At 69.4% G+C, this 457872-nt stretch carries 398 protein-coding genes, 2 tRNA genes, 1 other RNA gene, 4 pseudogenes and 1 riboswitch (2 of these 406 only partly in view); of the genes and pseudogenes, 214 read left to right on the forward strand and 191 right to left on the reverse strand.

Annotated elements, in window-relative coordinates; genetic code table 11:
• From pyrH to ACQQ2N_RS00795, 23 genes are all read left to right on the forward strand, one after another.
• Positions 1 to 249, forward strand: the 3' end of a protein-coding gene (pyrH, locus tag ACQQ2N_RS00685) for a UMP kinase (protein WP_440223741.1). The gene continues 474 nt to the left of window position 1, outside the view; 249 of the gene's 723 nt are visible here — the last part of the coding sequence; its start codon lies beyond the left edge, outside the window; the stop codon is at positions 247 to 249.
• A 79-nt stretch (positions 250 to 328) separates the two neighbouring features.
• Positions 329 to 886, forward strand: coding sequence for a ribosome recycling factor (gene frr, locus ACQQ2N_RS00690; RefSeq protein WP_440223743.1), 558 nt, complete (start codon positions 329 to 331; stop codon positions 884 to 886).
• Between the two features lie 23 nt (positions 887 to 909).
• On the forward strand, positions 910 to 1662 hold the full coding sequence (gene uppS, locus ACQQ2N_RS00695; protein ID WP_440223744.1) for a polyprenyl diphosphate synthase: 753 nt from the start codon (positions 910 to 912) through the stop codon (positions 1660 to 1662).
• A 12-nt stretch (positions 1663 to 1674) separates the two neighbouring features.
• Positions 1675 to 2502, forward strand: a complete 828-nt coding sequence (locus ACQQ2N_RS00700) for a phosphatidate cytidylyltransferase (protein WP_440223745.1) — start codon at positions 1675 to 1677, stop codon at positions 2500 to 2502.
• Positions 2499 to 3677, forward strand: coding sequence for a 1-deoxy-D-xylulose-5-phosphate reductoisomerase (locus ACQQ2N_RS00705; protein WP_440223746.1), 1179 nt, complete (start codon positions 2499 to 2501; stop codon positions 3675 to 3677). The genes ACQQ2N_RS00700 and ACQQ2N_RS00705 overlap by 4 nt, the downstream gene beginning before the upstream one ends.
• A gap of 31 nt (positions 3678 to 3708) precedes the next feature.
• Positions 3709 to 5055 carry an RIP metalloprotease RseP gene (gene rseP, locus ACQQ2N_RS00710; RefSeq protein ID WP_440223747.1) on the forward strand — a complete coding sequence of 449 codons (1347 nt, stop codon included), beginning with the start codon at positions 3709 to 3711 and terminating at the stop codon, positions 5053 to 5055.
• Positions 5056 to 5131: 76 nt separating this feature from the next.
• Entirely contained in the window at positions 5132 to 7486 is a 2355-nt protein-coding gene (bamA, locus tag ACQQ2N_RS00715) for an outer membrane protein assembly factor BamA (RefSeq protein WP_440223748.1), read from the forward strand.
• A gap of 104 nt (positions 7487 to 7590) precedes the next feature.
• Positions 7591 to 8097, forward strand: a complete 507-nt coding sequence (locus ACQQ2N_RS00720) for an OmpH family outer membrane protein (protein ID WP_440223749.1) — start codon at positions 7591 to 7593, stop codon at positions 8095 to 8097.
• Positions 8094 to 9122 (forward strand): UDP-3-O-(3-hydroxymyristoyl)glucosamine N-acyltransferase, encoded by a 1029-nt coding sequence (gene lpxD, locus ACQQ2N_RS00725; protein WP_440223750.1) that lies wholly within the window; start codon positions 8094 to 8096, stop codon positions 9120 to 9122. Before ACQQ2N_RS00720 ends, lpxD begins: the two co-directional genes overlap by 4 nt.
• A complete protein-coding gene (fabZ, locus tag ACQQ2N_RS00730; protein ID WP_440223751.1) occupies positions 9119 to 9595 on the forward strand; it encodes a 3-hydroxyacyl-ACP dehydratase FabZ in 477 nt (158 codons plus the stop codon). The genes lpxD and fabZ overlap by 4 nt, the downstream gene beginning before the upstream one ends.
• Positions 9592 to 10362 (forward strand): acyl-ACP--UDP-N-acetylglucosamine O-acyltransferase, encoded by a 771-nt coding sequence (gene lpxA, locus ACQQ2N_RS00735; protein WP_440223752.1) that lies wholly within the window; start codon positions 9592 to 9594, stop codon positions 10360 to 10362. The genes fabZ and lpxA overlap by 4 nt, the downstream gene beginning before the upstream one ends.
• Before the next feature lie 64 nt (positions 10363 to 10426).
• Positions 10427 to 11578, forward strand: coding sequence for a lipid-A-disaccharide synthase (gene lpxB / locus ACQQ2N_RS00740; RefSeq protein ID WP_440223753.1), 1152 nt, complete (start codon positions 10427 to 10429; stop codon positions 11576 to 11578).
• 85 nt (positions 11579 to 11663) lie between these two features.
• Positions 11664 to 13454, forward strand: coding sequence for a sulfatase-like hydrolase/transferase (locus ACQQ2N_RS00745; protein WP_440223754.1), 1791 nt, complete (start codon positions 11664 to 11666; stop codon positions 13452 to 13454).
• On the forward strand, positions 13451 to 14071 hold the full coding sequence (rnhB, locus tag ACQQ2N_RS00750; RefSeq protein ID WP_440223755.1) for a ribonuclease HII: 621 nt from the start codon (positions 13451 to 13453) through the stop codon (positions 14069 to 14071). Before ACQQ2N_RS00745 ends, rnhB begins: the two co-directional genes overlap by 4 nt.
• A 108-nt stretch (positions 14072 to 14179) precedes the next feature.
• Entirely contained in the window at positions 14180 to 15193 is a 1014-nt protein-coding gene (locus ACQQ2N_RS00755; protein ID WP_440223756.1) for a response regulator, read from the forward strand.
• Between the two features lie 96 nt (positions 15194 to 15289).
• Positions 15290 to 16627 (forward strand): sensor histidine kinase, encoded by a 1338-nt coding sequence (locus ACQQ2N_RS00760; RefSeq protein WP_440223757.1) that lies wholly within the window; start codon positions 15290 to 15292, stop codon positions 16625 to 16627.
• Positions 16617 to 17633: a hypothetical protein gene (locus ACQQ2N_RS00765; RefSeq protein ID WP_440223758.1), complete on the forward strand. Its 1017-nt coding sequence runs from the start codon at positions 16617 to 16619 to the stop codon at positions 17631 to 17633. Before ACQQ2N_RS00760 ends, ACQQ2N_RS00765 begins: the two co-directional genes overlap by 11 nt.
• A 122-nt stretch (positions 17634 to 17755) precedes the next feature.
• A complete protein-coding gene (gene cqsA / locus ACQQ2N_RS00770) occupies positions 17756 to 19051 on the forward strand; it encodes an alpha-hydroxyketone-type quorum-sensing autoinducer synthase (RefSeq protein WP_440223759.1) in 1296 nt (431 codons plus the stop codon).
• A gap of 156 nt (positions 19052 to 19207) precedes the next feature.
• Positions 19208 to 22747: a DNA polymerase III subunit alpha gene (gene dnaE, locus ACQQ2N_RS00775; protein WP_440223760.1), complete on the forward strand. Its 3540-nt coding sequence runs from the start codon at positions 19208 to 19210 to the stop codon at positions 22745 to 22747.
• A gap of 257 nt (positions 22748 to 23004) precedes the next feature.
• A complete protein-coding gene (locus ACQQ2N_RS00780; protein ID WP_440223761.1) occupies positions 23005 to 23460 on the forward strand; it encodes a hypothetical protein in 456 nt (151 codons plus the stop codon).
• 207 nt (positions 23461 to 23667) lie between these two features.
• Positions 23668 to 26103 carry a TonB-dependent receptor domain-containing protein gene (locus ACQQ2N_RS00785; protein ID WP_440223762.1) on the forward strand — a complete coding sequence of 812 codons (2436 nt, stop codon included), beginning with the start codon at positions 23668 to 23670 and terminating at the stop codon, positions 26101 to 26103.
• A 377-nt stretch (positions 26104 to 26480) separates the two neighbouring features.
• Complete coding sequence (locus ACQQ2N_RS00790) at positions 26481 to 28193, forward strand: hypothetical protein (RefSeq protein ID WP_440223763.1); 1713 nt, start codon at positions 26481 to 26483, stop codon at positions 28191 to 28193.
• Positions 28194 to 28331: 138 nt separating this feature from the next.
• Positions 28332 to 29291: an acetyl-CoA carboxylase carboxyltransferase subunit alpha gene (locus tag ACQQ2N_RS00795; protein ID WP_440223764.1), complete on the forward strand. Its 960-nt coding sequence runs from the start codon at positions 28332 to 28334 to the stop codon at positions 29289 to 29291.
• Between the two features lie 93 nt (positions 29292 to 29384).
• On the opposite strand, the gene ACQQ2N_RS00800 is transcribed toward ACQQ2N_RS00795, so the two are convergent.
• The 9 genes from ACQQ2N_RS00800 to rnpB all read right to left on the reverse strand — a co-directional run bounded on the left by ACQQ2N_RS00800 (position 29385) and on the right by rnpB (position 36322).
• Complete coding sequence (locus tag ACQQ2N_RS00800; protein ID WP_440223765.1) at positions 29385 to 30209, reverse strand: DUF4097 family beta strand repeat-containing protein; 825 nt, start codon at positions 30207 to 30209, stop codon at positions 29385 to 29387.
• 51 nt (positions 30210 to 30260) lie between these two features.
• Entirely contained in the window at positions 30261 to 31067 is an 807-nt protein-coding gene (gene mazG / locus ACQQ2N_RS00805) for a nucleoside triphosphate pyrophosphohydrolase (protein ID WP_440223766.1), read from the reverse strand.
• Positions 31068 to 31128: 61 nt separating this feature from the next.
• Positions 31129 to 31926, reverse strand: a complete 798-nt coding sequence (gene cysQ, locus ACQQ2N_RS00810; protein ID WP_440223768.1) for a 3'(2'),5'-bisphosphate nucleotidase CysQ — start codon at positions 31924 to 31926, stop codon at positions 31129 to 31131.
• Positions 31923 to 32483, reverse strand: coding sequence for an ADP compounds hydrolase NudE (gene nudE, locus ACQQ2N_RS00815; protein ID WP_440223769.1), 561 nt, complete (start codon positions 32481 to 32483; stop codon positions 31923 to 31925). The genes cysQ and nudE overlap by 4 nt, the downstream gene beginning before the upstream one ends.
• A gap of 40 nt (positions 32484 to 32523) precedes the next feature.
• Positions 32524 to 33330, reverse strand: coding sequence for an inositol monophosphatase family protein (locus tag ACQQ2N_RS00820; RefSeq protein WP_440223770.1), 807 nt, complete (start codon positions 33328 to 33330; stop codon positions 32524 to 32526).
• Positions 33331 to 33332: 2 nt separating this feature from the next.
• Positions 33333 to 34100, reverse strand: coding sequence for a type II secretion system protein N (locus ACQQ2N_RS00825; protein ID WP_440223771.1), 768 nt, complete (start codon positions 34098 to 34100; stop codon positions 33333 to 33335).
• A 42-nt stretch (positions 34101 to 34142) separates the two neighbouring features.
• Positions 34143 to 34637, reverse strand: a complete 495-nt coding sequence (gspM, locus tag ACQQ2N_RS00830) for a type II secretion system protein GspM (RefSeq protein WP_440223772.1) — start codon at positions 34635 to 34637, stop codon at positions 34143 to 34145.
• Positions 34634 to 35839 carry a type II secretion system protein GspL gene (gene gspL / locus ACQQ2N_RS00835; protein WP_440223773.1) on the reverse strand — a complete coding sequence of 402 codons (1206 nt, stop codon included), beginning with the start codon at positions 35837 to 35839 and terminating at the stop codon, positions 34634 to 34636. The genes gspM and gspL overlap by 4 nt, the downstream gene beginning before the upstream one ends.
• A gap of 128 nt (positions 35840 to 35967) precedes the next feature.
• Positions 35968 to 36322: RNase P RNA component class A (gene rnpB, locus ACQQ2N_RS00840), an RNA gene on the reverse strand.
• Between the two features lie 135 nt (positions 36323 to 36457).
• Between rnpB and ACQQ2N_RS00845 the strand changes: the two genes are divergently transcribed.
• From ACQQ2N_RS00845 to ACQQ2N_RS00860, 4 genes are all read left to right on the forward strand, one after another.
• Complete coding sequence (locus ACQQ2N_RS00845) at positions 36458 to 39049, forward strand: glycosyltransferase (RefSeq protein ID WP_440223774.1); 2592 nt, start codon at positions 36458 to 36460, stop codon at positions 39047 to 39049.
• Between the two features lie 121 nt (positions 39050 to 39170).
• Positions 39171 to 40934, forward strand: a complete 1764-nt coding sequence (locus tag ACQQ2N_RS00850; RefSeq protein ID WP_440223775.1) for an autotransporter assembly complex protein TamA — start codon at positions 39171 to 39173, stop codon at positions 40932 to 40934.
• Positions 40931 to 44788, forward strand: coding sequence for a translocation/assembly module TamB domain-containing protein (locus ACQQ2N_RS00855; protein ID WP_440223776.1), 3858 nt, complete (start codon positions 40931 to 40933; stop codon positions 44786 to 44788). The genes ACQQ2N_RS00850 and ACQQ2N_RS00855 overlap by 4 nt, the downstream gene beginning before the upstream one ends.
• A 492-nt stretch (positions 44789 to 45280) precedes the next feature.
• The gene (locus ACQQ2N_RS00860; RefSeq protein WP_440223777.1) at positions 45281 to 45754 is read left to right on the forward strand and encodes a cupin domain-containing protein; all 474 of its coding nucleotides are present in this window, start codon (positions 45281 to 45283) and stop codon (positions 45752 to 45754) included.
• 310 nt (positions 45755 to 46064) lie between these two features.
• On the opposite strand, the gene ACQQ2N_RS00865 is transcribed toward ACQQ2N_RS00860, so the two are convergent.
• The 3 genes from ACQQ2N_RS00865 to ACQQ2N_RS00875 form a co-directional block, all read right to left on the reverse strand.
• Positions 46065 to 47261: a UbiH/UbiF/VisC/COQ6 family ubiquinone biosynthesis hydroxylase gene (locus tag ACQQ2N_RS00865; RefSeq protein WP_440223778.1), complete on the reverse strand. Its 1197-nt coding sequence runs from the start codon at positions 47259 to 47261 to the stop codon at positions 46065 to 46067.
• A complete protein-coding gene (ubiH, locus tag ACQQ2N_RS00870) occupies positions 47258 to 48472 on the reverse strand; it encodes a 2-octaprenyl-6-methoxyphenyl hydroxylase (protein WP_440223779.1) in 1215 nt (404 codons plus the stop codon). The genes ACQQ2N_RS00865 and ubiH overlap by 4 nt, the downstream gene beginning before the upstream one ends.
• A 72-nt stretch (positions 48473 to 48544) precedes the next feature.
• The gene (locus tag ACQQ2N_RS00875) at positions 48545 to 48994 is read right to left on the reverse strand and encodes a hypothetical protein (protein WP_440223780.1); all 450 of its coding nucleotides are present in this window, start codon (positions 48992 to 48994) and stop codon (positions 48545 to 48547) included.
• 161 nt (positions 48995 to 49155) lie between these two features.
• Between ACQQ2N_RS00875 and ACQQ2N_RS00880 the strand changes: the two genes are divergently transcribed.
• Positions 49156 to 52113 carry a M14 family zinc carboxypeptidase gene (locus tag ACQQ2N_RS00880; RefSeq protein ID WP_440223782.1) on the forward strand — a complete coding sequence of 986 codons (2958 nt, stop codon included), beginning with the start codon at positions 49156 to 49158 and terminating at the stop codon, positions 52111 to 52113.
• Between the two features lie 78 nt (positions 52114 to 52191).
• Here ACQQ2N_RS00880 and ACQQ2N_RS00885 read toward each other — a convergent pair whose 3' ends face one another.
• A complete protein-coding gene (locus tag ACQQ2N_RS00885) occupies positions 52192 to 52884 on the reverse strand; it encodes an ion channel (protein ID WP_440223783.1) in 693 nt (230 codons plus the stop codon).
• Between the two features lie 105 nt (positions 52885 to 52989).
• Between ACQQ2N_RS00885 and ACQQ2N_RS00890 the strand changes: the two genes are divergently transcribed.
• Complete coding sequence (locus ACQQ2N_RS00890) at positions 52990 to 53595, forward strand: histidine phosphatase family protein (protein WP_440223784.1); 606 nt, start codon at positions 52990 to 52992, stop codon at positions 53593 to 53595.
• 8 nt (positions 53596 to 53603) lie between these two features.
• Here the strand turns inward: ACQQ2N_RS00890 and ACQQ2N_RS00895 are convergent, their stop codons facing one another.
• The 3 genes from ACQQ2N_RS00895 to ACQQ2N_RS00905 are packed head-to-tail and all read right to left on the reverse strand — an operon-like array spanning position 53604 to position 56258.
• Positions 53604 to 54737 carry an NAD(P)/FAD-dependent oxidoreductase gene (locus ACQQ2N_RS00895; protein ID WP_440225691.1) on the reverse strand — a complete coding sequence of 378 codons (1134 nt, stop codon included), beginning with the start codon at positions 54735 to 54737 and terminating at the stop codon, positions 53604 to 53606.
• A 60-nt stretch (positions 54738 to 54797) separates the two neighbouring features.
• Entirely contained in the window at positions 54798 to 55358 is a 561-nt protein-coding gene (locus ACQQ2N_RS00900) for a YaeQ family protein (protein WP_440223785.1), read from the reverse strand.
• Between the two features lie 60 nt (positions 55359 to 55418).
• Positions 55419 to 56258: a YihY/virulence factor BrkB family protein gene (locus ACQQ2N_RS00905; protein ID WP_440223786.1), complete on the reverse strand. Its 840-nt coding sequence runs from the start codon at positions 56256 to 56258 to the stop codon at positions 55419 to 55421.
• A gap of 270 nt (positions 56259 to 56528) precedes the next feature.
• Here ACQQ2N_RS00905 and ACQQ2N_RS00910 point away from each other — a divergent pair, with 270 nt between their 5' ends.
• Positions 56529 to 57533, forward strand: a complete 1005-nt coding sequence (locus tag ACQQ2N_RS00910) for a TraB/GumN family protein (protein ID WP_440223787.1) — start codon at positions 56529 to 56531, stop codon at positions 57531 to 57533.
• A 58-nt stretch (positions 57534 to 57591) separates the two neighbouring features.
• Entirely contained in the window at positions 57592 to 58449 is an 858-nt protein-coding gene (locus tag ACQQ2N_RS00915; protein ID WP_440223788.1) for an MBL fold metallo-hydrolase, read from the forward strand.
• Positions 58450 to 58452: 3 nt separating this feature from the next.
• Here ACQQ2N_RS00915 and ACQQ2N_RS00920 read toward each other — a convergent pair whose 3' ends face one another.
• The 4 genes from ACQQ2N_RS00920 to ACQQ2N_RS00935 form a co-directional block, all read right to left on the reverse strand.
• Positions 58453 to 59499: a serine hydrolase gene (locus ACQQ2N_RS00920; protein WP_440223789.1), complete on the reverse strand. Its 1047-nt coding sequence runs from the start codon at positions 59497 to 59499 to the stop codon at positions 58453 to 58455.
• Positions 59496 to 60581, reverse strand: a complete 1086-nt coding sequence (locus tag ACQQ2N_RS00925) for a serine hydrolase (protein WP_440223790.1) — start codon at positions 60579 to 60581, stop codon at positions 59496 to 59498. Before ACQQ2N_RS00925 ends, ACQQ2N_RS00920 begins: the two co-directional genes overlap by 4 nt.
• On the reverse strand, positions 60578 to 61666 hold the full coding sequence (locus ACQQ2N_RS00930; protein WP_440223791.1) for an acyltransferase family protein: 1089 nt from the start codon (positions 61664 to 61666) through the stop codon (positions 60578 to 60580). The genes ACQQ2N_RS00925 and ACQQ2N_RS00930 overlap by 4 nt, the downstream gene beginning before the upstream one ends.
• 190 nt (positions 61667 to 61856) lie before the next feature.
• Complete coding sequence (locus ACQQ2N_RS00935) at positions 61857 to 62267, reverse strand: hypothetical protein (RefSeq protein WP_440223792.1); 411 nt, start codon at positions 62265 to 62267, stop codon at positions 61857 to 61859.
• Between the two features lie 174 nt (positions 62268 to 62441).
• On the opposite strand from ACQQ2N_RS00935, the gene ACQQ2N_RS00940 reads away from it, so the two are divergent.
• Complete coding sequence (locus ACQQ2N_RS00940) at positions 62442 to 62786, forward strand: hypothetical protein (protein ID WP_440223793.1); 345 nt, start codon at positions 62442 to 62444, stop codon at positions 62784 to 62786.
• A 3-nt stretch (positions 62787 to 62789) separates the two neighbouring features.
• On the opposite strand, the gene ACQQ2N_RS00945 is transcribed toward ACQQ2N_RS00940, so the two are convergent.
• Both ACQQ2N_RS00945 and ACQQ2N_RS00950 read right to left on the reverse strand, forming a co-directional pair.
• Positions 62790 to 64217 (reverse strand): serine hydrolase, encoded by a 1428-nt coding sequence (locus ACQQ2N_RS00945; RefSeq protein ID WP_440223794.1) that lies wholly within the window; start codon positions 64215 to 64217, stop codon positions 62790 to 62792.
• Positions 64218 to 64315: 98 nt separating this feature from the next.
• Positions 64316 to 65479 carry a hypothetical protein gene (locus tag ACQQ2N_RS00950; protein ID WP_440223795.1) on the reverse strand — a complete coding sequence of 388 codons (1164 nt, stop codon included), beginning with the start codon at positions 65477 to 65479 and terminating at the stop codon, positions 64316 to 64318.
• Between the two features lie 241 nt (positions 65480 to 65720).
• Here ACQQ2N_RS00950 and ACQQ2N_RS00955 point away from each other — a divergent pair, with 241 nt between their 5' ends.
• The 4 genes from ACQQ2N_RS00955 (at position 65721) to ACQQ2N_RS00970 (ending at position 69430) form a co-directional block, all read left to right on the forward strand.
• The gene (locus tag ACQQ2N_RS00955) at positions 65721 to 65981 is read left to right on the forward strand and encodes a hypothetical protein (RefSeq protein WP_440223796.1); all 261 of its coding nucleotides are present in this window, start codon (positions 65721 to 65723) and stop codon (positions 65979 to 65981) included.
• A gap of 2 nt (positions 65982 to 65983) precedes the next feature.
• The gene (locus ACQQ2N_RS00960) at positions 65984 to 66682 is read left to right on the forward strand and encodes a hypothetical protein (RefSeq protein ID WP_440223797.1); all 699 of its coding nucleotides are present in this window, start codon (positions 65984 to 65986) and stop codon (positions 66680 to 66682) included.
• An 87-nt stretch (positions 66683 to 66769) separates the two neighbouring features.
• On the forward strand, positions 66770 to 68944 hold the full coding sequence (locus ACQQ2N_RS00965) for a glycoside hydrolase family 3 N-terminal domain-containing protein (protein ID WP_440223798.1): 2175 nt from the start codon (positions 66770 to 66772) through the stop codon (positions 68942 to 68944).
• A gap of 87 nt (positions 68945 to 69031) precedes the next feature.
• Positions 69032 to 69430, forward strand: coding sequence for a hypothetical protein (locus ACQQ2N_RS00970; RefSeq protein WP_440223799.1), 399 nt, complete (start codon positions 69032 to 69034; stop codon positions 69428 to 69430).
• Between the two features lie 70 nt (positions 69431 to 69500).
• Here ACQQ2N_RS00970 and ACQQ2N_RS00975 read toward each other — a convergent pair whose 3' ends face one another.
• Positions 69501 to 72935 (reverse strand): PKD domain-containing protein, encoded by a 3435-nt coding sequence (locus ACQQ2N_RS00975; protein ID WP_440223800.1) that lies wholly within the window; start codon positions 72933 to 72935, stop codon positions 69501 to 69503.
• On the opposite strand from ACQQ2N_RS00975, the gene ACQQ2N_RS00980 reads away from it, so the two are divergent.
• Complete coding sequence (locus tag ACQQ2N_RS00980; protein WP_440223801.1) at positions 72886 to 73704, forward strand: ECF-type sigma factor; 819 nt, start codon at positions 72886 to 72888, stop codon at positions 73702 to 73704. The genes ACQQ2N_RS00975 and ACQQ2N_RS00980 overlap by 50 nt on opposite strands.
• Here the strand turns inward: ACQQ2N_RS00980 and ACQQ2N_RS00985 are convergent.
• Together ACQQ2N_RS00985 and ACQQ2N_RS00990 are read right to left on the reverse strand one after the other, a co-directional pair.
• A complete protein-coding gene (locus tag ACQQ2N_RS00985; protein ID WP_440223802.1) occupies positions 73682 to 76516 on the reverse strand; it encodes a serine/threonine-protein kinase in 2835 nt (944 codons plus the stop codon). The two genes, ACQQ2N_RS00980 and ACQQ2N_RS00985, sit on opposite strands and share 23 nt — an antisense overlap.
• Positions 76517 to 76616: 100 nt before the next feature.
• Positions 76617 to 76850 carry a hypothetical protein gene (locus ACQQ2N_RS00990; RefSeq protein WP_440223803.1) on the reverse strand — a complete coding sequence of 78 codons (234 nt, stop codon included), beginning with the start codon at positions 76848 to 76850 and terminating at the stop codon, positions 76617 to 76619.
• Between ACQQ2N_RS00990 and ACQQ2N_RS00995 the strand changes: the two genes are divergently transcribed.
• The 3 genes from ACQQ2N_RS00995 (at position 76828) to ACQQ2N_RS01005 (ending at position 79648) form a co-directional block, all read left to right on the forward strand.
• Entirely contained in the window at positions 76828 to 77889 is a 1062-nt protein-coding gene (locus tag ACQQ2N_RS00995) for a hypothetical protein (protein WP_440223804.1), read from the forward strand. The two genes, ACQQ2N_RS00990 and ACQQ2N_RS00995, sit on opposite strands and share 23 nt — an antisense overlap.
• 18 nt (positions 77890 to 77907) lie before the next feature.
• On the forward strand, positions 77908 to 78642 hold the full coding sequence (locus tag ACQQ2N_RS01000; protein WP_440223805.1) for a rhodanese-like domain-containing protein: 735 nt from the start codon (positions 77908 to 77910) through the stop codon (positions 78640 to 78642).
• Positions 78643 to 78814: 172 nt separating this feature from the next.
• A complete protein-coding gene (locus ACQQ2N_RS01005; RefSeq protein ID WP_440223806.1) occupies positions 78815 to 79648 on the forward strand; it encodes a GAF domain-containing protein in 834 nt (277 codons plus the stop codon).
• A gap of 67 nt (positions 79649 to 79715) precedes the next feature.
• On the opposite strand, the gene ACQQ2N_RS01010 is transcribed toward ACQQ2N_RS01005, so the two are convergent.
• A complete protein-coding gene (locus ACQQ2N_RS01010) occupies positions 79716 to 80807 on the reverse strand; it encodes a serine hydrolase domain-containing protein (RefSeq protein WP_440223807.1) in 1092 nt (363 codons plus the stop codon).
• A gap of 794 nt (positions 80808 to 81601) precedes the next feature.
• On the opposite strand from ACQQ2N_RS01010, the gene ACQQ2N_RS01015 reads away from it, so the two are divergent.
• Together ACQQ2N_RS01015 and ACQQ2N_RS01020 are read left to right on the forward strand one after the other, a co-directional pair.
• Positions 81602 to 82126 carry an RNA polymerase sigma factor gene (locus tag ACQQ2N_RS01015; protein ID WP_440223808.1) on the forward strand — a complete coding sequence of 175 codons (525 nt, stop codon included), beginning with the start codon at positions 81602 to 81604 and terminating at the stop codon, positions 82124 to 82126.
• Positions 82123 to 82890, forward strand: a complete 768-nt coding sequence (locus ACQQ2N_RS01020; protein ID WP_440223809.1) for a hypothetical protein — start codon at positions 82123 to 82125, stop codon at positions 82888 to 82890. Before ACQQ2N_RS01015 ends, ACQQ2N_RS01020 begins: the two co-directional genes overlap by 4 nt.
• A 9-nt stretch (positions 82891 to 82899) precedes the next feature.
• On the opposite strand, the gene ACQQ2N_RS01025 is transcribed toward ACQQ2N_RS01020, so the two are convergent.
• Both ACQQ2N_RS01025 and ACQQ2N_RS01030 read right to left on the reverse strand, forming a co-directional pair.
• Complete coding sequence (locus tag ACQQ2N_RS01025; RefSeq protein ID WP_440223811.1) at positions 82900 to 84513, reverse strand: ATP-binding cassette domain-containing protein; 1614 nt, start codon at positions 84511 to 84513, stop codon at positions 82900 to 82902.
• A 194-nt stretch (positions 84514 to 84707) separates the two neighbouring features.
• Positions 84708 to 85760, reverse strand: coding sequence for an NAD(P)-dependent alcohol dehydrogenase (locus tag ACQQ2N_RS01030; RefSeq protein ID WP_440223812.1), 1053 nt, complete (start codon positions 85758 to 85760; stop codon positions 84708 to 84710).
• Positions 85761 to 86396: 636 nt separating this feature from the next.
• Between ACQQ2N_RS01030 and ACQQ2N_RS01035 the strand changes: the two genes are divergently transcribed.
• Both ACQQ2N_RS01035 and ACQQ2N_RS01040 read left to right on the forward strand, forming a co-directional pair.
• Entirely contained in the window at positions 86397 to 87551 is a 1155-nt protein-coding gene (locus tag ACQQ2N_RS01035) for an ankyrin repeat domain-containing protein (RefSeq protein WP_440223813.1), read from the forward strand.
• 70 nt (positions 87552 to 87621) lie between these two features.
• Positions 87622 to 88227: a DUF6624 domain-containing protein gene (locus ACQQ2N_RS01040; protein ID WP_440223814.1), complete on the forward strand. Its 606-nt coding sequence runs from the start codon at positions 87622 to 87624 to the stop codon at positions 88225 to 88227.
• 77 nt (positions 88228 to 88304) lie between these two features.
• Here the strand turns inward: ACQQ2N_RS01040 and ACQQ2N_RS01045 are convergent, their stop codons facing one another.
• The 6 genes from ACQQ2N_RS01045 to ACQQ2N_RS01070 form a co-directional block, all read right to left on the reverse strand.
• Positions 88305 to 88691, reverse strand: a complete 387-nt coding sequence (locus ACQQ2N_RS01045; protein ID WP_440223815.1) for a hypothetical protein — start codon at positions 88689 to 88691, stop codon at positions 88305 to 88307.
• Positions 88692 to 88756: 65 nt separating this feature from the next.
• On the reverse strand, positions 88757 to 89152 hold the full coding sequence (locus tag ACQQ2N_RS01050) for an Imm10 family immunity protein (RefSeq protein WP_440223817.1): 396 nt from the start codon (positions 89150 to 89152) through the stop codon (positions 88757 to 88759).
• 262 nt (positions 89153 to 89414) lie between these two features.
• Entirely contained in the window at positions 89415 to 89855 is a 441-nt protein-coding gene (locus tag ACQQ2N_RS01055) for a nuclear transport factor 2 family protein (protein WP_440223818.1), read from the reverse strand.
• 2 nt (positions 89856 to 89857) lie between these two features.
• Complete coding sequence (locus tag ACQQ2N_RS01060; protein WP_440223819.1) at positions 89858 to 90313, reverse strand: nuclear transport factor 2 family protein; 456 nt, start codon at positions 90311 to 90313, stop codon at positions 89858 to 89860.
• Positions 90314 to 90378: 65 nt separating this feature from the next.
• Positions 90379 to 91281, reverse strand: a complete 903-nt coding sequence (locus tag ACQQ2N_RS01065) for a type 1 glutamine amidotransferase domain-containing protein (protein ID WP_440223820.1) — start codon at positions 91279 to 91281, stop codon at positions 90379 to 90381.
• 91 nt (positions 91282 to 91372) lie between these two features.
• Entirely contained in the window at positions 91373 to 92356 is a 984-nt protein-coding gene (locus ACQQ2N_RS01070) for a helix-turn-helix domain-containing protein (protein ID WP_440223821.1), read from the reverse strand.
• Positions 92357 to 92676: 320 nt separating this feature from the next.
• On the opposite strand from ACQQ2N_RS01070, the gene ACQQ2N_RS01075 reads away from it, so the two are divergent.
• The gene (locus tag ACQQ2N_RS01075; protein WP_440223822.1) at positions 92677 to 92871 is read left to right on the forward strand and encodes a hypothetical protein; all 195 of its coding nucleotides are present in this window, start codon (positions 92677 to 92679) and stop codon (positions 92869 to 92871) included.
• A gap of 53 nt (positions 92872 to 92924) precedes the next feature.
• Here the strand turns inward: ACQQ2N_RS01075 and ACQQ2N_RS01080 are convergent, their stop codons facing one another.
• The 9 genes and pseudogenes from ACQQ2N_RS01080 to ACQQ2N_RS01120 all read right to left on the reverse strand — a co-directional run bounded on the left by ACQQ2N_RS01080 (position 92925) and on the right by ACQQ2N_RS01120 (position 98836).
• Positions 92925 to 93734: a trypsin-like serine protease gene (locus ACQQ2N_RS01080; protein WP_440223823.1), complete on the reverse strand. Its 810-nt coding sequence runs from the start codon at positions 93732 to 93734 to the stop codon at positions 92925 to 92927.
• Between the two features lie 148 nt (positions 93735 to 93882).
• Complete coding sequence (locus tag ACQQ2N_RS01085) at positions 93883 to 94293, reverse strand: hypothetical protein (RefSeq protein WP_440223824.1); 411 nt, start codon at positions 94291 to 94293, stop codon at positions 93883 to 93885.
• Between the two features lie 138 nt (positions 94294 to 94431).
• Complete coding sequence (locus ACQQ2N_RS01090) at positions 94432 to 94872, reverse strand: YybH family protein (protein WP_440225692.1); 441 nt, start codon at positions 94870 to 94872, stop codon at positions 94432 to 94434.
• A gap of 105 nt (positions 94873 to 94977) precedes the next feature.
• Positions 94978 to 95670 (reverse strand): annotated as a pseudogene (locus ACQQ2N_RS01095) (trypsin-like serine protease); the annotation flags it as partial.
• 165 nt (positions 95671 to 95835) lie between these two features.
• Entirely contained in the window at positions 95836 to 96345 is a 510-nt protein-coding gene (locus ACQQ2N_RS01100; RefSeq protein WP_440223825.1) for an HIT family protein, read from the reverse strand.
• Positions 96346 to 96463: 118 nt separating this feature from the next.
• Entirely contained in the window at positions 96464 to 97183 is a 720-nt protein-coding gene (locus tag ACQQ2N_RS01105) for a hypothetical protein (RefSeq protein WP_440223826.1), read from the reverse strand.
• A 56-nt stretch (positions 97184 to 97239) separates the two neighbouring features.
• Positions 97240 to 97662: a nuclear transport factor 2 family protein gene (locus tag ACQQ2N_RS01110; protein ID WP_440223827.1), complete on the reverse strand. Its 423-nt coding sequence runs from the start codon at positions 97660 to 97662 to the stop codon at positions 97240 to 97242.
• A 110-nt stretch (positions 97663 to 97772) separates the two neighbouring features.
• A complete protein-coding gene (locus tag ACQQ2N_RS01115; protein WP_440223828.1) occupies positions 97773 to 98444 on the reverse strand; it encodes a hypothetical protein in 672 nt (223 codons plus the stop codon).
• Positions 98445 to 98551: 107 nt separating this feature from the next.
• Entirely contained in the window at positions 98552 to 98836 is a 285-nt protein-coding gene (locus ACQQ2N_RS01120; RefSeq protein WP_440223829.1) for a hypothetical protein, read from the reverse strand.
• 502 nt (positions 98837 to 99338) lie between these two features.
• Here ACQQ2N_RS01120 and ACQQ2N_RS01125 point away from each other — a divergent pair.
• Genes ACQQ2N_RS01125 through ACQQ2N_RS01135 form a run of 3 tightly spaced genes read left to right on the forward strand, consistent with a single transcriptional unit; the run spans position 99339 to position 102114 of the window.
• Positions 99339 to 100091, forward strand: a complete 753-nt coding sequence (locus tag ACQQ2N_RS01125; protein ID WP_440223830.1) for a hypothetical protein — start codon at positions 99339 to 99341, stop codon at positions 100089 to 100091.
• A gap of 56 nt (positions 100092 to 100147) precedes the next feature.
• Positions 100148 to 101107 carry a hypothetical protein gene (locus ACQQ2N_RS01130; protein ID WP_440223831.1) on the forward strand — a complete coding sequence of 320 codons (960 nt, stop codon included), beginning with the start codon at positions 100148 to 100150 and terminating at the stop codon, positions 101105 to 101107.
• A 35-nt stretch (positions 101108 to 101142) separates the two neighbouring features.
• Entirely contained in the window at positions 101143 to 102114 is a 972-nt protein-coding gene (locus tag ACQQ2N_RS01135; RefSeq protein ID WP_440223832.1) for a hypothetical protein, read from the forward strand.
• A gap of 10 nt (positions 102115 to 102124) precedes the next feature.
• Here the strand turns inward: ACQQ2N_RS01135 and ACQQ2N_RS01140 are convergent, their stop codons facing one another.
• Positions 102125 to 103015 (reverse strand): AraC family transcriptional regulator N-terminal domain-containing protein, encoded by an 891-nt coding sequence (locus tag ACQQ2N_RS01140; protein WP_440223833.1) that lies wholly within the window; start codon positions 103013 to 103015, stop codon positions 102125 to 102127.
• 291 nt (positions 103016 to 103306) lie between these two features.
• Between ACQQ2N_RS01140 and ACQQ2N_RS01145 the strand changes: the two genes are divergently transcribed.
• The gene (locus tag ACQQ2N_RS01145) at positions 103307 to 104050 is read left to right on the forward strand and encodes an SDR family oxidoreductase (RefSeq protein WP_440225693.1); all 744 of its coding nucleotides are present in this window, start codon (positions 103307 to 103309) and stop codon (positions 104048 to 104050) included.
• Positions 104051 to 104158: 108 nt separating this feature from the next.
• Here ACQQ2N_RS01145 and ACQQ2N_RS01150 read toward each other — a convergent pair whose 3' ends face one another.
• Complete coding sequence (locus ACQQ2N_RS01150) at positions 104159 to 104410, reverse strand: hypothetical protein (RefSeq protein ID WP_440223834.1); 252 nt, start codon at positions 104408 to 104410, stop codon at positions 104159 to 104161.
• Between the two features lie 153 nt (positions 104411 to 104563).
• Between ACQQ2N_RS01150 and ACQQ2N_RS01155 the strand changes: the two genes are divergently transcribed.
• The 13 genes from ACQQ2N_RS01155 (at position 104564) to ACQQ2N_RS01215 (ending at position 120260) form a co-directional block, all read left to right on the forward strand.
• Positions 104564 to 104941 carry a hypothetical protein gene (locus ACQQ2N_RS01155; protein WP_440223835.1) on the forward strand — a complete coding sequence of 126 codons (378 nt, stop codon included), beginning with the start codon at positions 104564 to 104566 and terminating at the stop codon, positions 104939 to 104941.
• A gap of 219 nt (positions 104942 to 105160) precedes the next feature.
• Positions 105161 to 105700, forward strand: coding sequence for a hypothetical protein (locus tag ACQQ2N_RS01160; protein ID WP_440223836.1), 540 nt, complete (start codon positions 105161 to 105163; stop codon positions 105698 to 105700).
• A 766-nt stretch (positions 105701 to 106466) separates the two neighbouring features.
• Entirely contained in the window at positions 106467 to 107672 is a 1206-nt protein-coding gene (locus ACQQ2N_RS01165; protein WP_440223837.1) for an MFS transporter, read from the forward strand.
• A gap of 109 nt (positions 107673 to 107781) precedes the next feature.
• The gene (locus tag ACQQ2N_RS01170) at positions 107782 to 108447 is read left to right on the forward strand and encodes a response regulator transcription factor (protein ID WP_440223838.1); all 666 of its coding nucleotides are present in this window, start codon (positions 107782 to 107784) and stop codon (positions 108445 to 108447) included.
• On the forward strand, positions 108434 to 109828 hold the full coding sequence (locus tag ACQQ2N_RS01175) for a histidine kinase dimerization/phospho-acceptor domain-containing protein (RefSeq protein ID WP_440223839.1): 1395 nt from the start codon (positions 108434 to 108436) through the stop codon (positions 109826 to 109828). Before ACQQ2N_RS01170 ends, ACQQ2N_RS01175 begins: the two co-directional genes overlap by 14 nt.
• A 93-nt stretch (positions 109829 to 109921) precedes the next feature.
• Complete coding sequence (locus ACQQ2N_RS01180; protein WP_440223840.1) at positions 109922 to 111076, forward strand: efflux RND transporter periplasmic adaptor subunit; 1155 nt, start codon at positions 109922 to 109924, stop codon at positions 111074 to 111076.
• A gap of 3 nt (positions 111077 to 111079) precedes the next feature.
• Positions 111080 to 114169 (forward strand): efflux RND transporter permease subunit, encoded by a 3090-nt coding sequence (locus tag ACQQ2N_RS01185; protein WP_440223841.1) that lies wholly within the window; start codon positions 111080 to 111082, stop codon positions 114167 to 114169.
• A complete protein-coding gene (locus ACQQ2N_RS01190) occupies positions 114166 to 114474 on the forward strand; it encodes a DUF3240 family protein (protein WP_440223842.1) in 309 nt (102 codons plus the stop codon). The genes ACQQ2N_RS01185 and ACQQ2N_RS01190 overlap by 4 nt, the downstream gene beginning before the upstream one ends.
• Positions 114471 to 115709, forward strand: a complete 1239-nt coding sequence (locus ACQQ2N_RS01195; RefSeq protein WP_440223843.1) for a TolC family protein — start codon at positions 114471 to 114473, stop codon at positions 115707 to 115709. The genes ACQQ2N_RS01190 and ACQQ2N_RS01195 overlap by 4 nt, the downstream gene beginning before the upstream one ends.
• 188 nt (positions 115710 to 115897) lie before the next feature.
• Positions 115898 to 116680: a hypothetical protein gene (locus ACQQ2N_RS01200; protein WP_440223844.1), complete on the forward strand. Its 783-nt coding sequence runs from the start codon at positions 115898 to 115900 to the stop codon at positions 116678 to 116680.
• 577 nt (positions 116681 to 117257) lie between these two features.
• Positions 117258 to 117947, forward strand: coding sequence for a transposase (locus ACQQ2N_RS01205; RefSeq protein WP_440223845.1), 690 nt, complete (start codon positions 117258 to 117260; stop codon positions 117945 to 117947).
• Between the two features lie 186 nt (positions 117948 to 118133).
• The gene (locus tag ACQQ2N_RS01210) at positions 118134 to 119204 is read left to right on the forward strand and encodes an NAD(P)H-dependent flavin oxidoreductase (RefSeq protein ID WP_440223846.1); all 1071 of its coding nucleotides are present in this window, start codon (positions 118134 to 118136) and stop codon (positions 119202 to 119204) included.
• A 282-nt stretch (positions 119205 to 119486) separates the two neighbouring features.
• Entirely contained in the window at positions 119487 to 120260 is a 774-nt protein-coding gene (locus ACQQ2N_RS01215; protein ID WP_440223847.1) for an alpha/beta fold hydrolase, read from the forward strand.
• Positions 120261 to 120365: 105 nt separating this feature from the next.
• On the opposite strand, the gene ACQQ2N_RS01220 is transcribed toward ACQQ2N_RS01215, so the two are convergent.
• The 3 genes from ACQQ2N_RS01220 to ACQQ2N_RS01230 all read right to left on the reverse strand — a co-directional run bounded on the left by ACQQ2N_RS01220 (position 120366) and on the right by ACQQ2N_RS01230 (position 122879).
• Positions 120366 to 121379: a hypothetical protein gene (locus ACQQ2N_RS01220; protein WP_440223848.1), complete on the reverse strand. Its 1014-nt coding sequence runs from the start codon at positions 121377 to 121379 to the stop codon at positions 120366 to 120368.
• Between the two features lie 66 nt (positions 121380 to 121445).
• On the reverse strand, positions 121446 to 121937 hold the full coding sequence (locus ACQQ2N_RS01225; protein WP_440223849.1) for a hypothetical protein: 492 nt from the start codon (positions 121935 to 121937) through the stop codon (positions 121446 to 121448).
• 279 nt (positions 121938 to 122216) lie between these two features.
• Positions 122217 to 122879 (reverse strand): hypothetical protein, encoded by a 663-nt coding sequence (locus ACQQ2N_RS01230; protein ID WP_440223850.1) that lies wholly within the window; start codon positions 122877 to 122879, stop codon positions 122217 to 122219.
• Between the two features lie 267 nt (positions 122880 to 123146).
• Here ACQQ2N_RS01230 and ACQQ2N_RS01235 point away from each other — a divergent pair, with 267 nt between their 5' ends.
• Positions 123147 to 123860 carry a hypothetical protein gene (locus tag ACQQ2N_RS01235; protein WP_440223851.1) on the forward strand — a complete coding sequence of 238 codons (714 nt, stop codon included), beginning with the start codon at positions 123147 to 123149 and terminating at the stop codon, positions 123858 to 123860.
• A 105-nt stretch (positions 123861 to 123965) separates the two neighbouring features.
• Here ACQQ2N_RS01235 and ACQQ2N_RS01240 read toward each other — a convergent pair whose 3' ends face one another.
• Both ACQQ2N_RS01240 and ACQQ2N_RS01245 read right to left on the reverse strand, forming a co-directional pair.
• The gene (locus tag ACQQ2N_RS01240) at positions 123966 to 124565 is read right to left on the reverse strand and encodes a hypothetical protein (protein ID WP_440223852.1); all 600 of its coding nucleotides are present in this window, start codon (positions 124563 to 124565) and stop codon (positions 123966 to 123968) included.
• A 372-nt stretch (positions 124566 to 124937) separates the two neighbouring features.
• Complete coding sequence (locus ACQQ2N_RS01245) at positions 124938 to 127670, reverse strand: protein kinase domain-containing protein (protein WP_440223853.1); 2733 nt, start codon at positions 127668 to 127670, stop codon at positions 124938 to 124940.
• A 467-nt stretch (positions 127671 to 128137) separates the two neighbouring features.
• Between ACQQ2N_RS01245 and ACQQ2N_RS01250 the strand changes: the two genes are divergently transcribed.
• From ACQQ2N_RS01250 to ACQQ2N_RS01270, 5 genes are all read left to right on the forward strand, one after another.
• Entirely contained in the window at positions 128138 to 128419 is a 282-nt protein-coding gene (locus ACQQ2N_RS01250; protein ID WP_440223854.1) for a hypothetical protein, read from the forward strand.
• Positions 128419 to 129330 carry a hypothetical protein gene (locus ACQQ2N_RS01255; protein ID WP_440223855.1) on the forward strand — a complete coding sequence of 304 codons (912 nt, stop codon included), beginning with the start codon at positions 128419 to 128421 and terminating at the stop codon, positions 129328 to 129330. The genes ACQQ2N_RS01250 and ACQQ2N_RS01255 overlap by 1 nt, the downstream gene beginning before the upstream one ends.
• 310 nt (positions 129331 to 129640) lie before the next feature.
• Positions 129641 to 130123, forward strand: coding sequence for a VOC family protein (locus ACQQ2N_RS01260; protein WP_440225694.1), 483 nt, complete (start codon positions 129641 to 129643; stop codon positions 130121 to 130123).
• Complete coding sequence (locus tag ACQQ2N_RS01265; RefSeq protein WP_440223856.1) at positions 130120 to 130251, forward strand: hypothetical protein; 132 nt, start codon at positions 130120 to 130122, stop codon at positions 130249 to 130251. Before ACQQ2N_RS01260 ends, ACQQ2N_RS01265 begins: the two co-directional genes overlap by 4 nt.
• A gap of 101 nt (positions 130252 to 130352) precedes the next feature.
• Positions 130353 to 130769: a hypothetical protein gene (locus ACQQ2N_RS01270; protein WP_440223857.1), complete on the forward strand. Its 417-nt coding sequence runs from the start codon at positions 130353 to 130355 to the stop codon at positions 130767 to 130769.
• Positions 130770 to 131247: 478 nt separating this feature from the next.
• Here the strand turns inward: ACQQ2N_RS01270 and ACQQ2N_RS01275 are convergent, their stop codons facing one another.
• From ACQQ2N_RS01275 to ACQQ2N_RS01285, 3 genes are all read right to left on the reverse strand, one after another.
• Entirely contained in the window at positions 131248 to 131685 is a 438-nt protein-coding gene (locus ACQQ2N_RS01275; protein WP_440223858.1) for a hypothetical protein, read from the reverse strand.
• 195 nt (positions 131686 to 131880) lie between these two features.
• On the reverse strand, positions 131881 to 134004 hold the full coding sequence (locus tag ACQQ2N_RS01280) for an FG-GAP repeat domain-containing protein (RefSeq protein WP_440223859.1): 2124 nt from the start codon (positions 134002 to 134004) through the stop codon (positions 131881 to 131883).
• Positions 134005 to 134219: 215 nt separating this feature from the next.
• On the reverse strand, positions 134220 to 135740 hold the full coding sequence (locus ACQQ2N_RS01285; protein ID WP_440223860.1) for a hypothetical protein: 1521 nt from the start codon (positions 135738 to 135740) through the stop codon (positions 134220 to 134222).
• A 233-nt stretch (positions 135741 to 135973) separates the two neighbouring features.
• Between ACQQ2N_RS01285 and ACQQ2N_RS01290 the strand changes: the two genes are divergently transcribed.
• Together ACQQ2N_RS01290 and ACQQ2N_RS01295 are read left to right on the forward strand one after the other, a co-directional pair.
• Positions 135974 to 137479: a choice-of-anchor Q domain-containing protein gene (locus ACQQ2N_RS01290; RefSeq protein WP_440223861.1), complete on the forward strand. Its 1506-nt coding sequence runs from the start codon at positions 135974 to 135976 to the stop codon at positions 137477 to 137479.
• A 199-nt stretch (positions 137480 to 137678) separates the two neighbouring features.
• Complete coding sequence (locus tag ACQQ2N_RS01295) at positions 137679 to 138182, forward strand: hypothetical protein (RefSeq protein ID WP_440223863.1); 504 nt, start codon at positions 137679 to 137681, stop codon at positions 138180 to 138182.
• A gap of 613 nt (positions 138183 to 138795) precedes the next feature.
• On the opposite strand, the gene ACQQ2N_RS01300 is transcribed toward ACQQ2N_RS01295, so the two are convergent.
• The 5 genes from ACQQ2N_RS01300 to ACQQ2N_RS01320 form a co-directional block, all read right to left on the reverse strand.
• Positions 138796 to 139194 (reverse strand): hypothetical protein, encoded by a 399-nt coding sequence (locus ACQQ2N_RS01300; RefSeq protein ID WP_440223864.1) that lies wholly within the window; start codon positions 139192 to 139194, stop codon positions 138796 to 138798.
• Positions 139195 to 139234: 40 nt separating this feature from the next.
• Positions 139235 to 140458, reverse strand: coding sequence for a hypothetical protein (locus tag ACQQ2N_RS01305; protein ID WP_440223865.1), 1224 nt, complete (start codon positions 140456 to 140458; stop codon positions 139235 to 139237).
• 33 nt (positions 140459 to 140491) lie between these two features.
• Positions 140492 to 141319 (reverse strand): TSCPD domain-containing protein, encoded by an 828-nt coding sequence (locus ACQQ2N_RS01310; protein WP_440223866.1) that lies wholly within the window; start codon positions 141317 to 141319, stop codon positions 140492 to 140494.
• Positions 141320 to 141533: 214 nt separating this feature from the next.
• Positions 141534 to 142223 (reverse strand): hypothetical protein, encoded by a 690-nt coding sequence (locus ACQQ2N_RS01315; RefSeq protein WP_440223867.1) that lies wholly within the window; start codon positions 142221 to 142223, stop codon positions 141534 to 141536.
• 81 nt (positions 142224 to 142304) lie between these two features.
• Positions 142305 to 144452, reverse strand: coding sequence for an adenosylcobalamin-dependent ribonucleoside-diphosphate reductase (locus ACQQ2N_RS01320; RefSeq protein ID WP_440223868.1), 2148 nt, complete (start codon positions 144450 to 144452; stop codon positions 142305 to 142307).
• 1060 nt (positions 144453 to 145512) lie between these two features.
• Here ACQQ2N_RS01320 and ACQQ2N_RS01325 point away from each other — a divergent pair.
• The 4 genes from ACQQ2N_RS01325 to ACQQ2N_RS01340 all read left to right on the forward strand — a co-directional run bounded on the left by ACQQ2N_RS01325 (position 145513) and on the right by ACQQ2N_RS01340 (position 151279).
• Positions 145513 to 146925 (forward strand): Do family serine endopeptidase, encoded by a 1413-nt coding sequence (locus ACQQ2N_RS01325; RefSeq protein ID WP_440223869.1) that lies wholly within the window; start codon positions 145513 to 145515, stop codon positions 146923 to 146925.
• 1030 nt (positions 146926 to 147955) lie between these two features.
• Positions 147956 to 149158: a substrate-binding domain-containing protein gene (locus ACQQ2N_RS01330; RefSeq protein WP_440223870.1), complete on the forward strand. Its 1203-nt coding sequence runs from the start codon at positions 147956 to 147958 to the stop codon at positions 149156 to 149158.
• A 14-nt stretch (positions 149159 to 149172) separates the two neighbouring features.
• Entirely contained in the window at positions 149173 to 149868 is a 696-nt protein-coding gene (locus ACQQ2N_RS01335) for an HAD family hydrolase (protein WP_440223871.1), read from the forward strand.
• 28 nt (positions 149869 to 149896) lie between these two features.
• Positions 149897 to 151279, forward strand: a complete 1383-nt coding sequence (locus ACQQ2N_RS01340) for a leucyl aminopeptidase family protein (RefSeq protein WP_440223872.1) — start codon at positions 149897 to 149899, stop codon at positions 151277 to 151279.
• A 724-nt stretch (positions 151280 to 152003) separates the two neighbouring features.
• On the opposite strand, the gene ACQQ2N_RS01345 is transcribed toward ACQQ2N_RS01340, so the two are convergent.
• From ACQQ2N_RS01345 to lipB, 3 genes are all read right to left on the reverse strand, one after another.
• Positions 152004 to 154271, reverse strand: a complete 2268-nt coding sequence (locus tag ACQQ2N_RS01345) for a carboxy terminal-processing peptidase (protein WP_440223873.1) — start codon at positions 154269 to 154271, stop codon at positions 152004 to 152006.
• 286 nt (positions 154272 to 154557) lie between these two features.
• On the reverse strand, positions 154558 to 155538 hold the full coding sequence (lipA, locus tag ACQQ2N_RS01350; protein WP_440223874.1) for a lipoyl synthase: 981 nt from the start codon (positions 155536 to 155538) through the stop codon (positions 154558 to 154560).
• Positions 155535 to 156215 (reverse strand): lipoyl(octanoyl) transferase LipB, encoded by a 681-nt coding sequence (lipB, locus tag ACQQ2N_RS01355; RefSeq protein ID WP_440223875.1) that lies wholly within the window; start codon positions 156213 to 156215, stop codon positions 155535 to 155537. The genes lipA and lipB overlap by 4 nt, the downstream gene beginning before the upstream one ends.
• A 131-nt stretch (positions 156216 to 156346) precedes the next feature.
• Here lipB and ACQQ2N_RS01360 point away from each other — a divergent pair, with 131 nt between their 5' ends.
• Entirely contained in the window at positions 156347 to 158245 is a 1899-nt protein-coding gene (locus ACQQ2N_RS01360; RefSeq protein ID WP_440223876.1) for a hypothetical protein, read from the forward strand.
• A 90-nt stretch (positions 158246 to 158335) separates the two neighbouring features.
• On the opposite strand, the gene ACQQ2N_RS01365 is transcribed toward ACQQ2N_RS01360, so the two are convergent.
• The 9 genes from ACQQ2N_RS01365 to ACQQ2N_RS01405 form a co-directional block, all read right to left on the reverse strand.
• A complete protein-coding gene (locus tag ACQQ2N_RS01365) occupies positions 158336 to 158626 on the reverse strand; it encodes a YbeD family protein (protein ID WP_440225695.1) in 291 nt (96 codons plus the stop codon).
• The gene (locus ACQQ2N_RS01370) at positions 158626 to 159873 is read right to left on the reverse strand and encodes a D-alanyl-D-alanine carboxypeptidase family protein (RefSeq protein WP_440223877.1); all 1248 of its coding nucleotides are present in this window, start codon (positions 159871 to 159873) and stop codon (positions 158626 to 158628) included. The genes ACQQ2N_RS01365 and ACQQ2N_RS01370 overlap by 1 nt, the downstream gene beginning before the upstream one ends.
• 65 nt (positions 159874 to 159938) lie before the next feature.
• On the reverse strand, positions 159939 to 160838 hold the full coding sequence (locus ACQQ2N_RS01375; protein WP_440223878.1) for a septal ring lytic transglycosylase RlpA family protein: 900 nt from the start codon (positions 160836 to 160838) through the stop codon (positions 159939 to 159941).
• Positions 160835 to 161974: a lytic murein transglycosylase B gene (mltB, locus tag ACQQ2N_RS01380; protein WP_440223879.1), complete on the reverse strand. Its 1140-nt coding sequence runs from the start codon at positions 161972 to 161974 to the stop codon at positions 160835 to 160837. Before mltB ends, ACQQ2N_RS01375 begins: the two co-directional genes overlap by 4 nt.
• Positions 161975 to 162023: 49 nt before the next feature.
• Positions 162024 to 163103: a rod shape-determining protein RodA gene (gene rodA / locus ACQQ2N_RS01385; protein WP_440225696.1), complete on the reverse strand. Its 1080-nt coding sequence runs from the start codon at positions 163101 to 163103 to the stop codon at positions 162024 to 162026.
• Between the two features lie 35 nt (positions 163104 to 163138).
• Positions 163139 to 165028 carry a penicillin-binding protein 2 gene (mrdA, locus tag ACQQ2N_RS01390; protein ID WP_440223880.1) on the reverse strand — a complete coding sequence of 630 codons (1890 nt, stop codon included), beginning with the start codon at positions 165026 to 165028 and terminating at the stop codon, positions 163139 to 163141.
• Complete coding sequence (mreD, locus tag ACQQ2N_RS01395) at positions 165025 to 165516, reverse strand: rod shape-determining protein MreD (protein WP_440223881.1); 492 nt, start codon at positions 165514 to 165516, stop codon at positions 165025 to 165027. The genes mrdA and mreD overlap by 4 nt, the downstream gene beginning before the upstream one ends.
• A complete protein-coding gene (mreC, locus tag ACQQ2N_RS01400) occupies positions 165513 to 166487 on the reverse strand; it encodes a rod shape-determining protein MreC (protein ID WP_440223882.1) in 975 nt (324 codons plus the stop codon). Before mreC ends, mreD begins: the two co-directional genes overlap by 4 nt.
• Positions 166488 to 166584: 97 nt before the next feature.
• On the reverse strand, positions 166585 to 167631 hold the full coding sequence (locus tag ACQQ2N_RS01405) for a rod shape-determining protein (protein WP_440223883.1): 1047 nt from the start codon (positions 167629 to 167631) through the stop codon (positions 166585 to 166587).
• A 455-nt stretch (positions 167632 to 168086) separates the two neighbouring features.
• Here ACQQ2N_RS01405 and ACQQ2N_RS01410 point away from each other — a divergent pair, with 455 nt between their 5' ends.
• Positions 168087 to 169022 (forward strand): carbohydrate kinase family protein, encoded by a 936-nt coding sequence (locus ACQQ2N_RS01410; RefSeq protein ID WP_440223884.1) that lies wholly within the window; start codon positions 168087 to 168089, stop codon positions 169020 to 169022.
• Positions 169023 to 169053: 31 nt separating this feature from the next.
• Here ACQQ2N_RS01410 and ACQQ2N_RS01415 read toward each other — a convergent pair whose 3' ends face one another.
• Positions 169054 to 170292: a threonine/serine ThrE exporter family protein gene (locus ACQQ2N_RS01415; protein WP_440223885.1), complete on the reverse strand. Its 1239-nt coding sequence runs from the start codon at positions 170290 to 170292 to the stop codon at positions 169054 to 169056.
• Between the two features lie 225 nt (positions 170293 to 170517).
• Between ACQQ2N_RS01415 and ACQQ2N_RS01420 the strand changes: the two genes are divergently transcribed.
• From ACQQ2N_RS01420 to ACQQ2N_RS01435, 4 genes are read left to right on the forward strand one after another with little or no spacing between them, the layout of a single operon-like run.
• Positions 170518 to 171630, forward strand: a complete 1113-nt coding sequence (locus ACQQ2N_RS01420; RefSeq protein ID WP_440223886.1) for an MlaE family lipid ABC transporter permease subunit — start codon at positions 170518 to 170520, stop codon at positions 171628 to 171630.
• Positions 171627 to 172451 (forward strand): ABC transporter ATP-binding protein, encoded by an 825-nt coding sequence (locus ACQQ2N_RS01425; protein WP_440223887.1) that lies wholly within the window; start codon positions 171627 to 171629, stop codon positions 172449 to 172451. Before ACQQ2N_RS01420 ends, ACQQ2N_RS01425 begins: the two co-directional genes overlap by 4 nt.
• 2 nt (positions 172452 to 172453) lie before the next feature.
• On the forward strand, positions 172454 to 173398 hold the full coding sequence (locus ACQQ2N_RS01430; protein ID WP_440223888.1) for an MlaD family protein: 945 nt from the start codon (positions 172454 to 172456) through the stop codon (positions 173396 to 173398).
• Positions 173395 to 174027 carry an ABC-type transport auxiliary lipoprotein family protein gene (locus ACQQ2N_RS01435; RefSeq protein WP_440223889.1) on the forward strand — a complete coding sequence of 211 codons (633 nt, stop codon included), beginning with the start codon at positions 173395 to 173397 and terminating at the stop codon, positions 174025 to 174027. Before ACQQ2N_RS01430 ends, ACQQ2N_RS01435 begins: the two co-directional genes overlap by 4 nt.
• A 762-nt stretch (positions 174028 to 174789) precedes the next feature.
• Here the strand turns inward: ACQQ2N_RS01435 and ACQQ2N_RS01440 are convergent.
• The gene (locus ACQQ2N_RS01440; protein ID WP_440223890.1) at positions 174790 to 176196 is read right to left on the reverse strand and encodes an amidase; all 1407 of its coding nucleotides are present in this window, start codon (positions 176194 to 176196) and stop codon (positions 174790 to 174792) included.
• A gap of 97 nt (positions 176197 to 176293) precedes the next feature.
• On the opposite strand from ACQQ2N_RS01440, the gene ACQQ2N_RS01445 reads away from it, so the two are divergent.
• From ACQQ2N_RS01445 to ACQQ2N_RS01455, 3 genes are all read left to right on the forward strand, one after another.
• Complete coding sequence (locus tag ACQQ2N_RS01445; protein WP_440223891.1) at positions 176294 to 177898, forward strand: 4Fe-4S dicluster domain-containing protein; 1605 nt, start codon at positions 176294 to 176296, stop codon at positions 177896 to 177898.
• 40 nt (positions 177899 to 177938) lie between these two features.
• On the forward strand, positions 177939 to 179492 hold the full coding sequence (locus ACQQ2N_RS01450) for a hypothetical protein (RefSeq protein WP_440223892.1): 1554 nt from the start codon (positions 177939 to 177941) through the stop codon (positions 179490 to 179492).
• 216 nt (positions 179493 to 179708) lie between these two features.
• Positions 179709 to 180617, forward strand: coding sequence for an ATP-grasp domain-containing protein (locus tag ACQQ2N_RS01455; protein WP_440223893.1), 909 nt, complete (start codon positions 179709 to 179711; stop codon positions 180615 to 180617).
• A 76-nt stretch (positions 180618 to 180693) separates the two neighbouring features.
• Here ACQQ2N_RS01455 and ACQQ2N_RS01460 read toward each other — a convergent pair whose 3' ends face one another.
• A complete protein-coding gene (locus ACQQ2N_RS01460) occupies positions 180694 to 181929 on the reverse strand; it encodes a 2OG-Fe(II) oxygenase (RefSeq protein WP_440223894.1) in 1236 nt (411 codons plus the stop codon).
• 283 nt (positions 181930 to 182212) lie between these two features.
• Here ACQQ2N_RS01460 and ACQQ2N_RS01465 point away from each other — a divergent pair, with 283 nt between their 5' ends.
• From ACQQ2N_RS01465 to ACQQ2N_RS01475, 3 genes are all read left to right on the forward strand, one after another.
• Positions 182213 to 182959 carry an electron transfer flavoprotein subunit beta/FixA family protein gene (locus tag ACQQ2N_RS01465; RefSeq protein ID WP_440223895.1) on the forward strand — a complete coding sequence of 249 codons (747 nt, stop codon included), beginning with the start codon at positions 182213 to 182215 and terminating at the stop codon, positions 182957 to 182959.
• A gap of 87 nt (positions 182960 to 183046) precedes the next feature.
• The gene (locus tag ACQQ2N_RS01470; RefSeq protein ID WP_440223896.1) at positions 183047 to 183988 is read left to right on the forward strand and encodes an electron transfer flavoprotein subunit alpha/FixB family protein; all 942 of its coding nucleotides are present in this window, start codon (positions 183047 to 183049) and stop codon (positions 183986 to 183988) included.
• 125 nt (positions 183989 to 184113) lie between these two features.
• Complete coding sequence (locus tag ACQQ2N_RS01475) at positions 184114 to 185478, forward strand: hypothetical protein (protein WP_440223897.1); 1365 nt, start codon at positions 184114 to 184116, stop codon at positions 185476 to 185478.
• Between the two features lie 31 nt (positions 185479 to 185509).
• On the opposite strand, the gene ACQQ2N_RS01480 is transcribed toward ACQQ2N_RS01475, so the two are convergent.
• From ACQQ2N_RS01480 to ACQQ2N_RS01520, 9 genes are all read right to left on the reverse strand, one after another.
• Positions 185510 to 187693, reverse strand: a complete 2184-nt coding sequence (locus ACQQ2N_RS01480) for a protein kinase domain-containing protein (RefSeq protein ID WP_440223898.1) — start codon at positions 187691 to 187693, stop codon at positions 185510 to 185512.
• On the reverse strand, positions 187690 to 188409 hold the full coding sequence (locus tag ACQQ2N_RS01485) for an ECF-type sigma factor (protein ID WP_440223899.1): 720 nt from the start codon (positions 188407 to 188409) through the stop codon (positions 187690 to 187692). The genes ACQQ2N_RS01480 and ACQQ2N_RS01485 overlap by 4 nt, the downstream gene beginning before the upstream one ends.
• A 2-nt stretch (positions 188410 to 188411) precedes the next feature.
• Positions 188412 to 191894: a S8 family serine peptidase gene (locus ACQQ2N_RS01490; protein WP_440223900.1), complete on the reverse strand. Its 3483-nt coding sequence runs from the start codon at positions 191892 to 191894 to the stop codon at positions 188412 to 188414.
• Between the two features lie 76 nt (positions 191895 to 191970).
• Positions 191971 to 193419 (reverse strand): choice-of-anchor J domain-containing protein, encoded by a 1449-nt coding sequence (locus ACQQ2N_RS01495; RefSeq protein ID WP_440223901.1) that lies wholly within the window; start codon positions 193417 to 193419, stop codon positions 191971 to 191973.
• Between the two features lie 257 nt (positions 193420 to 193676).
• Positions 193677 to 194885, reverse strand: coding sequence for a M48 family metallopeptidase (locus tag ACQQ2N_RS01500; protein ID WP_440223902.1), 1209 nt, complete (start codon positions 194883 to 194885; stop codon positions 193677 to 193679).
• Positions 194882 to 196018 (reverse strand): YjgN family protein, encoded by a 1137-nt coding sequence (locus ACQQ2N_RS01505; protein WP_440223903.1) that lies wholly within the window; start codon positions 196016 to 196018, stop codon positions 194882 to 194884. The genes ACQQ2N_RS01500 and ACQQ2N_RS01505 overlap by 4 nt, the downstream gene beginning before the upstream one ends.
• Positions 196019 to 196056: 38 nt before the next feature.
• Entirely contained in the window at positions 196057 to 197703 is a 1647-nt protein-coding gene (locus tag ACQQ2N_RS01510; RefSeq protein ID WP_440223904.1) for a GMC family oxidoreductase, read from the reverse strand.
• A 62-nt stretch (positions 197704 to 197765) separates the two neighbouring features.
• On the reverse strand, positions 197766 to 198575 hold the full coding sequence (locus ACQQ2N_RS01515; RefSeq protein ID WP_440223905.1) for an MOSC domain-containing protein: 810 nt from the start codon (positions 198573 to 198575) through the stop codon (positions 197766 to 197768).
• A 40-nt stretch (positions 198576 to 198615) separates the two neighbouring features.
• Entirely contained in the window at positions 198616 to 199968 is a 1353-nt protein-coding gene (locus ACQQ2N_RS01520; protein ID WP_440223906.1) for an NTP/NDP exchange transporter, read from the reverse strand.
• 312 nt (positions 199969 to 200280) lie between these two features.
• On the opposite strand from ACQQ2N_RS01520, the gene ACQQ2N_RS01525 reads away from it, so the two are divergent.
• Positions 200281 to 200610 (forward strand): YnfA family protein, encoded by a 330-nt coding sequence (locus ACQQ2N_RS01525; protein WP_440223907.1) that lies wholly within the window; start codon positions 200281 to 200283, stop codon positions 200608 to 200610.
• Between the two features lie 14 nt (positions 200611 to 200624).
• Positions 200625 to 201473, forward strand: coding sequence for an S-formylglutathione hydrolase (gene fghA / locus ACQQ2N_RS01530; RefSeq protein ID WP_440223908.1), 849 nt, complete (start codon positions 200625 to 200627; stop codon positions 201471 to 201473).
• Between the two features lie 129 nt (positions 201474 to 201602).
• Here fghA and ACQQ2N_RS01535 read toward each other — a convergent pair whose 3' ends face one another.
• The 3 genes from ACQQ2N_RS01535 to ACQQ2N_RS01545 are packed head-to-tail and all read right to left on the reverse strand — an operon-like array spanning position 201603 to position 205457.
• A complete protein-coding gene (locus ACQQ2N_RS01535; RefSeq protein ID WP_440223909.1) occupies positions 201603 to 202064 on the reverse strand; it encodes a hotdog fold domain-containing protein in 462 nt (153 codons plus the stop codon).
• A gap of 2 nt (positions 202065 to 202066) precedes the next feature.
• Positions 202067 to 204550: an acyl-CoA dehydrogenase gene (locus tag ACQQ2N_RS01540; protein ID WP_440223910.1), complete on the reverse strand. Its 2484-nt coding sequence runs from the start codon at positions 204548 to 204550 to the stop codon at positions 202067 to 202069.
• Positions 204551 to 204587: 37 nt separating this feature from the next.
• Positions 204588 to 205457: an alpha/beta fold hydrolase gene (locus ACQQ2N_RS01545; RefSeq protein ID WP_440223911.1), complete on the reverse strand. Its 870-nt coding sequence runs from the start codon at positions 205455 to 205457 to the stop codon at positions 204588 to 204590.
• A gap of 107 nt (positions 205458 to 205564) precedes the next feature.
• Here ACQQ2N_RS01545 and ACQQ2N_RS01550 point away from each other — a divergent pair, with 107 nt between their 5' ends.
• Positions 205565 to 206152 (forward strand): TetR/AcrR family transcriptional regulator, encoded by a 588-nt coding sequence (locus ACQQ2N_RS01550; protein WP_440223912.1) that lies wholly within the window; start codon positions 205565 to 205567, stop codon positions 206150 to 206152.
• Positions 206153 to 206296: 144 nt separating this feature from the next.
• Here ACQQ2N_RS01550 and ACQQ2N_RS01555 read toward each other — a convergent pair whose 3' ends face one another.
• From ACQQ2N_RS01555 to ACQQ2N_RS01565, 3 genes are read right to left on the reverse strand one after another with little or no spacing between them, the layout of a single operon-like run.
• Entirely contained in the window at positions 206297 to 206800 is a 504-nt protein-coding gene (locus ACQQ2N_RS01555) for a hypothetical protein (protein ID WP_440223913.1), read from the reverse strand.
• Between the two features lie 32 nt (positions 206801 to 206832).
• Positions 206833 to 207741 carry a hypothetical protein gene (locus tag ACQQ2N_RS01560; RefSeq protein WP_440223914.1) on the reverse strand — a complete coding sequence of 303 codons (909 nt, stop codon included), beginning with the start codon at positions 207739 to 207741 and terminating at the stop codon, positions 206833 to 206835.
• A 1-nt stretch (position 207742) separates the two neighbouring features.
• On the reverse strand, positions 207743 to 208678 hold the full coding sequence (locus tag ACQQ2N_RS01565; protein ID WP_440223915.1) for a hypothetical protein: 936 nt from the start codon (positions 208676 to 208678) through the stop codon (positions 207743 to 207745).
• Between the two features lie 67 nt (positions 208679 to 208745).
• Here ACQQ2N_RS01565 and ACQQ2N_RS01570 point away from each other — a divergent pair, with 67 nt between their 5' ends.
• From ACQQ2N_RS01570 to ACQQ2N_RS01600, 7 genes are all read left to right on the forward strand, one after another.
• Positions 208746 to 209111, forward strand: a complete 366-nt coding sequence (locus ACQQ2N_RS01570; protein WP_440223916.1) for a helix-turn-helix transcriptional regulator — start codon at positions 208746 to 208748, stop codon at positions 209109 to 209111.
• A gap of 248 nt (positions 209112 to 209359) precedes the next feature.
• On the forward strand, positions 209360 to 211144 hold the full coding sequence (locus ACQQ2N_RS01575) for a phosphoenolpyruvate carboxykinase (GTP) (RefSeq protein ID WP_440223917.1): 1785 nt from the start codon (positions 209360 to 209362) through the stop codon (positions 211142 to 211144).
• Positions 211145 to 211204: 60 nt separating this feature from the next.
• Positions 211205 to 211792: an RNA polymerase sigma factor gene (locus ACQQ2N_RS01580; protein ID WP_440223918.1), complete on the forward strand. Its 588-nt coding sequence runs from the start codon at positions 211205 to 211207 to the stop codon at positions 211790 to 211792.
• The gene (locus ACQQ2N_RS01585; RefSeq protein ID WP_440223919.1) at positions 211785 to 212261 is read left to right on the forward strand and encodes a hypothetical protein; all 477 of its coding nucleotides are present in this window, start codon (positions 211785 to 211787) and stop codon (positions 212259 to 212261) included. Before ACQQ2N_RS01580 ends, ACQQ2N_RS01585 begins: the two co-directional genes overlap by 8 nt.
• 10 nt (positions 212262 to 212271) lie before the next feature.
• Entirely contained in the window at positions 212272 to 213171 is a 900-nt protein-coding gene (locus ACQQ2N_RS01590; protein WP_440223920.1) for a DUF4097 family beta strand repeat-containing protein, read from the forward strand.
• Positions 213172 to 213245: 74 nt separating this feature from the next.
• Entirely contained in the window at positions 213246 to 213752 is a 507-nt protein-coding gene (locus ACQQ2N_RS01595; protein ID WP_440223921.1) for a hypothetical protein, read from the forward strand.
• 75 nt (positions 213753 to 213827) lie between these two features.
• Positions 213828 to 215429 (forward strand): peptide chain release factor 3, encoded by a 1602-nt coding sequence (locus tag ACQQ2N_RS01600; protein WP_440223922.1) that lies wholly within the window; start codon positions 213828 to 213830, stop codon positions 215427 to 215429.
• A 72-nt stretch (positions 215430 to 215501) separates the two neighbouring features.
• On the opposite strand, the gene ACQQ2N_RS01605 is transcribed toward ACQQ2N_RS01600, so the two are convergent.
• From ACQQ2N_RS01605 to ACQQ2N_RS01620, 4 genes are all read right to left on the reverse strand, one after another.
• On the reverse strand, positions 215502 to 216032 hold the full coding sequence (locus tag ACQQ2N_RS01605; protein WP_440223924.1) for a hypothetical protein: 531 nt from the start codon (positions 216030 to 216032) through the stop codon (positions 215502 to 215504).
• A complete protein-coding gene (locus tag ACQQ2N_RS01610; protein WP_440223925.1) occupies positions 216025 to 216576 on the reverse strand; it encodes an RNA polymerase sigma factor in 552 nt (183 codons plus the stop codon). Before ACQQ2N_RS01610 ends, ACQQ2N_RS01605 begins: the two co-directional genes overlap by 8 nt.
• Before the next feature lie 86 nt (positions 216577 to 216662).
• Complete coding sequence (locus ACQQ2N_RS01615; protein ID WP_440223926.1) at positions 216663 to 218615, reverse strand: M48 family metallopeptidase; 1953 nt, start codon at positions 218613 to 218615, stop codon at positions 216663 to 216665.
• 52 nt (positions 218616 to 218667) lie between these two features.
• Complete coding sequence (locus ACQQ2N_RS01620; RefSeq protein ID WP_440223927.1) at positions 218668 to 219258, reverse strand: LemA family protein; 591 nt, start codon at positions 219256 to 219258, stop codon at positions 218668 to 218670.
• A gap of 99 nt (positions 219259 to 219357) precedes the next feature.
• On the opposite strand from ACQQ2N_RS01620, the gene ACQQ2N_RS01625 reads away from it, so the two are divergent.
• Together ACQQ2N_RS01625 and ACQQ2N_RS01630 are read left to right on the forward strand one after the other, a co-directional pair.
• Complete coding sequence (locus ACQQ2N_RS01625; protein WP_440225697.1) at positions 219358 to 220617, forward strand: serine hydrolase domain-containing protein; 1260 nt, start codon at positions 219358 to 219360, stop codon at positions 220615 to 220617.
• 100 nt (positions 220618 to 220717) lie between these two features.
• Positions 220718 to 221347: a GPP34 family phosphoprotein gene (locus ACQQ2N_RS01630; RefSeq protein WP_440223928.1), complete on the forward strand. Its 630-nt coding sequence runs from the start codon at positions 220718 to 220720 to the stop codon at positions 221345 to 221347.
• A gap of 47 nt (positions 221348 to 221394) precedes the next feature.
• On the opposite strand, the gene ACQQ2N_RS01635 is transcribed toward ACQQ2N_RS01630, so the two are convergent.
• On the reverse strand, positions 221395 to 222411 hold the full coding sequence (locus ACQQ2N_RS01635) for a TonB family protein (protein WP_440223929.1): 1017 nt from the start codon (positions 222409 to 222411) through the stop codon (positions 221395 to 221397).
• Between the two features lie 379 nt (positions 222412 to 222790).
• Between ACQQ2N_RS01635 and ACQQ2N_RS01640 the strand changes: the two genes are divergently transcribed.
• The 3 genes from ACQQ2N_RS01640 to ACQQ2N_RS01650 are packed head-to-tail and all read left to right on the forward strand — an operon-like array spanning position 222791 to position 223807.
• Positions 222791 to 223048, forward strand: a complete 258-nt coding sequence (locus tag ACQQ2N_RS01640; protein ID WP_440223930.1) for a hypothetical protein — start codon at positions 222791 to 222793, stop codon at positions 223046 to 223048.
• A 4-nt stretch (positions 223049 to 223052) separates the two neighbouring features.
• A complete protein-coding gene (locus ACQQ2N_RS01645) occupies positions 223053 to 223499 on the forward strand; it encodes a hypothetical protein (protein ID WP_440223931.1) in 447 nt (148 codons plus the stop codon).
• A complete protein-coding gene (locus ACQQ2N_RS01650) occupies positions 223496 to 223807 on the forward strand; it encodes a hypothetical protein (protein WP_440223932.1) in 312 nt (103 codons plus the stop codon). The genes ACQQ2N_RS01645 and ACQQ2N_RS01650 overlap by 4 nt, the downstream gene beginning before the upstream one ends.
• Before the next feature lie 12 nt (positions 223808 to 223819).
• On the opposite strand, the gene ACQQ2N_RS01655 is transcribed toward ACQQ2N_RS01650, so the two are convergent.
• The 13 genes from ACQQ2N_RS01655 to ACQQ2N_RS01715 form a co-directional block, all read right to left on the reverse strand.
• Positions 223820 to 225451: a glycoside hydrolase family 44 protein gene (locus ACQQ2N_RS01655; protein ID WP_440223933.1), complete on the reverse strand. Its 1632-nt coding sequence runs from the start codon at positions 225449 to 225451 to the stop codon at positions 223820 to 223822.
• Between the two features lie 335 nt (positions 225452 to 225786).
• A complete protein-coding gene (gene metJ, locus ACQQ2N_RS01660) occupies positions 225787 to 226239 on the reverse strand; it encodes a met regulon transcriptional regulator MetJ (protein WP_440223934.1) in 453 nt (150 codons plus the stop codon).
• A gap of 892 nt (positions 226240 to 227131) precedes the next feature.
• On the reverse strand, positions 227132 to 227527 hold the full coding sequence (gene gcvH / locus ACQQ2N_RS01665) for a glycine cleavage system protein GcvH (protein WP_440223936.1): 396 nt from the start codon (positions 227525 to 227527) through the stop codon (positions 227132 to 227134).
• Positions 227528 to 227621: 94 nt separating this feature from the next.
• Positions 227622 to 228707 (reverse strand): glycine cleavage system aminomethyltransferase GcvT, encoded by a 1086-nt coding sequence (gene gcvT / locus ACQQ2N_RS01670; protein WP_440223937.1) that lies wholly within the window; start codon positions 228705 to 228707, stop codon positions 227622 to 227624.
• Between the two features lie 66 nt (positions 228708 to 228773).
• On the reverse strand, positions 228774 to 229223 hold the full coding sequence (locus ACQQ2N_RS01675; protein ID WP_440223938.1) for an NfeD family protein: 450 nt from the start codon (positions 229221 to 229223) through the stop codon (positions 228774 to 228776).
• Between the two features lie 12 nt (positions 229224 to 229235).
• On the reverse strand, positions 229236 to 230213 hold the full coding sequence (locus ACQQ2N_RS01680) for an SPFH domain-containing protein (protein ID WP_440223939.1): 978 nt from the start codon (positions 230211 to 230213) through the stop codon (positions 229236 to 229238).
• 118 nt (positions 230214 to 230331) lie between these two features.
• On the reverse strand, positions 230332 to 231648 hold the full coding sequence (locus ACQQ2N_RS01685; RefSeq protein WP_440225698.1) for a sensor histidine kinase: 1317 nt from the start codon (positions 231646 to 231648) through the stop codon (positions 230332 to 230334).
• Positions 231649 to 231729: 81 nt separating this feature from the next.
• On the reverse strand, positions 231730 to 233076 hold the full coding sequence (locus ACQQ2N_RS01690) for a sigma-54-dependent transcriptional regulator (protein ID WP_440223940.1): 1347 nt from the start codon (positions 233074 to 233076) through the stop codon (positions 231730 to 231732).
• A 159-nt stretch (positions 233077 to 233235) separates the two neighbouring features.
• Entirely contained in the window at positions 233236 to 234447 is a 1212-nt protein-coding gene (locus ACQQ2N_RS01695; protein WP_440223941.1) for an ABC transporter permease, read from the reverse strand.
• Positions 234448 to 234457: 10 nt separating this feature from the next.
• Positions 234458 to 235762 (reverse strand): ABC transporter permease, encoded by a 1305-nt coding sequence (locus tag ACQQ2N_RS01700; RefSeq protein WP_440223942.1) that lies wholly within the window; start codon positions 235760 to 235762, stop codon positions 234458 to 234460.
• 11 nt (positions 235763 to 235773) lie between these two features.
• Positions 235774 to 236508 (reverse strand): ABC transporter ATP-binding protein, encoded by a 735-nt coding sequence (locus tag ACQQ2N_RS01705; protein WP_440223943.1) that lies wholly within the window; start codon positions 236506 to 236508, stop codon positions 235774 to 235776.
• A gap of 59 nt (positions 236509 to 236567) precedes the next feature.
• Positions 236568 to 237842 carry an efflux RND transporter periplasmic adaptor subunit gene (locus ACQQ2N_RS01710; protein ID WP_440223944.1) on the reverse strand — a complete coding sequence of 425 codons (1275 nt, stop codon included), beginning with the start codon at positions 237840 to 237842 and terminating at the stop codon, positions 236568 to 236570.
• Between the two features lie 227 nt (positions 237843 to 238069).
• The gene (locus tag ACQQ2N_RS01715) at positions 238070 to 240412 is read right to left on the reverse strand and encodes a hypothetical protein (protein ID WP_440223945.1); all 2343 of its coding nucleotides are present in this window, start codon (positions 240410 to 240412) and stop codon (positions 238070 to 238072) included.
• 492 nt (positions 240413 to 240904) lie between these two features.
• On the opposite strand from ACQQ2N_RS01715, the gene ACQQ2N_RS01720 reads away from it, so the two are divergent.
• The 5 genes from ACQQ2N_RS01720 to ACQQ2N_RS01740 all read left to right on the forward strand — a co-directional run bounded on the left by ACQQ2N_RS01720 (position 240905) and on the right by ACQQ2N_RS01740 (position 247798).
• A complete protein-coding gene (locus ACQQ2N_RS01720; RefSeq protein ID WP_440223946.1) occupies positions 240905 to 241486 on the forward strand; it encodes an RNA polymerase sigma factor in 582 nt (193 codons plus the stop codon).
• Positions 241456 to 242019 (forward strand): hypothetical protein, encoded by a 564-nt coding sequence (locus tag ACQQ2N_RS01725; protein ID WP_440223947.1) that lies wholly within the window; start codon positions 241456 to 241458, stop codon positions 242017 to 242019. Before ACQQ2N_RS01720 ends, ACQQ2N_RS01725 begins: the two co-directional genes overlap by 31 nt.
• Before the next feature lie 14 nt (positions 242020 to 242033).
• Positions 242034 to 243659, forward strand: coding sequence for a PDZ domain-containing protein (locus ACQQ2N_RS01730; RefSeq protein ID WP_440223948.1), 1626 nt, complete (start codon positions 242034 to 242036; stop codon positions 243657 to 243659).
• A gap of 233 nt (positions 243660 to 243892) precedes the next feature.
• Positions 243893 to 246853 carry a protein kinase domain-containing protein gene (locus ACQQ2N_RS01735; RefSeq protein ID WP_440223949.1) on the forward strand — a complete coding sequence of 987 codons (2961 nt, stop codon included), beginning with the start codon at positions 243893 to 243895 and terminating at the stop codon, positions 246851 to 246853.
• Between the two features lie 27 nt (positions 246854 to 246880).
• Positions 246881 to 247798, forward strand: coding sequence for a hypothetical protein (locus tag ACQQ2N_RS01740; protein WP_440223950.1), 918 nt, complete (start codon positions 246881 to 246883; stop codon positions 247796 to 247798).
• A gap of 15 nt (positions 247799 to 247813) precedes the next feature.
• Here the strand turns inward: ACQQ2N_RS01740 and ACQQ2N_RS01745 are convergent, their stop codons facing one another.
• Positions 247814 to 248371, reverse strand: a complete 558-nt coding sequence (locus ACQQ2N_RS01745) for a hypothetical protein (RefSeq protein ID WP_440223951.1) — start codon at positions 248369 to 248371, stop codon at positions 247814 to 247816.
• Between the two features lie 265 nt (positions 248372 to 248636).
• Here ACQQ2N_RS01745 and ACQQ2N_RS01750 point away from each other — a divergent pair, with 265 nt between their 5' ends.
• Positions 248637 to 250019, forward strand: a complete 1383-nt coding sequence (locus tag ACQQ2N_RS01750; protein ID WP_440223952.1) for an OmpP1/FadL family transporter — start codon at positions 248637 to 248639, stop codon at positions 250017 to 250019.
• Between the two features lie 397 nt (positions 250020 to 250416).
• On the opposite strand, the gene dusA is transcribed toward ACQQ2N_RS01750, so the two are convergent.
• From dusA to ACQQ2N_RS01775, 5 genes are all read right to left on the reverse strand, one after another.
• On the reverse strand, positions 250417 to 251382 hold the full coding sequence (gene dusA / locus ACQQ2N_RS01755; protein ID WP_440223953.1) for a tRNA dihydrouridine(20/20a) synthase DusA: 966 nt from the start codon (positions 251380 to 251382) through the stop codon (positions 250417 to 250419).
• A gap of 240 nt (positions 251383 to 251622) precedes the next feature.
• A complete protein-coding gene (locus tag ACQQ2N_RS01760) occupies positions 251623 to 252471 on the reverse strand; it encodes a lysophospholipase (protein ID WP_440223954.1) in 849 nt (282 codons plus the stop codon).
• Between the two features lie 64 nt (positions 252472 to 252535).
• Positions 252536 to 253546, reverse strand: a complete 1011-nt coding sequence (locus tag ACQQ2N_RS01765) for an alpha/beta fold hydrolase (protein ID WP_440223955.1) — start codon at positions 253544 to 253546, stop codon at positions 252536 to 252538.
• The gene (locus ACQQ2N_RS01770) at positions 253546 to 254460 is read right to left on the reverse strand and encodes an alpha/beta fold hydrolase (RefSeq protein WP_440223956.1); all 915 of its coding nucleotides are present in this window, start codon (positions 254458 to 254460) and stop codon (positions 253546 to 253548) included. Before ACQQ2N_RS01770 ends, ACQQ2N_RS01765 begins: the two co-directional genes overlap by 1 nt.
• A complete protein-coding gene (locus ACQQ2N_RS01775; protein ID WP_440223957.1) occupies positions 254457 to 255581 on the reverse strand; it encodes a hypothetical protein in 1125 nt (374 codons plus the stop codon). The genes ACQQ2N_RS01770 and ACQQ2N_RS01775 overlap by 4 nt, the downstream gene beginning before the upstream one ends.
• A 274-nt stretch (positions 255582 to 255855) precedes the next feature.
• Here ACQQ2N_RS01775 and ACQQ2N_RS01780 point away from each other — a divergent pair, with 274 nt between their 5' ends.
• Both ACQQ2N_RS01780 and ACQQ2N_RS01785 read left to right on the forward strand, forming a co-directional pair.
• Complete coding sequence (locus tag ACQQ2N_RS01780) at positions 255856 to 256479, forward strand: response regulator (RefSeq protein WP_440223958.1); 624 nt, start codon at positions 255856 to 255858, stop codon at positions 256477 to 256479.
• A 92-nt stretch (positions 256480 to 256571) separates the two neighbouring features.
• On the forward strand, positions 256572 to 259619 hold the full coding sequence (locus tag ACQQ2N_RS01785) for a histidine kinase (RefSeq protein ID WP_440223959.1): 3048 nt from the start codon (positions 256572 to 256574) through the stop codon (positions 259617 to 259619).
• Positions 259620 to 259661: 42 nt separating this feature from the next.
• On the opposite strand, the gene ACQQ2N_RS01790 is transcribed toward ACQQ2N_RS01785, so the two are convergent.
• The 8 genes from ACQQ2N_RS01790 to ACQQ2N_RS01825 form a co-directional block, all read right to left on the reverse strand.
• Complete coding sequence (locus ACQQ2N_RS01790; protein ID WP_440223960.1) at positions 259662 to 260453, reverse strand: hypothetical protein; 792 nt, start codon at positions 260451 to 260453, stop codon at positions 259662 to 259664.
• A 59-nt stretch (positions 260454 to 260512) separates the two neighbouring features.
• Positions 260513 to 262012, reverse strand: a complete 1500-nt coding sequence (locus tag ACQQ2N_RS01795) for a catalase (RefSeq protein WP_440223961.1) — start codon at positions 262010 to 262012, stop codon at positions 260513 to 260515.
• A gap of 136 nt (positions 262013 to 262148) precedes the next feature.
• Complete coding sequence (locus ACQQ2N_RS01800; protein ID WP_440223962.1) at positions 262149 to 263765, reverse strand: PQQ-dependent sugar dehydrogenase; 1617 nt, start codon at positions 263763 to 263765, stop codon at positions 262149 to 262151.
• A 326-nt stretch (positions 263766 to 264091) separates the two neighbouring features.
• Entirely contained in the window at positions 264092 to 264889 is a 798-nt protein-coding gene (locus tag ACQQ2N_RS01805) for a MipA/OmpV family protein (protein WP_440223963.1), read from the reverse strand.
• Positions 264890 to 265100: 211 nt separating this feature from the next.
• Complete coding sequence (locus ACQQ2N_RS01810) at positions 265101 to 266429, reverse strand: sensor histidine kinase (protein WP_440223964.1); 1329 nt, start codon at positions 266427 to 266429, stop codon at positions 265101 to 265103.
• A gap of 3 nt (positions 266430 to 266432) precedes the next feature.
• On the reverse strand, positions 266433 to 267113 hold the full coding sequence (locus ACQQ2N_RS01815; RefSeq protein ID WP_440225699.1) for a response regulator transcription factor: 681 nt from the start codon (positions 267111 to 267113) through the stop codon (positions 266433 to 266435).
• A 162-nt stretch (positions 267114 to 267275) separates the two neighbouring features.
• Entirely contained in the window at positions 267276 to 270365 is a 3090-nt protein-coding gene (locus tag ACQQ2N_RS01820; RefSeq protein WP_440223965.1) for an efflux RND transporter permease subunit, read from the reverse strand.
• Positions 270362 to 271513 (reverse strand): efflux RND transporter periplasmic adaptor subunit, encoded by a 1152-nt coding sequence (locus ACQQ2N_RS01825; protein WP_440223966.1) that lies wholly within the window; start codon positions 271511 to 271513, stop codon positions 270362 to 270364. Before ACQQ2N_RS01825 ends, ACQQ2N_RS01820 begins: the two co-directional genes overlap by 4 nt.
• Positions 271514 to 271967: 454 nt before the next feature.
• Between ACQQ2N_RS01825 and ACQQ2N_RS01830 the strand changes: the two genes are divergently transcribed.
• Positions 271968 to 272894: a hypothetical protein gene (locus ACQQ2N_RS01830; protein ID WP_440223967.1), complete on the forward strand. Its 927-nt coding sequence runs from the start codon at positions 271968 to 271970 to the stop codon at positions 272892 to 272894.
• Positions 272895 to 272943: 49 nt separating this feature from the next.
• Here the strand turns inward: ACQQ2N_RS01830 and ACQQ2N_RS01835 are convergent, their stop codons facing one another.
• Positions 272944 to 274266, reverse strand: coding sequence for an MFS transporter (locus tag ACQQ2N_RS01835; protein WP_440223968.1), 1323 nt, complete (start codon positions 274264 to 274266; stop codon positions 272944 to 272946).
• A 145-nt stretch (positions 274267 to 274411) separates the two neighbouring features.
• On the opposite strand from ACQQ2N_RS01835, the gene cyoA reads away from it, so the two are divergent.
• The 7 genes from cyoA to ACQQ2N_RS01870 are packed head-to-tail and all read left to right on the forward strand — an operon-like array spanning position 274412 to position 281198.
• Positions 274412 to 275497: a ubiquinol oxidase subunit II gene (gene cyoA / locus ACQQ2N_RS01840; protein WP_440223969.1), complete on the forward strand. Its 1086-nt coding sequence runs from the start codon at positions 274412 to 274414 to the stop codon at positions 275495 to 275497.
• A gap of 30 nt (positions 275498 to 275527) precedes the next feature.
• Positions 275528 to 277534 (forward strand): cytochrome o ubiquinol oxidase subunit I, encoded by a 2007-nt coding sequence (cyoB, locus tag ACQQ2N_RS01845; protein WP_440223970.1) that lies wholly within the window; start codon positions 275528 to 275530, stop codon positions 277532 to 277534.
• Positions 277527 to 278171: a cytochrome o ubiquinol oxidase subunit III gene (gene cyoC, locus ACQQ2N_RS01850; RefSeq protein WP_440223971.1), complete on the forward strand. Its 645-nt coding sequence runs from the start codon at positions 277527 to 277529 to the stop codon at positions 278169 to 278171. The genes cyoB and cyoC overlap by 8 nt, the downstream gene beginning before the upstream one ends.
• Complete coding sequence (gene cyoD / locus ACQQ2N_RS01855) at positions 278168 to 278554, forward strand: cytochrome o ubiquinol oxidase subunit IV (protein WP_440223972.1); 387 nt, start codon at positions 278168 to 278170, stop codon at positions 278552 to 278554. Before cyoC ends, cyoD begins: the two co-directional genes overlap by 4 nt.
• Positions 278551 to 279354, forward strand: a complete 804-nt coding sequence (locus ACQQ2N_RS01860; protein WP_440223973.1) for an SURF1 family protein — start codon at positions 278551 to 278553, stop codon at positions 279352 to 279354. Before cyoD ends, ACQQ2N_RS01860 begins: the two co-directional genes overlap by 4 nt.
• Positions 279326 to 280669 carry an ATP-binding protein gene (locus ACQQ2N_RS01865; protein WP_440223974.1) on the forward strand — a complete coding sequence of 448 codons (1344 nt, stop codon included), beginning with the start codon at positions 279326 to 279328 and terminating at the stop codon, positions 280667 to 280669. Before ACQQ2N_RS01860 ends, ACQQ2N_RS01865 begins: the two co-directional genes overlap by 29 nt.
• Entirely contained in the window at positions 280659 to 281198 is a 540-nt protein-coding gene (locus ACQQ2N_RS01870) for a response regulator transcription factor (protein WP_440223975.1), read from the forward strand. Before ACQQ2N_RS01865 ends, ACQQ2N_RS01870 begins: the two co-directional genes overlap by 11 nt.
• Positions 281199 to 281231: 33 nt before the next feature.
• Here the strand turns inward: ACQQ2N_RS01870 and ACQQ2N_RS01875 are convergent, their stop codons facing one another.
• The gene (locus ACQQ2N_RS01875) at positions 281232 to 282470 is read right to left on the reverse strand and encodes a DUF6607 family protein (RefSeq protein WP_440223976.1); all 1239 of its coding nucleotides are present in this window, start codon (positions 282468 to 282470) and stop codon (positions 281232 to 281234) included.
• A gap of 249 nt (positions 282471 to 282719) precedes the next feature.
• On the reverse strand, positions 282720 to 285005 hold the full coding sequence (gene metE, locus ACQQ2N_RS01880) for a 5-methyltetrahydropteroyltriglutamate--homocysteine S-methyltransferase (protein WP_440223977.1): 2286 nt from the start codon (positions 285003 to 285005) through the stop codon (positions 282720 to 282722).
• Positions 285006 to 285196: 191 nt separating this feature from the next.
• Positions 285197 to 285427, reverse strand: a riboswitch (cobalamin riboswitch).
• A gap of 111 nt (positions 285428 to 285538) precedes the next feature.
• Between metE and ACQQ2N_RS01885 the strand changes: the two are divergent.
• From ACQQ2N_RS01885 to ligD, 3 genes and pseudogenes are all read left to right on the forward strand, one after another.
• Positions 285539 to 287594: pseudogene (locus ACQQ2N_RS01885) on the forward strand (TonB-dependent copper receptor).
• Between the two features lie 136 nt (positions 287595 to 287730).
• Positions 287731 to 288354, forward strand: a complete 624-nt coding sequence (locus ACQQ2N_RS01890; protein ID WP_440223978.1) for a DUF4142 domain-containing protein — start codon at positions 287731 to 287733, stop codon at positions 288352 to 288354.
• 22 nt (positions 288355 to 288376) lie between these two features.
• On the forward strand, positions 288377 to 290878 hold the full coding sequence (ligD, locus tag ACQQ2N_RS01895; RefSeq protein ID WP_440223979.1) for a DNA ligase D: 2502 nt from the start codon (positions 288377 to 288379) through the stop codon (positions 290876 to 290878).
• 88 nt (positions 290879 to 290966) lie between these two features.
• Here the strand turns inward: ligD and ACQQ2N_RS01900 are convergent, their stop codons facing one another.
• Positions 290967 to 291251 (reverse strand): hypothetical protein, encoded by a 285-nt coding sequence (locus ACQQ2N_RS01900; RefSeq protein ID WP_440223980.1) that lies wholly within the window; start codon positions 291249 to 291251, stop codon positions 290967 to 290969.
• Between the two features lie 141 nt (positions 291252 to 291392).
• Here ACQQ2N_RS01900 and soxR point away from each other — a divergent pair, with 141 nt between their 5' ends.
• Positions 291393 to 291866: a redox-sensitive transcriptional activator SoxR gene (soxR, locus tag ACQQ2N_RS01905; protein ID WP_440223981.1), complete on the forward strand. Its 474-nt coding sequence runs from the start codon at positions 291393 to 291395 to the stop codon at positions 291864 to 291866.
• A gap of 5 nt (positions 291867 to 291871) precedes the next feature.
• On the opposite strand, the gene nhaA is transcribed toward soxR, so the two are convergent.
• Positions 291872 to 293203, reverse strand: a complete 1332-nt coding sequence (gene nhaA / locus ACQQ2N_RS01910) for a Na+/H+ antiporter NhaA (RefSeq protein ID WP_440223982.1) — start codon at positions 293201 to 293203, stop codon at positions 291872 to 291874.
• A 148-nt stretch (positions 293204 to 293351) separates the two neighbouring features.
• A complete protein-coding gene (locus ACQQ2N_RS01915) occupies positions 293352 to 293684 on the reverse strand; it encodes a hypothetical protein (RefSeq protein ID WP_440223983.1) in 333 nt (110 codons plus the stop codon).
• A 227-nt stretch (positions 293685 to 293911) separates the two neighbouring features.
• Between ACQQ2N_RS01915 and ACQQ2N_RS01920 the strand changes: the two genes are divergently transcribed.
• Together ACQQ2N_RS01920 and ACQQ2N_RS01925 are read left to right on the forward strand one after the other, a co-directional pair.
• Entirely contained in the window at positions 293912 to 294334 is a 423-nt protein-coding gene (locus ACQQ2N_RS01920; protein ID WP_440223984.1) for a YqaA family protein, read from the forward strand.
• A gap of 192 nt (positions 294335 to 294526) precedes the next feature.
• Complete coding sequence (locus tag ACQQ2N_RS01925; protein WP_440223985.1) at positions 294527 to 294805, forward strand: hypothetical protein; 279 nt, start codon at positions 294527 to 294529, stop codon at positions 294803 to 294805.
• 117 nt (positions 294806 to 294922) lie between these two features.
• Here ACQQ2N_RS01925 and ACQQ2N_RS01930 read toward each other — a convergent pair whose 3' ends face one another.
• The 9 genes from ACQQ2N_RS01930 to ACQQ2N_RS01970 form a co-directional block, all read right to left on the reverse strand.
• The gene (locus tag ACQQ2N_RS01930; RefSeq protein WP_440223986.1) at positions 294923 to 295219 is read right to left on the reverse strand and encodes a hypothetical protein; all 297 of its coding nucleotides are present in this window, start codon (positions 295217 to 295219) and stop codon (positions 294923 to 294925) included.
• A 242-nt stretch (positions 295220 to 295461) separates the two neighbouring features.
• Positions 295462 to 295689 (reverse strand): formate dehydrogenase subunit delta, encoded by a 228-nt coding sequence (locus ACQQ2N_RS01935; RefSeq protein ID WP_440223987.1) that lies wholly within the window; start codon positions 295687 to 295689, stop codon positions 295462 to 295464.
• 3 nt (positions 295690 to 295692) lie between these two features.
• Positions 295693 to 296547 (reverse strand): formate dehydrogenase accessory sulfurtransferase FdhD, encoded by an 855-nt coding sequence (fdhD, locus tag ACQQ2N_RS01940; RefSeq protein ID WP_440225700.1) that lies wholly within the window; start codon positions 296545 to 296547, stop codon positions 295693 to 295695.
• Positions 296548 to 296720: 173 nt separating this feature from the next.
• Positions 296721 to 299630, reverse strand: a complete 2910-nt coding sequence (gene fdhF, locus ACQQ2N_RS01945) for a formate dehydrogenase subunit alpha (protein ID WP_440223988.1) — start codon at positions 299628 to 299630, stop codon at positions 296721 to 296723.
• A 30-nt stretch (positions 299631 to 299660) separates the two neighbouring features.
• On the reverse strand, positions 299661 to 301232 hold the full coding sequence (locus tag ACQQ2N_RS01950) for a formate dehydrogenase beta subunit (RefSeq protein WP_440223989.1): 1572 nt from the start codon (positions 301230 to 301232) through the stop codon (positions 299661 to 299663).
• A complete protein-coding gene (locus tag ACQQ2N_RS01955) occupies positions 301229 to 301741 on the reverse strand; it encodes a formate dehydrogenase subunit gamma (RefSeq protein ID WP_440223990.1) in 513 nt (170 codons plus the stop codon). The genes ACQQ2N_RS01950 and ACQQ2N_RS01955 overlap by 4 nt, the downstream gene beginning before the upstream one ends.
• Positions 301742 to 302034: 293 nt before the next feature.
• Positions 302035 to 302952, reverse strand: coding sequence for a LysR family transcriptional regulator (locus tag ACQQ2N_RS01960; protein WP_440223991.1), 918 nt, complete (start codon positions 302950 to 302952; stop codon positions 302035 to 302037).
• A 4-nt stretch (positions 302953 to 302956) separates the two neighbouring features.
• Positions 302957 to 303919, reverse strand: a complete 963-nt coding sequence (locus ACQQ2N_RS01965; RefSeq protein WP_440223992.1) for a patatin-like phospholipase family protein — start codon at positions 303917 to 303919, stop codon at positions 302957 to 302959.
• A 22-nt stretch (positions 303920 to 303941) separates the two neighbouring features.
• A complete protein-coding gene (locus tag ACQQ2N_RS01970; protein WP_440223993.1) occupies positions 303942 to 304919 on the reverse strand; it encodes a helix-turn-helix transcriptional regulator in 978 nt (325 codons plus the stop codon).
• A gap of 239 nt (positions 304920 to 305158) precedes the next feature.
• Between ACQQ2N_RS01970 and ACQQ2N_RS01975 the strand changes: the two genes are divergently transcribed.
• The 3 genes from ACQQ2N_RS01975 (at position 305159) to ACQQ2N_RS01985 (ending at position 307375) form a co-directional block, all read left to right on the forward strand.
• Entirely contained in the window at positions 305159 to 305551 is a 393-nt protein-coding gene (locus ACQQ2N_RS01975) for an MbcA/ParS/Xre antitoxin family protein (RefSeq protein WP_440223994.1), read from the forward strand.
• The gene (locus ACQQ2N_RS01980) at positions 305511 to 306242 is read left to right on the forward strand and encodes an RES family NAD+ phosphorylase (protein WP_440223995.1); all 732 of its coding nucleotides are present in this window, start codon (positions 305511 to 305513) and stop codon (positions 306240 to 306242) included. Before ACQQ2N_RS01975 ends, ACQQ2N_RS01980 begins: the two co-directional genes overlap by 41 nt.
• Positions 306243 to 306598: 356 nt before the next feature.
• On the forward strand, positions 306599 to 307375 hold the full coding sequence (locus ACQQ2N_RS01985) for a DUF481 domain-containing protein (protein ID WP_440223996.1): 777 nt from the start codon (positions 306599 to 306601) through the stop codon (positions 307373 to 307375).
• 75 nt (positions 307376 to 307450) lie between these two features.
• Here the strand turns inward: ACQQ2N_RS01985 and hemC are convergent, their stop codons facing one another.
• Genes hemC through ACQQ2N_RS02005 form a run of 4 tightly spaced genes read right to left on the reverse strand, consistent with a single transcriptional unit; the run spans position 307451 to position 310854 of the window.
• Entirely contained in the window at positions 307451 to 308368 is a 918-nt protein-coding gene (hemC, locus tag ACQQ2N_RS01990; RefSeq protein WP_440223997.1) for a hydroxymethylbilane synthase, read from the reverse strand.
• Positions 308365 to 309105, reverse strand: a complete 741-nt coding sequence (locus ACQQ2N_RS01995; RefSeq protein WP_440223998.1) for a LytR/AlgR family response regulator transcription factor — start codon at positions 309103 to 309105, stop codon at positions 308365 to 308367. The genes hemC and ACQQ2N_RS01995 overlap by 4 nt, the downstream gene beginning before the upstream one ends.
• A complete protein-coding gene (locus tag ACQQ2N_RS02000) occupies positions 309102 to 310139 on the reverse strand; it encodes a sensor histidine kinase (RefSeq protein WP_440223999.1) in 1038 nt (345 codons plus the stop codon). Before ACQQ2N_RS02000 ends, ACQQ2N_RS01995 begins: the two co-directional genes overlap by 4 nt.
• Positions 310140 to 310188: 49 nt before the next feature.
• Positions 310189 to 310854 (reverse strand): alpha/beta hydrolase, encoded by a 666-nt coding sequence (locus ACQQ2N_RS02005; RefSeq protein ID WP_440224000.1) that lies wholly within the window; start codon positions 310852 to 310854, stop codon positions 310189 to 310191.
• Positions 310855 to 310991: 137 nt separating this feature from the next.
• On the opposite strand from ACQQ2N_RS02005, the gene ACQQ2N_RS02010 reads away from it, so the two are divergent.
• Positions 310992 to 313418, forward strand: a complete 2427-nt coding sequence (locus tag ACQQ2N_RS02010; RefSeq protein WP_440224001.1) for a S9 family peptidase — start codon at positions 310992 to 310994, stop codon at positions 313416 to 313418.
• A gap of 49 nt (positions 313419 to 313467) precedes the next feature.
• Here ACQQ2N_RS02010 and ACQQ2N_RS02015 read toward each other — a convergent pair whose 3' ends face one another.
• Complete coding sequence (locus tag ACQQ2N_RS02015) at positions 313468 to 314517, reverse strand: ADP-ribosylglycohydrolase family protein (RefSeq protein ID WP_440224002.1); 1050 nt, start codon at positions 314515 to 314517, stop codon at positions 313468 to 313470.
• Positions 314518 to 314589: 72 nt separating this feature from the next.
• Complete coding sequence (locus ACQQ2N_RS02020) at positions 314590 to 316242, reverse strand: M28 family metallopeptidase (protein ID WP_440224003.1); 1653 nt, start codon at positions 316240 to 316242, stop codon at positions 314590 to 314592.
• 249 nt (positions 316243 to 316491) lie between these two features.
• Between ACQQ2N_RS02020 and ACQQ2N_RS02025 the strand changes: the two genes are divergently transcribed.
• The 7 genes from ACQQ2N_RS02025 (at position 316492) to rpmG (ending at position 320702) form a co-directional block, all read left to right on the forward strand.
• A complete protein-coding gene (locus ACQQ2N_RS02025) occupies positions 316492 to 316938 on the forward strand; it encodes an SPFH domain-containing protein (RefSeq protein ID WP_440224004.1) in 447 nt (148 codons plus the stop codon).
• Positions 316939 to 317008: 70 nt separating this feature from the next.
• The gene (rsmG, locus tag ACQQ2N_RS02030) at positions 317009 to 317671 is read left to right on the forward strand and encodes a 16S rRNA (guanine(527)-N(7))-methyltransferase RsmG (protein WP_440224005.1); all 663 of its coding nucleotides are present in this window, start codon (positions 317009 to 317011) and stop codon (positions 317669 to 317671) included.
• Positions 317668 to 318465 carry a ParA family protein gene (locus ACQQ2N_RS02035; RefSeq protein WP_440224006.1) on the forward strand — a complete coding sequence of 266 codons (798 nt, stop codon included), beginning with the start codon at positions 317668 to 317670 and terminating at the stop codon, positions 318463 to 318465. The genes rsmG and ACQQ2N_RS02035 overlap by 4 nt, the downstream gene beginning before the upstream one ends.
• The gene (locus ACQQ2N_RS02040) at positions 318465 to 319340 is read left to right on the forward strand and encodes a ParB/RepB/Spo0J family partition protein (RefSeq protein WP_440224007.1); all 876 of its coding nucleotides are present in this window, start codon (positions 318465 to 318467) and stop codon (positions 319338 to 319340) included. The genes ACQQ2N_RS02035 and ACQQ2N_RS02040 overlap by 1 nt, the downstream gene beginning before the upstream one ends.
• A 21-nt stretch (positions 319341 to 319361) precedes the next feature.
• Positions 319362 to 320078, forward strand: coding sequence for a glycosyltransferase family 2 protein (locus ACQQ2N_RS02045; RefSeq protein ID WP_440224008.1), 717 nt, complete (start codon positions 319362 to 319364; stop codon positions 320076 to 320078).
• 209 nt (positions 320079 to 320287) lie between these two features.
• Positions 320288 to 320524, forward strand: a complete 237-nt coding sequence (rpmB, locus tag ACQQ2N_RS02050; protein ID WP_440224009.1) for a 50S ribosomal protein L28 — start codon at positions 320288 to 320290, stop codon at positions 320522 to 320524.
• Positions 320525 to 320537: 13 nt separating this feature from the next.
• The gene (gene rpmG / locus ACQQ2N_RS02055; RefSeq protein WP_440224010.1) at positions 320538 to 320702 is read left to right on the forward strand and encodes a 50S ribosomal protein L33; all 165 of its coding nucleotides are present in this window, start codon (positions 320538 to 320540) and stop codon (positions 320700 to 320702) included.
• A 269-nt stretch (positions 320703 to 320971) separates the two neighbouring features.
• On the opposite strand, the gene ACQQ2N_RS02060 is transcribed toward rpmG, so the two are convergent.
• A complete protein-coding gene (locus ACQQ2N_RS02060) occupies positions 320972 to 321466 on the reverse strand; it encodes a hypothetical protein (protein WP_440224011.1) in 495 nt (164 codons plus the stop codon).
• 274 nt (positions 321467 to 321740) lie between these two features.
• Complete coding sequence (locus ACQQ2N_RS02065; protein ID WP_440224012.1) at positions 321741 to 322949, reverse strand: DesA family fatty acid desaturase; 1209 nt, start codon at positions 322947 to 322949, stop codon at positions 321741 to 321743.
• Between the two features lie 202 nt (positions 322950 to 323151).
• On the opposite strand from ACQQ2N_RS02065, the gene ACQQ2N_RS02070 reads away from it, so the two are divergent.
• Genes ACQQ2N_RS02070 through mutM form a run of 5 tightly spaced genes read left to right on the forward strand, consistent with a single transcriptional unit; the run spans position 323152 to position 327790 of the window.
• Entirely contained in the window at positions 323152 to 324081 is a 930-nt protein-coding gene (locus ACQQ2N_RS02070; RefSeq protein WP_440224013.1) for an ABC transporter ATP-binding protein, read from the forward strand.
• On the forward strand, positions 324078 to 324836 hold the full coding sequence (locus ACQQ2N_RS02075) for an ABC transporter permease (protein WP_440224014.1): 759 nt from the start codon (positions 324078 to 324080) through the stop codon (positions 324834 to 324836). The genes ACQQ2N_RS02070 and ACQQ2N_RS02075 overlap by 4 nt, the downstream gene beginning before the upstream one ends.
• Entirely contained in the window at positions 324833 to 326182 is a 1350-nt protein-coding gene (locus tag ACQQ2N_RS02080; RefSeq protein ID WP_440224015.1) for a GldG family protein, read from the forward strand. The genes ACQQ2N_RS02075 and ACQQ2N_RS02080 overlap by 4 nt, the downstream gene beginning before the upstream one ends.
• A complete protein-coding gene (locus tag ACQQ2N_RS02085) occupies positions 326158 to 326970 on the forward strand; it encodes a DUF4340 domain-containing protein (protein WP_440224016.1) in 813 nt (270 codons plus the stop codon). Before ACQQ2N_RS02080 ends, ACQQ2N_RS02085 begins: the two co-directional genes overlap by 25 nt.
• Positions 326971 to 326977: 7 nt before the next feature.
• Positions 326978 to 327790: a bifunctional DNA-formamidopyrimidine glycosylase/DNA-(apurinic or apyrimidinic site) lyase gene (mutM, locus tag ACQQ2N_RS02090; RefSeq protein ID WP_440224017.1), complete on the forward strand. Its 813-nt coding sequence runs from the start codon at positions 326978 to 326980 to the stop codon at positions 327788 to 327790.
• A 7-nt stretch (positions 327791 to 327797) separates the two neighbouring features.
• Here the strand turns inward: mutM and ACQQ2N_RS02095 are convergent, their stop codons facing one another.
• Positions 327798 to 328418, reverse strand: a complete 621-nt coding sequence (locus ACQQ2N_RS02095) for a thymidine kinase (protein WP_440224018.1) — start codon at positions 328416 to 328418, stop codon at positions 327798 to 327800.
• Positions 328419 to 328629: 211 nt separating this feature from the next.
• Here ACQQ2N_RS02095 and ACQQ2N_RS02100 point away from each other — a divergent pair, with 211 nt between their 5' ends.
• Positions 328630 to 329157, forward strand: coding sequence for an IPTL-CTERM sorting domain-containing protein (locus tag ACQQ2N_RS02100; RefSeq protein WP_440224019.1), 528 nt, complete (start codon positions 328630 to 328632; stop codon positions 329155 to 329157).
• 87 nt (positions 329158 to 329244) lie between these two features.
• Entirely contained in the window at positions 329245 to 331224 is a 1980-nt protein-coding gene (locus ACQQ2N_RS02105) for a UvrD-helicase domain-containing protein (protein WP_440224020.1), read from the forward strand.
• 105 nt (positions 331225 to 331329) lie between these two features.
• Here ACQQ2N_RS02105 and ACQQ2N_RS02110 read toward each other — a convergent pair whose 3' ends face one another.
• Together ACQQ2N_RS02110 and ACQQ2N_RS02115 are read right to left on the reverse strand one after the other, a co-directional pair.
• Positions 331330 to 334428 (reverse strand): TonB-dependent receptor, encoded by a 3099-nt coding sequence (locus ACQQ2N_RS02110; RefSeq protein WP_440224021.1) that lies wholly within the window; start codon positions 334426 to 334428, stop codon positions 331330 to 331332.
• 564 nt (positions 334429 to 334992) lie between these two features.
• Entirely contained in the window at positions 334993 to 336012 is a 1020-nt protein-coding gene (locus ACQQ2N_RS02115) for an AI-2E family transporter (RefSeq protein ID WP_440224022.1), read from the reverse strand.
• 143 nt (positions 336013 to 336155) lie between these two features.
• On the opposite strand from ACQQ2N_RS02115, the gene ACQQ2N_RS02120 reads away from it, so the two are divergent.
• From ACQQ2N_RS02120 to plsB, 3 genes are all read left to right on the forward strand, one after another.
• Positions 336156 to 337058, forward strand: coding sequence for a 5'-nucleotidase, lipoprotein e(P4) family (locus tag ACQQ2N_RS02120; protein WP_440224023.1), 903 nt, complete (start codon positions 336156 to 336158; stop codon positions 337056 to 337058).
• Positions 337059 to 337343: 285 nt separating this feature from the next.
• A complete protein-coding gene (locus ACQQ2N_RS02125; RefSeq protein ID WP_440224024.1) occupies positions 337344 to 338234 on the forward strand; it encodes a hypothetical protein in 891 nt (296 codons plus the stop codon).
• 49 nt (positions 338235 to 338283) lie between these two features.
• Positions 338284 to 340824, forward strand: coding sequence for a glycerol-3-phosphate 1-O-acyltransferase PlsB (plsB, locus tag ACQQ2N_RS02130; protein ID WP_440224025.1), 2541 nt, complete (start codon positions 338284 to 338286; stop codon positions 340822 to 340824).
• Between the two features lie 6 nt (positions 340825 to 340830).
• Here plsB and ACQQ2N_RS02135 read toward each other — a convergent pair whose 3' ends face one another.
• The gene (locus ACQQ2N_RS02135) at positions 340831 to 341037 is read right to left on the reverse strand and encodes a YdcH family protein (RefSeq protein ID WP_440224026.1); all 207 of its coding nucleotides are present in this window, start codon (positions 341035 to 341037) and stop codon (positions 340831 to 340833) included.
• Positions 341038 to 341134: 97 nt separating this feature from the next.
• On the opposite strand from ACQQ2N_RS02135, the gene ttcA reads away from it, so the two are divergent.
• The 3 genes from ttcA (at position 341135) to ACQQ2N_RS02150 (ending at position 343763) form a co-directional block, all read left to right on the forward strand.
• A complete protein-coding gene (gene ttcA, locus ACQQ2N_RS02140; RefSeq protein ID WP_440224027.1) occupies positions 341135 to 341986 on the forward strand; it encodes a tRNA 2-thiocytidine(32) synthetase TtcA in 852 nt (283 codons plus the stop codon).
• Between the two features lie 71 nt (positions 341987 to 342057).
• Positions 342058 to 342975 carry a recombination-associated protein RdgC gene (locus ACQQ2N_RS02145; RefSeq protein WP_440224028.1) on the forward strand — a complete coding sequence of 306 codons (918 nt, stop codon included), beginning with the start codon at positions 342058 to 342060 and terminating at the stop codon, positions 342973 to 342975.
• Positions 342976 to 343004: 29 nt separating this feature from the next.
• Positions 343005 to 343763 carry a M48 family metallopeptidase gene (locus ACQQ2N_RS02150; protein WP_440224029.1) on the forward strand — a complete coding sequence of 253 codons (759 nt, stop codon included), beginning with the start codon at positions 343005 to 343007 and terminating at the stop codon, positions 343761 to 343763.
• Here the strand turns inward: ACQQ2N_RS02150 and ACQQ2N_RS02155 are convergent.
• Both ACQQ2N_RS02155 and hemH read right to left on the reverse strand, forming a co-directional pair.
• The gene (locus ACQQ2N_RS02155) at positions 343753 to 344640 is read right to left on the reverse strand and encodes an alpha/beta fold hydrolase (RefSeq protein ID WP_440224030.1); all 888 of its coding nucleotides are present in this window, start codon (positions 344638 to 344640) and stop codon (positions 343753 to 343755) included. The two genes, ACQQ2N_RS02150 and ACQQ2N_RS02155, sit on opposite strands and share 11 nt — an antisense overlap.
• Positions 344637 to 345641 carry a ferrochelatase gene (gene hemH, locus ACQQ2N_RS02160; RefSeq protein WP_440224031.1) on the reverse strand — a complete coding sequence of 335 codons (1005 nt, stop codon included), beginning with the start codon at positions 345639 to 345641 and terminating at the stop codon, positions 344637 to 344639. Before hemH ends, ACQQ2N_RS02155 begins: the two co-directional genes overlap by 4 nt.
• Positions 345642 to 345822: 181 nt before the next feature.
• On the opposite strand from hemH, the gene ACQQ2N_RS02165 reads away from it, so the two are divergent.
• From ACQQ2N_RS02165 to ACQQ2N_RS02190, 6 genes and pseudogenes are all read left to right on the forward strand, one after another.
• The gene (locus ACQQ2N_RS02165) at positions 345823 to 346743 is read left to right on the forward strand and encodes a DUF6923 family protein (RefSeq protein WP_440224032.1); all 921 of its coding nucleotides are present in this window, start codon (positions 345823 to 345825) and stop codon (positions 346741 to 346743) included.
• Positions 346744 to 346816: 73 nt separating this feature from the next.
• Positions 346817 to 347491 (forward strand): annotated as a pseudogene (locus tag ACQQ2N_RS02170) (lipid-binding SYLF domain-containing protein); the annotation flags it as partial.
• A 51-nt stretch (positions 347492 to 347542) separates the two neighbouring features.
• The gene (tatA, locus tag ACQQ2N_RS02175; protein WP_440224033.1) at positions 347543 to 347770 is read left to right on the forward strand and encodes a Sec-independent protein translocase subunit TatA; all 228 of its coding nucleotides are present in this window, start codon (positions 347543 to 347545) and stop codon (positions 347768 to 347770) included.
• Positions 347771 to 347779: 9 nt separating this feature from the next.
• Complete coding sequence (gene tatB, locus ACQQ2N_RS02180; RefSeq protein WP_440224034.1) at positions 347780 to 348082, forward strand: Sec-independent protein translocase protein TatB; 303 nt, start codon at positions 347780 to 347782, stop codon at positions 348080 to 348082.
• Positions 348069 to 348851 (forward strand): twin-arginine translocase subunit TatC, encoded by a 783-nt coding sequence (gene tatC / locus ACQQ2N_RS02185; protein WP_440224035.1) that lies wholly within the window; start codon positions 348069 to 348071, stop codon positions 348849 to 348851. The genes tatB and tatC overlap by 14 nt, the downstream gene beginning before the upstream one ends.
• A gap of 323 nt (positions 348852 to 349174) precedes the next feature.
• Positions 349175 to 349402 (forward strand): hypothetical protein, encoded by a 228-nt coding sequence (locus tag ACQQ2N_RS02190; protein WP_440224036.1) that lies wholly within the window; start codon positions 349175 to 349177, stop codon positions 349400 to 349402.
• A 42-nt stretch (positions 349403 to 349444) separates the two neighbouring features.
• On the opposite strand, the gene ACQQ2N_RS02195 is transcribed toward ACQQ2N_RS02190, so the two are convergent.
• Entirely contained in the window at positions 349445 to 351274 is a 1830-nt protein-coding gene (locus ACQQ2N_RS02195) for a GspE/PulE family protein (protein WP_440224037.1), read from the reverse strand.
• Between the two features lie 75 nt (positions 351275 to 351349).
• Between ACQQ2N_RS02195 and glyQ the strand changes: the two genes are divergently transcribed.
• The 3 genes from glyQ to ACQQ2N_RS02210 all read left to right on the forward strand — a co-directional run bounded on the left by glyQ (position 351350) and on the right by ACQQ2N_RS02210 (position 355386).
• Entirely contained in the window at positions 351350 to 352255 is a 906-nt protein-coding gene (gene glyQ / locus ACQQ2N_RS02200) for a glycine--tRNA ligase subunit alpha (RefSeq protein ID WP_440224038.1), read from the forward strand.
• Entirely contained in the window at positions 352255 to 354408 is a 2154-nt protein-coding gene (gene glyS, locus ACQQ2N_RS02205; protein ID WP_440224039.1) for a glycine--tRNA ligase subunit beta, read from the forward strand. Before glyQ ends, glyS begins: the two co-directional genes overlap by 1 nt.
• 75 nt (positions 354409 to 354483) lie before the next feature.
• Positions 354484 to 355386, forward strand: coding sequence for a GGDEF domain-containing protein (locus tag ACQQ2N_RS02210; RefSeq protein ID WP_440224040.1), 903 nt, complete (start codon positions 354484 to 354486; stop codon positions 355384 to 355386).
• A 10-nt stretch (positions 355387 to 355396) separates the two neighbouring features.
• Here the strand turns inward: ACQQ2N_RS02210 and ACQQ2N_RS02215 are convergent, their stop codons facing one another.
• Positions 355397 to 356983, reverse strand: a complete 1587-nt coding sequence (locus tag ACQQ2N_RS02215) for a SpoIIE family protein phosphatase (RefSeq protein WP_440224041.1) — start codon at positions 356981 to 356983, stop codon at positions 355397 to 355399.
• A gap of 271 nt (positions 356984 to 357254) precedes the next feature.
• Here ACQQ2N_RS02215 and ACQQ2N_RS02220 point away from each other — a divergent pair, with 271 nt between their 5' ends.
• Entirely contained in the window at positions 357255 to 358100 is an 846-nt protein-coding gene (locus tag ACQQ2N_RS02220) for a YbaY family lipoprotein (protein ID WP_440224042.1), read from the forward strand.
• Between the two features lie 69 nt (positions 358101 to 358169).
• On the opposite strand, the gene ACQQ2N_RS02225 is transcribed toward ACQQ2N_RS02220, so the two are convergent.
• Both ACQQ2N_RS02225 and mnmG read right to left on the reverse strand, forming a co-directional pair.
• Positions 358170 to 360527, reverse strand: a complete 2358-nt coding sequence (locus tag ACQQ2N_RS02225; RefSeq protein ID WP_440224043.1) for a Tex family protein — start codon at positions 360525 to 360527, stop codon at positions 358170 to 358172.
• A 76-nt stretch (positions 360528 to 360603) separates the two neighbouring features.
• Entirely contained in the window at positions 360604 to 362490 is a 1887-nt protein-coding gene (gene mnmG / locus ACQQ2N_RS02230) for a tRNA uridine-5-carboxymethylaminomethyl(34) synthesis enzyme MnmG (protein WP_440224044.1), read from the reverse strand.
• Positions 362491 to 363024: 534 nt separating this feature from the next.
• Between mnmG and ACQQ2N_RS02235 the strand changes: the two genes are divergently transcribed.
• Entirely contained in the window at positions 363025 to 363216 is a 192-nt protein-coding gene (locus ACQQ2N_RS02235) for a hypothetical protein (RefSeq protein ID WP_440224045.1), read from the forward strand.
• 220 nt (positions 363217 to 363436) lie between these two features.
• On the opposite strand, the gene ACQQ2N_RS02240 is transcribed toward ACQQ2N_RS02235, so the two are convergent.
• The 3 genes from ACQQ2N_RS02240 to pepN form a co-directional block, all read right to left on the reverse strand.
• Positions 363437 to 364312: an AraC family transcriptional regulator gene (locus tag ACQQ2N_RS02240; RefSeq protein ID WP_440224046.1), complete on the reverse strand. Its 876-nt coding sequence runs from the start codon at positions 364310 to 364312 to the stop codon at positions 363437 to 363439.
• A gap of 182 nt (positions 364313 to 364494) precedes the next feature.
• The gene (locus ACQQ2N_RS02245; RefSeq protein ID WP_440224047.1) at positions 364495 to 365211 is read right to left on the reverse strand and encodes a hypothetical protein; all 717 of its coding nucleotides are present in this window, start codon (positions 365209 to 365211) and stop codon (positions 364495 to 364497) included.
• Between the two features lie 72 nt (positions 365212 to 365283).
• Positions 365284 to 367920: an aminopeptidase N gene (pepN, locus tag ACQQ2N_RS02250; RefSeq protein WP_440224048.1), complete on the reverse strand. Its 2637-nt coding sequence runs from the start codon at positions 367918 to 367920 to the stop codon at positions 365284 to 365286.
• Positions 367921 to 368017: 97 nt separating this feature from the next.
• Here pepN and ACQQ2N_RS02255 point away from each other — a divergent pair, with 97 nt between their 5' ends.
• A complete protein-coding gene (locus ACQQ2N_RS02255) occupies positions 368018 to 368977 on the forward strand; it encodes a pyridoxal-phosphate dependent enzyme (protein ID WP_440224049.1) in 960 nt (319 codons plus the stop codon).
• Here ACQQ2N_RS02255 and ACQQ2N_RS02260 read toward each other — a convergent pair whose 3' ends face one another.
• Positions 368978 to 369853, reverse strand: a complete 876-nt coding sequence (locus ACQQ2N_RS02260; protein ID WP_440224050.1) for a DMT family transporter — start codon at positions 369851 to 369853, stop codon at positions 368978 to 368980.
• Positions 369854 to 369967: 114 nt separating this feature from the next.
• Between ACQQ2N_RS02260 and ACQQ2N_RS02265 the strand changes: the two genes are divergently transcribed.
• The 6 genes from ACQQ2N_RS02265 (at position 369968) to ACQQ2N_RS02290 (ending at position 374522) form a co-directional block, all read left to right on the forward strand.
• Positions 369968 to 370396, forward strand: coding sequence for a ketosteroid isomerase-related protein (locus ACQQ2N_RS02265; protein ID WP_440224051.1), 429 nt, complete (start codon positions 369968 to 369970; stop codon positions 370394 to 370396).
• Entirely contained in the window at positions 370389 to 370979 is a 591-nt protein-coding gene (locus tag ACQQ2N_RS02270) for a DNA-3-methyladenine glycosylase I (RefSeq protein ID WP_440224052.1), read from the forward strand. Before ACQQ2N_RS02265 ends, ACQQ2N_RS02270 begins: the two co-directional genes overlap by 8 nt.
• On the forward strand, positions 370976 to 371893 hold the full coding sequence (locus ACQQ2N_RS02275) for an arginine deiminase-related protein (protein WP_440224053.1): 918 nt from the start codon (positions 370976 to 370978) through the stop codon (positions 371891 to 371893). The genes ACQQ2N_RS02270 and ACQQ2N_RS02275 overlap by 4 nt, the downstream gene beginning before the upstream one ends.
• A 109-nt stretch (positions 371894 to 372002) precedes the next feature.
• Positions 372003 to 372248, forward strand: coding sequence for a PepSY domain-containing protein (locus tag ACQQ2N_RS02280; protein ID WP_440224054.1), 246 nt, complete (start codon positions 372003 to 372005; stop codon positions 372246 to 372248).
• Between the two features lie 11 nt (positions 372249 to 372259).
• The gene (locus ACQQ2N_RS02285) at positions 372260 to 372988 is read left to right on the forward strand and encodes a response regulator transcription factor (protein WP_440224055.1); all 729 of its coding nucleotides are present in this window, start codon (positions 372260 to 372262) and stop codon (positions 372986 to 372988) included.
• A gap of 145 nt (positions 372989 to 373133) precedes the next feature.
• The gene (locus ACQQ2N_RS02290) at positions 373134 to 374522 is read left to right on the forward strand and encodes an ATP-binding protein (RefSeq protein WP_440224056.1); all 1389 of its coding nucleotides are present in this window, start codon (positions 373134 to 373136) and stop codon (positions 374520 to 374522) included.
• Between the two features lie 3 nt (positions 374523 to 374525).
• Here ACQQ2N_RS02290 and ACQQ2N_RS02295 read toward each other — a convergent pair whose 3' ends face one another.
• The 5 genes from ACQQ2N_RS02295 to ACQQ2N_RS02315 are packed head-to-tail and all read right to left on the reverse strand — an operon-like array spanning position 374526 to position 380510.
• A complete protein-coding gene (locus tag ACQQ2N_RS02295; RefSeq protein WP_440224057.1) occupies positions 374526 to 375722 on the reverse strand; it encodes a glycosyltransferase family 4 protein in 1197 nt (398 codons plus the stop codon).
• Entirely contained in the window at positions 375719 to 376807 is a 1089-nt protein-coding gene (locus ACQQ2N_RS02300; RefSeq protein ID WP_440224058.1) for a glycosyltransferase, read from the reverse strand. Before ACQQ2N_RS02300 ends, ACQQ2N_RS02295 begins: the two co-directional genes overlap by 4 nt.
• A gap of 46 nt (positions 376808 to 376853) precedes the next feature.
• A complete protein-coding gene (locus tag ACQQ2N_RS02305) occupies positions 376854 to 377936 on the reverse strand; it encodes a glycosyltransferase family 4 protein (RefSeq protein WP_440224059.1) in 1083 nt (360 codons plus the stop codon).
• Between the two features lie 16 nt (positions 377937 to 377952).
• Entirely contained in the window at positions 377953 to 379326 is a 1374-nt protein-coding gene (locus ACQQ2N_RS02310) for a hypothetical protein (RefSeq protein ID WP_440224060.1), read from the reverse strand.
• Entirely contained in the window at positions 379323 to 380510 is a 1188-nt protein-coding gene (locus ACQQ2N_RS02315) for a hypothetical protein (protein WP_440224061.1), read from the reverse strand. The genes ACQQ2N_RS02310 and ACQQ2N_RS02315 overlap by 4 nt, the downstream gene beginning before the upstream one ends.
• A gap of 84 nt (positions 380511 to 380594) precedes the next feature.
• On the opposite strand from ACQQ2N_RS02315, the gene ACQQ2N_RS02320 reads away from it, so the two are divergent.
• The 10 genes and pseudogenes from ACQQ2N_RS02320 to ACQQ2N_RS02365 all read left to right on the forward strand — a co-directional run bounded on the left by ACQQ2N_RS02320 (position 380595) and on the right by ACQQ2N_RS02365 (position 391302).
• Positions 380595 to 381104, forward strand: coding sequence for a hypothetical protein (locus tag ACQQ2N_RS02320; protein WP_440224062.1), 510 nt, complete (start codon positions 380595 to 380597; stop codon positions 381102 to 381104).
• Positions 381101 to 381811 (forward strand): class I SAM-dependent methyltransferase, encoded by a 711-nt coding sequence (locus ACQQ2N_RS02325; protein WP_440224063.1) that lies wholly within the window; start codon positions 381101 to 381103, stop codon positions 381809 to 381811. Before ACQQ2N_RS02320 ends, ACQQ2N_RS02325 begins: the two co-directional genes overlap by 4 nt.
• Positions 381812 to 381813: 2 nt before the next feature.
• Positions 381814 to 383199 carry an ArnT family glycosyltransferase gene (locus ACQQ2N_RS02330; RefSeq protein WP_440224064.1) on the forward strand — a complete coding sequence of 462 codons (1386 nt, stop codon included), beginning with the start codon at positions 381814 to 381816 and terminating at the stop codon, positions 383197 to 383199.
• 70 nt (positions 383200 to 383269) lie between these two features.
• Positions 383270 to 384031, forward strand: a complete 762-nt coding sequence (locus ACQQ2N_RS02335; protein ID WP_440224065.1) for an ABC transporter permease — start codon at positions 383270 to 383272, stop codon at positions 384029 to 384031.
• Positions 384032 to 384129: 98 nt separating this feature from the next.
• Positions 384130 to 384741 (forward strand): annotated as a pseudogene (locus tag ACQQ2N_RS02340) (ABC transporter ATP-binding protein); the annotation flags it as partial.
• Positions 384738 to 385010 carry a hypothetical protein gene (locus tag ACQQ2N_RS02345; protein ID WP_440224066.1) on the forward strand — a complete coding sequence of 91 codons (273 nt, stop codon included), beginning with the start codon at positions 384738 to 384740 and terminating at the stop codon, positions 385008 to 385010. The pseudogene ACQQ2N_RS02340 and the gene ACQQ2N_RS02345, both read left to right, overlap by 4 nt.
• A 1-nt stretch (position 385011) precedes the next feature.
• A complete protein-coding gene (locus ACQQ2N_RS02350) occupies positions 385012 to 387624 on the forward strand; it encodes a glycosyltransferase (protein ID WP_440224067.1) in 2613 nt (870 codons plus the stop codon).
• A complete protein-coding gene (locus ACQQ2N_RS02355; RefSeq protein WP_440224068.1) occupies positions 387621 to 389120 on the forward strand; it encodes a glycosyltransferase family 2 protein in 1500 nt (499 codons plus the stop codon). The genes ACQQ2N_RS02350 and ACQQ2N_RS02355 overlap by 4 nt, the downstream gene beginning before the upstream one ends.
• Positions 389117 to 390157 (forward strand): GDP-mannose 4,6-dehydratase, encoded by a 1041-nt coding sequence (locus ACQQ2N_RS02360; protein WP_440224069.1) that lies wholly within the window; start codon positions 389117 to 389119, stop codon positions 390155 to 390157. Before ACQQ2N_RS02355 ends, ACQQ2N_RS02360 begins: the two co-directional genes overlap by 4 nt.
• Positions 390157 to 391302: a glycosyltransferase family 4 protein gene (locus tag ACQQ2N_RS02365; RefSeq protein ID WP_440224070.1), complete on the forward strand. Its 1146-nt coding sequence runs from the start codon at positions 390157 to 390159 to the stop codon at positions 391300 to 391302. The genes ACQQ2N_RS02360 and ACQQ2N_RS02365 overlap by 1 nt, the downstream gene beginning before the upstream one ends.
• Before the next feature lie 24 nt (positions 391303 to 391326).
• On the opposite strand, the gene ACQQ2N_RS02370 is transcribed toward ACQQ2N_RS02365, so the two are convergent.
• From ACQQ2N_RS02370 to ACQQ2N_RS02400, 7 genes are all read right to left on the reverse strand, one after another.
• Positions 391327 to 391800 (reverse strand): hypothetical protein, encoded by a 474-nt coding sequence (locus tag ACQQ2N_RS02370; RefSeq protein ID WP_440224071.1) that lies wholly within the window; start codon positions 391798 to 391800, stop codon positions 391327 to 391329.
• A 256-nt stretch (positions 391801 to 392056) separates the two neighbouring features.
• Positions 392057 to 392132 (reverse strand) — tRNA-Thr (locus tag ACQQ2N_RS02375).
• Positions 392133 to 392184: 52 nt separating this feature from the next.
• Complete coding sequence (locus ACQQ2N_RS02380) at positions 392185 to 392832, reverse strand: SPOR domain-containing protein (protein ID WP_440224072.1); 648 nt, start codon at positions 392830 to 392832, stop codon at positions 392185 to 392187.
• 93 nt (positions 392833 to 392925) lie between these two features.
• Positions 392926 to 393657 (reverse strand): type III pantothenate kinase, encoded by a 732-nt coding sequence (locus ACQQ2N_RS02385; RefSeq protein WP_440224073.1) that lies wholly within the window; start codon positions 393655 to 393657, stop codon positions 392926 to 392928.
• Positions 393654 to 394646 carry a biotin--[acetyl-CoA-carboxylase] ligase gene (locus ACQQ2N_RS02390; RefSeq protein WP_440224074.1) on the reverse strand — a complete coding sequence of 331 codons (993 nt, stop codon included), beginning with the start codon at positions 394644 to 394646 and terminating at the stop codon, positions 393654 to 393656. The genes ACQQ2N_RS02385 and ACQQ2N_RS02390 overlap by 4 nt, the downstream gene beginning before the upstream one ends.
• Positions 394643 to 395287: a glycerol-3-phosphate 1-O-acyltransferase PlsY gene (gene plsY / locus ACQQ2N_RS02395; RefSeq protein WP_440224075.1), complete on the reverse strand. Its 645-nt coding sequence runs from the start codon at positions 395285 to 395287 to the stop codon at positions 394643 to 394645. Before plsY ends, ACQQ2N_RS02390 begins: the two co-directional genes overlap by 4 nt.
• Positions 395288 to 395311: 24 nt before the next feature.
• A complete protein-coding gene (locus ACQQ2N_RS02400) occupies positions 395312 to 397147 on the reverse strand; it encodes a DegV family protein (protein WP_440224076.1) in 1836 nt (611 codons plus the stop codon).
• Between the two features lie 288 nt (positions 397148 to 397435).
• Here ACQQ2N_RS02400 and ACQQ2N_RS02405 point away from each other — a divergent pair, with 288 nt between their 5' ends.
• Positions 397436 to 397840 carry a hypothetical protein gene (locus ACQQ2N_RS02405; protein WP_440224077.1) on the forward strand — a complete coding sequence of 135 codons (405 nt, stop codon included), beginning with the start codon at positions 397436 to 397438 and terminating at the stop codon, positions 397838 to 397840.
• Positions 397841 to 397874: 34 nt separating this feature from the next.
• Positions 397875 to 398651 (forward strand): zinc-dependent peptidase, encoded by a 777-nt coding sequence (locus tag ACQQ2N_RS02410; protein ID WP_440224078.1) that lies wholly within the window; start codon positions 397875 to 397877, stop codon positions 398649 to 398651.
• Between the two features lie 102 nt (positions 398652 to 398753).
• Here ACQQ2N_RS02410 and ACQQ2N_RS02415 read toward each other — a convergent pair whose 3' ends face one another.
• Positions 398754 to 399377: a hypothetical protein gene (locus ACQQ2N_RS02415; protein ID WP_440224079.1), complete on the reverse strand. Its 624-nt coding sequence runs from the start codon at positions 399375 to 399377 to the stop codon at positions 398754 to 398756.
• 188 nt (positions 399378 to 399565) lie between these two features.
• On the reverse strand, positions 399566 to 401155 hold the full coding sequence (locus ACQQ2N_RS02420) for a tetratricopeptide repeat-containing sulfotransferase family protein (protein ID WP_440224080.1): 1590 nt from the start codon (positions 401153 to 401155) through the stop codon (positions 399566 to 399568).
• A 183-nt stretch (positions 401156 to 401338) separates the two neighbouring features.
• On the opposite strand from ACQQ2N_RS02420, the gene ACQQ2N_RS02425 reads away from it, so the two are divergent.
• The 12 genes from ACQQ2N_RS02425 (at position 401339) to ACQQ2N_RS02480 (ending at position 416237) form a co-directional block, all read left to right on the forward strand.
• A complete protein-coding gene (locus ACQQ2N_RS02425; protein ID WP_440224081.1) occupies positions 401339 to 404092 on the forward strand; it encodes a C25 family cysteine peptidase in 2754 nt (917 codons plus the stop codon).
• Between the two features lie 3 nt (positions 404093 to 404095).
• Entirely contained in the window at positions 404096 to 404962 is an 867-nt protein-coding gene (locus ACQQ2N_RS02430; RefSeq protein WP_440224082.1) for a UbiA prenyltransferase family protein, read from the forward strand.
• A 61-nt stretch (positions 404963 to 405023) separates the two neighbouring features.
• Positions 405024 to 406232: a type II secretion system inner membrane protein GspF gene (gene gspF, locus ACQQ2N_RS02435; RefSeq protein ID WP_440224083.1), complete on the forward strand. Its 1209-nt coding sequence runs from the start codon at positions 405024 to 405026 to the stop codon at positions 406230 to 406232.
• 26 nt (positions 406233 to 406258) lie between these two features.
• Positions 406259 to 406936, forward strand: a complete 678-nt coding sequence (ftsE, locus tag ACQQ2N_RS02440) for a cell division ATP-binding protein FtsE (RefSeq protein ID WP_440225701.1) — start codon at positions 406259 to 406261, stop codon at positions 406934 to 406936.
• Positions 406933 to 407940 carry a permease-like cell division protein FtsX gene (gene ftsX, locus ACQQ2N_RS02445; protein ID WP_440224084.1) on the forward strand — a complete coding sequence of 336 codons (1008 nt, stop codon included), beginning with the start codon at positions 406933 to 406935 and terminating at the stop codon, positions 407938 to 407940. The genes ftsE and ftsX overlap by 4 nt, the downstream gene beginning before the upstream one ends.
• A 2-nt stretch (positions 407941 to 407942) precedes the next feature.
• Entirely contained in the window at positions 407943 to 408794 is an 852-nt protein-coding gene (locus tag ACQQ2N_RS02450; protein ID WP_440224085.1) for a response regulator, read from the forward strand.
• Entirely contained in the window at positions 408791 to 409498 is a 708-nt protein-coding gene (ung, locus tag ACQQ2N_RS02455) for a uracil-DNA glycosylase (protein WP_440224086.1), read from the forward strand. Before ACQQ2N_RS02450 ends, ung begins: the two co-directional genes overlap by 4 nt.
• Before the next feature lie 178 nt (positions 409499 to 409676).
• The gene (gene rpoH, locus ACQQ2N_RS02460; protein WP_440224087.1) at positions 409677 to 410540 is read left to right on the forward strand and encodes an RNA polymerase sigma factor RpoH; all 864 of its coding nucleotides are present in this window, start codon (positions 409677 to 409679) and stop codon (positions 410538 to 410540) included.
• Positions 410541 to 410706: 166 nt separating this feature from the next.
• Positions 410707 to 412950 carry an endonuclease gene (locus ACQQ2N_RS02465; protein ID WP_440224088.1) on the forward strand — a complete coding sequence of 748 codons (2244 nt, stop codon included), beginning with the start codon at positions 410707 to 410709 and terminating at the stop codon, positions 412948 to 412950.
• An 80-nt stretch (positions 412951 to 413030) separates the two neighbouring features.
• Positions 413031 to 413351: a divalent-cation tolerance protein CutA gene (gene cutA, locus ACQQ2N_RS02470; protein WP_440224089.1), complete on the forward strand. Its 321-nt coding sequence runs from the start codon at positions 413031 to 413033 to the stop codon at positions 413349 to 413351.
• 83 nt (positions 413352 to 413434) lie between these two features.
• Positions 413435 to 415669, forward strand: a complete 2235-nt coding sequence (locus ACQQ2N_RS02475; RefSeq protein WP_440225702.1) for a protein-disulfide reductase DsbD family protein — start codon at positions 413435 to 413437, stop codon at positions 415667 to 415669.
• 1 nt (position 415670) lies between these two features.
• Positions 415671 to 416237, forward strand: a complete 567-nt coding sequence (locus tag ACQQ2N_RS02480; RefSeq protein WP_440224090.1) for a redoxin family protein — start codon at positions 415671 to 415673, stop codon at positions 416235 to 416237.
• Between the two features lie 36 nt (positions 416238 to 416273).
• Here ACQQ2N_RS02480 and ACQQ2N_RS02485 read toward each other — a convergent pair whose 3' ends face one another.
• The 4 genes from ACQQ2N_RS02485 to ACQQ2N_RS02500 form a co-directional block, all read right to left on the reverse strand.
• Positions 416274 to 416633, reverse strand: a complete 360-nt coding sequence (locus tag ACQQ2N_RS02485) for a hypothetical protein (protein WP_440224091.1) — start codon at positions 416631 to 416633, stop codon at positions 416274 to 416276.
• Positions 416634 to 416722: 89 nt separating this feature from the next.
• Positions 416723 to 417178 carry a roadblock/LC7 domain-containing protein gene (locus ACQQ2N_RS02490; protein ID WP_440224092.1) on the reverse strand — a complete coding sequence of 152 codons (456 nt, stop codon included), beginning with the start codon at positions 417176 to 417178 and terminating at the stop codon, positions 416723 to 416725.
• Positions 417175 to 417699, reverse strand: a complete 525-nt coding sequence (locus tag ACQQ2N_RS02495; RefSeq protein ID WP_440224093.1) for a GTP-binding protein — start codon at positions 417697 to 417699, stop codon at positions 417175 to 417177. The genes ACQQ2N_RS02490 and ACQQ2N_RS02495 overlap by 4 nt, the downstream gene beginning before the upstream one ends.
• A gap of 45 nt (positions 417700 to 417744) precedes the next feature.
• The gene (locus ACQQ2N_RS02500; RefSeq protein ID WP_440224094.1) at positions 417745 to 418719 is read right to left on the reverse strand and encodes a hypothetical protein; all 975 of its coding nucleotides are present in this window, start codon (positions 418717 to 418719) and stop codon (positions 417745 to 417747) included.
• Between the two features lie 559 nt (positions 418720 to 419278).
• Between ACQQ2N_RS02500 and aroQ the strand changes: the two genes are divergently transcribed.
• Genes aroQ through ACQQ2N_RS02520 form a run of 4 tightly spaced genes read left to right on the forward strand, consistent with a single transcriptional unit; the run spans position 419279 to position 423195 of the window.
• Complete coding sequence (gene aroQ / locus ACQQ2N_RS02505) at positions 419279 to 419722, forward strand: type II 3-dehydroquinate dehydratase (RefSeq protein WP_440224095.1); 444 nt, start codon at positions 419279 to 419281, stop codon at positions 419720 to 419722.
• A 42-nt stretch (positions 419723 to 419764) separates the two neighbouring features.
• Positions 419765 to 420238 (forward strand): acetyl-CoA carboxylase biotin carboxyl carrier protein, encoded by a 474-nt coding sequence (accB, locus tag ACQQ2N_RS02510; RefSeq protein ID WP_440224096.1) that lies wholly within the window; start codon positions 419765 to 419767, stop codon positions 420236 to 420238.
• A 14-nt stretch (positions 420239 to 420252) separates the two neighbouring features.
• A complete protein-coding gene (accC, locus tag ACQQ2N_RS02515) occupies positions 420253 to 421620 on the forward strand; it encodes an acetyl-CoA carboxylase biotin carboxylase subunit (RefSeq protein ID WP_440224097.1) in 1368 nt (455 codons plus the stop codon).
• A gap of 27 nt (positions 421621 to 421647) precedes the next feature.
• A complete protein-coding gene (locus ACQQ2N_RS02520; RefSeq protein WP_440224098.1) occupies positions 421648 to 423195 on the forward strand; it encodes a glucosyltransferase domain-containing protein in 1548 nt (515 codons plus the stop codon).
• Between the two features lie 6 nt (positions 423196 to 423201).
• Here the strand turns inward: ACQQ2N_RS02520 and ACQQ2N_RS02525 are convergent, their stop codons facing one another.
• Positions 423202 to 424128 carry a 2OG-Fe(II) oxygenase gene (locus tag ACQQ2N_RS02525; protein ID WP_440224099.1) on the reverse strand — a complete coding sequence of 309 codons (927 nt, stop codon included), beginning with the start codon at positions 424126 to 424128 and terminating at the stop codon, positions 423202 to 423204.
• 143 nt (positions 424129 to 424271) lie between these two features.
• Here ACQQ2N_RS02525 and prmA point away from each other — a divergent pair, with 143 nt between their 5' ends.
• From prmA to purD, 5 genes are all read left to right on the forward strand, one after another.
• Positions 424272 to 425171, forward strand: a complete 900-nt coding sequence (gene prmA / locus ACQQ2N_RS02530) for a 50S ribosomal protein L11 methyltransferase (RefSeq protein WP_440224100.1) — start codon at positions 424272 to 424274, stop codon at positions 425169 to 425171.
• 34 nt (positions 425172 to 425205) lie between these two features.
• Positions 425206 to 426003: a zinc-ribbon and DUF3426 domain-containing protein gene (locus ACQQ2N_RS02535; RefSeq protein ID WP_440224101.1), complete on the forward strand. Its 798-nt coding sequence runs from the start codon at positions 425206 to 425208 to the stop codon at positions 426001 to 426003.
• Positions 426004 to 426149: 146 nt separating this feature from the next.
• Positions 426150 to 426428, forward strand: a complete 279-nt coding sequence (locus ACQQ2N_RS02540; RefSeq protein WP_440224102.1) for a helix-turn-helix domain-containing protein — start codon at positions 426150 to 426152, stop codon at positions 426426 to 426428.
• A 79-nt stretch (positions 426429 to 426507) separates the two neighbouring features.
• Complete coding sequence (purH, locus tag ACQQ2N_RS02545; protein ID WP_440224103.1) at positions 426508 to 428085, forward strand: bifunctional phosphoribosylaminoimidazolecarboxamide formyltransferase/IMP cyclohydrolase; 1578 nt, start codon at positions 426508 to 426510, stop codon at positions 428083 to 428085.
• A gap of 52 nt (positions 428086 to 428137) precedes the next feature.
• Positions 428138 to 429424, forward strand: a complete 1287-nt coding sequence (purD, locus tag ACQQ2N_RS02550) for a phosphoribosylamine--glycine ligase (RefSeq protein ID WP_440224104.1) — start codon at positions 428138 to 428140, stop codon at positions 429422 to 429424.
• 10 nt (positions 429425 to 429434) lie between these two features.
• Here purD and ACQQ2N_RS02555 read toward each other — a convergent pair whose 3' ends face one another.
• On the reverse strand, positions 429435 to 429884 hold the full coding sequence (locus ACQQ2N_RS02555; protein WP_440224105.1) for an ATP-binding protein: 450 nt from the start codon (positions 429882 to 429884) through the stop codon (positions 429435 to 429437).
• Positions 429885 to 429969: 85 nt separating this feature from the next.
• Positions 429970 to 431631 (reverse strand): tetratricopeptide repeat protein, encoded by a 1662-nt coding sequence (locus ACQQ2N_RS02560; RefSeq protein WP_440224106.1) that lies wholly within the window; start codon positions 431629 to 431631, stop codon positions 429970 to 429972.
• 161 nt (positions 431632 to 431792) lie between these two features.
• Between ACQQ2N_RS02560 and ACQQ2N_RS02565 the strand changes: the two genes are divergently transcribed.
• A complete protein-coding gene (locus ACQQ2N_RS02565; protein ID WP_440224107.1) occupies positions 431793 to 433679 on the forward strand; it encodes an MFS transporter in 1887 nt (628 codons plus the stop codon).
• Between the two features lie 9 nt (positions 433680 to 433688).
• Here ACQQ2N_RS02565 and ampE read toward each other — a convergent pair whose 3' ends face one another.
• From ampE to ACQQ2N_RS02590, 5 genes are all read right to left on the reverse strand, one after another.
• Positions 433689 to 434552 (reverse strand): regulatory signaling modulator protein AmpE, encoded by an 864-nt coding sequence (gene ampE / locus ACQQ2N_RS02570; RefSeq protein WP_440224108.1) that lies wholly within the window; start codon positions 434550 to 434552, stop codon positions 433689 to 433691.
• Between the two features lie 58 nt (positions 434553 to 434610).
• Positions 434611 to 435579, reverse strand: coding sequence for an NAD(+) diphosphatase (nudC, locus tag ACQQ2N_RS02575; RefSeq protein ID WP_440224109.1), 969 nt, complete (start codon positions 435577 to 435579; stop codon positions 434611 to 434613).
• 16 nt (positions 435580 to 435595) lie between these two features.
• The gene (erpA, locus tag ACQQ2N_RS02580; RefSeq protein WP_440224110.1) at positions 435596 to 435964 is read right to left on the reverse strand and encodes an iron-sulfur cluster insertion protein ErpA; all 369 of its coding nucleotides are present in this window, start codon (positions 435962 to 435964) and stop codon (positions 435596 to 435598) included.
• 68 nt (positions 435965 to 436032) lie between these two features.
• A complete protein-coding gene (locus ACQQ2N_RS02585; RefSeq protein ID WP_440224111.1) occupies positions 436033 to 436434 on the reverse strand; it encodes a bactofilin family protein in 402 nt (133 codons plus the stop codon).
• A complete protein-coding gene (locus tag ACQQ2N_RS02590; protein ID WP_440224112.1) occupies positions 436421 to 437137 on the reverse strand; it encodes a DUF6776 family protein in 717 nt (238 codons plus the stop codon). The genes ACQQ2N_RS02585 and ACQQ2N_RS02590 overlap by 14 nt, the downstream gene beginning before the upstream one ends.
• A gap of 109 nt (positions 437138 to 437246) precedes the next feature.
• On the opposite strand from ACQQ2N_RS02590, the gene ACQQ2N_RS02595 reads away from it, so the two are divergent.
• Genes ACQQ2N_RS02595 through ACQQ2N_RS02605 form a run of 3 tightly spaced genes read left to right on the forward strand, consistent with a single transcriptional unit; the run spans position 437247 to position 442748 of the window.
• A complete protein-coding gene (locus tag ACQQ2N_RS02595) occupies positions 437247 to 437672 on the forward strand; it encodes a CopD family protein (RefSeq protein ID WP_440224113.1) in 426 nt (141 codons plus the stop codon).
• Between the two features lie 53 nt (positions 437673 to 437725).
• Positions 437726 to 440440 (forward strand): EAL domain-containing protein, encoded by a 2715-nt coding sequence (locus ACQQ2N_RS02600; RefSeq protein WP_440224114.1) that lies wholly within the window; start codon positions 437726 to 437728, stop codon positions 440438 to 440440.
• Entirely contained in the window at positions 440424 to 442748 is a 2325-nt protein-coding gene (locus ACQQ2N_RS02605; protein WP_440224115.1) for an ATP-binding protein, read from the forward strand. The genes ACQQ2N_RS02600 and ACQQ2N_RS02605 overlap by 17 nt, the downstream gene beginning before the upstream one ends.
• Positions 442749 to 442754: 6 nt before the next feature.
• Here ACQQ2N_RS02605 and ACQQ2N_RS02610 read toward each other — a convergent pair whose 3' ends face one another.
• The 5 genes from ACQQ2N_RS02610 to ACQQ2N_RS02630 all read right to left on the reverse strand — a co-directional run bounded on the left by ACQQ2N_RS02610 (position 442755) and on the right by ACQQ2N_RS02630 (position 446569).
• Positions 442755 to 443279, reverse strand: coding sequence for a hypothetical protein (locus ACQQ2N_RS02610; protein WP_440224116.1), 525 nt, complete (start codon positions 443277 to 443279; stop codon positions 442755 to 442757).
• A 159-nt stretch (positions 443280 to 443438) separates the two neighbouring features.
• Positions 443439 to 444974 carry a M91 family zinc metallopeptidase gene (locus ACQQ2N_RS02615; RefSeq protein ID WP_440224117.1) on the reverse strand — a complete coding sequence of 512 codons (1536 nt, stop codon included), beginning with the start codon at positions 444972 to 444974 and terminating at the stop codon, positions 443439 to 443441.
• A gap of 110 nt (positions 444975 to 445084) precedes the next feature.
• Positions 445085 to 445555: a bacterioferritin gene (gene bfr / locus ACQQ2N_RS02620; protein ID WP_440224118.1), complete on the reverse strand. Its 471-nt coding sequence runs from the start codon at positions 445553 to 445555 to the stop codon at positions 445085 to 445087.
• Between the two features lie 197 nt (positions 445556 to 445752).
• Positions 445753 to 445965, reverse strand: a complete 213-nt coding sequence (locus ACQQ2N_RS02625) for a (2Fe-2S)-binding protein (RefSeq protein WP_440224119.1) — start codon at positions 445963 to 445965, stop codon at positions 445753 to 445755.
• A gap of 64 nt (positions 445966 to 446029) precedes the next feature.
• A complete protein-coding gene (locus tag ACQQ2N_RS02630; RefSeq protein ID WP_440224120.1) occupies positions 446030 to 446569 on the reverse strand; it encodes an RNA pyrophosphohydrolase in 540 nt (179 codons plus the stop codon).
• Positions 446570 to 446810: 241 nt separating this feature from the next.
• On the opposite strand from ACQQ2N_RS02630, the gene ACQQ2N_RS02635 reads away from it, so the two are divergent.
• The 4 genes from ACQQ2N_RS02635 (at position 446811) to ACQQ2N_RS02650 (ending at position 449528) form a co-directional block, all read left to right on the forward strand.
• Positions 446811 to 446887 (forward strand) — tRNA-Met (locus tag ACQQ2N_RS02635).
• A 30-nt stretch (positions 446888 to 446917) separates the two neighbouring features.
• On the forward strand, positions 446918 to 447283 hold the full coding sequence (gene queD / locus ACQQ2N_RS02640) for a 6-carboxytetrahydropterin synthase QueD (protein ID WP_440224121.1): 366 nt from the start codon (positions 446918 to 446920) through the stop codon (positions 447281 to 447283).
• 168 nt (positions 447284 to 447451) lie between these two features.
• Positions 447452 to 447844 carry a phasin family protein gene (locus ACQQ2N_RS02645; protein WP_440224122.1) on the forward strand — a complete coding sequence of 131 codons (393 nt, stop codon included), beginning with the start codon at positions 447452 to 447454 and terminating at the stop codon, positions 447842 to 447844.
• 178 nt (positions 447845 to 448022) lie between these two features.
• The gene (locus tag ACQQ2N_RS02650) at positions 448023 to 449528 is read left to right on the forward strand and encodes a SpoIIE family protein phosphatase (RefSeq protein WP_440224123.1); all 1506 of its coding nucleotides are present in this window, start codon (positions 448023 to 448025) and stop codon (positions 449526 to 449528) included.
• Between the two features lie 80 nt (positions 449529 to 449608).
• Here ACQQ2N_RS02650 and ACQQ2N_RS02655 read toward each other — a convergent pair whose 3' ends face one another.
• From ACQQ2N_RS02655 to ACQQ2N_RS02665, 3 genes are read right to left on the reverse strand one after another with little or no spacing between them, the layout of a single operon-like run.
• Positions 449609 to 450178 carry an STAS domain-containing protein gene (locus ACQQ2N_RS02655; RefSeq protein WP_440224124.1) on the reverse strand — a complete coding sequence of 190 codons (570 nt, stop codon included), beginning with the start codon at positions 450176 to 450178 and terminating at the stop codon, positions 449609 to 449611.
• A 1-nt stretch (position 450179) separates the two neighbouring features.
• Positions 450180 to 451274: an FHA domain-containing protein gene (locus ACQQ2N_RS02660; protein WP_440224125.1), complete on the reverse strand. Its 1095-nt coding sequence runs from the start codon at positions 451272 to 451274 to the stop codon at positions 450180 to 450182.
• Positions 451275 to 451291: 17 nt separating this feature from the next.
• The gene (locus ACQQ2N_RS02665; RefSeq protein WP_440224126.1) at positions 451292 to 452203 is read right to left on the reverse strand and encodes a cyclic nucleotide-binding domain-containing protein; all 912 of its coding nucleotides are present in this window, start codon (positions 452201 to 452203) and stop codon (positions 451292 to 451294) included.
• 224 nt (positions 452204 to 452427) lie between these two features.
• Between ACQQ2N_RS02665 and ACQQ2N_RS02670 the strand changes: the two genes are divergently transcribed.
• The 8 genes from ACQQ2N_RS02670 to ACQQ2N_RS02705 all read left to right on the forward strand — a co-directional run.
• The gene (locus tag ACQQ2N_RS02670) at positions 452428 to 452808 is read left to right on the forward strand and encodes a hypothetical protein (protein ID WP_440224127.1); all 381 of its coding nucleotides are present in this window, start codon (positions 452428 to 452430) and stop codon (positions 452806 to 452808) included.
• A 20-nt stretch (positions 452809 to 452828) separates the two neighbouring features.
• Positions 452829 to 453626 carry a F0F1 ATP synthase subunit A gene (gene atpB, locus ACQQ2N_RS02675; protein WP_440224128.1) on the forward strand — a complete coding sequence of 266 codons (798 nt, stop codon included), beginning with the start codon at positions 452829 to 452831 and terminating at the stop codon, positions 453624 to 453626.
• Between the two features lie 70 nt (positions 453627 to 453696).
• Positions 453697 to 453984 (forward strand): F0F1 ATP synthase subunit C, encoded by a 288-nt coding sequence (gene atpE, locus ACQQ2N_RS02680; RefSeq protein WP_440224129.1) that lies wholly within the window; start codon positions 453697 to 453699, stop codon positions 453982 to 453984.
• A 120-nt stretch (positions 453985 to 454104) separates the two neighbouring features.
• A complete protein-coding gene (locus tag ACQQ2N_RS02685; RefSeq protein ID WP_440224130.1) occupies positions 454105 to 454575 on the forward strand; it encodes a F0F1 ATP synthase subunit B in 471 nt (156 codons plus the stop codon).
• Positions 454576 to 454577: 2 nt separating this feature from the next.
• Positions 454578 to 455111, forward strand: a complete 534-nt coding sequence (locus tag ACQQ2N_RS02690) for a F0F1 ATP synthase subunit delta (protein ID WP_440224131.1) — start codon at positions 454578 to 454580, stop codon at positions 455109 to 455111.
• 49 nt (positions 455112 to 455160) lie between these two features.
• On the forward strand, positions 455161 to 456708 hold the full coding sequence (atpA, locus tag ACQQ2N_RS02695) for a F0F1 ATP synthase subunit alpha (RefSeq protein WP_440224132.1): 1548 nt from the start codon (positions 455161 to 455163) through the stop codon (positions 456706 to 456708).
• Between the two features lie 101 nt (positions 456709 to 456809).
• Entirely contained in the window at positions 456810 to 457673 is an 864-nt protein-coding gene (gene atpG, locus ACQQ2N_RS02700; RefSeq protein WP_440224133.1) for a F0F1 ATP synthase subunit gamma, read from the forward strand.
• Between the two features lie 36 nt (positions 457674 to 457709).
• A protein-coding gene (locus ACQQ2N_RS02705; RefSeq protein WP_440224134.1) for a DUF5339 family protein crosses the window boundary here: on the forward strand, positions 457710 to 457872 show its start. 239 nt of this gene lie beyond the right edge of the window; 163 of the gene's 402 nt are visible here — the first part of the coding sequence; the start codon lies at positions 457710 to 457712; its stop codon lies off the right edge, out of view.

Below are 457872 nucleotides of genomic sequence, written 5' to 3' on the forward strand. Positions count from 1 at the left end.
CTCAAGGCCACCAAGGTCGACGGCGTCTACACGGCCGATCCGGCCAAGGATCCCACCGCGACGCGCTACGACCACCTCACCTACGACGAGGTGATCCAGCGCAACCTGCAGGTCATGGACACCAGCGCGATCGCGCTGTGCCGCGATCACCGCATCCCGCTGCGCATCTACGACATGTCGCGCGCGGGCGACCTCATGCGCCTCATGCGCGGCGAGCCCGTCGGCACGCTGGTCAGCAACACGCGCTGAGCGCACCCCGCCCCCCGCGGCGGCCGTCCGCGGACGCGCTGCTATACTCCGCCGGCTAAGCCCTACGCAGGACACGACCATGCTCGAAGACATCAAGAAGGACACCCAGACGCGCATGACCAAGAGCGTCGAGTCGCTGCGCCACGACCTCGCGCACCTGCGCACGGGACGTGCCAGCGTGGCGATCGTCGAACCGCTGCAGGTGTCCTACTACGGCTCCGACGTGCCGCTCAACCAGGTCGCCAACGTCGCCGTGGTCGATGCGCGGTCGCTGACGATCACGCCCTACGAGAAGAACATGGTCGGCGCGGTCGAGAAGGCGATCCTCGCCTCCAACCTCGGCCTCACCCCGAACACGATGGGCCAGGTCATCCGCATCAACCTTCCCGCGCTCACCGAACAGCGCCGCAAGGAGCTCTCCAAGCACGTCGCCGGCGAGGGCGAGAACGCCAAGGTCGCGATCCGCAACATCCGCCGCGACGCGATCCACACGCTCAAGGAACTCCTCAAGGACAAGAAGATCAGCGAGGACGAGGAGCACCGCGCCGAGGAGGAGGTCCAGAAGCTGACCGACCGCTTCGTCAAGGATGTCGACGGCGTGGTCAAGGCCAAGGAAGACGAGCTCATGGCGATCTGAGGATCGCCCGCCGAGCCGAACGCATGGCCTCCGCCAGCGAAGCCCCCGCCACGACACGCGTCCCGCGCCACCTCGCCATCGTCATGGATGGCAACGGCCGCTGGGCGCAGCGTCGCCTGCTGCCGCGTACCGTCGGTCACCGCGAAGGCCAGAAGTCGCTGCGCGCGACGGTCGAGTTCTGCCTGCGCCGCGGCATCGGTTCGCTGACCCTGTTCGCGTTCTCAAGCGAGAACTGGAAGCGCCCCGAGGGCGAGGTCGGCGCGCTCATGCAGCTGTTCCTCAAGGCGCTGGACCGCGAAGTCGACGAACTGCACGCCAACGGCGTGCGCATCAGCTTCATCGGCGACCTCTCCGCGTTCTCGACCGAGCTGCGCGAACGCATGCAGCAGGCGATGGCGCGCACGGCCGGCAACCGCGCGCTGCACGCCAACGTCGCGGTCAACTACGGGGGCCGCTGGGACATCGCGCAGGCTGCGCGCCGCGCTGCCGAAGCCGCCGTCGCGGGCACGCTCGATCCCGCCACGATCGACGAGGCTTCGCTCTCGCCGTTCTTCAGCCTGCACGACCAGCCGCCCGTCGACCTGTTCCTGCGCACGGGCGGCGAGCTGCGCATCAGCAATTTCCTGCTCTGGCAGGTCGCCTATGCCGAGCTCGTGTTCATCGATACGCTGTGGCCCGACGTCGACGCCGAGGTGCTCGATGCGGCACTGCGCGAGTTCGCACGGCGCGAGCGCCGTTACGGCATGACGTCCGAACAGGTCGCGGCCGCAGGCTGAGGGGGGAACCGCATGAAGCAACGCATCCTGACCGGACTCGTCCTCGCCGCGCTCGCGGTGTCGATCATCCTGTTCTCGCCGACGCCGCTGTTCGCGGCGATCGTCGGCATCACCTGGCTCATCGCGTGGTGGGAGTGGACGGCGCTCGCCGGCGTCACCTCGCAGGCCATGCGCATCGCCACGACCGTGCTCGTCGCCACCGCGCTGGCGGGCCTGTGGTTCGCGCGCGAGACGCCGCTGTGGTGGATCGTGATCGGCCTCGGCGTGGCCTGGTGGCTGGTCGCGGCGGTCTGGCTGCGCCACTTCTCGTTCGGCGCGTCGCCCGTGCGCACGAACCGTTCGCTCAAGCTCATCGCGGGCCTGTTCGCGCTCGTGCCGGCCTGGGCCGGCCTCATGCAGATCCACGGCCACCCGTCGCTGGGCCCGGTGTGGACGCTGTTCGCGCTGTCGCTGGTCTGGGCCGCCGATTCGTTCGCCTACTTCGCGGGTCGCCGCTTCGGCCGTACCAAGCTCGCGCCACGCGTCAGCCCCGGCAAGACGCGTGAAGGCGCCTGGGGCGCGATGGCCGGCACGGCGCTGTTCGCGCTCGCCTGCGCGACGCTGCTCGGCGAGCGCGGCGCCGACCTCGTCGCGCTGCTCGTGCTGACCGTGCTCGTGGTGGTCGTCTCGATCGTCGGCGACCTGTTCGAGAGCCTGCTCAAGCGCCAGGCCGGCGTGAAGGATTCGGGCGCGATCTTCCCGGGCCACGGCGGCATGCTCGACCGCCTCGACGGCGTGTTCGCGGCCATCCCGGTGTTCGCGATCGGCAAGGCCCTCATCGACCTGACGCTGCCGGCATGAAGCGCGTCGCGGTCCTCGGCGCGACCGGCTCGATCGGCGCGAGCACGCTCGACGTGATCGCGCGGCACCCGGATCGTTTCCGTGCCAGCGTGCTGGCCGCGCACCGCAACGTCGAGGCGCTGGCGACGCTGTGCGAACGTTTCCGCCCCGACCTCGCCGTCATCGCCGATCCCGCCTGCGAGCCCGAACTGCGTGCGCGCCTCGTCGCTGCCGGCGTCGCCACGCGCGTGCTGGCCGGACCCGATGCGCTGGTCGAGGCCGCCGCGGGCGGTGATGCCGACATCGTCGTCGCCGCGATCGTCGGCGCGGCCGGCCTCGCCTCGACGCTCGCCGCGGCGCGCGCGGGCAAGCGCCTGCTGCTGGCCAACAAGGAGGCCATCGTCATGGCCGGGCCGCTGCTGGCCGCGGCGCTGGCCGAAGGCGGTGGCGACCTGCTGCCGATCGATTCCGAGCACAACGCGGTGTTCCAGTGCCTGCCGGGCGGACGTCCGGACCTCGGCCGCGCGGGCGTGCGCCGCATCGTGCTGACGGCCTCGGGCGGGCCGTTCCGCGGCCGCACGCGCGACGAGCTCGCGCGCGTCACGCCGGCGATGGCCTGCGCGCATCCGAACTGGAGCATGGGCCGCAAGATCTCGGTCGACTCGGCCACGCTCATGAACAAGGGCCTCGAGGTCATCGAGGCGCACTTCCTGTTCGACGCGCCGGCCGATGCGATCGACGTGGTCGTGCATCCGCAGAGCATCATCCACTCGCTGGTCGAGTACGTGGACGGCTCGCTGCTCGCCCAGCTCGGCAACCCGGACATGCGCACGGCGATCGCCTACGGGCTGGCCTGGCCCGAGCGCCTCGACGCGGGCGTGGCGGCGCTCGACCTCGTGCGCACGGCCCAGCTCGGTTTCGAGGCCCCCGACCGGGCGACGTTCCGCTGCCTCGACCTCGCCTACGACGCCCTTCGCGCCGGCGGCACCGCGCCGACCACGCTCAACGCCGCCAACGAGGAGGCGGTCGCCGCATTCCTCGAGGGGCGCCTCGCCTTCACGGCGATTGCGGAGGTCATCGAATCCTGCCTCGCCGACCTGCCCGCCGGGCCGGTCGCCGGGCTCGAAGCCTTGCTTGACAGTGATTTAACCGCGCGCCGCCACGCCCACCGTATCATGGCGCGCCGGGCCGCCTGACACCCCCCGGTTTCCCTTTCGAGATGCGTCGATGAGCGAGCTGTTCGGTTCCGTGTGGTGGCTGGTGGTCACGATGGGCCTCCTGGTCACGTTCCACGAGTACGGGCACTACGTCATTGCACGCCGGTTCGGCGTCAAGGTGCTGCGCTTCTCGGTCGGCTTCGGCCGGCCGCTGTGGATGTGCCGCGGCCGCGACGGCACCGAGTACGCGATCGCCGCGATCCCGCTCGGCGGCTACGTGCGCATGCTCGATGAACGCGAGGGCGACGTGCCGGCCGCCGACGTGGACGCCGCGTTCAACCGCAAGCCGCCGCTGCAGCGCATGGCGATCGCCGCTGCCGGCCCGGCCTTCAACCTCGTGTTCGCGCTGGCCGCGTTCTGGCTCATGTTCGTGGTCGGCCGGCCCGACTACCTGCCGGTCGTCGCCGCGCCGACCGGCGTCGCCGCCGAGGCCGGCATGCTCGCGGGCGACCGCATCGTCACCGTCAACGGCGACCCGATCGACTCGTGGAGCAAGGCGCTGCAGAAGCTCGGCGAGTCGGCCGTCGGGCGCCGCGACACCGTCGTCGAGGTCGTGACCGCCACCGGCGCCGAGACCCGCCGCACGCTCGCCTTCAGTTCGCTCGGCCCCGACGTCGGCGAGCGCCAGCTGTTCGACCGCATCGGCCTGAGCCTGGCCCCGCGCGAACTCGCGCCGGTGGTCGGCAAGGCCGAACGCGGCAAGCCGGCGGCCGCCGCCGGGCTCGCCGCAGGAGACCGCATCCTCGACATCAACGGTCGCGCCGTCGCGGGTTTCGGCGACATCGGCACGCTCATCGCCGAGGAATCCTCGAAGACTCCACAACTGGCGATCCGCGCGCAGCGCGGCGCCGAGACGCTGTCGTTCGAGGTCGCTCCGACCCGCGTCACCGAGGCCGACGGCAGGTCGCGCCTGATCATCGGCATCGCCCCGCCGGACGCCCACGATGCGACGCTGCGCTACGGGCCGCTCGCGGCCGTTCCTCGCGCGTTCGCGGAAACCTGGGACGTCACGGCCAGCTCGCTCAACATGCTCAAGATGATCGTGTTTGGCCAGGCCAGCCTCGAGAACCTGTCCGGCCCGATCACGATCGCGCGCTTCGCCAACGGGTCCGCCCAGCTCGGCCTTGCATGGTTCCTGCAATTTCTCGCGATCATCTCGCTCGCGCTCGCGATCATGAACCTGCTGCCGATCCCCGTCTTGGACGGCGGACACCTGCTGTATTACCTTATCGAGCTGATCAAAGGCAGTCCGGTAAGCGAGCGCGTCCAGATCGCGGGCCAGTACGTCGGCCTCATGATGCTGGCGGCCCTGATGGGGCTCGCGTTCTACAACGACATCCTGCGGCTCTCATTCTGAGCCCGGCCCTGCCCCTGATCGATCGCGGACGCTGCGAAGCCCGCCGCGTTCCCGGCCTGTCCCTACGGAAGTGACGATGAAGCGTATCGCCGCCCTGCTCATGCTCGCCTGGCTCAGCTCCCAGAACGCGTTCGCGTTCGACACGTTCCGGGTGGCGGACATCCGCATCGACGGCCTGTCGCGCATCGCGCCGGGCACGGTGTTCACCTACCTGCCGGTCGAGCGCGGCGACATGCTGACCGCGGACGGCGCCGAGCAGGCGATCCGCGCGCTGTACCGGACCGGCTTCTTCAACGACGTGACGCTGTCGCGCCAGGGCGACATCCTCGTGGTGACCCTGCAGGAGCGCCCGTCGATCTCCAAGGTCGCGATCCGCGGCAACAAGGACCTCAAGGAAGACGACCTGCGCAAGGGCCTCAAGGGCATCGGCCTGGCCGAGGGCGAGACCTTCGACCGCCTCAAGCTCGACTCGGTGCAGCAGGAGCTGACGCGCCAGTACTACAACCGCGGCAAGTACAACGTCTCGGTCAAGACGGCCGTCGTCAACCTCGACCGCAACCGCGTCGAGGTCGCGATCAACATCGTCGAAGGCAAGCCGGCCAAGATCAAGCACATCAACATCGTCGGCAACGAGTCGTTCAAGGCCAAGGCGATCCGCGAGGACTTCCAGTCCGACGAGACCAACTGGACGTCGTGGTACTCCAAGGACGACCAGTACTCGCGCGAGAAGATGTCGGGCGACCTCGAGCGCCTGTCGTCGTTCTACCTCGACCGCGGCTACGTCGACTTCGCGGTGGACTCGACCCAGGTCGCGATGAGTCCCGACAAGCGCAAGATGTACGTCGTCGCCAACATCACCGAGGGCGAGGTCTACACGGTCACCGACATCAAGCTGACCGGCGACCTCATCCTCAAGGACGAGGACCTGCGCAAGCAGCTGTCGATCGGGTCCGGCGAGATCTTCTCGCGCCGCAAGGTCGAGCAGTCCGCCGACGCGATCACCGCCGTGCTCGCCAACATCGGCTACGCATTCGCGCAGGTCAACCCGCTGCCCGAGGTCAACCGCGAGAAGCGCGAGGTCGGCCTGAACTTCCAGATCGTGCCCGGCCAGCGCGTCTACGTGCGCCGCATCGCCTTCAAGGGCAACCTGCACACCGAGGACGAGGTGCTGCGCCGCGAGATGCGCCAGCTCGAGGGCGCCTGGTACTCCCAGGCTGCGATCGACCGCTCCAAGATCCGCCTGCAGCGCCTTGGCTTCTTCAAGAACGTCGTCGTCGAGACGCCGGCCGTGCCGGGCACCGAGGACCAGGTCGACATCAACGTGACGGTCGAGGAGCAGCAGTCCGGCCAGTTCACGTTCGGCCTCGGCTACTCGCAGGTGCAGGGCCTGATCACGAGCATCGCGGTGCAGATGAACAACTTCTTCGGCACCGGCGACCGCGTCGGCGTCACGCTGCAGCGCAGTTCGTACCTCAAGCGCTACGCGATCTCGTACTACGAACCCTACCTGACCGACGACGGCATCGGCCTCGGCTACGACATCAGCCACCGCGAGCTCGACTCGGGCGAGGCGAACATCGCGAGCTACTTCACCAACAGCGACGCGTTCAGCACCTACATCGGCCTGCCGCTGACCGAGAACGGCACGCTCAACACGCGCCTGGGCATCAGCCAGACCGAGATCACGGCCTACCCGGGCTACACGCCGCAGCGCTTCGTCGACTACCTCGCCGCCCTCGGCAACCGCACGTTCCACGCCTGGAACCTCGAGCTCTCGTACGCACGCGACACGCGCAACAAGTACTGGAACCCGACGCGCGGCTCGCTGCAGACGGTCTCGTTCGAGACGACGCTGCCGGGCTCGACGGTCGAGTACTTCAAGGCCAACTACCGCTACTCGCAGTACTTCCCGCTGACCGAGAAGCTGACCTTCCTCGGCACTGTCTCGCTCGGCTACGGCGGCAGCTACAGCGGCAAGTACCGCACGGTCACCGACGAGGGCCAGGATCCGCCGGTCAGCTACGAGGTCGGTGCACGCGGCCTGCCGTTCTTCGAGAACTTCTTCGCGGGCGGCAGCTCCGACGTGCGCGGCTTCCGCGACAACACGCTCGGACCGTACGACCTCATCGACGGTTACCGCCAGCCGCTCGGCGGCGCGTTCAAGACCGTCGCCACCGCCGAGATCATCTTCCCGACGCCGTTCGTCAAGGAAAATGACAACACGACGCGCCTGTCGTGGTTCGTCGACGTCGGCAACGTGTTCAAGGACTACAACGCGTTCTCGGCGAGCGACCTGCGCGCCTCGACCGGCCTGTCGTTCTCGTGGCGCGCGCCGATCGGACCGATCGTCATCAACATCTCGCGCCCGCTGCGCAAGCAGGACGGCGACGATACCGAGACGATCCAGTTCTCGTTCGGCCCTCAGTTCTGATGCGGCTGGTGTAGGATCGGTCGGAGCGGCTTGACGAGGCATCTTCTCGGACGGAGGGCGGCGTGGTTCGAAGCGCACCATGGACAGCGATGCCCCGTGCGCTCATGGTCCTCCTCGCCCTGGGTGTCGCGCTGCCTGCCGTCGCCCAGAATGCCGCGCCGCGCATCGGCTACGTCGACATGAAGCGCCTGCTCGACAATGCCCCGCAGGTGCTCGCGGGCCGCCAGAAGCTCGAGCGCGAGTTCGCGCCGCGCGATGCCGCGCTGACCGCCGACGAGATGCGACTGGCTGCGCTGCGGTCGCGCCACGAGCGTGACGCGGCCTCGATGGGCCGCGACGAAGCCGAGGCGCTCAAGCGCGAGATCGATGCGCTCGACCGCTCGATACGCCGCAATCGCGACAGCCTGCGCGGCGAGCTCAAGACGCGCAGCGACCAGGAGCTCGACCGCAGCTGGCGCGAGATCAACAATGCCGTCGTCGCGTTCGCGCGCGAGCAGGGCATCGACCTCATCGTGCCGAGCCCGGTCGTCTACGCGAGTGCACGCATCGACGTGACCGACCAGGTGCTCGAACAGCTCAAGCGCCAGCACGCGGCCAAGGCCACTCCGTGAACGACATCGTTTCCCACACGCTCGGCGACCTCGCCGGGCGCTTCGACCTCGACCTGCGCGGCGCCGCCGACCTGCGCGTCGACGGCGTCGGCACGCTGGCCGCGGCCGGCCCGACCCAGGTGGCGTTCCTCGCCAACCCGCGCTACCGCGCCCAGCTCGCGGCGAGCGGGGCCGCGGCCGTGCTCGTGCGCGCGGCCGATGCCGAAGGCGACGGCCCTGCCCGCCTCGTGGCGCGCGATCCCTACGTCGCCTTCGCGAAGCTCGCCGCGCTGTTCGAGCACGTGCCGGCCGCGCATGCAGGCATCCATCCGAGCGCCGTCGTGAGCCCGCTCGCGACGGTGTCGCCCACCGCATCGGTCGGCCCGCTGTGCGTCGTCGAGGACGGCGCGCGCATCGGCGACGGTGCCGTGATCGGACCGCACTGCGTGATCGGCCACGACTGCGTGGTCGGCGCGCAGTCGCGCCTCGTCGCGCGCGTCACGCTGGTCACGCGCGTGCAGCTCGGCCGCCGCGTGCTCGTGCACCCGGGCGCGGTGATCGGCGCCGACGGCTTCGGCCTCGCGTTCGACCGCGACCACTGGATCAAGGTCCCGCAGCTCGGCGGCGTGCGCATCGGCGACGACTGCGAGATCGGCGCCAACACGACGATCGACCGCGGCGCGCTCGAGGACACCGTGCTGGCCGAGGACGTGCGCCTCGACAACCAGATCCAGATCGCCCACAACGTGGTCATCGGCGCCCACACGGCGATCGCCGGCTGCGCCGCGATCGCCGGCAGCACCCGCATCGGCAGCCACTGCCTGATCGGCGGGGCGGCTGGCATAATCGGCCACCTGACCATCGCCGACCGCGTCACGATCACGGCCATGAGTCTGGTCAACCACTCCATCCGCGAAGCCGGGGAATATTCGTCGGGCATGCCGATCCAGGAAGGACGCCTGTGGCGCCGCAATGCGGCACGCTTCCGCCATCTCGACGAATGGGCCCGCCGCCTCGCCGACATCGACAAGGGACACCCGCAATGACCACCACCACGTCGCCGGGCGCGGGCGACATGCCGCTCGACGTCCGCCGCATCAGCCAGTTGCTCCCGCACCGCTTCCCGTTCCTGCTCATCGATCGCGTCATCTCGTGCGAGCCCGGCAAGCGCCTGACCGCGATCAAGAACGTCACGATCAACGAGCCGTTCTTCCAGGGCCATTTCCCGGGCCATCCGGTGATGCCGGGCGTGCTCGTGATCGAGGCGCTCGCGCAGGCCTCGGGCGCGCTCGTGCAGCTGTCGGTCTCGGCCGACCCGAACCAGCCCGCGCTGTTCTACCTGGTCAAGATCGACAAGGCGCGCTTCAGCCGCATCGTCGTGCCGGGCGACCAGCTCGTGCTCGAGGTCGAGCAGAAGCGCACGCTCAAGCGCATGGGCCTGTTCTGGGGCCAGGCGAAGGTCGACGGGGAGGTCGTCGCCGAAGCCGAGCTGCTGTGCGCGGAGCGGAGGGACGGATGATCCACGCGACCGCCATCATCGACCCGTCGGCGCGGATCGGCCAGAACGTCAGCATCGGCGCGTACAGCGTCATCGGCGCCGACGTCGAGATCGGCGACGGCACGACGATCGGCCCGCACGTCGTCATCGAGGGTCCGACGAAGATCGGCCGCGACAACCGCATCTGGCAGTTCGCCTCGATCGGCGCCGCGCCGCAGGACAAGAAGTTCCACGGCGAGAAGTCACGCCTGGAGATCGGCGACCGCAACGTCATCCGCGAGTTCGTCACCTTCAACCGCGGCACCGACGACGACGCCAGCCTCACGAAGATCGGCGACGACAACTGGCTCATGGCCTACGTGCACATCGCGCACGACTGCATCGTCGGCAACCACGTGATCTTCTCGAACGCGGCCTCGCTGGCCGGCCACGTCGTCGTCGACGACTGGGTGATCCTCGGCGGCTTCTCGCTGGTGCACCAGTTCTGCCAGGTCGGTGCGCATGCGTTCACCGCGATGGGCGCGATCATCAATCGCGACGTGCCGCCGTACGTGACCGTCGCCGGCAGCTTCGCCGAGCCCAAGGGCATCAATTCCGAAGGCCTTCGCCGTCGCGGCTACTCGTCCGACCGCATCATGGCGATCAAGCGCGCCTACCGCACCCTCTACATGTCGGGCCTGCCGCTCGCCGAAGCGCGTGGCGAGCTTGCGCGCGCCGCGGAGGGCGCCCCGGACGTGCGCCTCATGCTCGACTTCATCGAGCGCAGCCAGCGCTCGCTCGTGCGCTGATCCCGGTGCGCACCGGCTGTCGCCGCCGGACCATGGCTCCGCGCGGCGGCGCCGGAGCGACGCGATGAGCGCGTCGCCTTCGTTCGTGCTCGTCGCCGGCGAGGCCTCGGGCGACCTGCTCGGCGCGGGGCTCGTCGACGCCCTGCGCGAACGCTTCCCCGACGCGCGCTTCGCCGGCATCGGCGGCCCGCGCATGGTCGCGGCGGGTCTCGAGGCGTGGTATCCGGCCGAGAAGCTCGCCGTGATGGGCCTCGCCGAAGTCGTCCGCCACCTCCCCGAACTGCTCGCGATCCGCCGCGACGTGCGTCGTCGCACGCTCGCGCTGCGCCCGGACGTGTTCGTCGGCATCGATGCGCCGGACTTCAACCTCGGCCTCGAGCGCGACCTCAAGCACGCGGGCATCCGCACCGTCCATTACGTGAGTCCGTCGGTGTGGGCCTGGCGCGAGGGCCGCGCGGCGAAGCTCGGCCGCAGCGCCGACCGAGTGCTGTGCCTGTTCCCGATGGAGCCGCCGGTCTACGCGCGCCACGGCGTCGACGCGCGCTTCGTCGGCCATCCGCTCGCCGACGCCTTCGCGGACGAACCGGATCGCACGACCGCACGCGCTGCACTCGGACTCGCCGCAGACGCGCCCGTGCTCGCGCTGTTGCCGGGCAGCCGTCTCGGCGAGATCCGCCGCCTCGGCCGCGACTTCCTCGGCGCCGCACGCCTGCTGCGCCGCGATCTGCCCGGACTCGTGATCGTCGCGCCGATGGCCAATCCGGCCTGCCGCGAGGCGTTCACCACGCTGCTCGCCTATCCCGCGTTCCACGATCTCGGCGTGCACGTCGTCGACGGCCAGGCGCACGCGGCGATGATCGCTGCCGATGCCGTGCTGCTCGCCTCGGGCACCGCCGCGCTCGAAGCCGCGCTGGCCAAGCGGCCGATGGTCGTGGCCTACCGCGTCTCGGCGCTCACCCACCTGATCGTCAAGGGCCTCGGCCTGCTCAAGGTCGAGCGCTACTCGCTGCCGAACCATCTCGCCGGTCGCGACCTCGTGCCCGAGCGCATGCAGGCGGACTGCACGCCCGAGGCACTCGCCGAAGCCTTGCTGCCGATGCTGCGCGACCCGCCGCCACCCGAGCTCGTGGCCGAGTACCGGCGCATCCACGAAGCACTGCGCGGAGGCGGCGACCGCGCCGCGGCGGCCGCCGTGGCGGAGCTGGTCGCCCCCTGACGCCGTCGATGCGCCTCGACGGCCATGCGCCGTGCTGCAGCGTGCATTGACGCCCGCGCTTCGAGTGCCCAGCATCACGAGTCGAATGGAACCTCCTGCCGCGTCCGACCCGACGCCCTCCCCGATCGATGCGGAGGCACGCGCCGAGCGTGCGCGCGCACGCGCTTCCCGGCGCCTCCGGCGCCTGCGCGCGTTCGCCGTGCTCGCGTTCCTGGCCGTGTTCGCGATCGGTCCGCTCGACGAGAAGGCCGTTGCCGAGAAACTCTTCGCCGGTGTGCTGATGGCCGCCGTGACGGCGAGCCTGCTGTTCGCGTCGGCGCGCGTCGCGTTCGCGCTCGTCGTCGCCGTGGTCGGTTTCGGCGCGCTGCTGCTCGCGAGCTCGCTCAAGTTCGCCTACCTGCTCACGCCGGTACTCGCGCCGGACCTCGAGTACTACCTCACGTTCGACACGCTCAAGCTGATCGGGCGCTATCCGCTGCTGCTCGGCGCGACGGTCGTCGTCTGCACGGTCGTGCCGTTGCTGATCCTGCCCGCGTGGCGCTGGGAACAACCGCTGCGCTGGCGGCTCGTCCGGCGCGGTCCGCGCGCGATCGTGCGCGTGGCCGGCGCTGCGGCGACGGCGGCGATCGTGTTCGCCTGCGTGCAACCGGACGGTCCGTTCGCGCGCGTTTTCAACAAGCCGATGTGGGCGACGGTCGTCGACCGCAGCTACATCACGGCGTTCTTCACCTCGTTCAGCGACACCGACGTGCGCAAGCCCGCGATCACCGGCGAGGTCGACCGCAGCATCGCATGGACGATGGACACGCCGTTGCGCGGCGCGCAGACGCGTCCCGACGTCGTCGCGGTGCTCGAGGAAAGCACGTTCGACCCGCGCATCCTCGCCGTGTGCACGCTGCCCGTGTGCGAGGTCGACATGTTCCGCAAGGACAGGCGCACGCGCGCAGGCGGCCCGCTCACCGTGCACACCTTCGGAGGTGGCACCTGGACCAGCGAATTCGCGCTGCTGACCGGCCTCGCCGACGTGCTGTTCGGCAACGCCGGCCTCTACGCGCCGTACAACCTCGCGCCGCGCGTCGCCCACACCCTGCCCGATGCGTTCAAGGCTGCGGGTTACCGCGCGATCGCGATCTACCCGGTCAGCGGCGACTACCTCAACGCGCGCAACGCCTATGCCGACTACGGCTTCGATGCGTTCTACGACGGCAACGACTACGGCCTGGACTGGCACAGCACCGATGCCGACCTGCTGCGCGTGTTCAGGCAGGTCCACGCCGAGGAACGCGCCGCGCACCCGAACCGGCCGCTGTTCATCGTCACCCTGACGCTGCACCAGCACGGCCCGCACATGACGCCGCTCGCCGAACTGCCGCCGCCGTTCGACCAGCCGCTGTTCCGCGGGAAGTTCACGCCGTCGCGCCTGGACGACTGGCTCAACCTCAATCTCGGCAACTACCTCGCGCGGCTGCATGCCTCGGCGGCGATGCTGCGCGAACTCGAGGCGTTCCTGTGGGGCAGCGGCCGACCGGTCGTGCTCATGCACTTCGGCGACCATCAGCCCTCGTTCGACGGGGCGATGCACTCGATCCCGAAGAAGGTGCCGAAGACGGCCGGCCCGAACACGAGCCGCATCACCTACTACATGCTCAAGACCAGCTTCACGACGCGCCGCCTGCCCGACTACGACACGCTCGACATCGTCTACCTCGGATCGATGCTGCTCGATGCGGCCGGCGTGCCGAAGGACGCGTTCTACCAGGCCAACGCGCTGCTGCGCGAACGCTGCAAGGGGCGCTACCTCGACTGCGCGGACAAGACGCTGCTTACCTCGTACCATGACCACGTCTTCAACACGCTGCAGGACCTGCGCGAATGAACCTCGACCTGTTCGCCGCGCGCGCCGTGCCACGCGAGCGCACGGCCGGCGTCGACGAAGCCGGCCGCGGCCCGCTCGTCGGTGCGGTCGTCGTCGCCGCGGTCGTGCTGCACCCGACGCGTCGCCCGAAGGGCCTCGCCGATTCGAAGACGCTCACCGAGGCGCGTCGCGAGACGCTCGCGCTGCGCATCCGCGAACGTGCACTCGCCTACGCGGTCTGCGTCGTCGAGGCCGACGAGATCGACCGCCTGAACATCCTGCAGGCGACCCTCGCCGGCATGTCGCGCGCCGTCACGGCGCTGCAGCCGCGCCCCGAACTCGCCCTCGTCGACGGCAACCGCCTGCCGCGCGACCTGCCCTGCGAGGGCCGCGCGATCATCGGCGGCGACGCCAGCGACCCGGCGATAAGCGCGGCCTCGATCCTCGCCAAGACCACGCGCGACCGCCTCATGCGCGAGCTCGATGAGGTCCACCCCGAGTACGGCTTCGCACGCCACAAGGGTTACCCGACCGCCGAACACCTGCTCGCGCTCGAGCGCCACGGTCCGCTGCCGATGCATCGGCGCAGCTTCGCACCGGTGCGCGCGTGGTACGCGCGCAACGCTGCCGGCGTGTGATTCGGCGCGGCGTCCGTACCGGGCGAATGCTGCTAGGATCGGGACTTCCGCGCCGATGGCCGGCTTCTTGCACAAGGATCGTCATGTCGACACCGAAGGGAATCCTCCATGCTGCCTGAGGCCGCCACGCCGCTGCTGCCGTTCTTCCACCCGACCACGGTGGTGCACGTCGAGGACAGCACGAGCTATTCGACCCTGCTGCAGTCCGTGCTCGAGCCCGAGATCCTCGTGGCGCGACATCGCTGGGCACGCAAGGCGCTGACCGCGATCGAGGCGGCCCATGCGCGTCCGAGTGCGTCGCGTCGTCTCGTCGAGCGCTTCCGCAAGGACCACGCGCTGTCGGCCGGAGACCTCGGCGCGATCCGCGGCATCGTCGACGATCCCCAGCGTTTCAACGACGTCGCGGTCGCGATCGTCGACTACGCGATGCCCGACCTCGACGGCCTCGGCTTCTGCCGCCAGCTCGCCGGCACGCCGGTGGGCCGCGTCATGCTGACCGCTCGCGCCGATCGGCGCATCGCGACGCAGGCGCTCGACGAGGGCCTCATCGACTACTTCATCGACAAGACCAGCCCGGATTTCCTCGAGCGCATCCGCGACGCCGTGTCGGCGCTGCAGGCGCGCTACTTCGGCGCGGACCGGCACTTCAGCTTCGCCGACGACGCCGACGCGCGCTTCGGCTTCGCGCGCGATCCCGGCGTGGCTGCCGCGCTGCGTCGCTACCTGACCATCGCACCGGTCGAAATGTACCTTTGTGACGATCCGGCCGGCGTGCTGTTCATCGACGACGAGGGGCTCTCCGAGTTCATCCTCGTGTTCTCCGAGGCGGTCTACGAGCGGCGGCGCCAGGCCGCGCTCGCCGCGGGCGCGCCACCGTGGTACGCCGACCATCTCGCCGACCGCCAGTGGATCGACTGGCGCGGCGATGCCGACGGCTTCTTCCGCAGCGGCCATGCCGTGACACCGCACGACCTCCTGCGCGCCACGGTCCTCGAGGGCCGCGACGGCGACTACGTGGTCGCGACGCTCGACCAGGCCCCCTCATGGAAGCAGGCCGAGTGCTCGACGTACCGTGGCTGGCTCGACCAGCGCGAGCTCGCGGGTGGCGCACCGGGCGCCTGATGCCGATGCGATGACGCGCCCCGGCGCGCGCGCCGGCACGCCGGTCCCGGCGTCCGCGCGCCCGTCCCGCATGACCTGTCCACGGAACCCGCCCGCATGAATGCGCCCTCGATCGGCGCGAAGCTCGCACTCGCCTGGGAACGCCTGCTCGAGTCGGTGCGCACGCGCGCCTACTTCGCCGAACCCAAGATGGTCATCATGGGCGCGATGGGCGTGTTCGGCACGCCGCTGTACTACTTCGTGTGGACGTGGTGGTACCCACAGCCGTTCGAGTCGCTGGCGCTGCGCCTCGTGTTCAGCGCGATCGCGCTGCCGCTGCTGTTCGTGCGGCGCTGGCCGGAACCCCTGCGCAAGTGGCTGCCGCTGTACTGGTACCTCGCCGTCATCGTCGACCTGCCGTTCTTCTTCGCCTACATGATGCTCATGAACGGGCTCAACACGGTCTGGCTGATGTCGCACCTGACCGCCGTGTTCATCGTGCTGCTCATGTTCGACCTCAAGGCCGCGATCATCTCGATAGCGAGCGGCACGGCGCTCGCGATCCTCGCGTTCATGCTCACCCCGCATATCGCGTTCCACGCCGAGCAGGCGCAGCTCATGCTGCCGGTATGGGCGTTCGTGCTGGCCTCGGGCGCCATCTTCAACGTCACGCGCAGCATCGAGTACCAATCGAGGATCGACGGCCTCACCGCGACCGCGGCGACCATCGCACACGAGCTGCGCACGCCGCTGGCGTCGATCCGCCTCGCCGCGATGGGCTCGCTCAAGCACGTCGACGCGATGGTCGACGGCTACCAGAAGGCACGCGCCGCGGGTCTCGACGTGCAGCCCGTGCACAGGAGCGCGATCGGCGCGATCGGCAGCGGCAGCCGCATCATCCAGACCGAGGTCAACCACGCCTTCGTCACGATCGAGATGCTGCTCGCCGCGGCACGCCCGGCCGAGTCGCATGCCTCCGATATCCTCGCGGCGTCGGTGATCGTCGCCGAGGCCGTCGATCGCTATCCTTATGCATCGCCGGCCGAACGGGAGAAGGTCGGCGTCGCGATCCAGGGCGATTTCCGCTTCCGCGGCTCGTCCCCGCTGCTGCTCAACGTGCTGTTCAACCTGCTCAAGAATGCCATCCACCACACCACGCGCTTCGGGCGCGGCGACATCGTGATCACCGTGAGGACGCTCGCCGGCCACGGCCTCGTCGTCGTGCGCGACACCGGCCCGGGCATCCCGCCCGCGCTGCTGCCGAGCATCTTCGACCGTTTCGTCACCGGGGCCGAGCGCCCCGAAACCGGGCTCGGGATCGGCCTGGCGTTCTGCAGGGATGCGATCAAGCGCATGGGTGGCTCGATCGACTGCCGTTCCGAACTCGGCAAGTACACCGAGTTCACGATCGCGCTTCCCCTGCTCGACGCCGAGGCTGCCCCGCGTGAGCCTTGAGGACCTCCCGTTCCCGCTGCCGCCGTTCTACTTCCCGACGCGCGTGCTGCACGTCGACGACCACGCGCGCTACCTCGAACTGCTGCCGCCTCTGCTCGGCCCGCGCGTGCACCTGGACAGCTACACCTCGGCACGCGAGGCCCTGCGCGCCGCGCGGCTTTCCACCGAGCGCGAGAGTCCGGTCGCCGACCTTATCTTCCGCCAGCGCGGCGATGCGTCACGGGTCATCCTCGACGTCGCCGGCATCCACCGCATCGCCTACGACGCGGACCGCTTCTCGGAGATCTCGGTCGCCGTGGTCGACTGGCACATGCCCGAGATGAACGGCATGGAGTTCCTGCAGCAGCTGCCGCTCCAGAACGTCGGGCGCATCCTGCTGACCGGGCGCGCGGCACTGCCGACCGCGGTCGACGCGTTCAACCGCGGCCTGATCGACCGCTTCATCGAGAAGGGCAGCCCGACCGTCGTCGAGGAACTGCGCGAGGCGATCCTCCAGCTGCAGTGGAGTTACTTCCGCCGCAGCTTCGGCACGCTCGCCGAGACGCTCGCGATCGGCGACTACCCGATGCTGCGCGATCCCGACGTGGTCGGCGTGCTCGAGGACGGCTTCATCTCGATCTGCCCGGTCGAGATGTACGTCCACGACGTGCCGCGCGGGCTGCTGTTCCTGGACGATCTCGGCCGCGCCGAGTTCGTCGTGGTCATGACGCCGGCCGAGCTGTACGAGCACGCCGAGCGTGCCGCGGACATCGGTGCACCTGAAACCATGCAGCGCGCGTTGCGGGATGGCACGTCGATTCCCGTATTTGCGAGAGGCAATCCCGGTTTCGACGCACGCCAGCCGCTAGACTCGAGCCGACTGGTGCCTGCGACCTTCGTGCGCGGCACCACCGGTGATTACTTCCTGGGCAAGCTGCGCGACCTGCAACAGTTCCGCATCAAGATCCCGGCGATCACCCCGTACGACACCTGGCTGCAGCGGAACGAGCTTCCGCCGGCGGAATGATTCCAGGGGCGATCCCTTAGGTCGCCCCGACACCTTCCCCATGTCGATCGCGCATCGACATCAGGGCCGATCCAGAATCGGCCCGGAAGACTCTTCCGCACCACCCAACCAGGAGTTCCACCATGCTCGACTCGTTCGCCCCCCACGACACCGCCCACGCCGACACGCGCGATGCCGCCGGCATCCCCGCACGGCCGCTGCCCGAGTTCGTCCAGCGTCGACTGGACGCCTACCAGGAACGCAAGCGTACGAACTGGGGCGGCCGCCACATCATGCACGGGCGTGCCACGCTCGCCGACGACCTCGTCCTGACCAGCAACGACTACCTGTCGCTGCAGCGCCACCGCACCATCCTCGACGCCGAGATCGACGCTCTCAACACGCACGGCAAGGGCGCCATGATGTCGGCGATCTTCCTGCAGGACGGCACCGGCACGCAGCGCTCGCTCGAGCAGCGCATGGCCGACGACCTCGGCGCGGCCAGCGGCGTGCTCGCGCAGTCGGGCTGGTGCGGCAACGTCGGCCTGATCCAGTCGATCGCCGACGAGCGCACGCCGGTCTACGTCGACCACCTCGGCCACGCTTCGCTGTGGGAAGGCGTCAAGAGTGCCGGCGCCAAGGGCGTGCCCGTGCACCACAACGACGTCGAGCACCTCGAGCGCCAGGTGCTGCGGTACGGCCCCGGCGTGATCGCGGTCGACGCGGTCTACAGCACCACCGGCGCGCTGTGCCCGATCGCCGACTATCTCGCGATCGCCGAAGCGCACGACTGCGTGCTGCTCGTCGACGAGTCGCATTCGCTCGGCACGCACGGCCCGAACGGCGAAGGTCTGGTCGCCTCGCTCGGCCTCGCCCACCGCGTCGACTTCGTCACCGCGAGCCTCGCCAAGGCCTATGTCGGCCGCGCCGGCCTGATCACGGGCCGCGAGCGCTTCACGGAGTTCTTTGCGTCCGAGTCGATGCCGGCGATCTTCAGCTCGACGCTGCTGCCGCACGACCTCGCCGGCATCGCCGCCGCGCACCAGGTCGTGCGCGACGAGCCGTGGCGTCGCGAGCGTCTGCACGCGATCTCGAAGCACGTGCGCGCGGCGCTGCTCGAGGGCGGCTACCCGCTGCTCAACGGCACCGAGCAGATCCTCGGCCTCGAGGTCGGCATCGAGGCGGACACGATGCACGTGCGCGACGTGCTCGAAGCCCACGGCATCGTCGGCTCGATCTTCTGCGCCCCGGCCACGCCGGCCAAGCGCTCGCTGATCCGCCTCACCCTGCACGCCGGCATGACCGCGACGCAGGTCGAGCGGCTCGTCGCGACGCTGCTCAAGGTGCGCACGGAAGTGCGTCTGTCGGAATGGTCGTCGGTGCGCCGCCAGAGCCGCTCGACCCGCGCCGTGGAGACCGATCGCACGCTCGCCGCCTGATCCTGCGACGCCGGCGCGCTCGCACGCCGGCGGCCGACACACGACGCGTCCGCGCCCCCTGCGCGGACGGCACATCGCGGCGGGACGCGCAAGCTTGTCCGTCCGGAACGCGGGGCTTACCCTTCCCGGTCTTCCCCTGCGCCGCCCCCTGCCGCCATGTCCGCGGGCTTCGTCCACCTGCACCTGCACAGCGAGTATTCGCTGGTCGACTCGACGATCCGCATCGACGAGCTCGTGGCCGCGTGCGCGGCCGCCGACATGCCGGCGGTGGCGCTGACCGACCAGGTCAACCTGTTCGCGCTGGTCAAGTTCTACCGCGCTGCCGAGAAGGCCGGCGTCAAGCCGATCGCCGGCAGCGACCTGTGGATCGCCGATCCGGCCGATCGCGCGCGGCCGTTCCGCGTCACCGTGCTGTGCCTGGATCGCATCGGCTACCGCAATCTCGCGCGGCTGGTCTCGCGTGCCTGGGCGGAGGGACGCCACGGCGACGTCGCGCTCGTCGAGGCCGACTGGCTGTTCGAGCTCGGCGAGGGCCTCGTCGTGCTCGCCGGACGCGAGAGCGAAGCAGGCCGCCTCGTCCTGTCGGGGCGCGACGATGCCGCACGCGAGGCGCTGCGCGCGTGGGGCGAACGCTTCCCGGACCGCCTCTATCTCGAACTCGTGCGCACGAACCGCGCCGACGACGACGCCTGGGTCGACGCCGCGGTCGCGCTCGCCGCGGAACTGGGCCTGCCCGTCGTCGCGAGCAACGACGTGCGCTTCCTCGAGCGCGACGACTTCGAGGCCCACGAGGCGCGCGTGTGCATCCACGACGGCCGCGTGCTCGCGGATCCGAAGCGCCCGCGCCTGTACTCGAACGAGCAGTACCTGAAATCGCCGGCCGAGATGGCCGAGCTGTTCGCCGATCTCCCCGAAGCGCTCGAGAACACCGTCGAGCTCGCCCGCCGCTGCAACCTCGAACTCTCGTTCGGCACCTACTACCTGCCCGACTTCCCGGTGCCGGAAGGCCACACGCTCGATTCGTGGATCCGCACGCAGTCGCGCGAAGGCCTCGCCACGCGCCTCGAGCGCCAGCCGCTCGCGCCGGGCTTCTCGCGCGAGGACTACGACCGCCGCCTCGAGGTCGAGGTCGACGTCATCGTCAAGATGGGGTTCCCGGGCTACTTCCTGATCGTCGCGGACTTCATCAACTGGGCCAAGGACCACGACATCCCGGTCGGCCCGGGACGCGGCTCGGGCGCGGGCTCGGTGGTCGCGTGGGCGCTCGGCATCACCGATCTCGACCCGCTGCGCTACGGCCTGCTGTTCGAGCGCTTCCTCAATCCCGAACGCGTGTCCATGCCCGACTTCGACGTCGACTTTTGCATGGACAAGCGCGACCGCGTGATCGAGTACGTCGCCGACGCCTACGGCCGCGACCACGTCAGCCAGATCATCACCTACGGCACGATGGCCGCGAAGGCCGTGCTGCGCGACAGCGGCCGCGTGCTCGGCATGAGCTACGGCCACGTCGACAAGATCGCCAAGCTGCTGCCGAAGATGCCGCTCGACCTCACCCTCGAGGACGCGCTCGGCCGCAGCGAGAAGTCGCGCAAGGAACCCGACCGCATCGTCGGCGAGTTCAAGGGACTCTACGAGGAGGACGACCAGGTCCGCGAGCTCGTCGACCTCGCGCTCAAGCTCGAGGACCTCACGCGCAACGCGGGCAAGCACGCCGGCGGCGTCGTCATCGCACCGGGCCCGCTGACCGATTTCGCGCCGCTGTATTCAGAAGCGAACGGCGAAGGCGTCGTCACCCAGTTCGACAAGGACGACGTCGAGGCCGTCGGCCTGGTCAAGTTCGACTTCCTCGGCCTGCGCACGCTCACGATCATCGACTGGGCGGTAAAGGCGATCAACGCGCGCCGCGCGCGCCACGGCGAGGCCGCGCTCGACATCGCGCAGCTGCCGCTCGACGATGCCAAGGTGTTCGACCTGCTCAAGCGCGCGCAGACGGTCGCGGTGTTCCAGCTCGAAAGCCGCGGCATGCAGGGCATGCTCAAGGATGCCAAGCCCGACTGCTTCGAGGACATCATCGCGCTGGTGTCGCTGTACCGCCCGGGCCCGATGGAACTGATCCCGAGCTTCTGCGCACGCAAGCACGGCCGCGAGGCGATCGAGTACCCCGATCCGCGCACCGAGGCGATCCTGAAAGAGACCTACGGCATCATGGTCTATCAGGAGCAGGTCATGCAGATGGCGCAGATCGTCGGCGGCTACTCGCTCGGCGGCGCCGACCTGCTGCGTCGCGCGATGGGCAAGAAGAAGCTCGACGAGATGGCCAAGGAACGCGCCAAGTTCCGCGCCGGCGCCGCGAAGGACGGCCTCACCGAAGTGAAGGCCGACGCGATCTTCGACCTCATGGAGAAGTTCGCGGGCTACGGCTTCAACAAGTCGCATGCGGCGGCCTACGCGCTCGTGTCGTACCAGACCGCATGGCTCAAGGCGCACTACCCGGCGGAGTTCATGGCCGCGGTGCTGTCCTCGGACATGGACAACACCGACAAGGTCGTGACCTTCCTCGCCGAAGCGCGCGCGCTCGGCCTGACCGTGCTGCCGCCCGTGATCAATGCCTCGGCCTACATGTTCGAGGCGCTCGACGGCGACACGCCCGGTGCGCCGTCGCGCACGATCCGCTACGGCCTCGGCGCCGTGAAGGGCGTCGGCCAGGGCGCGATCGAGAACGTCGTCGACGCGCGCAGGCGCTCGGGCGACTACCGCGACCTCGCCGATTTCTGCCTGCGCGTGGACACGCAGAAGATCAACAAGCGCACACTCGAGGCGCTGATCCTGTCGGGCTCGATGGACGCCCTCGCGCCGAACCGCGCAAGCCTCATGGCGCAGCTGCCCGAGGCCACGCGCAACGCCGAGCAGACCGCGCGCAATGCACTGGCGGGACAGAACGACATGTTCGGCGCGAGCAGTCCGGCCGCCGCGCCGGTCGAACTGCCGGTCGTCGACGAGTGGCCGGCCGAACGCCGCCTCGCCGGCGAGCGCGACACGCTCGGCCATTACCTTTCCGGCCATCCGACCGACAGCTGGAAGGAGCTGCTCGCCAACGTCACGAGCTGCGCGATCGGCGAGGTCGACAAGCACTACCGCGTGCCGGCCAAGCGCGCCGACGGCGAGCGCAACCGCTTCGCCGACCGCCAGGCGTTCACGCTGGCCGGTTCGGTCACGGGCCTGCGCAAGCAGGGCGACTCGCGCGCGTTCGTCAGCGTCGAGGATTTCTCGGGTCGCTTCGAGGCCGTGCTCTACCGCGAGACCTGGACCGAGTTCGCGCCGCTGGTCACGCGCGACGCGATCCTCGTGTTCGAAGGCAACCTGTCGATCGACGACTTCTCGGGTGGCTACCAGCTGCGCACGCAGCGCGTGACGACGATCGAGGCCGCCTGCGAGCAACGCACGCGTGCGCTGCGCCTGCGCGTCAACGGCGTCGGCGGCGATTTCGCGAACCGCCTGCACGCGACGCTGGAGCCGTGGCGCGGCGGCCACACGCCGGTGCGCGTCGCGTTCACCAACGCGAGCGGTCGCGGCGAGCTCGAACTCGGCCCCGACTGGCGCGTGCGCGCGCATCCCGAACTGCTGCGTGCGCTCGACGCGCTCGACGGCGTGCTCGGCATCGATCGCGTCTACGGCGCGGCGATGCCGGGCTGAGTATCACGCCGCGCGCGACGATCGTCCGCGCCGGCTTCGCTTCATCGCCCCCGACTCCCCCACAAGTCCTCGCTGCGCACGCGACGATCCCCTTGGCCGCGCAAGGCACTCGGGTCCGATCCTTCGCGCGCGTGTCGTGTGAACACCTGCGCGACGCGTTGCCGCAGCGCGGAATGAATTGCGAATAGGAATGATTGTCATTAAAATTACGTGATTCCTGCCTCATTGCCGTGCACGCCCGTGCGTGCCGGATCGTCATGACCCCGAGCGTTTCCCGCCACCGCCCGCACCGTCGCGTCACCGCACGCGTCGTCGCGCTGTGCATGCTGCTCGTGGTGATGTCGTGGCAGGCGATCGCCGCGCCGACCCCGCACGACGTGACGCGCTCGCGCGTCGCGACGGAGCTCGCGTTCGAGGTGGGCGACCAGGATCTGCCGCCGCAACGCCTCGCCGACGAGTGCACGGAATCGTGCAAGCGTCGCCGTGTCGGCGAAGGTCTCGGCATCGCGACCGACGTGGTCGACTCGCCCGCCGCCCCGGCATACGCGATCTGGGTGTCGTTCGATGCGCCACGCGTCGTCGACGACACCGCACTGCCGCTCGCGTTCCGGTCGCCGACCCATGGCGGTCCGTCACGTCCCGCGAGCCTGCTCTCGAGTTGCCGCCGCGCCTGTCCCGGGCGCGCGCCCCCGTCCGCGCCCACGACGCGCTGACCGATCTGCGCGACGCCTGAAGCGTCGCACCTGATCCCCGCATCGCCCCGACGACGCACCTGCAGGTGCACGGGCGACGCACGCCGCGCGTCCTCCGACGCTTGCCGATATCCCGAATCCCGCGCGTGCGCCGAGCCGCCGCCACCCCACGCGCGCGCCTGCTTCCTTCACCCTCCCACCGGAACCACCATGAATCCGACCCGCGCCATGTCCCTTCCCCGCCGTCACGCGCTCGCCGCGCTGATCGCCGCGACGTTCGCCCCGGCGGCCGCGTTCGCCGATGCGCCCGCCGACGCCGGCACCACCGAGATGCACCAGGTCGTCGTCACCGCGGCCGGCTTCGAGCAGAAGATCACCGACGCGCCCGCGAGCATCAGCGTCGTCACGCGCGAGGAACTCGCCAAGCGTCCGTACACGAGCCTCATCGACGCGCTGCGCGACGTCGAGGGCATCGACGTCGGCATGGAGAGCACCGACAAGAACGGCATGGCGACGATCAGCATGCGCGGCATGCCGTCGGACTACACGCTCGTGCTCATCGACGGCCGCCGCCAGAGCAACGTCGGCGACCTCTACCCGAACAACTTCGGCGGCGGACAGTTCAGCTTCCTGCCGCCGCTCGCCTCGGTCGAGCGCATCGAGGTCGTGCGCGGCCCGATGTCGACGCTGTACGGCTCCGACGCGATGGGCGGCGTCATCAACATCATCACGCGCAAGGTCGCCGCGAACTGGCACGGCTCGTTCTCGCAGGGCTACACCTACCAGGAAGACGACCAGTTCGGCGACAGCCGCCAGACCGACTTCTACGTCGCCGGCCCGCTGATCCCCGGCACGCTCGGCCTCGCCGTGCGTGGCAGCCTCTACGACACCAAGGCGTCGAATCCCGAGTGGGATGCCCTGCCGCTGCCGGACGGCACGCTGTGGGATCGCTCGCTCGGCTTCGGTGCGGGCGGCAAGCAGGTCGCGAGCACCAACTGGAACACCGGCGTGCGCCTCTCGCTGACACCGAGCGAGAACCACGACTTCATGCTCGACTACGACATCTCGCGCCAGAAGCACGACAACTCGACCGGCCAGACCGGCACGCTCGACAGCCTCGACAGCCTGTGGCGCAGCGGCAACGCGACGTTCCCGAACCCGGACTTCGATCCGTCGCAGCCGGCCGGCCCGAACAACCCGGCCACGATCACGCGCCGCGTCGTGCAGCCGCGCGTCGGCTACACCGCCTACCAGCGCTACGAGCGTGATCAGCTCGCGCTGACCCACGTCGGCCGCTGGGACATCGGCACGAGCGAGACCAGCATCATGCGCTCGACCACCAACAACCTCGGCCGCTCGCTGCCGCTGACCGTCGCCGAGCGCGCCGAGGTGCAGCAGCTGTGGAACGAGGTCTGCATCCGCCGCGGCATGGCGCCGTACTGCAACAACGGCAGCGGAGCCGCCGGCAACCTCGGCCTGCTCACGCCGGACGAGCTCGCCGAGCTCGGCTCGTTCCTGCCGCGCCAGCGCCGCGTGCTCGAACTCGAAGGCCTCGTCCTCGACAGCAAGCTCGAGATGCCGCTGGGCCGCCACATCCTCACCGTCGGCGGCCAGTACAACGACACCGACATGGAAGACGGCGTGTTCGGCATGGACGGCGCGGGCTTCCGCGACGGCACCACGCAGAAGCACAAGCAGTGGGCGCTGTTCGCCGAGGACAACTGGAACTTCGTCGATCCGCTCACCGCCACCTTCGGCGTGCGCTACGACGACCACAACATCTTCGGCGACCACGTCAGCCCGCGCGGCTACCTCGTCTGGACGGCCACCGACGCGTGGACGTTCAAGGGCGGCGTGAGCACCGGCTACAAGACGCCCAAGCCGAATCAGCTGTTCCCGGGCATCACCGGCTTCGGCGGCCAGGGCGTCAGCCCGTTCGTCGGCACGCCGGGCCTGCAGCCCGAGACGAGCACGAACACCGAGCTCGCCGCGTACTTCGACAACGGGAACTTCAGCTTCAACGTCACCGCGTTCCTCAACAAGTTCAAGGACAAGATCGCCACCACCGACGCGGCGCCGAACTGCGAGGTCGCGCCGGCCGGCGTGTACTGCGTCGACGTCGGCCCGGGCTGGGCCGAGCTCGGCTACACGACCTTCAGCCAGGCGATGAACATCGAGCGTGCCGAGACGCGCGGCGTCGAGATCGCGGGTCGCGTCGTGCTGCCGGCCAACTTCACGCTGCGCGGCAACTACACGTTCACCGAGTCGGAGCAGAAGAGCGGCACGAGTTCGGGCCTGCCGATCGCCGGCGAGCCGGCGCGCCACATGCTCAATGCCACGCTCGACTGGCAGGCCACCGAGACCCTCAACCTCGCGCTCAGCGCGGAAGCGCGCTCCAAGCGCTATCGCACGCCGTCGACGACGACGCCGCAGCAGGGCGCGTACTACGAGGACTACGAGATCCTGCACTTCGGCGCGTCGTGGAAGCCCGCGCAGTGGAGCTGGCTGACCGTGACCGGCCGTGTCAACAACCTGCTCGACAAGAACTTCATCGCGCAGACCTGCGAACTGGCCGCGTCGCAGCAGGAATACCTCTGCTACGACGACTTCCAGGTCAAGGACAAGCGCCGCAGCGTGTGGCTGTCGGCGTCGGTCGAGTTCTGATGCACGCTCCTGCGCGCCGGTTCATCCCGGCGCGCAGGGAAGCCGGGTCGGAACCGGGGTCAGGTTCATTTTCCCCGCAGCGGCTCAAGACCCGGGGTCAGGTTCATTTTTCCACGCGGCGCGTCGACGATCGCGACGGGCTGCGCTGGAAAAATGAACCTGACCCCATGCTTTTACCTCATGCTTTTGTACGACGCGTGGCTTGGGAAAATGAACCTGACCCCATGGTTCTTCGTGTCGGGCCGCGCCCCGTAACACAGCCTTAACCGCGCCGTCATCCCACCCTAGGGAAGTCCCCACGTCCTTCAGCCGACCCTGCTCCGGATACTCGCCGCGTGGCGCCAGCGCCCCCTGACTCACGCACCGAGGATCCGTACATGGTCGACTCCGTCAACACCACCAACGTCTCGACGACCGCGCTCGACTACGCGCAACAACGCAGCCAGGTCCCCACCCAGACCACACCGGACGTCTCGCAGACCGCCAGCGACGTCCTCGACGTCGGCAAGAATTTCTGGAGTCGCGACGATTACGATGCGCGCGCCGAAGCCTTCGCCCAGGAGATGCAGAAGGGCGACGCCGAGTACCAGAAGCAGCTCGTCGCCGAAGTGCTTCGCCAGGATCCGGGCGCCTTCAGCTCGTGGCTCAATCCGGGCCGCATCAACGACCTCGTCGACAGCGGCAAGATCTCGCAGACGCAGCGCAACGACATGGCGGCCGGCATCGCGGGCGCCTACAACGACGGCACGCTGCCGAGCAACCCGATCCATGACGCGAACGGCAACGTCGTCGGCACCGAGAGCGCGCTCGACGCGTTCCTCTACAACCGCAACTCGACCAGCACCGACGGCGTCGACAACCAGATCGAGAACGCGCGCAACCTGCGCGAGTTCGCCGAATTCTTCAGCGGCCCGCACTACAACGCCGAGATCTCCGAGTTCCGCGAGAACTACAGCGAGCACCTGATCAAGGACTACGCGCTCAACGACAAGGTGTCCGACGGCGACCTGCGCAACCGCGCCGCGGTCGGCGCGGCGTCGGTGCTCAACGGTGACCCTACGCGTGGCGACATCGCCGCGAACGTGCTCAACGGCCTCGAGGAAGGCCAGCTCGCCTCATTCATGGAGCGCGTCGCCAACGGCAGCGAGCTCGTCTCGCCGGCGCACATCGACGGCATCATCGGCAACAGCACGGTCGCCTACCGCGACGGCCTGCAGACCTCCGACGTCGCGCTGCCGGATCAGTTCTCCTCGCTCGTCGCGCAGGTCTCGCGCACCGACACGGCGGCCTCGCGCGAGGTCGCGGCCGATATCGCCCGCCTGCCGGCACAGAAGCCGGAGATCTTCGCCGAGAACCGCACCGGCAACTACCAGGAGCGTGTCGACGCGATGGGGCAGCTGTTCACCAGCCACTCCGAGCCGATCCTCAACGAACTGACCAAGTACGACCTCGACAAGGCCGGCAGCGTCGAGAATTCGACGACCAAGCAGTACATGCAGAACGCATCCGACCTCGGCAGCCTGCTGAACGTCGTGGTCTTCAACAAGGACTCGACGTACGCGGGCACGGCGCGCGCGGAGATCATGGACTACGCGGCGGACCTCAAGCAGCAGATCAACACGACGGAAGGCAGCGCCGACGCCATGGAGCGATTGGCGATGCTGTCGGGCGCGGCCGATGACGCGATCACGCAGGGCTTCAACGACCTCAAGTCGCAGCAGGAGGCCCAGAAGGAGCTCGTCTCGTTCATCGTCGACGTCGCCCTCGCCGGCGTGCCGCTCGACAAGCTCAAGGGCGGCGTGTCCGACTATGTCGGCGAGATCTTCAGCAACCCGCGTGTCTCCGAGGCCTTGAAGGGCGTGACCGGCGAACTCGTCGACAGCGGCACCGGCAAGCTGACCGACGCGGCCAAGGAAGCGCTGGCCTCCGCACTCGGACCCGATGCCGCCGAACTGCTCGACCAGCAGCAGGCTTCGAACGCGCTGCGCAACGCCATCCAGGGCGGCATCACCGATCAGCGCGACATCGCCAATGTGAGGAACTACGCCGAGGACGTCACGCAGGGCATCAACATCTGGCGCAGCCAGTAAGATCGGGCGGGAGGACTCCGGGTACCGCCAGCGGCCACGCGACGTGACCGCTGGTGGTGCACCGACCCCACCGATGGCCCCCGCGACGGCCCGCCGGAACGGGCTATACTCGGCGACCGAACTTTCAAACGTCGCGGAATGAATCCCAACTTCCTCGAATTCGAAGCGCCGATCGCCGAACTCGAAGCCAAGATCCAGGAGCTGCGCCATGCCAGCCACGATCAGGCCTTCAACATCGAGGACGAGATCACCAAGCTTCAGGACAAGCTCAAGATCCGCACCGCGGAGATCTTCCGCAACCTGAGCCCGTGGCAGACCGCGCAGGTCGCCCGCCATCCCGCACGCCCGTACACGCTCGACTACCTTGCGGTCATGTGCGACGAGTTCCACGAACTCGCCGGCGACCGAGCCTACGCCGACGACGCCGCGATCGTCGGTGGCCTCGCGCGCATCGACGGCCGCAGCGTGGTCGTGATCGGTCACCAGAAGGGGCGCGACACCAAGACCAAGATCCGCCGCAACTTCGGCATGCCGCGTCCCGAGGGCTACCGCAAGGCGCTGCGCCTCATGAAGCTCGCCGAGCGCTTCAAGCTGCCCGTGCTCACCTTCATCGACACGGCCGGCGCGTATCCGGGCGTCGGCGCCGAAGAGCGCGGCCAGAGCGAGGCGATCGCGCGCAACCTGCTCGAGATGTCGGAGCTCAAGGTGCCGATCCTGTGCACCGTGATCGGCGAAGGCGGCTCGGGCGGCGCGCTCGCGATCGGCGTCGGCGACCGCACGATCATGCTGCAGTACTCGACCTACTCGGTGATCTCGCCCGAAGGTTGCGCGTCGATCCTGTGGAAGAGCGCCGACAAGGCCCGCGACGCGGCCGAGGCACTCGGCCTGACCGCACCGCGCCTGTTCGAACTCGGCCTCGTCGACAAGATCGTGCGCGAACCGCTCGGCGGCGCGCACCGCAACCCGCGATCGATGGCGATCCGCCTCAAGGCCGTGCTGCTCGGCCAGCTCGAGGCGCTCGACCGCCTCGACACGCCGACGCTGCTCGAACAGCGCTACCAGCGCCTGCGCCGCTACGGCGCGTACAAGGCGGCCTGACGGACCGCGGCGCTCCGCGCGCCGCACCTCCGCCCCAGACGACGAAGGGCCGCTTGCGCGGCCCTTCGTCTTCACGGCATGTCCGTTGCGCGATCAGTCGCGACGCGGGATGTCGACCTTGCCGCCGACGTTGCGATGCGTCGTGTCGCCGCTGCCCTGCGAGCGCACGACGAGGTCGCCGCGCACGTCGCTGGCCGAGATGTCGCCCGAGCCGATCGACTCGACCGTGACATTGCGCCCGATGTCGCGCAGGGTCACGTCGCCCGAGCCGATGTCGCCGATGCGCACGTCGCCGTCGACGCGCTCGAAATCGAGATCGCCCGATCCGCCGCGGCGTGCCTCGACGTCGCCGCGCACACCGCGCACCTTGGCATCGCCCGAGCCCGTCGAGACGAGCGTGAAACGGCCGACGCCGTCGGCCTCGATGTCCCCCGAGCCGACCTTCGCGACGAGCTCGCCGGCGATGTCGCTGGCTTCGAGGTCGCCCGAGCCGGCACGGTAGTCGAGCGAGGCGAGGTCGCGCGCGACCACGTCGCCCGAACCGGTCTCGACCGTCGCCGCGAGCGCGGCCGGCACGCGGATCTCGAGGTCGATGTAGGCCTTCTGCGAACCGAACAGCGACCACGAGGATTTGGTATCGCGCTCGGCCTCGATGACGAGGCGGTCACCGTCACGGCGCTGCGTCACCTGCAGGCGCTCGAGCAATGAGGCGTCCGAGGCGCAGGCCTTGCCGCGCACTTCGACGCGGGCGAGCCCGGCCACGCCGCGCAGCTGCAGGTCGGTCGAACCGAGCGCGACGGTCAGCGCGCGCAGGCCGGCCGCGTCGACATCGAAATCGCGGCGCGCGCTGTGCGGGCAGTCGTCCGCGGCCGCGAGCGTGGCGCAGAACAGGAGCGGAACGAGGACGAGGCGACGCATGGCGATTCTCCCTGGAAGGTAGGCATGGGATACGGCCAGCACGGAAAAGGTTTAAGCCGGCGGCACAGCCGCGCGTTCCTCGGCCTTGGCGCGATCCCACAGCGCATCCTGCGCGGACAGGGGCTGGCCGGCCAGCGTCGTGCCCTGCTCGGCCGCGAGCGTCTCCATGCGGCGGAAACGCCGCTCGAACTTCGCGTTGGCGCCGCGCAACGCCGCCGAGACATCGACCTTCGCATGGCGCGCGACGTTGACGCCCACGAACAGGAGGTCGCCGATCTCGTCGGTCAGGCGCGCGTGGTCACCGCCCGCGGCGAACTCGGCACGCACCTCGTCGATCTCCTCGTGCAGCTTGTCGAACACGGGGCCGACATCGGGCCAATCGAAACCGACCGTCGCCGCACGCTTCTGGAGCTTCAGCGCACGCTGCCATTCGGGCAGGCCTCGCGTGATGCCGGCCAGCGCGCTCGTGTCGGTGTCGCCGCCGGCCTCGCGCTCGCGCTGCTTGATCGCCTCCCACGCGACCAGCACCTCGCCGGCGCCGTCGGCCTTCGCGTCGCCGAACACGTGCGGATGGCGCGTGACGAGCTTGTCGCAGATCGACGCGACGACGTCCTCGAAACGGAAATGCCCGGCCTCCTCGGCCATGCGCGCATGGAACACGACCTGCAGCAGAAGGTCGCCGAGCTCGCCGCACAGATCGGCGTAGTCGCGGCGATCGACCGCATCGGCGACCTCGTAGGCCTCCTCGATCGTGTACGGCACGATCGTCTCGAAGCTCTGTTCGAGGTCCCAGGGGCAGCCGCCGTCGCGATCGCGCAGGCGCGCCATGATCGCCAGCAGGTCGTCGATCGTTCGCATGCGCGTTCCCGTGGTCAAGAAAGGAACGCATTGTCCGCGCCGCACGCGGATCGCGGAAGCCTCAGCCCGCGCCGAGCAGTTCCGGCCATGCGATCGAGCGGTCGCCGAACGCGATGAACTCGGGGTTGAGCAGCGAATCCTTGGTGTTGTACGCGAGCGTGCGGCCATGCAGGTCGACCACGTCGCCGCCGGCCTCGGCGAGCACGCAGTGCGCGGCAGCCGTGTCCCACTCCGAGGTCGGGCCGAGGCGCACGTAGAGGTCGGCCTCGCCCGCAGCGATGCGCAGGAACTTGAGCGACGAGCCGAGCGGCAGAAGCGTATGCGAGTCGAGCCGGTCGAGCATGCCGCCGAGGCGCGCGTCGCCGTGCGAGCGGCTGCCCGCGACGACGAGTGCGGCCTGCCGCGGACGCGTAGTCCAGCGCACGGCGTCGCCTTCACCGACACGTCGCCATGCGCCGCCGCCGTGCCAGGCCCAGGCCAGTTCGCCCGTCACCGGCGCCTGCACGACGCCGATCACGGGGCGGTGCGCGTCGATCAGCGCGATGTTGACCGTGAACTCGCCGTTGCGCTTGACGAACTCGCGCGTGCCGTCGAGCGGATCGACGAGCCAGTAGCGTGTCCACTGCGAGCGCTCGGACCACGCCACGCTCGCCGATTCCTCGGTGAGCACGGGAATGTCGGGCGTGAGCGCGCGCAGGCCGGCGACGATGATCGCGTTCGCGGCGAGGTCGGCCGCGGTCAGCGGTGAACGGTCGTCCTTGTGCTCGACCGCGAACTCGCCGTCGTATACGGCGAGGATCGCTGCAGCGGCGTCCTGCGCGATGCGGCAGGCGCCGACGGCGAGGGCTTCGAGGTTCACGGGCGCGGCCGGTAGCGGCCGGCGAGGTATTCGCGCGCGATGAACAGCGCGGCGATCGAACGGCCTTCGGTGACGTCGGGCTCGGCGAGCAGCGTGTGCAGCTCGGCAAGCTTCCACGGCACGACCTCGAGCTCCTCGGGCTCGTCGCCCTGCAGGCGCTCGGGGTAGAGGTCGCGCGCGATGACGACATGCGTCATCGAGCTCATGTAGGTCGGCGACAGCGACAGCGAGCCGAGGATGTGCAGCTCGCGCGCACCGTAGCCGACCTCCTCCTTGAGCTCGCGGTTGGCACCCTGCTCGGCGGTCTCGTCCTGGTCGAGGCGGCCTTTCGGCAGGCCGAGCTCGTAGCGGTCCAGGCCGGTCGCGTACTCGCGCACGAGCAGCACGGTGTCGTCGTCGAGCATCGGCACGATGATGACCGCGCCTAGCCCGGCACCGCGCAGGCGCTCGTGGGTGCGGCGCTCGCCGTTGGAGAACTCGAGGTCGATCTGCTCGGCGCGCAGGAAGCGGCTCTGCTCGACGGGACGCGTGGCGAGGACGATGGGCGGTTTGCGCATCCGCCGATTGTAGCCGGATGCGCTGCCCGAACGCAGGCAGTCAGCGTGCCGCGAGGCGTGCCAGCGCGTGTGCGTGAAGCGCCGGCGGACCGGCCAGCGCGCTGCGCACGTCGAGGTCGATCGCACCGCCGTCGAGCGTCGTGAACACCCCACCGGCCTCGCGCACGATCACGACGAGCGCGGCGATGTCGAGGATGTTGAGATCCGATTCGACGACGAGGTCGATCGCGCCGCGCGCGAGCAGGTGGTAGTGCAGGAAATCGCCGTAGCCGCGGATGCGACCGGTCTCGGCGACGATCGCGCCCCACGTGGCCCAACGCGCGGCATCGCCTGCGAGGGTCTTCAGGTTGCCGCCCGACACCGCCGTCGCGGGCCCGAAGGCCTGCGCGTCGGACACGTGCACGCGACGTCCGTCGTGCGCAGCGTGGCCGAGGAATGCTCCGCCGCCGCGCACGGCCCAGGCGCGCTCGCCGTATTCGCAGGCGTCCGACACGCCGAGCACAAGCTCGCCCGCATGCATGAGCGCGATCTGCGTCGAGAAGAACGGATAACCGCGAACGAACGCCTTGGTGCCGTCGATCGGATCGATGAGCCACAGGAACTCGCCGTCGCCTTCGCGGCCCTCCTCCTCGCCGAGGAAGGCATGATCGGGAAAGGCTTCGCGCAGCACGCGCTTGATCGCGCCTTCGGCCTCGCGGTCGGCTTCGGTCACCGGTGTCGCGTCGGCCTTGGTCTCGATCGAGAAATCGCGCTCGCGATAGCGCGCGCGGATGCCGGGTGCTGCCGCATCGGCGGCGGCGTGCGCGGCGGCGAGCGCGCGCGCCAAGAAGGCCCTGTCGAGCGCCACGCTCAGAACAACCGGAACAGCTGGCCGCGCAGCACGAGGTGCGACGAGCCGTCGGCCTGCGGCTGGCCGATGTAGCGCAGCGCTTCCTGCACGCGCGGATCACCGTTGCGCGCCGACAGGAACGCCTCGGCATCGTAGGCCGTCGCCGAGACCGTGAAACGCCCGGCGACCTCGAGCCCGCCGCGGCCGTCGTCGGCGATCGTGCCGGCGATGCTGCCGTCACCCTGCGAGGCGAAGTCGGCAAGGATGTCGGAGAAGCGCGCCTCGGCCTGGCCCGTCACGCCGGCGTCGGTCCAGCGCGCGTTGCCGCTGCTCTCGGTGACGCGGCCGTCGACGAGCACGACGCGCGAGAGCGTGCCGGTGACGGCACCGCGGAACTTCAGCGACGGGACGTCGAGCACCGGATCGAACAGCGACGCCGGCACGCGGAAGCGCACGTCGGTGGCGACGAGGCGGCCATCCCACTCGCGCTCGACGAGGCCGGAGCTCTCGATGTCGGCGCCCTTGATGCGCAGGTCGGCCTTGATGCGCCGCGCGAACAGCGGCGTCTTGTCGACGCGCCAGTCGAGTTCGCCGAGGTCACGCCCGAACACCGTGACGCTGTCGGCATGGCCTTCCCAGATCGTGCCACGCACGCCGACCAGCGAGACCGGCCCGAGGCGCGAGGCGACCTGGCGATAGGCGACGTCGGCCGGCAGCGTCCAGGCGATGACGCCGGCGACGACGGCCGCGACCGCGACGAGGATGAACAGCCACTTGATGATCTTCATCGGCACATCATGCAGAAAAGAGCGGAAAAATGCCCGCGTGCGCTACGGCACGTCCTCGAGCGTGACACGCGCGTTGACGAGCCCGGTCGCGTCGACGCGATCGGCGGAGAAGTCAGTCACGCGCACGCCGTGGTCGCGCACGATCGCCTCGAGCCAGTCGGCGAGCACGTCGAACGGCGCGAACTCGAAGTTCGCGCGCACACTGCGCGGCCCGACCGGTTCGATGCGCTTGAGCGCCCCGTCGAGTCCGCCGCCGCGCGCACTCGCGTCGGCGAGTGCGAGCAGCGACTTGCCCTGGCGATCGGCCAGCGTGCGCACACCGGCGCTGCGCAGGCGCTGCACCTCGGCCTCGGCGACACGCACGTAGGCATGGTCGCGGCGCGCGGCCTCGAGGCGCTCGGCGAGGCGGTCGCGTTCGCGCGACAGCGGGTACCAGCCCAAGCCCCACACGAGCAGCAAGGCGACCACGATCGCACCGACCGCGAGCACGCGGCGGTCGCGCTCGGCGAGGCCGTTCCACGAGGCGGCGAGGCTCATCGGCCCTCCCCGCGCACACGCACGCGTCCGTCGACGCCGTTGTCGAGCGGATTGAGGCCGGTCACCTCGGCATCGAGGCCCGGGATCGCCGCGAACTGTTCACGCAGGCTGTCGAGCGTGGCCACGTCGGGCGCGCGCAGGCCAAGCTCGAGCACGTCGTTGCGGTACTCGAGGCCGCGCAACTCGGTGCGCGTGGTCGCGCCGAGCACGGGCGCGACCTGTCCGAGCACGCGCAGCAGGCCGGTGCTTTCCCCGGCGCCACGCAGGCGGTCGACACGCGAACGCATGACCTGCTGCGGATCGAGCGAACGCTCGCCGGCGCCGAGATCGGGGAAGGTGCGCTGCACGCTGTCGGCCATCGACGCCTCGAGGCGCGCGACCGAACGCTGCAACTGGATCACCTCGAGACCGCGCGCGGCGAACGCGAGCACGCCGACGGCCGCCGCGATCGCCGCCACACGACGCCACCAGCGCGTGCCACGGGCGACGCGATGCGCGACCGCGAAACGTCCGCCGAGCAGGTTGAGCGGCGCCGCCTCGAGGTGCGCGGCGAGGAAGACGAACGCGTCCACCACCGGCTCGACGGCCGCACGGCCGCGCGGCCCCACCGTCGCGGCGACACCGCGCACGTCACGCGCGGCATGGATATCGAGTGCGGGATCGACACCGGCAGCGCGCAGCCGCTCGAGCCAGGCCGGCAGGTCCTCGAGCGGACACGCGACGGCCGACCATGGCGCAAGGCGCGCGATCACGCGGCCGCCGTCGACGAGCACGCTGCCGGCATCGGGCGCGAGCGGCAACGCGAGCGACTCCGGCACGATGCGGTCGGGACGGATGCCCGCCGCGGCCAGCGTATCGAGCCAGCCCTGCAGGCGCGTGCGCGCGACCACACCGACACCGACCTGGTCGCCGTGGCCGGGTACGAAGGCGACGTGCTGGTCCTCGAGCGGCGCGAGGATCTGGTCCTCGACCGCGAACGGCACGGCCTGCGAACGCTGTGCGGCGCTGCGCGCGGTGACGCGCACCTCGAGCAGCAGCACATCCTCGGCAGGCACGAGCACGACGACATCCTCGGCCGCGGCGAGCACGGAAGACGGTGGCGCGCCCACGCCGCGCGCGGCGGCGACACGCGAACCCGCGGACTGGCGAAGCCATTGCAGGGCACCGTCCGGGGCGAGGCGAATCAGCAGACGATCGGGCATGCGGCGCCATCCGGGACAAGCGCTCGATTGTACGGCACCGCCCGCACGTGCGGCATCGGGGTCGCCCCGCGACGGCACGCAGCGCAAGAACCCCGGGCCGTCAGGCGACGACCCGGGGTTCCCTGCATCGAGGGAGTCGGCCGGTAAGCCGGGTTCTGTCGTGGACAGTCATTCCTCTAGGTCCTGCGTCACCGCAGGACTCGAGCAACCAACCCGGGGACGATACGGGCAGCATCATGGTCCCCCTATTCGGTCTTGCTCCAGGTGGGGTTTGCCGTGCCATGCGGCGTTGTCCCCGCACGCGGTGCGCTCTTACCGCACCGTTTCACCATCACCACGCGCATCTCGCGATGCCGTTCGGCTGTCTGTTCTCTGTTGCACTTTCCGTCGGCTCGCGCCGCCCAGGCGTTACCTGGCACCTTGCCCTGTGGAGCCCGGACTTTCCTCGGCACGCAAGCGTGACGCGACTGTCTGGCCGACTCCACCGCGAAGTGTAGCGTGGCGTCCGCCGCGCCGATACCGCGGCGCCCCCGCGCCGGCCCGTTCATTGGCCGGCACCGGCGCATCCGCTATGCTGCCGCGCCGCATCACGCGGTGTTTCCGGGCCGGCGCAATCCCTTGAGCAGCAAGCATCCCGTCACCGTCCGCAAGTCGTTCTGGCGCGCCGTCGTGCTCGCCCTCACGGTGGCCGCGCTCAACTTCGGCCTGTGGGCGTTCCTCAACCGCCCGGTGCAGATCGCCGACTGGAACGGCCGCGTCGAAGGCATGGCGTTCAGCGCGTTCCAGCGCTACCAGGATCCGACCCGCGGCCTGTTCCCGAGCGAGGCCGAACTCGCCTCCGACGTTCGCATGCTGTCGCGCTATACCAAGCGCCTGCGTACCTACTCGTCTGTCGAAAGCCCGCAGATCCCTCGCCTGGCGGATTTCTACGGCATGGAGGTCATGTCGGGCGCCTGGCTCGACCGTCGACTCAAGAAGAACGACGAGGAGATCGAGGGCCTCATCGCGCTGTCGCGCAAGTACCCCAACATCACGCGGGCGATGGTCGGCAACGAGGTGATGCTGCGCGCCGACATGACGCTGGACCAGCTCATCGCCTACATCGACCGTGCGCGCGCGCAGCTCAAGATCCCGGTCTCCACCGCCGAACCGTTCTTCGTCTGGGAACGCAACCCGCGGCTCGCGCGGCACGTCGACTTCATCACCGTGCACCTGCTGCCGTACTGGGAACACATCCCGCGCAAGGACGCGATCAACTTCACGCTGGGCCAGTACTACCGGCTCAAGGAGCTGTTCCCCGACAAGCCCGTGATCATCGGCGAGATCGGCTGGCCTTCGAACGGCGACCGCAAGACCTACGCGCAGCCCTCGATCGAGAACGAGGCGCAGTTCATCCGCGAATGGATCAACGTGGCCGAGCGCGAGCGCATCGACTACTACATCATGGAAGCGATCGACCAGCCATGGAAGGAGATCCTCGGCGGCCGCGCGGAAGCGTACTGGGGCATCTTCAACGCCGCGCGCGAACCGAAGTTCTCGATGACCGGCACGGTCGTCTCCGACCCGACCTGGTGGATCAAGGGCCTCGCCGCGTCGCTGCTCGCGCTGATCCCGATGTTCTGGTTCGCGCGGCATTTCATACGCTTCTATGCGACCGGCCTGTTCTTCTTCCTCGGGCTGATCCAGCTGTCGTCGTCGGTGATCGTCTGGTCGATCAGCGTGCCGCTCGCGTTCTACCTCAGCCCGCTGGACTGGAGCATGCTGCTGCTGCTGTTCCCGGCGCAGATCGCGATCATCCTCGTGCTGCTCATCAACGGCTTCGAGTTCACCGAGGTGATCTGGCGGCCGACCTGGCTGCGCCATTTCCACCTGCTCGAGCCGAAGACCGACGCCTCGCAGCCGTTCGTGTCGATCCACCTGGCCTGCTACAACGAGCCGCCCGAGATGGTCATCCTCACGCTCGATTCGCTGGCCGCGCTCGAGTACGAGAACTTCGAAGTCCTCGTCATCGACAACAACACCAAGAACGAGGAGGTCTGGAAGCCGGTCGAGGCCTACTGCGCCAAGCTCGGGCCGCGCTTCCGCTTCTTCCACCTCGCGCCGTGGCCGGGCTTCAAGGCCGGCGCGCTCAACTACGGCATCGAGCAGACCGATCCGCGTGCCGAGGTCATCGCCGTGGTCGACGCCGACTACGTCGTGCGCAAGGACTGGCTCAGCGCGCTCACGGGCTACTTCGCCGATCCGAACGTCGCCGTCGTGCAGTGCCCGCAGGCGCACCGCGACTTCGAGCACAACCGCTTCCGCCGCATGACCGCGTGGGAGTACGACGGCTTCTTCCGCATCGGCATGCACCACCGCAACGAGCGCAACGCGATCATCCAGCACGGCACGATGACGATGGTGCGCAAGCACATGCTCGTCGACACGGGCTCGTGGTCGGAATGGACGATCTGCGAGGACGCCGAGCTCGGCCTGCGCCTCATGCACAAGGGCTACGACCTCGTCTACGTCGACGAGCTCATGGGCAAGGGCCTCACGCCGGCCGACTTCACCGCGTACAAGTCGCAGCGCTACCGCTGGGCCTTCGGCGCGATGCAGATCATGAAGGCGCGCTTCGACTGGATGGTCAGCCGCGACAGCCCGCTGAGCCGCGGCCAGAAGTTCCACTTCCTGACCGGCTGGTTCTCGTGGTTCGCGGACGCGCTGCATCTCGTGTTCACGATGATGGCGATCGTCTGGACCATCGGCATGGTCGGCTGGCCGCAGTACTTCACGCTGCCGATGGAACTGTTCCTCGTGCCGATCATCGGCTTCTTCATCAGCAAGGCGTTCTTCGGCATCGTGCTGTACCGCAAGCGCGTGCCCTGCGGCTGGTACGACACGCTCATGGCGTCGATCGCGAGCATGGGCCTGTCGCACGCGATCGCGCGCGGCATCTTCCTGGGCCTGTGGCGCAAGAAGGGCGAGTTCATCCGCACCGCCAAGAGCCGTCGCCTCAACGACAAGCCGAGCGCATTCTCGTCGGTGCGCGAGGAGCTGCTCATGTTCATCGCGCTGTGCGGCTGCGTGATCGGCATGCTGCTGTCGAGCGCGATGCAGTACACCGAGGGCAAGCTGTGGATCACGATCCTCGCCGCGCAGGCGATCCCGTACGCGTCGGCGCTGATCGGCGCGTGGGTCGCGCACCGCTCGGGCGACACCGTGGGCTGAGGTTCCGCGCGGCGCCGCGCAAACGAATGTGAACGCGCGCCGCGTACGGCCGGATGGCTAACACCGTTCGAACTTTTCTCCTGCTATAACGAAAACCGGCCCGAATCTTCACATCCCCGCCATGATCCAACGCAGCTCCCCCGGACGCTGGCGCGCGCTGATCGTGCTGATCGCGACCTTCGCCGCCGCGCCTTCGTGGGCCGCACGCGTCAGCGTGCAGATGAGCGGACTCGACGGCGAACTGCGCGATGCCGCGCTCGTCGCACTCGAGCTCCAGCAGTACGTGAACCGCGACGTGAGTCCCGCGCAGGCGCGCCGCCTCTACCGCCGCGCCGAGGACCAGATCGCCGGCGCGCTCGAGCCGTACGGCTACTACAACGTCAAGGTCGAGGGCGAGCTGAAGGCCGAGGGCGGCAACTTCGTCGCCGAACTCCGAGTACAGCGCGGCGAACCGGTGCGCGTGACCGATATCGAGATCGACATCGACGGCGAGACCCAGGGCATCCGCGCGATCGATCAGGCACGCGGTGCCTTCGCGCCACGCCGCAACCAGCCGCTCGACCACGCCCAGTACGAACGCAGCAAGGCCGCGATACACGCCGCGCTGTTCGGTGCGGGCTTCCTCGACGCGAAGCTCGCCGAGCACCGCGTCGCGGTCACGCGTGCGGCCAACACCGCGACGATCCACCTGCGCTGGGAGGTCGGCGAGCGCTATCGTTTCGGCGACGTGCACTTCGAGGGTGGCCAGTTCCCCGACGCGTTCATGGAGCGCTACATCCCCTGGGATGCATCCGACTACTACGCCCAGGACGAACTGCTGCGCTTCCAGCAGCAGCTCATCGACGCGAACTACTTCTCGGTCGCGCAGGTGCAACCCGATACCGAGAAGGCCGCCGACGGCGTCGTGCCGATCGCGGTGATGCTCGCGCCGGCCAAGCGCACCGTCTACACGGGTGGCGTGTTCGTCGGCACCGACACGGGTCCGGGCATACGCGGCGGCATCGAGCGGCGCTGGGTCAACGATCGCGGCCACAAGCTCAAGTTCGAGACCATGCTCGCGCAACGCCTCAAGACGCTGAGCTCGCTGTACCAGATCCCGCTGCCGGGGCGTGACAACCACTCCTACAACTTCGGCGCGACCTACCGCGACGAGAACACCGACACCAGCGAGTCCAAGACCCTGCGCCTGACCGCGAACGACTCGCGCATGTGGCACGGCTGGCTACGCACGATCGGCATCAACTTCCTGACCGGCGACTTCAAGGTCGCCGAGGAGAAGGGCACCACCACGCTGCTCTACCCCGAAATCTCGTACGCGAAGAAGCGCGCCGACGACCTGCAGTTCCCGCGTCGCGGCTGGTCGCTGACGCTGGCTGCGCGCGCAGGCTCGAGCGCCTTGCTCTCGGACACGAACTTCGCCCAGGTCACTGCCGACGCGAAGTGGATCCGCGGCCTCGGCGACAACAGCCGCTTCATCGCGCGCGGCTCGCTCGGCTACACGCAGGTCGACAACTTCGATCGCCTGCCACCCGAACTGCGCTTCTTCGCCGGCGGCGACCGCTCGATCCGGGGCTACGCGTTCCAGACCGTCGGCCCGCGCCGCGAGGTCGCGCCCGACGAGACGCCCAAGGTCATCGGCGGCGAGCAGCTCATGGTCGCGAGCGCCGAGTACGAGTACTACTTCACGCCGACCTGGGGCGCCGCCGCGTTCATCGACGCGGGCGATGCGTTCAGCGGCAGCAACTTCGACCTCAAGATCGGCGCGGGCGTCGGCGCACGCTGGCGCTCGCCGGTCGGCCTCGTGCGTGTCGACGTCGGCACGCCGGTCGGCGACAAGTACGCCAGCGGGGTCGAACTCCACGTCATCATCGGACCCGACCTGTGACGCGCGCCCTCAAATGGATCGGCCTCGTGCTCGTGGCGCTGCTCGCGATCGTCGCGATCGTGCTCGTGTGGGTGCTGCGCTCCGAATCGGGCGCGCGCTTCGTGCTCGATCAGGTCAAGGACGCGCTCGAAGGCAAGCTCGCGATCGAGCGCAGCAGCGGCAGCCTCGCCGGACCGCTCGTGCTCGAAGGCGTGCGCTACACCGACGCCGCGGCCGGCGTCGACGCGCGCATCGCGCGCGTGTCGGCCGATGTCGGCATCCTCGCGCTGCTGTCGCGCCGCGTGCAGGTCGACGATGTCGCCATCGACGGCGTCGACGTCGCGCTGACGACCGTTCCGCCCACGCCCGAGGATCCCGAGTCCGCGCCGTTCTCGCTCGAGGCGCCGATCGACATCGCGCTCGAGCGCCTCGCGGTGCGCGGCGTCACGATCACCCAGGACGGCGCGCCGCTGTTCGCGGCCGACAGCCTCGACGTCGCCGGCGGCTGGACCGGCAGCGGCCTCGTCGTGCGCGAACTCGCGTTGCGCGCGCCCGAAGGCAGCGTCGATCTCGACGGCACGCTCGCCACCGCGGGCGGTTACTCCGGACGCGGCCAGACGCGCTTCACGTGGCGCGTCGGCGAGGTCACGTACGCCGGCACGCTCGCGAGCGCGAGCGACGGCAGCACCGCGACGCTCGACGCGACGCTCGCCGAGCCGGTCGCGGCGACCGTCAAGGCCACCCTCGGCCAGAACGATGCGCTGCCGTGGACCGTGTCGGTCGATGCGCCGACCTTCGATCCGAACCGCATCGTGCACGACAGCGGCGTGCAGACGCTCGCGCTCGCGCTGCAGGGCTCCGGCGACAAGGCCGGCGGCACGCTGACCGGCGAGGTCGCCGTCGACGGGCATCGCGTGCGGCTCGATCCGCTCACGTTCACGCATGCCGACGAGGTGCTCGGCATCACGACGCTCGTGCTGCGTTCGCCCGAGGCCGCCGGTTCGATGACCGCGAGCGGCGAAGTGCGCTACGCGCAGACGCCGCCGTCGGCGACACTCGCGGTTGCGTGGGAGGGCGTCGAGCTGCCCGCCGATCTCGTCGGCCAGGCGCTCGCGACGCAGGGCCGCGTCGACGTCGCCGGCAGCGCCGAGCAGTTCACGGCCGAAGGCGCACTCGACGTCGGCCCGCCGGGCCAGCCTTCGCACCTGACCCTCAAGCTCGCCGGCACGCCGCAGGCGATCGCGCTCGAGACGCTCGCGCTCGTGCAGCCCAAGGGCGGCCTCGATGCCAAGGGCACGGTGACGCTACAGCCCGCGATCGGCTGGCAGCTCGAGGCGACCGCAAAGGCCTTCGATCCCGGCGCATTCGCGGCCGACTGGAAGGGCGCACTCGATTTCGCGCTCGCCACCGACGGCCGCATGACCGACGCCGGCCCCGAGACGACGATCCGCCTCGATCGCCTCGCCGGCACGCTGCGCGACCGCCCGGTCTCGGGCAAGGCGGATCTCTCGATCAAGCCGGAGTTCGTCGTCGACGGCACGCTGTCGCTGGCCTCGGGCCGCAGCACGGTCGAGGTGCGCGGACGCGGGGGCCAGCAGACCGACGCGACCGCGCGCATCGACGTCGCGTCGCTCGCCGACTGGCTGCCCGATGCGGGCGGCACGCTCGGTGCCGACGTGCGCGTGCACGGCAAGTGGCCGAACCTCGACATCGATGCGAATGCCAAAGGCCAGGGCATCGCCTACGCGGGCGTGCGCACCGAGGCGCTCGAGCTCGTCGCCGACGTCAGGAACCTCGAGAAACCCGCCGGTGCACTGACGCTCGATGCGAAGGGCGTGATCCAGGGCGAGACGCGCTTCGACACGTTGCGCGTGCAGGCCGACGGCAACGAGGCTTCGCACCAGCTGCGCGTCGACGCCGACGGTGCGCCCGCGAGCCTCGCCTTCGACCTCGCCGGCAACGCGAAGGACGGCCGCTGGAACGGCACGCTCAGAACCTTGCAGCTCGAACCCGTGCAGCCGACGCTGCCGCGCTTCGACCTCACCGACGCGATGGCGCTGTCGTGGGACGGCAAGCGCTTCACGGCCGCCGACAGCTGCCTCGTCGGCACCGAGCGTCGCCGCACACCGCCGCCCTCGCCCGCCGCGGCGAATGCCGAAGCCGCGATCGGCGACGATGCCGAGCAGGCCGCGACGGCGGCTGCCGAGGAACCGGTCTCGCGTTCGCCGGCACGCCTGTGCGTCGGCGGCAGCGGCGGTGCCGACGGCAGCGTGTCGGCGCGCTATCGCCTCGAACACCTGCCACTGCGCCTCATCACGCGCCTCGCCGCACCCGATTCACCGGTGCGCCTGCGCGGCGAGCTGGCCGGCGAAGGCGCGATCGAACGCACCGCCGCAGGCGCGCTCAGCGGCAGCGCGACGATCACCTCGGCCGAAGGTTCGGCGTTCTACACGGGCAGCGGCAACCAGCCGCTGCTGAGCTACACGGGCTTCGCGGTCGACGCCACGTTCGCGCCGCAGTCGATCCAGGCGAGCGTGCGTGCCGGCCTCGACCACGACGGCCGCCTCGACGGCCGCGTCACGATCGCCAGCGCCGCGGGCGGGCCGCAGACGCTCGACGGCCAGGTCGACCTCGCGATCAACAGCCTCGCCTTCCTCGAACTGCTCACCGCCGAAGTCGCCAACACCAAGGGCCGCGTCAGCGCGAACTACGCGATCGGCGGCACGCTCGAGGCCCCGCAGCTCACCGGCGCGATCACGCTCAAGGAGTTCGCGACCGAAGTACCCGTCGCCGGGCTCAAGCTGCGCGACGGCGACATCAGCCTGCGCGCGATCGACGCACAGCGCTTCGCGCTCGAGGGCAGCATCACCTCGGGCGAGGGCAAGCTCACGATCTCGGGTCAGGGCGGCCTCGCCGAGGCCGACGCGATGACGGTCGCGATCAAGGGCGAGAACGTGCTCGCCGCCGACATCCCGGCCGCACGCGTCGTCGTCACGCCGGACCTCACGGTCGAGCGCGGTGCGACCGGCCTGCTCGTGCGCGGCAAGGTCACGGTGCCGAAGGCCAACGTCGATTTCTCGAAGCTCCCGGGCGGCGGCGTCAGCGCAACCTCGCCCGACATCGTGATCACCGATGCCGAACGCGAAGTCGCCGGCGCGCCGTCGCCGGTCACCGCGAACGTCACGGTGGTGTTCGGCGACGACGTCAAGCTCGCCGGCTTCGGCTTCGACGGCACCGTCGGCGGCCAGATCGTCGTCAACGAGCGTCCGGGTCGCGCGACCACGGGCACCGGCACGCTCAACGTCGGCGGCACCTACAAGGCCTACGGCCAGGACCTCAAGATCGAGACCGGCCGCGTGCTGTTCGCGGGCACCGCGATCGACAACCCGGGCATCGACCTGCGCGCGTCGCGCCGCATCGAGGCCGACGAAGTCACGGCCGGCCTGCTCGTGCGCGGCACCGCGCAGATCCCCGTGCTGACCGTGTTCTCGGATCCGACCATGGAGCAGTCCGAGGCGCTGTCCTACCTCATCACCGGCAAGCCGCTGTCGGCGCTCAAGAGCGGCGAAGGCGACATGCTCGGCACCGCCGCGCGCGCGCTAGGCACCGCCGGTGGCGACCTGCTCGCCAAGAGCATCGGTGGCCGCCTCGGCGTCGACGACATCGGCGTCGCCGACAACGCCGTGCTCGGCGGTGCGGCGTTCACGGTCGGCAAGTACCTCTCGCCGAAGCTCTACCTGAGCTACGGCGTCGGCATCTTCGAACCCGGCGAAGTCGTCACGCTGCGCTACCTGTTCCACAAGCGCTGGAACTTCGAGGCACAGAACGCGACCACGGGCAGCCGCGCGGGCATCAACTACCGTTACGAGCGCTGAGGCGCGGGATTTCGCTACCAGGCTTATTGCTGCCCAGGAAAAGTTCGAATCGACTTCCGGAACGCATCGCAGTCCGAGGCTTCTGCGGATGAAGAGCGGGGACGTCGACGCTTTTCGCGGCCATACGGCACTGCGCGCTTGTTTCCTTCTCCCTCCGGGAGAAGGTGGCCCGAAGGGCCGGATGAGGGTCCGGGATCGCGACGATGATCGTACGTGGCACGATCCCGCACCCTCTCCCCAACCGCTCTCCCGGAGGGCAAGGGGCTCAAACGCAGTACCGCTCCACGCAGGCAGTTCGGAGTTGTGCCGCGCAACGGTGGCGCCGTAGATCACCACGCGACAGCTTCGATGACGGCGCGACGCATGCAAGGATTCTCGCCCGACAGCAGCAGTCGCCGACCGCAATGCTAGTCAGGCCATGCGCTCCCCATGGTCGCAGCGTTCATCATGCCCCTCATCGTCCCCGCGCCCGCCAACGCTTATCATGGGCGGATGAATGAACGTGCCGAAACCCTCGTGCGCCAGCTCGCGCTCGAACCCCATGTCGAAGGCGGCCACTACCGCCGCATCTACGAATCCTCGCTGACGACCACGCACGAGGATCCCGTGCGCGAGCGTCCCGTCGCGACCTCGATCTACTACCTGCTCGCGGCCGGCGAGCGCAGCCGCTGGCACCGTGTCGACGCCGACGAGCTCTGGCACTGGTACGAGGGCGAGGCGCTCGAGATGCTGCGCTTCGATCCCGTGTCGGGCGAGCTCGTGCGCCACGTGCTCGCGCCGGTCGGCCACGGCTCCGCCCCCGTGTTCGTTGTGCCGGCCGGCTGGTGGCAGGCGGCGCGCCCACTCGGCGCCTACGCGCTGGTCGGCTGCACGGTCGCGCCAGGTTACGAATGGCGCGGCTTCCGCACGCTCGACGACGCGCCCGAAGTGGCCGAGGCGCTGCGTGCGCGGGGACTCGAGGCCTGAGATGTCCTCGCGTGAGCCAAGGCGATCCGACGTGAGCCTCGGCGCACGCACGCCCCCTCTCCCCCGGCCCCTCTCCCGCGAGGGGAGAGGGGAGACACCCGACGCGTCGCAAGCGTCGGCATGATGAGCGTGACGCGTCGCGTCGCTTCGATCACGTCACGTCGAGCCACGTCGCGTCGACTACGCCACATCGCGTCTCGCAGGATCGTGTGACCGCACGTGCGAGGCGCTCGTCCGATGTCGGGACCGCTCCTTTCGTGGCAACTCGACGTGGACGGCCGGACGCGTGCGGGACGACCCGCCGCGTGCGCTAGAGCCGACCGGCTGCGCCGTCGAGCAGCAGGTTCCGCAGCGGCGCGACACGCCCCGCGACCCCCAGCGCGGCACCACGCACGAGCGCAAGTGCGCCCGACGGTGACGCGAACGTGCGCTCGATGAGGTCGAACGCGTGCGCGGCGAGCGTGTTCTCGCTGCGGCGCTCGCGCGCGTAGCGACGCAGCACGTGCGCCGCACCGGGATCGCCGCCGCGGCGACGTGCCGTGGCGAGCACGCCGCGCAGACAGCCCACGTCGCGCAGGCCAAGGTTGAGGCCTTGCCCGGCCAGCGGATGCACCGCGTGCGCGGCATCGCCGACGAGCACGCAACGCCCTTCGACGTAGCGTTCGGCGAGGCGCAGGCGCAGCGGGAACGCAAGGCGCGTCGTCGTCGAGGTAATCGGACCGAGGCGGAAGTCGCTCGCGCAGCCGAGCTCGGCCATGAACGCGTCGTCGTCGAGCGCGAGCACGCGCGCGGCCTCGGCCTCGGGCAGCGACCACACGATCGAGCTGCGCCCGTCGGCGAGCGGCAGCAACGCGAGCGGACCGCCCGGCTGGAAGCGCTGCCACGCGGTCGCCTCGTGCGCGCGCTCGGTGCCGACGTGCGCGACGACCGCGCGCTGGCCGTAGTCGCGGTCACGCGTGGCGATGCCGAGCTGCGTGCGCAGCGGCGAACCGGCACCGTCGGCGACGACGACGACGCGCGCGCGCAGGCGCGTGCCGTCGGCGAGCGTCGCGACGGCCGCGTCGTCGGCGTTCTCGACCGACTCCACCGATGCCGGACACAGCAGGCGTGGCGCAGCACCCGCATCGGGGGCGAGCAGGGCCTGCCACAGCACATGCTGCAGCAGGCGGTTCTCGACGATCCAGCCGAGCGCGGACTCGCCACGTTCGGCCGCGTCGAAGCGCAGCTCGCCCGGGGCGAGTGCATCCCACACGTCCATGCGCGCATACGCACTCGCGCGCGCGGCGCGCACGGCCGGCCATACGCCGAGATCGTCGAGCAGCGCGACCGCGTCGGGCGCGAGCGCGACGACGCGCAGGTCGACCTCGTCCTCCGCGCGCCACGGCGCCGGTTCACGAGGTTCGACCACGGCCACCGACAGGCCGTCGCGTGCGCAGGCGAGCGCGGTCGCTGCACCGACGATGCCGCCACCGACCACGAGCACGTCGAGTTCGTCGCGGCGGCTCATCGCGGCAGCGCCCGGCGCGCGACGTCGCCACGGAAACCCATGCCGCGCAGCGCGACGCGGCGCCGCAACGCGCTGCTGTGCGCGAGCACGCCGAACCCGAGCGTGCGCAGCGCCGACAGCGGCAGCGTGTCGTTGCCCATGAGGCGCACGAGGTCGTCGCTGAAGGCCGTGGTCGCGTCGCGGTCGGGAGTGCGTCGCTGCACGTAGGCCTCGAGGCGTGCGGCATCACCGGCATCGCCATCGCGGCCGGTGACATCCTCGAGCAGCTCGGCCAGCGTGAGTGCGTCGCGCAGGCCCAGGTTGAAACCTTGCGCACCGAGCGGATGCACGGTCTGCGCGGCATTGCCGACGAGCACGGCGCGCGGCGCGACGAGCGCATCGGCCATCACGCGTGCGAGCGGGTAAGGACGCCGCGCACCGGGTCGCGAAAAGCGCCCCGCGCGCCAGCCGAAACGCTCGTGCACGAACGCGAGGAAGGCCGTGTCGTCGAGCGCCGCGATCGCCTCGGCCTCGTCACCCGGCACGCCGAGCACGAGGCCGGCACGCGCACCGCCGAGCGGCAGCAGCGCGACCGGACCGCTGTCCGTGAAGCGTTCGTAGGCGAGGCCGTCGAGCGGGCGTTCGACCGTCAGCGTCGTCACGATCACGCTCTGCGCGTAGTCGACGCGCTGCGTGCCGATGCCGAGGCGATCGCGCACGAACGAGGCGGTGCCGTCGGCGCCGACGAGCAGGCGCGTCGTGAGCGTGCGTGCGCCGTCGGGCGTGTCGAGGCGCAGCGTGACGGCCTCGTCGCCAAGCTCGACCGCGACGAGCGTCGCCGGTGCGTGCCGGTCAAGTGAGCGGCACGCATCGAGCCGCGTGAGCAGAGCGTTGCCGAGTTCGCGCGCGGGCAACACCGCGCCGAAGTCGGCCAGGCCGAGCTGCGCGGCGTCGAAGCGCACGCTGCCGAAATCGCCGCGCCGGCTCACGTGGATGCGCCGGATCGGCGCCGCGCGCGCCGCCACGTGGTCCCACACGCCGAGCGAGGCGAGCCCGTTGAGCGTCGCGTGCGCGAGCGCGAGGTTGCGCTCGTCGTAGCTCGGCTGCGCGTCGACGCGCGGCAGCGCGGCCTCGACGAGCGCGACGCGCAGGCCGCTGCCCTCGAGGGCGATGGCGAGGCTGGCGCCGACGAGGCCGCCTCCGACGATCACGACATCGTGGTGTGCAGTCATGCGCGCATGATAATCCCTGGCCCACCACGGCGGCTTCCGGCCCCGACGCGGCAAACGAGCGCGCGACGACGCTCAGCGCCTGCCGACGTCGTCGCCTTGGGCTGCATCGACGCAGGCATCCGGGCGAAGGGCAGGCATCCACCCCTCCGCTTTCGACCGACTGGCGCGCAGGTACCTGCGGTAATCCGATCGCGCGTCGCAATCCCCGAGCTCGGCGGCGAGCCGCAGCCAGAACTCACCCTCCGGCACATTGCTGACGCTGTCGATGTAGTGGTAGCTGAGCCATAGCGCCGCATCGGCCTTGCCGTTCAGCGCGTCACGCTTGATGCCGGCGATCACGGCTTGGGGAATCGGATCATCCGGATTCGGATAACGGGAGAGCGGATGGTCCGCGGGGACGTCCGCTCGTCGCGGAAGGAACGGCTCGGCTGCAGGACCCGACGAGCGCTCGCCTTCTGCCGCCCGAACCGGGAACGTCGAACCCACGGCAACGACGATCACCAGCATCCACCGCTTGTCCATCGCTCCGCCTCCGTCCCACGCAGCGCGTCTCGCCATGCATCGCGCGGGCGGCATCATGGCACGCCCGACCCGGCCAGCCCCACCAACGGCATACGGAACCCGGACGTCGCACTGGCAGAATGCCGTTTCATGCCCGTGACCGGGCCTGCACCGGGGATCCCATGCGCCGCCTCCTTTCCGCCGCCGCGATGCTCGCGGCGACCTGTGCCGCCGCGGCACCGCTCGAGCACCGTTTCGCGCGCGACCCCGCGCAGCCCGTCGACGCCTGGTACGGCGCGCGCATCGCCGAGTACACGACCGACCCGGCGTTCAACACGATCCTGACCGAGTACCTGCCGGCCTCGCCGACCGTGCCGACACCGGCCAAGGCGCTCGGCGACGTCTCGGGCGCGCCGAACAGGCTGCCCCGGCTCGACACCGTGCACGGCTACTTCCGCACGCTCGCGGCGAGCAGCCCGCGCGTGAAGGTGTTCAGCATCGGGCGCTCCGAGGAAGGCCGCGAGATGATCGTCGCGGCGATCGCCGACGAGGCCGTGCTCGCCGACATGGACGCCAACCGCGAGCGCCTCGCCCAGCTCGCCGATCCGCGCAGGATCGGCCTCGACGACGCGCGCGCGGCACCACTGATCGAGGCCTCGGTGCCGGTCTACTACCTGACCGGCGCGATCCATTCGACCGAGACCGGCACGCCGACCTCGCTCATGGAGCTCGCCTACCGACTGACCGTCGACGAGGCGCCGTACATCCAGGCCATCCGCAAGAACATGATCGTGCTGATCACGCCGGTCGTCGAACCCGACGGCTGGGAGCGCATGGTCGACCTCTACGCCTGGCACCGCGCGCATCCCGACGTGACGATGCCGCGCCTGCTGTACTGGGGCCACTACGTCGCGCACGACAACAACCGCGACGCGATGGTCGCCTCGCTCGCGCTGACGCGCAACATCATCGACAGCTACACGCAGCAGCATGCGCAGGTGCTGCACGACCTGCACGAGTCGGTGCCGTTCCTCTACGACAACACGGTCGGCGCGGGCCCGTACAACGCCTGGGTCGATCCGCTGCTCGTCAACGAGTGGAACCAGCTCGGCTGGAACAACGTCGAGACGCTGACGCGCCTCGGCCTGCCCGGCGTGTTCACGCACGGCAACTTCGATACCTGGAGCCCCGGTTACCTCATGTTCGTGGCGGCGATGCACAACGGCATCAGCCGGCTCTACGAGACCTTCGGCAACGGCGGCGCCGACACGGTCGAGCGCATCCTCGATCCGGAAGACTACGAGCGCACCTGGTACCGACCGAACCCGCCGCGCGCGACCGTGCTGTGGTCGCAGCGCAACAACAACAATTACTCGCAGAGCGGCGTACTGACCGCGCTCGACTACTTCTCGCGCAACGGCAAGCAGTTCCTGCACACGTTCTGGCTCAAGTCCAAGCGCGCCGTGACCAAGCCGCAGGATGCGGGCCCGGCCGGCTACGTGTTCAGCGCCGATGATCCGCGCCGCAACGCGCAGGCCAAGCTGCTCGAGGTCATGCGCCGCCAAAAGGCCGAGATCCACCGCCTCGACGCGCCGCTCACCGTGAGCTGGCCGGTCGCGTCGACGCCGCTGTCGAAGGGCGCGGCCGACGCCGAAGGCGATGCGAAGAAGGCCCCGCGCACGCGCACGTTCCCGGCCGGCAGCTACGTCGTGCGCATGGACCAGCCGTACTCGCGCATCGCCGACACGCTGCTCGACCGCCAGTTCTGGGCACCGGACGATCCGCAGAAGAACCCCTACGACGACACCGGCTGGTCGATGGGCGACCAGTTCGGCGTCGACGTCGAGCGCGTCACCGACCTCGCCCTGCTGCAGGCGCCGATGCGCCGCGTCGACGGCGCGGTCGATGCGTCGCGCACGCAAGGCGACGGCCGCGTGCGCCTCGTCGCCAACGCCGCGACGGCCGAACTCGCGAGCCTGCGTTTCGCCGCCAAGGGCGTCGCGATCGACGTCGCCACGGCCGCGTTCGAGGTCGACGGCCGCCGCTTCGCGCCGGGCACGCTCGTCGTCCCCAAGTCCGATGCCGCGTTCGACGCGACCCTCGCCAGGCTCGGCCTCGACGTGCAGCGTGCCGCGGCCGTGCCCGAGGTCGCGACGCGCCGCCTGCGCCTGCCGCGCGTCGCGGTCATGCACACCTGGATCGACACGCAGACCGAAGGCTGGTGGCGCCTCGCGCTCGACGAGCTCGGCGTGCCGTTCACCTACATCAGCACGCAGGACGCCGCGCGCGACGCCAACCTGCGCAAGCGCTTCGACGTGATCCTTTTCGGACCCGTACGTGCACCGAGTTCGCTCATCGTCGACGGCCTGCCGATGTGGGGCGAGCCGACGCCGTGGAAGACCACCGCGCTGACGCCGAACCTAGGCCGCATCGACAGCACCGACGACACGCGCCCGGGCCTCGGCGCGAGCGGCGTCGAGAACCTCAAGCGCTTCGTGCGCGAAGGCGGTGTGCTCGTCACCTCGCAGGGCACCGCGCAGTTCGCGATCGAAGTCGGCCTCGCGCCGGGCGTGAGGGTCGCGCCCAAGCGCGACCTGCGTATCAACGGCACGATCGTGCGCGCACAGCCGACCGAATCGGCGAGCCCGGTGACCTGGGGCTACGACGGCCTGTTCCCGGTCTACAGCGCCGACGGCATGGCCTTCACGCTGAGCTGGATGGTCGGCGGCGATCGCCGCGACCTCGTCACCGCAAAGACCCACGAACGCCCGACCGGTCGCGGCGGCCCCGACGACATCGACATGCCGCAGGGTGCCGGCTATCCGGCGCCGCACGCGCTCGCCGATGCCGAGCCGTGGCAGGCGATACCGCTCAACGCCGAGCAGCAGCGCAACAACCTGCTGCTGATCCCCGAGGCCCTGCGTCCGCGCGCCCTGCTGCGCTTCGCCGACGACAAGGACCTGTTCGTCTCGGGCCTGCTCGACAATGGCGGTGCGATGGCCCGCCGCGCCGCGGTGGTCGATGCGCGCTACGGCGAAGGCCACGTGCTGTTGTTCGGCATCAATCCGCTGTGGCGCGGCGCGACGCTCGGCAGCTACCCGCTCGTGACCAACGCGATCCTGCACTTCGACGCGTTGTGATCGGAGCCGATGGCGAGGCGGCGATTGCCGCCTCGCCATCGATGCGGCTCGCAGCGGTCGGATCGCGGAATGCGCGGATCAGGGATCGTCGCGCCGCGCGATCGCGCGCGTGGTGGTCAGGCCGATCAGGCGCGACACGACCAGCGCGATGTACATGACACCGGCGAATTGCTCGAGCATGACCAGCGCACGCGCCTGCGGGCGCAACGGCATGATGTCGCTCAAGCCCACGCCCGACAGCGTGCTGAAACTCAGGAACAGCAACTCCATCCATGTACGCGGCGACTCGGGATCGAGCGCGGCCGTGAAGCTGCCCGGGTACCACTGCTGGCACACCGAGAACGAGAATGCGAACGCCCATGCGAGCAGCGTGAAGGTCGCGCCCGCCGCGAACAGCTCATCGCCGCTGACCGTGTGGTCGCGCAGCATGTAGGCGGTCAGGCCCGCGGCCGTGTAGAAGTACAGCGCGCCTTCGAGCAGATGCGCGAACGCGTTGAGGCGCGTGTAGTCGCCGATCGCGGCGACGATCGACAGCGCGACCGACGGCAGCGCGATGGCCCACGCGACCCAGTTCAGCGCCGGGCTGCGGTTGACCACCCACAGCGCGAGCGCCAGCACGCAGATGCCGAACGCGCCGAAGAACGCGCGTCCCTCCGGTGTGTTCTCCATCGCCGGGTACAGCAGCACGCCGAGCAGCTGCACGGCGAGCAGCCACGCCGACGGGTGCCTGCGCGTGATCGCGAGCCATTTCAGGAACGGTCGTGCCGCCATCGCCAACGCCTCATGCGGAGATCGTGCAAAACGGTGTCATGGCGCTCGCCCGTCGGCGCGCGGTGCTAGGCTGCTCGCCCCGACCTGACGACGAGCCGAACGCCCTTGGACCTCATCCTCGTCCGCCACGGCGGGATCGACGCGGGCGCCGGGCGCTGCATCGGCCGGACCGATCTGCCGCTGTCGACGCAGGGCTTCACGCGCGTGCAAAGGCTCGCCGCGAGCTGGACCGGCACACCGCCACGCTTCCTGTTCTGCAGCGACCGCCGCCGCGCGCAGCAGTCCGCGCAGGTGTTCGCCGCACGCTTCGCGACCGAGCCGCTCGCCGATGCGCGTCTGCGCGAGCTCGACTTCGGTGCCTGGGACGGGCGCGAGTGGAGCGACATCCACAAGACCGACGGCGAGCGCCACCGGCGCTGGCTCGAGAACTGGGTGATCCAAGACGCACCCGACGGCGAGAGCTTCGCCGACGTCCTGCAACGCACCGGCAGCTGGCTTGCCGCGCTGATCGGCTCGACCGGCGAAGACGACTGCGTGCTCGCGATCGCGCATGCGGGATCGATCCGCGCACTGCTGTGCCATGCGCTCGGCCTGCCGCCCGCGCGTGCGACCGCGCTCGGCGTCGACGAGGCGCGCGTGACGCGGCTGCGCCACCGTCACGGCCAGTTCGCGCTGCGCTGCCTCAGCACGGTGCAGTTCCAGGACGACTGAGGCCGCGCTCACGCGACCTCGCCCGCGGCGTGCCCGGACGCCCACGCCCACTGGAAGTTGTAGCCGCCCAGATGCCCGGTCACGTCGACGACTTCGCCGATGAAGAACAGGCCCGGCGCGAGCTTCGACTGCATCGTGCTCGACGACAGCTGGTCGGTGTCGACACCACCGAGCGTGACCTCGGCCGTCCGATAACCTTCGGTGCCGCTCGCGACGACACGGAACGCGGCGAGCTGTGCGGCGATCGCGCGCAACTCGGACTCGCGGTACTGGCGCATCGGTTTGCTCTCGAACCACACCTCGCACAGGCGCTGCGCGAAGCGGCGCGGTAGCGCGTCGGCGAGCACCGTGCGCAGCTCGGCGGCAGGACGCGCCGCGCGCGCCTCGGCCAGCAGCGCTTCGGCGTCGATGCCCGGCAGCAGGTCGAGCACGAGCTCGTCGCCAGGCTGCCAGTACGAGGAGATCTGCAGGATTGCCGGCCCGCTGAGGCCACGGTGGGTGACCAGCAGGTCGGAGCGGAAGCTCATGCCATTGCAGGACACCTCGACCGGGAACGCGATGCCGCTGAGGTCGGCGAAGCGCTCCTGGTGCTTGCCGCTCAACGTCAGCGGCACGAGTCCGGCACGCGTCGGAAGCAGCCGATGCCCGAACTGCGCCGCGATCGTGTAGCCGAAGCCGGTCGCGCCCATGCTCGGGATCGACAAGCCGCCCGTGGCGACGACGAGCGAGGTCGCGCGCACGCGGCCGTTGGCGGTCTCGACCGCATAGGCGCCGTCGTCGAGGCGCGTGATCGCGCCGACTGCGCAACCCGTGTCGACGCGCACGCCGGCGGCCTCGCACTCGTCGAGCAGCATGCGCACGACGAGCTTGGACGACTCGTCGCAGAACAGCTGGCCGACATCCTTCTCGTGCCAGGCGATGCGATGGCGATCGACCATCGCGAGGAAGTCGTACGGCGTGTAGCGCGCGAGCGCGGACTTGCAGTAATGCGGGTTCGCCGACAGGAAATTCGCCGGCGTCGTGCCGAGGTTGGTGAAGTTGCAGCGCCCACCACCCGACATGAGGATCTTCTTGCCGACACGGTTGGCGTGCTCGACCACGCGCACGCGGCGGCCACGACGCCCGGCCGTCGCGGCGCACATGAGGCCCGCGGCACCGCCGCCGACCACGAGCACGTCGACCGTGTCGAACTCCGCCACGCCTCAGGCCTCCTGCAGCAATCGTCCCAGGCGCAGGTCGGGCGTGATCTCGATCGTGCTGCCACGCTCGTCCATCCACTGCACGAGGCCGTCCTGGATCAGGCATTGCACGCGCATGCCGCGCTCGCTGAGTGCCGCGAGTGCATCGACCGAAGCCTCGTCGAGGTCGATCACGGTGAGGTTGCGCAGCTTCGACAGCGCGGCACCGTGCTTGTCCCACCACGGACCGGCCTGGCGCGGCGCATAGGTGATCACGACGAGCTCGCGCGCACGGCCGCAGGCGCGGCGGATGCGCGACTCGTCCGGCTGGCCGAGGTCGATCCACAATGCGATCTCGCCATCGAGCTCGTGGCGCCAGAGGTCGGGCTCGTCCTCGCTGCTCAGGCCCTTGCCGAACACGAGGCGCTCGTGCGCGAACAAAGCGAACGCGAGCAGGCGCACCATCATGCGCGCGTCGGTTTCGGACGGGTGCCGGGCCAGCGTCAACGCGTGCGTCGCGTAGTAGTGCCGGTCCATGTCGCTGACCTGCAACTCGGCCTTGTGGATCGTGGACTTGAGCGCCATGCGCGTCCCGGGGGCGGAAAGAGGCGCGGATTGTAGGCGCTGGCGCGGCGCCGCGCCCGTTCAGGCGACCGGAGCCGGACCTTCGACGCTCGAATGCTCGAGATGCACGAGCCCGTCGCCGAAGTATTCGGCGATCGCGCGCGTCACCGACGCGCCGATCAGCACGATGACCGAGCTGTAGTACACCCATACCAGCATGAGGATCAGCGAGCTGGCCGCGCCGTAGGCATCGGCCGTCGTGGTGCTGCCGAGGTAGACCGCGAGACCCCACTTGCCGAACACGAACAGCAGTGCCGTCACCGCACCGCCCGCGACCGCGTAGCGCAGTGGCACGCGCGCATCGGGCACGAAGCGGAACAGGCCCGCGAACGCCGCCGTGAACACGCCGAGCGTCACGAGCTCGTTGGCGACCGCCCAGCCGGCGCCTTCGCGGCTCAGCACGACACTCATGACCGAGCTCGCGACGAGTGCCGTGATGAGCAGGAAGCCGATCACTGCGATCATGCCGAACGACAGCAGGCGTCGGCGGATCCACGACCATACGGCGTTATTGGGCTTCACGGTCACGCCCCAGATCGCGTTGATCGCGGCCTGCAGCTGCGCGAATGCGGTCGAGGCCGACACCGCGAGCGTGATCACGCTCACGACACCGGCGGCGCTGCGCTGGAACAGCTTGCGGTCGGCGTTCTGGGTGACCACCTGCGCGATGTCGCCGACCTGAGACCCGAGCAGGCCGCCGAGCTGCTCGATGAAGCGCTGTTCGGTGCCGGGCGACACGAACGACGCTAACCAAAGCGCGAGCACGATGATCGGCGCGAACGAAAGCGCGCTGTAGAACGCGATCGAGGCGGCCAGCGTCATCGGATCGTGCGAGAAGAAGCGCGTGACCGGATCGATCACGCGATCGGCGACGGCACGTACGCGCCCTGGCCGGGCGACGCGTGGTGCAGGCGAAGTGACCTCGTGCGACCCGGCGACCATCGTGGGAGCTCTCCTCTCGTGCGTGTCCGCAGTGTCGCGTCGCGTCGCTGAACCGGGTTTCAAATGGCGTCGCTGCGGGAGACCACGGCCACAACGGATCCTTCACACGGATCGCGCCGCCGACACCCTATGCTCCGCGCGCCACGCGCACGGCAGCGCGTGGCCAACCTCCAGGGAAACCGTCTCCGCATGCTCGTCGCGCGCCTCGTGCTCTCGTTCGCCGCCTTCGCCGGCGCCTTGCCCGCCGCGTCACCCGCGTTCGCCCAGGACGACACCGCGGTCCTCGAATCGATCGTGGTCAGCGGCGAACAACCCGGCCCGGGACTCTGGAAAGCCGTACGCGGCGACCATGTCGTCTGGATCCTCGGAACCCACGGGCCGCTGCCCGAGAAGATGAGCTGGCGCTCCAAGGAGGTCGAGGACACGATCGCCCAGGCGCAGGAGGTCGTGCTCACGCCGAATGCGCGCCTCGACGTCAAGGGTGGCATGGTCGGTGGCCTGTTCCTGTTGCCGACCGCGATGGCGGCGCGCAACAACCCCGACGACGCGAAGCTCGAGGACGTCGTCCCTACCGATCTCTACGCGCGCTGGCTGGCCCTCAAGGCCACCTACATCGGACGCGACAACGGTGTCGAGAAGCGACGGCCGATCTTCGCGGCGTTCGAGCTGTACGAGAAGGCGACCGAGAAGTCGGGCCTGACCGGCAAGGACCTCGTCGAACCGGTGGTCAAGCGCATCGCGAAGAAGCACAAGGTCGACGTCACCGAGCCACGCCTCGAGCTGCGCCTCGAGAAGGCGCGTGCGACGCTCAAGTCGTTCGCGCGCAGCGAGCTCGACGACCTCGACTGTTTCCGCAAGACCCTCGAACGGCTCGAGACCGACCTGCCCGTCATGCAGGCACGCGCGAACGCGTGGGCGACGGGCGATCTCGAGACGTTCACGGGCCTCACGTTCGTCGACCACAACCGCGCCTGCCGCGACACGATGCTCGCCTCGAGCGTCGTGCAGGAGCGCGGCATGGACAACCTGCCCGAGCGCATCATGCAGACGTGGTTCGATGCCGTGGAAACAGCCGCTTCCAAGCATGCGACCACACTCGCGCTGTTCCCGGTCTCGCGCCTCGTCGACGACGCGCCCGGCGGTGTGCTCGAGCGGCTGCGCGCGAAAGGCTTCACGATAGAACCGCCCGAATGATCCATGCCGGCGCGCGGCGTGCGAGCATCGTGCCCCTGCCTTTCAGGATGCCGGATCGATGCACGCTCCCGAAGTGACCTCGTTCTTCGACGAGGCCACGAACAGCTGGACCCATGTCGCGGTCGATCCCGCCACGCGCCACGCTGCCGTGTTCGATCCCGTGCTCGGTTTCGACGCGGCGTCGGGCCGCATCGACCATGCGGCCGCCGACATCGTGCTCGCATTCGTCGAACGCGAGAGATTGACGGTCGACTGGATCGTCGAGACCCACGTGCACGCCGACCATCTCACCGCCGCGCCATACCTGCGCGCGCGCTGCGGCGGACGCATCGGCATCGGCGAACACGTCGAAGCGGTGCGCAGCGCGTTCGCCCACGTATTCCCGCCTGCGGCGGGTGACGGCGACGGCTTCGATCATCGCTTCACCGACGGCGAGATCTGGCAGATCGGCTCGCTCGAAGCCCGCGTGATGCACACCCCAGGGCACACACCCGCGTGCACGACGCACGTGGTCGGCGACGCGGCCTTCGTCGGCGACACCTTGTTCATGCCCGACTACGGCACCGCGCGCTGCGATTTCCCGGGCGGCGACGCGCGCACGCTGTACCGCTCGATCCGCCGCGTGCTCGACCTTCCCGCGGAGACTCGCCTGTTCCTGTGCCACGACTACAAGGCGCCGGGACGTGACCGCTTCGTCGGCGAGACCACCGTCGCGGCCGAACGCGCCGGCAACGTGCACGTCCGCGACGGCGTCGACGAGGACGCGTTCGTCGCGATGCGCACGGCGCGTGACGCAACCCTCGCCGTACCGAAACTCATGCTGCCGTCCGTGCAGGTCAACCTGCGCGCGGGACGCCTGCCCGAACCGGCCGCCAATGGTGTGCGTTACCTGCAGCTGCCGCTCGACGCGGGTTGATCCTCAGCGCAGCACGCCGCTGTCGCCGATCGCGCGGCCGAGCGACTGCAGTGCAGCCTCCGCCTCGGGCAGCGCATCGAACTTCTCGAGGCAGGCTGCCACGATCACGGCCTCGCGCAGGTGTGCATCGTCGCCGATGATGCCGACGTTGCAGGCACGTGCGAGCTGGGTACCGGTCTTCTGCGCGAACACGGTGCCCGGCGGCAGGCCAGCCGCCATGCGCTTCGAACCCGTGGTGATGCGCCGCATGTGGCCGAGCAGGACCGCCGCATGCCGACGATCGAGCAGTTCGCCCTTCGCGAGCTTTCCGAGCAGGACAGCGAAACCGTCGAGCGTCGCGGTGTTGCGGTCGCCCGCGTAGTAGCGCTCGAACGCGACCTCGATGTCCGGCGCACGCAGCTCGCTCTTATCCACTCCCAGCGCCGCCATGAACGCACGGAGCCTGGGCTCGCCGGCCTCGGCGTTGCGCAGCTTGACGATGTCGAGGTTGGAGAGCTCCTTCGCACGCGGGTGCAGTTCGGCGTAGGCGTCGTAGCGCACCTGCAGGATCGTTGTGATCGGGCCGAATCCGCCCGGTACCCAGCGAGCGAGCCTCGCATTGAGCGCATCGACGCCGACTCGCCTGATCAGCATGTCGGTGGCGACGCTGTCGCTGTTCTCGATCGACTTCGCGAGCAGTTCGCGGACCGTGTAGTGCGCGCCCGGCTTCTGCCAGACCAGGTCACCCGAACCGTCGACGAAATCCGCTTCGCGCAGTTCGATCGATTCATCGAGATCGAGCGCGCCGTCCTGCGCGGCGCGCAGCACCGCGAGCGCGACCGGGATCTTGACCGTCGAGGCGAGATACCAGCGCCGCGAGCCGTCGTGGTCGAGCGTCGTACCGTCGCCGAGCCGCTTCACGACGACACCGAGTGCACCCGGCGTCGAGGCGTCGATCGCCTCGACGCGCGCATCGAGCCTGGCGACCCATGCGTCATCCGCGTGGACGGCCGTCGCGATGCAGGCCGATGCGAGAATCCATGCCGCGACAAGCGGCCTTGCGTGGATCATCGTGGATCTCCCTGTGTCCCTGTCACGTGGGCGAGCGCACCCGAGCCGGCGAGTGCTCCACCGACATCGCGCAGCACGCGCTCGCTGCGCACGAGCGACGGATCGCCGCGCGTGCAGGCGACGACGACGAGCCGCTTCGAGCGCGGCATCCCGGCCACGGTCACGAGACCCGAGTCACAGGTGCGCGCGAGCTGCGTACCGGTCTTGTGCGCGAACGCGACGCCGCGCGGCAGGCCGGCGCGGATGCGCTTCGCACCGGTCTCGACACGGCCGAGGATGTCGAGCAGCGTCGTCGTCGACGCCGGCGGCAGCGCGCGCCCCTCGGCAAGACGGCGCCAGAGGTTCGCGTAGTCGGCCAGCGGGGCCGAGTTGTAGCCGGTCGCGTAGTACGCCTCGAACGCGTCGTCGATATCGTGCAACGCGAACTCGCTGGCGGGAACGCCGAGCAGTCTGGACAACAGCGCGATGCGTGCCTGTTCGTCGCTGGCCTTGCGCAGCGCGAGCAGATCCCTGCCCGTCAACGCCGCCGCCCCGGGATGGAAACCTCCGTAGGCGAGGCGTCGCACGTCGGCGAGCCGCGTCACGCGGCCCTGCGGCATGAACGCGAGCTCGTGCGCGACCGCGTCCACGCGATCGAGTCCGACCACGCGGATCAGGACATCGGACGCCGTATTGTCGCTGAGCACGAGCATGCGCTCGAGCAGCGTCCGGACCGTGATGCGCGTGCCCGGCGCGGCGAGCGCCGTGGGACCGGCGCCGTCGACATAGTCGCCGTCCTCGAGCGCGATGCGGGTATCGAGGCGCAGATGGCCCTCGTCGACGCGGCGCATCACCGCGACCGCGATGAACACCTTGATGCCCGACGCGAGATACCAGGTTTCGGCGCCGCGATACGACAGTGTCGCGCCGCTGTCGAGGTCCTGCACGTAGACGCCGAGGTCACCCGGATAGGCGGCGTCGATGCGCTCGAGCTGCTCGCGCAGTGCCTCGGGCCATTGCACGGCCTCCACCGCTGCGGGCATGCGCGCAGCGTACGAAGGCAGGGCGAGCCCGGCGCCGAGCAGTGCCGCCAGCCATCTCATGCGCGCACCCGCGCTCGCCAGCGTCGCCGTATCGCGCGCAGCAGCCATACCCAGACCGCCGTCGCCGCGACGAGTGCGAGCGTCAATGCGAGCGCATGGCCGTAGGTGGTGTTGTCGCGGATGCCCATCACGCCGCGGAACAGCAGGAAGATCACGACGATGTGGAACACGAAGGCCTGCAGCGACGCACCGCCGATCAGCGTGACCGGACGCAGCACGCGTGCGAGCAGGTCGCCACCCGCGATGGCGACCGCGAGCAACGCGAACGCACCACCGACACTGAACAGCATGAACATCGTCTCGGGAGGATGCTTGCCCGCGTTGCGCGCGATGGCATCGAGCTCGCGGGCACTGTCGCCGCCGGCGACGAGGAAGAACGCGCCGAGGGCGAGCGCACCTGCCGCGGCGAGCACGCCGGCGAGTTGCCGGAGGCGCCGCGCGTCGTCCCGTGCCGCGAGCAAGGCGCCGCCGATCAGCAGGCCGACGAGCACGAGCGGGCCGCGCGACAGCTGGCCCCAGGTGTAGAAATCCGGATGCTCGATCAGCAAGGCCTGCAACGGCGCGAGGCCTTCGAAATCGACCGTGCGATGGACGACGAACGCGAGTCCCGCCATCAGCAACGGACTCGCCGCGCGCAGCACGAGCGGCGCGCGCGCCCACCACGGCAGCACGAACGGAATCCACAGCAACGCGATCGCGTAGAACCCGAGGATCTCGACGTACGACGGGAAGTCGCGGTACAGCAACGCGTCGACGACCTGCGCGTTCGAGTGAGTCGGCGCCAACTCGACGACCGTGAGGATCTTGTACCAGAGCATCACCCAGAGCCCGGTCAGCACGAGCGACCAGCGCCGGCGCGACCAGTCCGGTGAGGTCGCGTGTGGTACGTAGGCGACCGCGAGCGCGACACCGAACACGATCAGGAACAGCGACGAGGCGAACTTGGTGACGGCGTGCACGGGCACGAGCCCCCACGGAGCGAACTGTTCGAACGCGAGCATGCCGTTGATGCCGTGGCTCACGATCATGAGCACGATCGCGAAACCGCGCGCGAGATCGACGGCCTCGATGCGCGACGATGCCAAGGCACGACCTTGCGGGAGCACGCTCGCCGCGGTCGATTTGGATGTGGCGGTGCGAGGGATCGGGGGCGCGATGCTGGCCACGGACGGACTCACGGCGACGTGGCGTCCGACCGTAGCGGCCGTCGCGTGAACCGTTCATGGCATCGCGCCTCGCGGCGCGAGCGCGCTCAGCGGCGCGTCAGGTGGGAACTCAGGTCAGCCAGGCCAGCAGGTCGTCGAGCGCGCGGGCACGCGGGTACGGCGATTCGCCGGCCGCGGCGACTACCGAGCCCTCGTAGGCCGCGACCCAGGCATCGAGCTCGTCGGCCGGATCGTCGGCTTCCTCGATGAGCACCTCGAGCGTCTCGAGCGCCTCGTCGACGTCGGCCGCCGGCACCGGCAGTTCGACCAGCGCGACCCAGGCCGTCAGCATCGCGAACGTCGCGGCCGCATCGGCCTCGCTGTCGCGCCGCGAACGGGCTGCGAGTGCGAGCGCGTCGACGCGCGCGCGCCACGCCGCACGCGCCTCGGCCTCGCCCGCGTACAGGACGACCGATTCGCCGGGCTGCTGGAGATCACCCGTGGCGGCACTCTCGAAACTCGAAACGACGATGTAACCCATCTGCATGCTCCCTCGGGACGCGGTTGCCCCGGTCGCGCAGTGTGCCGCGACCGCTGCTTCGCATCCACAACGCGGGACGGTATCGCATGCGGCCACAATCCGGACCCGCCTTCGACGTTGCCGCCGATTCATCGCCGTTGCGGTATGCAGGACTCCCGGCGCAGGAGTCCCGTCATGGACAAACCGCACATGCATTCGAGTCCGTGGGCCACCGATCCGCGGGCCGACCTGCTCCCGCCCGTCGACAACGGCGGCCGCTACGTCGAGTTCCTGCTGGCCATGCATGGCGCGATCGTCGACGAGACCGACGGCCTGCACGATGCCCTCTACCGCCTCGCCGAGGACACGCCGGTCACGCGCTGCCGAGCGGCCTGGGGCTACGACGTCGAAGGCTCGCGCGGCTGGCTGCAGATCGCGCCGGGCACGAGTGCAGTGGAGCGCCGCCGCGCGACCGCCGCGTTCGACGCCGACATGCGCCGACGCGGACTCGTGCCGATCGCGCCGGCGATGCTGGGCTGAACCTCAGGGCATCAGGCTCACGAGTTCGAGCAGGCGGCCCGTGATCGACTGCACCGCGAACGTGTCGATGCCACCTGTAGGCGCGTTCGACATCGCGACGACCACGTAGGGATCGCGTCCTGCATCCTCGAGCATCCACGCGTGCGTGAGCACATGCAGGCCATTCGCGCCCGAGGCGAGGCTGCCGCCCTTGTACCAGACCCGATCCCACTTCCTGCGCACGTCCGGCTGGGCGACCTGCGAGCCGAGCGCGGCGTCCGTCATGCGGATCGCCTCGGAACCTTGCGGCAACCGGCGCAACATGCTGAATGCGCGGCAGACGTCCTGTGCGCTTGCGCGCCAGCTGCCGTCGACGTAGAGCGACGTGTTCGCGTAAGGGCCACCCGCGAAGGGTCCGAGCGGCTCGATGCGTTCGGAGAGGAACTGTGCCTTGAACGCCTGCGTGCCGTTGACGTAGGTCAGCGCCTCGGCGAGCGGGAACGAACTGAAAAGATGGAACTGCTCGCTGATGCCGAGCAGCGGCAGCAGCAGGTCGGGCTGCGCCACACCGGAGTCCGTCACCGCCTGGCCGATGAGGACGCGGCCGACGAGCTGGTGCAGCAGATCGGTCGAGGTATTGTCGCTGTTGCCCATCATGAGCGTGGCGAGCTGCTGCACCGTGAAGACGGTGCCGAGCGGCTCGTTGTTGATGATGCCTCCACTGGCGAACTCGGACGCGACGAGCGGCACGCCGTCGGCGGCCGACACCGGCCCGGCCGCGATCGCGCGCGCGACGCCGGCGAGCACCCAGAGCTTGAAGATCGAGGCCGTCGCGCGTGGCGTCGTGCCCTGCCGCGCGATGATCGCGCTGCACTGGCCGTTCGGCGCGATGCGCCCGACGAACAGCCCCGGCGAGGCCGACAGCGTGGCGAACTTGTCGGCGGCCTGCTCGAGCGTCAGCGTGCGGTCCTGCACGTACTGCACGCTGCCGCCGTAGGTGCTCGCCGAGAACAGCGTGATGCGGCGATCGCCCGTGAAGCGCGTGCCGAGCGAGAGGTACCCCGACGGCGGCGGGCTGTCGGGGGAATCGATCACCACCGTGGCGCGCATCGGCGTGACGCCGACGACGTCGGTCACCACCGCATTCGGGTAGGTCGTACGCAGCGACTGGATCGTCGCCTGCACCTGCGAAGCCGGCATCGTGGCGAGGAAGGCCGGATCGAAGCGCGCCTCGATCTCGGCGATCGTCGTGGTCTGTCCTGCGGCAAGTTCGCCGAGCAGCCAGGCCAGCGCGTCGGACGGTCCGCCGGCCGGCAGCTGGAACGTACCGCCGGGTGCAGGGAACAGCGGCGCGATCACGGGCGGATCGAACGCATCGGAGAACAGCGGGCGCGCTTCGGCCTGCGCGGTGGCGAGTGCGGCGAGAGCCGCGAGCAGCAACGGACGGATCATGCCGGCTTCCCCTTCGTCGGCCGCGACGCGGCCCCGGGGAACATGGCGTGGAACGGCGCCGGACCGGCTCACGCCGATCCGCGCGCCGACGGCGCGGCTCAGCGCGAGGCGATGCGCAACGCGTGCGACCCTGCGTCGTATCGCGCGGCGACGACATGCTCGCGTGGCGTCGTGGCCGGCTCGCCGGTCGCCGGATCACCCCCCGGCACTTCCTCGTCGTAGCGCAGGCGCACGCGGATCGCCGCGCCATCCGGCGTGGCGTGCCATTCGCGCGCGATCACTTCGGCGTTGAGCGGCGGCGTCGCCTCGTCGATCGCCAGCGACGAAGCGACGTAGGTCGTCACGCCCGCTTCACCCTGACCGGCCGGGACGAGCACGTGCAGCACGAGGCCGCCGACGGCGTCGGTCTGGCCGAGCGCGAACACGGCCGGCGTGCCGTCGCCGAGCGCGCGATGCTCGATCGCGTCCTCGAGCGGACCATCCGCCGGGAACAGCATCTCGCGCAGCGGCGCGACCTCGCCGAAGCTGCCGGCGACCTCGACCACGGAGGCCGAATCGAGCTCGTCGGCACCCTCCGCGAGCTGCGCCACGAGGGGCGAGGTATCGGCGTCAGCCACGTGGCGCAGCCTGCCGTCGGCGTCGACCTCAAACGCGGCCGCATAGCCCGGCCCCTGCTCGGACTCCCTGCCCGTGTCCTCGCGCACGACGAGCCCGCGAGCGCCACGCAGGTCGGCGTCACGCCGGTAGCGCACGCCGTCGGCGCCGACGAGCATGCGGTCCACAAGGCGTCCTTCCGCATCGGTGCTGAGCACCACGTCGTAGCGGGCGCCCTCCATCGCGAGCCCCGTGTCGATGCGCAGCAACCACCAGCGCGGCACGTGGTCGTCGCCGAGCTGCCAGAGTCGCACCTTGCGGCGTGGCATCGTCGCGTAGCGCAGGTCGGCATCCTCGCCGTGAAAGGCCTGCACCGCCGCATGGCCGGCATCGACTTCGGCCGGCGTACCGAGCGTGCGATCGCCGAACACGGCCGCCACGCAGGCCTGGCCCGCCTCGTCGAGGGGTACGGCGTCGAAGTCGCGTGCATGAAGCGCGGCGAGCGGCGCCTCGAGCGTGCCGACCGGCAGGCGCGACAGGCAGTCGCCGTGCGACGCCGACGGTGTCGCTTCGGCGACCGGCTTCACGTCGCCGGGCGTCTCGCGCCCGCAGGCGACCAGCGCGACGATGAACACAAGGACGGCGGACGCGGACGTTGCGTGCGACATGACGGCGGCTCCGGATGGTTCGGGGACGCTCGATTGTCCGAATCACGGGTCGCACGGAACGCGAACGCTGCCCGTGCGCGACGTGACGCAGTCGGCATTCCGACCGGCCGCACGCGACCGGCCGCGCCGTGCCGACCATCCGGCGCCCGCGCTAGCGCGGGCTGCGGCTATGATCGAGCTGCCGGACGCCACGGATCGCCCGCCGCGTCCGTCCATGACATCCACACAGGGGAAGACGGGGATGGACGAGGCCACCTTCAAGCTGCTGACGAGCTTCATCGTCAAGGGCCGCCGCTTCGCGGGATCGATCGATTCGGATCGGCTCATCAAGGATGCCGAGTACGCACGCGGCATCTTCCGCAGGATCGAGGACGAGGGTGACGAGGATGTCGTCCTGCTCGCACTCAAGCTGCGCGAGGCACTCGGCGCCCGTGGCGGCTCCTCGCCCGAGCCCGGCAAGGAGCCTCGCGACGAGAAGTACAAGTTCGGCGTGCGCTCCTGACCATGGGGTCGAGCACGATCGCCGGGGCGCGTCGGGCGGTGGAGGGCATCGATCCCGTCCTGCTGCTTCGCGTCTCGCGCGTGCTGCCTGTCGCCCTGCTCGGCAGCGTGACGCTGGCGGGCTGCGAAGGCGAAACCCTTCCGCCGGCACCGCGGGATCCTGCGACGCTCGCGATCGGCGCCGTGCAGGGATCGGGCGCGCGCAGCCCCCTCGAAGGTCGCGAGGTCGTCGTGGAAGGCGTGGTCACGCGCAACCTCGCCGCGGATCCGGAACGCTCCGGTCTGGTCTTCTCCGAAGCCGTCGCCGGCGAACCCGACGGCACGCGCGACGGCTGGTTCATCCAGGATGGCGGTGATGGCGATCCCGCGACCGCCGACGCGCTCTACGTGCCGAACCGTGCCCACACCGTGCTGAGCCTGCCCGCCGATGCCGCCTACACGATGCGGATCGGATCCTCGTTGCGCAGCGGCGACCGCGTCGCCGTTCGCGGACGCGTCTTCGAGCATCCGGCACCTGCCGGCGAGGATCGCGGTGCCGGCGGCATCCGCATCTCCTTCGGCGAGCCCGGCGGCACGCTGACCGCGGTCGAAGCGGCCGAGGAGCGCCCGCTTCCGCTCGAGCTGGCGTCGATCGTACCCGGTGCCGCCTCCGAGGAGGCTTCGGAAGGCATGCGCATCACCCCGCCTTCGCATGGTCCCTGACACGCGCCGTACCTGTCCCCGGCGTGCGGCAGGCAACGCCTGCATGACCTATACTCGCTTGATGTAAACGTTTACACGGATGCCCTGATGCGCACTTTCGTTTCCGTCGACGCCCTCCTCGACGAGATGACCCTCGAGGAGAAGATCGGCCAGCTCGGCATCTTCGCCGACATGCTGCGGCCGTTCGCGCCGGGCATCAATCCCGAGATGAATGCGCGCAACGCCTCGGAACTGACCGAGCAGATCCGCGCCGGCCGCGTCGGCTCGCTGTTCAACGGCATCGGCGTCGAGCAGGGCCGCGAGGCGCAGCGCGTCGCCGTCGAGGAAGCCCGCCTCGGCATCCCGCTGCTGTTCGGCGCCGACGTGATCCACGGCATGCGCACGGTGTTCCCGATCCCGCTCGGCGAGGCCGCGAGCTTCGAACCCGCGCTCGCCGAACGCACCGCGCGCGTCGCCGCGATCGAGGCGACCGCGGCCGGCCTGCACTGGACGTTCGCGCCGGCCGTCGACATCGCGCGCGACCAGCGCTGGGGCCGCGGCGCCGAAGGCGCCGGCGAGGATCCGTTTCTCGGCAGTGCGTTTGCCGCCGCGCGCGTGCGCGGCTTCCAGGGCGACGACCTCACCGCCGACGACGCACTGCTCGCCACGCCCAAGCATTTCGTCGGCTATGGCGCGGTCATGGGCGGCCTCGACTACAACAGCGTCGAGATCGCCGAAGGCACGCTGCGCGACGTGCACCTGCCGCCGTTCAAGGCCGCGATCGACGCCGGCGCGCTCACCGTCATGAGCGCATTCAACGACATCAACGGCGTGCCGGCCTCGGCCCACCACGGCCTGCTCACCGGCGTGCTGCGCGACGAATGGGCTTTCCGCGGCTTCGTCGTCTCCGACTACACGGCCGACTTCGAACTCATCGCGCACGGCTACGCCGAGGACGAGCGCGACGCGACGCGCGTCGCGTTCAACGCCGGCCTCGACATGAGCATGCAGAGCGGCCTGTACGGCGCACACCTCGCGGACCTCGTGCGCAGCGGCGAGGTCTCGATCGAGACCATCGACGCCTCGGTGCGCCGCGTGCTCGAGATCAAGCGCGCGATCGGCCTGTTCGACAACCCGTACCGCTCGCTCGATGCCGGCGCCGACGCAGCCCTCGATCTCGACGCGCATGCCGCGCTCGCACGCGACGCCGCGCGCCGCTCGATCGTGCTCGCACGCAACGAAGGCGACCTGCTGCCGCTGCCCAGGGCCGGCACGCGCATCGCACTGATCGGTCCGTTCGCGCAGGACCGCGACAACCTCGAGGGCTGCTGGACGCTGTTCGGCGACAAGCGCCTGCACGTCAACCTCGAGGACGGCCTGCGCGCCGCGCTCGAGGATCCGTCCTCGCTCGACGTCGTCCCGGGCTGCGCGTTCGAAGCCGCGATCGACGGCGGCCTCGACGCCGCGGTCGCCGCCGCGCGCGCCGCCGACGTCGTGCTGCTCGCCGTCGGCGAACCGCAGGGCTTCAGCGGCGAGGCACAGTCGCGCGTCGCGATCACGCTGCCGCCCGCGCAGCAGGCGCTCGCCGAAGCGGTCGCCGCGACCGGCACACCGATCGTCGTGCTGCTGCGCAACGGCCGCGCACTCGCGCTCGAAGGCGCCGTGCGCGATGCGCAGGCGATCCTCGTCACGTGGTTCCTCGGCAGCCAGACCGGTCTGGCCGTCGCCGACATCGTGTTCGGCGATGCGAACCCGTCCGCGCGCCTGCCGGTCAGCTTTCCGGTCCATTCCGGCCAGCAGCCGCTGTTCTACAACCGCATGCGCACGGGCCGTCCTGAGCTGCCCGACATGACCGAGTTCAAGGCGCGCTGGCGCGAAGGCCCGCATGCCCCGCTGTACGCGTTCGGTCACGGGCTTTCGTACACGCGCTTCGATTACGCGGCGACCACGGTCGACGCCGCGCGCCTCGCCTGGGACGGCACGCTGACCGTGTCGGCGCGCATCACCAATACCGGCCCGCGCGACGGCGAGGAGGTCGTGCAGCTCTACGTGCACGACCGCGTCGGCAGCCGCGTGCGGCCGATCCGCGAGCTCAAGGGCTTCCGCAAGATCACGCTCGCCGCGGGCACGTCGGAAACCGTCAGCTTCACGCTCGACCGCCACGCACTCGCGTTCACGCGCGCCGACGGCACGTTCGGCGCCGAGCCGGGCCGCTTCGACGTCTGGATCGCACCGGCTTCGGATCGCGGCGAGGCGGCGACGTTCGAGCTGCTCGCGGGCTGACACCAGGCGCGCTGCCGCGCGCCCGGTTCACGTTCCAGCCGCTCGTGCCGTGCGACAACCGCGCGACATCCGCTGCGGGACTCCGCCGTGCCGAAGCCTTCGCGTCTCGCCCTGCTCGTGCTCGCCGTCGCCGGCACCACCGGCCTGACCTCGTGCGTGGCCGCCACCGATGAAGCCGCCGCGACGCGCGAGATCGGCGAGCGCATCTCGAGCGTGCCCTGCGTGACCGGCCACGATGCGAGCTACAACGATCTGCCACAGGTCAGCGGCGCGCTGAACGGCCGCGTGCGCGTACCCGACCCGGCCTGCTTCGAGCGGGTGCTGCGCGCGATCGCGTCGATGCCGGACTTCAACCACGACCGCAACACGGTCGTGTACCTCGTCGGCGTCACGCCCGACGGCAAGGCCGTCGTGCCCGAGGATTTCGGCATGCCGCACAAGCCGCTGCTGCGCGTGGTGCGCGAGCACTACGGCGTGAAGCACTAACCCCTGACCGGGCCATCATCACGCGAACACGGGGGCGCCGCTCCTGCGACGCCCCCGTTCCCCCGCATCCCTAGTCGAATCCGTGCGCGAAGATGCGATCGGTGACGACGACGTTCCGGCACACCGTCGGCACGTTGTTGCGCTGCCAGGCACCGGATGTCTGCCGCACGATGTAGTCGACCGCGTACGCGGTGTGTTCGTAGCCGACGGTGGAACGGTCGACGAGCTTGTAGGCGTATGGCCTCGCATTGTAGCGGCAGGTAGTGAACACGCCGGCCTGCTGGAATCCGCCCATCGCGCCGCCGATGTCCAGGCCCGTGCCCCAGAAGCTCATCGTCTGCGTCTCCTCGGTGATGCCGGACGTGAACTCGTAGGCGCCACCCGCCTGCACCTTCGCGATGAAGCCGGCTTCGAGGTCGAACTCGGCACCGACACGCACGGAGTTCTCGAACGACGTGGTCGTGCCCTGCATGCTCTGCTGGCTGTCGCTGAGGTTCCAGCCCAGCGTCGCGGTGTCGCCGAGGTTTACCGCATTCCAGATGTCGCGCTGCGGCAGGCCCGAATAGTTCGTGCAGCCCGGCGAGGGCCAGGTCACCGTGCCGCTGCCGTTCCACAGCAGCGTGCCGCGCACGTCGACGGCCGCGAAAGCGCTCGTCACGGGATTCCACATGAGGGCCTGGAACACCCCGTCGGCCTTGTTCTTGTCGCACACCGCCTCGGGATAGCCCATGGGTTCGACATGGACGTCGCCGAACACCTGGATCTGGGCCACGGCGAGTGCCGCGCTGCCCGGATGCTGCAGGCGGATGTAGCGCGCCGACAGCGGCGCATACGGTGCGGTCGCACCGCGCGTCCAGATGTTCCAGCGGTCGTAACCGACATCGTCGGCGGTTTCGGGCTGGTAGCGCGTGACGTTGGGACCGCTCGGCACCGCACTGCCGGTCATCGGCGTGGCCGACGCGTAGACGCGGAAGCCCTTGAGCTTGGCAGCCTGGGCGAGACCCGCTGCCGGGACGATGCGGATGTTGGAGATCGACTGCACGGAACCGAGGTCGATCTCCAGATACGGCGCATTGCTCGTGCCCGACGACGTCACTGCCGTCGAGAACTGGCCGTCGGTGGCGAACGACGCGTTCGATCCGGCTGCGAGCGGCGCATTCGTCGTGACCGGACGAAACAGCGACAGGCTGGCCCAGTCACGATGCAGCGGGACCCATTGCGCGGGAGGATGCCCGGGCGCGGCGGCGGGGATCTCCGTGTCCCAGGTCACGGCATCGCTACCACTGATGAAACGCCGATCCTCGATCACCTCGCACATGCGCACGTTGCTCGAGGCATCGCGCCCGCCCGCCTGCGTCGAGACGTCGTAGGAATAGCAGTCGAAGGTGTTCTGCTCGAGCACGACGAGCCCCTCGCCGTTCGATTGCGAGTAGCTCTCGCCGATCGTGAAGCTGTTCTCGCTGCCGTGCAGCGCGCCACGGCTGGTCTGGTAGTTGTACCCGGCCGTGGCCTTCACGGACGCGTTGACGCCGGCCGCTTCCGACCCGACCGACAGGCCGAGGTAAGCCGACACATCGTGCGACGTGAACGTGCCGGCGCGGCGCTCGGCGGATGATCCACCCGAGACCGACTCGCCGAACGTCGCTTCCTTCGGGGTGCCGTCCTGCAGGCGCGTGAAGTAAGGCGGCATCCAGACGACCTGGCGCAGTTGCGGCTCGATGACGCGCCGGCAGTCCGCGCCGATCGTCGCCTGCGCCGAGTCGCCGTCGAAGTCCGCACCGACGAGCTCGAGTGCGGTCGTTCCGTTGTAGGCATTGTTGGACTCGCGCATGTGGCGTCCACCGAAACTCGAGGGGAGTGCCGGGTCGGACAGGCGCCAGACCGAACGCACGAGCGTCTCGGTCGTGTCGCGTGCGATCGTCATGACCTCCTGGATGCCGTCCTTGTCCATGTCGCGCACGGCGACGTTGACGAACGATGGCGACTCGGACTGCGTCGTGTACTGGGCCTCGTACGCGGGACTGCTGGGCACGTTGTACAGGTAGGTGGATGCGGCGCCGCCGCTCGACGTTCCCGCGTTCGTGACGACGATCGTGCGCGTGTAGTCGCGCACCTCGTTGCCGAGGAAGCGCACGCGCAGGCGCACGGTATAGGTGCCGGGTGCCGCGTATTCGTGGGTCGGGTGCTGGTCGGGGAACGTGCCGGTGTTGTCGCCGAACGTCCATTCGCGCGACAGGATCGATCCCGTGGAGGTGTCGCGGAAGCGGCCGATGCGACCGCCCATCTCGTACGTGAAGCTCGCACTCGAATCGATGCGGACCTTGTACGCCGAGACGAGCAGGCGCGGTGCGCTGTCGCTGCGGGCGAGGATGATCTCGCCGGGCGACACGCGATCGACATTGGCGATCGTCGCCTCGAACGAGGCGAGGGCATTCGGCGAACCCTGCTGCACGATCTGGCTCGAGTCCCACAGGCGACCCGCACTGCGCGCCGCCATCGCGATTCCGATGATCGCGTTGGACTCGTCGCGCGTCGTCGTGAAGTGATGCAGGCGCTGGCCGATGTAGTGGTAGCTGGACGCACGGAACTGCACGTGCACCACGAGCTCCGCCGCGGCGCTGTCGACGAGATCGCCGGCATCGGCCTCGATCTTCGTGATCGAATCGAGGCCAGGACCGGTTCCGTCGTCGGTCGCGAACTGGAAATCCATCAGTTGCTGGAACGACTTGCTGCCGATCGCTGCGTTCCCGGGCAGGACCGGCAGATGCGTGGTGGTCGGCTGGTATTCCAGCAGATGGTAGTTGAGCGCGCGCGTCGCGTTGTTGCCGGTCTCGTTGACCACGATGATCTGCTCGCGGCCGTCGAGCAGCACGTCACCTGCGGCGAGGCTGAAAGATCCCGTAGAGGTCGTGGTGGTCCAGCGTCCCGCCCACTGGCCGATGGCCTGCGCGATGCCGCCTTGGGCATCGCCCGTCAGCACGTACACGACGATGCCCCCCGAAGGGATGCGCAGCGCGAGGGCGATCTCCTGCTTGTTGTCGCTGGAACCGTCGAAGTCGCCGGCGACGAGGTCGACAGCGTTGGAATTCTGGGTGACCTCCCAGTAATCGATCATCGTCGCCGAACCGGCACCACCGCCGCGTCGCAGGACGACGAGGCGCACGACCGTGCTGCTGACGCGTACCGCGGCGACGATCTCGTCACGACCGTCGCCGTCGAGGTCGACCGCGATGGCCTTCTGCAAGGTCGTGCCGGCGAGTTCGGGGATGCCCGCGAAGCTCGTCATGAACGTGCGGTCGAGGGGCTGCGTCGCCGTGGCCGGCGCCGGAACGTACTCCTCGGCCCTCCAGATCCCGGTCGCCTGCACGAGGTTGAGGGCCTCGGCGTCGCCTCCCAGCGTAACGTGTCGACCGAACGGCGTATCCGAGCATGCGAGCGGCGTGTTCGGATGCGCGATGAAGTCGAAGATCGTCGGCTCCGCAGCGACCGCGGGCGTCCAGGCCACCGCCCACGCCCACAACAGTGCTGCGAATCGCAGCAGTCCACGACTCGCCACGCGTCGCGTCGCGTATCCCTCGTTCATGATGTTCCCCTGGCAGGACGTTGCGGTTGCGCGCCCTGTCCGACACCGCGGACAGGGCTACGCGACGGAAAACGGATTACGGTGCGGATTCCTATCAGGCCGCCTGCAGGCGGCTGGCTATACTCGCGACATGGAGCACGCCGATCCGCCCATCACGGAACTGCTGCAGGCCTGGCATGCCGGCGACGCCTCGGCACGCCCACGCGTCGCCGACGCGCTCTACGTCGAACTGCGCCGCATGGCGCGCATCCGCCTGGCCTCGCTGGGCAGCGCCGGCGGCTTCGATCCGACCGAGCTCGTCAACGAGGCCTTCCTGCGCCTGTGCCAGCGCGACGTCGACTGGCGCAACCGCGCGCACTTCTACGCCCTCGCCGGCCTGCACATGCGCAACGTGCTCGTGGACACCGCGCGCGAGCGCGCCGCCGACAAGCGCGGCGCCGGCGCGGCCCACGTGACCTTGCGTGCGGGCGAGAACGAGCCTGCCACCGGTGACGCCGACCTGCTGCAGGTCGACGAGGCGATCACCCGGCTCGCTGCCGAGGACGAGCGCTGCGCACGCATCATCGAGCTGACCTATTTCGCCGGGCTCGGCCGCGACGAGATCGCGTTCGTCGAAGGCATCTCGGTGCCGACCGTGGACCGCGTCCTGCGCTATGGCCGCGCGCGGCTCAAAAGCCTTCTGCAGGATTGAGCTTCACCGCGCCCGAGGCGAGGGCGCGCGACCACGCGCGCGCTCGTGCGAGTACCGGTGAGTCGTCGACCTGGCTGCGCTCCAGTACCGGCAGCGCCACGCCGAGCACGCGTGCAGCCGCGACGGCGTCACCGGCTGCGTAGTCGAGCATCGCCGCGCGCACGGCCGCCCGTGCCTGCACGGGATGGCCATCACCGAGGCGTGCCGTGATCGCCGCGAACGGTGCCGCGTAGGCATCGCGTGCCTCACGCGGGCGCCCGAGCGCCAGCATGGCGCGCGCGCGGATGTCCGCATGGCGCAGGCGACGCCGGTCCTCGTTCGCGGCGACCGGCGGCTCGAAGGCCAGCAACGCCGTTTCGGCATCGGCGGCACGTCCCTGCAGGAGTGCACGCTCGGCATCGACCATGGCGATATCGAAGGCCTCGATCGCGGATGGCGCGCGCACGCCGGGCAAGGCCTCGATCTCGGCGAACACCGCCGCAGCCCCGGAGACATCCCCCATGCGCAGGAGGATGCGTGTCGCATTGAGCACGCTGCGCACGCGCTGCGGATGGCCGGGCGCCAGCAACGCGATGCGCAAGGCCATCGATCGTTCGAACAGGCCGCGTGCTGCGGCGAGGTCGCCGCGATCCTCCGCCAGCGTCGCACGATTGTTGAGGCTCACGGCGTAGCTGACCGTACGCTCCTGGCCGAGGGCCTCGAAGAGTCGCGCCGCCGCGTCGTAATGCACCGAGGCATCGTCGAAATCACCGACGTCCTGCAACAGCGAGGCGAGCTCGTTGTGCGCATCGGCCACCTGCACGCTCACGCCGCCGTGCACCTTGCTGCGCAAGGCGAGGAGCTCCTCGAGCCCGGTGCGCGCCTCGGCGGTCCGCCCCAGCGCGAGGCGCGTATGCGCAATGCCGAGCCGCGTGTTCAAGGTGCGCGGATGCTCGTCGCCCCACAGCGCACGCTTCTCCTCGAGCGAGCGCAGGTACGCTTCGAGCGCGAACGCCCAGTCGCGCCGGCGCGATGCCGCATAGGCGAGGTTGTGGCGCGTCGAGGCCACGTCGCCCTCGGCACCGGCGCCCGCGGCCTCGAAGATCGACAGCGCCTCGCGGAAATGCGCGTCGGCCTCCTTTTCGTGTCCATCCTCCTGATCGACCACGCCGAGCGCGTTGAGCGTATGGGCGATGTCGACATGCCCTGGTGGAAGACCTGCACGACGGATCGCGAGGCTTTCCTCGCAGGCCGCGCGCGCGGACACGTGCGCGCGCACGCTCTCGTGGGCGCGGCAGAGCTCGTTGAGGGCCGTGGCGAGATCGAGCTCGCGCCCGCCGTCCGCGCGCAGCAGCGTGATGGCCTCGTCGAGGGTCTCGGTAGCCGATGCGGTCTGGCCGATATTCGTATAGATCGCACCGATGCCCGACAGCAGGCGGGCGCGCACCAGCGGCTCCTCGGTGAGCGCCGTGCGCAGCTCGGAGCGGCCTGCATCGAGCGCCTCGCGTACGGTCGGCTCGCGTCCGCGCGCCATGGTCGGATCGGCGTTGCGGAACACGTCGAGCAGGAACCCGGTGACCCGATTGGCCGTGGCGGCCTCGACACGCGCGGCGCTCTCGGCCCGCACGGCACGCGCGCGTTCGGCCGCCAGCCAGGCACCGAATGCGATCGCACCGACGACGATGGCGATCGTCATCGCGGTGGCGAGTACGTGGCGACGTAAGAGCTTCGCAATGCGGTACGCCGCGCGATCGGGACCGGCTTCGAGCGGTCGCCCCTCGAGGAAGCACGCGATGTCGCGCGCGAGGGCGGCGGCCGAGTCGTAGCGATCCGCGGGATCCTGCGCGGTCGCCCTGGCGACGAGGCGCTCGAGGTCGCCGCGGATGCGCGCGGCATCGTCGCGCACCCATGCCAGCGGCGACAAGGCGGCCGTCGCGCCGGCACGCTGTGCAAGGTCGATGCCCGCGCCGGGCTTCTGCATCGGCTCGCCGGTCAGCAACTCGAACAGCAGCAGGCCGAGCGCGTGCACGTCGGTGGCACTTCCCGGTGTGTCGCCGGCCAGCTGCTCGGGACTCGCATACAGCGGCGTATAGGCCCGCGCCACGGTGATACGTTCGGTGACGTCGTTCGCGTCGAGCAGGCGGGCGATGCCGAAGTCGAGCAGCATCGGCCGGTCGTCCGCGCGCACGAGCACGTTGCCGGGCTTGATGTCGCTGTGCACGACCAGGCGCGTGTGCGCGTGATGGACCGCCTCGCAGAGCACACGCACGAGCTCGAGCCGCTCGCGCAACGGCGGGCATCGACGGATCCACCAGGCCATCAGCGGCTCGCCGTCGACATACTCCATGACAAGGTAGGGTTCACCGGCCTCTGTGGTCCCGCCGTCGAGCAGGCGCGCGATGCCCGGATGCTGCAGGCCGGCGAGCAGCTGGCGCTCGCGGCGCAGGTAGGCGAGCGCGCGCGGCGTCGGGAATCCGCGGATCAGCTTGATCGCGACGCGTGCGTCGTACTCGGCATCGTCGCGTGCGGCGAGGAACACGCTGCCCATGCCGCCCTCGCCGAGCAGCTCGAGCAGGCGATACGCGCCGATGCGGCGTCCACGCCATGGTTCGTCCGCGCCGTGCCCGTCGCCCCAACCTGCCACCGCACGCGCGACCCGCTCGGCGACCGCGTCGGGTCCCGTCGCGTCGAGCGCAAGCAGATGCTCGACCTCGGCGCGCAGGGCAGCGTCATCGCCGCATTCGCGATCGAGCAAGGCTTCGCGCTCGATCGGCGCGAGCTCGAGGCAGGCATCGAACAGCGAAGCGACACGTCGGCGGTCTAGGGCAGCCATGGTTCCGGTCCGGGGAGATCGGTGCAGTGTGCCGCAAGCGCACCGGTCGAGGCGTACAGCCGCGATCGCGACCCGCACGTCGCGACCGACGCAGGCCCCGTCACGAGCCGATGCGACATCCGCGTGCCGCCTTGCGCCCTTGCGTGGAAAGGGTCGCATGCTGCGGCCGCCTCGTGAGCACGTGCATGCTTCGTCGTGATCGTTTCGCCGCCGTCGTCCTTGCCGCATGCGGCTTCGCCGGCTGCTCGTCCTCCGCGCCCAGCGAACCGCCCGGCACGGCATTCATCACGCCGGCTGCGGCGTCGTTCGACATGCCGGAGAGGACGACCGACATCGCTCGTGGCTCGTCCCGCACGTCCGCATCGCGGCGACGCCTCGTCCCGTCCGGCATCCTCGACGCGACCGGCTTCGAGCAGCCGATGGTCGCGACGACGCTGTTCGCGCCGCACGGCTGGCTCGCACGCGGCGGCGTGTTCTGGGGCCGCGAGTTCCTGTGCACGAACGGCTACGCGTTCGACTGGTCGGCGACCTCGCCCGACGGTTCGATGATGATCGGCGTACTGCCGCAGCAGCGCTGGGAAGCCAACACCTACGGCGCCGCCGCGACGACGCCCGGCTGCGCGCTCGCGCCGTACACGAGCGCACGCGCTCTTCTCGCCGCGACGTTGCGGCAGCGCTTCCCCGGCGCGCGCGAACTCGACTTCCGTGCACGCCCCGACATCGCCCGCAGCCTCGCGCACCACGAGCAGTCGCAGCCGACGCCGATGGGCGGCATCCGCACCCGGGTCGATGCCGGTGAGCTGCTGTTCGCGTTCGACGACCGCGGCCGCGCTATGCGCGGCACGCTGTCGGTCGCGGTGATCCTGAGCGTCATGCGCACCGACACCGGCATGGGCACGACGATGGAAGCGCTGAGCGCGAATGCCTTGCCGATGTTCGCGGTGGTCGCGCCGGACGGCGCCCTCGACTTCGCGTTCTTCGAGGCGATCCGCCGCTCGATCACGCCCAACCCCGCATGGGAACAGCGCGTCGCCCGCCACGACCGTGCGATCGCGAAGGTCGCGCTCGACGAGAGCCGCCGACAGTCCGACGCGCTGCTGGCCACGAACGCCTGGGTGTCGCGACTGCTGCAGGACACCTGGAACACCGCGGGCGCGAGCGCCGACCGCCGCGCGCGCGAATTCGGCGAAGCCTTGCGCGGCGTGCAGGGCTACGCCGATGCCGATGCGCCGGGCGGCCGCGTGGACCTTTCGGCGACCTATGGCCACGCCTGGCGCCTCGACGACGGCAGCTACGTGCTCACCGACGACGCCGGCTTCGATCCCTGGCGCGACCTGCAGGTCGCCGGACGCGCCCTGCAACCGCTGCGCTGACCTTCATCGGAGATGCCCATGTCACGTGTTCCTGCCCTCGCCTTGCATGCCTCGATCGCGCTCGCCACGATCATCGTGTCGCCCCTGCATGCCCAGGACCGCTTCGGTGCGGCCCCGGGCACCTATGCACCACCTCAAGGCCAGCCTGCAGGTCCACCGCCATACCCGCCGGCATCACCCGGATCGCAGCCGGGCATGCCACCGCCGGGAGATTCGCGCGGCGGCTTCGCACCCGCACCGGCAACGCCCGGTGCGCCGGGCATCGATCTCGATGCGCTCATGGCGATCGAACGCCAGGACCACGGTGTCGCGCCGACGCCGCAATTGCACGCGGGTGCGATGCACGGCCCGACGCCGTCGTCGATTCCGGGTGGCCAGATCGTCACGACGAAAGGCGTGCTCGCGCTGCTCGCCGACCGTTCGCTCGGCGCCGTCGTCTTCGACGTACTCGGCAGCGGCGAGACCTTGCCCGGTGCGATTCCCGCCGTGCCCGCAAGCCAGGCCGGCAGCTTCGAGGACGGCACGCAGCAGCAGTTCGGTCAGTTCCTTGAAAAGGTCACGCAAGGGCGCCGCGACGTGCCGCTGGTGTTCTACTGCGCCTCGCCGCAATGCTGGATGTCGTACAACGCCTCGCTGCGCGCGATCCGGCTCGGCTACACGAACGTGATGTGGTACCGCGGCGGCCTCGAGGCCTGGCGCATGGCCGGACAGATGCCGCAACGCGCGGCCGGCTACGGCACGCCGATGCGCTGACGGCGCACGGCGTCGAACGGACGGCACGGTCGACGCCGTCGCGCCGCACCGTGGCGGCTCGAAGATGGGTGGCACGCGCGCCGCGGGCGATCTGCGCGGCGCGCGCATCGCCGCGTCCTGCGATGAAGCGTTGCGGCACCCCGCGGGCGTCCGGACGCGTTAGGCTTCGGCCATGAACAACCTCCCGCCCGACACACGTGACCCGCTGCATCCCCTGATCGTCGGCTTCGAGATGCCGCCCGCGGACGCGGGCTCCGGACTCATGAGCGCCTTGTTCGACATCGCCCCCTCGCGGGCCTGGTCCACCGCGCTCGCGGCGCTGCGGCGGGACTTCGCGCAGTTGCACGGACTCGACGACGTGCGCCTCGTCGGCGACCACCTCGTGCTCTCGGGGCCCGTCGCGACCTTGCGCGCGCTGCCCTCCTACGTGCGCGCGCTGGTGCACCGCGTGTCGCGGCGCTGCATGGACGAGCGCGTCACGCGCCTCCTCTCGCTCGACGGCCAGGCGGCTCCCGTTGCGGGTGCCGCTCCGGAATATGCCGGGGTCGCTCGCGAGATCGAGGCGGTGGGTCGCATCGCCGGCCTTGCCACGCTGCTCGAAGCCGTCACGCGCGCGACCGGCATGCGCTTCGCCGCGATCGCCCGCGTGACCGACACGCGCTGGACCGCGTGCGCGGTCTACGACCTCGTCGACTTCGGCCTGCAGCCCGGTCAGGACCTCGTGCTCGAAACCACGATCTGCAACGAGATCCGCCAGCACGGTCATCTCGTGCAGTTCGACGACGCGCGTACGGATGCACGTTTCGCGACGCACCGCACGCCGGCGATGTACGGCTTCGCGAGCTACATCTCGCTGCCGATCCTGCGCGACGACGGTTCGTTCTTCGGCACCTTGTGCGCGCTCGATCCCGAACCCTCGCGCCTCGACGACGCGACGATGCGCACGCTCGAGATGTTCGCGCGCGCGATCGGGCGCGAACTCGAAGCCGAACTCGCGCGCGGCTGAGTCGCTCGTCCGCTCGCACCCGGGCGGCACGCACGCGTCCAGACACGCGGTGCCGTCCGGACGGGCGTCACGGCTCGACGAACACCATGTCGCCGTACTCCCATGCCCACGGCGTGCCGGTCTCGCCGAGCACGAAGCGCACGAGCGCCGGGAACGCGGCCTCGGCACGCACGTCGTTGGCGAGGATGACCACGCAGCGCCGCCCGCGCTCGAGGCAGACCAGCGTGTTGCCGGTCGAATCGTTGTGGCCGCCCTTCATGAAGCCGCGTCCCTGCGGGCCGTCGAACACGATGACGCCGAGTCCCGCGGCGAGGTCCGCGCGGCGTCGAGCAGGCGGCACCTCGTCCTGCAGCGACGGAAACTGGCTCGCCGTGGTGATCGCGAGCTGCGGCGCGGCGAGCGCCTTGTGCGACGCAGGCGAGAGCCCGTCGCCGCGCACGAGGCCCGCCGTGAACGCGGCGATGTCGGCGATTGTGGTGTCCATCGAACCGGCCGCGCGCACGCGCGAGCGCTGGTCGTGCGGCTCGGCGCCGCCGTCGGCACGCCAGCCGTCGGCGAGGTTGCGCGCGAAATCCTCGCGCCAGGTCATCGAGGTGGTGCGCATGCCGAAGCGGTCGAACACGCGCCGCTGCATCTCGTCACCGAGAGCGAGGCCACGCCCGCGCTCGATCACGAACTGCAGCAGGATCAGACCCTCGCCCGAGTATGCGTAGCGCGTGCCCGGATCGAAGTGCATGCGCAGCTTGCCGTCGGGCTCGTTGAACGCGAAGTTCGCGAATCCGGAGGCGTGGGACAGCAGCGTGCGCGGTGTCAGCGCGCGCCAGCGCGGTTCGTCGGCGAGGTCGTCCCATGGACCGTAGCCGGGGATGCGACCGTAGTCGGGCAACGGCTTGGCGAGGTCCTTCGCGATCGGGCGATCGAGCGCGAGCACCTTCTCGTCGACGAGCTGCAGCACCGTGTACGCGAACACGGTCTTGGTCAGCGACGCGCCGTACATGACCGTATCGGTGCGCAGCGGCTCGCCACGTGCGTTGCGCTCGCCGTAGGCGCGCACGTCGCGCACGCGGCCGTCGTCGACCGTCGCGATCGCGAGCCCGCGCGCGCCGGTCGCGGCCATCGCACGCGCGGCCATCGCGTCGAGTGCGGCCGTCCCGGGCATGGTGGACGCGACGGATGGCGCGGCGATCGCGAACGAGGACGTCGTCGCTCCCGCAAGGGCACATGCCACGAGAAAGGCACGCACCGCGTGCGGCGACGTGCAGGAGGAGGTGGATCGCATCACGGCATGCTCCGGCTCGGGGAATGCCCGTGATGACGCGCGACGGCAACGAACCTTACATGCCATCGCACCGCCGGACGCATGCAACGGATTCCGCCATGGTCGTGGCGACGCAAGGCTGGAAGTCGATAGCCTGGGGTCAGGTTCATTCTCCCGGCGCATCGCCGCAGCGTGGGGTCAGGTTCATTTTCCCGGCGCATCGCCGCCTGCTCGTGCGCGACGCGTCGCGGGAAAATGAACCTGACCCCATGTCGTCGGACCCATATCGTCACCAGTACGCCGGAGCACGAGTCGCGTTTGGCCAAGGGCATTCGCCAACGCACCGCTCCCTGACGATGCAGAGCGCGGGACGCAAAGTGCCCTCCGATGGGCAGGAAGCCGTGCAGCGGGTTCGGCTCGCGACACCGGGTTATGGCGGAATGGGGTCAGGTTCATTTTCCCGGCGTGCCGACGGCTGCTGATCCGAAATGCCTCACGGGAAAATGAACCTGACCCCACGTCGTGCCATGTCGTGACCGCGGGTCGGCGCGCGTCGAACCTGTTCCCGACGGACGACGCCGGCGGCTCGATGTAAGGTTCGACATCCCCACGCGTCATGGCGTACGAAATCCCGTGGAGCCCTCGATGCGATGCCCGTTTCCTATCCTCCGGCGTTTCTCGCGCGGACGACAGCCGTGACTGATGGCCTCGACGCGTCCGGTTCGCCCGATGCCCTCGCGCGCCTCTACGGCGATCTCGTGTTCCGCGCCGCGTATCGCGTGCTCGGCGAGGCCGACGGCGCAGAGGACGTACAGCAGGACGTGTTCCTGCGTCTCGTCGAGCAGCCGCCGCGCGACGTCGCCTCGTGGCCGGCGTTCCTGACCGCCGCGGCGGTGCGTACCGCGATCGACCGGCGACGCCGCCGCCAGCGCTGGCAAAGGCTGCTGCCGTCGTGGCTGGCCCAGGCACCCGCCGCCTCTGCCTCGGCCGAACAGGCCGGCCTCGACGAGGAGCGTGCACGACGCCTGCGCAGCGCGCTCGGACATCTGTCGGCGCGCGAGGCGCAGTGCTTCAGCCTGCGCTACTTCGAAAGCATGCCGGTCGCCGACATCGCACGTGTGCTCGGCGCCAACGCGAACAGCGTCAACGTCGCGCTGCACCGCGCACGCCAGCGCCTCGAAGCCCTGCTCGGCGACACCACTCCGGAGGACCGGCCATGAGCGACCACGACGAGCTGTCCGTCCCGCTCGCACGCGCCGTCGACACAGCGTGCGACGTCCCCGCCGACGCGACCACGCGCGCGTCGCAGCGTCTGCACGCACGCCTCGCCGCGGCTCCGCGGCGCGCGCCACGCCTGCGTCTCGCCGCCGCCTTCGCGACCGCGGCGGCCGCACTTGTCGTGGTGGTTGCGGGCTTGCTGCCCGTCGCGAACGACGGCGTCGCCTTCGCCGCCGTGCAGGCGCATTTCCGCACGTTCCGCACCTTGCGCATGGATGTCACGACCTCGGTCGACGACCGCGTCGTGCAGGCCACGCACACGTTCGTCGATGCCTACGGCGCGACACGCACCGACATCGGCACCCAGCTCAGCGTCGTCGTCGATCCCGAGCGCGGCCGCGTGCTCATGCTGATGCACGAGGCACGCGAGGCGAGCGTCACGTCGATCCCGCGTGGCGTGCGCCCCACGGCGAGCGGCGAGCCCGACTGGCTCGAGGAACTGCGCACGTTCAAGGGCCGCGCGACCCCGCTCGCCGAGGCGCGCACGATCGACGGCGTCACCGCGCAGGGCTGGACGTTCGAAGCCCGTGGCACGCAGGTGACGCTGTGGGCCGATGCCTCGGGCCTGCCGCTCGCGATGGAGCTTCCCGGCCCCGGCAGCGTGCGCATCGACATGCGATTCACGTTCGATGTCGAACCGCGCGCAGGACTCTTCGATACGGAACCGCCCGCCGATTACACGCTCGCGCCGGTCGACGAGGACTGAGCACGCGCGTCACCACGGCACCACGCGCACGCCATCGCCGCCGAACGCGACGCGCGTGTCGAGACCGATGGCATCCAGGAACGCCTCGTCGTGCGAGACCACGACGAGCGCGCCGCGCCACGTGCGCAGCACATGCTCGAGCGCGAGCGCCGACGGCAGGTCGAGATGGTGGGTCGGCTCGTCGAGCAGCAGCAGTCCCGGCGCCGGTGCCGCGTAGAGCAGGCCCGCGAGCGCGGTCTTGAGGCGTTCGCCACCGCTGAGCCGGCCCGCCGGAACATCGACCGCTCCGCGTGGCAGGCCGAGCAGCGCGAGCTTCGTGCGCGCCTCGGCCTGCGTCGTCGCGGGATTCGCCGCGAGCAGATGGTCGAGCGGCGACATGTGCGGATCGAGCACGCCGAGCCGCTGGTCGAGCCGGGCGACCGGCACGTTCACGGCGCACACGCCGTCCAGCGGTTCCAGCCTGCCCGCGAGCACGCCGAGCAGGGTCGACTTGCCGCTGCCGTTCGGACCCGTCACGCCGATGCGCTGCGCACCGCCGATCACGAGATCGATCGCGCGGTGCGTGGCGACGCCGTGGGGTAGAACGGCACCTTCGAGCCGTGCGACCACGCGGCGCGCCGCGGCCTCGGCCACCGGCGCGAACAACGCGACCGGCACGTCGTCGTCGACGCGCGCGGCGGCTTCCGCCACCGCGGCCTCGAGAGCGACATGGCGCTGTGCATGCTCTCGCTCTCGCCGTCCTGCACTCGCCTCGCTGCGCTGGCGCTGCCCGCCGAGCAGGATCGGCGCCTGGTTGGCGTCACGTGCCTCGCGGGCACCACGCGTGCTGCGGCGCGCGGCGCGCTCGCGCTGCTCGTGCAGGGCCGCGACACCGCGCCGGCGCTCGAGCTTCGCCTGGTCGAGCTCGGCGACGGCCTGCTCGCGCTGCGCGCCCTGCCATGCGGCGTAGGCCGCGCAGTCACCGTCATGGTCGTGCACACCCGACGACGATACGGCGAGGATGCGGCGCATCGATCCGAGCAGCTCGCGATCGTGACTCACGACGACGAGGGCGCGCGTCCACGCCTGCAGGCGTTCGAGCCAGCGCACACGCTGCACGCGGTCCAGGTGATGCGTCGGCTCGTCGAGCACGAGCAGGTCGGCGTCGGCGAGCCATGCGCCCGCGAGCGCGACGCGCACGCATTCGCCGCCGCTCAGCGTCGCGGCGGGACGCTCGAGCGTGAACGCAGGCACGTCGAACGCATCGAGCACCTCGGCGAAGCGCTCGTGCAGGTCCCAGCGATCGCCGACGATGTCGAAATCGGCAGGGTCGACACTGCCAGCGGCGATGCGCGCGAGCGCGTCGACGACGCCACGCAGGCCGGCGAGATCGGCGACCGTCGCACCGGGTGTCGGCGCGACGTGCTGCGGCACGTAGTGCACGCGACCGCCACGCTCGACATGGCCGAGCGTCGGCGCGATCTCGCCGGCGAGCAGGCGCGCGAGCACGCTCTTGCCGACGCCGTTGCGGCCGACGATGCCGGTCGGGCGCGCGTCGAGGAGGAGATCGATCGGGGGAAACAGGCACCTGCCGTCAGGCAAGGTGAACGACGCGCCGTGCAGCGCGAACGAAAGTGACGTCATGCGGGACTCCAATGAAGCCGGAACGGATCCACCGCCGTGGCGGGGGATGGCGTGCGGGCCGTCGCAAGCGACGGCGGCTTCAGTGGCGCATCGGACGAACACCTCAGGAGCGTAACGAAGGCGCGCATCATACCGCTGCGCGCCGGGGGATGAGCACGTCCCGGCCATGGCCGGGACGTGCAGGTCTCACGCGATCACGCGGCCATCGTCGCGCAGTCGATCACGAATCGGTACTTCACGTCGCTCTTGACCATGCGGTCGTAGGCCGCGTCGATCTCCTGTGCGCGGATCATCTCGATGTCGGCGACGACGCCATGCTCGGCGCAGAAATCGAGCATCTCCTGGGTCTCGGCGAGGCCGCCGATCAGCGAGCCCGCGATCGAGCGGCGCTTGAAGATCAGGTTGCCGACGCTCGGCGACGGATGCGGATGCTCCGGCACGCCGACCAGCACGAGGGTGCCTTCGCGCTTGAGCAGTCCGGTGAACGCATCGAGCGAGTGACTCGCCGCGACCGTGTCGAGGATGAAATCGAAGCTGTTGGTGTGCGCGCGCATTTCCGAGGCCTCGCGCGACACGACCACCTCGTCGGCGCCGAGCGCGAGGGCGTCCTTGCGCTTGCTCTCGGAGGTCGTGAACGCGACCACGTGCGCGCCGAGCGCGTGCGCGATCTTCACGCCCATGTGGCCGAGGCCGCCGATGCCGACGATGCCGACCTTCGAGCCCGGGCCGACCTTCCAGTGGCGCAGCGGCGAGTACGTCGTGATGCCGGCGCACAGCAACGGCGCGACCGCGGCGAGCTGGTCCTGCGGGTGATTGATCTTGAGCACGAAGTGCTCGTCGACGACGATGCCCTGCGCGTAGCCGCCGAGGGTGTGGCCCGGCGCGTCATGCGTCGGGCCGTTGTAGGTGCCGACGAAGCCGCCTTCGCAGTACTGCTCGAGGCCTTCGCCGCAGGACGGGCACGTGCGGCAGCTGTCGACGAGGCAGCCGACGCCGACCGTGTCGCCGACCTTGAAGCGCGTCACCTCGGCGCCGACCGCGCTGACGTGGCCGACGATCTCGTGGCCCGGCACGCACGGGTATTGCGTGCCGCCCCACTCGGAGCGTGCGGTATGCAGGTCGGAATGGCAGACGCCGCAATAGGCGATGTCGATCTGCACGTCGCGCGGACCGGGCGCGCGGCGCGCGATGTCCATCGGTTCGAAATGCGCGTCGGCGGCACGGGTACCGAAGGCTCGTGTGGTCATGGGATCACTCCTGGCTCAAGGGGGAAAGACGGGCACCGATCACGCGGACCGTGCGTGCGCGGCATCACGGGGCGATCGCGTCGCGGGCGTGGATCCCGCGGTACGCGACCGCGGCGGACAGCCGCCGGCGGGACCACCAGTGTGACCCAGCCACGGCCTGCGGATAAACCCGGGGCGCGCGCATGGACTTGTTATCGCGGCTCATCAAACCCGTTTGGCAACGCGCCGCGAAGACGTGGCGGCTGACGCTGTTTCCCTTCTCCCTCCGGGAGAAGAGCCTGCCCCGTACCCCGATATGGGGTGGCCAACAGGGCCGGATGAGGGTCCGGGATCGCGACGATGATCGGGTCTGGTCTCGATCCCGCACCTTCTCCCCAACCCCTCTCCCGGAGGGAGAGGGGCTCAAGCGCAACGTCACTGCAGGAGGACGCATCGAGCCTGTTCGGTCGCGCGACACCGAACGCCGGGAAACACCAGGCGACAGCCCGGCTGACGGCGCGACGCAGTCTGCGGATGTTCCCCAGACATCAGTGTGAGGCTCTCGGATGACACGACGCACTCCACATCCTCCTGTGCTGGTCCATGGCGCGATCCTGCCCTACGCTCGCGCTCCCACGACGGACACGCAGGGACCGCATGACCACCACAGGAGCGCCGGCAAGCCCCGACAACCTGTTCGACGCGATCACGCGCTGCGACCTCGGTGCGCTCGACGACCTGCTCGCGGCAGGCGCGGATGCTGACGAGATCGACCTGCACGGACATCAGTCCACGCCGCTCGCGTGGGCCTGCGCGCACGGCGACGAGGGTGCCGTGCGCGCCCTGCTCGCGGCCGGTGCACGCCCCGACACGGCCGCCAGCGCGCCGCCGCTCGTCGAGGCGGCCACGCACGGATTCGTCGACCTGGTCGTGCTGCTCCTCGAGGCCGGTGCCGATGTCGACGACGCCGACGATTCGGGTGCGACGGCGTTGTGGATCGCCGCGGCTTCCGGCTTCGCCGACATCGCACGCAAGCTCGTCGAGGCCGGTGCGGACCGCACACTGGCCGACCTCGACGGCGTGACACCGGCCGACGCCGCGCGCGCCGCGGAACATGCGCAGCTCGCCGCGTGGCTCGACGATCCGGCCTCCGTGCCGGCACGCAGCCCGGTATGGCGCGAAGGCCGTGACGCTGCACGCGCCACAGCCGAGGCGCGCCGCCTGCAGGTGATCGACGCCGCGATGGGCACGCCGGCCGCCGCAGCCGAGCCCGAGTGGACGTTCTCGGGCGGCATCGCGAAGAGCGCCTGGGTTACCCAGGACTTCCCGAGCGTCGCCGCGTCCGGAAACGTCGCCCTCGTCACGCGCATGCTCGACGCCGGCCTCGCTCCGGACTGGACCATGGCCGATGGTGGCGCGAGCGCCCTGATGCTGGCCGCACGCAGCGGCGAACGCGAGACGGTCGACGTGCTGCTCGCGCGAGGTGCCGACGCCAATCACCGCAACGCGCAAGGCCTCACGGCCTTGCACATGGCCCTGTTCAAGCCGTCCGCGCGACTGCATGGACCCGTCGTCGCGAGCCTGCTCGCCGCGGGTGCCGATCCCGATGCCGTCGATGGCGAAGGCCAGCGCCCGCTGCAGCGCGCGTTCGTGCACGGCATGGTCGAGATCGCCACGGCCTTGATCGATGCAGGCGCGGATCCGTTCCGCGCCGACCGTGCCGGCCGCACGCCCGCGGACTGGATACCGATCGAAGGCCGCAAGGCCGCGGCATTTCGCACGCTGCTCGAGGCAGCACGCGCAGTGCGATGAGTCTTCACCATCGCCGAAGCCGCGCCGAGATGACACGCTGCACATCCCATCCCCGCACAAGGAACGTGACATGCACCGCCATTCCCTGATCCGCGCGATCCTGTCGATCGCCCTGCTCGCCGGCACGGCTGCACATGCTGCCGACGCAACACCCGCCGCGCCGCAGGACAACACCGCACTCGCGGCCCTGCATGCCGCCGACCAGGAGGAGCGCAAGGCGCTGTTCCAGAAGCTGCCCGCCGAGCGTCAGGCGGCGATGGCGCAGATGGCGCGCCACGACGCGGAACGCCTGCGCGAGGTACGCCGCATGCTGCGCGACGGCGGGATCCGCACGGCGGCCGACCACTGGCGCGCGGCGTTCGTGTTCCAGCATGGCGAGGCCGACGACGACATCCGCCTCGCGTTCTCGCTCGGCATGATCGCCGCGACGCTCGCGCCCGAGCGCAAGGATTACCGCTGGATCGCCGCCGCAGCCTGGGATCGCCTGCTCGTGCGGCGCGGCCAGCCGCAGTGGTACGGCACGCAGTTCACGATGGATGCCGCGACCGGCAGGCAGGTCCAGTCGCCGATCGCCGAAGGCGCCGTCAGCGACGACGACCGGCAGGCCTTCAACGTACCGACGCTCGCCGAAAGCGCGCGCATGCTCGAGCAGATCAACGCGCCGCGCGATCCCTGAGGGCGGCGGTCGTCGGCACGAGCGCGCCATGGAATGCGCTCACGGGTCGTCGAACGTGCCGATGAACAACATGTCCGTCAGCATGACACGTCGACGATGTCATCCTCGGCGCCGAACGCCATCTCCATTGCGACCCTGACCAACGCGGGATAGGCGAACCAGTATTGCCTGCGCTCGGTGTCTCGCACGAAAGCCTCGCCGTAGTCCTCCGCGAACATCCGTCTTTCCACCGGCCGCAGACGCTCGCGGTCCGCGGCCAGCAGCGCGCGCCGGTGCCGCGTCATCAAGGCACGAAACCCTCCGAGCGTGGTGATGCCGAACCGCGCGAGTTCCGGCACGAGCTCGTCGAACGATGCCGTGCCGTAGGCGTTGCACTTCGGGAACACGCGGCGCATCACGCGATGCATGACCTCGCCGGACAAGGGCTGAGCATCGATCCTGCTGCGCGCCGGGACGTTCCTCATGACGATCTCCTTTCCATCGGGCACGACACGTCCCTCCGTGTGTCGAACGACACGGCGGCAGACCGTCAGCGATCCGCCATCACCAGGCAGTCCGTGCCCTCGAAGATCTCCGCGAGCGCGGTCTTCAAGGCCTCGTGCCGGGCTGGCGTCAGCGTGAAGTGGATCGTGATCTGGTCGATGCCGAGGGCTTCGGCGCCCTTTTCCGTGAGGCGGACGACCGCGCTCGTCGCGCCGAGTTCGAACGTGGCCACGCCACCGTAGGTCGATGCGCCCTGGTCGCACCACTCGATGTCGTAGGTGTCCATGCCGAGCCTGACGTCCTGCTCGTCGAACTCGAATGCGCGCTGGAACATCAGGTAGTTCGTCGGCGTGTACTCGTGGTCGGCGAAGCCGACGAAGTAGAACTCGTCGTCGGGCAGTTCGAGGACGACCGCCTTGGCCGTGAACGTGTGTGCTTCCATGTCGGATCAATCTGGATAGGACGCCCGTCGCGACGCCATGGACAGGATGCAATGCCTTCACGGCGAAGCCAAGAGATCGACCATGGCGCGTGCCATGCACATCCCGCAGTGAAAGCGTGACGGGCACGCGATACGAAACCCGTCACGCGATCATCGGCGCAGCGACCGCACACCCGCGTCGCACAACGACCACAGGCGCGCCAGCCGGCTTCAGCCCGGCGCTTCTGCGAGCCCGATGGATGCGAGAGCGGTGCGGCGACGCTTACGACTTCGGCACACCGCTCCACGATTTGCTCACGATCATCCACTGGCCGTCGATCTTCGACAGCGCGAGGTAGTCGAGCCCCTTCCAACCGGGATAGTCCAGCATCACCTTCACGACCGCCGCGTCTCCGTCCACATCGACGATCGCGTAGCTGCGCTTGCGCAGCGCCTCGTCGTCGGCAGGCTTGCCGGTGAATCCTTTCGCCCATTCTTCTGCCGTCTGTGTGACCACCTGCTTCCTGCCGGCTGAGTAACCGACGACCGTCCCATCCTTCCTGAGCACCTCGAAGACGAGACGTGGATCGCCGGATTCGAATCCACGCATCATCTTCTTCATGACGAGGTCCACCGCGTCACGATCACTGCCTTGTGCCATGACCGAGGCCGGAAGCAGCAGGAGGGTGACCGCCAGCACGAAGGAGCGCATCGACATGACCATGGTCAGGACTCCTTCGGCGTGAGCGTGCCGGTCCACGACTTGCTGATGATCTTCCACGTGTCATCCGTCTTCAGGAGCACGACGTAGTCGATGCCCCGCCATCCGGGATAGTCGAGCATCACCTTGACGGCCGCGAAGTTCTCGGCCACGTCGATGATCTCGTAGCGGCGTTTGCGCAAGGCTTCATCCGCCGCGGGCTTGCCGTTGAAGCCTTCGGCGAACTGTTCCCCCGTCCGCATGAGCAGCTCGCTGCCTCTGGCAGGCGAGTAGCCGATCATGACGCCGTCCTTGCGGAACACTTCTTTCGCCATCGCGTTGTCGGCCGTGATGTAGGCGCGCATGAAGGTCTGCATGACGCGGTCCACCGCCTCGCGATCACCGCCCTGGGCGAAGGCGGCAGCGGGAGCGAGGACGAACAGGGCACCGGCGATGACGAGGGATCGGATCGATGTTTCCATGGGTTTTCCTTGGTGGTGTTGAGGGCATGACGGGAACGGCGTGACGCCGTCGGGCGTCCGAGCAATCAGCCTTTCGAGGCGGGCTGGGTCGAGGGTCGAGCCGCACGCGCCCGAAGCACGGCGACGACGGCCTCGGCGACGGGCGTCGCGGAGGCGTAGTTCTGCCCCGTCACCACGCGGCCATCGACTTCGATGTGGGGCTCGTAGCCGTTCACGACGTGGAACGAGCCGCCACGGATCTCGACCGTCTTGCGGATCAGGAACGGGAACTGCCTGAAGTAGTCGGCGTCCTGCTCTTCGTGCTCTTCGGGATAGCCGCTGATGCGCTTGCCCGCGACGAGGTACCGGCCGCTGGCGAGCTTGAGGTTCACGATGCCCGCGGTGCCGTGGCAGACCGCCGAGACCACACCGCCGTTGCGCTCGTAGACCTGCATGGCGATGTCCTGCAGGAACGGATGCTCCGGCACGCCGTACATCGCGTTGCTGCCGCCGACGTAGTAGACGGCGAGGTATCGGCGCGGATCGATCTGCTCGGGCCGGGCCGTGTTGCGCAGCCCGGTCATGATGCGGGCGTCCTCGAGGCGTGGGCGCGTGTCCTTGTCGACATAGGCATCGAGGATCGGCACGTCACCGCCGTCGGGCGAGACGAAGTCGACCGCGTAACCCGCGGCATGGAACGTGTCCCAGGCGTTCACGACTTCGCCGAAGCTCACGCTGGCCGGAATCGTGGAGGTCCCGTGGACCTTGCTGCTGGCCACGATGAAGAGGATGCGATCGGGAACGCCGCTGGCCGGTGGCGCCGCGGAGGTCGTCGCCGCGGTTGCGACGGCGGCGATGCGTGTGGCGGGCGCCTGGCTCGACGGATGGTCGGCGACCACACCTTCGGCCGCATGGGCGCCCGGAATGACCTGCAGCCAGATGGACAGTGCGACGACGAGCAGGGATCGGATGACGCGGGATATCGGCATGGGCACGTGCTCCTGATGGGGAGCCCGGACACTATGCGATCCGTTTCAGATCAATGCATTGCCATCGATTTCAGGAGTGCTGGAACGCGTTTCAGGAGTCGCCCGCGGCCGCGCGGAACGCCGCCGGGGTACTCCCCTCCCACTTCCTGAAGGCGCTGTGGAAGGTCGACATCGACTGGAAGCCGGCTTCCTCGGCGACGTGCTCGAGCGGCTTCTCGGGCGACTGCCGCAGGAGCGTCTTCGCGTCGCGTACGCGCAACTGCGCGAGGTACTGCTTGAACGAGGTCTGGTTGTTGTCGTTGAGCAACTGGGACAGTCTCGCCTGCGGCATGCCGAGCCGGCGGGCGAGGCGCGGCAGCGTCAGCGCCGGATCCCGGTGCAGGCGCTCACGCGCCATCAGGTCGGCCAGGGCTTCGAGCTGCGTGACAGCCTCGGACTCGGGAATGCGCCGATCCTGATACGGCTCGATCGGCGCCTGCCCCGCGCGCAGGCGCAGGTAGACCAGCACACTCGCGGCGAGGACGAAGGTGAACGACAGCGCGCCGACGATGTAGGAGGTGTAGCCGGCCGTGTAGTACGCCGTCCAGATGATCCAGACACCGGCCAGCGAGCCTGGCAGCAACGGCCCGGAAGGCGTACCGCGATGCCGTGCGCGATGCAGGTACAACAGCGCCGACGCAAGCACGAGATAGCCCAGCCACGCGTAGTTGATGCCCGGCGTGATGACCCATCGCCATAGCGCGACGTTGTCGACATACGGAACGAGCACGTTCACGGCCACCGCGAGGCCCAGCACCACGGCGATATGCCAGCGGTCGATTTTTCCCGGACCCGAGGTATCGCCCTGGCTCGATCGCACGAGGAAGAACAGGCAGGGCCCGATCAGGAAACACGCGGTCAGGCCCAGCTGCAGCACGACCAGCGGAATGTCCGGCCAGAAGTGGAACGCCACGGACTTGCCCGTGCGCAGCCCGACCGCCAAGACCAGCAGCGCCAGCCAGCGCTGCGTGGGCTTGCCCTTCGCCGTCCACCAGAGGAACGACGCCAGGCCGATGCCATTGAAGGCACCGAGCATGGCGAAGAAGAACAGGAAGTGCTGGCTCAGCATGATCGGGGCATCGGAACGACGTGCCTTTCGGCGAGGTTATGAGGCAGCGCGGGACGGCGATGCACGGCGGGGAAGAGTACGTGGGACAACACGCCGGCATCACGACACCCGGCGCATCCCGCCCAGGGCATGCGAGGCTATGCGTCGTGCACCGCCCTCCCGACGATCATGTTCCCGAGAGGGGCTCACCGTGACCGCGCCGTGAGCGCCCGCGTTCCCTCGCCTTGGCCAAGCCTCGCCCGCCGGCTGATCGACCGGACACGTCGTTGCATGCGCAAGGGTATCGCATGCGCAACCGCCACGAATGGCGCCTCAAACTTCACCGGCAGAGGAGGGATACGATGTACGGAAAGCGTTTCGCCCTCCCCGTCGTCGAGGACCGCACCAACGTTGCCGACGCGCGCGTGCAGCCGCCCTGCGAAACCCTGCCGTTTCCCTCCCGTCCGGGAGAAAAGCCTTACCTGTGCTCCGACAAGCGGTGACCCGAAGGGCCGGACGAGGGCCTGGCCTCGCGCCGAGCCGTCCGCAAGCCAGCCTAGGGCTGCGCCGGGATCACGCTCTCGATCCACGCCTTGTAATGGCTCAGGCGCACGTTGCAGCTGATCTGGCCGTAGCGACCGAACCGGGTCCTGTCGCTGCCTTGGGCCGCCGTCCACGCCGTCAGTCCCGCCAGCCTCCATTCCTCGCCAACCTGCACGAGCACGGGCCCGCCGCTGTCACCGCTTCCAGAAGCGCCCTCGAGCGGCAGGCCTTCCGGTGGCGCATCGAACACATAGCAGAACCACCGCTCGTGCGCGCTCGTGACCGTGTTGTAGGCGTGTCGAAGCTCGGTGCAATGCGGGCTGTCGAGGCCAAATCCCTTCTTACCCGTACCGGTCGCGCCCTTGCCGATGATGCGCACGGTCTGGCCGAACACGTCGTCACCGCCGTGGAGCGTGGCGGGCACGACGTCCGTGACCGGTTGCGCGAGCTTCACGAGCGCGATGTCGTCCGTGGACGAGATCCGCGCGACGAACAGCGTCCAGTCCCACGTGGCCATCGCACGGTCGGTCAACTGCTGCGGCGGCTTGCTGTAGCCGGGATGCAGGACGATGCGTTCGACCTCCCTGGGCGTGCCGGCCAGCGTCACCTGCTTCACCTCGGATTGCCACGTGACCGTATGCGCCGCCGTGACGATCCATTGCGGCGCGATCAGCACGCCGTGCCCTTCGCCCGGCATGTCGGCGAGAGCGGGAAAAGCCGAAGCCTCGATGCGGTACGTCGCATCGTCGATGTCGTCGCGGATGACGATGGCCTGAGCGCTGGAGCATGCGCCCAGCAGGGCGAGCAGAAGAATACGTTTCATGGGCGATTCCTTTCGTGAAGCGTCAGGCGGCGCGAGTTTCAGGTGGCGCCACGGCGGGAGCCGGCACCGCGACCAAGGTTGACGGCATCGCATCGAGCACCGCGCGTGACGCGATGCTGCGGGACATGCCATGGCGCCGCTTCGCCGATCACTCTTTCGGCTTGTCGGCCTGAAGCTTGACGTTGATCAGCTCGTAGAAGGGAGACGACGGGGGCGCAGGATAACGCCTGCCCACCATCTGCTCCTCGTAACATGCAAGCGCCTCGTGGCGAGGCATCACGAGGAACTCCGAGACCGTGCCGTCCGCAGCGATGACGACGACGGCATGAAACGCCTTGATGCCTTGTTCCTTCGCAAGCCCGGAGCATGCCTTGGCCACGTCCTTCCAGAAGGTGTTGTGGACCGCGATCAGTTCGCGCTCGTAGGACTTGCCCGGCTCGACCTTGACGAGCGCGAGGTGCTCGTTGGCGATCCGCGACCATCGATCTTCGTACGACTCGTCGGCCGCCATGACAGCGTGTGAAGCGACGAGAGCCAGGAGCAGCAAGGAACGCGACATCGATGTCCTCCTTGAGAGCGGTGCGATGCAGGGTTTGCGACGTTGTAGCGAGGTACCGGAGCGGCGACAAGCCGGGCGGGCCATCGATCGCCAGGATATGCAGGTGGTCATGCGCAACCTGACACGGCTGCTGTGGAACTACTTTGGGGCGGGCAACGCATTCAGATTGTCCATGTCCGAGACGATCAACCAAGGTCCGCCGGGTTCGCGGCGCAACGTGAGCGTGAACTTGCCGACATCGCCGGGTGCGTCGCCGAACCCGTAGGCCCCGATGATGGAGCCGACCGTGTCGCCTGCGGAGAACGCGAGCGCGCGCAGCCGCAAGATTGCGCCGCCCTGTCCCTCGTAGGCCGCCTGGATGGCCGCGCGCCCGCGCACCGGAGGGCGATGGCCTTGCAGCACGAAGCCGTCTTCCGCAAACAGCGCGGCAAGGGCCTTGGCGTCACCTGCGCGCCACCCGCGCTCGTAGTCGCGCAGCACGCGACCCAGTTCCGGCGGTAGCACCACGCCGGGAAGCTCGGCGGGTTGCACGGCTTTCGGAATAGCCCGTGCGACCGATGGCGGCGACGGCGCGGACATCGTGTCCTCGATCCATGCCATGTAGTGGCTCAACCGGACGTTGCAGGTGACCTGCTCGTAACGACCGTAGCGCGCCTTGAGCACGTGGCCGTGCACGACCTTCCACGAGGCGAGTCCCGCCAGCTGCCATCGATCGCCGACCTCGACGAGCACGGGGCCGCCACTGTCGCCGTTGCCGAGCGCGCCTTCGAGCGGCAGTGCCGAGGGCGGCTCATCGAACCGATAGCAGATCCAGCGATCGTAGGCGCTCGTGATGGCGTTGTAGGCGCGGCGAAGCGCGGTCCGATGCGAATCGCCGAGGGCGTATCCGTCGGCACCATTGCCGGTGGCGCCCTTGCCGACGAGCTCGACAACCTGGCCGGGCTTGACGCTGTCCTTGTGGAGCGTAACGGGTGCGATGTCCGTCACCGGCCTGGCCAGGCGGATCAGCGCGATGTCGTCGGAGGTACCGAGGAACACCGCCAGCAGCATCGCTTCGCCGGTCGCCATCGCCGGCTCGATCAGTTCCTTCGGCAGCGTGCGATAACCGGGATGGACCACGACGCGCTCGACGTCGACATCACGCCCGTTGATCGACACCGTCGCGAGTCGCGCGTGCTCTGGAATGGTATGTGCGGCCGTGATGACCCACTGCGGTGCGATCAGTACGCCGTGCCCCGCACCGGGCATGTCGACGAGCGCCGGAAAGTCGGAGGCGGGAATCCGGTACTTCGCGTCATCGACGTCGTGCCGGATGACGAGGGCGCTGGCCTGGGTCGACCACACGAGGACGAGGATGAGAAGCAGGATGCGTGGCATGCGGACTTCCGTGGAATCGATGCCCGGACCGGCCCGGTCCGCGACGTGGGCCGGATGAGGCGTCAGGCGGTCGCGGCCGAAGCGTGGACGAGCCGGGCGGGCAAGAGTGGCATCCCGATGCGCCACGACGCCAGACGCCGGCGTGTCAGCGCCACACGCACCACGTCACGCCGGCAGATTCGACCGTATCCGCTCGACGGTTTTGGACAGATCTATCGCAGGCACGCGAACGCGTTCGCGACGCCGCGCGTCGTCGCCCGCGTCATGCACGGTTCCTCGTTCACGCCCCGCGCCGTCGAACGTGGCGAGCTGAGGCGGACCGATCCCCCAGTCGCTGCCCTTCTGCCGCGGCACCACGTGGAAGTGGAAGTGCGGCGTCTCCTGCCCGCTGTAGACCCCGTTGTTCTGGAACGTGAGGATGCCGAGCGGCCGGTACGTCGCGACGAGCGCGTGAGCGACCCTTCTGGCCGCGGTCATGACCTCGGCACACTCCTCGGCCGTCAGATCGAGCAGCAGCGCGACATGCCGACGCGTGATCACGCAGCACTGGCCCGTCTCGAACTGCCACGGGTTGATCACGGTCAGCGTGTGCTCGCCTTCGTCGATGATCTTCCAGGGCTCGTCACGCGCGGCCACGCAGAGGTCGCAGGGGTCTCGTACGGGGAGTTCGATCATTCACCCTCTCCTGCCTGCACGTGGCCTGCACGGCCGACACGCGCGTTGCGGCGCGCAGGAGAACGGCGACGAAACGCCTGCCGCGCGAGCGCCCCCGCGCAAAGGCCATCGATCTCCATCATCGCGCGATGCTCTTGTAGATACCCGGATACATGTCCGAGTGCATCATCTCCACGTCGCCATTCATGCCCACGACCAGGGTCCTGTAGGCACCGCCGGAAGGGCGGCCCGCAGCCGTATCGAAGAAGACCATGTAATAGAAGCCCATGTACTTGATGCCCCGCGCCTCCGCCTGCAGCGTGCCCTTGCGCGTCGCCAGCAGGTTGGCTTCCGATCCTGCAAGCGAATCCATGATGTCGTTCTGAAGCACGGGCAGATCGGCCGGATGCCCCGCCGTGGTGTATCCGTTCCGCCTCACGAAAGTCTCGGCGAGCTCGATCGCAACGCGATCGGACGTCGTCAGGGGAAGCTGCGAATAGACCAGATCGAACGAGATGGAAGAGCCAAAGTAGATGCCCGGAAGGGCGGTCGCCACGGCCGCGACCACGAAGATGATCGAGACCCATGTCCGCCGCCGGCGGCGACGCATCAGACGATTCGCCGTCGCGATCGCGAGCACCAGCGCCACGGCCGAGCCGAGCAGCATGAGCACCAGTGTCGCGTTCTCGATCGTCGCCAACGACTCATCGGGCAGCCCGAGAGACATCACGAAGCGCGGCCAGTGGAAGAAGCCCAGCACCGCGCCCAGCGACACCATCAGTGTCACGATGAAGAGGACACCGACGCCACGAGTCGAGGCGACGGCCGTATCGGGCGACACTCCGGACTGACTTGGCATGGCCCTGCCCCTCCCTTCGCTCCACGCCGCTGCCAGCGGCAAGGCCGATGAATCGTCTACTTGTCCTTGATGACGGTGCCATGCTCGAGCGCAAGGCGCCAGACACCGTCGCGACGAATCCACACCGTGGAGTAGCGCTCATGGAACGAGAACTCGTCATCGGACACGCGAGCGCGCCCCGTGAAGCGGCCTGTCAGGATGGCCGTGTCGCCGTAGATCCTTACCGAGACCTCGTCACTTTTCCCCTCGAGGACATCGACGGCACCGGACGCCAAGGACTGGATCTGCCGGGCCTTGTCGCGAACGACGCCACCGGGACCGATGTAGGTGAACTCGGGAAGATACAAGGCATCGAGCACGGACGTATCCGCTGCCACGATCGCCCGTTCGTAGCTGCTGTTGGCCTCGAGAAGATCCTTCTCAGAGTCACCGTCCGATGCAAGTACGTTGGCGAGAGGCGCCAGGAGGACGAGCAGCACGCATGTGTGCCAATGCTTCATACGATACCTGTGCCGGCAGGAATACTCGCAACATTCAGGTCGGTTGACTACCAAACCGAAGTAACTACCGCGTCGGCTTGAATGAATTGTTAGCCATCAAGCTGGCTTTTGTCTGAGTCCAACTCAATCAGGAGATCCCTAATCTCAGTGCGATTTGAAGCTGAACCTGTTTGGCTCATCTGGGCAAGCTCTTCCACTAGCCTGACGAGTTTTTCGGCACGGGTTCCTGGCTGTGGAGACCAAGCGGTAGCGCACTTTCCGCGGTACCTGAATATGTATGTGGTTCCATCTAGACCCAAGGCAGGGTCTGCATCTGCGATCTCTATCTCACTGCCAAGGACTAGAACGATGTGCTTCCCAAGTTCCGTATTTATAGGAAGAGGTTGAGATAGCTCAAAAGTAGGTCGCGCTTCTTGCTCTCTATTTGGATAAGCCGATGAACCATTAGGCGGAGGAGGTGGTGGTGGATAATTGAACCCCAACTCTCCCGTATAGCTACGCATGGACGTCTCGGAGATCCGGATTCCAATTGAAGTGGAAAATGACGGAATAATTTCTACCCCAACTTCATTGGCGCCTAATGGGAGAGGTTCAACATCCGGCGGATAGAAGTCGCCTTTACATGGCACTAGGCGAGCCTTGTAAAGAGCCATCTTCTCTGATCGGACCTTGTTTAAGCGATCCTTCCTTTGATCTAGCTTATCGGTGACGATCGAGAACGCCACAAATAGCCCCAGTAAGAGGACAGCAGGGGCGGTCATGAATAGCACGCGCTTCATTCTGAATCTGGAATACGGCATTGCTTGGTCTTGATGGCTAACGCTTGAATTAAGCCGCGCCGAGAGGCGGCGCCGGCTTGAATGAATTGTTAGGCATCATTTGCACCTACCTGTGACCAACGTACCTCAAGACTTGACCACTCCCCCGGCTCGGCTTGGCAATCTGCTGCGCGGCAGAACTCCGCACGGACGGTTGCCACAGGCGCCAATGATCCGACAGGAGTGAGATCAAACAAATCTACTGCATCATCTGAGCCGTGGATGTCCAGCATCCTGGACTTGAAGGTGTGTGGTTTTCCGCCAAAGAGCGCCACCCCTTCTCTAGGGCCATCGTAGAAGTCGATCAGCTCAATGACTTTCTCAAAACCGTCCATGACGCCTAACTAGATGTATGCCGGAGAAATCCGGGCTATCCCCCGCATCATCCGAGCGCCCGCACGGTGCGTCAAGCAGATTCGCCTTTCGGAACATGATCTTGCGCATCGCCCACCTCAACGTCCTGTGGTCCGTCTCCGCGGATATCCAATGGAAAGCGGTGATATCCGGATATCTCCCGATCCGAGCGGGCCATCCCGCAGGCGTGGCGGGCACGGCATCGCGATGTGGCTGGGGCTCGTCGACGCCCGCGACAGCATGACAGGTCGCTGCCCCAGCGGTGACGCGATCTTCTCGCCCCGCGCATCGCTGATAGGCCCCACCCCATCGCATCGCTTGCGTGGTTGTAGATCGAACGAGTGGTGGCATCCGGCCGTGTAAGCCGCCTTGACGCGCGCCGCTCGCGGCACCGACCATCGAAGCGGGGACAACAGGGGAATCACGATGCACGATCGCAACCGTCGTGTGGGGCGTCGATGCGCGGGGACGGGGGCTGCCGCCATGGGCGTGCTGGCCATCGGCCTTGCGCTGGGTGCGCCGCCAGCCGGCGCGCAAGGCATCACGATCGACGGCGGCAGCCGCTGGCAGGCCGATGGCGCGCGCCATGCGCTCGATTGCACGCCGCTGACGAATGCGGGCCAGCTCGACGCGGACAGCGGCACGTTCGACGCGATGGGCGGCTTCGCCAACAGCGGCCAGGCCAGCGCGACGACGGCGATGCTGCGCGTCGGCGGCGACTGGGCGAACAGCGGCACGTTCGCGGCGGGGCAGTCGTCGGTGCAGCTGGTCGATGCCTGCAACGCCAACGCGGCATCGATCACGGGCGCGACGAGCTTCGCCTCGCTGTCGTTGAGCGGCAACACCGGCAAGCTCTACGCGTTCGAGGCGGGTGCCACGCAGTCGGTGCAGCAGTCGCTCGTGCTCGCGGGCGGACCGGCCGCACGGCTCGTCATCCGCAGCACGTCGCCGGGCGTGCAGGCGAATCTCGCGCTTGCGATGTCCGGCACGCAATCGATCTCGCGCATCGACGTCGCCGACATGCGCGCTCCCGACGATGCGGCCTATCTCGCGCAAGGCATGCCGGCGCAGTTCGACTCGATCGACTCGGGCAACAACACGCGCTGGTTCGGCGATTTCCTCGGTTCCGTCGCACTGCCGACGCTGTCGGCCGCGATGACCGCATTGCTCGCACTGCTGCTCGCCGCGCTCGCGTGGCGCCACACCACCGCGCGCCAGCGCCGGGGTGACGCATGACTTCCCTTCCCTCTTCGATGCCGGCGGCCAATGCCATGACGAATCGCTCTCCACGCATGCCCACGCTGCGCCCCCTCGCGAGCGCGATCGCCGTGCTCGGATTCGCCACGATCGCGACGAGTGCGCAGGCCCAGATCGTCGTCTCGCCGCGCGCGGGCTCGAGCTTCGAGGTTCGCAACCAGGCCGGCCAAGCCGTGCTCGTGGTCGAGGAAGCGGGCCGCATCCTGATCCCGGGCCTCACCTCGGCCGCGCCGGTCGACCGGGTGCTGTGCTTCTCGGCGGCGACGGGCGTGCTCGGGCCTTGCGCGGGCGGTGTCGGTGTCGGCCCCACGGGTCCTGCCGGCCCCGCCGGTGCCACGGGCGCAACGGGACCGACAGGCCCTGCCGGTTCGGTCGGTGCGACGGGTGCCGCAGGCCCTGCCGGACCGACAGGCCCGACCGGTGCTGCGGGCGCGACAGGCCCCGCAGGCCAGGCCGGTGCCACGGGTGCCGCAGGCCCTGTCGGCATAACAGGTCCTACCGGCCCCACAGGCCCCATCGGTCCGGCCGGCGAGCCAGGTCCGCCCGGACAGCCGGGCGCGAACGCGACGGTGAGCACGCTGCACGCGGTCGGCACCGCCGCGCGCACCAACGTGACGAGCAACGTGGCCACCGTCCAGCCCGGCCTGACCCTGACCTTCACGCTCACGCAGCCGACCTCCGTGATCGTGATCGCGACGATCGGCGCGAGGAACACGACCACCACCGGCGGGGCCGTGGCCGTCGTCGACAGCGTGATCTACGCCAACGGCGCCTTCCTGCCCAACGGAGGCTGGAACCGCTTCTCGGTGGTCAATCCGAACGGCAGTTCCGGCGTCGCGACCAATACGATCAACACGACCGTCGCGCTGCCGGCGGGCACGCACACGGTCGACCTGCGGACGTTGCGCAGCTCAGGTGCCGCGACGGTCGACATCGGTGGCAACGCTGCCGTCGACGTGAACGCCGGCGAGCTCACGATCGTGATTCCGCAATGAGCGCGCATGTGAGGGACGCCGCCGCGCAAGCCCGCGTGGCGAGATCATGGCCACGACGCGACGCTCGACCGTCGCACCTCGCGATCGCCATCGCGCTGGCTTCGCTGCCGGGCTTCGCGATCGCGCAGGTGGCGACGCCGCGCGCGGGAACAGGATTCGAGGTGCGCGACGCCGCGGGCAACCTCGTGCTCGATGCCCGCGAGTCGGGAGCGGTCTCGATACCCGGTGCCGCCGTTGCGGCGCCGGCCGATCGCCTCGCCTGCTCCGACGCCTCCACGGGCGCGCTCGGCAGCTGCCTCACGGGTACGCTGCCGGGCCCGACCGGTGCCGCGGGACCTGTCGGCCCCACGGGCGCCACGGGCGCGGCAGGTTCCCCGGGCCTTCCCGGCACGGCAGGCGCGCAAGGCCCGACCGGCCCCATCGGCCCTCAAGGTCTGCAGGGAGCGACCGGTGCACAAGGCACGGCGGGCGTTCCGGGAGCGGTCGGCCCCACCGGGCCGGCAGGTCCCGCCGGCAACGCGGGCAACGCAGGTGCTACCGGACCCGGCGGCGACGCCGGAGGCATAGGCGCAGCCGGTCGCGGCATCACCGTGCATCACGCGCGCGGCACTGCCGGACGTCTCGCGGTCTCGAGCGACACGCCGACGGTACAACCCGGCGTGTCGGTGACCTTCACGCTCGCCCAACCGTCGACGGTGATGATGTGGGCCTCGATCGGCAGCCGCACCACGCAGACGGCAACCGGTCTGAGTGCGATCGTGGACATGACGCTCTACCTCGACGGGACGCCCGTGCCGGGCGCCAGCCGCTTCACCACCCTCAACGGCACGTCGAGCAACGTGTTCGGCACCGGTGCGCTTACAACGGCGAGGAGCATGGTGGCCGGCACGCACACGGTCGAGCTGCGCACGGCGCGTGTCGAGGGCAGCGTCCCGGTCGATATCGGTGGCAACGGCACGTTGGATGTCAATCCCGGCGAGCTGACCGTGCTCGTGATGCCGCCGTGACGGAACGCGATCACGCACGCTGCGCGCGATCCCGCTTCGCATCCTGCCGCGGCGGCTGCCCGAAGAAGCGGCCGTACTCGCGCGTGAACTGCGAGGCGCTCGCATAGCCGACGCGCGTCGCGGCCTGACTCGCGGCGAGTCCGCCGCCGAGCATGAGGCGGCGCGCCTCGACGAGGCGCAGCTGCTTCTGGAACTGCAGCGGCGACAGCGACGTCGTCGCCTTGAAATGGCGCCGGAACGCCGACGGGCTCATCTGCGCCGCGGCGGCCAGGCGCTCCGCAGGAATCGTCTCGCGGAAGCCCGTGCGGATCAGGTCGATCGACGCGGCGATGCGGCGCGTGTGGCCGTGCGGCGTGGCGAGCGCGCGCAACGCGGGACCGTGCGCGCTGCGCAGCAACCAGTAGTGCAACTCGTGCAGCACGCCCGGCCGCACGAACGGCTCGGCCTCGGGCGCATCGAGCAGACGTACGAGGCGTGACGCGCAGCCGAGGATGTCGTCGTCGAGCGGTGCATCGAACACGCTTGCGGCTACGGACTGCTGCATGTGAGGTGTTTCAGCGAGGCGCGCTTCTATCGCATGCAGCACCGCGAAGTCGAGCTCGATCGCGACCGCGAGGTACGGCGCCTCGACGCTGGCCTCGACGATGTGGCCGACCACGGGCAGGTCGATGCCGACGATGACGGCCTGACCGGCGCGCGCGAGACGCGTGTCGCGTCCGATCGTCATGCGCTTGGCCCCTTGCAGCACGAGGCAGACCAGCGGCCGGTAGACCGAGCGCATCGGGCCCGCCAGCGCACGCACGCGCATCATGCGCAGGCCCGGAACGTTCGTGACGACGAGGCCGTCGGCATCCGCATGCGCGTCGGCATGGCGACGCACGGTGCGCAGGAGGTCGGTCATCGCGAGGTCGTCGGTCACGGGGCGGCAGTCTACGCGGCCCGCCGCGCGCGCAAGGCCGCCTGGCGCGGAACGGGCAAGCCTGCGGTCGGAATGGGCAACTTCGATCGTTGCGAGGCACGTCTACTCTGCATCGTCGCGATGTCGCGAAGACCCACGAGGAGCCGCATGACCCCGACCGACCACGACCTCACCTCGCCCACGCGCCGCCGCGTGCTCGCCGGTGCTGCAACGCTTGCACCTGCGCTGCTCGCCGCAGGCAGCCTCGCCAGGGCGGCCGGCGACGATGGAAAGATCACCGCGACACCGTCGACACGCAGCGCGCTCGTCACCGGCGCCTCGCGCGGCATCGGCGCGGCGATCGCACGGCGGCTCGCCCGCGACGGCTTCCGCGTTACCGTGAACTACCTCGGCCGACGCGACGAGGCGACCGCGGTCGTGCGCGCGATCGAACGCGACGGCGGCACCGCCGCAGCCGTACAGGGCAACGTCGCCGATGCCGCCGCGGTCGCCAAGCTCTTCGACGCGCATGCCGCCGCATTCGGCGGTGTCGACGTGGTCGTCAGCAACGCCGGCATCATGCGCCTCGCGCCGTTCCGCGAGATGTCCGACGACGATTTCGACCGCATGCTCGCGGTGAACGTGAAAGGCAGCTTCAACGTGATGCGCGAGGCCGCTCGCCGCGTGCGCGACGGCGGCCGCATCATCACGCTGTCGTCGAGCATCACCCAGCTGCGCACGCCCACCTACGGACCCTACGCCGCGAGCAAGGCCGCGCAGGATCTGTTCGCAAGCGTGCTGGCCAAGGAACTCGAAGGCCGCCGCATCGCCGTCAACGCGATCGCGCCGGGTGTCGTCGACACACCGCTGTTCACGCAAGGCAAGACGGCGCAGCAGATCGAGGGCTTCGTGCAGCGCACGCCGCACAAGCGCCTCGGCACGCCCGACGACATCGCCGGCGTCGTGTCGATGCTGTGCAGCGAAGACGGCGCGTGGATCAACGGCCAGGTCGTCTACGCGAACGGCGGGATCGTCTGACGCAAGATCCGGGTACAAGGCCCGGGGTCAGGTTCATCTTCCCTTTGCAGCACGTCGTGAACCGATGCGCCGCTCGAGAAAATGAACCTGACCCCAAGCTTCGGCACTTCAGCGCCGCGCCGGCTTGCTCCCGAAGAACCGTCCCGCGATGTCACGCGCGAGCACCTCGGCCTGCACGAGCGTCGCGACGGGCTCGGCGTCGACGCGCTGGCGCACGACGTGGAGACCGTCCACGTCCCACAGGTCGAGTACTTCGAGCACGTAGACGCCGCCGGCACGCGCCGCGATCGTCGCGGACCAGCGTCGACCGTCGAGCATGCCGCTACGCACATGCGGTGCCGCCTTCGGCTCGTGTGACATGACACCCCTCCCCTGTCTGGGGTCACGTTCATTTTCACATGCGCCGCTCACGATCGCGCGAATCCATGCCGAAAAAAAAATCAACCTGACCCCATGCGTTGAGGGGCGGAAGCTGGCTTGCAGCGCTCCTGCGCCTTCGAGCAAGCTCGCACCATGGACCTCGCTCCCGCGCTGCTGCTCGCCCTTTTCGCGGTCAATGCGATCGCTTCGATCGCGGTCGCGTTCGTGCGTGGCAGCACGTCGACCCAACGCAAGCGGCAATGGGCGCTGATCTGGTGCGTCCCCGTGTTCGGCGCGACGGCGAGCATGGTGTTCGCGATGATCGAGACCGCGAACGCGCAGCGCGCACGCGGCGAGGTCGCTGCCGACCACCACGGTGACGAACCGGGCTTCGTGCCGATCGGCGGTCTCGACAGCTGCCCGGCCGACGCGTACGGAGGCGGCTCGGGACACTACGCCGGCGATGGCTGCGGCGGAGGCGATGGTGGAGGTGACGGTGACGGCGGCGGCGGTGGAGGCGGGGGCGACTAGGTCGTTCTTCGCTCCTGCCTGTTCGCATGCGGGACACGATGTTCCGTCACCCGAGGTCACGGCATCTGCTGGATGCGAGGCCGCAAGGCATCGTGGTTGGACGCGTCCCGACGGAGAGCCGATCACGTGATCGAGACATCGAACGCTCCACGGCAAGCCGACGCACAGTGCGTCCGCGGCGCATCCTTCCGCTCCGCGTGCAGGACAGGCGTCGCTGCCTTGCTCGCCTTGACTTGCGGCACGGCCGCTTCTTCCGACAGGGATATCGAGCGCGATCTCGCCAGATTCCCGGGGCGGGAGGAACCCGACTTCAATCCCGAGCGCACGGCCGCACTCGCCGTCGTCAGCCGTGACGATGTCGAAGAAGGCGGCTACGCCCACACGCTGCTGCTGCGCGATGTGGCACGCGGCACCGACGCGGAGATCCTGGCCTTCGCACGCCACATCTCGGTCGGTTGGCATCCCGACGGCGCGCTGTTCTTCGTCAACGATCACGAAGGCAGCGACACGACGAACTGCCGCGTGGGCCGGCGCGACGCCGACGGCGGCGTCACGTGGTTGCCGACGCGCATTCCGGCCAGCGAGCAATGCTGGAACCTCGGCGCCCACCACTGCTACCGCATCTGCACGGCCTGGCGCTCGGACACGCGCGTCGAGGCCCACATCGTCTACTACCGTGACGGTGTCGGGAGTGACCACGACTTCGTGATCGACGTGGTACCGGAAGATGTCACCGCTTCCGGCACCAGGAGCCCCTGAGCAGCAGCACACTGGTCAGCGCGCAGGCAGTGCATGGCGACCTCCCTTGATTGAACGAGACACAAGGGTCCGGGCGTACGACCGGCATCCTGGTCGTCGGCGTGCGCCGCTGCGCGATCGCCCGTCCGGATGCCGCTGGGATCGGATATCCGGACACCGCTTTGACGAAGCGTGGTGAGCGCTCGACAAGCCCCCTCTCCCCAACCCCTCTCCCGCGAGGGGAGAGGGGCTGAAGACACGCGGCTACGATGTCGCCCCCGCCCCCCCAACGTCATGCCTTGCGCGGCATGGCAGGCACTTCGAATCTCGCATCCGACGCTCCCTCCCCAACATCAAGCCCGGGCAACGACCTCGCCGACAAGACGCCCTCGGCCCCTCTCCCCTCGCGGGAGATGGGTTGGGGAGAGGGGGCACGTCGACACGAAGGTGGCTCCACGACACACCTCGTCGTCGCGTCGCATGGTCGATCCGGACGTCGAATCCCGCATCCGGCAAGCCCTCCGCAGCGACAGGCACACGCAACGCATCTCGCCGGTAAGGCACCCTAAGCCCCTCTCCCCTCGCGGGAGAGGGGTTGGGGAGAGGGGGAAGGAAGCGTCGACACGAAGGTGGCTCCACGACACACCTCTTCGTCGCATCGCGTTGTCGATCCGGACCGCGCCCGATCGTCGCACCATGAAGAGCCGCACGAGGAGCGCGCCATGCCGCTGATGACGCCGAGCCCGCCTGCGCGGTACCGTGCGGCCGCCTGCAGTGGAGCATCGCCATGAGGGACGCCACCTACCGCTGGGTCATCGTCGCGGTCGGCGCACTGCTCGGCTGCGTCGCGCTCGGCGCGATGTTCTCGCTCGCGATCTTCCTCGACCCGATCACGCGCACGACGGGCTGGTCGCGCACCGGCATCTCGTTCGCGATGACGCTCAACTTCCTGTTCATGGGCGTCGGCGCGCCGTTGTGGGGCGCGATCAGCGACCGTGTCGGCGCGCGTCCGGTCGTGCTCGCCGGCGTCGTGCTGCTCGGCCTCGCGCTGGTGCTGGCGAGCCGGGCGGAATCGCTCGGCGTGTTCCAGCTCGTCTACGGCGTGTTCGTCGGCCTCGCTGCAAGTGCGTTCTTCGCACCGCTCATGGTGCTGACGACGGCATGGTTCGACCGCCATCGCGCACTGGCCGTGTCGCTCGTCTCGGCCGGCATGGGCGTCGCGCCGATGACGATCTCGCCGTTCGCACGCTGGCTCATCGATGCCTCGGACTGGCGCACGGCAATGCTCGCGATCGGCGTGCTCGCGTGGGCGATGCTGCCCGCCGCGCTGCTGCTGCGACGTGCGCCGCAGGTGGTCGCCACGTCCGGCACGATGGACGCAGCGGCCGTCGGCGTGGGAGGCATGGGCGTCGGAGAGGCTTTGCGCTCGCGCCCGTTCATCGTGCTCGCGCTGACGTTCTTCGCCTGCTGCGCCGCGCACTCGGGGCCGATCTTCCACATGGTCAGCTACGCGATCGTCTGCGGCATCGGCCCGATGGCGGCCGTGAGCATCTACAGCGTCGAAGGCTTCGCGGGCCTGATCGGACGCCTGCTGTTCGGCGTCCTCGCCGATCGCCTCGGCGTGCGCCACGTCATCGTCGCGGGCCTGCTGCTGCAGGCGATCGCGATCGGCGGCTACGTGGTCGCGCGCGACCTGCGCGACTTCTACGCTCTCGCGCTGCTGTTCGGCACGGCCTACGGCGGCGTCATGCCGCTCTACGCCGTGCTCGCGCGCGAGTATTTCGGCCCGCGCTCGCTCGGTGCGGTGCTCGGCACCGCGATGATGCTGTCGAGCCTCGGCATGGCGTTCGGCCCCGTCGCAGGCGGATGGCTGTTCGACACCTGGGGCGACTACGGCTGGCTGTTCATCGGCTCGTGCCTGGTCGGCCTCGCCGCGGTCGCGATGGCGTTGGCGTTCCCGGCGCCGCGCGAACCGGAGCGCGCAGCGGCCTGAGCGAGCCACATCCTGCCGCCGTCTTCGAGCGGATTCGAATGACGCGACGCGCGCCGGTGCGACGACGCGGACGCGCGGACCCACGCCGTGCGAAACCTATACTGATGCGATGCGCATCCTCATCGTCGAAGACTCCGAGCAGCTCGCCGGTGCCCTGCAAGGCCACCTGCGCCGGCAAGGCCATTCCTGCGACCACGCTGCCGACGGTGCGGCCGCGCTCGATTTCGCGGAGCGCTATCCCTACGACCTCGTCGTGCTGGACCTCATGCTGCCGCGCCTGCCCGGCCTCGAGGTGCTGCGCCAGCTGCGCGCACGCGGCCAGAGCATGGCCGTCGTGGTCGTGTCGGCGCGCGACCAGATCGTCGACCGCGTCGCCGCGCTCGATGCCGGCGCCGACGACTACCTCGTCAAGCCGTTCGCACTCGAGGAACTGCTCGCGCGCCTGCGTGCGCTCGCGCGACGCCCGGTCGACGCCTCGCCTGACCTCGTCGCGCTCGGCGAGCTCTCGGTGGACCGCCATACGCGCCGCGGCCGCTGGCAAGGCCGCGACCTGCAGCTGACGCCGAAGGAATTCGCCCTGCTCGACCTGCTCCTGCGCTCGCGCGGCCGCGTGCTGTCGCGCGTGCACCTGTTCGAACGCCTCTACGACAGCACCAGCCCCGCCTCGGACAAGGCCATCGAGGTCATCGTCAGCACGCTGCGTACCAAGCTCGCGCGCGCCGGCGCCGGCGAACCGATCCAGACCCGTCGAGGCTTCGGCTATGTCGTCGACTGAGCGCCGCCCCACCTGGTCGATCCGGCAGCGCCTCGCCGGCAGCCTCGCGCTGGTCATCGTCGGCGTGCTCGCGCTGCTGTTCGTGGTCCTCGACGCGCGCATCAGCGAAGGCATCGCGAGCCATCTCGACGAGGAGCTCGTGCAGCGCGCGCGCAGCGTCGAAGCCGTGCTGCTCGCGCACGGGCCGTCGACGCTCGAGCAGCTCATGCCGAGTTACCGCATGCCGGGCCACATGGAGTTCTTCACCGTCTACGACGGCGACGGCCAGGCGTGGCTCATGTCGAGCAACAGCGACGGTGTCGCGCTGCCGCGTCCGGACGGCGCGCACACGCCGCACCATTTCGACGTGCGCACGCCCGACGACCACGCCGCACGCGGCTTCGCGCTGCCGCTCGAGACAGGCCCGTATCGCGGCTCGACACTCGTGCTCGCCACCGAGCGCGAGGACTGGGATGCGTTCCAGCAACGCATCCACCGTACGCTCATGGTAGGCATCGCGCTGGCGACCACCATCGTGGTCGTGCTCTCGCTGCTGCTCGTGCGGCAGGCGTTCGCGCCGATCGAGCGCGAGCGCCGGCGCATCGCGACACTCGATCCGCAGGGCAACGCGCCGCCGCTCGGCGTCGGCCTGCCGAGCGAGCTCGCTCCGCTCGCCTCGGCCTACGACACCGGCGTCGGCCGTCTCTACACCGCGATCGAGCGCGAGCGCCGCTTCTCGCGCGACATCGCCCACGAGCTGCGCACGCCCGTGGCCGAGGTGCGCACGGGTGCCGAAGTGGCGCTCGACTCGGGCGACGCCGCATCGCTGCGCGAAGGGCTGCGCACCGCGGTCGCCGCGACCGACCGCATGCAACGCAGCATCGACACGCTGCTCGCGCTCGCACGATTCGAATCGGGCCAGGAAGCGCCGGCGCTCGACCCGCTCGACCTCGCCGCGCTGCTCGCCCAGCACGTGCATTGGCTGGCGCCACGCGCCGCCGCACAAGGTCGCGACCTGCACCTGTCCGCCTCGGCGCCCGCATGGATCCACAGCGATGCCGGCATGCTCGAACGCATCGCCAGCAATCTCATCGATAACGCGATCGAGTACGCCCCGGCCGGCAGCCGCATCGACTGCCGCGTCGAAAGCCTGCGCGACGACGCGGGCCGCGAGCATCACGCACTGTGCATCACCAACGAGGCGCCCGACCTCGTCGCCACGGATCTCGAACTCATCGGCAGCCGCTTCTGGCGCAAGGGCGAGGCCGGCGGCACCAGCCGGCATGCCGGCCTCGGCCTCGCGCTGTCCGGCGGCTTCGCGCAGGCGCTTGGCGTGAGCCTCGCGTTCGCGTTGCGCGATGGCCGCCTCGAGGTGCGCGTGGGACGTTTCGCCGCACTCTGAGGCGTCGTATCCGCGCGATCACGCTTCGCACCAAAGCTTGCGCAAAGCTTGGCCCGGCATGCTCGGGAATCCGCCGCCGAGACCGTCCGCGCCATGCCCTCCACACCCGTCGCCGCCTCGCGGCGCCTGATCCCCTGGCTTGCCGCGATCGCGGTGGCCGCCGTCCTTGCCGCGTGGCTGTGGCCGCGCACGGCCAGCGAAGCGCATGCCGAGAATGCCGGCACGAACGAGGCGCGCGTCGAAGAAGGACGGCTCGGGCTGACCGCCGACCATCTCGCCGCGCTCGGCATCGAGACGGTCGAGGCCACCGCCGCGACGACGCTGCCGCTCGCCGGTCTCGCTGCCGAAGCGATCGCGCCGATCGAGGGCAGCGCGCGTGTCGCCGTACCCTACGCCGGCGTGGTCACGCGCGTGCTCGCCGACGAAGGCAGCGACGTCAGGCACGACCAGCCGCTCGTGCGCATCCAGAGCCGCGACTGGCTGCGTGCCGAAGCCGAGTTCGCGCAGGCCCGCGGGGAAGCCGAGGCCGCACGCCAGCAGGCCCGCCGCGACGACCAGCTGCTCGCCGAGGGCATCATCGCGACCTCGCGCCGCGAGGAGAGCCGTGCACGCGCGCTCGCCGCGGAAGGCCAGCTGCGCCACGCGCAAGGTGCCGCGAGCGGCCTGCGCGGCGTGCGCGACGGCGTGCCGGGCGAGTACGAACTGCTCGCGCCGATCGACGCGCGCGTGCTGCATCGTGCGGTCACGCCGGGCCAGTCGGTGGCCGCGCTCGACGAGGCGTTCGCACTCGCCACGGTGGACGCGCTCGACGTGCTGTTCACCGTGCCCGTCTCGCTCAGGGACCGCCTCGCGACGGGCCTGCACGTCGATCTCCCGGGCGGGCTCGGCGAGGTCGTCGCGGTCGCCGGAAGCACCGACGCTGCCACGCAGCGCCTGCGCGTGCGGGCGCGCACCGAAGGCCGCACCGGGCTCGTGCCGGGCCAGCACTTCACTTTGACGCTGCAGCTGCCCGCGCCGGAAGGCGCGGTGGCGATCCCGGCGCGGGCGCTGCTGCCGAAAGGCGAGCGCGCGATCGTCTACGTGCGCGATGCAGGCGGCGACGCCGCGACGACGTGGTTCCGTGCCGTCGACGTGCAGCGCGTCGGCGGCGACGACACGACTGCCGTCGTCACCGGCCCGCTCGGCGCCGGCCAGCACGTCGTCGCACGCGGCGCGAGCGCGCTCAAGCCGCTGCTGTCGGCGGAGTAGGCCATGCTCGCTTCGCTGATCGATTTCTCGCTGCGCCAGCGCGTGCTCGTGCTGCTCGGCCTGGTCGCGATCGCCGCGGCCGGCGTGTTCGCGTTCCTCAAGCTGCCCATCGATGCCTATCCGGACATCTCGCCGACCCAGGTCAAGCTGATCCTCAAGGCGCCGGGCATGACGCCCGAAGAGGTCGAGACGCGCGTGGTCGCGCCGATCGAGATGGAACTGCTCGGCGTGCCGAACGGCACGATGCTGCGCTCGACCGCGAAATACGCGATCGCCGACATCACGCTCGATTTCGCCGAAGGCACCGACCTGTACTGGGCGCGCCAGCAGGTCGCCGAACGCTTTGCGGCGGCGTCCGATGCGCTGCCGGGCGGTGTGGAAGGCGGCCTCGCGCCGATCTCGACGCCGCTGTCGGACGTCTACATGTTCACGCTCGAAGGCGGTGATCTCAGCCTCGCCGAGCGCCGCACGCTGCTCGACTGGACGCTGCGTCCCGCGCTGCGCACGATCCCGGGTGTCGCCGACGTCAACGTGCTCGGCGGGCATGTTGACAGTTTCGCCGTGGTGCCCGACCGCGCGCGCATGAATGCGGCCGGCCTGCACTTCCGCGACCTCGTCGACGCGGTCGAACGCAACAACCGCAACGACGGCGCCGGCCGCCTCGGCTCCGGCGAGGAGACGCTGATCGTGCGTGCCGAAGGCGCGCTGCGCACGGTCGACGACCTCGCCGCGATCGTCGTGCGCGGCGGCATGCCGCCGCTGCGCATCGGCGACGTCGCCGAGGTGCGCACCGAGGCGCTGACGCGCTACGGCGCGGTCACGCGCGACGGCGAGGGCGAGGCCGTGCAGGGCATCGTCGTCGCGCTGCGCGGCACCGATGCGTCGCAGCTCGTCGGCGAAGTGCGCACGCGCCTGGACACGCTCGCCGAAGGCCTGCCCGCGGGCGTGCGCATCGTGCCGTTCTACGACCGCAGCAGCCTCATCGAGCGCGCGATCGCGACCGTGCGCAACGCGCTGCTCGAGGCGACGGTGCTCGTCGTGATCCTGCTGCTGCTGTTCCTCGGCGAGCTGCGTGCCGCGCTCGTGGTCGCGCTGATCCTGCCGTTCGCGGCGCTCGGCACGTTCCTGCTCATGCGCTGGACCGGCCAGAGCGCCAACCTCATGAGCCTCGGCGGCCTCGCGATCGCGATCGGCCTGCTCGTCGACGCGGCAGTGGTCGTGGTCGAGAACGCGGTCAGCCGCCTCGATCCACACGCACCCGGCGCGTCGCTGCCGCGCCTGCACCGCATCTACGCGGCCGCGGTCGAGGTCGCCACGCCGGTGGCCTCGGGCATCCTCATCATCTGCCTGACGTTCCTGCCGCTGCTCGCGCTCGAAGGTCTCGAGGGCAAGCTGTTCGCGCCGGTTGCGCTGACCATCGTCTACGCACTCGGCACGTCGCTGCTGCTGTCGCTGACCCTCGTGCCGGTGCTCGCCTCGCTGATGCTCAAGGAACGCGAGCACAGCGAACCGTGGCTCATGCGCAAGCTCGACGGCGCCTACGTGCCGCTGCTCGACGCCGCGCTGCGCCACCCGCCGCGCGTGGTCGGCGTGGCCGTGCTGTCGCTCGTGCTCGGCGCGGGCGCCTACGTCGCCACCGGCAAGGCCTTCATGCCGACGCTCGACGAAGGCGACCTGCTGATCCAGTTCCAGAAGTCGCCGTCGATCGCGCTCGACACCTCGCTCGAGGTCGACCTCGCGGTCGAGCGCGCCGTGCGCGAAGCGGTGCCCGAAGTGCTGCACGCGATCGCGCGCACCGGCTCGGACGAACTCGGCCTCGATCCGATGGGCCTCAACGAGACCGACCTGTTCATGGAGCTCGCGCCGCGCGACACCTGGCGCGTGCGCGACAAGGACTGGCTGGCCAACGAACTGCGTACGGTCATGGCGCGCTTCCCGGGCCTCGAGTACGGCTTCACGCAGCCGATCGAGATGCGCATCTCCGAGATGCTCACCGGCAGCCGCGGCGACGTCGCGATCAAGCTGTTCGGCCCCGATCTCGACACGCTGGGCGAGCTCGCCCAGCGCATCGCCGCGACCGTCGAGAACGTGCCCGGCGCGCAGGACGTGCTCCTGCAGAGCACCGACGGTGTCGACTACCTGCGCGTCGCGATCGATGCGCAGGCGGCCGGCCGTGCCGGGCTTGCCGTCGCCGACGTGCAGGACGAGCTGCGCGCGCAGGTCGAGGGCATCCGCGCCGGCGAGGTCATCGCGCCCGATCGGCGCATCCCGATCCTCGTGCGCGGCGGCGGCGAGGTGCGCGATTCGGTGCCGCGTTTCGGCGAACTGCGCCTCGCGCGCGGCGAAGCGGGGGACGTGCCGCTCGCCTCGCTCGCACGCATCGAGCCGGTGACCGGCCCCGTGCGCGTCAACCGCGAGAACGGTTCGCGCTTCGCGCTCGTGCAGGCCAACGTCGACGGCAGTCGCGACCTCGTCGGCTTCGTCGACGAGGCGCGCGCGGCGGTCGAGCGCGAGGTGCCGCTGCCGGCCGGCTATCGCCTCACCTGGGGTGGCCAGTTCGAGAACCAGCAGCGCGCCGCCGCGCGACTCGGTCTCGTCGTGCCGGCCGCACTCGCGCTGATCTTCGTGGTGCTGTTCACGACCTTCGGCTCGGCACGCCAGGCGATGCTGATCCTCGGCAACGTGCCGTTCGCGATGGTCGGCGGCATCGTCGCACTGTGGCTGTCGGGGCAATACCTGTCGGTACCGGCCTCGGTCGGCTTCATCGCGCTGCTCGGCATCGCCGTGCTCAACGGCCTCGTGCTCGTGTCGCACTTCAACCAGTTGCAGGGCACCGGCCTGCCCGCCGATCGCATCGTGCGCGAAGGCTCGAGGCGGCGCCTGCGTCCGGTCATGATGACCGCGACGATCGCCGCGCTCGGCCTCGTGCCGCTGCTGCTCGCGACCGGCCCCGGCTCGGAGATCCAGCGCCCGCTCGCGATCGTCGTGATCGGCGGCCTCGTCTCGTCGACCGCGCTGACCCTGCTGCTCCTGCCCGTGCTGTACCGCCGTTACGGCATCGCCCCGACCGCGCCCGTGGAGGCCGCCTCGTGAGCACCACGCTCGTCCGCCTGACCCTCGTGTTCCCGACCTCGCTCGAGAGCGCGATCACCGAAGCGCTCATCGAGCATCCGACCTCGCCGGGCTTCACGCTGCTGCACGCCGAAGGCCATGGCAGCGACTTCCAGGGCACCTCGGTCGCCGAGCAGGTGCGCGGACGCATCGCGCGCCGCGTGCTGTGGATGGTGCTGCGGCCCGAGCAGTCCGAGGCGATCGTCGCCGCGCTGCGCGAACAGATCCCTTCGCACGACGTGCGCTGGTGGGAAGAACCCGTCACGCGTCACGGGAGGCTCGCATGAACACCCTGCTCCGGCATGCCGTCCGCGTGGCACTCGCCATGCTGCCGTTCGCAGCGTACGCGCAGGATTTCCTGCCGCCGCGCGAACTCGCGACCTCGGCGATCGAACGCCACCCCGATGTACTCGCCGCACAGGCGCGCACCGATGCGGCCGGCGCGCACGCCCGCGCGCTCGAACTCGGCAGCCACGGCTTCGAGGCGAGCGTGAGCCCGCTGCGCCGCAGCGTCGACGGTGACGGCCGCTTCAACGAGTGGGAAGTCGAAGTGAGCCGCGGCATCCGCCTGCCCGCCAAGGCGCGCATCGACCGCGAACTCGGCGCCCTCACGCGCGACGAGGCCGACCTCGCGCTGCTCGATGCGCGACGCGACGTGTCGCTGCGCCTGCTCGCCGTATGGATGGCGTGGCTGCGCACCGACGCGGAGGCACAGCTGCAGGCCGAGCAGCACGCCTCGCTGCAGGCCGCACGCGAAGCGACGCGTCGCCGCGTGGACCTCGGTGACGCCGCACGCCTCGATCTCGACCTGCTCGATGCCGAAGTCGCCCTGCTGCACGCGACCGCGCTGCGCAGCGATGCGGCACGCGACCGAGCGCGACGTGCGCTCGCGTCGGAGTTCCCGGCGCTGCCGTTGCCCGAGCGCGCGCCCGTGCTGCCGGAGCCCGACATCACCGACGACACGGCACGCCCCGACCGCGCGGAACTCGTCGAGGCGTCGCCCTCGCATCGCGCCGCCGCCGTGGGCGCGCGCCGCCTCGACGCCGCGGCCGAACGCGCGCGCGCTGAACGCCGCCCCGATCCGAGCATCGGCCTGCGCATGCTCGACGAGCAACGCGGCCACGAACGCAGCGTCGGCCTCGTGCTGAGCCTGCCGTTCGGCAGCCGTCACCTGCGCGCCCTGTCGAGCGCCGCCGATGCCGAGGCGATCGCCGGCCACGAGGATGCGCGTGCGAAGCGTCTCGCGATCGAGCGCGGCATCGACGAAGCACTCGCCGAGGCCGACACCACCGTCGCGCAATGGCGCGCGCAGGCCACCGCGCTGGCCTCGGCCGAAGCCGCCGCGCGACGCACCGCGCGTGCGTGGGAGCTCGGCGAGATCGCGTTGTCGGAACGCCTGCTGTCGGAGCGCAACCACCGCGACGCCGCGCACCAGGAGCACCTCGCGCGCGCCGATGCCCTCGAGGCGATGCAGCGCCTGCGCATCGACGGCGAGCTGCTGTGGGCATCCGCAGTGCCCTGACCGGCGCGCCATCTCGTCGACGGTGACGCCCACCCGTGACGGGTGGGCGCCTGCTTCGGCATGTGCGTGAGCTGCTTCCGTACCGTCCTGCGCCTCCATCGGCGAGGCCGTGTTCTCCGCGTGTGCGTCGTCCAGGTTCCGCGGCCTCGCTGGATCGCGCACACCCGTGACCACGGAAGACGCATCGCATGACTATTCGACTGCTGCACGCCCTCGGCGTGGCGATCCTCGCGAGCCCGTTCTCGACCGCCGCGGCCGTGACGATGGCGCCCCAGGGCTCCATCACGCGGCCTGCCGGCGTGCTTCCACGCGGCGTCGCGCCGACCGAGTGCGCGATCTTCCGTGACGATTTCGAACTCGCCGACGTGCTGTTCTGGCACGGCTTCGACGGACTGGGCCACCTGCAACCCGGCAGCGGCGGTGGCGCATCGACCACCTACACGACGAGTGGCGGCTACCGCATCGTCATCGACCGCCACACGATCTCGATCACCGATCCGATCGCGCGCAACACCGTCGAGCACTGGGGCGATCCGCACGAGAACCTCAACGGCAAGCACATCAAGGATTGGGGTGGCGCGCCCGGCTGGGACGGTTCGCAGCGCACGATCCTGCTCGACGACGGCACCAAGGTCACGATGACCGCGGCCGGCGCGCAAGGCGTCACGCTGTACACGTCGATCTACGACGGCACCACCGAGCTTCAGCTCGACAACACGGCCAACCGCATCCTGCTGCACGCGACGAACGCCACCTCCGGATCGTGCCGCGAACGCCTGCAGCACGACGGCGAGACCGCGATCTTCCACACCGACCGCGCGACCGGCGTCGCCACGTACTCGAACCGCTACAACGAAGATCCCTCGTTCCATCGCACGACGTTCGATACGCCGCTCGGCTCGACCGGCGGCTTCGCCAACCCGAACCAGGTCAACGACTACTTCGACGATCCGCGCCTCGGCCACACCTGAGCAAGAAGTCGAGCCGCGATCATGGCCATGCGGTGAGGACATGGGGTCAGGTTCATTTTCCTGGATGCCACGTTCGCATGAGCCTGTGTCCCCCGGAAAAATGAACCTGACCCCATGTTGTTGGTTTGCGAACCCGAACCAGATCACCGGCTACTTCGACGCCCCGCGCCTGGGCCACACCTGATCGCTTCGATGCGCACACGCTGCCGCGGCCGGGTTCGCCCGGGCTCCTTCGCGGCACCACCGCTTCAGATACGCGCCTTCTGCCCATGGGGTCTGCCCATGGGGTCTGCCCATGGGGTCTGCCCATGGGGTCTGCCCATGGGGTCCAGGCCATGGGGTCAGGTTCATTTTCCTGGATGCCACGCTCCAGGCCATGGGGTCAGGTTCATTTTCCTGGATGCCACGCTCGGGCACGAACTCGCGCCACGGGAAAATGAACCTGACCCCATGATGTTGCACCACCGTCGGCCGACGCACTCGCACGCCGTTTTCCTACGGCACGACGCATCACGCTGCGCATGCCACCAGCGACAGGCGCAGACACGATGGTCGCTCCCTGCACGGAAGCCGCTCCATGGCCCGCCTTCCCCGTATCGACCTCGCCGGTGTTGCCCAGCATGTCGTCCAGCGCGGCAACAATCGGCAGGCCTGCTTCGTCACCGAATACGATTTCGTGCGTTATCGCGAAGAGCTCGAAGACGCCGCGACGCGCCACGCGTGTTCGGTGCACGCCTGGGTGTTCATGACGAACCACGTGCACCTGCTCGTCACGCCGTCCGAGGTGGGCGGTGTGTCGCGCATGATGCAGGCGATCGGGCGTCGCTACGTCGGCGGCTTCAATGCGCGTCACACGCGCACGGGTACGCTCTGGGAGGGCCGCTTCAAGGCCGCACTTGTGGCCGGCGATCGCTACGTGCTCGCCTGCTACCGCTACATTGAATCGAACCCGGTTCGCGCGGGCATGACGGACACCGCCGCCGGCTATCGATGGTCCAGCCACGCCGTGAATGCGCTCGGGCAGCGCGACGCACTCCTCGTACCGCACGAGGCCTACCTGCGCCTCGACGTCGACGGCGAGAATCGACGCATCGCCTACGCGGCTCTCTTCTCGCGCGCACTCGATGACGCCACGATCGCCGCACTGCGAACGCATACCGGCCAGCAGTGCGTGTGGGCTCCCGATGACGTGACGGCATCCCTGGCGAGGTCGGACCGCCGTTCTGTCCACCCGAGGCCACGCGGTCGCCCCACACTCTCGACATGAGCGCGGCGGAATCGCGAGATCCCTTCCCCTGGGGTCAGGTTCATTTTCCCCGAGAGTGGGCGTCCAGCGACGATCCGCGTTGACGGGAAAATGAACCTGACCCCATGACGTGGATTCCAACGACGTAGAAGCGGCGGTATTCGCGAGCCTTAGAATGCGGTCTTCTTCGGGACTCGGGAGTCCACCATGGCGCCACCGATCCCGCGCGGCCTCGTGCGACGCCTCGGCATCGCGCATCCGCTGCTGCAGGCACCGATGGCCGGCGTATCGGATGCGACGCTCGCGATCGCGGTCGCGCGCGCCGGCGGGCTCGGCGCGATCGCCGCGGCGACGCTTTCGCCTGACGCGCTGCGCGATGAAGTCGCGCGTTTCCGGTCCGCGATCGATGCGCCGCTCAACCTCAACTTCTTCGCGCATCGCGACGTCGCGCCGACGCCCGCGCAGATCGAGCGCTGGCGCGCGACGCTCGCGCCGCTGCATGCGCGCCTCGGCATCGAACCATCACACGAAGCCGGTGCCGCGCGCCGGCCATTCGACGACGAGGCCGCTCGCATGGTCGAACAGCTTCGCCCCGAGGTCGTGAGCTTCCACTTCGGACTGCCCGATGCCGCGCTGCTCGATCGCGTCAAGGCGAGCGGCGCGCTCGTGCTGTCGAGCGCGACCACCGTCGCCGAAGCGCGCTGGCTCGCCGACCACGGCGCCGATGCGGTGATCGCTCAAGGCTGGGAAGCCGGCGGCCACCGCGCGATGTTCCTCGACGACGACATCGACGGCCAGGTCGGCACGTTCGCGCTTGTGCCGCAGATCGTCGATGCGATCGACCTGCCGGTGATCGCCGCGGGCGGCATCGCGGACGGACGCGGCCTGGCCGCGGCGCGCCTGCTCGGCGCCGATGCGGTGCAGATCGGCACGGCGTTCCTGCGCAGCGCCGAGGCGACGACCCCGCCCGCGCATCGCGCCGCACTCGAGCGTGCCGATGACGCCTCGACGCGCCTCACCAACCTGTTCACGGGTCGGCCCGCGCGCGGGCTGCGCAACCGCCTCGTCGACGAACTCGGTGCGATGTCGTCGCAGGTGCCGCCTTTTCCCTACGCTGCCGGGCCGCTCGCGGCGCTGCGCGAGCACAGCATGCGCGAAGGTGACGGCGACCATGTCGCGATGTGGGCCGGCCAGGCTGCAGCGCTCGCCCGCGCCGAGCGCGCAGGCGACATCGTCATGCGCCTCGTGTCGGAATCCGAGGCGTTGCTGGCGCGCTGAGCCGAAGCTCGCCCGTCACAGGAAGGGGGTCAAACGCCCGGGGTCAGGTTCATTTTCGTGCGGGGGCCGCGTGCTCCGCGGGCCCCGCCGGAAATGAACCTGACCCCATGCCGTCAGAGTCCACGTGGTCCAGCCGAGCCGCCGCGCTCGCGTTTCGCGTCGGAACCCGAGGTACTGCCGGCGTGCGCGAATGGGGTCAGGTTCATTTTTCGTGCGAGGGCCGCGTGCTCCGCAGGCCAAGCCGGAAAATGAACCTGACCCCATGGCGGCAGACCCCGTGCCGTGCAGGGTGATGCAGGGTCCGATTCCTGCGGTGCGTGCGCTACGCTGCCGCCCCGCCTGCACGCCCGATGCCTGATGCCCGATCGCCAAGCCCTCGTCCTGCTGCCCGGCCTGCTCTGCGACGAACGCCTCTGGCGCAATGTCGCGGACGGCCTCGCCGATATCGCGGACATCACGATCGCGGACCTCACGCAGGATGCGAGCGTCGTGGACATGGCGGCACGCGTGCTCGCCGCGGCGCCCGAACGCTTCGCACTGGGCGCGTTGTCGATGGGCGGCTATGTCGCGTTCGAGATCCTGCGCCAGCAGCCGAACCGCGTCTCGCGTCTCGCGCTGCTCGACACGTCCGCCGCACCGGATTCGCCCGAGCGCGCGAAGCAGCGCCGTGCCGGGCTGCGCCTGCTCGAACAGGGCCGCTTCCTCGGCGTGACGCAGCTGCTGCTGCCCAAGCTGGTGCACGCGACGCACCTGCGCGACGGCATCGGCGACGAGGTGCGTGCGATGGCACGCCGTGTCGGTCCCGAGGCGTATCGGCGCCAGCAGCGCGCGATCCTCGAGCGTCCCGATTCACGGCCGCTGCTGCCGACGATTGCCGTACCGACGCTGGTCGTGGTCGGCGAAGGCGACGTGCTCACACCGCCGGCCGAGGCCGAGGCGATGCAGCAGGTCATCTCCGGCGCGACGCTCGCGCGCATCGCCGACTGCGGGCATCTCCCGCCGATGGAAGCGCCCGAGGAAACGACACGGCTGCTGAGGCGATGGCTCACCGGCTGATCGGAACGCGCGCCTCCAGCGTCACGCTGCATGCCGGTCGGTTCACGTCCCCTGCGACACGATGGCCACCGCGCACGCGTCGACATCGGCGACGCGATGGCGCCGTCAGCCCGGAGGACCGTCCCCGACGCGAGCGCCGCGTGGACCGGATACGGGATCGAAGCCCTCCGCGAAGATACCGTCCTCGACCGGCACGATGGCCAACGTAAGGCGGTCGACCGTGGGCCAGATCGAGCCGCCGCCGGACGGCGCCCTCCTCACCGTGATGTTGACGGGCGGGTGATCGGACACCACGCCGAAGAAACTCGATGTCGTCGCGCCCACAATCGTGTGCGTCACCGCCTGATCGCCGTCCGTGGCCGTGACGATGATGTCGCCGCTGCGGAACGTACCGCCCGCATCGCTGCCGAACATCTCCGCGCCCACGGCCACCACGCCGGCGGAGAACCCGTCGAACGTGATCGTGTCACCGGGCAATGTGGTCGACAGCCACGGATCGAAGGCCGATCCCGCACCGTGGAAACCCGTCGTCGAATGCGCCGTGTACGGGTAAGCCCCCGCGACACGCTGGATCGGGCTGGTCGCCTGGCTGCCGACCGGGAAACTGTCGTAGGTGTCGATCCCCGGGGACGTCACCGCGGCGAGGAAATCCGCCCGGGATTCGAACGTGACGATCGAAGCGCGCGCGAACCCGGGCGCCGCGACCTGCAGCGCCACCAGCATCGCGATCCACGGCATGCGCATGCCCATGGGGCGACTCCACAGGGAACGGGATGTCCCCGCTACCGCGCATGCTGCTCCATCCACGCGGCGATGCAAGCGCGGCGATGCCGAGGCGCTCGCGACGATCGCATCCGCCCGGCTGTGCAGCGCGCTTGCGTGCGCTCCGTGTGGGCAGGCCGATGGGCCACCGTGCTCCCGCTCGCCATCCGCAACGGCGTCGTCCTTCGAGCACGGCGCCGAGGCCCGCACCACACCCGCACCAAGGCGTGTCGTCAAACGCGTTCCTACGATCCGACGGGCCGCGACGGCATGCGCCCGGGTGAGGGTGTCGACGGTCGACCACTGAAATCCGGAGGCCGGCGTCACGGCGGTCACGAGGACGCCGCGCAGCGTCACATCGTCGACGTCACGTCGCCGGGCACTGGCGCTGACGTCGAGCAGCGCCGCATCGCTTTCCGAGGTCTAGTCGAAGCCGCTGCTGAAAATGCTGTCGCTCAGCGGAATCATGGCCAGCGTAAGATCCTCGACGGCAGGCCAGGTCGAACCGCCGGCGGGCTGATTCGCCCGCACGCTGAAGGTGATCGGCGGGCGCGTGGAGATGATGCCGTAGAAGCTCGACAAGGTCGCAGCGCTGTACGTGCGCGTCACCGTCTGGTCGCCATCCGTGACTGTCACGGTGATGCTGCCAGGCTGGAAACCACCGGCGATGTTGGTTCCAAAGACGTCGGCCCCTACCGCGGACACCTCCGCCGGGAACTGCTCGAACGTGATCGTTCCGCTGGCGTTGGCCAGGGACAGCCATGGGTCCGCTGCGGTCCCCGCGCCGTAGAAGGAGGAGGAACCGCGAGCCGTGTAGGCGTAGGGCCCCGCACTGCGCAGCGTCGGACTCGGTGTCGGTGAGGTGAGCGGGACGCCGTCGAAACCGTCGACACCCTCCGCGGTGATGGCGGCCATGAAGCTGGCCCGCGACTCGTACGCGAAGATCTCCGCATGCGCGGCGAAAGAAGTGAGAAGCAGTAACGGCGCAACAACATTGGCGACCCGCGATGTACACACACCCATGTCCGACTCTCTTGCTGAGCACACACCCTGTGTGCGGATCTTGCGTGATCCCCTAGGCAATTCACATGGGCGTGCGCCCACCCTCGCACCTATGCAGCCCGGTTCTGTCGGTGCGGGGCATCGCCGTGCAAGCTCGGACCATGCACGTCGACCGCGCACGTCACCGATCGCCTAGTCGAAGCCGTTGCGGAAGATGCGATCGACCGGCCCGGCCGCGGCGAGCGTCAGGTTGTCGACGGTCGGCCACACCGGATTGCCGGCGACCTGCAGCGCGGTCACCTTGAACGTGATCGGCGGCCGCGTGGAGATCACGCCGTAGAAACTCGACGTGGTCGCCCCGCCGTAGGTCCGCGTCAGCGTCTGGTCGCCGTCGGTGACGGTCACGGTGATGTCGCCGGGCCGGAAGGCACCGTCGAGGCCGCTCCCGAAGACATTCGCACCCACCGCGCCGACGCCCGCGGAGAATCCGTCGAACGTGATCGATTCTTCTGCACGAGCCGTCGACAGCCAGGGATCCGCGGTGCTGCCCGCACCGTAGAACGAACTCTCCGTGCGCGCCAGGTACGCGTGCGGTCCCGCGCTGCGCAGCATGGGGCTCGGCGTCGGCTCCGTGACGGAGAAACCGGCGTACGTGTCGACTCCCGGCGATTCGATCGCGGCCTCGAAGCCGGCGCGTGTCTCGAAGGCGAAGATCTCCGCCTGCGCGGCGGACGATGCGAGAAGTACAAGCAGCGTGACAGCGTTGGTGATGCGCGAACCCACACCCATGGTCGACTCCGTCGGAAAGAACGCGCCCCTGTCCGCGGATCTTGCGCGATTCGCGACGCCGTTCACATGGGCATTCCGCCTATGCGTCAGGCGTGGTGAACGCCGTTGGCCCGTATCACGTGGCACGATCAAGCCATCGAACCGCCGCGCGGCCGTGCGAATCCGCGTTCTCCTGCTCGAAATCGTTGCGGAAGAGGCGGTCTGCCGCCGGCTGCCGCATCGGGACGTCCCTTGCCGTGGCCCCGCACGACGCGACGCGACGTGGTGGAGACCATGACCCACCGAACCGCCTTCCACGCCGTGCCCCGGACGCCCCTCCAGCGCAGGTTCCGCGTGTCGATCGTGCTCTGCTTCGTCATGCTGGCCGCGTGCGCGAAGCCGGCGGTGCATGCCCCCGGGCGAACCGATCCTGCGGACGATGCCGGTCCCCGGAGCGCCGCGGATGCCGGCCACGATGCCTGGACGCTGCCGGGCACGTTCTCCGAATTCACGACCATGGACGACCTGCGCGGACGCTTCGGCGCAGGCAACGTCGTGATCGTCGCGTCACCCGAGGAAGGTGCACCCGATGCGCGAAGCGTCGTGCTGTTCCCCGATGATCCCGTGCGTCGCGCCTACGTCCGCTTCCACGACGATGCCGAACTCGCGCAGCTCGCGAGCGTCGAGATCCGCGACGCGGACTCGCGGTGGCGCGGCAAGCACGGCGTGCGCGTCGGCATGACGCTCGCCGAGGTACGCGCGATCAACGGCAAGCCGTTCTACCTCTCCGGCTTCGACAGCCGGGGGCGTGGGTATGCACGCGGACAGTGGAGCCCCGCGCTGGACGACGACGACGGCAGGCTCGGTGCACTCGACGTCGATGGGGAGGACCGACTGTACTTCGGCGTCGACTTCAGGCTGCGTGCCGGCGCCAGCGCACGTGACGGCAGCGCGTGGCCGCGCGACGAGTACCTGTCGAGCGAGGATCCGCGATGGCCGGACCTCGGCGAGGCGGTCGTCGTCGACGCCATCCTCGCGTGGAGCAGCCTCGACGACGAGTGGCAGTGATGCCCGGGCGATGCGGAAAACGCCCGGTCCGATGCGGGGCGAACGTGCGCGCGCGACACGCACAACGCGCGCCCCTTTCGCAGCGAGCAGCCTGTCGCGGATCGCCTAGGCGCTGACGTCCCTGGCCGGCTCCGGCTCCACGATGTCGCCACGCGTGGGAAGGATCTTCGAGGCACGCAGGTCCTGGAAGAACCTCGAGAGGATGCGGTCGACCGCCGCGTTGCGCACGTTGGCGAACTTGTTGAAGTCGAACAGGGCGATCGAGTCCTTGATCGGCTCCTCGTACGTGAAGGTGTGCAGCGTCTCTCCGCCGAGTTCGACCGAGATCTCCACGGCGTGGATTTCCGCAATCGGCGCCGGCACGATGAACAGCGTCGCCGCCGAGGCCATCGCGGCGGCCGTCACGGCCGCCGAGTTCTCGGGAGGTTTCACGGCGTAGGTGATCACGATCGTGTACGGCCATCGCGCGCGCCGCGAGCTCACGTCGGTGAACTGCTGGGCGACCTCGACCGATTCGCGCAGATAGCGCATGAGATCGGCCTGCCACGGCGTCACGTAGTCGCCGGCATCCACGAACAGGTTGACCGGGGGAAACCGCTCGCTTTCGGCCACGGCGACCGGCGTGGGTCGCTTGTGGGGCGTGCTGCATGCCGACATCGAGAGGCAGGACACGGCCAGCAGAAACGAAGCGATGATCGAACGCATGCGTGAGCCCCCTGAAGCTCCCTGGTGCGACCGGCAAGGTCGCGAGACGTCGTGGACATTCCTTTCGACGGCGCCACCCATGGAAGGATGTCGCCTCGACAGACAGGGGACGGAACGTGCCTGCCGTGACGCGGTCGCAACGTTCCATTGCGTCACGGCGACGATTGATCCCGACGCATGGCGCGGCCAATCGACGTGTGCATCCGAGCTGGATTCCCCGTCGGCATACTGCGTGAACCCGCGGAGGGCCGTCAAGGCGGCTCGGCGCGCTTCCTCCGCCCTGGGGTCAGGTTCATTTTCCCGGCTCGCATCCGCAGCCACCGTCGCCAGCCGCGGGAAAATGAACCTGACCCCAGGTCGTGACGTGCAGCCTCAACCGCCGCCGATACCGAGCGCCGTGGCCGTGTTCTCGGCATCGACGCGCCAGACATGTGTCGGCAGGAATGCTTCGCGCATGACCGGCAGCGCCGGCGCGAGCCACTCGCGGGCTTCGGCGAGGCGCCCCTGGCGTCGACGCACTTCGGCCTGCTCGCTGCGCACGATCGCGAGCTCGACGGGGATCGCGCCATTGCCTTCGAAGATCGCGTACGCCTCGGCGAGCTGTGTATCGGCGACGTCGAGCTGGCCGCGCATGAGTGCCACCGCGGCGCGCAGGCGGCGGATGTGCGCGAAGATGCGATGGCCCGCGGGCACGAGGTTCGACCACACCTTCTCGGCGTCGGCCGCGAGCGTGAGTGCACCTTCGACGTGCCCCGCGCGCCGCTCGGCGAGCGCGAGCTGCCAGGTGACCGTCGCATACTCGACCGATGCCTCGCCATCGATGCGCTTCGCGCGCACGCGCAGGTCCTCGAGCATCGCCACGGCGCGATCGGCCTGGCCCGACACCGCGAAGGTGCGTGCCTGGTTGCGCGAGGCGCGGCGATGGAGGTCGCTGTCGACCTCGAACTTGCCGCGCTCGATCGCCTCGCGCGCGCGCATGTGGAAGCGCAAGGCCTCGGCGTAGTCGCCAGCATCCTCGAGCGCACCCGCGAGGTTGCTGTAGATCACGGTCTGGTTGAACGGGCCTTCGCGTTCGGGTGGCGGCATGTCGCGCATGACCTGCGCGGCCTCGCGATAGCGGCCGAGGTCGCGCAGCGAAAGCGAAAGGTCGTTCTGCAGCTGCAGCATCGAGATGCCGGTGTCGCCGGTCAGCGCGCGCTGGCGCTCGATGAGGTCGCGCAAGGTCGCCTCGGAGAGCGCGGCGCGTCCGCAACTGCGTTGCGCAGAGGCTTCCTCGCGGCGCAGACGGATGCGGTCGGGGGCGTTCGCGGGCTTGTCGGCGATGCGCGCGAGGCCATCCTGAGCGACCTTCAACGCCTCCTCGCAATCGCCGTTCGACGACAGCAGCGAGGCGAGCATCGGCACGACGCGCATCACGATTTCCTCGGGCAACGGCGTGTCGCCGGTCGGCACGGCGAGCGCCTCGCGGAACAGCGGGATCGCCTTGGCCTCCTCCGCGGCATTGCGCAGCAGGTAGGCCTGCGCGACGAGATCGCGCACGTGCTCGATCGGATCGTCCGGCGCGAACTGCCTGCGCAGTGCGGCAGCCTTCTCGACCGCGGCGCGCGCCTCGTCGGTGCGATCGGCACTGCCGAGCAGGTTGGCGTAACGATCGAAGTCGTCGGCGACGACGAGCGCCTCGGTGCGTTCGGTCGGCTCGGTGCCGGCCAGCCCGCGCGTGAACACCTCGATCGCGACGTTGGTCTGGCCGAGTCCATCGTAGAGACGTCCCAGCAACCGTTGCATGGATCGCGCGACGGTGGGCTCGAGGGCCTGCGCCTCGAGCTTCCCGCGCGCGTGGTCGAGCAGGTCGCGCACGCTCACGGTACTGCTCAAGGCCCGATCGGGAGCTGCCGCGGCGAAGGCGTCGATGAGGAAGCCGAGCGCGGCCTGCGCGCGTTCCGCGTCCCGCTCCGACGCCGCACGTGCCTGCTGGGCGACCTGTTCGGCCGCGACCGCGCGGTCGCGCTCGCGATCGAGCTGCCAGACGAATACGGCGAGCGCGACCAGTGCAGCGACGCCCGCCGTTGCCCCCGCGCGGTGGCGCCACAGGAACTTGCGCAGCAGATACCAGCGCGTCGTGCTTGCCGCACGCACCGGGCGCCCCTCGACATAGGCGCGCAAGTCCTCGCGCATCTCGGCGACGCTCGCGTAGCGCTGCGCGGGATCGGGCTCGACCGCCTTGGCGATGATGCCGCCGAGTTCGGCATCGATCGGCAACGCCGGCGGCGTACGCGTGCCGCCGCGGCCACCGACGAGCTCGCGCAGCAGCACGCCGAGGCTGTAGACGTCACTGGCCGTGGTCACCGCGCGGCCTTCGCGCTGCTCGGGACTCGCATAGCCCGCGCTGAAGATGCGCGTGGACGTCTCGCGCGGGCCGGTGTCGAGATCGACGAGGCGCGCAATGCCGAAATCGAGCAGCTTCACTTCGCCGCCCTGCCCCACGAGCACGTTGGCGGGCTTGAGGTCGCGATGGATCACGAGGTGGCGATGCGCGTGCGCGACCGCATCGAGTACCGCATCGAACAGCGCAAGGCGATCGTGCAGGCGCGGCGCGTGGGCGGCCGCGTAGTCGAGCAGGTTGAGTCCGTCGACGTATTCGAGCGCGAGCCAGGGCTGCTGCTCGCCGGTCTCTCCGCCGTCGAGAAGGCGCGCGATGTTGGGGTGATCGAGTCCGGCGAGGATCTGCCGCTCCTGGCGCAGGCGACGCAGGCCTTCCGTGGTCGGGAAGCCGCGCAGCAGCTTGATCGCGACGGCCTGCGTGAAGCCGCCGTCGACGCGCTCGGCGAGGAACACCGTGCCCATGCCACCGGCACCGAGCTCGCGGATCAGGCGATACGGTCCGAGACGCTCCTCGCGCGGCATCGCGAGCCGCAAGGCCTCGCCTTCGACGGATGCCGCGAGCGGGTCGTAATCGTCGGCATCGGCCTCGAGCAGGCGGCGCAGCGTGGTGCGCTCCTCGTCGGTGATCGGCAGCTCCGCGAGCGCGCCCTCGCGTTCGGAGGCATCGAGCTGACTCAAGCGGTCGAAGTGCTCGGCGTAACGATCGAGCTGGGATGACGTCACGGCATCGCTCTCCGGCACGGGCATCGAAGGTGCGCGGAGGTTCCGCGCGAACGTTCGATTCTAGCGTGCCGCCCGTCGTCGCCGTGGCCCATGCGGCGGAAGCCGATGCAGTCATACCGGCCTGCATGCCGCTCGGCTTCCGGCATCGTGCGTGCCGGCGCCGCGGCGCACCTCGACCGGAGCGCCGGATCCTGATCCGTCGCGCACCATCGAGCGACGATGGCGACACGACGGGGCGTCGGCCATCGCGCCATCGTCGCCTGTCCAGCAGCCGTCGCCGATGAAGTCGACGCGTGTGCACCGGTCGGCCGGGCGTGGCTCGAAGTGCACGGCGGATGCGGATCCTTCCTAGGCGACGACCCGTGGCCCTCGCGGACGTCATCCGGCGTGGCCGTGTTCATGGACCGAGCACCCACGTTGCGACGATGGGCCACCGGGAAGGCTGGACATCGTCGCGGAGCACTCCCATGAGATTCCGTGTCGCCATCCGCGTCGCCATGGGCGTCGCGATCACCAGCTGCTGCATGGCCCACGCAGGCGGCCTGCAGATCACCGCGCAAGGCCTCGCCTCGGGCGGCGGCACCGCGACCTCGCCCGGAGGATGCCGGCGCCTCGAGGGCACGTTCGGCGAGCCCGTGGTCGGGCGCTCGAGCGGCGGTGTCTTCGTCCTCTCGGGAGGCTATCAGGCGGGACCGGGTGCCGGCCGCCGCGACGTGATCTTCCACCACGGCTTCCAGGAGTGCCTGTGATGAACACTTTTCACGCTCCCGTCCGCGCGCTGTGCTGGCTGGCGTGCCTGTGTGTGCTCGTCGGGAACGCCGTCGCGCTGGCGGCGCCGCAGCTCCCCGACTTCGTCTACCAGGGCCGGCTCGAGCAGAACGGCGTGCCTGCGAACGGCAGCTTCGACATGTCGTTCACCCTGTTCGACGATCCGACGGCCGGCAATCAGGTCGGCACCTCGATCCTCGTGCCCGATTACCCGGTGACGGACGGGCTCTTCAGCATCTCGCTCGCGTTCCCGGGGGCGTTCACGGGCACACAGCTCTACCTGCTCGTGAGCGTCGAAGGCACGCCGATGCTGCCACGCCAGGCCGTTGCGACGGCACCGGTATCGCAGTTCACGCTGAGCGGCAGCATCGGCGGCAATGCCGGCGGCGTGCTCTCCGGCACCTACCCCAATCCGGGCTTCGCGCCTGGCGCGGTGACGAGCGTCGCGATCGCCACCTCGGCGGTCACGAACTCGAAGCTCGCCGCGGACTCGGTGACCTCGTCCAGGATCTTCAATGGCGCGGTCGGCACGGACGACATCGGGTCGAGCGCAGTCGGCACGGACGAACTCGCCAACAACGCCGTGACGACGGCGAAGATCGCCAGCGACAGCATCACGCGCGGCAAGATCGCCGGCGGCTACAGCAACGGCTCGATCGCGGTCACGGTGGGCGCCAACGACTGCAACGACTACAACATCGCCATAGGGGGCGCGCAGCTCAACGACATCCTGATCTTCAATCTCCAGTCCGGATCGAGCCTGCCGCCGAACATGTTCATCTTGCCGGTGCGCGTGACGGCCGCCGACACGGTGCAGATCCGCGCGTGCAACATCGGCAGCACGACGCAGTCGACCGGAGACATCGGGATCTATCTGTTGACGATGCGCTGACCCACCGACGACGACACGTAAGCGCGCCACGCCACCAGCCCGGACCAGGGGTCAGGTTCATTTTCGTACGCACGGGCGACACCGTGAGGCCGCGCACCGAAAAATGAACCTGACCCCATGCTGCGGACAGAACAATGGGGTCAGGTTCATTTTTCCGTTGCGAGCACGTTCTCCGAGCGAAACGCTCGTCGGAAAAATGAACCTGACCCCATGTCGTCGCCCCGTGTCGTGCGCGTTTCGGCTGTGGTCACCCCGGCGCGGCGCATTGGGCCTACGCTTCACAGGTTCGACCACCGTGAAGGAGATGCCCGTGATCCCGAAGAACACGATCTGCCTCTGGTACGACGGCACCGCGCTCGAAGCCGCCGAGTTCTATGCCAAGACGTTTCCCGACAGCGAGGTGCGCGCCGTGCATCGCGCACCGAGCGACTTTCCCTCCGGCAAGAAGGACGACGTGCTGACCGTCGACTTCACCGTCTGCGGCATCCCGTGCATCGGCCTCAACGGCGGCCCCGCGTTCAGGCACAGCGAGGCGTTCTCGTTCCAGATCGCCACCGACGACCAGGCCGAGACGGACCGCCTGTGGAATGCGATCGTCGGCAACGGCGGCCAGGAGAGCGAATGCGGCTGGTGCAAGGACAAGTGGGGCCTGTCGTGGCAGATCACGCCGCGCGTGCTCACCGACGCCTTCACGAACAAGGATCCCGCCGTGGCCAAACGCGCGTTCGAGGCGATGATGACGATGCGCAAGATCGACGTCGCGGCGATCGAGAAGGCGGTGAGGGGAGAATGACCGCGATCACGCGCGCGTGCGGCGTCGTCACGGGAAGGCTTTCCGCCCGGTCGATCCCGGCAACATCGCGTGACCTCGCCGATGGGCGGCGCGCGATGTCCTTCCGTCACGGGCGCACGCTGCGCTGATGGAACGGCCTCACGGACTTGCAGAACTCCAGGCACTCCTGCCTGCGGCGATCGCATGGGCCGAGGATTGCTCGACGCAGGCGACAGACGCAGGAGCTCCGTTGTCGGAGGCCGGCCGCGCGTTGGCATGCTCGGTCGGTGTCGTGCATGCGGAGCGCATCCGGGTATGGCGGGTCGACGAGCTGCCGCTGCCCCAGGCTCCCGCGTTGCGGGAAGCGGTCGCCGCCATGGGCCTGCTCGGCGCAAGCACGCTCGGCCTCACGCTCGGCCATGCGGTCCTCGTACGTCACGGCCACCTCGACATACGGATTGCCTCGCACGAGTTCCGCCACGTGCATCAGTACGAGAAGGCTGGCTCGATCGCCTGCTTCCTGCCGGTCTATGTCCAGCAGCTCGTCACGCACGGCTACGCGAACGCGCCGCTGGAGATCGACGCACGCCTGCACGAAGCCGCGAGCGGCGAGCGCGGTGAGCACTTGCTGCTACGCGCCTCCGATCCATCCCGCTCGGATCCATAGCGGGGGAACCGGTGAAGCCGGATCGGCTGATGTCACTGTGCCTCCGGCACGACGGCATCGTCTGCAGCGACTCCAGCCTGAGGCCTGGCGACGAAGCCGCCCCACAGGACATGTCGCCCCGGCGCAGGCCGGGGCCCAGCGCCATTCTTCACGCGCGATACGTCGCATGATCCCGTTCGGCTCTCCGCGCGTAGACGCCGCATGCCGGGCTCAGCTCGTCGCGCCGACCATTGCGCCGAAAGACACTGGGCCCCGGCCTCCGCCGGGGCGACGAGGTTGTGGTTTGCTCGCACGATGCCATCGGTGAACAAGCCCTTCGCGCACCAAAGGATGCCTAGGGGATTCGATTCGCACGTTGCGCAACGAAATCCCTCGGGGATCGCCTCGGACAGTGCACGACGCCGTCACTCGAGGGACGGCTCGACACACCAAGCGGAAAACTTCATTACCCGCGAGGCTCTGGATCACGCGCGAGTGTCTAGGGCTTCATGAACGTCGGCGGCGGAAACGTCGCGATCTTCGCTTCCTCGCGCGCGGCGCGTTCGGCGGTCCATCCGGTCTGCAGGTAGGCATGGATCGACGCGATCTCGTCATCCGTGAGGTGGGCGAGCTGCTCGCGCGCGACGATGCCCATCACGCTGCCCTGCGCATACATGTCGCGTCCCGCACGCGTGACGCCGGTGCGCAGCAGGGTCGTGAACTCGGGGAGCGAGTACGCCTGCACCATGAGCAGCGGCGGCGCGTTGAGGATCTCCTTCGGCGTCTGGTGATGGCAGTTCACGCAGCCGACGATGATCGCGAGGCGCTCGCCCGTGATCGGTGGAGGTGTCGAGGCCTGCGGTGGCGGTGCCGGGGTCGAGCACGCGCCGAGGGCCAGTGCCGTGCAGAACGTGATGCCTGAGAGGCCGCGATGCATCGTCGAAGACTCCGCTGATGGGCAGGCGACACCTGTCGTCGAGGACGTTACACGATGCAGGGCAGCGTGTGGGGCCATGCGGAACGTACGGGCGATCCGCACGCTCCGGCCGACGGCACGGGGGCCTGCCCCACCCCGGACATCGCCCGGGTCACCGGACGTCGCGCCGCAGGCGACGCAACCAGGCTGCCGCGATCAGTCGAATCCGTTGTAGAAGATCCGATCGGGGCCGAGGCGGAAGATCGTGAACGCTCCGGCCCCGTACCCCACGATCTCCTTCCGGTTGTCGCCGTCGATGTCGATGGCCTTCAACCGGGTGCCGGCGAGAAGGTTGCTCGACGCCACCACCTCGCCATCGGAAAGTCGTCTGACCACCGTGCCACGGACGTGGCCGGCCTCGACGAGCATGAGCTCCTCATCCGGCCCCTGGGTGAGCAACGCGATCGCGAATGCGCCATCCGCAACTGCGAAGGTGCGTTCGGGCGAAGTCGAAACCCCGTCGTAGAGCGAGGCGTCGGCCTCCGTGAGCGTCGCGAGTTTCGCGGTCTGCCCTGGCCCCCGCTCGAGGATCGAATGGGAGTCACCGATGTACTCGGCCACGACGCCCGTACCCGACGCCGGACGCAGCACGGCGATCCGGCCACTGCCGTACCCGATGATGACCTCGAGCACCCCGTCCGCATCCAGATCGGCGACGTCGAGCGAGCGCACGGCCGATTGCCCGTATCCCGGCAGGGGCATCGACTGCCACAGGACCTCACCGGTCGCGTGGTCCACGATGTCCACGCGCACGATGTGGGTCGCCGGCCCGCTCTGGGGCTCGGGCAGTGGACCGGCCACGATCACCTGACGTTCGGGGCGATCGAGCACCTGCGCCGCGGCGACGCGCAACGGTTCGACATCGGTGTCCAGCGAGCGGGACGACAGCAGCGTCCCGCGGGCATCGAAGGTCCACAGCCAGCGCGACAGCAGCGGGCCGTAGCCGTTGGGATACTCCGCGCCGGCGACGAGCAGCCTGTCGTCACCCCCGGCGATCGGGAGCACGCTCAAAGCGTTCTGGCCAACGTTCTGCGCAGGGACGAGCCCTGGCAGCCACGCGGATCCGGAATCTGCCTGCAGGAGGAACGCCGGCCCCTCCAGGATACCCAGCGTCCCGAGGCGGGTGTCGCGCCCCACCCCGTCGGTGAGGTAGGCGAGCGAGACCGTGCCATCGCCACGTCCGAGCAACGACCAGTCCGCCACACTGGATTGGCCGTGGAACGTGCGCCACCGCGGAGATCCCGTGAGGGGAAGGGTGTTCGCGACGACGCCCGCATTGTAGTTCGCGTCAGCCCACACCAGTTCGGGTATCCCGTCGCCGTCGAGATCGACGGCGACAGGCGAGTACACCGGGCCGAGGCGCGGCTGCTGGGACGTGTTCCTGTCCCACAGCGTGACGCCGGTGACGAGGTCGATGGCGCGGACACGCGACGACGTGGCCATGATCAGGTCGCTGTGCCCGTCCCCATCGGCGTCGGCGACGACAAGGGTGAAGTCCACCGTCGAGGAGGCAACGTGCCGCACCGAAGGGACGGGCCCGAACGTCGCGAGATGGACGTCCGTGCTCGACGCGAAGGCGATCGCCGTCTGCCCCTCGTAATTGACGCGATAGGCTCTCGAGACACCGTCGATCCCGGCATCCCAGACCGGCGTGACGGACCACGCCTCGCCTTGCGGCGCCACCGTATAGGCTCGTCCGTTACCGGTCACGATCTCGCCGCGCCCGTCGCCCGTGATGTCCGCGATCTCGAACCTTCCCACATCCGGCATGTACAGGTGACCACGCGAGGAGAGCGTGGCGGCATCCCGCACCTCGATGCTGTTGCCACCCGGCATGCGCACGAGGATCTCCGGCAGACCATCGCCGTCGATGTCGCCCGAGGTCATGTAGTCGGCGGTCGAGGGGAACGACGCCTTGACGGCGAGGCTGCGCGCATCGCGCAGCTCGGTCAGGCCGAACCAGCCGATCACGAGGTCCTTCCCGCCCGTCGGGCGATCGATCCCTGTCACGGTCCGGAACTGGCCACCCTTCGATTCGATCCGGGCCACTTCCCGGTAGCTCCGTGCCGAGGGATCTTCCTCGACGAAGGACACGCTTCCCCCTTGGGCGACGATCAGCTCCGGCCGGCCGTTGCCATTGGAGTCGAGCGTGCCCGACAGCGCGTACGGCGTGCCCCACACGCCGGCGCTCCCACGCACAAGCTCGAGTTCGGTCGACGCCGGAAGATCGGCGGCCGAGGACAGCCCGCCCAGCAGGAGCAGGCAGGAAAACGAACGCATCGGTACATCCCCTGAAAAAAAGATCCATCCGCCGGGTCGACGATGCGCGAGGCGCGGCTCGATCGCCCGGAATGAAGCTCCACGGCCGGCATCCTAGCAGAGCCTTCCCGGACTGCTCGCGATACGGTCCATGCGGGTCTCGCCGTGCCACCGCCGATCGCACCGGTGCACGCCGTCTCCCGGTGGTGCGATCGACCGATGAGGTACTGCCTCGGTCAGTCGAAATCATCCTCGAACAGCACGTCATACGCGGGCGAAAACTCGCTGCTGTAGCCGTTGGCATCCGTGGCGGTGGTGACGAACGGGATGCCGCGTGCGCCGGTGGGCAGCGTGAGGGTGACCGTGCGGTCGGCCTGCGCGGAGGCGAGCGGGTAGCTGTCCTGGCCGATCAGGTCGCCGCTGCCGCCGAGCAGGCTGTCGTAGACATCGATGCGCAGCGGGTAGGTCGCGTTGGCGGGCGCGGTGTCGACGCGGTAGGTGATCGTGAGCTGGTTGCCGGTGCGGGTCGCGGAGACGATCTCGGGGAAGTTTTGCGTGTTGTTCGGGCCGGTGTCGGCGTCGTTCGCGTCGTTCGCGGTGCGGCCGTCGCCGGCGAGGTCGACGTTGGTGCGGCCGCTGGCACGGTTGTGGTGGATCACGTTGCCGCGGTTGTCGACGTGCGCGAGCGCCTGGTTGGCCGCGATGATGCCGCCACCACGGTTGTACGCGATGAGGTTGGCCTCGCCCGCACCGAAGCCGCCGAGCGGGAAAGCAGAGGCGATGCTGGCGGCCTGCACCTGGACACCGCCGCCGAACAGCGCGGCGGAGGGCGATGGGAAGCCGTTCGGCAACGGCTGCGTGCCGGTCCAATCGGTGCCGATGAAGTTGCCGAACACCTCGACGTTCTCGATCGGCACCGACGCACCGGTGCCGAAGTTCGGCCAGATCGCGATGCCCCAGGGTTGGTTGCCCGAGATCACATTGCGGGCCGCCGGATCGACACCGCCGATGCGTACGTTGCGACGGCTGGCGAGGATGATGCCGGCCCAGTTGCCGGACAGGCCGTTCGGGATCGCGAGCGTGCCGCCCGCGTCGGTGCCGATCAGATTGCCTTGCACCGTCGCCTCGCCGCCGATCATCACGCCACACGCACTTCCGGACAGCAGGTTGCGCTGCCATGGCAACACGCCGCCGACCCGCAGCGCCGAGAATCCCGAGCGGATCGCGCAGCCACCGTTGGCGCCTGCTGCACTGCCGTCGATCGTCGTGCCGATGTAGCTGCCATGTACGGTGATGCGCGAGGCATCCGCGTTGCCGGTGTTGCCGAGGATCGCGTTCTGCAGGCCGCGCATCGCGAGGCCTTGCACCGTCAGGTCGGCATTCGCTTGCAGCATGAAGCCGTTGGTCGTGGCCGTGGTCGCCGTGATCTCGATCGCGAGCACCGTATCGAGCCCGCCCTGATCCGGGGAGCGCGTGTTCTGCACGCTGCCGAGCTGCGAGTAGCCATCGATCGTCAGCACGCCGCTGATGAACGGCAGCGTCGAGGCGAGCGTGATCGTGTGAGGGCCGCTGCCGGGGATCGCGAACACGATCGTGTCGGTACCGGCCGCCGCGTTGGCGCTCGTGATCGCCGCGCGCAGCGATCCGGCGCCGGTGTCGGCCGCGGTCGTGACGGTGAACGTAGCCGCGTGAGCCGCCGCTGTGGCGGTGCACACGGACAGCGCGGCGAGCGCGCGGATCAGGCGATGGGCGGACATGGCAGGCTCCCCGGCGACGTGAAGGGCGATCGCGTGGGCGTTCACGACGCGGCGCACGACCTCAGGCGAGGCAATGCGGGAGCGGCGAACGCGCGCGAGCGCGGACTTCGGACGCCACGGAAGCGGGTGCGACGGGAGGCCATCACACTGCCGCGCCATCGCGCATGGCCCGTGATGCCGCGCGATGTCGTGGCATGAGCGGACCCGGCGCGTTGCCGGAGTGGAGAACGCGCATGCTTCGTCACGTCGTCGTCGGCCTGTTTCTCGCCATGCTCGCGCTGGACGCGCAGGCGGCCACCTTCCAGGTGACTCGCATCGACGATCCCGCGCCCGGCGCCTGCGTGCCCGGCGACTGCTCGCTGCGCGAAGCGATGGACGCCGCCGCTGTGAACGATCCTGCGGGCGAGGTTGATGTGATCACCGTGCCGTCCGGTTCGATCGTCCTCACGCGCGGCAGCCTCGTGGCCGTCGCGCAGAAGCTGCGCGTGCAAGGCGCCGGCTCGGGCTCCACGCGCATCGTGCTCGACGAGGCGTCCACGAAGATCTTCCGCACGGCCGCCGGCGGTGAGCTGACCGCGATCGGCATGACGCTGGACGTGGCCGGCGGCGCCGTCGACGGCTGCCATGACGGCTATCAGGGCGTTCCGGTGTCGATCGACGATGTCGTCATCGTGAGAGGCAGCATCACCGTCTGCGGCACGACGCGGATCCGACGCAGCGAAATACGCACCAAGCTCTACGCCAACTATGGCGATACCCTGGTCGAGGACAGCGCGATGCGTGACTTCGTCATGCAAGGCGGTGGCACCTCGCAGTTGACGATGCGACGCGTTCTCCTGGACGGCTCGATTGATCCGGACAACACCTATCCCCCGCAGGCGAGCGTGATTCGCGGCACGCTGCTGATGGAGGATTCGACGATCACGCATACCGAATTCTGGCTGCAAGGCGTCGGCCCCAGCGTGATGACGCTGCGCCGCGTGCACTACATCGACAACATCGGGCCGATCCGCACCGAGAGCACGGCCCTGATGACCATCGAGGACAGCCTGTTCGAGAACAACACCGTGCGTGCGCTGTACGTGGCCTCCGACGCGGAGTGGAACATCAGTGGATCGACCTTCGTCAACAACAGCGTCAACGGCAACGCGGGCGGCGCGATCGTGCTCGAGGACGAGGCCATCCTGCGCATCCGCAACAGCACGTTCTCAGGCAATACATTCTCGGTCGCCGCCGCTGGCGACGGCGCGCGCGGCGGCGCGATCGGCTTCCGCAACGGTGCCGGCGCGCAGCTGATCCTCACGCACGTCACCCTCGCGCGGCCCGCGTTCGCGCCGGTCGGCATCGTCGGCACCGTCCTCGGCGGCCACGGCAACGGCGTCGCGCTCTCCCTCTCCAACTCGATCGTGCAGGGCACATGCGGCATGAACGCGATCGTGCTGCAGAACCAGGCCGGCAATATCGAGAGCGGCGGCGACACCTGCGGGCTCGATCCCGAGACCAACCGCGTCAACGTAAGCACCACAAGCCTCGCCCTCGGCGCCCTCGCCGACAACGGCGGCCCGACGCCGACCCGACTCCCCGCTACCGGCAGCGTCTCCATCGATCGCGGCAGCACGCCGCAATGTCTGCCCAAGGACCAGCGTGGCTACGCGCGACCCGGCGGTGTGCGTTGCGACGTGGGCGCGGTGGAGGCGGATGCGAGTGACCGGCTGTTCGCGAACGGGTTCGAGTCCTGAGGGCTGCGAGCGCGTATCGGGGCGACCGCTTCACGACATGAGCCGCGATGCCACCTCGTGCCGGCACGTGACACGAGAACCGGACTGCGCATCATCACGGATGCGCACGTGCATGCCGGGCGAGTATTCTTGCACTTGAACGATGCTCTACCACTTGCGGCGCAGCTTGCCGCGGCATCAGGTCGACAGGGAGGGACCGTTGCAGATCGATGTCCTGTTTCTGCGCTCTCTTGCGCTGGTCACCCTGATCGGCGGGGGCATCGTCCTCTATATTGCCGTAAGCGGCCCCTCGTCATTTCCAGACCGTAGTGTTCTTTCTTCCGTAACAGGTACCGCCGAGTGGGTACGCCGTGACCGTTATGGCATGGAGTTCGGACTGAAGGGCGACGGCCGCACCTTCTTCTACGCCAGCAAGGGTGGCGAACTGAACTCCGTAGTAGCCACGCTACGGACCAGGGAGATGAACCCCGTCACTGTGCTCGTGCCGAATGAGCCCCAAAGGCCTCCTGCAGGAGAACCGTTCTACCAAGTGTACGAAGTCGAGTCGAAGCTCGGCCCCGTCCGCACGCACGACGACATCAGGAATTCTTGGTCCTCCGACTACCGTACGGCCTACGTCGTCGCACTACTCATGTTCATCATGGCTGCGGCGCTGGAGTATGTTGTTCGCCGATGCGTTCCACCTGCATGCACTGCACGGTAGCGGCGTAACCAGGCAACGCCAGGGCTGACCGACATGAGGTTCGCGTCAGTCCTGATGGCGATGCGCCCTGATCACGAGTCGGCTGGGTTCGCGCTCATCGCCGTACCGGAGCGTGAGCTTCATTTCGACATCGTCATCGATGCCCGCGCCGCCGAACGCGAGCACCTCCGCGTCGAGTCGCTCGTAGATGACGGCCTTCGTCGTGCGCCAGGGCGTGCAAGTCAAGCACGCGAGCGAACGACGGAAGTTGAGGTCTGCGAATTCGCTGGAACAGTTCTCGAGCAGATAAGCACACAGCCGACGACCGGGCTCGTACCCGTCGCTACCGCATTGCTTCGACTAGAGCGTGTCGCGGAACTGCTCAGACGAACCCCAGAGATTTCCGAGTTCGACGGCACGCGTCTCGTTGGGCGCGACTCTGTTGGCGAACGCCGCGATCTCGAGGCACCACGGATCGTGCGCAAGCCGCGTCGACGCGCAACGGGCGGACAACAGGAAGCACGAGGCCAGTGCTAAACACTTCATCCGTGAACCCGCGGCCAGGACGCCGGGATGATCTTGTCGGTGGCCTTGTAGACGCGTGTCTGACGATCGCCCGTGACGCCTATCGGGATCACGGCTTTGAAGTACTCGACTCCGCGGCCGGCGCTGGAGCGCGCTTGGCAACCCAGTTGAACAGGAAGTTGCGGTGTTCGGCCCAGGTCTGGCCGACCGCTTCATCGCCCTGCAGGCATACCGCCGTGTGATACGGCCCCTGCCCGTCGGTCGTGCGGAAGCTCGAGCAGAGACGACCGCGATCCTGCTTCCAGCGACCCGCCTCAATCGTGCTCTGGTAGAAGCTGCCGACGACGGTGCCGTCGGGTTGCAGCGTCAGCTGCATGGGCTGGGTGTAGGGCTTGGCGGGGTCGGTGGAGAGGTCGACGAGCCATTGACCTTCCAGTGAAGCAGCCTCACCCAGAGTGCCGATGTGAACAGAAAGAGCTAGATGCAACATCAAGTTGCTTATATGCATAAGCGCCCTTCTTGACCGCCCTAATCAGCCGAAATCGAAACTATTTCTTGGAGACGACATCTATCAATTTAGAGAAGAAGCCAGCCGCATCTGCACCAGACTCTTCTACAGCACCGACCTCATCCCGGAATATACTTTTCGCGACATCCACCTTAATATCTTCGGCTTTTTTAGGATCGAGCAAGGCGAGGTATGGGCCGATTGTCGTAAGAATGTGCTGCCGCCTACGATTGACAACCTCGTTACTGCGATGTCTAGACGATTCTCTCGCCATGTACAAAGCGGGAGCAAATAGCACCAACGAGAACGGGAGTCTTGACAGCGCCGCCTGCCAATCAATGGAATGTTCCGCCACAGATTTAACTGCACGGAAAAGCTCAGGCATAAAAAGCACCATAGCAGCCAGCCCCATTAGAACAATCGCAGAAATGCGATATCCATTCGCGCTCTTTCGTTCTTCATTAGCGTACATGGCGTAAGCGCCAGCCTGACCTGTGTCCAAGACCGCCCCGAGCACCTTCGCAGCGTTATCCAGATGCTCGCCCATGACCACCTCGCCGGCAACAAACTTTTTCTCCGCGGACACAAATTGGCGGTCCAACTTCTCCTGAAAGTCGGCAGTCCACGTCTCAAATTTATCCGACCGATCCTTTTCGCTTTGCTGGAAGTTAGCGTTGAAAACAGCAAGCAACTTCGGAAGCTCGGCCTCCATACTTGATATGCGACCGTCCAACTTATCCTGAGTCGCGACGGCAGATTCATGCAGCTCATCAAGAGCACGGTAGCCTTCAACTATGCCATCTTTTACATCAGAAAGACTTTTCTCAAAACTTTCGGCTGAATCATGCATTGACTCCGAATAAGCCGTTACCGCGCGAGTCAACTGCGCCTTTGAATTGCCGTACACGACCAAGGGCGCCTGAACCAAAATAGATACTATCGCATCGAACTGCGAATTGGCATTCTGCAAATGACCCAACGCACCATCTGATGAATAGCTACCGATCTCGGATATGACGCTTTGGACGTAGCTATGCATTGAATTAAGCGCTTGGTAACCACCGATCTCGGGGTCCATAGCGTCAATTGAACTCGCCACGAAATCGACAACTTTTTTCAGGCGGGCCATCTCTTCCGCCTTAGGCAGATCATTGGCTGAAATATCAGCCAATATACTCTGCAAGTGAACATAATCGTTGTGAATCTGGTGACTCTTGAATTGCTCAGTCCAGCGAGACATCCCTTCCCCCTGAAGATCGCTCAATTACAGGAACAATGCTTTAGCCCCTGTTCCCCATCACCCACACTTCGAATACCCACAATTCAAACACGTCGCGCATCCGTCCATGACGATGGTCGCGGTCGTGTTGCACTTGTGGCAGAGGGTGGCGCCGGGCGGGAAGGAGCCGGTGGAGGTGTCGGTGCTTTCGGCCGTTGCGGCGGAGGACGTCGAGGCGCTGGATCCCGGCGTGCGCCGGGATGACGGGTCTTCGGAGGGTGACGCGGCCGCCGGAGCGGCTTCGGTCACGCCACTATTTTTTTTTGAGCGGGCTTCGTACTCGGCGCGCTTCTCGGCGATGAGCTTCTTCGCGCTCGCATCGAGTTCGGGATCGTGCAGGAGGCCGATGAGCTTCATGTGCTGCTCGATCACCGCGCCGAGCTCGGCGACGATGCTCGGCATGTAGACGCCGCCGGCCTTGAAGTAGCCGCCACGCGGATCGAACACGGCCTTGAGTTCCTCCACGAGGAAGGTCACGTCGCCGCCCTTGCGGAATACCGCGGACATGATGCGCGTGAGGGCCACGATCCACTGGAAGTGGTCCATGTTCTTGGAGTTGATGAACACCTCGAACGGACGGCGCAGCTCGTGCTCGGTGCCCTGGTTGAGCACGATGTCGTTGATGGTGACGTAGAGCGCGTGCTCGAACAGCGGCGACTTGATCTTGTAGGTCGCACCGACGAGCACCTCGGGGCGCTCGATCTGCTCGTGCATGTGGATGACTTCGGCGCTGGCGGGCGCGGGGGCTTCCTGCGCGGCGGGCTTGGCGGCGGCCGCTGCGGCCGTGGCGTCATCGGGCTTGCCGACGGAATAGCCCTTGATCTTCTTCGTGATCTTGATCGCCATGCCGGCGTGCTCCTGCGGGTCGATGCGGCCTCCCGTCGGGCGCGGATCGCAGGGCGGGATGACCAGGTGATGGATGCCGGGCCGGAATGCGGCGGGGCGGTGGAATCGTCCCGGCCGGGCCGGGAACCGTGCGGACCGGTGGCGTGCACCGGTCCGCGCGGGTATCGCGTGTCACGCTGCCTTCCCTGCCCTCACGGGCCGGGAAGGCGGTCGATCAGCGGCGCGCCTTCTTGGCGGCGGCCTTCTTCGCGACCTTCTTCGCGACCTTCTTCGCGGGCGACTTCTTGGCCGGCGCCTTCTTCACGGCAGCCTTCTTGACGGCCTTCTTCGCGACAGCCGCCTTCTTGGCGACCTTCTTCACGGCCTTCCTGGTGGCCTTCTTCGCGGGAGCGGCTTTCTTCGCGACCTTCTTGGTCGCCTTCTTCACGGCCTTCTTCGCGACGACGGCCTTCTTGGCGACCTTCTTCGCGACTTTCTTCGCAGCCTTCTTCGCGACGGCCACCTTCTTGGCGACCTTCTTCGATGCCTTCTTCACCGCCTTCTTCGCGGTGGTCTTGGCCGGCGCGGGCTTCTTCGCAGCCGCCGGCTTCTTCGCGGCAGGCTTCTTGGCGGTGACCTTCTTGACGGTCTTCTTCGCGCTCTCGACCACGGCGGCAGCCTTGGCCTCGACCGCGGCGACCTTCGGCTTCACCTTGGCGGCGACCGTGCGGACGGTGCGCGCGGCCTGCTTGCGCGCCTTCTTGACCGTGTCGGCGACCTTCTGGCCCGCGGAGACCGCGGCGTCCTTCGCGTCGGTCGCGACGCTGGTCACGAACGTGGCCACGGCGCTGCCGGCGTCGCTGATCGCGCCACCGGCCGTCGACAGGCCTTCCTTGATGTCACCCAACGTACTTTCGTTGCTCATGTGCCTCTCCGCTTGATCAGTGGTTGCCGGTGGTGGTCGAACATCGCGCGTGGCAGCGTCGTCGACGCCGCGTCCGCACCCTCAGAACTTGCCGTAATAGCCTTCCTTCAACGCATCGAAGAGATTCGCTGCGGTGTGGACCTCGCCATCGTACTCGATCTGTTCGTTGCCCTTGACCTCCACCACGCTGCCGTCCTCGAGTTCGAAGCGGTAGGTGGTGTTCTCGAGATCATGCTCCTTCACGAGCACGCCTTGGAAGGCCGCCGGATTGAAACGGAACGTCGTGCAGCCCTTGAGGCCCTGCTCGTGGGCGTAGCGGTAGATGTCCTTGAAGTCCTCGTACGGGTAATCCGTCGGCACGTTGGCGGTCTTGGAAATGGACGAGTCGATCCACTTCTGCGAGGCGGCCTGGATGTCGACGTGCTCCTTCGGGCTGATGTCGTCGGCGGCGACGAAGTACTCGGGGAGCTTCTCCTCGGCCTTGTCCGAGAACGGCATCGCGCGGCCGTTGATGAGTTCGCGGTAGGCGAGCAGCTCGTAGCTGTAGACCTCGACCTTCTCCTTGGACTTCTTGCCCTCGCGGATCACGTTGCGGCTGTAGTGGTGCGCGAAGCTCGGCTCGATGCCGTTGGAGGCGTTGTTGGCGAGCGACAGCGAGATCGTGCCGGTCGGCGCGATCGAGGTGTGGTGCGTGAAGCGCGCGCCGACCTCGGCAAGCTCGGCGACGAGCTCGGGCGCGACGCTGGCGATGCGCTGCATGTAGCGCGAGTACTTGGCGTGCAGCACGCGCGCGGGGATCGCATCGCCGACCTTCCAGCCGTCGGTGGCCATCTCGGGGCGCTTGCGCAGCATCTCGGCGGTGACCGCGATCTCCTCGGCGAGCACGGGCGCGGGGCCCTTCTCCTTGGCCAGGCTCAGCGCGACTTCCCAGCCGGCCACGGCCATCTCGCGCGAGACGTCCTCGGTGAAGCGGCAGGCCGCTTCCGAGCCGTAGCGCATCTTGAGCATCGTGACCGTGCTGCCGAGGCCGAGGAAGCCCATGCCGTGGCGGCGCTTGGAGAGGATCTCGTTGCGCTGCTGCTCGAGCGGCAGGCCGTTGATCTCGACGACGTTGTCGAGCATGCGCGTGAACACGCGCACGACCTCCTTGTACTCCTCCCAGTCGAAGCGCGCCTTCGGGCCGAACGGATCGCGCACGAACGTGGTGAGGTTGATCGAGCCGAGCAGGCACGAGCCGTACGGCGGCAGCGGCTGCTCGCCACACGGGTTGGTGGCGCGGATGTTCTCGCACCACCAGTTGTTGTTCATCTCGTTGACGCGGTCGATCAGGATGAAGCCGGGCTCGGCGAAGTCGTACGTCGAGACCATGATCATGTCCCACAGGTGGCGGGCGCGGATCTCGCCGTACACCTTGCACGCGACGAGGCCGTCGTCGCGCACCACGTAGTTCTTGTGGGTCGGCCAGTCGCGCCAGACCACCTTGTCGGCGTCGGCGAGGTCGATCTCGTGCTGCTCCTTCACGTGCACCGGGAACACGAGCGGCCAGTCGGCGTCGTCGGCGACGGCCTGCATGAAACCGTCGGTGATCAGCAGCGAGAGGTTGAACTGGCGCAGGCGGCCATCCTCGCGCTTGGCGCGGATGAACTCCTTCACGTCCGGATGCGAGACATCGAACGTGCCCATCTGCGCGCCGCGGCGACCGCCGGCGGACGAGACGGTGAAGCACATCTTGTCGTAGATATCCATGAAGGACAGCGGACCCGACGTGTACGCGCCGGCGCCCGACACGTACGCGCCGCGCGGGCGCAGCGTCGAGAACTCGTAGCCGATGCCGCAGCCGGACTTGAGCGTGAGGCCGGCCTCGTGGACCTTCTCGAGGATGTTGTGCATCGAATCCTCGATCGTGCCCGAGACGGTGCAGTTGATCGTCGAGGTCTTCGGCTTGTGCTCGGCCGCGCCGGCGTTGGAGGTGATGCGGCCGGCGGGGATCGCACCGCGGCGCAGCGCCCACAGGAAACGCTCGTACCAGTAGGTGCGCTTCTCGTCCGTGGTCTCCACGTCGGCCAGGGCGCGCGCGACGCGCTGCCAGGTGTGGTCGATCGTGGTGTCGATCGCGGTGCCCTGCTTCGACTTCAGACGGTACTTCTTGTCCCAGATATCGGCCGAGGCCGGTTGCAGCGGTATCTCGACCGCGCCGCGCGCGAGTCCTTCCAGACGCACCGTGCTCATCTCGGGTGTTCCCTCCTTCTGTTCTTGTGCCGGGGCCGTGTCCCCGGTGGGATGTTCGTGTTGCACGTGACCGCCGTGTTGCGTGTTACGGGAGGGAAAGACCGAGGGAAAACGCCGCGCCAGAGGCGCAGGACGTTCGAATCGATCCCAAGCTGTAGTCTTCCCCTCGCCCCCGAGGCACAACATCTTGTGGTGGTCCGCCGGGCGAAACTACGCCGCTCGCGGTGAGATGTAAAGCGCCGCGAAGACGGTTTCGTGAATGCGGTCCGACTCGTTCAGTGCGGTGTTCAGGATGGCCTGCCGCGACGCGTTTCGGCGTTTCGCGCGCGTGGTGGATGAAGAGGTGTGTGGGTGGTGATGGGGTGTGGTGTCGGACGCCGATGCAGGTATGGCGTGAAGGGATGCGGGGGTGGCTCATGGGTGGGCGTGAGGGTGGGTGCGAGGCGGTGCGTGAGTGGGTGAGGGCTACGCTGCGTGAGGTACGCGTAAGACAGCATGACGTGCACGTAAGGGGACGGCGGTGGCGATGGGTCATCGCTCTCGTCTTAGTCATCCCGGCGCAGGCCGGGATCCAGTGCCTCTGCACTTACCCTCGCTGGAGCAGGCGAAGGAGCTGGATCCCCGCCTGACCAGCCATTCGGCTGTTGAGAGCCGCCGGGATGACGATCTCATGCATCTGTAGGTCGTCCAACTGGTCGTCATCCCGGCGGAAGCCGGGATCCCCTTGGGCGCCGCATCGCAAGGCGACGCTGAGATGTGCGATGAGGCTTCGAAGACGTCACGTCAGATCCGTGCTCTCACTTGCCGATCATCGCTTGAGGGGATCCCGGCTTCCGCCGGGATGACGATTTCTCGTGTCTGGATGTCGTCACTTACTGCACCCGCCTGTTCGATCAATGGCAGCGGCTCCACCTGAAGCCCAGCTTTCCGCTCCCTTCCCTACGCATGGAACCCGCCGACCGCGTGGTGGTCAGAGCGCTCCGCCATGGTGCGCGGGTTGGGAGTCGATCCGCGAGGCGCCATGATCCGCTCAAGTCTTCACGTCATTGCAGGAGTTTCGATGGGCATCGTCGGCAGGTCGTTGCTGTGGGGAGCCGTCGCGGTCGCGGCGGGTGTGGCGTTCTCGGCGTGGCGCGACGATGCGCGGCCGCTGCTCGACCATGTGGTCGCGCCGGCCTCGGCGGCGTTGCCGGCGAGCGTGGACGGCCAACCGATGCCGTCGCTCGCGCCGATGATCGATCGCGTGACGCCGGCGGTCGTCAACATCAACACCAAGACCACCGTGCAGGTGCGCGATCCGTTCTTCGACGATCCCGTGTTCCGGCGCTTCTTCGGCACGCCGAACCAGCCGCGCGAGCGCGTGCAGACCTCGCTCGGCTCGGGCGTGATCGTCGACGCGGCGAAGGGCTACGTGCTCACCAACAACCACGTCACCCAGGGCGCCGACGACATCGACGTGACCCTGCACGACGAGCGCACGCTCAAGGCCAAGGTGATCGGCTCGGATCCCGAGACCGACCTCACCGTGCTGCAGATCGAGGCGACCAACCTGCAGGCGCTGCCGCTCGCGGAATCGAAGAACCTGCGCGTCGGCGATTTCGTCGTCGCGGTCGGCAACCCGTTCGGCCTCGGCCAGACGGTCACCTCGGGCATCGTCTCGGCGCTCGAGCGCATCGGCGTCGGCCGTGGCGTGCAGAACTTCATCCAGACCGATGCCTCGATCAACCCGGGCAATTCGGGCGGCGCGCTCGTGAACCTGCGCGGCGAACTGGTCGGCATCAACTCGATGATCTTCTCGCCGTCGGGCGGCAACGTCGGCATCGGCTTCGCGATCCCGAGCGACCTCGCGCGCGACGTGATGCGCCAGCTCGTCGAGACCGGCGAAGTGCGCCGCGGCGCGCTCGGCGTCGACACGCAGGACCTCACGCCCGAGCTCGCGCGGATGCTGTCGATCGAGGCGAGCCGCGGCGTGGTGGTGACGCGCGTGCGCGCCGGCACGCCGGGCGCCGATGCCGGCCTGCGCCCGGGCGACGTCGTGCGCAGCTTCAACGGCCGCACGATCAACTCGCGCCAGGAACTGCACAACCTCGAGGGCCTCACCGCGGTGGGATCGGCCGTGAAACTCGGCCTGCTGCGCGACGGCAAGCCGGTCGAGGTGACCGCGACGCTGCGTGTGACGCAGGTGCAGACCGCGCGCGGCAACGACCTCGATCCGCGCCTCGCCGGCGTGCAGCTCAGCGACCTGCCCGACAACGCGCGCCGCGGCAACATCACCGGCGCACAGGTGAAGGACGTCGCACGCGACAGCCGCGCGTATGCCGCGGGCCTGCGTGCGGGCGACATCATCGTCGGCGTGAACCAGCGCGACGTCGGCGGCACCGACGACATCGCCACGCTGCTGAGCCGCCAGCCGCGCCAGCTGCTGCTGACCGTGGTGCGCGGACAGAACGCGTTCTACCTGCTTGTGCAATGAATGAGGCGCGCGGCGGAATCCGTTGGGCGGGTTTCGCCGTGGGTCATGTCGGATGTCGCTCCATGGCTTCGTCATCCTGGCGGCTTTCGACAGCCGAGCAGGTAGCTAAGCACCATCGATGTGCCGCGCGCTCTCGTGACGGCCGAATCCGCTGAGGAAGCCCTGCCTCCCTGTACTACTTACCGACATCGCCCCCTATGCAACGTCATCCCGGCGGAAGCCGGGATCCCCTTAAGCATCGATGGACATGTCGAGATTTCGAGACATGACACGACATCCATCGACGACTGTACTGGCGTCCGGAGCTGCGCGTGCGATGCGGCGCTTAATGGGATCCCGGCTTCCGCCGGGATGACGGTGTCTTGTTCGAGCGCGCATCGCCTTGGCCCGAGGTGCTTCACGATAACGCCAAGCGCTGGTCATCCAGCGCCTTCGGACCGCACGCATCACGATACGGACAAAAGCTCCAAGACGCTGGATCCCGGCCTACGCCGGGATGACGGTGTCTGGTTTCGGCGTACTTCGCGTCCACGTGACGACGCCTCTGCTTGAAGCGACGGTTGCGCGAGAAATGACGGTAGAGCAGAACGGGCACAGATGGCTCCGCCGTAGCGGCCGATCCCTGAGTCGTTGCTTGAAGACCATCGACGCGTCGCACTCTCCCATCAAGACTCAATCCATTGAGAAGACGCAATCCGTCGAGCGGGTTTCAAACGACACCACTCGGAACACCGCTCCATAGAGACGTCATCCCGGCGCAGGCCGGGATCCAGCGCCTTCGGACCGCGCGCATCACGGTGCGGAGAAAACTCCGAGACTCTGGATGACCAGCGCTTCGCGCTGCTGTGAAGCGCCTCCGGCCTGCGGCGGGATGACGATGCTTGAGGATCCGTGTGTCGGAGCGAGGCCGGAGGACACCCGGGGTCGCCGCGCAAACGCCTGCAAAGACCCCCGGCGCGTTCAGTAACCCCGCGCGCCGCATGGTAAAGTTGCGCCCCCGCTGACCAGCGCACTGCCTGTCGAATCGCCCATGTCGTTGTCCCGTTTCGCGCTGTCCCCGCTGTTCGCGGCGGCTCTCGCCGTGTCGTCGCTATCCCTGCTTTCCCCGGCTGCCGCGCAGGCTCCGGCCGCGCCGAAGCCGGCGGCTGCACCTGCCGCCAAGCCCGCTGCGGCGAAGCCGGCTGCGAAGCCCGCCGCCAAGCCGGCCGGCAAGGCCACGGCGAAGAAGAACTTCGTGCCCGAGACGCGCGTCGCGTGGCGTGGCGACATCATCTCCGCGCGCGGCTTCGTGTTCGATCTGGTCAAGCCGTACGAGACCGAGCACAAGGGCGAGCTCACCGTGGTGCCGTTCAGCACGGTCTCTGGCATCGACGCGGTGATCGCGGGCCAGGCCGACATCGCCGGCAGCGCGCGCCCGATGCACGAGAAGCGCGACGAGGAGCGCGAGCTCGTGTTCCAGCCGGTCGCGCTCGACGCGATCGTGCCGATCACGCATCCGCGCAACCCGGTCAGCTCGATCACGCTCGCCCAGCTGCGCCAGCTCTACCTCGGCCGCATCAAGAACTGGAAGGAACTCGGCGGCGCCGATGCACCGATCAACCTGTACTCGATCGCCGCCCCGCTCGACGGCCTCGAGTTCAGCTTCCGTCACATGCTCTACAAGCGCGGCGACCAGCGCGTCGGCGTGCCGCGCCTCTACCTCAACACGAGCAAGCTCGAGGAAGGCATCGCGATCGATCCGAACGGCCTCGGCCTGTCGAGCCTGTCGAACGTGTATGCGAACAAGGGCGTGAAGATGCTCGCCGTCGAAGGCATCGCGCCGTCGACCGCGCGCGTGGCCGACGGCACCTACCCGCTGTTCAACACGCTCTACGTCGTGCACCGCGAGCAGAGCCCGAACATGGCCGGCATCGAGTCATTCGTGCGCTACCTCAATTCGCCGACCGCACTCGCGACGATGCGCAAGCACCAGCTCGTGCCGTACGTGGAGGCGGGTGACGTCGCCACGCGCGACACCCAGCGCCTCGCCTTCGTCGACGCGCACATCGAGAGCGTGACGCCGGCCGACATCGCGGCGATGGCACGTCCGTCGATCGCTGCACCGCGCGCGACGCTGCAGTCGCGCATCGCCGAGGCACCGGGCGCCGAATCGACCCAGCAGGCGCGCCAGGCCGTGCGCCAGGCCGAAGCCGCCAAGGCCAAGGGCGACGAGCCGACCACGCACAACCCCTGAGGCCGGCGCGGAGCATGGACATCCGCGCGATCTCGCTCGACCTCGACGACACGCTGTGGCCGATCGAACCGGTGCTCGCGCACGTCGAGCGCAGCGTCGACGCGTGGCTGCACGAGCACTGTCCCGAGGTGGCGCGCGCCTGGCCGATCGAGGCCTTGCGTGCGCTGCGTGACGAGGTCGCCGCGGCACATCCCGAGATCGCCCACGACTTCGGTGCACAGCGCCGCCTGACGCTGCGTCGCGCGTTCGCGCCGTTCGGCATGGGCGAGGACTGGGTCGAGACGACCTACGCCGTCTACGTGCGCCTGCGCAACGAGGTCGAGTGCTACGCCGACACGCTGCCCGCACTCGCCGCGATGGCCGGCCACGTGCCGCTGATCGCGATCACCAACGGCACGGCCGACATCGCGCGCATCGGCCTCGACGGGCATTTCCGCTTCAGCGTCTGCGCGGCCGACGTCGGCGTGGCCAAGCCGGGGCGCGCGATCTTCGCGCACGCCTGCGAGCGTCTCGCGATCGATCCCGCACACGTGCTGCATGTCGGCGACGATCCGGTCACCGATGTGGCCGGCGCACGCGCGGCCGGCATGCGCACGGCCTGGATCAACCGCGTCGGCGCGACCTGGCAGGGCGACGACGCGCCCGATCTCGAGGTGCGCGACCTCGCCGAACTCGCCGACTGGATCGGCGCGCACGCGCGCGCCGCCTGACACCCCCTTTCCCGAGGTAGACGTCCCGATGGATGCATGGATCACGGCGGATGCCGCCACGACGCCGACGACGCTCGTCGCGGTGACCACGGCCACGTTCGACGCCGCGGTGTCCGCGCTAGGCGGCCACGTGCGCGAGTGGTGCGCGCGCAACGACTTCGCCGGCGAGAACGGCCGCTTCGTCGCGATCCCCGACGCCGAGGGCGGCGTGCGCTGCATCCTTGCGGGCTGCGCGATCTCGGCGGGCCTGTTCGCGTTCGCCTCGCTGCCGCAGCGCCTGCCGGCCGGCGACTACGTGCTCGACCTGCGCGAACTCGCGCTCGACCGCGCGCAGGTCGCACTCGGATGGGCACTCGGCGCGTACCGCTTCACGCGCTACCGCCGCGCCACGCGCGCGCCGGCGCGGCTCGTCGTCGACGCCGCCGATGCCACGCGCGTGCAGGATCTCGCCGCGGCCGCCTACCAGGTGCGCGACCTCATCAACACGCCGACCCAGGACATGGGCCCCGCCGAACTCGCCGCCGAGGTGCGCAAGCTCGCCGTCGCGCACGATGCCGAGTACCGCGAATGGGTCGGCGACGCGCTGCTCGAGCACCGCTTCCCGACCATCCACGCGGTCGGCCGTGCGGCGACCGCGGCACGTGCGCCGCGCCTGGCGATGCTGTCGCACGGCGCGCCGGGCCTGCCGCACCTCGTCATCGTCGGCAAGGGCGTGTGCTTCGACACGGGCGGCCTCGACATCAAGCCGGCCGACGGCATGCGCTGGATGAAGAAGGACATGGGCGGCGCCGCGCACGCGATCGCGCTCGCCGGACTCGTGCTCGCGGCGAAGCTGCCGGTGCGCCTCACGCTGCTGATTCCGGCCGTCGAGAACGCGATCTCGGGCGATGCGTTCCGTCCCGGCGAGGTCATCGCCACGCGTGGCGGCTACAGCGTCGAGATCGACAACACCGATGCCGAAGGCCGCCTCGTGCTGTGCGACGCGCTCGCGTACGCGGGCGAGCTGTCGCCGGACCTGATCCTCGATTTCGCGACGCTGACCGGCGCCGCGCGCGTCGCGCTCGGCCCCGACCTGCCCGCGCTGTTCGCCAACCGCGACGAGGTCGCCGACGCGCTCATCCACGCCGGCAACGCGACGCAGGACCCGCTGTGGCGCATGCCGCTGTGGCGTCCGTACCTGACCATGCTCGATTCGCACGTGGCAGACCTCGCCAACGCGGGCCCGTCGCGCCACGCCGGTGCCGTCACGGCCGCGCTGTTCCTCGAACGCTTCGTGCCGGACGGCACCGCGTGGGCGCATCTGGACGTCTATTCCTGGAACGACGCCGACAAGCCCGGCCGCCCGCGCGGCGGCGAGGCGCAGGGGCTGCGCGCGTACCTGGAGTTCCTGCGGGCGCGGTTCGGGGGGTGAGGCTTCGACGACGCTCCAGTCAGGTCGCCTGACGGCTCTGCGTCAAACGCTCGGGCACGTGGACACCATGCATCGTCGAGCCGCCATGGCTGGACGGTCAGCGCCGAGCCGAGAGTGCTGTCGATATTGGCGTTCCAATCCGAGGTTTGAGGGATAACCAGCGTTTCGCAACAGCGCGAAGCGCTGGTTACCACCACAAGCTTCGCATGAGGATCTGACCTGACTGGATGAGACGACGAGCGGTTTGTTCCGAGATCGAGGCCTGAGAACCCGACGAGTCGATACTCCGAGCAGACGCCCAAGTGGATTCCGGCTTTCGCCGGAATGACGTTGGTAAATGGCCGGAGGTTGCTTCGACAGTCGTGTCGCGGAGCATCGTGCGTCCGGATCATGGGGCTCACCCGTACACCGGACTTCCAAATCACAACACCGTCATCCCGGCGGAAGCCGGGATCCCCTCAAGCTTCGCATCAAGGAACCTGCGCCGGACCTGGTGCAAGGGGCGAGAAAGAGTTCTGCGCCCCCCCAGCCGCCCCTCAACGTCGACAGGGTCGACGCTCCGCTCCAACGCCCAAGGGGATGACCAGCGCTTCGCGCTGTTGTGAAGCGCCTCCGGCTTGACCAGCCATTCGGCTGTTGAGAGCCGCCGGAATGACGGCGGAAGAAAGGCGTGCGAGGGGCTTGCGCGTACCTTGCCGATGCGTGCAGCCCCCACCCACCGCGCTCAATCGAGCGCGGCGTTCTTGTCGTCCGGGTGCTGCGTGCGGGCGGCGAGCTTGGTGTCGGTGCGCAGCAGCTCGACTTCGTCGGCGAGGATGTTCGCGGCTTCCGTCAGGTAGACGTCCGGGCGTGCCTTGCGCTCCTTCTCGCGCTTGAGGTCGCTGCTGACGCTGCGCTCGTCGGCCATGAGGCCGTCGTCGGTCTCCGGAGAGGACTTCTCGCCGTCGGCGTCGATCGTGACCGTCTTGTCGGCGGGATTCGGAATGTCGCGCGGCGTCTTGCCCTCCTGAGTGATCGTCGCCTTGGCCTTCATCGAGGGATCCGTTTCCGGGAATGCCGTGCCCGCGAGCGTCTCGCGTGCCTTGCGCTTGGCTTCCTGGTCGTCGCGCTCCTTGGCGCGGACCGTCTCGTTGAGCGAGATCGACTTCTCCTCGCGCAGCTTCTTCGCCTCCTCGATGTCGGCGACGAGGTTCTTCCACTCGGTGCTCTTGGCCGTGCGCGTCTCGTGGCGCGTGGCGAGCATCGGGATCATCGGGGACAGGTCAGCGACGCGCTTGTAGTCGGCACGCGGGATCGACGTCCACGGCAGCGCGTTGTCGTAGCTCGACTCGCCGTAGTCGGCGCTGCCGACGCTGGTCGGGAACGCGATGTCGGGGACCACGCCACGCAACTGCGTGGAGCCACCGTCGATGCGGAAGAACTGCTGCACGGTCATCTTGAGGTCGCCGAACGTCGGCGTCTCGTTGCGTGCCATGTCGTCCATGCTGAGCAGGTTCTGCACCGTGCCCTTGCCGAACGTGGGTTCGCCCATGACGACGCCGCGACCGTAGTCCTGGATCGCCGCGGCGAAGATCTCCGACGCCGACGCCGAGGCACGGTTGACGAGCACCGCGAGCGGGCCGTCCCACGACGTGCCGGCGCGGCGGTCGGCCTTTTCCTCGACACGACCGCTCGCATCGCGGATCTGCACGACCGGGCCCTTGTCGATGAAGAGACCCGTGAGATCGGTGGCCTCGTCGAGCGAGCCGCCGCCGTTGTTGCGCAGGTCGACCAGCAGCGCCTCGGCGCCTTCGGACCGCAGCTCGCCGATCAGGCGCTCGACGTCGCGCGTGGCGCTGCGGTAGTTGGCGTCACCGCGGCGGCGTGCCTCGAAATCCTGGTAGAACGTCGGCAGCGTGATGACGCCGACCTTGCGCGTCGCGTCGCCGTTCTTGACCTCGATGATCGATTTCTTCGCGGCCGATTCCTCGACGTTGACCTTGTTGCGGGTCAGCGTGAGGATCTCGTGCTTGCCGTCCGGACCCGCCTCTTCCGGCAGGATCTCGATGCGCACGACGGTGCCTTTCTGGCCGCGGATCTTCTCGACGACGTCGTCGAGGCGCCAGCCGATCACGTCGGTGATCGGGCCCGAATCGCCTTGGCCGACGCCGACGACGCGGTCACCGGCCTTGAGCTTGCCCGAGATCGCGGCGGGGCCGCCCGGGATGATCTCGCGGATCGCCGTGTACTCCTCCTGGCGCTGCAGCACCGCACCGATACCCTCGAGCGAGAGCTTCATCGCGATGTCGAAGTTGGCCGAGGCGCGCGGGCCGAGGTAGTTGGTGTGCGGCTCGATCGCGGTCGCGTACGCGTTCATGAACGTCTGGAACACGTCCTCGCCGTTGAGCTGGCGGATGCGGCCGAGGTAGTTCGAGTAGCGCTTGTCGAGCGTGTCGCGGATGTCCTTGTCGGCCTTGTTGGCGAGCTTGAGGCGCAGCCAGTCGTTCTTGACGCGCTTGCGCCACAGGTCGTCGAGCTCGGCCTTGTCCTTCGGCCACGCGGCCTTGGAGCGGTCGTAGTCGTACTTCTCGTCGACCGAGAAATCGAACGGCTTGGCGAGCAGTTCGCGCGAGTAGGCGAGGCGCTCGCCGACACGCTGCTGGTAGAGGTTGAAGATCGCGAACGGCGCGGAGAGATCGCGCTCGAAGATCGCGTCGTCGAGCTTGGTGCGCGCGCTCGAGAAGGAGTCCACGTCGGCCTGGGTGAAGAACAGGTGTTCGCCGTCGAGGCCGTCGAGGTAGCCGTCGAAGATCTTGACCGACATCGCGTCGTCGAGCGGCACCGGCTTGTAATGGAAGCGCGACAGGAAGCGCGTCGCCCACAGCGCGGCCTCGGTCTGGTCGGCGGTCGGCTTGAGGACGACCGAGGTGGCATCGTCCGACGTGGTCGGCGCGGCGGCGACCGAGCCGGCGAGCAGGCTGACGAGGGCGGTGGTGAGGGCGATGCGACGCATGGAGCTCTCCAGACGGGGCGGCGCGGAACGTTCCGCAGCCAGCCATTGCGACAGACGTCAAGCGGCGCGCTTTGCTGTCACGGCGCGCTCGCCGACCATACTACACGGCCCCGGACGGGCTCCGGCGCGGGAAACCACGACCCGGTCGGCGCTTTCGCCACCGTGGCCACGGATCCTGCGGGAGGGTTGCCCAACGGGAACCGAACCTCCCCGCGGAACATGCGAAAAGGCTGGTCTCGGACCCCGATCTGCGGGCGGAGTTCGCGCTGTGCAAGACGCGCGACGATCAGGCGGCGACGTAGCCTGCGGCGTGGGCCATTTCGTCGGCGTGGTAGGACGAGCGCACCATCGGGCCCGAGGCCACGTGATCGAAACCGAGCGCTTCGCCGAACGCGGCGAGCGAGGTGAATTCCTCGGGCGTCCAGTAGCGCAGCACGGGATGGTGGTGCGCGGTCGGCTGCAGGTACTGGCCGATCGTGACCATGTCGACATCGTGCGCGCGCAGGTCGCGCAGGGTCTGGTGGACCTGCTCGAGCGTCTCGCCGAGGCCGAGCATGATGCCGGACTTGGTCGGGATACCGGGGTGCTGCTGCTTGAAGCGGCGCAGCAGCTCGAGCGACCACGCGTAGTCGGCCCCCGGGCGCACGGTCGGGTACAGGTCCGGCACCGTCTCGATGTTGTGGTTGAACACGTCGGGCGGATAGGCCGCGAGCGCTTCGAGCGCACGGTCCATGCGGCCCTTGCCGCGGAAATCCGGGGTCAGGATTTCGATGCGGATGTCCGGGTTCTCGAAGCGCACCGCGCGGATGCAGGCCGCGAAATGACTCGCGCCACCGTCGCGCAGGTCGTCGCGATCGACCGAGGTGATGACCACATAGCGAAGACGCATGTCGCGGATCGTGCCGGCGAGCTTGGCCGGCTCGAGCGGATCGGGCGCGTTCGGGCGGCCGTGGGCGACGTCGCAGAACGAGCAGCGCCGCGTGCAGACCTCGCCGAGCACCATGAACGTCGCGGTGCCCTTGCTGAAGCACTCGTGGATGTTCGGGCAGGACGCCTCCTCGCAGACCGTGACGAGGCGGTTCTCGCGCAGCTTCGACTTGAGGTTCGCGACCGCGTTGCCGGGCGGGATGCGCACGCGGATCCACGACGGCTTGCGCAGCGCGGGCGCCTCGGTGAAACCGGCGCGGTTGCGCGCGATCTTGTCCTCGCCGAGCTGCTTGTCGCCGGCGACGACGGTGAGCGGAATCGTCTTGGTCGGAGCGTTCATGCGGCGTGTGCGGGATCCGCGGGGGTATCGGAAACGGGCAGCTCGGGCGGCGCGGCGCGCACCTCGAGGCCGAACTGGCGGGCCAGCTCGGCGATCAGGACATCCTCGACCGCCGCGACCGAACCCGGACCTCCCAAGTCTAGCACCTGGGTCACCTGCAGGCCCGCGTAGCCGCAGGGATTGATGCGGTGGAACGGCTCGAGGTCCATGTCGACGTTGAACGCGAGGCCGTGGAACGTACAGCCGCGGCGCACGCGCAGGCCGAGCGCGGCGACCTTGGCGCCGGCCACGTAGACGCCCGGCGCGCCCTCGCGGCGTACCGCGACGATGTTCCAGTGCTCGAGCGTGTCGATGAGGGCCTGCTCGATGCGGTCGACGAGCTCGCGCACGCCGATGCCGAGGCGGCGCAGGTCGAGCAGCGGGTAGCCGACGATCTGCCCGGGCCCGTGGTAGGTCACCTGCCCGCCACGTTCGGTGCGCACGACCGGAATGTCCCCCGGCGCGAGCACGTGCTCGGGCTTGCCGGCCTGGCCGAGCGTGAACACGGGATCGTGATCGAGGATCCACAGCTCGTCGGGCGTGTCGGGACCGCGCGCGTCGGTGAACGCACTCATCGCCTCGCGCGTCCGCGCGTAGGGCTGCCGACCGAGGCGGCGCACGAGCAGGGGATTCTTCATCGTGCCGATGATGGGGGTTTCGGGGCGGTTCGCAAGCGCCCGTGGGCGGCGACGGCCATGCTCAGGGCCACATTGATAGACTCGCGACAAACATCGAGGAGTTGTGGCGCGCGATGGCCAGGCATGCACGGATGATCCTCGCCACGCTCGCAGCGACGCTGATGTCGAGCCCGGCGATGCCGTCGACGGAGCTTCCGCAGGTCTTCAAACGCACCCGTCTGACGCTTTTCGAGGGACTCGTCGCGGATCCGTCGCCGCGCAGGCAGGTCCTCGTGGCGGGTTTCTACGATCACGGCGAGGCTCCGCCGAGCCCGCGACCGGCGGATGTCGTCGCGCGCGCCGTGGCGCAGCTTCCCGACGACGCCTTCGTCCAGTGGTACGCCGCCTACCATGGCGATTACGGGACATGTTTCGCATGCCGGCAGCTCCCGACTGCGGCCGTGACCAACCTTCTTCGCCTCGAGCCCGACAATGCGGTGGGCTGGATATTCTCGGTCGCGCTGGCTTCGGCCAGGAAGGATGCCGAAGGCATCGACCTCGCCCTGTCGAAGCTCGCCGGCGCGACGCACGTGGACGACCATGCCATGCAGGCGTTCACCGAATGGCACACCGCCTTCCTGTCGGGCCTCGAGGAGGAACTGCTCTCGATTCCGATCGAGGAAATGCCGGCCGACGTGACCGCGTTCTCTTCCGCCATGTCGAAGGTGAAGTTCCGCGCCTCCGCAGCAGCCGCCCCTATCGTCGCGGCCTGCCGGCAAACCGACGCACGAGCGACGTCACGACGCGCACCGTGTGCCAAGGCGGGCCTCCTGCTCGCATCGAAAGGCAACAGTCCCGAACTGCGCAAGCTCGGTCTCGACGTGCTCGAGGCGGTCGGAGAACGCAGCTCCGCCACGCGCGCCCTGCAACGCCAGTACGACTGGCTCGATGCGCACGACGGGCGGTGGGACGAGGATGCATCCGACCCCGTTGAATCGACGCGCCACCTGCTCGGAGCCTGGGACGGTGCCCCGAACCGCATCGCAACGATCGAGCGCCGCCTGTCCAGGCTCGGCAAGCCCTTGAAGCCTCCCTCGGGCTGGCGCCGCCCGGTCAAGGAAAGTCTCGAGCGCGAGTCGTCATCACCCATCCCGGACGGCGAACACCCGTGGGAGAAGCATGCCATTGCAGTCGGCGCATCCTTGCGGACATCGAAGGATCCGGTGGACCTGGCCGTGGCCTGGGCGCTCGCCGAGCGAGGAGCATCGAATGATCCGGCCACGATCGCGAACGCAGGCTCGATCGTTGACCTCGCACGCGCGAACGCGGACAACATTGACGTACAGTGGATCGCAGCGCGGCATGCCGGATCGCGCGCCGGCGCGCTCGCCAACCTGCAGCGGCTCGCACCCGCGAACATCGCCGTGTGGCTGGTCGCATTACCGGGCGAGGACGGTGATCCGGAGCTGACAACGCAGCTGCTCGCCGCTGCCGCGAGAGGCACGCACTACACCGACCCGGGCGTGGCGATGCTCGGCATCGTCGCATCGAAGGCCAACACGATCCGTCCTGCCGCGGGATCGGTGGAACGCATGCACGGCATCATGTCCCATGTATCCGCCGACACCTTCGGATCGGTGTTCACGCTGATCTCCGCGGACGCACTGATCGCGCGGCCATGGAATTTCGCGCCGGCCTGCCGGCCCGATGCGCCGCAGATCCGGCAGCGTCGTGCGGACTGCATCGCCGTTGCGCGCAATCTCCTCCACCATGGCAACACGCGCACGTCGGTCTACGCGCAGTCCGTTCTCGACCCGTTGTCCGCCGAGACGCCCGTCGACCTCGCCAAGGCGCGCGAAAGATCGTGGTGGCTGTACGTCGCTGCGGACCTGCGCGGGTCGGGGTCGGACGTCGTCGTCAAGGACACCGCCACGACCGGCAGCGAGATCGAGGCCGCGCGCCTCGCCGCAGAGCGACGTGGCAGGCTCCTGCCACCCAAGGAATGGCGCACACCGTGGGAAGACCATCGGGATGAAGTCCGTACGCCGTGATGCGCGGCCCAGCCTCGTTGCCGGAACGTGAATCACGGACGATGGGGGCAGGCTTGCGCAGGTGCCCTGCGCGCGATGCTCTTCAACCCTTCACAGCGTCCACTTCACCGACGGATCCGCGCGCAGCGATTCGTGCGCGGCGTCGTAGTGCTCGCGATCGGGACACGTGAACGACACGGTCACCGAGACGTAGTTGCCTTCGCGCGAGGGACGCTTGCGCAGGCTGCCTTCGATCACGCTCATGCCGTGCTCGGCGATGATCGCGGGCACGCGTTCGGCGATCGGGCCGTCGGCACGGCCCATCGCGGTGATCTCGAACACGCCCGGAAACTGGAAGCCCTGATCGGGTGTTTGCGGAGTGATGTCGTCGAGGTCGCGCATCACGAACCGCTTCCGGCCGGGACGGTCGTGCTGTCGCCGTCGGTGCCCTTGAACCACAGCATCACGCCGTGCGAGAGGCGCGTGAAGAAACCGCCTTCGGGAGCGTCGTCGAGCACGACGATCGGACGCTCGATGATCGTGCGGCCTTCGAGTTCGACCTTGAGGCTGCCGACCTGCTGGCCTTTTTCCAGCGGTGCGATGAGGCGCGACGGCAGGTTCATGCTGGCCTTGAGATCGGCATAGCGGCCACGCGGCACGGTCGCGACGACGTCCTCGGCGACGCCGAGGCGCACGCTGTCGCCCTCGCCTTTCCACAGTTCCGGCGTGGCCAGCGGCTTGGCCGTCTCGTAGAGCTTGTGGGTCTCGAAGAAGCGGAAGCCGTAGTTGAGCAGTTCCTGGTTCGCATCGGCGCGCGCCTTCTCGCTGGCCGCTCCCATGACGACCGCGATGAGGCGCTGGTCGCCGCGCACGGCCGAGGTCGCGAGGCAGAAACCCGCGGCACGCGTATGGCCGGTCTTGATGCCGTCGACGGTCGAGTCACGCCACAGCAGCGTGTTGCGGTTGTGCTGCTTGATGCCGTTCCACTCGAACTCCTTGACCTTGTAGATCGCGTAGTCCTCGGGGAAGTCGCGGATCAGCGCGCGCGACAGGATCGCGACGTCGCGTGCTGTCGTGTAATGGTCGGGGTTCGGCAGGCCGCTCGCGTCGACGTAATGCGTGCCGGTCATGCCCAGGCGCTGCGCGTGCTGGTTCATGAGGTCGGCGAACAGCGGCTCGGAACCCGCGGTGTGCTCGGCCAGCGCGATCGCGGCGTCGTTGCCGGACTGGATGATCATGCCGTACAGCAGGTCCTTGAGCGGCACCTGGCTGTTGAGGGCGAGGAAGCTCGTCGAGCCGTCCGTGCCCGCGCCACCGGAACGCCAAGCGTTCTCGGTGATCGTGACCATGTCCTCGCGCTTGATCTTGCCGTGCTCGAGCTCGGCCGAGACCACGTAGGAGGTCATGATCTTGGTGATCGACGCCGGATCGACGCGCTGGTCCAGATTGCCCTCGACGAGGATCTGCCCGGTCGCGTAGTCCATGAGCACCCACGAGGTCGCGGCGAGGCTCGGCGGCGGCGGTGTCGGCGCGGGCGCGGCGGCGGGCGTCACCGGACGCGGCGCGGGTTGCGGGGTCTGGGCCTGCACGAACCCGGTCGTGGTGGCGAGCAGGGCGGCGAGCGCGACGGTGGTGGGCGACAGCTTCATCGTGGAACAGTTTCCTTGCGGGTTGTGGCGCTGGGGGGCGCTTCAGCGGGCCGATTGTGGCCCGATCATTCCTCGACTGCCACGCGCGGCGCGCCGAGGCCCAGGGTTTCGATGCGTGCGGTGAGCGCGTCGGCGGCTTCCGCGTTGGCGAGCGGGCCGAGGCGCACGCGGTGCAGCGTGCGGCCGTCGAGGCTCGTGGTCTGGATCGCGACGTCGCCGAGGCCGGCACGGCGCACCTGCGCAGCGGCACGTTCGGCATTGGCGCGTTCGCCGAACGCGCCGAGCTGCAGGTAGATGCGCGCGTGGCCGGGCCGCACGGGCGCGGCGACGATCGGTGGCGGCGCGGCCGGGTGCTCGGGATCGATCGCGCGCACCTCGACGAGACCGGTGCCCTTCGGCCAGATGCCGATGCGCACGGCCGCCGCGTACGACAGGTCGATGATGCGGTTCTCGTGGAACGGGCCGCGGTCGTTGACGCGCACGACCACGCTCTTGCCGTTGTCGAGGTTGGTCACGCGCACCCAGCTCGGCAGCGGCAGCGACTTGTGCGCGGCGCTGAACTGGTACATGTCGTAGGGCTCGAGGCTCGAGGTCATGTAGCCGTGGAACTTGTTGCCGTACCACGACGATATGCCGGTCTCGACGTAGCCGGCGGCCTCGGGCATCACCGTGTAGGTGCGGCCGAGCACCGAGTACGGCGACTTGTTGCCGTAGCGCGCACGCGGCTCGGCCTTCGGCGTCGGCTCGACGAGCGTGGAGACGTCGACCGCCGGGCCGGTCGGTTCGTGGTCCTTCGCGTGCCGGTAGCGCTGCGACTGCGGCAGGCTGGTCTCGTGCGGCGGCTTGGCCGCCGGCTGCGGGGCCGGCGCGCGCGGGGCCGGCGGCGCGGGCTTCGGCTTGCGCGAGGCGCAGGCCGACACCGCGAGCGCGACGACGACGATTGCGGCGAGGCGCAGGCGCGTCACGGGGCGGGCTTGGCCGCTTCGGCGGCGATCTGCTGCGACAGCTGGTAGACCGCCATCGAATACAGCGGGCTGCGGTTGTAGCGCGAGATCACGTAGAAGTTGCGCAGCGTGATCCACTGCTCCGGACCGGCGATGCCTTCGAGCGTGAGCAGGGTCGCGTCGGCCGTGTCGTCGAGCGTGTCGACCGGCACGTAGCCGCGCGCACGCAGCGCGCCGACCGTGTGCACGGGCTCCATGCCGCTGAGCGCGGGCGGCTCGGCGCCCTCGGTCGGGAACGTGCGCGTCGCCACGGGCGCGCCTTCGATCCAGCCGTGCTGCGCGAAGTAGTTGGCCACGCTGCCGACGATGTCGGGCAGCGAATTCCAGAGGTCGATGCGGCCGTCGCCGTCGTAGTCGACCGCGTAGTGGGCGACGCTGGTCGGGATGAACTGGCCCCAGCCCATGGCGCCGGCGTACGAGCCGGTGAGCTCGTCGATCGGATAGGCCAGGTGCTTGTCGCGCAGCAGGAACAGCTGGCGCAGCTCGCCGCGGAAGAACTTCGCGCGCGGCGGGTAGTGGAAGCCGAGCGTGACGAGTGCGTCGAGCACGCGGTACTTGCCGGTGTTGCGGCCGTAGCTGGTCTCCACGCCGATGATCGCGACGATGATCTCGGGCGCGACGCGGTAATCGGCGGCGGCCTTCTCGATGATCTCGCGGTTGGCACGGTAGAACGCGGCGCCGTCGGCGATGCGCTTGTCGGTCAGGAAGATCGGACGGTAGTCCTTCCACGGCTTGGCCTCGGCCGGGCGCGAGATCGCGTCGAGGATGCCCTGCTGCACCTTGGCGCTGCGCAGCGTGGCGAGCACCTCGGCCTCGTCGAGGCCACCCTCGGCGGCGACGGCGCGCGCGAAATCCTCGACGTTGTCGGGCGTGTCGCGCGGCGGCAGCGCGGTCACCGGCACCTTCGGCGCCGGTTTCGCGGCCGGAGCCTCGGCCGGCACTGGCGTGGCGGGCGCTTCCGGCACGGCAGGTGTCACCGGCGTGGTGGCCGCAGCCGATGCCGCGGCGGGCGGTTCGACCGCAGCCCCTGCACAGCCGCCGACGAGGCCGGCGCAGGCGAGGACGATGCCGAAGAGCGACGCGGTTGCTGGCTTCACGTTGATGCTTTCCACGCGTAAAAACCCTCGTAATGTACCTGTGCCCCCGTCACCCCGCCACCCGCCGGCGATGCGCGTGGATCGACATGAGCACGCCGAAACTCGCGAGTATCGACACCGCCGAGGTGCCGCCGTAGCTCATCAGCGGCAACGGCACGCCGACCACGGGCAGGATGCCCGCGATCATGCCGCCGTTGACCAGCACGTAGACGAAGAACGACATCGCGAGCGCGCCGGCGAGCAGGCGCGAGTAGGTGTCGCGAGCATTCGCCGCGATCCACAGGCTGCGCCCGATGATGAACGCGTACAGCGCGAGCAGCAGCAACACGCCGACGAGACCCCACTCCTCCGCGTACACGGACAGGATGAAGTCGGTGGTGTGCTCGGGCAGGAACTCCAGGCGCGACTGCGTGCCGGCGTGCCAACCCTTGCCCCAGAGGCCGCCCGAGCCGACCGCGATCTTCGACTGGATGATGTGCCAGCCGAGGCCGAGCGGATCCGAATCGGGATCGAGCAGCATGCGCACGCGGTTGCGCTGGTACTCGTGCAGGAAGTGCCAGGCGATCGGCGCCGCACCGGCGACGCTGCCGACGATGAAGCCGATGCGCCACCACGACAGGCCGGCGAGGAACACGGTGAACAGGCCCGCCGCCATGATCAGCAGCGCAGTGCCGAGGTCGGGCTGTTCGGCGACGAGGCCGGCCGGCACCGCGATCATGACCGCGACGACGCCGAGCGTCATCCAGCTCGGCGGCAGCGGGCGCTGGTGCAGGTACCACGCGACCATCATCGGCATCGTGAGCTTGACCAGCTCCGAGGGCTGGAAGCGCACGAAGCGCAGGTCGAGCCAGCGGTGTGCGCCGCGACCCTCGCCGAGCAGCGCGACGAGCACGAGCAGGCCGACGCTGCCCGCGAACAGCCACGGCGTCCAGTTGCGCAGCGTGCCGGGGGGGATGCGCGAGACCATCACGAGCAGCGTCGCGCCGAGCAGCAGGCGGAAGGTCTGATTCCAGGCCTGGGTCGCGTTGAGGTCGCTCGCGCTGTACTGGGTGACGAGCCCGACCAGAGCGAGCAGCACGAGGCCACCGAGCAGCGGCAGGTCGAAGCGTGGCCGGCGCAGCGCGAGCATCGCGCGGTGCTGCAGGCGCAGGATCCAGACCGGCGTCACGGCGTCGCCTCGGCCGCGGGTGCGGGAATCGGCGACACGGGCGGCGGCGTCTCGCCGAGCAGCCAGGCATCGAGCATGCGGCGCGCGATCGGCGCGGCGTCGCGGCCGCCGGCACGACCGGCCTCGAGCGCGACGATGATCGCGATGCGCGCGTCATCGGCGGGCGTGTAGCACTCGAACAGCACCTGGTGGCGTTCGGCGGCGACCTGCGAGATGTGCTGCCAGGCCTCGGTGGTGCGCGAGTAGCGCTCGGCGGTGCCGGTCTTGCCCGCAATCGGATACGGGAAGCCCTCGCCGAGCGTGCGCGCGGTGCCGGTCGGGCCATTGACGACCGCGACCATGCCGTCGTGCACGGCGCTCCACGTCGACGGATTGCGGAACAGCGAGGCGCGCGGCGGATCGGGCGGCCGCTTCTGCAGCGGATCGGAAACGCCGGCCTGTGTCGCGTACAGCAGATGCGGACGCTGCGGGATGCCGCGCGCAGCGAGCGTGGCGACGCCGTTGGCGAGCTGCAACGGCGTGACCACCCAGTAGCCCTGGCCGATGCCGGCGATGACGGTCTCGCCCGGGTACCAGGCCTGGTTGAAGCGGCCGCGCTTCCAGTCGCGCGACGGCAGCACGCCGCTGCTCTCGCCGATCAGGTCGATTCCGGTGGGTTTGCCGAAGCCGAAGCGGCCGAGCGACTCGGTAAGCCGATCGATGCCCATTTCCAGCGCGAGCGCGTAGTAGTACGTGTTGACCGACTGCGCGATCGACTCGACGAGATCGACCCGGCCGTGGCCGCCGGCGCGGATGTCGCGGTAGCCGCGCTTCTGGCCCGGGATGAAGAACTCGCCGCTCGAGTAGACGACGTCGCCGGGCCTGCGCAGGCCGAGCTCGAGTCCGGCCGCGGCCATGAACGGCTTGATCGTCGAGCCCGGCATGTAGGTTCCGCGCAGCGCGCGGTCGAGCAGCGGCTTGCCCGGCGAATCGAGCAGCGCCTTGTAGTCGGCGCGGCTGATCCCGTTGACGAACAGGTTGGGATCGAAGCTCGGCACGCTGACCATCGCGAGCACTTCGCCGTTGCGCGGATCGATCGCGACCGAGGCACCGGGGCGTCCCGCGAACGCTTCCATCGCGGCATCCTGCACGCGCGTGTCGATGGTGAGGTAGATGTTCTTGCCCGGCACCGGCGCGACGCGCTCGAGCACGCGCAGCGGACGGCGATCGGCATTGACCTCGACGAGTTCGTAGCCGGGCTCGCCGTGCAGCACGTCCTCGTAGGCGCGTTCGATGCCGGTCTTGCCGGCGTGGCTGGTGCCGGCGTAGCGCGCGGCATCCAGGCGCGAGAGGTCGTTCGCGTCGATGCGGCCGACGTAGCCGACGAGATGGCCGAACTCGACGCCGCGCGGGTAGTAACGCGTGAGGTAGGGCACCACGTCGACACCGCGGAAGCGCCAGCGGTTGATCTCGAAGCGCGCGATCTCCTCCTCGCTGAGCTTCACGCGCAGCGGCACGCTCTGGTACGAGCGCTTGCCCTTGCGCAGCGCGGCGAAGCGCTCGATGTCGTCCTCGGCGAGGCCGATCGTGTCGCGCAGGTCGGCCAGCAGTGCGTCCATGTCGGCGACCTGCTCGGGTACGACCTCGAGGCGGAACGCGGCGACGTTCTCGGCGAGCAGCACGCCGTTGCGGTCGTAGATGAGGCCGCGCGAGGGTGCCAGCGGACGTGTGAGGATGCGGTTGGCGTCCGAGCGGGCCTGGAACTCGTCGTGCTGCACGACCTGCAACCACCAGAAGCGCGTGCCGAGTACACCGAGCGCGACGAGGATGATCAGGAATCCCGCGACGGCGCGGTACAGGAACAGCGACGCTTCCTGCCGCGAGTCCTTGAGCGGGCGCAGCCTCATGTGTCCTTCGCGCGCAGGCGTGCGCGGAGATCGTCGAGCAGCAGGAACACGAACGGCCACGCGAGCATGCCGACGAACGGCCCGGCCCAGAACACCGGCGGCGGGATCGGATCACCCGAGAAGCCGCGGATCATGAGCACGACGACGCGATCGTTGAGCAGCAGCGCGAACACCGCAAGCGCCTGCTGCCACATCGGGAAGAAGCGCAGGCGCGAACGGAAGCGCAGCACGATGAAGGCGAGCACGACGAGGCGCAGCGCCTGCTCGCCGAGCAACTGGCCGGTCAGCAGGTCGCCGAACAGGCCGAGCAGGAACGCGAAGCCGAGGCCGATGCGGTCGGGCACCTCGATCGCCCAGTAGACGAGCACGAGGGCGAGCCAGAACGGCTTGAACGGCAGCAGCGGCTGCGGCAGCGGCGTGAGCTGCAGCAGGATCGCGAGCGCGAGGCTGCCGAAGAACAGCCAGGCCTGGACGCGATGGCGGTTCATGGCGTGCGCTCCGGTGCGGACGGTGTCGGGGCGGGCACCACCGGGGCCGCAGCGGGCGCGGTCCCGGACGGCGTTGTCGCCGCATCGCCCTCGGGAGCCGACGGCTCCGGCGCGGGCGGTCCCATCGGTTGCGGCAGGTCCTGCAGCAACAGGACCTCGCCGCTGCGGTCGAGCGCCGCCGCAGGACGCGCTGTCGCCGCCGCGAACAGGCCGCTCTCGTCGTTCTCGACCGAGACCACCTCGCCGACCGGGAACCCGGCCGGGAATCGCCCGCCGAGTCCCGACGTGAGCAGCTTGTCGCCGGCCTTCACGTCGGCACTGCGCGGGATGTTGGGCAGCAGCAGGCGATCGATCGCACCGGTGCCGTAGGCGATCGTGCGCAGGCCAGTGCGCTCGACGGTGACCGGTATCGCGTGGGTCGGGTCGGTGAGCAGCATCGCCACCGAGGTGCCCGGCAGGACCTCGACGATCTGGCCCATGACGCCGTGCGCATCGAGCACGGGCTGGCCGACGCCCACGCCCTGGCCGCCGCCGATCGCGAGCACGACGCGATGACGGAACGGGTCGAGGTCGATGTCGACGAGGTGGGCGAGGCGCACGCCGAGGCCGAGGTCGCCCTGCACATCGAGCAGCTCCTTGAGGCGCTCGTTCTGCGCGGTCAGCGTGGCCATGCGGTTGAGGCGCACCTGGGCCAGCAGCAGGGCCTCGCGCAGCGCGCGGTTCTCGTCCGCGAGCTGGGTCTGGGTGACGATGGCGAGGCGGCCGGCACGCGCGGCATCGGCCGGCAGTGCGGCGACGCGGTAGACCGGCTCGATGACACGACTCGCCATCGCGCGCAGGCGCTCGAGGTACTCGCCGCGGTGGTCCACGACCATGAGCACCATCGCGATCGTCAGGTAGACGATCAGGCGCAGCGTGCTGACGCCGCCTTCGGCGAACAGCTGGACCTTGTCGGGTTGGGCGAGCGCCATGACGCCGGGCTACGGGGATGCAGGAAAAGCGGACGCGCGAACCGCACGGGTGCCGGAGGCACGCGTGCGGTCACGCGGGGCGAAAGGCACGCGGGCCTTACTCGGGTGCGAAGAAGTCGCCGCCGTGCTGGTCGATGTGGTCGAGCGCGCGACCACCGCCGCGGGCGACGCACGTCAGCGGATCATCGGCGACGTGCACGTGCAGGCCGGTTTCCTCGGAGATCAGGCGATCGAGGTCGCACAGCAGCGCACCACCGCCGGTCAGCACGATGCCGCGCTCGGCGACGTCCGAGCACAGCTCGGGCGGGGTCTGCTCCAGTGCGCTGCGCACTGCGCTGACGATGCCGGCGAGCGGCTCGTGCAGCGCCTCGAGGATCTCGTTGGAGTTGACCGTGAACATGCGCGGCACGCCCTCGGCGAGGTTGCGGCCCGAGACCTCGATCTCGCGCACTTCCGACTGCGGGAACGCGCAGCCGACCTCGATCTTGATGCGCTCGGCCGTGGCCTCGCCGATCAGCGTGCCGTGGTTGCGGCGCACGTAGTTGATGATGGCTTCGTCGAAGCGGTCGCCGCCGATGCGCACCGACTGCGAGTAGACGATGCCGTTGAGCGAGATCACCGCGACCTCGGAGGTGCCGCCGCCGATGTCGAGCACCATCGAACCGCGTGCCTCGCCGACCGGGATGCCGGCGCCGATCGCGGCGGCCATCGGTTCCTCGACGATGAACACGTCGCGCGCGCCGGCGCTCTCGGCCGATTCCTTGATCGCGCGGCGCTCGACCTGGGTCGAACCGCAGGGCACGCAGACCAGCACGCGCGGGCTCGGACGGAACATGCGCGAGCGGTGCACCTTGCGGATGAACTGCTTGAGCATCTCCTCGGTCATCGAGAAGTCCGCGATCACGCCGTCCTTGAGCGGGCGCACCGTGACGATGTTGCCCGGCGTGCGGCCGAGCATCTTCTTCGCGTCGGTGCCGACCGCGGCGACGCTGCGCGGGCCACCCGCGCCGCGTTCCTGCCGGATCGCGACGACCGAAGGCTCGTTGAGCACGATGCCTTGGCCACGCACGTAGATGAGGGTGTTCGCCGTGCCGAGGTCGATCGACAGGTCGTTGGAGAAGAGACCGCGCAAGCCTTTGAACATGGGGATGCCGAGCTGGAAGGAGGGTCGAGGCCGTTCCGGGGCGCGCCGGCGCCGTTGAAGGCGCGTCGCGAACCGCTACCGGCCTGGCGGAAAAGGCAGGCCGCGACGCCTGCTCCCGTGGAAGTGCGTTGCGGGATCCCGATCCCGCACCTGCGCACTTTTCCGACCACTGGAGGACGTCCGCGAAGGCGCAAGAGTGTAGAGACGCCGAACCGCCCCCGCAAGCCGAAAAGGTGTTAAGAAACCCTTTCGTGGCGCGGCTTTCGGAGCATCTTGCGAAGTAGGTTGACAGCTCTCGGGCGAGCCGGCGGACGGTTCGCATGGCGATCGCGGGGTGCGCCATCGGGCGAACTCGGGCAAGATCGCGCGGTTTGCGCGCCGACAACCCGATCCGCCTCCGCGGCGATCGCGTGTCCGCGCCCGTCTTCCTTACCTTGCCAGGGGCTCCAGCAACGATGTCGGCTCTGATCTGCGGTTCGCTCGCCTACGACACCATCATGGTCTTCCCGGACCAGTTCAAGAACCACATCCTGCCCGACAAGGTGCACATCCTGAACGTGTCGTTCCTCGTGCCGCGCATGCGCCGCGAGTTCGGCGGCTGCGCCGGCAACATCGCCTACAACCTCAAGCTGCTCGGCGGCGACCCGATCCCGATGGCGACGGTCGGCCAGGACTTCGCGCCGTACCGCGAGCACTTCGAGGAATGCGGCATCCGCCTGGACCACATCAAGGAACTCGCGGACCTGTTCACGCCACAGGCCTTCATCACGACCGATCACGACAACAACCAGATCACCGCGTTCCACCCGGGCGCGATGATGCGTTCGTACGAGAACCACGTGCGCGACGTGAAGGGCGTGACGTTCGGCATCGTCAGCCCGGACGGCCGCGAAGGCATGCTGCAGAACGCCGCGGAGTTCGTCGAAGGCGGCATCCCCTTCATCTTCGATCCGGGCCAGGCGATGCCGCTGTTCAACGGCGAGGAGCTGCGCGCGTTCATCGACAAGGCCGACTACGTCACCGTCAACGACTACGAGTCGAACCTGCTGCAGGAACGCACGGGCTGGAGCGAGGCCGAGATCGCCGGGCGCGTGAAGGCCTACATCACGACCTGCGGCCCGAAGGGCGCGAAGATCCACGCCGAGGGCAAGACGCTCGACATTCCGCCCGCGCACGAGCGCCGCGTGACCGATCCGACCGGCTGCGGCGACGCGTTCCGCGCGGGCCTCATCTTCGGCATCACCAAGGGCTACGACTGGCTCACGATCGGCCGCATCGGCAACCTCATGGGCGCGCTCAAGGTCGAGCATCCGGGCACGCAGAACCAGCGCTTCGATTACGAAGAGTTCGCCGACCAGTTCCGCCAGCAGTTCGGCTACGCGCTGGACTGATGCGACGCGAGGCGGGCGCCGCGCGCCCGCCTCAGAGCTTGCGCCGCGGCGGCACGAGCAGGTCGCCGAACAACAGGCCGCCGACCAGCGCGGTCAGCAGCGTGACCAGCGTGATGCCGGTGTCGAGGCCGAGCATCACGTCGCGCTCGAACACGAAACTCAGGCTGCGGAAACCCACGCTTCCGGGCACCAGCAGGATGATGCCCGGTTCGCGGATCAGCGCGCCGGGCCTGCTGAAGGCACGCGCGAACACGTTGCTCGTCGCGCCGAGCACGAGCCCGCCGAGGAATACGCCGAATCCCGCGGTCACGTACGCGCCGCCGATGCGCGTGCACAGGTAGCCGAGCACGACTGCGCAGATCACCGTGCCGTAGTGGCGCAACGGGCTGCGGAAGATCACCGCGAACGACACCGCCGCGATCGGCACCGCGAGCCACTCGCTCCATGGCGGCACCGGCACGGTGACGGTGCTCGGCGGCACCAGCCCGACCAGCGTGCACAGCTGCGTCGCCGCGACCGTGCCGAATGCGAGCTTGAGCAGCGCGGCGATCGCGCCGGCCATGCGCGCGGTGCCCGAGATCAGGTGCTGGCTCGACAGCTCGCGCACGGCCGTCGTGAGCGCCATGCCGGGCAGCAGCACGATGAGGCTCGCCATCACCACCGAACGCACCTGGATCGGCATGAGATAGACCGCGACGAGCGTGGCCACGAGCGTCGCGACGAGTGCGCAGATCGCCTCGAACGCGGCCGCGATGTTCGGCCGCTTCTCGGCCGACAGCGCGATGAGGCCGGTCAGCACGCCGATCGCGCCGGCCGTCGCGACACCGGCCCAGTCGGTCAGCAGGATCGTCGCGACCGTGGCCGAGGCGACGCCGTAGGCGCCGACCATCGTCGTGCGCGAAAGCCGCGACGCGGGCTGGCGGCCGATCTGGCGCAGCTGGCGATGCCCTTCGGTGAGGTCGAGGCGGCCGTCGATGACGCGGTCGGCGATCTCGTCGACGATGCACAGGCGCTTGAGATTGACCTCGCCCGGCGACAGGCGCACGACCTGGGTGATCTCGGCGAGATTGGCCTCGCCGTTGGTGCGATCCGAGAACGACATGACGATCGACGTCGGCGTCGACAGCACGTCGCAGGACAGGTCCAGGCGCTCGGCGACAAGGTTGATCGCGGCCTCGAGGCGCGGCGCCGCGGTGCCGTACTCGTGCAGGCGACGCGCGAGTTCGACGACGAACTCGATGCGCGTGGTCAGCGGTGCCCAGGTGGCCATTCGGAATCCGTGTGCATGGAGCGGAGGCGCGCGCGACGCCGCATGCGGCGCGAGGGCATCGCGGGGCGCGATTATCGACGCGTGGACCGCCCACGGCCACCCTCGCGACGCGTCACGGAGCGCCGCATCGCGCCGATCCCGCGCGGCACGATGACGCGCATGGTCCTCCTGCCACGTCGCGGGCGTGTCGAGCCGTGTCCCGCGCAAAACTGCTAGCCTTGCGTGATGGCCGAAGCCGGTACCGCATCGATCGCCCAGGACGGCGCCCGCATCGTCGCGCGTGGCGACTGGACGCTCGACCACATCGACACCCTCGCCGACCTCGCGCGCACGCTCAAGCGTCGCGCCGGTGCGGGCGCGCGCGTCGAAGCCGCGGGCGTGGCGCGCCTCGACACAGCCGGCGCGAGCATGCTGCTCGACCTCGTCGACGGCGAGGAGGCTCGCGTCGAGGCTCTGCCGGCCGGTGCGCGCGGCCTGCTCGCCGCGGTCGCACGTGCACAGGCCGGCCCTGCCGCGACACCTGCCAAGCCAGACCGCGGCTTCGTCGCGGCGGTCGCGCAGATCGGAGCATCGCTCGAGACGTTCTGGCACAACACGACCGCACTGGTCGGCTTCATCGGCCTGATCCTCGCCTCGATCGCGCGCATCGCGCTGGTGCCCACGCGCTGGCGCGTCACCTCGACGTTCTTCCACATCGAGCAGACCGGCTTCAACGCGCTGCCGATCGTCGCGCTGCTGTGCTTCCTGGTTGGCGCGGTGGTCGCATTCCTCGGCGCGACCGTGCTCAAGGAGTTCGGCGCGAGCGTGTTCACGGTCGAACTCGTCGGCTATTCGTTCCTGCGCGAGTTCGGCGTGCTGCTGACCGCGATCATGGTCGCGGGCCGCTCGGGCAGCGCGTTCACGGCGCAGATCGGCTCGATGAAGGCACGCGAGGAAGTCGACGCGATCCGCACGCTCGGCCTGCAGCCCGTCGACGTCCTCGTGATCCCGCGCGTGATCGCGCTGCTCGTCGCGATGCCGATCCTCACCCTGGTCGGCATGCTCGCCGGCATCATCGGCGGCGGCGCCGTGTGCGCGCTCGCGCTCGACATCTCGCCGACGATGTTCATCACGCGCCTGCACGAGACGACCACGGTCACGCACTTCTGGGTCGGCATGAGCAAGGCGCCGATCTTCGCGTTCCTGATCGCCGCGATCGGCTGCCTCGAAGGCTTCAAGGTCTCGGGCAGCGCCGAGTCGGTCGGCACGCACACGACCTCGAGCGTCGTGCAGGCGATCTTCGTGGTGATCCTCGTCGACGCGCTCGCGGCGATCTTCTTCATGGAGATCAACCTGTGACCGCGCACGCACCGCAGCCGGGCGAGCCGGTGATCCGCATCCGCGGCCTGCGCAACCAGTTCGGCGCGCAGGTCGTGCACGACAACCTCGACCTCGACGTGCAGCGCGGCGAGATCATCGGCGTGGTCGGTGGTTCCGGATCGGGCAAGTCGGTGCTGCTGCGCTCGATCATCGGCCTCGGCCGCCCCGCGGCAGGCAGCGTGCAGCTGTTCGGCGAGGAGGTCACTCGCCTGCCCGAGTCCGAACGTGCGCGCCTCGAGCGGCGCTGTGGCGTGCTGTTCCAGAACGGCGCGCTGTTCTCGTCGCTGACCGTCGCCGAGAACATCGGCGTGCCGCTGGTCGAGCACCACGGCCTCGACAAGGCGCTCGTCGCGCGGCTCGCCGCGCTCAAGATCGGCCTCGTCGGCCTGCCGCCCGAAGCCGGCGCGAAGTACCCGTCGCAGCTCTCCGGCGGCATGGTCAAGCGCGCCGCGCTCGCGCGCTCGCTCGCGCTCGACCCGGACATCCTGTTCCTCGACGAGCCGACCGCGGGCCTCGACCCGATCGGCGCGGCCGCGTTCGACCAGCTCATCCTGACGCTGCGCGACAGCCTCGGCCTGACCGTGTTCCTGATCACCCACGACCTCGACACGCTGTACACGATCTGCGACCGCGTCGCGGTGCTCGCGCACAAGCGCATCCTCGTCGCCGATGCACTCGACGTGGTCGAGCAGGCCGACGATCCGTGGGTGCGCGACTACTTCCAGGGGCCGCGAGGCCGCGCCGCGCACGCCGCGGTCGCGCGCAGCCGCCCTGCCCTCCACGACCCTGCGGGAACCTGAGCATGGAAACCCGAGCCCATCACCTCCTCATCGGCGCATTCGCGATCGCCGCGTTCGTCGTCGGCCTCGGCTTCGTGCTGTGGCTGTCCAAGACCAGCGCGGACCGCGAGTTCGGCTGGTACGACGTGGTCTTCACCGAGGCCGTCACCGGCCTCTCGAAAGGCGGCCTCGTGCAGTACAACGGCATCAAGGTCGGCGAAGTGACCCAGCTGAGCCTCGACCCGAAGGATCCGCGCAACGTCATCGCGCGCGTGCGCCTCGATGCGAACACGCCCGTGCGTACCGACACGGTGGCCAAGCTCGGCATGCTCGGCGTCACGGGCCTGGCCTTCATCCAGCTCTCGGGCGGCACGCCTGACAGCCCGCCGCTGCTGCCGACCGACGCGAACCCCGTGCCGGTGATCCGCGCGGAGGAGTCCGCGCTGGCCAAGCTCATGGCCTCGGGCGAGGACATCGTCACGAGCGTCAACGAGGCGCTGGTGCGTGTCGGCCAGTTGCTGTCGAAGGAGAATGTCGCGCACGTGTCGGCGACGCTGCGCCACGTGGACGAGATCGCGAGCACGGTCGCCGAACAGCGCGGCGAGATGGCCCAGGCGCTGCAGCAGCTCGCCGGCGCGAGCGGCGAACTCAAGGCCACGCTGGTCACGCTCAACCAGATGGCGCAGACCACCAACAAGCTCGTCAGCGAGGATGCCCGCGCGGTGCTGCAAGCCGTCGACAAGGCGATCGCGTCGATCGAGCGCGTCGCGAACTCGACCGACGCGCTGCTCGTCGACAACCGCGAAGCACTGACCAGCTTCACCGACCAGGGCCTGCGCCAGGTCGGCCCGACGCTCGTCGAGCTGCGCGAGACGCTGCGTTCGTTCAAGCAGCTCGGCGACCAGCTCGGCAGTTCCAACACCTTGCTGCTCGGTCGCGACCAACCCAGGGAGTTCAAGTCGAAATGATGCGCGCATCCCGCCTCCTCCTCGCGCTCGCGGCCGTCGTGCTGCTCGGCGGCTGCGCCGCGCTGAGCGGCAAGCACGGCTCGTTCACGGTCTATGCCCCACGCCTCGCCGCGCCGGCCGCCGCGGCGAACGCCACGCCGGTCGACTGGCAGCTCGTCGTCGAGACGCCGCGCACGAGCGCCGCACTCGACACGCCGCGCATCACGGTCGCGCCGACAGCGGGCGTGCTCGAGGTCTACCCCGAGGCGCGCTGGCGCGATCCGGTGCCGCAGCTGCTTCGCAGTCTCGTCGTGCAGGCCTTCGACGATTCGCACCGGCTCGGCGGTGTCAGTGGCGGCGACGGTCTCAGTGCGGAATATTCTCTCGCGATCGAGGTACGCGATTTTCAGGCCGAACTCGACGGCGGCGGTGCGCGCGCGGCGATCCGCTTCAACGCGAAGCTCTTCGACCACCGCGCCAACCGCATCGTCGCGACGCGCGCGTTCGAGGCGACGTCGCCGGCCACGTCCAGCGACGTCGCGAGCGTCGTGCCCGCGTTCGAGGCCGCGCTAGGCGAGGTGCTGCCTTCGTTGGTGGAGTGGACGCTTGCGGAAGGCTCGCGTCACCACGGCACGAAAGCCGCGCGCTGATCGATCGGAGCCGTGCGTGCGGCGCGGTCATCCTCGGCGATACCGAATCTGCATCCAGCACATCGAGCTTCAACGGCAGAGCCCCCCTCTCCCCAACCCCTCTCCCGCGAGGGGAGAGGGGCTTGAAGCCGTCGCCTCGGCGGCGGTGCACGGACACGAACGATCGTCGCGCCCCACACGCGAAACGCGAAACCGCACAAGCACGATGACCTGCTCGACTCCCCTCTCCCCTTGCGGGAGAGGGGCTTGAAGCCGTCGCCTCGGCAGCGGCGATACCGAACGTACATCCCGTACATCGAGCTTCGACGCCAGCGCGCCCCTCTCCCCAACCCCTTTCCCGCGAGGGGAGAGGGGATTGAAGCCGTCGCCTCGGCAGCGGCGATACCGAACGTACATCCCGTACATCGAGCTTCGACGCCAGCGCGCCCCTCTCCCCAACCCCTCTCCCGCGAGGGGAGAGGGGCTTGAGGCGGTCGCGTCGGCGACGGTGCACGGAATCGCGAAACTGCGGCGTTGCGGGGGATTGGAGCCGCTTCGACAGCCGCGGACGACACGGACGACAGTCGCGCCTTGCGCTCGAGACGCGATACCTCACGAACACGATGATCCGCTCGACTCCCCTCTCCCCTTGCGGGAGAGGGGCCGGGGGAGAGGGGACGGTTGTCGCGTCGCCCCCCCATGCGTCGGTGACGCGCGAAGACGCACCGCGCAGCGCAGACTCAGCCGTGACCTCGGGCCGCTCGCGCAGCCGCGAGACTATGCTCAGGCCGCGAGGCCGACCGGGTAGTTCGGTGCACTGTCGAGGCGTGCCGCACAGATCTCGGCGAGTTCCAGCAGGCGCAGGTCCGAACCCGGCGCACCGACGAGCTGCAGGCCGACCGGAAGACCGTCGGCAAGGCGTCCCATCGGCAGGCTCACGGCCGGGCAGCCGGCGAGGCTCGCGATGCAGGTGAGGTCGGCGTCGTTGGCGCGCTCGTCCTCGCCGATCGCGTACGGGCCGTGCGGCACGGTCGGCAGCACGAGTACGTCGATCGAGGAGAACAGTTCACGCCCGAAGACCACGGCGCGGTCGAGCTGGCGGTCGGCGCGCGCGTAGTCGACCGCGGACTTGCCGCGCGCGTAATCGACGAAGGCGCGCAGGCGTGGCGACACGCCGTCATCCGGCGCGGCGAGTTCGTCTGCGAGTTCGATCGCGAGCTCGCTCTCCATCACGAGCAGCGCGGCGCGCCGCATGCGGGTGACGTCGAACGACGAGAAATCGGCGTCGACGCGCTCGCCGAGTTCGAGCGCGAGCGCATCGGTGGCGCGCGTGAACACGGCACGCACGTCGTCGCTGACGCCGAGCGCGGCGAGGTCGGGGATGAAGCCGCTGCGCAGGCGGCCCGGCTCCCAGTCCGGCGGTGCGAGCGCGACGCGGCGCCGGCGCGAGCGCGGATCGGCTTGATCGTAGGCGCCGAGCACCTGCAGCACGATCGCGAGGTCCTGCACCGAGCGCGACAGGATGCCGAGGCTGTCGAGGCGGCGAGCTGTAGGCACCACGCCGTGCATCGAGATCTCGCCGAGCGTCGGGCGCAGGCCGAAGATGCCGCAATGACTGGCCGGGATGCGCACCGAACCCAGCGTGTCGGTACCGATCGCGAACGCGCACTGTCCCGCCGCGACCGCCGCGGCGGAACCCGCCGACGAGCCGCCCGCGATGACGTCGTGGCGATGCGGGTTGCGCGTCGCGCCGGTGGCGCTCGCACCGGCCGAACCGAGCATGCCCTCGTCGAGCGAGGTCTTGCCGAGGATCACGGCGCCGGCCGCGCGCAGGCGCGCGGTGACCCAGGCATCCTCGCGTGCCGCATGGGCATGGCGGCCGCGCAGGCCGAGTCCGGTCGGCAGGCCGCCGACGTCGATGTTGTCCTTGATCGCAACCGTGAGGCCGTCGAGGCGACCGATCGCGCCGCCCGCGGCACGCCGCGCATCGCTGGCCTCGGCGGCCGCCTGGGCCTGCGGATCGAGTGCGACGAACGCGTTCAGCATGGCGTTCTCGTGTGCGATGGCCTCCTGGTGCAGCGTGGCGAGGCGCTTCGCGCTGGTGCGCCCGCCGGCCAGCCAGTGCAGCAGCTGGAACGCGCTGGCGCCGCGCAGCCGCTGGTCGGAGAGCTCGTCGTGTGGATCGGCCATCATGGTTCCCTTTCTGCGTATGGGGCGCGCGCTGGTTTGCCGCCCGTGCGGTGAACGCCGACAATAGCGCATTTGCCAGAGCAAGCCGGAGCCAGCGATGAGCGAACGCGACATCATGGAGTACGACGTCATCACGGTCGGCGCGGGGCCGGCGGGGCTGGCGTTCGCGATCCGGCTCAAGCAGCTCAAGCCCGACATCCGCGTCTGCGTGATCGAGAAATCCTCGACGATCGGCGCGCACATCCTGTCCGGCGCGGTCATCGAACCCGAGCCGCTCAACGCGCTGCTGCCCGAATGGGGCGCCAACCCGCCGCCGATCTGCGTGCCGGTGACGCACGACGAATTCCTTTGGCTGCGCGACAAGGAGCGCTTCCTCAAGGCGCCGGTCGTGCCGCCGCAGATGCACAACCACGGCAACTTCATCGTGTCGCTCGGCGCGCTCTGCGCGTGGCTCGCGCCGCAGGCCGAAGCGCTCGGCGTCGACGTGTTCCCGGGCTTCGCGGCCGCCGAACCCGTGTTCGACGAGGCTGGCGCGGTCCGCGGCGTGCGCATCGGCGACATGGGCATCGCGCGCGACGGCACGCACAAGCCGTCGTACACGCAGGGCATCGACATCGTCGCGCCGGTCACCGTGCTCGGTGAGGGCGCGCGCGGCCACCTCAGCAAGCAGCTCGTCGCGAAGTACGCGCTCGACAAGGACTGCGACCCGCAGACCTGGTCGATCGGCATCAAGGAGCTCTGGCAGCTTCCGCCGGGCCGTGTCGAACCGGGCAAGGTCGTGCACACGGTGGGCTGGCCCGCCGACACGAAGACCTACGGCGGCAGTTTCCTCTACCACCTCGACAAGGATCGCGTCGCGATCGGCTACGTGACGGGACTCGACTACCAGGATCCGAAGCTGTCGCCGTTCGAGCTGTTCCAGCAGCTCAAGCATCACCCGGCCATCAAGCCGCTGCTCGAAGGCGGCACGATCCTCTCGTACGGCGCGCGCGCGCTCGCCGCAGGCGGCTGGCAGTCGCTGCCGTGCTGCGAGATGCCGGGCGCGATGCTGATCGGCGACGCCGCGGGCCTGCTCAACGTGCCCAAGATCAAGGGCACGCACCAGGCGATCCGCTCGGGCATGCTCGCGGCCGAACACCTCGCCGAGACCGGCGGCGTCACCGGCTGGGATGCCAAGCTGCGTGCGTCGGCGGTCGGCGCCGAGCTGCGCAAGGTGCGCAACATCAAGCCGGGCTTCCACAAGGGCTTCTGGGCCGGCATGGCGAATGCCGCATGGGAAACCGTCACCGCGGGCCTGTCGCCGTGGACGCTCAAGAACCACGCCGACTGGCAGCAGCTCAAGCGCCTCGACGAGGCCGAGTCGCCGAAGCGCGACTTCGTCGAGCGCACGCTGCCGCCACGCGACCGCCTCGCCAGTGTCTACTTCGCCGCGACCGAGCACGACGAGGACCAGCCCGTGCACCTCAAGGTCGCCGACACCGACATCTGCGTCACGCGCTGCACGGTCGAGTACGGCAATCCCTGCGAGAAGTTCTGCCCGGCCGGCGTCTACGAGATGGTCGAGGACGGCGACGGCAGACGCCTGCAGATCAACGCGGCCAACTGCGTGCACTGCAAGACCTGCGACATCAAGGATCCGTACCAGATCATCACCTGGGTGACGCCGGAAGGCGGCGCCGGCCCGAACTACCAGAACCTGTGATGCGACGCGCGCGCGTCGAGACGGCACCGGGCGCGCGCGCATGCTGACACGCGCCGCGATCGTGCTCGCCTGCGCGCTCGTCGCCGCGCTCGCGTTCGCCCCGGCGCTGCACGCGGGCTTCCATCCCGAGGATTTCGCCTACGTCGCGCTGATGCGCCACCTCGACGCGCCATGGCCACTGGTCGTCGACAACGTGTTCTTCGTCTACTACTACCGCGCGACCGGCCTGCTCGTGTGGTGGCTGTCGGTGCAGGCGTTCGGCACGAGCGCGTTCGCGCACAACGCGCTCGACCTCGCGATCCATGCCGCCAATGCGGCGCTGCTCGCCGCGTTCGTGCTGCGCGCGACCGGGCATCGCGCCGCCGCATTGTGCGGCGGCCTCGCCTTCGCCTGCCTGCCTGCCGCCGCGACGACGGCGATGTGGATGTCCGACCGCTACGACCCGCTCGCGCTGCTGTTCGGAATCGTGGCGCTGATCGCGTTCGAGCGCGCGATCGACGGCTCCCGGCGCGCAGCGGTGGTGGTCGCGGTCAGCCTGCTGCTCGCGATCGCGGCGAAAGAGGTCGCCTACACGATCGCGGGCGTCATGCTCGTGCGCCTCGCCTGGCGCGTGTGGGAGCGACGCGGACTCGATCGCATGCTCGCCATCGCCGTCGTCGCGCCCGCGCTCGCCGCGCTCGCGCTGCGCATGCTGACCGTTCAGTCGCTCGAATCGAGCCTGTCGCAGACCGACCTCGCCGCGAACCTCGTGCGCGGCGTGCTCGCGTGGTGGCAGCGCCTGCCCGCCGCGCTCGCGGGCTTCCAGGCGATGCCGGCGTGGGTAGCAGCGATCCTCTTCGTATTCGGTGTGGCCGCGCTCGCGACGATCGCGGGCGGCCTGCTCGCCCGACGCGGCGACGTCGCGCGCCTCGCACTCGCCGGCAGCGCGCTGCTCGTCGCGCCGTCGCTGCTGCAATGGCCGGTGACCTCGCTCGTGCTGGTCCATGACGGCGCACTCGCGGTGCCCGAGAACCTGCGCTTCTACCACCTCGCCATGACGGGTCTCGCGCTGCTCGTCGCCGCGGCGGCCGTCGCGCTGCGCGAGGTGCCGCGCGCGGTCGCATCGTTCGGTGTCGCCATGGTCGTGCTGTGCGGCGCGGGCTTCGCGGCAACGCACGGCAACGCGACGCGCTGGGCGGATTCACGGCAGGTCGCGAGCGCATCCCATCTCGCGCTCGGCGCGAGGCTCGCGGAACGCAGCTACCCGCCAGGCTGCCGAATCGAGCTCGACGCGCCGCAGCTTGCAGCGGACATTCGCCCGCATATCGACGTTGCGATGAAGGCCGCCGCGCCACGCGGCAGCTCGATCCTCGGCTGCCGCGTCACGGCAGGCACGCGCAGTTACGTCAGCGTGCTCGACGGCCGCCTTTGCAACGCCTTGTCGTGGCCCGCGCTGACGCCGATGCCGAGCCTCGGCACGCACGCGCTGCAGCGCATCGGCAACCTGTGCATGGCGGCATTCGACGATGCCGATGGCGGCTCGGACGACACGGGCCGCATCGTGCTCGACGTCGACGCGCGAGGGAATGTGGTCGAGCCAACCCTGCGACGGTGATCGCCTGACGTTATCAAGGCATGCGCCGGGACCGGATGGGCCAGGGCGCCCGCTCGTTACAGTGCGGCCATGGCCTGCGTGGACGAGGCGCTGCAACGAGCGCGGCGCCGTCTGCGCCATCGACGACGCAAGAGTCCGGCATTGCCACGCTGCAGCCACGCGACATCGCCAACCGCGCATGCCAAGCTGCGCGACCTCCTCCGGACGGATCGCCCCATGCCCACGATCGCCCTCGTCACCGCGCGTGCCGCGCGTGATCTCGACGACGACCTCGCCCCACTGCGCGAGGCTCTGCTCGAACGCGGTGCCGACGTGCACGTCGTCGACTGGGACGACGAAGCGATCGAGTGGGGCTCGTTCGATCTCGCGGTGCTGCGCTCGACCTGGGACTACACCGACCGCCTCGAGACGTTCCTCGCCTGGGTCGCGCGCGCCGCTGCGGCGACACGCCTCGTCAATCCGCCCGGCCTCGTGCGCTGGAGCACCGACAAGCATTACCTGGCCGACCTCGAGGCTGCCGGCATCGCGACCGTGCCGAGCCGCTTCGTGGAGCCGGGCGGCGACGCCGCGACGGCGATCGACGCGTTCCTCGCCGTACACGCGGCAAACGACCTCGTCGTGAAGCCCGCGGTCGGTGCAGGTTCGCGCGACGCGCGACGCCATGCACACGACCGTCGCGACGACGCCGTCGCGCACGCGCAAGGCCTGCTCGATCGTGGCCGCAGCGTGCTGCTGCAGCCTTACCTCGATCGCGTCGACGAGGCCGGCGAGACTGCGCTGATCCACGTCGACGGCACTTTCAGCCACGCGATCCGCAAGGGCCCGCTGCTGCGCACGAACGAGGATGCGACGCGCGCGCTGTTCGCGGCCGAGCACATCACCGCGCGCGAGCCGGGCGAGGACGAGCGCGCGCTCGCGCGGCGCGTGCTCGAGGTGCTGCCGGTCGAAGGTGCGCCGGCCTACGCACGCGTGGACCTCATCCGCGATGCCGACGGCGCGCCGGTCGTGCTCGAACTCGAACTCGTCGAGCCGTCACTGTTCTTCGCGTACGCAGAAGGCAGCGCGCTGCGCTTCGCCGATGCGCTGCTGCGGCGTGCTGGTCACGCCGTGACCGAACAGGGCTGACACCGCGCCACGACGCGGCTGCGCGGCATCGATCCCGGGGTTGTCCACAGCCTTTCCACGGCGCGTGTGGACAACCTCACCAGGCGCGGTACGCGCGCTCGCGGAACCACAGCGTCGCGAGCCACTTGCGGCCTTCGCGCACGGGCAGGCCCGCGTGCAGCGTCGACGGATCGACGCGCCCCGCGGCGTCGACGTTGTCGAACAGCACCACGCGGCCTCGCGCGGGCGCGATGCGCACCGCGAGCAGCGGGAAATCGGTCTCGCCACCTGCGGCGACGTCGGTGAGGTAGGCGAATGCGGTGCGCACGCGCTGCCCCGGTGCGCCCGGCGCGAGTTCGGCGGGATCGCGCAGGTAGTCGCGATGCGGGCGGTACTCCTCGCCGGGTGCATAGCGCAACACGGCAAGCGGCTCGGCATGTCGCAGCGGCTGGCGCGCGAGCCTCGCGAGGCGACGCTGCAGGACGCGCAGCCAGAGATCCTCGTCGTCGACACCGAATGCCATCGAACTCGAGGTGCGGATCGGATGCAGCATCGGCCCGCCCGTGACCGGGTCGTGGACCATCGAGCGCTGCACGTGCGGCGAGGCGAGCACGATCGCGTACTCGCAGTCGAGCGCGGAGAACACACCGTCGAATGTCGCGATGGGCGGCGCCTCATGGCGCGCCACGGCAGGCGTCGACACCGCATCGAGTGCGGTGGCAGGCGGCACGCCGGGCAGCGCGGGAACCATCGGCGACGCGAACGGCGCGGGCCCGTCGACGAACGCACCGGCACGCCGTACGCCGCGCGCGAGCGCGAAGGCATCGAGGCCACGCGCCTGCGCGGGATCGGCGGACAGGCGCGCGAGCAGGAACGCCGACAGCGCGTCGCCGGCCGCCAGCGCCACCGCGAAACACGCACGTGCCGCGTCGAGGTCGCCGGCAGCGAACCAGGCCATGCCCAGGGCGCGCTGCGCCGGGGCGAAACCGCCGCGCGCCGCATCGTGCAGGCGCACGAGAATCGGATCAGGTGCGGCCTCTTCGAGGCCCAGATCGAGCACGGCGAGGCGGTACGAGGCTTCGGCATGGCCGAGCACCGCAGCCGCGTCGAAGCGCGTGCGCGCCGCGACGGCATCGCGGGAGCCTCCGGCAGGCGCGAACGCGGCGAGCATGCCGAGTTCGTTCGCGGCCTCGGCGTGGCCGGCATCGGCGGCATGCGCGAGCCAGCGCAAGGCGTCCGGCATCTCGCGACGCCGCGCGTGCCACTGCGCAAGCTCGAACGCGGCCGCGCCGTCGCCGGCCGTGGCCGCCCGCCTCAGCGTCTCGATCTGCATGCCGCGCCGCCACCCCCTGCCGCCACACGCGGGACCGCCGGCCCGATGCCCGCTGCATCGCCCGGATCCCGTCGCCGCACGTGTGGCGGCCGCTGCGCGCGACGCACGGACTCGCGTCCGCCCTCCCGCATCGCGCGTGGCCACCACACCTCCATTGTGCCCAGTCGGCCGGTCGATTCAAGCCGCTTTACACACGTGCAGGCGACCCGCCCATACGCCCGCGCATCGGGGCTCTGGGCTACAATCCCGGGGCTAAATCCCAGTGTCCGAGGAATCCCACACGATGAAGATCCTGGTCGGTTACAAGCGCGTCGTCGACTACAACGTGCGCATCCAGGTCAAGCCGGACGGCTCCGGCGTGGTCACCGAAGGCGTCAAGCTTTCGGCCAATCCGTTCGACGACATCGCGCTCGAAGAGGCCTTGCGCCTGCGCGAGAAGGGCGTCGCCACCGACGTCGTCGTCGCCACCATCGGCCCGGCCGATGCCCAGGCGCACATTCGCAACGGCCTCGCGATGGGTGCCAACCGCGCGATCCACGTCGTCACGACCGACGCGATCCAGCCGCTGACCGCGGCGCGCGCGCTGCTCAAGCTCATCGAGAAGGAGCAGCCCGACATCGTCATCCTCGGCAAGCAGGCCATCGACGACGACTGCAACCAGACCGGCCAGATGCTCGCCGCCCTGTGGGACCGCCCGCAGGCGACGTTCGCGTCGAAGGTCGAGATCGACGCCGGCAAGGCGCGCGTGACGCGCGAAGTCGACGCCGGCCTCGAGACGATCGAGGTCGACCTGCCGGCCGTGATCACGACCGACCTGCGCCTCAACGAGCCGCGTTTCATCAAGCTGCCCGACATCATGAAGGCCAAGGCCAAGCCGCTGGAGACGATCGCGTTCGCCGACCTCGGCGTCGAATCGGGCGACCACCTGCGCACCACGCACCACGCCGCGCCGGCCAAGCGCAGCCGTGGCGTCATGGTCAAGGACGTCGCCGAACTCGTCGCCGCGCTCAAGGCCAAGGGCCTCGCGTGACCGTCCCGACGCCGCGCCGGCACGCCCGGTGACGGCCCCCGCGGGAACGGCCACGGCCCTCCCGCCACGACTCGAAGGGTTTTGAACATGGCGAAGATCCTCATCGTTGCCGAACACCTCGGCGGCACGCTCAACAGCAGCACCGCGCGCTGCGTCAGCGCCGCGAAGGACATCCAGGGCGAGATCGACGTGCTCGTGCTCGCCGCCGACGCCGGCGCGGTCGCCACGGCCGCAGCCTCGATCGACGGCGTCACGCGCGTGCTGACCGCGACGCGCGCCGAGAACGCGCACGCACTCGCCGCGGTGCTCGCGCCGCAGGTCGCCGCGGCCGCGCGCAACGGCTACACGCACGTGCTCGCGCCGTCGACCACGTTCGGCAAGGACCTGCTGCCGCGCGTCGCCGCGCTGCTCGGCGTGGCCCAGGTCTCGGACATCATGGCCGTCGACTCGGCGTACACGTTCAAGCGCCCGATCTACGCGGGCAACGCGATCGTCACGGTCGAGGCGCCGGCCGACCAGATCCTCGTCGGCACCGTGCGCACGGCTTCGTACGCAGCGGCCGCGAACGGCTCCGCACAGGCTCCGGTCGAGGCACTCACGCTCGACGCGACGCTGCCCTCGCACACGCGCTTCGTCGAGCTCGCGCAGGGCAAGAGCGACCGCCCGGACCTGCAAGGCGCCTCGAAGGTCGTCTCGGGTGGCCGCGCGCTCGGCTCGGCCGAGAAGTTCTCGATCATCTACAGCCTCGCCGACAAGCTCGGCGCGGCGGTCGGCGCCTCGCGCGCGGCGGTCGACGCGGGCTACGCGCCGAACGACCTGCAGGTCGGCCAGACCGGCAAGATCATCGCGCCGGAGCTCTACATCGCGATCGGCATCTCGGGCGCGATCCAGCACCTGACCGGCATCAAGGACGCCGGCACGATCGTCGCGATCAACAAGGACGGCGACGCGCCGATCTTCGAGATCGCCGACATCGGCCTCGTCGGCGACCTGTTCACGATCCTGCCCGAGCTCGAGAACGCGCTCTGAGCGAACCGCCCGGTCCGCCACGCGGACCGGGTGCTTCCCGCGCATCACCGCGGGGAAACCCCAGCTGTACCGCCTCGCGGTGGAGCGGACACTCGACCGCTCCGCCTTGCCGACGAGGCATGCCGATGGCCCTCACGGTTTCCGATGCCCCGGGCGTACGCGCCCTCGCCACGGCCGACACCGGCGCGGCCACTTCCGCCTCCCCGCAGCGCGCCTCGGCGACGGCCTCGTTCTCCGACGGCATCGCCGGTACGCAGGCGCAGCCGTTCGACCGCACTGCGATGGAGATGGCCTACCTCGTCTACCACGAGGACGTCGGGCCGAACGACGTCGCGTTCGACGCCGCCGTCGACCACCTCGAGGCGCGCACGGGCTGGCGCATGCTCGATGCGAACGAGCTTTCGGCGCTCGGCTATTCGTCGCAGGCGATCGACCGCCTTTACCAGCCCGGCGAGCAGTTCCGCGCCGCAGTCTTCGCCGACGGCGACGGCAACTACATGCTCGCGTTCCGCGGCACCGGCGCGGGTGCCGAAACCGAGAACGAGGCGCAGGACTGGCTCACCAACCTCGCCCAGGGTGCCGGCCTGCCGACCACCGAGTACGACCGCATCGTGCCCGACGTGATCGAGGACTTCACCGGCACGCTCGGACGCCGCGACGACGACGGCGGCTGGGCCAACCTCGGCCTGACCGGGCATTCGCAAGGCGGCGGCCTCGCCTCGTTCGGCGCGGCGCTGAGCGGCGTGCCCGCGATCACGTTCGATGCCTCGGGTGTGCACGACGCGACGCTCGCGCGCCACGGCCTCGATGCCGACAGCGTGCGCGAAAGCGCGGCCGACGGGCTCGTGCGCGCCTACACGATCGACGGCGAAGCGCTCGACACGCTGCAGACCACGGGCCCGCTGCCGTCGCTGACCGGCGCGCTGTTCGGCCCGCTCGCGCAGCTCGGCGAACTCGCGCGCAACCGCCTGATCGGCGCGGCGCTGCCCGACGCGCTCGGCCACGAGGTCGCGCTGCAATACCGCGGCGGCGACCTCGCCGACGACGCGATCGCCTACGCGTCCGGCATGCCGGACTGGGCCGCGAGCGCGATCACGATCGGCGTGCGCACGCTGTTCGGCCCGCTCGGCAACGACGTCATGAACGTCGCGGACTCGGCCTACAAGCACCACCAGCAGACCATGCTCGATGCGATGGACCAGAACACGCCGTGGGCACCGCGACCGACGCTTGTCGAAGTGGTCGGCACGGGCGTGGATCGTGTCGACGGCGCGATCGACGCCGTGCAGCACGCGGCCACGCAGGGCGCGCAGTCGCAGGGCCCGGTCGTGCGTGCGATCGTCGCGATCGACAACGCCGCGATCGACGTCGCCCAGGTCGTCGGCGGCGCCTTCGTCGAGGCCGGTGCGACGGTCGCGGAGAACGTGCAGCGCACCGCGCGCAGCGTCGTCGACACCTACCTGCCGATGCTGCGCCCTCTGATGCTGTGACGTCGCGCGGCGCGACAGTCGTGCGACGACACTAGCCCGGGCATGCCGGCAGCGCGGCTTCGAGCGTCGCGCGAAGCCGTGCATCGGGCGGGAAGCGTGTCGAACGTGCGATCGCGTCGGCCTGGCTCGCGGATGCTTCCGCGCATCGCCCCGATCGCGCGAGTACCTGCGCGAGCTTGAGCGTGCGCTGGCCGCGATCCGGGCCTTGCGCGTGCGCATCGTCGGCATTCAGTTCGATCATCGCGCGGTACGCGGCGAGCGCGCCGTCGTCATCGCCTTCGTCGGCGAGCACATCGCCGAGCTGCTCGAACACGTCGACACCGAGCGTGTCGTTGCCGAGCGCGCGCAGCCGCTCGCAGATCGCCTGGGCCTGGCGCAGCAACGGCACGGCGTCCTGCGCACGCCCGTCCGCGTGCAGTACGCGCGCCTTCTGCAGCAGCGCGAGCGCGTGGTTCGGCGAGGTCTCGCCGTAGAGCTGCAGCGACGCACGCTGCGCCTCGTCGGCGAGCCGCGCGGCCTTGTCGTGGTCGCCGGCGCGCGCGAGCGCGGTGGCCAAGTTGCCGGTCGCGAGGATCGTGTACGGATGCAGGTCGCCGATGTGCTCGCGCGCGATCGCGTGGGCTTCGGTGAACATCGCGAGCGCTTCGCCATCCTCGCCTTCGGCGGCGAGGATCGAACCGAGCCCGAGGAGATCCGCGATGCGCCAGCCGCCACCTTCTGGCAACGTGCGCTCGCCTTGCGCGAGCGTGTCGCGCAGGCGACGGATCGCGGCGTCGACATGGCCCGACGCGTACTCGGACATCGCGAGGTTCTGCTGCGTGATGTTCCACAGCGACGCGTGCGCGGGACGCGACGGATCGAGCATCGCGACGGCCTCGCCGAGAAGCTCGCGCGCCTGCTCCTGCTCGCCGTCGAGCGTGATCGCGAGGATGCGGAGCAGGTTCGCGCGCACCTCGGGGGCGACGTCGAGCCCGCGCGAGAGCTCGATCGCACGCCGCAGCGGCGCGCGCGCGCCCTCGTAGTCGCGCATCGACACGAACGCGGTGCCGATCGTGCCGAGCAGCTCCATCATGATGCGCGGCTCGGTCGCGAGCTCGCGCTCGATCTGCGGCGGGGCGAGCGCGAGCACCTCGTTCGCGGCCGGCACGCGACCATGGTGCAGCGCCGGATCGGCCGACTTGAACAGGCCGACCATGAAGCTGCTCACGCGCCGCGCGGTCTCGGCCTCGCGCTCGGCGCGCTGGCGCTCCTGGTCGAGGTTCCACACGAACGCGACCGCCATCGCGACGAGCAGCAGCGACGTCGCGACGGAGGCCAGCGTCGCGATGCGGTGGCGCCGCACGACGCGCGCGACGCGATACGCCCATGCGCCGTTCGACGCGGCGACCGGCCGGTTCGCGAGCAGCGCGCGCAGGTCGGCCGCGAGCGCGTCGACACCCGGGTAGCGCCGCGCCGGATCGTCGTCGGTGGCACGCGCGAGGATCGCCGCGACGTCACCGCGATCGCGGCGCGCCACGCCGTCGCCGAGCAGCGCGGCGAGCAGGCGACCGAGCTGGTAGACGTCCTGGGCGACGCCGGCGGGATCGCCGCGATGCTGCTCGGGGCTCGCGTAGCCGGGTGTCGCCGCGCGCCGCGCGGGATCGTCGCTGGCGTCGTCGAGCGCCGCGGCGATGCCGAAGTCGAGCAGGCGCGGCACGCCGTCGGCATCGACGAGGATGTTCGAAGGCTTGATGTCGCGATGCACGACGAGGCGCGCGTGCGCGTAGCCGACCGCCGCGCAGACCTCGAGCACGAGCGCGATGCGCGCACGTGCATCGAGCCCCCGCGACTCGCACCAGCGGTCGATGCGCTGGCCTTCGACGTGGTCCATCGCGAACCACAGCGTGCCGTCGTCGTTGCGGCCGCCGTCGAGCAGGCGCGCGATGTTCGGATGGCGCAGGCGCGCGAGCAGGCGCCGCTCGCGCTCGAGCAGCACCCCGGCCACGCCCGGATCGGCCTCGGGCGCGATGAGCTTGAGCGCGACCTGTTGCTCGAACGCGCCGTCGGCGCGCTCGGCGAGGTAGACCACGCCGAGGCCGCCCTGCCCGATCAGGCGCACCACGCGGAACGGCCCGACCAGCGTGCCGGCCGCGAGCGCGGGCATGTGCTCGGCGAGCATCGTCGAGACGAGCCGGCTGCGCAGCGCGCCGCCCGGTTCGAACGTCAGCGTGGTCACGGCGCTTCCAGCGTGTGCGCGAGGCGATCGCGCGCCTGCGCCCACAGCCATTGCACGGTGCGTAGCGGGATGTCGACGGCCTCGGCGGTCTCGGGCTCGGTCATGCCGGCGAAGAAGCGGCATTCGACGACGCGCACCATCGCCTCGTTCTCGCCGGCCAGGCGTTCGAGTGCCTGGTCGAGCGCGAGGAAGCGGTTGGCCTCTTCGCCGAGTTCGCGGTCGACCACCTCGAGGTCCATGCGCGTGTGTGCACCGCCGCGCTTGGAGGTCGCGCGTTCGCGCGCGTAGGCGCAGATGACCTGGCGCATGATCTTCGCGGTCAGCGCGAAGAAATGCCGGCGATCCTGCGGCACCGCGTCGCCGGCATCGGCCATGCGCAGGTACCACTCGTTGACGAGGCCGGTCGTGTTGAGCGTCGGCATCGTCGCGCCCTGCGCGAGCTGGCGCCGCGCGAGGCGCTTGATGTCCCCGTAGGTTCGCCGCAGCAGCCGGCTCCACGCGTCGCGCTCGCCGTCGCGCGCCTGGTCGAGCAAGCGGGTGATCTCTTCGGGGGTTTCCAACACCTGTCCGCCTGGCGGCACCGGCGGGCATAGTGATATGAGCTTCCCCCGCGCGTCCACCACGTCGCCGTCGACATGCGCGACACACGCCTCGACCACGCGCGGCGCGACGCGCGCGGTGCCGTCCCTGGCACGCGCGCGCGTGGCGTGCGCCATCCTCACCGCGACGCCGAGCAGGTGCCTGGCAACGCTGCGCCGATACGCAGGTTGTCGAGGAAGAAACCCGCTTCCTGGTAGGCGGGATCGGTACTCAGGCGCCAGCGCAGGCGCACGTCCTGGCCCGCGTAGGCGGCGAGATCGTGCGCGACCTCGACGAACTGGCCCGTCGCGAAACCCGTCGACGTGCCGTTGAAGGCGCCCTGCGACGCCGCGTAGCCGCAGGCGTTGACGGGCGGATCCTGGGTCTGCGCGAAGCTCGACGGATAGCCGCCTTCGGGCGCGATCGGCGTCCACGTCGCACCGTCGTCGGTCGAGATCTCCACAACCACGCCGTCCCACTCCGTCTCGAGCTGGTAGCGCGCCGCGTAGCGCAGCAGCGGCGCGCCGGGCGCGAGCCGCAGCGTCGGCGTGGTGATCGCGGCACAGGTCTCCGACGGATAGGCCGAGCCTGCTGCGCTGCGGTAGGCGAAGCTGCCGTTCGACGCGGCCGCGTTGGTGATCGACCACGGCCACTGCGACGCGAGCGTGGTACGCGTGTCGACGTCATCGACCCAGGTACCGAAGCCGTTGTCGTCGGCACCCGCCGGCGTCGCGCCGACCACGTGCGAGCGCGACACGTTGCCGGCGCCGTCGTGGGCCTCGACCTGATAGTAGACCGGCACGCCGTCGCCGACGTCGGTGTCGGTGAACGTCGCGGTCGTCGTCGTGCCGACGAGTACGGGTGACGTGAACAGCGGCGAGGTGTCGCGCAGCACGCGGTAGCCGACGCTCTCGCCGGGACAGCTCGCCTGCGCGGCCTGCCACGCGAGATCGACCGCGCACACCGGATGACGCGCGTCGGTGACGACGAGCGAGTCCGTCGTGAACGCGAGCGACATCGAACACGCATCGGCCGAGACGACGTCGACGCACGCCTCCGACAGCGGCCCCTCGACGCCGTCGCGTACCGTGCGCATGCGGTAGGCGTACGTGCTGCCGCCCTGGCTGCGCGCATCGGTGACCTCGGCCGTCGCGCTTTGCCCGACGAAGCGGAAGCGCGCGCGATCGGCGGCCGCGCAGGTGCCGTCGGCGCGGTACAGCTGGAGATGGCTCGCACCGCCAACCGCGACGGCGCTCACGCGCACGCCGTCGTCGTCGTTGCCGGCAAGCGCGAGCGTCGCGGGTGCCGCGGCACCGCTCGGATCATCCGCGGCGAAGCCGTCGGCGAACAGGCGGTCGCCGAGCACGCCCATGCGCGCACCGACGACGAGTGCGTAACCCTGGCGATGACTGGTCGGTCGACCGTTGCCGGGCACCGCATGGGCGTCGACGCGCACACTCCAGCGTCCCGCCGCGGGCGTGACCACGCGCACGTGCTCGACCGTGTTGATGCGGTCGGCGGTGGTGCCCGGACGCGACTGGCCGCCGAAGAAATCGTTGCCGCGGAAGGTCTGGCCCGACGGCGACACGACCACGAGGTCGAGGTCGTTGACGAGCGTGGGGCTCGCGCCGAGCGAGGCTTCGGGATCGAACCACGCGAGCGTCACGCGCAGTTCGGCACCCGCGGCGATATCGAGGTCGAAGGCGTCGACATCGCCGGTCTCCAGGCCGGCGCCGTTCTCGCGCATCCAGTGCCGCATGCCGCGTGCGTCGCCTTCGAAGTAGGCGCTGTTGTCGAGCCAGAGGCGGCCCCAGCCGACGTTGTGGCTGGGCCAGTTGGTCGAGATCGGTGCGGTGCCGTTGAGCAGCGCGGCCTTGAGCAGCACACCCGGCGCTTCGAAGCGCTCGCCCGGCGTCGCGCGTCCGCGCGGATACCAGCCGTCGCTGAAGTACTGCCGCAGCAGGGCCGCGCCGCCGGACACCGTCGGCGTGGCCATCGAGGTGCCGCTGAGCGCCTGCAGCAGCGGCGGCTGCACCGTGGCACCGTTGTCGCCGTTGCCGAGGGCCGAGCGGATCATCTCGCCGGGCGCCATGATGTCGGGCTTGCGGCGGCCGTCCTCGGTCGGTCCGCGACTCGAGAACGACGACGTCGTGGAAAGGTTGCCGTGGCGCGTCGAGCCGACCGTGAGCACGTTCTTCGCGTTGCCGGGCGAACCCGTCGTGGTCGGTCCCGAACCGGAGTTGCCGGCGGCGACGACCGTGAGCATGTCTTCGCCGAGCCATGCCGCCGCGTCGGCACGCTGGTCGTGGCCGATGTAGAAGCCCGTGCTGTTGGTGCCCCAGCTGTTGCTGTGGATGCCGGCGCCGCCGGCATACGCCTGCGCGAGCGTCGCGCCGTAGTCGGTGATGCTGAGGCAGCCGGACGTGTCGTCGCCGAGGTCCTGGAACAGGATCTGCGCGCCGGGCGCCATGCCGTCGCCGTCGTCGTGGCGCACGACGCCGGGCGACGCGAACGGCGGCGCGTCACCGGCGACGGTGCCACTGACATGCGTGCCGTGATAGCGGATGAATCCGCCACAGAACGCGTTGTTGTCGTACGCGGTCGCGCCGGGCTGGACCCAGTAGGCGTAGACCTTGCGGTCCGGATACGTGGCGCCGATGGCGGGCGGGACCGGCGCGGGGTCGTCGGCGTCGGTGACCGCGACATTCGCACCGCTGCCGACATCGAGCCCGCTGAACGAGGCCTCGTTGCGGTCGAGGCCCGAGTCGGCGATCGCGACGATCTGGCCGTGTCCGGTCAGGCCGCGGCGCCACCACGTCGCGCGCGCGGGATCGAGTGCGCCGCAGTTGCCGTCCGTGTCGGGCGACGCGCACGAGGCCTGGTTGGACTGGATCGGCCCTGCGGAGTCGAGGTTGCCGAGGGTCGGGGCGAGATAGGGCTCGATCCAGGCAATGCCGTCGACGCCCGAGGCCGCGACGAGCAGCGCGCGCAGGTCTGCGGCGTGCACCGCGACGCGGAACGACGGCAGGTCGAGTGCGGTGGCACGCGCGAGCACGCCGGCGCGTACGCCCGTCGCGCGCAGCGCGTCGACGAGCCGCTCGAGCGGTTCGCCGCGGAAACCGTGGATCTCCAGTTCGACGTCGGCCGACGGCGCGTGGCGCGCGGCGACGCTGCCGTCGAGCAGGCCGCGCGCGAGCTTGAAGCCCGCATCGTAGGCACCGCTCCAGCGCACCGCGGCGTCGGCACCGACGCGCGCGAGCGCGCCGGCATCGGCACGCACCTGGAAAGCATGGTTGGGCAGGTGGCCGACGATCGCCGCTCCAGCCTTCGCGATCGCGGCGCGGGCCTCGGCTTCGCGTCCCGGAGCGAACTGCACGATGCCGTAGCGCGCATCGGCGCGCACGGCGACCGGCGCACCGGTGAAGCGCAGGCGTTCGTGCAACGGATCGAACGCACCCGACTGCAGCAGCAGCAGGCCCGGCTGCTCACGCAGCGCGGCGACCGCATCGGGCGCGACGGCGTGGAAGGCGACATCGGAAGGCAACGGCGCCGCATGCACGCCGGCCGTGGCCAGGAGCACGGCCGCGGCGAGCGGACGCAGGACGAGGAAACGGGATTTCACGGGCATCGACTCCCGGCCGGACGCTGCCGGCCATGCGCTAGGGGAAGCGCGCGCCGCAGCGGGGCGCGCGGCGTGATCACGGTCCCGACGACGGGTCGGCGAGGTTCACGATCATGAGCAGCGACGCATCCGGCGCACCGGGCACGTTCTCGAGGTTGGTCGGCTCGGGGAACAGGCCGCAGTTCTCGGCATCGAACGAGACATAGGTCGGCGCGGTCTGGATGGCCTGGTTGAACCCGGGCCAGAACTCGCGGTTGAAGTCCGGCTTGACGATCTCGACGACCAGATCCTGCGTCGACGCGTCCGGGATCGTGCCGGTGACCGGGATGTTGAGCACGCGGCCCGAAGCCTCCTGGTTGACCGTGATCGTGTGCGAGCCGACCTGCACGAGGTTGGCGTAGGTGAACTCGGCGCCTTCCGCGATGCGGTAGAGGCGCACGTGGATCGGCACGCTGCTGTACGCGCGCATGACGCCGATGTCGACCGAGGCGACGTCGAGCCGGCCGTTGCGGCCGAAGTCGCCGTCGAGATCGAATCGGCGCAGCCAGCGCGTCTGCGTGATGCAGGCGACGCTGAGGCCGGAGGTGATGGTCTCGGTGTCGAGGTTCTGCGTCAGTGCGTTCGACAGGTCGCGCTCGAAGCCGGCCGAGAACAGCGGCACCGACTTGAGCGGGCAGTTCGCCGTACCGTCGAGTTCCACGGTATCGAGCGCGATCATGTTGCCCTTGCCGCCGCCGGCGAACGCCGAGTCGATGTCCATCGCTTCGGGCACGTGGTAGTGGAACGCGATGCGCCCGGTGCCCGACGCGGGCAGGTCGCCGATGGTGAAGCGGCGCCAGCCGCCGTACGGATAACCGAGCAGACCCGTCGCGTCGTCCTCGGTGCCCAGATCGGGATTGATGCTCAGCAAGGTGGTCGTGAAACCGCCGACGTCGTTGGGACCTTCGCCGACGTCGGTGCAGTCACCGCTGTCGTCCATGCACAGCCGCACGATCATGCGGTCCGCCCGCGCGCCCCAGATCGGCGCGAAATCGTAGAAGCCCTTGCGCGTCCAGAAGCCCAGGGTCGCGCCGGGTGCGAACGTGATCGGCGGCGTGATGAGCCAGTTGCTGAGCACGCCGGTCGCCGGGCCGGTAGGTGGCGGCGTCAGGATCGAATGCGAGTAGAGGCTCGCGAACACGACCGAATGCGGCGTGCCGGCGTGCGCGTTGAACAGCAGCCCCTCGACGTTCGAATCGAGGTATTCGATCTTCTGCTCCCAGCGGAAGCCCTTGCCGGGCGTCATGAGATGATCCCAGTCCTGCGGTTCGGTGCTCGTGTTCGCGCGCAGCCAGCCACCGTCGGTGAACAGCGATTCGGCGTGCTCGAAACCTTCGACGCATTCGCTGGACGTGGTGCCGGTTGGCATCTCGACGAGCGTCGGTGCGCGGCCCGCGAAGGGCGATGACGTGGCGCCGGCGACGGCCGTGGTGGCGCAGGACAAGACCGCCAGGAGGGCGGTACGCCGGTAGGTCAACCTGCTCATGCTGTTCCCCGATGTGTGCGTGCCACGGCAGTCCGCGCTGCCGCGTGCGTTCGTCGATGTCCCCGTGCGTCCCCGAACTCCGTGCGGATCGACCTCGTACAGAAGCAATAGACGGAACGGCGGCGAATCCCGCAAGACGGGACGCACGCGGCGGCGATCGCGGCGCCGCAGGGAGGACACCGTGTGGGGGAATCGCAAGCGCCACGGCACGCCGTGCGTGGCCGGGACGTCGGGCCGGACGGCGCCGGTCCTCCGGGCTACTCGCCCTCGAGGCAGTCCTCGACGGTGTAGTCGTCGTCGTAGCCGTCGTACTCGATGCACATCTCGATGCGGCAGTCCTCGTCGCAGTCGTCCTCGTCGGTGGACTCCTCGGGACAGATGCCTTCGGCCGCGCAGGCGTCGTAGCCCGGCGAATCCTTCGCGCGCTCGGGATGGGCCTCGAGGAACGCTGCGCCGGCATCCACGGCGGCGGCGATGCGCTCGGTCGTGGCCGGATGCGTCGACGCCCAGCTCACGTCACCGTCGTCGAGGTCGTGCTCGTCGATGAGCCGGCGCATCGCCTCGGCGAACCACGCCGGCGATTCGCCGGCCGCGGCGAGCCGCTCGAATGCGAAGCGGTCGGCCTCCTCCTCGAAGCCGCGCGAGTAGTGGCTCTGCACGAGCATGGTCGGCACCGCGACGACGATCGTGCCGGCCGAGCTCACGTCGCCCGCGAACAGGCCTGCGGCGACCGCCACGAACGAGCTGCGCAAGGCCTGGCGCAACGCGTGGCGATGCTCCTGGTGACCGAGTTCGTGGGCCATGATCGCGTCGAACTCGCGATCGTCCTGCAACGCGTTCACGAGGTCGTCGGTGACGACGACGGTGCCGCCCGGGATCGCGAGCGCGTTCGCGCCGATCGCCTCGGCATGGCGGAACTCGAGCCGATAGCCCTGCCCGCCCGGCATCGTCGCGGCGAGCTTCGCGAAACGCGCCGTGAGCTCGTCGCGGCGCGCCTGCTCGAGCTGCGTCGGCCGGAAGCCGAAGAACCGATCGAGCTGGTCGAGTACCTGGTTGCCGAGCGCAGCCTCGACGGTCGGCGGCATCTGGTCGGTGATGCGGTCGGCGAGCCACGGCACGCCCCACTTGAAGGCCGCGAAGAGGCTCACGACGCAGATCACGAGCGACACGGCGACGGCGTAGGCGTGGCCTTCGAGGCGATCGACGAGGCGCTGCAGGCGATCCTCGGTCGGGAACCAGGCGTCGAGCGCGGGTGCATCGTCGACGAGCGCGCGTGCACCGTCGGGGAACACGATCGTGCGCGGCGTGCGCGCAAGACGCGAGGTGATGCGCAGGTCGCGCAAGGACTCGTCGCGCGCGATGCCGTCGCCGTCGACGCGCAGGCGGCCGCCGGCATCGAGCGACAGCACGACCGCGTGCTCGCGACTCGTCACGCCGTCGAACAGGCGGGCGGCGATCGTGCTCACAGCGACACGTCGATGTCGAAGAAGCCGTCGACCTCGGCGGCGGTCGCACCGACGTCACCGGCACGTTCCGCGCGCATGTCCTGCAGGTCGTCGACGGCGTAGAGGCTCGTGCACTCGGCGCGGTAGCGCGCCATGCGCACCTTGGCCCACGGGATCAGCAGGCCGGCGCTGGCGAGGATGCCGAGCGTGTTGCCGGTGTAGAGCCAGAGCAGGCGACCGCCCTTGAGGCGCGACTGCAGGCGGCGCCCGTCGATCTCGACGTGGTTGTAGACGAGGTTGGTGATCGCCGCGGCGAGGAAGATCCAGATCACGAAGTAGGAGCCGTACATGAGCACGAGGGCGACGCCGATGAGCCAGAACGGCGGCGGCTCGCCGGTGGCGCCACCAAGCGCGCCGTTGACGACGGCCATGCCCGCGAACACGAGCATCATGAGCAGGATCCAGCCCGTCACCGCGCCCCAGGCGATCAGGTACGGAATGTAGAAACGCCCCGGCGACAGCAGGAAGCGGAACCAGCTGCCGCCGTAGCGGTGCTGCTCGACGAGGAACTGCTTCTGCTTGCCCTGGATCCACGGGTACAGCATGCCGAGCGTCAGCACGAGCGGGATCAGCATGACGAGGAAGCGGATGTAGGCCTCGCCGTAGTCGGGCACGAAGCGGAAACTGAGGCCGCGCCACGACGAGTAGCGTGCGCGGAACGCCGCGCCACGCACGATCAGCCACGGCGTCGCGAACAGGATCACGACGACCAGCACGATCTGCCAGAACAGGCTGAAGTGGCTGGCGAGCACGTACGAGCCGAACAGCACGAACGCGACGATGCGCCCCTTGAGGATCGGCCACGGCTTGGCGAGGTACTCGAACGGCACGCCGGCGAGGCGCGTGTTGCCGTAGAAGTAGCGCTGCGTGCGCACGCGCGCCCAGGCCGAGTACAGGCCGAGCGTGACGATGCTCAGCGCGAGGTTGACGATCCAGATGCGGAAGTACTCGCCCGCGCGCCCGTCGAACGTGAAGGGATGCTCGACCAGCACGGGTGCCGGCGGGCGGACCTGCCAGGCGGGCACGTCGACGAGCGGCTGCGGAGGTGGCGGCGGGGGCAACGGCGGCGGAGGCGCCAGGACATCCTGTGACATGCGGTTTCCGTTCCGGCCGACGACGCCGTGCCGCTAGTCTACGCGACGCACGCGACCTCGCGCACCGCCCCGGAGCCCTTCGCACGCGCACTCGTGACGGTTTCCGCACGGCCGAGCATCAGCGATGCCGCACGCTCGGCGATCATCATCGTCGGCGCGTTGGTGTTGCCGCCCGGCAGCTCCGGCATGATCGAGGCGTCGACGACGCGCAGGCCGGCGACGCCGTGCACGCGCAGCTCGGCATCGACGACGGCATCGTCGTCGATGCCCATGCGGCAGGTGCCGATCGGGTGGTAGATCGTCTCGGCCTTGCGGCGCACGAACGCCTCGACGGCGCGATCGTCGCGCACGTCGGCACCCGGGAAGATCTCGTCGGCGCGATACGCGTCGAACGGTGCCTGCGCGAAGATCTCGCGCGACAGGCGCACGCCCTCGATCATCATGCGCAGGTCGTGCCCCTCGGCGTCGCCGAGGTAGTTCGCGTGGATCGCGACCGGCTGCGAAGGATCGGCCGAGGCCAGGCGCAGGCGGCCACGGCTCTTCGGGCGCAGCGCGCAGGCGTGCACGGTGAAGCCGTCGCCCGGCAGGCGGTTGCGGCCATGGTCGTCGAGCAGCGCCGGCACGAAATGGAACTGCAGGTCGCAGCGGTCGTCCGGCGCGAATTGCGACCGCACGAAGCCGCCGCACTCGGCGATGTTCGAGGTGCCGATACCGCGCCTGTGCAGCAGGAACTCGAGCGCGACCCTGACGTCGTTGGTGTGGTCGTAACCGACCGCGCGCGAGCTGCGCGACAGCGTGCAGATGTCGAGGTGATCCTGCAGGTTGCCGCCGACGCCGGGCCGGTCGAGCCGCACGTCGATGCCGTGCGTGCGCAGCTCGTCGGCCGGACCGATGCCCGACAGCATGAGCAGCTGCGGCGAGTTGAGCGCACCGCCGCACAGGATGACCTCGCCGGCCTCGGCGCGGCGCAGGCGGCCGCGCTGGCGGTAGTCGAGGCCGACCGCGCGTGCGCCCGACAGCAGCACGCGCTGCGCGATCGCATGCGTGTGCACGGTCAGGTTGGCGCGACCGCGCGCGCGCGACAGGTACGCGGCCGATGCCGAGCAGCGCGCGCCGTTGCGCTGGGTGACCTGGTACCAGCCGAAGCCGTCCTGCGTGGCGGCGTTGAAATCGTCGTTGCGCGCGTGGCCCGCGGCGGCCGCGGCGTCGATGAAGGCCTGCGAGAGTTCGTTGCGGTGGCGCAGGTCGGCCACGCCGAGCGGGCCGCCGCTGCCGTGCCAGGCGTCGGCGCCACGCTCGTTGTCCTCGGCGCGCCGGAACACCTCGAGCACGTTGGCCCAGCCCCAGCGCACGTCGCCGGTCGCCTCGGCCCAGGCGTCGTAGTCGCCAGGCACGCCGCGCACGTAGCACATCGCATTGATCGAGCTCGAGCCGCCGAGTACCTTGCCGCGTGGCCACCACAGGCGACGTCCGCCGAGGTGCGGCTCGGGCTCGGTCGTGTAGTTCCAGTTGATGCGGCGGTTCGTGGCCAGCTTGGCCAGGCCCGCGGGCATGTGGATGAACGGGTGCCAGTCGCTGCCGCCGGCTTCGAGCAGCAGCACGCGTTTCGACGGATCGGCGCTGAGACGCTCGGCGAGCACGCAGCCCGCGGAGCCCGCGCCGACGATCACGTAGTCGTACGTCATGATTCCGCAACGGATCCGGGATCCGTCCGAGGCTAGTCGGGCGGGCTAGAGCAGATGCTCCATCACGCGTGCTCGAGCACCTCGACCGCGTCGCCGACACGCAGCGTGCCGGTGCCGCGCGGGATCAGGTTCTGCCCGAACGTGACGCCGTCCGGCGAACGCCGGTAGCCGATCAGCGTGCGCAACGGCTCGCCACCCGGATCGAGCTCGCCACGCGTGAAATCGACCGTGGTCAGTACGCAGCGCGCGCAGGGCTTGACCACGTCGAAGGCGATGCCGCCGATGCGCACGCGACGCCAGCCGTCCTCGGCGTGCGGGTCCGTACCCGCCACGACGAGGTTCGGGCGGAAGCGCAGCATAGGCACCGGTGCGGCGAGCTTCGCATTGAGCGCATCGAGCGCGGCCTGCGAGATCAGCAGCAGCGGAAAGCCGTCGGCGAAGCTGACGATGTCGCCGTCGCGACCGAAGGCGGGGTCGACGGGGCGGTGCGCCGCCTCGTCCATGTAGGCGAAATGCGCGGGGCGGCCGAGCACGTCGCTGATCCAGGCATCGGCCTGGGACTCGGCGGCACGTGCATCGACGGTGCTGCCCCACACCGTCGCCGTGCGACGCGCCGTGGCGTCGGCATGCGGACGGACGACGAGACCGGGCATGCCCGGCGCCTCGACGCTGACGCCACCATCGACCTCGTGCGTGCGGACCAGCGTCATGCGCGGATGCTTGCGCGCCGACAGCAGGCCGCCGTCTTCGTCGACGACCATCCAACGGCGGTCGCCGACGAGGCCGCGCGGCTCGACGACCGCTTCGGCCGGCGCGAGCGCGGCGCAGGACTTGATCGGGAACACGTGCAGCGCGGACAGCATCGGGGTCATCGCGACCGCCTCGCCTGCACGAGTGGACTGCGCATCCGGATCACGCCTGCGCCTCCGCCCGCGTGCGCGCCGCCGGCAGCTTGAGCTGTTCGCGCCACAGCCCGAAAGCGCTGAGACCGAACGCACACGCGATGAACATGCCGACGCCGAACACCGCCTGGCTTCCGAACGCCGACACGAACTTGTGCACCCACACGAAGGTGAGGTCGCCGCCGCGGTAGACCACCGTGTCGATCGCGGCACCGGCCTTGTAGCGCCACTCGCGCGCGACCTGCGTGTAGATGGTCTCGCGTGCGGGCTTGTGCAGGCAGAACTCGCCGCTGCGCGTGACGATCTGCACGATCGCGACGAGGAACGGCAGCGGTGACGCGGCGAGTGCGGCGTAGCCAAGGAAGATCGCCAGCGGCGGCAGCAGAAGGGCCGGCTTGACGCCGTAGCGCGACAGCAGCCAGCGCGTGATGAACACCTGCACGAACAGGGTCAGCGCATTGATCGCGAGGTCGATGTTGGCGTAGAACGCGGTCGCGCCGGCCGCATCGGGATAGGCGATGCGCACGATCGCGGCCTGCTCGTTGTAGAGCAGCGTGCCGACGCCGACGCCGAACAGCACCACGCAGGCCATCCAGCGCAGCAGCGGCTCGCGTGCGATCAGCGTGAGGCCAGCGAACACGCCGCCGCCCATCGGTGCTTCGGTCGCGCGATCGCCACGGGCCTGCTCGCGCTCGACCGCCCAGCGGCGCAGGCGCATCTGGCAGACGAGGCAGAGGATCAGGAACGTCGCCGCCACCAGCATGAGGTTGGCGATGCCGACGCGCTCGACCAGCGAGCGCGTGATCAGCGGGCCGAGGAACGCGCCGATCGTGCCGGCCGCGCCGATGTAGCCGAAGTACGCGCGCGCCTCGGTGTTCTCGAACACGTCGGCCATGAAGCTCCAGAACACCGCGACCGCGAACAGGTTGAACACCGCGATCCAGATGAAGAAGGCCATGCCGCGACCCGGCATGCCGCTGTCGAACGCGAGGTAGAACAGCAGCAGCGTGACGATGAAGAACAGGTAGACCGCAGGCAGGAACACGCGGCGCGGGAATCGGCTCACGAGCATGCCGTAGGCCGGCTGCAGCAGCAGCATGACCACGAACGTGCACGTGAACAGCATCTGCAGCGTGAACTGGCTGGCCGAAAGGCCGTGCCGCGCGAAAAAGTCGATGATCCACGGCGGGAACACCGCGTGCACGTCGGCCGAGGCGCCCATGGCCTCGCGCACGGGGCGGAGCACGTAGTAGCCGCTCAGCAGGCAGAAGAAATACAGGAACGCCCAGATCAGCGGTGGCGAGCTGCGCAGTGCGGCGCGGAAGCGCCCCAGGCTGGCGGCCGACTTGGCAACGTGGTTCATCCGGCTTCCGGCGGGGACGGGCGGCGTCGCGCGCACGGTACCGACCCGGCGCGCGGTCCGCAATCGCGGCGTGGCATGCTGGCACCTGCACCGGTCATCATCGCCCGGCACCCGCGCGTCGACACCGATGCGTCATGCACGCACGCGATGCTCCCGTCACCATGGATTCCGATGACGCTTCGACACCACCCGGCATCCGCAAGGCACCCATACGTTCGCAACACCGCGTCGTGGTCGTCGTCTGTCGCCTCGTCACCCCCTCGACGCGCGTGGCAAAACGACGCACATCGACGCACGCGCGGAGCCTGACCGATGCTGCGCACGACATTGCTGTTCGTCGCCACCGCGGTCGCCGAGATCGTCGGCTGCTACCTGCCTTACCTGTGGCTGCGCAAGGGCGCAGGCGCCTGGGTGCTGCTGCCCGCAGCGCTCGCGCTGGCCGCGTTCGTGTGGCTGCTGTCGCTGCATCCTCAGGTCGCGCCGGGCCGGGTTTACGCGGCCTACGGCGGCATCTATGTTGCGGTCGCACTTGCATGGCTGTGGCTGATCGATAGCGTTCGGCCCAGTCCGTGGGACCTCGCCGGCGTCGCCGTGATCCTGATCGGCGCCGGCATCATCGTGTTCGCCCCACGCCAATTCTGATCCGGAGGAACGCCATGACGATCGAGACCATTTCCGAGCAGCGCTGCCACGGCGGCGTGCAGGGCTTCTACAAGCACACCTCGAAGGTGACCGGCGGCACGATGAAGTTCGGCGTGTACCGCCCGCCGCTCGTCGCGGGCGAGAACGCCCCGGTGCTGTATTACCTCGCCGGGCTCACCTGCACCGAGGAGACGTTCGTCATCAAGGCTGGCGCGCAGCGCCTCGCCGCCGAACTCGGCCTGATCCTCGTCACGCCCGACACGAGTCCGCGCGACACCGGCATCGAAGGCGCGACGGGCGACTGGGAGTTCGGCGAGGCCGCCGGCTTCTACCTCGATGCGACGACGCCCGGCTTCGCCGATCGCTTCCGCATGTACAGCTACGTCACGAAGGAGCTGCCGGACGTGCTCGCGGACAACTTCGCCGCGGCCGACCTCGACCGCGAAGGCATCTTCGGCCACTCGATGGGCGGCCATGGCGCGCTCACGATCGCACTGAAGAATGCCGACCGCTACCGCTCGGTATCGGCATTCGCGCCGATCGTCGCACCGAGCCAGGTGCCGTGGGGCCAGAAGGCGCTGCCGCGCTACCTCGGCGACGACGTGAAGACCTGGCGTCCGTACGACGCCGTCGCGCTGCTCGAGGACGGCCACACCTTCCCCGACACGATCCTCGTCGACCAGGGCTACGCCGACAAATTCCTCGAGCCGCAGCTGCAGCACTGGCGCCTCGACGCGGCCGCGCGCGCGGCGGGCCAGGCGCTGACGCTGCGCGTCCACGCCGGCTACGATCACAGCTACTATTTCATCCAGACGTTCATCGAGGATCACCTCGTCCACCACGCGGCATCGCTGCGCGGCTGAAGTGTCATCGGAACGGTGCGCAGACACGGTCCGCGCACCGTTCCGGAACCTGCACGCGGTCACCCGGCCGGCGGGACACGGGCGCGCAAGACTTGCGGCCCACGGCACGTGCTCCTTTACCCGCAGCGCTCAACCGCGCGGCGACACCCACATCGTGATGTCGGCGTCGAACACGAGCGTGCCCTGCGCATCGTGCACGTCGACGTGCGCGACCACGTCGCGGCCGGGACCGGCCTCGAGCATCGGCACGCCGGCCGTCGCGACAAGCCGACCGCGCGCCTTGGCGAGGTAGCGCACGGCCATGCCCTTGGGGATCCAGCGCATCGCGTCGGGGATCGTCGCGTCGGTGGCGAGGCCGCCCGCGAGTTCGGCGGCGTTGCACAGCGCGATCGCATGCACGGTGCCGATGTGGTTGCGGATCGCGCGGCGCTCGCGCAGCGACACCACGCAGGTGCCCGGCGCGAGCCGCTCGATGGTCGGGCGGATCGAGGCGAAGTACGGCGCCTGCACGCAGACCAGGCGCGAGAAGAGCCAGCGCCCCGCGGCCGAACCGCCGAAGCGTTCGAACTGCCGCAGGGCGCGCGAGGCCATGCTCAGGCCACGTTGCGCAGCGTGGCCGGCGTACCGCCGCCCTGGCCGCGCTTGCCGGCCGAACGCAGCTCGGCCGGATCGAAGTCGTCGACCGAGATGAACTCGAACGTCGCCGCGCGCACCCGTGCGAGCAGCTCGCGCTCGCCCTTCGAGAGCACGCCCTTGGCTTCCGCCGAGGCGAGCTGCGCGTCGTAGTCGAGGCCTTCGAGCTCGCCGGACTTGAGCGCCTTGAGGAACTTGCGCTCGACCGGCTCGGCCGCGATCACGTCGGGCAGCAGCGCGTTCATGCGGCCGATCGGGTTGTTCGCGGTCGGCGACAGGTAAGCCCAGTCGATCAGGCGCGACCGCGCCTCGTTCGGCGCCGTGAGGATCGCGGCGACGCGACGGCCGAGGCGATCCGACGGCGGCACCTCGCGGCGACCGAGCGGGAACACCAGCGCGCGCAGCAGCCACGCGACCGGACGCACCGGGAAGTTGCGGATCACGCCGTCGAGCGCCATCTGCATGCGCCACACGCACTCGTGGAACGCCCACGCGAGCAGCGGCTGGTCGGAGACCGGGCGGCCTTCGTCCTCGTAGTGCTTGAGCATGCTCGACGCGATGTAGAGGTGCGAGAGCACGTCGCCGAGGCGCGCCGAGATCTTCTCCTTGAACTTGAGCTTGCCGCCGAGCACGAGCATCGAGGTGTCGGCGACCAGCGCGAGCGCGGCCGAGTAGCGGTTGAGCTTGCGGTAGAAGCGGCGCGTGTAGGCGTCGCCCGGTGCACCGCCGATCTTGGCGTGGGTCACGCCGAGCACGAGGCTGCGCGCGGCGTTCGAGATGCCGAAGCCGACGTGCTTGAACAGCACGCGGTCGAACGCGCGCAGGCGCGTGGAATAGTCGGGGATCGCCGCGGCCTGCATTTCCTCGAGCACGTACGGATGGCAGCGGATCGCACCCTGGCCGAAGATCATGAGGCTGCGCGTCATGATGTTCGCGCCTTCCACCGTGATCATGATCGGCACGCCCTGCCAGGCGCGGCCGAGGTAGTTGCCCGGGCCGAGGATCACGCCCTTGCCGCCGTGCACGTCCATCGCGTCCTTGCAGACCTCGCGCGCCCATTCGGTCGCGTGGTACTTGGCGATCGCCGACGGCACCGCCGGGCGTTCGCCGCGGTCGACCGCCGCGGCCGTCGCGCGCGACAGCGCCGCGGTCGCGTAGGTGTAGCCGCCGATGCGCGCGAGCGCTTCCTCGACGCCTTCGAAGCGGCCGATCGCGAGGCCGAACTGCTTGCGCATGCGCGCATAGGCACCGGTCGCGGCGACCGCGGCGCGGCCACCACCGGTTGCACTCGATGGCAGCGAGATCGCGCGGCCGACCGACAGGCACTCGACCAGCATGCGCCAGCCCTGCCCGGCCATCTCGGGACCGCCGATGAGCTGCGACAGCGGCACGAACACATCCTTGCCGCGCACCGGGCCGTTCTGGAACGGCACGTTGAGCGGGAAATGGCGACGACCGATCTCGAGGCCGTCGGTGTCGCGCGGGATCAGCGCGAGCGTGATGCCGAGGTCCTTGTCGTCGCCGAGCAGGCCATCGGGGTCGTACATGCGGAACGCGAGGCCGACGATCGTCGCGACCGGCGCGAGCGTGATGTAGCGCTTGTCGAACGTGAGGCGCACGCCGAGCACGTTGGCACCCTGCCACTCGCCCTTGCAGACGATGCCGAAGTCGGGGATCGAGGTCGCATCCGAGCCCGCGTACGGACCGGTCAGCGCGAAGCACGGGATCTCGCGGCCGTCGGCGAGGCGCGGCAGGTAGTGGTTCTTCTGGTCGTCGGTGCCGTAGTGCAGCAGCAGCTCGGCCGGGCCGAGCGAGTTCGGCACCGCGACCGTCGAGGACACCGTCGCCGACATGCTCGCGATCTTCTGCAGCACGGCCGAATGCGCGAGCGCCGAGAAGCCGAGGCCGCCGTACTGCTTCGGGATGATCATGCCGAAGAAGCGGTTGGCCTTGAGGTACTCCCACATCTCGGGCGGGAGGTCGGCGAGTTCGTGCGTGATCTGCCACTCGTCGATGCGCGAGCACAGGCCCTCGACCTCGTTGTCGAGGAACGCCTGCTCCTCGATGCTGAGCTGCGGGCGCGGCTGCGCGTGCAGTTCCTTCCATGCGGGCTTGCCGCTGAAGAGCTGGCCTTCGAAGCCGACCGTGCCGGCCTCGAGCGCGATCTGCTCGGTCGGCGACAGCTGCGGCGTGATCTTGCGGTAGATCGCCAGCAGCGGCGCGCTGATCTTCGCGCGGCGGAAGTCGACGAGGTTGAGCGGCACCGCGACGACCGCGAGCACGAGCAGCGGCAGCGCGATCGCGAGCCAGTGGCTGCCGACCGCGAGGCCTGCGCCGAGGATCGCGACAGCGGTGGCGATCGACCACACGCGCAGGCCGAGGCGGTGATAGGCCACCACGAGCGAGACCGCGAGCGCGGCGAGCAACGGGACCAGCTGGATCATGGGGTGACTCCTCTCTCGAAGCGGGCGGGCCTGCCGGTCACGCCGGCAAGGCCTGCAGGAAATCCATCACGTGGCGCGCGAACGCGGTGTTCTCGTCACCGGCGACCATGTGCGTGGCGCGAGGCACTTCTACATGCTTCGCATGGGGTACGAACTCTAGAAACTCGGCGATCGTCGCAGGCGAGACGACATCGCTCGCTGAACCCGTCACGAGCAGCACCGGCATCGCGAGACGGCGTGCCGCGGCGAACAGGTCGCCCTGGTGGCGCTCGGCGTCTTCGGCGATCGGACCGAGCATGCGCGGGTCCCAGTGCCAGCGCAGGCGCCCGTCGGGCGACGGTGTGAGCAGACCACGCAGACGCTCGGGCGACTTGCGCTCCGTGCGATGCGGCAGGTAACGCGCGACGGTCTCGGCAGCCTCTTCGAGATCGGCGAAACCGTCGGGATGCGCGCGCATGAAACCGAGGATGCGCGCGACACCGGCAGCCTCCCAGCGCGGGGTCACGTCGACGAGCACGAGCGCGCGGCACGGCGGTGCCTCGCCTCCCGCCGCGGCGATGCCGACGAGCCCGCCCATCGACGCGCCGACGACCACGGGCGGCGACGGCGCAAGCGCGCACACCGCATGCAGGTCGGCGACGAGCTGGTCGACCGCGTAGTCGCCGGACGCGAGGCGATCGCTGTCGCCATGGCCGCGCGCGTCGTAGCTCAGTGCCTGCCAACCCGAGCCCGGCAAGGCCTGCGCGACGCCGCGCCACGCCAGCCGCGTCTGGCCGAAGCCGTGCGCGAACACGACGGCGGGACGATCCGGCTCGCCATGACGCTCGACCGCGAGCATCACGTCGTCGGCGGTCGCGACGCGCGTGACGGCGGAGGGCGAAGCGGACGGGGCAGCGACGGCAACCATACGCACAAGTATGGTGATCAAGTCGTCGCCACGCAACGGGTTTTCCTGACGCGCCGCAACACGACCCGATCTGGTCAGCAGCGAAGCCCTGCGGCACACTCGGGCCGATGACGGAGCAGCCGCCACACAAGAACGAAGCGCGCGGCCGCCTGTCCGCCGCCGACTGGGAGCAGGCGGCGCTCGACGCGATCGCCGAATCCGGCCTCGCCGCGGTCGCCGTCGAAGCCCTCGCGCGCACCCTCGGTGTCACCAAGGGCAGCTTCTACTGGCATTTCCCGACCCGCGAGGCGCTGATCAAGGCCGCGCTCGAGCGCTGGGAACGGCGCGACGAGGACGAGGTGCTCGGCCGCGTCGAGCCGATCGACGATCCACGCGAGCGCCTGCGCGACCTGTTCCGTCGCGTCAGCGGCGAGGCGCAATCGCACGTCATCTACGGCGCGCTGCTGCAGGCCTCCGACCATCCGGTGGTGCTGCCGATGATCGAGCGCATCTCGGCCCGCCGCCTCGGCCTGCTCACGCTGGCCTATCGCCAGGCCGGCTTCGATCGCCGCGACGCTGCCCACCGCGCACGCCTCGCCTACACCGCGTACACCGGCTTCCTGCAGCTCAACCAGCGCCATGGCATGCCGCGCATGGACCAGGCCGAGTATGAGGCTTACGTCGATCACGTCATCGCGACGTTGATTCCGGGCTGAGTCGCGGGTTCTGCAGAGAACCGGAGCGTGGCTACCGGCTGATTCGTCGTCCGTGCCTGACGCTCGTGGAAGCGCATCCACGTTCGGCCGAACGGCTGCGCCAAACGTGCTGGCACGAAAGCGGCCCGCGCGTTCGTAAGCCAGTCAGTTCGCGCGCCGGATGCCGGCGTCGTCGATCCCGACGACCATCGTCGCCTTGCCGGTCGGACAGCAGTGCGCATCGTCCGCCTTGCGGACGTCGACCTCGACGACGAGCGTGCCGGCATCGTTGAGGCGCAGCGTGGGCACCGCGCTCGGGTCGGGGAAACCGATCCGCCCCACCGCCTTGCCGGCGCGGAACACGAAGACCGCCACGCCCGAGGGACGGCAGGAGCCGTCGAGCCAGGAGGCGGCCGGAACGACGCGCGTCGTTCCGATCTGCTGGGTCGCGAAAAACGGAATGAAGCCGGCCTCGACGAGGGCGCGGTCTTCATCGGATTCGGCGGGACGTCCCTCGCCGCTGCAGAGTGCCTCGCCGCGGGCGTCGTCGGGATGTGCTGCCGCCGACGGAATCGAGCCCGGCAAGGACTTCAGGACGATCGCATCGTCGGTCGCAGCCGAGGCGGTCATCGACGCCATCGCCAAGGCCATCAGCATGGACTGCAGCATGCGAGTCGCTCCCTGCCGGCGCGCGCGAAACCTCAAGGGCACGTCATCGTGGTTCCGCACATGTTCGGCGCAAGCTGCAGCACGTCTCCACCCCACTGCAAGCCGCCACCATTGTTTCCGACGAACGAGGAGCGAGCAATCGAGATCATGCCTTGCGAGTTCGTAACACCGACCAACACGTTGTTCCGGAACATCGAATCGATGATCTGTGATCCGCCTGTTGCAAAAATGCCGATCCTGTTACCGCTGACGGTCACGCCGCTCACAATGGCGCCGGGTGCCAGGTACATGCCGTAGTCGTCATTGTCCTGCGCGATGGACTGCTGGATAGAGGCGGCATCACCCTGCGTCGCCAAACCGTAGGCGCGATTGCGCGACGCCACGCATCCCGACATGAGGCCGGCTTCGATTCCGAGCCGTCCGTTCGCCGTTCCGACCGAATCCACGACGGCAGCGCCCGATCGGGCGCGGATGCCGGCATCGCCGTTCTGGATCGCCTTGATGCCTTCCGCGCGGCCGTCGTAGCTGAGCAGAAGACCCGTGCCCATGCCGGTGATCGAGCCGTTGCGGATCGTCAGGTTGCTTGGCGAATGCAGCCAGCCGTCGACGCCGATCGCGCCGGATCCCGTCGCGGCAGGCGTGCACGTCGTGGGGCGTCCGCCACACGTGATCGGCCCGACGATGCGGAACCCCTTCATGTCGATCGTCACGTCGCTTGCCGCGACGACGATGCCGTGGGTCGACACGTTGGTGGCCGTCAGGTTGCCGGTCAGATGGTAGGTGCCGGGCGCCGTGATCGTGACCGGCAGGCCAGCCGTGTCACCGGGAAAGCATCCGACATCCGCACATGCCTGGTTGATCTCGAAAGCACCTTCGCCCGCGTGGCAAAGGCTGCCGGCGGCGAGGCCGGCTAACGCCATCAGTGCGCGAATCGTCTTCATCTCAGTCCTCGTAACGTTCCATGCTGCTGCGGAAGACGACATCGGGATTGCCGCTCGCCGCGAAGGCGACGAGCACGCACGGATCACAGGTGACGCCGAATCGGGAGGAGCCGCGCGCCATCGACCAGCGGCCTGACGCGGGGATGTACTCGAGGATGTCGCCGGGCTTGAAGGCCACGCCACCGACCGTGCCGGCGGTGTCGAAGCCCATGAGCAAGCTGCCGTCGGCGAACCGCTCGAGTGCGATGAGGTTGGTGCCCGGCGACAGGCCGAGCGAGTGCGATGCATGCAGCACCGACACCGACGTGCCGTTCCAGCGCAGGATGTCGGCGGGTCCGATCGCAGTCGCGCCGATGCGTGCCGCGACATCCACACTGAGGAGGACATCGGTTCCGGCCAGCGCCAGCGCATCGATCCTGACGTTCGCGGGCAGCCCGAGATCGCTGCCGCGCAGGAACATCGAAACGCCGCTGGCACCGTGTCGGACCACATCGCGCGGCGTCGCGACGATGCCGCCCGATGCGAAAGCGGTATCGGGCGTGAAGAGGATGTCGTTGCCGGTCAAGGCTAGGCCGGCGACGCGTACCCCCGCCGGCAACCCCAGATCGACGAGGCTGGGCGCGTTGCCGAAACGCCGGACGAGCACCTGCCCACGACGCACGACACCGGCGTCGGAGCGGACCGTCGTATCGAAGGCGTGGAACCCTGCGTCCTGCCAGGTGGCTGCCATCACGGGCGCGCAAGCCACGCATGCGAGTGCCGCGCCGAGGCGCGTCATGAACCCGATCGAACGTGACATTGCGAATCCGCAAGCGCGATGCGTCACGGAGCCTCCCCCTGATCCCTGGTGCGTCCGACGCGGCCCGGCCTTCAAGCCAAGCCCCCTTGTTGCACGTGGACGGAAACGAGTATGGAATTCCCGAACTTCATGTGTCAACACATGCCGTACGACAGATGTTCGGCGACTCCATACCGTCGATCGTCCGGTCCGGTGGAGTCACCCCATGAAGCGTTTCGCCGATCGCCTGCGCGAAGCGCGCGTCGCCATCGGCCTCACGCAGGAGCAGCTCGGGTTCGCCGTCGGCGTGACCAAGTCGTCCGTCTCGGCGTGGGAGAACGGCCGTGAGACACCGAGTTTCAAGGTGCTTCCTGCGCTGCGCGCGGCGTTGAGGCGTTCGCTCGACGAACTGGTATGCGGGGTGCTGCCGGCGGGCAAGGTGGCCGATCAGGATGGTCGTTATGGCACCGACGATGCTGCCGTCGCCTTGCGCGACGAGAAGGAGCGCGCCCTCATCCTTCGCTACCGGAGTCTGCCGGCCCGTCGCCGTTCTGCCTTGATGGAGCTGCTCGGGCCGGGCAACGACACCTGATCCGCGCTCCTGCAAGCCTCACGGTGGGCGTGCAGGCCGCTCCCCGTACCGGCGCTCCACACCGCGCGATGCACGAAGCACGCGATCGACGGCGCAACTGCATGTAAACGTTTTCTCCCGAAAACACGCAGAAATCAGCGTGTTGGCATGCTGCGCCCGACCTTGCCTTGACCACGGCCGGCCGCTAGCGTCGCGCGCCATAGCCCCCTATTTCCGCCGCGCGGCTCGGTCCGCGCCACGAGGATTCGATGCCTAGTTCGCTGGACGCCCTGAACCACTGGGTCGACGCTGTTGCCCGCCTCACCACGCCCGACGCGATCCACTGGTGCGACGGTTCCGAAGAAGAGAACGCGATGCTCGCCGCGCGCATGCGCGACAGCGGCGACTTCATCGCGCTGAACCCCGAGACCCACCCGGGCTGCCACCTGCACCGCTCGAGTCCGTCCGATGTCGCGCGCGTCGAGCACCTGACCTTCATCTGCACGCGCGATCCCGAGGACGCCGGCCCGAACAACCACTGGATGGCGCCCGACGAGGCGCACGCGAAAATGGATGCGCTGTTCGCGGGCTGCATGCGCGGGCGCACGCTCTACGTGATCCCGTACTGCATGGGTCCGATCGGCGCGCCGAACGCACGCTGCGGCGTCGAGATCACCGACTCGCCCTACGTCGTCGCCAACATGCGCCTCATGACGCGCATGGGTGCGGCCGCACTGGCGCGCATCGAACGCGAAGGGCATTTCGTGAAGGGCCTGCATTCGACCGGCGAGCTCGATCCCGATCGCCGCTTCATCATGCATTTTCCCGAGGAACTGGCGATCCAGTCGTACGGCTCGGGCTACGGTGGCAACGCGCTGCTCGGCAAGAAGTGCCACGCGCTGCGCATCGGCTCGTGGCAGGCGCGCCAGGAAGGCTGGCTCGCCGAGCACATGCTGATCGTAGGCATCGAGAACCCGCAGGGCGAGACGCACTACGTCGCCGCGGCGTTCCCGTCGGCCTGCGGCAAGACCAACCTCGCGATGCTGATCCCGCCCGAGCGCTACCGCCGCGCCGGCTGGAAGGTGTGGACCGTCGGCGACGACATCTGCTGGATGACGCCGGGCCCCGACGGGCGCCTGTGGGCGATCAATCCCGAGGCCGGCTACTTCGGTGTCGCACCGGGCACCGGCAAGGGCACCAACCCGAACGCGCTCGCGATGCTCGATCGCGACACGATCTTCACCAACGTCGGCGTCACCGCCGACGGCCAGCCGTGGTGGGAAGGCCTCGACGACGGCACGCCCGCGAAGGACTGGCAGGGGCGCGATTTCGATCCCGCCAACGGCCCGGCCGCGCATGCGAATGCGCGCTTCACCGTGTCCGCGAAGCAGTGCCCGAGCTGGTCGCCGCGCGCCGAGGATCCGCAGGGCGTGCCGATCAGCGCGATCGTGTTCGGCGGCCGCCGTCCGTCACTCGTGCCGCTCGTGATCGAGGCGCGCGACTGGACCCATGGCGTGCTCGTCGGCGCCGCGATGGGCTCGGAGACGACCGCCGCCGCGACCGGCGCGGTCGGCGTGCTGCGCCGCGACTCGATGGCGATGAAGCCGTTCTGCGGCTACAACTTCGCCGACTACTTCACGCATTGGCTGTCGTTCGACAAGGCCGGCGCGAAGCTGCCGAAGATCTTCCACGTCAACTGGTTCCGCAAGGGTGCCGACGGCCGCTTCACGTGGCCCGGCTTCGGCGAGAACCTGCGCGTGCTCGAGTGGATCGTCGGCCGCTGCGCGGGCACGCGCAGCGCGCGCGAGACACCGATCGGCCTGCTGCCGCGTGCGGCCGACCTCGACGTGGAAGGCCTCGACCTCGCCGCGTCGGACCTCGCCATGCTGCTCGACGTCGACCTCGCCGGCTGGCAGGACGAACTCGCCGGCATCGGCGAGTATCTCGAAACGTTCGGTCCGCGCCTGCCTGCCGCGCTGCGCCGCGAACAGCAGCGCGTCGCCGCGGCACTCGACGAGGAAACCCGCCCGCGCGCGCGCGCCGCGACCGGCTGAGGCCGGTCGACGAGACAGGCCTTAAACCCCGGGCCGCTTCCGTGCATCGGAAGTGGCACCATGAGTACCGCCTGTCTCGCCATGCCGCTGCCGACGATGAACGAGGTCGCGCGCCCCGAATCCGACGACGTCGAGCTCGTCCGCCGCGCTGCGGCCGGCGAGATGCGCGCGTTCGAGGCCCTCTACCGACGCCACGCGGGACGCGTGCACGGCGCCGTCTGGCGCCTTTCGGGGATGAACGAGGCGCGTGCCGAGGAGCTCACCCAAGAAGCGTTCGTGCGCGCCTGGCAGAAGCTCGACAGCTTCCGTTTCGAGAGCGCGTTCACGACGTGGCTGCACCGCCTCGCGGTCAACGTCGCGTTGATGGAGCTGCGCAGCCGCGACCCCGAGGACACCGTCGAGGACGGCGTGCTCGAAGCCGCGAGTGAACCCGTGCGACCGTTCTGCGCGGGCGAGCGCGGCGACCTCGAACGCGCCGTCGCGGCGCTGCCGCCGCGTGCACGCGCGGTGCTCGTCCTGCACGATATCGAGGGATGGAAGCACGAGGAGATCGGCCGCGAGCTCGGCATGGCGGTAGGCTCCTCGAAGGCCCAGCTGCATCGCGCACGCGGACTGCTCAAGCGTGCGCTCGGAGAGACCGATGACTGATTTCGAGATCCAGCGCCGCCTGCGCGACCTGCGCACGCCTCACGAGCCCTCGCACGACCTGTTCCCGCAGATCGCGCGACGCATCGCCGAAGCGCAGCGTGCGGAAGCACCCTTACGCCGCCGCCGCCGCCGCGGCCTCGTGCCGTTCGCCGCGGCGGCCGCGATGGCCCTCGCCACGACCGTCGGCGTGGTGTCGCTGGCCGTGCACGACCAGCGCATGGGCGATGCCGAGGCCACCGCGATGCGTCCCGCGATGCCGTCGGTGCGCGAACAGATCGACCGCGCCCGCGAACTCGCCACGAGCAGCGACCCGCGCCTGGCCAGTGCCGAGGTCGTCCTCGACGCCGCCACCGCCGAGCTCGAGCAGGCGCTCGAACAGCAACCCGACGCGACGTTCCTCGTCGGCCTGATCAACCGCACCCACGCGCAACGCCGCAAGCTCGCGCGCCTCGGCCTGACGGCCGGATGAGGATCCACCGATGAAACACCTTTCCCTCCCCGGCTTGGCCCTCCTCGCCTTCGCGGCGCCTGCGTTCGCGGGCACGCCGATCAACGAGACGCGCAAGGTCGACGCCGATGCACGCATCGAGGTCGTCAACGTGCGCGGCGCCGTGTCGGTGTCGACCTGGGATCGCGACGAGGTCGCCGTCACCGGCACGCTCGGCGAAGGCAGCAAGGGCCTGGAGGTCGACGGCAGCGGTTCGCGCCTGTCGATCCGCGTGAAGTCGGCGGAACGCTCGGGCTGGGGCTGGTTCGGATCCAGCGGTCGCATGGAGGACTCGATTCTCGACGTGAAGGTGCCGCGCCGCGCCGAGCTCAAGATCGAGGTGGTCAGCGCCGAAGTCGCCGTGTCGGGCACCGAGGGCCGCCTCGTCGACGTCGACAGCGTGAGCGGGCGCGTGCGCGTCGACGGAAAGCCGCGCGAACTCGAACTGGGCAGCGTCAGCGGCGCGATCGAGGCCGACGTCACCAGCGACCGCCTGCAGGCCGAGACCGTGTCGGGCGAGATCCGCGCGCGCGGCTCGATCCAGCGGCTCAAGTTCGAGTCGGTGTCGGGCAGCATCAACGCGCAGTCGACCGGCTACCGCGAGTTCAACGCGAGCTCGGTGTCGGGCGACATCGCGATCGGCGGCAAGCTCGCCGACGACGGCCGCCTCGACTCGGAGACGATGAGCGGCGACGTGCGCGTGCAATTGCCGGCCGATGCCTCGGCACGCATCCACGCCGAGACCTTCAGCGGGCGCATCCGCAGCGACGTCGGCACGGTGAAGCAGCCCGAGTACGGCCCGGGCCGCTCCCTCGACACCACGCTTGGTGGCGGCGCCGCACGCATCACGATCGAGACGTTCAGCGGCGACATCGACATCCGCATGCCGTGATCCGCGCGGTTGCAAGGCGCGCCTCCATCAAGGAGAGTGTCCTGCAGCGTCTGCCGGACAGGGGAATCCATGCCATGCGCTGGTCCGTGGTGCTTCTCGCCGTACTGGCCCATGCAACCTCGGCCGCCAATGCCGCGCCGACCGGCGGCGCGATACCGATCACGCAGCTGCCCATGGCCTTCAACGGCAGCACCGGCGGCCAGCCGAACACGGTGTCGTCGATCACGTCCGCCGCATGCTCGAACCTGACCAGCGTACCGGGTGGCGAAGTGATCTACACGTTCCGCACCGGCCTCCCACCGTCGGGCATCGGCGGGCACATCGATTTCGACCTGACACCGCGAGGCGGCCCGACGCCGGTGATCTACGTGCTCGCGACCGCCGGGGACGGCAGCAGCTGCGTGGCATCCCACACGACCCCCATGCCGGGTGGCGTGCTGACCCTGCACGTGGAGGAGACGCTCGTGGCGAATCACGACTACTACGTGTACGTCGACTCGGCGACGCCCGGGAACAGCGTCTTCGACCTGCTCGCCTGGGTGTTCATCGGCGTCGAACTGCAGTCGTTCTCGATCGACTGACCGCATCGGGCGCCTCGCGTACAATGCGCGCCCTCCGCGCGGCCCCGACGGGCCGCCAGCACGCCGCGAACCGCCATGACCGATCCTGCCAGCGAGATGCGCCGTCGGCGCACGTTCGCGATCATTTCCCATCCCGACGCGGGCAAGACCACGCTGACCGAGAAGCTGCTGCTGTTCGGCGGTGCGATCCAGATGGCCGGCTCGGTGAAAGGCCGCAAGGCCGCGCGCCACGCGACGTCGGACTGGATGGCGCTCGAGAAGGAACGCGGCATCTCGGTGACGAGCTCGGTCATGCAGTTCCCCTACGAGGGACGCATCGTCAACCTCCTCGACACGCCGGGCCACGCCGACTTCGGCGAGGACACCTACCGCGTGCTGACCGCGGTCGACTCCGCGCTCATGGTCATCGACGTGGCCAAGGGCGTCGAGGAGCGCACGATCAAGCTCATGGAAGTGTGCCGCCTGCGCGACACCCCGATCATGACCTTCATCAACAAGCTCGACCGCGAGGGCAAGGACCCGATCGAGCTGCTCGACGAGGTCGAGAGCGTGCTCGGCATCCAGTGCGCGCCGGTGACCTGGCCGATCGGCATGGGCCAGCGCCTCAAGGGCGTCGTGCACCTGGTCAGCGGCGAAGTGCACCTGTACGAGCAGGGCCGCAACTTCACGCGCCAGGATTCGACGATCTTCCCGTCGCTCGATGCACCGGGTCTCGCCGAGCGCATCGGCGCCGAGGTGCTCGCGGGCCTGCGCGACGAACTCGAACTCGTGCAGGGTGCGAGTCATCCGTTCGATCCCGATGCCTACCTCGCCGGCCGCCAGACGCCGGTGTTCTTCGGCTCGGGCGTCAACAATTTCGGCGTACAGCCGCTGCTCGACTTCTTCGTCGAGCACGCACCGCCACCGCAGCCTCGCGCGACGACCACGCGCGACGTGGATTCCGACGAGACCCCGATGACGGGCTTCGTGTTCAAGATCCAGGCGAACATGGACCCTATGCACCGTGACCGCGTCGCGTTCATGCGCATCTGCTCGGGCACGTTCACGGGTGGCATGCGCGCGTTCCAGACGCGTTCGGGCAAGGAGATCAAGCTCGCCAACGCGCTGACCTTCATGGCCTCGGACCGCGAGATCGTCGACAAGGCCTACGCCGGCGACGTGATCGGCATCCACAACCACGGCACGATCTCGATCGGCGACACGTTCACCGAAGGCGAGAACCTCGCGTTCACGGGCATCCCGAACTTCGCGCCGGAGCTGTTCCGCCGCGCGCGACTCAAGGATCCGCTCAAGATGAAGCAGCTGCAGAAGGGCCTCGCCCAGCTGTCGGAGGAAGGCGCGACGCAGTTCTTCCGTCCGCTCATGTCCAACGACCTCGTGCTCGGCGCGGTCGGCGTGCTGCAGTTCGACGTCGTCGCCTACCGTCTCAAGGACGAGTACGGCGTCGAGTGCGTGTTCGAGCCGGTCGGCGTCACCACCACGCGCTGGATCCATTGCGACAATGCGAAGAAGCTCGAGGAGTTCCGCGAGAAGGCCGCGCAGAACCTCGCCCTCGATGCGGCCGGCGAACTGGTCTACCTCGCCCCGTCGCGCGTCAACCTGCAGCTCACCGAAGAGCGCTGGCCCGAGGTGCGCTTCGCGGCGACGCGCGAGCACGCGAGTGCGGTGGCCGCGTAGGTCGCCCCGCGCACCAACGAAAACGCCCGGCCAAGGCCGGGCGTTTCTGTCGATTCCGGCGGAGGACGGACGTCAGCCGCCGTTGAAGCCCGCGTGGAACACCTTGTCACCGTGTGACGCCGCTTCGGCCGCCGAGAAGATGCGATCCACGTTGGTGAAGATGCGGTCCGGTCGTGCCGCCATTTCCATCGCCGCGAGCATCGCGGCCTCGTCGTGACGCAGGCGCTGCTGGTGCCACGACACCGCGCCGAGCGTGATCGCGAGGCAGGCGGCGAGGCCGGCCCAGCGCAGGGCACCACCACGGCGGGCCGAGGCGGCATGCCGGACGCCGGCGCGGCGACCGTGCGTGTGGCCCGCTGCGCCACGATCGTTGACCGCCCCCGCGAGGGCTTCGGCAGCGGGTGCGAGATCGCGGAGCAGGCGGACCAGATCGGTATGCATCGGCGACCGGGCGAGACGCGCCGCGACGTCGTCGCGACGTTCGCCGCGCAGGCTGCCTTCGGCGGCCGCAACGAGCGTATCGGCGTCGAGCAGGTCGAGCGGCGCCGGCTCGACGCGCGAGCCGAGGCGACGGTAGAGGCTGGAAAGGCTGCGGTCAGTCATCGAAATCACCGTATCCACGTTCACGCAACAATGTCTTCAGTTCATCCAGGCCACGCGACACGAGCTTGCGTGCCGCTTCGGCCGACGTGCCGACCACGTCCGCGATCTCCTGCAGCGAGAATCCCTGCAGGTGCAGCGTGATCGGCAGGCGGCGCCGCTCCGGGATCTCGCCGAGACAGCGCTGCAGGCCGCTCATGCGTTCTCCGTCGCTGGCCGACTGTTCCGGTCCGACCGTCTCGTCGGGCCATTGACCCGGCTCGTCGTCGTCCTCGGGCAACGGCTCCGCCGCACGGACTTCGGCCCGGCGCAGCGCGTCGATCACGGTCGTGGCGACCACCTTCTGCACATAAGACGCATGAAAGGCCCCGGACCGGTCACGCTCGATCGCCTTCCACAGCCGGATGCGCACTTCCTGCTCGACGTCGGCCGGATCCACGCCGTGGCGGTCGAGCCGATAGCCCTGCAGCAAGGCACCGAGGCGCGAGCCGAAATCACGCAGGATCTGCTCGAGGCGGGCATCGACGCTGTCGGAGGATCCGGTCATGCGGCCGTGCGCGCCTGCGAAAGGGGGCCGCTATGCTCACCGACCACGGGCGCATGCGCAACGCCCGTGACGCCCGTACCGTCGGTTCAGCGTGCCGCCTGCAGCAATGGCGGCAGCGGGCAATGGAGTGCGGCGCAGATCGTGCGCAGCAGTTCGGCCTCGGCGACGCTGACCTTGCCGTCGGAGGCGATCGCGAGCACGAGGCCGCGGACCAGCAGCTCCTTTCCTATCGGTGCGAGCAGGTCGAGCCTCGGCAGGGCACGGTCGAGCGCGATCGCCCACGCCTCGGCCGGCGCATAGACCGGCTTCAGGTCCGGCAGAACCTCGTGGAGTCCGGCCACGTAGGCACGCCGAGCCGCGCCTTCGTCGTCGTGGCCATGGCGCGCGACGATCGCGAACAGCTCGGTGACCTCGGCGGCGAGGTCGCCGGGCTTGAGGCGCCCCATCGTCCTCGCGGCGGCCGGGTTGAGCGCGTCGACGACCTGTACTCCGACCAGGCGCGCGAGGCAGTACTCGTCGAGGCTCACGCGGCCGTCCGCCTCGATGATCTGCCGAAGCAGGATCACGAACACCTCGAGTTGCGGTCGCGGCCTGCGCCGCAGCGCCGGGAACGCCAGCGACGCCAGCGGCAGGCGCTGCATCGGATGGAGTGCGGCCACCGCCCCGGCGAGATCGAGGACCAGCTCGGCACTGCCCGTGTCGAGATAGTGCGCGACGAGTTCGAGCTGTCGCGAGCGCACGGAGTCGGTGCGATCGAGCACGAGGGCGAGCACGAGCGCCATCGCACGCTCCTGCGCGCGGGCGGCCGCCGCGAGCAGCGGCGGTGTCGCCTCGCTGAGCGCACTCGCGGCCGCATAGTCGGCGGTGTCCGGCTGGCCGACCTGTTCGCTGACGACGCGCGGCGAGACGCTGAGTTCGGCACCCGCATCGGGCAGTTCGACGACGGCATCACCCCTGCGCGCGGCACGCTTCACGCGTGCCGGTGCGAACCCGGCGATCGAGACGTCGGCCGCATCGGAAGCCCCCACGCGCCGCGGCTGGCTCCAGTCGGCGGCGATGTCCCCGAACTCGGCGGGATCGAAGGCGGGCTGCAGGCGCCTGATGCGGTCGACGAGTGCGGGATGCGTCGCGAAAAACCGCGAGTAACCGACACCGTCGCCGAACAGCATGTGCGCGACCTCCTCGCCATCGGACGAGGCGAGCTTCGAACCCTCATCGAGGCCACCGATCTTCTTGAGCGCGCCGGCGATGCCGTCGGTCTGGCGCGTGAACTGCACGGCCGATGCATCGGCGAGGTACTCGCGCTGGCGCGAGATCGACGCCTTGATGAGGCGCGCGAAGAACACGCCGATCGAACCGACGATGATGAGACCGATGCCGAGGATCGCGAAACCGGCACCGTCGCGGCTGCGGCCGTAGCCGGCGACCTCGGTGATCTTGCGGCCCGCGATCGCGATCACGAGGATGCCGAACGCGACACCGACCAGCCGGATGTTCAGGCGCATGTCGCCGTTGAGCACGTGGCTGAACTCGTGCGCGATCACGCCCTGCAGTTCGTCGCGCGTGAGCTTGTCGAGGCAGCCGCGCGTGACCGTGACCGCCGCGTCGGCAGGCGTGTATCCCGAGGCGAACGCGTTGATCGCGGCCTCCTGCTCGAGCACGAATACCTGCGGCACCGGCACGCCCGAGGCGATCGCGATCTCCTCGACGATGTTGCGCAGGCGCCGGTAGGCGAGATCGCGCGTGTCGGCAGGTACCGGCGTGGCGCCGAGCTGCGCGGCAACGGCTGCGCCTCCGCCGCGCAGCGTGGAGATGCGGTACAGCGTCGAGCATCCGATCACCGCGAGCACGCAGGCGCTCGTCGCGACGAGCACGCCGATCGATGGCCCGGCTGCCTTCGGATCGTCGCTGGCGAGGCCGAGCGCGAAGATCACGACGACGTCGACGGCCGCGACGATGCAGACCACGGCGATCGTGAACATCACGATCATCCGCCGCGACGCGCGCCGCGCGAGATCCTGGTGGGAGAAGAAGTTCATCGCCCGGCTCGGCAAGGCGTCGTGCGCGGCCGTGGCGCGCGCACGCCGGGCATCAGGTGAACGAGACCTTCACCGCCTCGCGCTTCTGCGGCGACTCGATCTCGAGCAGCGGCGCTTCCTGGAAGTTGAACGCGCCGGCCACGAGCGAACTCGGGAATACCTCGCGCTTGTTGTTGTAGCCCATGACCGCGTCATTGTAGGCCTGGCGCGCGAACGCGACCTTGTTCTCGGTCGAGGTGAGCTCCTCGCTGAGCTGCGCCATGTTCTGGTTGGCCTTGAGGTCCGGATAGGCCTCCGACAGCGCGAACAGCCGGCCGAGCGTCTGGGTCAGCACGTTCTCGGCGCCGGCGAGCTGTTGCATCGCGGCCGCATTGCCGGGGTCGGCCTTCGCGGCCGAGAGGCCGGCCGCCGCCGAGTTGCGCGCCTGGATCACGGCCTCGAGCGTCTCGCGCTCGTGCTTCATGTAGCCCTTGGCGACTTCGACGAGGTTCGGGATCAGGTCGTGCCTGCGCGTGAGCTGGACGTCGATCTGCGCGAACGCGTTCTTGTACGCATTGCGTGCCGTGACAAGGCCGTTGTAGATGCCGATCACCAACAATGCGACCGCCACGGCAATGACCACGAGAATCAGAAAGACGGACATGTTTCCCCTCCACGCAGGCCGCAAATGGACGTATGATTTCGAGCATAGCATGCGCTCGTGACCGCCCCGGACCCAGTGAAAGCGATCCTGTTTCCCCTCGTGGCGGCCTTGGCGACGATCTTCGCCGGCAGCGGCGACGTCGCGGCGGCCACCAAGAAACCGACACGCAAGGCGAAGGTCGCGGCCGTCGCCACGCCACTCGTCGTGCCCCAGCTCGTCAATCCCGCGGCGATCGCGAAGGATCCCGCGCCGATCGCGACCGAGTTCGCGAAATGGCTCGACCAGCTGGAACAATCCGACAAGGTGTCCGGCCTCGCGGTGGCGATCGTGAAGGACGACGACGTGCTGCTCGAACGCGGCATCGGCTACGCCGACTGGCAGAAGCGCGAGCCGGTCGACACCGGCACCGTGTTCCGCCTCGCCTCGCTCTCCAAGGCTTTCGCGACGACACTCGCCGGCATGCTCGTCGAGGACGGCGTGCTGAGCTGGAACACGCGCATCGCCGAGATGCTGCCGACGTTCGCACTCGCCGACGTCGACGGCAGCCAGAAGCTGACCGTGCGTGACATCCTCAGCCACCGCGTCGGCCTGCCGCACAACACCTACGACCGCCTCATCGAACAGGACGAGCCCTACCCCGTGCTCGTCGAGCGCCTGCGCGAAGTACCGATGACCTGCGCGGTCGGTGACTGCTACGGCTACCAGAACATCGCCTTCAGCCTCATCGGCGACGTCACGTACGCGGCCACCGGCGACTTCTTCTACCACCAGGTCGAGAAGCGCGTGTTCCATCCGCTCGGCATGACCACCGCGACGTATGGACGCGATGCGCTCGAGAACTCGCCGCGCTGGGCGCGTCCGCACCGCCGTGCCGGCAAGAGCTGGCAGTCGTTCCAGCCGAACGAGCGCTACTACCACATGCCGCCCGCGGCCGGCGTCAACGCGAGCATCGTCGACATGCGCAAGTGGCTCGTCGCGCAGATGGGCGGCGAGCCATCCGTCCTCGCGCCCGCGCTGCTCGACGAGACGCACGCGCCGATCGTCGCGACGCCGCGCGAGAAGACCTCGACACCATGGCGCAAGGGCCGCCTGCTCGATGCACAGTACGCGCTCGGCTGGCGCATCTACGACTATGCCGGAGAACCGATGGTGTTCCACGCCGGTGCCGTGCAGGGCTACCGCGCGCTCATCGCGTTCCTGCCGGAGCGGCGCTTCGGCATGGTCATGTTGTGGAACTGCGAGTCGGCCGCACCGTACGGGCTCATGCCGATGCTGTTCGACCGCTACCTCGGCCTGCCACGCGTGGACTGGGCCGACATCGGCGACACCGACGAATCGGCCTCCACCGGCGGCGATTGACGCAGCGCGGCACGCCGTGATCGCGTAGGATTCGCGGTATTACCCGGCCCGGTCGACTCGCAACGCCCGGTGCCGCCTCATCACGCAGAAGGATTCCCGCGTGCTGATCGCCGAACACCTCATGCTGCTGTGCGTCGATCCGGCGCGCGGCACGCTCGACGTGACCGCCGGGCGTGCAGGCATCGACACGCTCGCGGCCGCCGCGCTCGTGCTCGATCTCGCCGACAAGGGGCATCTGCGCCACGCCGCGGGTTACGTCGCCGTCGACGCCGACCTGCCGATCAGCCATCCGCAGCTGACCGCGGCCGAACGTGTACTCACCGGCTTCGCGAGCGGCATGCCGCTGCACGCGGCGATCGACCTGCTCGTGGCACGCCTCACGCCGATCCGGCGCACGCTGCTCGACAGCCTGTTCCGCCGCGACGTGCTGCACCGCGAACGCGCGGCGTGGTGGCGCCCCGGCGCGAAGCGCTACCCCGTACGCTCCCTGCAGGCCCTCAACGAGGCCACGGCGGAATTGCGCCGCGGCGCGATCGCCACGCGTGCGACGCTGCGCGGCACGGGACTGCTCATCCTCACGGAAGCCGCGGGCCGTTGCGCGAAGGTACTCGATGCCGCGCATCATGCCGAAGCCGTAGCGCGACTCGACGCGCTCGCGCAGCCACCGCCCGCCGACACCGGCGAACCGGCTGGCCTGCTCGCAGCCCTGCGGCGCGACCTCCTCGACTAGACACCGCCGGAACCGGCCGCCTTGTGGGGGCGGCCGTCACGAGCGCCTCAGGTATCGAGCTTGAACTCGATGCGACGACGGCCACTCGAACTCACCGGCACGCCGTTCTCCATGCGCGGCTTGAACGTCGACCGCTCGATCGAACGGACCGCTTCACGGTCGAAGATGCGTGGCGGATCGGCGCGCACGACACGCACGTTCTCGACCGCGCCTTCCGCCGTCACCGTGAACTCCACCTCGACCCAGCCCTCGGCGCGATTGCGGGCGGCCTGCTGCGGATACGTCGGCGTCGCCACGTTGACCGCGGCGAGGTCGGTGGTCGCACCGCGCGGTGCGGGTGTCGGCGCCGGAGCCGGAGGCGGCGTGGCCACGGGGGCAGGCGCCGGGGCCGTCGCGACGGGTTGCGGAGCCTGCGCCGGTGCGGGCGCCGGCGCTGGCGGCGGTTCGGCGACGGCGGGGGCCGGCGTCGTCGTGGCGGCGGGGCGTGCCGCCGCGGCGGCGGCCGCCGCCGCAACCTGCTGCTCGCGATCGAGTACGCGACGGCGGGCTTCGAGCTTGCCGCGCAGGATCGTCAACGTGTAGTTGCTGGGCTCGGCGATCGCGAGCGCGGCGACGATGCGCGACGCCTCGTCGAGGTTGCCCTGGTTGATCTCCTGCTCGGCCGTGCTGCTCGCGAACGGGAACAGTTCGCGCAACGCGTCCCTGGCGCCGTGGTTGTCGGGCTCCTTGGTCAGGATCGCCAGGTAGTACTCGAGTGCATTGTTGCCGGCCGGGGCGACCATGCGCTGGTCGGCCATGGCCTTGCGCGCTTCGCGGTAGAGCTCGTCGACACTCAGGCCTTCGACAGCAGGAGAGATCGGGTCGACGACCGCAGGCGCGGCCGCGACCGGCGTCTCCGCGGGGGTCGCCGCGGATTCGGCCGTGGCGGGAACCTCGGCCGCATCGCGTCCGAGGAACCACCACGCAGCGACACCACCGAGCGCGAGCACGGCCACGACGGCGACGATCTTCGGGGCAGCGGAGCCGCGCTGGCGGCGCGGGGAAAGACGTGCAGGTCGCTTCACGGTCGGACACTCCCAAGGCAAGAGGGTCGAACGACCGGCGACCAGGACATGCAGCCGGGACCACGAAAGAAGAATGGATCGCTCCGACGGACCGACGGAACACCGCGCGACGCGCGCCGGTCCGACGTCCTTTTCCCCTGGTGTTGTCCCCTGTCGCGGCCCGAGGGACCGCTACGAAACCGTTGCCCCGCCATCGCCAGACGCTTCGTTGGATCAACGATAACGCATCGCAACAGAAGATGTCACACCCTCCACGTCGACATCCCGCGCGCACGCGCTACGCCGCCCGCGTGCTCCATCCATGCAGCCTTCAGGCAACCGGTGCCAGCATCGTCCGACATTCGGGTGGACCCGATCCCACGAGACGAGGAACCGCGCCATGGCCAGTCGTGACAGCAAGCCCTCCATCGAAGACGCCGCCGACGAGATCGGCGGCGCGGCCACGCGCTTCACGGAACGACTCCGCGCGAACGGTGCCGTGCTTCAGGACGACCTTCGCGAAGCCGGAGAGCGGCTCGGCGAAGGTGCCAAGCAGTTCAGTCAGGCCGCCGCGGAGCAGATCCGCGCGCATCCCCTCACTGCGTTCGGCATCGCCTTCGTCGCCGGCGTCGCACTGACGCGACTCCTGCGCCGCTGATCCGATGCTCGGCGAGGGGGAGCCGCCGCGCACCGACGAGGCGCCGTCCACTGCGGACGGCGTCCTCGATGCCGCGCGTGACGCATTGAAGGGGGCGCTCCAGGTCGCCGAGGCTTCCCTTGCGCTCCTGCGCGCCGAACTGCGGCTCGCGAAACAGTCGGCGCTGAACCTCGTGTGGCTGGGTTTCGCGCTGATCTTCCTCGGCGTAGGCGCTTGGGTCGCCACCAACGCCGCGATCGCTGCCGGCCTTTACCAGTGGACCGGCAACGCATTCATCGGCATCGGTGTGGTCGCACTCGCCAACGTGCTCGGCGTGCTGTGGGTGCTGCGTACGATGCAGAAGAGCTGGGCCGACCTCAGCCTGCCCAGGACACGCGAGATGTTCGCGGCATCGCGCCCGCCCCCCGCCTCGGCATCGTCTGCCGATGCACCGAAAGGACCACCGCCATGAGTGCGCACCAGCTGCGTCGCGATGTCCTCGCCGCCCACGCCCGTCTCGCCAGGGTCCGCGTGCAGTGCCGCGAAGAAACCGCCTGGCTCGAATCCCACATCGCGCGACACCGCGAGGCCATCACCGTCGGCAGCGGCTTCGCACTCGGCGTACTGGCCTCGTCGCTGCCACTCAAGCGCTGGCTCGGCGCGTCGGTGACGGCGATCAGCGCGGCCTTCTCGCTCGCCCGCACGCCGATCGGTCCGATCGTGTTCGGCGGACTGTTCGCGCGCCACGGTGCCGGCGGCGAAGACGCCACGCAAGACTGAAACTCCGGCGCGTCACGGAGCCTCGAATCCGTTCGCGAACACGCGATCGACATCCGGCAGCACCAGCAGTGTCGCCGAACGCGCCGGCAGGTTCGCGAGCGTGAGCGTCGTGCCGGCGACGCTGCCCGTTGCAGCGAGATGCAGGTCTTCGCTGCCGCTGAAACGGTAGGTGCGCCACGCACCATCGAAACGCGTTCCGAGATCGATCGCGGCCGTCGTCGACGTGGCCGCCTTGTTGAAGAGCAGCAGCATCACGCGCGACCCGGCACGCTGCACGGCATAGGTGCCGAGGGCGTCGACATCGGCGCTCGTCGCACGCACGCTGGTGCCTTCGACGCGTGATCCCGCACCGTCGTAGTCCAGGTGCAGGCGGAACGCGCGCTCGACGAGCGAGCCGCTGCGTGGTGACACCCAGCGCGTCGCCGCATCGACGCCTTCGCGCCCGAAGATCGCGAGCACCTCGGCCTGCGCGAGCGCGCTGCTCGCGCCGTTGTCGGCACCCCAGTTGTACTCGGTGATCGCGAGTCGCGTGCCCGGGCAGGCCTCGTCGATCCATGCACGCACGCGACGGATGAGACCGGGCTTGCTGTAATGCCAGGTCGCGTGATCACCGAGATCGGCGATCCACGACTCGGAGGTCCATTGCGGGTCGTACAGCTCGCGCAACGAGCGCAGGCGGCGCGCCGAGATCTCCGCGGTCTCGGAACCCGCCGGAGGATCATTGAAGTCGACGACACCCGATCCCTGCGGGTAGTAGTGCAGGTCGAGCGTGTCGACGAGGCGCACGCCATGCTGCTGCTGGTACGCGCAGACCTGCTGCAAATACCACTTCACCAGCGGCGTGCCGCCATGCGCGGCACGATCGGGACCTTCCACGCAGTTGTCCGCCGCAGAACCGAACAGGTCGCAGTAGCCCCATGTCACCGGTCCGTGCACGCGCGCGTTCGGCTCCTGCTGCTTGATCGCGCCAGCGTAAGCGACCGTGTACGACCACAGCGCGTCGTACGTGAGCGGCTGCGGATGCACGTCGCGATGCGTGCTGTTCCAGAGCATCGGCTCGTTGTCGAGCGCGTAGTCGCGGATGCCGCCGGCCGCCGCCGTGCCGAAGCGCTGCTGCAGATGCGCGATCCACGCACGCGCATCGTTCGGCCCCGATGCGAACGAGGTGTCGGTCGGGTGATTGCCGACGATGACGCCGCCGCTGCAGTTCGGACCTTGCGAGCAGCGTCCGTTGCCCGCGTCGGCCATGCACCAGGAGGGTGGATTCGCACCGAAGTAGCTGCACTCGGTCTGCTGCTGCGCGCCGTAGGTCGCGACCGAAAAACCCCAGCGTTTCTCGCGCAGCGCGATCGGCGTCCACCCGATCGTGCCGATCGTGACGAGTGGGCGCCCGCCCGCAGCGAGCGTCGCCGCGACGAGGCGCTCGACTTCCGACGAGGCGGGCGAACCATCGTTGTTCGCGATGTTCATGAAGAACCAGTCGGCGGCGGTGTTGTGCACGTCGACCTGCCAGTTGTAGCGCGTCGTCGAGTTGCCGCCCCAGCGCACGAACGGATACGGACGCGGAAGGTTCGCGGGCGGGTTGCTGACGCCGAGGATGGCCGGATCGATCGGGCGGCGATCCGCACCGAGGTCGATGCTCACGGCAATCGTTGCGGCATGCGCGGCGGATGCCGGGAGCAGACAGGCGAGAACGAGCGGCATGATGCGCATGCTTCCTCCGTCGCGTCGTCGTGACGGGGCGAGCATAGCGCCGGGACTGGCGGCGTGGCCGCTGAAGCGAAGAGGGCTCGAGGCGAAGCGCGATGCGCGTCACGGGATCCGGAGGAAATCTCTCCCTGCGCTGGGCATACCGCAGGGAGAGCAGTCCGTTTGCTGGATCCGGTGGAGCTTCTTGTGGAGCTGATGCAGCAGACAATCCGCGGCTTACGCCGACGGAGGTGGCCGGTCGCGGAACGACCGGCCGGTACCGCGATGACTTACTTCGCAGCCTTCTTGGCGGCGACCTTCTTGACAGCCTTCTTGACGGCCTTCTTGGCAGCCGGCTTCTTCGCAGCCGACTTCTTCGTCGCCGTGGCGGTCTTCGCCTTGGCGGTCTTCTTCACGGCAGCCTTCTTCACTGCGGTCTTCTTCACGGCCTTCTTGGCGGCCGGCTTCTTCGCAGCGGTCTTCTTAGCAGTCGTCTTCTTCGTAGCCATATCGCGTCTTAGCTCCTCGTCAGTTGGCAGTGGTTGCCCAGTAAAAGCGTGAAGGAATGCTTCGCACAGCAGATTGCTGTTGGTGGCGTGGCGGAGGTTCGCGACCTGTCGCCGGGTCCGTTCGTCGGACAAAAGCCTGAGGATGTGGAGAGGAATCGATACCGTGATTTTTCTGACAGCCCCTGACTTGCGGCCATGTTCTACATACGGTTCGACGAATCGGGATGCAGCCATGATTCCTTTGAAACGGTTGTAACGCCGACGCGGAAATTATTCCTGTCATGTGCACGTGTCAACAGATTTCTGATAGGAAACAAGCAGTTCGATATACCTCCCAAACCCCTCCCCAAAGCACTCCGGACGCATCGTCGACACCCATTTCACCACTGGATGTATGGACGTCCATACGTCCTAAAGTTAGAATGCGCGAAATGCATGAAACAGCTTAAATGAAGGCATATTCCTTCAACACCGAGGGAAATGGACGATCACGCAAATGAGTCGATGCGATGACGCAACCGCGCCATGCGCCTCGCCTTGAACGTCCTTCATCAAGCCGAACGCCAGCCGAACACGGGCGAAAAATTTTTTCGCGGATCGCCGCCTGCGACCACCGTCGAACGTGCCGACGACGACATCGCGCATGCACCTCGACGACGGCGAAGAGGGTCGACGTGACGTCGGCGACATCATCGACGAGCCCTGCTCTCGCGATCACCGGCGACGCATGCGATATGACGCACTCGCATCGTCGAGCGACGATGCCGTCGCACCATCGACGAGATGACGGAACACGTCGCACGCCATTCTTCCGCACCTGCGGGGAGCGCCCGTGCGGCGTCACTCGGAACACATCGCGATCGCAACGGCGCGCATGCGGGCACGCGAGATTCGAACTTCGATGCGGCGCACGAGCTGCCATCGACACCGCGTCGAACGAGCGGCATGCCCATGCGACGGACACGCGCGATCGCTGCGAGGCACAGCGGGAAGCCCGATCGCACGACGAGAGCGAACGCTGCCCGTCACCGCAGCAGTCGACAGGAACCCGCCGCACGCGGGCGCTGAAACGAAAACGGGCCGGAAGAACCGGCCCGTCGATCGACACTGGCGCTGCGTGGGCGCGTCAGTCTTCCTCGTTCTCGATCGCCTCGGCGTAGGCGTCCGGGTCGAGCAGCTCCTCGAGCTCTTCGCGGTTCGTGAGCTTCACGACGAAGATCCAGCCGTCGCCGTAGGCGTCCTCGTTGATCGTCTCGGGCTTGTCGGCGAGCGCCTCGTTGACCGCGACGATCTCGCCCGACACCGGCGAGTAGACGTCCGACGCCGCCTTGACCGATTCGACTACCGCGGCGGCCTGGCCGGCCTGCGCGGTGTCGCCGACGTTCGGCAGCTCGACGTAGACGAGGTCACCGAGCAGTCCCTGAGCGTGCTCGGAGATGCCGACGGTGACCGTGCCGTTGTCCTCGACACGCGCCCACTCGTGGGACTTCATGAACTTCAGATCGCCGGGGATTTCGCTCATGACGGTTTCCTGGGTGCGTGTAAGAAAGACGGGCGGATTCTAGCCGAGATCGGCGACACGCAACCAGCGCGCGCGACGCCTGCCGACGCGTCGTTCACGCGGCGTCGAGCGGCTTGCCGTCGCGCACGAACGGGATGCGCGCGACGCGCACCGGCACCTCGCGACCACGGATGTCCACGCGCAGCGACGAGCCCGCGCCGGCCGGCACGCGCGCGAACGCGATCGCCTTGCCGAGCGTCGGCGAGAACGTGCCCGACAGGATCTCGCCGTCGCCGGCGTCGGTAAGCACCTTCTGGCCATGGCGCAGCACACCCTTCTCGTCCATGACGAGACCGATCATCTCGCGCGGCACACCCGCGTCGCGCTGCTGCTCGAGCGCCTCGCGACCGATGAACGCGCGGCCTTCGTCGAGCGACACCGTCCACGCGAGCGCGGCTTCCCACGGCGTCACCGACTCGTCCATGTCCTGGCCATAGAGATTCATGCCGGCCTCCAGGCGCAGCGTGTCGCGCGCACCGAGGCCGGCCGGCGCGACGCCGGCATCGACGAGGCGCTGCCACAGCGCGACCGCCTCGCCCTCCGGCACGATGATCTCGAAGCCGTCCTCGCCCGTGTAACCGGTGCGTGCGATGAACAGGCCGTCGCCCTCGAATGCGACGAACTTGCCGATCTTGAGCGCCTTCGCGGCGACCTCGGGCGACAACAGCGTGGCGACCCTGGCGCGCGCATTCGGCCCCTGCACCGCGATCATCGCGAGCTCGGGACGCTCGGTGACCGCGACGTCGAACGCAGCGGCCTGCTTGCGGATCCAGGCGAGGTCCTTGTCGCGCGTCGCCGCGTTGACGACGACGCGGAAGAACGCCTCGTCGAGGAAATAGACGATGAGGTCGTCGATGACGCCGCCCTTCTCGTCGAGCATGCACGAGTACAGCGCCTTGCCCGACACCTTGAGCTTGTCGACGTTGTTGGCGAGCAGGTGGCGCAGGAACTCGCGCGTCCGCGATCCGGCGAGGTCGACCACGGTCATGTGCGACACGTCGAACATGCCCGCATCGCGACGCACCGCATGGTGCTCCTCGATCTGCGAGCCGTAGCTGAGCGGCATGTCCCAGCCGCCGAAGTCGACCATCTTCGCGCCGAGCGCGCGGTGGCTGTCGTTGAGGATCGTCTTCTGGCTCATGGTCGGCACCGGCGTGGGAAGGCGCGCATTATCACGACGCGCGCCTTCCCTGTCTCGTCCGGCCACTCAGGGCGCGCGGCGTACCTGCAGGGTCGCACCGTGCACGCCGGTCACCTCGACCGCGTCGCCGACCGCGGCATCGACGCCCTCGGCGAGCCACACGCCGTCACCGACGCGCACCTTGCCGCGACCGTTGACGAAGGCCTCGGCGACGATCACGCGCCGCCCGATCATGCGCTCGCCACGGCGGTTGAGCAGCGGCTGGTCGTCGCGCGTCTCGGCGGCCGGTCGGATGTAGCGCCAGTACACGACGCAGCTCGCCACCGCGAACACGGCGAACAGCACCGCCTGCACGAGGAAGGTCAGGCCCGGGAAGATCGTGTTGACGATGCCCGTGAGCGCGGCCGCGATACCGATCCACAACAGGAAGTAACCCGGCACGAGGATCTCGGCCGCGATGAACAGCAGCGCGACGATCCACCAGCCGTAGGTGCCGAGCACGTTCTGCACGTCCATCGTCGTGCTCCGTCAGCGCACGTAAGGCTGCGAGGGATGCGGACGCGGCGGCACCGGCGGAGGCGTCGGCGCGGCGGGCGCATCCTTGCCGAGCGCACTCTTGGCGATCTCGGCGATGCCGGCGAGCGAGCCGAGGATGCCCGTCGCCTCGTAAGGCAGCATGAGCACCTTCTGGTTCGGCGACTCTGCCATCGCCTTGAGCGCCTCGACATACTTGTTGGCGACGAAATAGTTGATCGCGTTGATGTCGCCGCCCGCGATCGCGTCGGACACCATCGTCGTCGCCTTGGCCTCGGCTTCGGCGAGGCGCTCGCGCGCCTCGGCCTCGCGGTAGGCGGCTTCCTTCTTGCCCTCGGCCTCCAGGATCGCGGCCTGCTTCTCGCCGTCGGCCTTGAGGATCGCGGCCTGGCGGAAGCCCTCGGCCTCGAGCACGTTCGCACGCTTCTCGCGCTCGGCCTTCATCTGCCGCGCCATCGAGTCGACGAGGTCGCGCGGCGGCGAGATGTCCTTGATCTCGATGCGCGTGACCTTGACGCCCCAGGGATGCGTCGCCTCGTCGACGACCGAGAGCAGCTTGGCATTGATCTCGTCGCGCTTGCTCAGGCTCTCGTCGAGGTCCATCGAGCCGAGCACGGTGCGGATGTTGGTCATGATCAGCGCGAGCGCGGCCTGCTCGAGGTTGGCGACCTCGTAGGCCGCCTTGGCGGCATCGAGCACCTGGTAGAACACCACGCCATCGACGCGCACGACCGCGTTGTCCTTCGTGATGACGTCCTGCGACGGCACCTCGAGCACCTGCTCCATCATGTTCATCTTGTGGCCGATGCTCTGCATGAACGGCACGAGCACGTGGAATCCCGGCGTCAGCGTGTGCGTGTACTTGCCCCAGCGCTGCACGGTCCACTCGAAACCCTGCGGCACGATGCGCACCAGCTTGGAAAGCGCCACGAGCACGAGGCCCACGACGATCAGGCCGACAATCAGATCCATGGATCCTTCCCCCTGGTGAGATGCTGCAACGATAGCAAGCCGGCATGACCGGATGTAATGCCCTCACCGTTCACGTCGCCCCGCCGCACGGTCGACGCGCGACACACCCGCCCGTCGATCAGGCCGGCACGGCGCGCGGCAGCACGACCGTCACCGCGAGGCCGCCTCCCTCGCGATTGGCGAGCTGCACGCGGCCGCCGTGCGCCTCGGCGATCTCGCGTGCGAGCGCGAGGCCGAGGCCGGTGCCGCTGCGCTTGGTCGAATAGAACGGCAGCAGCGCCTGCGCGAGCACCGTATCGCTCATGCCGGGGCCGCGATCGCGCACCTCGATGCGCCATTCGCGTCCACGCGCCACGACGTCCAGCTCGACGGTCGATGCGTCGCCGCTCGCCTCGTGCGCGTTCTTGACCAGGTTGATGAGCAGTTGCTCGACCTGCGTGCGATCGAACCGGCCGGGATCGGTCGGCACCTCGCCGACGGTCGTGAACGTGTAGTGTCGCCCCAGCGCCTGCAGGAACGGCCCCCACTCGACGTCGGAAGGTTGCGGCATCGGCAGCTTCGCGAAATGCGCGTAGCCCTCGATGAAGCCGCCGAGATGGCTCGCGCGGTCCTCGATCGTGTCGAACACCACGCCCATGCGCCGCGTGTCGCCGAGCCGCGCGAGCTCGCGACCGGAGTGGGCGAGCGAGCGGATCGGCGCCAGCGAATTGTTGAGCTCGTGGCTGATCACGCGGATGACCTTCTTCCAGGTCGCAACCTCGGCGCGCGACAGCTCGCGCGTCATGCGCCTCAGCATGACCATCCGGTGCGGCCGGCCCTGCAGCTTGAACGTGCGTTGCGAGAGGTGGAAGGTCTCGTCCTCGCCGTCGATCGACACGCCGAACAGTGCGTCCTCGCCGCCCGCGAGCACACGCGCGAGCTCGCCCGGCGCCTCGGCGAGCACCGCGTCGAAGCTCAGGCCGTTCATCGACGTGCCGCCGTTGAGCAGCGCGCGCGCGGCGAGGTTGGCGACCACGACATGCCCGCCCGGTTCGACGAGCACGAGTGCGTTCGGCGTGTTCTGCACGACCGTGTCGAGCAGCAGCTCGCGCTGGAACAGGCCCTGGCGCTGCTCGCGCAGTACCGCGCCGAGCGCATTGTGGGCCTCGACGAGATCGCCGAGCTCGTCGTGGCGCACGTTGCGGATCGAGAAGCTGAAGTCGCCGTCGCGGAATGCGACGACGCTGCCCGACAAGGTGCGGATCAGGGCGACGATCGGGCGCACGAACGCGCGCGCGAGCAGCAGGGACGGGACGAGTCCCGCCGCGAGGGCCGCAACCGTACCGATGAGCACACTGTCGTGCATCGAGCCGACCCAGGCACCGACGAGCGCGGCGACCGATGCAGCGAGCAGCATCGCGGCCGCGAATTTGCCTTCGAGCGAGAACAGGCGCATGAGCCAGGGTCGGAAGAGGTCCACGCCGATTCTGCCCGAGATGCGGCGCCGACGCGCCGTGCGCGTGAACGCGACGACGCCTCAGTTCGCCGCGATGCCCATCTTTTCCATGCGGCGGTACAGCGCCTGCCTCGACAGGCCGAGCTCCGACGCGGCCTGGCTGATCACGCCGCGCGCACGAGACAGCGCGCCCTCGATCATCTCGCGGTCGGGTTCGGCATCCGGTGCGACGCGACCGCTCGCCATGCGCGGCGGACCGAGGCCGAGGTCGCGCGCGGTGACGACGCTGTCGCTGCACAGCAGGCTGGCGCGCTCGATCGCATTCTTGAGTTCGCGCACGTTGCCGGGCCACGCGTGCGCGGCGAGCGCGGCACGCGCGCCGGCGTCGAGCGTCGCGCGTCCCTGCAGGAAATGCTCGGCCAGCGGCAGGATGTCGTCGCTGCGTTCGGCCAGCGGCGGCAGGCGCAGCTCGATCACGTTGAGCCGGTAGTAGAGATCCTCGCGGAAGCGTCCTTCGCGGATGCCCGCGGCGAGGTCGGCATTGGTCGCGCTGATCACGCGCACCTTCACGTGGCGCGTCTTGCTGGAACCCAGGCGTTCGAACTGGCCGGTCTCGAGCACGCGCAGCAGCTTCATCTGCCCAGCCAGCGGCAGGTTGCCGATCTCGTCGAGGAACAGCGTGCCGCCATCGGCGGCCTCGAAGCGGCCCTCGCGCGCGCGGTTCGGTGCGCCGGTGTAGGCGCCGGGCTCGGCGCCGAAGAGTTCGGCCTCGATGAGTTCGGACGGCAGCGCGCCGCAGTTGACGGTCACGAACGGCCCTTCGCGGCGCGCCGAGTTGGCCTGCACGATCTCGGCGATGCGCTCCTTGCCCGCGCCGTTCGGCCCCGTGATCAGCACGGGCACGTCGGCACGTGCGACTTGGCAGGCGAGTTCGACGACGCGTTCGGTCGCCGACGAGGCGAACACGATGCCGCGCAGGTCGTAGCGGTCATCGAGCTGACGGCGACGACGGCGACGCTCGTCGCGGTAGCGCGAGACCTCGCGGGTCGCCTCCGAGAGCTCGAGCAGGTTCTCGACCGAGGCGAGCAGCTTGTTGTCGTCCCACGGCTTGCCGAGGTAATCGGCGGCGCCGGCCTTGACCAGCTCGACCGCGGTCTCGAGGCGCGTCCACGCCGTCAGCAGGACGATCGGCAGGTCGGGATGGTCGGCTCGGATCGCACGGTAGAGCGCGATGCCCTCCTCGCCCGAGGTCGTGTCGGCGGTGAAGTTCATGTCCTGCACGACGAGGTCGATGCGCTCGCGCGCGAGGATCGCGAGGCCTTCTTCGGGCGAGCCCGCCGTGAGCGTGCGGATGTCGCGCAGCCCGAACAGGATGTCGAGCGCGGTACCGACCGCGGGGTTGTCGTCGATCACCAGTACGGTGCGCATGGGCTTCGCGGGAGAGGGGCATCGACGCATGTGCGCTTGGATGCAGCGCGACGGCGAACGGTTGCCTGGGTGGATGAAAAAAGATCGTCGGGGATCACCGGAAGCCCGCGACGGTGGCGGCGAGCATAGCGCCGCCACCACCGCCGACGGAATCCGTGGTCACACGGCGCGCGTCGCCACGGCCGGGGGAACGCGCGAGGCTCGCAACGCCGGACCGAGGACCGCGAGCTGGCCGAGCGCCCACAGGCACAGGAACCCGATCGGCACGTAATGCCACGGCAGGCGCGGCGACTGGTACCGATCCATGAGCCACAGGCTGAAGCCATAGGCGAGGATGGCGCCGAGGACCAGGCCGAACGTCGTGATGATGAAGTTCTCGGTCTGGAAGTAGCGCAGGATGTCGGCCTTGGTCGCGCCGAGCGCGCGGCGCGTGCCGATCTGGCGCGTGCGCTGGGCGACCCAGAAACTCGCCATGCCGACGATGCCGAGCGCGGTGATGCCGAGCAGCGCGACGATCACGACACCGAGGATGATCGCCATCGCACGATCCTGCGAATAGGCGTTGCGGCGTGTCTCCTCCATCGAGCGCATGCGGCCGATGATGCGTCCCGTGTTGGCCTCGGCGAGTTTGAGCTCGACCTCCTTCATGACCTCGTCGCGACGACCCGGCTCCGTGCGCACGAGGTAGCGCGTCGACGTTCCATACGGCATGAAGGCCGGCACGAGCATCGCATTCTCGATCGTGTCGCTGTTGGTCCACGGCTGCTGCAGGCGGTCGACGACACCGACGATCGTCGCGGTCGGCGGACCCTCGCCTAGGTAGACCTCCTTGCCGAGCGCGTCGCCGTTCGGGAACAACGCGTCGCCGAGCGCCTTCGAGACGATCACCACGCGCGGCTGCAGGCGGTCGCCGAAGTCCTTGCGCTCGATCTCCTCGGGCTTGAACGCGCGGCCCGCGACGAGCTGCGTGTCGAAGGCGTCGATCGCGTGCGAGTCGACGATGTAGATCGTCGTGCTCGTGGTCGGCGTCTTCTGCTGCGGCTGCAGGCTGACGCCGGTGCTCCAGCCACCGCCGCTCAGCGGCATCGAGTTGGTCGGCGCCGCGGCGGCGACACCGGGCATCTGGCGCAGCAGCGCGAGGTCGGCGGCCTGCGTCGCGAACGCGTCGAAGCCCTGGCCGAACCCCGTGCTGCCGAACGTGAAGGTGTCGGCCTCGTTCATGCCGCTCGGGCGATTCATCTGCTCGAGGCGCTGGCTGATGATGAACAGTGCATTGCAGACGATCGCGAGCGTCAACGCGACCTGCAGGCCGATCAGCACCATCGACACCTTGCTGCGCATGAGCGCAGAGAAAATCGGACGGATTTCCATCGATGTGTCCTCAGATCTTCAGTTGCGCGGCGGGCTGCACGCGGCAGGCACGCCAGGTCGGGTAGAGGCCGGCGATGATCGCGGCGACGATCGCGAGCACGACGGTCAGCAGCACCATGGTCCAGTCGAGCTGCGCCACGGTCTTGTACTGCGAGTACAGCGCGCGCACCCCGATGAGGCCGAGTCCCGTGAGCAGCAAGCCCAGCACGCCGCCGGTGAGACCGACCACGCCCGACTCGATGATGTACTGCGCGAACACGTCGCGCCGGCTCGCACCGAGTGCGCGTCGCAGGCCGATCTCGCCGGCCTTGCGCGAGAACTTCGCGAGCAGCAGGCCGATCGTGTTGACGAGGCACACCGCGAGGAACGCGAACGCGAGGCCGGTCTGCACCTCGACGTCGCGCGAGACGACGCGCTGGTCGGCCATCCACGTGTTGACGTCGGACAGGCGGTTGTTGAGCGGACGCTCGAAGCGGCCGAGCTTCTTCTGCTCGTTGACGTAGGAATCGAGGAAGCCCTTGTACTCGGCGACGCGCTCGGGCGAGTCGAGCTGCACCCAGAACTGCTGCCAGACGCAATCCGAGTCGAGGTACGAGTCCCAGCCGTCGCCGGGCGAGCGGAAGCAGCTGTTGTTGCCGGTCGAACGCTGGCGCAGGTCCATCGCCGTCGTGTACGGCATGAAGAACTCGTCGGGATCGTTGAACGCACCGTTGGTGAGGTCGTAGTACTTGGCCCGCAGGTTCCACTCGGCGAGCACGCCGACGATCGTGTAGTCCGTGCCGCTCAGGCGCACCGTGCGGCCGACGCTGTCGGCGCCACCGAACAGCGTCTCGTTGAGGTCCTTGCCGAGCACCACGACACGCGCGTGCTCGGCGTCCTGGCGGCGATCCCACGGGCCACCGAACGCGAACTCGGGCTCGAACATGCCGAAGAAGTCCGAGTAGGCGACGCGACCGAGCGACTGGAACGGCTTGATCTCAGCATTCTCGGGCTGCACCGGCAGGTTGAGCTTGAACATCGCGCTCTGCTTGTCGGCCTTGCCGGCCTCCATGAGCGCCTTGGCATCGCGGTAGGTGACCTGGTCGGGCGGACGGCCGTCGTCGTAGAACGCGTCGTCGACGCCCCAGTTGTCGAGCTGCACGTAGAACAGCTTGTCGCTCTTCCACGGAATCGGGTCGCTGCCCATCAGGTACATGACGGTCAGCGTGGTCATGCTTGCGGCGATGCCGAGCGCGATGCCGATCACCATGAGCAGGGTCAGGATCGGGTTGCGCCGCAGGCTGCGGATGCCGAGCTGCAGGTAGTAGGTGAACATCGTCGTCGTCCTCAGCCGTTGGCCGCGACCGCTTCGGCACCACGCGACGGCGCGCCCGGGTCGCGCAGCTTCGGCGCTTCGTCGAAGTCGGTGACCTGGCCGTCGATCACGTGCACGTTGCGCTGCGCGCGTGCGGCGAGCTCGGGATCGTGGGTGACCATGATGATCGTCGTGCCCTGGCGGTTGACCTCCTCGAGCAGTTCCATGACGCCGCGCGCCATCAGCGAGTCGAGGTTGCCGGTCGGCTCGTCGGCCATGAGCAGGCGCGGACTGCCGGCCAGCGCACGTGCGATCGCGACGCGCTGCTGCTGGCCGCCCGAGAGCTCCGACGGGTAGTGCTTCATGCGCGAGGCGAGGCCGACGCGAGACAACGATTCCTCGATGCGCTTCTTGCGGTCGGCCGCGGCGAATCCGCGGTAGCGCAACGGCACGTCGACGTTGTCGAACAGGTTGAGGTCGGGGATCAGGTTGAAGCTCTGGAAGATGAAGCCGATCTTCTCGTTGCGCAGCTTCGAGCGCGCGTTGTCGTCGAGGCCGGCGACATCGACGCCGTCGAGCCTGAACTCGCCGCCCGTGAACTCCTCGAGCAGCCCGGCGATGTTGAGGAACGTGGTCTTGCCCGAGCCCGACGGGCCGGTCACCGCGACGAACTCGCCCTCGCGCACGTGGATCGAGAAATCACGCAGCGCGTGCGTCTCGATGAGGTGGGTGCGGTAGACCTTCTGCAGGTGGGTCATCTTCAACATCGGGGTTCGCCTCTCGGGAGGTGGTGTTCGTGCGAGGAAGGAAAGGTGTTCGGATACGCTCAGCGCGACAGCGCGACGCGCTGCACGCCGTTGAACTGGTCGGTGCCGGAGATCACGATGCGGTCGCCTTCCTTGACGCCGGAGACGATCTCGACCGCGTTGAGGCTGGTCGCGCCGACCTGGATCGCGGTGCGCTCGGCGACGTCGCCGCGCACGACGTAGGCGACGCGGCCTGCGCCGGTGTCGACGAACGGACCGCGCTCGACCATAAGCACGTCCGGGTGTTCGTCCATGAGGATGCGCGTGGTCAGGCGCTGGTTCTGGCGCAGGCCGGCCGGCTTCTTGTCGGCGAAGCGGATGCGGCCCGTGACCTGGCCGTCGATGACCTCGGGCGACACCGCGCTGATTTCGCCGACGTAGGCGCCCGAGTTGTCGCGGATCTCCGCGCCCATGCCGATCGCGAGGTCGTGCGCGAACACTTCCGGAACCTGCACCTCGATCTCGAGCGCGGTCAGGTCGACGACGCTGAGGATCGGCGCGTTCGCGGCGACGTTGTTGCGCTGCTGCACGAGCAGCTGGCCGACCTGGCCGTCGACCGGCGAACGCACCTTGAGCTCCTCGACCTGGCGCTCGAGGTCGGCGGCGAGGAAGCGCTGGCGCTCGAGCGCGAGGCGCTTGCTCTTGAGCTCGAACGCGAGGCTCTCGATGTCGAGCTTCATGTCGGCCTCGGCGTTGACGACCGTGATGTCGGCCTTGGCCAGCGCGTCCTTGGTACGCAGCAGTTCGATCTCCGACATCGCGCCGGCGCGGTAGGCCTTGTCCGTGCGCTCGACTTCGCGCTGCGCGGTCTGGCGATCGACGAGGGCCTGGTCGAGCAGCTTCTTCGCGGCGAGCTGCTGCTTGCGGTGGTCGAGGTCGGCGCGCTGCACGTCGATCTCGAGGCTCTCGCGCGTGGCCTGCTCCTGCTGCAGCTTGTTGTCGAGCTCCGGGCTGGACACTTCCGCGAGCACGTCGCCCTTGGCGACCTTGTCACCCGCGTTGACCATGAGCGTGACCGTGCCCGCGCTGGTCGCGTACAGCGTCGGCGCGACCGCGGCGACGACGCGTCCCTGCACCGAGACGTCACGCGTGAGCGTGCCGCGCTTGACCTCGGCGATGCGCAGGCGGCTCGTGCTCGCCGACGAATCAGCCGAGAACAGGCGTGCCGCGGTCGGGATCACGAGCGCGCCGGCCACGACCACCGCGAGCACACCCACACCGATCTTGAGCCAGCGCTTGCCGCGCTGCGGCGCGAGCTTGATCTGGCGGTCCTGAGCGGAAGTGTCGCGAATCATCGGAATCTCCACGGGCCGCACGGCGCGACCTCCCCGGAGACGTTTCAGCAAGCACCGTGCCACATCGCAACAGGCTGATTCCAATGATCATTCCGCGCCATGCCGCACGCGGACACGTGTCCGACCGGTCGCACGGACACGCGGCGGACAGGCGTGTCCACCGAGTGTCCGGACAAAAAAACGGGGTGGCCGAAGCCACCCCGTTCCAGAGACCCTGCGTCGCGGCGTCAGTCGAAGCCGTTACGGAAGATCGTGTCGGCGTCTGCTGCCGTGAAACGGATGAACACCACATCGTACGGACCCGCGCGCGTCGCGGGCACCGCGGTGCCCGCGATGCTCGTGTTCACGGACAGGTTCGCGGTCGTGCTGCTGTTCACGATCGCGCCCGGGAAATCGAGCACGTTGCCGGACCTGTACGAATCATCCGCCGGACTGCCGAGGTTGTTGGCGAGGTTCCAGTTGCTGACCGCGACGTAGTACGTCCCTGCCGCATACGTGCGGACCAGGCGCGACTGCGATCCACCGGTGATGTCGTCGTTGCCGTAGTCCGGAACCGCCGACCGTGCGCCGTTGTAGATCCACAGATCCGTGTCGGTGGTGGTCTGGCCGACCGTGGTGACGGTCAGCTCGCCGCCTGCCGTATCCGGACCTGCGATCTCGGTCACCGGCGTCACCTCGTAATCGAGGCGGTAGTCGGCCGTGGTCGCCGCGCCACCGCCGACGCGGACGTAGACGTCGGCCGGCACCTCGCTCGTGTACCACTGGATGAAGCGTGCCGGCGTCGTCGTTGCCGAAGCCGCCTGGACCTCGGCATCGCTCGTCGCGTTGATCACGCCCGTGGCCTGGGTGAGTCCGCGCAGCGTCAGCGCGTGGCCCACCGTGTCGGACACGACGAGCAGGCGATGACGGTAGAAGCCCGGCGTCGACTGCGCCGCGGTGGTCACGCGGAAGTAGTCGAGACCGGCACCGGTCGCCGCTGTCGTGTTGCCGGAGACCACGTTGGTGCCGTTGACCGCGGGAAGCACGACGGCATTCGCCTGCGCCTTGTTGTCGTTCGGCTCGACCTCGTACACGCCCACCGAGAAGCGCACGAACTTGACGTCGAAGACGCCGTTGCGAGCCACCGTGACCGCCGTGCCGCCGATCGTGAGGTCCACGTCGGTCACCGTGGTGCTGGTGCTGGAGCCGACCACGACACCTGGGAAGTCGACCACCGGACCACTGCGGTATGCGTCGTCCGCCGGGCTGGCCAGATTGTTGGCGACGTTCCAGTTGCTGACCGCGACGTAGTACACGCCCGGGTCGAGCGTTCGCGTCAACGTCGACTGGCTCACCGACGCGGTCGTATCGTCGTTGCCCGCATCGACGATCGCGGCACGCGCACCGTTGTAGAGCCAGAGGTCGGTGTCGACCGTGGTCTGGCCCACGCTGGTAATCGTGACGCTGCCGGGGGAGACGCCCGTCGGGCCGATGATCGGCGTGACCGGCTCGACCTCGTAGTCGAGCTGGTAGGGCGCCGTCGTCGTCGCCGTACCCGTCACGCGCACGTAGAGATCCGATGCCGTGCCGTTGGTGTACCACTGCACGTAGCGCGCCGGCGTCGTCACGCCCGTCTGCACGGCCGTGTCACTCGTTGCCGCGATCACGCCGGCGCTCTGGGTGAGGCCGCGGATCGAGATGGTGTGGCCCGGCGTCGTGCTCGTCACGAGCAGCCGATGGCGGTAGAAGCCCGGAGCCTGCGCGGTCGCCTTGACGAGGAACGTGTCGATGCCTTCGCCGGTGGCCGATATCGACGTGCCGGTCATGACGCCCGTGCGGTTCGTGCCCGGCAGCTGCAGCGTGTTCGCCTGGGCCTTGCTGTCGTTGGGCTCCACTTCCGACGGCGGCACGACCGGTCCGCACGTGGTCGGGATCGCGAGCTCCCATTCACCCGATGGGGTGTTCGTGCTGAGCGGCGTCACCGCGCCCGTGGCGAGGTTGAACGTGCCGTAGGTATAGGTACCGCCGCCCGTGTAGATCGCGGCGTAGAGCGAGCCGTCGTTGTTGTCGAAGTCCATGCCCTGCGCGAAGTTCGCCGCGAGGCCGTGGGGTCCGACCAGTGTCGGTGCACCGGTTGCACGATCGATGCGGTAGAGCGAGTCGGTGCCGATGTCATGGCCATACAGCTCGCCGTCGCAGTTGATCGCGATGTCGATCATGATGCCTGCGGAGATGCCGAAGGTGCCGACAGCCGTCGCTGCGCCCGTGGCGAGGTTGAACGTGTAGAGGCCGTTGGCGCTCGACACGAAGGCGGCACCCGTGACGGGGTCGATCGACAGGCCGGTCGGCGTGTCCCCCGAGGTGAGTCCGGTCACTGCAGCGATCTGCGTGAACGCGCCCGTGGTCGTGTTGACGGTGCCGAACAGCGAGGAGCCCGACGCAGGTGTCTGGATCGCGTACAGCGTCGAACCCGTGGGATCGAAATCCCAGGAATAGAACTGGCCGCCGGGATCACCGACCAATGTGTGCGTGGCGAATGCGTTCAGCACGTAGCTGAAAAGGCCTTGCACCGTCGTGCCGTCGGCACGCATGTTGTACTTGAACGCGGTATCGGTCGGCGCATGGGGCGCGAGTGGCCAAACCGCCTCCGGGGCCTGGACTCCGGACGAACACTGGGTGTTGTAACCATGAGGCTCGGCCAACGGACTGTTGGCCAAGGCACGACAATCGAGGACTTCCTGAGCTGCGGCTGGAATGGACACAGCACACAGCAGCGACAACGGCATCGCCAGCTTCCGCATATGACCCCCGAACATGACTGCAATCGATGTGGACGGCCTGACGGCCGCGACGAGAACTCCCCTTCTCTACAACTTCGAACGCAGAGGGATCATACGCCGCGGCGGATCGATGTCCACAGAATCTGCGCAATTCATCCACCCGGCCGGCCCTTCCCGGAAGCCGGGCGAAAATGACCCACGGCGACGCGTCGCCGGACCGCGTTGGGTCACTGCTCGACGGCACCCTCAGCCGATCGGCAGGGGCCTGCGACCGTTCGGCGTCGTGATGCATCCTCTTCCGACGTGAACAGCAGCTTCTGCCTCCAGGTCCCCGACACCGTGATCGCCGGCGCGCGCCGCGGCGACATGCGTGCACTCGAACAGGTGTACAGGCTGTTCGAACGTCCGGCCTGGACCCTCGCACAGCGACTGTGCGGCAACGCGGAGGACGCGCGAGAGGTCGTGCACGATGCGATGCTGCGCGTGTTCGAGCGTGTGGGGCAGTTCCGCGGCGAATCGCCGTTCTGGGGATGGATCCGCCAGATCGTCCTCAACGAGGCCCTGATGCGCCTGCGCCGCGATCGTGGCCACGACATCGACGCACTCGACGACGCCGAGGAACCCGCGCACGAGCAGGTCGCACCGTGGCAGTGGGCGGAGGCACGCGGACTCGACGCCGCGCTCGCTACCCTGCCCGCACTGACGCGCAGCGTGATCTGGCTCTACCACGTCGAAGGCTACACGCATCCCGAAATCGCCGGCCTGACCGGCAAGTCCACGAGCTTCTCGAAATCGCAACTGGCCCGAGGCACCGCGCGACTGCGCGAACTGCTCGGCGCCGAGGAGGTACCCGCATGTCCCGCACCGATCCCGCTGACCGCATGAGCCCGCACGACGACGGACTCGGTGCGGCGCTGCGCGCGTTGCCGAGCGTCGAACCGCCGTCCGACCTGTGGCCCGTGCTGGCGGCCGCGCGCGCCGGCAGCATGCCTCGTCGGCGCGCGCGACCCTCGCGCGTGTTCGCGATCGCCGCGTCCCTCGCCCTCGTCGCACTCGTGCCGCTGCTGCTGCCGCGCGGCGATGCTCCGGAGGACGTTCCGGGCACGCCGACGGCCGCCCACGTGCCGGCAGCTTCCGAAGTGGGCGTGCTGCGCGACCGCTCGCGCCAGCTCGAACAATGGCTGGCCGTGCTGTCGGAGCAGTCACCGCACGATGCCCACACGCTCATGGCGACCGCCGAACTCGAGGACCTCGTCGGCCTCGTCGACATGCAGCTCTCGGCCGCGCGTGACGATGCCGAAGCCTTGCCGCTTTGGCGGCAGCGCGTCGCCCTGCTCGAAGACCTCGCCGTCACGCGCAGCGTGCCGGCCACCCTCGCCGCAGATGGTGCCGCGTGGCACCGCTCCACCACGCTCTGACAAAGGAGTGCATCATGACCAAGACCCTTCTGTCCCTCGCCTTGCTCGCCGCCCTGCCGGCCGCATGGGCCGCCGATCCCGCGCCACGTGCCGAGCCGGGTGCGAAACCGTCACCGGCTCCGCTCGACGAGGTGCAGGCCGCGGCCGCGCGCAAGGAACTCGGTGAGCTGCGCACGCAGATCGGCGACCTGTCCAGGCGCATGGCCGAGCTGTCGGTGAAGCTCGGCGACACCGGTCCGCGTGCGTACGCGTTCCGCTACCTCAACGATCCCGATCGCGCGATGGTCGGCGTCGTGCTCTCGGCCACGCCGCAGGGCGCGCGCATCGACGCGCTCACGCCCGACAGCCCGGCCGAGCGCGCGGGCCTGCGCAGTGGCGACGTGATCACCGAGATCGACGGCAAGGCCCTCGCGAAGGGAGCGACCGATGCCGCGCTCGTCGATGCACGCACGCGCCTCGGCGACCTCAGGGACGGCCAGGACGTGCGCATCGGCTACCTGCGCGACGGCAAGCCCGGCAAGGCCGTCACGCTCAAGGCACAGCGCCGCGAGGCGCAGAACTGGCCGCGCCTGTTCGTCGACGTCGACGCCAACGTCGAGGCCGCGCGCGCACTCGCCGAAGCCGATGCCGACGCGCAGGGGCACGTGATCGAGGCCCGCCACGCGACCGCGCGTGCGGAAGCCGATGCCGGACGCGCGCTGGCCGATGCACAGCGCGCGATCCGCCGCGTCGAGATCTCGCGCATCGATGCCGCACGCGACTCGTCGTGGTGGGGCATCAACCTCGCGTCGCTGAATCCCGAGCTCGGCCATTACTTCGGTGCCGACCGCGGCGTGCTCGTGCTGTCGACCAGGGACGGTACGGCTGCAGGCCTCAAGGCCGGCGACGTGATCCGGAAAGTCGGTGGCGAACAGGTCGAGCGTCCCGAGGACGCGCTGCGTGCATTGCGCGCACACCCGAAGGGCAGCGAGGTCACGCTCGACCTCCTGCGCGAGCGCAAGGCCCTCGCGCTCGAGGTGAAGGTGCCCGAATACACCTCGATGTTCTCGGCCACGCTGGCACCTCAGCCGCCGTTGCCACCCCTGCCGCCTGCGCCACCGTCCGCCGTGGCACCGGAGGCACCGCCCGCGCCCGCCGCACCGCCTGCGGCACCGAAGCCACCGAGTCCGCCCGATGCCTCGGCCCCGCTCGCCCCTAAGGATGCGAACATGCCCACGCCACGCATGGCGCTGGAAGGCGATCGCCTCGGTTCGATCGCGCTCTGGGGAGGTCGCGTGAAAGGCCACCTCGGTGTCGGTGATGCGACCTGCCTGCGCGTGATGACCTACGAGCTCAGGGGTGACGGCAAGCCCATCTACGTGGCACGCGGCGGCAAGGAGTTTCTGGCCTGTCCGGAGACGCCGTTCCCCAAGGAGAGCTATCGCCTCGGTGAGTTCGCGACCTTCGCCGGCCATGTCGGCGAGGTGTACACGGAGTCGCGTCGCCTCGGCGACATGCCGATCCTGCAGGTCAGCGACACGAAGTTCTGGAAACCGATGCCGGAATTCAACGGCTCTCCTCCCACGACGGGCATGCAATCGTTGCAGGGATTCCCCCAGGCTCCGGTATCCATGCCAGGTCCTTCGCTCCAGCGTTACTGACGCCGCGCGTGGCCACAGTGCGCAGGCTCCGCGGCCACGTTGCTTTGCTATGATCGGGCCAAGCCTGTCGGCTCGCCCGATGCGGCGGCACCTGCGTCCCCACGTCGCCCCTCGCTGTCCGCGGTAGCCGCGTTCGACGCGGTTCCCCCTGATACCCACGAGCCGGCCCGCGTCGCGCCGGCACCGCCCGCGTCCCCCGGCGAGTCCGGCCGCGCACCGGGCAGGATGGGGCAATGGGCGGCACATTCCAGGACATCCCTGGCTACGAGTTGCTCCGCGAACTCGGCGAAGGGGGCATGGCGACCGTGTACCTCGCGATCCAGCACTCGCTGGACCGCAAGGTCGCGATCAAGGTCATGCGCCGGGAATTGCGCACGGGCAGCGGACCGATGCCCGAGTTCGAGCGGCGCTTCCTGCTCGAAGGCCGCACGATGGCGAAGCTTCCGCACCGGAACATCGTCGCCGTCTACGACATCGTCACGCGCGAGGACATCGCCTACATCTCGATGGAGTTCCTCGAGGGCGGCACGCTGTCGGACCGCATGCGCGACGGCCTCTCGCTCGGCGAGGCGATCGGCATCGTCGTGCAGCTCGCCAACGGCCTCGAGTTCGCGCACCGCAACGGCGTCGTGCACCGCGACCTGAAGCCGTCCAACGTGATGTTCCGCGACTCGGCGACACCGGTATTGACTGACTTCGGCATCGCCAAGCAGTCCGACGTGATGGCCTCGCGCATCACCCAGACCGGCCTCGTGCTCGGCACGCCGACCTACATGAGCCCGGAACAGGCCAGCGGCCGCGAGACCGACGGCCGCTCCGACCAGTATGCGCTCGGCATCCTGTTCTACGAGCTGCTGACCGGCAAGCCGCCGTTCGTCGGCGACACGCCGATGGCCGTGCTGATGGGCCACGCGCTGCAGCCGCCACCGCCGCTGCCGGCGGACCTCGTCGCGCTGCAGCCCGTGTTCGACCGCATGCTCGCCAAGGATCCGAAGCAGCGCTTCGCGAACCTGCAGGATTTCGTGCGCGCGCTGCGCGGCCTCGTCGTCGGCAACGACGTGCTCGTCGCGCGACTCGGCAACGTCACCGCGGCGAGCACCTCCGAGCGCCTGCGCGCGCTCGGCTTCTCGGGCGAGGTCACCGGCGGCGACAGCGATTTCGCGCTCGACCTGCTGCGCATGCCACGCACCGATCCCGCACTCGGTGCGCGCACCACACGCGTGCGATCCGCATGGCAGCGTCCGCGCGTGCTCGTCGGTGCGGGTGCCGCGCTCGCCGCCGTCGTCATCGCCCTCGCGCTGTGGCTGAGCCTGCGCCCGCACACGCTCAGCGACGACGAGCAGTACTTCGTGCGCACGCTGCTGCGCCAGGCCGACGGCTTCGTCGCGAGCGGCGCGCTGCTCGCGCCACCCGGCGAGAACGCCTTCGAGGACGTCCAGAAGGTGCTGCAGAAGGATCCCGGCAATGCGCGCGCGCTCGAACTCGTCGCACGCATCGCTACGCTGCTGCGCGAACAGGGCGAGCGCGCACTCGCCACCGGCGACATGGACACGGCCGCCGAGCGCGGCAACCAGGCCTTGCTTGTCGATCCCGACGACGCCGGCGTGGTCGCGCTGGTCAAGCGCGTCGCCGACGAGCGCGAGTCGCGTGCACGCACCCAGCTGGTCGGCGAGTACCTGCGCAAGGCCGAGGAAGCCGAGCGGCGTCGCCAGCGCACCGGCAGCGGCGGTGCGCACGCGCTGCTCGTCTCGGCGCTTGCACTCGATCCCGGCAACGCCACCGTGCGGGCCCGCCTCGAGGCGATCAGCACGGCCGAGTTCGCACGGGTGCGCGACGCCCTCGCCCGTAGTGACACCGATGCCGCGCGGGATGCGCTCGAGGCGCTTCGCGCGGAGTTCGGCACCGAAGCCGCCTACCGCGACCTCGAGACGCGTGTTGCCACCGCACGCGATGCCGCCGCACGCCAGCAACGCATCGACGCCCTGCTCGCCTCGGCCACGCGCGCGCTCGATGCGGGCAAGCTCGTCGAACCGCCCGGCGACAACGCGTTCGAAGCCTTCGGCCAGGCGCGCGAACTCGAGGAAGGCAACGCCGCGGTTGCCGCCTTCGCGAAGACGCTCGTCGAACGCCTCGTCACGCAGGCGCGCGAGGCCCGCGACCGCGGTGACTTCGCGCTGAGCCTGGAACGCGCCGAACTCGTCATGCGCATCGACGCGACGCGCCGCGATGCCGTCGTACTGCGCGATGCCGCACGCGACAAGCTCGGTGCACAGCGCGCCGAGATCGCCTCGCTGCTCAACCAGGCACGCCAGTCGATCGCCGCGGGTCGCCTGCTGCCGCCCGCACGCGACAACGCCCGCGACACGATCGACACCTTGCTCGGCCGCGATCCTGCCAACGCCGAGGCACGCGCACTGCGCGACGCCCTTCCCGCACGCGTCGCGGACGCGCTCGAGGCCGCGCTCGCACGCGAGGATCTCGACGCCGCCACGGCACTCGCCGATGCGGCGGTGAAGTCCCTGCCCGACGACACGCGCATCGCCGCGCTCGTGCGCGACACCCGCGCCCGCGACGCCGCGCGCACGGCCGAGACACAACTGCGCGAACGCGAGCAACGCGTCGCGGCGACGTTCGCGAAGCGTCCCCTGACCGCGTCCGCCGCGCAGTCCGCCACCAGCGGGATCGTTGCGCTGCGCAAGGACGCCGGCCCCGTCGCGGCACGGCTCGAGCAGCAGATGGCCGACGTGCTCGCCGCCGACGTGCGTGACGCGACCTCGATCGAGGCTGTCGATGCCGCGCTCGCGATCACGCGCACGAGCAGCACCACGCTCGGCGCCAGCGCCGCGCTCGAGGCCGTGCAGGCCGAGGCCGGCACGCGCCTCGCCGCGCTGCGCGAACAACGCGAACGCGAGCTCGCCGCGCAGAACGGCGAGCTCGTCATCAATGCCCTGCCGTGGGGCTACGTCGACCAGGTACTCGACGACGCACGCCGCCCGGTCACGCTGCCCGAGGATCGCTCCACGCCGCTGCGCCTGACCCTGCCGGCCGGCAGCTACTACGTGACGCTGCGCCACCCCGGATCGTCGAAGACGGTCTCGGCGTTCGCACGCGTGCAACCACGCCAGCGCGCGCAGGCCAGTGCGACCTTCGCCGCGCGCAGCGCCGACGAGTACGTGCGTCATGCGGGGCTCTGACCGATGACGCGATGTGCCCCGCGCGCCATGCGCGCCCGTCGCCACGCCCTTCTCGCCGCGGCGTCCGCGCTGGCGGCGTTCGCGATGCCTGCCCTGGCGGACTGGAAGGACGACTACTCCCGCGGCCTCGTCGCCGCGAGCGAGGGACGCTGGGCGGAAGTCTCGCGCCTCATGGACAGCGCGATCGCGGGCAATGCGCAGCCGGCCGCGCGCGTGCGCCTGTACGGCCAGCGCTACGAGGTCTACGCGCCGCAGCATTACGCCGGTCTCGCCGCGCTGCGCCGCGAGGACTGCGCCGGTGCGCTGCGCTACTGGGAGCAGGCCGCCAACACGGGCTTCGTCGCGGGACAACCCACGCTCGCCGGCGTGCAGCAGCAAGGCCGCAACGACTGCGCGACGCGCCTAGCGAGTCAGGCGCCACCGGCACGCCCAGGCACCTCACCGGCGCCTGCACCGGCGTCGACGACGCCACCCGCGGTTGCGACCACGAACCCTGCCACGCCTGCCACCGTGCAGGAGCGGCCCGCTGCTCCATCGACAACACCAGCACCGCCGACACGTCCGCCCGTCGCCGCCGCACCGCCTGCGCAGAAGACGCCACCGGTGGCGACACAGATTCCCACCGAAGCACCGCCCGTGCGCGCACCCGCATCGGCCGCCGCGCAGACGCTGCAGCCGCTGCTCGGCGCCTATCTTGCCGGCCGCTACGGCGACGTCGTCCGGCAGAGTGCATCATCCACGGGTTCGACGCCCAGACTGCGTTGGCACGTGCTCGTGCTGCGTTCCGCGTCGGCATTCAATCTCGCCCAGCTCGGTGAAGGTGGCGCCGACATCGAGGCGACAGCCCGACAGGCCGCGAACGAGGCGCGCAAGCTCGATGCGACGCTCGAACCCGATCCTGCGTTCTATTCGCCGCGCTTCATCCGCTTCTATCGCGGGCGCTGACGCGCCCGGTGGCGCTCAGCGCGCGTCGGCGAGCTGCCGGCCGACCGAGCCATCGGCGTGGCACGCACCCGCACGCGGCAGGTTCGTGTCGATGCGCTCCTGAAGCTCGCGCACGCGCTCGGCATCGAGACGCCCCATCGCGACTTCACCGCGTGCGTGCGAGGATCGCATCGCCTCGTCGGCGCATGGCCAGTTGCCGAGGCGCGCATGCGCGTCGGCGAGCTGGAAGTACGGCAGGTAGTCGGTGAACCACATGCCGTAGAGACGCTTGTCGGCACGCGGCTCGGGGTTCAGGTCGACCGCCCGCGCGAGCTCGGGCACCGCGCGGCGCGCGTCGCCGGCCTGCAGCAGCGCGCGGCCGTACTCGAAATGGAAGTACCACGGCAGGGTATCGCGCCCTTCATCGAGCCCGCACTGCACGAGGATGCGCCGGCGCAACGCATCGCTCGCATCGCCCGACAGCGATTGCAGGGTCCCCGCCGGCGCGGCCTCGACACGCGTGCGCTCGGCCGCATGCGTGGCCGTCGCGGTCCATGCGAGCAGGCATCCGATGGCGAGCGTCGTCAGGCGCATGGCGGCATTCCTCGGCGCCGGAAGGCGCGGCTGGCGGGATCTTACGCCGATTGGCGTTCTGGTGAGACGGACGGGCGCCGCTTTGCGCCTGAACGTCTTCGGCTGGCGAACGCCGCGGGTTTCGGCGCTATGATCCGCACCGTTATGAACTTTTAACATGTTCTACCGGAACCGCCGCCGTGCCAGGGAAGCGATGCCGGGGCCACGCCCTGACAGCCTTCCGAGCCGATTTGCGTATGTGTCTTCACACCGGGGAGTAGGCTGCATGTCATCGTTCAAACCGCTCGCACTTCTTTCGCTCGCCGTTGCCGGCGCCCTCGCCGCGCCGTCGGCCTTCGCACAGGATCCGCCGCGCACCACCTGCGCGGACTTCTTCCTCGCGATCGACAACCCGAACACGCTGCCCTGCCGCGGCAACGTCTCCGCGGTGCCGTTCGACCTGCTCGCGCCCGGCGCGCGCTCGCTCGGTCTCGGTGGTGCGTTCGCGGCGGTCGCCGACGATGCCACGGCGGCCGAGGCCAACCCCGCCGGCCAGACCATCCTCACCAAGCCCGAAGTGTCGGTGCACGTGCGCAACGCCGACTACGACGTGCGCTTCTTCGATCCGAACGCGCTCGACGCGAACCTCTACGACGCCACCGGCCCGGGTCCGATCGGCCGCTTCCGCGACAGCAACACGAAGATCTCATTCCTTAGCTTCGTCTACCCGATGGAACACTTCGTGTTCTCGCTGTATTACCAGAACTCGGGACAGCTGCAGTCGCGCTCCTCGATCGCCTCGTTCGATTCGGTGTTCGGCGATACCTACCTCGCCTCGTCGAGCGTCGACGTCGAGCAGGAGGCGTTCGGCATCTCGGGCGCGTTCCGTCTCGGCGAGAAGTTCTCGATCGGCGCATCGATCAAGCAGTCGCAGCTCAACTTCCAGTCGTCGTCGTTCTCGTCGGTGTTCGGCTTCCGCGACCTCGACGCGCAGTTCCCGGGCGCCGGACCGTACGAAGACGAGATCACGCTCGGCAGCGCCGTCTACGGTGACGACCACGACCTCACCTGGAACCTCGGCCTGCTGTTCAACCCGAACGGCACGGTCTCGGCCGGCCTCGTCTACAAGAAGGGCGGCACCTACAAGGTCACCAACCGGCTCAGCGCCTACAGTGTCTCGAGCTGCGCCGGCGCGGAGTGCTCCGACGACCTCGACGGCTGGGTCGAGCGCCGCCAGTCGATCAACCTGCCCGACGTGCTGTCGGCCGGCGTCGCCTGGCGGCCGTCGGACACGTGGCTGCTCTCGCTGCAGGTCGACCGCGTCGACTACGGCAAACTGCCCGCGGGCTCGTCGACGGGCTTCCTGTTCGGCTCGTTCCAGGGCGAGATCGCCGATGTCGACACGCTCGGCAAGGAGACCGTCGTGCACGTCGGCGCCGAGAAGACGTTCCTGTTCGATGCACCGGTGATGGGCCTCAAGCTGCTGTCGGTGCGCTTCGGCGCATTCGACGATCCCGACCACGACGGCTACGCCGCGCTCGACACCGACGACACGCACTACACGTTCGGCCTCGGCACCGTGCTCGGCGAGAAGCTGCAACTCGACCTCGGCGCAGAGTTCTCCGACCGCGTCGACGCGATCGTGCTGTCGGGCGTGTACCACTTCTGACCTCGGTGGCACGGCGCTCCGCCGTCGCTAGCCCGATTCACCTCGACGCCCCGGTTCGCCGGGGCGTTGTCGTTCCCGGACTCGGTTTTACACGTCGAAGGTCACAGCAAAGCCGCACTGCACGACAACATGAAGCTGGCCCGCTCCTTCCCTTCTCCCTCCGGGAGAAGGTGGCCCGAAGGGCCGGATGAGGGTGCGGTGTCGCAACGGCGCCTCGGCAAGGCAGCACGGCCCGGTCCCTTGGCCTCGGAGATATCGCGGATACCCCGCACCACTGGGCCTGTGAACCTGCGCACCTACGCCGATGATCGCTGTTGGCGGAGGCACGACGCACGCGCGGCCCGTCAGCTGCCGCGCAATGAAAAGTCACCGGAGCCGAGACCCAACGGACCCGACATCACGCCGCCCTCTCGAGCCTCGCCGAGCGCCGCGCCTCGAGCGCACGCTCCACCACCGACCAGTCCGCATCCGCGCGATGCGCGTTCTCGCTCAACACGCGCCGCCATGCACGCGCGCCCGGCAAGCCCTGGTAAAGCCCGAGCATGTGGCGCGTGATGTGCTGAAGTCGTCCACCCGCGGCGATGTGCGCATCGGTATAGCCACGCATGCGCGCGACGATGTCGTCGCGATCCGGCAGCGGCTCGCCATGCAGCGCATGCTCGATCTCGGCCAGGCGATACGGCTCGTGGTACGCCGTGCGGCCGAGCATGACGCCGTCCGTGTGCTCGAGATGCGTGCGCACGTCGTCGACGCTGTCGATGCCGCCGTTGATCGCGATCGTCAGTGTCGGCCGCTCGCGCTTGAGCCGGTAGACGCGTCCGTAGTTGAGCGGCGGAATGTCGCGGTTCTCCTTCGGCGACAGCCCCTGCAGCCAGGCCTTGCGCGCATGCACGACGAACACCGTGCACCCTGCCGCCGCGACGATGTCGACGAACCGCGTGAGGTCCGCATCCTCGTCCTGCTCGTCCACGCCGATGCGACACTTCACCGTCACCGGAATCGACACCGTCTCGCGCATCGCCGCGAAACACTCCGCGACCAGCGACGGCTCGCGCATGAGGCACGCCCCGAACCGCCCCGACTGCACGCGATCCGACGGACACCCGACGTTGAGGTTGATCTCGTCGTAACCCTCCGCCGCGCCGATACGCGCCGCCTCGGCGAGCTCGGCAGGCTCCGATCCCCCGAGTTGCAACGCGACCGGATGTTCGGAATCATCGAACCCGAGCAGTCGCGCGCGATCGCCATGCACCACGGCCGGCGACGTGACCATTTCGGTATAGAGCCGCGCACGCGGCGACAACAGACGATGGAAGTACCGGCAGTTCCGGTCAGTCCAGTCCATCATCGGTGCGACCGACATTGCCCACACACCTCGGCGTGGGCTTTCGATGTCATGTCCACGCGAGTGGGTTTCACTGCCTTGCATCGTGCTGCTTCTCGGATCGGGCGGTTGAGCACCTTCCGCGCGTGGCCATGGAGGCGCTCCGCGCGGACGGCGGAGTGCATTATCGCCCAAGGATCACCGGACCGCGTTCACGATCGATCCATCCGTTGTCGCCAAGCGTGGACGGCCGAACAGGCCCTCGCTGCCGCCGCTCGCTCAACCTTGGGACAGCCTCTCCTCCATCCACCGCCCGATCGCGTCGAGTACCTCCTCCCGCCCCACGTCCACGAGCAGGTCGTGGGCGTGGCCTTCGTAGAGCTTGAGGGTCTTGTCGGTGGAGCCCGCGTGGGCGTGGAAGTAGCGGCTGCCTTCGGGGAGGGTAACCTTGTCGGCGGTGCCGTGCAGGATCAGCAGCGGCAGCGTGATCGATGGCATCGCGGCCTGCAGGGCTTCGTTGCCGCGGACCATCGCGGCGACGGTGCGCGCCGGCTGCGCTTCGTTCGCGATGAGCGGATCCTTGTCGAGAGCGGCGACGGCGGCAGGATCGCGCGAGAAGTCGCGGTTCTTGAGCTTGAGCACGGGCAGTTTCGGCAGGATGCCCGAGAGCCACTTCACGATGCCGAGCACGGCAGCCGGTGCGGGCACGCGAAACGCGAAGCTCTCGCAGACGAGACCGGCGAGGCCGGCCTGATGGCGGACCGCGTAGCTGCAGGCGACGACGCCGCCGGCGCTGTGGCCGAGCAGGAACACGGGCAGCGCGCCTTCGCGGCCGCTCGCGAACTGCATCAGCGCGGCAAGGTCGGCGACGTAGTCGTCGATGCGCTCGACGAAGAAGCGGTCGCCGCCGGATCGCCCGCGCCCGCGCAGGTCGAGCGCGTAGACGGCGAAGCCGCGTTGCGCGAAATGCTCGGCGACCGGTGCGTACTGCCCGCCGTGTGCATTGAAACCATGGCAGATCGCGAGGATCGCGCGCGGCTGCGCGGGTCGCCACACGTGCATGAGCACGTGCGCGCCGCTCGCATCGTTGAACGCCTCCTCGGCGGTGATCGCGTGGTGCGTGTCCATGGCGGCTCTCCGGTGGCGTCGTCGCGCCGGGATCCGGCCCACCCGGATCCCGGCGATGCGTGGATCAGGATCTCGCGAAGGCGAGCAGGTCCTCGTTCAAGCGGTCCTTGCTGGTGTCGCCGAGAGCGTGCGTGCCGCCGGCGTAGACCTCGAGCGTCGCGTGCGGCACGAGCTTCGCAGCGGCGCGCGCGGACGCGTCGATCGGCACGATCTGGTCGTCGTCGCCGTGGACGATCAACGTCGGCACATCGAACCTCCGGAGGTCGGCCGTGAAGTCGGTTTCGGAAAACGCCTTGATGCAATCGTAGGCGTTCTTGTGCCCCGACATCATGCCCTGCATCCACCACGATTGGATGAGCCCCTGCGACACCTTCGCCCCGGGGCGGTTGAAGCCGTAGAACGGGCCGCTCGCGACATCGAGGAAGAATTGCGCGCGATCGGCGAGGTAGGCCTTGCGGAAGTCGTCGAACACGCCGAGCGGAAGCCCACCCGGGTTCGCTTCGGTCCTGACCATGATCGGCGGCACCGCGCCGACGAGCACGGCCTTGGCGACGCGTGCGGTGCCGTGGCGCCCGATGTAGCGCGCGACTTCGCCGCCGCCGGTGGAGTGGCCGACCATCGTCACGCCGCTCACATCGAGATGCGCGAACAGCTCGGCGAGGTCGTCGGCGTAGGTGTCCATCTCGTTGCCGTGCCAGGGCTGGCTCGAGCGTCCGTGTCCGCGGCGGTCGTGCGCGATGCAGCGGAAGCCGTTCGAGGCGAGGTGGAACATCTGCGCCTCCCACGCGTCCGCGCTGAGCGGCCAGCCATGGCTGAAGGACACGACGGGGCCGCTGCCCCAGTCCTTGTAGTAGATCTGCGTGCCGTCCTTCGTAGTGAAAAGCTTGCCCATGTCGCTCGTCTCCGGTGGGTTGGTGGGAAGGACCGCCGAGGGCACCGTCGGTGTGCCTCGGTCGGTGCTGCACGCCGCGAGCGGCAAGGCGATCGCCACGCTGGCGGCGACGCCGCCGAGCAGCAGTCTTCGGCGTCGCGGATCGGCGGGATCGAGCAGCGTGTCGGGATCGATCGTCGGCATCACGGCGTCCTCGCGCCCGTGAACACGTGGATGTAAGCAGCTACCGTCTCGGGATGCTGGTGGTGAGGCGCATGGCCGGTGCCCGAAAAGAACACGAACTGCGCCGAGCGCATCGCGTCGATGAGCGGGAACCAGTTCTGTCCGGCCGTGCTCGGATCATTGTCGCCGGCGATGACGAGAACCGGCACCGTGACCTTCTCGAGGCGACCACGCCTGTTCTCGGCATCGGCTTGGAAGCCCTGCGCCGCGCGAAAGTACGGCTCGAACGCCTCGGGGGTCGACGGGATGCGCTCGACCACGCCGGCGCGTGCGTGGATGCGTTCGCGCGAGGCTTTCGCCTGGCGCCGGCTCTCCTCCGATGCCGGCTCGAAGAACAGGATCTCCTCGTCGGCAAGGTCGTTGACAGGCTTCATCGCACGTTCGAGGAAGATCGGTTGCATCGGCACGGCGTTCTGACCGGGCGGGTTCGTCGCGAGCAGCACGGCATGCGTGACGCGTTCGGGGTGGTCGAGCAGCCATGCCTGCGCCGCGAGGCCACCCCACGACCAGCCGAGGATCGCGAAGCGCTCGAGCCCGATCGCATCGGTGAATGCGCCGATGAAGCCCGACACCCTCGCCATGTCGGTCGGCAGCGCGCCTTCGGAATGGCCGACACCCGGATAGTCGACGGTGACTACCGTCTGGCGACGCGCGAGTGCATCGAGGAACGCCGGATCCCAGGTGTCGAGCGTGCCGCGCAGCCGGTTGACCAGCACGATCGGCGGCCCGCTGCCGATGCGCCGCCAGGCGATGCGTTGTCCTTCGACCTCGACGTGGCGCGTCGGCGCCGTGACGGCATCGTCCGCGAACGCGTGCGGCGCGGCGGCGAGACCGATCGCGAACAGCAGCAGGGCCAACGTCCTCGCGTACCTCATGGGCGATCCTTTCGTGAGGGCGCCGTGCCGGCGCGTGGGGATGGCGTGACGCCGCGGCGTGCGGCACGCGGGAGGTCGAACGCGACGAGGCTCCAGCGCGTGACCGACTCCTCCCACTCGTCGCCGGGCGTCGGCGTCAGTGGAAGGGCGAGGTTGGCGACCACCATGCGGTCACCCACGACCGCCGTCGCGGCGGGAAACAGCAGGCCGGCAGGCGCACCGTCGGCGTCGATGCCGGCAAACCCCTCGACGCGCACGACGGGCTTGCCGGCGGTGTCGAGCGCGACCACCGCATCGACCTGGTTCGCGGCGACCCACAGCAGACCGTCGTGGAACAGCAGGCCATCGGCGCCGGGCAGGCCTTCGGCGAACACCTCGAGCTGCTTCGTCGCGAGGGTCAGGCGAAGCACGCGGCCATCGCCGGCGTTGTTGATGAAGAGCGTGCCGTCGTCGCCGAACGCGACACCGTTGGCACCGAACGGCAGGAAGGCCGCCGTGGCGAGCAGAGGGTGCTGCAGCACGAGCTCGGCTTTGCATGCCGTGCAGACGGCAGCACCGCGCACGACGAACAGCGCGCCCTGGAACGAATCGGTCACGTAGGCGTCGCCGCCGCGCGAGAACACGAGGCCGTTGAGCGCCGCGACGCGGTTCGTGCCGAAGCGGATGCGGTCCTTCGAACCATCGGGGTTGTCGACCTCGCGTTCACCCGGCGGCGACGACAGCACGGGGAACGTCGCCACGGTTTCGATCGGCGTGTCGGCGTCGAAGTCGGCCGCCAGCCGGATCAGTGCGGCCTTCGCGAAGTCGAGCACGTAGACGTGGCCGCCATGCGAGGCGACGCCCGTCAGCGGGCTCGTACCCATGGTACGTGAGGCCTGCAGCCGTCCGTCGAAACCGTAGCGCAGGATGCGGTTGTTGCGCGTGGCCTCGGGAACCCTGGCATCGAACGTGCCCACATGAAGCACGCGGCGCCCGGCGTCCGCGGCGAGACTCTCGGGATGCCGCACGTCGGCGGGCAACAGCGCGAAGCGCCGGACCGTCGGCCGCGCGGGCGCATCGAAAGCCATGGCCGCCGCTGCGGGAACCACCAGCGCGATGACGAACGACAGGATGACGCGCATGGCAGGCTCCCCGTGACGGATCGGCACCCGGACGCCGTGCATGCCGCCCGCAGAGCGTCGTCGCTGCAGCACCCTCGACGCGAGGCGCGTGCGAAGGATCCGCCGCTCCCCCGATCGGGGGAGGCACGGCCGGCCGCGATGCAGGAATCATCGGCGCACCGTGGCCGGCGTCGATGGGGAGGCTTTGTGCGCTGCCGTCCACACGACGTCGAGGAGAGCCTGTCGCGGCCGCGATCTCCTCTGGTACAACACGCCGGGGCTTCAGGGGGACGCGATGCGCATCAGGATCCTCGCCGTAGACGACCACCCGCTGGTGCGCATGGGCATCGGTGCGCTCATCGAAAGCGAGCACGACATGGAACTCGTCGGCGAGGCCCCGGACGGCGCCTCGGCCTTGCGCCTGTTCGAGACGCTGCGCCCCGACGTCACCCTGCTCGACCTGCAGTTGCCCGATGTCACCGGCCTCGACGTGCTGCGCATGATGAAGGCGTCGCGCCACGACGCCCGCATCCTCGTGCTGACCACGTGGCGTGGCGACGTCAACGCGCGCAACGCACTCGCCCTCGGCGCAGCGGGCTACCTGCTCAAGGGCACCGCGCGCCACGAACTCGCCCACGCGATCCGCGAGGCCGCCGCGGGGCGCCGCTGCGTGTCGCCCGACGTCGCCCTCGACATCGCCACCCACGTCGGCGACGAGCACCTCACCGATCGCGAATTGGCCATCCTCGACTCGGCTGCACGCGGCCTCGAGAACAAGCGCATCGCATCGGAGCTCGGCATCGGGCTGGAGACGGTCAAGTCGCATCTCGGCCACGTGTTCGACAAGCTCGGAGCACGCAACCGCACCGATGCGCTGCGCATCGCCACGCTGCGCGGCCTGATCCGGTTCCCGGCCTGAAACGCGCACGCGCCCCCACTGTCGTCCTTGCGCTGGCGGCCTGCGCGATCGCCACGACGGCGGCGGCTGCCTCGGACGACGGCCATGCTCCGGTGCGTCCGTCGCTGCGCGACCAGGGCTACATCGCGACGACCTGGGGACGACGCGAAGGCGTACCTCCCGGGCTCGACCGCATCCTCACCACGCCGGACGGCCTGCTCTGGGTCGTCGCCGCGCCGGCCCTGTACCGCTTCGATGGCGCCCGCATGACGCGCGTGCTCGACGCCGAAGGCGCCCCCCTCGACGTGCTGCGCGTTCAAGGCACGGACGTGGCCGGCGACGGCGCGTTGTGGATCACCTCGCGCGACGGCGTGATCCTGCGCATCGACGCGCAGGACCAGCGCCGCTACGACGCGGACGACGGACTGCCCGCGGGCACCGTCATCCAGAACGTCGCCCGCGCGCGTGACGGCGGGCCTGCCCTGGCCGCGACCGCGGCGGGCCTCTATGCCTTGCGCGAGGACCGCTGGCATCCGGTCGGTCCGGCTGAACTCGCCGGCAGGAAGATCTACGCGGTCGAGATCGATGCGCACGCCGCATGGCTCATCGTCGAAGGCGAGCTGTGGCGGATGGATCCGGGCCTCGGCACGGCGCACCGCGTGAGAACCCTCGACGATGCGGTGCTCGCCGGACTCGTATCCGATGCGTCCGGGCAGGCATGGCTCTGGCAGCGCGCCGGCGACGACAACCTGTGCCGCCTCGACGCCGACATCGCGTGCGAACGCGCCGACGCGATGGTGCTGCCCCATTTCGATGCCGAGGGCGTCGCGTGGTGGACGAGCGGCCAGCACCTGCTGTCGCTGAAGCCGCGACGCGCGGCAAGCGATGCCACGTCCGGGACCCGCCAACTCGACACCGGCGTGAGCCTGAGCGGGCGTGTCGCCGTGATGGCCGACGGCAGCCATTGGCTCGAGGCCAGCGGCAAGATGCTGCATGTGCGCCCCACGCCGGTGATGCGCGTGCCCGCGATGTCCGGCGCGGTCGTACGCGCCACGGAGGGCGATGTATGGGTCGCCGGCTTCACGAACAGCCTGCGGCGCATCGGCCGCGCGCCCGGGAACGCACCGCTCGTCGTCGACCGCGAAGGCCATGCATCGCTCGCGTCCGTCGCCCGCGATGGCGACATGCCGGCATCGGTCGCGATCGCCGACCTGCTGCGCAGTCGACCGGTCGTGCTCGAACGGTTCGACGACCTGCCGCAGACGGTCGTGCGCCTCGACCGGACACCCGATGGGCGCACCTGGCTGGCGACGCTGGCGCCGCCATCGCTGTGGTCGTTCGACGGCAAGACCTGGGCACCGCACGCGCTGCCGGCGCTCTCGAAGGGCGCCGTGATCCGAACCGTCGCACAGGATGTCGAGGGCCGCGTGCTGCTCGCCCTGCTCCGCGACGCCGAAGGCCTCTACCGATTCGAACACGACGCGTGGGCACCGATCGCGTGGCGGCCGCCGGCCGGGCCTGCGGAGCTGCGCGCGATGGCGCTCGATCGCGAGGGCACGATCTGGATCAGCCACGGCGGCACGACGGTGATGGCGATCCGCGACGGCGAGCGCGTCGCGCACGGCGCCGGATCGGGGCTCGACATCGGCGTGACCGGGCTGCTCGTCGCGATCGACGGCGACATCTGGGTCGCCGGCGAACGCGGTGTCGCGCGACGCCGTGATGGCCGCTTCGACACGCTGCGCTTCGATGCACTCCGCCCGCTGACCTCGATCTCCGGCCTCGAGGTGGACGACGACGGCGCACTCTGGATCGCCAGCGCGCAAGGCCTCGCACGCATCACGCGCGACGATCTCGACGAGGCCTTCGCACGACCCGCGGGCGCCACCGTGTACACGATGCTCGACGATCGCGAGGGCATCGACCACGCGATCGTCGACACCGCACCGTCCCCCGCGCTGCACAAGGCGGCAGACGGCGCGCTGTGGCTTTACACCAACCATGCGCTCTACCGCATCCTTCCGCGCGAGGTACCGGCCGGTGTGGCGGCGCCGCCGTTGCGGGTGGCCGCCTGGCAGGCGGACGGCGAGCGCCTCGCGGGTGCACAGGCGCCGCCCGGGTCGACGCGGCTGGTCGCGGCGATCGATGTGCTCGGCCCGGCCGTGGCGGATCGCACGCGCCTGCGCTACCGCGTACCGGCGCTCGACGAGGACTGGCATCCACTCGCCGGGCGCGATCTCGTGCTCGAGCGCGTACCTCCCGGAACCTATGCACTCGAACTGCAGGCGAGCGACGAGCGTGGCGCGTGGACCGGTGCGGTGACCTCCTCGACGATCACCCTCGCGCCGCTGTTCCGCGAGACCACGTGGGCGAAGCTGCTGTTCGCGCTCGCCATCGCGACGGTCGTGGCGGTCCTCGTGGCGACGCGCATCCGGCGCGTCGCGGCGCGCGAGCGCGGCCTCGCCGACGCACGGTTGCGCGAACGCGAACGCATCGCGCGCGAGATCCACGACACCTTGCTGCAAGGCGTCAGCGGCCTGCTCATGACGATGCAGGGCGTCGCGCGTCGCATCGGTCCCGACCACGCGGCGAGCGGCAAGCTCGACGCCAACATCGCGATCGCCGAGCGCGTGCTCGCCGACGGCCGCGACCGCGTCGCCGCGTTGCGTTCGAGCGACGACGGTGCGCCCTCGCTCGAACACGCCCTCGAGATGCATGCGCGCGATCTCGCGAGCGAACACGCCGTCGCGTGCAGCGTGCACGTCGACGGCACGCCACGCACCCTGCACGTGCGCGTGCGCGACGAACTGCTGCAGATCGGCCGCGAAGCGCTCACGAACGCATTCCGGCACGCCGAGGCGACGCGCATCGTCGTGCGGCTCGACTACGGCGACGAGGTCCTGGTGCTGCAGGTCGCGGACGACGGCTGCGGCATGCGCGACGACGCCGCGGACGAGCGCACACGCTGGGGCGTGAAAGGCATGCACGAGCGCGCGAGCCTCGCCGGCGCGAGGCTGTCCATCGACGGTATCGACGGTGGCGGCGTGCGCGTGACGGTGGTCACGCCGGCGCGGCGTGCATACCGCGATGCCGACGCCGGTCGGACCCGCGGATGGCGACGCTTCGGCGGTTCCTTCGCCGCCTCGCGAACCGACGACTGACACCCCGGCACGCCGGCGTGTCGCGCCGCCGACGACGTGCATTCAGCGGTTCGGCTTGCCCGACAGGTCGAGCTTGCCCGTCGCGACCTTGAACACGTCGACCACGCACAGCAGCGGCGCGTGCACGCTCGCGTTGACGCGAAGGCCGGCGGTCACTCCGTCGAAGCCCGCAGCGGTGACCACGCCGATGTCGTCGAACGGGACCTTGACCTCGACCGTGTCGGCCGAGAGCGTCGGACTCCAGCCGGGGCTGTCGAGCAGGATCGGGAAACCAGGCCAGGTCTTCGGCAGGCGCGGCTTCGCACCGTCGGGGATGTCGACGACACCGAGCGCATCCTTGCCGCAGGCCGGCGTCGGCTTGAGCACGACCCAGTGGCTGTGCCAGAGATCGCCATCGTTGTCGAGGCGACCGTCGCCGTTCTCGTCGTAGAGCGGCGTGTCGTCGAAATCGGGATGCGAGGTGACGGCCATCGCGAGGATGCCTGCACCGCGCTCGAAACCGACCTCGTAGGGATCGATCGTCGTCGGCCAGACGTAGGAGAACACGTCGCTGCCGGCGAGCTTGCCGGTCGCCGAAGGCCTGGTCGCGCCGGCCTTGCCTGACACGGCCATGTGGAACGTCGCGACCCTGCCTTCGGTAGTGATCTTCGTGTGCACGATGTCGAAGTCGGCTCGCACGGCCTTGTCGGGGGTGGTGGCGACGCCGCCGGCGTGCTTCTTCGGCGAGGCCTCGCCACCGTGCGATGCGCCTTCGTGGGCGGATACCGCGAGTGGAAGCGACAGCGCGGCGAGCGCGGCGTGGCACGCGGAACGGAGGATGCGTGAGCTGACCATGGTGGAACTCCCTGGGATGAACGGGTGGCGCGTGGCGACTCGGGCGCGACGCGGAAGCCTCAGCGCGAGGTATCGTCGTGCACGGCGTCGAAAGCCGGCGGCGCATCGTCCGCCGCGGGAACGCCATCGAGTCCGAGCGCACGCGCGACGCCCTCGCCGTAGGCGGGATCGGCGAGCGCGCAATGGCGTGCGTGGCGACGGCGGATCGGCAACGGCGCATCGCCGAACGAGCGTGCCGTGTTGGCGAACAAGGCTTCGCGCTGCGCCTCGGACATCATCCGGAACAGCGCGCCGGGCTGCTCGAAAGGGTCGTCGTCGACACGATGGTCGTGATGGTCGGCGGCGCCTTCGAGTGGCAGCGCGGGAGAACGCAGGTCGGGGCGATCGCGCCACTCGTCATGACCGTTCGGGAAGTAGCTCGTGGTGCCTCCGAGGTTACCGTCCGTGCGCATCGCGCCGTCGCGGTGGAACGCGTGCACCGGGCAGCGCGGCGCGTTGACGGGAATGTGGTGGAAGTTGACGCCGAGCCGGTAGCGCTGCGCGTCGCCGTACGAGAACAGCCGCGCCTGCAACATGCGATCCGGCGAGAAGCCGATGCCCGGCACGACGTTGGCCGGCGTGAAAGCGGCCTGCTCGACCTCGGCGAAGACGTTCCCGGGATTGCGGTCGAGCTCGAGCACGCCGACCTCGATCAGCGGAAACTCGGCCTTGGGCCACACCTTGGTCACGTCGAACGGATGGTGGCGATGCGCGCGCGCCTGCGCCTCGCTCATCAGCTGGACGCACAGCGTCCAGCGCGGGAAATCACCTCGCTCGATCGCCTCGAACAGGTCGCGATGGTGGCTCTCACGGTCGCCGCCGACGATCGCCGCGGCTTCGGCGTCGGTCAGGTTGGCGATGCCTTGCGCGCTGCGCAGGTGGAACTTCACCCAGGTGCGGCGTCCGTCGGCGTCGACGAGGCTGAAGGTGTGGCTGCCGAAGCCGTGCATGTGACGGTAGTCGCGCGGAAGGCCGCGATCCGACATCACGATCGTGACCTGATGCAGCGCTTCGGGCAGCAGCGTCCAGAAATCCCAGTTGTTCGTCGCGCTGCGAAGGCCCGTGCGCGGATCGCGCTTGACCGCATGGTTGAGGTCGGGGAAACGCAGCGGATCGCGGAAGAAGAACACCGGCGTGTTGTTGCCGACGAGGTCCCAGTTGCCCTCCTCGGTGTAGAACTTGACCGCGAATCCGCGTATGTCGCGCTCGGCATCGGCCGCGCCACGCTCGCCCGCGACCGTCGAGAAACGCACGAACACGGGCGTCTGTTTGCCGATCCCGGCGAACAGCGCCGCACGTGTCCAGGGCGTGATGTCGCGGGTGACCGTGAACGTGCCGTAGGCACCGGCGCCCTTGGCGTGCATGCGCCGCTCGGGGATCACCTCGCGATCGAAGTGCGCTAGCTTCTCGATCAGCCACACGTCCTCGAGCAGGGTCGGCCCACGCGGACCGGCCGTGCGCACGTTGAGGTTGTCGGCGACCGGGCAGCCGCTGGCGTGGGTGAGGCGAGGCGGACGCATCGGCGGTTTCCGTTCGACGTGCAGGAGCGCCTCGCCAGCGTGCAGGGCGACGCGGCCCTCGTCGTGCCCGCAACGACGGAGACGCCGCTCCCCCGGACGGGGGAGTGGCGTGGTCCGCGCGCGACGCCGGCCCGGATCAGCCTTCGGACATGCGCGGCGTCACGCGCAGCAACGTGCCGGCCTCGCCCTCGGTCAGCACGAGGATCGCGCCGTCCGCGTCGACCCTCACGTCACGCAGGCGCTCGCCGCGTTCTTGCAGCAGGCGTTCCTGCCGCACGACGACGCCGTCGCGGCGCACGACGCGGCGCAGTGCGCGCTCCTTGAGTGCCGGCACGAGCAGGTCGCCGTTCCACGCGCGGAAGTGTCCGCCTCGATGGATCGCGAGGCCGGCCGGCGCGATCGACGGCACCCATGCGAGTTCGGGATCGCGGTAGCCTTCGAGGCTGCGGAACGGCGACACGCGCGCGAACGGGTAATCGATGCCGTCGGTCACGACCGGCCAGCCGTAGTTGCCACCCGCGACGATGCGGTTGATCTCGTCGCCGCCGCGCGGGCCGTGCTCGCTGACGAAGAGGTCGCCCGTCGACGGATCGGCGGCGATGCCCTGCACGTTGCGATGGCCGAGACTGAGGATCTCCGGACGTGCGTTCGGAACACCGACGAACGGATTGTCGGCCGGCACACGCCCGTCGCGATCGAGACGCACGAGCGTGCCGAGTGGGTTGGCGAGGTTCAGTGCCTCCTCGCGGCGTGCACTGCCGTCGCCGAGCGTGAGCACGAGCGAGCCGTCGCCGAGCCACGCGATGCGACCGCCGCTGTTGCCGGCCGAAGGCCTCGGCGGCGTCTCGAACAGCACCTGCACGTCGTCGAGGCGGTCGTCGCGCAGCGTCGCGCGCACGAGGCGCGTGCCGATCGCGCCGCGTTCGCCGTAGGCCATGCTCAGGTAGAGCCGGCCGTTGTCCGCGAAGGCCGGATCGATCACGACATCCATGAGCCCCGTCGTGCGGCCCTGGTGATGGATCGGCGGCAGCGCATCGGTGGCGATCACCGCACGACCGCCGTCGCGCGCGATCGCGAGCAGCCGGCCGCGCATCTCGGTGACGAGCAGGCGGCCGTCCGGCAGCGGCGCGAGCGACCACGGGCGATCGAGGCCTTCGGCGATCACGTCGACGTCGTACGTGCGCGGATCGACGTCGACGACGGGCTCGGCCACGCGCGGTGCCGCCACGACGAACGACACGACAGGTGCGAGCACGAGCAGGAGTCCCAGCGCATGCGCTCGCCAGCCGAGTCGGCGCCCGCCCGCTTCGCGTCGCGCCATCGACCGCATTGCCGCGACATACGTCAAGCCACCTGCGACGCCGGTCAGCGCCATGAAAAGGTGATGCCAAGGATCGCGCGTGCCGGGAATGGCCGGCATCGGGATCACGGAGCGCATGAGTCCGAACACCGACCACAACGCCGCGAACGCGAGCACGGCGAACACGACGGCACTTCGGCGCGACGCGACGCCCACGACCCGATGCGCGATCACGAACGCAGGCAGCAGTGCGCCGGCCGCGATGCCGACCATGACCGGCCCGAAGCGTGCGAGATCCTCGAGCGTGGTCCACGCACGCAAGGCCCCGCTCACCTCGGCGCCGAGCGCGGTGATCGCCGCGAGATTCAGCTGGGTCTGCAGGACGCTCGCGAGCACGGCCGTGGCGACGGCGGCGAGCATGAAGGCCGGAAAGCGCGGAGCGGCGCGTGACACGTGGATGACCATGGATTCGACGGCGAGTGAAGTGGACGACCCGCCGGCATGCCCGCGGCCTGCGAGCATAGCGCGGGAGTACCGCGCCGATCCCGTCCACGCACGGCGTCACGGCATGAGAAGACACCGCGCGAACGACGCCTCCGAAACGATGGGATCACACGCACGAGGCACGATCCTTGAGCAATACCCACCTTCGAAAACGTGCACGTCGCGTTGCGGAATGACGCCGACGCCTGCCCTTATGGTTCGCGCGCCGCGTCCTTTCCGCGACACCGCCGACGCATCCTCGTGCCGCGTACGAGGATGCCCCGCACCACATGCGCTCAGAACCCGCGCGAGAACCCGACGAATACGGAACCCGATCCGTCGCTGTCGCGCTCGACGAGAGGGCTGTCGGTGATCTCGTCAGGCAGGCTGCTGTACTTGAACGACGCCATCATCGACCAGCGCGTGCCGAGCGGGCGGAAGTAGGAGAGGCCGACGTGTGGGATCGTCGCCGAGCCGGGACGATACGCGATCACGCCGCGCGCGATCTCCTCGTCGAGCGTGCCGTAGTAATAGTTCGCCATGTCCTTGGACAACCACGTGACGCCGACGGCGGGGGTCAGTCGCCCGTTGCCAAGCGGGATCGGATAGCCGTACTGCACGGACGCCTCCTGGCCGCCGCTGGTGTCGGTCGCATCGGCGAGCAGCTCGACCTCGAGCTCGCCGGCGGCACCGCGCCAGGTCATGCCGAGTCCCGCGTCGAAGCCGAGGTCGCGGTCCTCGAGCAGGCGGTAGTCGATGCCGTTGGCGGCGAGCTCGCGCCGGCCGAGGTCCTTCACGTCGAAGCCGTCGAAGCGGAACTTGCCGATCGCCGACAGCTCGAGCGACTCGCTTCCGAACAGGCGGAATCCCGCGGTGATGCCCTTGAACGAGAAGCGCTCGCCCTGGTAGCTGACCAACGGGATCGGCATCACGCGCGTGCCCTCGCCCGCATACGGACTGTCGGTGAGCATCGCGGCGACGCCGAGGCTCCATCGCGGCGGACCGCCGGGGCCTTCGCCGTCGGGTCCGCCCTCCTGGGCGAGAACAGGGGACGACATCGCGCCGATCGACAGCAGGCAAAGGGTACGGAACATGGTGAGCGGACCTCTCGAAGGGGGAATGTTCGCGGGCCTCGACGTCCACGCGATCGCGCGCAGCGCAGGCCTCGCGAACAGCATGGAGGTTCGATGTCGTGGCCTTGTCGGCCGTTCGTGAGGACGATGTCGTCGGCGATGCGCCTCGACGTGCACGCTTGGCTCTGCGCTCACCCACTCCCGGCATCCATGCGCGCAGACAGGACGGAGATCAGGTGCGGATCACGCTCGCAACCACATCGAGCCGCGCCTGTGTGCCCCCGTGTGCGCCGGGATCGATCGACAAGGTCCAACCGAAACGCTCGCAGATGCGACCTATCAGGAACAGGCCGAGCCCCTGCCCGCGCGTCGGCGCGGCGTTGCGCAGGCTGTCGCGGTAGCGTCGCGCCGCCTCGACCGGATCGAAACCGCGGCCCGAGTCCGTCACCGTGACGACGCCGCCGGCGAGCGACAGCTCGACGCTGCCGCTTCCGGTGTTCTCGACTGCATTGCGCACGAGGTTGCTGATCGCGATCCGCAGCATCGCCTCGGGCACCGCGACGAACGTCGGTTCGAGCACACCGGCATGCAGGCGTGCGTCCTTGTCGCGTAGCAGGTGCTCGTGGTCGCGCACGAGGCGCGGCAGCAGCTCGTGCAGTGCCGTGACGTCGGCGGGCCGTGCGTCCGCGACCGGTTCCCGCGCGAGGTAGAGCAGCGCAACCATCGTCTCCGAAAGGTCGCCGACGGCGTGCTCGATGCGCGCCAGCACGGGCTTCGCGGCATCGGCCAGCGGCATGCAGTGGAGCACGTCGACCGCACCCGCGATCACCGCGATGGGGGTGCGGAACTCGTGGCTGGCCTGATCGAGCAGGCTGCGCTCGCGCGCCATGAACTGCTCGACGCGGTCGAGGTGCGCGTTGCTGGCCTGCGCGATGACCTGGATCTCCTCGCGCTTGTAGTCGGTCGGCAACCGCGCGCCCTTGTCGCGCGGCTCGATCGCGCGCATGCGTTCGGCGAGATCGCGCACGGGGCGCACGAGGTTCGCATGCAACCAGGCGATCAGGCCGCCGATCAGCAGCGCGACGACGAGCGCCCAGACGGTGCTGAGGACCGAGTAGCGGTTCTGCTGCCCCTCGAGCTCCTCGATCGCGATCTCGGTCACGAGCCTTCCGGGGGCGAGGTCGACGACGAGCGCATGGAAACTGTCGCGCCCGCTGAAGGCCTCGTCGGTCATGAACACGCCGTAGCCGTTCTCGGTCGAGTACGCGCCGGGCGGGAGATTGCGCAGGTAGGAAGGAGCATCCGGCACGGGTCCTTCGCCCTGCGTGTACCACGATCGCACCAGGCCCTCGTGCGGCAACGATGCCCCCTCGCCGGCACGGATGCGCGCGGCGTGATCGGCCGACACCGAATCGAGCAACCCGACCCAGAAACGGTGCTCGATGAGGTGCTGGCTGCTGAAGTTCTGGATCGCGAGCGCCGCCAGCATCGCGACGCCGAACGTGGTCATCGCGATGCTGACCCACCAGTAGACGCTGCGCGGTTTCGAACGCGGGGCCATGGCTCAACCGGGTTCGCAGAGGCGGTAACCCTCGCCGGGCACCGTGTGCAGGATCGGGGCCTCCGTACCGGTCTCGATGGCCTTGCGCAGCACGTGCATGTGCGAGCGCAACAGGTCGGTCCCGGGGACGCCTTCGCCCCAGGCCGCGTGCTCGAGACGCGCGCGCGTGACGACATGCGGGCTGTTGCGCATGAGCAGCTCGAGCAGGCGACGCCCCGTGCGCGCGAGCTCGATGCGCCTGCCACCGCGGCGGACCTCGAGCGTGCCGACGTTGAACGTCAGGTCACCCACCGCGAGCACGTCGTCCGACGCGACCGACTGGCGCCGCCGCGCGACCAGCGCGCGCAGGCGGACTTCGATCTCGGGCAGCGCGACCGGCTTGACGAGGTAATCGTCGAGACCGGCCTCGAAACCGTCGATCTTGTCCTCGAGCTGGTCGCGTGCGGTCAGCATGATCACGGGAACGCGCTTCTTCGCATCGCCGCGCAGGCGCTTGAGCACCGTGAGGCCGTCCAGGCGCGGCAGGTTCCAGTCGAGCACGATCGCGTCGTAGTCGCGCGACGCGGCGAGATGCAGGCCGGAGATGCCGTCGGGCGCGGCGTCGAGCTCGTGCCCGCAGGCCTCGAGGTAGTCGTAGAGATTCGCCGCGAGCTGGGCGTTGTCCTCGATGATGAGGATCGACAGGGGTTCGGTGGTCATCGTGCTGATCCTCTGTGAAGCGTGGAATGCGCGCGCCGCCGGCGGCGTCGCGCGTTCCACCGGGAGACGCGCCGAGCCGGCACGATACCGCCACGACGGGCGATGCGGCGATGGCGCGATGCGCGGTCGGTGCGCGTGACGGCCATGTCAGGCCACGGCCTCGCGCACCCCGGCGGCGTCACGACGCGCACCGAACCCGCGGCGCAGGCGCTCCCCGGCGGCATCGACCACCGCCCAGGCGACCGGCACGACGACCAGGCACAGCATCGTCGAGGTCACCAGGCCGCCGATCACGACGATCGCCATCGGCGCACGGAAGCTCGGATCGGCCCCGAGGCCGAGCGCGATCGGCAGCATGCCCGCGCCCATCGCGAGCGTCGTCATGACGATCGGGCGTGCGCGCTTGCGGCAGGCATCGAGGATCGCGCGATGGCGGCTGAATCCATGGTCACGTCGTGCGATGACGATGTAGTCGACGAGCAGGATCGCGTTCTTCGTGGTGATGCCCATGAGCGTGATGAGGCCGATCATCGACGGCATCGACAGCGTCGACCCGGTCGCGGCGAGCGCAGCGAACGCACCGGGGACCGACAGCGCGAGGGCGACCAGCACGGTCACCGGCTGCGCGAAGCCCTTGAGCAGCAGCACGAGCACCGCGTACACGCACAGCAGGCCCGCGAGCATCGCCACGCCGAATCCGGCGACGAGTTCGCCCATCACCTCGGCATCGCCGGCTGGCGCGAGGACGATGCCGCGCGGCAGCGAACGCAGGGACGGCAGGCGCGAGGCCAGCCGCTCTACCTCGCCCAGCGGCAATGCACCGAGTTCGACGTCGAGGCGCACGTTGCGCAGGCGATCGCGCCGCGTCAGCTCGGCCGGACCGCTCGCGAGCTGCAGATCGGCCACGCTCTCGAGCGGTACGGGACCGCGCGCGCCGGGCACCGGAAGGCGACGCAAGGTGTCGAGGTCGTCGCGACCGGCGTCCGCCAGGCGCACACGGATCGGCACACGGCGCTCACCGAGGTTGAGCTTCGCAAGATCGCGCACGTCGTCGCCCGAGGTGGCGATGCGCAAGGTCTGCGCGATCGCCGCGGTGGTCACGCCGAGGTCGGCGGCGCGCGCGAAATCGGGACGCACGACGAGCTCGGGACGCACGAGGCTCGCCGACGACGTCACCGCGCCGACGCCAGGCAGGCCGCGCAGCTCGCGCTCGACGACGGCGGCGTGGCGGGCCAGCGCCTCGCCGTCTTCCGACGCGAGCACGAGCGCGTAACCCTCGCTGCCTTCGCCCGTGCCGACGCGCACGCGCACGCCCGGCAGCACGGCCAGCGAGCGCCGCAGCGCGTGTTCGATCACGGAACGCGTGACGCCTCCACGATCGGCGCGCGGAGCGAGGTTCGCGGTCAGCATGGCCGTGGTGACGCCCGTCGCCGGCGCGGCCTCGTCGGGATCGCCCGACCCGCCGCCGGCGCCGACCGCCGTGTACACCGAGGTCACCAGCGGGTGCGCATCGAGGATCCGACGCGCCTGCTCCGCCGACGCGAGCGTGTCGGCGAGCGTGCTCCCGGGCGGCAACGACAGCGTCACCTGCGTGCGATGGCCGTCGTCGGGCGGCATGAACTCGCCGGGCAGCGTCGACGCGAGGGCGAGGCCCGCGACGACGAGCGCCACGGCGCCCGCGAGCGTGAGCACGCGATGGCGCAGGCACGCGACGACGAGGTGGAGATAGGCCGTCATCCCGTACGGGCGCACGGCGCGGCCGCTGGGCGCCCGCAGCAGGTAGGCGGCCATCATCGGCGTGAGCATGCGTGCGACGACGAGCGAGAACAGGATCGCCACCGAGGCGGTCCAGCCGAACTGCACGAAGTAGCGGCCGACGATGCCGCCCATGAGCGACGTCGGCACGAACACGGCGACCAGCGTGAACGTCGTCGCGACCACGGCGAGGCCGATCTCGTCGGCCGCCTCGGTGGCCGCGCGCATCGGCGTCTTGCCCATGCGCAGGTGGCGCTCGATGTTCTCGATCTCGACGATCGCATCGTCGACCAGCACGCCGACGACCAGCGACAAGGCCAGCAGCGACACCGTGTTGAGGGTGAAACCCATCAGGTGCATCGCGGCGAACGCGGGGATCACCGACAACGGCAAGGCGACCGCGGCGATGAAGGTCGCACGCGCGTCGCGCAGGAACAGGAACACGACGAACACCGCAAGCGCGGCGCCCTCGACGAGCAGCATCATCGAGCCCGCGTAGTTTTCCGCCACCGGATCGACGGCGTTGGCGGCTTCCTCGAACACGAGGTCGGGATGCTCGTCCGCAAGTCCGCGCAACGCATCACGCACCGCCGTGGCGACCTCGACCTCGCCCGCGCCGCGCGCGCGCAGCACGTCGAACGCGACCACCGGCACGCCGTCCAGCGCCGCCGCCGACCGCGGCTGCGCGATGGTGTCGGCGACACGCGCGACATGGTCGAGGCGGATGCGGCGGCCGTCGCCGAGCACGAGGTCCATCGCCGCGATCGCCTCGGCCGAATCGACCGTCCCGAGGGTGCGCACGGCATGTTCCGTGCGGCCGAGTTCGATGCGACCACCGGCGGCTTCCTGCTGCACCTCGCGCAACTGCCGCGACACGTCCGCGGCCGTCATGCCGAGCGCGATCAGGCGTGCGGGCTCGAGCGCGACGCGCACTTCGCGATCGACGCCACCGACACGCCGTACCGCGCCGACACCACGGACGGCGAGCAGCCGCCGCGTGACGTGGCTGTCGACGAACCACGACAGTGACTCGGCATCGCGCCGTGCCGACGACAGCGCGAACGTCAGCACCGGCGCGTCGGCGAGCTCGTTGCGCGTGATGACCGGATCGAGCAGGTCCGCCGGCAGCTCGCCACGCGTGCGCGACACCGCGTCGCGCACGTCGTCCATCGCCTCCTGCACGGGCTTGCCGACCTCGAACTCCGCGGACACCGTGGCGACGCCGTCGCCCAGCGTGCTGGCGACGTGCTTGATGCCCTGCAGCGTGGCGAGCGCGTCCTCGAGGCTGCGTGCCACATCGTTCTCGAGCTGCGTCGGCGACGCGCCCGGCCACTCGGCGCGGATCGTGACGATCGGGAAATCGATGTCGGGAAACGCCTGCACCTTCATCGCACGGAAGCCGCCGAGTCCGGCCAGCGTCAGCAGCACGAACAGCAACGTCGTCGCGATCGGATTGCGTATCGCCCAGGCCGATAAGCTCACGGACCGGCCCTCGTCGACGACGCGGCATCGGTGTCCGCCCTGCGCTGCGAGGACGTGATGGCCTGCTGGACGACATCGACGATGTCGCCTTCGGCGAGGAACGCGACGCCCGATGCGATGATCGGCTCCGCGGCGACGAGGCCTCGCGTGATCTCGACGCGGTCGTCGACCTGCCTGCCCACCGCGACCTTCGCGAACTGCACCTCGGAGCGCGCACCGACGCGCAGCACGTAGTGGAAACCTTCGCGCAGCAGCACCGCCGAGCGTGGCACGGTCAGCGCGGCCACGTCGCCGAGCACGATGTGGCCACTCGCGAAGGTTCCGGTGCGCAGGCCATCGACCGCCGGCAGGTCGATGTACGCCATGCCGTTGCGCGTCTGCGCGCCGACCACGGGGGCGAGCAGGCGCAGCCTGCCGCGCACGCGCCCATGACCCGGCACCTCGAGCACGGCCTCCTGGCCCGGTGCCAACCGCGCCATGTCGGCGAAGGCGACTTCGGCGCGCCACTCGAGGCGTCCCTTCCTGATGATGCGCAGCAGCTCCGTACCCGCCGGTGCGACCGCGCCGATCGTCGCGGTGCGCGACATGACGATGCCGTCGTCCGGCGCGAGGACGCGCGCATGGGCGAGCCGCAGCCGATGCCGGGCCGCGACGGCGCGCGAGGCTTCCAGGCGCGCGCGTGCGGTGGTCGCCGCGACGACCTGCTGCAGCACCTGCTGCACGGACAACGCGCCGGATCCCTCGAGGCGCCTCGCGCGCGCCGCGTTCGCGTCCGCTTCGGAGGCTTCCGCCTCGGCCTGCGCGACGGCCGCGACCGCCTCGGCGAGTTCGGCCTGCACGATGGAGGCATCGAACACGACGAGCACGTCCCCGCGTGTCACGCGGTCGCCGATGTCGGCACGCACGTCGACGATCCTCATGCCGTCGGACACCGCGCCGACGACGGCTTCCTGCCAGGCCACGATGTCACCCGTCGCGGCGACGCGTTCGGGAATCCTCATCTCGTGGACATGGGTGAGCGCGACCGACAGCACGGGCGCCGGTGGCGGGGCATCCGTGCCGGCATCGACACCCGGCGTGCACCCCGCGACGAGGAAGGCGAGGCACGGCAAGCCGAGGCAGGAACGATACGGTCGAACGCGGATCATGCGGAAGCGGACTCCATGACGGGGCGATGCATGCCGACGCGGCAGCGCGTCGCAAGGATGGACGTCGTCCGTCGGGGATGTGTCGGGGCGGCCGGCCTGCGGACGCGTGCGCGGCGTCGGCGAGGCGCATCGCACCCGGTCGCCGCGAACCCTGAAGCGTGCATCACGCATGTCGCGGGAATGTCGTGGCAGCCGTCTGCGCCGAGAAGGCAGGGCGTCGCCCGATCCTCCAGGCGACGTCGCCGCGTAACCCTTCGAAGGGTTACGGAGAAATCCACGCTTCGACGAGGCGGGACGCAGGATCGCGTTGCCGAAGATCGACCGGGTACGGCGACGGTGCGACGGGCAGCGTGCGATCCATGCCACCACCCCGCGCGGTCGCGGCCCCTCGCACCGCCCCTTTCCGTGGGCGCAGGCAGGCGCAGCATCCCGGTCTGCGCGGAAGGGGATGCACGTGACGCTGTTCTTCTGGGACCGACAGGCGCAGGAGCAGCCGTTGCGCGAGCATCACCTCGTGCGGGCGCACATGGCCGCACCCCAGGTGCTCGCGGACTGGGAGGCCCGCGAAGCCGGCTACGCGCGACAGACGGTGATCCGGCACGCGGTCGGCGCCTGCGTGCCGTTGCTCGGTGTGACCGTGCTGCATTGGCCAGTCGGTGCCGTGGTCCTCGCACTCTTCCTGGACACGATCGTGATGTGGATGTGCGAGGTGCTCAAGACGCTGCTGGAGCCCCGCCGCACGCAGGTCGAACGCGCGGGCCTGCTCGAGGCACTCGACGTGCGCACGGTGATCCTTTCGATGAAGCAGCCTCGCCAGGCATTGCAGGCCCGTGGACACCGTGCCGACACGGCCCAGGTCGCCCTGCAGTACCGCTACGGCGCACTGCTGGAGCGAGAGGTCTACACACCGATGGAACAGCTCATCTTCATGATGTCCCTCGGCTTTCTCATGCTCGCACTGCTGGCCCTCGCGTGGGGCATGATGCCGGCCGCCTTTCCGGGACTGCTGGCCTCCGTCGCGCTGCGCATCGGCTTCAGCGTGCTCTCGATCCGTCGCGCCGCCCGGCGCGACGGTCCCGCTCCGGAATTGCTCGGGGAGACGCTCGAACCGTCCATCGCATTCTGGATCGTGCTGGGCGCTCTGTTCGTGTTCGGGATGCTCACGGACGGAAAGTACTTCAACATGCCCGTGGTGGGTGTCGGCGTGCTGATCCTCCACGCCCTGGCGACCCTGGTCATCGCGCGCATCGGCTGGCGCAACATCCACGCCTTCGTCGACGACCTGCGCCGCTTCGTCGTGCGGGACCGCCAGGAGATGCTCGAGCAACTGCAGCGCGTGAACGGGGACACGCGCGACGAGCGTTTCCCGCGCGCGTCCTAGATGGCGCTGCTCGCCGCGACACGCCGCAGCGGTCGCCGCGCGCGGAACGTCAGGATGCGGAGCGCTTCGCCTGCAGGCGCTTGCTCAGCGCGAGCGCGCCGAGGGTCGCGGCGGCACCCGACAGCAGGTAGACGCCGACATACGGCAGGCCGAGGCGTGCGCACAGGCCCAGCGCGACGAGCGGCGCGAACGCCGCACCGATCAGCCACGCGAGATCGGACGTCAGCGCGGCGCCCGTGTAGCGGTAGGCCGAGCCGAAGTTCGCCGTGACGGCTCCCGCCGCCTGGCCGTACGAGAGGCCGAGCAGCACGAAGCCGAGCAGGATGAAGACTGCCTGCCCCGCCCCGCCCGCGCCGAGCAGGTTCGGTGCGAAGCCGCTGTACACGGCGATCGCGATCGCGAGGCCGCGCAGCGTGCGCTCGCGGCCGATGCGGTCGGCGATCAGACCCGACGCCACCGTCGCGCCGCAGGCGAGGAATGCACCGCCGATCTGCAGCATGAGGAAGGCGTGGATCGGCTGCTCGGTGAACAGCATCACCCACGACAACGGGAAGATCGTCACGATGTGGAACAGCGCGTAACTGGCCAGCGCGGCGAACGCGCCGATCACGACGTGCCGTCCCTTCTCGCGCACGAGTTCGGCGACCGGCTTCGGCTCGAGTTCGAGCTCGCCCATGCGCTGCACGTACTCCTCGGCGACGACGATGCGCAGGCGCGCGAACAACGCCACGACGTTGATCGCGAACGCGACGAAGAACGGATAGCGCCAGCCCCAGTCGCGTACCTCGTCGGACGGAAGCGCGGCGTACAGGTAGGCGAACACGCCCGCGGCGACGATGAAACCGACCGGTGCACCGAGCTGGCCGAGCATCGCGTACCAGCCGCGGCGTTCCTTCGGTGCATTGAGCGCGAGCAGCGAAGGCAGGCCGTCCCACGAGCCGCCGAGCGCGATGCCCTGCAGCATGCGGAAGAATGCCAGCAGTGCGATCGAGGCGACGCCGAGCGTCGAGTAGCCGGGCAGGAACGCGATGCCGGCCGTCGCGGTGCCGAGCAGGAACAGCGCCGCCGTGAGCTTGGTGCCGCGGCCCCAGCGGCGCTGGATCCACATGAACAGCACGGTGCCGATCGGCCGCGTCACGAACGCGAGCGCGAACACGGCGAACGAGTACATCGTCGCGGTCAGGTGGTCGGTGAACGGGAAGAACAGCGTCGGGAACACCAGCGCCGAGGCGATGCCGTAGACGAAGAAGTCGAAGTATTCCGACGTGCGCCCGACCACGACGCCCACGGCGATCTCGCCCGGCGCGACGTCGGCGTGGGCCGTGCGTCCGTGGTCGTGGGTCGTGCCGTGATGCGACGGAGAGATGTGCATGGTGCGCGGAGACTCGGCGATGGTTCGTACGCATGGCGCGGTGGACGCGATGCCGCGACGCAAGCCTGACAGCCTCGCCGCGCGCAGGCGATAGGACAAAACGTCCAATCGTCAGGTCCGGCACGCGAGCCTACAGTGCCGCGCCATGAGACTCGCGCATGCCGCCTCCCGTGTCCTGAAGCTGACCAAGTCGCCGCGCCTGGCGCTGCCGCTCGGCCTGATGCCACTGCTCGCCGGCTGCAGCACCGTGGTGCTCGATGCGCCGGGCGACGTCGCGCGCCAGCAGGGCGACCTCATCGTGCTCGCGACGTGGCTCATGCTGATCGTGATCGTGCCGGTGATCGCGCTGACGCTGTTCTTCGCGTGGCGCTACCGCGCCTCGAACGCGCAGGCGAACTATCAGCCCGACTGGGACCATTCGACGCAGCTCGAGCTCGTGATCTGGGCCGTGCCGCTACTCATCATCATCGCGCTCGGCGCGGTCACGTGGATCACCACGCACACGCTTGATCCCTACCGTCCGCTGCGCCGGCTCGATGCCGAACGCCCCGTGCCGGCCGACGTGAAGCCGCTCGAGGTGCAGGTCGTCGCACTCGACTGGAAGTGGCTGTTCCTCTACCCCGAGCAAGGCATCGCGACGGTCAACGAACTCGCCGCGCCGATCGACCGCCCGATCCGCTTCACGCTCACCGGCACGTCGGTGATGAACGCGTTCTACGTGCCCGCGCTGGCCGGCATGATCTACACGATGCCGGGCATGGAGACGAAGCTGCACGCCGTGATCGCCACGCCGGGCGAGTACGAGGGCTTCTCGTCCAACTACAGCGGTGCCGGTTTCTCGCACATGCGCTTCCGCTTCCACGCCTTCGACGACGACGGCTTCGAGCAATGGACCGGCCGCGTGAAGCGCGAAGGCGCGACGCTGGACCGTGACCGTTACATGGTGCTCGAGCAGCCGAGCTCGCGCGATCCGGTGCGCCATTTCGCCAGCGTGGCACCGGGCCTGTACGACGCGATCCTCAACCGCTGCGTCGGCATCGACCACCTGTGCATGAACGAGATGATGGCGATCGACTCGGCCGGCGGCTTCGGCCTGGACGGGCTCGAAGCCCTCGTCCCGCGCAGCGCACCCGGTCCGTTCGGCGGTCCCTACGTCAGCGCGGAGGTGTGCCGCGTCGACACGCCGTCCGCGTTCCCGGCGAGCTTCATCGCCACGCCCGCCGCGCCCTGACGCGCCGCGCGCCGTTTCACGGATTCCCGCATGACACCGCACGTCTATCCCCCTGCCGATCCCGTGTTCGGCAAGCTCAGCTGGGGCGCGATCCCGCTGCATGATCCGATCCTGCTGAGCACCTTCGTCGGTGTCGTGATCGGCGGTATCGCGGTGCTCGCGCTGCTGACGCGCTACCGCCTGTGGACACCGCTGTGGCGCGACTGGATCACCAGCATCGACCACAAGAAGATCGGCATCATGTACATGGTGCTCGGCCTCGTGATGCTGCTGCGCGGCTTCGCCGACGCGATCATGATGCGCGCGCAGCAGGCGATGGCGTTCGGCGAGAACGTCGGCTACCTGCCTCCGCACCACTACGACCAGATCTTCACGGCCCACGGCGTGATCATGATCTTCTTCGTGGCGATGCCGTTCATCACGGGCCTCATGAACTACCTCGTGCCGCTCATGATCGGCGCGCGCGACGTGGCCTTTCCGTTCCTCAACAACTTCAGCTTCTGGATGACCACGGTCGGCGCCGTGCTCGTCATGGCCTCGCTGTTCGTCGGCGAGTTCGCCAAGACCGGCTGGCTCGCCTACCCGCCGCTGTCCGGGCTCGACTACAGCCCCGATGTCGGCATGGACTACTACATCTGGGCGCTGCAGATCGCCGGCGTCGGCACGACGCTGTCGGGCATCAACCTGATCGTCACGATCGTGAAGATGCGCGCGCCGGGCATGGACCTCATGAAGATGCCGATCTTCGTGTGGACCTCGCTGTGCTCGAACGTGCTCATCGTGGTGAGCTTCCCGGTGCTCACCGCGGTACTCGCGATGCTCACGCTGGACCGCTACGTCGACACGAACTTCTTCACGTCCAGCCTCGGCGGCAACCCGATGATGTACGTGAACCTGATCTGGATCTGGGGCCACCCCGAGGTCTACATCCTGATCCTGCCGCTGTTCGGCGTGTACTCCGAAGTGGTGTCCACGTACTGCAGCAAGCGCCTGTTCGGCTACAGCTCGATGGTCTACGCGACCGTCTGCATCACGATCCTGTCCTACCTCGTGTGGCTGCACCACTTCTTCACGATGGGCTCGGGCGCGAGCGTGAACTCGTTCTTCGGCATCACCACGATGATCATCTCGATCCCGACCGGGGCGAAGATCTTCAACTGGCTGTTCACGATGTACCGCGGGCGCATCCGCTTCGACGTGCCGATGCTGTGGACGCTCGGCTTCATGGTCACCTTCACCGTCGGCGGCATGACCGGCGTGCTGCTCGCGGTGCCGCCGGCCGACTTCGTGCTGCACAACAGCCTGTTCCTCGTCGCGCATTTCCACAACGTGATCATCGGCGGCGTCGTGTTCGGCATCTTCGCGGGCATGGCCTACTGGTTCCCGAAGGCGTTCGGTTTCCGCATGGACGAGTTCTGGGGCAAGGTGTCGTTCTGGTTCTGGCTGGCCGGTTACTGGTTCGCGTTCACGCCGCTGTACGTGCTCGGCCTCATGGGCGTGACGCGCCGCATGAGCCACTTCGACGACACCACGCTGCAGCCGTGGTTCGTGGTCGCCGCGTTCGGCGCCGTGCTCATCGCGATCGGCATCGCGGCGTTCCTGTGGTGCATCGTTGTCAGCATCCGTCGCCGCGAGTCGCTGCGCGACGTCACCGGCGATCCCTGGGGCGGCCGCACGCTGGAGTGGTCGACCTCGTCGCCGCCGCCGGACTACAACTTCGCGTTCACACTCGTCGTGCACGACACCGATGCATGGTGGGACATGAAACGCCGCGGCGCCGAGCGTCCGCTGTCGGGCTTCCAGCCGATCCACATGCCGAAGAACACGGCCGCAGGCGTCGTGCTCGCGGCGATCTCGGGCGTGGTCGGCTTCGCGCTGATCTGGCACATCTGGTGGCTCGCCGCGCTGTCGTTCACGGCCCTCGTGGTCGCCGCGATCGTGCACACGTTCAACTACCACCGCGATTACCACATCCCGGCCTCCGAGGTCGAAGCCACGGAGGCAGCCCGCACACGGCTGTTGAGCCTGCATGTCTGAGGCCGTCACCCTCGCGCCGCCGAGCCACGGCACGACCGGCACGCCGCCGGCGTTCTACGACATCGAAGGCCGCCACCACCCGCAGAACGGCACCTTGCTGGGGTTCTGGCTGTACCTGATGAGCGACCTGCTCATCTTCGCCTGCCTGTTCGCGACCTACGGCGTGCTCGGCCGCAACTATGCGGCCGGCCCTTCGGGTGCCGACCTGTTCGAGTTGCCGCTGATCGCGGTCAACACCGCGCTGCTGCTCGTGTCGTCGATCACGTACGGCATGGCGATGATCGCGATGCAGGCGCGGCGCAAGCGCCAGGTGCTGGCATGGCTCGGTGCCACCGGCCTGCTCGGCCTCGGCTTCCTCGGCATCGAGCTGTACGAGTTCCATCACCTGATCCATCTCGGCGCGGGCCCGGGCCGCAGCGCGTTCCTGTCCTCGCTCTTCGCGCTGGTCGGCACACACGGCCTGCACGTGTTCTTCGGCTGCCTCTGGCTGGTCGTGCTGATGGTGCAGGTGCAGCGCCTGGGCCTGACGGTCGCGAATCGCCGCCGCCTGTTCTGCCTGTCGATGTTCTGGCATTTCCTCGACGTGGTCTGGATTGGCGTCTTCTCGTTCGTCTACCTGATGGGAGTGCTGCCGTGAGCGCGCACCACGATGCACACGCCGGCCACGACGATCACGAGGACGACGGCATCCCGCACGTCCATGCACGCGACTACGTGCTCGGCTTCGTGTTCTCGGTGCTGCTGACCGCGGTGCCGTTCGGACTCGTGATGGCGGGCGGCAATGCCGACCCGACACTGATCAAGGTGCTCATCCTCGCGCTCGCGGCGGTGCAGGTGGTCGTGCACATGGTGTACTTCCTGCACATGAGCCCGAAGTCGGAGGGCGGCTGGAATTTCCTCGCGCTGCTGTTCACGGGCGTGCTCGTGGTGATCGTGCTCGCGGGCTCGTTGTGGGTGATGTTCCACCTCGACACCAACATGATGCCGATGACACCGCACGAGATGCGCATGGTGCCGTGACCGCCCGGCACGTCGAGCACGAGGCAGCCCGCGCCGCGCGACCCCGCACGCTCGCGGCGATCGGCGCCGTGCTGCTCGTACTGTTCGGCGGATTCCTCGCGCTCGGCACGTGGCAGCTGCAGCGCATGGGCTGGAAGCATGCGCTGATCACGCGCGTCGAATCCCGTATCCACGCGGAACCCGTTGCGGCCCCCGCGCGCGCGGCATGGACGGGTGTCACGCGTGAAGGCCACGAGTACCTGCGCGTGCGCGCCGAAGGTGTGTACCTCGCCGATGCCGACACGCGGGTGCAGGCCGTCACCGAACTCGGCGCGGGATTCTGGGTGATGACCCCGCTGCGCCGCGAAGACGGCGACGTGGTGCTGGTCAACCGCGGTTTCGTTCCGCTCGGTGCGACCGCGTCCGCAGCGCCTGCCGGCCGCATCGAGGTGTCCGGCCTGCTGCGCATCGACGAACCCGGCGGCGCCTTCCTGCGCCACAACGATCCCGCGGGCGGACGCTGGTACTCGCGCGACGTGCAGGCCATCGCGCAGGCGCGCGGGCTGCCTGCGACAGCACCGTTCTTCGTCGATGCCGATCGCGGCGCGACCGCAGCCGGTACCTGGCCACGCGGCGGCATGACCGTGGTGCGCTTCCGCGACCCGCATCTGACCTATGCGCTGACCTGGTTCGCGCTCGCCATGTTGGTCGCGCTCGCGGGCTGGCGCGTGGTGACGCGGGAGCGCGGATTGCGGCAGCATGCGCGTACCCGTCGCCACGGAATGCGCGCACATGCGAGCACCGTCCTCCCACCCGCGTGACGCCGTGAACCTGCGCCTGTCCGACGATTCGCGCGACGGCACCGGCCGCAAGAACATGCAGCAGCTGATCCTGCTGCGCTGGATCGCGGTCGTCGGCCAGGTACTCACGATCGGCGTCGTGCACGGCGCGATGGGCATTACGCTGTCGCTGCAGCCGATGCTGGCCATCCTCGCCGGACTCGTCGTGTTCAACGTCGCCAGCCTGCTGCACTGGCGGCGCGGGCGCCACGTCGGCGACGCGGCGCTGCTGCTCGCGCTCGGCGTCGACATCGCTTCGCTCACCGCGCAGCTCTACCTGAGCGGCGGCATCAGCAATCCATTCGTGTTCCTGTTCCTGCTGCAGGTCGCGCTCGGTGCGGTGCTGCTGCGGCCGCTGTCGAGCTGGATCGTCGTCTCGGTGACTGCAGCCTGCGTGGTGTTCCTCGCCCACGTGCCGGGTCCCGTCGCGATCCCCGTGCACCTCGAGGACGGCCTCGCCGATCCGCACGTGCTCGGCCTGCTCGTGTGCTTCGGCCTCGTCGCGACGCTGCTCGTCGTGTTCATCACGCGCATCGGTCGCATCGTGCGGGCACGCGACGCGCGCCTCGCGACGATGCGGCAGCAGGCCGCCGAGGAGGAACACATCGTGCGCATGGGCCTGCTCGCGTCGGGTGCGGCGCACGAGCTCGGCACGCCGCTGTCGACGCTCGCGGTGATCCTGCGCGACTGGCGCGACATGCCGGCCTTCCGTTCGGATCCGGAATTGCTGCAGGATGTGATCGAGATGGAAACCCAGATCACGCGCTGCAAGGCCATCGTCACCGGCATCCTGCTGTCGGCCGGCGAGACGCGCGGCGAAGCGCCCGCGCCGACGACCCTGCATCGGTTCTTCGACGGACTGGTCGCGGAATGGCGCGCGACGCGTCCGGCCGTGCGCTTCGACTACCTGCCGCGCCTCTGTGACGACGTGCCGATCGTCTCGGACACCGGCCTCAAGCAGATGATCGACAACATCCTCGACAACGCACTCGAGGCCTCGCCGAACTGGCTCGCGCTGGACGTCGTGCGCGGCATAGACAGCGTGACCGTGCGCGTAACCGACGCCGGGCCGGGCTTCCCGCCCGCGATGCTCGAGCGGCTCGGCCAGCCCTACCACTCGAGCAAGGGACGCCCGGGCGGCGGACTCGGCCTGTTCCTGTCGCTCAACGTCGCGCGCACGCTCGGCGGCACGCTCGCCGCGCGCAACCGTGACGTCGGCGGCGCGGAAGTCACGGTCACGCTGCCGCTGTCGGCGGTCCTGCTCGATCGCGAGGACGATGCACACGATGGCGACTGACGCACGCCGCCTGCTGATCGTCGAGGACGACGCCGCGTTCGCGCGCACGCTGTCGCGCTCGTTCGAGCGGCGTGGCTACCAGGTGCGCGGCATCGCCACGCTCGACGAGGTCGATGCCGCGGTCGACGCGTTCGCACCGACGCATGCGGTGGTCGACCTCAAGCTCGCCGGCGGCGGCTCGGGCCTGGCCTGCGTGAAGGCACTGCACGAGCGTGATCCGGACATCGTGATCGTCGTGCTGACCGGCTACGCGAGCATCGGCACCGCGGTCGAGGCGGTCAAGCTCGGTGCCCGCCACTACCTCGCCAAGCCGTCGAACACCGACGACATCGAGGCCGCGTTCGCGCGCACCGAGGGTGACACCGACGTCGAGGCGGCCACGCGCACGTCGTCGATCAAGACGCTCGAGTGGGAACACATCCACGGCGTGCTCGCCGAGAGCGACTTCAACATCTCCGAAGCCGCGCGGCGACTCGGCATGCATCGGCGCACGCTCGCGCGCAAGCTCGAGAAGCGCCGCGTGACGTGACGGCGCCGATGGGCGTCGGCGCCGCGGATCGACTCAGTACTTCGCGGGCGCGGTCGACGGCGTCTCGCCGTCCTTGAGCAGATAGCCCTCGACTTCCTTGCGCACGGTCTTCTCGAGTGCGCGCGGCTTCGGTCCCTTGCCCTCCTCGATCTCCGACGCGAGCTTGAACAGCGGCATGAAGAGCTGGCCCTGGTCCGGCGCGGCACGCAGCACGACCGGCTTGTCCGCGCCGAGCAGCGCGGCCCACTCGGCGCGCACGAGCTTCCACATCGGATCGGTGGCTTTCAGGTACGCATCGGCCGGCGTGAAGTCGTAGTCACGGATGCGCTCGTAGCGGTTGAAGCCGTACTCGCGCGCGAGGATCGGCTCCTCGGTGCGCGGCGTGCCGGCCGAGGCGAGCGCGACCTTGTGGTTGAACTGCTCGTGCACCCAGCCGGTCGGCACGATGACGTGGCGATTGGTGCCGGCGAGCACCTGGTAGTCCGAACGCACCGAGTACTCGCGACGCGGCAGCGGACGCCAGCCTTCCGGCGACTCCCATGCCGAGTAGCCCTTGGCGTGCTGCCAGCGCGCGACGTCGGCGTAGCGCGGCGAATCGTCGACCTGGTACACCGACTGCGACCACGCACCCTTCGCCGCCGCGGGATCCACGGCCTCGCGTTCCCAGGTCTGCGCACCGCGGTAGCGGAACACGTGCTTGGGTTCGTACTGCCAGTCCTGGCGCCAGTGCTTGGTCACGAACGGGCCCATCATCTTGCCGTCCTTGCCGATGATGCTCATGACCAGCATGTGCTGCAGCGAGATGAAGGTGCCGCGATCCTCGAGCACGACGACCTTCTCGGTGCCCCAGCTCTGGTACGGGCGCGACGGCTTGAAGCCCGGCGTGAAGCCGGCGACCTCGATGAAGTCGAAGCTCGCACGGTAACCGCCGGTCATCGCGAGGATCGCGCGGCGATCGCGCTCGAACGCGTCGATGCCGGGCTCCTGCAGCGAGCGCCAGCCTTCCGAAACCTCGGTGTCGAGCGTGATCGGGGTGCCACGCGTGGTGCCGCCGCGCGGCGCGAGCTCGCCGCCTTCGACGAACTGCCACGCGAACGTGTACTGGCGCGAGGCCGGTGCATCGGTGGCGGCCGAGGCAGGCGTCGGGTTCGGTGCTGAAGCAGGCGCGGCATCGGTGGTCTTTGCCGCGGCGGGCGCAGGGCCGACGGCGGCCAGCGGCATGGACACGAAGAGGCCGATGACGGCCGATACGGCGAGGGTACGGGAGATCAAGCGATCACTCCTTGCGAGGCAGGAAGCGCCGGCGCACGGCCGGTTGGCGGGTCGCCGAGGATAGACGCGAATCGTTCCCATTTCCATCCGGGCCCTACCCTGCCGTGAAGGCGAACACTCCCGCGACATCCGATGCTCCTTCGTCGATGCGAGAGTGCCACGGGGCGCATGCGGGACACGTGATCCACGCATCCCGCATGCGCTCCCGTCATCTCGTCGCCGGCCGGTCTCGCGGTGGCGACGTCCGCGTCACGCCGGGGTGTCCGAACGCAACGCCTTCGCCGCGGCCACCATCGCCACGAGCGCGGCACGCGTTTCCTTCCAGCCACGCGTCTTGAGCCCGCAATCCGGATTGACCCAGATCTGCCCGGCCTCGAGCACGTCGCGGGCCTTGTGCAGCAGCTCCGTCATCTCGCCCTGGTCGGGCACGCGCGGACTGTGGATGTCGTACACGCCGGGGCCGATCCCGTTCGGGTAGCGGAACCTGACGAAGGCATCGAGCAGCTCCATGCGCGAGCGCGAGGTCTCGATCGAGATGACGTCGGCATCCATCGCCGCGACCGCCTCGATGATGTCGTTGAACTCGGAGTAGCACATGTGCGTGTGGATCTGCGTGTCGTCGCGCACGCCGGACTGGGTGATGCGGAAGCTGTCGACGGCCCAGTCGAGGTAGGCCTTCCAGTCCGCGCGACGCAGCGGCAAGCCCTCGCGCAGCGCCGGCTCGTCGATCTGGATGATGCCGATGCCGGCGGCCTCGAGGTCGAGCACCTCGTCGCGCAGGGCGAGTGCGATCTGCCGGCACGTCCTCTCGCGCGGCTGGTCGTCGCGCACGAACGACCACTGCAGCACCGTCACGGGGCCCGTCAGCATGCCCTTCATCGGCCGCGGCGTGAGCGACTGCGCGTACTGCGACCAGCGCACGGTCATCGGTGCCGGACGCGCGACGTCGCCGTAGATGATCGGCGGCTTCACGCAGCGCGAGCCGTAGCTCTGCACCCACCCGTTCTTGGTGAAGGCGAAGCCGTCGAGCTGCTCGCCGAAATACTCGACCATGTCGTTGCGCTCGAACTCGCCGTGCACGAGCACGTCGATGTCGAGGGCCTCCTGCGCGCGCACGCATGCCTCGGTCTCGGCGGCGAGGAACGCGTCGTACTCGGCCTGCGAGCGCTTGCCGGACCTGAACGCCGCGCGCGCTTCACGCACCTCGCGCGTCTGCGGGAACGAGCCGATCGTGGTGGTCGGGTATGCCGGGAGTTTGAACCGCGCGCGTTGCTGCGTACGGCGCACCGTGTACGGTGACGGTCGCGCCGAGTCGGCGCCCTCGACCGACGCGAGGCGCGCGGCGACATCGTCGCGATGTACTTTCTTCGACGCACGGCGCGACGCAATGCGCTCGCGCGCGACCTCGAGCGAGCCTTGCGCCGACACCATGCCGTCGAGTGCATCGGCGAGGATGCGCAATTCCTCGATCTTCTGGCGCGCGAAGGCGAGCCAGCGCAGGACATCGGCGGGCAGCTGGTGCTCGAGCGTCGCATCGATCGGTGCGTGCAACAGCGAGCACGACGGCGCGACCTGCAGGCGTTCGCCACCACGCGCAGCATGCGCGCGACGTGCGAGCGCGAGCGCGCGGTCGAGGTCGGTGCGCCACACGTTGCGGCCATCGACGAGGCCGAGTGAGAGCGTCCACGTGGCCGGGATCGCCGCGAGCACCTCGTCGAGCTGCTGCGGCACACGCACGAGGTCGACATGCAGGCCGTCGACGGGCAGCGACGCGACGAGCGCGAGGTTGTCGCCGATCGCCCCGAAATACGTCGCGAGCAGCAGCTTCGGGCGCTTCACGTCGGCCAGCGCGGCGTAGGCGTCGCGGTAGGCGGCATGGTCGTCGCCGTCCTGGTCGAGCACGAGACAGGGCTCGTCGATCTGCACCCAGTCCGCGCCCGCATCGGCAAGCCTGCCGAGCAGTTCGGCGTAGGCTGCGACCAGCGCAGGCAGCAGGTCGAGGCGATCGCTGCCGTCGATGCTCTTGGACAGCAGCAGGAAGCTGACCGGTCCTAGCAGCACCGGACGCGCGCGCGCGCCGGCGTCGCGCGCCTCGAGGAACTCGGCGACGGGCTTGTCGCCACGCAAGCGGAAGGCTTGCCCGGCCTCGAGTTCGGGTACGAGGTAGTGGTAGTTCGTATCGAACCACTTGGTCATCTCGAGCGCGGGAAGATCGACGCCGTCCTGCTGCAGGCCGCGCGCCATCGCGAAGTAGCCCTGCAACGGGTCGGCATCGGCGAGCGCGCAGTAGCGCTGCGGGATCGCGTCGAACAGGAAGGCCGTGTCGAGCACGTGGTCGTACAGCGAGAAGTCGTTGCACGGCACGATGTCGGCGCCGGCTGCGTGCTGCAGCTGCCAGTGCCGGTGGCGCAAGGCCTTGGCCTGCATCTGCAGTGCACTCGCGTCGGCATCCCCGCGCCAGTAGGCCTCGACGGCCTGCTTGAGTTCACGTCGGATCCCGATGCGCGGGAAGCCGAGGTTGATCGCTTGGGTCATGGTGTGGTCCTCGATTCGTCATGAATGGAGGAACGAAGGAAAGGCGTCGGCCGACCGCCTGCGCAGCCGTCGTCACCCGCGACCTTCGCCCCCTCGGGCGAACCGGCACTCGCGGGCACGCGTGCGCACGCACGCCTCCGCATGGAGGCGCGGCATGCCCACCGCCTCCCACGGGCGCCAGGTCAGGCAGGGATCGCTCCCTGGCCGAGGCAGGTCTTCGGGCTCGTGGACGTGGTGCATGCGCACGCACCGCCTACTGTCCGCCGCTTCCCGGTCCTCGCGGACCAGTGCTGTTGGCGAAGGTCGTTTCCACACACCGCTGCGGGGCAGCGCCGGATTTGGCATGGGCCGTACCGGCTTCCCTTTTAAATTCATCCCTTCATGCAGATGAAGAGATGAATACCTTGGCGTGCGCATGCTGGACCGTTTGCGGCCGCCGGTCAAGGACGATGCCGGCCGGGTGCGACCGTCGGTCACGTCCCTCGCGACGATGCCGGTGATGTCATCGGGGGATCCCTTCACCCACGACATCGATGAAACCCACCACGCTGAACGCGGCGATCGCCGCGATCCTGTTGCATGCCTCTCCCGTATCGGCTGCAGATGCGGTCGACGACGACACCGGTGCCGTGTTCGAGCCTGTCGTCGTGATCGCGGTCGCACCGCGCACGCCGCTCGTGTTCGAGACCGATCCCAAGCTGCCGCGTCAGCCCGTGCCCGCGAGCGACGGCGCCGACTACCTCAAGACGGTTCCCGGCTTCACGGCGATCCGCAATGGCGGCACCAACGGTGATCCGGTGCTGCGCGGCATGTTCGGTTCGCGCCTCAACCTGATGTCCAACGACGGCACGATGCTCGGCGCGTGCCCCGCTCGCATGGACAACCCGCTCTCGTACGTCGCACCCGAGACGTTCGATGCGCTCACCGTCATCAAGGGGCCGCAGTCGGTGATCTGGGGGCCCGGCGCTTCGGCAGGCACCGTGCGCTTCGAACGACGTACCGCGCGCTTCGACGAACCCGGATGGCGTACCGACGCGAGCGTGCTCGCGGGCTCGTGGGGACGCCACGACGAGGTGCTCGACGTCGCCGCCGGTGCGCCACGCGGCTTCGTGCGCATGACCGCGAACCGTTCCGAGCAGGGCGACTACGACGACGGCGCCGGACGCCGCGTGCCATCGGCCTGGAAGAAGTGGAACGCCGACGTCGAAGCCGGCTGGACGCCCGACGCTGACACGCGCCTCGTCGCGACGCTCGGCCGCGGCGACGGCGAGGCGCGTTACGCGGGTCGCGGCATGGACGGCTCGCAGTTCGAACGCGAGAGCGCCGGCCTGCGCTTCGAGAAGACGCACCTCGGCGGCGTGCTGGATGCGATCGAGGCGAGCGCCTACCTCAACCATGCCGACCATGTCATGGACAACTACAGCCTGCGCGATCCGGACCCGACCGGCGCGATGCCGATGCCGATGGCGGCGAATGTCGACCGCACGACGCAAGGCGCACGCCTCGCGACCACATGGCGCTGGCGCGACGCGAGCCTAGTCACCGGCCTCGACCAGCAGACCAATCGCCATCGCAACCGCAGCGGCATGGGCGTCGGCACGTACACCGCGGAGCCGTGGGTTCCCGATGCGCGCTTCACGAACCTCGGCGCGTTCGGCGAGCTCACGTGGACCCTCTCGACACGCGACCGCCTCGTCGCGGGACTGCGTGCCGACCGCGCGACCGTCGAGGACCGTCGTCGCGACAGCGGCAGCATGATGCCGATGCCCAACCCGACGTTCGGCGTCACGCGCCGCGACACGCTCGTCTCGGGCTTCGCGCGCGTCGAGCGCGAGCTGTCCGCCGTGCCGTCGACGACCGTGTACGCCGGCATCGGCCGCGTCGAGCGCTTTCCCGACTACTGGGAACTGTTCTCCGCCGACGCGGCGGCGATGGATGCGGCCAACGCGTTCGCGTCGGTACGGCCCGAGGTCACGACCCAGCTCGACGTCGGCACGCAGTTCGAGGGCGAGGCGATCCGCGCGTGGGCCTCGCTGTACGCGGGACGCATCGACGACTACATCCTGTTCCGCTACAACGAAGGCGGCATGATGGGCCGACGTCGCAGGTCACGAACATCGATGCGCGTACATGGGGTGGTGAACTCGGCGCGACGTGGCGGTTCGCGCCGTCGTGGAAACTCGATGCCTCCGTCGCGCACGCGCGCGGCAATAACCGCAGCGACGATCGCGCGCTGCCGCAGATGCCGCCGCTCGAAGGGCGGTTCGCCGTCGCGTGGGACGCACGCGCGTGGTCGTTCGGTGCGCTCTGGCGCGTGGTCGCCGGGCAGGACCATGTGCGCGCGACGACGGCAACGTCGTCGGTCGTGATCTCGGCCCTAGCGCGGGCTTCGGCGTGTTCGCGCTCAACGCGGGCTACCGCTTCAGTGATACGACACGCCTCAGCGCCGGCGTCGACAACGCCTTCGACCGTACCTACGCCGAGCATCTCAATCTCGCCGGCAATGCGGCATTCGGCTATCCGGCCGATCCCGTGCGCATCCACGAACCCGGACGCACGCTGTGGGCGAAGCTCGACGTGAGGTTGTGATGCGGGACGAGACACGGCAATACGCCACGCTTGTCCAATCCGACCCGACGCTGAACGCGATGCGCGCATACCGCAGGGGTTCATCACGGCGCGCCTAGCGTGTACTCCGGGATCAGGGAACGCGCGGAGGCACGCCATGCCACGTCACGACACTCGCTTCGCCGGAGGTTTCCTCGCGGCACTCGTGCTGGCCTGCGCGGCCGTCGGCGCGATGGCGACGACCGTCACGCCGAGGACGTCGTCCGACGCCGCCGGCGATGCGGCCTTCATCGCCGACACGGCCCGAGCCGCGACGACGCTGCGCATGATGGGGCAGCTCGCGATGCAGGAAGGCGACGACGAAGCGATCCGTGCCTGGGGCCGTGGCCTCGCCGACGAGCACGACGCGTTCCTCGCCCAGCTGACGGCCGCCGCGAGACCCGGCACACCCGAGCTTCCGACAACGGTGTCGACACGCCAGCAGGACACACTCGTCGAGCTGTCGCAATGGCGCAGCCACTGGTTCGACCGTCGGGTGGTCGCGGCAGCGATCGAGGAGCAGCTCGCGCTGCTGTCGGCGTTGCAGGCACGCCTCGGCACACGCGGCGACCGTACCGGCGACGCCTTCGACGATCTCGCCGAAGCCTATGTCGACCGACTCCACACACACGTGGTGGCCGCGGTCGCGCTGCGTGCCGCGGCGGGCGAGGATCCACCCGAGGCCGTGGCGTCGGGTACGCCGACGTTCGAGGCTGTCGCGTACCCGGTCGCGCCGCGCTGAGCGCGCGACACGACGTGACGCGATGGGCCTCGCGACCTACGCGCGCAAGCGCGACTTCCGCGCCACGCCGGAACCCGAGAAGGGTGGCCAGGCCGATCGGCGCCGCTTCGTCGTCCAGTTGCACCACGCCTCGCATCGTCACTTCGACTTCCGGCTCGCGTTCGGTGGCGTCCTCAAGAGCTGGGCGATTCCGAAAGGACCGAGTTTCGATCCCGGCGTGAAGCGCCTCGCGGTCGAGGTCGAGGACCACCCTCTCGCCTATGCCGACTTCGAGGGCGATATTCCCGCAGGGCACTACGGTGCGGGCCATGTCGACGTGTTCGACTCGGGCACCTGGGAGCCGCAGGGACCGGTGCGCGAAGCGCTCGCGAGGGGCGAACTCAAGTTCACGCTGCATGGCGACATCCTGCGCGGGTCGTGGGTGCTCGTGCGCACGCGCAAGCAGGGCGGACGCCAGCAGTGGCTGCTGATCAAGCACGACGATGCGTACGCAGGGCCACGCGAGGCCGACGACTTCGTCGATCCACGCACCGATCGCCCGTGGCCGCTCGCGAAACGACGCGAGACGTGGCCCGAAGCGTCGAGTTCCATGTCGACCCGCACGCGCGATACGCCGCGAGCACGCGCGCCGGGTGAACGCGCACCGATGCAGGCGCCGTTCGCACCCGAGCTGTGCCACGCACGCGATACACCTCCGACCGGCAACGATTGGCTGCACGAAGTGAAGTGGGACGGCTACCGCATCCTCGTCACGGTCGCGCGCGGCAAGGTCCGGCTGTGGTCGCGCAACGGCATCGAGTGGACGCAGAAGCTTCCTGCACTCGTCGAGGCGTTCGCGTCGCTGGGCTTCACGAGTGCACAGCTCGACGGCGAACTCGTCGCGCTCGAGGACGGCGAGGTCAGCTTCAATGCCTTGCAGGCACGCCTGTCCGGCGAGTCGGAAGGCGACGTGCTCGGCATGCTGTTCGACCTGCCCTACCTCGAGGGTCGTTCACTGCGCAACGTGCCGCTGCTCGAACGCAAGCAGCTGCTCGCCGAGCGTCTCGCCCGACGCACGCACCCGCTACTGCGGCATTCGGACCATCAGGTCGGCAAGGGTGCTGCCGTGTTCGCGCAGGCGGTAAGCCACGGCTTCGAGGGTATCGTCAGCAAACGCGTCGACAGCATCTATACGGGGTCGCGCAGCGGTGCCTGGATCAAGGTCAAGAGCCGTCCCTCCGACGAGTTCGTGGTGATCGGATTCACCGAACCCAAAGGACATCGCAGCGGCCTCGGCGCACTCCTGCTTGCGGAGCACGACGAAAATGGCGAACTCGATTATGTCGGGCGCGTAGGCACGGGGTTCCGTGATACCCAGCTGAAAACCCTTCGCAAGCGACTCGCGTCGATGACGACGGCCAAACCCCGGGCGGCCATCGAACGCATGACCGCCACCGAACGAAAGCTTGCACGCTGGGTCGAGCCGCAACTCGTCGTCGAGGTGTTCCATCAGGGACGCGGCGGGCACGGCCTGCTGCGTCAGGTCGCCCTCAAGGCGATGCGTGCAGACAGGAACGTGGAGGATCTCGTGCCGACGTCCAAGGCGAAGAAGAAGGCATCGATGACGACACGGAAGCCTGCGAAACCCGGAGCACATCCCGAAGCCGAGGGCCCGCATGCCAGCCAGGCTGACGTCGTCCTCACCCATCCCGAACGCATCGTGTTCCCCGGCACGTCGATCACCAAGGCCAACGTCGCCGACTACTACCGGGCCGTCGCACCATGGATCCTGCGCGAACTCGAAGGACGTCCCGTCTCGGTGCTGCGTTGCCCCGATGGTGCGGGTTCGGCGTGCTTCTTCCAGAAGCATCTCGGGCGCGGCTGGGGCGACCACGTGCACGCGCTGCCGATCGAGGACAGCTCGGGCCGCAGCGACTACCTGTGCATCCACGACGAGCGCGGTCTGCTCGAACTCGTGCAGATGAACGTGCTCGAGTTCCATCCGTGGGGATCACCGAGTGGTGACCCCGAACACGCGGAGCACCTCGTGTTCGACCTCGATCCCGGCAAGGGCGTGGCGTGGTCGCGTGTCATCGCGGCGGCGCGCGAGGTGCGCACGCAGCTGGCCTCCGTCGATCTCGAATCGTTCGTGCGCACCTCGGGTGGCAAGGGACTGCACGTGGTCGTACCGCTCGATCCGCCGGCACCATGGGACGACGCACGGCGCTTCGCGCAGGGCGTGGCGCAGGCTCTCGCCACGCTGCATCCCGAGACGTTCGTCGCCAGGGCCGGCGAGAGCCACCGCAAGGGCCGCATCTTCGTGGACTGGCTGCGCAACGGCCGCGGCGCGACGAGCGTCGCCTCGTACTCGCTGCGCGCGCGCAAGGGCGCCGGCGTGGCGATGCCGCTGTCGTGGACCGAACTCGGCCGCGTCGCATCGGGCGATGCGTTCGATATGGCCGCCGCCCTCACGCGCATCCGGCGTCGCCAAAGCGATCCGTGGCAGGCCATCTCGACGACCCGCCAGTCGCTGCCGGAGATCTGACGCGGTCGCGACGTGCGTAGATCGGTTCGTAGCTCGTGATCGCGTGCACACGTCACGTCGCCACCCACGGCGCACGGCACCTCTGGCGTCAGCAAGGATCGGACGCCGAGCGCTCCACGGCCACCACGTCGGCAAGGAACGCCACGACCGCCTCGCCACGCCCCATGCCGACGAGCTCACGCGGGGTGTGCCAACCGAGCTGCGCGAGCGGCTGGTCGCAGTACCAGCGCGTCGCCGCGGCGACGCCTGACACCACGGCGGCGAGGCGCAGGATCGTGTCGACGCATCCATCTTCGGCAGCGTCATCGGGGGAAGTTTCGAACGAGGTCGCGTTCTCGAGCACGGCGGACTCCTGGGGAAGGATGTGCCGCATCAGCATCGCGTGCACATGTCGTCGCGACGTGGGAATCGCGTCGGTACACGGGCGCACGCGGCGACGCTTGCGGCATCGGGGCCCGCGCTTTATAAAACCTCGAGTCCACTTGAGGTCAAGCGCATGGCGACGACACGCCGCATGCTCGGCGTCGGCGAGGTGTCGCGCCGAAGCGGCCTGCCAGTCTCGACGCTGCATTTCTACGAGCAGCGCGGACTGATCGCGAGCGAACGCAACGCCGGCAACCAGCGCCGCTACGCACCCGAGGTGCTGCGCCGGCTGGCCGTGATCAAGGTGGCGCAGCGAGCGGGCATTCCACTCCACGAACTGCGCGGCTCGCTGGGCCCCTGCGCCTCGGGCGCGCGTCTGGACGCCGCCCAGTGGCGCAAGGTGTCCTCGGCCTGGCGCGACAGCCTCGACGACCGCATCGAGATGCTCGTGCGGCTTCGCGACGAGCTCGATCGCTGCATCGGCTGCGGCTGCCTGTCGCTCACCGATTGCCCGCTGCGCAACCCTGACGACGTGCTCGGCCGTGACGGCCCGGGCGCGCGCATCCTCGAACGCCCTCGGCGCCGTGCCGCCGCGCGCGGCAGGCGCTCAGGCTCCGCCGACTGACACGCTCAGGCGCGGCGACGCATCGTCAGCAATGCCCAGGCGAGTCCCAGGCAGGCCGCGATCGCCGAGGCGAGCAGCACGCCGAGTTTCGCGGCGGCGAGCAGGCCTGCATCGTCGAACGCGAGCATCGCGATGAAGATCGACATCGTGAAGCCGATGCCGCCGAGCAGGCCGACCAGTGTCACGCCGCGCCAGGTCACGCCATCGGGCAGTCGGCACCAGCCGAGGCGCACCGCGATCCAGCTCGCGGCGACGATGCCGACCGGCTTGCCGACCACGAGGCCGATCACGACGCCCGCCAGCACCGTCGATGCCCCGGCATGTGCGAGATCGACGCCACCGAAGGCGACGCCGGCATTCGCGAACGCGAAGATCGGCATGACGCCGTAGGCGACCCATGGATGCAGCGCCGCCTGGACGCGCACGACGGGCGGCAGCAGTTCGCGCTGCGCCCAGCGCAGTCGCCGCACGGGATCGCCCACACCGCTGCCCGCATGCGTACCGACGCCGGTAACGGCGCGCAAGGCGCCGTCGGCCGTGTCGAGCACGACACCGCGTGGCGCGAAGGCATCGACGGGCGTCAGGAGTCCGAGCAGCACGCCCGCGAGCGTGGGATGCACGCCGAGCCAGAGCATGCCGCCCCAGACCGCCGCACCGGGGACGACGTAGACCCAGGCACGGCCGACGCCGATCGCCTGGAGCAGGAACACGCCACCGATGCCGAGTGCGAGCAGGGCGAGGCCTTCGGGCTGCAGGCCTCCCGAGTAGAACAGCGCGATCACGAGCACCGCGACGACGTCGTCGAGGATCGCGAGCGCGAGCAGGAAGATGCGCACGTTGGCCGGCACGATCCGGCCGAGCAGTGCGAGCACGCCGACCGCGAACGCGATATCGGTCGCCATGGGCACGGCCCATCCATCCTGCCCCGGGCCGCCATGGTTCAAGGCACCGAAGATCGCCGCCGGCACGAGCACGCCGCCGATCGCCGCCGCCAGCGGCAGCGTCGCCGAACGCAGGTCGGCCAGCGAACCCTCGTGCATCTCGCGCCGGATCTCCATGCCGACGACGAGGAAGAACACCGTCATGAGACCGTCGTTGACGACCGCGTGCAGCGGGATGCGCAGCACCGCATCGCCGAGGCCCAACGTCAGTGACGCATGCCACAACGCGTCGTAGTAAGAAGCCCAGGGCGAGTTCGCCCACGCAAGCGCAGCGATGGCTGCACACAGCAGCACCACGCCACCGACGGCTTCGACGTGGAGGATGCGATCGATCGCGAGGAAGGCGCGGTCGGCGAGGATCCGCAGGCGCGGAAGATGCGGGGGGAGAGTGGGCATGCGGGCACGCGCTCCGGCGCGGCGGCCCGACCTGCGCTGTCAACCTGCCCGCGCGGCATTGCGCAGGGCACCCGGGGTCATTCTATCGCAGCAGGCATGTCACGGCATCGCACGGCCGCAGGAGTCCCGCCCGCACGCTGGAGTTGATTCAGCGAAGTACCGCCCGCGCAAGCGACTCGGCCTTGGCGGCCGCGGCCTCGATCGAGGCATGCGGTGCATCACGCGGGCGCAGCGAAGCAAGGCGTTGGCCGGACGGATCGCGCACGACGACGGTCACGAGCTCGGCGCCACCGGTCTCCCAGACGCGCACTTCCGCGTCCCAGCGATAGCCGAAGAACTCGCCGGCGAGTTCGCGGCGCTCGAACGTCGGCGCTGCCCCGTGCATCGACGTGTCCGGTACAGCACCGGCTTCGAGATCGTCCTCGGCGGGCGTCATCGACGTGGCGCCACGTGCATCGAAATCCTGTTGCTGCATGACCACGCCGTTCTCCTCGCACGCTTCATGTCTGATTGATCACCGGGCGGCAGCGATGCATCGCACGCGATGCTCGGGCACCGCACGGAGCTTTACCTGCCGCATGGGACGAATGTCGCACGTCGCATCCTGCTCGAAGCTGACTCGACGCCGCGCTACAGACGTTGCTGACCGCGCCCACCGCCGGGCACTAGGATCGTCGTCCCCTGCCGACGGACGCCGCATCAGCCCGCATGCTCTACCTCGGTCTCTTCACCGTCGCCCTGCTCGCCGCGACCCTGCTGCCGATGCAGTCCGAAGCGGTGATGGTCGGGCTGCTCGTCGCAGGCCATCCACCCTGGGCACTCGTCGCGGTCGCGAGCCTCGGCAACGTGCTCGGCTCGACGATCAACTGGTGGCTCGGCCGGGAACTGCAGCGCTTCAGCGGTCGCCGCTGGTTTCCGGTAGGGCCCGAGGCCCTGGCACGTGCGCAGCGCGCCTATGCGCGCCATGGTCGATGGTCGCTGCTGCTGAGCTGGATGCCGATCATCGGCGATCCGATCACGCTCGCCGCGGGCGTCATGCGCGAGCCTCTGCCGCGCTTCCTCGTGCTGGTGGCGATCGCCAAGACCGCACGCTACGTGGTGCTCGCGGTCGCGACGCTGCATGTCCTCTGACCAGCCCCTCCGAACCCGCTCGAACCGACCGGGCGACGTCGCCACGCGTGCGTGACTCCGGGGGAATCGGCCGCTGCGACGCATCCGCGAATGTGACCGCGGTCGCGGGACGGGCCACACGCGACGCGAGTGTGGGCCTTCCATTCACGTGCGTCCCCCTAGGCTTCGCGTGGTGACCCGCGGAGAAGCGACATGCCCCTGGACGAGCTGAAGAACGACGAGATGCCGGCAGCCTCCCTCGACGGCGCCGACGACGAGGGTGCGGAGCGCGTGATTCCCGAGGCGCCGCGCCCCGAACTGGGCGACGTCGCCGACGCGCTCGACGACGCCGCCGCATCACTCAAGGCCGTGGTCAGCGATACGTCGGAGCGGCTCGTCGACGACCTTCGTGCGATCGTGCGCGAGAACCCGCTGCTAACGCTCGCCGCGGTGGGCGGGCTCGCCTACCTCGCCGGCCGCATGCGCCGCTGAGGGTTGGCGCGCGACGCGGTGCCTTTGCACCCGCGTCGCAAGCAGAAGAACGGTCGGCGTCGCGGACCGGCGCCCCACCCTGTTCGCTTGACCGCAGCCTCGCGGCCGGGATGGTCGTCAGTGCGTGTGTGCAGACGTGCTGCCGTGGTGACGCCTCAGCATGCCGATGAGCTGGACCAGCCGCCTGCGTGCGCGCGCCTCGACCGTGGAGTCGGGCCCCTGTCCCCACGGGAACACCTCCAGATCGGCCTCGATCGCATCGACCACTTCATTGCCACGTGGCAGCGTGCGCAGGAGGCACGCCGTGAAAAGGTCCTGCGCGAACAGCAGCCCTTCCAGCTCGTCCATGCGCTCGCGCAAGGCACCGCTCAACGCGGTGATCTCGCGGATCTGGTCGTCGTAGCCCTTCGACATGCCGTACTCCTCCGCTCTCCCGACTGACGGCCGCCGGCGCCCCTGTGAGGGCGATCCTAGCGAACAGGTGAGGGAGAGTCAGCCGTTGCGCGTGAAATCGCCACGCGATGGCCACCATGGCGCAGATCCGCGTCGGGATGCCGCATCGAATGTCCCGATCCGGCGCCGGAATACGTGGGCTTCCTGATGCCTCGGCCCGGGAGCGACGAGCACTTTGCCCGCTCGACGGGTAATGCTGCGCCTCAGGCCGCGCGTGCGCGTATCGACAGGCGCGTGATCGCTTCGCGCGCGAGGTCGCCGAAGCCGTCGCCGCCCGCATCGAGATGAGCGACGATCTGGCGCCGCATGCGCGGCTCCCAGAAGCGCTCGATGTGGCTCACCATGCCGGCGATGCCTTCCTCGCGATCGGGATCGGAGGCGAAGTAGTTGGCGATGTCGTTGGCCATCTGCACAAGGCGTTCGGCGTCCACTGATCAGCTCCGGAGTTCGGTGAGACGTTGGGGATGCGCATAGACGACATGGCCGTCGTCGCGCGCGAAGCCGATCAGGGTGACGCCGGTCGATTCGGCGAGGTGCATCGCGAGCGCGGTCGGCGCCGAGATCGCGGCGAGCAGCGTGATGCCGACGGTCGCAGCCTTCTGCACCATCTCGTAGCTCGCACGGCTCGTCACGACGGCGAAGCCCTGGTCGACGTCGGTGCCCGCGCGTGCCATCGCGCCGATCAGCTTGTCGAGCGCGTTGTGCCGGCCGACATCCTCACGCACGAGCACGAGCTCGCCCGACGCATCGGCCCAGGCCGCGGCATGCGTGGCACCGGTCATCGCCGCGACGGGCTGTGCCGCGCGCAGTGCCGACAGTGCACGCTGCAGGATCGCGCGATCGATGCGCGGCCCCTCGCCGACCGGTGCGGGGTGGCGCACGACGTGCTCGAGCTCCTGCGTGCCGCAGAGGCCGCAGCTGCTGCGACCCGTGAGGTTGCGCTGGCGCAGCGCCACCGCCTCGGCGCGTGCGGCCGGAATCGTCCCGCGCACCTCGATGCCTTCGAGCAGCGTCTCGACTCGAACGCCCGAGAGTTCGCCAGGTGAATCGACGATGCCCTCACTGAGCGAGAAGCCGAGCACGAAGTCCTCGAAGTCGCCCGGCGACGCCATCATGACGACGTGCGGCGTGTCGTTGTAGAGCAGCGCAACCGGCACCTCGGCGGCGATCCAGTCTTCCGTGAGCTCGATGCGGCCGTCGCGCACGCGCCCGACGCGGCGGCGCACGGCGCTCGCATCGGGGGGAGAGGCGATCGCGGAGGCCGCGCGTGTCGTGCCGTTGTCGGCCATGGTCACGGCGACTCCGCGCGCCGGCGGGTCGGCGACGTGGACATCGCCGGGGACGGTAACGGAGGCTTCCGCGACACGCCACCCCGAAGCGTCGTGCTGCGGCGCGCGGGTGGCATACGGTTCAGGCGCGGCGGATCGCGCCGCGCGATCGCGCGGCGCGTGCACGAGGCGATTCACCCGCTCGTGACCGAGTCGCGACGGCGCTCGCGCAGCAGCTGCTGCTGCACGTCGCTGAAGGCCCGGTAGCGCTCCTGCCAGTCGGACGGCTGGCTCACGCGCGTGATCTGCACGGCGGTGACCTTGTACTCGGGACAGTTGGTCGCCCAGTCCGAGTTCTCGGTGGTGATGACGTTCGCGCCCGAGAACGGGAAATGGAACGTCGTGTAGACGACGCCGGGCTGCATGCGGTCGCTGATCGTCGCGCGCAGCACGGTATCACCGGCGCGGCTCGCGATGCCGACCCAGTCGCCGTCGGCGATGCCGCGCTCCTCGGCGTCGTGCGGGTGGATCTCTAGGCGGTCCTCGGAATGCCACATGTTGTTCGGCGTGCGGCGCGTCTGCGCACCGACGTTGTACTGGCTCAGGATGCGGCCCGTCGTGAGGATCAGCGGGTACTTGCCGTTGACCTTCTCGGCGGTCGGCACGTACTCGGTGAGCATGAACTTGCCCTTGCCGCGCACGAACTCCTCGACGTGCATGATCGGCGTGCCGTCGGGTGTGTTCTCGTTGCACGGCCACTGCACGCTACCCATCTCGTCGAGCTTGGCGTAGCTGACACCATGGAAGGTCGGCGTGAGGCGCGCGATCTCGTCCATGATCTGCGAGGGATGCGTGTACGCCATCGGGTAGCCCATCGCATTGGCGAGCAACTGGGTGACCTCCCAGTCGGCGTAGCCGCCGAGCGGCTTCATGACGCGACGCACACGCGAGATGCGGCGCTCGGCATTCGTGAACGTGCCGTCCTTCTCGAGGAAGCTCGAGCCGGGCAGGAACACATGCGCGAACTTGGCCGTCTCGTTGAGGAACAGGTCCTGCACGACGATGCATTCCATCGCCGACAGCGCGGCGGTGACATGCTGCGTGTTCGGATCGGACTGGGCGATGTCCTCGCCCTCGATGTACATGCCCTTGAACTCGCCGTCGAGCGCAGCCTCGAACATGTTCGGGATGCGCAGGCCCGGTTCGTGGTGCAGCTTCGCACCCCAGGCCTGCTCGAACAGCGCGCGCACGCTGCCGTCGGAGACGTGGCGATAGCCAGGCAGCTCGTGCGGGAACGAGCCCATGTCGCACGAGCCCTGCACGTTGTTCTGGCCGCGCAGCGGGTTCACGCCGACGCCGCGTCGGCCGATGTTGCCGGTCGCCATCGCGAGGTTGGCGATGCCCATCACCGAGGTCGAACCCTGCGAGTGCTCGGTCACGCCGAGGCCGTAATAGATCGCCGCGTTGCCGCCGGTCGCGAACAGGCGCGCAGCGCCGCGCACGAGTGCTGCCGGCACGCCGGTCTGCGCCTCGAGCGCCTCGGGCGAACGCGAGGCATCGCCCACGAACGTGCGCCACTTCGCGAAGGCCTCGGGTTCGCAGCGCAGCGCGACGAAGGCCTCGTCGACGAGACCTTCGGTGACGATGACGTGGGCGAGGCTGTTGAGCAGCGCGACGTTGGTGCCGGGGCGCAGCTTGAGGTGGTAATCGGCCTTGACGTGCGGCGTGCGCACGAGATCGATGCGGCGCGGATCGGCGACGATGAGGCGCGCGCCCTGCCGCAGACGGCGCTTCATCTGCGAACCGAACACGGGATGGCCGTCGGTAGGGTTCGCACCGATCACGAAGATGACGTCGGCCTCCATGACCGAATCGAAATCCTGCGTGCCGGCCGACTCGCCGAGCGTCTGCTTGAGGCCGTAGCCGGTCGGCGAGTGGCAGACGCGTGCGCAGGTGTCGACGTTGTTGTTGCCGAAGCCCGCGCGGATGAGCTTCTGCACGAGGTAGGTCTCCTCGTTCGTGCAGCGCGACGAGGTGATGCCGCCGATCGAATCCTGGCCGTAGGTGGCCTGCAGGCGCTTGAACTCCGACGCGGCGTGGTTGATCGCCTCCTCCCACGAGACGACACGCCACGGATCGCTGATGCGCGCGCGGATCATCGGGGTGGTGATGCGGTCCGCGTGCGTCGCGTAGCCGATCGCGAAGCGTCCCTTGACGCAGGAATGGCCGTGGTTGGCCTTGCCGTCGATGTGCGGCACGACGCGCACGATCTCCTCGCCCTGCATCTCGGCGCGGAACGAGCAGCCCACGCCGCAGTACGCGCACGTCGTGATCGTGCTCTGCTGTGCCTGGCCCTTGGCGATGAGCGACTTCTCGCTGAGCGTCGCGGTCGGGCAGGCCTGCACGCAGGCGCCGCAGGACACGCACTCCGAGTCGATGAACGACTCGGCATGGCTCGCCGCGACCTTTGAGTCGAAACCACGACCCTGGATCGTCAGCGCGAACGTGCCCTGGGTTTCCTCGCAGGCCCGCACACAGCGCGAGCACACGATGCACTTGGACGGATCGAACGTGAAGTACGGATTGGACTCGTCCTTGCCGACGAAGCGCTCGTTGGTGCTGCCGTCGGCGTGCTTCGCGAAAACGTGGTTGTCACCCTCGTAGCCGTAACGCACCTCGCGCAGGCCGACCACGCCGGCCATGTCCTGCAGTTCGCAGTGCCCGTTGGCGGGGCACGTGAGGCAGTCGAGCGGATGGTCGGAGATGTAGAGCTCCATGACGCCGCGGCGGATCTCGGCGAGCTTCGCGCTCTGCGTCGTGACCTTCATGCCCTCGCCGACCGGCGTCGTGCACGAGGCCGGATAGCCGCGCATACCCTCGACCTGCACGAGGCACAGGCGGCACGAGCCGAACGCCTCGAGCGTGTCGGTCGCGCACAGCTTCGGGATGCCGATGCCGTTGAGCGAGGCGGCGCGCAGCACCGAGGTGCCCGCAGGCACCCTCACCGTGACGCCGTCGATCTCGAGTTTCACGAGCTTGAGCGTGTCGATCGACTGGACGGTCGGGGCGGGTGTGCCGTAGTCGTGTTCGGCGATGGAACGCATGGTGGCGGTCTCCGTGACGTCGGCGGCGCGTCAGGCGCGCGCGGCTTCGCTGGCGGACGCGCCGGCGACGCGCGGCGCGAAGTCTTCGGGGAAATGGTTGAGCGCGCTGAGCACCGGGTACGGCGTGAGGCCGCCGAGTGCGCACAGCGAACCATTGAGCATCGTGTCGGACAGGCTGCGCAGCAGCGCGAGGTTCTTCTCGCGGTCGAGCGAGGCGCGGATGCGGTCGACCACCTCGACGCCACGCGTCGAGCCGATGCGGCATGGCGTGCACTTGCCGCAGGATTCGATCGCACAGAACTCCATCGCGAAGCGCGCCTGCTCGAGCATGTCGACGCTGTCGTCGAACGCGACGATGCCGCCGTGACCGAGCATGGCCGAGAGCGCCGCGAACGCTTCGTAATCCAGCGGCGTGTCGAACTGCGATTCGGGCAGGTAGGCGCCGAGCGGGCCACCGACCTGCACGGCGCGGATCGGGCGTCCGCTGGCCGAGCCGCCGCCCCAGTCGTAGAGCAGCTCGCGCAGCGTCACGCCGAAAGCCTTCTCGACGAGGCCGCCACGCTTGAGGTTGCCGCCGAGCTGGATCGGCAATGTTCCGCGAGAACGGCCGACACCGTAGTCGCGGTACCACGCCGCGCCGCGCGCGAGGATGTCGGGCACCGAGGCGAAGCTGATCACGTTGTTGATCACGGTCGGCTTGCCGAACAGGCCCTTGAGCGCGGGCAGCGGCGGCTTGAAGCGCACCTGGCCACGCTTGCCTTCGAGGCTCTCGAGCAGCGAGGTCTCCTCGCCGCAGATGTAGGCGCCCGCGCCGAGGCGCACCTCGAGGTCGAACGTACGCCCGCTGCCACGCACGTCGGCACCGAGGATGCCCGCCGCGGTCGCGCGCTCGATCGCCTCGCGGAACAGGCGGAACGCGTGGGGATACTCGCTGCGCAGGTAGACGTAACCCATGGTCGCGCCGACCGCGACGCCGGCGATCGCCATGCCCTCGACAAGCAGGTAGGGATCGCCCTCGAAGATCATGCGGTCCGAGAACGTGCCCGAGTCGCCTTCGTCGGCGTTGCAGACGATGTACTTCCGGTCGGCCTGCGCGCCGAGCACGGTGTTCCACTTGATGCCGGTCGGGAACGCGGCACCGCCGCGCCCGCGCAGGCCCGAGTCGGTCACGGCCTTGACGATGTCGGCGCCGGTCATGCCGAGCGCGGCGTCGAGCCCGGCCCAGCCGCCGTGTGCGGCGTAGGCGTCGAGATCGAGCGGATCGATGAGACCGACGCGGCGGAAGCACAGGCGTTCCTGGTTCGCGAACCACGGGATGTCGTCGGTCGCGCCGAGCGCGAGCGCATGGTCGCCACCGTCGAGGAAGCCCGAATCGAACAGCGAGGCGACGTCGGCCTCGCGCACGGGCCCGTAGGCGATGCGCCCGGCCGGCGTGGCGACCTCGACCAGCGGCTCGAGCCAGTACGCACCGCGCGAGCCGTTGCGCACGAGGTCGATGCCAAGGCCACGCGCCTCGGCCTGCGCCGCGATCGCACGTGCGACGCGTCCCGCGCCGACCGCGAGCGCACTCGAATCGCCGGGCACGTAGACGGTGACGCTCATCGGCGCACCTCGTCGAGCAACGCGTCGAGCGCGTCCGCATCGATGCGGCCGTACACCTCGTCGTCGAGCATCAGAGACGGTGCGCAGGCGCAGTTGCCGAGGCAGTACACGGGCTCGATCGTGAGCGCGCCGTCCGCGGTCGTGCCGTGGAAGTCGACACCGGTACGCTCGAGCAGGCGCACCTCGAGCGCACGCGCGCCCATCGCCTGGCAGGCTTCGGCGCGGCACAGGCGCAGCACGTGGCGGCCCGGCGCGACCGTGCGGAAGTGGTGGTAGAACGAGATCACGCCATGCACTTCGGCACGACTGAGATTGAGTGCTTCGGCGATCAGCGGCACCGCCGCGGGTGGCACATGGCCGAGGCCGTCCTGGATCGCGTGCAGGATCGGCAGCAGCGCGCCGGGCAGATCAGCGAGACGTTCGAGCGCGTCGGCGACGACGCGGCGCGCGTCCTCCGACAACGGCGGTGGCGGCGCGTCCGGCGCGCTCCTGGCGACAGCTAGGCTCATCGATCTTCCGGCTGGTGAGTGGCGGTGGAAGCCTCGCGAGTATGCGCCGGCACGCCTGCGGCAGCTGTTGCGACGCAGCAGCTCGGTGACCTTCCCGGCGCGACCGGAGCACGATGCGCGCGAGCCGCTCCGTCAGGCCATCAGGGGTGACGGGGCCTGTCGGCGCACAGGCTTTCCGCGTGATTTCCGCGACTTCGGATCACGATGCGGATGCGACGCTTTCGCATGCCGCGTAATCAGGGCGAATGCCGCGATCCGAGGTGCCTGCGTGCGCGATGCGTAACAGCTATCGATCAATAGATGGCTTTTATCAAGCTGTCGAAGCGCGCCTGCAGGTCGATTGCCGCCATCGCGCGCAGCGCCGTGTCGACGAGCGGCGGCAACGGGTCGTCGGCACGCACGACGAGGCCGATCGGACGCACGAGTTCGGGCACGATCGGGATCGCGTGGACTTCCTGGCGCAGCTCGAACAGCGACAGCATGCTGTGCGGCACGACGCTGTAGAGGCCCGAGCAGCGCACCTGCGAGTACACGGCGAAGATCGTGTCGGTCTCGACCGCGACGCGCGGCTCGACGCCGGCGTCGCGGAACGTCGCGTCGATCATGCGGCGGTTGTGCATCTCGGGCGTGAGCAGGCACAGCGGCAGCGCGGCGACCTCCTGCCAGCCGATGCTCTCGCGATGGCCGACCTCGCGCGGATCGCGCATGAGCAGCGCGTAGCGTTCGCGGTACAGCGGGAAGCGCCGGAAGCCCGCGAGCAGATCGTCTTCGATATAGGTGAAGCCGATGTCGAGCTCGAACGTGTCGAGCTCGCGCACGATCTGCTCGCCGCTGCGCGAGCGCACGAGCATCGTGGTCTGCGGCCACTGCTCCTGGAACGGCGCGGTCAGCAGTGGCACCACCGGCATGGTCGTCGGGATCGCACCGAGGCGCAGCTGGCCCGCGAGCGTCGTGCTCGCCGATGCGGCGTCCTGGCGCAGTACCGCGCACTCGGCGAGCACGCGCTGTGCGCGCGGCAGAAGGCGTTCGCCGTCGGGCGTGAGGCCGCTGTAGCGCTGGCCGCGCTGGACGAGGGCGACGCCGAGATCCTCCTCGAGCTTGCGGATCGCCGCCGACAGCGCCGGCTGCGAGACGCCGCAGGCCTCGGCGGCGCGCGCGAAGTGATGCTCGCGCGCGAGCGTGACGAAGTACTCGAGCTGGCGGATCAGCATGGCCTCACGTCCTCGGAACGCGCCGGCGTTCGTGCGGGCGCGGCCAGCGCGCGAGCGCCTCGCGCGTGCGTTGCCGGCCCATCTCGATCGCGCACTCGGCGCGGTGGAAATCGTAGAACGTGCAGATGTTGCGCGGAATCGTGATGACGAGGTCGGGCGGCTGCGCGGCGAGCTTGAGGCGCGTGATCGTCTCCTGCACGGTGTCGAGCGAACGCGAGAACAGGTCGAGCATGCCGGGCTCGCGCACGCGTGCCGCGGCGCGCTGCTGGCGTCGCTCGAGCAGCGAGCCGAACAGGCGACCGACGCCGCGCGCGGGCGGCTCGCCGGCATGGTCGGGCATGCCGCCCGACGCGGCGGGCTCGGCACTGCCGATCGGTTCGGCCGGACCGTTGACGTCGACCGCGATCGTCGCGTCGGTGAGGTCGCGCAGGGTCGGCGACACCGGCAGCGGATTGAGCAGGCCGCCGTCGACCAGCAGGCGTCCCTGGTAATGATGCGGACGGAAGATCGTCGGGATCGCGATCGAGGCGCGGATCGCGTCGAACAGCGGCCCGCGCGAGAACCACACCTCACGCTGCGCATCGAGATCGACCGCGACAGCCGTGAAGCTGACCGGCAGCTCCTCGATGTCGATGTCGCCGATCAGCTCGCGCATGACGCCGATGATGCGGTCGCCCTTGATGAAGCCGCCGCCGCTGAGCGTCCAGTCGACGAGGCGGAACACGTCAAGGCGTGCGAGCGGCTTGACCCAGTTGCGGTAGGCCTCGAGCTTGCCGGCCGCGTAGACGCCGCCGATCAGCGCGCCCATCGAGCTGCCCGCGATCGAGCGGATGTCGAAGCCCTGCGCGAGCAGCTCCTCGATGACGCCGATGTGCGCATAACCGCGCGCACCGCCCGAACCGAGCACGAGCGAGAGCTGCGCGGGACGCAGCGGATCGTCGTGCGCAGCGGTGGTCTCCGCGATCACGACAGGCCTGTGCGCGCCGGCGTCACGCCGCGCCCTGGTACGAGCCGATCGCGAGCTGCAGCAGGATGCGCATCTCCTCGCGCAGCGACACCGGTGCGACCACCTCGGCATCGGGGCCGTACTTGAGCACGTCCATGAGCAGCTCGCGCGAATTGCTGTAGGGCACCTTCAGCTCGTAGCGGCCGTCGGGCAGCCACTGGCCCTGCTGCTGCGAATGCCATTGCTCGTCGGCGACCCAGCGCGAGGCGTGCTCGGAGAAGCGCAGCGTCGCCCAGGCTTTCGGCGCGCCCGAGAAGATGCCGTAGCTCGAGGCGAGGTGGTTGTCGAGCTCGGCGACGTCGCGGTCGAGCGCATCGGCGTCGATCGCGTGCGTCGAACGCATGCGGTCGAGTGCGAAGCTGCGCAGCGCCTCGCGGCCGTGATCCCAGGCGTCGAGGTACCAGTTGTCGCGGTAATGCGTGAGGCGCTGCGGCGAGACTTCGCGCGTGGTCAGCGAATCGGTCGTGCGTGCGCGGTACTCGAAACGCAGGCGCTTGCGGTTGACGAGCGTGCCCGCCACGGTGCGGAACACGGCCTGGTCGAGCGTGCGTGCCGCGCTCGCGATGACACGGATGCGATCGACCGGCAGCGCCCGACCGCTGGCCTGGTCCGACAGCAGGCTCTCGATGCGTGCGCGGAACGGCGCGAGCGCACCGGCGAGGATGCCCGGATCGGAACGCCCGAGCAGTTCGTTGAGCGCGAGCAGCGCGGCGAGCTCCTCGCTCGTGAGCCACAGGCCGGGCAGCTCGAAGCGGTCGCCTTCGTCGGCGGCGTAGCGGATCGCGGCATTGTCGGGATCGCTCTCGATCGGCGCGCCGAGCGCGTCGCGCAGGAACGCGATGTCCCGGTACATCGTGGCGCGTGAACAGCCGAGTTCGTCCTGGATGCGCGTGTGCGCGACCGGATAACGGGCGGACTTGAGGATGCGGTGAAGGGTGAGGATGCGCTCGTAACGGTCCATGGGCGCTGCGTGAGGGAGACGGCGATCGACGCGCGAGTGTGGCATATCCCCGCAAGCGTTCGATGCGCATGGCGCCAGCCGGCGCACCGCGATCGTATGCAGGCCGCCGCGCTTGTCGGCAGGGCTGACAGGAGCCGGCCCATGGCCCGTCCCGCGCAACGCGTCACAACTCATTCAAGGAACAAGATATTGAATGTTTTCATTCACAGGAATAGGATGACCCCCATCAGGAGAATGCGATGCTCGAAATCGCCACCACCACCGGACACCCCGTCGAGAACACGCGCGCACGCGTGCTGACCCAGGCCGTCGTCGAGACCGCACGTCGCCTCGAACTCGGCTCGACCGATCTGCGCCACATCATCGGCACGAGCCAGCCGAGCGCCTCGCGCCTGCTCAACGGCAAGCTCGCCCTGCGCGAGGGCGGCAAGGAGTGGGAGCTGTCGACCCACCTCGTGCGCCTGTACCGCTCGCTCGCCTCGCTCGTCGGCGGCAACGACGAACTCGCACGCGAGTGGTTGCGTTCGCCGAATCGCGCACTCGGCGACGAGACGCCGATCAAGGCGATCCGTCGCGTCGAAGGCCTGTTGCATGCCTGCGAATACCTGGACGCCCACCGCGCTCGCGTCTGAGTGGCGCGACTGGCGTCGCAGCGGCTGGCGCGCGGTCGAAGCCCAGCACGCCGTCGCGACGATGCAGCTCGCGCGCGGCTCGCTGGCCGACCAGGCCGTGCTCGAGGACATCCTCGACGAAGCCAAGCCGCGCCTGCCGCCCGAGGCCGAAGGCCTGCACTGGCTGCTCGCGACACCGTTCCGCTACTGGCCGCAGCCGGGCGGCTCGCGCTTCCGCCGCCGTACCGATCCCGGCGTGTTCTATGGTGGCGAGGACCGCGAGACCGCCTGCGCGGAATCGGGTTACTGGCGCCTGCGCTTCTGGCTCGACAGCGAAGGCCTGCGCGAACGCCCCACGTCGGTCGCGCTGACGCTGTTCGAGTTCCACGCCGCGACGGAGCGCATGCTCGACCTCACGGAACCTCCGCTGCTCGCCGACCGCGAGGCCTGGATGGATCCCGTCGACTACACGCGCACGCAGGCGTTCGCGTCGACCGCGCGTGACGCGGGCGCCGAGGCGATCCGCTACGCCTCGGTACGCCACGCGGGCGGTTTCTGTGTCGCCCTGATGCACCCGTGCGTGTTCCGCGCGGCGACCCGCGCCTACCGCGACCACAAGCAGACCTGGAACCTCGTGCTGCAGCCGCCCGACCTCGTCGTCTGGCAGCGCGAGATCGTGCGCGAGACCTTCTCGTTCCGCTTCCCGTCCTGACGACGCGCAGCGCGTGGGTCCGCCGGACCACGATGCCGGCGAGGCCTCATGGCCAGGCAATACCGGCGCATCGGCGCACGCACCGGCTGGCATCGCGCCGCTCGCCACGCAGCATGTCGACGCGACGCAAAGCACCCGCGATGGACGTCGTGCTCGACCGCTCCAGCGGACCCTACCGGGTCGGGGCGACATGCGGCCGGGCGAGCGCATTCCATGCGCAGCCTCCGCGATCTCCCAAGCTCGATGCGACGAAGGGACGTTCACTTGCCGTTGCAAACCTGAACGGTACCTTTCGCGCGTTGCACCGCAGCACGAGTGCGCGTGCGCGCTCCGACGACAGAACAAGAGGACATCCGATGAAGACGATCCCCCTTTTGGCGAGCGCCCTGCTCGCCGCCGTCCCGCTCGCCGCCTCGGCGCAGCAGGCTTCCACCGACGGCACGTGGTCCGGCAGCGGCGAACTCGGCTTCGCGCTGACCCGCGGCAACACCAAGTCCGAGAACCTCAACGCCAAGCTGCAGTTCAAGAAGGAAGACGAGGTCTGGAAGCACAACTTCTACCTCAACGCCCTGCGCAGCAAGGGCGAAGTCGCCGGCACGTATGACATCACCGCGAACCGCTATGACGTGGGCGTGTCGTCGGGCTACAAGCTCGACGAGCGCAGCTACATTGTCGGCGCGGCGCGTTACGAGAACGACGACTTCTCGACCTACGAGTACCAGTCGATCGTGTCGCTCGGCTACGGCTACACGGCGATCAAGAACGAGCGCACCGAGCTGTCGATGGAAGTCGGCCCCGGTTACCGCCGCACGCAGAAGCGTCCGTACATCGAGAATGTCGGCGAACCGCCCGTGCCGACGCTGATGGACCCGGATGCGGACGGTCAGGCGGTCGGTCGCGGCCTGATCTCGTTCAAGCACCAGTTCACGCCGACCACCGCGTTCGAGAACATCACGCTCGTCGAAGCGGGCTCGGACAACACGTTCGTGCAGAACGACGCCGGCCTCGCCGTCAGCATGAACAGCAAGCTCGCATTGAAGGTGGGTTATCAGGTTCGCCACAACACCGACGTGCTCGTCGGCACCGACAAGACCGACCAGCTGCTGACGACCAATCTCGTCTACAAGTTCTGATCGCGTCGCGGAAACGCGAGGCGTGACCACGACGGGGCCTTCGCGGCCCCGTCGTCGTCTCGGGTATCGAGGGCCTCAGTGCGCGGCGAGGATCTCGCCCGCACCACGCGCCATGAGCATCGTGGCGACCTCGTGTCCGAGGGCCTCGCCGCCATCGTCGCCGACCGCCTCGGCCTCGGCTCGCACGAGGCGACCGGTCGTGGCGTCGCCGACCATGCCGTACAGCAGCAGGCCGGTTTCGGTCTCGACGCAGTAGCCGGCCACGGGCACGTGGCAGGAGCCGTGCAGCCGCAGGTTCATCGCGCGCTCGGTCTCGACACAGCGTCGCGTGTCGATGTCATCGAGCGGGACGAGCAGCTCCGCGACGATCGCGTCGCCGAGACGCTGCTCGATCGCGATCGCGCCCTGCGCCACCGCGGGCAACCAGTCCGGCGCGACGAGTCGTGAACGGATGCGTGCGCCGAGCGCGAGGCGGTCCAGCCCTGCGCAGGCGAGGATGATCGCGTCGTACTCGTCGGCATCCAGGCGCGCGAGGCGCGTGTTGACGTTGCCACGCAGGTCGGCAAGGCGCAGATCGGGACGCAGCGCGCGCAACTGGGCCTGGCGCCGCAACGAGGACGTGCCCACCCTGGCGCCTTCGGGCAGCTGGTCGAGCCGCTCCCAGGCGTTGCTGACGAATGCATCGGCGGCGTCGGCGCGTTCGAGCACGGCGCCGATCGAGAAACCCGGCTCGAGCGCCATCGGCACGTCCTTGTACGAGTGCACGGCGATGTCCGCGCGCCCCTCGAGCATCGCGACCTCGAGCTCCTTGAGGAACAGCCCCTTGCCGCCGATGTCGGCGAGCGGACGATCGAGGATGCGGTCGCCGCGCGTGGTCATCGGCACGAGTTCGACCTCGAGCCCCGCGTGCGCCGCACGCAGCAGCGCGGCGACGTGCTCGGCCTGCCACAGCGCGAGCGCACTCTGACGTGTCGCAATGCGCAGCCGCCTCACAGCGAACGCACCAGCTTGCGCAGGCCAGGCAGGTTGCGCCGGCTCACCTCGAGCGGTTCGGACACGCGCTCGAGCTTCGCGAACACGCGCCCGTCGGTCGTGCGCGAGAGGCCGGCGAGGCGGTCGAGCGCGACGAGGCAATTGCGGTGGATGCGCACGAAGCGCTCCCCGAACTCGGTTTCGATGGTCTTGAGCGGTTCTTCGATGAGCACGTCGTTGCCGGCGTAATGCACGTTCACGTATTTGTCTTCGGCGAGCAGGTAATCGATCTCGGCCACGGGCACGAGCACGAGGTTGCCACGCACGCGCGCGCACAGGTGGCTGCGCTGGCGCGGCGCCTCGGCCGGCGTCGCATCATCGAGCGTGCGCAGCGCATCGCGCGAGAAGCGCCTGGCGCGCGCGACCGCATTGCGCAGGCGCTCGGCACGCACGGGCTTGAGCAGGTAGTCCACCGCGTTCGCATCGAAGGCGGCGAGCGCATGATCGTCGTAGGCGGTGCAGAAGATGATCGCGGGCGCGGTCTCGAACGAGGCGAGGTGGCGTGCGACCTCGAGTCCGTCCATGCCGGGCATGCGGATGTCGAGCAGGACGAGGTCGGCTCGCGTGCTCTCGATCGTGCCGAGCGCGGCGACGCCATCGCCGGCCTCGCCGACCACGTCGACGTCGGCGACTTCGGCCAGCAGCGCGCGCAGGCGTTCGCGCGCCAGCGGTTCGTCATCGACGACGACGGCTTTCATGGATGCTCCTCGACGGGCAGGCGCACGGTCACGGTGAAGGAACCCCGCGCGGGCTCGACGACGAGCGCGCCCCGGGTGCCGAAATGGTACTCGATGCGTGCACGCACGCTGCCCAGCGCATGCGCGTTGCGCGGCTGGGCCGAATCCTCCGGGCACGGGTTGCGCACGATGATCTCGACGAATCCCGCCCCGCGCCGCCCGGATATCCCGACGAGCCCGCCGGCAGGCAATCGCTGGATGCCGTGGTAGACCGCGTTCTCGACGAGCGGTTGCAGCAGCAGGGGTGGCAACGGCAATTCGCGCGGCAGCATCGCCGTATCCATCGCGACCTCGAGGCGTTCGCCGAGGCGCAGGCTCTCGATGCGCAGGTAGTGGCCGACGAGATCGAGCTCCTCCCCGAGCGTGCCCATCGTCTCGCGCGCGCCGAGCGCGGCGCGGAACAGGTCGGACAGATCCTCCACGGTGCGCTCGGCCTCGGCCGGACGCGTGCGGATGAGGCTCGCAATCGTGTTCATGCTGTTGAACAGGAAATGCGGGCGGATGCGCGCCTGCAAGGCGTCGACCTGCGCCTTCGCTGCCGCGCGCACGCGCTCCTGCCAGAGTTCGCGCACATAGAGGTAGCGCAGCAAGGCGGCTGCGATCAGCGCACAGATCGCGGCATTGCGTGCAGCGAAGCGCAGCACGCTGCCCGGCGCCGACAGTCCGAGCCCGAGTGCCTGGTCGATCGAATGGACCGCCGCACTGCCGAGCGCGGTCGTGACGATCGCGAGCAGCCACGCGACCGTGAAACCGATACGCGTGGGCCAGCGCTCGAGCACGTCGCGCAGCGAGCACAGCACGACGGCATTGAGCAGGGCCAGCCACTGCACGAAGACACTGGCGATGCCGAGTCGGCCCAGCACGCCCTCCCGCGCAGGAGCTTGCGGTGCCAGCGCGAGCACGAGCACGACGAGTTCGGCCACGACCATGACCGCGAACAGCGTCGGCGCGCTGCAGAACCGCGGCAACCAGCGCTGCCCGGCAACCTCGCCCATCGCCCCCTCCTTGCCTGCGCGACCGCGGCGAGTATGCCGCACGCGCGGATCAGCCGGCGAAGCGGCGCGTGAGCCAGCCGCGCAGGTCGACGATCTCCTCGGCGCAGACCTGATGGGCCATCGGGTAGCTGTGCCAGTCGGGCCGGTAGCCGAGGTCGCGCAGCAGATCGCGGGTCATGAGGCCCAGCGCCTGCGGCACGACCGGGTCGGCGCTGCCGTGGCCGATGAAGACCGGCACGTCGGCATTGGCGGCGGCGCGTTCGGCCGGCAGCTTGAGGTGCAGCGGAAGATAGCCCGACAGCGCGACGATGCCGCCGAGCCGCTCCGCATGGCGCAGCCCGGCGGACAGCGCGATGGCGGCACCTTGCGAGAAGCCCGCGAGAATGACGTTCGACGCCGGCACGCCACGTTCGGCCTCGCGGGCGACGAGCGCCTCGACCTGCGTGATCGACGTGCGGATGCCTGGCTCGTCCTGCTTCTGTGCGAGTTCCATGCCCGTGATGTCGTACCACGCGCGCATCGGCACGCCGCCGTTGACGGTGACGGGACGCACGCGCGCATGCGGGAACACGAACCGGATCGGCGGCCAGTCACGCGCGACGAGCTCGGGCACGATCGGCTCGAAATCGTGGCCGTCGGCGCCGAGACCGTGCAGCCAGACGATCGACCAGCGCGGGGTATCGCCCGTGGTCGCTTCCACGCAGGGCAAGGTCATCGGCAGGCTCCCCGGAAAAGCCGCAAGGCTGCACGATCGATGCGGGAATGCCAAGCGCGGCGCTGACTTCCGGCGCATGGGGCGGGCCGGCGGCAGCGGGTATGCTTGCCGTTTTCGCGCCTGGGGAGTCGCCACCGATGCATCGTCTCGCTCTCGCCGCAGCCGTCGCGCTGCTCGGCTTCGTCGCCGCGCCGGCCCATGCCGTGACGCTCGAACAGGCGATGGCCGATCCCGACTGGATCGGCCCTCCCGTCGAAACCCCGTACTGGAGTGCCGACGGCAAGACGATCTACTACGCGCTCAAGCGCAACGGTTCGACGATCCGTGACCTGCGCCGCATCGCGCCCGACGGCAGCGGCGACGCCGTCGTCGAGCCGGCCGCCATGGCCGATGCCGATGCATCCGGCACGGTGTTCGATGCGCAGCGCAAGCGTGCCGCATTCGTGCGCAACGGCGACGTGTTCGTGCGCGACCTCGCCAGCGGACGGCTGCTGCAGGTCACGAAGACGCCGCAGCCCGAAGCCGCACCGCAGTTCTCGGCCGACGGCCGCGCCCTGCAGTACCGCTCGGGCAGCGACTGGTACGTGCACGACTTCGCCGCAGGCGTGTCGGGCCCGGCCGCGATCGTGCGCACCGAGAGGGATCCCGACGCGAAGAAGCCCGACGACCTCGGCGAGCTGCAACTGCGCCTGTTCTCGACGCTGCGCACGCTCAAGGCCGACCGCGAGGCGAAGAAGGCCAACGAGGAGGCGTACCAGAAAGGCGATCCGACGCGCGCGCCGCTGCCGTTCTTCCTCGGCGACGACGTGCGCGTGCAGCGCAGCTGGCTCTCGCCGGACGGCCGTCACCTGCTGCTCGCCACCGCGCCGAAGGGTTACGAGGCCGGCCACGTCGCCAAGCTGCAGCGCTACGTGACCGAATCCGGTTACGAGGAGCAGGAGGACGAGCGCGTCCGCGTCGGCCGCAATGCGCCGGCACCGCACACGCTGTGGCTGCTCGACCTCGCCGCGCACACGCAGGCCAGGCTGGCTTACGCAACGCTTCCTGGCATCGGCGACGATCCGCTGGCCAAGGTGCGTGCCGAAAACGCGAAGAAGCGCGAGGCCGCGGAGAAGTCCGCCGGCACGAAGGACACCGCGTCGAAGAAGGACGCCGACGCGAAAAAGGACAAGAAGGACGCCAAGGCCGAGCGCGCGCTGCTGGTCATGGACGTCGAGTGGGCACCCGACGGCCGCGAGGTCGCCGTGCAGCTCGAGTCGGTCGACAACAAGGACCGCTGGATCACCACGGTCGACTTCGCGAAGAAGGCGCTCGTCACGCAGCACCGCCTGACCGACGAGGCCTGGATCAACTGGAGCTTCAACACGTTCGGCTGGACGCGTGACAGCCGCACGCTGTGGTACCTGTCCGAGGAGAGCGGCTACTCGCACCTCTACGTCAAGGCGCCCGGCGCGAAGGCGAAGGCACTGACCTCGGGCGCGTTCGAGATCTCCGATCCGGTCGAGTCGCCCGACGGCCGCTGGTTCTACGTGCGTTCGAATGCCGAGGCGCCGTATGCGTACGACGTCTACCGCGTCGCGACGAGCGGAGGCGCGCTCGAGCGCGTGACCCACGTGCAAGGCCTCGACGATTTCGCGCTGTCGCCGGACGGCCGCTCACTGGCCGTGCTGCAGTCGACCTCTTACGTGCCGTCGCAACTCGCCGTGCATGCGGTCGACGGCGGCGGCAGCGCACGCGTGCTCACCGACACGCGCACGCCCGAGTACAAGGCGCTGACGTGGCCGAAGCTCGAGATCGTCGGCGTGCCGTCGTCGCACCAGAAGAAGCCGGTCTGGTCGAAGCTCTACAAGCCCGCGGATTTCGATCCGTCGAAGAAGTACCCGGCCGTGCTGTTCGTGCACGGCGCCGGCTACCTGCAGAACACCGAGCTCGGCTACCCGAACTACTTCCGCGAGCAGATGTTCCACAACATGCTCACCGAGCAGGGCTATGTCGTGCTCGACATGGACTACCGCGCCTCGGCCGGCTACGGCCGCGACTGGCGCACCGCGATCTACCGCCAGATGGGCCATCCGGAACTCGAGGACCTCGTCGACGGCGTGAAATGGCTCACTGCCGAACACGGCGTCGACCCCGCGCGCGTGGGCGTGTATGGCGGTTCGTACGGCGGCTTCATGACGCTCATGGCGATGTTCCGCGAACCCAAGGTGTTCTCGGCCGGCGCCGCGCTGCGCCCGGTGACCGACTGGACTTCGTACAACCACGGCTACACGTCGAACATCCTCAACACGCCGCAGGACGATCCGATCGCCTACGAGCGCTCGTCGCCGATCGAGTACGCCGAAGGCCTCGAGGGCGGCCTGCTCATCGCCCACGGCATGATCGACGACAACGTGCTGTTCCAGGATTCGGTACGCCTGTACCAGCGCCTCGTCGAACTGCGCAAGGACGATTTCGAACTGGCCGGCTACCCGCTCGAACGCCACGGCTTCGTCCACGCCGACGCGTGGTACGACGAGTACAAGCGCATCTGGAAGCTGTTCGAGCGCCGCCTCAAGCCCTGAGGCCGGCGCGACGACGCACGGCGGCGAGCGTCGCCGTGCGTCACGCGTTTCAATACGGCGGGTAGCGCTCGAGGAACGCCTCGACATCGGCGCCGTACGCATGGAAATCGAGGCCCCGCACGCCGGCGAGATCGTCGGCGAGCTGCGTGATCACGTCACGCAGCTCCAGCGCCTCGAGCCACCGTGCCGGGATCACGCCCGGGCCGTGCCAGGCGCCGAGGATCTGCCCCGCGATCGAACCGGTCGAGTCGCTGTCGCCGTCGTGGTTGACCGCGCGGACCAGCGCCGCCTCGAACGACGGCGCGACGAGCGCGCAATAGATCGCGATCGCGAGCGCCTCCTCGGCGATCCAGCCCTGGCCGAGCCGCCGGATCGCCACGTCGCTCGGCAATGTGCTTGCCGCGAGCTCGCGCGCGAGGCGCACCGCCGCGAGCGTCTCGGCATGGTCATCAAACGTGACCAGCTGCTGGCAGGCGCGGTCCAGCGCAGCATCCAGGCCCTGTCCTGTGACGAGGTGCGCGACGATCGCCGCAAGCATCCCCGCCGGCAACTGCCCCGTGGGATGACCATGGGTCAGCGCGGCGCACGCGATGCCGAATGCGAAGGCATGCTCCGCGCCGTGCATCACGCCGATCGGTGCCGTGCGCATCACGCCACCGCAGCCCTTGCTGTCGTTGCGCGCACCGCCCTCGCGGTACGGCTCGCGCAGCGCCGACAGGCAGGTGATGCCCGGCGCGCGCGCGGCATGCAGGTCACGCTGAGCGATCAGCCATCCGGTGTCGTCGGACGGCACGCGCGTCTCTTCCTGGGTCGTCAGCCAGCGTTGGTAGGCCAGCCATACCATGTGCGGCAGGTTGCCGATGCCCTTGAGCGAACCACGCGCCCAGCCACGCAACACGCCTTCGACGGTGAACAGCGTCATCTGTGTGTCGTCGGTGATCGCGCCGGGCTTGCCGTACGCAGGCGCAAAATCGACGATGCCAAGTGCGCCGAACGTGGCGCGGATACGCTCGAGGCTCATGAACTCGACCGGCGCGCCGAGCGCATCGCCGACCGCGCCGCCAAGCATGCAGCCGCGTGAACGTGAGGTCAGGTCCATCGTGCTCATCCGTTCCGATATCCGCCATGTCGATCACTGGAGCGAGGCGAAGCCAGAAGGGCTAGTCGCTCCTCACTTGCGTTGCGTGTCCGACTTCACGCGGATCGCCTTGTAGTCCGAGCCTTCGAGCCAGTACGGCCACGCGGTCGAGTCGGCGATCGAGGCGCCGAGGTCGCGCAGCAGTTCGACGTCGGCGGCCTGCGCGTCCATGTCCCAGCTGTCGTCGAACGCGTCGGCGGGCTGGTGGTAGCGATCGGCGAAGTAGGTCGCGCGCGCGGCCTTGCCGGCGGCTTCGCCGCCGTCGACCTTGTCGATGCCGGGGCCGATCGTGATCGCGGGCACGCCGGCGCGCGCGAACGGGAAATGGTCGGCACGGAAGAAGAAGCCGGCCTCGACGTTCGGATCCTGCGCGTAGCGACGTTCGCGTGAGGCGGCGACGCGCGCGAGGTCGTGCTCGAGCGAGACGCGGCCGTTGCCCCACGAGGCGATGTCGTGCGTCGGGCCGTCCGGGCTCAGCATCTCGATGTTGAGGAAGGCCGCCGTCGTCTCGAGCGGGATCACCGGATGCGCGACGTAGTGGTAGGCGCCGAGCAGGCCGCGTTCCTCGGCGGTCGGCGCGAGGAACAGCAGCGTGCGCTCAGGGCGCGGCCCCGCGGCGAACACGCGCGCAAGCTCGAGCATCGCCGCGAGTGCGGTCGCGTTGTCGACGGCACCTCGATGGATCGTGTCGCCCTTCGCATCGGGCTTGCCGATACCGTAGGCATCCCAGTGGCCGCCGTAGATGACGGCCTCGTCCGGGCGCTTCGCGCCTTCGAGCTTCGCGATCACGTTGCGCGTGACCACACGATCGCGCGCCACCGCGAACGCGGCCGAGAAACGCGTGCCGTCGAGCACGACGGGCGTGAAGTCCTTGCGCTGCGCGCGCCGCTTCTGCGCCTCGAAATCGAGGCCCGAACGCGCGAACAGCTCCTTCGCGGTGTCGCGCTGCATCCAGCCGCGCACGCGCACGTGTGCCGTCGCGGCATCCTTGCGCTCGTTGTCGAACAGCGGCGCGATGCCGCCGTTGCGCACGGTCGCCCAACCGTACGCGGCCGGCGCGGTCTCGTGCACGATCAGCACGCCGGTCGCGCCGCGTCGCGCGGCTTCCTCGTACTTGTACGACCAGCGGCCGTAATAGGTCAGCGCGCGTCCTTCGAACGCGCCCGGTTCGGGCGTCTCGAAGTCCGGATCGTTGATGAGCACGACGGCGACCTTGCCCTTGAGATCGACGCCCTTGTAGTCGTCCCAGCCGAGCTGGGGTGCGTGCACGCCGTAGCCGACGAACACGAGCGGCGCGTCGGCGACGTCCACGCGCGGCGCAGGGTTCAGGGTCTGCACGACGATGTCGTCGCCCTGCACGAGGGCGCGGCGCTCCTTGCCATACGTGAAGGCGACGTCGACCGCGCCGTCGATGCGCGACCGCACCACCGGGACATCCTGCGTCCATTTCCCGCCCGGTCCGCCCGGCACGAGGCCGGCCTTCGCAAACTCGTCGGACAGGTAGGCGATCGTCTTGTCCTCGCCGGGCGTCGCCGGCGCGCGTCCCTCGAATGCATCCGATGCCAGCGTGCGGACATGTTTCGCCAGACGCGCGGCCTCGATCGGACGTTTCGTCGGAGCAGCATCGTCCGCCATGACCGACGTGGCGAAACACGCGGCAAGGGACAGCAGGAAGAGTCGGCGCATGAAGGGATCCATCGGTGGTACAGCCGGCAAGCCTACGCCACGGCCGCGCCGGGCACGCGCCTTGCTTGGGCGTGATGACAGGAAAAACCGTCATTTGACGTAAGGAAAGTGTGACGCCGTTCAGGAACGATTCGTCCCCGCGGCGCGAGAATGTTAAGCATGCGTTATTCCAGTGACGCGCCCCATTTGTTATGCTCAACCTGAGGTTGTTTGGATAACCTCTTGCAGGCCAAGGAAATGTCGTCCTCGATGATCGTCCTCATGCTGATCGCCGGCGCGGGCCTCGCCCTCGCTTCGATCCGCCGCATCCCCGAAGGCAAGGTGTATTCGATGCGCCGCCCGGGCGGCCACGTGCGCATGCTCGGCGCCGGTACGCACTTCGTGATGCCGCTCATCGAGCGCGTGTCGCACAAGATCAGCCTCACCGGCACCGCGCTGCCGATCGAAGGCGCCTCGCATGCCGGAGAGCCGCTGCAGGGTTCGGTGTTCTTCCAGGTGCTCGAGCCCGAGCGTGCCGACGTCGTGATCGAGTCGGTCGACGGCCTGCTGCGCGAGCACGCGGCCACGCTGATGCGCAGCCCCGCGCTGCCGGTCGAGACCGCCGAACGCCGCCAGTGGCTCAAGCAGCAGCTCAACGCCGAAGTCCGCGACAGCGGCCTGCTGGTCACCCGCATCGAGCTGCGCAAGGCGGCCTGAGCCGCTCCTCGGCTGGATTTGACCGCCGCGCGCCCCGATACTTGGCGCCCCTTTCGTTTCCGGGCGCCCCATGTCTGAGCGCGAACCGCTGCGACGGCGGCTCGACGCGGGCCTCGCCGCGCTGTCCCTGTCACTTCCCGACACGACCGTCGAGCGGTTGCTCGATTATGTCGACCTGCTCGTGCGCTGGAACGCCGCGTACAACCTGACCGCCGTGCGCGATCCGGCCGAGATGGTCACGCGCCACCTCGTCGATTCGCTGGCCGTGCTGCCCTACGCCGAAGGAGCGCGACTCGCCGATCTCGGCACCGGCCCGGGCCTGCCCGGCATCCCGCTCGCGCTCGCGCGCGCCTACGACGACGTGCTGCTGGTCGATTCGAATGGCAAGAAGACCCGCTTCCTGCGCGAGGCGCTGCGCCGTCTCGGCCTGCGCGAGGCGCGCGTCGCCGAGTCGCGCGTCGAGGCGGTGACCGGCGAATTCGATTGCATCACCGCCCGTGCTTTCGCGACACTGGCGGACATGCTCGACTGGGGCGGCCACCTGCTCGCGCCCGAAGGCCGCTGGCTCGCGCTGAAGGGACGCTTCCCGCAGGACGAACTCGACGGCGTGCCCGCCGGCTTCGTGGTCGAGGACATCCACCGCCTCGACGTGCCCGGCCTCGATGCCGAGCGCCACGTGGTGATCATCAGACGCCGCCGCGACGCCGCGGCGGCAGGGACCGTGCAGCCATGACGCGCATCATCGCGATCGCCAACCAGAAGGGCGGCGTGGGCAAGACCACGACGGCCGTCAACCTCGCCGCGGCGCTCGCCGAGACGCGCCGCCGCGTGCTGCTCGTCGACCTCGACCCGCAGGGCAACGCGACGATGGCCGCCGGCATCGACAAGCGCAACGCCAAGCCGAACGGCTGCGACGTGTTGCTCGAGGAGGCCACGCTCGAACAGGCCATCGTCACCACCGAAGGCGGCTTCGACCTGCTGCCCGGCAGCGGCGACCTGACCGCCGCCGAGATCAAGCTCATGGACGCGCTCGCCCGCGAGACGCGCCTCAAGGAGCAGCTCGCCACGGTCGAGGGCCGCTACCACACGATCCTCATCGACTGCCCGCCGTCGCTGCACCTGCTCACGCTCAACGCGCTGACCGCCGCGCACGGCGTGCTGATCCCGATGCAGTGCGAGTACTTCGCACTCGAGGGCCTGTCGAGCCTGCTCGACACGATCAAGGCCGTGCGCCAGCGACTCAACCCGCAGATCGAGGTCGAGGGCCTGCTGCGCACCATGTACGACGTGCGCAACAACCTCAGCAACGAAGTCTCCGCGCAGCTGGTCAAGCACTTCGGCGACAAGGTGCTGCGCTCGGTGATCCCGCGCAACATCCGGCTCGCCGAGGCGCCCAGCCACGGCAAGCCGATCAACCTCTACGACCGCGAGTCGCGCGGCGCGATCGCCTACCTCGGCCTCGCCGGCGAGATGCTGCGTCGCGAACGCGCACCGACTGCGCCGGTCGCCAGCCAGGAACACGCGTGATGGCAACGAAGAAACGTGGACTCGGCCTCGGCCGCGGCCTCGACGTGCTGCTCGGCGGCGGCGAGCCCGACGCCGCGCCGAACGCCGAGGACGACACGCTGCGCACCCTGCCGGTGTCGTCGATCGTCGCGGGCAAGTACCAGCCGCGCCAGGTGTTCGATCCCGAGCGCCTCGAGGAACTCGCCGCGTCGATCCGCGCGCAGGGCGTCATCGAACCGGTCATCGTGCGCCCCTCGTCGGGCGGCCGCTTCGAGCTGATCGCCGGCGAGCGCCGCTGGCGCGCCACGCAGCTCGCCGGCCTCACCGAGATCCCGGCGCTCGTGCGCGTGATCGACGACCGCGCGGTCGTCGCCGTCGCGCTGATCGAGAACATCCAGCGCGAGGACCTCTCGCCGCTCGAGGAGGCGCAGGCCCTCGCCCGCCTCATCGAGGAATTCGACCTGACCCACCAGCAGGCCGCCGAAGCCGTCGGACGCTCGCGCGCCGCGGTGTCGAACCTGCTGCGCCTGCTCGATCTGCCCGAGGCGATCCGTGAACTGCTCGAGCGCGGCAAGCTCGACATGGGCCACGCACGCGCCCTGCTGACGCTGTCGGCCGACCGCGCGATCGACCTTGCCACGCAGGCCGTCGCCAACGGCTGGTCGGTGCGCGAGCTCGAGGACGCCGCGCGCCAGAGCTCGGCGCCGGCGCGCCCCGATGCGAAGAAGAAGGCCGCCGCACCGCGCGACGCCGACATCCAGGCCCTCGAACGCGAGCTGGCCGAGAAGCTGTGCACGCGCGTCGCGATCAACCACGGCCGCAACGGCCGCGGCAAGCTCGTGATCCACTACCACAGCGTCGACGAACTCGACGGTGTGCTCGAAAAACTGCGCTGACTCCGACCGATCCACCGTCCCATGCCCGCCCTCTCCGTCGTCGTCCCGGTATTCAACGAACGCGGCAACGTGCCGCCGCTGCTCGCCGAAATCGCGGCGGCGTTGCGTGGCCATGTCGACTACGAAGTGGTCTACGTGGACGACCGCAGCAGCGACGACACGCTGGCCGTGCTGGAAGCCCAGCGCACCATGCACCCCGAGCTGCGCGTGCTGCGCCACGTCAGCCAGAGCGGCCAGAGCACCGCGGTGCGCAACGGCGTCAAGGCCGCGCGCGCACCGTGGATCGCGACGCTGGACGGCGACGGCCAGAACGATCCGGCCGACATCCCCAAGCTGCTCGCGATGCGTGACGCCTCGGACGCGACGATCAAGCTGTTCGCGGGCTGGCGCGTCGACCGAAAGGACAGCGGCAGCAAGCGCTGGGCCTCGAAATGGGCCAACGCGATCCGCTCGCGCCTGCTGCGCGATGCGACGCCCGACACCGGCTGCGGCATCAAGCTGTTCGAGCGCGAGGCCTTTCTCGACCTGCCCTACTTCGACCACATGCATCGCTACCTGCCCGCGCTCATGCAGCGTGCCGGCTGGGAGGTGCGCAGCGTGCCGGTCAACCACCGCCCGCGCGGCGAGGGCGTATCCAAGTACAACAACCTCAACCGCGCCCTGGTCGGCATCGCCGACCTGCGCGGCGTCGCCTGGCTGATCCGGCGCTCGCGCCGCACCGCCGTCGAGGAGCGCTGAGCCGCGCCGCGGCTTGCGGGAACGCGCCCTTTCGGCTATAAAGCGCGGCTCGCTTCGGTTCCGAGCCTGCCCTGCGCAGGCCGGCGTCACCCGATATGTGGTTCGGCACGCCGGTTTCCCGAAGCTCCTCCAGCCACCGCATGGCGCTCCGCGCCGCTGGGCCGTCTCCGTCCTGGCCAAGGTCGGTCACCCGATTCGACGAGGTTCGCATGTCCAAGGTATGCCAAGTCACCGGAAAGAGTTTCCAGTCCGGCAACAGTGTTTCCCACGCCAACAACAAGACGCGCCGCCGCTGGCTGCCGAACCTCCACGAGCGCCGCTTCTGGCTCGTCGGCGAGAACCGCTGGATCAAGCTCAAGGTTTCGAGCCACGGTCTGCGCACGATCGACAAGAAGGGCATCGACGTCGTCGTTGCCGAGCTGCGCGCGCGCGGCGAGAAGATCTGAGGAGTAACTGACCATGGCTTCCAAGCGCGACAAGATCCGCCTCGTGTCCTCGGCCGGCACCGGCCATTTCTACACGACGAACAAGAACAAGAAGACCACGCCCGAGAAGATCGAGATCAAGAAGTACGATCCGGTCGTCCGCAAGCACGTGGCCTACAAGGAAGCGAAGATCAAGTGAAGCATCGCCCACGCGCGCAGCGCGTGGCTTGCGATGCTTCATCCCGGCGCAGGCCGGGATCCCGCTCCTGATCCGGAAAAGCCCGCCTTCATGGCGGGCTTTTTCGTGGAAGGCCCTGCGGCAACCAGGGACGGCAAATCGGGTCAGGTTCATTTGTCCCCGAGCCCCGCCCCGTCCGTGCAGCCTGCACGGACAAATGAACCTGACCCCATTCTTCCAGCCCCACACGCGCATGACCCCGACACACCGCGCGTGACATCGGCTGCGCCTCACTCCATCGGCGTGGTTGCCTGGCTAACCTCGCGGGAACAGGCCCCTGATATCAGCAGCTCACTTGCGCCGAAGCGATGGAACTCCGTTCCATGCCTGAGGGTTCCATTCTCCAGCCCGAAATACAGATACGTCGCCGACACGCTCCCTCCGTCCGCCCTCCTGGCCGGCGAGTAGAACTCCAGCGTGAGCGAAGGCTCGAGATCGGGGATGTCGTGCCACGCCCCCTTGACCTGCACATCGCGCCTGCTCTCGGCAGGGAGACGCTTCAACAGGCACCTCGGGAACACGATGCGCTTCCCGGCGATCGAAAGCTCGACACCGTCGATGCCTTTGCCCGGATCAGCAAAACGCACGGTCATCGACGCAGCCTGGAACCGCTCCGGGAAACCCGTGATGGCACCATCGGGCGCCCACGTGAGCGGCGTGTCCTCCCACGCCGAAGCAGGTGTCGCTACCGTGAAAATCGACATCATCGCGACGGCACGCATCATCAACCGGGATCCCGATGTCATCACGCGCGCCCCCATGCCTGCATGAAGCGCCAGTGTGCACGACAACCGGGGTCAGGTTCATTTGTCCTTGAGCCCTGCCCCTGTCCGTTCGACCTGCACGGACAAATGAACCTGACCCCAATCTTCGTCCTTCGACCTCGCCGATGCCGGACATGGGTCGAGCCCCGTTGGCAAACAAAAAACCCGCCTCGCGGCGGGTTCTTCGTGACACGTCGGCATCACCCTCGCGGGTGACGCCGGTGGTCGATCACCTTCAGGCGTGCGAGCCGCTCAGGTGGTAGCCCTTGAGACGCGCGGCGAAGTCCTGCAGCGCGCGGATGCCGGTCTGCTCGGCCTCGTGGCACCACTGGCGCACGGCTTCCATCATGTCGCCGTTGCGGCTCTCGAGCATCTCGTGCAAGCGGTGGCGGTACTCCATGACGGTCTTGACCGTCGGCGCCTGGCTGACCCACTGGCCCATGCGCTCGCGCGCGTCGGCATCGAGCCAGCGGCCACCGCTGCCGAGCGCGTTGCGCAGCTTGCGCGGCATCGCCTTGAGGCTTGCGCCGGCATGCGCGGCATCCTCGCGCAGCGCGGGCACGATGACGCCGCTGAAGTAGTCGCTCATGACGTGGAACTTGTGCGACACGAGCGCCTTGATCGTCTCGGCGTCCGGCAGGTTCATGTTGGGACGCACGTCGAGCGTCGGCGCGACGCGCATGACCTTGGCGAGGCGGAAGAACTGCAGCACGCGGATCGCGGCCCAGCCGATGTCGAACTCGAAGCGGCGCAGCGAGAACTTCGCCGAGCTCGGGAATGCGTGGTGGTTGTTGTGCAGCTCCTCGCCCCCGATGATGAGGCCCCACGGCGACAGGTTCGTCGAGGTGTCGGCGCTCTCGAAGTTGCGATAGCCCCACCAGTGGCCGAGGCCGTTGACGACGCCGGCGGCCCAGAACGGGATCCACACCATCTGCAGCGCCCAGATCGCGACGCCGACCGCGCCGAACAGCGCGAAGTTGATGAACAGCAGCACGGTCGGGCCCATCGACGGCGCACGCGCGTAGACGTTGCGCTCGATCCAGTCGTCGGGCGTGCCGCGGCCGTACTTCTCGAGTTCCTCGCCGGAGCACATCTCGCGCGCGGCCGTGCGGTAGAGGTCGACACCGTCCCACAGCACCTTGTCGATGCCGTGCACCATCGGGCTGTGCGGGTCTTCCTCGGTCTCGGTCTTGGCGTGGTGCTTGCGGTGGATCGCGACCCACTGCTTGGTGACCATCGCCGTGCTGAGCCACGACCACAGGCGGAAGCCGTGCGCGAGGACCGGGTTGAAGTCGACGCCGCGATGCGTCTGGCTGCGGTGGAGGTACAGGGTCACCGTCATGATCGTCAGCTGCGTGACGAGGACGAAGTAGGCGATCCAGGTACCCCAGGACGCATCGGCGAAGAGTCCGCGCGCGGCGAACGTGATGAGCGAGTCGAGCATGGGCGGCATTGGGTCCCGGTTAAGCGAGCGATGACTATACGCCCCCCTTCGTGGGGCCGCCAGAACGGCATCACAAGTAGGGAAAACCCCGCAGAATCATCGGACTGCGCGCACATTCGCCATACGTGCCCGTAGGGTAGGGGTCCCGTGAGGGGACGGCAGGCTTGCCCTGCCGGCGCCCAGCCGGAACAATCGAGGTCTTATGACGCCCCCCTCCCCTGTCCTCGCGCTGGCGCGCGCCAGCCGTCGCCTGTCCGGGCGCACGATCGTCGAGGACCTGACGCTGGGCGTTCACCGCGGCCAGGTGCTCGGGCTGCTCGGCGTCAACGGGGCCGGCAAATCGACCACGTTGCGCATGATGGCCGGCATGCTCGCGCCGAGTTTCGGCGAAGTCGCGCTCGACGGCGCCGACCTCTACGCCGATCTCGGTCGCGCGCGGCGCGACATCGGGCATCTCCCCGAGGAGCCGCCGCTCTACAACGAGCTCACGGTCGCCGAATACCTCGCGTTCTGCGCGCGCCTGCACGGCTTGCCGGGCAGGAAGGTCGACGAAGCGGTCGACATCGCCATCGCGCGCTGCGACCTCGGCGAGGTGCGTCGCCGCCTGTGCGGGCTGCTGTCGAAGGGTTTCCGGCAGCGTGTCGGCCTTGCCCAGGCGATCGTGCACGCACCACGCCTGATCGTGCTCGACGAGCCTGCCTCGGGGCTCGACCCCGTGCAGGCGTTGCGCCTGCGCGAACTCGTCGCCTCGCTGCGCGCCGACCACGCCGTCGTGCTGTCCACGCACGTGCTGTCGGACGTCGTCGCGTGCTGCGACCACGTCGCGATCCTGCACCGCGGCCGCCTGCGCCACACCGGCGCGCTCGCCGAGCTCGACGACGGCGCCGCCTTGCGCGTGCGCGTCGAACGCGTGCTCACCCTCGCCGACTGGCAGGCGATCCCGATCGTGGCGGGCGCGGCGTCGATCGACGCGCACACCTGGCGCGTGACGTTGCGCGAGGGGGCCGATACCGCGGCACTCGCCACTGCGATCGCCGCACAAGGCTTCGGCCTGCAGGAACTGCGCGCCGACGCGAACGCGCTCGAGGCGATCTTCGTGCGCATCGCCGAAAGCGAGGCGCAAGCCGCATGAGCGCGATCCTGCTCATCGCGCGCAACGAGTGGCGCCGCCAGTTCGTGCAGCCGTTCGCATGGATCGTGCTCGCGCTGGTCGGCGCCCTGCTCGCCTGGCAGTTCCTCGTCGCGGTCGACGTGTTCATGAAGCACGCCGGCAAGCTCGCCTCGACACCGGGTGCGCCCGGTATCACCGAGCTCATCGCGGTGCCGCTGCTGCAGAGTCTGTCCAACCTCATGCTGCTGCTCGTGCCGCTCGCGACGATGCAGAGCCTCGCCGGCGAGCGACGCGCGCACACGCTGCCGCTGCTGCTCGCGGCCGGCATCGGCAGCGTGCGCATCGTGCTCGGCAAGTACCTCGGCGCGCTGTTGCTGGTCGTACTCATCGTCGTGCTCGCGGTGGCGATGCCGCTGAGTCTGCTCGCCGGCACGTCGCTCGACCTCGGCCGCCTCGCCGCGGCGACGCTCGGCGTCGTGCTGCAGGCGTCCGCGCTGACCGCGATCGGCATCGCCTGCTCGGCATGGACCGCGCACCCGGCGCTGGCCGCCGCCGCGACACTCGTCACCGGCAGCCTGCTCGCGATGCTCGACCTCGGTGCACGCTTCCAGGGCGTCGAGAACGCGCTCGTGAACTGGCTCGCGATGTCCACGCACCTCGAGCCGTTCCTGCGCGGCATCGTCTCGAGCATCGCGATCGCCTACTACGTGCTGGTCGCCGCGTTCGCGCTCGCGCTCGCCGCGCGCCGGCTCGACACGCTGCGGACGCGCGCATGAAGGAGCGCTTCGGCAACCTGCTCCACTTGGTGCTGCTGCTCGCGATCGTGCTGCTCGCGGGCTTCCTGAGCACGCGCCACCGCTTCACGGTGGACCTCACGCATGCACAGCGCTCGAGCCTTTCGGAATCTTCGCTGCGCCTGCTCGCGACGCTCGACGGCCCGGTCGAGGTGGTGTCGTACGCGCGCCGTGAAGGCGAGCTGCGCACGACGATCGCGCGCTTCTTCGATCGCTATCGGCGCGCCAAGCCCGACCTCACGCTCGCTTTCGTGGACCCCGACGAGGATCCGGGCGCCGCGCGCGCGGCCGGCGTGCAGGTCGACGGCGAGATGGACCTGCGTTACGCGGGCCGCAGCGAGCGCCTCAAGGTGCTCGCCGAGGGCGATGTCAGCAGCGCGCTGCTGCGACTCTCGCGCGACCGCGCGCGCATCGCGACGTTCCTCGAGGGCGAAGGCGAACGCCGCCCCGACGGCATGGCCAACGCCGACCTCGGCCAGTTCGGCGCGACGCTGCAGGAGCGCGGCATCCGCGCCGTGAACCTGTCGCTGGCCTCGACGCCGCGCGTGCCCGACAACGTCGACCTGCTCGTGATCGCCAACCCGCGCGTCGCACTGCAGCCGCAGCACGTCGCCGAACTCGTCGATTACGTGGAGCGCGGCGGCAACCTGCTGTGGCTGCTCGAGCCTAACGAGAGCGTCGGCCTCGACGCGCTCGCCGAAGCCTTGTCGCTGCAGCTGCTGCCCGGCGTCGTCGTCGACGGCACGAGCAGCAGCTTCGGCATCGGCGACCCGAGCTTCGTCGCGGTCAATCGCTACCCGGAACACGCGCTCACGAAGGGCTTCGAACTCGCGACCCTGTTCCCGCAGCCGGTCGCGCTCGCGCAGCGCATCCCGTCGCGCTGGGCGTTCGCGGCGTTCCTGAAGAGCTCGACGCAGTCGTGGAACGAGGTCGGCCGCATCCCGAAGCCCGGCGAGGCCGACGGCAACGTGCGCTTCGACGGCACCGACGGCGAGACGGCCGGTCCGCTCGACCTCGGCGTCGCGCTCACGCGCCTGTCGCCGAAGCCGGGCGGTCACGAGCAACGTGTCGCGGTGATCGGCGACGGCGATTTCCTGTCCAACAGCTTCCTCGGCAACGCGGGCAACCGCGAGTTCGGCGCGCGCGTGTTCGATTGGCTCCTCGCCGACGACGCCCTCGTCGACGTGCCCGAACGTGCCGCGCCGGACCGCCATCTCGCGCTGTCGGACCTCGCGCTCGCCGCGATCAGCGTCGGATTCCTGGTCCTGCTTCCGGTGCTGCTCGCGATCACCGGCCTCGTCACGTGGCGCGTGCGACGTCGCCGATGATGGGCCGCATCGCGCGCACGAACCTCGTCCTTGCCTGCATCGTCGCCGTGCTCGGCGTGCTCGTGTGGCAGCAGATCGACGGCGAAGTGGGCTCGCGCGAACCTCCACTTGGCGGCAGGCTCGACCCTTCTTCGGTCGATCGCGTCGCCGTGCGCTGCACAACACCTTGCCGTGGGCGCGCGTTCGAACGCGTCAAGGGCCGTTGGCGCATGACCGCGCCGTACGCCATGGACGCCGACGACAAGGCCGTCGATCGCCTCGTCGCGATCGCAGCGTCACCGGTGCGCTCGCGTCGTCCGCTCGCCGACTTCGACCCCGCGCGCGTCGGCCTTGCGTCCCCGCAGTTCACGCTCGAACTCGCCGCGCTGCACTTCGACATCGGCCTCACCGATGCGCTGCGCGGCGATCGCTACGTGCGCTTCGAGGATACCGTCGCGATGGTGCCGGACCGCTTCAGCCCGCTGCTCGCGGCGGCACCCGAGAACGAGCTCGACCGCCACCTCGTGCCGCGCGACGTCGAGGTGACGACGCTGCGCCTCGACGGCGTCGCGCGTCCCGACCTCGCCACCGCATGGCGCGACACCATCGCCGCGCAGGTTGCGCCGCGCGGCGATGCCGAAGGCTCTCCGAACGGCCGGCGCATCGACATCGACCTCGCGGACGGCAGCAGCCTGAGCTATCGCATCGATCGCGAAGGCGACACCTACGTCGCGCGTCGCGCTGAACCCGCGCTCGCCTACGCGCTCGGCGAAGCGCAGGCGCAAGCCCTGCTCGCTTCGCCTCCCTGACGCCGCCATGCCCGAACTGCCCGAAGTCGAGACCACGCGACGCGGCATCGCCCCGCATCTCGTCGGTCGTCGCGTCGTGTCGCTCGCGATCCGCCAGCCGCGCCTGCGCTGGCCGATTCCCGACGCGCTGCGCGAACGGCTGACCGGCCAGCGCATCGACGCGATCGAGCGCCGCGCGAAATACCTGCTCGTGCACGCGGGAACCGGCAGTGCGCTGATCCACCTCGGCATGTCGGGAAGCCTGCGCGTGCTCGACCGCGACGTGGCCCCCGCGCTGCACGACCACTACGACTGGCAGCTCGATTCCGGGAAGATCCTGCGCTACACCGATCCGCGCCGATTCGGCTGCCTGCTGTGGCAACCTGACGGCACGACCCACGACCTGCTCGCCGCGCTCGGTCCCGAACCGCTCTCGGACGCGTTCGACGGCGACCTGCTGTGGCGCGAGGCGCGCAACCGCAAGGCCGCGGTCAAGGTGTTCATCATGGACCAGGCCGTCGTCGTCGGCGTCGGCAACATCTACGCGGCCGAAGCGCTGTTCGCGGCACGCATCCATCCCGCACGCGCGGCCGGTGCGGTGTCGCGCGAGCGCTACGCACGCCTCGCCGACGCGATCCGAACGATCCTCGCCTACGCGATCACGCGCGGCGGTACGACGTTGCGCGACTTCATCTCGCCCGACGGCGTGCCCGGATACTTCGAGCAGGAGCTGTTCGTGTACGGCCGCGCAGGCGAGCCCTGCCGTGTCTGCGCGACGCCGATCCGCGTCGTCGAACTCGGCCAGCGCTCGACGTTCTACTGCCCGCGCTGCCAGCGCTGAGCGGCGCTCACAGCGGCAGCACGGACTGCTGCAGTTCGATCCGGCCTTCGCCCGTGACGATCTTCTTGTACTCGGCGCGGCTCACCGACACGTAGCGGTCGTTGCCGCCGATCTCGACCTGCGGTCCGTCGGTGACGGCGCGGCCGTGCTCGTCGACGCGCACGACCATCGTCGCCTTGCTGCCGGTGTGGCAGATCGTCTTGATCTCGTCGAGGTTGTCGGCCCACGCGAGCAGGTACTGGCTGCCTTCGAACAGCTCGCCGCGGAAGTCGGTGCGCAGGCCGTACGCGAGTACGGGAATGCGCAGGCGGTCGACGACGTCGGTGAGCTGCCAGACCTGCGCCTTGGCGAGGAACTGCGCCTCGTCCACGAGCACGCAGTCGAGCGGACCGCGCGCGGCGATGTCGGCTTCGACGAGCGCGAAGAGGTCGTCTTCGCGTTCGAACGGATGCGCGTTGGCGCGCAGGCCGATGCGCGAGGCGACCACGCCCTCGCCGGCACGGTGATCCAGGCGCGGCGTCACGATGAGCGTGCGCATGCCACGCTCGTGGTAGTTGTACGCGCTCTGCAGCAGCGTCGTGGTCTTTCCGGCGTTCATCGCCGAATAGTAGAAATAGAGCTTCGCCATGCGGTCCCGGCCGGAAGGTGAGGCGCCTGGCCCGGCGGCCGCGCCTGCGTCGGCGCACGCGGCGCGACGGGCGCGACTCTACTGCAAGCGGCCCCGCTCCCGAAGTGCGGTGAGCACGCGATGTCCGATCGGCACGGCAGACGGCGTATCCCGCGTGCCGGCGACATGCCCGTCGCACCGGCGCCCCCTTACCCCCGCAGGAGTCCGCCGCATGACCTCCATGTTGCCTTCCGGCCGCCGCCGCGCGCGCCTCGCCCTTCTCGGCGCCGTGTCGTTCGCGCTGTCGTCCGCGGCGCTCGCCGGCAGCCCGATCACGGCCACGCCGACGAGCCTCGACTTCGGCGAGGTCGAGGTCGGCCAGGCCGCGCCGACGCAGGTCGTGACGCTCACCAACACGGGCACCGTACCCTACGGTCCCGTCCAGGTCGGCGGCGGTGCGCCACAGGATCCTTTCACGGCCGTGCAGTCCTGCCAGGGCGTTACCCTGCAACCCGGCGGCACGTGCACGTTCGAGTACGGTTTCGAACCGACCAGCCCCGGTTCCTTCACAGGCATTTCGGCCTTCGTGATCAGCGACGCGCCGGCCCCGGACGGCGGTACCGCGTTCACGATCACGCTGACGGGCCGCGGCGCGGGTGGTTTCACTGCGACGCCATTGCCTGCACTGTCGACATGGGCGCTCGCGCTGCTCGCCGGCCTCGTCGCATGCGCGGGTTTCGCGGCGACGCGGCGCACCTGACCGCGGGCACATCCGTCGACGCCGCGCAACCTCGTCAGGCGCGCGGCTTCGGGCTAGCATGCGCGGCCTCCCGCCGTTCCGCCGCGCATGAGCCTCAATCCGCCCCAACGCGCCGCCGTCGAGTACTGCGACGGCCCCCTGCTCGTGCTCGCCGGCGCGGGCTCGGGCAAGACGCGCGTGATCACCGAGAAGATCGCCCACCTCGTCAAGCGCCGCAACGTGTCGGCGACGAAGATCGCCGCGATCACGTTCACCAACAAGGCGGCGCGCGAGATGCGCGAGCGCGTCGCGAAGCTCGTGTCTGGGCCTACGGCGGAAGGCCTCACCGTGTGCACGTTCCACGCGCTCGGTCTCAAGTTCCTGCAGCTCGAGCATGCACGCGCCGGCCTGCGCCGCGGCTTCTCGGTGCTCGATGCCGACGACAGCCAGGGCATCGTCAAGGATCTCGCCCCCAAGGGCATCAAGAACGACGCGCTGTTCGCGCTGCAGTCGCTCGTGTCGCGCGCGAAGAACGAAGGCCTCACGCCCGAGCAGGCCGCGATGCGCGCAGGCGGTGCACGCGAGCGCGAAGCCGCGGCGATCTACGACGCGTACCAGAAGCGCCTCGCCGCGTTCAACGCGGTCGACTTCGATGATCTCATCCGCCTGCCGCTCGCGATCCTCGAGGGCGATGCCGAAGCGCGCGGTGCGTGGCAGGAGCGCATCCGCTACCTGCTGCTCGACGAGTATCAGGACACCAACGACGCCCAGTACCGGCTCATGAAGGCGCTGGCCGGCGAGCGCGGCGCGTTCACCGCGGTCGGCGACGACGACCAGAGCATCTACGCGTGGCGCGGCGCGAATCCCGAGAACCTGTCGGAACTGTCGCGCGACTACCCGAACCTGCGGGTCGTCAAGCTCGAGCAGAACTACCGCTGCGCACGGCGCATCCTGCGCGCGGCCAATGCGCTGATCGCCAACAACGACCACCTGTTCGAGAAGAAGCTCTGGAGCGAGCAGGCCGAAGGCGCGCCGATCCGCGTGCTCGAATGCCGCGACGACGAGCACGAGGCCGAGCGCGTCGCCGGCGAGATCGCGCACCTCGCCGAGAAGCACAAGGCGACATGGAGCGATTTCGCGATCCTCTACCGTGGCAACCACCAGGCGCGACCGCTCGAAAAGGCGCTGCGCCTCGCACGCATTCCCTACCACCTGACCGGCGGCACCGCGTTCCTCGAGCGCGCCGAGGTCAAGGACCTGCTCGCCTACCTGCGCCTGATCAACAATCCCGACGACGACGCCGCGTTCCTGCGCATCGTCAACGTGCCGCGCCGCGACATCGGCGCGACCTCGCTCGAGAAGCTCGGTGAAGCCTCCGCGGCACGCCATGTCTCGATGCTGCGCGCGGCGCAGAACGACACCGTGCTCGGCTACCTGTCGGCACGCCCGGCCTCGGCGCTCGCGGGCTTCGTCGACCTCGTGCGCGAGCTCTCGCGCAAGGCGCAGACGATGGCCGCGGCCGATCTCGTCGACGAACTGATCCAGCGCACCGGCTACGCCGCGCACATCGCGACGCAGGTGAAGGAACCCGGCCTGCTCGCGCGCCGCCTCGAGAACCTCAAGGAGCTCGCCGACTGGTTCCGCGCGATGCAGAAGAACGGCGCCACCGGCGACCTCGCCGCGCAGCTCGCCCTGCTCACGCACGGCGACCGCGACGATCCCGGCAATGCCGTGCGCCTCATGACGCTGCATTCGGCGAAAGGCCTCGAGTTCCGCTTCGTGTTCATCGTCGGTGCCGAGGACGGCTCGCTGCCGCACGACGGCGGCATCGAGGAAGGCCGCCTCGACGAGGAACGCCGCCTCATGTACGTCGGCATCACGCGCGCGAAGGAACAGCTCGCGCTGACCTTCGCGCGGCGCAAGCGCCGCTTCGGCGAGATCCTCTCCAACGAGCCGAGCCGCTTCCTCGCCGAGCTGCCGCAGGCCGACCTGCACTGGTCCGGTCGCGATCCGGAACAGGACGAAGCGCAGCGCAAGGATGTCGCCAGCGCAAGCCTCGCCAAGCTCGCCGCGCTGTTCGACAAGTGAGCGCAACGCGCGCATGAAAAAGCCGCCGATCGGGACGATCGGCGGCAAACGTGACGCTGGAGACGGGACACCGCCGGCGCGCGCCGGCGGTGCGTGGAGCACGCGTCAGAAGTCGTAACGTGCGGTCAGACGGAACGAACGCGGCGCCGAATAGCCGAGCTCCATGCCGTAGGCCTGGTTGACCTCTCCACGTGCCTGCGCGTACTGGCTGTTGTAGAAGCCCGGGACCTGGCGATTCAGCGCGTTGAGTACGTCGAGCTGCAGCGTGAGCTTGTTGTCGGCCCAGGTCGGGCGGTACGCGACATTGAAGTTCAACGTGTACGTCCACGGCGCATTGCCGGCCGAACCACGCGGCGAACGGCGGAAGTCGCTCGACGGCGGCGTGTAGTTCGTACTGCCCGGAGCCGTGCCCGACCCGGCCAGGCCGCAGTAGTAGTAGTACGCACCGTTGTAGAGGCCCGCATCGGCAGTCGGATAGTAGCTCGTGCAGTTCCTCGGTCGGCCCGAGGCGATGATCGCGCTGCCACCGGTGCTCCACTCCTCGTTCAAGGTGTAGTAGCCGAAGATCTTGAACTGGTGCGCACGATGGTTCGGCAGGTAACCGTTGGCGCCGTCCATGAGCTGCGGCAGGTCCCAATCCTGGGTGACCGACACGTCGGTCTGGCCGCCGCCGCCGGTGTCGAGATCCGAAGCGAGCTGACCCTCGGTATTGCCGTAGTTCTTCGACCACGTGTACTGGATCTTGCCGTACCAGTTGTCGCTGAGCTGGTGCTCGAGGAAGAAGTCGAGCGCGATGTACTTGCGCTTGAGCTTGGGCAGGTCGAGGTCCGCGGCCGAATAGTGGTGCTGCGCGAAACTGCCATCCTCCTGCTCTTCCCAGAACGTGTTGCCCTCACCCGGGTTGAAGATGAAGCAGCCGCCACCGAGGGCCGGCGTGCAGGTATCGTCGATCGCGCTCTTGAGTTCGCGATGCGTGGCCTTCGCACCCCACGAGTACTGCTCGTTGATCGCGTGCTCGAAGCCGATGATGAACTCGTCCTGGAAGTGCGACTTGAGGCCGATCGCCGCGACCGTGCGCGGATCCGGCGCCTGGCCGCACTCGAGGTTGGGCGCTATCGCGTTCGGATTGCCCGGACAGGTGTAGATGCTGTTCGGATCGACCGGGATGTTGTTGAGGCCGGTCGGCGCACCGGTGACCGGATCGACACCGGTGTAGGTGAAATACTCGAGCGTGTACAGCGAGCCCGACGCTGCACGCAGCGCAACATTGTTCGGCAGCGCGAGATGGTAACGACCACCGTTGCCGAACAGCTTGAGCGACGAGTCGCCGTTGACATCCCACACCGCGCCGACACGCGGCGCCAGCTGGTGGCGCTGCTTGACGTAGGCTTTGCCGTCGCTGGTGTAGTTGGTGAACTGCTCGTTGCGCAGGCCGAGCGAGAGCAGGAAGTTGTCCGAGATCTGCCAGCGGTCCTCGATGAACTGCGCGGCCTGCTCGGTCTTGATGTTGCCAAGCTGCGTGTAGTACTGCTGGCGCACGTAGTAGCCGTCGGCGCCGAAGCCGCCCGCACCGCCCGGTGCGCCGACGCCGTGCCCCGCGTCGATCGCCGCGTTCGGATTGGCCGCGCGCGAATACACCCACACGAAGCCGCCGCCGTACTCCTCGCCCGAGAACGAGGTCGCGTCGTTGCGGTCGTAGCCGATGCGGATCTCGTGGTCGCCGATCACGTAGCCCAGATCGATGCGGCCACCTTCGGTCTTGTCGTTGGCGCCATCGACGCCGATACGCGTCGCGGTCCAGCAGCCCGTGTAGTTGAACTGCGGCAGGCGTGCCGCGGCACCGGCCGAGACGTACGGGCACGACGGGTCGTAGCCCCACGGCGAATCGATGTGGTCGATCTTCTGCTGGCCGTACAGGGCCGACAAGGTCAGGTTGTCGGTGAGGTAGCCCGTGTAACGGACGACGTACATGCGCGCCTTGTCTTCGGTGTCGTCACCCTGGTTCTTCTCGCTGCCGTGGCTGCCGTCGGCGTAGCTGTACGTGTAACCGTCACTCGTGTACTTCGTCACGTCCGAGACCGCGGTGAACTCGAGCGAGTGGTTGTCGCTGATGTTCCAGTCGACCTTGGCCGACCAGCGCGGCTGGTCGCGACGGTAGTCGTAGTAGCCGCCCGGCGTCGTCGGGTTCGCGGTGCGGATGATGCCGACAGCGGAGCCTTCGGTGCGCTGCATCTCGGCATCGAGGCGGATGAACAGCGTGTCCGGCACGATCGCGCCGCCGACGTAGGCGCCCGTCGTGTTGTTCCAGAACTGGTTCTCGTTGCGCTGCTGGTACAGCGTGCCGTCGGTGCGACGCGCCTCGACCGGATGGTCGGGGCCGTAGAAGCCCGTATCGGGGTAGTAGCGGTTGCGCGGGCTCGCGCGCAGGCCTTCGGGCGACCAGATCGTGTAGGCACCGGCCTTCCACTCGTTGGTACCGCGCTTGGTCACGAGGTTGATCACGCCGCCCGTGGAGCGGCCGAACTCGGCGCCGTAGCCGCCGGTGAGGATCTGCTCCTGCGCGATCGCGTCGAACGGAAGCGACGTGAAGCCGATCGACGTGAGCGGATTGGTGACCGGGTAACCGTTGATGTAGTACGCGTTCTCGGACGAAGCCGATCCGCCGAAGCTCGGGATCGTCGTGCCGCTCGCATCGGTGTAGCTGTCGTTCTTGACCACGCCCGGCGCGAGCAGGGCGACGTTGGCGATGTCGCGCGGCACCGAGATGCGGCTCATCGTCTCGGCGGTGAACACGGCACGCGTATCGACCTGCTTGACGTCGACCTGCGGGGTCGCGTTGGCCGTGACCTGGATGCCTTCGAGCTCCTGGACATTGGCTGCGCCACCGAACGAAACCTCGGTGCTGCCTGCGATGACGACGACGACGTCGTCACGAGCGCTCACTTCGGCGCCGTCCTTCTGCAGGATCACCTTGTAGCGGCCCGTCGGCACCGAGAGGGCACGGTAACGCCCGGCGCTATCGGTGGAGAGGGTCCTGGTCTGTCCGTTGTCCAGATTCTGGATCACGATCGTGGTGCCCGGTTCGACCGGAGCGGTTCCGTAGATCGTTCCCGTGACGTTCGACTGCGCGTGCGCAGGCGAGGCGAAACACATGCCAATGGCAATACTCAGCGCAGCGAAGCGCAGCGGCTTGCGGATATTCATCAGTGCTGTCCCCAAAAATGACAGGTTTTCGGTTTATCCGGATGCGATGCGGCCAAGCCGGCTTCGAGGTTCCCAGGCCTCGATCGAGGTGGCATCGATCATGCGGATTCCGCCGCCGGTGAAACCGACGACGATTCGAACCTAGCACAGGGTCACGGAGGAGCAAGCTACGATGCGGGCATCTGCTTATGCCTGACGCGGCGTCGGCCGCCACAACGGGGATCGACCGGTCGTCGTCGCGAAGCGGCTCGCCGTGGCTTTTCAAGCCATTGAATTCAATGAATATTGAAACATGACACGGGATGCCGGAAAATCATTGCATCCGGCACCGGAAGTCCCTCTCGAGGGCCGTCGCCAAGGCTACGACGAGCGTCGTAGATCCACGAAATCTCCACGAATCATTCATGCGCGCATCACATCCGCGCCGGATTCGTCGATGCGCCGCCCCGCCGAAGGCGCGCTCCAGCGCCGCGCCGGGGCAGGCCCCGCCCTCACCTGCGGCATGATGCGGGGACGTTAGGAAGGGAGACGCCGACCTTCGCGGAATCCGCCCTTGCGCAGGCGTCAGATCAGAGATTCGGCCTCGAGTTCGCGTTTGAGCCAGGCGTAGTAGATCGGCGCCGCCACGAGGCCGGCGATGCCGAACGCGGCCTCCATCGCGAGCATCGCGATGAGCAGCTCCCAGGCGCGCGCGCGGATCTGCGTGCCGACGATGCGCGCGTTGAGGAAGTACTCGAGCTTGTGGATCACGACGAGGAAGGTCAGCGCCGCGATCGCGACCCACAGCGACACCGACAGGCCGACCACGAAGATCAGCGTGTTCGAGATCAGGTTGCCGATCACCGGCAGCAGCCCGCACACGAACGTCGCCACGACGAGCGTCTTCGCCAGCGGCAGGTGCACGCCGAACAGCGGCAGCACGACGAGCAGAAAGATGCCCGTGAACAGCGTGTTGATCGCCGAGATCTTGACCTGCGCGAAGACGATGTCGTGGAACGCGGTGACGAGGTTCGCGCAGCGCGCGTTGAGCGCCAGGGCGAGCGGGCCGACCTGCGTGCGTGCCCGCGCACCGTGCAGGGCGAGCATCGCACCGAGGACCATGCCAATGAGCAGGTGGGCGGTGACGCGTGCGGCGTTCTTGCCCGCGACCTGCAGCTGCGCCGCGTGGTCACGCAGCCACGCCATGACCGCGACACGCACTTCCTCGGTGTTGTCGGGCAGGTAGTCGACGACGACGGCAGGCAGCTGCTCGCGGGCGCGCTCGACGAGCGGCGCGAGGCGATCGAACAGCGCCATCGGATTGCCGTGCTCGGTGCCGAGGAACGCGACGGTGCCGACGATGAGCAGCGTGAGCAGGCCGACGACGACGGCCGCGAGCAGCGCGACGATGAGCCAGTGGGCGCGCGCGCCCGGCAGATGACGCTGCAGGCCCGGCGCGAGCACGTTGACGAGCGCGAACACGAGCAGGCCCGCGAGCAGCGCCGGCAGCAGGTGCAGGTAGAGCACGAGCCACAGCGCAAGGCCGGCGAGCACGTAGCTGACGCGCACGAGCTGCGGCGGGGACGTCCAGGTCGAAGGTTGCATGCGGGGTGCCGGGGCCAGTGCGGCGCGCAGTCTGTCAGGCGCCACGCGGCCGCGCCAGCCCGGCAACCGAACGGTCGGGAACCGTAACCTGCGTGTCGTAGACTCGCCGACCCGCCTTGCCGAATGTTCCGGAGAGAACCCGCATGTCCAAGCCGATCACCCTCGTCCTGTTCGCCGCCCTGCTCGCCGCGGGATGCGCGTCCACGCCGTCGCGCGACGCGGCCCCTGCGGTCGCCGCCGAAGCACCGCCGCCGGCGCCTGCCGGCCCGGGCGCCGACGACAACCTCAATGCCGTGTTGTGGACGCAGGCCTCGGTCGAGCGCGACCTCGTGTATCGCGAGGTCTACCGCTCCGCGACGGAGCAGCTCGCCCGTGCGGTCAAAGATCGCCGCTGGGAAGCGCTGCCCGAGGGCGAGCGCAAGACCCCCGTGAAGGGCCTCAAGCCGGCCGTGATCCTCGACATCGACGAGACCGTGCTCGACAACTCGCCGTACCAGGCACGCTTGGTGCGCGACGGCCTGAGCTTCGACGAGTTCACCTGGGCCGAGTGGTGCCGCGAGGAGAAGGCCGAGGCCGTGCCCGGCGCGCTCGCGTTCACGAAGGAAGCGACGCGCCTCGGCGTGACGGTGTTCTACCTGTCCAACCGTGCGCGCGACCTGCGCGAGCCGACGATCGCGAACCTGCGCGCCAAGGGCTTCCCGGTGCCCGAGAACGAGGACGTCTTCCTCGGCCTCGGCACGGTCGTGCAGGGTTGCGAGCAGGACGGCAGCGAGAAGGGCTGCCGCCGCGAACTGATCTCGCGCAAGTACCGCGTGCTCATGCAGGTCGGCGACCAGCTCGGCGATTTCGTCGACGTGCTCGCGAACACGCCCGAAGGCCGCCGCCAAGCCATCGAGCCGTACATGGACTGGGTCGGCGAACGCTGGTTCATGCTGCCGAACCCGACCTATGGCTCGTGGGAGCCGGCCGTGTTCAACAACGACTGGCGCTCGCCGGTCGAGGTGCGTCGCAAGGCCAAGCACGACGCACTCAATGTCGCCCAATAAATCTTTCAAATCATGCGGATGGACGTCGTGAGTTGAAGTATTGCTTTAGGTATAACGTTTAAGTAACATCGTCGCATCGAACAACGACGACGAATGCCGGTTGCGCCCCGGACGTTCCCGCGAAGCAGAACAACACACGATTTCCCCCTCCGGCCTTGCCGGATTCGACCCGGTGGCTTCGCCCCCGGGTTTTCTTTTGCCCGCACGACCGGGCCGTCCCCGGCTGACCGGACGCGGGCGTACTGTTAAAGTCCGCGTCCCCTTCACCCCGTGTACGGACATACCATGTCGAAGATCCTCGCGCGCCTCGCCCTGACCGCGTCGGCCGCCCTCGCCCTCACCGCCTGCGGAAGCGACTCGGCGACCTCGCCCGAAGCCAGCGCCACGCCCGACGCCGCGGTACGGACGTCGGTGGAGCTCGCGCGCAAGAGCGACGTCGCCGGCCTACTCGCGCACGTCCTGCCGCCGGCCGACTTCGCGCGCATCAAGACGGAATGGTCCGACAGCACGCAGAAGACCGAGCCGAGCGAGGAAGACCGCGCGCGCTTCGCGCAGATGATGGGCGAACTGACCGCCCCGGATGCGGAAGATAAGCTCTACGCGCAGGTCGAGCCGCAATTCGCCCAGTTCGACGCGCAGTACAAGGCCCAGCTGCCGGGCATGGTCGCGATGGGCCAGGGTTACCTGCAGGGCATGGTCCAGCAGAACACGCAGCTTTCGGCTGCCGAGAAGGAACAGGCCAATGCCGCGATCAAGGCGCTCGGCGAGTGGGTCCAGAAGACCAATTTCACCGATCCTGCCCGCGTCAAGAAGGCGATCGGCATCGCGGCCGCGACGGCCCGCAAGCTCGAGCTCAAGACCCTCGACGAGGCCCGCGCGCTGACGTTCGACCAGGCCATGCCGAAGCTCACGATCGCGCTCGAAGGCGTCAAGGACATCCTCGCGGTGTTCGATTTCTCGATCAACGACACGCTCGACTCGGTCAAGGCCGAGGTCGCGACGACGGCCGGCGACGCCGCCACGGTCAAGATCGGCTACACGCTGCTCGGCACGCCGCTCGCCACGCAGAGCGAGATGGTGCGCATCGACGACCGCTGGTACGCGAAGGACACGATCGAGAAGCTGCGCGAGCACGCGGCCGAGACGGCCGCGCCGGCCGCGGCACCGCAGTCCTGATGCCTTGCCGTGGTCGCGCCGTCATGCGGCGCGACCACGGATGCACGCGATGCAAGAAGACACGCCTTCCGTCCGCAGCGCCGAACCCGCGCGTGGACCCGCCCTGCTGAATCTCCTCGGCGCGCTGCTGCGGCCGTGGATCCGCATCCGCCGCGAGCCGCGCGAACCGCGCGAGCTGCTGCCCGACGACGAGCGGCCCACGGTTTATGTGGTCGAGCGCTACGGACTCTCCGATTCGCTGATCCTCGAGCAGGCCTGCCGCGAGGCCGGGCTGCCGTCGCCTTACGAAGCCGCGCGCCACGTGCCGATCAAGCGCACGCGCGCGATCGTCGCGGTGACGCCGCGACCGCGCCTGTTCCGCCGTCGTGCGCATCCATCACGCTCCGAGACGCTGAGCCGCCTCGCCGAGGTCGTGCGCGCCGATCCGTCGGCGGACGTGCGCCTCGTGCCGGTCTCGATCTTCGTCGGCCGCGCGCCCGACCGTGAGTCCGGCTGGTTCCGCGTGCTGTTCGCCGAGAACTGGGTCGCCGTGGGCCGCTTCCGCCGCCTGCTCGCGATCCTGCTCAACGGTCGCGACACGATCGTGCAGTTCTCCACGCCCGTGTCGCTGCGCGAGACCCTCGAAGCCGAGGGCGAGGCGGCGACCACCGAGCGCGGCGTGCGCAAGCTCTCGCGCGTGCTGCGCGTGCACTTCCGCCGCGTGCGCACGACGATCATCGGCGCCGACCTCTCGCACCGGCGCACCGTCGTCGACACGGTCGTCGACGCCGACACCGTGCGCCAGGCGATCGAGGCGACCGCCGCGAAGGAGAACCTCACGGTCGAGCAGGCACGCCGCCGGGCACGCGGCTACGCGCTCGAGATCGCGGCCGACTACTCGCACACGGTCGTGCGCTCGATCTCGTTCATGCTCGTGTGGTTCTGGAACAAGCTCTACGACGGCGTGACGATGCACCACTTCGACCGCCTGCGCGCCGTCGCGCCGGGCCACGAAGTGATCTACGTGCCCTGCCACCGCAGCCACATCGACTACCTGCTGCTGAGCTACCAGCTCTACCAGAACGGCCTCGTGCCGCCGCACATCGCCGCCGGCGTCAACCTCAACCTGCCGGTGATCGGGCCGATCCTGCGCCGCGGCGGCGCGTTCTTCCTGCGCCGCAGCTTCAAGTCGAACGTGCTGTACTCGTCGGTGTTCACCGAGTACGTGAGCCAGCTGTTCGTGCGCGGCGTCGCGCTCGAGTACTTCATCGAGGGCGGACGTTCGCGCACGGGACGCCTGCTGAGCCCGCGCGCCGGCATGCTCGCGATGACGCTGCGCAGCTTCCTGCGCGAGTCGCGCCGCCCGGTGCTGTTCCAGCCGGTCTACATCGGCTACGAGAAGCTCATGGAGGGCAAGTCCTACATCGGCGAGCTCTCGGGCAAGCCGAAGGAGAAGGAGTCGCTGCTCGGCCTGCTCAAGTCGGTCAAGGTGCTGCGCCAGCGCTACGGCAAGGTCACGATCAACTTCGGCGAACCGATCGAGCTCGCCCCGCTGCTCGACGAGGTCGCGCCCGCGTGGCGCGATGCGACGACGCGCCCCGACGACAAGCCCGAATGGCTCGGCGATGCCGTCGACACGCTCGCCGATCGCATCCAGGCCAACATCAACGGCGCGGCCGACGTCAATCCGATCAACCTGCTCGCGATGGTCCTGCTCGCGATGCCCAAGCACGCGATGGCCGAGGCCGACCTGCTCGCGCAGATCGACCTGTGCAAGGACCTCCTGCAGGCGATCCCGTACGCCGAACGCGTGACCGTGACGACCATGAGTGCGGCCGAGATCGTCGCCTACGGCGAGGCCATGCAGTGGATCCGGCGCACGCGCCACCCGCTCGGCGACGTGCTCGGCGCCGACGACGAGCAGGCGGTGCTGCTCTCGTACTTCCGCAACAACGTGCAGCACCTGTTCGTCGCGGCAGCGTGGATCGCCTGCTGCTTCCTCAACAACCGCCGCATGGTGCGCGCGACGATGCTGCGCCTGGGTCGCCTGATCTACCCGTTCATCCAGGCCGAGTGGTTCCTGCCGTGGAGCGAGGAGGCGTTCACGGCACGCATCGAGTCGACGCTCGACTTCCTTTGCGCGCGCGGGCTTCTCGAGATCGACGCCGAGGGCCGCATCATCGAACGCGCGCCGGGCCAGAGCGACAGCGCGTTCCGCCTGCGTGCGCTCTCGCACAGCCTGCTGCAGGCGGTGGAGCGCTACTACATCACGATCGCGCTTCTCACCAGCAACGGCCGCGGGACGCTGTCGGCAGGCGAGCTCGAGAACGTCTGCCACCTGACCGCGCAGCGCCTGTCGCTGCTGCAACAGCTCAACGCGCCGGAGTTCTTCGACCGCGCGCTGTTCCGCGGCTTCATCCAGAAGCTGCGCGAGCGACGCGTGGTGTGGCCCGATGCGAACGCGAAGCTCGATTTCGACGACGACCTCGTCGAGCTGGTCAAGGAGTCGCGCGTGATCCTGAGCCGCGACATCCGCCACGGCATCCTCAAGCTCACGGGGGAGAACCGCACGCTCGCGGTGGCCGAACGCGGCGACGCGACCGACGCCTGAGCGCGCTCAGGCGTCGAGATCGGGAATCAGGCGGCTCTCGAGCACGAGGATCGCGTCCTTGATGCGCAACTTGCGCTTCTTGAGGCGCTTGAGCTCGAGTTCGTCGCCGAGCGGGTCGAGGCCGAGGCGCGCGATCGTGTCGTCGAGCTCGCGATGCTCGACGCGCAGGGAAGCGAGTTGGCGGACGGTCGTGGCGGGGTCTTCGGAGAACATGAAGGTCCTTGCTCGGCCCCGCGAGTTTAGCGCCGGGCGATGGGACTGCCCATGGGCGCGCCGGTTACAATCGACGTTCCCGCCCGCCCCGCCGACCATGCCCGCGACCGCACGCAAGTTCGACCACGAAGCCGCCAAGCGCGCCAAGCGCCTGCGCCGCCAGGTCGGCCAGGCAATCGCCGACTACCGCATGATCGAGGATGGCGATCGCGTCCTCGTCTGCCTGTCGGGCGGCAAGGACTCGTACACGATGCTCGACATGCTGCTCGCGCTGCAGGCGAAGGCACCGGTGCGCTTCGAGCTGTTCGCGGTGCACCTGGACCAGAAGCAGCCCGGCTACGATCCCGACGTGCTGCCCGCATGGCTCGAGCGCTCGGGCGTGCCGTTCCGCATCCTCGAGCAGGACACCTACAGCGTCGTCAAGCGCGTGGTGCCCGAAGGCCGCACGATGTGCAGCCTGTGCTCGCGCCTGCGCCGCGGCGCGCTCTACACGTTCGCTGCCGAGCAGGGCTTCACGCGCATCGCACTCGGCCACCATCGCGACGACATCGTCGAGACGCTGTTCCTCAACCTTTTCCACGGTGGCACGCTCAAGGCGATGCCGCCCAAGCTCGGCTCCGACGACGGTCGCAACACGGTGATCCGCCCGCTCGCTTACTGCCGCGAGGACGACATCGCCGCGTATGCCGTCGACCGTGGCTTCCCGATCATGCCGTGCAACCTGTGCGGCTCGCAGGAGAACCTGCAGCGCAAGGCAATCAAGGCGATGCTGCACGACTGGGAGCGCACGAACCCGGGCCGCATCGAGACGATCTTCCGCGCGCTGTCGAACGTCGCACCTTCGCACCTCGCCGATACCGACCTGTTCGACTTCGCCTCGATCGGTTCCCGCGGCGGCGACCCGCACGACGCCTCGGCCTGGCTCGCCGGCGAACCGCACGACGCCTGATCGCTGTTCCTGAGACTCCGCGGCGGCATGCTGCCGCCCTTCCCGACCGCCCTCTTCGACACGGAACCTGCATGTTCTTCCGCAACCTGACGCTTTTCCGTTTCCCCGTAAGCAGCGCCGAGGCGCTCGAGAACCTCGAAACCGACCTCGACGAGAAGCGCCTGCGCCCCTGCGGACCGATCGAGCTGGCCACGCGCGGCTTCGTGTCACCGTTCGGCCGCGAAGCCGAGGAACTCCTGCACCGGGTCGGCCCCTACGCCCTGCTGACCGTCGGCAGCGAGGACAAGCTGCTGCCATCGTCGGTCATCGCGGAGGCTTTGTCGGTCAAGATCGCCGAAATCAACGAAAAAGAGTCGCGTCGAATCGGCGGCCGCGAGCGCAAGCGCCTCAAGGAGGAGGTCGTCTCCGAACTGCTGCCGCGCGCATTCGTGCGTCCCTCTCGGCTTTTCGCCTACCTGGACACCGAAAACGGCTGGTTCGTCGTCGATACGGCCAGCCGCAAGCCGGCCGAGGAGGCCGTCAGCGAGGTCCGCGAGGCGCTGGGCCGCTTCCCGGCCACCCCGATGGCCCCCAACGATTCGCCGCGCGCCCTGATGACGGACTGGCTGGCAAGTGGCAAGCTGCCACCGGGCCTCGCGTGGGGCGACGAGGTCGAACTGCGCGATCCGGCCGAGGCCGGCGCCGTCGTGCGCTGCCGACGCCAGGATCTTGAATCCGACGAAATCAGGGAGCATCTGAAGTCCGGCAAACAGGTGTTCCAGCTCGGCCTGGAGCTCGACGAGCGCATGAGTTTCGTGCTCGGCGAGGATCTGGCCATCCGCAAGCTGCGCTTCCTCGACGTGGTGCTCGACGAACTAGGCGACGACGCCTCCGAGTCGGCCCGCGCGGAGATCGATTCGCGCTTCGCCCTCATGACACTGGAACTGAAACGCCTGTTCGAGAAACTCGACGAACTGTTCGGCCTGCCGAGGCCGGACGAGCGCGACTAGCCCGGAAAACCGCGACGCGGGGTGAGCAGATGGTCCTTGAAGCCGACGACAACTACCTGGAACTGCCCACCCCCGCGGGCGAGACGATCAAGGTCCTGCGGCGCAGCCACCCACGTGCGCGCCGCCTGCGGCTGACCGTCACGTCGGGCGGCGCCCGCGTCACCTACCCCGAAGGCACCCATCCGGCCCAGGTGTTCGCTTTCCTGCGCAAGCACGGCGAATGGCTGGAGCGGAAGCTCGACGAGCTCAACCTCGGCGCCAAGCCGCCGCCGCTCGTGCCGGGCTCGGCCACGGTGATCCCGTTGCGTGGCGAAACGACGCGCCTTTCGTGGCGCGACGGCCCCTACCCGCACATCGAACTCGTCGGCGACCGCCTCACGATCACACTGCCGCGCCCGCACCGGCGCGCGGTCGAGGCCGCGCGCGGCCTCATGCGCAGCTTCCTCGAGGCACAGATCCGCCGGGATCTCTCGCGCTGGCTCGCACGCTACTGCCCGATGCTCGGCATGGCACCGACCGCCGTGCGCGTGCGCCCGCTCAAGAGCCTGTGGGGCAGCCTCGACACGCGCGACCGCGTCACGCTCGACCTCGCCCTCGCGCTCGCGCCGCCTGCGGCGCTGCGCTACGTGGTCGTCCACGAGCTCTGCCACCTGCGCATCCGCAGCCACTCGCCGCGCTACTGGGCGCTGGTCGAATCGCTGCTGCCGGACTGGAAGGAACAGCGCGACTGGCTGCGCCTCAACGGGCAGGCCCTCAAGGCCGAACTCGACCGCCTCGTCAGGGGCTGACGGCGTCCGCGCCGGGCAGCGCCCGGCGATCGAGGAAGTCCCGCACGATGCCTGCGACCGTATCGGCGTCGTCGAGATGCAGGTGGTGGTGGCCCGGCAACGTCACGACCTCGATGCCGGCGACGCGGCACGCACGCTCGCGCATCGCCTCGCGCGGCAGATAAGGCGCGGCCGGATCGGCCAGCAGGAGCAGGGTCGGCGCGCGGATGCCCGCGACGATCGCGAGAGCCTGCTCTTCGGTGAAGCGCTGCAGGCCCGACCAGGTCAGGCGCGGATCCGACGACCAGACGACACCGTCGCCGTCCGGCGCCGCACGCGTGCCGCGCTCGACGATGAGCCGGGCCGCTTCACGCGAGAAACCGCTCACGCGCTCGCGCACCGCGACGACCTCGTCGAGCGTCGCGAACACGCGCAGCGGCCGTGACGCGGCGGTGCGAGCGGCCAGCCCTTTTGCTAGCTGTTCGAGGGCGCCCTCTGCGGGTGCGGTCACGGGACCGAGCCCCTCGATCAACACGACGCGTCCGACACGTGCCGGCGCGATGGCGGCGTAGGTGCTCGCGAGCGTCGCGCCGAGCGAATGCCCGAGCAGGTCGACGCGCGATCCGCCGAGCGCATCGACGACGCCGTCGATGTCGGCGAGGTAATCCGCCCACGCGTAGCCCGTGCCGGCGGCGCGATGATCCGAACGACCGTGGGCGACGAGATCGACCGCGACGACGCGGCGTCCGAGCCGCGGTGCGAGCCTCGCGAAAGACGCCGCGTTGTCGAGCCAGCCGTGCAGCGCGAGCAGCGGCGGCGCATCGGGATCGCCCCACTCGAGCGCCGCGAGCGACAGGTCGCGCAGCGTGAAGCGACGCTCGCGCGGCGTGCCGCTCACGACGCGACCGATGGCATGCCGGGCCAGCCCTGAAGATGACGCGCGACCAGTGCCTGCAACGCCGCGACCTGCCCGGGCGAATCGTTGAGCGAAGGGATGTAGGCGTAGCGTTCGCCGCCTGCGGCGAGGAACGTGTCGCGCCCGGCCATCGCGATCTCCTCGAGCGTCTCGAGGCAGTCGATCGAGAAACCCGGACACAGGATGTCGATGCTGCGCACGCCCTCGCGCGGCAGTGCGGCGAGCACATGATCGGTATACGGCGACAGCCACGGCTCGCGACCGACGCGCGACTGGAAGCACACCACCATCGCGTCCGTGGCGAGACCCAGCCGTTGGCGCAGGCCTTCGGCGGTGGCCTCGCACTGCGAGCGGTACGGATCGCCGTTGCGCACGTAGCGCTCGGGGATGCCGTGGAACGACAGCACGAGGCGCTCGCCGCGGCCTCTCGCTGCCCAGTGCGCCTCGACGCTGCGCGCGAGCGCGTCGAGGTGGGCGGGATCGTCGTGGTAATCGTTGACGAAGCGCAGTTCGGGCGGCACGCGCCAGCCGCGCAGTTCCGCACCCACCGCATCGAGCACCGAGGCTGCCGTGGTCGCCGAGAACTGCGGGAACAGCGGCACCACGAGCAGCCGCTGCATGCCCGCCGCGGCGAGCTCGCGCATGACGGCCGGAATGGACGGGTTGCCGTAGCGCATCGCGTGGCGCACGACCACATCGTGTCCGGACGCGCGCATCGCGGCATCGAGCGCGTCGGCCAGCGCCCGCGTGCCGGTCTGCAGCGGCGAGCCCTCGGGCGTCCACACCTTGGTGTAGGCGTGCGCCGATCGGCCCGGCCGGATGCGCAGGATCACCCCGTGCAGGATCAGCCGCCAGAGCCAGCGCGGCATCTCGACGATGCGCGGATCGGCAAGGAATTCAGCGAGATAGCGACGCACCGAACGGGCATCGGGACCATCGGGCGTACCGAGGTTGGCGAGCACCACGGCGGTACGCCGGGGCATCGGCGGTGCGGGAAACGAGCGGTAGCGGGTCATGCCTGGCAGGATGGCTCGGTGGGACGATCGCGCGAACGATCCCGGCCGCCTGCCGACGCCTTGTCGCGGGGGCGGAAGCTGCTAGACTCGGGATCGCTCTACACGGATCGTGGGGCTGACGACAACCATAACGATAACATCGCCGCCCATGCGCACGTCCGCCTGCCTCATCGCAGCAGTGCTTGCTGTCGCTTCGATTTCCGAAGCGCGGGCGGAGCCGATCGCCTACGGCATCGCCTTCGACGAGCTCTACCGCATCGACCTCGGCACGCGCCAGGCGACGTTCGTCGGCGTCGCCGGCAACTATGCCGGCTCGCTGATCGGTCAGGTCTCGGGGCTCAGCTACGGGCCGAACGGCCAACTCTATGGTGTCGCCGGCACGCACAAGGCGCTCGTCCGCTTCAATGCCTCGACCGGCGCGGCCACCTACGTCGGTTCCCTCGGCGTCAGCGGTTCGGGCAACCAGGGCGCACTCGATCTCGCACTGACCTACGGTTGCGAAGGGTCGTTCTGGATGACCTCCGCGATCACGCGCGAGCTCTGGAAGGTCGACCCCGGCAACGGCGCCGCGACGCGCGTCGGCAACCTCGGTCGCCAGATCAGCGGCCTCTCGGTACGCCAGGGCATCCTCTACGGCACCGGCATCAATGCCGATGCGGGCCTCTACACGATCGACCCGACCACCGCGCAGGCCACGCGTGTCGGCGGCTACGGCGGCGCCACGCCGCCCTGGGTGGAGATCGACCTCGACGGCGCGGACACCCTCTGGTCGGTGCTGAGCTACAACCCGCCCGAAGACCGCATGTGGAACGACATCGCGCGCATCGATCCGGCCACCGGTGCGATGACCAACCTCGGCCAGCTGACCGGTCCCTCGCGTCTGCGCTATCTCGGCATGCGCGGTCTCGCGGTCGGCCCGAACACCTGCGAGCGTGGCGACCCGGACCCTGATCCGGATCCGCCGGCCACGCCCGCGACGCTCCCGGTCCGTTCGCCGGCCGGACTCGCCCTGCTCGCCTTCGGCCTGCTCCTGCTCGCCGGTCGCACGCTGCGGCGTCGCTTTCCCTGAAAACCTTCATCGCGCGCTCAGGCGCGGCTGGTAGCGTATTCAGGTTGCCCACTGGAGTTCGTCCATGACGCCCATCCGTCGCCTCGCCGCCGCGGCCCTCGCCGTCTCCTTCGTCGTCGCACCCGCCGCCCATGCGGGCGAAGCCGAACTCAAGCGCGCCGAGAACGCCGTGCGCGTGCTCAACGAGATCATGCAGGCCCCCGACAAGGCGATCCCGCGTGACCTGCTGCAGAGCGCGCATGCGATCGCGGTGATCCCCGACGTGATCAAGGCCGGCTTCGTCGTCGGCGGACGCCGCGGCGAAGGCGTGGTATCGGTCAAGTCGCCGGACGGCACGTGGTCGAACCCGAGCTTCGCGAACATGACCGGCGGCAGCGTCGGCTTCCAGGCCGGCGTGTCGTCGACCGACGTCGTGCTTGTGTTCCGCACCCAGCGCGGCGTCGATTCGATCGTGCACGGCAAGTTCACGCTCGGCGCCGACGCCTCGGCCGCGGCCGGCCCGGTCGGCCGCACCGCCCAGGCCTCGACCGACGCCCAGCTCAAGGCCGAGATCTACTCGTATTCGCGCTCTCGCGGCCTGTTCGCGGGTGTCGCGCTCGACGGATCGGTACTTTCGATCGACAACAAGGCCAACCAGGCCGTGTATGGTGACGGCGTGACGCCGCGCCGCATCTTCGAGGGCGGCGTCAACGACGTGCCCAACGCGGTCGTGGATTTCCGCGATCGCCTGGAAGAGTACACTGCGCAGTAACGGGCGCGCGGCTCCGATCGCGCCGCTTTCCCTATGGAGTGATCGGTAATGGGTGGTTTCAGCATCTGGCATTGGATCGTCGTCCTCGTCATCGTGGCGCTCGTGTTCGGCACGAAGAAGCTGCGCAACATCGGCGGCGACCTCGGCTCGGCGATCAAGAGCTTCCGCAAGGGCCTCAACGACGGCGAAGAGGACAAGCCCTCCGAACAGCTCAAGGCCGACCCGCCGGCCGTCGCCTCGCAGAGCGAGCGCGACAAGGACCGCGTCGGTCAATAAGGCCCGGCGATGTTCGAGCTCAGCTTCGGCAAGATGGCGCTGATCGCGGTGGTGGCACTGCTCGTGCTCGGCCCCGAGAAGCTGCCGGGCGCGGCGCGCACCGCCGGCGCCCTGCTTCGCCGCGCGCGCAATGCGTGGCAGGGCGTGCGCTCCGAGATCGAGCGCGAACTCGCCGCCGAGGACGTGCGCCGCACGCTCAAGGAAACCGGCCACCACGCGAGCATGGGTGAGGATTTCAAGCGCACTGCCGACGACCTGCGCGACGCGGTCGAAGGCAAGCCCCGCCGACCGGCCGACCATGACGGGAACTGACGCCTCGCAGGACGGCGAGCAGTCCTTCCTCTCGCACCTGATCGAACTGCGCGCACGCCTGCTCAAGGCCGTCGTCGCCGTGCTCGTGCTGCTCGCGGCGCTGATCCCGTTCGCGAACAAGCTCTACGGCATCCTCGCGATGCCGCTGCTCGAGAAGCTGCCCGCCGGCGGCGCGATGATCGCGACCGACGTCGCCTCCCCGTTCTTCGCACCGCTCAAGCTCGCGTTCTTCGTAGCCGTCGTCATCGCGATGCCGGTGATCCTGTACCAGCTGTGGGCGTTCGTCTCGCCGGGCCTCTACAAGCACGAGAAGCGCCTCGCGGTGCCGCTGCTCGTCTCGGCCGTGCTGCTGTTCTACATCGGCTGCGCGTTCGCGTACTTCCTCGTGCTGCCCGCGATCTTCACGTTCATGACGAGCATCGCGCCGGCCGGCGTCGCGGTCATGCCCGACATCAGCCGCTTCCTGGATTTCGCGCTGATCCTGTTCCTCGCCTTCGGCTGCTGCTTCGAGGTTCCGGTGGCGCTCGTCATCCTCGTCTCGATCGGCGTGGTGACGCCTGCGCAGCTGGTCAGCAGCCGGCCCTACGCGATCGTCGGCGCCTTCGTGATCGCGGCGATCCTGACGCCCCCCGACGTGCTCTCGCAGCTGCTGCTCGCGGTGCCGATGTGCATCCTCTACGAAGTCGGCATCATCGCGGCGCGGGCAGTCGCGCGGCGCCACGACACGCCCGCCGACGGCAGCGTCGCGCGGCGCAGCGACGGGACGTGAGCGCCGCCCGAGCCTGAACGGCGCGCATCGCGCATCGTCCGGTTCGGCCATCCATACGCCCGACATGCGGCCGTTGCCTTATCGTAGGCACGCCCAGCCTCCCCGCGTGCCGGCACTGCCGCGGCGCCATGGCATCCGCTTCGACTCGCCACCGCGAGCGACGCATCGCTCGAATACGGCGTTAATTCACAAAAACTTACCCCGTTCACCTGCGGAGCGTTGGCTTCGCCACGGTTCGCTTGACTACACTTGTGTACGCGATGAAAAGGATTACATCGCGCCAAATCAACGTTTCACGAGACCCACAAGGGGGAAAGATCCTGATGGCTGCCAAGAAGATCATCGTCGAAGAAGACGCGCGCGACGCCAGTCTGCGCGTGTCCAAGCGCATCCGCGACGGCCTCAAGGCCGCAGCGGCCGTGATGGGCCGTCCGCTCTACGACGTCACCAACGAAGCGATCAACACCTACCTCGCCAGCCTCAAGCTCGGTGACCCGCTGCAGGCGATCCGCCGCAGCTCGGCGAACGCCGCGCGCCGCCAGGCCAAGTAAGCACCTCCATGGCACCACCGGCGGTGATCCGCCGGTGCAGGCCTATTCCACCGGCGGCAGCACGTTCATGACCTCGCGCAGCGTCGTGATGCCGCGTGCGATCTGCGCTGCAGCGGATACGCGCAACGGGCGCATGCCATCGGCCAGCGCCGTCTCGCCCACGCGCGCGAGGTCCATGCTCGGCTGGATCAGCGCACGCAGCGCCGGCGAAATCCTCAGCATCTCGTAGATGCCGGTACGCCCGAGGAAGCCGGTCTTGCGGCACTCCAGGCATCCCTTCGGACCGAACGTGCGCTCCGGCAACGGCAGCGTCCAGCGGTGCGTGAGCGCGGCCCAGCCGCGCACGTCGAGCGGCACCTCGACCTTGCAGTGCGGGCACAGCGTGCGCACGAGGCGCTGCGCGACGATGCCGGTCAGCGTCGACTGCAGCAGGTAGTTCGGCACGCCGAGGTCGAGCAGGCGCGTTAGCGCGCTCGGCGCGTCGTTGGTGTGCAGCGTCGACAGCACGAGGTGGCCGGTCAGCGAGGCCTGGATCGCCATCTGCGCGGTCTCGAGGTCGCGGATCTCGCCGACCATGATGATGTCGGGATCCTGGCGCATCAGCGTGCGCACGCCGGCCGCGAAATCGAGATCGATCGCGTTGTGCACCTGCATCTGGTTGAACTCGGGGCTCACCATCTCGATCGGATCTTCGACCGTGCAGACGTTGAGATCCGGCGTCGCGAGCACCTTGAGCGTGGAGTACAGCGTGGTCGTCTTGCCCGAGCCGGTCGGACCGGTCACGAGCACGATGCCGTGCGGACGCTCGACCATCTCGCGCCAGATCGCCTCCTCGCCGTCGGAGAAGCCGAGCTGGCGGAACTCCTTGACGACGATGTCGGGATCGAAGATGCGCATGACGATCTTCTCGCCGAACGCGGTCGGCATGCTCGACAGGCGCAGCTCGACCTCGCGCCCACCCTGCGAGCGCGTCTTGATGCGGCCGTCCTGCGGCCGGCGCTTCTCGGCGACGTCCATGCGCCCGAGGATCTTGATGCGCGAGGTCACCGCGGTCATGACCGGCGTCGGCAGCTCGAACACCTTGTGCATGACGCCGTCGATGCGGAAGCGGATCGGGCTCGAATCGCGGCGCGGCTCGAGGTGGATGTCCGAGGCACGCTGCTCGAACGCGTACTGCAGCAGCCAGTCGACGATGTGCACGACATGGCGGTCGTCCACGCCGAGCTCGCCGGATTTGCCGAGCTCGACGAGCTGCTCGAAATTGAGGATCGCGCGGCCGTCGTTGGCGTCGGCCTTGGCATCCTTCGCGCGCTGGATCGAGCGCTGCACGCCCCACCACTCGGTGAGATAGCGGTTGACGTCCAGCGGGCTCGCGACCATGCGCTGGATGTCGCGGCGCAGGATGTGGCCGAGATCGGCCATCCAGCGCGTGTCGAACGGCTCCGACGTCGCGAACACGACCTGCATCTCGCTGACCGCGACGGGCAGGATGCGATAGCGCTGCGCGTACGCGTGGCTCACCACCGCCGTGACCGCGGCCACGTCGATCTTCATCGGATCGATCTTGAGGTACGGCAGGTGCGCGCGACCCGCCAGCCACTGCGTGAGGCTCTCGACCGTGAGCGGCTTGCCGTTGCCTGTGCCACGCGCATCGACGAGCTTGAGGTTGGCCACGAGCACGAACGGGTGCAGCTCGAGCTTGCCGCGCGCCGTGCGCACCTCGGCGCGCACGCGCCTGGCATCGTCATCGCCGAGCAGGCCGTCCTCGACGAGTGCCGAGAGCACTTCCTCGAGGTCGATGCGGTGGTGGGCGCCGAGCAGGGACGCCGGCGCGGCAGCCGCGACGACGGGACGGGCGGGTTCGATGGCCATGCCGCGGAATCCGTTGGAGAGCGTCGGGTGACCGCTATACTAGCGCGCTTTTCCCACGCAACCGTGAGCCAGCGCATGGCCGGACCCAGCTTCCAGGACGTCATCCAGATCCTCAACCGCTACTGGGCGGAGAAGGGCTGCGTATTGATCCAGCCATTCGACACCGAGGTCGGTGCGGGCACGTTCCATCCCGCGACGTTCCTGCGCGCGCTCGGTCCCGAGCCCTGGGCCGCGGCCTACGTGCAGCCTTCGCGCCGTCCCACCGACGGCCGCTACGGCGACAACCCGAACCGCCTGCAGCATTACTACCAGTACCAGGTCGTGCTGAAGCCGAATCCGGACGACATCCTAGACCTCTACATCGGCTCGCTCAAGGCACTCGGCATCGACCCGCTCGTGCACGACCTGCGCTTCGTCGAGGACAACTGGGAATCGCCGACGCTGGGCGCCTGGGGGCTCGGCTGGGAAGTCTGGCTCAACGGCATGGAGGTCACGCAGTTCACGTACTTCCAGCAGGCCGGCGGCCTCGAGTGCCGCCCCGTCACGGGCGAGATCACCTACGGCCTCGAGCGCCTCGCGATGTACCTGCAGAACGTCGACAACGTCTACGACCTCGTCTGGACCGAAGCGCCGCACGGCACCGTCACCTACGGCGACGTATTCCACCAGAACGAAGTCGAGCAGAGCACGTACAACTTCGAGCACGCCAACGTGCCGAAACTGCTCGAGTGGTTCGACACCTGCGAGGCCGAGGCGAAGAAGCTCGTCGAGGCCGGCTTGCCGCTGCCCGCCTACGAGCAGGTCACCAAGGCCAGCCACACGTTCAACCTGCTCGATGCGCGCCGAGCGATCAGCGTGACCGAGCGCCAGCGCTACATCCTGCGCGTGCGCACGCTCGCACGCGCGGTCGCCGAGGCCTACCACGCGCAGCGCGAGAAGCTCGGCTTCCCGGGCCTGCGCAACAAGAAGGAAGCCGCCTGATGGCGACGGCGACGAAGAACCTGCTCATCGAACTCGGCACCGAGGAACTTCCGCCGAAGGCACTCGACGAGCTCGCCGCGGCGTTCACCGCCGGCATCGTCGACGGCCTCGCGCGCCGCGGCGTGGCGACCGGCGGCGACGCCACCACGTGGTGCTCGCCGCGCCGCCTCGCCGTGCTCGTGCCGGGCGTCGCCGTGGAGCAGCCCGACCAGATGGTCGAGCGTCGCGGTCCCGCCGTGTCGGCAGGCCGCGACGCGAACGGCGAACCGACGCGCGCGCTGGTCGGTTTCGCGCAGAGCTGCGGCGTCGACGTGGCCGCACTCGAGATCGTCGAGACCGACAAGGGCGCATGGTTCGCGCACCGTGCCGAGAAGAAGGGCGAGCCGACCGCGGCCCTCGTGCCGGCGATCCTCGCCGAGGCCGTCAAGGCGCTGCCGATCCCCAAGCCGATGCGCTGGGGCGCGCACGAGCACGCCTTCGTGCGCCCGGCGCACTGGCTCGTCGTGCTGCACGGTGCCGACATCGTCGACGCCGAGCTGTTCGGCCTGCGCTCGGGCCGCCAGTCGCGCGGCCATCGTTTCCATCATCCGCAGCCCGTGCACGTCGTCGATGCCGACGCCTGGCTCGATGCGCTGCGCGCCGCGCACGTGCTCGCCGATCCGGCCGAGCGCCGCGCGCGCATCCGCGACGAGGTCGCACGCGCAGGCCATGATGTCGGCGGCGTCCCTCGCCTGTCCGACGACCTGCTCGACGAGATCGCCAACCTGACCGAATGGCCGGTCGCGATCGCCTGCCGCTTCGAACGCGCGTTCCTCGAGGTGCCGCAGGAAGCGCTCGTCACGACGATGGAGACGAACCAGAAGTTCGTGCCCGTGTTCGATGCCGACGGCCGCCTCACCGAGCATTTCATCGGCGTCGCCAACATCGTGTCGTCCGATCCCGCCGAGATCCGCAAGGGTTACGAGCGCGTCATCCGGCCGCGCTTCGCCGACGCGAAGTTCTTCTACGACGAGGACCGCAAGCAGACGCTCGCGTCGTACCAGGACACGCTCGGCTCGGTCACCTACCAGCAGTCGCTCGGCAGCGTGTGGGACAAGAGCGTGCGCGTGGCCGAGCTCGCGCGCGTGATCGCCAACCGCGTCGGCGTCGATGCCGGGCTCGCCACGCGCGCGGCCGCGCTGTCCAAGTGCGATCTCATGACGCGCATGGTCGGCGAGTTCCCCGAGCTGCAAGGCATCATGGGTCGCTACTATGCGTCGCAGGGTGCATCGCCTGAACACGCCGAGGTCGCCGCCGCGCTCGATGCGTTCTACCAGCCGCGCTTCGCGGGCGACGCGATCGCCGCGGGCGGCGTCGGCCGCGTGCTCGCGGTCGCCGAGCGCCTCGACACGCTCGCCGGCATCTTCGCGGTCGGCCTCAAGCCGTCCGGCAACAAGGATCCGTTCGCGCTGCGCCGCGCCGCGCTCGGCCTCGCGCGCACGCTGATCGAGGGCGGGCTCGATCTCGACCTGCGCGCCGCATTCGACGAAGCGCTCGCGCAGTTGCCCGAGGCGGCCCTCGTCGCGGGCCTGCCCAAGGGCAAGGACGGCAAGGCGCCGCCGCTCGACGCGGGTGCACGCCGCGCCGCACTGGCCGACGAGCTCTACGCGTTCGTGTTCGACCGCCTGCGCGGCTACGCCGCCGACAACGGCATCGGCACGGAAGCCTTCGAATCTGTGCGGGCCCTGTCGCCCACGTCGCTGCTCGATGCCGATCGCCGCATGCGTGCAGTCGTCGAGTTCTCGCGCCTGCCCGAGGCGCAGGCGCTCGCGGCGGCCAACAAGCGCACCGGCAACCTCCTGCGCCAGGCCGGCGGCAGCGTCGGTGGCGACATCGATGCGTCGCGCCTCGTCGAGGACGCCGAGCGTGCGCTCGTCGACGCGCTCGCGCGCGCGGAAGCCGATGCAGCGCCGTTCCTCGCCGCGAACGACTACGTCGGCCTGCTGAGCCGACTCGCGACGCTGCGCGAGCCGGTCGACCGCTTCTTCGACGGCGTCATGGTCATGGCCGACGACGAGGCGGTGCGCCGCAACCGCCTCGTGCTGCTGAGTCGCCTGCGCGCGCTGTTCCTGCGCGTGGCCGACATCTCGCTGCTGCCGTCCGCGGCAGCGTGACGGTGGCCGCGGCGCACGGGGCCCGCCTCGCGTAGACTGGGCGGAAGGGGTCAGGGGCACGGGGGAATACGGTCGATGAGTCCGAGCGACAACGACGCAAGCACCACGCAGCGCCGCACGATGCGTCCGCATCGCAGCGTCGGCGCGGGTCATGTGCCGGCCTGCCTCGTCGTGCTGCAGGGCCAGCGACTCGGCCAACGCATCGACCTCGCCGACGAGGGCCTCATCATCGGCCGCTCGCCCGAGGCCGATTTCCAGATCCTCGAGCGCAGCGTGTCGCGCGAGCACTGCCGCATCTCGCGCGAGCCCGCGGGCTACCGCATCAAGGACCTGGACTCTACCAACAAGACCTTCCTCAACGACCAGCCGATCATCGAGGCCGAGCTCAAGGACGGTGACCACATCGCGGTCGGCAGTTGCGTACTCAAGTTCATGGACCGCTCGTCGGTCGAGGCGCGCTACCACGAGGAGATCTACCAGCTCGCCACGGCCGACCCGCTGACCGACCTTTACAACCGTCGCCAGTTCCTCGAGCTCATCGAGAAGGAACTCGCGCGCGCGGCCAACCACAAGCGCCCGCTGACGCTGCTCATCATCGACCTCGACCACTTCAAGCCGATCAACGACCAGTACGGCCATCCGACCGGCGACGCCGTGCTCAAGAAGGTCGCGCTCGTGCTGCGCGGCCATGCGCGCGAGGAGTTCATCACCGCGCGCATCGGCGGCGAGGAATTCGCCGTGGTGCTGCCCGAGCACGACATCGCCCAGGCGGCCGCGTTCGCCGAGTCGCTGCGCGAGGCGATCGCGACGCTCGACCTCGCAATCCCGAACGGTCCCTCGCGTGTCACCGTGAGCATCGGCGTTGCGGCGTGGCAACGCGGCATGCTCATCACCGGTGACCTCATGCGTGCCGCCGACCAGCAGCTCTACCGCGCCAAGCAGGGTGGCCGCAACACGGTGCGCTGGGCCGGGATCTGAGCGTACCGGCTCAGGCCGGCGCACGCGCGAGCGCGAGCACGCTCGCGTCGTCGTCGATGACCGCACCGGCCGCGTGGCGCTCGAGTGCGGCCCACACGGCCTCGACGAGTTCGCGTGGTGACGGCATGCCGATACCGGCCGCGACCAGCGCGCCACGGCCCCACTCCTGGCCGTCCGGCGCACGCTGCTCGACGAGACCGTCGCTGTGCAGCAGCAGGATCTCGCCGTGTTCGAGCACGAGCGTCTCGTCCTCGAACATGGCGCCCGGGTCGATGCCGAGCGGTATCGCGCCGCGCGTGGCGATGACCGCGACACTGCGCGTGCCGAAACGCACGGCGTGCCCGTGCCCCGCATCGACGTAGTGGCACGTCGCACCTGCCTCGTCGAAGACGCCGAGCCACAGCGTCACGAAACGCCCGCCGCTGGCCTGTGCACACAGGTGCACGTTGAGCTGGGCGACCACGCGCGCGGGGTCGTCGTCGTGAGCCAGCGCCGCACGCAGGAACGACTGCACCGAGGCCATGACGAGCCCGGCACCGAGCCCGGCACCGCTCACGTCGCCGAGGACGATCGCGACGCGTCCACCGGCGAGTTCGACGACATCGACGATGTCGCCCGCGACCACGCGCCCCGGATGCAGGCGCAGCGCGTAGTCGAGTTTCGCGAGCCGGCCGGCCGGCACCGGCAACAGCCGGTGCTGCACGTCGCGTGCTCGCTCGAGGTCTGCGGCCAGCGCGATGCGCTCGCGCTCGCTCGCACGACGGCGCAGGCTCGCGAGCGCCAGCGCGGCGAGGCGTGCGAGCGCATGGCAGAACGACGGTGCATCGGCCTGCCTGCGCGCTGCCGGCCGGTCCGCGTCGACGTAGAGAAACGCGACCGCGCGGCCGTCGAGCATCAGCGGCGCGCAGAGGGCACGGGGCTGCGCGCTGCGTGCCGTCCCCGAACGCTCCTCGACGGGCTCGGCCTCGAGGCTGGCCACGTCGCCCGTAGCCGCCGAGGCGAGCAGGGTCGCATTCGGTGGTGGCGAGACACGGTCCTCGCGCGGTGCAGGGCGCTCGCAGCGCGTGACCACCTCCTCGGCGTCCTGCCACAGCACGCGTGCACGCGTGAAGCCCGAGCCGAGGAGTGCGTGCTCGGCGAGCACCTCGGCGAGTGCCGTCTCGTCGGCGGCGGCGGTCACCTCGCCGGCGTAACGCAGCAGCAGCTCGAGGCGCTGTTCGGCCAGGTTGCCCGGCCCGCGCACGACGCTGATGCGCGTCGCGAACATGTCGTCGGCAAGGTCGTTCGATGCATCGGATGCCTGGACGCGGAAACGCCAGGGGCCGACGCCGATGACGTCACCCGTCCGGATCGCCGACGCGGCCCCGCTGTCGACCCGGAGTTCGTTGACGAGCGTGCCGAGCTGGCTGCCGCAGTCACGCAACACCCAGCCATCCTCGCCGGCCTCGACGGCGGCATGCCGCCGCGAGATCGAGGGATCGACGAGCTCGAGCTCGTTGCCGGCCGCGCGACCGATGCGGAACGGATGCGCGACGCGCCAGCGCCTGCGCGCAAGCGGCGGACCTTCGACACACTCCAGTTCGATCACGGACACCATGGGATCAGCATAGCGGCTCGCGTCCGGGTTGCCGCAAGTCGGTCCTGCCGCCCGCGGTCCGCTTCACGTGCCGGTCATTCCCGCCATGCACGCTGCCCCTGCGATGCGATTGCGCCCTGCCGCGCCGGTGCACTATCGTGGCCGGCTCGCGCCGCGTGCCGGCGCGTCCTGGTGCAAACCCCGCGTCGGACCGTCGTCCGTTCACGATCGACGCGGTATGCTTCCTCTCAACTACGACACGTTTCGTTCATTGCTTCCGGAGATCCTTGCCATGCTCAGACACGCCGCCACGGCCCTCGCCGCCCTGGTCGTACTCGGAGGCTGCAACAACGCCTCCAACCAGGCCAATGCGCCGTCAGGCAACGGCGCCTCGCCGGCCCAGCAGGCCAATGCGCCGATCGGCAACACCGTGACCGGCAAGGTCAGCCTGCGCGACCCGCTGCCGATCGGCGAGAGCGCACGCCTCGAGGTGAAGCTCGTGGACGTGACGATGCCCGACATCGTCATCGCCGAATCGAATGCGCCCGTCACGGGCCAGCCGCCGTACGCGTTCACGCTGACGTTCGATGCCGCCAAGATCGACCGCACGCGCACGTACGTCGTCAACGCACTGCTGTTCGACGGTGACCGCCGCTTCGTGCCGGCACTGCAGTTCCCGGTGCTCACGGGCGGTGCCCCGTCGAATGCCGACATCGTGCTGACCGCCGAGGCGACGCCGGGCGAGAAGCTCAACGACGAGTTCGGCAAGCTCAAGGCGCAGATCGGCGGCATGAAGCGCATCCAGGACTCGTTCCTCGACGGCGACCTGTCGGTCGCATGGGACGGCTTCTACGAGACGGGCGGCAAGGTTCGCTTCATGCGCGTCAACACCGAGAAGGGCGAAGGCGACACGGCCGTGCGCGGCAATGTCGAGTACGCGTTCCTCGACGACAAGCCGATGGTGGTATCCCGGAAGAGCGGCAACGGTGCGACGCGCGTCGGCTGGGATGCGCAGGGCAACGTCGTGCTCAACAAGGCGGCGGGCGGCGGCGAAGTCGCCGAGGCCGACATCAAGACGCTCCATGCCGACGCCACCAAGGCCCTTTCGATGGGCCAGGCCAAGGTGCCGAAGAAGTAAAGCGGACGTCGTGTCCCACGAAAGAGCCCGGCTCACGCCGGGCTTTTTCGTTTCGGAACGGTCAATCCGTCAGTTGCGTCGTGCTTTCGCGAACGCGTCGGCGAATGCCGCATTGACCGCGGGTTTCGCCGTCTCGCGCGGCATCGCCCGCGCACGCGGATCAGGGGCACCACCGCGCTCGCGCGGGCCACGCGCCGCCTCGCCCGGCGTGTCTTCCAGACGCATGGTCAGGCCGATGCGCTTGCGCGCGACGTCGACCTCCATGACCTTCACCTTGACGATGTCGCCGGCCTTGACGACTTCGCGCGGATCCTTGACGAAGCGGCTCGACAACGCCGAGACGTGCACGAGGCCGTCCTGGTGCACGCCGAGGTCGACGAACGCACCGAACGCGGCAACGTTGCTGACCACGCCTTCGAGGATCATGCCGGGCTTGAGGTCGCGGATGTCCTCGACGCCTTCGGCGAACGTCGCGGTCTTGAACTCGGGACGCGGATCGCGGCCCGGCTTCTCGAGCTCGCGCAGGATGTCGCGCACGGTCGGCACGCCGAAGCGTTCGTCGGTATAGGCCTCGGCACGCAGGCCGCGCAGGAACGCGCTGTCGCCGATCAGGCCCTTCACCTCGCGTCCGCACTGCTCGAGGATGCGCTGCACGACCGGATAGGCTTCCGGATGCACGCCCGAGGCATCGAGCGGATCGTCGCCCTGCGGAATGCGCAGGAAGCCCGCGCACTGCTCGAACGCCTTGTCGCCGAGGCGCGGCACCTTGAGCAGCGCCTTGCGCGTGCGGAACGGGCCGTGCTCGTCGCGATGGCGCACGATGTTCTCGGCGACGCCCGCACTGAGGCCGGCGACGCGCGCGAGCAGCGGTGCGGACGCCGTGTTCACATCGACGCCGACCGCATTCACGCAGTCCTCGACGCGGCCGCCGAGGGCGTGCGCGAGCTTCACCTGGTTGACGTCGTGCTGGTACTGGCCGACGCCGATCGACTTCGGATCGATCTTGACCAGCTCGGCGAGCGGATCCTGCAGGCGGCGCGCGATCGACACCGCACCGCGCAGCGACACGTCGAGGTCGGGGAACTCCTTCGCGGCGAGTTCCGACGCCGAATACACCGATGCACCGGCCTCACTGACGACGATCTTGCCGAGGCGCAGCTCGGGATGCTTCTTGATGAGCTCGCCGGCGAGGCGGTCGGTCTCGCGCGAGGCCGTGCCGTTGCCGATCGCGATGAGGTTCACGCCGAGCTGGCGGCACGCCGAGGCGAGCTGAGCGATCGAGGCGTCCCACTGGTTCTTCGGTTCGTGTGGGTAGATCGTGTTGGTCGCCAGCAGCTTGCCCGTACCGTCGACCACCGCCACCTTGACGCCCGTGCGCAGGCCCGGATCGAGGCCCATGACCACCTTCGGACCGGCCGGTGCGGCCATGAGCAGGTCCTTGAGGTTGTCGCCGAACACACGGATCGCTTCCGCCTCGGCGGCTTCGCGCGCGCGCCCGAACAGGTCCAGCGTGAGGTGCAGGTGAAGCTTGACGCGCCAGGTCTGGCGCACGGTGTCGAGCAGCCAGCGATCGGCCGCTCGGCCCTGGTCGCGGATGTCGACGTGCACGCCGACGCGACCCTCGGCCTCGGCGTGGCCCGCGGCGACGGCTTCGTCAAGCGCGGCGGCGGGATCCTCGCTCGAGGTCGTGCGCGGTGCAGTTGTCGGCATCGGCGCGAGTTCGAGGTCGAGGACGCCTTCGTTGCGCGCGCGGAACAACGCGAGGAGGCGGTGCGACGGGATCGTGCCGATCGCCTCGGCATGCGCGAAGTAGTCGCGGAACTTGGCGCCTTCATTTTCCTTGCCCGCGACCACGCGCGCACGGATCTGCGCCTTCGCGGTGAGCCATTCGCGCATCGAACCGATCAGCGCGGGATCCTCCGAGAACGTCTCGAGCAGGATCGCGCGCGCGCCGTCGAGCGCGGCCTTGACGTCGGCGACGCCCTTCTCCGCATCGACGAATGTCGCGGCGACCGCTTCGGGCGATTGGGTCGGATCGGCACGCAAGCCGAGTGCGAGCGGCTCGAGGCCCGCCTCGCGAGCGATCTGCGCCTTGGTGCGGCGCTTGGGCTTGTACGGCAGGTAGAGGTCCTCGAGGCGCGCCTTGGTGTCGGCGGCGAGCAGGTCGCCACGCAGCACGTCGGTCATCTTGCCCTGCTCCTCGATGCTCGCGATGACAGCCTCGCGGCGGTCCTCGAGCTCACGCAGGTAGGACAGGCGCTCTTCGAGCAGGCGCAGCTGGGTGTCGTCGAGACCGCCGGTGACTTCCTTGCGGTAGCGCGCGATGAAGGGGACGGTCGCGCCGCCGTCGAGCAGGTCGACCGCGGCAGTGACCTGCTGCGGTTTCGCCGCGATCTCCGCGGCGATGCGTTGTTCGATACTGAGCATTCGTGTGGGTTTTCCGTGGCCAGACATGCCGTGGGCCGCTCAGGCGGCCCACGTGGCGATTCTAGCGCGAGGCGTCTCAGGCGACGCGACGATGTCGCTTGAGGTGCACGAGCAGCAGCGAGATCGCCGCCGGCGTGACGCCGCTGATGCGCTGCGCGTGGCCGATCGTCGCGGGCGTCGCGCGCTTGAGCTTGAGCAGCACTTCGGCCGACAGGCCGCGCACGCCGTCGTAGTCGAATCCGTCGGGAATCGCGGTGTCCTCGTGGCGGCGGTTGCGCTCGATCTCGTCGCGCTGGCGCTCGAGGTAGCCCTCGTACTTGGTCGCGACCTCGACCTGACCGGCGACCTGCGCATCGTCGACGCCGGGACCGATGCCGGGCACGGTGGTGAGCTTGGCGTAATCGAGCTCGGGACGACGCAGCAGGTCGAGCGCGTTGACCTCGCGCGTGACCTCGACACCGGTCGCGGTCGCCAGCGCCTGCGCGAGCACATGCCCCGGCGCGGTCCACAGCGCGCGCAGGCGCGCGGTCTCGGCCTCGATCGCGTCGCGCTTGCGGCGCAGCACGTCGTGGCGCGCGGCATCGACGCAGCCGAGCGCGAAGCCCTGCTCGGTGAGACGCAGGTCGGCATTGTCCTCGCGCAGGTGCAGGCGGTACTCGGCGCGCGAGGTGAACATGCGGTACGGCTCGAGTGTGCCGTTGGTGGTGAGGTCGTCGATCAGCACGCCGATGTAGGCCTCGTCGCGACGCGGCGTCCACGGCGCCTCGCCGCGTGCGGCACGCGCGGCGTTGAGGCCGGCGACGAGACCTTGCGCGGCGGCCTCCTCGTAACCCGTCGTGCCGTTGATCTGGCCCGCGAAGTAGAGGCCGTCGACGGCCTTGGTCTCGAGCGACGGGCGCAGGCCGCGCGGATCGAAGTAGTCGTACTCGATCGCGTAGCCCGGACGCGTGATGTGGGCGTTCCCGAAACCGCGGATCGAGCGCACGAGCGCGACCTGCACGTCGTACGGCAGCGAGGTCGAGATGCCGTTCGGATAGATCTCGTGGGTATCGAGGCCTTCGGGCTCGATGAAGATCTGGTGCGAGGCCTTGTCGGCGAAGCGCACAACCTTGTCCTCGATCGAGGGACAGTAGCGCGGACCCACGCCTTCGATGACGCCCGAGTACATCGGCGAGCGGTCGAGCCCGCCGCGGATGATGTCGTGGGTGGCCTCGGAGGTGTGCGTGATCCAGCAACTGACCTGGCGCGGATGGTCGGCCTGCGAGCCGAGGAACGAGAACACGGGCGCGGGATCGTCGCCGGGCTGTTCCTCGAGGCCCGTGAAGTCGATCGTGCGGCCGTCGATACGCGGCGGCGTGCCGGTCTTGAGGCGATCGACCGCGATCGGCAACTCGCGCAGGCGCTCGGCGAGGCGCTGCGCGGGCGCGTCGCCGGCGCGGCCACCCGCATGGTTCTGCAGGCCGACGTGGATGCGGCCCGCGAGGAACGTCCCCGCGGTGAGCACGACGCAACGCGCGCGGAACACGAGGCCGGTCTGGGTCACGACGCCGGCCACGCATGAGCCTTCGATGACGAGGTCGTCGACGGCCTGCTGGAACACGCGCAGGTTCGGCTCGTTCTCGACGACGCTGCGGATCGCCGCCTTGTAGAGCGTACGGTCGGCCTGGCAGCGCGTCGCGCGCACGGCCGGGCCCTTCGAGGCATTGAGTGTTCGCCACTGGATGCCGGCACGGTCGGCTGCGCGCGCCATCACGCCGCCGAGCGCATCGATCTCGCGCACGAGGTGGCCCTTGCCGATGCCGCCGATGGCCGGGTTGCAGCTCATCTGGCCGATCGTCTCGATGTTGTGGCTCAGCAGCAGCGTGCGTGCGCCGCAACGGGCCGACGCGAGCGCGGCCTCGGTGCCGGCGTGGCCACCGCCGATGACGATGACGTCGAAATCAGGAGGATCGAAAGAGGACATCGGGCACCACCGCGACACGCGGGAACGACCTCATTCTACCGTGTCGGGGATGGCACGGAATCTGCTGGTACGTTTGGCACTCCCACCGGCGCAGGCGTATGCGAGCACGTCCATGGTCGGAATTCAGGGGCCGGCCGCGCGCCGGTGGGAGGACGCACCTCGCGCCTTGCGGCGCGGCTTCGAGAAGGCTGGCGCCCGGCGGTCGTAGGAACAGGGGGAATCCAAGAGGACCGTAGTGCCGGGCGCCAGTTTGATCGATTCATCACCACGCGACGCCGTGCCCCCGGGCACGGCGTTCTCGTTTGCGCGGTGTGCGGACGTTAGCCGGAACAGGGATTGGCAGACTGTGACGCTAATCGCGAAAACCCGGCGGCCGGGGGAGAGGCCCGTCAGCTCCGGTCAGATTGCGACAGCGATCGTCACGTCGCTCCGTCATCCGACCCGTGATCGGTGCAGAAACGGCATCGCGCCATGTTGGCATGACGCTTGCTCAATCCCTTTCATCGACCATCTCGTCCACCAGGGGAACGCGCCATGATCACGAACGCCGCTTCGATGAGCCTCAACCCGCTGTTCCTCCGCCACGACCTCATGATCGAACTGGGTCGCCTCGAGATGGCGATGGAAGACATCCGCGTCGCCACGCCCGCCAGCAACGACCAGATCGTCCAGCTCGAGTCGCGCCGCGCGCGCATCAACGAAGCGCTGAGCCGCCTCCCCGCCTGATTCCCGCGGCTTGCGTCACCGTCGCGCCTCCCCTGGGCGCGCCGAGGACGGATACCCGCATGCTCCACACGCAGAAAGGCCGCGCATCATGCGCGGCCTTTCTGCTTTCGGGCCTCGCGCAACGGCGACCGGCGTTGACGGTCAGCCCGCCGGGCCCGAGCCGGCGACCATCCGACGTGATCGCAGCCCCCGAGACCCCCGACCCACGCGCGCAGGACCGCTACGCGATCGGCACGAGGATGTCGGTACGCAGCAGCGGTTCGGGAACCTGCTCCGGGTCGTCGAGGTAGCGGTAGATCACGGGCGCGTCGCGCAACGCCTCTCCGGACGACGGCAGCCAGTCGGCGAACACGCGATCGGCCGTGTCCTCGAGGCCGAGGAAGCTGCCGACGTGGCGCACGCTCGCGTAACGTCCGCCGCTCCAGGTCTCGCGCCGCATCGGCGCGGGTGGATCGAGCCCCTCGAGGCCGATCGCGCTCGTGAAGGCGAGCTCGTCTCGAGGCACGTCGCGCAGGTCGCCCCAGGCGATGCCGTACAGGCTGGTGATGCGGTCGACGGCACCGGCTCCAGCGGCCCAGCCGAACAGGTCCGTGTAGACCTCGTCGAGCGTGTCATAGCGTCCGACCGTGCGCACCGCGATGACCTCGAACGGCTCCAGCGACACGACGTCGACACGCAGCGCCGGCGTGGCCTCGAGTTCGTCCCGATCAGGCTGTCTCAAACGCATCGACGCAGCCTCGAGCGCGCGCGGATCGTCGCGCAGCGCACTCGCGCTCGTACCCAGCCAGTCGCGCAGCACGCGCGCGAAAGCCTGCGAGCTTCCGAATCCGGCATCGAGCGCGACCTGCGTGATCGGAACCCGGGGGTCGGCGAGCCGATGCAGGGCTCGGGAGAGCCGCAGGCGGCCGATGCTGCGTCCCAGCGCCTCGCCGGTCAGCGCGCGGTAGATGCGATGGAAGTGGTACGGCGAGAAGTGCGTGAGCGCGGCCAGCGCCGCGAGATCGGGCGGCTCCGTGCCGGCGTCGATGGCGTGCTGGACATGCGCGAGCACGCGATCGATGCGCTGCTGGTAATCGGCCTGCGATGCGGATTTCATGTACTCGCGTTCCTCGTGAAGGCGACGGGAGGATCGCCGGTACGGGGAACCCGCGCGTGTCCGATCTTGCGGACTCGCGAACCGGGCGTGCACGGCCGCCTGTCACGCCGGAACCGCTGCGGCACGGACACGGTGGACGGCGACGATCGGTCTCCGCCGCGAACGCCCGGCCGCACGCCTCGCTACTGGCTGCGCGACGGTGCGGGGCGCGGCGCCGACGGCGCTCGAGCGGGGGCCGGCGCGGATCGCTGCATCGACGGCGCACTGCGGGGCATCGACGGCATGCTGCGCGGAGCCGATGCCGCGCGTGACGGCGCCGATGCGGGCGCACGACGCTCGAGCATCGGCCCACGCGAACCCGGGTCGCGAGCACGCGAGGCATCGAAACGGCTCGGAGCGCTGTCGCGATAGGCGCCGGATACGCCGCCGGACTCGATCGCCCCACGCCGCGGCGGGGCATAACCGGCCGAGGCGGGCCGCTCGCGCGGTCCCTGCAGGCGTGCGCGTTCGCCGCGGTAGGCCTGCACGGCACGCTCGCGCGTGTCGAGAGAAGGATAAGACGGGGCATGCGGCTTGTAGATCCACGGACCGTAGTACCCGTATCCGTACGGCCAGCCGAGTCCACCGTAGCCGTATCCACCGCCCCATCCGTAGCCGGCGTAACCGTATCCGTAACCGCCGTATCCGTAACCGCCATAGCCGTAACCGCCGTAGCCATAGCCGCCGAACCCGCCGAGCCACCACGGCGATGCGACGCTGCCGCGATGGTCGACGATCACGTCGGGCGAATTCGCACCGTAGTAATAGTCACCCGGCGCGTCGTAGTAGTACGTGCTGCTCGGGGTCGTGGCACAGCCCGCGAGCGCGAGGACGGCGACGATCAGCAAGGGACGGAACATGGCACACCTCCACGAAATCTCCTCCATCGTGGTGGCAGTGGCGCGCGTTTGCAATGCTCGCCGCGAATCGCTTCAGCTGGCGTCGAGGCTGCGCCGCACGATGTCGGCGAGGTTGTCCGACAATCCGCCGCGCGCATCGAGTCGAAACAGTTCCGCCCGCATCAACGCGCGACGCAGCGGTTCGTAGCGGCGCCACGCCCCGAATGCGGTGGCGAGCCGCGCCGCGACCTGCGGCGTGATCGCGTCGAGGCGCAGGACCGCGTCGCCGATGAAGCGGTAGCCGGCGCCGTCGGGCCGGTGGAACACCGACGGGTTGCGTTGCGCGAACGCGAGCAGCAACGCGTAGACCTTGTTCGGATTCTCCCAACGGAATGCCGGATGCAACGTGAGCGCGACCACGCGCTCGAGCGTTCCGGGCCTCGGGATGGTCGCCTGCAGCGCGAACCACTTGTCCAGGACGAGGGGATCGGCTGCGTGGCGCTCGGCGAAAGCGGCGAGCACCTGCTCGGCCCGCGCATCGCCGGCCTGGGCGAGGCATGTCATCGCGGCGAGTCGATCGGTGAGGGTGCGTGCCTCGTCGTAATGCCGCGAGGCGCGCGCGACACCGGCGTCGTCTGCACAGCACAGCAGGGCGAGGCAGCGGTTGCGCAGACGACGACGTGCCTGCGCGACGGGCGACATGTCGGCCTCGGTCGCGGACGCGAGGGCCTCGTAACGCTCCATCAGCGAAGGCGCGAGCGCAGCGGCGAGCCCGCCCTCGATGCGCTCGCGCGCACGGCGCACGGCGTCGGGATCGACCTCGGTCAACGGTTCGGCAAGCGACCCCTCATCGGCGGGGGTGAGCATCTCGGCGAGGATCGCGGGATCCAGCGATGCGTCCGCGAATGCCGCCCGCAGCGCGCCGATCCAGCCCTCGAACGGCGCAGCGTCGGGACGACCGTGCGCGAGCGCCTGCGCGAACAGCAGGCGCGACAACGCGTCACCGGCGAACCACCGGTTGAAGCCGTCGTCCTCGTGTCGTGCCAGCAACGCGAGCGCCGTGCCATCCGCGGCATCGGCGAGCCGCACCGGCGCCGAGAAGCCGCGCAGCAGCGACACCACGGGTGGCGCGTCGACACCGTGGAATGTCCACGTGCGCTCGGCGGCGTCGAGCAGCAGAACGCCGTCGCGACATGGGGCGGCATCCTCGCCTTCCCGCATCGCGATGCGGCCGCCGTCACCGGCGAACAGCGCAACCGCGACCGGCACCGGCCGCACCACCGCGTCGCCTTTCGCGGCACGCTGGCGCAGCGTCAACGAGAAACGGCGCGTCGCGGCATCGTGGTGCCCCTCGACCTCGAGCACGGGCGTACCCGCGTGCCGGTACCACGCGAGCCACGACGACAGGTCGCGATCGTTGGCATCGCCGAGCGCGGCGAGGAAGTCCTCGATCGTGACGGCTTGTCCGTCATGGCGCGCGAAGTAGAGATCGAGGCCACGCCGGAAGCCGTCGCGGCCCAGCAGGGTCGCGAGCATGCGCACGATCTCGGCGCCCTTGTCGTAGACGGTCGCGGTGTAGAAATTGTTGATCTCGGCGTACTGCTCGGGCCGTACCGGATGCGCGAGCGGCCCCGCATCCTCGCCGAACTGCACGCGCCACAGCGTGCGCACGTCCTCGATGCGGCGCAGCGTGCGCGAGGCGAGATCGGACTCGAACTCCTGTTCGCGGTAGACCGTGAGGCCTTCCTTGAGGCTGAGCTGGAACCAGTCGCGGCAGGTGACGCGGTTGCCGCTCCAATGATGGAAGTACTCGTGGCCGACCACGGCGAGCACGTGGCGGTAGTCCTCGTCGGTCGCCTGATCCGGCGTGGCGAGCAGGTACTTCGAATTGAAGATGTTGAGCCCGGTGTTCTCCATCGCGCCCATCGCGAAATCGTGGGTCGCCACGACGTGGAACACGTCCAGGTCGTAGCGTCGGCCGAAGCGCCGCTCGTCCCAGGCGAAGGCCGCCTTGAGGCAGGCCATCGCATGCGCACAGCGCGCGATCTCGGCGTGCTCGGCCCAGATCGCGAGCCTGACCGTGTGGCCATCCTCGGCCACGAACGTGTCCTCGAGGCATTCGAGGTGGCCGGCGGCGAGCGCGAACAGGTAGCTCGGCTTCGGCGTCGGGTCGACGAAGCGCGCCCAGTGGCGCCCGCCGTCGAGCATGCCGCGGCCGTCCGGATTACCGCCCGCGAGCAGGACCGGGAAGCGCGCGCGGTCTGCGCGCAGCGTGACCGTGTAGCGCGACAGCACGTCGGGGCGATCGAGACACCAGGTCACGCGCCGGAAGCCTTCCGCCTCGCACTGGGACAACAGGAAACCGTCCTCGAGCGAGCCGGAGAGGTAGACGCCTTCGAGCGCACTGTTCGCGGCCGGACGGATGCGCGAGCGCGTCGACACGACGGCACGCGGAGGAACCTGGTGGATGACGAGCCCGCCCGGCGCGAGCGTGTACTCGTTCGGGCCGAGGCGACGCCCGTCGATGTCGAGATGCAGCAGTTCGAGGGCCTCGCCGTCGAGGCGAAGTTCAGCCGCATCGCCGTGCTCGCGCGCGAGACGCAGGCGCGCATCGACGGTCGTCACGAGCGCGTCGAGATCGAACTCGAGTTCGATCGCCTCGACGCGCCACGCGGGCGGCCTGTAGTCGGCGAGACGGGTCAGCGGTTTCGCAGCGGAGTCGACGCTCATCGGCAGCCTTGCCGTCGCGGTTGGCCGCGGCGAGGCTAGCACGCGCGACGGCGCGGCGTGTATGGTCGTCGCCCTCCTCGCCCGCCGTCCTGCCCCGATGACCTCCCTGCCCGATTTCGCCGCGGTCGAACGCGCGGCCGAGCGCATCGCGCGCCATGCCCACGTCACCCCGGTGCTGCATTCGCGATCGATCGACGCACTGGCCGGCGCCGAGATCCTGTTCAAGTGCGAGAACTTCCAGCGCGTCGGCGCGTTCAAGTTCCGCGGCGCGTGCAACGCGGTGTGGTCTTTGTCCGACGAGCTCGCCGCGCGCGGCGTCGTCACCCACTCGTCGGGCAACCATGGCGCCGCGCTCGCGCTCGCTGCACGCACGCGCGGCATCACCGCGCACGTCGTCGTGCCCGAAGGCGCGATCCGCGCCAAGCTCGCGGCGATCGAAGCCTACGGTGCGACCGTGCATCGCTGTGCCGCAAACACCGCGGCACGCGAAGCCGAGGCCGAACGCGTACGCGTCGAGACCGGCGCCACGCTCGTTCACCCCTACGCCGATCCCGCCGTCATCGCGGGACAGGGCACCGCGGCGCGCGAACTGATCCGCGAGGTCGGCTCGCTCGATGTCGTCGTCGCGCCGGTCGGCGGCGGCGGCCTGCTCGGAGGCACTGCGATCAGCACGCATGCACTGCTTCCCGACGCGGACGTCGTCGCCGCCGAACCTTCCGGGGCCGCCGATGCGCACGATTCGATGCGCCTCGGCAGGCGCGTCGACGCGATGACACCGGACACCGTCTGCGACGGCCTGCGCACGCTGGTCGGCGAGATCAATTTCGCGCTGCTTCAGCAGCACCGCGTCGACGTCGTCACCGTCGACGACGCTGAGACGGTCGCGGCGATGAAGCTGATCTGGGAGCGCCTCAAGATTGTCGTCGAACCGTCTAGCGCGGTCACGCTCGCGGCGATCCTCGGTGCACGCGAGCGCTTCGCGGGGCGTCGCGTCGGCGTGATCCTGTCGGGCGGCAACGTCGATCTCGACGCCCTGCCGTGGCTCGCGTCGCGCTGATCAGCGGCGCGCGGGGCGCGTGATCCCGAACAGCGCGATGCCCACCAGGGCGATGCCGACGGCTTCGACGATGCCGGGCCGCTCGCCGAGCAGCGCCCACGCGAACAGGACGCCGCACAACGGCACCGCGAGGCTGGTCAGGCCGGCCACCGTCGCCGGCAGGCGCTGCACGATGAAGCTCCACATCACCCAGGCGATGCCCGAGGCGAGCACGGCGTTGTAGGCGAGCGCGCCGATGAAGTAAGGCGTCCACGCGATCGGCCGCTCAGGCACGAACAGCGCCACCGCGACGAGCACGACCGTGCCGACGAGCATCTGCCACGCGGTCAGCGACAGCGCCGATACGGTCGTGTCCGCGAACAGGCGCTTGGAGACGACGACCGCGATGGCCCAGCTCAAACCTGCGGCGAGCGCGAGCAGCGTGCTCGCACCACCGGGCAGCCCGGCCCACGGCTCGATCACGCAGACCAGGCCCGCCGCGGCGACGCCGATCCACAGCCACTGCCGCAGCGCCATGCGCTCGCCGAGCACGACGCGCGCGAGAAGGATCACCCAGAATGGCATCGTGTAGGCGAGCAGCGCGGTCTTGCCGGCGCCGCCCTCGACGAGCGCGGTCTGGATCAGCACCGTGAAGCCGACGATCTGCGCGAACGCGATCGCGAGAAGCGGGCGCCACGGCGGCGGCCGCAGCGACTCGCGCCGCCACAGCAGCAGCGCGAACAGCACCGGCGTCGCGAGCGCGGCACGCCAGGCCACGAAATGGAACGGCCCCGAGTACTGCAGGACCTGCTTCATGACGATCCAGTTGTAGCTCCACACCAGCGTCAGCAGGACGAGGGCGACGAGGGCACGCTGGCGGGACGAGGCGTCGTTCATGGCGGGCGGCGGGACGGGGGCGCGCATCATACGCCTGCGGCGAATTTCCGCAGCCGCAGCATGCGTCGGCGCGACCGCTGCGCGTATGCTCGCGGTTTCGACCCCGGAGGCTCCATGAGCATCGACAGCGACAGCGCCGCGGGCCGCACGCTCGCCCTCGTGACCGACTATTACGCCGCCTTCAACCGGGGCGACTGGGACGCGATGCTCGCGTTCCTCACCGACGACGTCGCCCACGACATCAACCAGGGTGGCCGCGAGAGCGGGCGCGACGCGTTCCGCGCCTTCCTCGGCCGCATGAACCGCAGCTATCGCGAACGCCTCGCGGACATCGTCGTGCTGAGCAGCGCCGACGGCACGCGCGCAGGCGCCGAGTACGTCGTGCACGGTGAATATCTCGCCGACGACGAGGGCCTGCCTGCCGCGAACGGCCAGCGCTACGTGCTGCCGGGCGGCGCGTTCTTCGACATCCGCGACGGCCGCATCGCGCGCGTCAGCAACTACTACAACCTCGCCGACTGGATCCGCCAGGTCGGTGGCTGAGTCGCTGCCCGACGACGGCCGCGTGCGCTGCCCGTGGTCCGCGGGCAGCGCGATGGAGCGCGACTACCACGACCGCGAGTGGGGCGTGCCGCTGCACGACGACCGCGCGCTGTTCGAGTTCATCGTGCTCGAAGGCGCTCAGGCCGGCCTGAGCTGGCGCACCGTGCTGGCCAAGCGCGAGCGCTACCGCGAGGTCTTCCACGGCTTCGACATCGAGCGCGTCGCGCGCATGACCGACAAGGCGCTCGAGACCTGCCTGCTCGATCCCGGCATCGTGCGCAACCGCCTCAAGGTGTTCTCGGCGCGCGACAACGCGCGCGCGACGCTCGCCGTGATCGAGGCACACGGCAGCCTCGACGCATGGCTGTGGTCGTTCGTCGACGGCGAGCCGATCCTCAACCATCGTCGTGGCGCCGACGTGCCCGCGACGACGCCCGTGTCGGACCGCATGAGCAAGACGCTGCGCAAGCACGGCTTCCGCTTCGTGGGCTCGACGATCTGCTACGCCTTCATGCAGGCCACGGGCATGGTCGACGACCATCTCGTCACCTGCTTCCGCCATACCGAGCGGCGCACCGCATGATCGTCACGACGCCGCGCGCCTTCCTCGATGCGCTCGCGGCACCCGGCGCGCTCCCCGTGCGAGGCCCCGCGACGGCACGCGCGGCGTTCCTGGTCAGTCCGCTGCAGTTCTCGCTCGCAGCCGAGTCGGCCAGCGACAACGCCTACATGGACATGGCCGTCGCACCCGACGCAGCACGCGCACTCGCCGAGCATGCCGAACTCGCAAGACGCCTGTCGGAGGACGTGCCGGTCGTCACGTTTCCCGGGGATCCCGAATCACCCGACGGCGTATTCCCGAACAACGTGTTCGCGACCACGCCGGGACGCCTCGTCGTCGGTCGCATGCGTCACGCGGTGCGACGCCGCGAGGCGGAGCGCCACGACATCCGCTGCTGGTTCACGGGCGCGATGGGCTACGCCGAGCACGACCTGTCGGGAGGCGATTTCGTCGCCGAGCTGACCGGGTCGCTCGTGATCGACCGTGCACGCGGCATCGGTTACTGCGGCCTGTCCGAGCGCTGCGACCTTGCCGGCGCCCGCGCGATGCACGAGGCGTTCGGCCTCGCGCTGACGTTCTGCTTCGACCTCGCCGACGGCGAGTACCACACCAACGTCGTGCTTGCCCTGCTCGCCGGGCGTGCGGCGATCATCGCGCCCTCCGGATTCCGCGATGCGGACGTGCCCGCCGCGATCGCGCGCGTCTTCGGCGATGCCGCGATCACGATCGACGCGGAGCAGAAAGCTGCGTTCTGCGGCAATGCGATCGCGCTCGCCCCGCATCGCGTGTGGTTCAGCACGCGTGCATCGGGCGCACTCCTGCCCGCGCAGCGGGACACGCTCGGCGCGCTCGGCTTCGGGATCGGCCACGTACCCCTCGTCGAAATCGAGAAGGCCGGCGGCAGCCTGCGCTGCTGTGTCGGCGAGATCTTCTGAGCCTTGCCAGCCTCGCGCGCCCCGCGGCAAAGTTCAGCGGGAATTCAATCCGCTGCACCGAGACTCCATGTCGCCATCCGCTGCACGGCACCACTGCCCCTTTGAGCCCATGACCTCCCAGCGCTGCTTCAGGGTGATCGCCTCTGCCATCGCGATCACTGCCGCACTCGCCTGTTCGGGCGTGTCGGCGAGCGAAGTCAGCGCGCAACAGGCCGTGGACAAGGTGCAGCGCGATACGAACGGCAAGGTCTTGAGCGTGCAGACGCTGCAGATCGGCAAACGCAAGATCTATCGAATCAAGGTGCTGACGGGCGACGGCCGCGTGAAGGTCGTCGAGGTCAAGGCCAACGACTGAGGGAGAGAGCCATGCGTGTACTGCTCGTGGAAGACGAAGCTCCGCTGCGCGAGACGCTCGCGGCAAGGCTCAAGCGCGACGGGTTCGCCGTCGACGCCGCCGGTGACGGCGAAGAAGGCCTGTATCTGGGCCGCGAGGTTCCGTTCGACGTCGCGATCATCGACCTCGGCCTGCCCAAGCTGTCGGGCATGGACCTCGTCAAGCATCTCCGCGAGTCGGGCCAGCGCTACCCGATCCTGATCCTCACGGCACGTTCGTCGTGGCAGGACAAGGTGCAGGGCCTCAAGTACGGCGCCGACGACTACCTCGTCAAGCCGTTCCACGTCGAGGAACTGCTCGCGCGCCTCAACGCGCTGGTCCGTCGCGCCAGCGGCTGGTCGCGCCCGCTGCTCGAGTGCGGCCCGATCACGCTCGACACGACCGCGCAGACGGTGACCTCGAACGGCAATCCGGTCGATCTCACGAGCTACGAGTACAAGGTGCTCGAGTACCTCATGATGCACGCGGGCGAACTGGTCTCGAAGGCCGACCTCACGGAGCACATCTACCAGCAGGACTTCGACCGCGACTCGAACGTGCTCGAGGTCTTCATCGGTCGCCTGCGCCGCAAGCTCGATCCCGAGAATTCGATCAAGCCGATCGAGACGGTACGTGGCCGCGGCTATCGCTTCGCACTCGAGCGCACCGACACCGGCAATGCCGAGGAAGAGCCTCGCCAGGCTGCCGAGAACGCGGGCTGAGTCGATCCCTTCGTGCGACACCGGCATCCGTGCCGGTGTCGCGCCGGTCGCCCCGCAACACCGGGGATAGGGCATCCGGCTCGCGCCACCATCCCGGCGAGGCTTCGACCTTGACCGCTCCCGATCACTGCCGCCGGGCCCGAGGGTGACCCATCCCCTTTCGCTCCAGGCGCGCTCGCTCGCCGCCGCCGGGTTCGCGCTCGCGGCGTTCCTCGGACTCGCGTTCTTCGCCCTCGACCAGGCGTTCTACGACGCCGCGGTGACGTCCCAGCGCGAACGCCTGCAGGGTTACATCTATGCCTACCTCACGGGCGCCGAGCGTACGCGCGCCGGCGCACTGATCCTTCCCGAGGTCGGTCCGGATCCACGTTTCGACCGCCCGGGATCCGGCCTGTACGCCGGCATCATCGGCGACGACATCCGCTCCGCGAGCGAGCGTCAATGGCGATCGCCCTCTGCGCAGGGCCTGGACCTGCCCCCCCTCGATGCCGAGCTCGCGCGCGGCGAGGTCGCGTTCAAGGGCCCGGTCGACACGCCGGTCGGCGAGCTGTTCGTGCTGTCGCAAGGCGTCGAGTGGAGCTCCGACGGCCACGCCGAACTCAACCTCACCCTGCACGTCGCCGAGGACAGCGGCGCGCTGCAGCGGCAGGTCGCGGCCTTCCGCGGCACGCTGCTCGCATGGCTCGTGGGCCTCGGCGTGCTGCTGCTCCTGCTGACGCTCGGCGTGTTGCGCTGGAGCCTCGGGCCGCTGCGTCGCGTGGCCGCGGATCTCGAACGCGTCGAGCGCGGCAGCCAGGCCCACCTCAGCAGCACGTACCCGCGCGAACTCGCCGGCCTGACCACGAGCCTCAACAGCTTCATCGACTCCGAGCGCGATCGCCTCAAGCGCTACCGCAACACGTTGTCGGACCTCGCGCACAGCCTCAAGACGCCGCTCGCCGTCGTGCGCACCCAGCTCGAGACCGAAGTCGACGAGAAGCAGCTGCGCTGGACCGTGCTCGAGCAGGTCGGTCGCATGGACGAGATCGTCGCCTACCAGCTCTCCCGCGCGGCGACCTCGGGCCGGCAGACGTTCGCGACGCCGCTGCCGGTGCAGCCGTACGCCGAGGAGATCGTCACGAGCCTCGAGAAGGTCTATGCGTCGCGCAACATCCTCTGCGAGTTCGAGATCGACCCTGCCGCGCGTTTCCACGGCGACCAGGGCGACCTGATGGAACTGTTCGGCAACGTGCTCGAGAACGCCTTCAAGTGGGCCGGCCATCGCGTCGTACTGACGGCCAGGCCGGTGCTCGGCCCCGGCGAACGCCGCGCCGGCTTGCAGTTCACGGTCGAGGACGACGGCCCCGGCATTCCCGAGGACCGCATCGAGCACCTGCTGCAGCGTGGCGTGCGCGGCGACGAACGCGTGCAAGGCCATGGCATCGGCCTGTCGATCGTGCAGGACATCATCAAGGCCTATCGCGGCACGCTGCAGGTGACCCGCTCGGCGACGCTTGGCGGCGCCTGCTTCGACATCCACCTGCGCGGCAGCTGAGCCTCAGCTGCGTGCCAGCGCCTCGACCTCGGCGACGAGGCGCCGCGTGATCTCGTCCCGCCCGAAGTTCGCGAGCACGTAGTCGCGCCCCTTCGCACCCTGCTCCGCGCGCTGCGCCGCATCGAGCGAGACGACCGCGTCGAGCGAAGCCCCGAACGCCTCCGGGGCGTGGTACGCGAAGCCGCTGCCGCTGCGCTCGACGTGTTCGAGCAGCGCCTCGCACCGCCCGTTGACGACCACGGGCGTGCGCTGTGCCATCGCCTCGAGCAGCACGATGCTGAGACTCTCGTACGGCGAAGGCTGGACGAACGCGAGCGCGCCGGCCATGAGTTCGAACTTGCGCCGCTCGTCGACGAAGCCGAGATAGCGCACGTCCCTGCGCGAACCCACGCCGAGGACGTCGTGGCCGGTCAGCACGAGCTCGAGCGGATGACCGGGATGGGCATCCTTCCATGCACGGAAGCCGTCCAGCAGTTGCCCGCATCCCTTGCTGGTATCGATGCGTCCGCAGTAGAGCAGGTACGGGCGAGGCTCGCGCGCGGGCTCGACGAGGTCCGTCGCCACGGTCATCGAGACCAGCGTGCCGTGGTCGACGCCCCACAGGCGCGCACCCACCTCGGCTTCCGCACGCGTGTTCCAGAGCAGGCGCGGCGAGCGGCGCGCCATGTCGGCGATCGTGCGCAGGTAGGCGGGCGGCTCGTCGTGCGCGGTGGGCACCATGAGCCAGCGCCGGTGCGGCATCGCGCGGATCGCGTCGAATGTCGTCGGGTACAGGTAGGTCAGGAAGATCACCACCGCGTAGTCGTCGCCGTGCTCGGCGATGAACGCGGAGAGTCCCGGGCAGTGCGGCCCCTGGGAGCGGATGAACTCTTCCTCGAGCGCCTCCGGCCAGCCCAGCCTGTCCAGCGGAGCTGCGGCCTCGTTCGCGGCGAGGTCCGAGCGCAACCGCGCCCACAGCGCCCCGAAATAGTCGCCGCGGCCACGCTCGACGCGGAACCGTCGTATCGTGATGCCGTCGCGCACCTCGTCGCCGACCGGCAGGTCGTTGTTCCAGGTGACGTAGTCCGACGCCGCGGAGGTCAGAACGTCGACCTCGTAGCGCGAACGCAACAGCGTCGCGTACTGCCACGCGAGCGACTCCGAGCCACCCACGATGTCCTGATGGCAGCGCTGCACGACGATGGCGAGGCGCGGCGTCATGCGGCCGACCTCAGGACGAGATCGAAGAAGCGTCGCCGCAACACGTCCATCGCGTAGGTCGCGCGATAGCGGCGCATGCCGGCATGGCGCAGGTCGTTGCGGAGTCCGGCGTCGTCGACGAGGCGCGAGAGGCTCGCGGCGAACAACGAGGGATCCGGTTCCTGCCACGAGAGGCCGCATCCACCGAGCGTCTCGGGGATCGCACTCGTCTCGCGCGCGATGATCGGCGTGCCGATCGCCATCGCCTCGACGAGCGGCACGCAGAAACCCTCGTGGCGACTCATGAGCATGAACGCGTGGCTGGCGACGTAGGCCGCCTTGAGCTCGGCCTCCGATGCACCGTTGATCCAGCGCACGCGATCCGTCAGGCCGTACTCCGCGACGCGCTGCCGGATCGCGTTCGTGTAGCCCTCGAGCCTCGGGTCGATCTTGCCGACGAGGACGAGGCGCGTACGCCGGTCGTAGGCGTGCGCGTGTGCCGCGAAGGCGTCGACGAGGTCCGGATAGCCCTTGTTCGGCGCGATGCGGCCGACCATGAGCACGTTGAGCGCACCGTCGTTGAGCTCGTCGATGAGGCGCAGGTCGCCGTCGACGTCGAGCAGATCGGGGATGCGGTGCAGCGGTGCGAGCACGGCGCCGCGCTTGGCCGCGACGCCGTGCGCGAGGAGTTCGTCGAGATTGAACTGCGACGCCCCGACGTAGAGCTCGCAGCCGGAGCCCGCGACCGCGGGAATCTCCTCGCGCCCGCTGCGGCAGGCGGCGACGTACTCGTTCGAAAGGCCCTCGAAGAACTCCGGTGGCGTGATGTTGTGGTAACGCACGACGCGGAAGCCGCGGCAACGGCGCAGGATCTCGAGTGCCGGCGGCCAGCCCATCGAGAAATGGTAGATGACGAGATCGTCCGGGCCGCCGGCGAAATCGACGAGCTTCTCGGGCGGCCAGTGCTTCTCGCGCGTCCCCGAGGCCGAGCCGCAGAACAGGCGCGTCTCGATGCCGCGTTCGCGCAGCAGCCGCGCCATCGCGACCGCGTCGAATCCGACGGCATCGCGATCGGCAAGTACGGGCAGGAGGATCGCGGCCTTCATCGCATGCTTCCCTGCGGCAAGGCCGCGTCGACGTGGCGGAACCGGTTCATGCGAAGCGCTCCATCACGCGGGCGAGTTCGCCGGCGAGCACCTCGGGAGAGAACGTGTCGCGGTAGCGCGCGCGCCCGGCCTCGACGAGATCCGCCCGCAGCGCCGCGTCGCGATGCAGGCGCGCGATCGAGGCGGCGACCAGCGCCGGATCACGCTCGTCCCACGAGAGTCCGGCGGAGCCGAGCGTCCACGGGACCGCACTCGAGGCGTAGGCGACCACCGGCGTGCCGAGCGCGAGCGCCTCGACGACCGGCACGCAGAAGCCCTCGTGCGCGCTGAGCATGACGAGCGCCGTGGCGGCGTCGAACGCCGCACGCAGATCGGGACCGCGCGCGTCGTCGATGAAAGTGACGTGACCTTGCTGCCCGAGCTCCGCGACGCGCGCGCGCACGGCGTCCCCGTAGGCCGAGAGACTCGGCGGGCATTTGCCGAGCACGAGCAGGTGCGCGTCCTCGTCGACCTCCGCGCGGCATGCCGCGAGCGCATCGACGAGCTCGAGATGCCCCTTGTTCGGCGCGACGCGGCCCACCATCAGCAGCACGGGGGCGTCGCCGGTATCCGGCAGCTTCGAGCGGTCGGAGCTTTCGGAGAGCAGGCTCGCGCACTCGTGGAACGGCGGCAGCACCGCACAGGCCGAGGCGTCCACGCCTTCGGCGGCGAAGTCCTCCAGATTGAACGGCGAGCAGCCGAGGTAGAGCTCGCAGCCCATGCGTGCCAGCTTGCCGACCTGCCTGCGACCGTCCTCGCACGCCGTCTCGTGGCCTTTCGACCAGCCACGGAAGAAGCCGGCCGGCGTGATGTTGTGGTAGCGCACGATGCGCACCGCGCGCACGCGCGACAGCAGGTCCAGCGCGAGATCCCAGCGCGTGCAGAAGTGGTAGATCACGACATCGCGCGGCGAGCGCAACCATCCCGGCAGCGTCGACGGGTCGCCGACGGGCTCGTCCACTCCTTCGGCGGCGAGTGCGAAGACGCGCACCTCGTGCCCCTGCGCACGCAGCGCGGCGCACATCTGCACGCTGTCGTTGCTGACCGCGTCGTGGCGGCGCAACTCGGGAACGAGGATCGCGACCCTCATCGGCGCGCGGCGCCGCTCACGCGCGTGTCGCGCTCACGGCGACGACGCCGTCGGGCGTGTCGGCACGCTGCACGTCCGTGAATCCCGCGGCGGACAGCGCTTCGGCGAGCAGCGACGGGGCGATGCCGATGTCGGCATGGCCCGCGAGGCGGTCGGCGAGATGCGAGGCTTCGTTGCCGAAGCCGAACAGCACGAATCCTCCTGGACGCAGCACGCGGCGCGCCGTGGCAAGCAGCGCAGCCATCGGCATGCGGCGCAGGACCGGGCCGATCGCGAGCGCGGTCAGTCCATGCAGGGTCGCGTCGCCGGTGCGCGCGAGCACGATCGCGGGATCGCTCGCGGCGACGTGATGGCCTTCGGCGCGCGCCATCGCCTCGAGGGCGGGACTTTCGGCGACGCCACTGACACGCAGGCCTCGCGACGCCAGCACCGCGAGCCAGTCCTTGCCGCCACCGAGATCGAGGACGGTGCCGCCTTCGGGCACCCCACCGGCCACGACCGATGACCACGCCAGCAGGCGCAGCTCGCGCCCGCCGTCTCCGGCGAGGGCCCGCGTCACGACATCGGCGACGAACCCGTCGGCCTCGCGGGCGGCTTCGGCCTGCTCGGCCTCGACGTCGGCGAGGTTCTTGCGCAGCGACGCCAGCCAGTGGTTGACACCGAGCACGAGGTGGCGCAATTCGCCCGATTCGGAGCTGCCGCGCTTGACCAGCTCGCGGACTTCCTCGGTGTCGCGCGTCGCGTCGCGTGCACGCGACGCGAACTCGTCGCGAAGGCCGGACTGCGCCACCGCGATCGCATCGATGCGGGCCGCGAGGGCCTCGACCTGACGCTGCAGGTTCTCGTGCGACGACGTGAGGATGTGGGTCTGTGCGCTCTGGTAGGTCTCGGAGGCGCGCAGCTGACGCGCGAACACCGGCAGGCGGATCATGCGGAAGACCCACTCGGCCGCGTAACCGAGCAGCGGGATCTTCCAGAACTTGGCCATCAGGTAGCGCGGCCTAAGGCCCGCGACCTTCACGCCGACCGCGCGCCCTTCCGCCGAGTAGGCGATGTCGCCGAGGATCTCGATCTTCGAGGCACCGGCGATCAGTCGCGCGACATGCAGGTCACGCCCCGCCTGATCGCCGGGGCGCTTGAGCAGCGCGCGCATCGCGGTCTCGACGAAATGTCCGTACTGCGACGCGCACAGCTCGGGAATCGTGTAATCGCGCCTCGACCGGTCGGTCACGTCGCCGCCACGCGGCGCGGCGCCGCTGCCCGCCGAGTTCACGGGCAGGATGTGCGTCACCGGTCGACGCTGGGGAAGGCTCTGGCGGATCGCATCCGCCTCGGCGCGGATCTCGTCCTTGACGCGATCGAGCGACTGGTCGTGATTGGGTGGATTCAAGGCGGCGAGGGATGTCCGGGGGAGGGGCGCCGCAGGTCTTCCGCCTCGTTCGCCGGAGCGTGTCCGGCAGCGGACGACAAGGGACCCTGCCCCGCGGCGAGCGGCATGATGCCATAGCTGCGGGCCACCGGAATGTCGACGACCGCATAGTGCGGACGGTGGCGGCCGTCGAGGCGTGACTGCGCGCGGCGGTAGCTCGCCATGCCCGCCGCGAGTGCCGCATCGAAGCGCGTCGTGCCGGCGGCCAGCCTCGCCTTGCCACCCGGGCCCAGCAACGTGGTCTCGAGGAACTCCATGCCGCGCGCGCCATGCTGGGCCTGGAAGCCGATGAACGCATGCCCCGGCACGAGGACGATCGATGCCGGGATGCCGAGGCGCTCGAGCGCGGACGCGATGAGCACGCTGCCGTCGAGGCAGTTGGCGACACGCCCGTCCCACGTGTCCGACAGCAGGCGCACGCGCTGGCTGAAGATCACGGGACCCTGGCTGATCGCGGCGCCTTCATTCGCGTAGCGGATGCCGCGACGCTCGAGCGCGCGCCACAGAGCACGCACTTGCGCGAGCCGCGTGGCGCGATCGCGCGCGGACGACAACGGCACGTCGGACTCGCCCGCGGCGAGGGCGATCAGCTCGTCGACGACGCGATCGTGGGGATCGACCCACGCGGCGAAGGCCCAGCCGAGATCGACGCTCGCCTCGCCGTCGCGCACGTAGTAGAGCGCCTCGTGGAGGGGATGCACGCTCACCTGCACGGCCTGCTCGGCGAGGACCACGCCACCATCCTCGAGGCGCACGCGCAACGGCTGCCGACGCGTGGTGGCGAGGCCACGCAACCCGGCGGCATCCCAGCGCAGCAGCGGCCTCGCGACGAATGCGCCGCCCGCCGGCACGGTCACGACGCTCGGCGCCACGAGTCCGTCCGTCTCCACCACGAGGCGCAGTTCACGCGACGGTCGCGCCGCATCGACATGGATGCGCAGGAGGCCGTTGCCGCCTCCGGACGTCGCGTCGTAGCCGCCCGCCTGGGAAAGATCGAGCGCAGGGAAAAGCTCACCCGACGGCGTCGTCGCGACGCGCAGGCCGGCCGCGGAAGTGCCCGCGGGCACGCCGAGCACCAGCGCGGCGAGGAACAGGAGGAGGACGCGCGGATGCGTCACGCGCAGCGAAGTTGCCAGCCGATGCATCGGCCGACTATCGTTGTGCGAGCCCCGCCCTGTCCAGAGGACGCGCGGATCTTCCCTTCTCGACCACATCCATTGGGAGTCGCCATGCGCCTGATCGTCCTCTCCAGCCTCGCCGTGCTGGCCCTCGCCGCGTGTGGCGAGTCGAGCCAGAAGGCCCCCGAGGCGGCGCCTGCTGCATCGCCACCTCCCGCTGCGACGCCCGCGGAAGCGCCCGCCACGCCGGCCCCCGTCGCGGAAGCACCGGCCAGACCGCCCGAAGGCGAATGCGGCGACCAGTCCGCGGTACCGGCCGACCAGCGCCTCGCGAACACGCCGAAATGGACGCTCGCGAGCGAGCAGGACAACTTCGGCTTCGACGTGTACCGCGGCGACGCCGAGGAAGGCGAGTTCACCAAGCTCACCAAGGATCCCGTGATCGGCGCCGGCACGACCGACGAGACGCAGCGCTACCAGTTCCGCGACGACACGATCGATCCGTGCAAGGAGTACTGGTACTACATCGAGTCGATCAGCACGGCCGGCGTGCGCGAGAAGTTCACGCCGACGTTCAAGGCCCCCGCGAAGCGCTCGCCGAAGGCCGACGCCGCGCCGTGAGCGACACGCCCGACCGCGTGGATCCCAGCGCCGCCGCGATGCAGGGCGTCAACGGCTACTGGCGCGCGCTCGACGCGGACGACATCCGCCGCGGCGAGCACCGCACCATGATCGGCGCGATGTGGGACGACATCGGCACGCTGCAGTTCGAGTTCCTGCGCCGCCAGGGACTGCAGCCGTTCCACCGCCTGCTCGACGTCGGCTGCGGTTCGCTGCGCGGTGGCGTGCACTTCGTGCGCTACCTCGACAAGGGGCGCTACTGCGGCATCGACGCCAATGCCTCCCTGGTCGATGCCGGCCACCACGAGCTCGCGCTGGCCGGACTCGACCAGCGCGGCGCCCGGCTCGTCGCCGACGCGAACTTCGACGTCGGCCGTTTCGGGGAGACGTTCGATTACGCGATCGCCGTGTCCGTGATCACCCACCTGTTCACCGACCATATCCAGGCCTGCCTGAAGCGCGTGCGTCACGTGCTCGAGCAGAACGGCACCTTCTACGTCACGTTCTTCGAAGCTCCGGAAACCGCCCATCTGGATCCGATCACGCACGCACCGGGCGAGATCACCACCTCGTACACGCAGGATCCGTTCCACCAGTCGTTCGAGGAACTCCAGACGCTCGCCGCGCGGGTGGGCATGCGCGCCAGGCTGATCGGCGATTTCGGCCATCCCCGCGGCCAGCGCATGGCCGCGTTCTCGCCGCTCTGAGCGTGCACCACGCGCCGACACGGCACGGTGCCGACGCGGCACCGTCACGCACGGCCTGGGCGATCGCCGTCTCGGCCTGGCTGCTCGCCAACCTGCTGCTGCTCTGGCTCTACTACGAGCCGTCCACGAAGCCGCTCATCGGCGACGAGTTCGACTACAACAGGCGTGCGCTCGCTTGGCTGGCCGGTCAACCCGTCGCGGAGAGCCACATCTGGCCACCGGGGCAGACGGCCTTCATCGCGGCGATCTACGCCCTCGCGGGCCCGCACGTCGTCGCCGTGCAGGTGGTGCAGATCGGCCTGCTCGCGGGATGCGCCCTGCTGCTGGCCCGCCTTGCCTCTCGCGTGTTCGATGCACGCACGGCGTGGTACGCCGGTGCGCTGTTCCTGCTCAATCCCGGCTCGCTCGCGTACGCGCACTGGCTGTGGCCGGAGGTCACTCACCTCGCCTGCCTGCTCGGCGCGCTCGCGCTGTTGTTCACGGTACGCGGGCCGGGCCTGTCCGCCGCGCTGGCCGCGGGCGTGCTGACGGGCCTGGCTCTGTTGTTCAAGAGCCTGCTCGGCGCGTTCTGGCCGCTGCTGCTCGTCGCGTTCGCTTCGCGCGGCGAGGGACGCTGGCGCGTCGCGTGGATGCCGGCGACCGCGTTCGTCGCCGGCATCGCACTCGCGACCGCCCCGGCGCTGTGGAAGGGCTACCAGGAAACGGGGCGACCGATCATCGCCGACAGTTCGATCTACAACCTCCACGTCGGCCTGCGCGACATGAGCCGCAGCGACTACATCGACGAAGCCGGCGCACCCGCGCTCAAGGCGTTCCTCGAGAGCGGCACGACGCCGCAGCAGCGCAACGCCGCCTACACCGCCAGGATCCTCGACACGGTCGGCGAGCGCGGCCTCGCGACGCTGGCCTGGGAACGGCTCTCGACCCAGTACTTCCGGCTGTTCAGCGCGAAGACGCTGCTGGTGTCGCAGCTGCCCGGCGAAGCCTGCGCGGGACGCCTGGGCGCGTATGCCGCGACGACGCCGACACCATGGCTATCCGCCGCGGCGCAGGCGGCGCACGCCCTCACGCTCGCGCTCGCCGCGTTCGGCATCGCGCTGTGGCGCCGCTGGGACCGGGCCATCGTCCTCGTCGCCGCGGCGCTCCTGCTCTACCAGCTCGCGCTGTATTCGGGCCTGCACGTCATGGCCCGCTACGTGTTCCAGATGATGCCGTTCCTGTGCCTGTTCGGCGCACCTGCGCTTGCGGCACTCGTGCACCGCGGACAGGATGCGGCGGGCCGGGTGCTCGTCGTCACGCCCTTGCGCCTCGTCTCGGGATGCGCCGGCACCATCGTGCTGCTCGGGCTGGCCTTCCTGGGCCCGTGGCTCGACGGCAACTGCCGATGACCCCACGGGCCGGCAGTCGGTCCGTGCGTGTTGCGCTATCCTTCACTTCCGCTTTACCGCCGTCCCCTTCATGCGCCTGCACGTCCTCGAACTGATCCGTTTCAGCACGTACGCCGAACTGCGCGCCGAGCGCTCCCGCAGCTATCTCGGCCTGATCTGGTGGGTCGCGGAACCGGCGATGATGATGGCCGCGTTCTGGTTCGTCTTCGCGGTCGTGCTCAAGAGCAGCGGCCCGGACTACCTGCCCTTCCTGCTCATCGGCCTGACGATGTGGCAATGGATGAAGTCGTGCATCACGCACGGCGGCTACGCGATCTGGAGCAACCTCGGCCTGATCCGCCAGGCGCGCCTCCCGGTGATCGTGTTCCCGCTCGTGCAGATGCTCGCCGACACGGTCAAGTTCTTCTACATCCTCGCGCTGCTGCTCGTCATCCTGTGGTGCAGCGGCCACCCGCCCTCGCCGGCCTACGCGGCGCTCCCGCTCCTCTTCGTCGCGACGTTCCTGTTCGCCGCGGGCATCGGCTTCTGCGTCGCCGCGGTGGTTCCGCTGCTGCCGGACCTGCGTTTCGTGATCGAGCAGGTGCTGACGTTCGTGATGTTCCTGTCCGGCGTGGTGTTCTCGCTGGACCAGGCATCGCCTCCGGTGCGCGAACTGATCGCCCTCAATCCCGTCGCGAGCCTGATCGACGCCTCGCGTGCCATCCTCATGCGCGGCGAATGGCCCGATGCGATCGCGTTGCTGAAGGTCGGCATCACGTCGACGGTCGTCTGTGCGATCGGCATGGCCGTCGTGCACAAGCTGTCCCCGCGCTATCCGAAGCTGGCGAGCTGAACATGAGCGAGACCCTCGTGGAACTCGAGCACGTCGGCGTCGCCTTCAGCGCGCAGCGCAGGGTCGGCAGTGGCCGCTTCTGGGCCCTCGAGGATGTCAGCCTGACGTTGCGCCGCGGCGAGCGCCTGGGCGTGATCGGCCGCAACGGTGCCGGCAAGAGCACGCTGCTGCGCACGCTCGCCGGCATCCTGCAGCCCGATCGCGGCACGATCCGGCGCACCAACGCGTCGTTCCAGCTGCTGTCGCTCGCGCTCGGCTTCGTCCCGCACCTGTCGGGGCGCGAGAACGCGATCCTGTCGGGACTCATGATCGGCCTGCGCCATCGCGAGATCGTCGCGCGCCTTCCCGCGATCCAGGAATTCTCCGAGCTCGGCGATTTCTTCGAGCAGCCGATCGCGACGTACTCGTCGGGCATGGTCATGCGCCTCGGCTTCTCGGTGGCCATCCAGGCCGAGCCGGACGTCCTGCTCATCGACGAGGTCCTCGCCGTCGGCGATGCCGAGTTCCAGGAGAAGTCGGGCAACGCCTTGCGCGAGCGCATGCGCCAGGGACACACGGTGGTGCTCGTGAGCCACGCCGAGCAGCAGGTCGCCTCGCTGTGCGACCGGCTGCTGTGGGTCGAGCACGGCCGCAGCGTGCTCGAGGGAGACCGCGACAGCGTGTTCGAGGCCTACCACCGCGACCTGCACCACGAGGCGCCGGCTCCGTGACGCGGGACGACGTGCTGCGCCTCGTGCAGCTCGCGCACCGGCTCGGCACGACGCCGCGGCGCATCCTCGCGGCCGCCGCGCGACGCGTCGACGACGAGCATGTCGACGTAGGCCTGGCCATGCGCGCGCCGCCAGGCGCGCCGGCGACGGCGCGAACCGCCACGGACACCTGCGCCGACCTGCTGCTGACGCCGGTCGGCAACTACTCGCGCGTCGACGTGGAATCGGCGATCCAGGTGCTGTGGCGAGACGACATCCGGAGCCGCTGACATGCGCGGCACGGCACTCGTCATCCTCGCGTGGAACCAGTGGCCGCTGACCCGGCGCTGCCTCGACAGCGTCCTCGCGACCGACCTCGCGCACGCCGAGATCATCGTCGTCGACAACGGATCGACCGACGAGACGCGCGAGGCGCTCGCCGCGTACGCCGACCGGGTGCGGATCATCGGCCTTCCCGAGAACCTCGGCTTCGTGCGCGGCATGAATACCGGCATCGCCGCGGCACGCCGCCACGACGACGTCGTGCTGCTCAACAACGACCTCGTCATCCGTCAGCGCGACTGGCTTGAGCGCCTGCGCGACGCGGCCTATGCCGCCCCGGACCACGGTGTGGTCGGATGCCGACTCCTCGAGGCCGAGCCCGGGCGTCGCCTGATGCACACCGGCGGGTTCATCGAGCCGGAGCAGCTCTGGGGGCAGCAGAGCGAATCCGGCCAGATGGAACTCGACGTCGGCCAGTACCTGCGCACGCGACGCGTGCAGGGCATCGCGTTCGCGGTCGCGTACCTGCGCCGTGACTGCCTCGACCGCGTCGGCACGCTGGACGAGGCGTTCCACAGCTATTACGAGGACACGGACTACTGCCTGCGGGCGGCCGACGCGGGAGTCGCGACGGTCGTCGCGGGAGCGGTGACCGTCCACCACGACCAGCACGGGTCCACGAAGGACGACGGCGGCTTCCGCAAGGGCCTCTGGGCCCGCAGCCGCGCGACGTTCGCCTCGCGCTGGCAGCAGCGCCTGATCGACGCGTATCGCGGCGACGGCCTGTGGCACGGCGTGACGCGCGCGAGCCACGTGCACGCCCAGCTGTCGCGCATGCTCGTGAGGCGCCTCGATGCCCGCGGGCTGCGCATGGCCTTCGAACCCGCGATGCACGAGCTTGCCGACGTTTCGGATTTCCGGATCGCCGTGGCGGCGGCGCGCAGCATGCCTGCGCTGCCCGACGTCGCATTCGCCTGTGCCCCCGGCGCGCCACGCGCCGCGCGCGGCCGACATCGCACCGCGCTGGCCTTCTCCGAATGGGATGCCGTGCCCCCCGACTGGGTCGCGGGTGCCAACGGGATCGACCGCCTGATCGTTCCCGACATCGACCAGCGCGACCTGTTGCGCCGCTCCGGCGTCACGACCGCGATCGACGTGGTGCGGTTCGGCGTCGACATCGACTATGCACACCCGCACGTGCCGGCCATGCCGCATCCCGCGGGTGCGTTCACCTGGATGGCCGTCGTCGAGGACTGGCATCGCGACGCCCCCGATGTGCTCGTCACGGCCTTCCGTCGCGCGTTCCATGCCGACGACGCGGTCGAACTCGTCGTCTACATCCGTCCTGGCGACGACGAGATGACCATCCTCGATCGCTTGCGCCCGCTGGTCGAGCCACGCGAGGGCGGACGCACGAGGCTCATGGCGGGCTGGAACTTCCACGACTACGAGTGGCCGAAACTCCTCGCCCACGCCGATGCCTACGTGAGCGCCCGACGCGGCGGCGGCTGGGACATCCATGCGCACGAGGCGGTCGCCGCCGGGCGGATCCTGGTCGCGCCGGCGTACGGCAGCCAGCGCGAACTCGTCGAGCGGTGGGGCGTCGAGGTCGCCACCACGCCGGCCGATGCCACCGGGACGCACGGCCTGCGCTGGCGCGAGTCCGATGCCGAGGCACTCGAGGCGACATTGAAATCCGTGCATGTGCAGCGCTACGGGCTCAAGGCACTCGCGCGGCGACGCGCCGCGGACTTCGCCGCACGGCACGACATCGATGCGACCGCGGACGCGATCATCGCGCTCGCCGGGAGTGGCGCGGGCATCGGGCTTCCCGCGGCGCGACCGCGCGCCCATCACCCCGCCGACGCCGCGCAACCCGGCGGCCAGATCGTCGTGCTCGGCATGCACCGCTCGGGCACGTCGAGCATCGGCGGCCTGCTCCACCTGTTCGGCGCATGGGCAGGACCTGACGATGCCCTGCTCAAGGGTCCCGACAATCCCAAGGGACACTTCGAGCATGGCGAGCTCCACATGGCCTGCGTGCGCCGCCTCGCCACGGCCGGCGGCGACTGGCGCACGCCTCCCGACGAGTCGCCTCCGGCCGCGATCGACGCGTTCCGCCGCGAGGCGGCAGCGGTGCTCGACACGCTCGAGCCGAGGCGCCCCTGGTTCATCAAGGAGCCGCGCCTGTGCCTGCTCGCGCGCGAGTTGTTGCCGCTGCTGACGCATCCGGTCTTCGTCCATGTCGTGCGTGAGCCGACCGCGGTCGCGCGCTCGCTCGCGCAGCGCGATGCGATGTCCGCCGGGCATGCGACGGCGCTGTGGGAGCGCTACACGCGCGACGCCTTCGACACGACGCGCGGCTGGCGACGCATCGTCGTCGACTACGATGCGCTGGTCGCGGCTCCCGTCGCCACCGCGCGCGCGATGTTCGACGCGCTCGTCGAGGCTGGCGTGAAGGGCCTCTCGATGCCGGACGACGACACCATCCTCGCGTGGATCGAGCCCGGTCGCGCGCATGCCGGCGCGTCGATCGACGACATCGCGTTCACGGCATCGCAAGCCGCATTGCGCGATGCGATCGCCGACCGCAGCATCCTCGACCGGGATGCAACGGCATGACCGGCGCCGGAATGCCGCCGAAGCCGGCGATCGCGCTGCACTGGAGCGAAGGCCGCCTGCACGTCGACGGTGCTCCCGCAGGCGCGTGGATCGTTCTCGAGGGCATCGCGTTCGCACCCGTCGAGGTCACGGCAGACGGCTCGACCTCGATCGCACTTCCGTTCGCGCCGTCGCGCGAGCACACCTTCCGAGTCGGCGTGCGCGCGCAGCGTGATGGCGATGCGCTGCACGAAGGCATCGTCGCGCTGCCCCGCGTCGACGACACGATCGAGGCCCTCGTCGACGCCGGAGCGCATCCCATGGAATACCGCGTCACGATCGTCGTGCCGGTCTACAACGCCCCTTCGGCCGTCGCTCGCTGCCTCGCCTCGGTGCTCGCGCACACGACGGGGCCGGCAAGGCTCGTCGTGATCGACGACGCGAGCCCCGATCCCGCGATCGCGCCGATGCTCGCGACGTTCGAGGGACGCGACGGTGTCGAGATCCTGCGCAACGAGCGCAACCGCGGCTTCACCGCGACAGCCAACCGCGGCATCGCGCACGCCGGACGCGACGACGTCGTCCTGCTCAATGCCGACACCGAGGTCGCCGCGAACTGGCTGACCGGACTGCGGCGTGCGGCATGGCGATCCGCCGACATCGCCACCGCCACGGCCGTTTCCGACAACGCGGGCGCGTTCTCCGTGCCCGAACTCGAACAGGCCTGCGAAGGGCCTGCCCACTGGTCGTTCGACGACACTGCACGCGCGCTGTGGCAACAGGCCGGCTTCGTGCAGCCCGAGCTGCCGACCGGCAACGGGTTCTGCCTGTACATCCGTCGCGACGTCATCGACGCGATCGGCATGCTCGACGAGCAAGCGTTCCCGCAGGGCTACGGCGAGGAGAACGACTTCTGCCAGCGCGCCAGCGCGCAGGGTCGGCGCCACGTCGTCGCGGGCGACGTCTACGTGCACCACGAGCGCAGCCAGAGCTTCGGCATCGAACGCCGCGAAGCACTCGGAAGAGCCGGCATGCAGGTGCTGCGCGAGCGCTGGCCCGATTACGAGCGCGACGTCGGCGCGATGCTGTTCTCGCCCGTGCGCCGCGTGCTCGACTGGCGCGTGCGTCGCGCATTCGCGCTCGCGGGCGAGGCGCCGAGGCCGCGCGTGCTGGCCGGCCCGGGCATCGGCGGCACGACAGGCCTCCACGAGGCCTGGCAGATCGCCCCCGTCGAACACGAGATCGTGCTCGCACGCCATGGCGAAAGGTGCGACGTCGTCGAACACGCCGCGGCGACCGACGTCACCTCGTCACTGCTCGCGCACTGGCTGCAACGCCATGCCTTCGAGGTGCTCGACACCGCATCGATCACGCCGCCCCGCCTGGCCTCGATGCTCGCACGCGAGGCCACGCGCCTGGGCATCGCCGTGGCCACGTCCGGCGATCCCGCCACGCGTGACCTGGCGTGGAGCGATGCGCGGCGCGCGCAACGCAGCTTCGAGGGAGATCACCCATGACGTCGACGATGCGCGCGCTCGTCACCGGAATGACCGGACAGGACGGCGCCTGGCTCACCGCACGCCTCCTGCGCGATGGTTGGCACGTCACCGGCACGCATCGTGTGTCGAGCCCGGCATCGGGCTGGCGACTCGACGAACTCGGCATCGCCGGGCACGCGCACCTCGCCACGCATGCACTCGATCCCCGCGACGCGACGGCATGCGAACGGCTCGTCGCCGAGATGCGACCGACCGCCGTGTTCCATCTCGCCGGACAGTCGCGCGTCGCGGAGTCGTTCCGCGATCCGCGCGGCAGCCTCGAGGCGAACGGCATCGGCACGGTCAACCTGCTCGAGGCCCTGCGTGCGCATGCCGCCGACGCCCACCTCGTGCTCGCCTCGAGCGCGGAGATCTTCGGCACGCCTGCGCATGCGCCCCAGGACGAAGCCACCCCGACCCGTGCGACCTCGCCCTACGGCTTGTCCAAGCTGCTCGCCCACGCAGCCGTCGGCACCTGGCGCGCGAGCTTCGGGCTACGCGCGAGCAGCGCGATCCTGTTCAACCACGAATCCGAACTGCGCGATCCCGCGTTCGTGACCCGCAAGATCACGCGTGCCGCGGCGCGCATCGCGCTCGGCCTCGACACCGACGTCGCACTCGGCAACGTCGATGCGAAACGCGATTTCGGCTACGCGCCGGATTACGTCGACGCGATGCTCGCGATGGCCTCGCGCCCGCGCGGCGACGACTACGTGCTGGCGAGCGGCCAGGCCGCGAGCGTGCGGGACTTCGCCACGACGGCGTTCGCCGCGGCCGGCATCGATCTCGCGTGGGAGGGAAGCGGCGAGGACGAAGTCGCCCGCGATGCCGGCGGCGTCGTGCGCATCCGCATCGACCCCGTGCTGTTCCGTCCCGTCGATGCGCCGCTGCTCGTCGGCGACGCAGGCAAGGCACGCCGCGAACTCGGCTTCGAACCACGCGTCGGGCTGGGCGATCTCTGCCGGCGCATGGTCGAGGCCGATCTCGCACGCGAACGCGCCGGAGGGCCGCGCTGATGCGGGTCATCCTCAACGTCGACGCGATCACGGCACCGCTGACCGGCATCGGCCGCTACGCCCTCGAACTCGCCCACGGACTCGCGCGCCACGACGCGATCGAGGAGTTGCGCCTCTACTCCGCGTTCCACTGGGTCGACGATCCCGCCCATGCACTCGCCGCGAACCGCACGATCGCCACGCTCCGGCGCAACCTGCCGTTCAAGACGCATGCGCTCGAACTCTACGCACGCCTGCGTTCCGCGCTGTTCCGTGCCCACACGCGACGCATGCGGGCCTTCGTGCTGCATACGCCGAACTACATCCTCATGCCGTTCGACGGTCCCGCGGTGACCACGGTGCACGATCTTTCGGCACTCAACTACCCCGAGACGCACCCCGTCGAGCGCGTGCGCTTCCTCGACCGCCACCTGCCGCGCACGCTCGAGCGCGCCGATCGCGTGCTCACCGATTCGACGTTCATCGCGGACGAAGTCCACGCACGGCTCGGCGTGCCCCGCGACAAGCTGCGCACGATCCCGCTCGGCGTGGATCCCTCGTATCGACCGCGCTCCGACGAGGAACTGCACGCAGCCCTCGCGCGGCACTCGCTCGAAGCCCACGCCTACCTGCTCGTCGTCGCGACCCAGGAGCCGCGCAAGAACCTCGCCCGGCTCGCCCGCGCGTACGCGGCGCTTCCCGCGGCGCTGCGCACGCGCCATCCGCTCGTCATCGTCGGTGCGCGCGGCTGGCTCAACCGCGACCTCGAACGCACGCTCGCACCGCTCGAAGCGCAAGGTTCCGCACGCCGGCTGGGCTACGTCGACGAACAGGATCTCCCGCTGCTCTACGCCGGCGCTCGTGCCTTCGCGTTTCCGTCCATCTACGAGGGATTCGGACTGCCCGTGCTCGAGGCACTCGCGAGCGGCGTGCCGGTGCTGACCTCGAACGTGTCGTCCCTGCCCGAGGTGGCCGGCAACGTCGCCTTGTGCGTGGATCCCTTCGACGAGGGTGAGCTGCGCGACGGACTCGAACGCCTGCTCACCGACGAGCCCTGGCGTGCCGGCGCACGCGTGCTCGGCGTCGAACACGCGCGCGCGTTCCCGTGGTCGCGTTGCGTCGACGAAACCGTCGCGACCTACGCCGAGCTCACCGCACGCAGCTGAGTCGCCCGCCTGCGACAGGCGGATTCAGGCTTCCAGCGCGGCCTCGAGCCAGGCTCCGAGCGCGCTCGACAGGCGATCCCGCAGATCCAGCCAATCCGCGTAGTCGAGGGCCGCGTCGATGACGGCGTACGTGCTTCCACCCTTGCCGAGACGCGTCACGAGCGGATCGATGCCGTTGCCGACGTCGCGAAGCGCGCGCAGGGAGGCCTCGATCGCGGCATGGCCACGTGGCGTGTGGACCCACGCGCGCGGCCGGTAGTTCGAGCAACCGGCCTTGAGGCCCGCGCAACGCTGGAGATCGTCGAGGCTGAGCCGCCCATCGGCATCGATGCGCACGGGCCGACCTGCCAGGTGAAGCGCGACGCCCCTCGCCGTCACCGGGCTGCGACGCAGGCCACGCGCGCACGCGACGTCGAAACCGGCATCCGTGCCGACGACCGCGATGGCGTCGCCACCCGCGCCCTCCTCGCTTCCGAAAACACCCGAATGGTCGCTCATGCCGTGACTCCCTCGCCGCTGACGATCGGAGTGCGATGGTCCGACGGGAGCGTCGCACCGCATGCGACGCCGGTGCCGGCCTGTCGTGCATCGTGACGACGCGAGGGCTGGAGGCCGGGAGCGGACGCGGTCGTGGACGATCCCGCATCGGCGCCGCGGAGGACGCACCCACGATGTGCGGCACCGTGTGGTGCGCATCGTGCGGCAAGCACGAAAGCGCGACGCGACGTACCGATGCCCGGGCATCTTCCGCGAATGGTGCCGGCACCCGGATTCGAACTGGGGACCTACCGCTTACAAGGCGGTTGCTCTACCAACTGAGCTATGCCGGCATGGGGCGCGCATTCTAGGCGGAGCCGGGCGTGCGCGCAAAAACACGGGGCGTCAGAAGCAGTCGATCGGCTGCTCGCGCACGTCCCCACCGCCAGGACGGGGCCGCCATGTGGACGTGTCGCCGGGGTCGCGCGCGACGTCGATCCAGTACACCGGCAGTTCCTCGGTGCGCTGGATGAGTTCCGGACGGAAGCCCATCGCCGCGATCTCGGCACGGCGGCGCTCGGCGTTGGCCTGCTCGCGGAACAGGCCCAGCGATACCGTGTTCTGCTGGTCCCCCGCGGTCACGACGTAGTAGTCGCGCACGCCTTTCGCCGACAGCGCGCGCGCGACCCCGAGCGCTTCCTCGCGCGACTGCAGCGCGGCGAGGAACACCCAGTAGCCACGCGACTGCGTCGCCTTCGCGTTGCGGTACTGGATGCGCCGCGCCTGCGGCGTCAGTTCGGCGAGCGCGGCGCGCATGTCCGACTGCGTCGGGAACGGGCCGATCGTCGCGCAGACGTCGGTGCTGCTCGCAGCCACGCCCTGACCGGGCACGGGCGCGCCGGCAGCGTCGCGCTCCGACAGCAGCACGAGCGCGGGCACGTCGGGATCGCTGGGCGGCAGCGAACCCGACGCATCGGATGGCGAGAACAGCATCCAGCCCACGCCTCCGAAGTTGAGCGCGAGCAACAGCAGGAAGAGGACGCGCAGGAACATGCGGGTATGAGAGCTCGCGAGCCGGCGGAATGCCGCGATTCTAGCGGCAACCTCGCGCGGGGTCGCCGAGGCGCGTCGCGCGCGGTGCGTGGATCAGCCGCCGGACCACAAGGCCAGGCCGCGGAGCACGAGGTCGCGCCCACGCTCCATGTCCGGCAGCAGCGCGCGCCACGCATCGAGGCCGCCACCGTCCCCGACCAGCGCGGGCGTCTCGCCGAGCACGCCTGCGGCCTGTGCACGGAACCGCTCGATCAGCGCCACCGCGGCCAGCACGCAACCCGACTGCACGGCGTCCTGCGTCGTGTCGGCGATCTCGACGAGGCGTCCCTCGGCATCGCCGATGCGCGCGGTCGCACCGAGCAGCGCGTGGCGCGAAAGATCCGGAGACGGTGCGATGAGGCCGCCGAGGTGCCGGCCATCGGCACCGATCGCATCGAGCGTGAGTGCGGTGCCGCAGCTCACGAGGACCTGCGCGCGCGGCTGGGTGGCATGCAGGGCCGCGAGCGCGAGGAAGCGGTCGACACCGAGCCGTGCGGGTTCGGCATAGGCATTGGTGATCCCGAGCGCGGCAGCGGGGCTGCGCACGAACTGCGGTGCGACGTCGAACAGGGTCGCCATGAACGCGGCGAGTGCGCGCTCGACGTCCTGCGACACGACACTGGACACGAGGATCGCGGACGGTCGCGGCAGCGCGGTCCAGTTCCCCGACAGCGCGACGTCGAACGGCGTGTCGCGATGCGCGTAGACGCCCCCCATCGCGCGTCGCCCGTCGCGCCAGACGGCCCACTTGAGCCGCGTGTTGCCGATGTCGACGAGCAGCTTCACGACGCGCGCCCCGGTGCGAGCCGCACGCTCACCTCCCCACTGTCCACGCGAAACTCTCCCTCCGCATCCCGTACGCGAAGGATGCCACGTTCGTCGACGCCGACGGCATCGCCTTCGCGCACCTGCGCTCCGCGCGTGACCGCGACACGCCGCCCGCGCAGCACGTCGTGTCTCGCGAATGCTTCGGCGAACGCTTCGAATCCCCGCGCTTCGAACGTGTCGAGTGCCGCGACGAGCCGCGCGAGGACCGCTGCGGCGAGCGCGTTGCGTGTCGGCGTGACGCCGAGTGCCGCGAGATCGGTGACCGGTTGGCCGATGCCTGCGGCGACGTCGCCGGGAAGACGCACGTTGAGGCCGAGACCGATCACGGCATGGCAAGGCCCGAGCGCGTCGCCTCCGAGTTCGATCAGGATGCCACCGAGCTTGCGGCCGCCGGCGACGAGGTCGTTCGGCCACTTGAGGCCCACGCCGTCGGCACCGAGGTCGGCGAGCGCATCGACCACGGCGACCCCGGTGGCGAGACTGAGCCCGCCGAGGGTGGCCATGCCGGCTTCGAACCGACGCCGCAGCGACAGCGCGATGCCGCCGCCGAGCGGCGTGAACCACGCGCGACCGTGCCGGCCACGCCCGCCCGACTGCACCTCGGCAAGGCATGCGGCCAGCGGCGCCCGCATGTCCGCCGCGGATGCGAGCAGCGCGCTGTTCGTCGACGCGATCTGCCAATGCACCTCGAGGTCGACGAGGCGCTCCGCGTGGGCGCGTGGAAGGGCGTCGCGGATCGCGGCGACGTCGAGCAGGTCGAGCGGCGCCAGCAGCCGGTAGCCGCGACCCGCGCGCGCATCGATCGGCGCGCCGAGCGCACGCAGCGCCTCGACATGCTTCCAGATCGCCGCGCGCGACACGCCGAACCGTGTGGCGAGCGCACTGCCGGCGACGCCCTCGGGACTCGCCGCGAGTGCGGCCAGCAATGCCTGCGGCTGCACGCTCATCGTGGCCCGCCACGTCGGAACAGGCGCGCGCGTTCGAAACGGGCTTCTTCGCCGTGGCGCAGCCGCACGAGATTGCCGCGGTGCGTCCATGCGACGAGCGCAGCCGTGGCGAACGCGAATGCCGACACGCCCGAACCGGGATCGCCGCAACACGCGTCCCACCCCACGACGAGGAGCGGGAACACGCATGCGGCGACGACGGTCGCGAGGCCGACGTAGCCCGTCGCCACGATCACGAGGATCCATGCGACGAACATCGCCGCCGCGAACGACGGCGCGATCACGAGCGCGCCTCCGACCAGCGTCGCCGCACCCTTGCCGCCGCGAAAGCCGAACCAGACCGGCCAGCAATGACCGATCGCGGCAGCGAGCACGCAGGCCGCCGCTGCCGTTCCGGTGTCGACCGGCGATGGCGTGGAAGGCCAGGCACCGAGCGCCGCGGCCAGCGCGCCCTTGCCGACATCGATGAGGACGACCGCGAGCGCGAATCGCCAGCCCGCGACACGCAGCGCGTTGGTCCCACCGGCATTGCCGCTGCCGTGGCGGCGGATGTCCAGGCCGCGCAGCCGCCCGAGCAGCAGACCTCCGGACAGGGAGCCGAGCAGGTAGGCGACGACGAGCTTGGCGATCAGCACCGCCATCGCGGGAACCTCCGGGAACAGTCTTCAGGGACGGGCGTCGACCGGCATCAGCGACAGCGCCACCGCGCCACGGCCGGCGTGCGCCGCGATCGCGCTGCCGGCGTCGAGCACCTCGAGGGCGGCGAGGTGTGGCCAGCGCGCGAGCAGCACGGCGCGGACACGCCCGGCTTCCGCCGGATTGTCGCAGTGCATGATCTGCGCACGCCAGCGCTGCTTCGCGTCGAGGCTGCGGATCGCGCGGGCGACGAAGCGCTCGGGTACGTCGCCGCGGTCGAACAGGACGCCTCTGATATGCAGCCGCCCGTCCCCGCCGCCGATGCGCACGAACGGCACGAGCCGGAGCCAGCGCGTGATCGGCAGCGCCCACGCAGGGATGCGCCCGCCGCGTACCGCCGGGCTGAGGTCGCGGACGTAACAGAACGTCGCGGTGCGCTCGCGCAGGTCCCGCAGTGCCTCCGCGATGGCCTCCGCGCCGTCGCCCGCGGCAGCGCGCTCGGCCGCGTGCAGCGCGAGCAGGCCCTGTCCGCCCGACACGTTGCCGGTGTCCACGACGCGCACGCGTGCCGCATGCACCGAGGCGGCGCTCTCGCCGGCCTGGAGCGTGCCCGACAGCGCCCGCGAGAGGCCGACGTAGACGACGTCGTCGTGATGGCTGAGCAGGAACTCGAACAGGCGCCGGAAATCACCGACCGGCGGCTGCGACGTGCGCACCGGATGCGGACTCGATGCCACCAGCGCATGGAACGCCGCAGGCGACAGCGAGACCTTGTCGAGGTAGTCGTGCGGTCCGGCATTCACGCGCACGGGCACCATGTGCAACGGCAGGTCGTCGAACGCGGCGGCCGGGATGTCGGCCGCCGAATCGATGACGACGGCCACGCCGCGCGTGGCCGTGGCGCTGCGCTGCTGCGCATGCATGTCGTCGGCCTTGCGCGAACCGACCTGGCCGAACGCCGCCAGCGCATCGAACAGCATCGCGGGATCGTCGACATGCATGTGCACGCGCAGCTTCTCGCGCGTGCCGGCGACGACAAGGCTGGATCCCGCGACACCGGACAGCGCGGTACGCACGGCCTCGCGGTCGACATGGACACCCGAGACGATGCACTCGGTGCACCAGCGTTCCGGCGACGCCGCTTCCGGCGACGCCGCGACGACGCCGGCGCTCGCCGCCATGCCGCGGCCGGCCCCGCGCAAAGCGATGCGGCCACGCCGCAGCAGGTCGAGCACGCCTTCCACGAGCAGCACGAATCCACGCGCGCCGGCGTCGACCACGCCGGCCTTGCGCAACACGGCGAGCTGGTCGGGAGTGCGATCGAGCGCGTCACGCGCCGCGGCGTGTGCGCCTGCGAGGCCCACGCCGAGGTCGACCACGCCGGCGTCGACCGCGCCGCGCAACGCCGTCGCGAAGGCGTCGATCACCGAGAGCAGCGTGCCTTCGCGTGGTTCGGCGACCGCCAGGCGTGCCTGCGCCGCTGCGTGGGTCGCGGCGGCCGCCAGCGTCGACGGCGTCAGGGTCGCCTCGTCCTCGAGCGGCTCGCGCAGGCCTTGCAGGAACTGCGCGAGAATGGCCCCCGAGTTGCCGCGGGCCCCGTCGATCGCCTCGCCCGCCGCGCGTGCGAGCACGCGTCCCGCGTGCGCGCTGTGCCACGATCTCAGCGCATCGCGGACCGCCGCGAGCGTGAAGCCGAGGTTCGTGCCCGTGTCGCCATCGGCGACCGGGAACACGTTGATGCGGTCGAGCGCATCGCGCTCGGCCAGCACGCGCGCGATGCCGGCAAGAAATCCGCGCCGGACGGCATGGCCGTCGGCGTACGGAAGGCGGAGAACGGAGGCCGGGTCGGCGGCGAGGGCGCGCATCGTGCGAGTCTAGCCATTGCGTCGGGCCGGGTCGCGCTGCGACGCATCGTGCCGGACAGCAGTCTGTCCGGTGGCGTCCACCCGGTGTCCGAACGGACACGCAAGGTCGTACCTGCCGAACATTCAACCCCATGATTCCAAAGAGACCGTGACCTCTGGCACGTTCACTGCTTAGCGCTGATGTCATCCCTCTTGCCGGGGTGCGCTGGAGTCGGGGCGCCGATCATGAGACGATCAGGAGCCCACCGGCGCCGATCGGTCTCGTACAGCGTGGCTAGGAGACGAGAAATGAACACGCGCAATCTGACCTTCGCCTTCCTCTGCGCCGCGCTCCTCGCCGGTGCCACGGGCGCGTTCGCGGCCGAGTTCTCGATGGGCGGAAGCGGTGTGATGGTCGCCCAGGGAGAGCCCTCCGCGCTCGACGACGGCAGCCTTTCCAGCGCGCCGGGAATGGGCTCGGGTGAGCGCGGTGTCGCCGTGGGCGACCTCGGCTCGCAGCGCTATGTCCGCGGTGCGGAGTCGCCCGGCCAGTCCGAGGCGACCTTACGCGACGACGACCACGCCGAACCTGCCGCGACCACCTTGCCGTCCGCTGGTCCGCGCGCCGTGATCCCCGCTGCCACGCCGGGCGTGCCGGCCAAGCCGCGCAATACCAACCGCTGGCAGTCGCTCGTCCCGGGCGCGATCAAGTAGCCTGAGTGGCTCGCCCGCGCGCGCAACGCCTTGCATGAGATGGCTGGCGCGTCTCCGAGCGGCGCTTCCGGGCGCCGCGAAACCCGTCGCTCCGATCGATGCGCCACGCTGGCGATGGCTGCTCGCATCAAGTGAACTGTTCACCGCACTGGATGACGCCGATCGCGCGACGCTCCGCGAGCTTTGCGCACGTTTCCTCGCCCGCAAGTCGTTCAGTGCCGCCGGTGGCCACGCGCTGACCGACGCGCAATGCCTCGCGATCGCGGCGCTGGCCTGCCTGCCGGTCCTGCGCCTCGGCTTCGATTCGCTCGAGGGATGGTCGGATGTCATCGTCTATCCGGGAGGCTTCCGCGTGCGCCGCGAGTACCACGACGAGCATACGGGCGTGGTCACCGAGGGCGACGACGAACTCATCGGCGAAGCGTGGGAACAAGGCCCCGTGATCCTGTCATGGTCGGACGTCGAGGAAGACCTCGATCATCCGTTCGAAGGCCTCAATGTCGTCGTTCACGAGATCGCGCACAAGCTCGACATGCTCGACGGCGCCATGAATGGCGTGCCGAGGCTGCCGGATTCCATCCCGCGACGCGAGTGGATCACAACCATGCAGGCCGCATTCGACGCGTTCCGCGACGAGGTGGATCAAGGTGCGGACACGGAGATCGATCCGTATGCCGCCGAAAGCCCGGAGGAATTCTTCGCCGTGCTTTGCGAGGCCTGGATTTCTTCGCCCGCCGTCGTGGAGCGCTCGGTTCCCGCCGTCGCGCGATTGCTGGACCGTTTCATCGGCTCACCCCGCCGCAGCGCCTGACCCGGGCCGCCCCCCCCCTGCGGAACAAACTGCACCATGCCGGAAAAAGAAACGGGCCCCCCAGGGCCCGTTCCTCTTTGACGCATCGCGTTGGCGTTTCGGTCAGTCGACCGAGAACTGCTGCAGCGAGACCGGACGCGTGCCGGCTTCGATGGCCGTGCCGTCGTTCCTGTAGCAATACTCCACGAGCGTCGCGGGGAAGCCGTTCGGAGCCGTCGTGGTCAGCTGGGCCCATCCGTAGTTGATGGCACTCGTGGTTTCATTGAAGAAGCGGAAACCGAGGTAGTTGCTGCCCGACACACCGGCATGCCAGTTGACGTAGTTCGCCGCGCCACCGCCACCGGCCGAAGCCGTGAACGAAGACGCCGGCCCGATCAGCCCGCCCTGCGGGACGACCGCCAGAACGGTGCCACCCGCCGTCGTCGCGACCGCGCCGTGCGAGTTGGCCGGGGTCGTCGGGTAGAAGAAGTACAGCGCGCTACCGGTCAGGTACGGATTGAAGTCCCAACCCGGGACGCTACCGCCCGACGTGCCGGTCGTGCCGGTCAGGAAGTTGATGTAGAAGCCATCGAGCGTCTGTGGGACGACGAGGTTCGGCTGGGCGCACACATAAGGAGCAGGCTGCGCGAACGAAGCGTTGGAAGCAACGGCAGCAACGATCGCGACGGCGCTGGCGGCGGCGAAACGACGGCTGATGATTCGGGACAACAGGGTGGAGCGGATCATGTTGAAACCCCCAAGGTTATGACGACACGAGCGATAGGTTTGGGCACGCACGCCGCGACGGATACAAGCAACGAATACGTCGCGATCGGATGACGTGGTTATGACATCGGCACGGAATCTGGAGGAACCCGGAACCGATCACGCGGTCATGCGCACATGCGTGATCCTCCGTGACAGCCCAAGCCGTGTCAAGCCGGGGATACCCCGGACGCGCCACCGAGGGCCTCCAGTCGCTGCCGGAGTTCACGGAGCTGGGCCGCATACGCGAGCGTACGGGCGGTACTCCGACGGAGCGGCATACGGACCTGGGCGGAACTCGTCGTGCGGATGGAACGCCGGCCCTCGTGCGGCCTGAGGCAGCGCTCGTCGAAGTCGAGCCCGCAGAACGAGAGCAATGTCCTGATCTCGCCGTCCGGATCCGCGAGCAGGGCTTCGTGCCCCTGGACGCGCAACCCGGGATCGCCGCCATGCGACCAGTACGCCATGAGACGCCGGTAGTCCTCGTAATACGAGGCGAGGTCGTCGAGCGAGTACGCGAAGCCGGCCAAGCCGGGTGCGAACAGTTGCTTGTAGCACGACCAGCATGTCTCGACGGGATCGCGGCGGCAGTCGACGATGCGTGCACCGGGAAGCATGCGGCGAATGGCACCGAGGTACTTCCAGTTGTCGGGGAGCTTGTCCGTGGACAATGGACGCTGCCCGCGCCAACGCGCCGTCTCGTCGAGGTAGGCCTTTCCCAGCCTGGCCCAGTCGGCTTCGGTCGCATCGCCGCACCACTCCGGGAACGACTTCCTGCGCGCCTTCGACTCGCGCTCGAGCAAGGCCGGCAAAGTGGGCAGTTCGCTCGCGCCCTCGACGAGCGGATGCATCGCGAGTACCTCCTCGACGAGGGTCGATCCGCTCCTCGGCAAACCGACCAGGAAGATCACCTCGCGCCCCCGGTCGACATGCGGCTCATGTGTCGGCGGGAAAGCCAGCATGATGTCGTCGACGAAGACCGCGTGGCCTGCCGCGTCCCATCCGGCGCGGCGACGCACGCGTTCGTTCGCACGCTCGAACGCGTTGAAGGCCTCGTCGTGCAAGCCGCGATCCTCGAGGGCGCGCGCCAGCGTGAATCCGAGCAGGATCGCGTCGTACTCCGGCAGGCGAGGCTGCTCGGCCACCCGCGACAGCGCCTTCCAGTCGTCGTCCGACAACACGACCGCTTTCATGTCGACGAGCGCGAACCAGCATTCCGCGACCCGCTGGCCGGAACGGATCATCGCGCGATACTGCGCCGCGGCCTCGTCGACACGGCCCAGCATCTGCAGGCAGCGCGCACGCAGCAGTCCGGCACGCGGATCCTTCCCCCCCCGTCGCAATACCTGCTCCACGGCAACCAGGGCATCCTCGGCGCGCGCGGCGCGATCGAGCGCGATCGCATATTCGAGCCACGTCGCCGTGCCCCCGCCCGCACAGGCCCTGCGCAGGAGGTCGAGACCCTCGTCCACCCTCCCCGATGCGACTCGGGCAGCACCGGCGCGCTCGAGGAGATCGATGTCGTCCGGCGCGAAGCGGAGACCCTCCTCGAATGCCGAGAGGGCCTCCTCCGGGCGCCGGTTCACAAGGTGCGTGCGCCCTGCCAGGAGCCATGTCTGGGCATGCTCCGGCGCCATGAGCATCACCGCAGGAAGGATGCGATCGGCCTCGGCGGCATCGTTCGCGGCCAGCGCCTTGCGCCATCGCACAAGGAGGGCAGATGCACGTGGCGAGATCGCCGCACCATCCAAAGCATTCATGTCGTCACGCACCTCGCCGGACAGCCCCGCATCATAACCATGCGGGAACCTCCGCGCCGGAGCGCGGTCCCTGCATCTCCGGGGACCCACGGCATCGCCTTGCGCCACGCGGACCCGGCCGCTACGCTCGACGGTCAATCGATGCAGCCCCTTGTCTCCCCTCGCAATTCCCGCCGCCCCACAATGAAGAAGATCCTTCCGACACTAGCGGCACTGGCTGCCCTCCTTCCGCTCACGCCCGCATGGTCCTGCGACGGGGCCCTGCACGTGGAGATCGAACACACGGGGGTCTACTCGATCGACCACGCGGCCATCGTGGCCCAGCAGCCGGCGCTGGACGGCTGCGACGTGTCGCGACTCTACATGAGCAAGGCGGGCGAGGAGATCCCGATCCGCGTCGTCGACGACGGCAGTGGCCGGCTCGGCAAGGGGACTCGCATCGAATGGATCGGCGAGCAGCTCCACGGCAAGGAGAGCTGGTTCAATCCCTTCAGCGTCAACAATGTCTACCTGTTGTCGGCAGGACCCGGCGACCATTTGCGCATGCGCGACGCCGTTCCCGGATCGACAGGCGGCTCCACGCCCCTGGCCCGCGTCCTGCACTACGAGCAGGAGAACCTCATGATCCGGCTCGACCAGTCGCAGCAGGAGCCCGGCGACGAACCCGACGTCTGGCAATGGGCGAAACTGACCCATGCCGATCCTGAGCCTTTCTCGTTCACGTTCGACCTTCCCGACCTCAAGCCCGGGAAGCAGGCCACGACGGTTACGCTGACGTTTCGGGGACTCTCCCGGTCACCGCGCTCGTTCGAGCACGAAAAGCCTGCCGACCATGCCGTCGACGTCAGCCTGAACGATGGCCCGTCGCGTCGAGTGGAATGGGAGGGACGCGACGAGCATGCCCATGAACTCGTCATCCCGGCCAGCGAGCTGCGCGCGCGCGGCAATACGTTGCGCCTCTCCGTACCCAAGCGCGAGCTGCCATGGGACAAGCGCAACCCGCTGGTGGACGTCGTGATGTTCAACTCCGCGCAGTTCCAGTTCGCGATCGAGGGCGACATCGGCCAGGCAGCACTGCCCTTCGTCACGGCCGGCGAGGCGAGGACTCCGATCGACGTGCGCTGGAGCGGCGCCGAGTCACTCGTCCTCTATGGAAAGGACGGCGTCCGCCGCCCCGGCCAAGCCGCGGGCCCGGGCAGGGTGCGCTTCGCCGGCGCGGACAAGGGCGTCGACCTGCTTCCGGCACTCGCCGACAGGATCTCGCCTCCGGTCAAGATCAGGCCCGTCGCGACGAACCGCTGGGACAAGCCCACCGTGGGGGCGGACTACCTCATCGTCACGCACTCCACCCTCCGCGGCGCCATCGAACCTCTTGCCGCGTTCCACGAGCAGCGCGGCCTCAAGGTGGACGTCATCGACGTCGAGGATGTCTACGACCATTTCAACCATGGCGTGACGCACCCGCAGGCCATCCGCAACCTCATGGAACACGCGTATGCCGCCTGGCCGGAACCCAAGCCGCGTTTCCTGCTTCTGGTCGGCGATGCGAGCTTCGACATCCGCAACAACACCGAGAACGACCTGCGCTACGCCAAGTTCGCCAACAACATGCACGAACTCGCGTACTCGGGGCATTTCGCCGGCATCCCGGGCACGTCATACGGCGCCGACGCGCCGAAGTTCGCCGGCCGCAACCTGATCCCGACCTGGCAGTACCCGTCATCGGAAGGGCAGTCGGCCAGCGACAACCCCTACGGCATCATCGGTGAGGGCTATCACCCGACCGTGGCGGTCGGCAGGTTCCCGGTCGTGACTCCCGACGAGGTCGCCGGCATCGTCGAGAAGACGATCAGTTATGTCACGACGCCGCAGCTCGGCAACTGGCGCCGCGACGTGATGTTCATCACCGACGAGTCGGATCACTTCAAGAAGGCCTCCAACGACATCGCCGACACGATCGGCAGCGAAGGCTTCGTCGCCGACCGCATCTATGCGAGCGCGTCGGAAGCGGACAACCTCGCCCACCAGTCCGCGATCAAGGACGGCATCAACGAAGGCCAGCTGCTCGTCCACTTCCTCGGTCATGGCGGGCGTTACATCTGGCGCACCGGCCCTCCCGACATCCGCAAGAACCACGACCTCTTCACGCTCGACGACGTCAGCAACCTGACCAACCACGGCAAGCTGCCGATGATCCTGTCGATGACGTGCTACTCCGCGCCGTTCGACAATCCGAGCGAGGATTCGATCGGCGAGCGCTTCCTGCGCGAGCGCGACAAGGGTGCTGTGGCGGTGTTCGCGGCCTCGTGGCGCAACGCGCCGTCGACCAACTACAGCAAGGCCCTCGTGAGCGAACTGCTGACGCCGGGCGCGACGATCGGCGAAGGCATCGTGCGCGCCAAGAAGTCGATCAACGACCGCACGCTCGTTGAGATGTACAACCTGCTCGGCGATCCCGCGCTCGTCCTCGAGCGTCCGCGCGACCGCGCGCGCGTCGTCATCGACGACTCGCGCTGGACGCCCGGCCTGCTCGTGTCGCTGCCGGGCAACGGCTTCCAGGGACGGATCGACATCGACTGGCTCGATGCCGACGGCGCGAAGATCGCTTCGTCGAGCCACACGAGCAACGAAGCACGCTTCCGCGTGCCGATGCCCGCGCTCGCGGAGGGCAAGCATGCGCACAGCGTTCGCGTCTACGCCGCCGACCTGCGGAGTGGCCGCGATGCGAGCGCCGGCGTGAACCTCGACGACATCCGTGTCGCTCCCGCTGCCTCACGCTGGGCGTGGCTTGACTGGTTCGTGCCGAAACGCGAAGCAGCGGAAGCCTCGCCCGCAGCCGTGCACGAGGTCGCACTGCCGTTCGTGGCCGACAGGCTCTCGTCGGCCGGCTTCGAGCACGCGCCACAGCCCGACACGAAACTCGTCGCCGGGAACTGATCCATGGGGCGCGCGCGCGCGCTGGTCGAGCTGTCCCGCCCGGCCCAGTGGATCAAGAACGGCTTCGTGCTGCTGCCGCTGTTCTTCGGCCACGAACTGCTCGATCCGCACGCGTTGTCGAGGACCCTGGTCGCCGCGCTCGCGTTCTGCCTGGCTTCGTCGGCCGTCTACGCACTCAACGACGTCCTCGACGCGGCACGCGATCGCCACCATCCCGTCAAGTCGCGGCGCCCCGTCGCACGCGGCGCGATCGACCGCGGCAGCGCACTCGCGTTCTCGGCGTCGCTGGCGGTGCTGTCGCTCGCCGTGGCGACCGCCGTGGCACCGATGCTCGCCGGCGTGGTCGCGGCCTACCTGCTCGTCCAGCTCGCCTATTCCGGCGGCCTCAAGCGTGTCGCGTGGGTCGATGTCGCGATCATCGCGGCGGGTTTCGCGTTGCGCATCGTCGCGGGCGGCGTCGCCGCGCAGGTTCCGCTGACCGTCTGGATCCTGGTCATGGCGACGCTGCTCGCGCTGATGCTCGGATTGGGCAAGCGCCACGGCGACCTCGTGAACGTCGGCGGTCACCAGGCGCATGCGGCCAGCGGCTACGACGTGCGCGGCATCGAACGCGCCCTCGCCGGCCTCGGTGGCGCCGTGATCGCCGCCTACGTGCTGTACACGCTGTCCTCCGACGTCATTGCGCGCCATGCGCACAATCCGCTCGTGTACTCGACGCCGTGGGTCGCGCTCGGCGTGCTGCGTTACCTGCGCCTCGTGTACCGCGATGCCGCCGGCGCGGATCCGAGCCGCCTCGCGTTGCGTGACCCCTGGCTGCTGTTCGCCGTCACGGGCTGGCTGGCGACGCTCGTGGTGATCCTTTACGCCTGAGTTGCGCATCGGTGCCGCGTTCGCGCGACAATGCACGCATCGCTCCGTCTCCGGTGGTCCCTTGCCCGCGTTCGCCTACCAGGCCCTCGACAGCAGCGGCAAGACCCAGCGTGGCGTCCTTCAGGGCGACACCGCACGCGGCGTGCGTGCGACGTTGCGCGAGCGTGGCCTCAACCCGCTCGCCGTCGACGAAGTCGACGAACGCCGGGGTTCGCGCGGGGCATTCGCGCGGCGCGGCCTCACCGGGACACAGCTCGCACTGCTGACACGACAGTTGTCGACCCTCGTCCGGGCCGGCCTTCCGATCGACGAGGCACTCGGGGCCCTCGCCGAGCAGGACGACAACGAGCGCCAGCGCGCGCTCACGGTCGCGCTGCGCGCGCGCGTCATGGAAGGTGCGAGCCTCGCCCAGGCGATGGGCGGATTCCCCGACAGTTTCCCCGAGATCTTCCGTGCGTCGGTCGCGGCCGGCGAACAGTCGGGTCACCTCGACACCGTGCTCGCCAAGCTCGCCGACTACGCCGAGGCGCGCGACGAGCTGCGCCAGAAGGTGCTCGGCGCCCTCGCCTATCCTATCCTGCTCACGCTGGTCGCGATCGCGGTCGTGGCCGGCCTGCTGACGTGGGTCGTTCCGCAGATCGTCGGCGTGTTCCAGGGCATGCAGCAGGCGCTGCCGCTCGCGACGCGCATGCTCATCGCGATCTCCGACGTGCTGCGCGACTGGGGCGTGCTGATCCTCGTCGGGATCGTCGCGGCCCTCGTCGCCGCGCGACTCGCGCTGCGCAACGATACGCGACGCCTGCGCTGGCATGCGCTGCAGCTGCGCCTTCCGCTCGTCGGCCGACTCGTGCGCGCGGCCAACACGACGCGCGCCGCGCGCACGCTCGCACTGCTCGCCGGCGCGGCCGTACCGTTGCTCGATGCGCTCGCGATCGCGGCGCAGGTCGTGCCGAACCTGCCGATGCGCGAGGCCTTGCGACGCGCGGCCGTACGCGTGCGCGAAGGCAGCGGCTTCGCGCGCGCGCTCGGCGAAACGGGTCAGTTCCCGCCGGTCGCGCTGCGCCTCGTCGCGAGCGGCGAGAAGTCCGGCGAACTGCCGCGCATGCTCGAGGAAGCCGCCGCACAACAGCAACGCGACCTCGATCGCTGGCTCACGCTGCTCACGACGGCCCTCGGTCCCGCGGTCATCCTCCTGGTCGGCGGCATGGTGCTGTTCATCGTGCTCGCGATCCTGTTGCCGGTCTTCAACATCAACCAGATGGTGCGCTAGGCATGGCCGTCGACGGCGTCGCACCGATGATCCGGTTCGATCAGGTCACCAAGCGCTACCCGTCCGGGCACGAGGCGCTGGGCGGGCTCAGCTTCGAGGTCGAGGCCGGCGAGATGGTGTTCGTGACCGGCCATTCGGGCGCCGGCAAGAGCACCCTGCTCAAGCTGCTCGGCCTCATCGAGCGCCCGACCCGTGGCGAGATCGAACTCGGCGGCACCTCGTTGCGCCGCGTGCGCGCGCGCGCCGTGCCGCAGGTGCGGCGCGGCATCGGCATGGTGTTCCAGAACCACCGCCTGCTCATGGACCGCAGCGTGTTCGAGAACGTCGCGCTGCCGCTCGTGATCGCGGGCACCGCGCGCGAGGAGGTCGCGAAGCGCGTGCGCGCCGCACTCGACAAGGTGGGCCTGCTCGAACGCGAGAAGGGACTGCCCGAGACGCTGTCGACCGGCGAGCAGCAGCGCGTCGGCATCGCGCGCGCACTCGTCGCCAAGCCGCCGCTGATCATCGCCGACGAGCCGACCGGCAACCTCGATCCGCAGCTCTCCGTCGAGATCATGCAGCTGTTCGCGGAGTTCCAGCAGGTCGGCACGACGGTGCTGGTCGCCAGCCACGACCTCCACCTGATCCGTCACATGGGCAAGCGCGTGCTCGTGCTCGACCACGGCAAGCTCATCGACGATTTCCGGCCGCAGGTGCGCGCATGAATGCGGTGCGTCGCAATCGGCCCGCCCCCAATCGCCTGCGCGAGCCGGCACCGGCGAAGCCGTCTCCGCGCACGCGGCGATCGCTGGGCTCGCGGCTGTCCGCGTGGCGCGAGCAACGTCGCTTCGGTTTCGCGACGAGCCTCGCGCGGCTCGCGGCGCGGCCGCTCGCGACCGCACTGACCGTGCTCGTGATCGGCATCGCGCTCGCGCTGCCGCTGCTGTTCCACGTGGTGCTCGACAATGCGCGCGAGCTGTCGCGCGGCATGCGCGAAGCGCGCGAGATCACCGTGTTCCTCAAGCCCGCCGAGTCGGCCGACGCGGCTCGCAGGTTCGCCGAGGCGCTGCGTGGCCGTGCCGATGTCACCGGCGTCGTCGTGCGTACGCCCGACGAGGGGCTGGAGGAGTTCCGCACGTTGTCGGGTTTCGCCGATGCACTCGACGTGCTGCAGCACAATCCGCTGCCGAGCGTGCTCGTCGTCACGCCCGCCGCGGGTGGCGCGGACGAAGCGGCCCTGGCCGATCACGTCGCGGCCGACGCGCGCACGGACATGGTGCAGTACGATGCGGCGTGGCGTGAGCGCCTCGGTGCGATCCTCGCCCTCGGCGAGCGCGCCGTCGCCGCGCTCATGATCCTGCTCTCGCTCGGAACCCTGCTCGTGATCGGCAACACCGTGCGCACCGACATCCAGTCCCGCGCCGAGGAAATCGCGGTCATGCAACTCATCGGCGCGAGCGACGGCTTCGTGCGGCGCCCGTTCGTCTACACCGGCCTCTGGTATGGCGCACTCGGCGGCCTGCTCGCGGTCGTCGTGGTCTACGCGATGCAGCTCGCGGTGAGCGGCCCCGCCGACGGTCTGCTTGCGAGCTATGGCGGACGCTTCACGTGGCACGGCCTCGGCATCGGCACGGCGGCCTCGCTCGTCGCGATCAGCGTCGTGCTTGGCGCGCTCGGTGCATGGATCGCGGCGACCCGGCACCTGCTGGCCGGGCGCCCGGGAGAGTGACGATGAGTGCGCCACCGATCCTGACCCAGCACATCGCCTCGGAGAACCCGCGCGTGCTCGTCGTCGACGGCTCGCGCGTCGTGCGGCGCCTCATCGAGCAGACCCTGCGGGCGAACCTGCCCGAGGCGACCGTGATCGCCTGCGAAACCGGCGACGAGGCGATGCGTCAGCTCGCCGACGGAGTGGTCGACCTCGTCACGACGGCGCTGCGCCTTCCCGACATGGACGGCCTCGAGCTCGCCGCGCGCATCCGCGACGCCGGCAACCAGGCCTACATCCCGATCGTGGTCGTGTCGGGCGACGTGCAGGAGCGCCTCGTCGAGCGCTCGCTGAGCGACCACGTGACCGACTACTTCGACAAGTCGCTCGGCTTCCAGGCGCTGGCCGAGTTCATCCGCGGCTACGTGCGGCCGACCGAGAACACGCCCGGCGAGGTGCTCTACGTCGAGGACAGCCGCGTGGTCGCACTGGCCACGCGCCGCATGCTCGAGAAGCACGGCCTGACCGTGCTGCACGTGATCACGGTCGAGGAGGCCCTCGACCTGCTCGAGTCGGCGCAGGCCATGGACCGCGTCGGCGCCGACATCGTCCTGACCGACGTCAACCTCAAGGGCGAGCTGACCGGTGGCGACCTGCTCGAGCGCATTCGCCACACGCTCGGCTACGGCAAGGGCCAGTTGCCCGTCATCGTCATGACCGGCGACGACAACCCGAAGAAGCAGGCCGCCCTGCTCGCCGCCGGGGCGAACGACCTCGTCGAGAAGCCGATCGACGAACGCCTGCTCGTGACCAAGCTGCTGTTCCAGCTGCGCGTCGGGCGCAACCTGCGCGCGCGCCACGCCACGCCCGCGTGAGCGCTGCGAGCGTACGCCTCGAGGCCTCGTGGAAGGCCCGTGTCGGTGACTGGTTCGATCGTCCCGAGATGCTCGCGCTCGGCGACTTCCTGCGCGCACGCAAGCGCGATGGCGCGGTGATCTTCCCGCCCGGACCGCAGATCTTCAGCGCGTTCGACGCGACGCCGTTCGATGCGGTCAAGGTCGTCGTCCTCGGCCAGGACCCTTACCACGGCCCCGGCCAGGCCCACGGCCTGTGCTTCTCGGTACAGCCCGGCGTCACGCCTCCGCCGTCGCTCGAGAACATCTTCAAGGAGATCTCGCGCGACCTCGGCCTGGCGCGTCCCGACCACGGCTGCCTGCTGCCGTGGGCACGGCGCGGCGTGCTGCTGCTCAACGCCGTACTGACGGTGGAGCGCGGGCAGCCGCAGTCGCACCAGGGCGAGGGCTGGGAGGGCTTCACCGACGCCTGCATCGAGACCCTGGCCCGCGAGCGCGAAGACCTCGTGTTCCTGCTGTGGGGCAGCTCGGCCCAGAAGAAGGCAAGCCTCATCGACGGGCGCCGCCACCGCATCCTGCGCGCACCGCATCCGTCGCCGCTGTCGGCCCACCGAGGCTTCCTCGGCTGCAGCCATTTTTCCTTGGCGAACAAGCACCTGGAAGATGCCGGGCGCTCCCCGATCGACTGGTCGCTGCCTCCGCGGGCCGAGCTCGAAGCGATCTGAGCGGCGATTGTTCACCTGACCTCAGCAGTCTGATCACCGCGCATTAACGGATTCGGGTCTACTATACCCGCCAGTTCAGTTATGAGCTGGTTCCCGAACACCATTGGGAACTCGACGGGGTTTTTAGCACTCTCATAACCCGAGTGCTAACATGCCCGAACGCAAGAGGACAGACGCAATGAGCAATGCCATGGTCGCCACCCCGTTCCCGGTTCCGAGTGCGCTCGGCAGCCTGGACGCCTACATCTCGGCCGTCCACCGCATCCCGATGCTCACCGTCGAGGACGAGCAGGCGCTCGCGCGCGACTACCTCGAGTCGGGCAACCTCGAATCGGCGCGCAAGATGGTCATGTCGCACCTGCGCTTCGTCGTGCACGTGGCACGCGGCTACTCCGGCTACGGTCTCCAGATGGGGGATCTCGTGCAGGAAGGCAACATCGGCCTCATGAAGGCGGTCAAGCGCTTCGACCCCGACCAGGGTGTCCGTCTCGTGTCGTTCGCGGTGCACTGGATCCGCGCCGAGATGCACGAGTTCATCCTGCGCAACTGGCGCATCGTCAAGGTCGCCACGACCAAGGCGCAGCGCAAGCTGTTCTTCAACCTGCGCAAGTCCAAGAAGCGCCTCGGCTGGATGAACGCCGAAGAGGTCAACACGGTCGCCCGCGAACTCGGCGTGCCGGCGGCCACCGTGCTCGAGATGGAAGCACGCCTGAGCGGCCGCGACATCGCGTTCGATGCCCCGGTCGACGACGACGAGGACGCCAAGCCCTCGCCGGTCATGTTCCTCGAGGACCACCAGAACGCCGATCCGTACCTGACCGTCGAGAACGATTCGGAAGAGGAATCCTCGCTCGACACGCTGCACCGTGGCCTCGCGAAGCTCGACGAGCGCTCGCGCGACATCATCCAGCGCCGCTGGCTGCGTGACGGCGAGAAGGCGACGCTGCAGGAGCTCGCCGACGAGTACGGCGTCTCGGCCGAGCGCATCCGCCAGGTCGAGGCGAACGCGATGAAGAAGATGCGTGCGCTGTTCGTCGCCTGACGCGACGGATACCGCTCGTGACACGGAAAGCCCCGCGAAAGCGGGGCTTTTTCGTTGCGGCCGGGCTGCGGACCGCCACTGCGGGAAACCACCATCTCCAACCCGTCACGCAAGCGCCGTAAACTAGGCGGTTCCTGGCGGTCGTCCGCCTCCCGATGGAACTCCGATGAACTCCTCGCGCCATCGCATCCGGGGCCTGCTGGTCCTGCTTGCCCCGTTCGCCGTCCAGGCGGCCTACGCCCAATCCTCGGTCGGCCTGACCGGCGGCACGCCGCCCGTGCAGACCTTCGACACGCTCGCCTCGAGCGGCACCGGCAGCGCCGTGCCCGAAGGCTGGTACTTCGTGAAGTCGAACGGCAATACGACCTACACGGCCGACAACGGCACCGCCAACTCGGGCAACACCTACAGCTACGGCGCGACCGGCAGCAGCGAACGCGCGCTCGGCGTGCTCCGCTCGAACTCGACGATCTCGACGATCGGCGCGCGCCTGCGCAACGACACGACCGACGCCGTGTCGGAAATTGCCGTGGCCTACACGGGCGAGCAGTGGCGCCTCGGCGCGACGGGTCGCGCGGACCAGCTGCAGTTCGAATACAGCCTCGACGCGACCTCGGTCACCACCGGTACCTGGGCACCGGTCGCCGCGCTCCACTTCAGCTCGCCGACCACCACGGGCACGATCGGCGCGCTCGACGGCAACGCCGCTGCCAACCGTACCGCGATCAGCGGCTCGATCACGGGCCTCAGCCTCGCTCCCGGCGCGGGCCTGTGGGTGCGCTGGAACGACATCGACGTCAGCGGTGCCGACGACGGCCTCGCGATCGACGACGTGAGCTTCGCGGTCGCCGGCGATCCGCCGGTCGACGTGCCGCCGACCGTCACCTCGACGACGCCAGCCAACGGCGCCACCGGCGTTGCGCTCGCCTCGACGCTGTCGGTCACCTTCAGCGAGCCGGTGACCGTCACCGCGCCGTGGTACACGATCGACTGCGCCACCTCGGGCACGCACACCGCCACCGTCAGCGGCGGTCCGCGCACCTATACGCTGACGCCGTCGCCGGCCTTCAGCGCAGCCGAGAGCTGCGAGTGGAAGATCCTCGCGACCGGCGTCACCGACCTCGACGGCACGATCGATCCGATGGCCAACGACGTCACGATCGCGTTCACGACCTTCGATCCGGCCAACGTGCCGCCGCCGACCGTGTCGTCGGTGCAGCCGGCCAACGGCGCGACGCAGGTCCCGGTCGCGACCGACGTGCGCGTGACCTTCAGCGAATCGGTGACCACGGCGTCGAACGTGTTCGCGCTCGCCTGCAACAGCACGCCGGTGACACTCGGCGTGAGCGGCACGGGCGCGACGCGCACGTTGACGCCCGCGACGGTGCTGCCGGCCAATGCATCGTGCACGTTCTCCATCACCGCGAGCGGCGTGCAGAACGGCGCCGGCATCGCGATGGCGAACGACTTCACGTCGTCGTTCACGGTCACCGCGAACACGACCGCGGCCTACTACTCGCGCGTCAACACGAGCAGCCCGGGCCAGCTGCGCTGCTCGCTGCACGCGACGATCCGCGGCCATACGGCGTATCCGTACAGCGGCTCGGGCACGAACACGTGGACGATCCTCGAGCTCGCCCAGGTCGATCCGGCCAATCCGAACCGCATCATCGACGTGTACCGCAACCGCTCGTACGCTGCGGTCAGCGACCGCGCCGGCACCGGCGGCGGCATCACCTACAACCGCGAGCACACGTGGCCGAACTCGCTCGGCTTCCCGAGCACGAACGGCAACCTCGGCCTGCCGAACGCGCCGTACACCGACACGCACATGCTGTGGCTGTCGGACACGAACCAGAACTCGTCGCGCGGCAACAAGCCGTTCGCGAACTGCGCGAGCGGCTGCAGCGAGCTCGCCACGGAAGCCAACGGCGGCGTCGGCGGACCGTCGACCGGCCACCCGGGCAACTCGAACTGGGTGCGCACGCCGGACGGCAACCAGGGCTCGTTCGAGGTCTGGAACCACCGCAAGGGCGAGATGGCGCGTGCGATCTTCTACATGGCGATCCGCTATGAAGGCGGTGTCGACCCGACCTCGGGCCAGAACGAGCCGCAGCTCGAGCTGACCGACAACCGCAGCCAGATCGTGCAGTCGAACAACTACAACCAGACCGCCTACATGGGCCTGCTGGCCGACCTGCTCGCCTGGCACCTGGCCGATCCGCCCGATGCTGCGGAAGTCGCGCGCAACAACGTGATCCAGAGCTTCCAGGGCAACCGCAACCCGTTCGTCGACCACCCCGAGTGGGCGACGCGCGCACTGTTCGAGTCGGTGTCGCCGACCACCTGCGAACTCGCCAGCGGCACCGTCGACGTGATCTTCGCGAACGGCTTCGAAGCCACGCCGTAACGCCACACCGGACCGGCGGCGCAACGCCGCCGGTCCTTCCCGCACGGTTGCACGACGACGCGCCGTGCCACACTGGCGCGATGAGCGTCCTTCTCGTCTACAGCACCGTCCCCGACGCCGACACCGGGGCGCGCATCGCGCGCACGCTCGTCGACGAACGCCTCGCCGCCTGCGTGAGCGTGCTTCCGGGCCTCACCTCGACCTACCGCTGGCAGGACGCGGTGCATGTCGACGCCGAGCTGCTGCTCATGGCCAAGACCACGCGCGAGCGCCACGACGCCCTCGCCGCGCGCCTGCTCGAGCTGCATCCGTATGAACTGCCTGAGATAATCGCGGTCGAAGCGGCCGCCGGCCACGCCTCGTACCTTGCATGGGTGGCCCGGCAGACCCAACTCGCGTGAGCGCCGCCGGCCTCGCCGGCACGGACGCGGCATGGCCCGAAGGCCGCCGCGGCGCGTGCGCCACCGTCCCGTCCGTCAGGAGTGTGTCCGTGTTCCAGCGCCTTCTCGCCGCCGTCCTCGCCCTCCTCGTCCCCGCGACGGGCGCACTCGCGCAAGGCCAGGACGACCTCCTGCCGGTCGAGCAGGCGTTCCGCTTCGAGCACACGGCCGGTCCTGATGCGGTCGACCTGCGCTGGACCGTCGCGCCCGACTACTACCTCTACCGCGAACGCATCAAGGCGAAGACGTCGACGCCCGGCGTGACCCTCGGCACGCTCGACCTGCCGCCCGGCAAACCCAAGCACGACGAGTTCTTCGGCGATGTCGAGATCTATCACGGCGCCGTCGCCGGCCGCCTGCCGTTCACGGTGACCGATCCCGCCCTGCGTTCGTTCGACGTCACGATCACCGTGCAGGGCTGCCACGAGGTCGAACCGCTCATCTGCTACCCGCCCCACCCGACGAAGCTCACGATCCCGGTCGCCGAAGGCTCGGCCGGCGCCGCGCCGGCACCGCTGCTCGGCAACCCCGGCGGATCGAAGCTGTTCGGCAATGCACCCGCCGCGGTCGTCGACGACGTCGAGGCGCTGCCGGCCGAGCAGGCTTTCGTGTTCGAGGCGATCGCGGTCGGCCCGACCGAACTGCTGGCGCGCTGGACGATGCCGAAGGGCTACTACCTGTACCGCGACAGGAGCAGCGTCGCGATCGCCGACGACAGCGGCGTCGAGGGTGGCAAGCCCGCATGGCCGGCCGGCGTCGACCACGCCGACGAACACTTCGGCAGCGTCGTCGTCTACTTCAATCAGGTCGAATTGCCGGTCGCGCTCAAGCGTCCCGACGGCACCGCGCGCACGATGCGCCTGCGCGCCGAATTCCAGGGCTGCAAGGAAAACGGCATCTGCTATCCGGTCATGGAGCGCTTCGTCGAGGTCGACCTGCCGACGGCGACCGATGCCGAGCTCGCCGCGGCCGCAGCCTCGTTCGTCCCTGCGCCGCCCCCGGCCACGACCGCCACGGGTGCGGATGCCTCGGCCGAGAACGCGCTGCGCTCGACGCCACCCGGCGACGGCGAGATCGGCATGCTCGGCGCGCTGCTGTTCGCGCTGCTCGGCGGCATCGTGCTCAACCTCATGCCGTGCGTGCTGCCGGTGCTGTCGCTCAAGGTCATCGGCCTCGCGCAGAGCGGCGAAAGCATCGCCAAGGCACGTACGCACGCGCTCTGGTACACGCTCGGCGTGCTCGTCTCGTTCGCCGCGATCGGCCTCGGCGTGATCGCGCTGCGCTCGGCCGGCGCCGCGCTCGGCTGGGGTTTCCAGCTGCAGCAGCCGCTCGTCGTCGCAGGCCTCGCCTACGTGCTGCTCGCGGTCGGCCTGAGCCTGTCGGGCGTGTTCACGATCGGCGCGGGCCTCGCCGGCGTCGGCCAGGGCCTCGCCAGCCGATCGGGTCCCGCCGGCGACTTCTTCACGGGCGTACTCGCGGTGATCGTGGCGAGCCCGTGCACGGCACCGTTCATGGGCCCTGCGCTCGCGTTCGCGTTCGCGTCGTCGCCCGTGCTCGCGCTGCTCGTGTTCCTCGCGCTCGGCCTCGGCCTCGCACTGCCGTTCCTCGTGATCGGCTTCGTGCCCGCACTGGCGTCGCGCCTGCCGAAGCCCGGTGCGTGGATGGAGACGTTCAAGCAGGTGCTCGCGTTCCCGATGTACCTGACGGCCGTGTGGCTGGTGTGGGTGCTCGGCCAGCAGCGCGGCGTCGACGCGATCGCCTGGGTGCTCGCGGGTTCCGTCGTGCTCGCGCTCGCGCTGTGGGCGTACGAGCGCGGCCGCTGGAACGGCAGCGTCGCCGCGCGCGTGTTCGCCGCGATCGTGTTCGCCGCGGCGCTGTGGCCGCTGTGGAAGGTCACGCAACTCGAAGCGCCATCGAAGGCCGCGGTGGCCTCGGACGGCACGGTCGCCTACTCGGCCGACGCGCTCGCGAAGCTGCGCGCCGACGGTCGCACCGTGTTCGTCAACATGACCGCCGACTGGTGCGTGACCTGCAAGGCCAACGAGAAGAGCGTGCTCGGCACCGATGCCTTCCGCGCCACGCTCGCGCGCACCGACGCGGTCTACATGAAAGGCGACTGGACCAATGTCGATCCCGAGATCACGGCCTTCCTGCAGGCGCACCGCTCGGTCGGCGTGCCGCTCTACGTCGTGTTCACGCCCGGCACGCCGGAAGGTCGTGTGCTGCCCACGCTGCTGACGTCGGCCATCGTCGACGACGCGCTGGCAGCGGCGCGCTGACGTGCTCGACCGCACGCAGGTCCTCATCGTCTTCCTCGCCGTGGCGAGTGCGGGGGCCGGCCTGGCCCTGAGCCTCGCGATGCGCCCGACGCCCGTCGCGGTGTCGCCGCATGCTGCCGCACCACCTACGCCGACGCTCGGCATCGGCGACCCGCGCGACGACATCGCCCTGCCCGACCGCGACGGCGCGACGCGCCGGCTGTCCGAATGGGACGGACGTCTCGTGCTGTTGAACTTCTGGGCGAGCTGGTGCGGACCGTGCCGCGAGGAGATGCCCCTGCTCGACCGCGTGCGCGCGACGCACGCCGACAAGGGCCTCGAGGTGATCGGCATCGCCGCCGAGGACGCCGAACCGGCGCTCGCCTTCCTCGCGCAGCATCCGGTCGACTATCCGATCCTCGTCGACGCGCCGAACCGCGGCTCGACCGATGTCTCGCTGCGCTTCGGCAACGTGCGCAGCGTGCTGCCGTACAACGTGCTCATCGGCCGCGACGGACGCATCGTCGCGACCAAGATCGGCAACTTCGACGAGGCAGGGCTCGAGCGCTGGCTGGCCCCGCACCTGTGACCGCCGACGCCGGCGCGAACGCGCCGGCTCCCGGCATCAGATCGACAGCTGCGTCTCGACGTCGAGCACCTTGCGGCGCGCGAGCGCGAGGTTCGCACGCTCCTTGACGAGCACGAGGTAGATGAACAGGCCTTCGGCCGAATCGACCGGGCGGATGATGTGGTACTGCTTGTCGAGCGTGATGAGGATGTCCTCGATCTTGTCGTCGAGGTTGAGCGAACGCATGGTCTTGAGCTTGGCGCGCACGACCTCGGTATTGCCGGCACCGGCCAGATCGAGGTCAACGCCCGAGCCTTCCTTGCCGAGCAGCAGGCCGCTCGTCGAATCCACGACCGCCGCGGCGATCGCACCGTCGATCTCGAGGAGCTTGGCAAGGCTTTCTTTGATGTTGGACATGGCGGATCTCCAGCGAACCAGGGGAATTCGGACAACACCGAACGAAGGATGTGCGCGGCCCGCCGGACCGACCGGCGACGCGGGGGAACTCAGCCGCGCGGGGCGGCTGCGATGCGAGCGATCGCCGCAGCGCAGGTACGGCTGAAGGTCAGCAGCACGCCGAGGTTGGTCTCGCGGTTGCTCGCCGTCAACAGGACCAGGCGTTCGGCAGGCGCGGGCAGCCTCTGCACGACGGCGAGGCCGGTCTCGGTCTCGAGCAGCACGTTGCGGCAGGTACGCTGGTTGATCTCCTTGCCGAGCGTCTCGCCGAGCGCACACAGCGAACCGACGATCGCGGCGACACGCGCGGGACGCCACTCGCCCGTGGCCGAATGCGTGACGGGCTGGCCGTCGATCGTCGCGAGCACGCTCGCGTAAGCACCGGTGACGCTGCCCATCATGCGTGCCATCGCGGCGAGGCAGGCCTCGCGCTGCGCAGCATCGGGGAAGAACACCTCGAACGGCGACAGCCGCACGGGCGCGCCCTGCACGTTCTCGGCACTCATGCCGCAATCCGCCTTTCGATGCGCGCGACGACCATGCTGACGAGGAACAGGACGTCCTGGCGCTCACGCGGATCCATCGCGACGACGGGCAGGTCGAGCCCGCGGCGACCGAGATGCGCGACGACATCCGACACGCCCGGTGTGCTGCCGGGCTGCAGGCGCGTCACCGCGACGATCGCGGGCATGCGCGCGACGAACTCCGAGAAGCGGTCGAGGTAGCCGTCGAGCGTGCCGAGCACGTCGGGCTTGGTCACGTCGATGAGCACGATGAGACCCATCGCACCGTCGGCGATGAGCGGCCAGATGAAGTCGAAGCGGTCCTGGCCCGGCACGCCATAGAGACGCAGCATCTCGCCGTCGTCGAGCGTGAGCTCGCCGAAGTCGAGTGCGACCGTGGTCTGGCGATGCTCGTCGGTCGACGGCACTTCGGTGCTGACGGGCGGATAGTCGCTGACCGTGCAGATCGCCGTGGTCTTGCCGACGCCGGGCGAACCGATGAACAACAGCTTGTGATCCTGCATGGGACTGTCCTTGCACGGAGCGACGGCGCATACCGCCAGGATAGGTTAAGCGGTTTCGATGATCTGGCGCAGCTTGTTGCGGATGCGCTGCAGGAACGACGATGTCTCGCGCTTGTCGGCGATCGACGGTGCCGTGGTGACCTGGGCGACAGGCTGCATGCGCAGGTTCGCGTAGCCGAGCTGCAGCAGCATGCAGATGCCACGGCGCGCATCGGCTTCGGAGAGGCCCGCATCGGTTGCACGACGCAGGGCTTCGGTGGCGGGAATGCCGTCGTGCATCGCCGCGAACACGTCGAGCCAGCGCATGTGCTGGGGCAGGCGCGCGAGGTTAGGCCACACCTGCAGCTTGAGCCAGGCTTCCGGCTGCATGAGCTTGATGTGGGTCGCACGCTGAAGCTCGGCACTCGGGCCGATCAGCCAGCGCACTTCGTCGCGGCGCAGGCGCGGGCGGCCGTCGCGCGCGGCGAGCGCCACGGTCTCGTAGGTCACGGTCTCGACTTCGCCGACGACCGCGCCGTTGGCGAGCGCGCGCGCGACGAGCGTGAGCGGACGATCGAAGACGACATCGTCGGTGCCGGCATACATCCAGCACGTGCCCCACTCGCCAACGAGGCGCATCGAGTGCGTGGCCGGACGATCGAGCACGCGCAGAAGGGTGTGTTCGGGATCCCGCGCAGGCTCCTGCGCGAGCGGGCGCACGATGTCGATCATCGCGTTGAGACCGTCGGCGAGCGGCATGAGGCGCAGAGGCCGCGGCAGCTTCACGTCGCCGGTACCCGGCGTCACGTTCGCGCGCAGAAGGAACAGCTCGGCGTCGGTCGGATGCTCGAGCAGCACGAGATCGCCCTCGGTACCGTCGACGATGCGGAAGTACGCGCTCAGCCGCGTGACGAGCGTCTGCAGCATCGTGCGCACGGTCTGCTGGTCGAACGCGCCCAGATGCCCGACGGCCAGCGTGATGCCTGCCTTGGGTGAGCCATGCGGCGAAGCCGCATCGAAGTCGGAATTGCGCAGAGCCACCACACGGATTTCCTCTGGAGGACCACGTCGTGCGACCGCCCATGCGGTCCGATCCCTGAGGGATCCCGGCAGCTCGCCGGCGATCGACAGCGGGGGTAATGCAATCTACACGCCAGCCCTGCGAAGAAGGCTCGACGGGCGCGAATCATGACCGATATTCACATTCAGCCAGAGCGGGCCTCATCGCGGCGACCCTCGATTGTGAAGAATCGATGCATCGATCGCGCGACGCATCGCGGATCGCCACGCCGCCATCCGTACATACGGCAGCGAATGTCAGACTGCGACGGCATGCGCCGATTCCGCGGAACATCCGCACGCGCCACTCCGGTGCATGCGTGACACCCGCGAAACGCCATGACCTCGCGATACATCGTGGCGAAAACGAACCGCGTCGAAGCTCGCATCCCGCCTGACGACGACACGCAGTCGAGCGACGACGGCATGATGCACCGGCGCGGTGGTCCGCGCAATTTCGCCGAACATCGTCGATCTGGACACAACCCTCACCTTGGCCGACACTAGCGGTCCTGTTTGAATCGCAGACGCCCGGCCTTTCGTGTCCACGATCCTCGTCCTGCACGGCCCCAACCTCAACCTGCTCGGCACGCGCGAGCCGGAGGTCTACGGCCGCACGACACTCGGCGAGATCGACGCCGGCCTCGCTGCCATCGCGCAGGCCGCCGGGCACACGCTCGTCGCCCTGCAGTCAAACGCCGAGCACGTGCTCGTCGAGCGCATCCATGCCGCGCGCGACGAGGGCGTCCCCTGGATCGTGTTCAACCCGGGCGCGTTCACGCATACGAGCATCGCCTTGCGCGACGCCCTCGCCGGCGTCGCGATCCCGTTCGTCGAGGTGCACCTGTCCAACGTGCACGCGCGCGAAGCGTTCCGCCAGCATTCGTACCTGTCCCCCATCGCGCGCGGCGTCGTCACCGGTTTCGGTGCCGACAGCTACCGCATGGCCCTCGAGTTCGTCGTGCGCCAGCTGGCGCCGGCCTGACTCCCGATCGCTTCGTCCGCGAAGCATCCGCCGAGAAACCCCATGGACCTGCGCAAGATCAAGAAGCTCATCGACCTCCTCGAGGAGTCCAACCTCGCCGAACTCGAGATCAAGGAGGGCGAGGAGATCGTCCGTCTGTCGCGCTACCCGAAGGGCGCCGCGCCCGTCTACGCGGCGCCTGCCGCGGTGATGCCGCAGCAGGTCCAGGCCGAGGCGCCGCGCGCCGTCGCCGCGCCCGCCGCCGCGGAAGCCGCGCCTGCCGCGGGCAAGGACGTGCCGGAAGGCCACACGGTGCGCTCGCCGATGGTCGGCACGTTCTACGCCTCGCCGAATCCCGAGGCGCCCGCGTTCGTGAAGGTCGGCCAGGCCGTCAAGGCCGGCGACACGCTCGGCATCATCGAGGCGATGAAGATGTTCAACCAGATCGAGGCCGAGGTCTCCGGCACGGTCCTCGCGATCCTCGTGCAGAGCGGCCAGCCGCTCGAGTACGACGAGCCGATGTTCGTGATCGGCTGACCGGAGCACATCGCATGCTGGACAAAGTCGTCATCGCCAACCGCGGCGAGATCGCGCTGCGCATCCTGCGCGCCTGCCACGTGCTCGGCATCAAGACCGTCGCCGTGCACTCGACCGTGGACCGCAACCTCAAGCATGTCGGCATGGCCGACGAGTCCGTCTGCATCGGTCCCGGCCCCGCCGCCGAGAGCTACCTCAACGTGCCCGCGATCATCTCGGCCGCCGAGGTCACCGATGCTCAGGCGATCCATCCGGGTTACGGCTTCCTCTCCGAGAATGCCGACTTCGCCGAGCGCGTCGAGCAGTCGGGCTTCGTCTTCATCGGCCCGCGTGCCGACACGATCCGCCTGATGGGCGACAAGGTCGAGGCGATCCGCGCGATGAAGGCCGCTGGCGTGCCGTGCGTGCCGGGCTCGGGCGGTCCGCTCGGCGACGACATCGTCGAGAACACGCGCATCGCGCGCGACATCGGCTACCCGGTCATCATCAAGGCGGCCGGCGGCGGCGGTGGCCGCGGCATGCGCGTCGTGCACACCGAGGCCCATCTCGGCAACGCGATCGCGATGACCAAGACCGAGGCCAAGGCCGCGTTCGGCAACGATCAGGTCTACATGGAGAAATTCCTCGAGAACCCGCGCCACGTCGAGATCCAGGTGCTCGCCGACGGCCAGGGCAGCGCGATCCACCTCGGCGAGCGCGACTGCTCGATGCAGCGCCGCCACCAGAAGGTCGTCGAGGAAGCACCCGCACCGGGCGTCACCGAGGAGCTGCGTGCCGAGATCGGCCGCGTCTGCGTCGAAGCCTGCCTGCGCATCAACTACCGCGGCGCCGGCACGTTCGAGTTCCTGTTCGAGGACGGCCGCTTCTACTTCATCGAGATGAACACGCGCATCCAGGTCGAGCACCCGGTCACCGAGATGATCACGGGCATCGACCTCGTGCGCGAGCAGTTGCTCATCGCGGCCGGCGAGAAGCTGTCGATCCGCCAGGAAGACGTGCGCCTGACCGGCCACGCGATCGAATGCCGCATCAACGCCGAGGATCCGGACACGTTCATGCCGAGCCCGGGTACGGTCAAGCGCTTCCTCGCCGCGGGCGGGCCCGGTGTGCGCATGGACACGCACATCTACGACGGCTACCGCATCCCGCCGAACTACGACTCGATGATCGGCAAGCTCATCGTGCACGGGCGCGACCGCGCCACCGCCGTCGCACGCATGCGCAACGCGCTCGCCGAAGTCGTGATCGAAGGCGTCAAGACCAACCTGCCGCTGCAGCAGCGCATCATGGCCGACGGCGGCTTCCAGGCCGGCGGCATGAACATCCACTACCTCGAGAAGCGCATGGCCGAGGCGAAGGAAAAAGCCCTCGGCCTCGGCTGACGTGACCGGCCTCCGGGGCACGACGCCATGATCGACTCGCCACGGACGGCCGCGCCGCCCGCGCGCGACGGCGTCGTGTTCGGCGGCCTCGCGACGTTGCTGTTCGTCGCGATCCTGCTGCCGGTCCTGCTCGCCGATCGCCACACCAACGACGACCTGCTGCGCGCGCTGTCCGGCAACTACGGCTGGACCGAGAACGGCCGCCATCTCACCAACGCGCTCATGCGCGTGCTGCAGTTCGGCGCGAGCCGCGTGATCGATCTCGCCCCCTTGCCCCAGCTGCTCGCGGTGCTCGCGCTCGCTTGGGCCGGCATGCTCGTCGCACGCCGCTTCGCGGTGACACCGGCGTGGCTCGGCGTGCTCGTCGCGCTGCCGCTCGGCGCCCAGCCGTTCTTCCTCGAGAACCTCGCGTTCCGTTTCGACGCACCGTTCATGGCGCTCGCCGTCGCGCTCGCACTGCTGCCCGTCGTGTCGCCCGAACGCCTGCACTCATGGCGCGGCGCGCTCGTGCTGCTCGCGAGCCTTGCGCTGTACCAGCCCGCGATCACGGTGTTCGTGATCTTCGCGCTGCTCGAAGCCGCGGTCGCGCCGATGTCGACGTCAGGCCTCGGCGCCCGCCTGCGCCTGCTCGTGGTGCGCGTGCTGCAGGGCGGCGCGGCCGCACTGGTCTACCAGCTCGCGTTCGCGCGCTCGATCAAGGGCTGGATCGCGGAACGCGGTGCGATGATCCGCTCGCCGTCCGAAGCGAATGTCGTGATCGACAATGTCGGCGCCTTCGGCACGTACGTGACGCAGGCGTTCCCGCCGAAGATGTGGGCGATGCTCGCGCCGGCGCTCGTGCTCGCGTTCGCGCTGCCGCTCGTGCTGGCCGCGCGCCGCATCGTCGCCACGCGGACGACACGCGGCCCTCGTGACACCGCGCTGCAGCTCGTCGCGCTGCCGCTGATCGTGCTGGCTGCGCTCGCGAGCGTCGCCGGCCCGATGCTGCTGCTCGCCGATCCGCTGCTCGTGCCGCGTGTGCTGCCGGGCGTCGGTGCGCTAGTCGCAGCCGGCCTCGTCGCGTTGCATGTCGCGCTGCGGGGAAGGTACCTGCACGGGCAGGCCTTCGCCGCAGGCAGCTTCGCACTCGCGTTCGCGGTCGCCGCGGGTGCGTATTCGAGCGCGGCACGACAACAAGGCCATTACGAGCGCCGCATCGCGCAGGATCTCGCCGACGATCTCGCGGACATCGCATCGCGCGCGCAGGTGCGGGGCGTCGTCGTGACCGGTTCGGCCGGTGCGGCGATCGTCGTCGCGCGCATGCAGGCCGAGTTGCCGCTGCTGCGCGCGCTCGTGCCGTCGTACCTGCGCGAGGACGACTTCAACACGCGTGCTTTCCTCGGCCAGCATGTCGACGTGGTGCCGCTGCTGCGCCGCGCCGACGAAGCGCTCGACGCCGGGCGCTTCTGCGCCGCGTCGGTGTCGCGCACGCGGCAGGCCTATGTGCTGCGCCTCGTCGGCGACGTCGCGGTCGCCGACTTCAGGCGCGAACCTGCCTTCGCCTGCCGTGCTCCGGCCGAAGCGCCGGCCGGCTGATCCGCATCAGCGCCGGAAGCGCACGTAGGCGCGCTTGGCCAGATACAGCAGGTGGCCGGTCAGGCCCTTGTCCTGCGCCGCGCGCAGGCTCGTGTTCTCGGCGTAGAGCATGCGGATGTGCGCGTCGCGCTCGGCAACGAGGCGCTGCAGCTCGGTGACGTCATCGCGCGTCAAGGCATGCCCTTCGGCGAAGCGCTCCGACAGCTGGCGGTTCACGTAGTACGTCGTATGCCGCTCCGCGGTTTCCTCGACGGGTCGATCCTTCGTGTAGAAGTACAACGCGATCGAGCGGCGCGTCAGCGACGCCTCGGCTTCGGGCAGGCGGATCGTGTCGAACGCATGCCACGAACGCTCGGAGGTCTCGAACACCACGCAGCGGTTGAACACGGGTGCGATGCGATGCGCGGGCTTGGCCTCGGTCGACGGATCGCGGAACAGTTCGAGGCAACCGCCCCAGTCCGCCTCCCAGCGCGGATTGAGGTAGACGATGAGGTTGAGGCGACGGTGCCAGCGCTCGCTCGGGTGGTAGTTGAAGTCCACGTGAGGGTCGAGGCTCACGCCGTTGCGGTTCTCGTGCGTGCCACCGCCGAGGTACCACGGGTCGTAGAGCAGCGCGTCGATGCCGGTGGCCTCGCCGAGCCAGGCGAGGAACGCGGGACTGCGGATCGCGTCATCGAGGCACGCGTAGGCGTCGCCGAGGCCGCGCAGGCGATCAACGGTCGACTTGCCGCCCTGCCTGCCGTCGTCGCCGACCGAGTTGCCGCGCTCGAAGGCCGGGAAGGTCGCAAGCAGTTCGCGTGCGAAGGCCTCGTCGAGGAAATCGTCGATGACGAGGTGCGGGAACGGTGACGCCGTCGCGAACGCCTCGCGCCGCGAGGGATCGGGCGCTCGCAACCGGGAAGCGAGGATGTCGAGGGGTGCTTCGGAGGGCATCGGCTCGGCGTCGTGCAGGCGAAACCGCGAGTTTAGGGGCGGCGCGCGCCGCATGGTATCGGTGCGCCCATCGCGCGGCGCGATGGCGACCGCATGCGTGAACCCCTATCCTCGCGCGTCCCGCCGTACCGAACGCCCCCACGATGCCCTGGCTCGAACTCTCCCTGACGCTGCGCGCCGACCAGCAGGACGCCGTCGAAACCGCGCTCGAGGACGTCGGTGCGCTGTCGATCACGCTGCTCGACGCGGATGCCGACACCTCCAACGAGCACGCGATCCTCGAACCCGGCGTCGGCGAGACCCCGCTGTGGGACCAGGTCGTGCTCAACGCGCTGTTCGAATCCGGCACCGATCGTGCCGGCCTCGTCCACGTGCTCGGCGAGCTGCTGCCCGATCTCTCGCCCGAACAGGTCGCGTTCCGCGAGGTCGACGACCAGGACTGGACGCGCGCGTGGATGGACCAGTTCAAGCCGATGCGCTTCGGCCGCCGCACGTGGATCTACCCGTGGACGATCGAACCGCCCGAGTCCGGCGACGACGTGATCGTGCGCCTCGATCCGGGACTCGCCTTCGGTACCGGTACCCACCCGACCACGGCGCTGTGCCTGGAGTGGCTGGACGGACTCGATCTCGCCGGCATGGACGTCGTCGACTACGGCTGCGGATCGGGCATCCTCGCGATCGCCGCCGCACGGCTCGGTGCCGCGCACGTGCTCGCGATCGACAACGATCCGCAGGCAATCGACGCGAGCCGCGACAACGCCGCACGCAACGACGTCGCCGATCGCATCGCGCTCGCGCTGCCCGACGAGTCCGCGCCCGCGCCGGTCGACATCCTCGTCGCCAACATCCTCGCCGGGCCGCTGCACGAACTCGCGCCGCGCTTCGCCGAATCGGTGAAGCCCGGTGGCCTGCTCGCGCTGTCGGGCATCCTCGCCGGGCAGCACGAGGACCTGCTCGAGCGTTACGCGGAATGGTTCGACGACCTGCGGGCGACGCAGCGCGAGGACTGGATTCGCATCGACGGCCGCCGCCGCGCCTGAGCGCACGCGGCGGCGCTGCCGCTACACTCCGCACATGTTCGCGCAATGCCCCGAATGCCTGACCATCTTCAAGCTCGGCGCGAGCGAACTCGCCGCCGCACGCGGCCAGGTGCGCTGTACGCATTGCAACGCCACGTTCGATGCGCTCGTCACGCTGTGCGAGCAGTTGCCGCCCGAACCGATCGGCGAGCTCGACCGTCACGTCGACCTGCTCGCGCCGCCCGCGCTCGGCGCACCCGTGTTCCGTCCTCCGGTCTCCACGCAGGGTTCGCTGTTCTTCGATCCCGACGACCGCCGCCGCGGCGGCGCACGCGGCCCGGTCGCGCCGCCGCAGTTCACGCGCAAGACGCGCCCCGCCGAGCACCGGCGCACATGGCCGTGGATCCTCGGCAACGCGCTGCTGCTCGTCGCGCTCTGCGCACAGGTCGCATGGGCCGAGCGCGCACGCTGGATGGACGATGCACGCGTACGCCCGTGGCTCGCGGGAGCGTGTGCGACGCTCGGCTGCACGCTGCCGATGCACCGCGACCGCGACCTTCTGCAACTCGTCTCGCGCGACATCCGCCCACACCCTTCGGTGCCCAACGCGCTCATCATCTCGGCGACGCTCCAGAACGCCGCCGACTTCACCCAGCCCTATCCGACCGTCGAGATCACGCTCTCGGACCTCGACGAGACGCGCATCGCGATGCGTCGCTTCGCGCCTTCGGAGTACATCCCCGACGCCGAAGCACGCGCCGCCGGCCTCGCGCCCGCGGCCAACGCCGCACTCGTGTTCGAGGTGGCCGATCCGGGCAAGGACGCGGTCGCGTTCGAGTTCCGTTTCGAGTGAAACGGGCCGCCGGAAACGTCACATCGCGTGACGCGGCACTTACCAACCCGCCCGCACCGGCGTAGTATCCATTCCCCGTACGCCTTGCCGAATCCGCGCAAGCGACGGATCGTCTCGAGAACACCTGATCCGGGGGCGTCCTCCCAGTGAATGCCGTTACGCCGCTGCGCGCCGATGTCGCGCAGGATCCTTCGTTGCAACCCGCCCTGCGCGAGTGCGTCGCGCGCGCCGTGCGGCGTTACCTCACCGACGTCGAGTCGCAGCCCTCCGAGGGCCTGCACGCGCTCGTGCTCGGCGAAGTCGAGCAGCCGCTGCTGCGCGAAGTGATGGCGTGGTACGGCAACAACCAGAGCAAGGCCGCGGCCGCACTCGGCATCAATCGCGCGACGCTGCGAAAGAAGCTCGCGCAGTACGGCCTGAGCTGACGCGGCGACGTACCGCGCTGAACGTGGCCCGCCTGCGCCGGTATACTGCGCGCCCCGCCACGCCCGCAGACCACGCACGATGTTCGATGCCACGCTCGTCCCTGTCCGCCGCGCGCTGCTGAGCGTCTCGGACAAGACAGGACTCCACGACTTCGCTCGCGGCCTCGACGCGCTCGGCATCGAACTGGTGTCGACCGGCGGCACCGCGCGATCGCTGCGCGAAGCGCGCCTGCCCGTCACCGAGGTCAGCGCACTGACCGGCTTCCCCGAGATCATGGACGGGCGCGTCAAGACGCTGCATCCGCTCGTGCACGGCGGCCTGCTCGGGCGCCGCGGCATCGACGACGCGGTCATGGCCGAACACCGCATCACGCCGATCGACCTGCTCGTCGTGAACCTTTACCCGTTCGAGGCGACCGTCGCGCAGCCCGACTGCACGCTCGAGGACGCGATCGAGAACATCGATGTCGGCGGCCCCGCGATGCTGCGCGCCGCAGCGAAGAACCACGAGCACGTCGTCGTCTCGGTCGACCCGACCGACTACGCCGAGATCCTCGAGGCCCTCGCGCACGGCGGTACCTCGCTCGCGCTGCGCCGCCGCCTCGCCGCGAAGGGCTTCGCGCACACCGCCAACTACGACGGCCGCATCGCGAGCTGGCTCGGCTCGCGCGTCGCCGGCGACACGGTCGAGCCGTTCGCGCCGACGCTGCACCTGTCCGGTACGCGCCGCCAGACCCTGCGCTACGGCGAGAATCCGCACCAGGGTGCCGCGCTCTACGTCGACCACGACGCGCCCGCGGGCACGATCGCGACCGCGCGCGTGCTGGCCGGCAAGGAACTCTCTTACAACAACATCGCCGATGCCGACGCCGCGCTCGAGTGCGTCAAGGCGTTCCAGCGCACGCCGGCCTGCGTGATCGTCAAGCACGCCAACCCCTGCGGCGTCGCGCTCGGCACGAGCGCGGCCGAAGCCTACGCGCACGCCTACGCCTGCGATCCGGTCTCGGCGTTCGGCGGCATCATCGCGTTCAACCAGCGCCTCGACGCGACCACCGCGGCGCGCATCCTCGAGCAGCAGTTCGTCGAGGTCGTCATCGCGCCCGAAGTCGACGACGCCGCGCTCGCCGCGTTCGCGAAGAAGCCGAACGTGCGCGTGCTCGCGACCGGCGAATGGCCCGAGCATGCCCCGGCGACGGTCGAGTACAAGCGCATCGCCGGCGGCCTGCTCGCCCAGGACGTCGACCGCGACACGCTGCTGCTCAGCGACCTCAAGGTCGTCACGAAGCGCGTGCCCGACACCGACGAACTGCGCGACCTGCTGTTCGCCTGGCACGTCGCGATGTACGTGAAGTCGAACGCGATCGTGTACGCGCGCGGCGGCCGCACGATCGGCATCGGCGCGGGTCAGATGAGCCGCGTGGTCAGCGCGCGCATCGCCGCGATGAAGGCCGAGGAAGCCGGCCTCGAGGTGCGCGGCAGCGTCATGGCCAGCGACGCGTTCTTCCCGTTCCGCGACGGCATCGACGCCGCCGCAGCGGCGGGCATCCGCGCGGTGATCCAGCCCGGCGGGTCGATGCGCGACAGCGAAGTGATCGCCGCCGCGGACGCCAACGACATCGCGATGGTGTTCACGGGCGTGCGCCACTTCCGCCACTGAGCCCCGCGGCGCGAACCCGCGCCGCGTCGTCCCACTCCCCGCAGGTGCACCCATGAAAGTCCTCGTCATCGGATCCGGCGGCCGCGAGCACGCGCTGGCCTGGAAGCTCGCGCAGTCTGCACGCGTCGACGAGGTGCTCGTCGCACCCGGCAACGCCGGTACCGCGACCGAGCCCGGCGTGCGCAACGTCGACGTCGCCGCGACCGATCTCGACGGACTGCTCGCGCTCGCGCGCGACGAAGGCGTCGCGCTGACCGTGGTCGGCCCCGAGGGCCCGCTCGTGCTCGGCATCGTCGACCGCTTCCGCGCCGCAGGCCTCGCCTGCTTCGGCCCGGGCCGCATCGCCGCCCAGCTCGAGGGCTCGAAGGCGTTCACCAAGGACTTCCTCGCACGCCACAACATCCCGACCGCGCACTACGCCGTGTTCACCGAACTCGACCGTGCGCTCGCCCACGTGCGCCAGCACGGCGCGCCGATCGTGATCAAGGCCGACGGCCTCGCCGCGGGCAAGGGCGTGGTGGTGGCGCTGACACTCGGCGACGCCGAACAGGCACTGCGCGACATGCTCGGCGCGCACTCGCTCGGCGATGCGTCGGCGCGCGTCGTCATCGAGGAATTCCTCGAAGGCGAGGAAGCCAGCTACATCGTGATCGCCGACGGCGCGCACGCGCTGCCGATGGCCACGAGCCAGGACCACAAGCGCGTCGGCGACGCCGATACCGGCCCGAACACGGGTGGCATGGGCGCCTACTCGCCCGCGCCCGTGGTCACGCCCGACGTCGAGCGCCGCATCCTCGACGAGGTCATCAATCCCACGCTCGCCGGCATGGCCGCCGAAGGTGCGCCGTTCACGGGCTTCCTCTACGCAGGTCTCATGATCGACCGCGACGGCGCACCGAAAGTCATCGAGTTCAACGTGCGCTTCGGCGATCCCGAAACGCAGCCGATCATGATGCGTCTGCGCTCGGATCTCGTGGATCTCGTCGAGGCCGCGCTGGACGGCCGCATCGCCGATGCGAAGGCCGACTGGGATCCGCGTCCGGCGATCGGCGTCGTGATGGCCGCGCACGGCTATCCGGCCAAGGTCCGCACGGGCGACGTGATCGAAGGCCTCGCCCACGATCCGGGCCATGACGCCAAGGTGTTCCACGCCGGCACCCGCGAGCAGGACGGTCACGTCGTGACCGCGGGCGGCCGCGTGCTGACCGTATGCGCGCTCGGCGACGACATCCTCACGGCGCGCGAGCGTGCCTACGCGGCCGTGCGCATGCTGCGCTTCGAGGGCGGTTTCCACCGCCGCGACATCGGCCACCGCGCGCTCGCACGCGGCACGAACTGAGGCACGCGCCTCACCCGGCGACGCGCACGAACAAGCGCTCCTCGCCGCGCCGACGTGCGTAGTCGAAACCGCAGGTGAGCGCACGCACGAGCGGCAGGCCCGCGCCGCCGATGCGCGCCTCCGCGATCGATGCGGGGCCCGCCGCCGGAACATGGGCGGTGGGATCGAAAGCCCGCGCGCGGTAACGCAGGCGCGCCTCGATCCCGCCACGACGCCGCCTGACGTGCACGTGCACCACGCCACGCGCGTCACGCGCGTGCATGACGACGTTGGCGAGCAGTTCGTCGAGTACCGTCGCAAGCGCCTGTCGCGGCTCCGCCCCCGTGCCGCAGCGATCGAGGTCACGCAGGAGGGCGTCGGCGAAGCGGCCTATCGCCTTGCGCGAGCGCGCGACACGGTAATGCCGGCGCGTCGTCGTGCGTGGCGCGGGCGCCTCCGCGCCCCTCGTGGTCGCATGCATGCCAGGGCTCCCCGCCTCCGCGCCGTGACAGCGCGGTCGGCACGGGCATGCTCGCGCAAGCCCATGCCGGTGGCAACAAGGCCGATCAGCGCCCCGCCGGCGTGGCGGCTGCCGGCGCGGGAGCCGGCGGAGCCGCGGAAGGACGCTGCGGCTTGAGCAGGGCATGCGTGCTCGCCCAGGGCATGTCGGGCAGCTGCTTGGCTTCGAAGCGCTGGTATAGCTCGCGGTACTGCGCGATGGCGTCGGGATCGCCGACGCGCACGGCCTCGAACAGCGCACCACCCTGGGTCTGCGCGGCATCCTCCCACTTGCCGTTCGCAGCGAGCGCGAGCGCATAGGCTTCACCGACCTGCGCGACGTCGCTCTGCACGCCCTTGTACAGATTTTCGGCGTCGACGAGCGCCTGCTGGCGCTGGGCTGGCGTCGCCGCGCGGCACGTGCTCGCCGCGCGGATCGCGAGCTCGGCGAACTGCGCGTTGCGCGGTGCGCGCTTCGCGTTGTCGGCCGTTTCCTTCACGCCGTTCTGGCACTGCCCCGCGACGAACTCGGCGGCGAGCAGGCGCGCCCAGCCGTCCACGTCATCCTGTGACGCACCGACGACGGCACGGTAGGCCGTCACCGCATCGCCCGCGCGGCCCGTGCGCATGGCCAGGTTGCCGGCGAGCAGATGCGGGCGCGTCGATCGCGCGTCCACGGCGATCGCACGCTGGTAGGACTCGCGCGCGCCGGCGTCGTCACTGGCCATCTCGAGGATGATGCCCTGCGTGATCCACGCGGGCTGAGACTTCGGATCCGCGGCGACGGCCTCGCGCGCACGCGATTTCGCCGCGTCGAGGCGATCCGCGGATGCTTCGACGCGCGCATACGACGCCAGCAGCAGCGGATCCTTCGGCGTGCGCTTGAGCGCCGCATCGAGGGCCTTGCGCGCAAGGTCGGGCTTGCCGGTCGCGAGATGCAGGGCGACCTCACCGAGCACCGCCTCGTTCGGGTTCGCCGCAGCAGCGGCAGGTGCCGGCGCGGCGCCGCTCGGCATGATGCGCTCGAGCAGCGGATCATCGAGGCGCGGCGGAACATCGCCGGACTTCACCTGCGCGATCTTCGCCGCGTCGGGGTTGCCGGCCGCCTGTTCGGCACGCGCGAGCGCGCCGTACAGCGACGTCGCGCGCGGATCCAGCATGAGCGCGGCATGCACGTGCCTCGAGGCATCGGCGTAGCGCTTCTCGCGGAACGCGATCTCGCCGAGCATCGCCTGCGGTGCGGGCTGGTTCGGATTGGTCGTGATCGATTCCTCGAGCAGCTTCTTCGCACCCGCGAAATCGCCCTTGCGCATGCGCTCGGCGACGATCGAAAGCCGCGTCGGCAGGTAGGACGGGTTGAGCTTGAAAGCCTGCTCGAAACGCTTCTGCGAGTCGTCCGTCTTGCCGGTCGAGCGCAACATGACACCCTGCAGGTAGATCCAGCGGTCGTCGGCGGGAAGGATCTGGCCCGCGTTCTCGAACGCGACGAGCGCGACCTCGGGCATGCGCGCACGCGCGTAGAAGCCGCCGATGTCGCCATAAAGCTCGGCGAGCTCGACGCCGCCGAGGGTCTTCGACACGCGATCGAAGTTCGCGCGTGCCTCGCGCAAGCCGGCGTTCTGGTCGGCCGAGAGCCCGGACAGGTCGGGGGTCGGCAGCGGCTTGAGGTTCTGCGCCATCGCGGGCGCGGCCAGGCACAGGGACAGCAGGAGGGCGAGTCGGGAGGTCATGCACGCACAGCCGGGGACGGGGAAGCGGCACAGTTTACCGGCTTGCGCGCGCCCACGTGCCGGACAACGCGTGGCGCCGCCGGTTCATTCAGCCTTGCCGCGCGACCGGCATGCGGGGCGCTCTGCTAGATTGCGCGGGCCCTCCACCAGCCCCGCCCACCATGTCCGACACCGGCAACCAGTTCTCGCTGCTGCGCACGCGCCGTTTCGCGCCGTTCTTCGCCACCCAGGCGCTCGGTGCGTTCAACGACAATGCCTACCGGGCCAGCATGATCATGCTGATCACGTTCCACCTGGGCCTGGCGACGGAGCAGTCCAACTTCTACGCGATGATCGCGCCGGCGATCTTCATCCTGCCGTTCTTCCTGTTCTCGGCCAGCGCGGGCCAGATCGCCGAGATGTTCGAGAAGACGCGCCTGATCCGCTACGTGAAGCTGTTCGAGATCGCCGCGATGGGCGTGGCCGTCTACGCGTTCCACGCCCACCAGGTCTGGCTGCTGTTCGTGGTGCTGTTCCTGATGGGCCTGCATTCGACGATGTTCGGGCCGATCAAGTACGCGATCCTGCCGCAGGCCCTGGAGCAGAAGGAGCTCGTCGGCGGCAACGGCCTCGTCGAGATGGGCACGTCGCTCGCGGTCCTGATCGGAATGATGGCTGGTGGCTCGCTCATGGCACTCGGTGGCACCGGGGAAACCGCCGCCTCGATCCTCGTCGTGACGGTCGCCGTCGTGGGCTACCTGACCGCACGTGCGATCCCGCCCGCGCCGGCGACCGCGCCGGACCTGAAATTCAACTGGAATCCCTTCAGCGAGACCGTGCGCGTCATGCGCTACGTGACCAGGGACCGCACGATCTTCAACGCGATCCTCGGCATCTCGTGGTTCTGGTTCTTCGGCACCGTGTTCACGGCGCAGCTGCCGACCTACACGCAGGTGTTCCTCGGTGGCGGCGAAGGCGTGCTCAACCTCACACTCGCGCTGTTCTCGGTCGGCGTCGGCATCGGCTCGCTGCTGTGCGAGCGCCTGTCGGGCCACAAGGTGGAGATCGGCCTCGTGCCGTTCGGCTCGATCGGCATGACCGTGTTCGCGGTCGACCTCTACTTCGCACGTCCGGTCGCGGCGACGCTGGCGGGTCTCGGCGCCTGGGAGTTCGTGCTCGCGCCGGGCAGCGTGCGCGTGATCATCGACCTCGTGCTGATCGGCCTGTTCGCGGGCCTGTTCATCGTGCCGCTGTTCGCGCTCGTGCAGAGCCGCACCGACCGCAGCGAGCTGTCGCGCGTGATCGCCGGCAACAACGTCGTCAACGCGCTCTTCATGGTCGTCTCGGCTGGCCTCGGCCTCGGCCTGACCGCGCTCGGCCTCACGATTCCGCAGATCTTCCTCGTCGTCGCGATCCTCAACGCGGCCGTCGCGATCTACATCTACACCCTCGTGCCCGAGTTCCTGATGCGGTTCCTGAGCTGGATCCTCGTCAACACGCTGTACCGCATCCGCACCGAGGGACTCGCCAACGTGCCCGAGGAAGGCCCCGCCCTGCTCGTCTGCAACCACGTCAGCTACATGGATGCGCTGATCGTCGCGGGCAGCGTTCGCCGGCCGGCGCGCTTCGTCATGTACTACAAGATCTTCAACATCCCGGTCATGAGCTTCATCTTCCGCACCGCACGCGCGATCCCGATCGCCGGCGTCAAGGAGGATCGCGCCCTGCTCGACAAGGCATTCGACGAGATCGACGCCGCGCTCGCCGCGGGCGACCTCGTCTGCTTGTTCCCCGAGGGCGGCCTCACCATGGACGGCGAGATCGCGACGTTCCGCTCGGGTGTCGAACGCATCCTCGAGCGCCGTCCGGTGCCGGTCGTGCCGCTGGCGATCCGCGGCCTGTGGGGCAGCATCTTCAGCCGCAAGGACAGCCGCCTCGGTCGCGCGCGCCTGCCACGACGGTTCTGGTCGCGCATCGTGCTCGTCGCGGGCGAGCCGGTGGATCCGGCGCAGGCCAGCGCCGAGGAACTCGAGAAGCGCGTGCGTGCGCTGCGCGGCGCCTGGGCCTGAAGCCTCGCGTCAGGCCGACAGGCCGCCGATCGCGAGCACCGCGAGCACGGCCAGCCACACCATGAGCACGCGTCGCAGCACGACACGTGCATCGGCGAGTTCGGCGACCGGATCCGCAACATCGGCCTCGCCGCCGTCGCCGGCCACGACGTCGGCATCCACGCCGGCCTTGGCGATCACGCCGAGGAAACCGAGGTCGAGCGTGAAGTAGCCGTTGCCGTGCGAGGCGTGGTACTCGCGCCACGCACGCACCACCGCGTCGAAGTCCGACACGAGCGCGATCGACAGCGCGAACAGGTGGGCGGGCGCCCAGTCGAGTACGAGCGCCGTGCGTTCGAGCGCCTCGCGCTGGGCACCGACGAGGTCGCGGAAGCGATCGTTGCGCGCGAGCAGCTGCACGAGCCGGTAGCCGACCGCGCCGAACGGGCCGAGCACGACGAACCAGAACAGCACGCCGGCGTGACGCTGCAGGGCCGACCACACGCTCGCCTCGACGACCGCCGCAGGCGTGAACGGCAGCGGCGACACGCCGCCATCGGGCGCGAGGGCCTGTGCCGCGGCACGGCGGCGCTCGCCGTCGGGGGCCTTGAGCACGGCTTCGATGTCGCGATCCAGATCACGCGGTCCCCAGCACAGGTACAGCACGACGAGCGCGAACGCGAAGCCCGGGAAACCGTAACCGCGCCCGCCGAGCGCAGCCTGCACGAGAGCGACGACGACGAGTACCGCGAGCGGCACGAGCAGCGCACGTGCACCATCGCCGGCCTGCGCCATGAGGCTGCGCAACCAGCCCGTGTCGCGCGCACGCGCGAGATCGGGCAGCGCGTGCGACGCGAGCAGGACGAGGACGATCGCGAGGAGGGTGGTGGCCATCGGATTCACGCCGGCGGAGGATGCGCCGGAGTGTAGCCGCACGCGCGGCGACGCGCAGTCAGCGCCAGGCGGCGTGGTTGGCGACGGCGATCGTGTCGAGCTCGAGGCCACCGGCGCGCAGCAGCCAGTCCTCGATGAGGCGGTACGACACCGACAGCGGCGGCGGCAGTCCGATCGAACCGTCGCGCACGCCGGCGACGAACGCATCGACCTCGAACCAGCGCGCCTCGGCGAGTTCGTCGCCGACGCGGATCGTCGGATCGTCGGCACGCGCCGTGAAGCCGAGCATGAGCGACGACGGGAACGGCCACGGCTGCGAGGAGTGGTAGTCGCAGTCGACGACGCGCACGCCGGCCTCCTCGTACACCTCGCGGCGCACCGCGTCCTCGAGCGTTTCGCCGGGTTCGACGAAACCCGCGAGCGTCGACCAGCGCCCTTCGGGCCAGCTCGGCTGGCGGCCGAGCAGGCAGGCGTCGCGCCAGGTCACGATGACGATGATCGCGGGATCGGTGCGCGGGTAATGCTCGATGCCGCAGGCGGCATTCGGGCAGCGCGCGCGGTGGCCGCCCCACTCGAGCGAGAGCGCGCTGCCGCAGGCGCCGCACCAGCGCGTGCGCGACTGCCAGTGCGTGAGTCCGCGCGCGTACGCGAAGAGACCGGCCTCGAACGCGGCCATGCGCTGGCCGGCGCGGCGCAGGTCGACGAACGCACCGAGGTCGCGCTCGGCGCGTTCGGCCTGGTCGGCATCGGCGACGAGGGCGAAGTACGGCACCTGCGTGTCGTCGCAACCGAGGAAGGTGGCGCCGCGCGCGTCGCCGAACGTTTCACGCGTGCGCACGTCGAGCAGCGTCAGCGAGGCGCCGTCGCCACCGGCGAGCGCCTTGCCGTCGGCACGCAGCAGCAGGCAGCGCGCGCCCTCGCGCGCGAATGCGCCGGCGAGCCAGTCGGCGTCGTGGCGGTGTTCGCTGCAGCGGTCGAGCGCGAGGCGCGAGAAGACGTTGCGGAGGCTGCGCTGTTCGGCGCTCACGCGGCGTCGGGCAGGATCAGACCGCGAACGACGATCCGCAGCCGCAGGTCGTCTTCGCGTTGGGGTTGCGGATGACGAACTGGGCGCCGGTCAGCGACTCGGTGTAGTCGATCTCGGCGCCACCGAGGTACTGCAGGCTCAGCGGGTCGACCAGCAGCAGCACGCCGTCCTTCTCGACCGCGAGGTCGTCCTCGGCACGCTCCTCGTCGAACGTGAAGCCGTACTGGAAGCCCGAGCAGCCGCCGCCGCTGATGTAGACGCGCAGCTTGAGGTCCGGATTACCTTCTTCGGCGATGAGCTCGTTGACCTTGCTCGCGGCCGCGGCCGTGAAGACCAGCGGAGACTGGTCGGCATCGAGATAGGAGGGTGTACTGGCGGTGCTCATCGTCGCGGTCCGGCGGAGGGCAGGCCCCTCCGGTCGATCAGAAGGAGATCGTAGCGGATGGCGCCGTTTCAAGCATCCGCGGACGGGCCGCTCAGCTGACGCGGCGGTTCGGCCTGGTAGACCATCTTGCCGTTGATCTGGGCACCCGCGGCCATCTCGAGCAGCTTGTAGTAGACGTTGCCGTCGACACGCGCGTTGAGCGCGAGCTCGAGTCGCTCACCGACGAACACGTCGCCCTCGACACGGCCGTTGATGACCGCGTTCGGTGCGCGGATCTCGCCTTTCACGCAGCCCTTGTCGCTGAGCGTCAGCACGGCCTTGTCGCCCTGCCCGTTGACCGCGCCCTCGACGGTGCCGTCCAGGTGCAGGCCACCCGCGAACTCGATGTCGCCGCGGATCGTGGTGCCTTCGGCGATCAGGGTCGTGATCGCGGCCACGGCATGGCCGTTGCGCTTGTCATTGCCGAACATCGGTCGTCTCCTCGGCCTTGGCCGCGTCGTTCCAGTTGAATTCCTGCTCCGCCTTGCCGCCGTCCCCTTCGGCGGTGGCGCGCACGCGGTTCGGCTCGAAGCCTTCCGGGAGCATGATGGTGCCGTCGATCTGCTGGAAATACTTGAACGCGTAAGCAATTCCGCCATCCGACGACTGCTGCGTCAGTTCGCCCCACGACAGCGTCGCGAGCTGGCCTTCGCGAACACCGGTGACCGTGACGACGAAGCGGCCCTTGGTCTCGGCGCCGCGCTTGAAGTTCTGGGTCAGCGTCGCGCGCAGGTTCCAGGCACGTGATCCTGCGACAGGCGCCAGCGTGAGGGCGTGTATCGCGAGCCCCTCGCGGCGCTGTCCGCCGACGAGGCGGCCGTAGAACGCCAGATCGGTGCGCACGCCGGCGATCTCTTCCTCGCGATCGCGCAAGGTGCGCTGCAGGTCCGTGAGCGCCGCCTTGGCGACCTGTTCGGAGCGCTCGAGGATCGCGATGCGTGCCTTGAGTGCGTCGGTATCCGCCGTGTCGACGACGGCCCGCCCCTCGTGCGATGCCGTCCTGCGCTCGACGAAAAGCGCCGTTGCCGCGATCACCACCAGCAGCGAGCCGAGCCATGCGAGCGCAAGCAGCAGGCGCTGGCGTCGCGCGCGCGCGGGATCGAACGGACGGACCTCGAAACGGGGCGTGGGCATCGCGGGGGAAGGCAGGCGAAGCTGAACGGAACGCGCTTATAGCCACGCCGGCGGCGGGGCGTCAAGCAACGCTATACTCGCGCGCCCTCCGGCACGCACGCTCACACCGATGCTCTGGCTCAAGGCCTTCCACGTGGTGTTCGTCGTGACCTGGTTCGCCGGGCTGTTCTACCTGCCGCGGCTGTTCGTCTACCACGCCGAAGCCCGCGAGCCGGTCGTGCGCGAGCGCCTCAAGGTCATGGAGCGCCGCCTGCTCGTCATGACCCACATCGGCGGCACGCTGGCCGCCGTGTTCGGCATCGCGCTCGCGGCATGGTGGATGGCGCATGGCGCGGGCTTCCTCGGCGGCTGGTTCCACGCCAAGCTCGCCCTCGTCGTGCTGCTGGTCGCCTACCACGTCACCCTCGCGCGCATGGTGCGCACGTTCGCGCGTGACGCCAACACGCGCTCGAGCCGGTGGTTGCGCCTGTTCAATGAAGCACCGGTCCTGCTGCTGGTCGGCATCGTGGTCCTGGTCGTGGTCAAGCCGTTCTGACGCCGGACATGCGCGCGCTGCTATAGTCGCCGCGTCTTTGCACAGGGGACACCATGCCGGTCCCGGAGACCACGTCACGACGTTCGCGTGGACGCGATGCGCACCTCGCGCAGCTGGCGTCGCGCACGCGCGACCTGCGCCTGCGCGGCGAACGCCTGCTGCGCGTCCCTGCCGACGTCAACGCCCTGCACGTGCTTGCGCTCGACGTCACCCATCTGGCGATCCAGGCCGAGGCGATCGGCGACGCTTCGGCGATCACGCTCGGCGCGTTCGCCGAGGCCGTGCGGAGTCTGCTCGCGGCCGATGCACAGGCCCGGGACGAGGCTTCATCGCTGGCGGTCGAACGACTCGCCGAGATCGGCGGCGTGGCAGGCCTCGACGCCGCGGAAGAAGCGCCGGCCACCGGTGACCGGCAGCTGTTCGGCTACGGCGCCGCCGAGGAGAACGGATTCCCGCTGCTCGTGCGCCCGCCACCGCAGTACTGGCGACATGCGTCGAACGCGCCGGCCACCGCAGCCGTGCGGGCGCCCGAACCCGTGGTGATGGCGCCGGAGCCCGGCAAGCCCGCAGCGGCAGCGCTGCCGCCATCGCCATTGCCATCACCATCGCCGCCCCCCGCCGCGGAACCCCGCCAGCCCCCCACGCCGCCGCCGATGCCGGTCATCGAACCCGATGCGGCGGCCGACGCACTCGACGCCTTGCCGCCTCCCGCGGCGGACACCGACGGCACACGCAGTGCCTGCCACCTCGGCGACGGAGGCGCGACGGCGACCGAGATCGACCTCGGGCTGCGTGCCGCAGGCTACGACCTGCAGACGATACGCAGCCTCGACTCGCTCAAGGACGCGCTGACGCGCCAGCCGCCGCACCTCGTCGTGCTCGGCAGCGAGCATCTCGGTGCGATCGAGGAGATCGGCACGCTCGTGCAGGCCGCGCGGGCGCGCGTAGGACGCCGCGTCGTGCTCGTCGCGATGTCGGCGCAGGCGGACCTCGCCGCGCGGCTGCGCGCGATGCGCGCCGGTTGCGACGCCTTCCTGGTCGAGCCGGTGTCGGCCGAGACCGTGCTCGGCCGCATCCGCGAACTCGACGATGCAGCCACGCGCGAGCCCTACCGCATCATGATCGTCGAGGACGACCGCTCGCAGGCGCTGTTCGCGGAATCGATCCTGCGCAAGTCGGGCATGCAGACGCTGACGATCGGCGAGGCTTCGCAGGTCCTCGAGAAGATCGACGGCTTCCGGCCCGACCTCGTGCTCATGGACCTGCACATGCCGGTATGCGACGGCATGGAACTGACCGCGATGATCCGGGAGCGCGAGGCGTTCCTGTCGACGCCGATCGTGTTCCTGTCCGGCGAGAGCGACACCGAGAAGCACTTCGAGGCGCTCGACGCGGGCGGCGACGACTTCCTCTCCAAGCCGATCGCCCCCAAGCACCTGATCGCCGCCGTGACGAGTCGCGTGCGCCGCGCGCGCCAGCTCGAGAAGCGCCGCGTCGTGCCGGTCGAGCGCGAGGCGCCGGGCGGCGTGCACGACATCGTCGCGCTGACGAGGCGCCTGACCGGCATGTTGTCGCTGGAGGATGCCAAGACGCGCAGCGGGGGCCTGCTGTTCCTCGAGATCGAGGACGCCCAGCGACTGCACGGCCGCCTCGACCACAAGGCCTTCGAAGCCCTGCTCGGCAAGCTCACGATCGTGCTCGCCGCGTCGCTGGGTCCCGGCGACATGCTCGCGCGCTGCGGCGATTCGGGCTACCTGCTGCTCAATCCCGACCGCAACGCGGCGGCGCTGGAGACCCTCGCGATCTCGATCCGCACCCAGGTCGGCCAGGAAGCCTTCGACGATGGCGGCAACCTCGTGCGCCTGGGCCTCGTCGTCGGCGTGTGCCCGTTCACGGTCGGCGCAGGCGATGCCAAGGCCATGATCGACGCCGCCGAGCGCGCGATGCTCGAGGCGCGTGCGCACGAGAAGCACGGCGTCTGTCTCGCGCGCCCCGCCGACGCACGCCCGGCCGGGCAGGATCTCCTCGACGCGATGCGCGCCGCGCTGGAGACCTCCGCGTTCCGCGTCGTGTTCCAGCCTATCGTCTCGCTGCAGGGCGAGGTCGACGAGCAGTTCCAGGCACTCCTGCGCCTGCCGCTCGCGGACGGCCGCGTCAGTGCCGCGAGCGAACTGATCCCGGCCGCCGAACAGTCCGGCCTCATCGTCGATGTGGACCGCTGGATGCTCGACCGCTGCCTCGCGATCATCGGCGAGCGCTACCGCGACGGTCGCGTGCTGCGGATCTTCGTCAGCCAGTCGGTGAGCAGCGCGCGCGACCCGGACCGCGTCGAGTGGCTGCGCAAGGCACTCGAGATCCACCAGGTGCCCCCTGGCCACGTGTCGATCGAGCTTCGCGCCGCCGACATACCGCAGGCCTTGTCGGACGTCGTCGAGTTCGCGCTCGGGGTCAAGCGTCTCGGTGTCGGCCTCACCCTTGCCGGCGTCGAGGCCGGCGCGCAGGCCTCGGACATGCTGCGCATGCTGCCGGTCGATTTCCTCAAGTTGTCGGTACGCTACGCGCAGGCGCTCGACGACACGCTGCGCGAAGAGCTGCGCGAGCTCGTGCGCGTCGCCCATGCGGACGGGCGGCGGGTCATCGCGCCTCGCGTCGAGGAGGCGCGCGTGGCGGCGTCGCTGTGGTCGACCGGCGTCGACCTGATCCAGGGCAACTTCGTGCAGGAAGCCGGACGCGACATGTCGTACGACTTCAATGCCTCGGCACTCTGACCGCATCCTCCCGGCCGCGATCGGCGCGCTCGCGCTCGCCGGCGCCGTCTCGACGCCCTGGCACGCCGCACCGCGCTTCCTCGTGCCGGTGCTCGTCGCGTGGCTCGTCGTCGCCGCACTCGGCTTCGTGGCGGCATGGCGCAACGGGCGGCAGCCCGGGCCCGTCGCCGCGCCGCGCGGGGACAGGCCCGTGCGCAGCGAACCGGCCCTCGAACCCGTGCGCGTATCGGCAACCTCGGCCGAGCGCGACGAGCTCGAATCGCTGCGCCGCATGCAGGGCGAGCTCGTCGCCGCCAAGCAGGAGGCCGAGGCCGCGGCGATGGCCAAGAGCGAGTTCCTCGCCACGATGAGCCACGAGATCCGCACGCCGCTCAACGGCATCGTGCCGCTGCTCGACCTCGCGCTCTCCACGCCGTTGCAGCCCGACCAGCGCGAATACCTGGCCACGGCACACCAGTCGGCGATCGAGCTGCTGCGCATCGTCGACGACATCCTCGACTACTCCAAGCTCGAGGCCGAGAAACTCGAACTCGAGACCGTGGGCCTCAACCTCAAGGACCTCGTCGACTCCGTCGCGATGCTCATGCAGGGCACCGCCAACGCGAAGGGCCTGCGCCTCGCCGTCGCGATCGATCCGGCCGTGCGCCTCGCCGTGCGCGGCGATCCGGTACGCCTGCGCCAGGTGCTCACCAACCTCGTCAGCAATGCGATCAAGTTCACCGAGCGCGGCAGCGTGACGATCCAGGTCGGCCGCCGCGGCGAATCGCGCTCGCACCACGAGATCGTGTTCGCGGTACGCGATACCGGCGTCGGCATGAGCGAGGCCACGGCGGCCAAGCTGTTCCGTCCGTTCACGCAGGCCGATGCCTCGACGACCCGCCTCTATGGGGGAACCGGCCTCGGCCTCGTCATCTGCAAGCGCCTCGTCGATCTCATGGGCGGCAAGATCGGTGTCCGCTCGGAGCTCGGCCGCGGCTCGCTGTTCTGGTTCAACGTGCCCTTGCTCAAGGCGATCGGCGACATACAGGTGCGTCGCGACCTCAACGGCGTGCGTGCGATCGTGATGAGCGCCGACGACGCGTTCGTGCGCCGCGTGAACGGCCAGCTCTCGAACCTCGGCATGGCCTACCTTCACGCCGGTGCCGCGGTCGAGGCGCTGGCCCGGCTCAGATCCAGTGCGAGCACCAACGAACGCTGGGGCTACGAGCTGCTCGTCGTCGACCTCGACTCGACACGCGGTACCGTGGTCGCGCTCGTGCGCAACATCCTGCGCGAGCCGTCGCTGGACCACCTGCGCATCCTGCTCGTGGGCAGCGACGAGGGCGTGCAGGACCTGCGCGACCCGTCCCGCATCGTCACGCTCGCCGGCACCCCCGACGAACGCAGCCTGCGCACCGCGTGCAACAGCCTGCTCGGGATCACCGAAGGCGTCGTCGATCCACGCGACACCTCGCTGCTGGTCGCGCTCGCCGACGCGCCCGCGACCGAGGCACCGGCGGCGGCCGCGCCGCACAGGCGCCTCACCGGCCGCGTGCTGCTGGTCGAGGACAACCCCGTCAACCGCCAGGTCGCCGAGCGGCTGCTCGGCCTCGCCGGCCTCGAGGTCGATGCCGTCGAGAACGGCCTGCTCGCGATCGAGCGCCTCGCCAGGTCGCACTACGATGCCGTGCTCATGGACTGCCAGATGCCGGTCATGGACGGCTACACGGCCACCGCGAAGCGCCGCGAGGACGAGAAGGCGCGAGGGCTTCCGCGCCTGCCGATCCTTGCGATGACCGCGAATGCGATGGCCGGCGACCGCGAGAAATGCCTCGCCGCGGGCATGGACGACTACCTCACCAAGCCGCTCGACCGCCGCGCGCTCGAGGCGATGCTCGTGCGCTGGCTTCCGGCCTCCACCGAGGCTGCGCGCGCGGCAGCGCCGACAGCGTCACCGGCGCCCGTCGCCGCACCGGCGGCGCGGGGCACGGCGATCGATGCCGGTGTCGTCAACGAGCTGCTCGACGTCATGGGCGACACCTTCGGCGACCTCGTGCGCGTCTACCTCGAGGACGCGCCGCGCCTCGTGGCGTCGCTGGATGCCGCCGCACGCAGCGGTGACGCCGCGGCGTTCGGCATGGCGGCGCATTCGCTCAAGTCCTCGAGCGCCAACCTCGGCGCGATGGGCCTGTCGGAACTCGCGCGCGAAGCCGAAGCGCAGGCGCGCGCAGGCCGGCTCGCCGACCCCGTCGGCCAGGCTGCACGCATGCAGGGCGAACTCGATCGCGTGCGCGAGGACTTCGCCGCACTCGGCATCGACGCCGGCTGAGCGGCCTCAGTCGTCCGCGAACGTCGACGTCGCGACGTCGAACCAAGGCGTGCACAGTTCGCGCTGGCGAGAGGCGGCATCGAACGCGGCGTGCCAGACGACCGGCTTCGCCTCGATCGGACGCGAGAACGTGGCCTCGTCGAACGCGAGCACGCCGAGGCACCAGCGCACGCGCGTCGCGGCGGACGGCACTTCGGCACGGAACGCGCCTTCGAGCGACGCTCCGGGCTCGACGCGGGCGGCGAGCGGAATGCGCGGAACGGTCGGTGCGGGCTTCGGCAGCGCCAGGGCGACGTGCGAGAACGTGGTCGCGTCACCGTCGTGCTCGAACGCGGGCGCGGGCACGGCGCCCGCGGGCAGGCGACCGCCCTTGACCTCGAGGCTCGTGCCGCGATCGAACGATGCGAGCGGCCCGGCGCCGGTGTTGCGCAGCGCGTAGCGCACGTCGAGCGCGTGCCTGGCTGCGTCGTACGCGAACGTGACGTCGAGTTCGGCATCGCCGGCGGCGACGCGCGTGCTGGCCTGTCCCATCGATGCGGCTCCGTGCGCGACGCCCACGACACCACCGCCCGCGAGGAGCAGCAGCGCCAGGAGTCGTCTTCGCGTTGCGTTGGTCATGCGACGAGCTTAGCCGGACATGCGAGCGCCCGGCCAGCGACGGCCGGGCGCATCGTGGTCGTCATGCCGGAGTCAGAGCGCGTAGTGCAGGCGCAGCGGCAGGCCGAGTTCAGTGCGCAGGCCGTTCTCGGTGAGCGGATACGGATTGTGCGTGGTCGCCGGCGTCGAAGGATCGCCGTCGAAATCGTAAGCCGGCGCGGTCGTCTCGAGACCGACCGCCTGACGCTCGGCGTTCGGCACGCCGGCGTTGCGGTCCTGCGCGTCACTACCCGTGTACACGCCCGGCTGGAAGTTGCCGTTGACGCCGTTCCAGGCATGCGACATCTCGTGGTAGAGCACCACCGACGGCGCCGGGAAGTCCGACATGAAGAACTCGGGGTTGTAGGCGATCTCGACGTCCGAACCCGGCCCCGGGCGACCGCGGCTGATCTCGTCGCCGCTGCTCATCGCGTAGCCGTTCTGCTCGTTGGACAGCTCACGGATCGTCACGGTGTTGCCGCGTGCGGCCGCGGTATCGAACTCGGCCAGCATCTGGCGTCCGTTCGGCGAGGAGCGGAAGAACTCGAGGTCGGATTCGACGCGCTGGCGGAAGCCGTCCGAGCCTTCGACGCGGATGCCGGTGGAGCCGGGCGTGCCGGTCAGGTCGACGTTGACGACGGTGTTCTTCGCGCCCTGCGAGGCCGAGATCTGGTCGATGCCGGTCTGCGCGTAGACGACGTTGTTGCCGCCCGTGTTGCTGATCACGTCGGTGCCGCCGCCGGCGTAGATGCGGTCGTCGCCCGAATGGCCTTCGATGCGGTCGTCGCCGAGGCCGCCCGACAGGATGTCGTTGCCGGCGCCGCCGTAGACGGTGTCGTTGCCCTTGCCGCCGTCGACGAAATCGTTGCCGTTCTGGCCGTAGAGCTTGTCGTCGCCGTCGCCGCCGTAGACGACGTCGTTGCCGGTCCCGGCGTACACGGTGTCGTTGCCCGAGCCGCCGAACACGTAGTCGTCGCCCGCACCGGTGTCGATGACGTCGTTGCCGGCGCCACCGTCGACGCGGTCGTTGCCGGCGCCCGTGGTGATCGTGTCGTCGCCGTTGCCGCCCTCGACGACCACGTTGACCTTGACGTCGGCCGCCACGTGGATGACATCGTTGCCGTCGCCGGCGCGGATCGTCAGCTCCTGGCCCTGCGCGAGTTCGAGGCGATACTTCTCGCCGTTGGCGACCAACGACAGGCTGCCGTCGCTGTTGGAGGTCACGCGCACGTCGTCGTTGCCTGCGCCGGTCTCGAACACGAGCTGGTCCGAGGTGACGTACTGGCGCCCGCCGCCCGCGTCGGCGACGGTGCGCTCGCGCGAGATCGACACTTCGCGTGTCTGCTGGAACGGGTCGACCGCGATCGACTTGCCGTCCGGCGTCTGCCGAAACGTGCGCGCACCGTCGTTGGTCGCGTTGCCGTCGACCAGCGTGGAGCCGTCGTTGGTGGCCTGCGCGGTCGGCTGCACGGCACCCGCGGCCTGCAGGTCGATCGCCTTCGCGAACTGGTCGCTGGTCGGGTCGTGGTGCCAGTACCCGGCGGTGGTTTCCGACGGCAAGGTGTTGCGGGCTGCTTCGATTCCGGACATGACGAACCTCTGCGCAGGACACGGCGGAGGGTCATCGTCCGCCCGTGTCACGGGTTCGTCACTCGGGGATGGCCCGAGCTGGGGTTTACCCCAGGTCGGGTACGAACGCGTCAGTCGCCGATCTTGGCCTGCAGGTAGTTCGCGTCGCCGATCTGCGCGACGAGGCTGAGCTGGGTCTCGAGCCAGTCGATGTGCTCCTCCTCGTCCTCGAGGATGTCCTCGAGCAGCTCGCGGCTGACGAAATCACCGGCACCCTCGGCGTGCGCGATGCCGGCCCTGAGATCGGCGACGCAGGCCTGCACGAGGCGGATGTCGCACTCGAGCGCCTCGACCGGCTTCTCGCCGATCAGGAGCTTGCCGAGCTGCTGCAGGTTGGGCAGGCCGTCGAGGAACAGGATGCGCTCGATGAGCTTGTCGGCATCCTTCATTGCATGGATCGAGTCCTTGTACTCGTGCTCGGCGAGTTCCTTGAAGCCCCAGTGCTTGAACATCCTGTAATGCAGGAAGGTCTGGTTGATCAGGGTCAGCGCGTTGCAGAGCGCCCGGTTGAGATGCTCGATGACCTTGGGATCGCCCTTCATGACGCGTGCTCCGCTGCGGTTGACGTGACGGCCGCGCGAGCGGCAACGCCGCGGACTATAGCGATCGCGGAAAACCCATGAAGTAACGCGAATCGCACGCATTAGGGCATGCACGCCCTACCTGGGCCGGCACGGACATCACGGCATTCGTCGAGGTGTAGCGAATCGCGCGCGCCACGGCGCGCGACAGACAACCGTCAGGCCGCGACGGCGAGCTCGAGCGAGAGCGGGAACGCGCGCACCTTGCGAGGCGCGGATTCGGAGAGGATCTCGAGGGCAAGATCGGCACAGCTGCCGCAGCCGCTCGCACAGCCGGTACGCATCGTCAGCTCGTCCAGCGTCGACACGCCGAGCGCCGCGGCTTCGCGGATCGCATGGTCGGTGACGGCGTTGCAGATGCAGACGTACATCCAAGCTACCGGGTGGGGGCTCCGGACATTCCAATGCAAATACGAATGATTGTCAACCACGCGATCAACGCGTGGCGGCAGCCAGCGACGCGTCGTCGTCGAGCACGGGCACCACGAAGCGCACGTTGCACGCGGCTTCGGCAGCCGGGGACAGGTGGCGCAGCGCCTGCTGGTAGACGCGCCGCTTGAACGCGACCACGTGCACGCTCGGGTACCAGAAGTCGACCCAGCGCCAGCTGTCGAACTCGGGCTTCTCGTTGGCGCCGAGGTTCACATGGTGCTCCTCGCCGACCAGGCGGAGCAGGAACCACACCTGCTTCTGGCCGACGCAGGTCGGACGGTCGCCACGCCGCACGAAACGGTTCGGCAGGCGGTAGCGAAGCCAGCCCGGCGTCGCGCCGAGCAGCTCGACGTGCTCGGGCAGCAGGCCCGTTTCTTCCTGCAGCTCGCGGTACATCGCCTCGACCGGCGTCTCGTCGCTGCGCATGCCACCCTGCGGGAATTGCCAGCCGTCGCGGGACACCCGGCGCGCCCAGAACACGCGGCCGTCGTCCTTCAACAGGACGATGCCGACGTTCGGACGGTAGCCATCGGGGTCGATCACGCTCGCGAGCTCCTCATGGGTTCCGGCCGGTGCCCGCCGGCCGCCATGGACATGGCATCCGGCGTGCGATCAGGCACGCATCCCGTTGTTTGCAGGCGATTCTTCCACAGCGTCGCGGACCGCGGCAAGGCGATGCGAGGGCATCCACAACGGAAGAGGCGGCGGCGATCCGCCGCGGCGAGGCGGGTGGCGCGCAGGCATTTACCGGCGCCGATCGGGCCGCTACAATGCGCGCCCCCATGGCTATGTAGCTCAGCCGGTTAGAGCACAGCACTCATAATGCTGGGGTCGGTGGTTCGAGTCCACCCATAGCCACCATTTCTTCCTTCGCGCCCTGCGGCCGCGCCCATGCAGATCTTCAAGGCCTTCCGCATCGAGGCCGCGCACCGCCTTCCGAACGTTCCCGCCGGGCACAAGTGCTCGCGCCTGCACGGGCATTCGTTCCGCATCGAGATCCATCTGGCGGGCGACGTCGACCCGGTCATGGGATGGGTCGCCGACTTCGGCGACGTGAGCAAGGCCTTCGCGCCCGTGTTCGAGCAGCTCGACCACCACTACCTCAACGACATCGCCGGGCTCGAGAACCCGACCAGCGAGAACCTCGCGATCTGGATCTGGAACACGTTGGCACCTTCGTTGCCGCAGCTTTCCGAGGTGGTCGTGCACGAGACCTGCACGTCGGGCTGCCGCTACGCCGGGCCGCGTCGCGCCTAGGCTTCGTGGCGCCGCACAAGGCTACGAGTCTCAAGAAAACGTTTTCATTATGAATGCGTTACGGTGCGATTCGTGAACGCCCGCACACTTTTTTTCGTTGATCTTGTTGCAACGCACAAAAGTACTGCTAGACTCCCCCTACACCACTCTGTGAGGGAGTCCACCATCATGTACGAACAGTTCAATTCGCAGCTTCTCGCCCTCGGCAAGAGCTTCGCCGAGACCGCCGCCAAGGCGCAGAGCCTGACGCTCGAGAGCTTCGAGCGCATCGCCGACCTGCAGATCAAGACGTTCGAGAACCGCGTCAACGCGACGGCCGAGTTCTGGTCGGCGGCGAGCGAGGCTCGTGACTTCGAGACCGCCAAGGCGATCTGGCCGAAGGGCGTGCAGCTCGCCAAGGAATCGGCCGAGAAGTACTACGTCACGGGCCAGGAAGTCTTCGGCGTCACGCTCAAGACCAACGAAGCCATCGGCGCGCTCATCAAGGGCTCGCTCGAGGCGACGAACGACACCGTGGCCAAGCAGGTCGGCGCCGTCAAGAAGGCTGCCACCGGCAAGTAATTCCACCTTGCGTGGATAGTTCTGCAGCTGCCCTCCCCTTCGATACGGCTGCAGCGCTCTTCGAACCGGACGGTCCGCCGTCCGGTTTTTTTATGCGTGTCGTTTGCGTGCGCGCCCGCATTGAACGCGGCGTGCGCGTGCACGCGGGCCGCGGACGCATGCGACACTGCGTGCCGCCATGCCCAGCCTGACCCTCCTCCGCGGCGCCCTGACCGGGCAGCGCTTCAGCTTCAGCGGCGCCGTCGTCGTCGGACGCGGCACGCTCGCCGACATCCGCCTCGACGACACGTCCGTGTCGCGACGCCACGCCGAACTGCGCCCCGCCGGCGACGACTGGCAGGTCAGCGACCTCGGCAGCGCGAACGGCACGCTCTGCGACGCCGCCGCGATCATCTCGCCGCATACGCTCACCGACGGCTGCGAGCTCGCCTTCGGCGACGTGCGCGTGCGCTTCGAGATCGGCGTTGCGGAGCAGGCCGCCGGCCTGCCGTTCCCGCGCCTGATCGCGCGCCTGGACCTGCTCGCGCGCGTGGCAGGCCTCGCGGCGCGGCGGGACGATCCCGCATCGCTCGCCGGCGAAGCGCTCGCGCTCATGGCGGTGACGTTCGACGGCGTCACGGCCGCGATCGTCTACACGCATGCCGGTCCACGCGGACTCGCCGCATTTGCGAACCATGGTGACGCCGACGCGGCCGACCCGACCTGCGCCACGGCCAGCCTGCGCCACGTGCACGGCTTCGCGGGGCCGGTCGCGGCCCTGACGGACAACCCTGGCGCACGCGGCCACGTTCTTGCCGCGCCGATCGTGCTCGCCGGCGAAACGCTCGGCACGCTGGTCGTGCACGCCACGCCGTCTGACGCCTTCACGACCGGCGACGACGCGATCGCCAAGGCGCTCGCGACCTCGCTGGCGAGCCTGCTCGGTGCGTATCGCGACGCCCATCCGGAGCGCCGCGTCGCCGAGCGCGACCTGCAGCTCGCGCGGCGCGTCCAGCAGCATTTCCTTCCGGCGAACCTTCCCGCCCTCGACGGCTACGCGTTCGCCGAGCGCTACCTCCCGGCGCGCGTGGTCGGTGGCGACCATCTCGACGTGTTCCGCTTCGCCGACGACCGCCTCGGCATCCTCATCGCCGACGTGGCCGGCAAGGCCGTCTCGGCCGCGCTCGTGATGGCACGCCTCGGCATGGCGGTGCGCCTGCTCGGCGCACAGTCGCCGGGCCCGGCCGACCTGCTCGTCTCGCTCAACACGCTGCTCGGCGAGGAACTCGAATCCGGCATGTTCGTGACCGCGCAGGTGCTCGCGCTGTCGACCGCCGACGGACACCTCGAGATCGCGAATGCGGGGCATCCCGCGCCGCTGCACCGCAGACGCGACGGCATCGTCTCGAGCGTCCCGGTCGAGGCCGGCGCGCCGCTCGGTGCGAGCGCGCGCACGACGTTCCCGGTGCTCACGGCGACACTCGAACCCGGCAGCGCGTGGCTGCTCTACACCGACGGCCTCGACGAAGCCGTCAACACGGACGACGAACGGTTCGGCCTCGAGCGCGCGATCGCGACGGTCGCGCCGGTCGATGGCGCGGCCGCGATGCTCGACGCGCTCGATGTGGCGCTCGCAGGCTTCGTCGGCGGTGCGGCGGCCGCCGACGACCTCACGCTGTTCGTGGTCGAGCGCATCTCGCCCTAGTCGATCGCCACGCGCATGCACGACGCGTGACGGACGCTCGCGATCACCGCGCGGCGCCACCCCCCGCGATCATGGAGACGTCAGGACTTGCGGCCCGCGCCGAGCAGCTGGCCGGCCTTGTCGACGAGCGCCGGATCGGCCTTCTTTCCGTCCGCGGGCTTCGCATCGAGCAGGCGTGACGCCGCATCGGCGAGCGTCGGCGTCGGCGCGGATGCAACGGGCGACGGCGCAGGAGCGGGGCGCGATGCTGGCGGTGCCGCAGCGGGCGAAGGCTGTGGCGAGGCAGGCGCCGATGCCGGACGCGACGGCGCGCCCGCGACCCGCGACAACGCCGCACCGCGATCGATCGCGATCGTGAACAGCGGCGAGAAGCCGGCCACGTCGAACACCTGGCGCACGCTCGCATTGAGGCCGGACAGCGCGAGCGCGCCGCCGCCCTCGAGCGACTTCGCGAGCTTGAGCAGCACGCGCAGACCCGCGCTGCTCACGTAGCCGACACCGGCGAGGTCGATCACGAAGCGGCGATCACCCGCGTCCACGAAGTCCTGCGCGGCAAGCTCGAGATCCGCGGCGGTCTCGGTGTCGAGGCGACCGGCGAGCGCGATCACGCGCACGCCGTCGACGGCCTCGTCGCGGATGTCGAGCGACATGTCAGCCTTCCCGGAACACGAACCGCGCCATGCCGATCTGGATCACGTCCTCGTGCTTGAGAAGGCGCTCCTGCACGATTTCGGCGTTGACGCGCGTGCCCGACTTGCTGCCGAGGTCGGCGATCGTGTAGCCCTTCGAATCGACCGTGATCTGCGCATGGCGCGGCTCGACGCCGGGACCGCCGATGCGGATGTCGCTGGCCCCGTCGGCGCCGAGCGAGACGGGCTTCGGCGGCAGCGGCACGGCGGTGCGGCCGGCTTCGGGGTTCTGCGGCACGAGGCGCGCGGTGCGCAGCGACATCGTCGCGTTCGGACCGAACGTCGGCGTCGGCGACGCCGCGGTCGGCACGCCACCCGGGACCGGAGCGGCCGGCGGCGGAGGCGGCACGCGCGGCGGCTCGGGCAGCTTGAGCACCTGCAGGATCTGCGTCTGCGCAGCGGGCGGCAGGTTGGCGATCGCGGGCGTCGGCACGGGATCCGCGGCGGCGGGCATTTCCTGCGTGCTGGCCGGACCCGGCGGTGGCGGCGGCAACGGCACGCCCGGCGCGGTCACGATCGGATCGGGTGCGGCCGCAGGCGGCGCGGGCGGTGCCGCGGGCGCGGAGGCGCGCGGCGCGACCGGCTTGAGCAGCTCGTCCTCGCTCGCGAACACCTCGAGGAAACGCGCGCGCAGCGCTTCGCCACGCTCGTGCGCGGCGGTGCGCTCGCGGAGCGCTTCCTCGATCGCGCGCACGCGCTCGCCGTACTGGGTGTCATCGTACTCGCCGAGGCGATGGCGCAGTTCGATCTCCTGGCGGTCGAGCTTGACCGCCTCGTGCGCCGATGCGATCTGCGCGAGCAGGCCGCGCAACTGCGCATAGGTCTCGCGCGCCTGGCGGCGCAGCGGCTCGGCCTTCGCATCGAGATCGGCGAGACGCGCGCGGTAGTCGTTGCTGACGCGTTCGTACACGGCAGGCTCGAAATCGGCCTTGACCGCATCGAGACCCGACAGGCGCTCGCGCAGCACGTCGGCATCCTGCTTGAGCGTCTTCAGCGCGTCGATGACGCCCAGGTCGACCGCCGCCAACGCGTCGATGTCCTCTCCACTCTTGACCATGACCGCTCTCCAGGCCGTCAGGCGACGGCAAAGTCCACTTCCACCATGCCGAACCGCAGCCGGTCGCCGGGCTTGATCGGCACGTCGACGCCCGTGCGCACGCGCACGTCGTTCACGTAGGTCCCGTTCACCGTGCCGACTTCCTCGCGCACGAAATACAGGCGTCCTTCCCGCACCAGTTTCGCATGGCGGCGACTGAGGCTGCGCGTCGTGTCGATGCCGCTCAGGTCGATCTCGGGGTTGATTCCGGCCGTGGGATCGGGGCGGCCGACCATGAACTGCGCGATCGTCGGATCCAGCGTGAACACCGCACCGCTCGCATGGCGCAGCTGGCAGGCCTGGCCGCCGGTCGCGACGGCAGCGGCCGGCGCGGGCGACGGTGAAGATGCAGGTGCGGCAGCCGCCGCGACCGGTGCCTGCACCGGTGCAGGACGCGCGGCAGGCGCCGCCGTAGCGGGCGCGGGCACCGCGCGCAGGCGTGCGACCTCGGCCAGGGCCTCGGCGAGCTGGTTCTCGGTGCGGCGCTGGCGCGCGACGAGCTTGCGCATGATGCGCACCGCGATCTCGATGTTCTGGCGAACGAGGTCGGCGAACTCGGCGCGCTCGATGCGCAGCAGGCGGGTCGGCTCGCGCGCGAGCGCACTGGCGAAGCGCGGCTGGTCCTCGAGCATGGCCATTTCGCCGAAGAAATCGCCCGGGCCGAGCACGGCGACCGGCTGCGTGCCGCGCGCCGCGCGGCGGATCTCGATCGCACCGGACTCGACGATGTACATCGACTGGCCGGCCTCGCCCTCGCGGAACACGGCCTGCCCGGCAGGGACGTCGATGCTGGCCTCGGCAACGGGACTCATGGACGCGGCGCGCTCCGCGGCGGCGCGCCGCCTTGATGGGATCGCGCGATTATGCCGAGCGCGCGTGACCGCCAGCAACCGCGCATCGGGCCGTGCGCATCGCGAACGGGAGCGCGGCAGAAGGTCGCACCCCGGCCGACGTGCGCCGTGGAACCGATTCCGGCACGGCTGCGACGTGTGGCCGCGCAGGGGGTCGGTTGCGGCAGCGAAACCGCGGTTGGTATCATTCTCAGGCTTTGCAGCCTCCGTTGCGGCCGCGACAACTCCCGGCATCGCCAGACAGGGAACCGAGAGGTGCACACGTGCTGAAAGTCGTAGCCGAGGGGTGGCGCCGCCTGAAGCGCCAGGCGCTGGTGCAGGCCTGCTGCGTGGTGGTCGCCGCTGCGATCGCATTGTATTGGGGTGTACCGCACGGACTCGCGGTGCTGCTGTCCGGTTTGACGCTCACGATCGCCCATCTCGTCTCTGCGCGCTTCGCGCTGACCGATGGCGTACCGAGCGCGGCCGGGGCGATCGGCGCGCTGGTCGTGTCCGTCGTCGCGAAATGGGTGGTCGTGGCCGTGGTGCTCTGGCTCGCGATCGCCGTCCTCCGGCTGCCAGCCATCGCGACGCTGGCCGGACTGATCGTCGCCCTGATGGCGCACGTCGTCGGCGCGACGCGTGAGCTGACCCACAAGATCTGACTTACCGGGCCTGGATTGCAATGGCAACCGCACACGAACTGACACCGACGCAGTACATCCAGCATCACCTGCACAACCTCACCGGCTCGGTCGGCGAGGGCACGTTCATGACGCTGCACGTGGACACGCTGGCCACGTCGGTGCTGATGGGCCTGTTCATGGTGTTCCTGTTCTGGCTCGCCACGCGCAAGGCCACGTCGGGCGTGCCGGGCAAGTGGCAGGCGTTCGTGGAGATCTGCCTCGAGTTCGTCGACCGCCAGGCGCGCGACACGTACCACGGCACCAGCAAGCTCGTGACGCCGATCGCGATCACGCTGTTCTTCTGGATCCTCCTGATGAACCTGCTGAAGATGATCCCGGCCGACTTCATCGCCAAGCCGCTGGAGCTGCTCGGCGTGCCGTACTGGAAGCCGGTGCCGACCGCCGACGTCAACGCGACGCTCGGAATGTCGATCAGCGTGTTCTTCCTGATGCTGTTCTTCGCGCTGCGCTCCAAGGGTCTCGGTGGCTTCACGCACGAGTTCCTGACCGCACCGTTCGGCAAGTGGATGATGCCGTTCAACCTGATCCTCAACATCGTCGAGTGGCTGAGCAAGCCCATTTCGCTCGCGATGCGACTGTTCGGCAACATGTTCGGCGGCGAGATCGTGTTCCTGCTGATCTGGGTGCTCGGTGGCGCCGGCATCGCCGGCATGCTGGCAGGTGCGGCGTTCGGCTTCGGCTGGATGATCTTCCACCTGCTCGTGATCCCGCTGCAGGCCTTCATCTTCATGATGCTGTCGATCGTGTACCTCAGCCTGTCGGAAGACAGCCACTGATTTCGTTCCACCCCTTGCTGTTCCCCTTCAACCATCGCACCAACCCAAGCAATCCGCTCCGGAGAAAACCATGGAAACCGCACTGACCGCACTCGCTTCCGTCCAGGCTTCGACCGTTCTGGCCATCGGCATCATGATCGGCCTGGCCGCGCTGGGCGCCGGCCTGGGTCTGGCCATCATGGCCGGCAAGTTCCTCGAGTCGGCTGCCCGCCAGCCGGAGCTGATCCCGGTGCTGCAGGTCCGCATGTTCATCACCGCCGGCCTGATCGACGCCGCGTTCATCATCTCGGTCGCCGTGGGCCTGCTGTTCGCGTTCGCCAGCCCGTTCCTGGTCGGCGGCCTCGCCCCGACCCCGTAACGGAACTCCGGTTCCGTCGGATCCGTCGCGCGGACCGCTGATGCGGGACGCCGCGACGGGATGTGGGAACCCCGCCGGCGCACGCGCCGCGGGTTCCCTGAGCACAGGCAGAGCGCACTCATGAACCTCAATCTGACCCTATTCGCGCAGGCACTGGCCTTCGCAGCCCTGATCTGGCTGATCGCCACGAAGATCTGGCCGCCGTTGCTCAAGGCCATCGAGGAGCGCCAGGCCAAGATCGCCGAAGGCCTCGCCGCAGCCGATCGCGCCAAGCAGGAGCTTGCCGATGCCGACGCGCGCGTGACCGAGGAAATCCGCAAGGCCCGCATCGAAGCGAGCGCGCTGATCGAGAAGGCCCAGCAGCAGGCCGCCGCGATCATCGAGAAGGCCCGCGTCGACGCGATCGTCGAAGGCACCAAGCAGAAGGCGATCGCCTCGGCCGAGATCGAGAGCATGGCCACGCGTGCCCGCGAGGAACTGCGCGGCCAGGTCGCGGCGCTCGCCGTCGCCGGCGCCGAGAAGATCCTCAAGCGCGAGATCGATGCGAACGCCCACAAGGCGCTCATCGACCAGCTCGTCGGCGAGATCTGACCATGTCCTCCGCCCTGACCCTGGCCCGCCCCTACGCACGCGCCGCGTTCGAACTCGCGCGTGCGAACAAGGCGCTCGGCGACTGGGCCGGCAAGCTCGCGTTCGCCGCGCAGGTCGCCGGCGACGCGCGCGTGTCGGCGCTGTTCGGCGATCCGCGCATCGCGCCCACCGACCTCGCCGCGCTGTTCGCGCCCGAGGGCGAAGCGGCCGATTCGGACTTCACCGTGTTCCTGCGCACGCTGGCCGACAACGGCCGCCTGCCCGTGCTGCCCGAGATCGGCGCGCTCTACGAAGCGCTCAAGCTCGAGGAAGAGCGCGTGCTCAAGGTGCGCGTGCGCTCGGCGACGCCGATCGACGCGGACGAATCCGAGAAGCTGCGCCAGGCGCTCAAGCAGCGCTTCGGTCGCGACATCGAGATCGAACCGTCGATCGACGCCTCGATCCTCGGCGGCGCGATCATCGACGCGGGGGACGTCGTCATCGACGGCTCCGTGCGCGGTCGCCTCGCCCGCCTCGAGCATGCCCTGACCCACTGAATCACAACTTTGCGGGCCGACCCGTGTCGGCCGGCTCCGGGAAACCACCATGGCCACCACGATCAATCCGTCTGAAATCAGCGAACTCATCAAGAGCCGCATCGAGAAGTTCAAGCTCGGTGCCGATGCCCGCAACGAAGGCACGATCACGAGCGTTTCCGACGGCATCGTGCGCGTGCACGGCCTCAACGACGCGATGTCGGGCGAGATGATCGAGCTGCCGAACAACACGGTCGCGCTCGCGCTCAACCTCGAGCGCGACTCGGTCGGCGCGGTGGTCCTCGGCGACTACGAGCACCTGCGAGAAGGCGACACCGCGCGCACCACGGGCCGCATCCTCGAGGTGCCGGTCGGCCGCGAGCTGCTCGGCCGCGTCGTCGACGCGCTCGGCAACCCGATCGACGGCAAGGGCCCGCTCGGCGCCACGCAGACCTCGCCGATCGAGAAGGTCGCGCCGGGCGTTATCTGGCGCAAGTCGGTCGACCAGCCCGTGCAGACCGGCTACAAGTCGGTCGACTCGATGATCCCGGTCGGCCGTGGCCAGCGCGAGCTGATCATCGGCGACCGCCAGACCGGCAAGACCGCGCTGGCGATCGACACGATCATCAACCAGAAGGGTTCGGGCATCAAATGCGTCTACGTCGCGATCGGCCAGAAGCAGAGCTCGATCGCCAACGTCGTGCGCAAGCTCGAGGAGAACGACGCGCTCGCCCACACGATCATCGTCGTCGCCTCGGCGTCCGAGTCGGCCGCGATGCAGTACATCGCCCCGTACTCCGGTTGCGCGATGGGCGAGTTCTTCCGTGACAACGGCGAAGACGCGCTGATCATCTACGACGACCTGACCAAGCAGGCCTGGGCGTACCGCCAGATCTCGCTGCTGCTCAAGCGCCCGCCGGGCCGCGAAGCGTATCCGGGCGACGTGTTCTACCTGCACTCGCGCCTGCTCGAGCGCGCCGCGCGCGTCAGCGAGGAGTACGTCGAGAAGTTCACCAACGGCGCCGTCAAGGGCAAGACCGGCTCGCTCACCGCGCTGCCGATCATCGAGACCCAGGCCGGCGACGTCTCGGCATTCGTGCCGACCAACGTGATCTCGATCACCGACGGCCAGATCTTCCTCGAGACCGACCTGTTCAACGCGGGCATCCGCCCGGCCGTCAACGCGGGCATCTCGGTGTCGCGCGTCGGTGGCGCAGCGCAGACCAAGATCGTCAAGAAGCTCTCGGGCGGCGTGAAGCTCGCGCTCGCGCAGTACCGCGAGCTCGCCGCGTTCGCGCAGTTCGCCTCCGACCTCGACGCGGCGACGCGTGCGCAGCTCGAGCGCGGCCAGCGCGTCACCGAGCTCATGAAGCAGAAGCAGTACGCGCCGCTGTCGATCGCCGAGCTCGCACTGTCGATCTACGCGGCCGAGAAGGGCTACCTCGACGACCTGCCGATCAACAAGATCCTGCCGTTCGAGGCGGCGCTGCACGCGCATTTCCACGCCAACCACGCCGAGCTGCTCGCCAAGATCGTCGAGACGGGCGACTGGAACGGCGACATCGAAGGCCAGTTCAAGGCCGGCCTCGACGCGTTCAAGAAGACGGGAACCTGGTGATCCCTGACCGTCGCTGACGGGATGCGGGCGCCACGCGGCACCCGCACCACGCCACGACGGATCGGCCCGATCCTTCCATCCCGAGCAGAGCGAGCACCAGCATGGCCGGCGGCAGAGAAATCAAAACCAAGATCAAGAGCGTGCAGAACACCCGCAAGGTGACGCGCGCGCTCGAGATGGTCTCGGCATCCAAGATCCGCAAGGCGCAGGACCTCATGAAGGCCTCGCGTCCGTACGCACGCCTGATGCGCCAGGTCATCGGCCACATCGCGCGCGCGAACACCGACTACAAGCACCCGTTCATGGTCGAGCGCAGCGAGATCCGCCGCGTCGGCTACATCGTGGTGTCGACCGACCGCGGCCTCTGCGGCGGCCTCAACTCGAACATGTTCCGCAAGCTCGTCGGCGAGATCCGCGGCTGGCAGGACAAGGGCGTCGAGGTCGACCTCGTCTGCATCGGCCAGAAGGCGACGTCGTTCTTCCGCCGCCTCAAGGTCAACATGGTCGCCAGCGTCACCCACCTCGGCGAGCGCCCGCAGCTCGCCGCGCTGGTCGGCGTGATCAAGGTCATGCTCGACGCCTACGTCGAAGGCCGTACCGACCGCGTCGCGCTCGTCTACAACGACTTCGTCAACACGATGACGCAGCGCGTGACGATCGACCCGCTGCTGCCGCTGCCGGCCTCGAAGGAACTCGAGACGACGCACGACTGGGACTACCTCTACGAGCCCGACGCGGCCACGGTCCTCGACCACGTGCTGACGCGCTACGTCGAGTCGCTGGTCTACCAGGCCGCGCTCGAGAACCTCGCCAGCGAGCATGCCGCGCGCATGGTCGCGATGAAGGGCGCATCGGACAACGCGACCAAGGCGATCGGTTCGCTCACGTTGATCTACAACAAGGCCCGCCAGGCCGCGATCACGCAGGAAATCTCCGAGATCGTCAGCGGCGCCGCCGCAGTCTGACCTTTTCGCAACGACACGACCCCAAGGAGCACCACGATGACCAAGCAGCTGATCCTCGCCGCGCTCGTTTCGATCACCCTCGCCGCCTGCGGCGGCAAGACCGAGGACGCCGCCAAGCCGGCCGAGACGCCCGCCCCCGCTGCTGCGCCCGCGACGCCGGCCGAGCCTGTCGCCGCCGCCGTCGACGAGTCCTCGCCGC

Source organism: Dokdonella aquatica, from assembly GCF_051987395.1.
GTDB lineage: Bacteria > Pseudomonadota > Gammaproteobacteria > Xanthomonadales > Rhodanobacteraceae > Dokdonella.

Bases quoted from the DNA above. Each gene is read 5' to 3' on its own strand.
- frr (WP_440223743.1), top strand. From the start codon at position 329: ATGCTCGAAGACATCAAGAAGGACACCCAGACGCGCATGACCAAGAGC.
- uppS (WP_440223744.1), top strand. From the start codon at position 910: ATGGCCTCCGCCAGCGAAGCCCCCGCCACGACACGCGTCCCGCGCCAC.
- ACQQ2N_RS00700 (WP_440223745.1), top strand. From the start codon at position 1,675: ATGAAGCAACGCATCCTGACCGGACTCGTCCTCGCCGCGCTCGCGGTG.
- ACQQ2N_RS00705 (WP_440223746.1), top strand. From the start codon at position 2,499: ATGAAGCGCGTCGCGGTCCTCGGCGCGACCGGCTCGATCGGCGCGAGC.
- rseP (WP_440223747.1), top strand. From the start codon at position 3,709: ATGAGCGAGCTGTTCGGTTCCGTGTGGTGGCTGGTGGTCACGATGGGC.
- bamA (WP_440223748.1), top strand. From the start codon at position 5,132: ATGAAGCGTATCGCCGCCCTGCTCATGCTCGCCTGGCTCAGCTCCCAG.
- ACQQ2N_RS00720 (WP_440223749.1), top strand. From the start codon at position 7,591: ATGGTCCTCCTCGCCCTGGGTGTCGCGCTGCCTGCCGTCGCCCAGAAT.
- fabZ (WP_440223751.1), top strand. From the start codon at position 9,119: ATGACCACCACCACGTCGCCGGGCGCGGGCGACATGCCGCTCGACGTC.
- lpxA (WP_440223752.1), top strand. From the start codon at position 9,592: ATGATCCACGCGACCGCCATCATCGACCCGTCGGCGCGGATCGGCCAG.
- lpxB (WP_440223753.1), top strand. From the start codon at position 10,427: ATGAGCGCGTCGCCTTCGTTCGTGCTCGTCGCCGGCGAGGCCTCGGGC.
- ACQQ2N_RS00745 (WP_440223754.1), top strand. From the start codon at position 11,664: ATGGAACCTCCTGCCGCGTCCGACCCGACGCCCTCCCCGATCGATGCG.
- rnhB (WP_440223755.1), top strand. From the start codon at position 13,451: ATGAACCTCGACCTGTTCGCCGCGCGCGCCGTGCCACGCGAGCGCACG.
- ACQQ2N_RS00755 (WP_440223756.1), top strand. From the start codon at position 14,180: ATGCTGCCTGAGGCCGCCACGCCGCTGCTGCCGTTCTTCCACCCGACC.
- ACQQ2N_RS00760 (WP_440223757.1), top strand. From the start codon at position 15,290: ATGAATGCGCCCTCGATCGGCGCGAAGCTCGCACTCGCCTGGGAACGC.
- cqsA (WP_440223759.1), top strand. From the start codon at position 17,756: ATGCTCGACTCGTTCGCCCCCCACGACACCGCCCACGCCGACACGCGC.
- dnaE (WP_440223760.1), top strand. From the start codon at position 19,208: ATGTCCGCGGGCTTCGTCCACCTGCACCTGCACAGCGAGTATTCGCTG.
- ACQQ2N_RS00780 (WP_440223761.1), top strand. From the start codon at position 23,005: ATGACCCCGAGCGTTTCCCGCCACCGCCCGCACCGTCGCGTCACCGCA.
- ACQQ2N_RS00785 (WP_440223762.1), top strand. From the start codon at position 23,668: ATGTCCCTTCCCCGCCGTCACGCGCTCGCCGCGCTGATCGCCGCGACG.
- ACQQ2N_RS00790 (WP_440223763.1), top strand. From the start codon at position 26,481: ATGGTCGACTCCGTCAACACCACCAACGTCTCGACGACCGCGCTCGAC.
- ACQQ2N_RS00795 (WP_440223764.1), top strand. From the start codon at position 28,332: ATGAATCCCAACTTCCTCGAATTCGAAGCGCCGATCGCCGAACTCGAA.
- ACQQ2N_RS00800 (WP_440223765.1), bottom strand. From the start codon at position 30,209: ATGCGTCGCCTCGTCCTCGTTCCGCTCCTGTTCTGCGCCACGCTCGCG.
- mazG (WP_440223766.1), bottom strand. From the start codon at position 31,067: ATGCGAACGATCGACGACCTGCTGGCGATCATGGCGCGCCTGCGCGAT.
- nudE (WP_440223769.1), bottom strand. From the start codon at position 32,483: ATGCGCAAACCGCCCATCGTCCTCGCCACGCGTCCCGTCGAGCAGAGC.
- ACQQ2N_RS00825 (WP_440223771.1), bottom strand. From the start codon at position 34,100: ATGAAGATCATCAAGTGGCTGTTCATCCTCGTCGCGGTCGCGGCCGTC.
- gspM (WP_440223772.1), bottom strand. From the start codon at position 34,637: ATGAGCCTCGCCGCCTCGTGGAACGGCCTCGCCGAGCGCGACCGCCGC.
- gspL (WP_440223773.1), bottom strand. From the start codon at position 35,839: ATGCCCGATCGTCTGCTGATTCGCCTCGCCCCGGACGGTGCCCTGCAA.
- ACQQ2N_RS00850 (WP_440223775.1), top strand. From the start codon at position 39,171: ATGATCCAACGCAGCTCCCCCGGACGCTGGCGCGCGCTGATCGTGCTG.
- ACQQ2N_RS00860 (WP_440223777.1), top strand. From the start codon at position 45,281: ATGAATGAACGTGCCGAAACCCTCGTGCGCCAGCTCGCGCTCGAACCC.
- ACQQ2N_RS00865 (WP_440223778.1), bottom strand. From the start codon at position 47,261: ATGAGCCGCCGCGACGAACTCGACGTGCTCGTGGTCGGTGGCGGCATC.
- ubiH (WP_440223779.1), bottom strand. From the start codon at position 48,472: ATGACTGCACACCACGATGTCGTGATCGTCGGAGGCGGCCTCGTCGGC.
- ACQQ2N_RS00875 (WP_440223780.1), bottom strand. From the start codon at position 48,994: ATGGACAAGCGGTGGATGCTGGTGATCGTCGTTGCCGTGGGTTCGACG.
- ACQQ2N_RS00880 (WP_440223782.1), top strand. From the start codon at position 49,156: ATGCGCCGCCTCCTTTCCGCCGCCGCGATGCTCGCGGCGACCTGTGCC.
- ACQQ2N_RS00885 (WP_440223783.1), bottom strand. From the start codon at position 52,884: ATGGCGGCACGACCGTTCCTGAAATGGCTCGCGATCACGCGCAGGCAC.
- ACQQ2N_RS00895 (WP_440225691.1), bottom strand. From the start codon at position 54,737: ATGTGCGCCGCGACGGCCGGGCGTCGTGGCCGCCGCGTGCGCGTGGTC.
- ACQQ2N_RS00900 (WP_440223785.1), bottom strand. From the start codon at position 55,358: ATGGCGCTCAAGTCCACGATCCACAAGGCCGAGTTGCAGGTCAGCGAC.
- ACQQ2N_RS00910 (WP_440223787.1), top strand. From the start codon at position 56,529: ATGCTCGTCGCGCGCCTCGTGCTCTCGTTCGCCGCCTTCGCCGGCGCC.
- ACQQ2N_RS00915 (WP_440223788.1), top strand. From the start codon at position 57,592: ATGCACGCTCCCGAAGTGACCTCGTTCTTCGACGAGGCCACGAACAGC.
- ACQQ2N_RS00920 (WP_440223789.1), bottom strand. From the start codon at position 59,499: ATGATCCACGCAAGGCCGCTTGTCGCGGCATGGATTCTCGCATCGGCC.
- ACQQ2N_RS00925 (WP_440223790.1), bottom strand. From the start codon at position 60,581: ATGAGATGGCTGGCGGCACTGCTCGGCGCCGGGCTCGCCCTGCCTTCG.
- ACQQ2N_RS00935 (WP_440223792.1), bottom strand. From the start codon at position 62,267: ATGGGTTACATCGTCGTTTCGAGTTTCGAGAGTGCCGCCACGGGTGAT.
- ACQQ2N_RS00940 (WP_440223793.1), top strand. From the start codon at position 62,442: ATGGACAAACCGCACATGCATTCGAGTCCGTGGGCCACCGATCCGCGG.
- ACQQ2N_RS00945 (WP_440223794.1), bottom strand. From the start codon at position 64,217: ATGATCCGTCCGTTGCTGCTCGCGGCTCTCGCCGCACTCGCCACCGCG.
- ACQQ2N_RS00950 (WP_440223795.1), bottom strand. From the start codon at position 65,479: ATGTCGCACGCAACGTCCGCGTCCGCCGTCCTTGTGTTCATCGTCGCG.
- ACQQ2N_RS00955 (WP_440223796.1), top strand. From the start codon at position 65,721: ATGGACGAGGCCACCTTCAAGCTGCTGACGAGCTTCATCGTCAAGGGC.
- ACQQ2N_RS00960 (WP_440223797.1), top strand. From the start codon at position 65,984: ATGGGGTCGAGCACGATCGCCGGGGCGCGTCGGGCGGTGGAGGGCATC.
- ACQQ2N_RS00965 (WP_440223798.1), top strand. From the start codon at position 66,770: ATGCGCACTTTCGTTTCCGTCGACGCCCTCCTCGACGAGATGACCCTC.
- ACQQ2N_RS00980 (WP_440223801.1), top strand. From the start codon at position 72,886: ATGAAGTCGAAGATCGTCGGCTCCGCAGCGACCGCGGGCGTCCAGGCC.
- ACQQ2N_RS00985 (WP_440223802.1), bottom strand. From the start codon at position 76,516: ATGGCTGCCCTAGACCGCCGACGTGTCGCTTCGCTGTTCGATGCCTGC.
- ACQQ2N_RS00995 (WP_440223804.1), top strand. From the start codon at position 76,828: ATGCCGGAGAGGACGACCGACATCGCTCGTGGCTCGTCCCGCACGTCC.
- ACQQ2N_RS00990 (WP_440223803.1), bottom strand. From the start codon at position 76,850: ATGTCGGTCGTCCTCTCCGGCATGTCGAACGACGCCGCAGCCGGCGTG.
- ACQQ2N_RS01000 (WP_440223805.1), top strand. From the start codon at position 77,908: ATGTCACGTGTTCCTGCCCTCGCCTTGCATGCCTCGATCGCGCTCGCC.
- ACQQ2N_RS01005 (WP_440223806.1), top strand. From the start codon at position 78,815: ATGAACAACCTCCCGCCCGACACACGTGACCCGCTGCATCCCCTGATC.
- ACQQ2N_RS01010 (WP_440223807.1), bottom strand. From the start codon at position 80,807: ATGCCCGGGACGGCCGCACTCGACGCGATGGCCGCGCGTGCGATGGCC.
- ACQQ2N_RS01020 (WP_440223809.1), top strand. From the start codon at position 82,123: ATGAGCGACCACGACGAGCTGTCCGTCCCGCTCGCACGCGCCGTCGAC.
- ACQQ2N_RS01025 (WP_440223811.1), bottom strand. From the start codon at position 84,513: ATGACGTCACTTTCGTTCGCGCTGCACGGCGCGTCGTTCACCTTGCCT.
- ACQQ2N_RS01030 (WP_440223812.1), bottom strand. From the start codon at position 85,760: ATGACCACACGAGCCTTCGGTACCCGTGCCGCCGACGCGCATTTCGAA.
- ACQQ2N_RS01035 (WP_440223813.1), top strand. From the start codon at position 86,397: ATGACCACCACAGGAGCGCCGGCAAGCCCCGACAACCTGTTCGACGCG.
- ACQQ2N_RS01040 (WP_440223814.1), top strand. From the start codon at position 87,622: ATGCACCGCCATTCCCTGATCCGCGCGATCCTGTCGATCGCCCTGCTC.
- ACQQ2N_RS01045 (WP_440223815.1), bottom strand. From the start codon at position 88,691: ATGAGGAACGTCCCGGCGCGCAGCAGGATCGATGCTCAGCCCTTGTCC.
- ACQQ2N_RS01050 (WP_440223817.1), bottom strand. From the start codon at position 89,152: ATGGAAGCACACACGTTCACGGCCAAGGCGGTCGTCCTCGAACTGCCC.
- ACQQ2N_RS01055 (WP_440223818.1), bottom strand. From the start codon at position 89,855: ATGGTCATGTCGATGCGCTCCTTCGTGCTGGCGGTCACCCTCCTGCTG.
- ACQQ2N_RS01060 (WP_440223819.1), bottom strand. From the start codon at position 90,313: ATGGAAACATCGATCCGATCCCTCGTCATCGCCGGTGCCCTGTTCGTC.
- ACQQ2N_RS01065 (WP_440223820.1), bottom strand. From the start codon at position 91,281: ATGCCGATATCCCGCGTCATCCGATCCCTGCTCGTCGTCGCACTGTCC.
- ACQQ2N_RS01070 (WP_440223821.1), bottom strand. From the start codon at position 92,356: ATGCTCGGTGCCTTCAATGGCATCGGCCTGGCGTCGTTCCTCTGGTGG.
- ACQQ2N_RS01075 (WP_440223822.1), top strand. From the start codon at position 92,677: ATGCGCAACCGCCACGAATGGCGCCTCAAACTTCACCGGCAGAGGAGG.
- ACQQ2N_RS01080 (WP_440223823.1), bottom strand. From the start codon at position 93,734: ATGAAACGTATTCTTCTGCTCGCCCTGCTGGGCGCATGCTCCAGCGCT.
- ACQQ2N_RS01085 (WP_440223824.1), bottom strand. From the start codon at position 94,293: ATGTCGCGTTCCTTGCTGCTCCTGGCTCTCGTCGCTTCACACGCTGTC.
- ACQQ2N_RS01090 (WP_440225692.1), bottom strand. From the start codon at position 94,872: ATGTCCGCGCCGTCGCCGCCATCGGTCGCACGGGCTATTCCGAAAGCC.
- ACQQ2N_RS01100 (WP_440223825.1), bottom strand. From the start codon at position 96,345: ATGATCGAACTCCCCGTACGAGACCCCTGCGACCTCTGCGTGGCCGCG.
- ACQQ2N_RS01105 (WP_440223826.1), bottom strand. From the start codon at position 97,183: ATGCCAAGTCAGTCCGGAGTGTCGCCCGATACGGCCGTCGCCTCGACT.
- ACQQ2N_RS01115 (WP_440223828.1), bottom strand. From the start codon at position 98,444: ATGACCGCCCCTGCTGTCCTCTTACTGGGGCTATTTGTGGCGTTCTCG.
- ACQQ2N_RS01120 (WP_440223829.1), bottom strand. From the start codon at position 98,836: ATGGACGGTTTTGAGAAAGTCATTGAGCTGATCGACTTCTACGATGGC.
- ACQQ2N_RS01125 (WP_440223830.1), top strand. From the start codon at position 99,339: ATGGGCGTGCTGGCCATCGGCCTTGCGCTGGGTGCGCCGCCAGCCGGC.
- ACQQ2N_RS01130 (WP_440223831.1), top strand. From the start codon at position 100,148: ATGCCCACGCTGCGCCCCCTCGCGAGCGCGATCGCCGTGCTCGGATTC.
- ACQQ2N_RS01140 (WP_440223833.1), bottom strand. From the start codon at position 103,015: ATGACCGACCTCCTGCGCACCGTGCGTCGCCATGCCGACGCGCATGCG.
- ACQQ2N_RS01150 (WP_440223834.1), bottom strand. From the start codon at position 104,410: ATGTCACACGAGCCGAAGGCGGCACCGCATGTGCGTAGCGGCATGCTC.
- ACQQ2N_RS01155 (WP_440223835.1), top strand. From the start codon at position 104,564: ATGGACCTCGCTCCCGCGCTGCTGCTCGCCCTTTTCGCGGTCAATGCG.
- ACQQ2N_RS01165 (WP_440223837.1), top strand. From the start codon at position 106,467: ATGAGGGACGCCACCTACCGCTGGGTCATCGTCGCGGTCGGCGCACTG.
- ACQQ2N_RS01170 (WP_440223838.1), top strand. From the start codon at position 107,782: ATGCGCATCCTCATCGTCGAAGACTCCGAGCAGCTCGCCGGTGCCCTG.
- ACQQ2N_RS01175 (WP_440223839.1), top strand. From the start codon at position 108,434: ATGTCGTCGACTGAGCGCCGCCCCACCTGGTCGATCCGGCAGCGCCTC.
- ACQQ2N_RS01180 (WP_440223840.1), top strand. From the start codon at position 109,922: ATGCCCTCCACACCCGTCGCCGCCTCGCGGCGCCTGATCCCCTGGCTT.
- ACQQ2N_RS01185 (WP_440223841.1), top strand. From the start codon at position 111,080: ATGCTCGCTTCGCTGATCGATTTCTCGCTGCGCCAGCGCGTGCTCGTG.
- ACQQ2N_RS01195 (WP_440223843.1), top strand. From the start codon at position 114,471: ATGAACACCCTGCTCCGGCATGCCGTCCGCGTGGCACTCGCCATGCTG.
- ACQQ2N_RS01200 (WP_440223844.1), top strand. From the start codon at position 115,898: ATGACTATTCGACTGCTGCACGCCCTCGGCGTGGCGATCCTCGCGAGC.
- ACQQ2N_RS01205 (WP_440223845.1), top strand. From the start codon at position 117,258: ATGGCCCGCCTTCCCCGTATCGACCTCGCCGGTGTTGCCCAGCATGTC.
- ACQQ2N_RS01210 (WP_440223846.1), top strand. From the start codon at position 118,134: ATGGCGCCACCGATCCCGCGCGGCCTCGTGCGACGCCTCGGCATCGCG.
- ACQQ2N_RS01225 (WP_440223849.1), bottom strand. From the start codon at position 121,937: ATGGCCGCCATCACCGCGGAGGGTGTCGACGGTTTCGACGGCGTCCCG.
- ACQQ2N_RS01240 (WP_440223852.1), bottom strand. From the start codon at position 124,565: ATGCGTTCGATCATCGCTTCGTTTCTGCTGGCCGTGTCCTGCCTCTCG.
- ACQQ2N_RS01250 (WP_440223854.1), top strand. From the start codon at position 128,138: ATGAGATTCCGTGTCGCCATCCGCGTCGCCATGGGCGTCGCGATCACC.
- ACQQ2N_RS01255 (WP_440223855.1), top strand. From the start codon at position 128,419: ATGAACACTTTTCACGCTCCCGTCCGCGCGCTGTGCTGGCTGGCGTGC.
- ACQQ2N_RS01265 (WP_440223856.1), top strand. From the start codon at position 130,120: ATGACCGCGATCACGCGCGCGTGCGGCGTCGTCACGGGAAGGCTTTCC.
- ACQQ2N_RS01275 (WP_440223858.1), bottom strand. From the start codon at position 131,685: ATGCATCGCGGCCTCTCAGGCATCACGTTCTGCACGGCACTGGCCCTC.
- ACQQ2N_RS01280 (WP_440223859.1), bottom strand. From the start codon at position 134,004: ATGCGTTCGTTTTCCTGCCTGCTCCTGCTGGGCGGGCTGTCCTCGGCC.
- ACQQ2N_RS01285 (WP_440223860.1), bottom strand. From the start codon at position 135,740: ATGTCCGCCCATCGCCTGATCCGCGCGCTCGCCGCGCTGTCCGTGTGC.
- ACQQ2N_RS01290 (WP_440223861.1), top strand. From the start codon at position 135,974: ATGCTTCGTCACGTCGTCGTCGGCCTGTTTCTCGCCATGCTCGCGCTG.
- ACQQ2N_RS01300 (WP_440223864.1), bottom strand. From the start codon at position 139,194: ATGCATATAAGCAACTTGATGTTGCATCTAGCTCTTTCTGTTCACATC.
- ACQQ2N_RS01310 (WP_440223866.1), bottom strand. From the start codon at position 141,319: ATGGCGATCAAGATCACGAAGAAGATCAAGGGCTATTCCGTCGGCAAG.
- ACQQ2N_RS01315 (WP_440223867.1), bottom strand. From the start codon at position 142,223: ATGAGCAACGAAAGTACGTTGGGTGACATCAAGGAAGGCCTGTCGACG.
- ACQQ2N_RS01320 (WP_440223868.1), bottom strand. From the start codon at position 144,452: ATGAGCACGGTGCGTCTGGAAGGACTCGCGCGCGGCGCGGTCGAGATA.
- ACQQ2N_RS01325 (WP_440223869.1), top strand. From the start codon at position 145,513: ATGGGCATCGTCGGCAGGTCGTTGCTGTGGGGAGCCGTCGCGGTCGCG.
- ACQQ2N_RS01330 (WP_440223870.1), top strand. From the start codon at position 147,956: ATGTCGTTGTCCCGTTTCGCGCTGTCCCCGCTGTTCGCGGCGGCTCTC.
- ACQQ2N_RS01335 (WP_440223871.1), top strand. From the start codon at position 149,173: ATGGACATCCGCGCGATCTCGCTCGACCTCGACGACACGCTGTGGCCG.
- ACQQ2N_RS01340 (WP_440223872.1), top strand. From the start codon at position 149,897: ATGGATGCATGGATCACGGCGGATGCCGCCACGACGCCGACGACGCTC.
- ACQQ2N_RS01345 (WP_440223873.1), bottom strand. From the start codon at position 154,271: ATGCGTCGCATCGCCCTCACCACCGCCCTCGTCAGCCTGCTCGCCGGC.
- lipA (WP_440223874.1), bottom strand. From the start codon at position 155,538: ATGAACGCTCCGACCAAGACGATTCCGCTCACCGTCGTCGCCGGCGAC.
- lipB (WP_440223875.1), bottom strand. From the start codon at position 156,215: ATGAAGAATCCCCTGCTCGTGCGCCGCCTCGGTCGGCAGCCCTACGCG.
- ACQQ2N_RS01360 (WP_440223876.1), top strand. From the start codon at position 156,347: ATGATCCTCGCCACGCTCGCAGCGACGCTGATGTCGAGCCCGGCGATG.
- ACQQ2N_RS01365 (WP_440225695.1), bottom strand. From the start codon at position 158,626: ATGCGCGACCTCGACGACATCACTCCGCAAACACCCGATCAGGGCTTC.
- ACQQ2N_RS01370 (WP_440223877.1), bottom strand. From the start codon at position 159,873: ATGAAGCTGTCGCCCACCACCGTCGCGCTCGCCGCCCTGCTCGCCACC.
- rodA (WP_440225696.1), bottom strand. From the start codon at position 163,103: ATGCTCGCGCTGCGCCGGCCACGCTTCGACCTGCCGCTGCTCGGTGGC.
- mrdA (WP_440223880.1), bottom strand. From the start codon at position 165,028: ATGAGGCTGCGCCCGCTCAAGGACTCGCGGCAGGAAGCGTCGCTGTTC.
- mreD (WP_440223881.1), bottom strand. From the start codon at position 165,516: ATGAACCGCCATCGCGTCCAGGCCTGGCTGTTCTTCGGCAGCCTCGCG.
- mreC (WP_440223882.1), bottom strand. From the start codon at position 166,487: ATGGCGCTCGCCCAACCCGACAAGGTCCAGCTGTTCGCCGAAGGCGGC.
- ACQQ2N_RS01405 (WP_440223883.1), bottom strand. From the start codon at position 167,631: ATGTTCAAAGGCTTGCGCGGTCTCTTCTCCAACGACCTGTCGATCGAC.
- ACQQ2N_RS01410 (WP_440223884.1), top strand. From the start codon at position 168,087: ATGTCGGCTCTGATCTGCGGTTCGCTCGCCTACGACACCATCATGGTC.
- ACQQ2N_RS01415 (WP_440223885.1), bottom strand. From the start codon at position 170,292: ATGGCCACCTGGGCACCGCTGACCACGCGCATCGAGTTCGTCGTCGAA.
- ACQQ2N_RS01420 (WP_440223886.1), top strand. From the start codon at position 170,518: ATGGCCGAAGCCGGTACCGCATCGATCGCCCAGGACGGCGCCCGCATC.
- ACQQ2N_RS01430 (WP_440223888.1), top strand. From the start codon at position 172,454: ATGGAAACCCGAGCCCATCACCTCCTCATCGGCGCATTCGCGATCGCC.
- ACQQ2N_RS01435 (WP_440223889.1), top strand. From the start codon at position 173,395: ATGATGCGCGCATCCCGCCTCCTCCTCGCGCTCGCGGCCGTCGTGCTG.
- ACQQ2N_RS01440 (WP_440223890.1), bottom strand. From the start codon at position 176,196: ATGGCCGATCCACACGACGAGCTCTCCGACCAGCGGCTGCGCGGCGCC.
- ACQQ2N_RS01445 (WP_440223891.1), top strand. From the start codon at position 176,294: ATGAGCGAACGCGACATCATGGAGTACGACGTCATCACGGTCGGCGCG.
- ACQQ2N_RS01450 (WP_440223892.1), top strand. From the start codon at position 177,939: ATGCTGACACGCGCCGCGATCGTGCTCGCCTGCGCGCTCGTCGCCGCG.
- ACQQ2N_RS01455 (WP_440223893.1), top strand. From the start codon at position 179,709: ATGCCCACGATCGCCCTCGTCACCGCGCGTGCCGCGCGTGATCTCGAC.
- ACQQ2N_RS01460 (WP_440223894.1), bottom strand. From the start codon at position 181,929: ATGCAGATCGAGACGCTGAGGCGGGCGGCCACGGCCGGCGACGGCGCG.
- ACQQ2N_RS01465 (WP_440223895.1), top strand. From the start codon at position 182,213: ATGAAGATCCTGGTCGGTTACAAGCGCGTCGTCGACTACAACGTGCGC.
- ACQQ2N_RS01470 (WP_440223896.1), top strand. From the start codon at position 183,047: ATGGCGAAGATCCTCATCGTTGCCGAACACCTCGGCGGCACGCTCAAC.
- ACQQ2N_RS01475 (WP_440223897.1), top strand. From the start codon at position 184,114: ATGGCCCTCACGGTTTCCGATGCCCCGGGCGTACGCGCCCTCGCCACG.
- ACQQ2N_RS01485 (WP_440223899.1), bottom strand. From the start codon at position 188,409: ATGGCGCACGCCACGCGCGCGCGTGCCAGGGACGGCACCGCGCGCGTC.
- ACQQ2N_RS01495 (WP_440223901.1), bottom strand. From the start codon at position 193,419: ATGAGCAGGTTGACCTACCGGCGTACCGCCCTCCTGGCGGTCTTGTCC.
- ACQQ2N_RS01505 (WP_440223903.1), bottom strand. From the start codon at position 196,018: ATGTCACAGGATGTCCTGGCGCCTCCGCCGCCGTTGCCCCCGCCGCCA.
- ACQQ2N_RS01510 (WP_440223904.1), bottom strand. From the start codon at position 197,703: ATGACGTACGACTACGTGATCGTCGGCGCGGGCTCCGCGGGCTGCGTG.
- ACQQ2N_RS01515 (WP_440223905.1), bottom strand. From the start codon at position 198,575: ATGACCCCGATGCTGTCCGCGCTGCACGTGTTCCCGATCAAGTCCTGC.
- ACQQ2N_RS01520 (WP_440223906.1), bottom strand. From the start codon at position 199,968: ATGAACCACGTTGCCAAGTCGGCCGCCAGCCTGGGGCGCTTCCGCGCC.
- ACQQ2N_RS01525 (WP_440223907.1), top strand. From the start codon at position 200,281: ATGCTGCGCACGACATTGCTGTTCGTCGCCACCGCGGTCGCCGAGATC.
- fghA (WP_440223908.1), top strand. From the start codon at position 200,625: ATGACGATCGAGACCATTTCCGAGCAGCGCTGCCACGGCGGCGTGCAG.
- ACQQ2N_RS01535 (WP_440223909.1), bottom strand. From the start codon at position 202,064: ATGGCCTCGCGCGCCCTGCGGCAGTTCGAACGCTTCGGCGGTTCGGCC.
- ACQQ2N_RS01540 (WP_440223910.1), bottom strand. From the start codon at position 204,550: ATGATCCAGCTGGTCCCGTTGCTCGCCGCGCTCGCGGTCTCGCTCGTG.
- ACQQ2N_RS01545 (WP_440223911.1), bottom strand. From the start codon at position 205,457: ATGGTTGCCGTCGCTGCCCCGTCCGCTTCGCCCTCCGCCGTCACGCGC.
- ACQQ2N_RS01550 (WP_440223912.1), top strand. From the start codon at position 205,565: ATGACGGAGCAGCCGCCACACAAGAACGAAGCGCGCGGCCGCCTGTCC.
- ACQQ2N_RS01555 (WP_440223913.1), bottom strand. From the start codon at position 206,800: ATGCTGCAGTCCATGCTGATGGCCTTGGCGATGGCGTCGATGACCGCC.
- ACQQ2N_RS01560 (WP_440223914.1), bottom strand. From the start codon at position 207,741: ATGAAGACGATTCGCGCACTGATGGCGTTAGCCGGCCTCGCCGCCGGC.
- ACQQ2N_RS01570 (WP_440223916.1), top strand. From the start codon at position 208,746: ATGAAGCGTTTCGCCGATCGCCTGCGCGAAGCGCGCGTCGCCATCGGC.
- ACQQ2N_RS01575 (WP_440223917.1), top strand. From the start codon at position 209,360: ATGCCTAGTTCGCTGGACGCCCTGAACCACTGGGTCGACGCTGTTGCC.
- ACQQ2N_RS01580 (WP_440223918.1), top strand. From the start codon at position 211,205: ATGAGTACCGCCTGTCTCGCCATGCCGCTGCCGACGATGAACGAGGTC.
- ACQQ2N_RS01585 (WP_440223919.1), top strand. From the start codon at position 211,785: ATGACTGATTTCGAGATCCAGCGCCGCCTGCGCGACCTGCGCACGCCT.
- ACQQ2N_RS01590 (WP_440223920.1), top strand. From the start codon at position 212,272: ATGAAACACCTTTCCCTCCCCGGCTTGGCCCTCCTCGCCTTCGCGGCG.
- ACQQ2N_RS01595 (WP_440223921.1), top strand. From the start codon at position 213,246: ATGCGCTGGTCCGTGGTGCTTCTCGCCGTACTGGCCCATGCAACCTCG.
- ACQQ2N_RS01600 (WP_440223922.1), top strand. From the start codon at position 213,828: ATGACCGATCCTGCCAGCGAGATGCGCCGTCGGCGCACGTTCGCGATC.
- ACQQ2N_RS01605 (WP_440223924.1), bottom strand. From the start codon at position 216,032: ATGACTGACCGCAGCCTTTCCAGCCTCTACCGTCGCCTCGGCTCGCGC.
- ACQQ2N_RS01610 (WP_440223925.1), bottom strand. From the start codon at position 216,576: ATGACCGGATCCTCCGACAGCGTCGATGCCCGCCTCGAGCAGATCCTG.
- ACQQ2N_RS01615 (WP_440223926.1), bottom strand. From the start codon at position 218,615: ATGAACTTCTTCTCCCACCAGGATCTCGCGCGGCGCGCGTCGCGGCGG.
- ACQQ2N_RS01620 (WP_440223927.1), bottom strand. From the start codon at position 219,258: ATGTCCGTCTTTCTGATTCTCGTGGTCATTGCCGTGGCGGTCGCATTG.
- ACQQ2N_RS01640 (WP_440223930.1), top strand. From the start codon at position 222,791: ATGGCCAGTCGTGACAGCAAGCCCTCCATCGAAGACGCCGCCGACGAG.
- ACQQ2N_RS01645 (WP_440223931.1), top strand. From the start codon at position 223,053: ATGCTCGGCGAGGGGGAGCCGCCGCGCACCGACGAGGCGCCGTCCACT.
- ACQQ2N_RS01650 (WP_440223932.1), top strand. From the start codon at position 223,496: ATGAGTGCGCACCAGCTGCGTCGCGATGTCCTCGCCGCCCACGCCCGT.
- metJ (WP_440223934.1), bottom strand. From the start codon at position 226,239: ATGGCTGCATCCCGATTCGTCGAACCGTATGTAGAACATGGCCGCAAG.
- gcvH (WP_440223936.1), bottom strand. From the start codon at position 227,527: ATGAGCGAAATCCCCGGCGATCTGAAGTTCATGAAGTCCCACGAGTGG.
- gcvT (WP_440223937.1), bottom strand. From the start codon at position 228,707: ATGAGCCAGAAGACGATCCTCAACGACAGCCACCGCGCGCTCGGCGCG.
- ACQQ2N_RS01675 (WP_440223938.1), bottom strand. From the start codon at position 229,223: ATGGACGTGCAGAACGTGCTCGGCACCTACGGCTGGTGGATCGTCGCG.
- ACQQ2N_RS01680 (WP_440223939.1), bottom strand. From the start codon at position 230,213: ATGGATCTGATTGTCGGCCTGATCGTCGTGGGCCTCGTGCTCGTGGCG.
- ACQQ2N_RS01685 (WP_440225698.1), bottom strand. From the start codon at position 231,648: ATGCGCCTGTTCTCGCTCGAAGGCAAATTCGCGGCCGCGATGCTGCTC.
- ACQQ2N_RS01690 (WP_440223940.1), bottom strand. From the start codon at position 233,076: ATGCGCACCGTACTGGTGATCGACGACAACCCCGCGGTCGGTACCGCG.
- ACQQ2N_RS01695 (WP_440223941.1), bottom strand. From the start codon at position 234,447: ATGGAAATCCGTCCGATTTTCTCTGCGCTCATGCGCAGCAAGGTGTCG.
- ACQQ2N_RS01700 (WP_440223942.1), bottom strand. From the start codon at position 235,762: ATGTTCACCTACTACCTGCAGCTCGGCATCCGCAGCCTGCGGCGCAAC.
- ACQQ2N_RS01705 (WP_440223943.1), bottom strand. From the start codon at position 236,508: ATGTTGAAGATGACCCACCTGCAGAAGGTCTACCGCACCCACCTCATC.
- ACQQ2N_RS01710 (WP_440223944.1), bottom strand. From the start codon at position 237,842: ATGATTCGCGACACTTCCGCTCAGGACCGCCAGATCAAGCTCGCGCCG.
- ACQQ2N_RS01715 (WP_440223945.1), bottom strand. From the start codon at position 240,412: ATGCGTGCCGACGGCACGACGGTGCAAGGCCTTTTCAGCTACGTGCTG.
- ACQQ2N_RS01725 (WP_440223947.1), top strand. From the start codon at position 241,456: ATGTCCCGCACCGATCCCGCTGACCGCATGAGCCCGCACGACGACGGA.
- ACQQ2N_RS01730 (WP_440223948.1), top strand. From the start codon at position 242,034: ATGACCAAGACCCTTCTGTCCCTCGCCTTGCTCGCCGCCCTGCCGGCC.
- ACQQ2N_RS01735 (WP_440223949.1), top strand. From the start codon at position 243,893: ATGGGCGGCACATTCCAGGACATCCCTGGCTACGAGTTGCTCCGCGAA.
- ACQQ2N_RS01740 (WP_440223950.1), top strand. From the start codon at position 246,881: ATGCGCGCCCGTCGCCACGCCCTTCTCGCCGCGGCGTCCGCGCTGGCG.
- ACQQ2N_RS01745 (WP_440223951.1), bottom strand. From the start codon at position 248,371: ATGCGCCTGACGACGCTCGCCATCGGATGCCTGCTCGCATGGACCGCG.
- ACQQ2N_RS01750 (WP_440223952.1), top strand. From the start codon at position 248,637: ATGTCATCGTTCAAACCGCTCGCACTTCTTTCGCTCGCCGTTGCCGGC.
- dusA (WP_440223953.1), bottom strand. From the start codon at position 251,382: ATGTCGGTCGCACCGATGATGGACTGGACTGACCGGAACTGCCGGTAC.
- ACQQ2N_RS01760 (WP_440223954.1), bottom strand. From the start codon at position 252,471: ATGGACACGCACCACGCGATCACCGCCGAGGAGGCGTTCAACGATGCG.
- ACQQ2N_RS01765 (WP_440223955.1), bottom strand. From the start codon at position 253,546: ATGCCGACGATCGATCCCGACACGCTGCTCGATCCCGCCGATCCGCGA.
- ACQQ2N_RS01770 (WP_440223956.1), bottom strand. From the start codon at position 254,460: ATGAGGTACGCGAGGACGTTGGCCCTGCTGCTGTTCGCGATCGGTCTC.
- ACQQ2N_RS01775 (WP_440223957.1), bottom strand. From the start codon at position 255,581: ATGCGCGTCATCCTGTCGTTCGTCATCGCGCTGGTGGTTCCCGCAGCG.
- ACQQ2N_RS01780 (WP_440223958.1), top strand. From the start codon at position 255,856: ATGCGCATCAGGATCCTCGCCGTAGACGACCACCCGCTGGTGCGCATG.
- ACQQ2N_RS01790 (WP_440223960.1), bottom strand. From the start codon at position 260,453: ATGGTCAGCTCACGCATCCTCCGTTCCGCGTGCCACGCCGCGCTCGCC.
- ACQQ2N_RS01795 (WP_440223961.1), bottom strand. From the start codon at position 262,012: ATGCGTCCGCCTCGCCTCACCCACGCCAGCGGCTGCCCGGTCGCCGAC.
- ACQQ2N_RS01805 (WP_440223963.1), bottom strand. From the start codon at position 264,889: ATGTTCCGTACCCTTTGCCTGCTGTCGATCGGCGCGATGTCGTCCCCT.
- ACQQ2N_RS01810 (WP_440223964.1), bottom strand. From the start codon at position 266,429: ATGGCCCCGCGTTCGAAACCGCGCAGCGTCTACTGGTGGGTCAGCATC.
- ACQQ2N_RS01825 (WP_440223966.1), bottom strand. From the start codon at position 271,513: ATGATCCGCGTTCGACCGTATCGTTCCTGCCTCGGCTTGCCGTGCCTC.
- ACQQ2N_RS01835 (WP_440223968.1), bottom strand. From the start codon at position 274,266: ATGCACATCTCTCCGTCGCATCACGGCACGACCCACGACCACGGACGC.
- cyoA (WP_440223969.1), top strand. From the start codon at position 274,412: ATGAGACTCGCGCATGCCGCCTCCCGTGTCCTGAAGCTGACCAAGTCG.
- cyoB (WP_440223970.1), top strand. From the start codon at position 275,528: ATGACACCGCACGTCTATCCCCCTGCCGATCCCGTGTTCGGCAAGCTC.
- cyoC (WP_440223971.1), top strand. From the start codon at position 277,527: ATGTCTGAGGCCGTCACCCTCGCGCCGCCGAGCCACGGCACGACCGGC.
- ACQQ2N_RS01865 (WP_440223974.1), top strand. From the start codon at position 279,326: ATGCGAGCACCGTCCTCCCACCCGCGTGACGCCGTGAACCTGCGCCTG.
- ACQQ2N_RS01870 (WP_440223975.1), top strand. From the start codon at position 280,659: ATGGCGACTGACGCACGCCGCCTGCTGATCGTCGAGGACGACGCCGCG.
- metE (WP_440223977.1), bottom strand. From the start codon at position 285,005: ATGACCCAAGCGATCAACCTCGGCTTCCCGCGCATCGGGATCCGACGT.
- ACQQ2N_RS01890 (WP_440223978.1), top strand. From the start codon at position 287,731: ATGCCACGTCACGACACTCGCTTCGCCGGAGGTTTCCTCGCGGCACTC.
- ligD (WP_440223979.1), top strand. From the start codon at position 288,377: ATGGGCCTCGCGACCTACGCGCGCAAGCGCGACTTCCGCGCCACGCCG.
- ACQQ2N_RS01900 (WP_440223980.1), bottom strand. From the start codon at position 291,251: ATGCGGCACATCCTTCCCCAGGAGTCCGCCGTGCTCGAGAACGCGACC.
- soxR (WP_440223981.1), top strand. From the start codon at position 291,393: ATGCTCGGCGTCGGCGAGGTGTCGCGCCGAAGCGGCCTGCCAGTCTCG.
- nhaA (WP_440223982.1), bottom strand. From the start codon at position 293,203: ATGCCCACTCTCCCCCCGCATCTTCCGCGCCTGCGGATCCTCGCCGAC.
- ACQQ2N_RS01920 (WP_440223984.1), top strand. From the start codon at position 293,912: ATGCTCTACCTCGGTCTCTTCACCGTCGCCCTGCTCGCCGCGACCCTG.
- ACQQ2N_RS01925 (WP_440223985.1), top strand. From the start codon at position 294,527: ATGCCCCTGGACGAGCTGAAGAACGACGAGATGCCGGCAGCCTCCCTC.
- ACQQ2N_RS01930 (WP_440223986.1), bottom strand. From the start codon at position 295,219: ATGTCGAAGGGCTACGACGACCAGATCCGCGAGATCACCGCGTTGAGC.
- fdhD (WP_440225700.1), bottom strand. From the start codon at position 296,547: ATGGCCGACAACGGCACGACACGCGCGGCCTCCGCGATCGCCTCTCCC.
- fdhF (WP_440223988.1), bottom strand. From the start codon at position 299,630: ATGCGTTCCATCGCCGAACACGACTACGGCACACCCGCCCCGACCGTC.
- ACQQ2N_RS01950 (WP_440223989.1), bottom strand. From the start codon at position 301,232: ATGAGCGTCACCGTCTACGTGCCCGGCGATTCGAGTGCGCTCGCGGTC.
- ACQQ2N_RS01955 (WP_440223990.1), bottom strand. From the start codon at position 301,741: ATGAGCCTAGCTGTCGCCAGGAGCGCGCCGGACGCGCCGCCACCGCCG.
- ACQQ2N_RS01960 (WP_440223991.1), bottom strand. From the start codon at position 302,952: ATGCTGATCCGCCAGCTCGAGTACTTCGTCACGCTCGCGCGCGAGCAT.
- ACQQ2N_RS01970 (WP_440223993.1), bottom strand. From the start codon at position 304,919: ATGGACCGTTACGAGCGCATCCTCACCCTTCACCGCATCCTCAAGTCC.
- ACQQ2N_RS01975 (WP_440223994.1), top strand. From the start codon at position 305,159: ATGCTCGAAATCGCCACCACCACCGGACACCCCGTCGAGAACACGCGC.
- ACQQ2N_RS01980 (WP_440223995.1), top strand. From the start codon at position 305,511: ATGCCTGCGAATACCTGGACGCCCACCGCGCTCGCGTCTGAGTGGCGC.
- ACQQ2N_RS01985 (WP_440223996.1), top strand. From the start codon at position 306,599: ATGAAGACGATCCCCCTTTTGGCGAGCGCCCTGCTCGCCGCCGTCCCG.
- ACQQ2N_RS01995 (WP_440223998.1), bottom strand. From the start codon at position 309,105: ATGAAAGCCGTCGTCGTCGATGACGAACCGCTGGCGCGCGAACGCCTG.
- ACQQ2N_RS02000 (WP_440223999.1), bottom strand. From the start codon at position 310,139: ATGGGCGAGGTTGCCGGGCAGCGCTGGTTGCCGCGGTTCTGCAGCGCG.
- ACQQ2N_RS02005 (WP_440224000.1), bottom strand. From the start codon at position 310,854: ATGACCTTGCCCTGCGTGGAAGCGACCACGGGCGATACCCCGCGCTGG.
- ACQQ2N_RS02010 (WP_440224001.1), top strand. From the start codon at position 310,992: ATGCATCGTCTCGCTCTCGCCGCAGCCGTCGCGCTGCTCGGCTTCGTC.
- ACQQ2N_RS02015 (WP_440224002.1), bottom strand. From the start codon at position 314,517: ATGGACCTGACCTCACGTTCACGCGGCTGCATGCTTGGCGGCGCGGTC.
- ACQQ2N_RS02020 (WP_440224003.1), bottom strand. From the start codon at position 316,242: ATGCGCCGACTCTTCCTGCTGTCCCTTGCCGCGTGTTTCGCCACGTCG.
- ACQQ2N_RS02025 (WP_440224004.1), top strand. From the start codon at position 316,492: ATGATCGTCCTCATGCTGATCGCCGGCGCGGGCCTCGCCCTCGCTTCG.
- rsmG (WP_440224005.1), top strand. From the start codon at position 317,009: ATGTCTGAGCGCGAACCGCTGCGACGGCGGCTCGACGCGGGCCTCGCC.
- ACQQ2N_RS02035 (WP_440224006.1), top strand. From the start codon at position 317,668: ATGACGCGCATCATCGCGATCGCCAACCAGAAGGGCGGCGTGGGCAAG.
- ACQQ2N_RS02040 (WP_440224007.1), top strand. From the start codon at position 318,465: ATGGCAACGAAGAAACGTGGACTCGGCCTCGGCCGCGGCCTCGACGTG.
- ACQQ2N_RS02045 (WP_440224008.1), top strand. From the start codon at position 319,362: ATGCCCGCCCTCTCCGTCGTCGTCCCGGTATTCAACGAACGCGGCAAC.
- rpmB (WP_440224009.1), top strand. From the start codon at position 320,288: ATGTCCAAGGTATGCCAAGTCACCGGAAAGAGTTTCCAGTCCGGCAAC.
- rpmG (WP_440224010.1), top strand. From the start codon at position 320,538: ATGGCTTCCAAGCGCGACAAGATCCGCCTCGTGTCCTCGGCCGGCACC.
- ACQQ2N_RS02060 (WP_440224011.1), bottom strand. From the start codon at position 321,466: ATGATGCGTGCCGTCGCGATGATGTCGATTTTCACGGTAGCGACACCT.
- ACQQ2N_RS02065 (WP_440224012.1), bottom strand. From the start codon at position 322,949: ATGCTCGACTCGCTCATCACGTTCGCCGCGCGCGGACTCTTCGCCGAT.
- ACQQ2N_RS02070 (WP_440224013.1), top strand. From the start codon at position 323,152: ATGACGCCCCCCTCCCCTGTCCTCGCGCTGGCGCGCGCCAGCCGTCGC.
- ACQQ2N_RS02075 (WP_440224014.1), top strand. From the start codon at position 324,078: ATGAGCGCGATCCTGCTCATCGCGCGCAACGAGTGGCGCCGCCAGTTC.
- ACQQ2N_RS02080 (WP_440224015.1), top strand. From the start codon at position 324,833: ATGAAGGAGCGCTTCGGCAACCTGCTCCACTTGGTGCTGCTGCTCGCG.
- mutM (WP_440224017.1), top strand. From the start codon at position 326,978: ATGCCCGAACTGCCCGAAGTCGAGACCACGCGACGCGGCATCGCCCCG.
- ACQQ2N_RS02095 (WP_440224018.1), bottom strand. From the start codon at position 328,418: ATGGCGAAGCTCTATTTCTACTATTCGGCGATGAACGCCGGAAAGACC.
- ACQQ2N_RS02100 (WP_440224019.1), top strand. From the start codon at position 328,630: ATGACCTCCATGTTGCCTTCCGGCCGCCGCCGCGCGCGCCTCGCCCTT.
- ACQQ2N_RS02105 (WP_440224020.1), top strand. From the start codon at position 329,245: ATGAGCCTCAATCCGCCCCAACGCGCCGCCGTCGAGTACTGCGACGGC.
- ACQQ2N_RS02110 (WP_440224021.1), bottom strand. From the start codon at position 334,428: ATGAATATCCGCAAGCCGCTGCGCTTCGCTGCGCTGAGTATTGCCATT.
- ACQQ2N_RS02115 (WP_440224022.1), bottom strand. From the start codon at position 336,012: ATGCAACCTTCGACCTGGACGTCCCCGCCGCAGCTCGTGCGCGTCAGC.
- ACQQ2N_RS02120 (WP_440224023.1), top strand. From the start codon at position 336,156: ATGTCCAAGCCGATCACCCTCGTCCTGTTCGCCGCCCTGCTCGCCGCG.
- ACQQ2N_RS02125 (WP_440224024.1), top strand. From the start codon at position 337,344: ATGTCGAAGATCCTCGCGCGCCTCGCCCTGACCGCGTCGGCCGCCCTC.
- plsB (WP_440224025.1), top strand. From the start codon at position 338,284: ATGCAAGAAGACACGCCTTCCGTCCGCAGCGCCGAACCCGCGCGTGGA.
- ACQQ2N_RS02135 (WP_440224026.1), bottom strand. From the start codon at position 341,037: ATGTTCTCCGAAGACCCCGCCACGACCGTCCGCCAACTCGCTTCCCTG.
- ttcA (WP_440224027.1), top strand. From the start codon at position 341,135: ATGCCCGCGACCGCACGCAAGTTCGACCACGAAGCCGCCAAGCGCGCC.
- ACQQ2N_RS02145 (WP_440224028.1), top strand. From the start codon at position 342,058: ATGTTCTTCCGCAACCTGACGCTTTTCCGTTTCCCCGTAAGCAGCGCC.
- ACQQ2N_RS02150 (WP_440224029.1), top strand. From the start codon at position 343,005: ATGGTCCTTGAAGCCGACGACAACTACCTGGAACTGCCCACCCCCGCG.
- hemH (WP_440224031.1), bottom strand. From the start codon at position 345,641: ATGCCCCGGCGTACCGCCGTGGTGCTCGCCAACCTCGGTACGCCCGAT.
- ACQQ2N_RS02165 (WP_440224032.1), top strand. From the start codon at position 345,823: ATGCGCACGTCCGCCTGCCTCATCGCAGCAGTGCTTGCTGTCGCTTCG.
- tatA (WP_440224033.1), top strand. From the start codon at position 347,543: ATGGGTGGTTTCAGCATCTGGCATTGGATCGTCGTCCTCGTCATCGTG.
- tatB (WP_440224034.1), top strand. From the start codon at position 347,780: ATGTTCGAGCTCAGCTTCGGCAAGATGGCGCTGATCGCGGTGGTGGCA.
- tatC (WP_440224035.1), top strand. From the start codon at position 348,069: ATGACGGGAACTGACGCCTCGCAGGACGGCGAGCAGTCCTTCCTCTCG.
- ACQQ2N_RS02190 (WP_440224036.1), top strand. From the start codon at position 349,175: ATGGCTGCCAAGAAGATCATCGTCGAAGAAGACGCGCGCGACGCCAGT.
- ACQQ2N_RS02195 (WP_440224037.1), bottom strand. From the start codon at position 351,274: ATGGCCATCGAACCCGCCCGTCCCGTCGTCGCGGCTGCCGCGCCGGCG.
- glyQ (WP_440224038.1), top strand. From the start codon at position 351,350: ATGGCCGGACCCAGCTTCCAGGACGTCATCCAGATCCTCAACCGCTAC.
- glyS (WP_440224039.1), top strand. From the start codon at position 352,255: ATGGCGACGGCGACGAAGAACCTGCTCATCGAACTCGGCACCGAGGAA.
- ACQQ2N_RS02210 (WP_440224040.1), top strand. From the start codon at position 354,484: ATGAGTCCGAGCGACAACGACGCAAGCACCACGCAGCGCCGCACGATG.
- ACQQ2N_RS02215 (WP_440224041.1), bottom strand. From the start codon at position 356,983: ATGGTGTCCGTGATCGAACTGGAGTGTGTCGAAGGTCCGCCGCTTGCG.
- ACQQ2N_RS02220 (WP_440224042.1), top strand. From the start codon at position 357,255: ATGCTCAGACACGCCGCCACGGCCCTCGCCGCCCTGGTCGTACTCGGA.
- ACQQ2N_RS02225 (WP_440224043.1), bottom strand. From the start codon at position 360,527: ATGCTCAGTATCGAACAACGCATCGCCGCGGAGATCGCGGCGAAACCG.
- mnmG (WP_440224044.1), bottom strand. From the start codon at position 362,490: ATGTCCTCTTTCGATCCTCCTGATTTCGACGTCATCGTCATCGGCGGT.
- ACQQ2N_RS02235 (WP_440224045.1), top strand. From the start codon at position 363,025: ATGATCACGAACGCCGCTTCGATGAGCCTCAACCCGCTGTTCCTCCGC.
- ACQQ2N_RS02240 (WP_440224046.1), bottom strand. From the start codon at position 364,312: ATGAAATCCGCATCGCAGGCCGATTACCAGCAGCGCATCGATCGCGTG.
- ACQQ2N_RS02245 (WP_440224047.1), bottom strand. From the start codon at position 365,211: ATGTTCCGTCCCTTGCTGATCGTCGCCGTCCTCGCGCTCGCGGGCTGT.
- pepN (WP_440224048.1), bottom strand. From the start codon at position 367,920: ATGAGCGTCGACTCCGCTGCGAAACCGCTGACCCGTCTCGCCGACTAC.
- ACQQ2N_RS02255 (WP_440224049.1), top strand. From the start codon at position 368,018: ATGACCTCCCTGCCCGATTTCGCCGCGGTCGAACGCGCGGCCGAGCGC.
- ACQQ2N_RS02260 (WP_440224050.1), bottom strand. From the start codon at position 369,853: ATGAACGACGCCTCGTCCCGCCAGCGTGCCCTCGTCGCCCTCGTCCTG.
- ACQQ2N_RS02265 (WP_440224051.1), top strand. From the start codon at position 369,968: ATGAGCATCGACAGCGACAGCGCCGCGGGCCGCACGCTCGCCCTCGTG.
- ACQQ2N_RS02275 (WP_440224053.1), top strand. From the start codon at position 370,976: ATGATCGTCACGACGCCGCGCGCCTTCCTCGATGCGCTCGCGGCACCC.
- ACQQ2N_RS02280 (WP_440224054.1), top strand. From the start codon at position 372,003: ATGACCTCCCAGCGCTGCTTCAGGGTGATCGCCTCTGCCATCGCGATC.
- ACQQ2N_RS02285 (WP_440224055.1), top strand. From the start codon at position 372,260: ATGCGTGTACTGCTCGTGGAAGACGAAGCTCCGCTGCGCGAGACGCTC.
- ACQQ2N_RS02295 (WP_440224057.1), bottom strand. From the start codon at position 375,722: ATGACGCCGCGCCTCGCCATCGTCGTGCAGCGCTGCCATCAGGACATC.
- ACQQ2N_RS02300 (WP_440224058.1), bottom strand. From the start codon at position 376,807: ATGAAGGCCGCGATCCTCCTGCCCGTACTTGCCGATCGCGATGCCGTC.
- ACQQ2N_RS02305 (WP_440224059.1), bottom strand. From the start codon at position 377,936: ATGAGGGTCGCGATCCTCGTTCCCGAGTTGCGCCGCCACGACGCGGTC.
- ACQQ2N_RS02315 (WP_440224061.1), bottom strand. From the start codon at position 380,510: ATGCATCGGCTGGCAACTTCGCTGCGCGTGACGCATCCGCGCGTCCTC.
- ACQQ2N_RS02320 (WP_440224062.1), top strand. From the start codon at position 380,595: ATGCGCCTGATCGTCCTCTCCAGCCTCGCCGTGCTGGCCCTCGCCGCG.
- ACQQ2N_RS02335 (WP_440224065.1), top strand. From the start codon at position 383,270: ATGCGCCTGCACGTCCTCGAACTGATCCGTTTCAGCACGTACGCCGAA.
- ACQQ2N_RS02350 (WP_440224067.1), top strand. From the start codon at position 385,012: ATGCGCGGCACGGCACTCGTCATCCTCGCGTGGAACCAGTGGCCGCTG.
- ACQQ2N_RS02355 (WP_440224068.1), top strand. From the start codon at position 387,621: ATGACCGGCGCCGGAATGCCGCCGAAGCCGGCGATCGCGCTGCACTGG.
- ACQQ2N_RS02360 (WP_440224069.1), top strand. From the start codon at position 389,117: ATGACGTCGACGATGCGCGCGCTCGTCACCGGAATGACCGGACAGGAC.
- ACQQ2N_RS02365 (WP_440224070.1), top strand. From the start codon at position 390,157: ATGCGGGTCATCCTCAACGTCGACGCGATCACGGCACCGCTGACCGGC.
- ACQQ2N_RS02370 (WP_440224071.1), bottom strand. From the start codon at position 391,800: ATGAGCGACCATTCGGGTGTTTTCGGAAGCGAGGAGGGCGCGGGTGGC.
- ACQQ2N_RS02380 (WP_440224072.1), bottom strand. From the start codon at position 392,832: ATGTTCCTGCGCGTCCTCTTCCTGCTGTTGCTCGCGCTCAACTTCGGA.
- ACQQ2N_RS02390 (WP_440224074.1), bottom strand. From the start codon at position 394,646: ATGAGCGTGCAGCCGCAGGCATTGCTGGCCGCACTCGCGGCGAGTCCC.
- plsY (WP_440224075.1), bottom strand. From the start codon at position 395,287: ATGGCGGTGCTGATCGCCAAGCTCGTCGTCGCCTACCTGCTCGGCTCC.
- ACQQ2N_RS02400 (WP_440224076.1), bottom strand. From the start codon at position 397,147: ATGCGCGCCCTCGCCGCCGACCCGGCCTCCGTTCTCCGCCTTCCGTAC.
- ACQQ2N_RS02405 (WP_440224077.1), top strand. From the start codon at position 397,436: ATGAACACGCGCAATCTGACCTTCGCCTTCCTCTGCGCCGCGCTCCTC.
- ACQQ2N_RS02410 (WP_440224078.1), top strand. From the start codon at position 397,875: ATGAGATGGCTGGCGCGTCTCCGAGCGGCGCTTCCGGGCGCCGCGAAA.
- ACQQ2N_RS02415 (WP_440224079.1), bottom strand. From the start codon at position 399,377: ATGATCCGCTCCACCCTGTTGTCCCGAATCATCAGCCGTCGTTTCGCC.
- ACQQ2N_RS02420 (WP_440224080.1), bottom strand. From the start codon at position 401,155: ATGAATGCTTTGGATGGTGCGGCGATCTCGCCACGTGCATCTGCCCTC.
- ACQQ2N_RS02425 (WP_440224081.1), top strand. From the start codon at position 401,339: ATGAAGAAGATCCTTCCGACACTAGCGGCACTGGCTGCCCTCCTTCCG.
- ACQQ2N_RS02430 (WP_440224082.1), top strand. From the start codon at position 404,096: ATGGGGCGCGCGCGCGCGCTGGTCGAGCTGTCCCGCCCGGCCCAGTGG.
- ftsE (WP_440225701.1), top strand. From the start codon at position 406,259: ATGATCCGGTTCGATCAGGTCACCAAGCGCTACCCGTCCGGGCACGAG.
- ftsX (WP_440224084.1), top strand. From the start codon at position 406,933: ATGAATGCGGTGCGTCGCAATCGGCCCGCCCCCAATCGCCTGCGCGAG.
- ACQQ2N_RS02450 (WP_440224085.1), top strand. From the start codon at position 407,943: ATGAGTGCGCCACCGATCCTGACCCAGCACATCGCCTCGGAGAACCCG.
- rpoH (WP_440224087.1), top strand. From the start codon at position 409,677: ATGAGCAATGCCATGGTCGCCACCCCGTTCCCGGTTCCGAGTGCGCTC.
- ACQQ2N_RS02465 (WP_440224088.1), top strand. From the start codon at position 410,707: ATGAACTCCTCGCGCCATCGCATCCGGGGCCTGCTGGTCCTGCTTGCC.
- cutA (WP_440224089.1), top strand. From the start codon at position 413,031: ATGAGCGTCCTTCTCGTCTACAGCACCGTCCCCGACGCCGACACCGGG.
- ACQQ2N_RS02485 (WP_440224091.1), bottom strand. From the start codon at position 416,633: ATGTCCAACATCAAAGAAAGCCTTGCCAAGCTCCTCGAGATCGACGGT.
- ACQQ2N_RS02490 (WP_440224092.1), bottom strand. From the start codon at position 417,178: ATGAGTGCCGAGAACGTGCAGGGCGCGCCCGTGCGGCTGTCGCCGTTC.
- ACQQ2N_RS02495 (WP_440224093.1), bottom strand. From the start codon at position 417,699: ATGCAGGATCACAAGCTGTTGTTCATCGGTTCGCCCGGCGTCGGCAAG.
- accB (WP_440224096.1), top strand. From the start codon at position 419,765: ATGGACCTGCGCAAGATCAAGAAGCTCATCGACCTCCTCGAGGAGTCC.
- accC (WP_440224097.1), top strand. From the start codon at position 420,253: ATGCTGGACAAAGTCGTCATCGCCAACCGCGGCGAGATCGCGCTGCGC.
- ACQQ2N_RS02520 (WP_440224098.1), top strand. From the start codon at position 421,648: ATGATCGACTCGCCACGGACGGCCGCGCCGCCCGCGCGCGACGGCGTC.
- ACQQ2N_RS02525 (WP_440224099.1), bottom strand. From the start codon at position 424,128: ATGCCCTCCGAAGCACCCCTCGACATCCTCGCTTCCCGGTTGCGAGCG.
- prmA (WP_440224100.1), top strand. From the start codon at position 424,272: ATGCCCTGGCTCGAACTCTCCCTGACGCTGCGCGCCGACCAGCAGGAC.
- ACQQ2N_RS02535 (WP_440224101.1), top strand. From the start codon at position 425,206: ATGTTCGCGCAATGCCCCGAATGCCTGACCATCTTCAAGCTCGGCGCG.
- purH (WP_440224103.1), top strand. From the start codon at position 426,508: ATGTTCGATGCCACGCTCGTCCCTGTCCGCCGCGCGCTGCTGAGCGTC.
- purD (WP_440224104.1), top strand. From the start codon at position 428,138: ATGAAAGTCCTCGTCATCGGATCCGGCGGCCGCGAGCACGCGCTGGCC.
- ACQQ2N_RS02555 (WP_440224105.1), bottom strand. From the start codon at position 429,884: ATGCATGCGACCACGAGGGGCGCGGAGGCGCCCGCGCCACGCACGACG.
- ACQQ2N_RS02560 (WP_440224106.1), bottom strand. From the start codon at position 431,631: ATGACCTCCCGACTCGCCCTCCTGCTGTCCCTGTGCCTGGCCGCGCCC.
- ACQQ2N_RS02565 (WP_440224107.1), top strand. From the start codon at position 431,793: ATGTCCGACACCGGCAACCAGTTCTCGCTGCTGCGCACGCGCCGTTTC.
- ampE (WP_440224108.1), bottom strand. From the start codon at position 434,552: ATGGCCACCACCCTCCTCGCGATCGTCCTCGTCCTGCTCGCGTCGCAC.
- erpA (WP_440224110.1), bottom strand. From the start codon at position 435,964: ATGAGCACCGCCAGTACACCCTCCTATCTCGATGCCGACCAGTCTCCG.
- ACQQ2N_RS02585 (WP_440224111.1), bottom strand. From the start codon at position 436,434: ATGTTCGGCAATGACAAGCGCAACGGCCATGCCGTGGCCGCGATCACG.
- ACQQ2N_RS02590 (WP_440224112.1), bottom strand. From the start codon at position 437,137: ATGCCCACGCCCCGTTTCGAGGTCCGTCCGTTCGATCCCGCGCGCGCG.
- ACQQ2N_RS02595 (WP_440224113.1), top strand. From the start codon at position 437,247: ATGCTCTGGCTCAAGGCCTTCCACGTGGTGTTCGTCGTGACCTGGTTC.
- ACQQ2N_RS02600 (WP_440224114.1), top strand. From the start codon at position 437,726: ATGCCGGTCCCGGAGACCACGTCACGACGTTCGCGTGGACGCGATGCG.
- ACQQ2N_RS02605 (WP_440224115.1), top strand. From the start codon at position 440,424: ATGCCTCGGCACTCTGACCGCATCCTCCCGGCCGCGATCGGCGCGCTC.
- ACQQ2N_RS02610 (WP_440224116.1), bottom strand. From the start codon at position 443,279: ATGGGACAGGCCAGCACGCGCGTCGCCGCCGGCGATGCCGAACTCGAC.
- ACQQ2N_RS02615 (WP_440224117.1), bottom strand. From the start codon at position 444,974: ATGTCCGGAATCGAAGCAGCCCGCAACACCTTGCCGTCGGAAACCACC.
- bfr (WP_440224118.1), bottom strand. From the start codon at position 445,555: ATGAAGGGCGATCCCAAGGTCATCGAGCATCTCAACCGGGCGCTCTGC.
- ACQQ2N_RS02625 (WP_440224119.1), bottom strand. From the start codon at position 445,965: ATGTACGTCTGCATCTGCAACGCCGTCACCGACCATGCGATCCGCGAA.
- queD (WP_440224121.1), top strand. From the start codon at position 446,918: ATGCAGATCTTCAAGGCCTTCCGCATCGAGGCCGCGCACCGCCTTCCG.
- ACQQ2N_RS02645 (WP_440224122.1), top strand. From the start codon at position 447,452: ATGTACGAACAGTTCAATTCGCAGCTTCTCGCCCTCGGCAAGAGCTTC.
- ACQQ2N_RS02650 (WP_440224123.1), top strand. From the start codon at position 448,023: ATGCCCAGCCTGACCCTCCTCCGCGGCGCCCTGACCGGGCAGCGCTTC.
- ACQQ2N_RS02655 (WP_440224124.1), bottom strand. From the start codon at position 450,178: ATGTCGCTCGACATCCGCGACGAGGCCGTCGACGGCGTGCGCGTGATC.
- ACQQ2N_RS02660 (WP_440224125.1), bottom strand. From the start codon at position 451,274: ATGGTCAAGAGTGGAGAGGACATCGACGCGTTGGCGGCGGTCGACCTG.
- atpB (WP_440224128.1), top strand. From the start codon at position 452,829: ATGGCAACCGCACACGAACTGACACCGACGCAGTACATCCAGCATCAC.
- atpE (WP_440224129.1), top strand. From the start codon at position 453,697: ATGGAAACCGCACTGACCGCACTCGCTTCCGTCCAGGCTTCGACCGTT.
- ACQQ2N_RS02685 (WP_440224130.1), top strand. From the start codon at position 454,105: ATGAACCTCAATCTGACCCTATTCGCGCAGGCACTGGCCTTCGCAGCC.
- ACQQ2N_RS02690 (WP_440224131.1), top strand. From the start codon at position 454,578: ATGTCCTCCGCCCTGACCCTGGCCCGCCCCTACGCACGCGCCGCGTTC.
- atpA (WP_440224132.1), top strand. From the start codon at position 455,161: ATGGCCACCACGATCAATCCGTCTGAAATCAGCGAACTCATCAAGAGC.
- atpG (WP_440224133.1), top strand. From the start codon at position 456,810: ATGGCCGGCGGCAGAGAAATCAAAACCAAGATCAAGAGCGTGCAGAAC.